336 protein-coding genes, 2 tRNA genes and 3 pseudogenes (2 of these 341 running past the window's edge) are annotated in these 461373 nt (G+C 35.4%); 161 read left to right on the top strand and 180 right to left on the bottom strand.

All coding sequences use genetic code 11. The features are described from left to right. From K8B81_RS01935 to galA, 11 genes are all read left to right on the top strand, one after another. Positions 1-617, top strand: the 3' portion of a protein-coding gene (locus tag K8B81_RS01935) for a type VI secretion system Vgr family protein (RefSeq protein WP_223678505.1). The gene continues 1192 nt to the left of window position 1, outside the view; only the last 617 of its 1809 coding nucleotides appear in the window; its start codon lies off the left edge, out of view; the stop codon is at positions 615-617. An 18-nt stretch (positions 618-635) separates the two neighbouring features. Next, positions 636-803 carry a hypothetical protein gene (locus K8B81_RS01930; RefSeq protein ID WP_223678494.1) on the top strand — a complete coding sequence of 56 codons (168 nt, stop codon included), beginning with the start codon at positions 636-638 and terminating at the stop codon, positions 801-803. Positions 804-809: 6 nt separating this feature from the next. Further along, complete coding sequence (locus tag K8B81_RS01925; RefSeq protein ID WP_223678492.1) at positions 810-2432, top strand: hypothetical protein; 1623 nt, start codon at positions 810-812, stop codon at positions 2430-2432. Continuing rightward, on the top strand, positions 2429-2875 hold the full coding sequence (locus tag K8B81_RS01920; RefSeq protein WP_223678490.1) for a hypothetical protein: 447 nt from the start codon (positions 2429-2431) through the stop codon (positions 2873-2875). The genes K8B81_RS01925 and K8B81_RS01920 overlap by 4 nt, the downstream gene beginning before the upstream one ends. Positions 2876-3129: 254 nt before the next feature. After that, complete coding sequence (locus K8B81_RS01915) at positions 3130-3783, top strand: hypothetical protein (RefSeq protein ID WP_223678488.1); 654 nt, start codon at positions 3130-3132, stop codon at positions 3781-3783. After that, complete coding sequence (locus tag K8B81_RS01910; RefSeq protein ID WP_223678487.1) at positions 3780-4076, top strand: hypothetical protein; 297 nt, start codon at positions 3780-3782, stop codon at positions 4074-4076. The genes K8B81_RS01915 and K8B81_RS01910 overlap by 4 nt, the downstream gene beginning before the upstream one ends. Before the next feature lie 283 nt (positions 4077-4359). After that, positions 4360-4803 (top strand): HET-C-related protein, encoded by a 444-nt coding sequence (locus K8B81_RS01905; protein ID WP_317196946.1) that lies wholly within the window; start codon positions 4360-4362, stop codon positions 4801-4803. Continuing rightward, positions 4800-5573, top strand: coding sequence for a DUF7738 domain-containing protein (locus K8B81_RS01900; RefSeq protein ID WP_223678486.1), 774 nt, complete (start codon positions 4800-4802; stop codon positions 5571-5573). The genes K8B81_RS01905 and K8B81_RS01900 overlap by 4 nt, the downstream gene beginning before the upstream one ends. Positions 5574-5729: 156 nt before the next feature. Beyond that, complete coding sequence (locus K8B81_RS01895; protein ID WP_223678485.1) at positions 5730-6389, top strand: hypothetical protein; 660 nt, start codon at positions 5730-5732, stop codon at positions 6387-6389. Positions 6390-6517: 128 nt separating this feature from the next. Next, positions 6518-8113 (top strand): family 43 glycosylhydrolase, encoded by a 1596-nt coding sequence (locus K8B81_RS01890; protein WP_223678483.1) that lies wholly within the window; start codon positions 6518-6520, stop codon positions 8111-8113. A 494-nt stretch (positions 8114-8607) separates the two neighbouring features. After that, positions 8608-11430: a beta-galactosidase GalA gene (gene galA, locus K8B81_RS01885; protein WP_223678480.1), complete on the top strand. Its 2823-nt coding sequence runs from the start codon at positions 8608-8610 to the stop codon at positions 11428-11430. A gap of 59 nt (positions 11431-11489) precedes the next feature. Here the strand turns inward: galA and K8B81_RS01880 are convergent, their stop codons facing one another. Both K8B81_RS01880 and K8B81_RS01875 read right to left on the bottom strand, forming a co-directional pair. Then, positions 11490-12470: an SMP-30/gluconolactonase/LRE family protein gene (locus K8B81_RS01880; protein ID WP_223678478.1), complete on the bottom strand. Its 981-nt coding sequence runs from the start codon at positions 12468-12470 to the stop codon at positions 11490-11492. Between the two features lie 100 nt (positions 12471-12570). Continuing rightward, positions 12571-13158, bottom strand: a complete 588-nt coding sequence (locus K8B81_RS01875) for a Crp/Fnr family transcriptional regulator (protein ID WP_223678476.1) — start codon at positions 13156-13158, stop codon at positions 12571-12573. 136 nt (positions 13159-13294) lie between these two features. Here K8B81_RS01875 and K8B81_RS01870 point away from each other — a divergent pair, with 136 nt between their 5' ends. The 3 genes from K8B81_RS01870 to K8B81_RS01860 all read left to right on the top strand — a co-directional run bounded on the left by K8B81_RS01870 (position 13295) and on the right by K8B81_RS01860 (position 16404). Then, positions 13295-14167 (top strand): helix-turn-helix domain-containing protein, encoded by an 873-nt coding sequence (locus K8B81_RS01870; protein WP_223678474.1) that lies wholly within the window; start codon positions 13295-13297, stop codon positions 14165-14167. Between the two features lie 224 nt (positions 14168-14391). After that, positions 14392-14796, top strand: coding sequence for a cupin domain-containing protein (locus K8B81_RS01865; RefSeq protein ID WP_223678473.1), 405 nt, complete (start codon positions 14392-14394; stop codon positions 14794-14796). Between the two features lie 366 nt (positions 14797-15162). Beyond that, positions 15163-16404 (top strand): helix-turn-helix domain-containing protein, encoded by a 1242-nt coding sequence (locus tag K8B81_RS01860; RefSeq protein WP_223678471.1) that lies wholly within the window; start codon positions 15163-15165, stop codon positions 16402-16404. Positions 16405-16480: 76 nt separating this feature from the next. Here K8B81_RS01860 and K8B81_RS01855 read toward each other — a convergent pair whose 3' ends face one another. The 5 genes from K8B81_RS01855 to K8B81_RS01835 form a co-directional block, all read right to left on the bottom strand. Further along, a complete protein-coding gene (locus K8B81_RS01855) occupies positions 16481-16879 on the bottom strand; it encodes an MFS transporter (RefSeq protein WP_223678468.1) in 399 nt (132 codons plus the stop codon). Positions 16880-16952: 73 nt separating this feature from the next. Continuing rightward, positions 16953-18323: a GH1 family beta-glucosidase gene (locus K8B81_RS01850; protein WP_223678466.1), complete on the bottom strand. Its 1371-nt coding sequence runs from the start codon at positions 18321-18323 to the stop codon at positions 16953-16955. Between the two features lie 228 nt (positions 18324-18551). Continuing rightward, positions 18552-18845, bottom strand: coding sequence for a DUF3861 domain-containing protein (locus K8B81_RS01845; RefSeq protein ID WP_223678464.1), 294 nt, complete (start codon positions 18843-18845; stop codon positions 18552-18554). A 12-nt stretch (positions 18846-18857) separates the two neighbouring features. Continuing rightward, positions 18858-19589, bottom strand: a complete 732-nt coding sequence (locus K8B81_RS01840; RefSeq protein WP_223678463.1) for a LytR/AlgR family response regulator transcription factor — start codon at positions 19587-19589, stop codon at positions 18858-18860. Beyond that, on the bottom strand, positions 19586-20635 hold the full coding sequence (locus K8B81_RS01835; RefSeq protein WP_223678461.1) for a sensor histidine kinase: 1050 nt from the start codon (positions 20633-20635) through the stop codon (positions 19586-19588). Before K8B81_RS01835 ends, K8B81_RS01840 begins: the two co-directional genes overlap by 4 nt. A 265-nt stretch (positions 20636-20900) precedes the next feature. On the opposite strand from K8B81_RS01835, the gene K8B81_RS01830 reads away from it, so the two are divergent. From K8B81_RS01830 to K8B81_RS01815, 4 genes are all read left to right on the top strand, one after another. Next, positions 20901-22061: an efflux RND transporter periplasmic adaptor subunit gene (locus K8B81_RS01830; RefSeq protein WP_223678459.1), complete on the top strand. Its 1161-nt coding sequence runs from the start codon at positions 20901-20903 to the stop codon at positions 22059-22061. Positions 22062-22067: 6 nt separating this feature from the next. Then, complete coding sequence (locus tag K8B81_RS01825) at positions 22068-25235, top strand: efflux RND transporter permease subunit (RefSeq protein ID WP_223678458.1); 3168 nt, start codon at positions 22068-22070, stop codon at positions 25233-25235. Positions 25236-25250: 15 nt separating this feature from the next. Next, the gene (locus K8B81_RS01820; protein ID WP_223678456.1) at positions 25251-26654 is read left to right on the top strand and encodes an efflux transporter outer membrane subunit; all 1404 of its coding nucleotides are present in this window, start codon (positions 25251-25253) and stop codon (positions 26652-26654) included. A 178-nt stretch (positions 26655-26832) separates the two neighbouring features. Beyond that, positions 26833-27327 (top strand): hypothetical protein, encoded by a 495-nt coding sequence (locus K8B81_RS01815; RefSeq protein WP_223678454.1) that lies wholly within the window; start codon positions 26833-26835, stop codon positions 27325-27327. Between the two features lie 47 nt (positions 27328-27374). On the opposite strand, the gene K8B81_RS01810 is transcribed toward K8B81_RS01815, so the two are convergent. Genes K8B81_RS01810 through K8B81_RS01800 form a run of 3 tightly spaced genes read right to left on the bottom strand, consistent with a single transcriptional unit; the run spans position 27375 to position 28850 of the window. Beyond that, the gene (locus tag K8B81_RS01810; protein ID WP_223678452.1) at positions 27375-28319 is read right to left on the bottom strand and encodes a HipA domain-containing protein; all 945 of its coding nucleotides are present in this window, start codon (positions 28317-28319) and stop codon (positions 27375-27377) included. Then, positions 28316-28645 carry a HipA N-terminal domain-containing protein gene (locus K8B81_RS01805; RefSeq protein WP_223678450.1) on the bottom strand — a complete coding sequence of 110 codons (330 nt, stop codon included), beginning with the start codon at positions 28643-28645 and terminating at the stop codon, positions 28316-28318. Before K8B81_RS01805 ends, K8B81_RS01810 begins: the two co-directional genes overlap by 4 nt. After that, positions 28632-28850, bottom strand: coding sequence for a helix-turn-helix transcriptional regulator (locus K8B81_RS01800; protein WP_394370712.1), 219 nt, complete (start codon positions 28848-28850; stop codon positions 28632-28634). The genes K8B81_RS01805 and K8B81_RS01800 overlap by 14 nt, the downstream gene beginning before the upstream one ends. Positions 28851-29103: 253 nt before the next feature. Here K8B81_RS01800 and K8B81_RS01795 point away from each other — a divergent pair, with 253 nt between their 5' ends. Together K8B81_RS01795 and ku are read left to right on the top strand one after the other, a co-directional pair. After that, on the top strand, positions 29104-29469 hold the full coding sequence (locus tag K8B81_RS01795) for a SpoIIAA family protein (RefSeq protein WP_223678446.1): 366 nt from the start codon (positions 29104-29106) through the stop codon (positions 29467-29469). Positions 29470-29501: 32 nt separating this feature from the next. After that, complete coding sequence (gene ku, locus K8B81_RS01790; protein ID WP_223678443.1) at positions 29502-30281, top strand: non-homologous end joining protein Ku; 780 nt, start codon at positions 29502-29504, stop codon at positions 30279-30281. Here ku and ligD read toward each other — a convergent pair. Together ligD and K8B81_RS01780 are read right to left on the bottom strand one after the other, a co-directional pair. Continuing rightward, positions 30278-32830, bottom strand: a complete 2553-nt coding sequence (ligD, locus tag K8B81_RS01785) for a DNA ligase D (protein ID WP_223678441.1) — start codon at positions 32828-32830, stop codon at positions 30278-30280. The two genes, ku and ligD, sit on opposite strands and share 4 nt — an antisense overlap. Beyond that, entirely contained in the window at positions 32817-33299 is a 483-nt protein-coding gene (locus tag K8B81_RS01780; protein WP_223678438.1) for a hypothetical protein, read from the bottom strand. The genes ligD and K8B81_RS01780 overlap by 14 nt, the downstream gene beginning before the upstream one ends. Positions 33300-33871: 572 nt before the next feature. Between K8B81_RS01780 and K8B81_RS01775 the strand changes: the two genes are divergently transcribed. From K8B81_RS01775 to K8B81_RS01635, 29 genes are all read left to right on the top strand, one after another. Further along, entirely contained in the window at positions 33872-35305 is a 1434-nt protein-coding gene (locus tag K8B81_RS01775; protein WP_223678436.1) for an MFS transporter, read from the top strand. Positions 35306-35336: 31 nt separating this feature from the next. Next, a complete protein-coding gene (locus K8B81_RS01770; RefSeq protein WP_223678434.1) occupies positions 35337-36362 on the top strand; it encodes a glycoside hydrolase family 43 protein in 1026 nt (341 codons plus the stop codon). A 226-nt stretch (positions 36363-36588) separates the two neighbouring features. Continuing rightward, on the top strand, positions 36589-37599 hold the full coding sequence (locus K8B81_RS01765) for a GntR family transcriptional regulator (protein ID WP_223678432.1): 1011 nt from the start codon (positions 36589-36591) through the stop codon (positions 37597-37599). Positions 37600-37603: 4 nt separating this feature from the next. After that, positions 37604-39085, top strand: coding sequence for a xylulokinase (locus K8B81_RS01760; protein WP_223678423.1), 1482 nt, complete (start codon positions 37604-37606; stop codon positions 39083-39085). A gap of 10 nt (positions 39086-39095) precedes the next feature. Further along, entirely contained in the window at positions 39096-40421 is a 1326-nt protein-coding gene (gene xylA / locus K8B81_RS01755) for a xylose isomerase (RefSeq protein WP_223678421.1), read from the top strand. 316 nt (positions 40422-40737) lie between these two features. Next, complete coding sequence (fsa, locus tag K8B81_RS01750) at positions 40738-41394, top strand: fructose-6-phosphate aldolase (protein ID WP_223678419.1); 657 nt, start codon at positions 40738-40740, stop codon at positions 41392-41394. Between the two features lie 625 nt (positions 41395-42019). After that, positions 42020-44200 carry an alpha-N-acetylglucosaminidase gene (locus K8B81_RS01745; protein ID WP_223678418.1) on the top strand — a complete coding sequence of 727 codons (2181 nt, stop codon included), beginning with the start codon at positions 42020-42022 and terminating at the stop codon, positions 44198-44200. Positions 44201-44222: 22 nt separating this feature from the next. After that, entirely contained in the window at positions 44223-46160 is a 1938-nt protein-coding gene (nagB, locus tag K8B81_RS01740; protein WP_394370711.1) for a glucosamine-6-phosphate deaminase, read from the top strand. Positions 46161-46323: 163 nt separating this feature from the next. Next, complete coding sequence (locus K8B81_RS01735; RefSeq protein ID WP_223678416.1) at positions 46324-49335, top strand: SusC/RagA family TonB-linked outer membrane protein; 3012 nt, start codon at positions 46324-46326, stop codon at positions 49333-49335. Between the two features lie 18 nt (positions 49336-49353). After that, entirely contained in the window at positions 49354-50973 is a 1620-nt protein-coding gene (locus K8B81_RS01730) for a RagB/SusD family nutrient uptake outer membrane protein (protein WP_223678415.1), read from the top strand. A 237-nt stretch (positions 50974-51210) separates the two neighbouring features. After that, positions 51211-53526 carry a GH92 family glycosyl hydrolase gene (locus K8B81_RS01725; RefSeq protein ID WP_223678414.1) on the top strand — a complete coding sequence of 772 codons (2316 nt, stop codon included), beginning with the start codon at positions 51211-51213 and terminating at the stop codon, positions 53524-53526. A 71-nt stretch (positions 53527-53597) separates the two neighbouring features. After that, complete coding sequence (locus K8B81_RS01720; protein ID WP_223678413.1) at positions 53598-55874, top strand: GH92 family glycosyl hydrolase; 2277 nt, start codon at positions 53598-53600, stop codon at positions 55872-55874. A gap of 6 nt (positions 55875-55880) precedes the next feature. Then, entirely contained in the window at positions 55881-56447 is a 567-nt protein-coding gene (locus K8B81_RS01715) for a hypothetical protein (RefSeq protein ID WP_223678412.1), read from the top strand. A gap of 75 nt (positions 56448-56522) precedes the next feature. Continuing rightward, the gene (locus K8B81_RS01710) at positions 56523-57440 is read left to right on the top strand and encodes an ROK family protein (protein WP_223678411.1); all 918 of its coding nucleotides are present in this window, start codon (positions 56523-56525) and stop codon (positions 57438-57440) included. Between the two features lie 41 nt (positions 57441-57481). Further along, a complete protein-coding gene (locus K8B81_RS01705; RefSeq protein WP_223678410.1) occupies positions 57482-59275 on the top strand; it encodes a hypothetical protein in 1794 nt (597 codons plus the stop codon). Positions 59276-59546: 271 nt separating this feature from the next. Next, positions 59547-60398, top strand: a complete 852-nt coding sequence (locus tag K8B81_RS01700; RefSeq protein WP_223678409.1) for a DUF4861 family protein — start codon at positions 59547-59549, stop codon at positions 60396-60398. Between the two features lie 77 nt (positions 60399-60475). Continuing rightward, the gene (locus tag K8B81_RS01695; RefSeq protein ID WP_223678408.1) at positions 60476-62047 is read left to right on the top strand and encodes a glycoside hydrolase family 28 protein; all 1572 of its coding nucleotides are present in this window, start codon (positions 60476-60478) and stop codon (positions 62045-62047) included. A 1-nt stretch (position 62048) separates the two neighbouring features. Beyond that, on the top strand, positions 62049-63869 hold the full coding sequence (locus K8B81_RS01690; protein WP_223678407.1) for a metallophosphoesterase family protein: 1821 nt from the start codon (positions 62049-62051) through the stop codon (positions 63867-63869). 52 nt (positions 63870-63921) lie between these two features. Next, a complete protein-coding gene (locus tag K8B81_RS01685) occupies positions 63922-67959 on the top strand; it encodes a hybrid sensor histidine kinase/response regulator (protein ID WP_223678406.1) in 4038 nt (1345 codons plus the stop codon). A gap of 243 nt (positions 67960-68202) precedes the next feature. Continuing rightward, positions 68203-69075: an inositol oxygenase gene (locus K8B81_RS01680; protein ID WP_223678405.1), complete on the top strand. Its 873-nt coding sequence runs from the start codon at positions 68203-68205 to the stop codon at positions 69073-69075. A gap of 141 nt (positions 69076-69216) precedes the next feature. After that, a complete protein-coding gene (locus K8B81_RS01675; protein ID WP_223678404.1) occupies positions 69217-72357 on the top strand; it encodes a glycoside hydrolase family 2 TIM barrel-domain containing protein in 3141 nt (1046 codons plus the stop codon). Between the two features lie 228 nt (positions 72358-72585). Then, positions 72586-73734, top strand: a complete 1149-nt coding sequence (locus K8B81_RS01670; RefSeq protein WP_223678403.1) for an acyltransferase family protein — start codon at positions 72586-72588, stop codon at positions 73732-73734. A 56-nt stretch (positions 73735-73790) separates the two neighbouring features. Further along, complete coding sequence (locus K8B81_RS01665) at positions 73791-75428, top strand: sodium/sugar symporter (RefSeq protein WP_223678402.1); 1638 nt, start codon at positions 73791-73793, stop codon at positions 75426-75428. A gap of 43 nt (positions 75429-75471) precedes the next feature. Further along, positions 75472-76287, top strand: a complete 816-nt coding sequence (locus K8B81_RS01660; protein WP_223678401.1) for an SDR family oxidoreductase — start codon at positions 75472-75474, stop codon at positions 76285-76287. Between the two features lie 20 nt (positions 76288-76307). Beyond that, a complete protein-coding gene (gene uxuA, locus K8B81_RS01655; RefSeq protein WP_223678642.1) occupies positions 76308-77483 on the top strand; it encodes a mannonate dehydratase in 1176 nt (391 codons plus the stop codon). Between the two features lie 104 nt (positions 77484-77587). Then, complete coding sequence (locus K8B81_RS01650) at positions 77588-79027, top strand: glycoside hydrolase family 28 protein (protein WP_223678400.1); 1440 nt, start codon at positions 77588-77590, stop codon at positions 79025-79027. Between the two features lie 85 nt (positions 79028-79112). Beyond that, positions 79113-81098 (top strand): alpha-L-arabinofuranosidase C-terminal domain-containing protein, encoded by a 1986-nt coding sequence (locus K8B81_RS01645; RefSeq protein ID WP_223678399.1) that lies wholly within the window; start codon positions 79113-79115, stop codon positions 81096-81098. A gap of 187 nt (positions 81099-81285) precedes the next feature. Next, on the top strand, positions 81286-82545 hold the full coding sequence (locus tag K8B81_RS01640; protein ID WP_223678398.1) for a putative DNA modification/repair radical SAM protein: 1260 nt from the start codon (positions 81286-81288) through the stop codon (positions 82543-82545). A 5-nt stretch (positions 82546-82550) separates the two neighbouring features. Further along, the gene (locus K8B81_RS01635) at positions 82551-83324 is read left to right on the top strand and encodes a TIGR03915 family putative DNA repair protein (RefSeq protein ID WP_223678397.1); all 774 of its coding nucleotides are present in this window, start codon (positions 82551-82553) and stop codon (positions 83322-83324) included. A 251-nt stretch (positions 83325-83575) separates the two neighbouring features. On the opposite strand, the gene K8B81_RS01630 is transcribed toward K8B81_RS01635, so the two are convergent. The 3 genes from K8B81_RS01630 to K8B81_RS01620 all read right to left on the bottom strand — a co-directional run bounded on the left by K8B81_RS01630 (position 83576) and on the right by K8B81_RS01620 (position 87740). Beyond that, on the bottom strand, positions 83576-85042 hold the full coding sequence (locus tag K8B81_RS01630) for a glycoside hydrolase family 130 protein (RefSeq protein ID WP_223678396.1): 1467 nt from the start codon (positions 85040-85042) through the stop codon (positions 83576-83578). Positions 85043-85333: 291 nt separating this feature from the next. Further along, positions 85334-86704: a sensor histidine kinase gene (locus K8B81_RS01625; RefSeq protein ID WP_223678395.1), complete on the bottom strand. Its 1371-nt coding sequence runs from the start codon at positions 86702-86704 to the stop codon at positions 85334-85336. 121 nt (positions 86705-86825) lie between these two features. Continuing rightward, positions 86826-87740, bottom strand: coding sequence for a DUF6625 family protein (locus K8B81_RS01620; RefSeq protein ID WP_223678394.1), 915 nt, complete (start codon positions 87738-87740; stop codon positions 86826-86828). 467 nt (positions 87741-88207) lie between these two features. Here K8B81_RS01620 and K8B81_RS01615 point away from each other — a divergent pair, with 467 nt between their 5' ends. The 4 genes from K8B81_RS01615 (at position 88208) to K8B81_RS01600 (ending at position 93370) form a co-directional block, all read left to right on the top strand. Continuing rightward, positions 88208-89890: a GH39 family glycosyl hydrolase gene (locus tag K8B81_RS01615; protein WP_223678393.1), complete on the top strand. Its 1683-nt coding sequence runs from the start codon at positions 88208-88210 to the stop codon at positions 89888-89890. A 172-nt stretch (positions 89891-90062) separates the two neighbouring features. Next, positions 90063-91067 carry a glycoside hydrolase family 43 protein gene (locus tag K8B81_RS01610; RefSeq protein WP_223678392.1) on the top strand — a complete coding sequence of 335 codons (1005 nt, stop codon included), beginning with the start codon at positions 90063-90065 and terminating at the stop codon, positions 91065-91067. A gap of 40 nt (positions 91068-91107) precedes the next feature. Next, on the top strand, positions 91108-92238 hold the full coding sequence (locus K8B81_RS01605; protein WP_223678391.1) for a DUF4861 family protein: 1131 nt from the start codon (positions 91108-91110) through the stop codon (positions 92236-92238). Positions 92239-92329: 91 nt separating this feature from the next. After that, entirely contained in the window at positions 92330-93370 is a 1041-nt protein-coding gene (locus K8B81_RS01600; protein WP_223678390.1) for a LacI family DNA-binding transcriptional regulator, read from the top strand. A 141-nt stretch (positions 93371-93511) separates the two neighbouring features. On the opposite strand, the gene K8B81_RS01595 is transcribed toward K8B81_RS01600, so the two are convergent. Further along, positions 93512-93814 (bottom strand): hypothetical protein, encoded by a 303-nt coding sequence (locus K8B81_RS01595; RefSeq protein WP_223678389.1) that lies wholly within the window; start codon positions 93812-93814, stop codon positions 93512-93514. A 204-nt stretch (positions 93815-94018) separates the two neighbouring features. Between K8B81_RS01595 and K8B81_RS01590 the strand changes: the two genes are divergently transcribed. Both K8B81_RS01590 and K8B81_RS01585 read left to right on the top strand, forming a co-directional pair. Further along, positions 94019-94456, top strand: coding sequence for a hypothetical protein (locus tag K8B81_RS01590; RefSeq protein ID WP_223678388.1), 438 nt, complete (start codon positions 94019-94021; stop codon positions 94454-94456). A gap of 147 nt (positions 94457-94603) precedes the next feature. Then, entirely contained in the window at positions 94604-94810 is a 207-nt protein-coding gene (locus K8B81_RS01585) for a hypothetical protein (protein WP_223678387.1), read from the top strand. Positions 94811-94947: 137 nt separating this feature from the next. Here the strand turns inward: K8B81_RS01585 and xth are convergent, their stop codons facing one another. The 3 genes from xth to K8B81_RS01570 all read right to left on the bottom strand — a co-directional run bounded on the left by xth (position 94948) and on the right by K8B81_RS01570 (position 97486). Beyond that, on the bottom strand, positions 94948-95727 hold the full coding sequence (gene xth / locus K8B81_RS01580; protein WP_223678386.1) for an exodeoxyribonuclease III: 780 nt from the start codon (positions 95725-95727) through the stop codon (positions 94948-94950). Further along, the gene (locus K8B81_RS01575; protein ID WP_223678385.1) at positions 95708-95941 is read right to left on the bottom strand and encodes a hypothetical protein; all 234 of its coding nucleotides are present in this window, start codon (positions 95939-95941) and stop codon (positions 95708-95710) included. Before K8B81_RS01575 ends, xth begins: the two co-directional genes overlap by 20 nt. A 114-nt stretch (positions 95942-96055) precedes the next feature. After that, entirely contained in the window at positions 96056-97486 is a 1431-nt protein-coding gene (locus K8B81_RS01570; protein WP_223678384.1) for an exonuclease domain-containing protein, read from the bottom strand. A 281-nt stretch (positions 97487-97767) separates the two neighbouring features. Here K8B81_RS01570 and K8B81_RS01565 point away from each other — a divergent pair, with 281 nt between their 5' ends. Together K8B81_RS01565 and K8B81_RS01560 are read left to right on the top strand one after the other, a co-directional pair. Then, positions 97768-98424 (top strand): YciE/YciF ferroxidase family protein, encoded by a 657-nt coding sequence (locus K8B81_RS01565; protein WP_223678370.1) that lies wholly within the window; start codon positions 97768-97770, stop codon positions 98422-98424. A gap of 97 nt (positions 98425-98521) precedes the next feature. Further along, entirely contained in the window at positions 98522-100030 is a 1509-nt protein-coding gene (locus tag K8B81_RS01560) for a DEAD/DEAH box helicase (protein WP_223678368.1), read from the top strand. A gap of 72 nt (positions 100031-100102) precedes the next feature. On the opposite strand, the gene K8B81_RS01555 is transcribed toward K8B81_RS01560, so the two are convergent. Together K8B81_RS01555 and K8B81_RS01550 are read right to left on the bottom strand one after the other, a co-directional pair. After that, the gene (locus K8B81_RS01555; protein ID WP_223678366.1) at positions 100103-100573 is read right to left on the bottom strand and encodes a hypothetical protein; all 471 of its coding nucleotides are present in this window, start codon (positions 100571-100573) and stop codon (positions 100103-100105) included. A 107-nt stretch (positions 100574-100680) separates the two neighbouring features. Further along, positions 100681-100983, bottom strand: coding sequence for a hypothetical protein (locus K8B81_RS01550; protein ID WP_223678364.1), 303 nt, complete (start codon positions 100981-100983; stop codon positions 100681-100683). Positions 100984-101208: 225 nt separating this feature from the next. On the opposite strand from K8B81_RS01550, the gene K8B81_RS01545 reads away from it, so the two are divergent. Continuing rightward, positions 101209-102258 (top strand): endonuclease/exonuclease/phosphatase family protein, encoded by a 1050-nt coding sequence (locus tag K8B81_RS01545; protein ID WP_223678362.1) that lies wholly within the window; start codon positions 101209-101211, stop codon positions 102256-102258. Positions 102259-102393: 135 nt separating this feature from the next. Here K8B81_RS01545 and K8B81_RS01540 read toward each other — a convergent pair whose 3' ends face one another. Further along, positions 102394-102618: a hypothetical protein gene (locus tag K8B81_RS01540; protein ID WP_223678360.1), complete on the bottom strand. Its 225-nt coding sequence runs from the start codon at positions 102616-102618 to the stop codon at positions 102394-102396. Positions 102619-103130: 512 nt separating this feature from the next. On the opposite strand from K8B81_RS01540, the gene K8B81_RS01535 reads away from it, so the two are divergent. Then, the gene (locus tag K8B81_RS01535) at positions 103131-103694 is read left to right on the top strand and encodes a Crp/Fnr family transcriptional regulator (RefSeq protein WP_223678358.1); all 564 of its coding nucleotides are present in this window, start codon (positions 103131-103133) and stop codon (positions 103692-103694) included. A 173-nt stretch (positions 103695-103867) separates the two neighbouring features. Continuing rightward, on the top strand, positions 103868-104257 hold the full coding sequence (locus K8B81_RS01530) for a RidA family protein (protein WP_223678641.1): 390 nt from the start codon (positions 103868-103870) through the stop codon (positions 104255-104257). 201 nt (positions 104258-104458) lie between these two features. On the opposite strand, the gene K8B81_RS01525 is transcribed toward K8B81_RS01530, so the two are convergent. The 11 genes from K8B81_RS01525 to K8B81_RS01475 form a co-directional block, all read right to left on the bottom strand. Next, complete coding sequence (locus K8B81_RS01525) at positions 104459-104917, bottom strand: RNA methyltransferase (RefSeq protein WP_223678357.1); 459 nt, start codon at positions 104915-104917, stop codon at positions 104459-104461. 120 nt (positions 104918-105037) lie between these two features. Continuing rightward, a complete protein-coding gene (locus K8B81_RS01520) occupies positions 105038-105439 on the bottom strand; it encodes a response regulator (RefSeq protein WP_223678355.1) in 402 nt (133 codons plus the stop codon). Between the two features lie 4 nt (positions 105440-105443). After that, the gene (locus K8B81_RS01515; protein ID WP_223678353.1) at positions 105444-106697 is read right to left on the bottom strand and encodes a sensor histidine kinase; all 1254 of its coding nucleotides are present in this window, start codon (positions 106695-106697) and stop codon (positions 105444-105446) included. Positions 106698-106699: 2 nt separating this feature from the next. Then, on the bottom strand, positions 106700-106999 hold the full coding sequence (locus tag K8B81_RS01510) for a circadian clock KaiB family protein (protein ID WP_223678343.1): 300 nt from the start codon (positions 106997-106999) through the stop codon (positions 106700-106702). 3 nt (positions 107000-107002) lie between these two features. After that, the gene (locus K8B81_RS01505; RefSeq protein ID WP_223678337.1) at positions 107003-107296 is read right to left on the bottom strand and encodes a circadian clock KaiB family protein; all 294 of its coding nucleotides are present in this window, start codon (positions 107294-107296) and stop codon (positions 107003-107005) included. Positions 107297-107298: 2 nt separating this feature from the next. Next, positions 107299-108981 (bottom strand): circadian clock protein KaiC, encoded by a 1683-nt coding sequence (gene kaiC, locus K8B81_RS01500; protein WP_223678335.1) that lies wholly within the window; start codon positions 108979-108981, stop codon positions 107299-107301. A 303-nt stretch (positions 108982-109284) separates the two neighbouring features. Then, on the bottom strand, positions 109285-110097 hold the full coding sequence (locus tag K8B81_RS01495) for an SDR family NAD(P)-dependent oxidoreductase (RefSeq protein ID WP_223678333.1): 813 nt from the start codon (positions 110095-110097) through the stop codon (positions 109285-109287). Positions 110098-110199: 102 nt separating this feature from the next. Beyond that, on the bottom strand, positions 110200-110790 hold the full coding sequence (locus K8B81_RS01490) for a TetR/AcrR family transcriptional regulator (RefSeq protein WP_223678327.1): 591 nt from the start codon (positions 110788-110790) through the stop codon (positions 110200-110202). 127 nt (positions 110791-110917) lie between these two features. Continuing rightward, positions 110918-112507, bottom strand: a complete 1590-nt coding sequence (abc-f, locus tag K8B81_RS01485; RefSeq protein WP_223678325.1) for a ribosomal protection-like ABC-F family protein — start codon at positions 112505-112507, stop codon at positions 110918-110920. Positions 112508-112693: 186 nt separating this feature from the next. Further along, positions 112694-112945, bottom strand: coding sequence for a DUF7218 family protein (locus K8B81_RS01480; RefSeq protein ID WP_223678323.1), 252 nt, complete (start codon positions 112943-112945; stop codon positions 112694-112696). Positions 112946-112961: 16 nt separating this feature from the next. After that, positions 112962-113102 carry a hypothetical protein gene (locus K8B81_RS01475; RefSeq protein ID WP_223678321.1) on the bottom strand — a complete coding sequence of 47 codons (141 nt, stop codon included), beginning with the start codon at positions 113100-113102 and terminating at the stop codon, positions 112962-112964. A 258-nt stretch (positions 113103-113360) separates the two neighbouring features. Here K8B81_RS01475 and K8B81_RS01470 point away from each other — a divergent pair, with 258 nt between their 5' ends. From K8B81_RS01470 to K8B81_RS01450, 5 genes are read left to right on the top strand one after another with little or no spacing between them, the layout of a single operon-like run. Next, entirely contained in the window at positions 113361-113828 is a 468-nt protein-coding gene (locus tag K8B81_RS01470; RefSeq protein WP_223678319.1) for a (2Fe-2S)-binding protein, read from the top strand. Between the two features lie 20 nt (positions 113829-113848). After that, positions 113849-114463, top strand: coding sequence for a hypothetical protein (locus tag K8B81_RS01465; protein ID WP_223678317.1), 615 nt, complete (start codon positions 113849-113851; stop codon positions 114461-114463). 27 nt (positions 114464-114490) lie between these two features. Further along, positions 114491-116653 carry a molybdopterin cofactor-binding domain-containing protein gene (locus tag K8B81_RS01460; protein ID WP_223678315.1) on the top strand — a complete coding sequence of 721 codons (2163 nt, stop codon included), beginning with the start codon at positions 114491-114493 and terminating at the stop codon, positions 116651-116653. Positions 116654-116710: 57 nt separating this feature from the next. Further along, the gene (locus K8B81_RS01455) at positions 116711-117718 is read left to right on the top strand and encodes an XdhC family protein (RefSeq protein ID WP_223678307.1); all 1008 of its coding nucleotides are present in this window, start codon (positions 116711-116713) and stop codon (positions 117716-117718) included. 17 nt (positions 117719-117735) lie between these two features. After that, entirely contained in the window at positions 117736-118329 is a 594-nt protein-coding gene (locus tag K8B81_RS01450) for a nucleotidyltransferase family protein (protein ID WP_223678305.1), read from the top strand. A 2-nt stretch (positions 118330-118331) separates the two neighbouring features. Here K8B81_RS01450 and K8B81_RS01445 read toward each other — a convergent pair whose 3' ends face one another. The 16 genes from K8B81_RS01445 to K8B81_RS21040 all read right to left on the bottom strand — a co-directional run bounded on the left by K8B81_RS01445 (position 118332) and on the right by K8B81_RS21040 (position 133390). Continuing rightward, positions 118332-119906 carry a Na+/H+ antiporter gene (locus K8B81_RS01445; protein WP_025572714.1) on the bottom strand — a complete coding sequence of 525 codons (1575 nt, stop codon included), beginning with the start codon at positions 119904-119906 and terminating at the stop codon, positions 118332-118334. A gap of 66 nt (positions 119907-119972) precedes the next feature. Continuing rightward, on the bottom strand, positions 119973-120470 hold the full coding sequence (locus tag K8B81_RS01440) for a 4'-phosphopantetheinyl transferase family protein (RefSeq protein ID WP_223678303.1): 498 nt from the start codon (positions 120468-120470) through the stop codon (positions 119973-119975). Further along, on the bottom strand, positions 120467-120721 hold the full coding sequence (locus tag K8B81_RS01435) for an acyl carrier protein (protein WP_025572717.1): 255 nt from the start codon (positions 120719-120721) through the stop codon (positions 120467-120469). The genes K8B81_RS01440 and K8B81_RS01435 overlap by 4 nt, the downstream gene beginning before the upstream one ends. Before the next feature lies 1 nt (position 120722). Further along, positions 120723-121997: a beta-ketoacyl-[acyl-carrier-protein] synthase family protein gene (locus K8B81_RS01430; protein ID WP_223678301.1), complete on the bottom strand. Its 1275-nt coding sequence runs from the start codon at positions 121995-121997 to the stop codon at positions 120723-120725. After that, positions 121994-122431: a 3-hydroxyacyl-ACP dehydratase FabZ family protein gene (locus K8B81_RS01425; protein WP_025572720.1), complete on the bottom strand. Its 438-nt coding sequence runs from the start codon at positions 122429-122431 to the stop codon at positions 121994-121996. The genes K8B81_RS01430 and K8B81_RS01425 overlap by 4 nt, the downstream gene beginning before the upstream one ends. Before the next feature lie 24 nt (positions 122432-122455). Continuing rightward, positions 122456-123508 carry a type III polyketide synthase gene (locus K8B81_RS01420; RefSeq protein WP_223678299.1) on the bottom strand — a complete coding sequence of 351 codons (1053 nt, stop codon included), beginning with the start codon at positions 123506-123508 and terminating at the stop codon, positions 122456-122458. Beyond that, positions 123505-124218 (bottom strand): methyltransferase domain-containing protein, encoded by a 714-nt coding sequence (locus K8B81_RS01415; protein WP_025572723.1) that lies wholly within the window; start codon positions 124216-124218, stop codon positions 123505-123507. Before K8B81_RS01415 ends, K8B81_RS01420 begins: the two co-directional genes overlap by 4 nt. Then, entirely contained in the window at positions 124219-125340 is a 1122-nt protein-coding gene (locus tag K8B81_RS01410; RefSeq protein ID WP_223678297.1) for an NAD(P)/FAD-dependent oxidoreductase, read from the bottom strand. It lies immediately after the preceding gene. A gap of 108 nt (positions 125341-125448) precedes the next feature. Then, entirely contained in the window at positions 125449-125643 is a 195-nt protein-coding gene (locus tag K8B81_RS01405; protein ID WP_223678295.1) for a hypothetical protein, read from the bottom strand. Between the two features lie 97 nt (positions 125644-125740). Beyond that, positions 125741-126238, bottom strand: a complete 498-nt coding sequence (locus K8B81_RS01400) for an acyl-CoA thioesterase (protein WP_223678293.1) — start codon at positions 126236-126238, stop codon at positions 125741-125743. Positions 126239-126291: 53 nt separating this feature from the next. Beyond that, positions 126292-126876 (bottom strand): TetR/AcrR family transcriptional regulator, encoded by a 585-nt coding sequence (locus K8B81_RS01395; protein WP_223678292.1) that lies wholly within the window; start codon positions 126874-126876, stop codon positions 126292-126294. Positions 126877-126974: 98 nt separating this feature from the next. Then, complete coding sequence (locus tag K8B81_RS01390; RefSeq protein ID WP_223678290.1) at positions 126975-127757, bottom strand: hypothetical protein; 783 nt, start codon at positions 127755-127757, stop codon at positions 126975-126977. Between the two features lie 254 nt (positions 127758-128011). Beyond that, entirely contained in the window at positions 128012-129661 is a 1650-nt protein-coding gene (locus K8B81_RS01385; protein ID WP_223678281.1) for a T9SS type A sorting domain-containing protein, read from the bottom strand. Between the two features lie 29 nt (positions 129662-129690). Beyond that, the gene (locus K8B81_RS01380; protein ID WP_223678279.1) at positions 129691-130944 is read right to left on the bottom strand and encodes a Ca2+-dependent phosphoinositide-specific phospholipase C; all 1254 of its coding nucleotides are present in this window, start codon (positions 130942-130944) and stop codon (positions 129691-129693) included. A gap of 102 nt (positions 130945-131046) precedes the next feature. Continuing rightward, positions 131047-131697 (bottom strand): response regulator transcription factor, encoded by a 651-nt coding sequence (locus K8B81_RS01375; RefSeq protein ID WP_025572465.1) that lies wholly within the window; start codon positions 131695-131697, stop codon positions 131047-131049. Then, a complete protein-coding gene (locus K8B81_RS21040) occupies positions 131684-133390 on the bottom strand; it encodes a sensor histidine kinase (RefSeq protein ID WP_223678277.1) in 1707 nt (568 codons plus the stop codon). The genes K8B81_RS01375 and K8B81_RS21040 overlap by 14 nt, the downstream gene beginning before the upstream one ends. Before the next feature lie 276 nt (positions 133391-133666). Here K8B81_RS21040 and K8B81_RS01365 point away from each other — a divergent pair, with 276 nt between their 5' ends. The 6 genes from K8B81_RS01365 (at position 133667) to K8B81_RS01340 (ending at position 144386) form a co-directional block, all read left to right on the top strand. Then, on the top strand, positions 133667-134272 hold the full coding sequence (locus tag K8B81_RS01365) for a YciE/YciF ferroxidase family protein (protein WP_223678275.1): 606 nt from the start codon (positions 133667-133669) through the stop codon (positions 134270-134272). Between the two features lie 190 nt (positions 134273-134462). Then, complete coding sequence (locus tag K8B81_RS01360; RefSeq protein WP_223678273.1) at positions 134463-136307, top strand: helix-turn-helix domain-containing protein; 1845 nt, start codon at positions 134463-134465, stop codon at positions 136305-136307. A gap of 178 nt (positions 136308-136485) precedes the next feature. Continuing rightward, on the top strand, positions 136486-139455 hold the full coding sequence (locus tag K8B81_RS01355) for a SusC/RagA family TonB-linked outer membrane protein (protein WP_223678271.1): 2970 nt from the start codon (positions 136486-136488) through the stop codon (positions 139453-139455). A 16-nt stretch (positions 139456-139471) separates the two neighbouring features. Then, on the top strand, positions 139472-141214 hold the full coding sequence (locus K8B81_RS01350) for a RagB/SusD family nutrient uptake outer membrane protein (RefSeq protein ID WP_223678269.1): 1743 nt from the start codon (positions 139472-139474) through the stop codon (positions 141212-141214). A gap of 62 nt (positions 141215-141276) precedes the next feature. Further along, complete coding sequence (locus K8B81_RS01345; protein WP_223678267.1) at positions 141277-142248, top strand: purple acid phosphatase family protein; 972 nt, start codon at positions 141277-141279, stop codon at positions 142246-142248. A 293-nt stretch (positions 142249-142541) separates the two neighbouring features. Further along, a complete protein-coding gene (locus tag K8B81_RS01340; protein WP_223678265.1) occupies positions 142542-144386 on the top strand; it encodes an alkaline phosphatase in 1845 nt (614 codons plus the stop codon). A gap of 178 nt (positions 144387-144564) precedes the next feature. Here the strand turns inward: K8B81_RS01340 and K8B81_RS01335 are convergent, their stop codons facing one another. The 4 genes from K8B81_RS01335 to K8B81_RS01320 all read right to left on the bottom strand — a co-directional run bounded on the left by K8B81_RS01335 (position 144565) and on the right by K8B81_RS01320 (position 151099). Further along, on the bottom strand, positions 144565-146055 hold the full coding sequence (locus K8B81_RS01335; protein ID WP_223678263.1) for a TolC family protein: 1491 nt from the start codon (positions 146053-146055) through the stop codon (positions 144565-144567). Between the two features lie 200 nt (positions 146056-146255). Then, positions 146256-149372, bottom strand: coding sequence for an efflux RND transporter permease subunit (locus tag K8B81_RS01330; protein WP_223678261.1), 3117 nt, complete (start codon positions 149370-149372; stop codon positions 146256-146258). Positions 149373-149423: 51 nt separating this feature from the next. Beyond that, positions 149424-150515: an efflux RND transporter periplasmic adaptor subunit gene (locus tag K8B81_RS01325; RefSeq protein ID WP_223678258.1), complete on the bottom strand. Its 1092-nt coding sequence runs from the start codon at positions 150513-150515 to the stop codon at positions 149424-149426. A gap of 224 nt (positions 150516-150739) precedes the next feature. Further along, positions 150740-151099 (bottom strand): hypothetical protein, encoded by a 360-nt coding sequence (locus K8B81_RS01320; RefSeq protein ID WP_223678255.1) that lies wholly within the window; start codon positions 151097-151099, stop codon positions 150740-150742. 564 nt (positions 151100-151663) lie between these two features. Between K8B81_RS01320 and K8B81_RS01315 the strand changes: the two genes are divergently transcribed. The 4 genes from K8B81_RS01315 to K8B81_RS01300 all read left to right on the top strand — a co-directional run bounded on the left by K8B81_RS01315 (position 151664) and on the right by K8B81_RS01300 (position 163116). After that, positions 151664-154642 (top strand): glycosyl hydrolase 115 family protein, encoded by a 2979-nt coding sequence (locus K8B81_RS01315; protein ID WP_223678253.1) that lies wholly within the window; start codon positions 151664-151666, stop codon positions 154640-154642. 39 nt (positions 154643-154681) lie between these two features. Next, positions 154682-157615, top strand: a complete 2934-nt coding sequence (locus K8B81_RS01310) for a glycosyl hydrolase 115 family protein (protein ID WP_223678251.1) — start codon at positions 154682-154684, stop codon at positions 157613-157615. A gap of 66 nt (positions 157616-157681) precedes the next feature. Continuing rightward, the gene (locus K8B81_RS01305) at positions 157682-159745 is read left to right on the top strand and encodes an alpha-glucuronidase (protein WP_223678249.1); all 2064 of its coding nucleotides are present in this window, start codon (positions 157682-157684) and stop codon (positions 159743-159745) included. 110 nt (positions 159746-159855) lie between these two features. After that, positions 159856-163116, top strand: coding sequence for a T9SS type A sorting domain-containing protein (locus tag K8B81_RS01300; RefSeq protein WP_223678247.1), 3261 nt, complete (start codon positions 159856-159858; stop codon positions 163114-163116). A 295-nt stretch (positions 163117-163411) separates the two neighbouring features. On the opposite strand, the gene K8B81_RS01295 is transcribed toward K8B81_RS01300, so the two are convergent. Next, positions 163412-163888 (bottom strand): hypothetical protein, encoded by a 477-nt coding sequence (locus K8B81_RS01295; protein WP_223678240.1) that lies wholly within the window; start codon positions 163886-163888, stop codon positions 163412-163414. Positions 163889-165073: 1185 nt separating this feature from the next. Next, positions 165074-165229, bottom strand: a complete 156-nt coding sequence (locus K8B81_RS01290) for a hypothetical protein (RefSeq protein ID WP_223678239.1) — start codon at positions 165227-165229, stop codon at positions 165074-165076. On the opposite strand from K8B81_RS01290, the pseudogene K8B81_RS21080 reads away from it, so the two are divergent. After that, positions 165222-165395 (top strand): annotated as a pseudogene (locus tag K8B81_RS21080) (hypothetical protein); the annotation flags it as partial. The gene K8B81_RS01290 and the pseudogene K8B81_RS21080 sit on opposite strands and share 8 nt — an antisense overlap. A 54-nt stretch (positions 165396-165449) precedes the next feature. Here the strand turns inward: K8B81_RS21080 and K8B81_RS01285 are convergent. The 3 genes from K8B81_RS01285 to K8B81_RS01275 form a co-directional block, all read right to left on the bottom strand. Continuing rightward, positions 165450-166388 (bottom strand): efflux RND transporter periplasmic adaptor subunit, encoded by a 939-nt coding sequence (locus K8B81_RS01285; protein ID WP_223678237.1) that lies wholly within the window; start codon positions 166386-166388, stop codon positions 165450-165452. A gap of 5 nt (positions 166389-166393) precedes the next feature. Continuing rightward, positions 166394-167716 (bottom strand): TolC family protein, encoded by a 1323-nt coding sequence (locus tag K8B81_RS01280; protein WP_223678236.1) that lies wholly within the window; start codon positions 167714-167716, stop codon positions 166394-166396. A 619-nt stretch (positions 167717-168335) separates the two neighbouring features. Continuing rightward, positions 168336-168419: transfer RNA gene (locus tag K8B81_RS01275), tRNA-Tyr, on the bottom strand. A 992-nt stretch (positions 168420-169411) separates the two neighbouring features. Here K8B81_RS01275 and K8B81_RS01270 point away from each other — a divergent pair. The 6 genes from K8B81_RS01270 (at position 169412) to K8B81_RS01245 (ending at position 175495) form a co-directional block, all read left to right on the top strand. After that, positions 169412-170245 (top strand): 1,4-dihydroxy-2-naphthoyl-CoA synthase, encoded by an 834-nt coding sequence (locus tag K8B81_RS01270; RefSeq protein ID WP_223678234.1) that lies wholly within the window; start codon positions 169412-169414, stop codon positions 170243-170245. 110 nt (positions 170246-170355) lie between these two features. After that, positions 170356-171318, top strand: coding sequence for a 1,4-dihydroxy-2-naphthoate octaprenyltransferase (gene menA, locus K8B81_RS01265; protein ID WP_223678232.1), 963 nt, complete (start codon positions 170356-170358; stop codon positions 171316-171318). Positions 171319-171344: 26 nt separating this feature from the next. Further along, entirely contained in the window at positions 171345-172022 is a 678-nt protein-coding gene (locus tag K8B81_RS01260; protein WP_223678229.1) for a metal-dependent hydrolase, read from the top strand. Between the two features lie 186 nt (positions 172023-172208). After that, on the top strand, positions 172209-173543 hold the full coding sequence (locus K8B81_RS01255) for a DEAD/DEAH box helicase (protein ID WP_223678227.1): 1335 nt from the start codon (positions 172209-172211) through the stop codon (positions 173541-173543). Between the two features lie 20 nt (positions 173544-173563). Then, the gene (locus K8B81_RS01250) at positions 173564-174088 is read left to right on the top strand and encodes a GNAT family N-acetyltransferase (protein WP_223678225.1); all 525 of its coding nucleotides are present in this window, start codon (positions 173564-173566) and stop codon (positions 174086-174088) included. A gap of 144 nt (positions 174089-174232) precedes the next feature. Next, the gene (locus tag K8B81_RS01245) at positions 174233-175495 is read left to right on the top strand and encodes an NAD(P)/FAD-dependent oxidoreductase (RefSeq protein ID WP_223678224.1); all 1263 of its coding nucleotides are present in this window, start codon (positions 174233-174235) and stop codon (positions 175493-175495) included. Positions 175496-175552: 57 nt separating this feature from the next. Here K8B81_RS01245 and K8B81_RS01240 read toward each other — a convergent pair whose 3' ends face one another. Further along, the gene (locus tag K8B81_RS01240) at positions 175553-176782 is read right to left on the bottom strand and encodes a multidrug effflux MFS transporter (RefSeq protein WP_223678222.1); all 1230 of its coding nucleotides are present in this window, start codon (positions 176780-176782) and stop codon (positions 175553-175555) included. 139 nt (positions 176783-176921) lie between these two features. Here K8B81_RS01240 and K8B81_RS01235 point away from each other — a divergent pair, with 139 nt between their 5' ends. After that, positions 176922-177338 (top strand): hypothetical protein, encoded by a 417-nt coding sequence (locus K8B81_RS01235; RefSeq protein ID WP_223678221.1) that lies wholly within the window; start codon positions 176922-176924, stop codon positions 177336-177338. Positions 177339-177559: 221 nt separating this feature from the next. Here K8B81_RS01235 and K8B81_RS01230 read toward each other — a convergent pair whose 3' ends face one another. From K8B81_RS01230 to K8B81_RS01180, 11 genes are all read right to left on the bottom strand, one after another. Next, positions 177560-177811, bottom strand: a complete 252-nt coding sequence (locus tag K8B81_RS01230; RefSeq protein ID WP_223678219.1) for a hypothetical protein — start codon at positions 177809-177811, stop codon at positions 177560-177562. Between the two features lie 205 nt (positions 177812-178016). Then, positions 178017-178901 carry a hypothetical protein gene (locus K8B81_RS01225; RefSeq protein WP_223678217.1) on the bottom strand — a complete coding sequence of 295 codons (885 nt, stop codon included), beginning with the start codon at positions 178899-178901 and terminating at the stop codon, positions 178017-178019. A 12-nt stretch (positions 178902-178913) separates the two neighbouring features. Beyond that, a complete protein-coding gene (locus tag K8B81_RS01220; protein ID WP_223678215.1) occupies positions 178914-179486 on the bottom strand; it encodes a hypothetical protein in 573 nt (190 codons plus the stop codon). Positions 179487-179609: 123 nt separating this feature from the next. Next, positions 179610-180104, bottom strand: coding sequence for a hypothetical protein (locus K8B81_RS01215; protein WP_223678214.1), 495 nt, complete (start codon positions 180102-180104; stop codon positions 179610-179612). A gap of 40 nt (positions 180105-180144) precedes the next feature. Then, positions 180145-180315, bottom strand: a complete 171-nt coding sequence (locus tag K8B81_RS01210) for a hypothetical protein (RefSeq protein WP_223678212.1) — start codon at positions 180313-180315, stop codon at positions 180145-180147. A 25-nt stretch (positions 180316-180340) separates the two neighbouring features. Continuing rightward, a complete protein-coding gene (locus K8B81_RS01205) occupies positions 180341-180562 on the bottom strand; it encodes a hypothetical protein (protein WP_223678211.1) in 222 nt (73 codons plus the stop codon). Between the two features lie 119 nt (positions 180563-180681). Then, complete coding sequence (locus K8B81_RS01200; RefSeq protein ID WP_223678209.1) at positions 180682-181194, bottom strand: hypothetical protein; 513 nt, start codon at positions 181192-181194, stop codon at positions 180682-180684. 2 nt (positions 181195-181196) lie between these two features. Further along, complete coding sequence (locus K8B81_RS01195; protein WP_223678207.1) at positions 181197-181919, bottom strand: hypothetical protein; 723 nt, start codon at positions 181917-181919, stop codon at positions 181197-181199. Positions 181920-182036: 117 nt separating this feature from the next. Continuing rightward, positions 182037-182204, bottom strand: coding sequence for an HTH domain-containing protein (locus K8B81_RS01190; RefSeq protein WP_223678206.1), 168 nt, complete (start codon positions 182202-182204; stop codon positions 182037-182039). Positions 182205-182407: 203 nt separating this feature from the next. After that, entirely contained in the window at positions 182408-182698 is a 291-nt protein-coding gene (locus tag K8B81_RS01185) for a hypothetical protein (RefSeq protein WP_223678204.1), read from the bottom strand. Further along, on the bottom strand, positions 182695-183906 hold the full coding sequence (locus K8B81_RS01180; RefSeq protein ID WP_223678202.1) for a protein rep: 1212 nt from the start codon (positions 183904-183906) through the stop codon (positions 182695-182697). The genes K8B81_RS01185 and K8B81_RS01180 overlap by 4 nt, the downstream gene beginning before the upstream one ends. 284 nt (positions 183907-184190) lie before the next feature. Between K8B81_RS01180 and K8B81_RS01175 the strand changes: the two genes are divergently transcribed. The 3 genes from K8B81_RS01175 to K8B81_RS01165 all read left to right on the top strand — a co-directional run bounded on the left by K8B81_RS01175 (position 184191) and on the right by K8B81_RS01165 (position 187297). After that, on the top strand, positions 184191-186107 hold the full coding sequence (locus K8B81_RS01175) for a DUF294 nucleotidyltransferase-like domain-containing protein (protein WP_223678201.1): 1917 nt from the start codon (positions 184191-184193) through the stop codon (positions 186105-186107). Between the two features lies 1 nt (position 186108). Continuing rightward, entirely contained in the window at positions 186109-186717 is a 609-nt protein-coding gene (locus tag K8B81_RS01170; RefSeq protein ID WP_223678199.1) for a 3'-5' exonuclease, read from the top strand. 506 nt (positions 186718-187223) lie between these two features. Beyond that, positions 187224-187297: transfer RNA gene (locus tag K8B81_RS01165), tRNA-Arg, on the top strand. On the opposite strand, the gene K8B81_RS01160 is transcribed toward K8B81_RS01165, so the two are convergent. From K8B81_RS01160 to K8B81_RS01060, 22 genes and pseudogenes are all read right to left on the bottom strand, one after another. Beyond that, a complete protein-coding gene (locus K8B81_RS01160; protein WP_115887092.1) occupies positions 187263-188813 on the bottom strand; it encodes a recombinase family protein in 1551 nt (516 codons plus the stop codon). The genes K8B81_RS01165 and K8B81_RS01160 overlap by 35 nt on opposite strands. Next, positions 188810-188974, bottom strand: coding sequence for a hypothetical protein (locus K8B81_RS01155; RefSeq protein WP_167443804.1), 165 nt, complete (start codon positions 188972-188974; stop codon positions 188810-188812). The genes K8B81_RS01160 and K8B81_RS01155 overlap by 4 nt, the downstream gene beginning before the upstream one ends. A gap of 64 nt (positions 188975-189038) precedes the next feature. Further along, positions 189039-189320 carry a hypothetical protein gene (locus K8B81_RS01150; protein ID WP_223678197.1) on the bottom strand — a complete coding sequence of 94 codons (282 nt, stop codon included), beginning with the start codon at positions 189318-189320 and terminating at the stop codon, positions 189039-189041. 10 nt (positions 189321-189330) lie between these two features. Next, on the bottom strand, positions 189331-190374 hold the full coding sequence (locus tag K8B81_RS01145) for a hypothetical protein (protein ID WP_115887090.1): 1044 nt from the start codon (positions 190372-190374) through the stop codon (positions 189331-189333). Between the two features lie 28 nt (positions 190375-190402). Continuing rightward, a complete protein-coding gene (locus tag K8B81_RS01140) occupies positions 190403-191206 on the bottom strand; it encodes a hypothetical protein (RefSeq protein ID WP_115887089.1) in 804 nt (267 codons plus the stop codon). Positions 191207-191234: 28 nt separating this feature from the next. Next, positions 191235-192083 carry a conjugative transposon protein TraN gene (gene traN / locus K8B81_RS01135; RefSeq protein WP_115887088.1) on the bottom strand — a complete coding sequence of 283 codons (849 nt, stop codon included), beginning with the start codon at positions 192081-192083 and terminating at the stop codon, positions 191235-191237. A gap of 15 nt (positions 192084-192098) precedes the next feature. After that, positions 192099-193205 (bottom strand): annotated as a pseudogene (gene traM, locus K8B81_RS01130) (conjugative transposon protein TraM); the annotation flags it as partial. Between the two features lie 12 nt (positions 193206-193217). After that, on the bottom strand, positions 193218-193373 hold the full coding sequence (locus K8B81_RS21035) for a hypothetical protein (protein ID WP_317196944.1): 156 nt from the start codon (positions 193371-193373) through the stop codon (positions 193218-193220). A 4-nt stretch (positions 193374-193377) separates the two neighbouring features. Then, entirely contained in the window at positions 193378-193644 is a 267-nt protein-coding gene (locus K8B81_RS01125) for a hypothetical protein (protein ID WP_115887086.1), read from the bottom strand. 6 nt (positions 193645-193650) lie between these two features. Continuing rightward, positions 193651-194259, bottom strand: a complete 609-nt coding sequence (traK, locus tag K8B81_RS01120) for a conjugative transposon protein TraK (protein WP_223678196.1) — start codon at positions 194257-194259, stop codon at positions 193651-193653. 28 nt (positions 194260-194287) lie between these two features. After that, a complete protein-coding gene (traJ, locus tag K8B81_RS01115) occupies positions 194288-195442 on the bottom strand; it encodes a conjugative transposon protein TraJ (protein WP_115887352.1) in 1155 nt (384 codons plus the stop codon). Positions 195443-195494: 52 nt separating this feature from the next. Next, on the bottom strand, positions 195495-196130 hold the full coding sequence (locus tag K8B81_RS01110) for a TerB family tellurite resistance protein (RefSeq protein WP_115887351.1): 636 nt from the start codon (positions 196128-196130) through the stop codon (positions 195495-195497). 4 nt (positions 196131-196134) lie between these two features. Continuing rightward, positions 196135-196755: a hypothetical protein gene (locus K8B81_RS01105; RefSeq protein WP_115887084.1), complete on the bottom strand. Its 621-nt coding sequence runs from the start codon at positions 196753-196755 to the stop codon at positions 196135-196137. Positions 196756-196769: 14 nt separating this feature from the next. After that, entirely contained in the window at positions 196770-197453 is a 684-nt protein-coding gene (locus K8B81_RS01100; RefSeq protein ID WP_115887350.1) for a conjugal transfer protein TraI, read from the bottom strand. Between the two features lie 12 nt (positions 197454-197465). Next, on the bottom strand, positions 197466-199934 hold the full coding sequence (locus K8B81_RS01095; RefSeq protein ID WP_115887083.1) for a TraG family conjugative transposon ATPase: 2469 nt from the start codon (positions 199932-199934) through the stop codon (positions 197466-197468). A gap of 33 nt (positions 199935-199967) precedes the next feature. Then, a complete protein-coding gene (locus K8B81_RS01090; protein ID WP_115887082.1) occupies positions 199968-200282 on the bottom strand; it encodes a DUF4133 domain-containing protein in 315 nt (104 codons plus the stop codon). Between the two features lie 12 nt (positions 200283-200294). After that, positions 200295-200633, bottom strand: coding sequence for a DUF4134 domain-containing protein (locus K8B81_RS01085; RefSeq protein WP_115887349.1), 339 nt, complete (start codon positions 200631-200633; stop codon positions 200295-200297). Positions 200634-200762: 129 nt separating this feature from the next. Beyond that, a complete protein-coding gene (locus tag K8B81_RS01080) occupies positions 200763-201236 on the bottom strand; it encodes a hypothetical protein (protein ID WP_115887081.1) in 474 nt (157 codons plus the stop codon). 234 nt (positions 201237-201470) lie between these two features. After that, complete coding sequence (locus K8B81_RS01075; protein WP_115887080.1) at positions 201471-201665, bottom strand: YqaE/Pmp3 family membrane protein; 195 nt, start codon at positions 201663-201665, stop codon at positions 201471-201473. A gap of 124 nt (positions 201666-201789) precedes the next feature. Beyond that, positions 201790-202983 (bottom strand): hypothetical protein, encoded by a 1194-nt coding sequence (locus K8B81_RS01070; protein ID WP_115887079.1) that lies wholly within the window; start codon positions 202981-202983, stop codon positions 201790-201792. A 24-nt stretch (positions 202984-203007) separates the two neighbouring features. Next, positions 203008-203904, bottom strand: coding sequence for a helix-turn-helix domain-containing protein (locus tag K8B81_RS01065; protein ID WP_115887078.1), 897 nt, complete (start codon positions 203902-203904; stop codon positions 203008-203010). Between the two features lie 315 nt (positions 203905-204219). Next, the gene (locus tag K8B81_RS01060; RefSeq protein WP_115887077.1) at positions 204220-204912 is read right to left on the bottom strand and encodes a hypothetical protein; all 693 of its coding nucleotides are present in this window, start codon (positions 204910-204912) and stop codon (positions 204220-204222) included. Positions 204913-205250: 338 nt separating this feature from the next. Here K8B81_RS01060 and K8B81_RS01055 point away from each other — a divergent pair, with 338 nt between their 5' ends. From K8B81_RS01055 to K8B81_RS01045, 3 genes are all read left to right on the top strand, one after another. Beyond that, positions 205251-206930, top strand: a complete 1680-nt coding sequence (locus K8B81_RS01055; RefSeq protein WP_115887348.1) for a helix-turn-helix domain-containing protein — start codon at positions 205251-205253, stop codon at positions 206928-206930. Positions 206931-207185: 255 nt separating this feature from the next. Continuing rightward, the gene (locus tag K8B81_RS01050; RefSeq protein ID WP_115887076.1) at positions 207186-208337 is read left to right on the top strand and encodes a cysteine desulfurase family protein; all 1152 of its coding nucleotides are present in this window, start codon (positions 207186-207188) and stop codon (positions 208335-208337) included. Between the two features lie 3 nt (positions 208338-208340). Beyond that, entirely contained in the window at positions 208341-210743 is a 2403-nt protein-coding gene (locus K8B81_RS01045; protein WP_115887075.1) for a hypothetical protein, read from the top strand. A gap of 355 nt (positions 210744-211098) precedes the next feature. Here the strand turns inward: K8B81_RS01045 and K8B81_RS01040 are convergent, their stop codons facing one another. The 10 genes from K8B81_RS01040 to K8B81_RS00995 all read right to left on the bottom strand — a co-directional run bounded on the left by K8B81_RS01040 (position 211099) and on the right by K8B81_RS00995 (position 222512). Next, a complete protein-coding gene (locus K8B81_RS01040) occupies positions 211099-211962 on the bottom strand; it encodes an SIR2 family protein (protein ID WP_115887074.1) in 864 nt (287 codons plus the stop codon). A gap of 2 nt (positions 211963-211964) precedes the next feature. Then, complete coding sequence (locus K8B81_RS01035) at positions 211965-213005, bottom strand: DUF262 domain-containing protein (RefSeq protein ID WP_167443820.1); 1041 nt, start codon at positions 213003-213005, stop codon at positions 211965-211967. Positions 213006-213084: 79 nt separating this feature from the next. Then, positions 213085-213699, bottom strand: a complete 615-nt coding sequence (locus K8B81_RS01030; RefSeq protein ID WP_115887072.1) for a hypothetical protein — start codon at positions 213697-213699, stop codon at positions 213085-213087. Next, the gene (locus K8B81_RS01025) at positions 213680-214087 is read right to left on the bottom strand and encodes a nucleoside 2-deoxyribosyltransferase domain-containing protein (protein WP_167443819.1); all 408 of its coding nucleotides are present in this window, start codon (positions 214085-214087) and stop codon (positions 213680-213682) included. Before K8B81_RS01025 ends, K8B81_RS01030 begins: the two co-directional genes overlap by 20 nt. 2 nt (positions 214088-214089) lie before the next feature. Further along, a complete protein-coding gene (locus tag K8B81_RS01020) occupies positions 214090-215199 on the bottom strand; it encodes a phosphoadenosine phosphosulfate reductase family protein (RefSeq protein ID WP_115887070.1) in 1110 nt (369 codons plus the stop codon). Beyond that, positions 215192-218413 carry a hypothetical protein gene (locus tag K8B81_RS01015; RefSeq protein WP_115887069.1) on the bottom strand — a complete coding sequence of 1074 codons (3222 nt, stop codon included), beginning with the start codon at positions 218411-218413 and terminating at the stop codon, positions 215192-215194. The genes K8B81_RS01020 and K8B81_RS01015 overlap by 8 nt, the downstream gene beginning before the upstream one ends. Then, complete coding sequence (locus K8B81_RS01010; RefSeq protein ID WP_115887068.1) at positions 218403-219284, bottom strand: DUF4007 family protein; 882 nt, start codon at positions 219282-219284, stop codon at positions 218403-218405. The genes K8B81_RS01015 and K8B81_RS01010 overlap by 11 nt, the downstream gene beginning before the upstream one ends. Before the next feature lie 173 nt (positions 219285-219457). Then, the gene (locus tag K8B81_RS01005) at positions 219458-220234 is read right to left on the bottom strand and encodes a hypothetical protein (RefSeq protein WP_115887067.1); all 777 of its coding nucleotides are present in this window, start codon (positions 220232-220234) and stop codon (positions 219458-219460) included. 38 nt (positions 220235-220272) lie between these two features. Further along, positions 220273-222075: a DUF262 domain-containing protein gene (locus tag K8B81_RS01000; RefSeq protein ID WP_223678194.1), complete on the bottom strand. Its 1803-nt coding sequence runs from the start codon at positions 222073-222075 to the stop codon at positions 220273-220275. Positions 222076-222134: 59 nt separating this feature from the next. After that, positions 222135-222512, bottom strand: coding sequence for a helix-turn-helix domain-containing protein (locus K8B81_RS00995; protein ID WP_223678192.1), 378 nt, complete (start codon positions 222510-222512; stop codon positions 222135-222137). Between the two features lie 393 nt (positions 222513-222905). On the opposite strand from K8B81_RS00995, the gene K8B81_RS00990 reads away from it, so the two are divergent. Genes K8B81_RS00990 through K8B81_RS00980 form a run of 3 tightly spaced genes read left to right on the top strand, consistent with a single transcriptional unit; the run spans position 222906 to position 230004 of the window. Next, entirely contained in the window at positions 222906-225926 is a 3021-nt protein-coding gene (locus tag K8B81_RS00990) for a SusC/RagA family TonB-linked outer membrane protein (protein WP_115887065.1), read from the top strand. A gap of 10 nt (positions 225927-225936) precedes the next feature. Then, entirely contained in the window at positions 225937-227325 is a 1389-nt protein-coding gene (locus tag K8B81_RS00985; RefSeq protein ID WP_223678190.1) for a RagB/SusD family nutrient uptake outer membrane protein, read from the top strand. A 12-nt stretch (positions 227326-227337) separates the two neighbouring features. Then, positions 227338-230004: an alpha/beta hydrolase family protein gene (locus K8B81_RS00980; RefSeq protein ID WP_115887064.1), complete on the top strand. Its 2667-nt coding sequence runs from the start codon at positions 227338-227340 to the stop codon at positions 230002-230004. A gap of 82 nt (positions 230005-230086) precedes the next feature. On the opposite strand, the gene K8B81_RS00975 is transcribed toward K8B81_RS00980, so the two are convergent. From K8B81_RS00975 to K8B81_RS00965, 3 genes are all read right to left on the bottom strand, one after another. Beyond that, a complete protein-coding gene (locus K8B81_RS00975) occupies positions 230087-230356 on the bottom strand; it encodes a DUF6520 family protein (protein ID WP_223678640.1) in 270 nt (89 codons plus the stop codon). Between the two features lie 101 nt (positions 230357-230457). Beyond that, positions 230458-231975: a MauE/DoxX family redox-associated membrane protein gene (locus K8B81_RS00970; RefSeq protein WP_167443818.1), complete on the bottom strand. Its 1518-nt coding sequence runs from the start codon at positions 231973-231975 to the stop codon at positions 230458-230460. Positions 231976-232197: 222 nt separating this feature from the next. After that, positions 232198-232482 carry a hypothetical protein gene (locus K8B81_RS00965; protein WP_115887061.1) on the bottom strand — a complete coding sequence of 95 codons (285 nt, stop codon included), beginning with the start codon at positions 232480-232482 and terminating at the stop codon, positions 232198-232200. Between the two features lie 340 nt (positions 232483-232822). Here K8B81_RS00965 and K8B81_RS00960 point away from each other — a divergent pair, with 340 nt between their 5' ends. The 5 genes from K8B81_RS00960 to K8B81_RS00940 all read left to right on the top strand — a co-directional run bounded on the left by K8B81_RS00960 (position 232823) and on the right by K8B81_RS00940 (position 241095). Beyond that, a complete protein-coding gene (locus K8B81_RS00960; protein ID WP_115887060.1) occupies positions 232823-233212 on the top strand; it encodes a plasmid mobilization protein in 390 nt (129 codons plus the stop codon). Further along, positions 233200-234483, top strand: coding sequence for a relaxase/mobilization nuclease domain-containing protein (locus tag K8B81_RS00955; RefSeq protein WP_115887059.1), 1284 nt, complete (start codon positions 233200-233202; stop codon positions 234481-234483). The genes K8B81_RS00960 and K8B81_RS00955 overlap by 13 nt, the downstream gene beginning before the upstream one ends. 21 nt (positions 234484-234504) lie before the next feature. Continuing rightward, positions 234505-236496, top strand: a complete 1992-nt coding sequence (mobC, locus tag K8B81_RS00950) for a conjugal transfer protein MobC (RefSeq protein WP_115887058.1) — start codon at positions 234505-234507, stop codon at positions 236494-236496. A gap of 360 nt (positions 236497-236856) precedes the next feature. After that, positions 236857-238041, top strand: coding sequence for a DNA polymerase IV (dinB, locus tag K8B81_RS00945; protein ID WP_115887057.1), 1185 nt, complete (start codon positions 236857-236859; stop codon positions 238039-238041). Beyond that, positions 238042-241095, top strand: a complete 3054-nt coding sequence (locus tag K8B81_RS00940) for a DNA polymerase III subunit alpha (RefSeq protein ID WP_115887056.1) — start codon at positions 238042-238044, stop codon at positions 241093-241095. Between the two features lie 75 nt (positions 241096-241170). Here the strand turns inward: K8B81_RS00940 and K8B81_RS00935 are convergent, their stop codons facing one another. Together K8B81_RS00935 and K8B81_RS00930 are read right to left on the bottom strand one after the other, a co-directional pair. Then, complete coding sequence (locus K8B81_RS00935) at positions 241171-242244, bottom strand: AlbA family DNA-binding domain-containing protein (protein ID WP_115887055.1); 1074 nt, start codon at positions 242242-242244, stop codon at positions 241171-241173. A 2-nt stretch (positions 242245-242246) separates the two neighbouring features. Further along, positions 242247-245378: a sacsin N-terminal ATP-binding-like domain-containing protein gene (locus K8B81_RS00930; RefSeq protein ID WP_115887054.1), complete on the bottom strand. Its 3132-nt coding sequence runs from the start codon at positions 245376-245378 to the stop codon at positions 242247-242249. A gap of 537 nt (positions 245379-245915) precedes the next feature. Between K8B81_RS00930 and K8B81_RS00925 the strand changes: the two genes are divergently transcribed. From K8B81_RS00925 to K8B81_RS00755, 35 genes and pseudogenes are all read left to right on the top strand, one after another. Beyond that, positions 245916-246308 (top strand): single-stranded DNA-binding protein, encoded by a 393-nt coding sequence (locus K8B81_RS00925; protein WP_115887053.1) that lies wholly within the window; start codon positions 245916-245918, stop codon positions 246306-246308. A 42-nt stretch (positions 246309-246350) separates the two neighbouring features. Further along, positions 246351-246713 (top strand): DUF7222 domain-containing protein, encoded by a 363-nt coding sequence (locus tag K8B81_RS00920; protein ID WP_115887052.1) that lies wholly within the window; start codon positions 246351-246353, stop codon positions 246711-246713. A 23-nt stretch (positions 246714-246736) separates the two neighbouring features. Then, on the top strand, positions 246737-247123 hold the full coding sequence (locus tag K8B81_RS00915) for a Cas9 inhibitor AcrIIA9 family protein (RefSeq protein ID WP_115887051.1): 387 nt from the start codon (positions 246737-246739) through the stop codon (positions 247121-247123). Then, complete coding sequence (locus K8B81_RS00910; protein ID WP_115887050.1) at positions 247120-248424, top strand: PcfJ domain-containing protein; 1305 nt, start codon at positions 247120-247122, stop codon at positions 248422-248424. Before K8B81_RS00915 ends, K8B81_RS00910 begins: the two co-directional genes overlap by 4 nt. 192 nt (positions 248425-248616) lie before the next feature. Next, positions 248617-249900, top strand: coding sequence for a hypothetical protein (locus tag K8B81_RS00905; protein WP_115887049.1), 1284 nt, complete (start codon positions 248617-248619; stop codon positions 249898-249900). Positions 249901-250322: 422 nt separating this feature from the next. Continuing rightward, positions 250323-250691: a hypothetical protein gene (locus K8B81_RS00900; RefSeq protein WP_115887048.1), complete on the top strand. Its 369-nt coding sequence runs from the start codon at positions 250323-250325 to the stop codon at positions 250689-250691. A 152-nt stretch (positions 250692-250843) separates the two neighbouring features. Continuing rightward, on the top strand, positions 250844-251689 hold the full coding sequence (locus K8B81_RS00895) for a DUF3347 domain-containing protein (RefSeq protein WP_115887047.1): 846 nt from the start codon (positions 250844-250846) through the stop codon (positions 251687-251689). Positions 251690-251748: 59 nt separating this feature from the next. Next, positions 251749-252435 (top strand): DUF3347 domain-containing protein, encoded by a 687-nt coding sequence (locus K8B81_RS00890; RefSeq protein WP_115887046.1) that lies wholly within the window; start codon positions 251749-251751, stop codon positions 252433-252435. 1 nt (position 252436) lies between these two features. Continuing rightward, positions 252437-252907 carry a heme-binding domain-containing protein gene (locus K8B81_RS00885; protein WP_115887045.1) on the top strand — a complete coding sequence of 157 codons (471 nt, stop codon included), beginning with the start codon at positions 252437-252439 and terminating at the stop codon, positions 252905-252907. A gap of 4 nt (positions 252908-252911) precedes the next feature. Then, complete coding sequence (locus K8B81_RS20930) at positions 252912-254222, top strand: efflux RND transporter permease subunit (protein WP_115887044.1); 1311 nt, start codon at positions 252912-252914, stop codon at positions 254220-254222. Continuing rightward, entirely contained in the window at positions 254194-256143 is a 1950-nt protein-coding gene (locus K8B81_RS20925; RefSeq protein WP_244201556.1) for an efflux RND transporter permease subunit, read from the top strand. The genes K8B81_RS20930 and K8B81_RS20925 overlap by 29 nt, the downstream gene beginning before the upstream one ends. Then, a complete protein-coding gene (locus K8B81_RS00875) occupies positions 256127-257377 on the top strand; it encodes a TolC family protein (RefSeq protein WP_223678188.1) in 1251 nt (416 codons plus the stop codon). The genes K8B81_RS20925 and K8B81_RS00875 overlap by 17 nt, the downstream gene beginning before the upstream one ends. After that, entirely contained in the window at positions 257355-258686 is a 1332-nt protein-coding gene (locus tag K8B81_RS00870) for an efflux RND transporter periplasmic adaptor subunit (RefSeq protein WP_115887043.1), read from the top strand. The genes K8B81_RS00875 and K8B81_RS00870 overlap by 23 nt, the downstream gene beginning before the upstream one ends. A gap of 11 nt (positions 258687-258697) precedes the next feature. After that, the gene (locus K8B81_RS00865; protein ID WP_115887042.1) at positions 258698-259912 is read left to right on the top strand and encodes an efflux RND transporter periplasmic adaptor subunit; all 1215 of its coding nucleotides are present in this window, start codon (positions 258698-258700) and stop codon (positions 259910-259912) included. 18 nt (positions 259913-259930) lie between these two features. After that, complete coding sequence (locus K8B81_RS00860) at positions 259931-260470, top strand: DUF3347 domain-containing protein (RefSeq protein ID WP_115887041.1); 540 nt, start codon at positions 259931-259933, stop codon at positions 260468-260470. An 89-nt stretch (positions 260471-260559) separates the two neighbouring features. Next, the gene (locus tag K8B81_RS00855; RefSeq protein WP_115887040.1) at positions 260560-263097 is read left to right on the top strand and encodes a heavy metal translocating P-type ATPase; all 2538 of its coding nucleotides are present in this window, start codon (positions 260560-260562) and stop codon (positions 263095-263097) included. A gap of 23 nt (positions 263098-263120) precedes the next feature. After that, positions 263121-264365 carry a hypothetical protein gene (locus K8B81_RS00850; protein WP_115887039.1) on the top strand — a complete coding sequence of 415 codons (1245 nt, stop codon included), beginning with the start codon at positions 263121-263123 and terminating at the stop codon, positions 264363-264365. Positions 264366-264378: 13 nt separating this feature from the next. Then, positions 264379-265251, top strand: a complete 873-nt coding sequence (locus K8B81_RS00845; RefSeq protein ID WP_115887038.1) for a DUF2911 domain-containing protein — start codon at positions 264379-264381, stop codon at positions 265249-265251. A 123-nt stretch (positions 265252-265374) separates the two neighbouring features. Beyond that, positions 265375-265866, top strand: a complete 492-nt coding sequence (locus K8B81_RS00840) for a DUF305 domain-containing protein (protein WP_115887037.1) — start codon at positions 265375-265377, stop codon at positions 265864-265866. A gap of 28 nt (positions 265867-265894) precedes the next feature. Continuing rightward, complete coding sequence (locus K8B81_RS00835) at positions 265895-268417, top strand: multicopper oxidase domain-containing protein (RefSeq protein WP_115887343.1); 2523 nt, start codon at positions 265895-265897, stop codon at positions 268415-268417. Between the two features lie 454 nt (positions 268418-268871). Beyond that, positions 268872-270080 carry a hypothetical protein gene (locus tag K8B81_RS00830; RefSeq protein ID WP_144213033.1) on the top strand — a complete coding sequence of 403 codons (1209 nt, stop codon included), beginning with the start codon at positions 268872-268874 and terminating at the stop codon, positions 270078-270080. 81 nt (positions 270081-270161) lie between these two features. Then, on the top strand, positions 270162-270485 hold the full coding sequence (locus tag K8B81_RS00825; RefSeq protein WP_115887035.1) for a DUF6660 family protein: 324 nt from the start codon (positions 270162-270164) through the stop codon (positions 270483-270485). Positions 270486-270563: 78 nt separating this feature from the next. Beyond that, positions 270564-272741 (top strand): annotated as a pseudogene (locus K8B81_RS21075) (TonB-dependent receptor). A gap of 223 nt (positions 272742-272964) precedes the next feature. After that, positions 272965-273297 (top strand): ArsR/SmtB family transcription factor, encoded by a 333-nt coding sequence (locus K8B81_RS00810; protein WP_115887033.1) that lies wholly within the window; start codon positions 272965-272967, stop codon positions 273295-273297. Positions 273298-273308: 11 nt separating this feature from the next. Further along, positions 273309-273794 (top strand): GNAT family N-acetyltransferase, encoded by a 486-nt coding sequence (locus K8B81_RS00805; RefSeq protein ID WP_115887032.1) that lies wholly within the window; start codon positions 273309-273311, stop codon positions 273792-273794. 32 nt (positions 273795-273826) lie between these two features. Then, the gene (locus K8B81_RS00800; protein ID WP_115887031.1) at positions 273827-274300 is read left to right on the top strand and encodes a DUF6428 family protein; all 474 of its coding nucleotides are present in this window, start codon (positions 273827-273829) and stop codon (positions 274298-274300) included. Between the two features lie 30 nt (positions 274301-274330). Then, entirely contained in the window at positions 274331-274945 is a 615-nt protein-coding gene (locus K8B81_RS00795; RefSeq protein WP_115887030.1) for an arsenate-mycothiol transferase ArsC, read from the top strand. 1 nt (position 274946) lies between these two features. Continuing rightward, complete coding sequence (gene arsB / locus K8B81_RS00790) at positions 274947-276032, top strand: ACR3 family arsenite efflux transporter (RefSeq protein WP_115887029.1); 1086 nt, start codon at positions 274947-274949, stop codon at positions 276030-276032. Positions 276033-276242: 210 nt separating this feature from the next. Next, positions 276243-276599 carry an ArsR/SmtB family transcription factor gene (locus tag K8B81_RS00785; protein ID WP_115887028.1) on the top strand — a complete coding sequence of 119 codons (357 nt, stop codon included), beginning with the start codon at positions 276243-276245 and terminating at the stop codon, positions 276597-276599. Further along, positions 276596-277189 (top strand): mercuric transport protein MerTP, encoded by a 594-nt coding sequence (gene merTP / locus K8B81_RS00780; RefSeq protein ID WP_115887027.1) that lies wholly within the window; start codon positions 276596-276598, stop codon positions 277187-277189. Before K8B81_RS00785 ends, merTP begins: the two co-directional genes overlap by 4 nt. A 1-nt stretch (position 277190) precedes the next feature. After that, positions 277191-277397: a GDCCVxC domain-containing (seleno)protein gene (locus K8B81_RS00775; protein ID WP_115887026.1), complete on the top strand. Its 207-nt coding sequence runs from the start codon at positions 277191-277193 to the stop codon at positions 277395-277397. Positions 277398-277789: 392 nt separating this feature from the next. Further along, the gene (locus tag K8B81_RS00770; RefSeq protein WP_115887025.1) at positions 277790-278464 is read left to right on the top strand and encodes a response regulator transcription factor; all 675 of its coding nucleotides are present in this window, start codon (positions 277790-277792) and stop codon (positions 278462-278464) included. Further along, on the top strand, positions 278461-279726 hold the full coding sequence (locus K8B81_RS00765; protein ID WP_223678184.1) for a sensor histidine kinase: 1266 nt from the start codon (positions 278461-278463) through the stop codon (positions 279724-279726). Before K8B81_RS00770 ends, K8B81_RS00765 begins: the two co-directional genes overlap by 4 nt. A gap of 625 nt (positions 279727-280351) precedes the next feature. Continuing rightward, on the top strand, positions 280352-281845 hold the full coding sequence (locus tag K8B81_RS00760) for an LTA synthase family protein (protein WP_317196943.1): 1494 nt from the start codon (positions 280352-280354) through the stop codon (positions 281843-281845). 2 nt (positions 281846-281847) lie between these two features. Next, positions 281848-282726 carry a diacylglycerol/lipid kinase family protein gene (locus K8B81_RS00755; RefSeq protein ID WP_184162634.1) on the top strand — a complete coding sequence of 293 codons (879 nt, stop codon included), beginning with the start codon at positions 281848-281850 and terminating at the stop codon, positions 282724-282726. 122 nt (positions 282727-282848) lie between these two features. Here the strand turns inward: K8B81_RS00755 and K8B81_RS00750 are convergent, their stop codons facing one another. The 9 genes from K8B81_RS00750 to K8B81_RS00710 all read right to left on the bottom strand — a co-directional run bounded on the left by K8B81_RS00750 (position 282849) and on the right by K8B81_RS00710 (position 294155). Beyond that, positions 282849-283073: a hypothetical protein gene (locus K8B81_RS00750; RefSeq protein WP_115887021.1), complete on the bottom strand. Its 225-nt coding sequence runs from the start codon at positions 283071-283073 to the stop codon at positions 282849-282851. 123 nt (positions 283074-283196) lie between these two features. Further along, positions 283197-283475 (bottom strand): hypothetical protein, encoded by a 279-nt coding sequence (locus K8B81_RS00745; protein WP_115887020.1) that lies wholly within the window; start codon positions 283473-283475, stop codon positions 283197-283199. Between the two features lie 263 nt (positions 283476-283738). Next, the gene (locus K8B81_RS00740) at positions 283739-285802 is read right to left on the bottom strand and encodes a heavy metal translocating P-type ATPase (protein WP_115887019.1); all 2064 of its coding nucleotides are present in this window, start codon (positions 285800-285802) and stop codon (positions 283739-283741) included. An 80-nt stretch (positions 285803-285882) separates the two neighbouring features. Further along, complete coding sequence (locus K8B81_RS00735) at positions 285883-286338, bottom strand: MgtC/SapB family protein (RefSeq protein WP_115887018.1); 456 nt, start codon at positions 286336-286338, stop codon at positions 285883-285885. Between the two features lie 28 nt (positions 286339-286366). Continuing rightward, entirely contained in the window at positions 286367-287248 is an 882-nt protein-coding gene (locus tag K8B81_RS00730; RefSeq protein WP_115887017.1) for a bestrophin family protein, read from the bottom strand. A gap of 64 nt (positions 287249-287312) precedes the next feature. Further along, the gene (locus K8B81_RS00725) at positions 287313-287729 is read right to left on the bottom strand and encodes a Fur family transcriptional regulator (RefSeq protein ID WP_115887016.1); all 417 of its coding nucleotides are present in this window, start codon (positions 287727-287729) and stop codon (positions 287313-287315) included. A gap of 261 nt (positions 287730-287990) precedes the next feature. Continuing rightward, positions 287991-289280: an efflux RND transporter periplasmic adaptor subunit gene (locus K8B81_RS00720; protein WP_115887015.1), complete on the bottom strand. Its 1290-nt coding sequence runs from the start codon at positions 289278-289280 to the stop codon at positions 287991-287993. 60 nt (positions 289281-289340) lie between these two features. Beyond that, complete coding sequence (locus K8B81_RS00715) at positions 289341-293657, bottom strand: CusA/CzcA family heavy metal efflux RND transporter (protein WP_144213039.1); 4317 nt, start codon at positions 293655-293657, stop codon at positions 289341-289343. A 174-nt stretch (positions 293658-293831) separates the two neighbouring features. Next, positions 293832-294155 (bottom strand): DUF6660 family protein, encoded by a 324-nt coding sequence (locus K8B81_RS00710; protein WP_223678182.1) that lies wholly within the window; start codon positions 294153-294155, stop codon positions 293832-293834. A gap of 406 nt (positions 294156-294561) precedes the next feature. Between K8B81_RS00710 and K8B81_RS00705 the strand changes: the two genes are divergently transcribed. The 6 genes from K8B81_RS00705 to K8B81_RS00685 all read left to right on the top strand — a co-directional run bounded on the left by K8B81_RS00705 (position 294562) and on the right by K8B81_RS00685 (position 300905). Then, positions 294562-295767, top strand: a complete 1206-nt coding sequence (locus K8B81_RS00705; protein WP_115887012.1) for a di-heme oxidoredictase family protein — start codon at positions 294562-294564, stop codon at positions 295765-295767. Position 295768: 1 nt separating this feature from the next. After that, on the top strand, positions 295769-296206 hold the full coding sequence (locus tag K8B81_RS00700; RefSeq protein ID WP_115887011.1) for a Rieske (2Fe-2S) protein: 438 nt from the start codon (positions 295769-295771) through the stop codon (positions 296204-296206). Continuing rightward, entirely contained in the window at positions 296203-297438 is a 1236-nt protein-coding gene (locus K8B81_RS00695; protein WP_115887010.1) for a hypothetical protein, read from the top strand. Before K8B81_RS00700 ends, K8B81_RS00695 begins: the two co-directional genes overlap by 4 nt. 99 nt (positions 297439-297537) lie before the next feature. Then, complete coding sequence (locus K8B81_RS21030; RefSeq protein ID WP_115887009.1) at positions 297538-297861, top strand: DUF6660 family protein; 324 nt, start codon at positions 297538-297540, stop codon at positions 297859-297861. A 73-nt stretch (positions 297862-297934) separates the two neighbouring features. Next, on the top strand, positions 297935-300115 hold the full coding sequence (locus K8B81_RS00690) for a TonB-dependent receptor (protein WP_115887008.1): 2181 nt from the start codon (positions 297935-297937) through the stop codon (positions 300113-300115). A gap of 1 nt (position 300116) precedes the next feature. Next, positions 300117-300905: a cation transporter gene (locus K8B81_RS00685; RefSeq protein WP_167443817.1), complete on the top strand. Its 789-nt coding sequence runs from the start codon at positions 300117-300119 to the stop codon at positions 300903-300905. Between the two features lie 1256 nt (positions 300906-302161). On the opposite strand, the gene K8B81_RS00680 is transcribed toward K8B81_RS00685, so the two are convergent. Continuing rightward, positions 302162-302506, bottom strand: a complete 345-nt coding sequence (locus tag K8B81_RS00680; protein WP_223678181.1) for an L-rhamnose mutarotase — start codon at positions 302504-302506, stop codon at positions 302162-302164. A gap of 10 nt (positions 302507-302516) precedes the next feature. Continuing rightward, positions 302517-304913, bottom strand: coding sequence for a glycoside hydrolase family 31 protein (locus tag K8B81_RS00675; RefSeq protein WP_223678180.1), 2397 nt, complete (start codon positions 304911-304913; stop codon positions 302517-302519). Positions 304914-305392: 479 nt separating this feature from the next. Here K8B81_RS00675 and K8B81_RS00670 point away from each other — a divergent pair, with 479 nt between their 5' ends. From K8B81_RS00670 to K8B81_RS00655, 4 genes are all read left to right on the top strand, one after another. Beyond that, positions 305393-308254, top strand: coding sequence for a TIM-barrel domain-containing protein (locus tag K8B81_RS00670; RefSeq protein ID WP_223678179.1), 2862 nt, complete (start codon positions 305393-305395; stop codon positions 308252-308254). 84 nt (positions 308255-308338) lie between these two features. Beyond that, positions 308339-310426, top strand: a complete 2088-nt coding sequence (locus tag K8B81_RS00665; protein WP_223678178.1) for a beta-galactosidase — start codon at positions 308339-308341, stop codon at positions 310424-310426. Between the two features lie 97 nt (positions 310427-310523). Next, positions 310524-312473 (top strand): sialate O-acetylesterase, encoded by a 1950-nt coding sequence (locus K8B81_RS00660; protein WP_223678177.1) that lies wholly within the window; start codon positions 310524-310526, stop codon positions 312471-312473. Positions 312474-312614: 141 nt separating this feature from the next. After that, positions 312615-316625, top strand: a complete 4011-nt coding sequence (locus K8B81_RS00655) for a hybrid sensor histidine kinase/response regulator (RefSeq protein WP_223678176.1) — start codon at positions 312615-312617, stop codon at positions 316623-316625. A gap of 395 nt (positions 316626-317020) precedes the next feature. On the opposite strand, the gene K8B81_RS00650 is transcribed toward K8B81_RS00655, so the two are convergent. From K8B81_RS00650 to K8B81_RS00505, 31 genes are all read right to left on the bottom strand, one after another. Beyond that, positions 317021-318829 (bottom strand): glycoside hydrolase family 2 protein, encoded by a 1809-nt coding sequence (locus K8B81_RS00650; RefSeq protein WP_223678175.1) that lies wholly within the window; start codon positions 318827-318829, stop codon positions 317021-317023. 2 nt (positions 318830-318831) lie between these two features. Continuing rightward, positions 318832-320406, bottom strand: coding sequence for a glycoside hydrolase family 43 protein (locus K8B81_RS00645; RefSeq protein ID WP_223678174.1), 1575 nt, complete (start codon positions 320404-320406; stop codon positions 318832-318834). A gap of 21 nt (positions 320407-320427) precedes the next feature. Continuing rightward, the gene (locus K8B81_RS00640; RefSeq protein ID WP_223678173.1) at positions 320428-322632 is read right to left on the bottom strand and encodes a glycoside hydrolase family 3 C-terminal domain-containing protein; all 2205 of its coding nucleotides are present in this window, start codon (positions 322630-322632) and stop codon (positions 320428-320430) included. Positions 322633-322715: 83 nt separating this feature from the next. Continuing rightward, positions 322716-324698: a glycoside hydrolase family 97 protein gene (locus tag K8B81_RS00635; RefSeq protein WP_223678172.1), complete on the bottom strand. Its 1983-nt coding sequence runs from the start codon at positions 324696-324698 to the stop codon at positions 322716-322718. 338 nt (positions 324699-325036) lie between these two features. Continuing rightward, positions 325037-325969, bottom strand: a complete 933-nt coding sequence (locus K8B81_RS00630) for an alpha/beta hydrolase (RefSeq protein ID WP_223678171.1) — start codon at positions 325967-325969, stop codon at positions 325037-325039. A gap of 20 nt (positions 325970-325989) precedes the next feature. Next, on the bottom strand, positions 325990-327882 hold the full coding sequence (locus K8B81_RS00625; protein WP_223678170.1) for a glycoside hydrolase family 97 protein: 1893 nt from the start codon (positions 327880-327882) through the stop codon (positions 325990-325992). A gap of 10 nt (positions 327883-327892) precedes the next feature. Then, positions 327893-330325, bottom strand: a complete 2433-nt coding sequence (locus tag K8B81_RS00620) for a sugar-binding domain-containing protein (RefSeq protein ID WP_223678169.1) — start codon at positions 330323-330325, stop codon at positions 327893-327895. Between the two features lie 47 nt (positions 330326-330372). Beyond that, on the bottom strand, positions 330373-333510 hold the full coding sequence (locus tag K8B81_RS00615) for a glycoside hydrolase family 2 TIM barrel-domain containing protein (RefSeq protein ID WP_223678168.1): 3138 nt from the start codon (positions 333508-333510) through the stop codon (positions 330373-330375). 64 nt (positions 333511-333574) lie between these two features. Then, entirely contained in the window at positions 333575-335248 is a 1674-nt protein-coding gene (locus K8B81_RS00610; protein WP_223678167.1) for an alpha-L-fucosidase, read from the bottom strand. A gap of 178 nt (positions 335249-335426) precedes the next feature. Beyond that, positions 335427-338264: an RICIN domain-containing protein gene (locus K8B81_RS00605; protein WP_223678166.1), complete on the bottom strand. Its 2838-nt coding sequence runs from the start codon at positions 338262-338264 to the stop codon at positions 335427-335429. A gap of 385 nt (positions 338265-338649) precedes the next feature. Continuing rightward, on the bottom strand, positions 338650-340101 hold the full coding sequence (locus tag K8B81_RS00600) for a cellulase family glycosylhydrolase (protein ID WP_223678165.1): 1452 nt from the start codon (positions 340099-340101) through the stop codon (positions 338650-338652). Positions 340102-340162: 61 nt separating this feature from the next. Next, complete coding sequence (locus K8B81_RS00595) at positions 340163-341383, bottom strand: glycan-binding surface protein (RefSeq protein WP_223678164.1); 1221 nt, start codon at positions 341381-341383, stop codon at positions 340163-340165. Between the two features lie 21 nt (positions 341384-341404). Continuing rightward, positions 341405-342985: a RagB/SusD family nutrient uptake outer membrane protein gene (locus K8B81_RS00590; protein ID WP_223678163.1), complete on the bottom strand. Its 1581-nt coding sequence runs from the start codon at positions 342983-342985 to the stop codon at positions 341405-341407. A gap of 20 nt (positions 342986-343005) precedes the next feature. Next, positions 343006-346188 (bottom strand): SusC/RagA family TonB-linked outer membrane protein, encoded by a 3183-nt coding sequence (locus tag K8B81_RS00585; protein ID WP_223678162.1) that lies wholly within the window; start codon positions 346186-346188, stop codon positions 343006-343008. 1127 nt (positions 346189-347315) lie between these two features. Further along, entirely contained in the window at positions 347316-347480 is a 165-nt protein-coding gene (locus K8B81_RS00580; protein ID WP_025572058.1) for a hypothetical protein, read from the bottom strand. Next, on the bottom strand, positions 347467-348141 hold the full coding sequence (locus K8B81_RS00575) for a hypothetical protein (RefSeq protein ID WP_049817497.1): 675 nt from the start codon (positions 348139-348141) through the stop codon (positions 347467-347469). Before K8B81_RS00575 ends, K8B81_RS00580 begins: the two co-directional genes overlap by 14 nt. 962 nt (positions 348142-349103) lie before the next feature. After that, positions 349104-351170 (bottom strand): protein-disulfide reductase DsbD family protein, encoded by a 2067-nt coding sequence (locus K8B81_RS00570; RefSeq protein WP_223678161.1) that lies wholly within the window; start codon positions 351168-351170, stop codon positions 349104-349106. A 200-nt stretch (positions 351171-351370) separates the two neighbouring features. Then, positions 351371-352762 carry an alpha/beta hydrolase family protein gene (locus K8B81_RS00565; protein WP_223678160.1) on the bottom strand — a complete coding sequence of 464 codons (1392 nt, stop codon included), beginning with the start codon at positions 352760-352762 and terminating at the stop codon, positions 351371-351373. An 18-nt stretch (positions 352763-352780) separates the two neighbouring features. Next, positions 352781-354775 carry a TlpA family protein disulfide reductase gene (locus tag K8B81_RS00560; protein ID WP_223678159.1) on the bottom strand — a complete coding sequence of 665 codons (1995 nt, stop codon included), beginning with the start codon at positions 354773-354775 and terminating at the stop codon, positions 352781-352783. Positions 354776-354827: 52 nt separating this feature from the next. Next, on the bottom strand, positions 354828-356225 hold the full coding sequence (locus tag K8B81_RS00555) for a RagB/SusD family nutrient uptake outer membrane protein (protein WP_223678158.1): 1398 nt from the start codon (positions 356223-356225) through the stop codon (positions 354828-354830). A 10-nt stretch (positions 356226-356235) separates the two neighbouring features. After that, positions 356236-359817 carry a SusC/RagA family TonB-linked outer membrane protein gene (locus K8B81_RS00550; RefSeq protein ID WP_223678157.1) on the bottom strand — a complete coding sequence of 1194 codons (3582 nt, stop codon included), beginning with the start codon at positions 359815-359817 and terminating at the stop codon, positions 356236-356238. A gap of 100 nt (positions 359818-359917) precedes the next feature. After that, complete coding sequence (locus tag K8B81_RS00545) at positions 359918-361111, bottom strand: FecR family protein (RefSeq protein WP_223678156.1); 1194 nt, start codon at positions 361109-361111, stop codon at positions 359918-359920. Positions 361112-361210: 99 nt separating this feature from the next. Continuing rightward, complete coding sequence (locus K8B81_RS00540; RefSeq protein ID WP_223678155.1) at positions 361211-361702, bottom strand: RNA polymerase sigma-70 factor; 492 nt, start codon at positions 361700-361702, stop codon at positions 361211-361213. A gap of 571 nt (positions 361703-362273) precedes the next feature. Then, complete coding sequence (locus tag K8B81_RS00535; protein WP_223678154.1) at positions 362274-363131, bottom strand: HvfC/BufC N-terminal domain-containing protein; 858 nt, start codon at positions 363129-363131, stop codon at positions 362274-362276. Positions 363132-363140: 9 nt separating this feature from the next. After that, positions 363141-363755 (bottom strand): DUF692 domain-containing protein, encoded by a 615-nt coding sequence (locus tag K8B81_RS00530; RefSeq protein ID WP_262902658.1) that lies wholly within the window; start codon positions 363753-363755, stop codon positions 363141-363143. Beyond that, positions 363737-364054, bottom strand: a complete 318-nt coding sequence (locus K8B81_RS20920; RefSeq protein ID WP_262902657.1) for a DUF692 domain-containing protein — start codon at positions 364052-364054, stop codon at positions 363737-363739. The genes K8B81_RS00530 and K8B81_RS20920 overlap by 19 nt, the downstream gene beginning before the upstream one ends. Then, positions 364044-364631 (bottom strand): hypothetical protein, encoded by a 588-nt coding sequence (locus tag K8B81_RS00525; RefSeq protein WP_223678153.1) that lies wholly within the window; start codon positions 364629-364631, stop codon positions 364044-364046. Before K8B81_RS00525 ends, K8B81_RS20920 begins: the two co-directional genes overlap by 11 nt. 17 nt (positions 364632-364648) lie before the next feature. Continuing rightward, positions 364649-366163, bottom strand: coding sequence for a ferritin-like protein (locus K8B81_RS00520; protein WP_223678152.1), 1515 nt, complete (start codon positions 366161-366163; stop codon positions 364649-364651). Positions 366164-366183: 20 nt separating this feature from the next. Next, complete coding sequence (locus tag K8B81_RS00515; protein WP_223678151.1) at positions 366184-368178, bottom strand: flavin monoamine oxidase family protein; 1995 nt, start codon at positions 368176-368178, stop codon at positions 366184-366186. 43 nt (positions 368179-368221) lie between these two features. Then, complete coding sequence (locus K8B81_RS00510) at positions 368222-370024, bottom strand: alpha-keto acid decarboxylase family protein (protein ID WP_223678150.1); 1803 nt, start codon at positions 370022-370024, stop codon at positions 368222-368224. Beyond that, positions 370025-371392, bottom strand: coding sequence for a heme-binding protein (locus K8B81_RS00505; RefSeq protein ID WP_223678149.1), 1368 nt, complete (start codon positions 371390-371392; stop codon positions 370025-370027). A gap of 928 nt (positions 371393-372320) precedes the next feature. Between K8B81_RS00505 and K8B81_RS00500 the strand changes: the two genes are divergently transcribed. The 3 genes from K8B81_RS00500 (at position 372321) to K8B81_RS00490 (ending at position 377786) form a co-directional block, all read left to right on the top strand. Further along, the gene (locus K8B81_RS00500) at positions 372321-374246 is read left to right on the top strand and encodes an RICIN domain-containing protein (protein WP_223678148.1); all 1926 of its coding nucleotides are present in this window, start codon (positions 372321-372323) and stop codon (positions 374244-374246) included. Positions 374247-375698: 1452 nt separating this feature from the next. Beyond that, entirely contained in the window at positions 375699-376703 is a 1005-nt protein-coding gene (locus K8B81_RS00495) for a DUF1852 domain-containing protein (protein WP_223678147.1), read from the top strand. A gap of 54 nt (positions 376704-376757) precedes the next feature. Then, positions 376758-377786: a methionine synthase gene (locus K8B81_RS00490; protein WP_223678146.1), complete on the top strand. Its 1029-nt coding sequence runs from the start codon at positions 376758-376760 to the stop codon at positions 377784-377786. 440 nt (positions 377787-378226) lie between these two features. On the opposite strand, the gene K8B81_RS00485 is transcribed toward K8B81_RS00490, so the two are convergent. Further along, positions 378227-379219 (bottom strand): bile acid:sodium symporter family protein, encoded by a 993-nt coding sequence (locus K8B81_RS00485; protein ID WP_223678145.1) that lies wholly within the window; start codon positions 379217-379219, stop codon positions 378227-378229. A gap of 156 nt (positions 379220-379375) precedes the next feature. On the opposite strand from K8B81_RS00485, the gene K8B81_RS00480 reads away from it, so the two are divergent. Continuing rightward, positions 379376-379837, top strand: a complete 462-nt coding sequence (locus tag K8B81_RS00480) for an Lrp/AsnC family transcriptional regulator (RefSeq protein ID WP_223678144.1) — start codon at positions 379376-379378, stop codon at positions 379835-379837. A 235-nt stretch (positions 379838-380072) separates the two neighbouring features. Here the strand turns inward: K8B81_RS00480 and K8B81_RS00475 are convergent, their stop codons facing one another. The 4 genes from K8B81_RS00475 to K8B81_RS00460 all read right to left on the bottom strand — a co-directional run bounded on the left by K8B81_RS00475 (position 380073) and on the right by K8B81_RS00460 (position 385085). Continuing rightward, entirely contained in the window at positions 380073-381095 is a 1023-nt protein-coding gene (locus tag K8B81_RS00475; protein WP_223678143.1) for an LLM class flavin-dependent oxidoreductase, read from the bottom strand. A gap of 110 nt (positions 381096-381205) precedes the next feature. Further along, a complete protein-coding gene (locus K8B81_RS00470) occupies positions 381206-382600 on the bottom strand; it encodes an aldehyde dehydrogenase family protein (RefSeq protein ID WP_223678142.1) in 1395 nt (464 codons plus the stop codon). 263 nt (positions 382601-382863) lie between these two features. Beyond that, positions 382864-383790: an alpha/beta hydrolase family protein gene (locus K8B81_RS00465; protein WP_223678141.1), complete on the bottom strand. Its 927-nt coding sequence runs from the start codon at positions 383788-383790 to the stop codon at positions 382864-382866. Positions 383791-384164: 374 nt separating this feature from the next. Then, positions 384165-385085 carry a helix-turn-helix domain-containing protein gene (locus tag K8B81_RS00460; RefSeq protein ID WP_223678140.1) on the bottom strand — a complete coding sequence of 307 codons (921 nt, stop codon included), beginning with the start codon at positions 385083-385085 and terminating at the stop codon, positions 384165-384167. Between the two features lie 446 nt (positions 385086-385531). Here K8B81_RS00460 and K8B81_RS00455 point away from each other — a divergent pair, with 446 nt between their 5' ends. After that, a complete protein-coding gene (locus tag K8B81_RS00455) occupies positions 385532-387373 on the top strand; it encodes a glycoside hydrolase family 97 protein (protein ID WP_223678139.1) in 1842 nt (613 codons plus the stop codon). 81 nt (positions 387374-387454) lie between these two features. Here K8B81_RS00455 and K8B81_RS00450 read toward each other — a convergent pair whose 3' ends face one another. Next, positions 387455-387634, bottom strand: coding sequence for a hypothetical protein (locus tag K8B81_RS00450; RefSeq protein ID WP_223678138.1), 180 nt, complete (start codon positions 387632-387634; stop codon positions 387455-387457). A gap of 489 nt (positions 387635-388123) precedes the next feature. Between K8B81_RS00450 and K8B81_RS00445 the strand changes: the two genes are divergently transcribed. Beyond that, positions 388124-392461: a PAS domain S-box protein gene (locus tag K8B81_RS00445; protein WP_223678137.1), complete on the top strand. Its 4338-nt coding sequence runs from the start codon at positions 388124-388126 to the stop codon at positions 392459-392461. Positions 392462-392504: 43 nt separating this feature from the next. After that, positions 392505-392942 carry a response regulator gene (locus K8B81_RS00440; RefSeq protein ID WP_223678136.1) on the top strand — a complete coding sequence of 146 codons (438 nt, stop codon included), beginning with the start codon at positions 392505-392507 and terminating at the stop codon, positions 392940-392942. A gap of 65 nt (positions 392943-393007) precedes the next feature. Here the strand turns inward: K8B81_RS00440 and K8B81_RS00435 are convergent, their stop codons facing one another. From K8B81_RS00435 to K8B81_RS00405, 7 genes are all read right to left on the bottom strand, one after another. Next, positions 393008-393706: a DUF1826 domain-containing protein gene (locus K8B81_RS00435; RefSeq protein WP_223678135.1), complete on the bottom strand. Its 699-nt coding sequence runs from the start codon at positions 393704-393706 to the stop codon at positions 393008-393010. Positions 393707-393890: 184 nt separating this feature from the next. Further along, positions 393891-394958: a DUF5627 domain-containing protein gene (locus K8B81_RS00430; protein WP_223678134.1), complete on the bottom strand. Its 1068-nt coding sequence runs from the start codon at positions 394956-394958 to the stop codon at positions 393891-393893. 22 nt (positions 394959-394980) lie between these two features. Continuing rightward, positions 394981-396789 (bottom strand): RagB/SusD family nutrient uptake outer membrane protein, encoded by a 1809-nt coding sequence (locus tag K8B81_RS00425; RefSeq protein WP_223678133.1) that lies wholly within the window; start codon positions 396787-396789, stop codon positions 394981-394983. A gap of 18 nt (positions 396790-396807) precedes the next feature. Further along, positions 396808-399813, bottom strand: a complete 3006-nt coding sequence (locus K8B81_RS00420) for a SusC/RagA family TonB-linked outer membrane protein (RefSeq protein WP_223678132.1) — start codon at positions 399811-399813, stop codon at positions 396808-396810. A 90-nt stretch (positions 399814-399903) separates the two neighbouring features. Continuing rightward, the gene (locus tag K8B81_RS00415; RefSeq protein WP_223678131.1) at positions 399904-401916 is read right to left on the bottom strand and encodes a RagB/SusD family nutrient uptake outer membrane protein; all 2013 of its coding nucleotides are present in this window, start codon (positions 401914-401916) and stop codon (positions 399904-399906) included. Between the two features lie 11 nt (positions 401917-401927). Next, positions 401928-405080 carry a SusC/RagA family TonB-linked outer membrane protein gene (locus K8B81_RS00410; RefSeq protein WP_223678130.1) on the bottom strand — a complete coding sequence of 1051 codons (3153 nt, stop codon included), beginning with the start codon at positions 405078-405080 and terminating at the stop codon, positions 401928-401930. Positions 405081-406522: 1442 nt separating this feature from the next. Further along, positions 406523-406807 carry a hypothetical protein gene (locus K8B81_RS00405; protein WP_223678129.1) on the bottom strand — a complete coding sequence of 95 codons (285 nt, stop codon included), beginning with the start codon at positions 406805-406807 and terminating at the stop codon, positions 406523-406525. A gap of 228 nt (positions 406808-407035) precedes the next feature. Here K8B81_RS00405 and K8B81_RS00400 point away from each other — a divergent pair, with 228 nt between their 5' ends. Next, positions 407036-408445 carry an MFS transporter gene (locus K8B81_RS00400; RefSeq protein WP_223678128.1) on the top strand — a complete coding sequence of 470 codons (1410 nt, stop codon included), beginning with the start codon at positions 407036-407038 and terminating at the stop codon, positions 408443-408445. A 108-nt stretch (positions 408446-408553) separates the two neighbouring features. Here the strand turns inward: K8B81_RS00400 and K8B81_RS00395 are convergent, their stop codons facing one another. Beyond that, positions 408554-408928: a response regulator gene (locus tag K8B81_RS00395; RefSeq protein ID WP_223678127.1), complete on the bottom strand. Its 375-nt coding sequence runs from the start codon at positions 408926-408928 to the stop codon at positions 408554-408556. 358 nt (positions 408929-409286) lie between these two features. Between K8B81_RS00395 and K8B81_RS00390 the strand changes: the two genes are divergently transcribed. Together K8B81_RS00390 and K8B81_RS00385 are read left to right on the top strand one after the other, a co-directional pair. After that, entirely contained in the window at positions 409287-410411 is a 1125-nt protein-coding gene (locus K8B81_RS00390; RefSeq protein WP_223678126.1) for a glycosyltransferase, read from the top strand. Between the two features lie 84 nt (positions 410412-410495). Further along, a complete protein-coding gene (locus K8B81_RS00385) occupies positions 410496-411506 on the top strand; it encodes a mannose-1-phosphate guanylyltransferase (RefSeq protein WP_223678125.1) in 1011 nt (336 codons plus the stop codon). 267 nt (positions 411507-411773) lie between these two features. Here K8B81_RS00385 and K8B81_RS00380 read toward each other — a convergent pair whose 3' ends face one another. The 4 genes from K8B81_RS00380 to K8B81_RS00365 form a co-directional block, all read right to left on the bottom strand. Beyond that, positions 411774-412286: a PRC-barrel domain-containing protein gene (locus tag K8B81_RS00380; RefSeq protein WP_223678124.1), complete on the bottom strand. Its 513-nt coding sequence runs from the start codon at positions 412284-412286 to the stop codon at positions 411774-411776. Positions 412287-412411: 125 nt separating this feature from the next. Beyond that, on the bottom strand, positions 412412-412582 hold the full coding sequence (locus K8B81_RS00375; RefSeq protein WP_223678123.1) for a hypothetical protein: 171 nt from the start codon (positions 412580-412582) through the stop codon (positions 412412-412414). 373 nt (positions 412583-412955) lie between these two features. Next, the gene (locus tag K8B81_RS00370; RefSeq protein ID WP_223678122.1) at positions 412956-413597 is read right to left on the bottom strand and encodes an NAD(P)H-binding protein; all 642 of its coding nucleotides are present in this window, start codon (positions 413595-413597) and stop codon (positions 412956-412958) included. A gap of 115 nt (positions 413598-413712) precedes the next feature. Beyond that, positions 413713-414060, bottom strand: a complete 348-nt coding sequence (locus K8B81_RS00365; protein WP_223678121.1) for an L-rhamnose mutarotase — start codon at positions 414058-414060, stop codon at positions 413713-413715. Between the two features lie 313 nt (positions 414061-414373). On the opposite strand from K8B81_RS00365, the gene K8B81_RS00360 reads away from it, so the two are divergent. Next, positions 414374-415252 carry a helix-turn-helix domain-containing protein gene (locus K8B81_RS00360; RefSeq protein ID WP_223678120.1) on the top strand — a complete coding sequence of 293 codons (879 nt, stop codon included), beginning with the start codon at positions 414374-414376 and terminating at the stop codon, positions 415250-415252. Between the two features lie 82 nt (positions 415253-415334). Here K8B81_RS00360 and K8B81_RS00355 read toward each other — a convergent pair whose 3' ends face one another. From K8B81_RS00355 to K8B81_RS00340, 4 genes are read right to left on the bottom strand one after another with little or no spacing between them, the layout of a single operon-like run. Then, entirely contained in the window at positions 415335-416561 is a 1227-nt protein-coding gene (locus tag K8B81_RS00355) for a DUF4998 domain-containing protein (RefSeq protein WP_223678119.1), read from the bottom strand. Positions 416562-416577: 16 nt separating this feature from the next. After that, positions 416578-417792: a DUF5000 domain-containing lipoprotein gene (locus tag K8B81_RS00350; RefSeq protein ID WP_223678118.1), complete on the bottom strand. Its 1215-nt coding sequence runs from the start codon at positions 417790-417792 to the stop codon at positions 416578-416580. 20 nt (positions 417793-417812) lie between these two features. Further along, the gene (locus K8B81_RS00345) at positions 417813-419783 is read right to left on the bottom strand and encodes a RagB/SusD family nutrient uptake outer membrane protein (RefSeq protein ID WP_223678117.1); all 1971 of its coding nucleotides are present in this window, start codon (positions 419781-419783) and stop codon (positions 417813-417815) included. A 12-nt stretch (positions 419784-419795) separates the two neighbouring features. Continuing rightward, positions 419796-423041, bottom strand: coding sequence for a SusC/RagA family TonB-linked outer membrane protein (locus K8B81_RS00340; protein ID WP_223678116.1), 3246 nt, complete (start codon positions 423039-423041; stop codon positions 419796-419798). Positions 423042-423577: 536 nt separating this feature from the next. Here K8B81_RS00340 and K8B81_RS00335 point away from each other — a divergent pair. The 6 genes from K8B81_RS00335 to K8B81_RS00310 all read left to right on the top strand — a co-directional run bounded on the left by K8B81_RS00335 (position 423578) and on the right by K8B81_RS00310 (position 429236). After that, positions 423578-424534, top strand: coding sequence for a hypothetical protein (locus K8B81_RS00335; RefSeq protein WP_223678115.1), 957 nt, complete (start codon positions 423578-423580; stop codon positions 424532-424534). Positions 424535-424955: 421 nt separating this feature from the next. Then, entirely contained in the window at positions 424956-425786 is an 831-nt protein-coding gene (locus tag K8B81_RS00330) for an STAS domain-containing protein (RefSeq protein ID WP_223678114.1), read from the top strand. 38 nt (positions 425787-425824) lie between these two features. Further along, on the top strand, positions 425825-426199 hold the full coding sequence (locus tag K8B81_RS00325; RefSeq protein ID WP_223678113.1) for an STAS domain-containing protein: 375 nt from the start codon (positions 425825-425827) through the stop codon (positions 426197-426199). Beyond that, a complete protein-coding gene (locus K8B81_RS00320) occupies positions 426180-426596 on the top strand; it encodes an anti-sigma regulatory factor (RefSeq protein ID WP_223678112.1) in 417 nt (138 codons plus the stop codon). The genes K8B81_RS00325 and K8B81_RS00320 overlap by 20 nt, the downstream gene beginning before the upstream one ends. Continuing rightward, the gene (locus K8B81_RS00315; protein WP_223678111.1) at positions 426589-427602 is read left to right on the top strand and encodes an ATP-binding protein; all 1014 of its coding nucleotides are present in this window, start codon (positions 426589-426591) and stop codon (positions 427600-427602) included. Before K8B81_RS00320 ends, K8B81_RS00315 begins: the two co-directional genes overlap by 8 nt. Positions 427603-427607: 5 nt before the next feature. Continuing rightward, the gene (locus tag K8B81_RS00310) at positions 427608-429236 is read left to right on the top strand and encodes a sensor histidine kinase (RefSeq protein ID WP_223678110.1); all 1629 of its coding nucleotides are present in this window, start codon (positions 427608-427610) and stop codon (positions 429234-429236) included. Positions 429237-429275: 39 nt separating this feature from the next. Here the strand turns inward: K8B81_RS00310 and K8B81_RS00305 are convergent, their stop codons facing one another. The 9 genes from K8B81_RS00305 to K8B81_RS00265 form a co-directional block, all read right to left on the bottom strand. Then, positions 429276-431282 (bottom strand): DUF2264 domain-containing protein, encoded by a 2007-nt coding sequence (locus tag K8B81_RS00305; protein WP_223678109.1) that lies wholly within the window; start codon positions 431280-431282, stop codon positions 429276-429278. A gap of 28 nt (positions 431283-431310) precedes the next feature. Continuing rightward, positions 431311-434910 (bottom strand): family 78 glycoside hydrolase catalytic domain, encoded by a 3600-nt coding sequence (locus K8B81_RS00300; RefSeq protein WP_223678108.1) that lies wholly within the window; start codon positions 434908-434910, stop codon positions 431311-431313. 82 nt (positions 434911-434992) lie between these two features. Continuing rightward, positions 434993-436120, bottom strand: coding sequence for a glycoside hydrolase family 43 protein (locus K8B81_RS00295; protein WP_223678107.1), 1128 nt, complete (start codon positions 436118-436120; stop codon positions 434993-434995). Positions 436121-436346: 226 nt separating this feature from the next. Then, positions 436347-440879, bottom strand: coding sequence for a glycosyl hydrolase (locus K8B81_RS00290; protein WP_223678106.1), 4533 nt, complete (start codon positions 440877-440879; stop codon positions 436347-436349). Positions 440880-441215: 336 nt separating this feature from the next. After that, positions 441216-443195, bottom strand: coding sequence for a RagB/SusD family nutrient uptake outer membrane protein (locus K8B81_RS00285; protein ID WP_223678105.1), 1980 nt, complete (start codon positions 443193-443195; stop codon positions 441216-441218). 13 nt (positions 443196-443208) lie between these two features. Beyond that, positions 443209-446541, bottom strand: a complete 3333-nt coding sequence (locus tag K8B81_RS00280) for a SusC/RagA family TonB-linked outer membrane protein (protein WP_223678104.1) — start codon at positions 446539-446541, stop codon at positions 443209-443211. Between the two features lie 567 nt (positions 446542-447108). Then, positions 447109-448257 (bottom strand): glycoside hydrolase family 88/105 protein, encoded by a 1149-nt coding sequence (locus K8B81_RS00275; protein ID WP_223678103.1) that lies wholly within the window; start codon positions 448255-448257, stop codon positions 447109-447111. Positions 448258-448424: 167 nt separating this feature from the next. Continuing rightward, on the bottom strand, positions 448425-452519 hold the full coding sequence (locus tag K8B81_RS00270) for a hybrid sensor histidine kinase/response regulator transcription factor (RefSeq protein WP_223678102.1): 4095 nt from the start codon (positions 452517-452519) through the stop codon (positions 448425-448427). Between the two features lie 101 nt (positions 452520-452620). Continuing rightward, positions 452621-455734 carry a glycoside hydrolase family 2 TIM barrel-domain containing protein gene (locus tag K8B81_RS00265; protein WP_223678101.1) on the bottom strand — a complete coding sequence of 1038 codons (3114 nt, stop codon included), beginning with the start codon at positions 455732-455734 and terminating at the stop codon, positions 452621-452623. A gap of 779 nt (positions 455735-456513) precedes the next feature. Between K8B81_RS00265 and bglX the strand changes: the two genes are divergently transcribed. Together bglX and K8B81_RS00255 are read left to right on the top strand one after the other, a co-directional pair. Then, positions 456514-458796, top strand: coding sequence for a beta-glucosidase BglX (bglX, locus tag K8B81_RS00260; protein WP_223678100.1), 2283 nt, complete (start codon positions 456514-456516; stop codon positions 458794-458796). A gap of 227 nt (positions 458797-459023) precedes the next feature. Further along, positions 459024-461373: the 5' portion of a hybrid sensor histidine kinase/response regulator transcription factor gene (locus tag K8B81_RS00255; RefSeq protein WP_223678099.1), read on the top strand. The gene runs 1808 nt beyond the window's last position; only the first 2350 of its 4158 coding nucleotides appear in the window; its start codon is at positions 459024-459026; the stop codon falls past the right edge of the window.

Below are 461373 nucleotides of genomic sequence, written 5' to 3'. Positions count from 1 at the left end.
CACATTCTGGCTCGGGCAAAGGATTTTACTTTATTCCCGAAATTGGTGAAGAGGTTTTGGTAGGTTTTGAAGGCGATAATGCACAGAATCCGTATGTTTTAGGGACTCAATACAATGGAAGCGCTACCAGTGGTTATGCAGATGGTCAGAATAATGTTAAGGCGATTCATACGCGCTCGGGAATCAAATTTATTTTGAACGACGGTGAAGGAAGTATTTTGATTGAAGATCCGAGTGGTAATACCTGGAAGATGGATGGTCAGGGAAACATAGATGTGAGTGCGCCAAAGAATTTTACAGTAAAGGCTGGGGAAAATGTTAGTATTACCGCAGGTAAAAATGTTTCTGTCAGTGCAGGAGAAAATATTGATAATTCTGCAAATAAAGATATTTCTCAAACAGCGGGTCACGATATTTCTCAAAAAGCTGCCGGAGATTTTACTGAGAGTGCTAATAATAAAACGGAGATTATTGAACAAAAACATATTCGAAGTTCATTACAATCTACTCAACATGCAGAGAAATTAACTGTATTTAGTACAAAAGAAAATATGCTTTTGGAAAGCAGTCAAAAAACTGTTGAAGTAAACAGTGCAGAAAAATCAAATATGTTTTAATCTTTAAAAAATCATTTTATGGCAATCAATAAAATAGCAAAGAATTTATATGTTAGAATTAAAGGCAACTACATTAGTGAAAGTCAGGTTTTTTTAGAAACTTCCGAAAAAGTTGAAATTGTAGCTACAAAAGAAAACTTGAAATTAATTTCAAATAAAAAAATTCAAATGAAAGGTAATAAATAAATACATATGGCAAACGTAGAATTCGGAAAACCTAGATTTCAACCACCAGTAATGAATGATGAAAACATGTCAGAAGTAACTGCTGTATATTTTGCAAAAAGAATATTAACCCCTGTTTATGAAAATACAGAAGAAGTTATTACAGCAAAAAAAGGAGAGAATAAAAAAAAGATAAAAGCACGATTTGTCACAGAACAGAAAATAAAAAAGGAGGACTTAGTCAATTATGAGGCTGAAACAAATTTTGAAAAAGCTAAAGGAGGCGAAAAAGTAACAATAACTTATAAAAAGAAAGTAAGAGATTCAATTTCATTCAAAAAAATCACAAAAGCCAAGATAAAAGAAAAAGTATGGGTAGTTGCAACTTGCAACGGAACAACAGGAAAACTATCTGTTGAAATCAATGAAAACAAACTTACGAATACTGAAGCAGTTTATGATAACCCTGTAAAATTCTTGGTGGAAGAAGAAGAAAAAACAAAGATTGAATTTGAAATTTATAAAGACATAATTGTTACGCCTAATACTTATGCTAAAGAAATTACGCTTCAGCCCAAAAGCAAAGAAGATGTAAAAACTCTAATAGATAAATTCAATAAACGAACAGATAAAAATGCTTTCCTTTATTTTAAAGCTGAAAATGCTGATGCAACCTATCAACTAAAGATCTTTGAAGAAAATAAAGAATTTATAAACAAAGATGGTGAAAGATTAGAGGTTAAATATTGTAATTGTGGTGAAAAATATCGAGAAACAGTTGAATGTACTAGATATGGAAGTATTTATGGACCTGCTTATTGGGGGGAATTACCCTTAAAAGATTTTCCAAAATGGGATGATTTAATAAAAAATAGTATTATAACTATAGATGAAAAATCAATTTTAATAGCAATGTCAGAAAATGAAGGGAAATTAGATTCTATACAATCTTATGATAGTGAAATTTTAACAGCTGGTGCTATGCAAAAAACAATTAATCCCGAAGGTTACGGTGAATTGCCAATTCAATTTTGGGAATTCAAAAAAAGTTATCCGGAAAAATATATACTGTATTTAGAAAATTGTAATTGGAAAGTTGAAGAAGAAAAAAAGGAAAAAAAAGATAAAAAAGGAATTGTAATAAGCACTAATTATAAATATAAAGCTAAATATAAAGATTTATCAGGTAAAGAACTTAAAGATAAAATTCGTGAAGGTTTTGAAAAAAATAAATTTAAGACAAAAGTTAATTGTGAACCTATTGAGCCAATTATAAGGTTAATGAAAGATAGTGATTATCAAATTATACAAATTAAAGATTTTATTAAACGATTAAACAGTTCATTAGACAAAAAACCAGCTGGCTATTCATTGAAAATATCTGCTTTTATTAGTTCTAACTTAGGAAAAGCTTTAGTTTTAGATAATGATGTTAATAGACCAGGACAAGTTGATGATTGTTTTGGAGAGGCTTTAGATTCATTTTTTAAAAAAAATCCAAAGGTTTCAAAAATACCATCAGAATGGGGTACCAATTTTTCAACTTACGAAGATGAAATATTAGAGATTTATGGGCCTTTAAGAGGTGAAGGTTCTTATACTATGACAAGCGCAACCAAAAGATATAATGATTTAAAATCTAAATTATGATAAAAAAACTTTTTCTTTTAACAATATGCTCTCTGCTTTCAAATTTTTTATTTTCACAAAAAAAGATTTTAGCTAAATATGCTCTTTCTCAAAAAATAAGTAGTGATTATGAATTAGTCTTCCTAAAATATAATAAAAACTATAATTTGTATTCAAACCCAAGAATATTACACAAAGGTAAATTAAAATTAGTTTCAGGTTTTGACGAAAGTAATTACAGTGGGGCAAAAATAAAGATATCAAAAAACAAAAAGTATTTTGTTTTAGATAATATTATTAAAGGTTATGCATATGTACAGAATGATAGTGTTCTGCATGAAAATTACAATTGTGTAATTATTGATATTAAAAAGTCAAAAATAGTTTATAGAATGCAATCTGATTGTGGAGGAAAATGGAATAAAAAAAATCAATGGGTTTACAAAAATGAAATTTTATTTTGAAAATTTCAATCCTCAAAAAGGGAGAAATAGATTTGCTGAAATATTATAACACACAAGTCAATGATCTTTTTTTCAAAAGTAGCGATAAACATTGTATTAAATTCTTTTTGCGAAAAAAAATGATACCCAGAAGTTCTAAGTGCAATCAAAGGTGTAAAACAAACCTATGGTATTTCAGGAACGATTAGTGCGGGTAAAAGTATATTTTGGAAAAGAACAAAAACAAGACTAACAAGTGAAATACCTATGAAAAAATGAGAAAAATAATTAATATTCTTTGCATTACTTGTTTATTGCTATTCCATTGTAGTTCCAAAATAAAAAAAAATAATTCTAACTGTATAATTGCCTTTGTAAAAGATACATATATTGATGAGGGTAATTATTCATATAATAATCTTGGTGATAGCATTTATACTAAAGGAGAAGGAAAAATATCTGTGGAATTTATTGGTGTTTTTCCTCAAAAAAATGATACAGTTACTATATATAAATTAAATCAATATTCAAATGAAAAACCGGAAAAATTTTCTTTTTGGTCGAAAAAGAAAAACAATCAATCAATAACGTTTTTTTGTTCAATGGGTAATAATATAAAAGTTACTTTTAATAATAAAAATAGTATTATTGTGAACAATGATATTTATAAAGTAAACAAAGAATATTATATTTTTTTAAAACAGAAAATACTTGTTGAGAAATCAGTTTTAGATTTGACTTTTTTTCTAAAAGATGGGTATGGAGATTATGCGGAATCACTAGATCCGCTAAATAAGAATTGGAGGAATCAAAATGAAGATAAAAGATTTAAGATTATTAAAGCAAAAATAAAAAATAAAAATTATCAAACTGATGATCAATTTTTTAATTACAATTTCACTTATGAATATGATAAAAATGGATTTTGAAAAATATTTCAGGAGAAAACCTCTTCAGTAAAATACATGTTAAAGAAAATAATAAACATAATGTATATATTATAAATAGGTCAATAAATGAAAGAGCTACCGAAAATGAGTATTTATATAAGAACAAAAGAAACTTATTTGATTCAATTATTGGTATTAGGGAAATATTTTCTAACGGAACGAAACATCATTATAAAAAATATCAATCCAAATTAAAGATTTCTGAGATAAATAGAAAACCAGTAAATATTGAGGAAATACTTAAAGTTTTAATTATAGATAAAAACGAATGAAAATAGTTTTTGTAAAAACAATGAAACTAACAATTTATCTACTAATATTCATATTGTTTAATGTAGACTCTTGTTTGATTCTGTTAAATGTAATAATGAAAAGTATTATTTTGAATTTCCAGATATATTAAATAAAAATGAAATTAATTTTTTCAAAAATTCTATAAGTGCTGATTATTTAAATTATTTAGACATAGAAAAAAAGTATAAGACCAAATGATCTTATAAATATGGCCATTCTAATGCGTAAAAAAGAATGTAATGATAGCAATAATTACAGTGGATTATAGCATACAATTTACTTTTAGGTTCTGCAGATGATGATATAAAGGTAGAGCAAACAGAAAATAGCAATAAAAATTACGGAACTGACCAAACCCATACGCAAGTAGCCAAAGATACCCTTAACCATCCTCTTAACCCTTTGGCTTCTGAGCTAGCCAAAATAGCAGTTCAGGATGTTGCCCAAAAAATTCTAGAGATCTGGAAAACAAATAGCGACCCAACAGGAGAACAACTGGCTAAATATGTGATAAACAAATATACAATATACCCTGTTTACCAAGCTGCTGACTGGGCGAATCAAACAGTTAATAAATGGAGTAATGAAAATAAAGATATTATACCAAGACTTCAAAGTGCTACTCCCTATGAACATGCTGAAAAGGTAACCGAAAGAGCGATCAGTAATAAAAAAGTACAGGAAATTTTAAACTATTTTAAATGAAACAATTAGCAATCTTACTATTGAGTACTCTATTCATTCAATGTCAAACCACAAAAAAAGAACTTATGCCAGAAACCGATTTTTATATCAGCGAACATAGTATTACTTATAAAAACCAAAAGTTACCTTTTGGTAAACCCATAGCAGAATGGGTGAAAATTTTTGGTAAATATGATAGAATATTTCAAACAACTGTCTACATATGGGACGATTTAGGAATTTATGTTTCTGAATCGGATAAAAATAATAGTATTGATGAACTCCATATCTTTTTTATGAATCTTGATAGCCCTTTAGGACAATTGGGAAAGCTTGAAGAAGCAAAAGGTAGAGAAACATCAATTAGAAAAAGGAATGATTACAGTGAGTTGTATAATGATAAGGAAATTATTGAAAAAATAAATGAGGATCTAAACACAGGTTCAGGTGCTCCACAAAATTTCATTTATCCATTTAAAATTTACTCCAAATCTCTAAATATTGAAGGAGCAGAGGTAAAAGCAGGAATGAAGGTAACAGACATTAATAAAAAAAGATTGGCTGTAGATTTACCAGTCATTAAATATTATGATGCTGATATGAATTCGAAAAATGAAGATGGTTCTCTCACTACGTTATCCAATGGTTATTTTACGACCTTTAATGGTTTCGATAACGACGAAGAAAGATCAAAAGCCGATTTTTATAATATCATGTACCGGCAGACCGAAGGCGAAATAGAATACATCCGAATTGTACATGATAAAGGACAGGAATATTATAAATATTAATGTTAACTATTTTAATACAATACCAATTAAAGGCAGATATCCCTGTATAATAACTTATAATAAGTAGGCTTTAAAAATTATAATAGTTGGGATATGAAGTTAATACTAATAGAGCAAGCAAGAGTGACTAACAAAAAAACAATACGATAATAATTCATGAAAGAACAATTAATATATTTTACAAAAATAACATCAATAGCCGTTTTCAGTTTTATAAAAATTAATTTATTAGGCTCTTTTAATACTATAATTTGCAGTACAATTGGGGCTTTCTTATTATCCGCAAATGTTGGTCATGCGGCACATACTAATTCGGGGACATTAATATTATTAGTGTTTTTCACAAGTAAACCTATCGGAACAACATTGCTTCTGTTAATTTTTTCCGCACCAATTTTATATTTACTATTAGGAAATAAGTACATTGTAAGTAAAATAATACATCGATTGGTCAAAGATAAGTCTGAGAGTACAATTACTCCATTGTTAGATATTGCTTTAGCAAAGTTCAAAGAAAACCAACCTGAGGGTATTAAAAAAGGAGCTGATTTGGCATTGGCTAAAATTAAACTTTTAGATCAGGTAAAGTCTGAAAAAGATAATAAATGGTTAAAAAAAATAGTATCATTTGGATTAAAAAAAATAAAATTAGACGATGTCGATTTCAGTCAGGATAATATTGATTTTAAAGATGTTGTAAAAATGAAAACTATAGCTGCATTACAGAATAGTACAGAACCTAGCAGAAAAGGTATTTTTACAGTTTTAATTTTACAATGGATTTTTTTGTTGATGATATGGCTAATTAAACTTTGAATAAATTAGTATTCTAAATTTTGATTTCTGTAGGCAGGATAGTTTAATAACATGTTTTAATTACATTTAAAAAGTAAAAAATATTTTTTAAATGCCCATATTAAGACATTTTAATCTAAAATAAGAACATGAAAATTAAAAACAATCATGCTGATTTAATATTGGTATTTATTTTCTGCATCAGCATCATTAATACTGTTTGCGCTCAAAAAAACAATATCAAAAATGATATTTTCTGGAATACCAAAGACGGAAAACCATTAAACAGTCAGGGTGGAGGTATTTTTAAATTTTCAAAGCCGGTTGATGGAGTACAAAAATATTATTGGTATGGCGTAAATTATGAAGAAGCTGATATTTACAGAAATGCTCCCCACATTACTTTGCCAAATGCCACTTTTAAATCGGTTACCTGTTATAGTTCTACAGATTTAGTAAACTGGACGTTTGAGGGGGATGTTGTTACCAAAGATGATGTAAACAAGTCAGGCAAAACCTGGGTTGGGCGTTTAGGGGTAGCCTTTGTTAAGGAAATGAATAAATATGCCATGTTTGTTCAGCATGGCAATGAAGTGTTGATTATGCTTGCAGATTCTCCAACAGGAAGATTTGTCTGGCATCAGAAAATAAACATGGAAAAAATGATAGGAACCAGCAATACGGGCGATCAGACTGTATTTACTGATGAAGATACCGGAAAATCCTATTTAATTTATTCATACGGTAAAGGAAGAAATAAAATTTATGTTTCTGAAATTGGTATTAAAGAAGGTAAAGTAAACCTTTTAGACTGTACGCAAATTTTTAAGGGAGAAAGCCGTGAAGGAAACTGCATGTTCAAGTATCAAAATAAATACTATATGTATGCATCTAATATTTATGGCTGGGATGCTTCGTTTGCCTATTATTTAGTTGCCGATGATATCAGAGGACCGTATCTGCCTAAAGACGAAATGCTGGTGACCAATGGTGCCTCAGATGATTTTGCACATGTTTCGCAAACTGGTTTTTTCTTTTCTGTAAAAGGAAGCAAACAGGAAACTATACTATATTGTGGCGATCGATGGGCTAATTTTGCAGGAAATGGCTTAGGGTATAATCAATGGTGTCCGATGTCATTTGATGGACAAACACCTTATTTTAATTCGCTAAATTCATGGCATATCGATGCTAAAACAGGCGAATGGAAAGTAGCAAAAGATAATAATTACGTCAAAAACGGAAGTTTTGAGGCGGATCGCAGGCATATTCCAAGTCTTGTAAAACCTATTCAAACAGAATTAACCGGATGGACAAATGAGGTAATCGAAGGAAATAAAATTAGCCTGGATACGCTAACTTCTCCGGTAATCAATTACTTTAATACTGAAAACGACAGAAAGATAGTAATAGGCGAAAAAAGCTTAAATATTACCGATAAGGTTAATTTTAAACGAAAAACTTTTCAAACCATAACTTCTTCACCTTATGTGAAATTGGAAGATGGTTTATACACCCTTACAACCAAAGTCAAAAATACCAAAGGTTTTAAGAAATTAGAAATATATGCTTTAAGTAATGGTAAAAGACTTCAATACGATTTTAAAGAAGAGAATGCATCATGGAAAACAATTTTGATAAAAAACATTCCGGTTAAGGATGGTAAAGTTGAAATTGGTTTTCTGTCTGAAGGAGAAGTAAATGCTTCTTGTCAGGTTGATGATGTTACTTTGGTTCAAAATTAGGAAAAACAGTTTTTATAATTGAAAAACAGATGTCAGGCTGAGCGGAGTCGAAGCCCTTTCTGCGATAAAAGCCTTCGACTCCGCTCAGGGTGACAGTTATTAAATCAGATTTTAATCGGTTAAAAAATGCGCAATCTTCATTTCGACTTAAGGAGAAATCACACAAGTAATTCGACAACAGTGCGTGCTCTCCTTAAGTGATTTCTCCTTACGTCGAAATTGAATAAAAAATCTTTTGAAAACAATTACCTAGTCCCGATAGAATTGAAAATCCTTTTGTGTCGGTGTTCGTCGCAAAAGATTACTCCAGTATATGTCTATTTTAAATTTTGAGTTCAGTGAACTTCGTTTGCAACGGATAACGGGATTAGCTTCTTAAAAATTATCAGTTTACATTAAATTCATTACACTTTGATAAAATACTATTGATTCCCGTAATGCAAAAAGGTTATATTTATCACCTTGCTTAACTATCAAATAAACCGGAATTATTTATGAAATCTGTTTCTTCCAATCGATTTTACGTGTATTTTGTTTTTTTTATATCTATTTGTGTTTCAGCTCAAAGTAAGGCTCAAAGGGATTTAATTTTAATTGATAAAGACTGGCGTTTTTCATTTGGACATTTATACGATACACAAAAAGATTTTAACCATGCGACAGGATATTTTTCGTATTTAACCAAAACAGGATATGGAGACGGACCGGCTGCACCAAATTTTGATGACCGCTCGTGGCGAAAATTAGATCTTCCGCACGATTGGGCGGTGGAGCAGGACTTTAGTGAAAAAGGCAGTTTCAGCCACGGATTTAAAGCAGCAGGAAAAAATTTTCCTGAAAAAAGCATTGGTTGGTACCGAAAAAAAATCACTATCACGGAAAGTGATAATGGAAGAATTATTTCTCTAAAATTTGATGGCGTTTTTAGAAATTCGAAAGTGTTTTTCAACGGATATTATCTCGGAACCGAAGAAAGCGGCTATAACGGATTTGAATATGATGTTACCGCTTATGTGAATTATGGCGGCGAAAACACAATTGTGGTACGTGCAGATGCTTCTATGGAAGAAGGCTGGTTTTATGAAGGAGCCGGAATTTACAGACATGTTTATTTGCAGAAAACAAATCCGATTCATATTGTAAAAAATGGAACTTATGTCACTTCTGAAATAAAAGAAAATAATGCTGAAGTTATTGCTGAAATTTCTCTTGAAAATAAAGGAAATTATAAGGGTCAAATTGAAGTTGTTCAACAAATTTTTGATGCATCCGGAAAGCAAATTGCAACGGTTTCTCAAAATGTGGCTGCTCCGGACTTTTATAAAACCTTAAGTTATAGTTCAAAATTGCAAGTCAATAATCCATTATTGTGGGATATTGAAAACCCGAATTTATATCGCTTGATTACTGAAATCAAACAGGACGGAAAGATAATTGACCGTTATGAAACTCCTTTCGGAATCAGGACTATAAAATTTGATGCAGAGCAAGGCTTTTTCCTTAACGGAAAGCACGTTAAACTAAAAGGAACCAATAATCATCAGGATCATGCGGGAATTGGAACAGCTTTGCCGGATGATCTTCAATATTACCGAATCAAAAAGCTGAAAGAGATGGGGGCAAATGCTTACCGCTGCTCGCATCATCCGCCAACTCCTGAACTGCTTGACGTCTGTGATAAACTCGGAATGCTGGTTATTGACGAAACCCGTCTCATGGGAATTAACGATTATCACCTAAATGATTTAAAGCAAATGATAGAGCGCGACCGCAATCATCCGAGTATATTTTGCTGGTCGGTAGGAAATGAAGAATGGAATATTGAAGGCGGAATCGTGGGTGAAAGAATTACGAATATCATGCAGGGATTTACAAAAAGTATTGATCCTACAAGACCGGTGACAGTGGGGATAAGCAGTGGTTTTAAAAGTGGAATTTCTTCTGTAGTCGAAATTATGGGCTATAATTATATGGGTAACGGAGATATTGATGCACATCGAAATCAATTTAAACAACAGCCGGGAATGGGGACAGAAGAAGGTTCTACGTTTGCCACGCGCGGTATTTATTTTGATGATGAAACCAAACATTATAAAAGCGCTTACGACAAAAAACCACGTCCGACATTTTACAGTATTGAAGAAGGATGGAAGTTTTATGCTGAAAGACCGTATTTAGCTGGGATGTTTATCTGGACAGGTTTTGATTATCGTGGCGAACCTACACCTTATGGCTGGCCGTCTGTTACCTCTTATTTTGGAATGATGGATGTTTGCGGTTTTCCGAAAGACAATGTATTTTATCTCAAATCATGGTGGGGAAAAGAACCGGTTTTGCATATTATGCCACACTGGAACTGGAGTGGAATGGAAGGCAAAGAAATAGATGTCTGGGTACATTCGAATTGTGAGGAAGTAGAACTTTTTCTGAACAAAAAAAGCCTTGGTAAAAAGAATATGGAGCAAAACAGCCATTTAGAATGGAAAGTAAAATATACTACAGGCACTCTTGAAGCAATTGGTTATAAAAATGGCAAAAAAGTACTTTCTGAAGTTCAAAAAACTACAGAACTCGCTCAAAATATAAAACTTACTGCTGATAAAGAGAATCAGCCTAATGGAAATGTTGTAGTAGTAACTGTTGAAACTACAGATAAAAAAGGATTGCATGTACCAACTGCAAATCATGAAATTACATTTTCAGTAAAAGGAGGAAAGATTTTAGGGGTTGGAAACGGCAATCCGACTTCTCTAGAAAAAGATCAATTTATTGACGCAGTTGAACTTGTTCCGATTACGAATTTTGAAGAAAAGAAATTAGCATCAGCAAATGCTTCAAACTTAATATCGTCTGATGATAACAGCTGGAAAGAAGCTTTCAAAGACCGTGATTATAAAAATCAGGCTCCGGCGTATGTGTATCGTGGTAAATTTGAATTAAACAACAATTCAGGCACAAATTCAGTTAATTTCTTTTACAAAAAAATAGGTACTGATGCAGTTGTCTTTGTAAACGGAAATAAAATTGTTCCAAGTTCAGAAGATGTTCAGAAGTATATTTTGAATGCTAATGTTTTAAAACAAGGCACAAATACCATTCAGATTATTGCGCCGCCTTTGCAGAAAGTAAAAGAATGGGATGTAATGAATACCGATCCTGGAGTTATTCAGGTAATTACTCCGGCAGAAGCATGGAAAAGAAAGCTTTTCAACGGATACGCTCAGATTATAATCCAAAAAGACGAAAATGCTGCTGAAATAGTTTTATCGGCTACTGCCAATGGTTTAAATACAGGAACTTTAGTCTTAAAAGAGTAGTTTCAGGTTTCACGTTAGTATACGCAAACGTTGAAACCTGAAACCAAAAACCAACAAACTTAATTTATCCTTTGGATAGCATAAGTTGACTGGCTTTTGTCTCCTGACAAAAAATTGCCTAGTTTAGAGCTAATAACATACACATTACCGTCTGTAGCCAAAGCAGCAGTGGTTGGAAATTCATCTTTTCCGATGTTTGTTTCATTTATCTTCGCTGCACTGGACCAATTGTCTGTACTTTTAAACGTGTGAGTTTTGCCTAAGCCTAAACCATTTTCGACAATAACTAAATTATTGTTTTTGTCTAGTTCTATTCCGTCGGGAGCGCTAAATGCTGTTCCTGTTACTTCTGTAATTTTTTCAGGATCAGAAAGTGCTATTTTAAGCAATTTAGAAGTATCGGTTTTTACTGCCAGTAAATAGCCGTCGGGATGAAAAACAATTCCATTTAAACCGAATTCATTTGGTTTTGGCTGAAATAAAGTATTTTTACTAAATACAGAGGCATTGTAATTAGTGTCAATCTTATAAATAATCGGGGAAAAGGAATCGGTAATGTAAATGTTTCCGTTGTTATCAACCGCAACATCATTCGGACAAGAACCTGCATTTGGAGTGAAATTCTTTAGATCAACTTCATTGATTAATTCACCCGAAGTAAGATTAAAAATACTAACTGTAGCAACTGATCCGGCACTTACTTCCGTACTTTTTTGTGAAATTCCTAAATCAGCATTAGATACTATTAATCGGTTACGAACTTCATCAGTGTAAACTCCTGTGGGCAAAACCAGTTTACTGCTGGTAGCAAAAACAGATACTTCACCTTTGAGATTCATTGTATAAATAGCTCCTTTTTGTAGGGAGCTAAATAAAAATCGTTGGTTTTTGGAATCGTAATCAATTCCTTCAGGATACAGCCCCGGATCTGTAATAGTGTATTTACTTTTTAGGGAAACAGAAGTTTCTCCTGATTTTTTTTCGCTGTCGCAAGCCATAAAAAAAAGCGAAAATGCTGTAATCAAAATGGTAGTTTTCATTTTTATTAATTTAAATTATTTGTCGGTATTGACTATGCAAAACTGGGACAGAATAGGAAAAATAAAAATGAACTGGTTTAGGAAATAAGGTTGAACCAGTTTAACCTTTCGAGGTTTTGCCGTTGCGGATTTTGCTTAAGTATTCGGTACTGAAACCAAGATAAGATGCCAATGCATATTGAGGAACACGCTTGGCAATCGCAACATATTTACTCATAAACTCATCATAGCGTTCTTCGGCAGTTTTTGTTAAATTCGATAAAAGTCTTTTTTGATGAAAAGCTAATGAGCGCTGTGTAATAATGCGTTCGAATTTTTCGAGTTTCGGAATCTCTTTCAAAAATTTTTGCTCGTCTTCATATTCAATCTGAATGAGAACTGAATCTTCAAGAGCTTCAACAAATAATGTGGCAGGTTCCTGATAGATCAGACTGCTGTAATCAGAAATCCACCAGTCTTCGATTGCAAATGAAAGGGTATGCTCCTTGCCGTCATTATCTACTAAATAACCTCTAAAAGCTCCTTTAACCACATAACTCTTATGTCTGCAAACAAAACCAGGCTGTACAATAAATTGTCTTTTTTTGACTTTGTTTATCTTCATAAAAGAACTTAGATAATTTTTTTCATCATCAGTCAAATCAACATATCTTGAGATATAATCTATAACGGGCAGTAAATCCTTCATAGAACAAAGATAAAGTGTAATTTTTTAATTCCAGTAAAAAACAAATTCCAATTTAGTAAAAAGAAAATTGAATTAATATTGATTTTTTGAAATTGACTTTTGTGAAATTTTTATTTGATTTTCATAACTTTGAAAAATGAAAGATCAAATAGAATCTCAGACAGCAGAATTGAGTATAAATGATTTAAAACTCAAAGGTTTTAAAGTATATGAAATAAATGGGGATGTAAGTAAAATTCCGAGCTACAATCGACGCGACTATTACAAAATCTGCATTAATACCAGTAAAAGCCTTATTCATTATGCAGACAGGGGAATAGAAACAGACGGAACTATTTTGTTTTTTGGTAATCCTGTTATTCCCTATTCGTGGGAAATTTTTTCTCCTGATTATCATGGATATGCCTGCGTTTTTACAGAAGAATTTTTAAAGGCAAAAGACCGTTCTGAAAGCCTTCACGAGTCTCCTTTGTTTAAAATAGGAGGTAGCCCAATCTTTTCATTATCTGCAAAGCAAAAAGTATTTATAGATTCGCTTTTTGTAAAAATGATTGAAGAACAGGAAACTGATTATGTATTTAAAGATGATTTGATTCGCAATTATATCAATCTCATATTGCATGAATCAATGAAAATGCAGCCTTCGGAGAATTTTTTCAAATATAAAAATGCTTCTTCGAGAATAACATCATTGTTTTTAGAACTCTTAGAAAGACAGTTTCCGGTTGAAACAAAAGATCAGCCGCTTTCCTTAAAAACACCGCAGGATTATGCTCAAAGCCTTTCAATACATGTAAATCACTTAAATCGTTCGGTAAAAGAAATTACCGGAAAATCGACAACAGCCCATATTACAGAAAGAATTATCGGAGAAGCAAAAGCTTTACTGCAGCATACAGACTGGAGTATTGCAGATATTGGCTATTCACTTGGATTTGAATACCCAAGCTATTTTAATAATTATTTTAAAAGGCTGACAGGCAAGATTCCAAAATCTTTAAGAGTATAAAATGTTTCAAATTCATAATTTTTTGTTTGAATATTGTTATTTTCAAAAAGCATATTAATCTAATTTTGTTTTGAAATTAAAGTAGTAATCACATATCAGTTATAACAGATCTAAAACCATACTTCATAAAGCAATTTCTGGCTTTCTTAAACTTAGTTTCTGATCTGATACCGTTGGTCTAATGTAGTTTCAAATAAAGTTAATCCCGAAAATAACTAAATTTTATGTCAACAAATTATTCAGCCGTTATCGAAGAAGGAAAAGTCCCTAGTGCATATATGACGGGCGAGGTTTTCTATAAGAAACAAAGCAGTGATATTCATCCTGAAAATACTGTTATTAAAGAAGTTACTTTTGAACCTTGTGCAAGAAGCAACTGGCACAGTAATGCAAGCTTGCATATGATTATCGTCAAAGACGGAGTTGGCTATTATCAGGAAAGAGGAAATGCAGTTCGCATGCTTGTTAAAGATGAAGTAGTTACAATTCTGCCTGGAGTTGAACATTGGTACGGAGCGACTCCATTTGAAAAGTTCTCTTATGTTGCCATTATAACAGAAATCGATAAAGGACACGGAACCTGGTTAGAAAAAGTAACAGATGGAGAATATTATCTTTTGGGTCACTAACTTTTATAAGGGATACTACTAAATTTGCATACGGCTGAAACTTAAAATCTGAACAATAAAATACTAATATGTATCTTCTGAGGAGTTAAGAGAAAGGAGATGAAAATCATTAAAAGCTGCATTCATTATTTTGTGAATGCAGCTTTTTTCTTTTCTAAATTATTCAATTAAACATAATGAAATAATTTAAGTCTTCTTAATTTGATGTAAAACAAGAAATAGCAATATGATGATAAAAATAAGTAAGAATTTTAATATTTATTTTGTTATTAAAACAAAAATATTATCTTTGATATGTTGTTAAGTTGTTGTTTTTTAGTAATTTATGAATGTATTGGTTGTTGAAACTATTTTATTCATTTTAGATTGATTATTTTAATTTGTCTTAATAAAGCAAGAAATGTTAAAAATAAATTAGTTATGATAGATATACTACTTTCACTTTTCTTTTTCGTAGCTATTATCTTTGGTTTTGCAACTTCGCTATTAATTCTTTTTTCAAAAAAAAAATATTGTAAAAGCTTTTTTTTGGGATTATTTTTATTAAGTCTGACTGTTGCAAGTATATATAATTTTTATTTATCAGTACATTCTTTTAAAAATTTACCAAGTTTATTTACTATTACAAAGTCTTTTATTTTTCTTGTAGCACCTTCTTCTTTTCTATATATAAGAAGTATTTTATTTACAGATACATTATTTAAAAAACATGACTGGTTACATTTTATACCATTTTTGCTTTATTTCAGTTTAACCATTTTTATATGGATTAGAAATTACTTTAATTTGGAAATAATCAGTTTCCTATATAGTAAAATAGAAAGTCCATTTTCAATAATTAGCTTGACAATTTGGTTGTTGTATGCTTTTTGCCAAACTATGATGATCTTAAATTATGATTTTAAAAAAAATGAAGGGAATCAGTTTTTAAAAACTAATTTAGGATGGATAAGAATCTACAATTTGTTGATATTATTTTTATTTTCAACGCTTTTTGTACATTACTTTTTAGTTAATAATATCGGAATGGCAGATTTTTCATGTTGTATTTTGATGTCTTCTGTTCTTATTTTTACTGTAGGCTGTCTTTATTTTAAACCACAAATGTTTTATGATTCGGATATGTCATTTGAAAAAAATAATGTAGTAAATGATGATTGTCAACTTATAAAAACTGTCGAAAATAAAGATAATCTGCCGTTGGTAAAAGAACTGGCTCACGAAAAAAAAGAAGAATATCTGATAAAACTCAACAATGTGTTGTCAGGAAAAAAGCTTTTTTTAAAAAAAGATTTTGTAATTCGTGATTTGTCTGACGAAACCGGCATATCGGTACATCATCTTTCTAGTTTGATTAATTCAGAATTTCATGTTCATTTCCAGGATTTTGTAAATCTTAAAAGGATTGAATATTTTAATGAAAAAATTAATGATCCCGAATGGAAAGATCTATCTCTGGAGGGTATGGCTTGGGGGTCAGGTTTTAAGTCAAGAACTACTTGCTTCAGGGCTTTCATTAAGCACACCGGAAAATCGCCATCTGAATATTTTAAAAATATTAAACAAAAAAAGGAAGATAAAGCAGATTTTATTATTCAAAATAATTAAAAAAAATGGATTTTAAATCAAAAATGAAAGCGAAGATATTATTGTTTGATTAATAAAAATTGTTGTTTTGTGCTAATTATGCCTGATCCTTAGATTCATTTGTATCAGTTTCTATTTTTTTAATTTCAACTTTTTCTTTTTTAATGGTTTGTCTCAGCAGTGCAAAAAAACTCATATATAGGTTCGCTACAAAGACAAGTGAGAATCCCGCAATGATATAGCCCCTCCAGTCTGGTAATAAAAGCCTGAAGTTGCAAAGAGCTATAAAAAATAATGTAATATAGTGGCTAAAACAATACTCGCAGGTGAAGAGATAAAAAAACTTTCTTTTAAAAAGTTTTTTATCGCTTTGAGAACGATTCACACACCACTCTCTGGGTTCGCGAAATACTTCTTCGTGAGTAACTGTCCAACTAACACATGCAATAGGAATAGCCAATATCAAAAGCCAGAAGATTTGTGATGATGTATCCATTCATTCTTAGTTTAAGTAAAAATAAATTTAAGAATGAATCAGATTTACTGTATTATATAATTTACTGGCTTGGTTATATAATTTCTGTACCATTTTCTAAAAAGTCACGAAACCAAATTCCAGATTGTTTAATAGTTCTCTTTTGAGTTTCAAAATCAACGTAGATTAATCCAAACCTTGCATTATAACCTTCAGCCCATTCAAAATTATCAGTAAGACTCCACACAAAATATCCGTCAACTTTACAGCCTTCTTTCTTTGCTTTAAGTAATTGCTCTAAATGATCTTGTATATAATGTGTTCGTTTAATATCATATACTTTTCCATTTACCACTGTATCAGGGAATGCGGCTCCATTTTCTGTAATTATAATTTTTTTTATCCCATCATATGAATTAAATTTTTGCAGGATATGATAGAGTGCTGCCGGGTAAATTTCCCAGCCCATTTCGGTCGATATTACATTTCTTTTCTCAGCGCTTACTAATTCGGCTCCAATGTATGGTGTCAGTAATGATGCTTTTACAATTTCACGTGTATAACATTGAATACCAATAAAATCAAAGTCAAAAGCTAAATGATCGAGATCATCACCCTGAATATAATTATTAATTTTTTTAAGAACCGGAAGATCATCCTGTGGATATCCAAGTCCTAAAATTGGCTCTATGAAAGTTCTGTTTAATAATGTGTCAACTCGCTTTGCAGCCTGAATATCTGCAGATTTATCTGAAAATGGTTCAATATGTGTACACGAAAACGTAGTACCAATATTAGCATCAGGAATGTATTGCCTTAGTTTTTTTGCACCGGCAACGGTTGCTAATGTTACATGATGTATAGCTTTCAAATAATTGGTTATACCTTTTTTTCCCGGAGCATGGATACCAAGAAAATACCCTGCACCAGTAAAAACAGAAGGTTCATTGATGACCATCCAGTTTTTTACCCTGTCTCCAAAATGCTTCGCACATACTTCGGCATAATCTGAAAACCATAACGCACATTCTCTGTTAGTCCATCCGCCTTTTACTTCAAGTGCATGTGGTAAATCCCAGTGATACAGGGTTACCCAGGGTTCGATTCCGCATTCAAGTAAAAAATCAATTACTTTATTGTAATAATCTATTCCTGATTGATTTACCGGATGAAGACCAGTAGGCATGATTCTCGACCAACTAAGAGAAAATCTGAAGTTAGGGATATTTAATTCTCTGATTAAATGAATATCATCTTTATAACAATTATAAAAATCACATGCATTAATGGCATGATGCCCGTTTTTGATTTTACCTTTTTGGCTGGTAAAAACATCCCAGATTGATGGACCTTTTCCATCTTTATCATGAGCACCTTCTATTTGAAAAGCGGCAGTAGAAACACCCCACAAAAAATCATGACCAAATTGGTCTTTATTTAAAAATGACTTCTCTAATTTATTCATTCAAATGTATTTTCTTTTATTTTGAAAATTAATGAATAAATGATGAATGCATAGCTCTTAGAAAAAGCCATTCTTTAATGGAAACCAAAAATTTTAAGCTAAAGAATTTCATACTATTTGTTTTATTCAAAATAAAAAAACAAATATAAATAGATCATAACTTAAATGTTATCAAATAGTTAATTAGCTTGAGATGTGTGAAATTATTTCAGCAGCTAATTTTATTTCTTATAAGCTTTTTAGTTTTTTCATGAAAACAGGAAATACTTCATTCATTTCATCAAAAAGAGGATTATTTCTGTGTTTTAGTTTTATCTCCCCAAATAGTTTTAAACCCAATGCAAATTGTGTTGCTTCAGACTCGCTTTCAAATAAATTTTTAGCATTCATTTTTTCAATAATGCTAAATATTTCGTCGTGGTTTTCAAATTCAATTCCAAGTTCTTTTGCGGGCGCTGTTTCGCCATTCGCATATTCTTTTAAGCTTAATGTGAGATAATATTTATTTGATCTTTTTTTCATTATTATTTTGTTTTATTTTAACCATCTGTCTACAATGGTTTTAAACGCTTCTTTGTATTGTTCTCCAACAGTAATTTCAGTTTTTCCAATAAAAATCGAATTTTTACTTATGCTGTTTATTTTGTCAAGTGAAACAATAAACGAACGATGGATTCTCATAAACTTTGCAGAGGGTAGCTTTTCTTCCAAAGCTTTTAAAGAGATAAGAGATAGTACGGTTTTATCAGAATCAAGAAGATGAACTTTTACATAGTCTTTTAAACTTTCAATATACAACACATCTTTTAAAGAAATCCTTACCCATTGATATTCAACTTTTAAAAAGAAAAAATCATCGTCAGTTGCAATGTGCTGGTAGTGATTTGAAGATTCCTCAGTTATTTGCAGGACTTTGTTGGAAGCACGTAAAAACTCTTCGTAACTAAAAGGTTTTAAAAGATAATCGACTGCATTTACTTTATAGCCTTCAATTGCATAATGATTATAGGCAGTTGTGAAAATTATTTTCGGAATCGGTGGCGACTGTTCCTGTAAAAGTCTTGCCAGTTCCATTCCGCTTAGGTTAGGCATGTTTATATCCAAAAAAACAATATCCGGTTGTTTTTCGCGAATTAAACTTAAGGCTTCAACAGCATTGTCACAGCTGCAGCTTAATTGTAAAAAAGGGGTTTGCTCAATAAAAGTTTCGACCAGTTTTAAGGCCAATGGTTCATCATCTACCGCTATGCAATTTAGTACTGTCATTGTTCTAAAGTTATCTGTAGTTCAACTTCATATTTCCCGTCTTTATTGACACCGCAATTTATAGCGTGTTTATGTGGATAAATAAGTTGTAGCCTTCGTTTTGTATTCGTTAAACCAATTCCGCCAGGTTCAGTATTAAATGTTTTTTCGAAAAAAGTATTAAGTACTTCAAATGTCAGATTGGTGCCATTTTGTTTTAATGTTATGATAATTTCGCTTTTTTCAGTTGCATGTATCCCATGTTTAAAAGCATTTTCTACTAAAGGTAATAATAACATTGGTACGATGGGGTAGTCGTTTAGTTTTTCTGGTATTTCTGTAATAATATTTAATTTTTTATTGGCGCGAAGTTTCATTAAGGCGATAAAATCCTTAAGGAATTCCACTTCTTTAAGCAATGTAGTTCTTTCACCTTCGGTGCTGTAAAGCAAATAGCGCATCATTCGGCTCAAGGTGTGCAATGCATTTCTTGAATCATCAATATTTGAATAAGTGAGTGAATAAATACTGTTTAAGGAATTAAAGAAAAAATGCGGATTTATTTGTGCCTTCAGCATTGCAAGTTCTGCCATAGTTTTATCCTGTTCCAACTTTTGTTTATGCTGAGCCGCTTTTTGCCAGTATTGCAGCATTGCCCAACTGGTACTAATTCCCAATACAAGCAGGGTAAGCATAAAAACGTAGTTATCAAAATAAGGATTTCTGTATTTTGTAAAACCTAAAACCCGGCTCACTTTTGTATGCACATCTGTTTGAGAAGAATACAAATAAGCGATAAGCTGCATAACGAAAATTGTCAGGAAGGTCCAGGCCAAATAGGGAGATGTATTATTTTTGATAATGGTTTTCGGAACTACGATTTTCGCATTAGAATAAAATAAAAAAATCAACAGAATCAGGATAATAATCTGCCAGAGCCAAAATTCGGGCGGAAGAATAACTTTCCATGTAAGCGGAATGTAAAATAGCATAATAAACCCCAAAAGTAACCAGCCGAGGACGTGCAATCCAGCAAATAAATAGGGTCTGAAAAAATTTGGTGCCATTGAAATTATGATTTATTATGGCAATATTACATTTAATATACATACTATTTTTAAGGAATCGCTCAACACAGTGTTACAATCCTTAAAAAGCATTTTAGAGCCGATGAGAAAAAATTAAACACTTGTTTAATTCTTTGAAAACATCCATCGGGTGTAAGCTTATCTCTATCGATTGTACACAGGTCTTCGTCTATTGAAAAATTTTCGTACCTTTTATTTTATTTAATTTTACCAGTCTATAATCGATAATTTCACATTTATTACAATGAACAAGCAATCATTTTTAAGCATTCTCATAGCATCAGTAGTTATCGCATCATGCGGTAAAAAAGATGATAAGTCAGCTCAGGGAGGAGGAGCACCGCAAGTTAAAGAATATAAAACGATGACTTTACAGCCAGAATCAGCAACATTATATACAGATTTCCCGGCCAGTATTCAGGGACAACAAAATATTGAAATCCGGCCAAGAGTTGAAGGTTACATCGATAAAATATTTGTAGATGAAGGTGCTGTTGTTAAAGCAGGCCAGGCTTTATTTAAAATTAGTGCACCGGAATATGAACAGCAGGTCCGTACGGCTTCTGCAAGTGTAAAAAGTGCCCAGGCAGAAGTAAGTACAGCAAAATTGGCCGTAAATAAGGTAAAGCCTTTAGTTGAAAAAGGAATTATCAGTAAATATGAACTTGAATCTGCACAATATAACTATGAGTCTGCAATGGCCAGTTTAGCTCAGGCAAATGCAGCTTTGGTTAATGCCAAAGTTAATTTAGGATATACAACCGTTACAAGTCCGGTGAGTGGTGTTGTAGGTTCAATACCTTTTCGTTTAGGAAGCCTCGTAAGTTCAGCAACAGCGGAGCCAATGACAACGGTTTCAAGCATAGGGAATGTATATGCTTATTTTGCTTTGAATGAAAAAATTCTTTTGAACTTTACCCAAGAGGATTCAGGAGCTCCATTAGCACAAAAAATCAAAAAAATGCCTGAAGTTTCTTTAGTGCTTTCTGATGGCACTACTTATGACGAAAAAGGAAGGATTGAAACCGTAAACGGATTAATTAATACCGAAACAGGTACAGTAAATATAAGAGCACGTTTTCCAAATCCAAAAGGGATTATCAGAAGCGGAAGCAGTACGACAGTGCGAATTCCAAATGTTATTAAAGAAGGAATAATTGTTCCTCAGAGTGCTACATTCGAACTTCAGGATAAGATTTTTGCTGTTACTGTGGGAAAAGACAGAAAAACGAAAAACGTGAATATTACCAAACTTGAAAATACAGCCGGTAATTATTATGTAATAACAAGCGGTTTAAAACCTGGCGATCAGATTGTGCTAGAAGGAGTTGCCTCACTTAAAGAAGGAACTGAGATTAAAGCAAATAATGTGAGTGCAGAAACGGTTTATGCCGACTTAAAATAAAAAAAGATGTTTAAAATATTTATACAAAGACCGGTACTTTCTACCGTAATATCGGTTATTATTGTCATTTTGGGGGTTTTAGGTCTTGTGGAGCTGCCTATTTCTCAATATCCGGATATTGCCCCTCCTACAGTAAACGTATCGGCAAGTTATACAGGAGCTAATGCTGATGTGGTTTTGAAAAGTATTGTTATTCCGTTAGAAGAACAAATCAATGGTGTAGAAAACATGACTTACATGACTTCTACAGCAACCAATGACGGAAATGCTTCTATCAAAATATACTTCAAAGTAGGGACAAATCCTGATTTAGCAGCGGTAAACGTTCAGAACAGGGTTTCAAGAGCAACGAGTTTATTACCCGTAGAGGTAACTCAGGCAGGTGTAACAGTTACGAAAAGTCAAAGTAGTAATTTGTTGATTTTTTCGTTGTATAGTGACGATAAAACGTATGATCAGACCTTTCTTCAAAATTATGCAAAGATTAATCTTGTTCCTCAAATCCAGCGTGTAGTTGGGGTGGGGGATGTAACGGTTTTTGGTGCCAAAGATTACTCGATGAGAATCTGGCTGAAACCAGATATCATGCAGCAATACAAACTGATTCCAAGTGATATTTCAGCAGCTTTGGCAGAACAGAATATTGAAGCCGCTCCGGGTAAATTTGGTGAAAACGGTAATCAGGCTTTTCAATATGTAATCAAATACAAAGGTCGTCTGACCAGTCCAAAAGAGTTTGAAGATATTGTGATCAAATCCGTTGGCAATGGGCAAATGCTTCGATTGAAAGATGTTGCCAAAGTTGAATTAGGCTCTTTAAGTTATGCTTCAACGATTAAAACAAACGGTGTAGAATCTGCAGCGATGGCAATCAGCCAGACTCCAGGATCTAATGCCCGTGACGTAATCAATAATTCCAAAAAACTAATTGAAGAAGCAGCAAAAAGCTTCCCGAAAGGAGTAAAATATACGCTTTTGGTGGACGTTAATGAAAATCTGGATGCTTCTATCGAAAAAGTAATCCATACCTTGATTGAAGCTTTTATTCTGGTTTTTATCGTAGTATTTATTTTCCTTCAGGATTTCAGATCTACGCTAATTCCGGCAATTGCGGTTCCCGTGGCGATTGTGGGAACGTTTTTCTTCCTGAGTCTTTTCGGATTTACGATTAACTTATTGACACTTTTTGCGATGGTGCTGGCTATTGGTATTGTGGTCGATGATGCGATTGTCGTCGTCGAGGCCGTACATGCCAAACTTGACCATGGTTATAAATCGGCTAAAAAAGCTACGATTGATGCAATGGATGAAATTTCAGGAGCCATTATTTCGATTACTCTTGTAATGGCTGCTGTATTTATTCCGGTTACATTTATTACAGGTTCTACCGGAGTTTTTTATAAACAATTTGGTATTACATTAGCAGTTGCCATTATTCTTTCTGCAGTAAATGCTTTGACTTTAAGTCCTGCTTTATGTGCATTATTATTAAAACCTCATGCAGATGATCATAAGCATAAAAGTTATTTACAAAGATTTTATACTGCTTTTAACGTTGCATTTGACAATGTAACTGGCAGATACAAACGTTCCGTTCAGTTTCTTTCAGTAGAAAAATGGATTGTTCTGGCCTCTATTCTTATAGCCGGTGCAGGATTGTTTTATATGATGAAAACAACTCCTTCAGCTTTCGTACCTGCGGAAGATCAGGGGACAGTTTTTGCGAATATCAGTTTACCGCCATCAGCATCTATGGAGCGTTCTGATAAAATTGCCAAACAAGTTGACAGTATTGCCAATACCATTCCGGGGGTCAAAAATACACTTCGCATCGTGGGGCAGAACTTTACAGCAGGAGCAGGTAGTGCCTACAGTATGGTTATTGTAAAACTGGAAACCTGGGACAAACGTGATTTAAGTGTTAATGATGTAATCGGACAGCTTTTTGCCAAAACAAGCGGGATTCGTGAAGCCAATATTTTCTTTATTTCCCCCCCAACCATTCAGGGATTTGGACAAAGTGGCGGATTCGAGTTTCAGTTGCAGGACAAAGGAGGTCATACCACAGCTGAATTCTTTAAAGTCAATACCGATTTTTTAGAAAAATTGTCAAAACGTCCTGAAATCCAATATGCAACAACCCCTTTTAATCCGGGTTTTCCTCAGTATATGATGGATATTAATCTTGCAAAAGCCAAAGATGCGGGAGTTTCTGTAAATTCAATTTTGTCTACGATGCAAGGTTATTATGGTGGCTTGTATGCTTCGAATTTTAATAAGTTTGGAAAACAATACCGTGTCATGATACAGGCATCGCCAGAGTTTAGGACGAATACTCAAGGATTAAATAAAATTTTTGTCCGAAACAGTTCAGGCAACATGGCGCCAATTACCGAATTTGTAAAAATGACCAGGGTTTTCGGACCAGAATCTATTTCGAGATTTAACTTGTTCACGTCAATTTCGATTACAGGTGCTCCAAATCCAGGATTTAGTTCCGGAGATGCAATTAAGGCTATCCAGGAAGTAGCTGCAGAGAATCTTCCAGCAGGTTATGGCTACGAATTTTCAGGATTAACGCGTGAGGAATTAGCCTCAGGAAGTGAAACCATTTTTATCTTTATTTTATGTCTGGTCTTTGTTTACTTTTTATTGAGTGCACAATACGAAAGTTATATTTTGCCGTTTGCCGTTTTATTCTCTATTCCGTTTGGACTGGCAGGAGCGTATTTGTTTTCGATTATATTCAAACTGAACAGTAACATTTACCTGCAGATTTCCTTAATCATGCTAATCGGACTTTTAGCAAAGAACGGTATTTTGATTGTCGAATTTGCTTTAGACAGAAGGAGAAAAGGGTTACCAATTGTTCAGGCGGCAATTGAAGGTGCTGTAGCACGTTTGCGTCCAATTTTGATGACTTCATTTGCATTTATCCTCGGACTTGTTCCGTTGATGTTTGCTTCAGGTGCAGGTGCGGTCGGGAATAAATCAATTGGTACCGGAGCTGTTGGCGGAATGTTAATCGGAACTATTTTGGGAGTATTTGTTATTCCGGTTTTGTTTATCATCTTCCAGACTTTACAGGAAAAAATCAGCGGACCAGCAAAAGATGGTTATGATGATGAAAACGATGAAGACGAAATTCATTTACTTGAAGCGCACAAAGAATAATTTAATTAAGAAGAAATGACTCATAGTTCAAATAAATATATTTTTTTATTGGCTGCGACGGTACTTTTGAGTGCGTGTGCAGTTAAAAAATACGAACGTCCGGCAACTGTCTCGACAGAAAAGCTCTTTCGTGATGAAACTTCGGCAGATTCGACGACAATGGCAAATATGCCGTGGCAAAGTGTTTTTAAAGATCCAAAACTTTCTGCTTTAATTCAGAAAGGAATCGACCAGAATCTCAACCTGAAAAATGCTATCGAAAATATTGTTCAGGCCCGTGCTGCTTTGCGCCAAAGCAAATTGGCGTATTATCCCAATTTAAATCTTGATGCCAGTGTTACCCGCAACAAACAATCAGAAGCGGGACTTAACTTTCCACCCGGAATAAATATTAATACCTTAACTACAACCTATAAATTAGGTTTAAACACTTCCTGGGAAGCAGATATCTGGGGGAAATTAAGCAGCTCAAAAAGAGCAGCTTTAGCCTCTTATCTGGCGACTGATGCAGCAAAACAAGCCGTTCAGACACAATTGATTTCGGATATTGCCAACAATTATTTTCTATTGATGGCTTATGATAAACAACTGTCTATCACACAGAAAACGCTGGAAAGCCGTATTGAAAATGTTGAAACAATAAAACTATTAAAAGAAGGAGCAATCGTAACCGGTGCAGCTGTAGTACAAAGTGAGGCAAACCGTTACGCTGCCGAAGTTTCAATACCGGATTTAAAACAAAGAATACGAGAAACCGAAAATGCTTTGAATATTTTAATTGCACAAGCGCCCGGACCAATTGAAAGAGGGATTTTAGATGATCAGCCAATGCCTGAGAATATTAAAACAGGTTTATCATCACAACTGCTTCAAAACCGTCCGGATGTGCGTCAGGCCGAATTCAATTTCAGAGCTGCTTTCGAAAGTACCAACCTGGCACGTACCTATTTCTATCCAAGCCTTACGCTGACAGCCAGTGGCGGACTTTCTAGTTTACAGTTAAAGGACTTCTTTGACCGTTCAATATTTTATTCCATTATAGGAGGATTGACGCAGCCACTTTTCAATCAGGGGCAAAACAAAGCCAGACTGACAACTGCACAATCAAAACAATTACAAGCTTATAATAATTTCCAACAAAGCTTATTGGTAGCAGGTCAGGAAGTATCTAATTCTTTGTATACCTACCAAATGGCGACAGACAAACTCGAATCAAGAGCCAGACAAATCGAAAATTTAGAGAAAGCAGTCGATTACACCCGTCAACTCTTAGAATATAGTTCTGCAACCAATTATACTGATGTATTAACTTCTGAACAAAATCTTCTGTCAGCACAATTAAGCGGCGTAAATGATAATTTGCAAAGACTTCAGGCCATAGTTGAATTATACAGGGCTTTGGGTGGAGGATGGAAATAAACAGTTCAATATAAAATTAACGTCTCGATTCTGAGGCGTTTTTTTGTCTTTATATCGGTTATAAAGCGCTGTACGTCGTCTTTTTTAGTGCTTTCGTATATAGGGAGTTGATAAATTAAAATATTGGCATTAATTTAGATTAGGCTATAAATGAAGTTAATAATTAAAAACAAAAAAGATGAAAAAGATAGTATTCGCCCTAGCACTTTTTATGAGTGTCTTGGCACATTCACAGGTTTCAGTTAATGTAAATATTGGTACACCACCAAACTGGGGGCCAGTAGGATATGATGACAGCAGATATTATTATTTGCCTGATATTGATATTTATTATGATGTAACTCAAAGCCAGTATATTTATTTTAATAATGGAGTTTGGGTTAGAGAAAGAAGAGTACCTGCCCGATACAGAAATTACGATTTCTATTCAGGCTACAAAGTGGTTTTAAGAGATTACAGAGGAAGTAAACCTTATAGTTATCATTCTAAACACAGAGCAGCTTATCCAAAAGGATATGTTGGAAAACCTCAAAAAAACAGAGGCCCAAAACCAGATAAAATTTATAAGTCTGAAGGAAGATATAATTCTCATGGTCATAACAACGGAAACGGTAAAGGAAAAGGAAATCCTAAAAATGATCACAACCATTCTCATGGCAAGGGTAAACATTAATTATTTTTATAAAACAATCGCGCCTCCAAAACTGGAGGCCCGATTGTTTATAATTCTAATCTTTTGAATCGTATTTCAATTAATTCTTTATAAATTTTCTTGAAATCCTCACTTAAAAAACTTTTGTCAATTAGAATAAACCACTTTTCTTTTGACTTTTTCATCTTATTGAAAATATTTTCTTGTTGTTTTTTCTCCAGATTTAAGTTTGCAAATGCAATCATGAAATCGTTTTTTGTTATTTTTTTCTTTTTACCATTTAATGTTAAAGCCATATCTTCATCATCTTCAGGATTGACAATTGAAGTAGCAACCATGTCATAAGCAGGAGAAAGTACAAAACCTGTTTTAGGCTGGTTTAGTAAAGAAAAATTTTTGAGATGCATATCTGCATTTCCAGTAAGAAATGAAAAAACGATTTGTTCAAAAAAATTAACAACGTCTAAACCTGGATTAACAGAACATTTTAAAATAGCTTTTGCAATTTGTTCATATGATCCATGGTATTTGTTTTCAGTTAGCCTTTCAGTTAACTGGCACATATCTTCCATATGTAGCTTTTCTTTTTTACTACGATCGATTCTTTTAGTTATGTAGGCTAGCTTGCCTGATTTAAGTTTTATTAAACTATGCGGAACTACTTTAATTTTAGCAGCATCTGCTAAATGCATTGTCAAATCTTCAATTTCAGGTAACTGTATGTAATTTGGTGTTGGAGGCTTAAGGATATATTCACCCCAAAGTCCAACAATTGTAAATTTTTTAGGCTGATTATGATTTGCATTTGAAGTTAAGTCTAAAGATAGTTTTGGCTGTACTCCCGTAACAGCAATTTGACTTTGGACAATTTGTAATGCGAGTTCCTCTATTTGTGTTTCTGAATAGGGAAGTTCCGGCGGGATAGTTGTACCGAAGATTTTTTTACTACATGAAGAATGGAAATCTGTTTCATTTTCCTCCAGACTTTCATAACAATATAAGCACTGTTTCATATTTCTTCTTTGTTTATTGGATAAACACTAACTGCTCCAATACAATCTCTACAGCAAGATAATAATAAACCCATTCGATCCCTTGGATTTAATTTCCAGTTTTTTTCGGCAATATCAAGTAGCCAGCCTTCAGGAATTAGTCCATCAAAAAAAGGAAACAAAATTTTGCTGGTGTAAATACCATTCTGAATAGGTAATGTCAGGCTTATTGCTTCAGGTTGGGTACCTTCAACATAAGCTCTGTCATAAAAAAAATGGTATCCATTTTCATCCTGAGAAAGCCATCCTGCAGTTTTATCATGCATTTTTATTTCAGCCTTTATCATCTTCGTTATAATTTATTGGCACGGCGCCTAATTGATAACCAAATAATTGCAAGACCTGATTTACTTTATCTAAGCGGACAGTATCTTTGCCTTGTTCTAAATCCCTTATAAAACGCAACCCCACCCCAGCTTTCTCAGCCAATTCTGGCTGGGTAAGATTTGTAGAACTTCTCTTTTCTTTTATAAATTGACTTAATTTCATAATTAATATACCTTATCGGGTATAAATATAATTATTTTTATTAAATTATACCCTATAGGGTATAGAAAATAAATTTTATTATTAATTATACCTTATCGGGTATAAATTAATAAAAGATTAAGAACGAAATATAGATTGATTTTGTATCAACTCAAAGACTAAAAGTATAGATATTTTATAATCTTTGAATAATATAATGTAAAAAAAATCTGTAATGTAATTTTAAATTTGTTTGTGAAATTTAAATAATATAAACATGATACACATAATTGATACACCCGATAATATAGTTGCTTTTAGGGCTCTCGCAGAAGTAACTAAAGATGATTTTCAGGCAACTGTTGTCCCTGCTATAGATAATTTGGTAAAAAGAATCAATGAAATTAATTTTTTGCTTGTATTAGATACCGATATCGGAAACTTTACTGCTGGTGCCTGGTTACAAGATGCGTTAATCGGACTAAAACATTTAGGAAAATGGAACAGGGCAGCAATTGTTACAGATACAGAAGAAATTATTTCATTTACAAATGGTTTCAGCTATGTTGTTCCGGGAGAATTTCGTGGCTTTAAAAAAGCTGAATTTAACAAAGCCCTGAATTGGGTTGAAGGAAATATTTAATTCCTGAAAAGGCATCTTTAAAATTATTCATTATGAGATCAATATGGACAGGTTCAATTAGTTTCGGATTAATTAATATTCCGGTGAAATTATTTTCTGCGGTTCAGGAGAGCAGTCTTGACATGGATATGCTCGATAAAAAAGATCATGCCAATATCAAATTTAAACGGGTAAATGAAAATACAGGTAAAGAAATTGATTTTTCTAATATTGTAAAGGGCTATAAAATTGACGATAAGTATGTAGTACTTGAAGATTCAGATTTTGAAGCTGCAGATGCTGTTAAAACAAAGACGATTGATATTCAGAGTTTTGTTGAGGAGAAAGAGATTGCAAGTCTTTATTATGAACAGCCCTATTATCTTGAACCTGACAAAGGTGCAATGAATGCCTATGCCTTGCTTCGTGATGCACTTGCTGCTTCAGGAAAAGTTGGAATTACAAGTTTCGTAATGCGTAACAAGGAAGGTCTTGCTATTTTAAAACCGTATAAAAATGTTATTGTTTTAAACCGAATCCGTTTTGAACAAGAAATTCGTGCTACGGATGAATTAAAACTTCCGCCGGTTTCTAAGGCAAAAACCAAAGAAATTGATATGGCGAATAAATTGATTGAACAGTTGACTGAAAAGTTTGATATCAGCAATTTTAAAGACGAATATACTGCTAAGCTTTTAGATATCATCAAAAAGAAAGCTAAAGGAAAAGCACCTAAAAAACCTGCAAAACTGAAAGTAGTTCATAAACAGGGTGATAGCTTAATTGATATGCTCAAAGCTAGTTTAGAGACCAAAAAGAAAAAATCTTCTTAATCTTTTTGGTCTTCAATTTTTTTCAGAATCTTTTTAATATTGGCTCCTTTTGATAAAACAGGAGTCCACAAATCACCTTTTTTCTCAAATCTTTTTAATACGTTTTTAATTGTAAATTGCGAAGGATGCAGTTTGCTGTTTACTTCGCTCCATTCTAATGGTGTTGAAACCGTAGCACCCGGTTTGGGTCTTACAGAATAGGGCGCAGCTAAAGTCTGACCGATTCTGTTCTGTAGATAATCGATATAAATTTTATGGTTTCTCTTTTTGATGCTGCGTTCCAAAGAGGTAGTTTCCGGCAATCTCGATTGAACTTGCTGTGCAATTAGTTCTCCTAAAATTTTTACCGAATCATAATCGTATTGCGCACCAAGCGGAATGTAAACATGAAGTCCCGAAGCACCTGAAGTTTTGCAATAACATTCTGTTTCTAGTCCATCCATAACATCTTTCACAACTAAAGCTGTTTCGACAACAACAGAAAAATCTTGTTGATCGGGGTCAATATCGATTACGAGCCAGTCGGGATTTTCGATATTTTGAATGGTCGAATTCCATGGATTGATTTCGATACAGCCTAAATTAGCCATATAAATAAGTGTTTCTTTGTTGTTGCAAATCAAATAGTTAATATTTTCATTATTTGATTCAGAAAAGATTTTTTTAGTTTTTAGCCAGGAAGGTGTTTTGTCTGTATCAACATCTTTTTGATAGAAACTTGGAGCATCAATCCCATTTGGATATCGGTTCATCGATTCAGGACGATTTTTAAGATATGGCAATATCAAATCGGCTACTTCATTATAATACTGGACAACATCTCCTTTACTAATGCCGTCTTTCGGAAAATATATTTTGTTCTGATTGGTTAAATGAAGTACCGTTTTACCAATTTTCAAATCATAATCGTTTTCAATTTTATTTTTGGTTTTATTTTTTTTGGTTTCAGTTTCCATAGCTTCTTCTTTTGGTTCTAAATTCTGGTTTTTAATATTGTAAGGAGTAAAAACCTCGCTGGCTTTTTTGTCTATTCGCAATCCTAGATATACAGGATGCCTTAGGTGTTTGTCTTGTGTCCATTCAGAAAACTTAACCTGGCAGACTATTTTTGGTTTAACCCATTGTATTTTGTCACGTAATCCTGTTTTTTCTGTCAGTGTTGCATTATCAGTGAAGTATGGCTTTAGTTTGTTATATAATTCTTTTAGGGTGTCTTCTGTAAAACCTGTTCCGCATTTCCCTATAAAATGCAATTTTTTACCATAGTATTGGCCTAGCAATATTGCTCCAAAAAACTTCCGTGAGTTTTTAGGTTCCGTTATTCCAATGATAATCGCTTCTTCCTGATTTGATGCTTTTATTTTTAGCCAGTCGTTAGTTCGCCTGTTAACCTGGTAAGTACTGTCAGCTTTTTTAGCGACGATACCTTCTTCTTTGTTTTTAATGGCAAGATCAAATAATTCCATTCCGTTTTCAATTATATGATCCGAATAAAAAACATTTGTAAAATTATATTTATTGAAAAGGATTTTCAGGAGTTCTTTTCTGTCAACCAGCGATAATTCTGTAATTGAATTTCCATCCAGATTCAAAAGATCAAAAACATAATATTTCAACTCTCCGGAACCTGTTTTTAGGTAATTTTGAAGTAACTGAAAATTTGCTTTCCCTGATTCATCCTCAACTACCACTTCACCATCTAAGATAGCCGTATGATCTATTTTTTTTAAATCTTGAGCCACAGCTTTAAAATTGCGGTTAAAAGAAATTTCATTGCGACTGAATAACTCTATTTCAGGAGGATTTATTACAGCAATAGTACGATATCCGTCGTATTTTTTTTCAAAAATCCAGTCGGGATCATTAAAAGTTTTTTCTTTTATATTTGCTAACATCGGTTTAACAAAAGTTGCTTTTTCAGCCAAATCATTCTTTTTTTTTGAAGGTGTTTCTTTTTTGGCAGCAGGAACAGCTTTTTTAGATTTTTTCTCCAGTTCTTCCAAAGATCGTTTGGAGAGTATCGATTTATTTTTTTCTAAAATATCGGCATCCGTTGCATATTTGTCATTTTTTTTGATTAACAGCCAGGCATTTTCCTGTTTTCCTTTTAGTTTTACCAAAGAAAATTCTCCTTTAAGTTTTTTGCCTTTTAAAATAAAACTTAAACGGCCTTTTTTGAGATCAGCCAACATCGCTTTTTCCTGACTCGTTGTTTTCTTGTCATAAATATAAGTTCCGTTATCCCAAACAATTACATTTCCTGCTCCGTAATTGCCTTCGGGAATGGTACCTTCAAAATCTTTATAGCTGTACGGATGATCTTCAACCATCATAGCCAGACGCTTGTCATCGGGATTCATTGACGGTCCTTTAGGAACAGCCCAGCTTTTTAAAACTCCGTTCATTTCAAGTCTAAAATCATAATGGAGGTGAGAAGCGGCATGTTTTTGTACGACAAAAATAAGTTCGCTTTCAGACTTTTCAACCTTTCCCTTTGGTTCCTTAGTTTGCTTAAAATCTCTTTTCTGATTGTATTTAGATAGTGACATTGGACTTCGCGATTAAGATGATGGTTAAAGTGAGATAATAAAACAATGCTGCTACAAGACCAAAAATGATGTGGGCAAAGAAAAGCTGAATATAATAGCCTTTAAAATCAATAGCAGGCTTATAATCAGCTAATTTAAATAGTACCATCCAGCCTGCAATTCCAATAATTCCGCATATGCTTCCTAATAGAAATGCATTGAATATGGATAAACTTAAAATGTCATTAAACCATAAAAGATGGTATATAAAAACAAATATAAATCCAATAAAATAATGTAATAGCCACGCTAAAATTGCTTTTCCTTTGTCTGAAACATCAATTTTTAGCTGCTTTAAGAGAAATGTTAAAAGTACAGGTTCTTTATACAGTTCCCTGAAACTTGCTGATACAGCATAGCTGAACAGGGTCATAGCAGATGTTGCTGCAATTGTGGCTATTAAAATTTGTAAAATGGCATAGATATCCATAATTATATTATTTAATCATTAATACATCAGGATGAAAAATTTCGTGTTTTAGCTAAACATTAAATTTTATTATTTGAAATGATTTATACTAATCGTAAAAGAAATTAAAAATGCTAAAAAGGTGTAAAATGAATTTTTGGTATATCAAATTTATACTCCTAAATAGATTTTTATTTATACAATTAAGATACTTACTTTATATAATTACAAGTTTTAAAAGTGACATAGGCATTTGAAATTGAGTATTTGACTCAAGATGATATTGCTAAATATTAATTGCAAAATATCTTAATTTATTTAAGAATGGGGGAAGTTTACAGCTATGATTTATTTATTATGTTCAGATTTAACTAAGAAGATAAAATCCCATAATACTCATACAACCGATTGTAATGTTTAGTTTTTTGCCTGTAAGTTTATTATATAACAATTTGTCATAAAAATATATTTTTAAAATATTTTACACAACCGATTGTTTTTATTATTACTTTAGCGCCAAATTAAAATAGCAAAGTAGTATTTAATATTGTATTCAAAACTAAACTAACTAATATAACCACATAATTAAAATAATGAATTTATCTTCTCAAAAATTATCTATTAAAGAAAAAATAGGGTACAGTCTGGGTGATTTAGCAGCGAACTTAGTTTTTCAGACCTTAATGACATATCTGGCTTATTTTTATACAGATATATACGGATTATCACCAACACATTCATCTATAATTATGTTGATTGTAGGGCTCATTGCAGCTTTTGTATTTAATCCCATAATTGGTGCACTTGCTGACAGGACTCATACAAAATGGGGTAAATTTCGTCCCTGGATTTTATGGACATCTGTTCCTTTAGGCTTTATTGCTCTTTTAGCGTTTACAACACCTGATTTTTCGTATCAGGGTAAAGTAATTTATGCAATTCTGACTTATTCATTTCTTTTATTGTTTTATGCAGCTAATAATTTGCCTTATTCAGCTTTAAGCGGTGTTATAACAGGAGATATGGGAGAGAGAAACAGTATGTCTTCATATCGTTTTGTTGCTGTGATGTTTGCTCAGTTTTTTGTTCAGGTTTTTATGCTTGGCATTATTAAAAGTGCCGGCAATGGTGATAAAGCAATTGGTATCGAAAAAGTAATGACTGCTTTAGCAATAATTGGAACTATCATGCTGCTAATAACTTTTGTAACTACTAAAGAACGAATCGTACCAAAACCAGAACAAAAATCAAGTGTAAAAGAGGACTTATTAGATTTAGCCAAAAATAAGCCATGGATTATTATGCTGGCGCTTACTTTATTGGTTTTTATAACACTGGCAATTAAAGGAGGTTCTTATGTGTATTATTTTGAGAATTATGTAAATAAACAGGAACTCGCCAGTTTTATACAGCCTATCTTAGATTTTCTTTCAGTAATAGGGCTGAATACTTTTGGGAATGATCCTATTTCTGCCGGATTTGGTTTGTTTAATGCAGGAGGTATTATCTTTATGATAGTCGGAATAACATTGTCAAAAAGATTTGCTGACAAGTATGGTAAAAGAAATGTTTTTAGACTCTTTTTATTTATTTCTACCTTATTTGTTATTGCTTTTTATTTCTTTTCTCCAACCTCAGTGAGCCTAATGTTTTTTTCTCAGATTTTTCATGGGTTTTTCTACGGAATTACGATTCCATTGCTTTGGGCAATGATTGCAGATGTAGCTGATTATTCTGAATGGAAAAATAACCGTCGTGCAACAGCGATTATATTTTCGGCAATGATGGTGGGATTAAAAGCAGGATTAAGTATTGGAGGCGCGTTAACAACATCACTTTTAGGACATTTTGATTATGTTCCAAATTCAGCACAACAAACAGATATTGCCATTAATGGTATTAAATTATTAGTAAGCATTTTTCCGGCAATACCTTTTTTAATTGGTGTAGGATTATTGTTTTTCTATGAAATTGACAAAAAAATGGAAGTACAGATCGAGGCTGATTTAAAAGAACGAAGATTATAAAATTATACTATCATTTAAAACAAAAGAAACTATGCCTGAGGATAGCATTGAACACATTAATTTTGAGGTAATCAATAAAATTGCCATATCAGAACCATTAGTTAAACATATGTACACGGCCGATCCTTCGGCACATGTATTTAACGGAAAAATATATATATATCCATCGCACGACATTGATGCCGGTATTCCTTTTAACGATAACGGTGACCATTTTGGTATGGAGGATTATCATGTGTTCTCTATGGAAAGTATAGATTCTGAAGTAATAGACAATGGAGTTGCATTGCATGTGAAGGATGTTCCATGGGCTCAGAAACAAATGTGGGCTCCTGATGCTGCCTGTAAGAATGGTAAATATTATTTGTATTTTCCGGCCAAACGTGCCGATGGAATTTTCCAGATTGGAGTTGCTATAAGCGATTCTCCCACTGGTCCATTTATTCCGGAACCGGAAGCAATTAAGGGCAGTTATTCAATTGATCCTGCAGTTTTTGAAGACGAAGATGGAAAATTTTATCTTTATTTTGGAGGAATTTGGGGTGGCCAGCTTCAAAAATACCGAAACAATAAATTCTCTGAAGTAAATGAAGAACCGGGTGAAAATGAGCCTGCATTAGGACCAATAGTAGGGATGCTTACAGATGATATGACTCAATTTAATGAGTCTCCCAGAGAAATTAAAATCCTTGATAAAAATGGCGATGTGTTATTAGCCGGAAATAATGAGCAGCGTTTCTTTGAAGGTCCATGGATGCACAAATACAATGGTAAGTATTATTTTTCATATTCTACTGGTGATACTCACTTTATTTGTTATGCAATTGGAGATAATCCATATGGCCCATTTACGTATCAGGGGAGGATTTTGAATCCTGTAATTGGCTGGACTTCACATCATTCTATCTGTGAAGTGGATGGGAAATGGTATCTTTTTTATCATGATTCAAGTCTTTCAAAAGGGGTAACCCATTTGAGATCGATAAAAGTAACTGAAATTACTTATAATGAAGATGGCTCGATAAATACAATTGATCCATACAGAAAAGAAATGTAAGCATTTGATTTTATAATTCTAATCAAATTATAGCTAGTCATGTACAACTAAAAGCATATTTTATATTTAAATTTTTAGAAAATAAGAATGAAATATGCTTTTGAGTTGTTATAATTTATTGATTATTTGATATAGTCCTTTTTTTTAAAAGAAAAAATATACAGAAAATATTTTTTTTAAATAAACAAAATATTTAAATTAGCAGACCAGAACAGAACGGAACAGTATGCTAAACGAAGAACAGGAAAAGTTTGTATTTGTAATTAATCATGATAGTGATATTCCGAAATACCAGCAATTGGTTAACGGCATAAATAATGCGATTGCAGAGAACATTTTACAGAAAGGGGATTTGCTTCCGTCCGTAAATGCCATTTGCAAAGAAAATCAGTTGTCAAGAGATACTGTTTTTAAAGCATATTCAATTTTAAAAGATCAGAAAATAATTGATTCTGTTCCGAATAAGGGATACTATGTTTCAGGGGAAACAAGAAAAGTGCTTTTGGTATTAGATACTTTCAAAGCATATAAAGAGGTTTTATATCACTCATTTGTGAATAATTTACCTGATAATATTATTACTGATGTACAATTTCATCATTATAATATTGAAGTTTTTAAAACGATTATCAACAATAGTGTCGGAAAGTATTATAAATATGTAGTAATGAATTTTGATGATAAAGAGGTGTCATCAATTTTATCCGCTATTTCGAATGATAAATTGCTTTTGATTGACTGGAATATACATTCGAAAAAAGAAAATAATTATGTTTTTCAGGATTTTGGAAAAGCATTTTACAGTGCATTAAAAGAAGCAGTTGATTTGTTTAAAAAATATAAAAGCATCTGTTTTGTTTATCCGGATTACACGAATCATCCAAAAGAAACACTGGAGAGCTTTAAGAAATTCTGTATCGATTTTAATTTTAAAAATGAAATCATTACAGATTCGAAAAAGTTTAGTATTGAAAAAGGAGTCGCTTATATAAGTATCAGCGACCGCATTTTAGGTCATTTTTTAGAACAATGCAAAGAGAAAGAATTCGAGCCTGGTCAGGATGTTGGCTTTTTGTCTTATAATGAAACGCCAATGAAAAAATTTATTTATAAAGGAATTTCAGTTATTTCAACTGATTTTAAAGAAATAGGAACAAAAGCAGCAGCATTTATTACAAATGACGAAGTAATTCAGTGTTACGTACCAACAAGTTTAATATTAAGAGAATCATTATAAAATTATGTATTATATAGGATATGATATCGGAAGCTCTTCGGTCAAGGTTGGCCTGGTGGAAGCAGCAACGGGAAAAAAAGTAATTGTATTAAACGAGCCGCAAAACGAAATGGAAATTTCGTCATTACAGCCAGACTGGGCAGAACAGGATCCCGAAATGTGGTGGCAATACATTTGTACAGCAACGAAAAGAGCAATAAAGGAAGCTAATATTGACGCTTCTAAAATTCAGGGAATTGGTATTTCTTATCAAATGCACGGACTGGTTATTGTAGACAAAGACGGCAAATCCCTGCGTAACTCTATCATCTGGTGTGACAGCCGCGCTGTTGAAATAGGAAACAAAGCTTATACTGAAATCGGAGCTGAAAAATGTGCTGAACATTTGTTGAATTCGCCAGGGAATTTTACTGCTTCAAAATTGAAATGGGTTAAAGAAAATGAACCTCAGGTTTACAGTAAAATTGCTAAATACATGCTTCCTGGAGATTACATCGCTTTGAAATTAACCGGCGAGGTAACAACAACTAAAAATGGGTTGTCTGAAGGAATGCTTTGGGATTACAAAGAAAATAAAGTAGCGGACTGGCTTTTGGATTATTACGAAATCGATCCATCACTTACGCCAAATATTGTAGAAAATTTTACAAATCAGGGCATAGTTACCGAAAAAGGTTCACAGGAATCAGGTCTTCCTGCCGGAATTCCAATTGTTTACAGAGCAGGAGATCAGCCTAACAATGCATTATCACTTAATGTATTGCGTCCTGGAGAAGTCGCGGCAACAGGAGGTACATCTGGTGTTTTTTATGCTGTTACTGAAACCAATTCTGGTAAAAGTACTCGTGTGAACAACTTCGTTCATGTTAATTATGCTGAATCAAATCCGAGAGTTGGAAAATTGCTGAATATAAACGGAGCCGGAATCCAATACAGATGGATGCGTAACAACATAGGAAGTGAGTCATATGAAGAGATGAATGAAAAAGCATCTCAGGTAAATGTGGGTTCACAAGGATTAGTTGTTATTCCGTTTGGAAATGGTGCCGAAAGAATGTTCAACAATAAAAATATCGGATCTCATATTTTGAATCTGAATTTTAATATCCATACCAACGCTCACTTATACAGAGCATCTTTAGAAGCAATTGCGTTTTCGTTTGTGTATGGAATGGAATGCTTGAAAGATGATAATGCGAAAATCAATGTAATCAGAGCCGGGAATGATAATTTATTCCGTTCAGAAATTTTCTCTAACACAGTTGCAACATTAATCGGACACGAAATAGAAATTTACAATACTACCGGAGCTGTTGGAGCTGCCAGAGCTGTAGGTTTAACTGATGGGGACTTCGAAAAGTTTGGTTCAGCAATTACAACCAATGATCACGTAATGACCTTTTTACCTTTAAAAAACAAAGAGGAATATGAAAAGGCATATCAAAACTGGAAAAAAGAATTAGAATTAATATTAACAAATAAATAAAAAAAATAAAATGATAACTTTAGGAAATAAAGAATACTACAAAGGTATTGGTGAAATTAAATTTGAAGGAAAAGAATCAGATAATCCTTTAGCATTTAAATATTACAACCCGGATCAGGTTGTAGCCGGAAAAACAATGCGTGAGCACTTTAGATTTGCAATCGCTTACTGGCATACATTCTGTGGACAAGGTAGCGATCCATTCGGACCAGGGACACAAAATTTTGCATGGGACCAATCTTCAGACCCTTATCAGGCTGCAAAGGATAAAGCAGATGCAGCTTTTGAATTTATCAGCAAAATGGGATTCGATTATTTCTGTTTCCACGATTACGATTTGATTGCTGAAGGAGCAACTTTCGCAGAATCAGAAAAACGCTTAGCATTCATTACAGAATACTTAAAAGAGAAAAAAGCAGCATCAGGGATTAAATTGCTTTGGGGAACTTCAAACTGTTTCTCTAATCCAAGATTCATGAACGGAGCGGCTACAAACCCAGATTTTAATGTTGTGGCAAGAGCTGGTGGACAAGTAAAATTAGCTTTGGATGCTACAATCGCTCTTGATGGTGAAAATTATGTATTCTGGGGAGGTAGAGAAGGTTATATGTCTTTATTGAATACAGATATGGGAAGGGAATTAGACCACATGGCACAATTCTTAACAATGTCAAGAGATTACGCAAGAGCACAAGGTTTTAAAGGAACTTTCTTTATTGAGCCAAAACCAATGGAACCATCTAAACACCAATACGATTTTGACTCTGCAACAGCAATTGGATTCTTAAAAGAGTACGGCTTAGACAAAGATTTTAAAATCAACATTGAAGTAAATCACGCTACATTGGCTCAGCACACTTTCCAACATGAAATTGAAGTTGCGGCAAAAGCAGGAATGTTAGGAAGTATTGATGCAAACAGAGGTGATTACCAAAATGGTTGGGATACCGACCAATTTCCAAATAACATTCAGGAAACTACTGAAGCGATGTTGGTATTCTTAAAAGCTGGCGGATTACAAGGTGGTGGAGTTAATTTTGATGCTAAAATCAGAAGAAACTCTACAGATTTAGAAGATGTTTTCTTAGCACACATTGGCGGAGCAGATACTTTTGCAAGAGCATTACTGACAGCTGATAAAATCATCACTTCTTCTCCTTACGAGAAATTAAGAAAAGAAAGATACAGCTCATTCGATTCAGGAAAAGGTAAAGATTTTGCTGATGGAAAATTAAACCTTAAAGATTTATACGATATCGCAAACCAAAATGGAGAACTAACGCTTCAAAGCGGTAAACAGGAATTGTTTGAAAACATCATCAATCAATACATTTAATTGATTTGATTAAAGAAACTTTTCGGTTATCAAAAACCGAAATCATGATTGTTTTGTAGTTTTTTATCTCTGGCAAATATTTTTGGTTAGTGTATTTGCCGGAGAAAATTCAGTGGATTACTTAGTAATTTTTGGCCGTTGATGTTAAATAATCAACGGTCATATCATTGGATTTTACAAAAAAATGGCTGAAACAAGTTTTTACGGTGATTTTCTTCACCATCTTTCGTAATACATAAAATTTATTTATTTCCAGTTCATTTATTGAATGAGGATTAAATACTATTAATAATCAAAAAAAAATAAACCACAACTAATGAAATTTTTTATAGACACCGCAAATTTAGAAGATATTAAAGAAGCCCAGACTATGGGAGTTTTAGACGGAGTTACAACAAATCCTTCATTGATGGCCAAAGAAGGCATTACAGGAAAAGATAATATTTTGAAGCATTATCTTGATATTTGCAATATTGTTGATGGAGATGTTTCTGCAGAAGTTATTTCTACAGATTATGAAGGAATGGTTAGGGAAGGAGAAGAACTGGCAGCTTTACATAAACAGATTGTTGTAAAACTACCTATGATTGGCGATGGCGTAAAAGCCTGCAAATATTTTTCTTCAAAAGGAATCAGAACGAATGTAACTTTGGTATTCTCGGCAGGTCAGGCGTTATTAGCTGCAAAAGCAGGGGCTACTTATGTTTCTCCTTTTTTAGGAAGATTGGATGATGTTTCTACAGATGGAATGAATCTAATTGCCGAAATCAGACAGATTTACGACAATTATAATTATGAAACACAGATACTTTCTGCCTCTGTAAGGCATACCATGCATATTGTAAATTGTGCCAAAATCGGATCAGATGTGATGACCGGACCTTTGTCTGCAATTAAAGGTTTATTAAAACATCCACTTACAGATATTGGTTTAAAGCAATTTGTTGAAGATGCAAAAAAAATGAATCTTTAAAAGTTTTAATTGTATTTTACTAAATCAAGTTGTTTGATAAAAAGGTAAAGGCAATTTCATAATTCTTATGTATAAAAAGTTTACACAAGATTTTAGATAAACTTTCTTTTAATTTTTTTAATGAAACCATATTAAATCTCAATTTCATGTGAGGTTTGATATGGTTTTTTTATTTTTAGTATAGTATATAGACTTAAATAGCTGAAAAAGCTTCAGCATTTTAACATTAAGAATAACTTCCTTTAATATAATTAAATAGGCTAATAATCCTGATAATATTCCCAAACAAAATTATCAATTTACCCTAACAGCTTCTTCATAACTAAGGGTGATTTTTAATCAATAGATTAACAATTATTTTCAATTTGAAGCAATGGATAATATGTCCATAGTTTTGAATAATGCGTCCATTTCTTAGATATTCTTTCAGAGTAATTTTATCATTAATTAATCATTGTGGTTGAAGATTAGTGTTTTCATGTCAATATTTTTAAAATATTGAACTTAAATTTTGTGTTAGTTTTTAAGTTGATTTGAGGGGAGATTAATTGATTTTAATCTCCCTATTTTTTATGTGTATGCTTTTAATAAAATAAATTGTGTTAATCTATAAATAGATATCTGTATGAAAAGTGATTGTTTAGAATTCAAAAACTATAATTCCTTAATAAAGGATAGTATACTGGTTTTTGTAATGTTATTTCTGTTGGGGACTAAAGTGTATTGTCAAAGTGCAGATAATACCAAAAGTGCTTTAGCGGTGATGGAAAGACTGATAGGTAATAGGGTCAAAGAATTTGATCTGCATCTTATCGAAAATAAAAGCCAAAATGCGGATTGGTCTGAAGTTGAAGTAACAGGAAACAGGGTAAAAATTACCGGAACATCCAATACATCTGTTTGCTATGCCGCTTATACATTTCTTAGGGATATTGGAGCTGCTTCGGTTAGCTGGGAAGGCAATAGAATCAGCTTACCTAAAAAGTGGCCAGCATATTCAAAAAAACTTGCTACGCCTTTTAAATACAGAAAATATCTAAATGCCTGTACTTTTGGATACACAACACCCTGGTGGGACTGGAAACGCTGGGAACAGGAAATTGACTGGATGGCACTCCACGGAATTAATCTGCCTACAGCATTAGAAGGACAGGAGGCTGTATGGCAGGAATTATGGAAAGGATACGGATTGACAGACGGCCAATTGCAGGCTCATTTTGCAGGGCCGGCATTTTTGCCATGGCAGCGAATGGGGAATATAAATAGCCTTGATGGACCTTTACCTCAGGAATTTATTAATAAAAAGAAAGAAGTTCAGAAACAGATTTTACAAAAGATGAGAACTTTAGGCATGCATCCGGTTGTGCCTGCTTTTAGCGGGTATGTGCCTAAGGCCTTTGCAGACTCGCATCCTAATTCAAAAATAAAGGAATTAAAATCATGGTCAGGAGGAGGGTTTGAAAGCACTTACCTTTTGGATCCTAATGATCCTTTGTTTAAAGAAATTGGAAAACGTTTTATAGAAATTTACACTAAAACATACGGACAGTCTGAATTTTATCTGGCAGATTCTTTTAACGAAATAACACCGCCGGTTTCTGAAGAACACAAGTATGAGGAACTGGCAGATTACGGCAAAACCATTTTTGAAACTATCAATGAAGCTTCTCCAAAAGCGACCTGGGTAATGCAGGGATGGCTTTTTGGCGATAATAAAGAATTTTGGACTAAAGAAGCTACCAAAGCTTTTTTAAGTAAAGTACCCAATGACAGAATGATAGTTCAGGATTATGCCAATGACAGATACAAAGTATGGGAGAATCAGGAAGCTTTTTATGGTAAGCAATGGTCTTACGGCTATGTACATAATTATGGAGGATCAAACCCGGTTTACGGAGATTTAAATTTTTACAAAAAGGAACTTACCAGTTTACTACAAAACCCTAACAGAGGGAATATCGTAGGTTATGGTGTAATGCCTGAAGGATTGAATAACAATTCAATAGTTTACGAATACATTTATGATCTTCCGTGGACACAGGGAAAAGAACCTGTAGAGGAATGGTTAAAGAAACATTTGAATGCCAGATACGGAAAAACTTCAGCTACTGTTATTGAAGCATGGCAATTGCTGACAGAATCGGTGTACAGCACAAAATATTGGGAAACACGGTGGTGGAATGACTGGGCTGGAGCTTATTTGTTTTTTAAGAGGCCTACATTAAAAGTAACAGAATTTAAAGGTAACCCGGGAGACAAGGAAAAACTAAAACAAGCTATTGATCTCTTAAAAAAAGAAGCTAAAAATTTCAATAAAAATAACCTTTATAATTATGATTTAATTGATGTTTCGAGACATTATTATTCATTACGAATTGATGATTTACTAATGGAATGTGTTGCAGCTTATCAATCTAAAGACATCAAAAAAGGAGACGATTTATTTAAAGAAATAGAAAAAACAGCTTTTGATATTGACAGGATGATGTCAGGTCAGCCGTTGAATAATCTGAATTACTGGCTAAAATCAGCTTGGGATTATGGAGATTCTCCTGATGCATCTAAGATATATTTAAAAAATGCCAAAGCATTAATAACATTATGGGGAGGAGAAGGCCATCTAAACGATTATGCATCAAGAGCATGGAAAGGCATGTATAAAGATTTTTACTGGCCAAGATGGAAAATGTTTTTACAGGCTCAAAGAGAATCTGCTGTCAGCAACGCACCATTTGAAGAAGCCAAAGTAAGGGCATCAATCAAACAGTGGGAAGAAAAATGGTGTGAAAGCAAAGAAATGTATTAGAAAATTATATACTAACCAAAAAATAAAAGAAATGTTAAAAAGCAGTATAGACAAAGCGACAAGCTTTGAAAAGCGATTTGAGAATATTGGTACTGTGGTTTATGAAAATTCAGTGATAGCCTCTAAATCAGTAGCCAATGAAATAGCGAATTTGATTAGAGAAAAGCAGGCTCAAAAACAGTTCTGTGTATTGGGTTTAGCAACAGGATCGAGTCCTAAAAGTTTGTATGCGGAACTGGTAAGACTACATAAAGAGGAAGGATTGAGTTTTAAAAATGTAGTATCATTCAACCTGGATGAATATTATCCAATGGAACCCGATTCGATAAACAGCTACGTTCGTTTTATGAAAGAATTATTATTCAATCATGTCGATATTTTACCTGAAAACATTCATATACCAGATGGGACTTTATCAAAAGAAGCTATTGGGGATTATTGTGCAGAATATGAAAGCAAAATCGAAGCACTGGGCGGTATTGATTTGCAGGTATTGGGAATTGGAGGAAATGGTCACATCGGATTTAATGAATCTGGTTCGCTTCAAAATTCTAAGACCCGCTTGGTAGCTTTAGATCACATTACGCGTGTAGCGGCAAGTAACGATTTTTCGGGTTTAAATAATACGCCAAGAACCGCTATTACCCTGGGTGTAAAGAAAATTATGGAAGCTAAAAGAGTGATTTTACTGGCTTGGGGCGAAGGAAAATCAAACATTATTAAAGCTTCGGTAGAGGGAACAGTAACTAATTTAGTTCCGGCTTCTTTTTTACAAGAGCATAGCAACACCACATTTGTACTGGATAAAGCTGCTGCTTCAAAATTAACACGTATCAATACGCCATGGCTGGTTGAAAATGTCATCTGGACAGATAATCTTATTCGAAAAGCAGTTTTAGGTTTGGCTTTACACCTAAAAAAACCAATCCTGATGCTGACAGATGCCGATTATATTGAAAACGGAATGAGCGATTTGCTTGCCGATTTAGGTCCTGCTTATGATATCAATATTAAAATTTTTAATAAACTTCAGAGTACCATTACAGGATGGCCGGGCGGAAAACCAAATGCAGATGACAGTAAAAGGCCGGAAAGGGCAGAACCTGCAAAAAAACGCGTCCTTATTTTTAGTCCGCATCCTGATGATGATATTATAAGTATGGGAGGAACCTTCAAACGTTTGCAAGAGCAGGGGCACGAAGTGCATGTTGGATACCAGACTTCCGGAAATATTGCAGTAGCAGATGATGAAGCCTTACGATTTGCAAGTTTTGTTTGCGACTATAATGAGAGATTCGGAATTAAAAGTGCTGAAGCAGATACTATTTATAAAAAGTCACTGGAATTTCTTCAAAATAAAAAGAACAGTGAAATTGATATTCCCGAAGTGCGAAATATTAAAGGATTGATTCGAAAAGGTGAAGCACAATCTACCTGTTATTTTGTAGGATTGCCAGATAACCAGATTCATTTTATGGAACTTCCTTTTTATGAAACCGGCACCATAGAGAAAAAACCTTTAGAAGAAGCAGATATTCAAATTACAATGGATTTGATTGAGAAAATAAAACCGCACCAAATATATGCTGCGGGAGATCTGGCAGATCCGCATGGTACACATAAAGTTTGTCTTGACGCCATTTTTGAAGCTGTAAATCGTTTAAAGACCAAAGATTTTATGAAAGACTGCTGGGTGTGGCTGTACAGAGGCGCATGGCAGGAATGGGGAATTGATGAAATTGAAATGGCTGTACCAATGGGACCCGATCAGGTTATGGAAAAGAGAAAAGGAATTTTCAAACATCAGTCACAAAAAGACGGAGTCGTTTTTCAGGGTTCTGACAGCAGGGAATTTTGGCAAAGAGCCGAAGACCGAAATAAAGAAACGGCAGATCTGTACCATGAACTCGGATTAGCCCATTATGCAGCAATGGAAGCTTTCGTAAGATGGATGTATTAATAAGAGTTTAGTTATATATTTTAAAAAACAAAAACCTGTCAGGCCTCGATTTTACTGGGTTTATCAAAAAAGTCCATGTTTCTGAATAACCTGTCCATTTCTTAACAATTCTTTAATACTAATTTTGAATAAACTTTTTTAACCAATTAACTAAATACTGAGTATGGAAAAACTTAAACTTTTATTGTTAGCCTTCTTTTTAGGTCTTTCAATTAATTCATGGGCACAAAAAACCGAAGTGTCCGGTGTAATTTTAGATGACAAGAATTTGCCATTGCCCGCAGCAAACATTCTTGAAAAAGGTACTACTCGTAGTGTAGTAACAGATTTTGATGGTAAATTCAAAATTTCAGTTTCAAATCCTAATGCTGTACTAGTTGTATCCTTTCTTGGATTTACAGACCAGACTGTTAAATTAGACGGAACCAAAACAAATTTAACAATTAAACTAGCTTCGGCTACTAATGCTTTAGAGCAGGTAGTTGTAGTAGGTTACGGAAAAGGTTCGCGTAAAAACCTGACAACTTCTGTAACTTCTATTAAATCAGAAGAACTGAATAGAGGAGCTCTTACTGATGTTGGACAATTGTTACAAGGTAAAGTATCAGGTCTTAATATCTCATCAAGTGGAGATCCAACAAGAACTGCTTCTGTTGTTTTGCGTGGAGTTTCTACATTAAATAGTTCTCAGGGACCTTTTTATGTTATCGATGGTGTTCCCGGTGTAGATATTTCAATGATTTCACCTGATGATATCGCTACTATTGATGTATTAAAAGATGCTGCTGCAACTGCAATTTATGGTAACCGTGCCGCTAATGGGGTTATCATGGTTACTACAAAAAAAGGAAGCAAAGACAGAACTCAAATTGCTTATAACGGATATGTTGGCTGGGAAGAAGTTTCAAATCAGCTGGACATGATGGATGCAAATCAATTAAGAGCATTTACCACAAAAAACAACCTGAATTTTACTCCTGAAAATGACAAAGGGGCTAATACTAACTGGCAGAAAGAAATTTTAAGATCAGAAAAAGCAAAGTCAAGCAGCCACAATTTATCAATGAGTGGAGGCGGTAAGAACGGTAGTTATACAGCGAGTATTACTTCTCTTAATAAAGAGGGTGTTCTTTTAAAAAGTGATTTCTCACGTGTAATAGCACGTTTAGCGGTAGAGCAATTTGCTTTTGATGATAAAGTTAAATTTGGATTGAATGTAACTAATTCTAATAGTAAATATGTAAATGTACCACAGCGTAATACGGTACTTTTACAAGCAGCAAGTTATCTTCCGGTTTCACCTGTAAGAAATGCTGACGGTACTTTTTTTGAAAATTTCACCAGTACCGGTTATTTTAATCCTGTAGCCTTAATCGAACACGGAACAGACGAAACAAAAACAAACAACCTTGTTGGTAACCTGACTGCAGAGGTAAAACTTCCTTTTGGATTTACCTATAATTTAAGTATTGCGCACCAAAAGCTGACTACTTCTCATGGTGAGTTTTACGATAGTTATTATCAAAAATATAATAGTGCGAATTTCTACAATAACCCAGATCCACCACAAAATAAATCACTTGTTAATTTTGGCCAAAATGGTTCAGCATTGAGAAACAGTTATGAGAATACGAATAATATCATTGAAAGTTTCTTAACGTGGGACAAAACCCTTGGAGCTCATAAAATAAAAGCTGTTTTAGGATATTCATGGCAGGAAAATACGCTGGGAGACGGATTTCAGGCAACAGCTACGAATTTCCCTGTAGATAATGTAGGATATAACAATCTTGCTTTAAGCAACTACACATCAGTAAATGGTTATGTTGTGAATTTCGGAGACAGCAAAGCATATCAAAAAACACGTTTGATTGGAGAATTTGCACGTTTAAACTACAATTTCGGTGACAGATATCTTTTACAGGGAACTATAAGAAGAGACGGTGGTTCTGTTTTTGGAGTTAATAACAGATGGGGTTATTTTCCTTCTGTAGGAGGAGCCTGGAGAGTGGACAAAGAAAGTTTCATGCAAGGACAAAAAGTTTTTAGTGACTTGAAATTTCGTGCAAGTTATGGTGTTACAGGAAACTCTTCCGGATTTAATGCTTACACCGCTCAGTTTATTTCAGGAAGTTTAGGAACTTTTTATTACAATGGACAGCAAATTGGTGCTTACGGACCAAATCAGGCTGCAAACCCTGATTTGAAATGGGAAAAAACAGCTACCACAAACATTGGACTTGATTTTGGATTGTTTAATGGAAAAGTTACAGGTTCTGTTGATTTGTACGATAAGAAAACAACAGATATGATTTTTAATTATTCCGTAAATCCGGTTCTTGTACCAGTAGGAACAATTGTAGCAAACGGTGGAACGATGTCTAATAAAGGTATCGAGTTGAGTTTAGCAGCTACTCCTGTTAAAACAGCAAACTTTACCTGGTCAACAAATTTGAACCTTGCAAGCAATAAAAATAAAATTGTTAAATTAACAAATCCATTTTTTATTGGAGGAGATTCAATCCGCAGAGTTCAGCCTGACGGAGGAGGACAAACAGGAAGTACTTTGCAGATATTTAAAGAAGGAAAACCTCTGGGACAATTTTTTACTCTTCTATATGCAGGTAAAAATTCAGCAGGTGTATCTCAATATGTTGCCAAAGATGGCAGTTTAACTACAACTCCTGCTATTGGTGTAGATTATCATTACGTAGGAAGTGCTCAGCCAAAAGTATTAATGGGATGGGGTAATAATTTCCAGTACAAGAAATTTGATTTAAGTGTTTTCTTCAGAGGTGTTTTCGGAAACAAAATTTTTAATGCTACCAGAGCTGATTTGTTCAGACCAAGTACTGCGATGACTACTAATATCTTAGCAGATGCTGCTGATGAATCACCAAATGATCTTAATGCTTACAGATATTCATCACGTTTTATAGAAGACGGAAGTTATATCAGATTAGACAATATGACTTTAGGATATAATTTTGGAAAAGTAAGTAAATTCATTCAGAGTGTACGTGTATATCAAACTATTAATAATCTGTTTGTTATTACCAAGTATTCAGGAATTGATCCGGAAGTAGAACAAGGAGGAACAGCTCCAGGTGTAGATTCAAATAACTTCTATCCAAAAACCAGAACATTTATGTTTGGCTTAAACGTGATATTCTAAAATTAAACTCTAAAAATTATGAAAAAGATATTAAAATATTTGGGACTTCCGGTACTTATGGTTGGTTTATTCTGGTCTTGTGAAGATCTGGATGTGCCCATTACCACACAATTGACTCCGGATGTATTTCCTCAGAATTCAACTCAATACATTCAAACGACAGGCCCTGTCTATTCAGCATTCCGTGGTGAGTTTTCATTTGCCTGGTGGTGGTCACAATCATTGAGTACAGATGAAGCAATTTTACCGGCTAGAGGAGGAAACTGGTTTGATAACAGAAACTACATTGCCATGCATTTTCATGACTGGACAGCTGATAATGGTATCATAGGAAGTCTTTGGGACTGGTCGTCTAAAGTGATAGGAATCAGTAATCAGACTATTTCAATCCTAAATCAGGCAATGCCGGCAGGTGCAGAAAAAAACACTTTAATTTCTGAAGTAAAAACAATGCGTGCCATTTCTTATTATATGTTAATGGACAGTTACGGAGATGTACCATTGGATACCGTTTATGGAGATTTTAGTTCTCGTCCGAAATCCAGCCGAACTGAAGTATTTAATTTTATTGAAAAAGAATTAAAAAAAGCAGTACCTTATTTAAATACGGCATCAGGAGTTACAACTTATGGAAGACCTAATAAACAAACAGCAAATGCAATGTTAGCTAAATTGTATCTGAACGCTCAGGTATATACAGGCACATCACGTTATAATGAGTGTATTGCAGCTTGTGATGAAGTTATTAAATCAGGATTGTATAATGTTGAGCCTAGAGCGACTTATCTTCAAATGTTTTACCCAAGTAATGGGCCACAAATGAAGGAGTTTATTTTCGCGGTTCCTTATGATCCTGTAGCAACTACAGTTGGTTTTAATGGTCAGATGTATCACGCCCGTTATGATGTGCCAAGGTCTGAAAGAACTAAATTTGGTCTTCCGTTTACACCAAGTGCAGCCAGAAGTACACTTCCTGAATTTTATGCTCATTTTAATGATGTTAATGATATTCGTAACAAACAATGGCTAACAGGGTTACAATATTTAAATGACGGTGTAACTCCTGTAATGGTTACTACAACAAAAAAAGGATATGACCAGTTTTACACTGGAGCAGATGGCGGTGCTGAATACAAGTATCAGGTTGATCTGACACCAAACATTGTACCTCGCCAAAACGTTACATTGTTTGATTTAGGAAATGATGAAATTGCGTGGAATATGGGATATAGAAATATCAAATTTTATCCTGACAATACTTCTACCAGCCGTAATCAAAATAATGACGTACCGTTTTTACGCTACTCAGATGTATTATTAATGAAAGCTGAAGCAATTTTACGTGGAGGTGCTGAAACTTTAGGACAAAATCCTTTAGCACTTGTTAATATGGTGCGTTCAAACCGTACTACTTCTGCTGCATGGAGCAGTGTAACCCTTGAAGATCTTTACAAAGAAAGATCTCGTGAATTTGCTTGGGAAGCATGGCATAGAAATGATATGATCCGTTTTGGAAAATATGAAGGACAATGGGGATATAAAACAAACGCAGATACGTATCGTCGTGTTTTCCCAATTCCAACAAATGCAAGAGTTTTAAATCCGGCTTTAACTCAAAATGATGGATATCCTAATTAATGCATAATACCAAAAACTAAATTTTAATTCATAAAAGGAGAAGAGACTTAATTCTTCTCCTTTTTATTAAAATTTTAATTCAACTGTTTAAAAACATCCCTTAAACACTTTTTTTATTTATAGAAAGAATCGTGTTTTTTTTACTTGTTAAAAAATTATAGAATGTTTTACTAATATATAATGCCTGAAGACCAAAGTAAAATAAGCATATAATGACCAGCCAATATCTTATAATAAATGATAATCAATAAAATTTATACATTAAGACGCTTCGGAATAAGTTTACTACTTATTTTTTTAATTTCATGCAAAGCTGAAAAAATCTCTTCTGCAAAAAAAGGAGAATTAGTAAACATGGTTTATCCGTTGCTTGATACAGAAAATTCAAGATGGTTTTTCTTTTCATCTGCAAGCCGTCCGTTTGGCATGGTAAATTTAAACCCGGATACCGAAATAAAAGGGGATTGGGGAGGCGGTTACAAATATACAACCGATACAATAAAAGGTTTTAGCCACGTTCATGAATGGCAAATGTCTGCACTTTCAGTAATCCCTGTAACGATTAGTAATGGAAATAGTGCAAATATCTTTTCAGATTTTTATTCTAAATTTAGTCATGAGTCTGAAAAAATATTTCCAGGTTATCACTCCGTTACACTCGACAGGTACCAAATAAAAGCAGAACTGACCAGTACCAAAAGAGTTGGCTTTCATAAATATACATTCCCAAAAAATAGCCAAAGAGGAATTCTTTTCAATCTGAACACCATTTTAGGACCTTGTGAAAATACAAACGGAACGCTTGAAAAAAATAATGATTATGAACTTTCAGGATCGTTGGTTTTAAGTACCAATTTCAGACGTCCGAAACCTTTAACAGTATATTTCAAAATTAAATTTAATGAGCCTGTTTCTTCAATTGAACGAAATGCAGCTACAGGTAATTATTTAGTAAATTTTAGCAAAGCCAAAGAAGAAATCCTGATGAAAGCAGCTATTTCTTATACTTCTGTAGAAAATGCTACTAACAATATGCAGTTGGAACTACCGCATTGGGATTTTGATAAAGCAGTCTCTGATTCAAAAAATGAATGGAATAGTTTATTGGGCAGAATAAAAGTGGAAGGAGGTAGTGAAATTGATCAAAGACGATTTTATACTGATCTCTGGCATGCCTTGCAGGGACGAAAAATTATCAGTGATGCAAACGGTGCCTATCCAGATAATACCGGAGAAAAATTCAGAATTGGGCAATTGCCTCTTGATGCAAACGGAAAACCAAAGTTCAATCATTACAATTCTGATGCATTTTGGGGAGCCCAATGGACAATCAATACGCTTTGGGGACTCGTTTATCCTGAAATTATGGATGAATTTGTACATTCTTTAATGCAATATTATAAAGATGGAGGTATGATTCCGCGTGGTCCTTCGGGAGGAAATGATACCTATGTAATGACAGGCGCTTCTACGACACCTTTTATAGTGACCGCCATTCAAAAAGGAATTGTAAAAGACGATTTAGAAGCCATATACATTGCCCTGAAGAAAAACCACATGTTAAACGGCATCATGGGAAAAGCAGGATACGAACATAACACGGATGTTGGTGGGGGATTGAAATATTATATCGAAAAAGGTTTTGTTCCGTATCCGCTACCTGAAGGCAATTTTGGAAGTCATCAGGACGGAGCCAGTCAGACATTGGAATATGCTTATCAGGACTGGACACTGGCACAATTGGCTAAGAAATTAAACCATAAGGAAGATTATGATTATTTCATGACTAGGTCTAAAAACTACCAGAATGTTTTTGATAAAACTTCCGGATGGATGCGTCCTAAAAATGTAGAAGGAAAGTGGCGCGAAAATTATGATCCGTATGAATATGAAAACGGTTTTATAGAGTCAAACGGAGCACAGTCAACCTGGTTTGTACCGCATGATATTGAAGGGTTAGCAGAATTGATGGGAGGAAAGCAAAAAGCGGTTGAAAAACTGAATAAGCAATTTGAAACGGCAAAAGAGTTAAAATTTACTTCAGGAACTTCACATGATGCCGAATTGCATCCGGAGTTCAGCCGTATTCCAATTAATTTTGGTAACCAGCCTTCCATTCAGACATCCTTTATTTTTAATGCATTAGGAAGGCCAGATTTGACACAATACTGGACCAGAAACGTTGTGAAAGAAACCTTCAGCGGATTATCTCCGGTTACAGGTTACAACGGAGATGAAGATCAGGGTTTAATGGGAAGTTTGAATGTTTTGCTTAAAATTGGCTTATTTCAGCTGAATGGAGGAACAGATGAGGAGGCTCAATATCAGATAGGAAGTCCAACTTTTTCTAAAGTATCCATTCAGCTAAATCCTAACTATTATAAAGGCAAAAATTTTATAATTGAAGCTCCTCAAAACAGTATGGAAAACCTCTATATCAACAAAATAAAATACAACAGTGCAGCTGTAGAAAATTATACAATTTCACACAATGCTATTACAAACGGAGGAAAATTGATTTTAGAAATGTCTAATAAAGCAAAGCAGGAATAGGCGATACAATTTTATCTTGATTTTAAAGCTTTTAAACGCAGCGACTAATTATAACCGAAAGAAAAATAACAATGAAGACAGGGACTAAAGCGATCATTTTTTTAGGAATATCATTATTCTTCACATCAGTAAATCATGCCCAGACCAAAGTACACAATTATGTCGATCCGATGATTGGTTCAGAAGGAGTAGGACGTGTTTTTATCGGTCCTTCATGCCCGTACGGAATGGTAAAGCCAAGTCCGGATTGTACTGTAAGCCCGAATAGCGGATGGCTACCCATGCCAAAAGAAGTAACTGGTTTTAGCCAGGTACATGTGAGCGGAACTGGTGGTGGCCCTAAATACGGGAATATTCAGATCATGCCTTTTTCAGGAGCTTTGGATAAACTAGATCAAAGTTCTCACAGAACAGAGGAAAATGTAAGACTAGGGTATTATGAAACGGTTTTTAAAGAAAATCAGATTAAAACTGAAATCACAACTGCTGAAAAAGTTTCATTTTACAAAATAACATACCCAAAAAACGCAACAAAAGATTTAAAAATCGACCCTGGTTTTTTTCTTGGGGAATCTCCTGAACCGAATGCCAGGGAAGCCCAACAATTTGTTGGCTCTCAAATTGAGATTGTTTCAGATACTGAAGTGAGAGGATACAGCAGGATCAGAGGCGGATGGAATAACGGACGTGCTTATACGGTTTATTTTTGGGCGGCTTTTGACCAGCCCATTGCAAAATATGTTACCTGGAAAGACGGTAAATTTTATAGCAACCAAACGTCTCAGTTTGATTCGGGTAAAAAAACGGGAGCTTTAGTTTCCTTTGGAGCAGCCGGAAAACAGGAACTTAATGTAAAAATCGGAATCTCTTTTTTAAGCGAATTAAAAGCAAAAAACAACATAGAAGCCGAAATCCCGCATTGGAATTTCAATACTGTTTTAACATCATTAGAAAACAAATGGGAACAGTTATTAAATCGCATACAGCTCTCTCCTGATACTTCTGAAGATTATAAAAAGATGTTTTATACAGGTTTGTATCACACGATGATTATGCCTGTTGACCGTACAGGAGAAAATCCTTTATGGACGAATAACGAACCCTATTATGATGACTTTTATTGTATTTGGGATACATTCAGAACTTCCAGTCCATTAATTACGCTTATTGATCCAAAGCGCCAGGTAGAAATTATCAATGCGATGCTTAATATTTACAAACATGACGGCTACTTGCCAGAAGGAAGAAGCGGAAATGATAATGGACGTACTCAGGGAGGTTCAAATGCTGAAACAGTACTTGCAGATGCTTTTGTAAAAAACTTAAAAGGAATAGATTATGAGCTAGCATTGAAAGCAATGCTTAAAGATGCTACAATACCGCCCGGTGGGAATGAAGAACGTGAAGGAAGGGGCGGTTTATTAGATTATTTACGCCTGGGTTATGTACCGTTTGGTACAGATCGTGCCGGTAACCGTACTATAGATTATGCTTACAACGACTATAATATTGCTACTGTTGCCAAAGGTTTAAATTATAACGAAATCTATAATCAATACATCAAACAGGCAGATAACTGGCAAAATTTATGGCGTTCTGATTATGAAAATAACGGCTCAAAAGGTTTCATAATGCCTAAAGATGCTTCCGGAAACTGGCTGGACGAAGTTGTTTTTGGAGAATCAAAAATTCAGAAGCCAACCTATAAATATACACCCGTAATTACAGAATCCCCTTGGTATGTTTGCCATTGGTGTGTGTTTTTTTACGAAGGGACTTCCTGGGAATATTCTTTAAGTATTCCGCATGACCTTCCTGAAGTGATTCGCAGGTCAGGCGGCGATCTGGCTTTCAAAAACAGACTGGATACTTTTTTTGATACAAAATTGTATGATGTATCAAATGAACCTTCCTTTTTAGCGCCTACCATGTATCACTGGATTGGCAAACCACATTTGAGCAGTGACCGAATCAGAACGATTATAAAAGAAAATTTCAATACCTCTCATGAAGGTTTGCCGGGTAATGACGATTCTGGTGCCATGTCTTCCTGGCTGGCTTTTCACATTATGGGATTGTATCCAAACGCAGGCCAGCCTTATTATTTATTGAATACACCGTTAATTAAGGAAATCACTTTGCAGCTGGAAGAAGGTAAAACCTTTAAGATAACTACAAAAAAAATGAGTGAAAAGAATAAATATATCAAAACCGCTTCTTTAAACGGAAAACCTTATAACAAAGCCTGGATTTCACACGAAGATATTGCTAATGGAGGCGAATTGATTTTCGAAATGGATTCGAAGCCTTCTGCATGGGGAACTACTATTTTGCCACCAAAAAAATAAGCTATCATGAAAAATACAATCTTAACCGCCTTTTTTTGCGGGCTATTTCAACTGATGTCAGCACAAAGTTTTGTTCCTACAATCAAAAATAATGCTGTGTTGCATTACATCTGCAAACTGCATGGCCAGACCCGGACTTTGACACTCACTTCTAAAATAACAGCTGATGCTCTTACATTTAATTTGGACACGAGAGATGTAAACAGCAATATTGTGACTACTTCAGAAGGACTTAAAAATGGGAACGCTTTAAGTTATAATCAGGGCGAATATGAACCAGTTTTGAATTTAAAGCCAAATGAAACTTTTTTTATGATTTCACAGTCCGCTTATCAGGATTTAGTAAAAAACAGCAAATTCATTTACAATAATACCACTTATGTTTTAGATCAGAATACAGATAAAAACACTGTTGAAATCGAAGGAAAATCAGTAGATGCTTTGCATGTAATCGCACAGATTGATGAAACGGAAATGTGGATCGTAAAAAATCCGGAATTTCCGTTAATCTGCAAGCTAACTAAAAATCCGTTGGGCATCAACTGGACATTAGTGAAAGTAACCGATAAATAATTACGCTGTTGGTTCAGATAAATCTGCTTTTGCAATTCGAAAAATAACTTAAATAAAACACTTACCACAAATAAAATGGAAAAAAAATATGCTATCGGTATGGATGTCGGAGGAACACATATTACCTCTGCCGTTATTGATGTAACAAATATGAAAGTTTTGGATTCTTCTGTACATAAAGAAAGTTTTAATTCTAATTTGCCTGTAAATCAGGTTATGGATTTTTGGGAAAAATCGATTAAAACTTCTTTAGAAAATTCAGCAATAAAAAATATCAGCGGAATTACAGTTTGCATACCCGGACCATTTGATTATGAAAAAGGGATTTCAATGATTAAAGGCCAGGCAAAATATGAAAATTTTTACGGATTAAATATTGGCGATTTAATTAGGGAGCGTCTTAATCTTGCTTATGATTTTAATATTTTTTTTGAAAACGATGCAGCTTGTTTTGGTAAGGGGGAAGTGTATCAATACATGGGCAATCTTTCAAAAAAAGTTATGGCAGTTACTTTGGGAACAGGTTTAGGCTCTTGTTTTATAGATAAAGGAAAATCAATAACTTATGGAAATGAAGTACCTGCCGATGGTGAAATATGGAATTTGCCTTTTCAAAACGGAATAGCAGAAGATTATGTGTCATTGAGAGGACTTTTGTCAAAATATTTTATGTTAAGTAAAATTCAGCTTGAAAACGGATTAGAACTTTACAATCGCGCCATTGCTGGTGATAAAAATGCCCTGCAGGCTTTTGAGCAAATGGGAGAAGATCTGGCTGAAATAGTGACTCCGTGGTTTAAAAAGTTTTCAGTTGAACATTTTATCATTGGAGGAAAAATTGCAGATGCAAGCGATCTGTTTCTGTCTGCCTTTAACAGAAAAATTGAAGAAGCAGGTTGTAAAATCAGCATTCAGATTTCTACTGACAATGAAAATGCAGCATTGTTGGGCGCTGCGAGCAGTATTTATAATTTAGATAAAGCCACTGTGTAATTGGCTTAAATTAAAGAAAAGTACCAGTAAAAATCAACAGCATGAAAAACCAAATGAGCCGTGGGGAATTTATAAGATTGGGAGGTCTTTCAGTTGCTGGCGCTTTAGTTAGCGATGTTATTTTTGCAAATGATTTTCTTTCTGAAAACAAAAAAACGAAAGAGGATACAGAATTGATGAAAAAGCTCATTTTGAATAATGATGCAAAAGTTACCTCTATATTGAATAAGCCGTATGATCCAGCCATCAGACTTAATAGTTTTCGTACTGTAGCAAGTTCAATAACCGTTATGGCTGCTTCAATGTGTAATTCAGAATCAGGGTTTTATAAGTCTGAAATTCTGGTTGAAAAAATCAATGAAGCAACAGAAATTTTGTTGAAAGCTCAATACAGTGATGGCACTTTAGATGCCGGAGGGAACAGACAATCACCGCCTGACACTGCTTTTATTCTGGAATATATTTGTCCGGCAGCCGCTATTTTAAAAAACAGTAAACAAAAAGGTTTAGACGAATTAAAAGACAAACTCAAAAAGTTTATTCTCAATGCAGGAGAAGCCATGATTACAGGCGGTATTCACACGCCAAACCACAGATGGGTCATTTGTGCAGCTTTGGCCAATATTAACTCGCTGTTTCCTGATACCAGATATATCCGAAGAATTGACCAATGGCTGGCCGAAAGAATTTATATGAATGAAGACGGGCATTATGCCGAACGAAGCGGAATTTATTCTGCTGTTATTGATAAAGCACTCATAACAATGGCGAGGTTGCTAAACAGGCCTCAATTGCTTGATATTGTAAATAAAAACCTGACGACTTATTTTTATTATACTGAACCTAACGGAGATCTGGTGACGGTGGATTCGAAAAGGCAGGATCAGTTTATGGATTTAAAAGTGACGAATTTTTACCTCCAGTATCGTTATATGGCAATCCGGACAAAAAATCCGATGTTTATTCAGATGGTTGAAATGATTGAAGGCCTTTCAAATTTTGCTGCTGATATTTTGTCGGGTTCACTTGCTTTTTTTATGGAAAATGAAGAACTGAGAAAACAAATTCCTGCTGAAGGGGCAATTGCAAATGATTTTGAGAAATTTTTTGCGCTTTCAAATTTGGCAAGAATTAGGCGCGGCAAAGTTTCTCTAACTTTATTTGGAGGAAATGACAAGCCGGTAATGATTGTTTCGGGAAGATCTTCGAACCCTAATTTTTTGATGTATAGAAAAGGAGAAGCAATATTAAAATACATGCGCCTTTCTACATCATTTTTCCGTATGGGGTATTTCAGTAGTGAAGGAATTGAAAAAGAAGGAAATAAATACATCTTAAAAGAAACCAAAGAAGCAGATTACTATCAGCCGCTTGCGGAAGAATTTCGTAAAAATGACGGCGATTATAAGTTATCAGAGTCACCGGACGGGCGTTTTTGGAATAAAATGGACTTTGATTCCCGGGTTAAAAGCAATGTGAAAAAGCAAACAACTACAATTGAAATTACCGAAGATAACGGAATCCTGAATCTGGATTTTAAAGTCGGAGGTCCTCCAAATGTAGAAGTAACAATAGAACTGTGTTTTAAAGAAGGAAGCAATGTGACAGGTGCAGTATTGGATGAAAAGCAAAATTATTTCCTGAAATCCGGAAATGGTGAACTCTCAATGGGTGCAGATACCATACAGTTTGGTCCTGGAAAATGTGAACATTTAAATGTAGAAAACCTGGATAGTGAAGCATATACGTATCATCAGGGAAGCCTGCGTACAAAAGGAGAACATGTTTACATTACAGGATTTACGCCGTTTCATCATAAAATGGTCATTTCTTGATAAGCATGTAAATGAATTTAATAATATGAACACGATTACACTAGTTTTCAGCAAGTTTTAATCCATTTTAAAAAAATCAATTTGAAGAATAAATATCATATTTAAAAGAATTAGTGCAATTAAAAACACATTGATTTTTGTGGTAATATGTGAAATCTGTGTTTGAATTTTTAAACGATAATTTCTTAATATTATAAAAAATGTTGCTGTATTATTGAAAGGTTGTTTTATTTTTACGGAAATTAAATTAATCCTATAAATAATAGAAATTATGAAATTATCATTTTTACCTGCTTTGTTTTTTTGCTGCATTGGTTTTGCACAAAATAATACAGACACGAGTTTGTATATGAAGTCTGATAAAATAACGTATTTGACAGATATTGGCTCAGAATCAGGTGATTTGTACAAAACAATAGGGCATCACGGACCGGCAATTGAAAACGAGTGGATGGCATTGCGAATCTATTTTAGTGATAAAGTAGCTATCGATGTGTATAATAAAGCAAAAAAAGGATTAGAGTTAAAAAAGGCAAATTGGTATCCAACTCCTGAACAGCAAAAAGAAGGCTGGGGAGCTGATTATTATAAAGTGGCAGCAACAAGTGGTTTGGGTGGTGTAAAATTGTGGGATGGTGAAAAAGTAGTACCCCTGAATCCTGTTACAAACCGTTTGGCCCGCGTTGGAAAAACGGACACGACTTCATGGATGGAAATGATTTCAAGAGGAGTGCCTTACAAAGGAAAAAAAGTAGATATTTTAGTTCGTGTAACTGTATTTTCAGGAAAAAGAGAGGCCAAAGTGGAAGCTTCTAGCTTAAATGGAGAAAAAGTACAATTTGTTACCGGAATAAATTACTTTAAAGATTTTCAAACTAAAAAAGGAAAGAATTACATTGCCGTTTGGGGAAAACATCCTGAAGATGTAGCAGCCGAAATTGTTGAAGTTGGCGCTGCTATCTTATACAATCCTAAAGATTATGTAAAAACGAATGACGATGGAACACAATATTTGTTAATTTCTAAACCAGCAAAATACTTAGAAACAAAAATTATATCCTCTTGCGCAAGAGAGACAGAACTTAACACTTTAGATAAATTAGAAGCTTACATTAACCAGTAAGATTTCTGTATAATTTGTTGCAGGCAGTTTTAGTTTAATTTTTTGTTTGAAAGTATTTAAATACAAAAAGAATAATAATGTCAAAAATTAAACTAAAACTGTTTTTTATTGCCCTGCTAATCAATCTTTTTTCATTTGGTTTTGAATCAAATGCGCAAAAAACTCAAAAAGATTTTTTAATAACCAGTTACGGTGCAAAATCGGACGGAAAAACGATTAATACCATTGCAATCCAAAAAGCAGTTGATGCCGCTTTTAAAAATAAAGGTGGACGTGTAATTTTTCCAAAAGGGAATTTTTTATCAGGAAGTATTATCTTAAAAAGCAATGTGACCCTGTATTTTGAAGAAGGATCCGTCCTGCTTGGAAGCACAAATCCAAAAGATTATCCCAATATGACTTTTGAAGGAAGACCAGATTCTCCTAAAAAAGACGACAACTCCCAAATGGCTTTGATTATCGCCCATAAAGCCAAAAACATTGCACTTAAAGGAAAAGGAACTATTGATGGTCAGGGACTACAACTGGCATTAAATATCGACAGTCTTCATCATGCTGGTATTGCAGTAGATCCAAAATACAGCCTTCGCAGGAACAGGCCAAGTGAAACCATGCGTCCAAAATTATTTCGTTTTTCACAATGTGAATCTATTCGAATCGAAGGACTTAAAGCGGGCGAAGCTTCCTGTTGGGGATTATCGTTCGAATTATGCCATAACCTTGTTTTGGATAACCTTAAAATTGTAAACCGTTCGTACTGGAACAATGACGGAATCGATATTACAGATTGTAAAAACGTCAGGGTAACCAATTGCGATATAGACGCTGCAGATGACGGAATTTGTCTAAAATCATATTATCCCGGATTTTATAATGATTCGGTTTACATTGCCAATAACACCATTAGATCCAGCGCCAGTGCTGTAAAATTCGGAAGTGCATCTTTTGGCGGATTCAAAAATGTAATTATTAAAGACATTAAAGTTTATGATACATTTCGGTCTGCCATTGCGATAGAATCTGTTGATGGTGCTTTTATAGAAAATATTGACGTATCAAATATAAACGCTGTCAATACAGGTAATGCTGTTTTTATACGTTTAGGAAATCGAACCGGAGATAAACCAGGAAGTGTCAAAAATGTTAGCATAAAAAACATAAAAGTACAGGTCCCTTTTGATCGTCCGGACATTAATTATGACCTGAGAGGTCCGGAAGTTGATTTCTTTCATAATCCTTTTCCGTCCTCTATTGTGGGACTGAAAGGATATAATATCGAAAATGTAGTTTTAGAAAATATCGAAATCAATTATCCCGGAAGATCCTCTAAAGGAATGGCGTATATTCCGCTAAACCGATTGCATCAGGTTCCGGAAGCAGCTAAGGATTATCCTGAATTTTCTATGTTTGGAGAACTGCCGGCTTATGGATTGTATGTAAGGCATGCCAACGGAATAAGTCTGAAAAATATCAAACTGACACTAGATGATGCTGATTTCAGGCCTGCATTTGTGTTTGATGATGTTCAGAATATCAATATGCAGGAAATAAATTTTCCGGAGGCACAACACAAACAGATTGTTTTGAAAAATGTAACTTCAGCAACGCTGGAAAATCAGCTATTACAACAAACTACAGAAGTTAAATAATATGTCTAAAATATTCATTTTTATACTGTTTTTTCTATCATTGTCAGCTTGTAAATCACAACAGACAAAAACAAAAGATGTACAGATTGCTTTCATAGCCGATGCACATTTACAGGATATTTTTGCAAAATTTGAAGACAATAATTATCAGGGAATCCAAAATCCTGAAACGGGAGAATATGCCAATATCAGGACGATGAATTCTCAATTGCATTCAACCCGAATATTCAACGAGAATTATTTCGCTTTTCTGCAAGCCTTAAATGACATTGCAAAAAGAGGTATTAAACAGGTTGCCCTTCCTGGAGATTTCAGTGATGATGGTCAGCCCGTACATGTAAGAGGACTGCGAAAAATTTTAGACGAATATTCCAAAAAATACGGCATATCTTTTTTTATAACTACCGGAAATCATGATGTTGTAAAACCTTTTGCTCAGGATGCCATTAAAACTGATTTTTTAGGAAAAGACGGTAAAGAACAAATTATCAGCAGTTCAAAAAACAACCTGCCTAAATATGAGCTGGAACCAATCATTACGGCTGATATTAAAAACTGGGGATATAAGGAAACCATAAGTGAAATGCAGGCTTTCGGGTTTTTTCCACAAAAAAACTATTTGTATTGGGAAACTCCTTTTTCAGATTATAACTATGAAGATTATAGTTATGAAAAAGCTTTGGCTGAATCAGATTTACAAAAAAGAAAGTATCCTGTAAAAAACACTAATTTATTTCTTACTGATGCGAGTTATCTCGTTGAACCTGTAAAAGGAGTATGGCTTCTGGCAATTGATGCCAATGCTTATGTTCCGAATGAGAAGCTTTCCGGTCTGCCAGATGATCCGCATGATTTTTCCGGTGCCAATATCGGGTACAACAATGTACTCATTTATAAAAATCATTTGATTGAATGGATAAAAAAGGTTGCTGCTGAAGCAAAACAAAAAGGAAAAACCCTGATTGCCTTCAGCCATTATCCGATGATTGATTTTAACGATGATGCATCTCCCGAATTAAAATCGCTATTTGGCTCCAATAAAATGCAGTTATCAAGGGTTCCAAATGAAGAAGTAGCCCAGATATTTGCCGATGCAGGAATTCAGGTTCATTTTGGCGGACATATGCACATCAATGACACAGGAATCCGGACTACTGCAAAAGGGAATACATTATTCAATATCCAGACTCCTTCTTTGGCTGCTTATATGCCAGGCTATAAAATACTTACAATACATCCGGATGCTGTTCTTGAAATAGAAACTGTGGTAATCAACAAAGTTTCAAAATTTAATAGTTTGTTTCCTTTATATAAACAGGAATATGCACATTTAGGGCAGATAAAAAAAACTGCTATTTGGAACAAAGAAATACTTAACACAAAAGATTATGAGGAATTTACAAAATGGCATTTAAAGGAATTAGTTAGGTTAAGATTTTTACCTGAAGATTTTCCTGTTGAATTTTCTACATCACTTTTAAAACTTTCAGGAGTGGATTTAGCGTATATAAATAAAAACAATGCTGAAGTTGAGGCAGCAATGAAAGCAAATTCTTTAAAAACAAAAGATTTTGAATCCTGGACAGGCTTTGATATGATTTTTGATTTCTACCGATTAAAAAATGCCGATGAGTTAGCCATTCCTGAGATAGGGGCCAATCGACTGAAACAATACAAAATAGTCTGCGCACAATTAGAAAAATCTAATGATGAAAAACTGGTTTTATGGGCAAAAATATTTCTGAAAACTATGAATGGGAAACCATCAAATCATTTTAAGATTAGCTTAAAAACCAATCAGATTGAACGCATATATCCTTAAATTTATTAACTTTATCTTAACCGAAACATAAGCAGTATTTATAATTCATTATATGAGAAAAAATTCTTTCATACTACTTCTCAGCTTCCTCTTTTTTTATAATGCAAATTCGCAGAATATAAAATTCACACATTATAATGACAACAATGGATTGTCTCATAATTCTGTTCGGCATATAGTACAGGATAAAAAAGGCTTTTTGTGGTTTGGAACTTTTTTTGGGTTAAACCGATTCGATGGTTATCAGTTCAAAAACTACTTGAGTTCCTCACCCGGCAATAACAGATTGTATAATGACGACATAACGGCACTAAGATTAGATGAATCTTCAAATCATTTATGGATCGGAACCAGAAAAGGGCTTACGCTTTTTAAAATGGATACGCATGCTTTTGTGACTTTCCTCCCTAAAAAAAATGACCCGAACAGTATTCCAGAAGGCGAAATCAGGTCTGTGTATGTTGATAAGTTCAAAAGAGTGTGGGTAGGGACTAAAAATCAGGGACTCTATATGTTCTTTTTGAAAGAAAACAGATTTGAAAAAATCCCAATTAAAGGTTTTGACTACGTAAAAGAAATATTTGAAGACAAAAAGGGAAATATCTGGGTTGGAAGTTATGATAAAGGGTCTGTTGCCAAAATTACTTTAGACAGCAAAGGGGCTATTATAAGAATGAACAACTACACACTTTTGGTACCTCATTCAAATGAGAAAAACCCGTACATCAATTTTATTTATGAAGATGCCAAAGCAGACATATTTGTCGGAACACGAAGAGGGCTTTATAAATTAAATAAGATGAACGATGAATTTGTAAATCTATATATTGAGAATAAAGAAATCAGAGGGAGTTTAGGACCTTATTTTTTATCAGTTGCCAAAGCTCCGGATGGTAAATATTGGGTGGGGACGCTTGGCGGATTATTAGTTTGCAAACAATTAGAAGACATTCAGAAAGGCGATTATAAATGGTATTATTCTATATTGTCTGATGATACTTCCATCGTGGATAATTTGGTTTCGGCCCTGTATTTTGATCGCTCAGGAGTTTTGTGGATTGGTACTGAAGATGGTCTTGACAAATTTGATCCGTATGAAAATCAATTTACACTCAATAAGGATATTTCCCGTTACATCGGCAATCAGGCGCCCCGCATACGAGGTTTTTCCAAAACGTATGATGGAAAAGTAATTGTGGCGACGAGTCATAACGGGCTTTTTATTTCAAATGCTAAAGGTTTTGTACCCTTATACAACAAATCGATTGATATATCCAGCATTTATTCTGAAGATGGCAAAACTTTTTATTGCGGACTCTGGGATGGCAGATTGATGGTGTATAATTACACTGCCAATGCATCACAAGAGGTGAATCTTGGTTTTGATACTTCGCCAATATTTGCTTTTGGAAAAATTGGAGCAGAATCTTTGATGATAGGTTCATTTGGTGAAGGAGCAGTTATATTAAATACAAAAACGCTTCAGGTTCAGACTTCAAAAGGAAAATTATTGCCTGGTTACCAAATCAACTCGATTGAAAAAGATCCTCAAAATAACGTATGGTTTGCTACAGAAACGGGTGTTGTAAAATACAATCCTGTTTCAGGTAAATTAGAAACCTACAAATCCCTTTCTAAAAGAGAAAATAGTATGACTAACGAAGATAACGTTAGTGATATTATGATTGACAAGAAAGGTAAAATATGGGCCTCAACACGTTTTGGATTGTGTATCTATGATGCTAAAAAGAACACATTTGCAACTATAAAAAACTTTAAAGAAACCTCAGGTATATGGATCACAGATATGTTATCTGATGCAAACGGAAATTTATGGCTCAATATCAACAATAATAGTATTGCCTGGGTGAAATCTGACCTGAAAGACATCAATATTTATCATGTAAACAGTGGTAACAGGCTGGATGTTTTTAGTTCAAGCGGCTTTTTCAATTTTAATGATTCTACAATTTTTCTTGGCGGTAAAAATGGTATCATAACATTTTCTACAAAAACCATGAAGAGAAATAACTGGTCACCAGAACCTGTTATCAGCGAATTCAAGATTCAGAACGAAGAGATTCTTCCTGAAATGGAAATTAATGGAGACATTCCGCTTTCACAGGATTTAAATTATGCCAAAAAAGTAGAACTGAGTTACAAAAACCGTAACTTCTCTCTTCAGTTTTCGACACCTTCGTTTGCCAATGAAAAACTAAATAAATTTCAGTATATGCTGGAAGGTTTTGACAAGCAATGGATTACGGCAAACAGTAACTCAAGAACAGTTCAATATACCAATCTCTATCCCGGGAAATATATTTTCAAAATAAAATCCAGTAACAGCGATGGTCATTGGAGCAAAGAAGTTTCCTATGAGATCAGGATACTGCCGCCGTTTTGGTTAACGCCAATATCTTTCTTACTGATTTTTATAGCACTGTTTTCCATTTTTTATTTTATAAGAAAAGAAATTAAAAACCGTATCCGTCTGAAACAGGAACTGCTTACCGAAAAAGTAAACAGGGAACATGATATTAAACTGAATAACGAAAAGCTTCGATTTTTTACCAACATTTCGCATGAGCTAAGAACGCCGTTAACGCTTATTTTAGGTCCGGCTAAGCAATTACTGGACGAAAACACTAATGCCAGCGATTATGAAAAAAGCAGGTACAATCTTATTTATCAAAATGCCAGCAGGCTTTTAAATCTGGTAAATCAGGTTCTTGATTTTAGGAAAGCACAGTCTGGCGAATTAAAGCTTAAGGTTACAAAAACGGATATTTTAAGCTACTCGAAAAACATTTTTGATTCTTTCAAGGAAATGGCTTTCAACAAAAAAATCAAGTTGAATTTTATTGCCGAAGCAGAATCTATTGAAGGCTGGATTGACAATGACAAGTATGATAAAATCCTGTACAATCTGTTATCCAATGCTTTGAAGTTTACCAATAAATACGGAAACGTAGATTTATTCATCAGGCTAAAAAAAAATACCGATGAAATTCTGGTTATTGAAGTGATAGATGATGGTATCGGAATCCCGCCGAAAAGCCAGGAAAAAATCTTCAAACGATTTTATCAGGCTTCTAATAGTAAGGCACATAATACGGGATCTGGTATTGGATTGTCATTGGTAAAATCATTAGTAGCCATTCATAAAGGATCTATTAGTGTAGAAAGTGCACTCGGAAAAGGAAGTACATTCAGGGTTGAAATTCCGATTGACCGGGTTTCTTATGAAACTAAGGAAGTGTTTGAATATGCTTTGAAAAATGATAATCTAAGCATGCTGATTCCGGAAAAAGCAGCAAAGAAAACAATTCAGAATACAGAACTGAAACAAAAAATACTGGTGATTGAGGATAATACAGAACTTAGAAAGTATCTGGTAGACTTTTTATCCGATTACTACAAAGTGTATGATGCCGAAAATGGAGAGGAAGGTCTTAAAATTTGCCGGCAAATTAAACCAATCTTATGCGTTGCCGATGTAATGATGCCGGTTATGGACGGACTCGAATTTTGTAAAGAGCTGAAGAATGACGAGTTTATCAGCCATATTCCGGTTGTACTGCTTACCGCACTTGGTGAAAATGTTGATAAGGTTAAAGGATACGAAATAGGCGCTGATGGGTATCTGGTAAAGCCTTTTGAACCTACATTATTGAAATCGGTTATAGAAAATGTTATTAAATCACGACTAGACCTTAAAGCAAAATTTTCCGGAGAAGTAGAAAGCAAAGTAAGCTTACTTACCCATTCACCAATTGACGAAGAATTTATGGAAAAAATCACTGCTTTAATCAATGAGAATCTCAGTGAATTAGATTTGTCAACGGAATTTTTGTGTGACAAACTGAGCGTAAGTTCGTCTAAATTATATCGAAAAATCAAAGAACTGACTGATCTCGCACCAAATGAATTTATTCGTACCATCCGTTTAAAAAAATCGGCCGAACTTTTAAAAACGAAAAAATATAATGTTTCTGAAGTCACGAATATGGTGGGATTTAATGATCCGTTATATTTCAGCAGATGCTTTAAAAAACAGTTTGGTTTTCCTCCAAGTAAACTTATCAATTAATATAAATTTCAATTTTTTAAATTCCAAATTCCAACTTAGTGTGCAGTTGGAATTTGGAATTTATTTTTTAAATACTCTGAAAATGAGAATTTGGAATTTCAGTAAAGGAATTTTGATTTTTTCGAAATTACATATGTATTATTCTTACATATTTAAATTCTATCCATGTTTTTGATGTATTAGTCCATTTTGAAATCTATAGGTAATTCTATTTTTGTCTTATAACTTTTAATTTATAATCGCATGAAAAAGCATATAGACACAGATAATCCGTTGCATAATTTAGATGAATGGGAAGATGATTTGTTATTACGCTATCCGGATCCATCTGAACCTGTAAAAGAAAAAGAGGAGTTTAGAAATTATGTAGATTCTGAAAGGGTAGAAACGGTTAGGGAATTTTACAGAATAAATCATACGTATCAGACTTACGATTTTGTTTGCAGCAAAGAGCAGGAATTTTTACAGTTCAATAAAAAACAAATGTCCATTTGGGAAGCAGTAGATTTTTTAAACACACTTGTTGACGATAGCGACCCGGATATTGATTTGGACCAGACGCAGCATCTATTGCAGACTTCAGAAGCAATTAGGGCTGATGGTCATCCGGACTGGTTTGTACTTACCGGATTTATACATGATTTGGGTAAAATTTTATGTTTATTCGGAGAACCACAATGGGCTGTAGTAGGGGATACTTTTCCTGTAGGTTGTGCCTATTCAGATAAAATTGTGTATTCTGAGTTTTTCAAAGACAATCCTGATTATACAGATGAAAGGTTTAATACTAAATTTGGGGTTTATACTGAAAATTGCGGACTGGATAATGTAAAAATGAGCTGGGGGCATGATGAATATTTGTACCAGATCATGAAAGATTATTTGCCTGAGCCTGCTTTGTATATGATTCGCTACCATTCTTTTTATTCGCAGCATAAAGAAAATGCTTATGCACATTTAATGAATGAAAAAGATATCGAAATGTTTGACTGGGTAAGAAAATTTAATCCATACGATTTATACACAAAAGCGCCAGTTAAACCGGACGTAAAAGCATTATTGCCATATTACAAAGAATTAGTAGCTAAATATTTGCCGGAAAAATTAAATTTTTAAAGTAGATACTTAACCATTTGGGAGTAATTAGTTTTTCTCTACACAAAAAACACTCGAACTGACGTTTTTAATAGTTACACCCAACTGCTTAGGTACTTAATATTTTGTTATTCTTTCAACGGAAGTTTTAAAATTAATTAAATGCAAAAAATCAAAACGAAAATATTTTTGTTTGGTCTGTTAGTGATTTTTGTTTCAGGTGCTGTAGGACAGGAAAAAGACAGAAATGACTGGGAGAATCCAGAGGTGTTTCAGATTAACAGAGAACCGGCACGAGCGTCTTTTCTCCCTTATGCAGACGAACCATCTGCCATAAGCGATAAATATGAAAATTCACCATGGTATTTTTCCCTGAATGGTAAATGGAAATTTTCCTGGTCCCCAACACCCGATCAAAGACCAAAAGACTTTTACAAAACAGATTTCAGCACGCTGCACTGGAACGAGCTTCAGGTGCCGTCGAACTGGGAACTGCACGGTTATGGTGTACCAATTTATACCAATATTACCTATCCTTTCGAAAAAAATCCGCCATTTATCAATCATTGGGATAATCCGGTAGGTTCTTATAAAAGAGGTTTTATACTTCCTGATAACTGGAAAGGAAGACATGTATATCTTCATTTTGAAGCAGGAACGTCAGCAATGTACATTTGGGTAAACGGTGAAAAAGTAGGATATACGGAAAACACTAAAAGTCCGGCTGAATTTGATATTTCGAAATACCTGAAACCAGGCAAAAATGATCTTGCTGTAGAAGTTTACAGATGGAGTGATGGTTCTTATCTGGAAGATCAGGATATGTGGCGACTTTCTGGTATAGACAGAAATGTGTATTTGTATAGTACCAATGATATTCGAATTGCTGATTTTTTTGCAAAACCTGATTTGGATTCCAATTACAAAAACGGAAGCCTGAGTGTTGAAGTAAGTTTAAAAAATCTGACTTCTTCGGCTGTAAACAATCAAAAATTAATAGCTAAACTGGTTGATGCATCAGGCATAACTGTTTTCGTTAAAGAATTGCCGATAAATTTTGCTGCGAATAAAACACAAACAATTAATTTTTCTCAAAAAGTTTCAGCTCCAAAATTATGGAGCAGTGAAAATCCTAATTTGTATACTTTAGTTTTGACGCTTAAAAATGCAAAAGGCAATATTATAGAGACAACTTCTACCCAGATTGGCTTTAGAAAAGTAGAATTAAAAGGAGGACAATTATTGGTTAACGGAGTCAGATTAATGGTTCATGGAGTTAACATTCATGAGCACAATCCTGAAACCGGACATTATCAGGATGAAGCGACTATGATGAAAGATATTAAGATGATGAAACAGCTTAATATTAATTCTGTTCGCTGCAGCCATTATCCGAATAATATTTTATGGGTAAAACTTTGTAACAAATACGGCTTATTTCTGGTGGATGAAGCCAATATCGAAAGCCACGGAATGGGAGTTGAGGGACAGCCTCTAAAGTGGATGAACCCAAAAACGAATCCGGGTTATCTTCCGGAATGGAGAGAAGCGCATCTGGACAGAATTTATAGTCTGGTAGAAAGAGATAAGAATGCACCATCAGTAATTATCTGGTCATTAGGTAACGAAAGTGCGAACGGACCTGTATTTCACGAAGCATACAAATGGATAAAAAAGAGAGACAATACCCGTTTGGTTCAGTTTGAGCAGGCTAAAGAAAACGAAAATACCGATATCGTGTGTCCAATGTATCCGACAATAGAACACATGAAGGAATATGCGGCACGTAAAGAAGTTACACGCCCGTATATCATGTGTGAGTATTCGCATGCAATGGGTAACAGCAGCGGAAATTTTCAGGAATACTGGGATATTATCCGCGGAAGCAAAAACATGCAGGGCGGTTTTATCTGGGACTGGGTAGATCAGGGCTTTAAGAGAGAAGATGAAGCTGGCCGGGAATACTGGGCTTATGGAGGAGACATGGGCAGTCAGAATTATCTTAATGACGAAAATTTCTGCCACAATGGATTGGTTTATGCAGACAGAAAGCCGCATCCCGGAGCTTTTGAAGTAAAAAAAGTATATCAGGATATTTTATTTAAAGCCGTTGATATCAAAAACGGAATCATTGAAATTAATAACGACTTCGGATTTACAAACCTTAATAAATACAACTTTAGATATGAAGTTTTAGAAAACGGAAAAGTAATTAAAGAAGGAAATTTTAATGTCGCTTTAGATCCTAAAACGAAAAAACAATTTAAAATTGATTTACCAAAATTTGAATCAAAAGAAGGAACTGAATATTTATTGAATGTTTTTGCTACAACAAAAACAGGTTCAGAATTACTGCCAGAGAATTTTGAAATTGCCAAAGAGCAATTTGTTATCGAAGACGGGAAATACTTTACAAATTCTGAAAAAGTAAATACGGCAAAAGTTCAGGATGAAAAAGATGAGTTTGTTTTGACGTCAGATGATACTACAGTTAAAATCAGCAACAAAACCGGATTGATTTCGTATTACAGTATAAAAGGTGAGGAATATTTTAAAGAATATCCGGAACCAAATTTCTGGAGAGCACCGACGGATAATGATATCGGAAATAAAATGCAGATTCGAACGAATGTCTGGAGAACTGCCGGAAAAAATACCTCATTAGAAAGTATTCAGCAAATTGAAGAAGCCGGAAAAAAATATATCGTTGCGAAATTAAAACTAAACGATGTTGCATCAGATTACACGATCAAATATGCATTAAGGATTGATGGTGCTTTGGAAATTCAGGCGGCTTATAAAAAAGGTAATAATCCGGTTCCGGAGTTGCCACGTTTTGGTATGATTTTCACTTTGAAAAATACATTAGAAAACCTGAATTATTACGGAAGGGGACCTTTAGAAAATTATCCTGACAGAAAAACAGCATCACTAAAAGGAATTTACACTAGTAAAGTTGCAGATCAATACGTGCCTTACACACGCCCTCAGGAAAATGGATATAAAACAGATGTTCGCTGGTTTTCACTTTTAGACAATAGAGGAAAAGGCCTCGAAATAAAAGGGCTTCAGCCTTTAGGAATCAGTACACTGAATAATTATCCGGCTGATTTTGATGGTGGAATTTCTAAAAAAAATATTCACTCCAGTGATATTACGCCAAGAGATGAAGTTGTGGTTTGCGTTGACTTAACCCAAAGAGGGTTAGGAGGTGACAACAGCTGGGGATTGCCACCGCATCCACAATATCAACTGACACAAAATGAATATAGTTACGGTTTTGTTATTAAACCAATAAAATAATAACCGAAATAATTTAAGTACATTAAATCTTTGCCCCGTTTAATGCTTAAATATTTCACTTTACATTCGATCACGTTCGTTTTATATGAACGTGGTTGTTGTAAAAAAAAGACTTCTATGCTTTTGTAAAGAATGTTATAAACCAATAATTACACATAAAAAAGAACAATAAGTTGGTCCTCACCGAAGGAATCAGCAGGTAAAATATGCTTTAAAAATAAATCCGGTATGAACAAAATTACTACAAATAACAGATTAATTTCTTTAGACGTTCTAAGAGGATTTGTTATGTTTTGGATTATGAGCGGCGAACACATTATTCACGCTTTGGCCAAAGCTGCCCCAATCCCGGTTTTTGTATGGATGTCCTCACAAATGCATCATACAGACTGGGATGGTATTACATTTTATGATATGATCTTCCCTGTTTTTTTATTCGTTGCAGGGGTTTCAATGCCGTATTCCTTCGATAAAAAAATCAAGCTGGCAGGAGTGACGGAACCAAGTGAACTTCCATCAAAAGAAAAGAAAAAAATATACCTTTCCATGCTAAAAAGGACTTGCATCCTGATATTCCTTGGATTTGTAGTCAACGGATTATTGCGTTTTGACGGATATGAACAAACGCGTTTTGCCAGTGTATTAGGGCGTATCGGGATCGCCTGGTTTTTTGCAGGACTGATTTATTTAAACTTTGATTTGAAGAAACAAATCATCTGGTTTACAGGAATTCTGATTGGTTATTATTTAGCCATGAAATTAATACCAGTCCCGGGCTTTGGAGCAGGCAATTTAACAGCAGAGGGTTCACTGGAAGGATACATTGACCGACTTTTTCTTCCGGGAAGACTCCATAGTATAGTATATGACCCTGAAGGGATATTCTCGACAATACCGGCTGTTTCAACAGCTTTGTTGGGAGTATTTTTAGGGACATTTTTAAAATCAGAACACGCTTATTATACCATAAAAAACAAAATAGTAATTATGACCGGTTCAGCTATTGTGCTGATTATAATAGGCCTTCTTTGGGATTTTGATTTCCCAATTAACAAGCACTTATGGACAAGTTCGTTTGTTTGTTTTGTTGGTGGCTTCAGTATTTTGTTTTTCCTGTTTTTTTATATATTAATAGATGTATTAGGCTTTAAAAAGTGGGCATTTCCACTCATTTTAATTGGTTCAAATTCTATTTTAATTTATATGGCTTCTGAAGGTCTGGTTAATTTTAAGCACACCGCAGATTATGTATTTGGGGGACTTATTAAATTTGGGCCACTTGTATGGCAGCCCGTATTTGTAACCATATCAGTAACATTTGTACAGCTCATTTTACTTTACTTTTTATATAAGAAAAAATGGTTTTTAAAAATCTAAACCAAATCATTACCAAAAACTAACAACCACTAACTATCAACCAAAAAAACTTCATTATGAATACTTTACAAAGTGCAGACTATATTGTTTTTCTTATCTATTTTGTAATTGTCACTTCCTACGGGATGTACATTTACAGAAGCAAGAAAAATGCTACGACCAGTTCCAATGATTATTTTCTGGCTGAAGGCTCGCTTACCTGGTGGGCTATTGGGGCTTCATTAATTGCCTCTAATATTTCGGCTGAACATTTTATCGGAATGAGTGGTTCGGGTTTTGCCATCGGACTGGCGATTGCTTCTTACGAATGGATGTCGGCTGCAACGTTGATTGTAGTTGCTATGTTTATTTTACCAGTTTATCTTAAAAATAAGATATTTACGATGCCACAGTTTTTGGCAAAAAGATACAATGGGACCGTGAGTACCATAATGGCTATAATCTGGCTGTTGATATATGTATTCGTAAACCTGACTTCTATAATTTACTTAGGCGCTTTAGCCATTTCATCTATAGCACCTGTAAGTTTTCAGTTTTGTGTGATTGCATTAAGTTTATTCTCAATCATCGTAACTTTAGGCGGAATGAAAGTAATTGGATATACGGATATGTTTCAGGTAATAGTATTGATTCTGGGCGGTTTGGTAACAACTTATTTAGCATTAACCTTATTATCAGAGCAGTTTGGTTATGGAAAAGATATTCTAAAAGGACTTTCAGTTATAGCCGACGAGGCTCCGGGACATTTACACATGATTCTGGACAAATCAAACCCACACTATGCTGAATTACCAGGAATGTCTGTGTTGGTTGGAGGAATGCTGATCAATAATCTGGCGTATTGGGGCTGTAATCAGTACATCGTTCAGAGGGCTTTGGGAGCCGATTTAAAAACAGCACGAAAAGGAATTTTATTTGCCGCTTTTTTAAAACTATTAGTGCCTATTATTGCCGTTTTGCCTGGCATTGCCATGTATGTAATGCATCAAAACGGAATGTTTCAGCATGAAATGGTAGATGCAACCGGAGTTTTAAAACCGGATCACGCATACCCAACCTTAATGAATTTATTGCCGGCCGGATTAAAAGGAGTAGCACTGGCCGCTTTAACAGCAGCAATTGTAGCATCTTTGGCTGGTAAAGCCAATAGTATTTCGACCATTTTTTCTTTAGATATTTATAAAAAATATTTTAACCGTGAAGCATCAGAAAAAAAATTGGTGCTTACAGGAAGAGGCTCTGTAGTGGTTTGTATGATAATTGCAGCTGTTGTAGCACCTCAGTTAAAATCATTAGATCAGGCATATCAGTTTATACAGGAATATGTTGGTTTCTTCTCGCCTGGTGTTTTGGCGATCTTTTTATTGGGAATGTTCTGGAAGAAAACCACACCAGCAGCAGGACTTGCCGGGGCATTATTTACAGTGCCTATTGCCGCAGTATTAAAATTTCTGCCAATGTGGACAAACGGTGCTTTTCCGGATTACCCATTTTTAGACAGAATGACAATTTCTTTCTTCGCCATAGTACTATTGATGGTAACAATCAGTCTTTTAAAACCGTCATCAGAAGAGCAGCAGAAATCTCATAATATAGAGGTAGATACAGCAATGTTCAAAGTATCTTCTGAATTCATCATCGGTTCGTTTATTATTAGCGGAATTCTGGTAGCATTATACACCGTATTTTGGTAATAATTTGCAAACAAAAATTTATCATAATTTAAAACACAAAAGAGTGAGTACAGTTTTTTCATTACAGGGAAAAGTAATTATAGTAACCGGCGCCACCGGAATATTAGGTGAAGCTTTTATTAACAAAATAGCCGATGCAGGCGGAATTGTAGGTGTGTTAGGCCGAAATGAAAAAGTGGCCCATGAAAGAGTTGATAACATTATAAAAAATGGAGGTGAAGCCATCGCCTTGATCGCCGATGTTACCAATGAGCAGGATCTTATAAAGGCGCGTGAAATGATGCTTGCCAAATACGGAAAAATAGACGGACTGGTAAACGCAGCCGGCGGAAATATGCCTGATGCAGTTGTGCAGCCAGGACAAGATGTTTTTCAGTTAAATATTGAGGCACTCCAGCAGGTAATGAACCTGAATCTGTTTGGAACTATTTTGCCGACTCAGGTTTTTGGCGAGGCGATAAAAAATACGGGGAACGGAAGCGTTGTAAACATTTCATCTGTTTCATCAGATCATGCTTTGACAAGAGTTTTGGGCTATAGTCTGGCTAAATCGGCTATTGATTCTTATACCAGATGGTTTTCGGTTGAACTAGCCAATAGATTTGGAGATAAAATACGTATGAATTCTATTGTTCCAGGCTTTTTCTTAACGGAACAAAACAGAAGGCTTTTGGCCAATGAAGACGGAAGCCTTACCGAAAGAGGCAATCTGATTATTCAAAACACACCTTTCAGTCGTTTTGGAAATCCTGACGAATTGATTGGAGCTCTGATTTGGCTGTTAAGTGATGCTTCAAAATTTGTTACAGGATCAAAAGTAACTTTAGATGGAGGATTTTCTGCTTTTAGCGGAGTTTAAAAAAAGATTTATTTATGAAAATGACACAAACCTGGAGATGGTTCGGACCGAATGATCCGGTTACATTGCAAGATATAAAACAGACAGGAGCTGTTGGAATTGTTACGGCGCTTCATCATATTCCGAATGGAGAAGTCTGGACTGTGGACGAAATCAGTAAACGAAAAAGTGAAATTGAAAACAGCGGATTAATCTGGTCTGTTGTAGAATCTGTGCCGGTTCATGAAAATATCAAAACCCAGACAGGCAATTATAAAGTTTACATCGAAAATTACAAGCAAAGCATCCGGAATCTGGCAAGCTGCGGCATTTCGGTGGTGTGTTATAATTTCATGCCAGTTTTAGACTGGACAAGGACTGATTTGGCTTTTGAAGTAGAAGATGGTTCAAAAGCATTACGTTTTGATACAGCTGCTTTTGCTGCTTTCGATCTTTATTTACTGAAAAGACCAAATGCAGAAAATGACTATTCTGAAATACAAAAAAATAAAGCCAAAGACTATTTGGACAAATTGGCTGATGAAGAAAAAACAAAGCTCATAAAAAACATCATTGCCGGTCTGCCTGGAGCAGAAGAAGGTTATACGCTGGAACAATTTCAAAAAACTTTAGACACTTACGAAGGTATTGATGCTGTAAAGTTAAAAGAACATTTGGTTTCTTTCTTAAAGGAAATCATACCTGTTGCTGAGGAAAATAAGGTTTTAATGTGTATTCATCCTGATGATCCGCCTTACCAGATATTAGGTTTGCCAAGAGTGGTTAGTACTGAAGCTGATTTTGATTATTTATCAAAAGAAGTTCCCAGCAGAAATAACGGAATCACATTTTGTACCGGTTCACTTGGTGTCATTCCGGAAAACAATCTGGAACAAATGTTCAGGAAATTTGCTGACAGAGTACACTTTATACATTTAAGAAGTACACAAAGAGATGATGAAGGTAATTTTTATGAAGCCAATCATCTGGAAGGTAATGTAGATATGTTTGCCGTGGTTAAAGAAATATTGATTGAGCAAAAAAGAAGACTGGCAGAAGGAAGAAAAGATACAGCAATTCCGATGAGACCGGATCACGGACATCAGATGCTGGATGATTTACATAAAAAAACAAATCCAGGCTATTCTGCTATCGGAAGATTAAGAGGATTGGCTGAATTACGTGGACTGGAAGAAGGAATTATTCGTTCGATGTAATACGCATTTTGTCATTCCGTAGGAATCTCAAGATTAAATAGAATAAAATTTTAGATTCCTACGGAATGACAAACATTTTTTGATAGTTATAAAAAATAAAACCAATGAAAAAAAAATCAATAATCACCGTAATCATTTTTTGTGTTTCACTAACTGCAATCGCGCAAAAAGTCTATGATGTTAAAAAATATGGAGCAAAAGGAGATGGTAAAACGAATGATGCTGCTGCCATTCAAAAAGCTATTGATGCCTGCAGCAAAACCGGAGGACGGGTTTTGATGCCGGCTCCTTTTACATTCCTGACCGGGCCTTTTAATGTAAAATCCAATGTGGATCTGCATATTGAAGGAGGTGCTAAAATTTTGGCAAGTCCTGATGAAAAATTATATACGGAAAGCGCCTTCCGCGAAAACAAAGGCGAGGGAACTATTTGGATTGGCGGGAAAAATATTGAGAATTTTAGCATTAGCGGAAGCGGTAAAATTGATGGAAACGGAATCTCTTTTATGGGAGCGGAGGAAGATGATGCTTATATACTAAAACCTTTCAATATCCTCGATCCACGTCCTCATGTTTTGACTATTATAGGGGGGAAGAATATCAGAATTAAAGATGCTCACATCGGTAATTCTGCTTACTGGACAATTCATTTGGTAGGTTGTAATGATGTGGTCATTAGCGGTATTACGTTGTTGAACAGTTTGAAAGTCCGAAATAGCGATGGCATCGATTTAGACCATTGCAAAAATGTACGTATTAGTGATTGTTATATAGAAAGCGGCGATGATTGTATTTGTTTGAAAAATAGAAGGGAATTTGAAGAATTTGGAGCTTGCGAAAACATAACGGTTACCAATTGCACGATGACGAGCAGCAGTTGTGCGATTAAAATTGGTTCAGAAAACATGGATGCCATCAGACAGGTGGTTTTCAATAATTGCATTATCAAAAAAAGTAATCGTGGAGTCGGGATTCAGAATCGCGATGAAGGAACCGTAAGTGATGTTATTTTTTCAAATATGATTATCGAAGGCCAGCTCACTACTGATACCTGGTGGGGAAAAGCTGAACCTATTTATGTAACAGCGTACAGTCGCGCAAACGGAAACCATAAAGATGCCAACTGGCGTTTTCCAAAAGGAGCGACGGAAGGGAAAGTAGGTGCAATTAGCAATATTTATTTCACCAATATTCAGTGTTTTGGAGAAAACGGGGTGTATGTAAGCGGAGAAACAAAGGACAAAATTAAAAACATTGTTTTTGAAGGAGTGAATGTTTTTATTGATAAAACATCAAATTTCCCTGGAGGGATTTACGATCGTCGTCCATCAAAAATGGATGGTTTCATAAAAGGCAGTACATCAGGATTTTATTTTGATACGGCTGAAAACATAAAAGTTCAGAATTGCGCTGTCAACTGGGGCAAAAACAAACCGGATTATTTTAAATATGCCATCGAAAGCAAAAATGTTGATATTTTAAAGGTGAATAATTTAGATGGTGAAGCTGCTTTTCCTCAGAAATATGAGGCCGTAAAAAAATAATAATTCAAATTATTGCTTCAAAACCGGGGTTTTAAAAGAAACTTTAAATAAATTAGCAAGACTAAATTATCAACTATCATAGAAAATGAAAAATAATATCATAACCAAAATAATCATTGGCGGTTTGCTGTTCAATGGTATTTGCTTACACGCCCAAAAAACAATTTTAGAAGTTGACGTTGCTAAAACCGTTACCAAAATTCAGCCTACTATGTTCGGTTTGTTTTTTGAGGATATCAATTTCGCAGCAGACGGCGGATTATATGCCGAAATGATTAAAAACCGGTCTTTTGAATTTGAAAAACCTTTGATGGGTTGGGATCAGCCTAATACTAAAAGGTCTTCTCTAAATATGAATTCGGGTGTTGCCACACCCATAAAGGTCGTAGAAAATGAAACCAATCCTAATTTCTGCCGTGTCCTGATTAATGATGATAAAGGATATGCCTTAATTAATGAAGGTTTTAGAGGGATGGGAGTGAAAAAGGATGCAAAATATAATCTTTCTTTAAAGGCAGCCAATCACGACGGAGCGATCAAAAAAATAATTGTTCAGCTTATTGATAAGGATAAAAAAGTAATTGGAGAAACCAGTATTATTCCAACATCAAAAGAATGGGAGACCTATTTGGCACAATTTAAAGCAACTCAGACTGAAGCTAAAGCCAAATTAAAAATAACTTTTGAAGGAACAGGGACAATTGATCTTGATATGATTTCATTATTTCCTGAAGATACTTGGAAGAACAGAAAAAATGGTTTACGAAAAGATCTTGTTCAGCTTTTGTATGATATGAAACCTGGATTTTTAAGATTTCCTGGCGGCTGTATTGTCGAAGGAAGAACCTTATCTGACCGTTATCAATGGAAAAAATCAGTTGGCGATGTTGAAGACAGAAAAACGATGATGAATCGATGGAATGTAGAATTCAGTCACAAACAGACCCCTGATTATTTTCAAAGTTTTGGACTTGGATTTTATGAGTATTTTCAGCTTTCTGAAGATATTGGTGCGACTCCATTGCCAATTTTGAGTTGTGGAATGGCCTGTCAGTATAATACGGGAGAATTAGCTCCAATCGAAGAATTAGATCCCTACATACAGGATGCTTTAGATTTAATTGAATTTGCCAATGGTTCAGAAGAAACCAGATGGGGAATTCTTCGTTCAGATATGGGGCATCCTAAACCATTCAATCTAAAATATATTGGTGTTGGAAATGAACAATGGGGGCCGGATTATATTGAGCGTTTCAAAATTTTTGAAAAAGCAATAAAAGCCAAATATCCAGATATTATTATCGTTTCAGGAAGCGGTCCATCACCGGATGGTGAACATTTTGATTTTGCAATGGCAGAACTTAAAAAACTCAATGCTGAACTTATAGATGAACATTATTACCAAAGCCCGAAGTGGTTTAGGGAAAATGCTTCACGTTATGATCATTATGACCGCAAAGGCCCAAAAATATTTGCGGGTGAATATGCTGCGCAAAGTGTTTCAGGAGCAAACCCGAATAACAGAAATAACTGGGAATGTGCTTTTTCTGAAGCCGCTTTCATGACTGGATTAGAAAGAAATGCTGAAGTAGTCAATATGACTTCTTATGCGCCGCTGATGGCACATGAAGATGCATGGCAATGGACACCAGACATGATCTGGTTCAATAATTTAGAATCTTACGGTTCTGCTAATTATTATGTTCAAAAATTATTCTCCACCAATAAAGGAACCGATTTGCTAAACATAACTAAAGATGCAAAACCTTTAACCGGGCAAAACGACCTTTATGCATCTGCTGTAAAAGATGTGAATGCAAAAGAAATAATTGTAAAACTGGTAAATACTGCAGCGGCTTCCCAAGAAGTTACAATTGATTTAAAAGGAGGTAAATTTGCTTCTAAAGGCACATTGATAACGCTTTCAAGTCCGAATTTAGAAGATGAAAATACTTTTGGAGAGCCTAAAAAAATTAGCCCAAAAGAAAGTAGTTATAATTTAAAAGGTGTAAAAGCATCTTTAAATTTACCCGCTTATTCAGTAACCGTATTGAAGTTAAAAAGTAAATAAGCACTAGTTTATACTTGTATAAAACCTCCAAAGTCATTTGATTTTGGAGGTTTTCTTTTTTAGACCATTGTGATATTTTTGTCATAGTTTGATATAATTTGGAACAATAAAAACAAATATATTGTTATGTATAATAACTAATTTTATTGTTGTAAATATTTCAAAAACGATAAAAACAAAAATCCTGATGGTAAATGATAGAGTGATGGAGAAGCTGGAAATATTGGCAGATGCTGCAAAATATGATGTTTCCTGTTCGTCGGCCTTAAGTAAACGAGAGAATAAAAATAAAGGTTTGGGAAATGCTAAAGGTTATGGTATTTGTCACGCTTTCACCGAAGATGGTCGCTGTGTGTCGCTGCTAAAAATCTTGCTCACAAACCATTGCATTTTTGATTGTGCCTATTGTGTAAGCAGAAAAAGCAATGATATTAAACGAGCAGCCTTTACAGTACAAGAGGTTGTTGACCTTACAATTGGCTTTTACAGGAGAAACTATATTGAAGGACTTTTTTTAAGTTCGGGTATTTTTGATAACGCTGATTTCACTATGGAGCGTTTGGTGAGAATTGCTAAAAAATTACGTACTGAACATAAGTTTAATGGCTACATCCATTTGAAGGCGATTCCGGGAGCCAGTGATGAATTGCTGAAGGAAGCAGGTCTATACGCTGACCGTTTAAGTGTAAATGTCGAAATGCCAACAGAAAAAAGCCTTAAATTATTAGCACCAGATAAAAATCATATTGATGTGATTAGTCCTATGAAATATCTTAAAAATGAAATTATTGGGTATAAAGAAGAAAAAAAATCAAATTATAAAACGCCTCTTTTTGCTCCCGCCGGGCAAAGCACCCAAATGGTAATTGGGGCAACACAAGAAAATGACCTTGAGATTCTTGGAATGGCAAATTATTTTTATCAGCAAATGAATATGAAACGGGTGTATTATTCGGGTTATGTTCCCATTAGTTATGACAATCGCCTGCCTGCCATTGGAACACCTGTTCCTGTGATACGTGAAAACCGTTTGTATCAGGCAGACTGGCTCATTCGCTATTATGGATTTGATGTAAATGAAATTGTCGGGTTCAATCAGCCTAATCTTGATCTTGATATCGATCCGAAGCTTGGATGGGCTTTGCGTAACCTGAATCAATTTCCTGTTGATATCAATACGGCCGATTTGGAAATAATAAAACGCATTCCCGGAATTGGATATTTAAGTGCGCAAAAAATTGTAGCAGCAAGGAAGTTTAAAAAACTGCTTCCACAGGATTTACAAAAAATGGGAATTGCATATTCACGTTCCAAATATTTCCTGGCTTTTGCAACGCCATTTCAACTTCAAAAAGATTTAACATCGATTCAAATCAAGGATCATATCTTAAATTTCCAAAAAAGTAAATATAAAAACGATTTTTCTAATCAACTTGCTTTATTTTAATCAAAATGACAGAAGTAATTTACGACGGAACTTATGAAGGATGGCTTACGGCTATATTTGAAGTTTATGAGTTTAAACTTTCTGATATTGTATTTGCAAAAAATGAAACTTCTGGAACATTGCTTTTTGCAACTTCTCATTTAGTGGTAACGGATATCTCAAAAGCAAAACGTGTTTTAGACGGATTGAAGCTACGACTTTCGACAGAAGGTTTTTCAGATATGTATAAGGCATTTTTGTCTGAACTTCCAGACATAGAAGAAACAATGTTTCAGTTTGTAGAGCATGTATTTGCTAATACAAAAAATGTAGAAGAAGATTTTAGTAATAATGCCGTTTGGGATCTTAGAAAAGCAATACGTCTGACGAGAAAAGAGGCACATCGAATGGAAGCATTTGTTCGTTTTAAACTAACGAAAGATCAATTGTATTATGCTATCATTGAGCCAGACTGTGATGTTATACCTCTAATAGAAAGTCATTTTAAAAACCGTTATGCAGATCAGCGCTGGTTAATCTATGATGCAAAACGCAAATATGGTATTTATTATGATCTTGAAAATGTTTCAACTATAGAATTACAGTTTAATATGAAAGTTACATCCTCTAAATATTTAAACGAAATCTGTGATGAGCAGGAAGAGTTTTTTCAAAATCTGTGGCGGCGTTATTTTAGCAGCGTAACTATCGAATCACGAAAAAACATGAAACTCCATATTCAGCATATGCCAAAACGCTATTGGAAAAATTTAATTGAAAAAATTCCAAATGTGAATTGATTTTTAAAAAATCGCATATTATTAATTTTAGCTATTGAATAATTATTTTTAATAAATATAATTGATTAAAAAAGGCTTTAATATCTCTTATTAAAACAATTATTTTCTAATATGCATACTACTTTGTCATTTTTATAAAAAAAACATCATAAAATAGCTTATTTGGATTTTAGCTATTTTTAAGCCTTATTTAAAGTAAAAAATCCCATTGATTAAGATGGGATTTATGATTCTACATTTAAATCTTATTATTATTTACTCTTCTTTAAAGCATCTAATAATTCTACCATATCAACTACAGCATAAGTTGATGAATAATCTGATACGGCATAAGGCAATATCAGACTATTGTTATGAATAATGGCTCCACAAGAATAAACAACATTAGGTACATACCCTTCCCGTTCGTCTTCAAGTGGTGATAACAATGGTTCTGTAAGTCTTCCAATTTCTTTAGAAGGATCATCAAGATCAAACAGGGAAGCGCCAATGCAATAACGTCTCATAGTTCCTACTCCATGCGTAATAACAAGCCAGCCTTCTTCTGTCCACAATGGAGATCCGCAGTTTCCAATTTGTGTAAACTCCCAGGTATAACGAGGTTCCTGAAGAAGAATAGGGGTATTCCATTGTGTAACTCTGTCAGAATACATGATATAATTATTAACACCATCTATTCTGGCAAGCATCGCATATTTGCCTTTTATTTTTCTTGGAAACAAGGCCAGATTTTTATTCTGTGCTCCGGCACCATGCAAAGGCATTACCCTAAAAGTATAAAAATCTTCAGTAGAAATTAGTTTTGGTAAAATGGTGTGGCCGTTATAAGCTGTATAGGTAGCCATTACGCGGGAAGAGCCGTCATCATCTGTAAAACGGACAAAGCGGGCATCTTCTATACCACGACTTTCAGAATCGGATATAGGAAATATAACCCTCTCTGTAAGATCAGAATCATGCTTGAACTCAACATCATAAAATGATTTTGCGAGCCAGAATATTTCGTTTAATGCAGTTCTCCTTTCTTCACGAATCGATGGGTCACTCAAAGCAGTATTTATAACATCTTTTAGTACTGCATATTCAAACTCGTCAGGTAAATCCTGCATAATCTGGGTTATGTACTTGTCTTGTGTATGCATTTCAGATAATTTCAACAAAAATCGCTCCTTATTGAAAAAACTTTTGTGTATAATTTCAGCTTTATCAATATTATGTCCAATTTTCATAACCTGCAGGTTATTATCCCTGTCAAGAATTCCTCTTCTGAAAACAATTGATGAGATATGGCCTTCACCTGTTGCCCGAAAAGAAATAATAACCCTTTTTTCTCCTGCTTCGAGACCACTCTGGTCAAAATCTTCTATAATAGACGGATTGAAAATAGCGGCAGATTCTATTGCATACTCCATTGTACAAAAAGAACCAATTAGCATTTTTCGGTCAAGAGACAAAGCTTCATAATCAATCTGCATGCTTTCAATAACATCACGCACTTTTTCGCAGTGTCTTAGAAATATAGCAGAAATATTTCGGTGACGTCTGGCAAATTCACGAAGTGTTTGTTCCAGGGTTTCTAACACTTGTTTGTCGTTTAGTGTCATTATGCGAAGTACCATTTGTTTAGTCCGCTCATCACCATTGACAAAATATCGTGCTACAACTCTTTTTGAATCTGGTGTAAATTTTATATTTTTTCGTATGACTGATACACGCATAATTTGTTTTTTAAAATAGAAAAATACTTTTTTATTTATTGAAGTTAGGAAAATATGTTAATAAAAAACTTTAAATTATGTTAAAAAATGGTCATTTTACCGCCTTTATCAAAGCAGATATCTTAATTTATTCAATTAGATAAAGTTTAAATAGTTTTAAATAATTAAAATACAAGTTGTTATTTTTCATATCGAGAGCTTCCTAAAAAACAAATTAGAAATTAAATTATAATAGTTATAAGCTTTTAGAAGCACTACTAAATAATAAAGTTATAAAAAAAAACTTTAATACTACTGTTTTACAGGAAGGGTAAATTTAAAAGAACTGCCTTTTCCCTTATGACTTTCCACCCATATTTTACCTTTATGCATACTTATAAATTCGCTGCAGAGTAATAAACCTAACCCGCTTCCGGCTTCATTTTCTGTTCCCCTTTGAATTACTTTTCTGTTAATTTTAAATAATTTGTCTTTAATTTCATCAGGAATTCCAATCCCGTTATCAATGACAGCTATTTCAACCTTTCGATCTTTTTTTATGAGTTTTATTTCAACTTTACCATTTTTGTTTGTAAATTTAATTGCATTGTTCAGCAAATTCCGTAAAACAGTATCAATCATATGTTTATCTGCTTCAACTTCAAAAACATCATCTGGTTCAAATAAAAGATATATATTTTTATTTAATGCGGCATTTTTATTTAGTTCAATATTTTCTTCAATCAGTGTATTTAAGATTATCTTTTTAGGGCTTAATGTAATCATTCCGGTTTGTACTCTCGACCATTCTAAAAGGTTTTCCAGTAATTTGTAACTATTTTTATTTGATTGGTATAACATTTCCGAAATCTCTCTGATTTCTTCACGGCTGTATTTTTCTATGTCTTCAGCCAATAATTCAGAAAGGGATGCTGATGCGCCTACCGGTCCCCTCAAATCATGCGATATAATGGAAAAGAATTGGTTTTTGTCATCCAAAAGTTTCTGTATTTTATGATCCTGTTTTTCCTTAACCAGAAGCAAAAAACCTATAATTCCAACAAGGGCTACCAGAAACAAGCTAATACTATAAAGACTGTCCAGTGTATTGTGGGAAAAAAAAAGATTTTGCGGATAGATATACCTGTAAATAGCGCGTACCATGATCAGAATCTCAAATAAAACATAACAAAGTACATAAAAGGTTCTGAAAAAATTTTTCTTCCTTTTTTCAGTAAAATAATGAATCGTTGGCGGTAAATAAATGGCAAATATCCCAATTGCCCCAATTAAAACACGGGTATTTATTGTACATCCTAAAAAAGTTCCGATATTAAAAATTATTATCGCTGCTAACGTAATTGCAAGCTGTAATCTGAAACGTTTTTTGGTGTTAGTTTTAAGAAGCGATAACATTGCTGCTGTTTCATAACAACAGGCACAAAAAACCATAGAATTAGCCAGATTGATGGATAGAAAATCATCTATAATATTTCTTAAAATAATCAGTACCCAGGCAATGGTCAATAATAATTTTCCTAAGCCAAACCATTTTAAAGTTTTTCTGTTATCAATGGTTGCATACGAAAATGAATAACTGAAAATAAGAATGCAGGTAAAAAAATTGCCCCAAAAATAAAGTAAAAAAATGGTTTTTGGATCTATAAGTATAACTTCGGGCATTACTGGTTTTGGCTTTTAAGAAATAGGGTATGCAAAGATACAAATTAAGCTTTAACATTTCATAAAAAACCCTGATTACCAAACTATTTAGAAGAGTATCAGACGAAAAATCACAAACTGTTTATTCAAGGTGAAAAATCCGTATTTTTTTAAAGTTTTTCCTTTTTGGTAACATTTTTAATCCGGCTAACCTCCAGAAGCTATTTTTATTAATGCCTTTTTTATTGAAATATAAAATGTTAGATATGGGGTATATTACGGTTTTATCTTCACATTCGTTTTTGTATTGTATCATATCATAAAACAAACATTCTTTTTTATTAGAATATATAATCCGCCCATTATCCCACCTCATTTTATTATTCATTCTTTTATACATAAAAGACTCGAAAAGAGCCTTTATTCTTTGTTCTTTATGCGCTTTGCAAACTACATGAGTCATGCTTCTGTGATCAGGAAAGTCGAAAACTGTTATACCGGGTGTCTGTAATTCATCAAATAAAAAATCACATTCATCAAATCCCGAATATTCCGTAGAAGAAAAAACTTTTTGATAATCAGGACTTTCCATGAATAAAGTCCTCATCAGAGTATTATTACGATACAAACAAAATGTTCCTGTTATAAAGTCCTTGTGTGCACTTATAAGATCATATTGGTTTAAAATACAGGGTGTGATAAAACTCCTGATGTTCCCATACATCATATCAATATCACCATGTCCCCAATAGTCATATTTCTCAAAAATATCCTGAAACAGTAAACCATAAGCAGGCTTAAAGTCACATATTTTATAAGGGCTGTCGAAATTCACTTCAAAACCAAATTTTGTAGCTGCTATAACTTTGAAGTCATTCAATGATTTATGAATTATAATAACATTTGAGGGTTTATTCGGGATTTCTTGAGTATTGCCAGTTACGATTATAAAGTCAATTGTTGGATTGTCGGTACAAGATTTGATAAAATAGGGAAAATACCATGGGTAATCTCCATACCAACAGGTTAACAGGGCTATAGAATACTTTTGTTCCATTTATTTTAATTTAAATTAACTGAACATTTTAATAGTAACATTTTTGCCAGTATATACTATAAGGAAATCAGACTGTTTTGCTTCTTTTTTTCCATCCATCAATAATACCACTGTAATGAGTCACTCAAAAATCAAAATTATTGTAATCAGGATAAGAAGTTTTCATCATTTATAATGATTTTACGCTTTAATTAGAAGTTTTTCGATTGTTAAAATAAATTTTAAATGAGTTTTATTAGAATATTTAATGTTTTAGGGAATTATTTACTTAAATTATTTTTAAATATTAAGCGCAGTTATAAAAAAAATGCCTTTTTTTGTAAGTGTTGATTATACAATTATTATAAATGTATAATTATCAGTGAAGTTTTTGTTTTGAGTTTTTAGTAACACAATTCGGACTAGAAACAAATTGATGAAACTAGCTCACAATACAACTTTACAACTAACCACATATAAACCATCGTATGCGAAAATTATTAAAGTATTGCCTGACTGTAGTTTTTTTCCAATCCTTTGCAATTTCTGTTTATGCACAAAGTCCTGAAATCAGAGTTGACCTTAAACAGGAAATTGCGCCAATGGCGCCTGTATGGGCATGGTTTGGATATGATGAACCCAATTACACTTACATGAAAGACGGAAAAAAACTGCTTAGTGAATTAGCGGCTTTAAGTCCTGTTCCGGTTTACGTACGTACCCACAGTCTGCTTGTATCGGGTGATGGAAAAGCAGCTCTTAAATGGGGTTCAACCAATGCCTACACAGAAGACCGTAACGGAAACCCGATATATAACTGGAAAATCATCGACAGTATTTTTGATACGTATGTTTCGCGTGGCATGAAACCTTTGGCGCAAATAGGTTTTATGCCCGAAGCGTTGTCTACGCACCCTGCTCCATACAGACATTACTGGAAACCCGGAGATCCATACACAGATATTATTACAGGATGGGCTTATCCACCAAAAGATTATGATAAATGGAGAAAACTTGTTTATGAATGGGTCAGGCATTCGGTTGAAAGATACGGACAAAAAGAAGTAGAAAGCTGGTATTGGGAAGTATGGAATGAACCTAATGGACATTACTGGAAAGGTACTCGTGAAGAATTTTTCAAAATGTATGATTATGCAGCTGACGGACTAAAAACAGCGCTGCCTACTGCAAAAATTGGTGGTATCAATATTGCAGGAACAAGGGGCAAGGGAGCCCAGGAATGGACAAACGATTTCATAAAACATTGCATCAGCGGTGTTAATTACGCTACTGGCAAAACAGGATCTCCTATGGATGCTATTCTATTCCATGCAAAAGGCTGGCCTAAACTGGTAGATGGTGCGGTACGAATGGATATGGCACCACAATTAAATGATATCCAGACCGGATTCAAACTAACTATGTCATATCCGGAAACAAAAAATCTTCCTGTTATTGTTGGTGAATCTGATCCGGAAGGCTGCGCTGCCTGCGGAATGGCAACCAACCCTGAAAATGCGTATCGAAACGGAACGATGTATTCGAGTTATACTGCGGCTTCTTTTGCGCGAAAATATATCCTGGCAGATCAGACAAAAGCCAACTTTTTAGGAGCTGTTTCCTGGTCATTTGAGTTTGAAGATCAGCCTTGGTTTTATGGTTTCCGGGATCTGGCTACTAATGGAGTAGATAAACCGGTGCTGAACGTTTTCAGGATGTTTGGAATGATGTCAGGTAAACGTTTAAACGTTACAGCTAATCGTATGTATCCTATAGAAGAGGTTCTGAAATCTAGTGTACGCGGTGAACAGTCCGATATAGGTGCTTTAGCCAGCAAAGACAAAAAATCAGCAGCAATTATGGTGTGGAATTATCATGATGTTGACAAGACAGGATTATCAGAAAATGTAAATGTTGCTATTGAAAATATTCCTGTAAAAAAAGCTACTCTTACTCTTTACATGATTGATAAAGAAAATAGCAATTCTTATGAAGAGTGGAAAAAAATGGGGTCACCACAAAATCCGACACCACAACAGATTCTAACATTAGAAAAATCAGGCAAATTAAAATCTGTCTCCACAAAGAAAATAAAAATAGCAGATAATAAAACAACAGTACAGTTAAAAATGGAACGTCAGGCGGTAGCCTTGATAAAGCTGGATTGGTAATATAAAAAAAGACCTATTTGTCTAATAACATTTGCTTAAGAAATAAATTAACCCGTTGAGTGTAATATTAAAAAACTAATTATACCTACAGTTTAAATTCAGATAAGATACTTTAAATAAAACAATAACAGTATTTTACAAATAACCTTTTACAACTTACAAATAAATAAACATGAAATTAGTTCGAATTTTCATTTTGACAATAATAGCCATAATCAACCCATTTCAGGGTAATTCACAATCGATTACATTTAATAATCCAATTGCAGAGCAGCGAGCTGATCCATGGGTATATAAAGCAGATAATGGTGACTATTATTTAATTGCAACAGTGCCTGAATATGATCGTATTGTATTACGAAAAGCCAATAGTATTAACGGATTAAAAGAAGCGAAAGAAAAAGAAATCTGGCACAAGCATGAAAAAGGAGTAATGGGCAGCCATATCTGGGCGCCTGAACTGCATAGAATAAACGGCAAATGGTATATCTATTTTGCTGCAGGTGAGTCCGAAAATATCTGGAATATAAGGATGTGGGTCTTGTCAAACCCCTCTGCAAATCCGATGGAAGGTAAATGGACAGAAGAAGGTCAGTTGAAAACACAAAAAGAATCATTTTCTTTAGATGCAACCACTTTTGAGCATAAAGGCAAAAGATATCTTATATGGGCACAAAATGTAAGGGGTGGGGATCATGGAACTGCTTTGGTTTTATCTGAAATGAAAAATCCGACCACTCTTACAGGACCTGAAATTATTTTAACTGAACCTGAATTCAGCTGGGAAAGGGAAAAATACAATGTAAACGAAGGCCCGGCCGTAATCAAAAAGAACGGAAAAATATTTGTAACCTATTCAGCCAGTGCCACAAACCATAACTATTGCATGGGTTTGTTATGGATTGATCAAAATACTGATTTACTGAATACTGCGAATTGGCATAAAGCTCCTTCAACTGTATTCTATACAAATGAAGAATTAAAAAGATTTGGACCCGGACATAATTCATTTACTACAAGTGAAGACGGAAAATCAACTATAATGATTTATCATGCAAGGGATTATAAAGAAATTCAGGGGCATGAATTGTCTGATAAAAATCGTGCGACGCGTGCAAGAGTGGTGGAATGGACAAAAAGCGGTTTCCCGGATTTTATGCAGAATAAAAATGATTAAAATCTGTAATGGTGTGTCACGATAATTAAAATAAATGTTCATGAAGTCAATTAAATTCTTTTTTTATTTCGTTTTTAGTATTCCGATGTGTTTTTGGGCACAAAATAAGGCAACTATTACTATCGAAAACAATTCGGCTTTAGATCGCAAAGAGGTAGTTGTAGCCATAAGCTGGAAAAACATTTTAGAACGTTATCCCGAAATCGATACTTCAAATTTTGTTGTAATTAATCCAAAAACGAAGAAACAGGTTATTTTTCAGTTAGAACACCGAATGTTTTCTGTTATTCAGAATTTGCTGGTTCAGGTAGATCTAAAAGCAAAATCAAAACTGCCCCTTTTTGTTCAGAAAGGAAAGCCCGATGTATTTACAATAAAGACCTATGCGAGGTATGTTCCGGAACGCAAAGATGATTTTGCATGGGAGAACGATCATATTGCTTTTCGTACGTATGGTAAAGCAATTGAAGGGTCAAATGAAGATGCTTATGGTTTTGATGTATGGGTAAAACGTACCAATAAAATGGTGATTAATGAACGTTATAAACGGGCAGATTACCATACCGATCACGGAGATGGTTTGGATTATTATCAGGTTGGGCATACATTAGGTGCAGGAAATATGGCACCTTATGTAAAAGATACCATTCGCTATTCAGCTAATTATCATCGTTGGAAAATGCTCGACAATGGCCCGTTACGATCCACTTTTCAATTGATTTATGACTCCTGGAATGCTGGCGGAATAAAAATCGGTGTTATAAAAACCATCTCACTGGATGCCGGTTCACAACTCAGCCGCATCGAGAATAGCTACACTTTTAATGAAACACAAGCATTGCCGGTTGTCGCAGGAATCAGCAAAAGAGCTAATCCCGGAAAGATTTTACTCAATGAACAGCAGGGAATTATGGCATATTGGGAGCCAGCTTCTGATAAAAATGGCACAACAGCTACAGGAGTCATATTGACCACACCTGTCAGCAATATGTGGGCAGACAAAATACAGCTCTTAGCAAAAACTACAGTTCAAAATAATGATTCTATCATTTACTATGCAGGTGCTGCATGGGATAAAGCAGGAAAATTTACTGATGCTAAGAAATGGTTTGACTATCTGGAAAATTTTTATCATGAAATAAATAACCCTCTGGTTATAAGTGTACAATAGTTCTGTTTCCACAGAAAAACACTTGAACTAACGACTTTAATAATTTTTACCCAATGGTTACAAGTAGATTCATTAAAATATTTTTACAACAATGAACACAAAAAGAATCACGATATACGACTTAGCAAAAGAACTTGGACTTTCGGTGTCTTATGTTTCCAAAGCCCTGAATGGTAAGCCCGGTGTAAAGGAAGAAGTGAGACAGGTGGTTTTAAAAAAAGCCGCCGAAATTAATTTCAAACACAATACACAGGCAGCAAACTTAAGACGTGGTTCGTCCATGACCCTTGGTGTAATTGTACCTCAGATCAATCAGAATTTCTTTTCGGATGCTATTTCCGGAATTGAGAAAGCATGTACTGAAAACAAACATAATCTGATTATTTGCCAGTCTCATGAAAAATCAGATGTTGAAAAAACAGCTATCGAAACTCTTATTCACCAAAATGTCGACTGCATTTTGATCTCTCTTTCTAAAGAAACACAGTCTGCTAAAATTCTCGAGCAGGTTTTAGAACATAAAATCAATGTCATTCAATTTGACCGCTGTGATGAAAATTTTCCGGGTCACAGAGTTATAAACGACAATAAAGATGCAACTTATAAAGCTGCAAAAAGCATGATTGAAGAAGGTTATCAGCGGCTTGCATTTATTGGTGGCCCGCTGCATATGGATTTATACATGAACAGGAAAGAAGGTTTCATCAGAGCGATTAATGAAGCCGGAATGTATGTTCCGGATCATTTTATTGTTGATGATAATATCAGTAAAGAAAATGCTTTTCAGACTGCCCTTAAGCTTCTTGCATTACCAGAACCTCCTGACGCATTCCTGGCTATATCAGATATTCAGGCTTTGGGAATTATGCTGGCCATTTCGCAATCTGGACTTAAAATACCTGAGGATATTGGTATTTTTGGATATGCTAATGAGCCTTTTACAGAAATCATTACACCATCTATATCTTCCGTAGATCAAAATAGTGAAAGACTGGGGTATCAGGCAGCCATGGTTTACTTTGATCATATTTTGAAGAATAAGGAAAGTAACGAAGTGATAACTAAAATAATTGAATCAGACCTTATTATCAGGAGCAGTTCTAAAAGAAAGAATGTTGCTGTTGTTTTGTAATTTGATGTTTTAGGAACTATAACCTTTTAAATATTTATAGCTAACCAATATTTAAGCTACAGGTTTACACTGTTTTTTATTTTAAAAATAAAGAGGGACATATAAAATCCCTCTTTTAGAAAAAGCAGTATTGTACTGCTTTTATTCCTCCTCATCTTCTTCAGGTTCAGCCTGATCGGCTTTATATTCATCTAAAGTTCGTCTGTCAGGATCATTATCCTTTTTCAGGTCCTCATCTAAATCTTGAGCTATATCACTATTCTTTTGAAAGTAAGGATCAAAATTTTCTTCTTTATCCGATTCCCTATCATCAAAATTATGATCGGTATTATAACGATCGCCTGAAGAATCAGTCTGATGCTGATTTATTGCCGGATCTTTTGTCTCCATTGTTTCAGAAATGATACCTTCATTATCTGATCTGCTGTTTCTATGAGTATTCATGATAATTTATTTTTAATAGTTAATATATACAAATCTATTTATAGACAAAGGCAAAAACTTATACATTTATTTTCTTTAATTACATTATTATCAGATTCTTGTGTATGGAGATGTTACAATTATTAAACAAGAAAGTGAAACTATTTAAAATTAAATTTTGGTTCATTTATATAAAATATTTCTATCACTTAAAAAGGGTTTATTATGAAAATATCAAAAGAAATAATCAACGGATTTTTTATTTTCCTTGGCATTGCAATATTCTTCTTATTACTGGAAGTTTTAAATCTGGCCCATTTATATTACTTGCGTCTGCTAAATGTGCTGTTCATTTTTTATGGTGTAAACAGGACTTTAAAACAGAATCTTGCAGAAGGTCAGACTAGTTTCCTGCCAAATGCCATTTCAGCTATGGTTACTTCGTTTACCGGAGTTGTTTTAAGTATTTTGGCACTCCTTATTTACAGTTATGCCAGAGGTGGAGATGCATATGTAAAATCATTATCAGAAGCATTTATGTTTGGAGGGGATCCTTCAGTGCCTGTATACACTCTATGCCTGCTTTTTGAAGGGAGCGCATCCTGCATAATTGTGACTTTACTATTAATGCTGTATTGGAATAATAAATACAGGGCTGACTGATATTTTAAAAAATAATAAATTTATAACACCTTAATATTTAATATATTAATACTGGTATTCTATAAAAATTAATAATAATTATGTAAGAATTTAATGTATTGAACATCTAAATTTGAAATTATTCAATATTAATAAAAAGATGTTATTATGAAAACACGTATCAAAACCAAAATTGCCTTGTTAGTTCTTGTAGCCGGACTGTCTTTTTCTTGTAAAAAAGCAGATACTGTTCCTGCAGATGCTACTTACGACTCAACGGCAGTAGCTGTTGATTCTACTGCCATAGATACTACAAATGTCCCTCAGGATACTACTACGGTAATTACAGACACGACAGCTGTTCCAAAACAGTAGTGCAATGAGATTAAAAGAATAGGTAGGGATTCTATCTATTATGATTCATTACTTTATAACACTAGTTATTGATTCAGAAGCCTGCAGTATTTATTATTGCAGGTTTTTCTATTATCTGATCTTTTAATGGATAGTTTTTACTTTATATCATTGAGTTCAATCCAAACCGGTGCATGATCGCTGGTTTTTTCCCAGCCCCTGACATGACGGTCAACACCGCCAGCAATTAATTTTTTAGCTAATTGCGGACTTAATAAAAAGTGATCAATTCGAAGACCGGCATCTCTTTCGTAAGCTTTTCTGAAATAATCCCAAAAAGTATAGATTTTTTCATTCGGATGTAAAGTACGGATGGCATCTGTCCATCCCTGCGTCACAATATTGGCATAAGCTTTCCTGACTTCGGGCCTGAAGAGGGCATCTTTTACCCATTTTTCGGGTTTATAAACATCTAATTCAGTAGGCATAACATTGAAATCACCTATCAGAATTACAGGAGTTTCAAGGTCAAGTAATATTTCAGCACGATGCGAAAGCCTTTGGAACCATTTTAACTTATATTCGAATTTAGGTCCCGGTGCCGGATTGCCATTCGGAAGATAAAGACACGCAATAACAACACCACCAATAAGTGCTTCTATGTAACGACTTTGAACATCTTCTTCATCTCCGGGAAGTGTCCGGGTAATTTCTTCAATTTCAATATTGCGGGCCAGAATAGCAACTCCGTTCCATTGCTTTTGTCCATGCCATATCGCATTATAACCCGCATCCTGTATTGCTTTAATCGGAAATTTATCCTGAGGTGCTTTTAACTCCTGAAGGCAAACAATATCGGGTTGAGCTTCTTCAAGCCAGCGAATGAGGACATGTAAACGGCCGTTAACACCATTTACATTATAAGTAGCTATTTTCATTTGGAACCCTTCTTAGTCCAATTGAATTTATTTCGCTGTTTTTTCCAGGGCAATCAAGGGTTGTAGTGGTAGTATCAGGTAAGTCATCCCAATGTCCCCAGTCTCCTCTGTAGGCTTTTCGATAAATAAAATCGATATTATCGGCTAAACAAATCTGGCTGTGTAGAGATTCTGTACTGTAGGCTGTGCTGTTGTATGTGTTTGAGTTTTCCATGATTTGAGTGTTTTGATAAGTACAAAAATACACCACCACTAGCTTTTTTGACTTATATAAAAATCATGAAGTGTTATGTAATTCACATATTTACAATACAATAACGGGATTATGCTATAAGCCGTGAATAAAATCAGCTTCATCTAATGATATGGAGATGTTTTTAAGATTCTTTTTTGGAAGTCTTCCCTTAAAAACTTTTCCAGGATATTTCTGGGCGTAACTATTAATAAGATGCATAATATACTGATTGCTTATATAAGGTGTTACATAATCCTTTACCTCAGACGGATCCGCAAATCCAATATCGGATGCAACATAGCCCATACCATAAAAATGCCCGTTTTCAACCCAGATACAACTGCGTTCGGTTGCAGAACGGCCTTTATCAAGAATAGCAAAGCTGGATCTGCTGCTTAGCAAATAATCAATTGCACTTTCTATTTTTTCATTATGTGTCTGCACTTCGGGCAAAGGCGTACTATTGTCCGGAAAAATTTCTCCAGCAGTAGTGATGCCGTACTTGCAAAACCGATTATCAATTTCAAACTCCTGTTTCAGGCTCATAAGCATATTTATGCCTTCATGAACGGTATTGAAATGTTCAATGCAGGTTTGAAACTTGCTGAGTTTTCCGGTAACTAAATATTTATAACCGCTTCGGGCTTCATACTCATACAATCCGTATTTGGGTTCGAAACGCTTTAATGCCCTGTTGTAAACCGGCCAGAGCTTTTTTATTTCAGTACATTCGAGCAATAAAGCCATAAGCTCCGTAGCACAGACTTCAAAAGATATGGCATGAATATCCCGAAGAAAATGCTGTCGCTGGGGCGTGATTTTATGACCGCTGAAATGTGACGCAACACGCTTTTTTAAATTGATTGCTTTTCCAACATAGATTACCTTGTTTACCTGATTATAAAAATAGTAAACACCTGGTTTTTCTGGTAAAGCGTCAAAATCTTCAGGAGGCAGGTTAGGAGGTAAGCGCTGGTCCAGTGCTGTGTTTTTAATCATTTTTTGCAGATGACCATCAGCATCCCATTCTAATAACCGGGAGAATAGTATGGCTGTAGCATCTGCGTCTCCGCCGGCACGGTGCTGGTTTTGTAACGGAATATCCAATGACTTGCAAAGATTTCCAAGACTGTACGATTTATATCCCGGGCGGATTTTTCCGGCTGCACGAACGGTACATAATTTTCTTGCTTTCCATTTAAATCCCGATTTTTCCAGTTCATGACGAACAAAAGTATAATCAAAATTCACATTATGGGCAACAAAAATACGGTCTGTAAGGAGCTCAATCACTTTCTCAGCAATATCATCAAAAACGGGCGCACTCCGTACCATTTCGTTATTAATTCCGGTCAAAGCAAAAATAGGAGCCGGGATTTCCTTTTGAGGATTGACCAGTGTCTCAAAACGATTAATAATATTTTTACCATTATGGATAATAATAGCAATTTCTGTAATTCGGCTGCCACTGGCATTCCCGCCTGTGGTTTCAATATCTACGATGGCATATTCTGTCTCTTTCATCTTCTGTCACAACCGGAAGCCTGATCTGTCCGGGGAATGCAAAATTAAGTCAGAAGAGACTAATTTTGATGCAGTTGTAGTTCTAAATTGTAACAAAAGTCATTTTTCTTATAATGTAAATAGGTAAGCAGAAAGCATAGAAGTCTTTTGTGCCATAAGGTAAATTTCATTTATTCACAATAAAAAGGTAAAGATTTGAATAGTGTAAGTATTTAAAAAATTTCTGTAAAGTAAATTCAGTAGGTACAGGTAAATTTGGATATACTTAAAAATTAATTATTATGAAAACCGCAGAAAAAAATACCACAGCTACAAAAGCTAAAACTACAGCAGCAAAGAAAACTACGGCTACAAAAGCCAAGAAAGCTGCTTCAAAAAGTAAATCAGCAACAGCATCAAAAACAAATGCCGCAGGAGTTGTAAAAGCAAAATCATCTGCAGCAGATGGATTAAGAGAATTGTTTATAGATTCGCTTAAAGATATTTACTGGGCAGAAAAAGCGTTGATCAAAGCATTGCCTAAAATGGCAAAAAATGCTACTTCTGAAAATCTGATTAAAGCGGTTAACGAGCATTTAGCGGTAACCGAGGAACAAAAGGAAAGACTGGAAAAAGTATTTTCATTAGTTGGGGAAAAACCGGTTGCTAAAAAATGTGATGCGATGGAAGGTCTTATTAAAGAAGGCGAAAGCATCATGGAAGAAACCGAAAAAGGGCCTGTTCGTGACGCCGGAATTATTGCTGCTTCCCAGAAAATAGAGCATTATGAAATTGCTACTTACGGAACATTAGCTGCTTTTGGCGTTACTTTAGGTGAAGATGACGCAGTACTTTTACTGGAAAAAACACTGGCAGAAGAAAAAGAAGCCGATACGCTATTGACTGAGGCTGCCTACAACACAATCAACTTTGATGCTGCCGAAGAGGACGAGAAATAATAATCTCTGACATCAAAATCATTTAAAACCTGTATTATGTAATGATACAGGTTTTTTTCACTTAATACAGAGATAGAAGATTAAGACAGCACCTAACATGGAAAAAACACTACAATCCAAAACATCATTTTACGGGTATCAGGAAAGGGATATTGATGCTATTTTTGAGGAAATTGCCACTACATCAAGAAACAGGCTTTTATACCAATTGCCAACTGGCGGCGGAAAAACCGTTGTATTTTCAGAAATAGCCAGAAGATTTATAGAACAGTTCAATAAGACCGTTGTGATCCTGACACACCGAAAAGAATTATGCACCCAAACTTCGGCTACACTCAAAAAGACAGGAGTCGAAAACCGAATCATCAGCAGTATAAGCAGTAATTTCAAGACAGACTGCAATTGTTATGTGGCGATGGTAGAAACATTGCGAAACAGAATTAAATCCAAAAAAGTAAAGGTTCAGGATGTGGGTCTTGTGATTATTGACGAAGCGCATCATAATTCTTTCCGGAAATTAATGGGCAGTTTTAAAAAGGCTTTTATAATTGGAGTAACGGCAACTCCTTTTAGTTCTGATGTTTCAAAACCAATGAAAAAACAGTACAACTCACTGATAACAGGAGAAGATATCGCGTCCCTGATTGCGAATGGTTTTCTGGCACAGCCACAATCTGTTGCTTATGAGGTAGAACTGAACACCTTAAAAACCGGAATTCATGGGGATTATACAGTAAGTTCTTCAAACGAATTGTACAGTTCACCTGCTATGCTTGATTTATTGCTTCAGGCTTATACAGAAAATGCTAAAGGCAAAAAAACACTCATTTTCAATAATGGTATTGAAACTTCTCTAAAAGTATGCGAAGTTTTTACAGCTTCGGGTATTGCCATCAAGCATCTGGACAATAAAACGCCGAATCAGGAGCGGAAAGAAATTTTGCAATGGTTCAAAAGAACAAAAAATGCTGTACTGACTTCGGTTTCGATTCTTACCACAGGTTTCGATGAGCCTGGGATACGGAATGTCATACTCAACAGGGCAACAACATCCATAACCCTTTACCATCAAATGATTGGACGCGGATCCCGAAAGCTTGCTTCAAAAAAAGCGTTTAACATTATTGATCTGGGTAATAATATCCAGCGATTTGGTGAATGGCAGGAGCCGGTGGACTGGAAATTTGCCTTCGAACATCCTGAAGCTTTTGCAAAACAAATGCAGTACCAGCCGCTTTCCGGATCTTCGGTACAATCTCATGCGCTTTCAGCCGAATTAAGAGCGATGTTTCCTAAAACACTTGAAATGACGTTTGATATCGAAAGCTATTATCAGGAAGCTATTGATACCGATAAGAAACCGAAAACAGTCATTCAGCAATCCGTGCGCCAGCAGGCTAAGATGTGTCTGGAGAATGCCGAAACACTGACTCAGGCAATTTCCCTTGCTGAAGCATTAAAGCCTGAAATCGAATGGCGCGTAAAACAATATGTAAAATGTCTGGATAACGCCAGTAAAAATTATAAGGAATGGCTGACGGAAGATTACCAAAACCGGCTGAAAGGGCTGATTATAAAATTATATCCAAAATGGCATTCTGAGTAAATCAAAGTAGGCAGTACTTAATTATCTTTATACTCCCTTATAATCAGGGTATTTCTATTTTTATACTGCTTTTTAATAATTAACTTCCACCCTGAATTTTCCAAAATAAGGATTTTCAGCCATTTGCGAATGCCCAATTATTAAAACGTGGTTTCCTTTTTGCTTGAGCGGAATTTTTAAATCGATTCCAAACGGACCGTCTGAGGTTTGATCGGGAAAAATAATCTGGCTGAAACGGATGTTCCCTTTGCCTGATGGTGTAATTATTTTTGCATTCAGTTCACCTGGATTTTCATTTTCAAAAACAACATATATTTTCTGATGAATGGAATCTAAAACGCCTTCAGCTGAAAAGAAACCTTTTTCATTTTTGTTTTGCATGTAAATTGTATCACCATTTTGATTATTCTCCTGATCTTTTTTTTCTGCTGTGATTTCATTTGTAGAAACAGGATCCGAAGGATAAACAGTATCTTTTTTATTTTCTTTTTCCTGACATGAACAGAAGAAAACAGCTAATATAGTAAGTAGTGAAACTTTCATAACATTTTTTTTTAGTAAGCCTCTCAAAATGTAGTGTTTTGAGAGGCTTTATTAAATAATAATTTGAATTTAAGATGGTGTGAATTTTCAATTTGATACTTATAAAACTAATCTATTTTATAACCGTCATCAGCAAATGTATCGGGTTCGGTAATTTCTTCCTGATCGTAATTTTCCTCTTCTTCATTTTCATTTGGATCTTCCTCTTGTTCATCATTTTCATGAAAATCATTTTCAAAATCATCAAGATCAAGTGAGTTCGAGAATGCCGTATCCAGATTTTCATTTTCGGCAGGTTCAGTAGCTTCTTCTTCGCTATTTTCCTGTTCGTATTGATCAATATAGCTTTGATTGTCGGGGTTGAAATTATAATCGTCCTGATTGTAATTTATTTCGTTATCTGTTGTCATAATCGTATGTTTTAAGGGTTAATTTATTTTAAGTATTGCTTTTTTTAAGCCTAGCAATTTTCTAAAATTAACAACAAGCGTACTGTATTTCTTTATACGATTCTTTGAATTGCTTACTTAATTATCATTTATATTTTAGCTGTGCTTTATGCCGTATTTATTGCCAATTAGTAAAAAATAGGTTATCTTACAGTAATATAATATTCAATTCTTGAATCCTGGTTTATGCAGTACTTTTTCTTTGTCCTTTCTATTATATTGGTAATTATTACTTTTATTCCACTCATTAAAAATGAATACTGGATCTTTCGGGTTTGCGATTATCCAAGACTTCAGAAACTGGTTCTTACGACTATCTGCATTGTATTTCTTGCATTTTACAGTAGAGGAAAGGAGTATGATTTTAATGATCTGCTTTTGCTTATCATGGTTGTAAATGCGTGCTATCTTTTAAGACAAATACTGCCTTTTACAGGACTGGGAAAAAAACACGTGCAGCGCATTACAACTGAAATACCCGAAAACGGATTCAGTGTCATGATTAGCAATGTGTATCAGTTTAATACCAATTATAAAGGCTGTCTGGAAGAAATCCACAAAGCAAATCCGGATGTCGTGCTTTTGCTGGAAACCCACGCTGTCTGGGAAAAAGAAACGAACGCACTCGAAGAACATTTTCCGTTTTATAAAAAAGTGCCTTTGGAAAATACGTATGGCATGTTGTTGTATTCTAAATTAGAACTTCTAAATACCGAAGTAAAATACCTGGTCGAAAACGATATTCCTTCTATCCATACCCAAATTATTTTGCCTGGCGGACAAGCTGTTCAAATGTATGCCGTGCATCCTGAACCGCCAGTTCCTATGGAAAATCCAACTTCAAAAGAACGGGATAAGGAACTTTTATTAGTTGCCGATTTGGCCAAAGATTCAGACTTGCCGGTAATTGTGATTGGTGATCTGAATGATGTGGCATGGAGTTACACCACCGAACTTTTCCTGAAAATGAGCGGACTTCTCGATCCAAGAAGAGGGAGAGGCTTCTACAATTCTTTTCATGCGCATTATCCTTTTCTGAGGTTTCCTTTGGATCATGCTTTTATTTCTACGCATTTAAAGATCAGGGAAATGAAAAGGCTTGACAATTTTGGCTCGGATCATTTTCCTATTTTCATCAGCCTGCAATATGAAACGGCAGCCGAATTAGAACAAGACGAAATGCAGCCGGATAGCGAGGATATAGCTATCGCAGAAGAGAAGAAAGCTGCAGATTAAACCCTAAAATACCTGGTATAAAACAATAAAATCTTCCTAAGAAGATCTTATTGTCTTTTCTACCTGTGTAAGCGTATCGTTTTCTTACATTTTTAGTAAGTCTAAATTGCTATGCAATATTAAAATTTAGATTTACTAGCTATTGGTAGCAGCACTTCCGGAACTTCCAGCGCCTCCTGAATTATTATTGCCACCTTCTTCCTCATAACGGTTCGGATCTGTTCCGTCTTCATCGCGCTGGTCTTCCCAGTCTCCGGTGTTGGCTTCTTCGCGATCGTCATTGTTTTGTTCCTGGGAAAGTTGTGCGTGATAAGGGCATTTTGCTAGTTCTTCACTGGTGTAATTATTCGAGTTTTCCATGATTTAAATTTTTAAGTTATTAATAATCTTAAAAATAGTTGAACGGAGCTTTTCTATTTTATATCAAATGATGGATTTCTTACTAAATTAGCACTAATAAACTTTTCGGTATTCGTCAGTTCGAGTTTTTTTGTGTATAGCAATGGAACAAAAATGTATTGAGAACCGCTTTTAGGATAATTTTCTATTCTCAATACAATCATGATTAATAATTGAGATTCCCCGAACTGACGAAAATTAACCTTCAATAACCAGTTGATTTAAAATCGATATTTATAATTCAAATTGATCTTTATAAAATAAAATTATAATCAATACTATTCAGCAGTTAAAATGTAACTCTAGTCCAGGAATACCACTTTGTATGGCAGCAGAAGAAGGATAGAAGCTGTGTGAAATGTTTAATTCTTCTGTAAACATTTAAAAAGATAAGCAATCGACATATTCATAAATGCTTTATTTTTGCTTTAAACAGATGAGCTAATCCATCTATTATTCGCAAACCTTCTTGTATGCACGAAAAATTAAGGCAACATATAGAAAAAACAGTACCTCTTACAGATGATGAGTTTGCTTTTGTAAGTACTCATTTTACTCCTAAAAAATTTAAAAAACACCAATTTATTATACAGGACGGTAATACAGTAAAGTATTCTTATTTTGTAATTTCCGGACTTTTAAAACTCGTTCATACAGATAAAGGGGGAAAGCCGCACATTGTTTCTTTTGCGATGGAAGAGTGGTGGGAAAGTGATTTTTACGCTTTTTTTACGCAGACCGAAGCCACATTATCTTTAGAATGTTTAGAAGATACGGAGGTTTTGTGCTGTACGCTCGAGGATTATAACAAACTATGTGACGGTCTGCAAAAAATGCAGCGTTTCTTTCTCGAAAAAGCCAATTTTGGTTTTCTGGGTTCTCAACGCCGAATCATTTCATGGCTTACTTCCAACTCCAAAGAGCGTTACGAACAACTGATCAAACAATATCCGTCCCTGATGCAGCGCGTTCCCAAAAGTCTGATCGCTTCTTATTTAGGTGTTTCGCGCGAAACCTTAAGCCGTTTATCCGCTTAGTGTGATATAAATCACTTGATATTCGTGATGTATGTCAAGTGTGGATTTATGGATAATGGAGAACTTTGCTTTGTCAATTTTAAATAGCAGTTATGAAAAAAATCACGACGATTTTAGCTGTCATAGTATTCACAATGGTGCCCGGAAGGGCACAAAATAAAAAAGCAAAGCAAATGGAAAAACACATCACAAATCCGTGGAAATGGCAGGATGAACGCAGTTATGTTCAGGCTGTCGAAGTAAAACAGCCGGCAGGAACTTTATATGTTTCTGGTCAGGCAGCAGTCAATGCTGATGGAACTTCAAGTACCGGGGACATGAAATCTCAAATTGTTCTGGCGCTGGAAAATCTGGAAAAGGTAATTACGCAGGCAGGTTACGAACTCAATGGAATCGTCAGACTCAATATTTATACGACTTCGGCAGCGGAACTTTGGCCTCATTTTTCTCTTTTTCAGGACTGGACTTCCAGGCACGGCATCAAACAAGCCTCAACTTTAATAGAAGTTCAAAGTCTTTTTGAAACGCTAAAAATCGAATTTGAAGCTACGGTTGTAAAATAATGTAACGCGTTGGGTATGATTATTAAAAACGTCAGTTCGTGTTTTTTTGTGCAGAAAAACGGAACAAAAAAAATGTATCGAGAACCATTGTTAATGATGAATTTCTGTTCTCGATATGATCCAATGAAAAATCAGAATCGATTAACTTACCAAAATTATCATCAAAAACTAATTATACCCAACGGATTATTCCATTATAAATCAAGAACGTGGCTTAGGCAAATTCCGGTCGTACATCACAATGGTTCCTGCCACTGCGACGTTTAAGCTTTTCTCAGATTTGAATTTCACCAGATGATGGCATTTTTCCATTGTTTTTTTTGGTAAACCATGATCTTCAGCCCCTAAAAGGTATACACAGCGTCTGGGATGTTCAAAGATTTCTAAGTCTGAAGCGTTTTCATGTAATTCCACACCAACCAATCGCGCTCCTTTGGGTAAGTTTTCAAAAAAAGCTTCGAAATTCTCATAGTGAAAATACGGAATCGCTTTTACTGCATCATGGGTATCACAGGCTTGTTTGGCATATCGATTTCCTATGGTAAATATAAAAGTAGCCCCTAAGTTTTGAGCCGACCGCCACAAAACACCTAAATTCTCAGGTGTTTTACCGTTGTGAATTCCGATGCCAAAGTATTCATTTGTAAAATTATCATTCATGGGGCAAAAGTACAAAGTGTTAGTGTCTTTGGCAATTTTTTATTAGGACGGCACAGGAAGTAATCAGCTCCTAAAAAACGAGATTTTTTCTTTCGGAAAAATCTCGTTTTCATATTATTTTTAATCTGAAATTATGCTCAGAATTGTTTTTGGAATCTCTTCAAAAGCCTCGAAAGAGTAGGGCTTTATGAGATACGCTTTAACGCCCAGTACGTCGCATTTTTGTTTGTAAGATGGGTTTATGCTGGTGGAATAGACAAAGCAGGGAATATTTTTAAGTTCGTGATGGTTTAAAATTTCCTGCAGGGCTTCTATACCGTTGCGTATGGGCATGTTGATATCGGTCAGGATAACATCTGGTGTTTCGTTGGTAGTATCTTTCAGAAAATTAAGCAATTCTTCGCCATTGGCTACGAGGCTTACTTTTCCAAAGTCCGGATTGTTGTTAAAAGTTTCGAAGATTACATCTGCATCATCATTATCATCTTCTGCAATTATGATATGTAAGTTTTTTTGAGGCATTATATTAAATTGGAAAATAAATGGTAAATGTTGTCCCTTCATTCAGTTTGCTTTCGACAGTGATTGTCCCGGAATGGTTTTCCATAATTTTTTTACAAATTGCCAGGCCTATACCGTTTCCTGAATATTCGTTTCGGGCATGGAGTCGCTGGAAAATAGTAAAAATCTTAAGCAAATGACCCGAATCCATTCCGATTCCGTTGTCTTTAATCTGAATCCTTACAAATTTAGGGTTTTGATTTGGTATTTCCTCATCTAAATCATCAACCTGATAAATTTGTATCTCCGGCGGAATAGCTGCTTTGGAATATTTAATGGCATTGGAAATCAGATTCGCAAAAAGCTGTCGCATCTGAACTGCGGAAACTTTTAATACCGGCAGTTTTCCGATTTCGATATGGGCATTTTTGTCGGTCATACTTACTTCCAAATCTTCTAAAACTTCAGAAATGATGGTCTTTAAATCAACTTCTGTATGCTCTTCGTGTTTGGTATGCGATGAGTACTTAACCAAATCATCCACCAGTGAATTAAGACGTAAAACGGATAATTTGATCACATCCATTGATTTTGCATCAATTTCTGTTAAGTAACTTCCGTCTATTTTACTGTTGTGCATGAGGATTTTGCGCAGCGGCTCTTTTAAATCGTGCGAAATCACGTGAATAAATTCTTCGAGATTACTATTGATCCGGTTGAGTTCTTTGATTTTTCCTTGGAGCGTCTCCTGATTTTTGATGAGTGTTTCTTCGTGATTTTTCTTTTCGGTCAGATCGATTACCACGATACCAATGGCTTCAACAGAAGGCTCCAGATCTGTCATGGAAATATAAGACGGAAATGTAGCAGGGTGGCTGTTGGTTTTAAAAAGAATTTCATGTGTACTGACCCCATATTTTAAAGCTTCAATAAGCGTGGCAAACAGCCCGCTATTCTCAAAATATTCCTGAATATAATTTCCTATGATCTGCTCCGAAGGAATATTTACCAGTTGGGCAAAATAATCGTTGCAATATAAGATCAGTCCGTTTTTGGTAATACTCAGCGCGCCCTGTCTGAATTTTTCGACCAGGAGTCTGTAGGTGTAATCCGCTGTTTCAAGCGAATAAAGCTGCGGAATCCCATTATTGTTGACCACGAGCGCATCAACGCCACCTTCTCTTATAGCTTCAATAATGCTATTTGATTCATCAAGTCTTTCTTTTAATGACTCAATTTCTGCTAATAAGGAATTTATATTTTTATCTTCTGTTATCAATTCTATTCCCTTAAATTAAGTATTTTCAAAACCTTGTCCTCGTCTGACAAATCACCGAGAATAATTCGTCTTGGGGCAGGATGTGTTTTTATTAAAGTTGGTATCGCTACAATCTGATGTATGACTGCCTTTTCTGTATCCCGGCTGATATCTACAATCTCCAGTTCATAATCATTCTGAAGATATTGGTCACATATCCGGCGTAAATTTTCAATTGCATGTCCTGATTTAACAGACATACCCGAAACAAAAAGTAGGAACTTATGTCTGGATGAAGCGGTTTCATCAGTTGAATTGTCCATTTTTTAAACTTTTAGGGGTTTGATATTAAGCCCTACAAGTACTCTTTCTTCATTAGAAAGATCGCCAATAATCTTGCGAATAGGTTCCGGAAATTTTCTTACCAGTGTGGGCACAGCCAAAATCTGATCGCCTTCTGCCAATTGCGGATTTTTAAGCAAATCGATAATTTCGATGCTGTATTTCCCTGCCAGATATTCTTCGGCATACTTTTTTATATTCTCTAATGCCTTGATCGATTTTGGCGTCTGACCCGCAACATAAAGCAATAACTGCCATTCGGCTACTTCTTTTTTCATACTTATTCCTTTTTTTTCTTCGAAGTCAGTTTTTCATATAACTCTTCCGTTGCTCTCAGAACACTTAATTCCTCCTGAGCCGATTCAAATTCGTTTCTAAGTGCTTCGATATTGGCTTCCAGTACTTTGCGCTTACGTTCAATTTCCCTGTCTTTCCTGCTAATTTCATTCTGATGCTTCAGATCAGACAGTGTTTTCTTCATTTTATGCGATTGTCTTTCACTGCCGGTAAGAATTCCTTTTGGACCTAATTCGACATCCAGCAATTCGATTCCTTCATTTGTAATTACAAATTCCCTTACCTTATTAGAATGCCCCATCCCTCTGGCTTTAACGATAAAAATGCCGCGGTTTCTTTCCCCAATTCCTTCCATATCCCTAACCGTAATCCAGATATCAACTAACGAAGATACAGATTCTTCGGCAAGATCAGGCCTAAACTCATCAGTTCGTTTATTTAAAGACGTAAAAAGTGCCGTAATATTGTGCGCTTTGAGCATATCGATCAGTCTTACTAACATCGAACGCACTTCATCCTGGCTTCCAACAGTTATCAAATTACTGATAGGGTCAATAATGATAGTGGTAGGTACATACTCCTTAATTAATTTTCTAAGGGTAAGTAAATGCAGTTCCAGTCCGTTAAGCGAAGGACGTGATGAATGAATTTGTAAAGTGCCCTTTTTGATATGCTTTTGAAGATCTATCCCTATTGATTTCATGTTCCGAATGAGTTGCTGCGGAGATTCTTCAAACGCAAAATAGATCGTTTTTTCGTTCTTTTCGCATTGTTCATTTGCAAAGTAAGAGGCTATAGTGGTTTTAGCAGTTCCGGCTGTACCGGATACTAATATATTACTGCCACGATAAAATCCGCCGCCTTTAAACATTTCGTTTAACCCGGGAACTCCTGTTGAAACCACGTCAGAACTAACTTCATTATCCAGTTTTAAAGAAGTGATAGGAAGTACTGAAATGCCATCTGTATCTATCAAAAACGGATATTCATTCGTACCATGTGTAGAACCCCTGTATTTTACAATTCGGAGTCTTCTGGTAGAAACCTGATCAATTACACGATGATCCAGAACGATTACACAGTCTGAAACGTATTCCTCCAGTCCCTGGCGTGTCAGCGTTGCTTCTCCGCGTTCTCCGGTAACTATCGCAGTTACCCCTTTGGCTTTAAGCCAATGAAATAAACGTCTCAATTCGGCACGAAGAATAGCCTGATTATCAAGACCGCCAAATAAAGACTCTACAGTATCCAGAACTACTCTTGTCGCCTTAATAGAATCGATAGCGTGACCAAGTCTGATAAATAAGCCATCCAGATCGTATTCGCCTGCTTCTTCAATTTCTGATCTTTCGACCCGAACATGATCTACTATCAGTTTTTTATCTGCTTTAAGTTTCTCAATATCAAATCCTAAAGACTTCACATTTAAAGTAAGATCATCAGAAGGTTCTTCAAAAGACATAAAAACCCCTGGTTCGTTATATTCGGTAATTCCTTTAATTAGGAACTGCATTGATAATAATGTTTTTCCACAGCCCGCGCCGCCACAGATCAGGGTCGGGCGGCCTTTAGGAAAACCACCGTTCGTAATATCGTCTAATCCGTCAATCCCTGTAGGGGATTTAGGAAATATAAATTGCTGTGATTTTGCTTTTTTGTATGCCATACTAATTCTATTTTCTCAAATATACGTTTTCTTACAGAATTATCAATTAATTATTATTAAAGATTTAACAGCTACAGGGTGAAAATATGAGTTTTTTTATTAAATTTAACATATAAAGCGATAAATTGATTAATAATTACCTCATAATCCTAGGTAATTTAGCATTCTTTTTATAAAAAAAATAATAGTGAAGTAAATCCGGAAAATCAGGAGGGGTTTTGTTTCTTACATTTTATAAATAAAAAAACGGGATTATTCTTTTGTAGAACAATCCCGTTTAGTAAACCTAAAATCAGAATATAATTATCCGTGTGCTGCTACAGAAACATCAGCCCATTCTTCCCATGTGGCCAGTTTTTGTTCATAGGTTTGTTTAGCGAATGGTAAAGCTACTTTTCCTAAAAACAGGCGTAGGGGAGGGTTTTGAGCTTCAACCAGTTTAAGGATAGCCGGAACAGTAGCACTTGTTTTTCCGAAAGAGTCAGGATTATGTCCCTCTGCAATAGCTTTTTTCAGTCCGTCATATGCTTCGATACTTTTACTGTTAAATCCTTGTCCCCAGATATCAGTAGCATAACCATTTGGTTCAACCAAAGTCACGTTGATACCGAATTGTTTTACTTCAGATGCCAGCGTTTCAGTAAGACCTTCAACTGCAAATTTAGATGCATTATAAATTCCTAAATTGGGTAGGGCAGCAATTCCTAAAATAGACGAAACCTGAATAATATGACCACTTTTTTGATTTCTCATAATCGGCAAAACTGCCTGAGTCAGCCATAATGTTCCAAAAAAATTGGTTTCGAATTGCGCTCTGGCTTCACTTTCTGAAGCTTCTTCCACAGCTCCGTTTAAAGCATATCCCGCATTGTTAATCAGAATATCTATTTTTCCGAAATGCTGATGTACTTGCTGAACAATAGCAAACGAATCTTCACGATTGTTGACATCGAGTTTGAGAGGTAAAATTGCGTCTCCGTATTGTGTTTTTAAGTCGGCTAGGGCATTAATATTTCTGGCTGTTGCCGCTACGTTGTATCCTTTTGCTAAAAATGCTTCTGTCCAGGCTCTTCCGAATCCTTTTGATGCTCCTGAAATTAAAATTGTTTTTGACATGATGTTTATTGTTAAATGTTTTTTGTGATAAGTGAAATGTTATTTATTGTTAATATCGATGTTATAAAAATGACCTTTCGGTCATTTTTTTGATAAAAAAAATTAGAGGGTGTTTTCCTCAATTATTGATTTTAAAGTTTTTATGATGATTTGCATTTTATCTTTTTTACCTGACATTCTTGCCATTAAATGACCGCCTTCCATCATGGCGAAACAAATGGTTCCAAAATCTGAGGCATTCCAGGTAAGTTTAAATTCTTTGTTGGCAATTCCTTTATTAACAATACTTTCGACTAATTGCTGATTGAATTTGATTCCACCGTTTACCTTTTCTTTTACAATAGGGTTGGTGTCGTCAGCTTCAGTTCCGAAATTCAACAACGGACAACCGCCAATAACAGGTGGTTCAACCGGATTGTTGAAGAAATCAATATAAGCAAATAGCTGTTCTCTTGCTGTTTTTGCCTTACTGATTGCTGCCATCAATTTATCTCCCAGAACTTTCATGTTGTAGTCAACCGCAGCACAGGCGAGGACTTCTTTATTTTCAAAATGAACGTACATACTTCCTTTAGACAATTTGGTAGCTTCCATAATATCACTCATAGCAGTTGCTGCAATCCCTTTTGTATTAAAGATCGGAGCTGCCTTTTCTATAATAAATTGTCTGGTTTCTTCGCCTTTTGTTGCCATGATAATTGTCTGTTGCTTGTATGTTCAGATGAATTACAATGCAAATATATGACCAATCGGTCATATATTTGCATAATTTATGATTTATTTTTGAAAATATTTTTTTAGCTCTTTACCAAATGTATCCTTAACCCAAATAAATACTGCGATTTACAGCAATGTGATCTAAAAATAAGTCATCATGTGAAACTACAATCAATGTCCCTTGATATTCATTTAAAGCATCGGTTAATATTTCTATATTCTGTATGTCCAGATTGTTTGTAGGTTCATCTAAAATGATTACATCAGGTGCCTGATTTGCAATCGTTAAGCCGCAAAGCATCAGGCGCATTCTCTCCCCGCCGCTTAAATAACTGCACGGCTTGTTCCAGTCTGACCGGGTAAATAAAAACCGATTCAGCCTCATTTTGATGTCGTGTTCTTCTAAACCAGAATTATTGCTTTGTTGTGCCTGTTCGTAAACAGTTAAATGTGTATTGATTAAAGAATAATCCTGATCGATATAAATCATTTCGGAGTCGGCTGTTTTTAGAATCCCTTTTGTGGACTGAAGTTCTTTTAAAATCAGCTTTATCAGCGTTGTTTTTCCTGAACCGTTATTTCCTTTTACAGCAATCCGTTCACTACTAATAATTTGAAAATTTAAATCTGTTCTCCAAATCCACTCTTCATTATAACTGTAATTAACTGATTCGGCTGTCACAAGAATCTTTCCTTTGTGTAATTGTGAATGGTTCAGACCAAATTTCATTTTATCCAGACTTGAAACTTCATCACGCAATTCACGCAATTCCTGTGAGATACCGCCAATTTTTTCAGCATGCACACTTTTGGTCCTGGAAGTGCTGTTTTCGGCTTTATTCTTTAAAGTATTCATCATAATTCGGGCGACTCCGGCTTTTTCCTGTTTCTTTTTCCCTTTCGAATCAGACTTTTGTTGTCTCTCCAAGGTTTCCCGTTGTTTTTCTTTGGCTTTCTGAAGCGCTTTTTCTTTCGAATGAATATCATGGGCTAATGCCTCTTTTTCAATATACTTGTGTTTTTGGTAAAAATCGTAATTGCCTCCGTAGGTTTTGACTCCGTTTGCTTTTAATTCATAGGTAACATCAAGCAGATTCAATAGTTTCCGGTCATGGCTTACAATAAGCATTGCAGCTGAAGAATCTTTTATAAACTGATATAATAATGTTCTTCCTTCAATATCCAAATGATTGCTGGGTTCATCCAGTAGTATTAGTTTTGGCTGATGAATCATAATACCGGCCAGAAAAACTTTCGTTTTTTCACCACCACTCAAAAATTCAAGCTTTTGAGTTAGCTCTAAATCATTTAGATGCCAATACTTCAAGGCTTCATTGCAGCGCTCTTCGATAGTCCAGTCGTCATTCAGTACGTTTAAATTTGATTCATTTACACTGCCTTCCAGGATTTCATGCAAAGCAGTAAGTTTTGCATCAATCTGTAAAGCTTCTGAAATGGTCAGATGATTGTATTGCCCAAAAATCTGCGGGACATAATAAGGTTCTGTATCGACTTCCATTATTCCGCCTGAAGGAAATAATTCATTTGCGATAATCTTTAGTAATGTTGATTTTCCGGAACCGTTGTGGCCAACTAAGGCTATTTTGTTTCCGCTATTTACTGTTAAACCGATGTTGCTAAACAGCAATTCTCTATTAGAATGTGTATATGAAATGTTTTGCAGAATAAGCATAATTTCTTTCTTAAGCATTAATAAAATGGCAAAAACCAAAAGTCTGGCTTGCCGTCTTTATATCTGAAAGAAATTATTTATTCACATTTATGAAGTCTTTTATTTGAAAGCGCAAATATAGTGATTAAGTTAAAAAGTCGAAAGTCCAAAGTCAGAAAGTATAGCTTACGTTCGACTTTAACTTAATTAGTTATGACGTAATGCATTAATCAATTGCTCTTTAGTCATGTTGGATCTTCCTTTAATCCCAACTTTTACAGCTTCTTTGTACAGATCTTGTTTTGTCCTGTCATTGTAATCGCCAGCTTTGCCGCCTCTTTTTTCGGCTCCCTGACTATTGGCTATCCGCGCAGATTTTTGTTTGCTGTAACCTTTATCGTGTAATGCTTCGTATTGGTCCTTATCTTTAACTTGCGGACCTGGATTTTTTCCCGGCATAATCATCAGTTTTAAGTTATTTTTTCATCAGTACAGATTTTCTTGTTCCTATATTTGATTTCTCATTCGTTCTGGATGAAGTCGATTTGGTTCCCGCTTCTTTATTGGATGTTCTGGCGCTTTCTTCGACATTGGCTTTATGATGTGAAATATTCATAACTTGACATTTAAGTTAGATCACAAATCTAAGTCTGTTGAAAAGTAAAAGATTATACTATTGTTGTTTTTAATTATATTATTATTATTATTATTATTATTAGGATTTTATAATAAAAAAAATGTTTTCATCAGTTTAAAAACAACTCATTCAATAAGTTCTTTAGAACGATGTCAAATAACATCCTTCATTTATAATGTATGATTTTTTCGTAAATTAGGAAACGAAAAAAGACCACTTAAAAAAATAGACTTTACTATGATACAACTAACTGTAAATGGCAAAACCGAAAATCTGGATGTCAGCCCCGACATGCCGCTCCTTTGGGCCATCCGTGATACTTTGGGACTAACGGGAACAAAATTTGGCTGCGGTGTCGCACAATGCGGAGCCTGTGTAGTGCATCTCGATGGTGAAGCAGTTCGTTCCTGTGTGACCAAAATGAGCCGTGCCAAAGGAAAAAATGTAGTGACTATAGAAGGATTATCTCAAAACAATGACCATCCGGCACAAAAAGCCTGGCAGGAAATCGACGTACCCCAATGTGGCTATTGCCATTCCGGACAAATCATGTCAGCAGCAATACTTTTACGGGAAAATCCAAATCCTACAGATCAGGATATAGACGATGCCATGGCAGGTAACATCTGCAGATGCGGTACTTATCCGCGAATTCGTAAAGCCATTCACCTGGCTTCAGAATTGCAGAAAAAAAACAAAATCTGATAAGCAGTAATCAAAAAACTATGTCTACAAAAATTAAATTTATATGGATAGCCATAATGCTGGCCTCAGGTATCGGACTGGCATTTACTGTTTCGCAGAATCGGATTATTGAAAAAGAATACGTTTCTATTGTACCGGTAAAAAAAGACAGCATAGCGTCAGTTGCGGCATTTAAACTGGTCTATAAAGTTCTAATGAGTCCGCGTTGTGTCAATTGTCATCCAAAAGGGGATATTCCGCTTCAGGGAGATAATAGTGTTGTACACAGTATGCAACCCAAACGAGGCAAAGACGGAAAAGGTATGTATGCGATGAAGTGTGCCAACTGCCATCAGCCATCAAACAGCCACGGACTGCATACACCACCAGGAAACCCCGAATGGCATTTACCTCCTGCTGATATGAAAATGGTATTTGAAGGAAAAACTGCTCACGAACTAGCCAAACAACTCGTGAACCCAAAACTTAATGGAAATAAGGATTTACAGAAACTTATTGAGCATGCCGACGATGGTTTGGTAAAAGCAGGCTGGAACATGGGAAAAGGAAGAACCGCTCCGCCTTTAACGCATGCCGAATTTAAAAAAGCATGGATTACGTGGCTAAAAACGGGTGCTTATGCTCCTGCAAAATAACATTATCTTAATTTTAATGATTATCCGATGACTCAAAATAATAACATAGATACTACAAGAAGAAATTTCCTGAAACTTACCGGATTAGGAGGTGCTGCATTGTGTCTTGGATTTTACTTCCCGACAAATGGTGCACCGGTACTAGTAAGGCCTTCTGAATTAAGTGATTCAGAAATAGAATTATGTCCCTGGATTATTATCAATCCGTCAGGAAAAGTGACTATTGTAAATCACAGGGCAGAAATGGGACAGGGCTCTTATCAGTCGGTACCGCAAATTGTGGCTGAGGAACTTGAAGTTGACATGAAAGATATCAATGTCATCTTTGCTATTGGTAACGAAAAAAAATACGGCGGACAAATTACCGGAGGAAGTTCAACGATTCGTTCTGCATATAAAAAACTGCTCAAATTAAGTGCTGGTGCACGTGAAATGCTTATTACTGCAGCAGCCACAAAATGGAATGTTGCTAGTACTGACTGCTATGCAGAATCAGGACAGGTAATCCATAAACCATCAGGAAAAAAATTACATTATGGAGAACTTGCTGAGGCAGCTTCAAAACTTGAAGTTCCAAAAGAACCAAAACTGAAGAAAATTTCTGAATATAAACTGATTAGAAAACCTCTTCGAAGAATTGACACACCTCTTAAAACTAATGGTGAATTAATTTTCGGACTTGACAAGAGAATTCCGGGAATGCTATTTGCCTCTGTAGAACGTGATCCACGCTATCTTGGAAAAGTCAAAAGTTTTGATGCAACCGCTGCATTAAAAATTCCGGGTGTGAAACGCGTTTTTAAAGTTAACATGGGTTATTACGAGCATATCCGTGAAGGTATTGCGGTAGTGGCTACTTCAACCTGGGCTGCTCTTGAAGGCAGAAAACAGTTGAAAGTAGAGTGGGACAGTAGTGGTTTTAAACACTGGAGTACGCCTGAAATATTCGAAACCCAACATAATCTTCTTAAAACAGAAGAAGGAATGCCGCTTAAAACACATGGAAATCCAACCGAAGTATTATCTAAAACAGATAGGAAATTAGACGTTGTTTATCAAACTCCCTATCAGTCACACGTTGCGATGGAGCCAGTAAATTGCATTGCGCATCACAAAGGGGATTCAATTGAAATTTGGGGGCCAATACAAGCTCCAGGCTGGGTCCAGGATTATATAAGTAAAAAGTTTGCAATAGATAAAGAAAAAGTAATTGTAAATATGACTTTTCTGGGCGGTGGCTTTGGCCGTAAAGCTATGAACGACTATCCGTATGAGGCCGTAGCGGTTTCAAAGGAAATTGGCGGTCCGGTTCAGGTTGTCTGGACACGGGAAGATGATGCTACTTTAGGCCCTTTTCGTCCCGGAATTTCCTACCGCTGTGAAGGAACTGTTTCGAATGGAAAAATGGAAGCTTTAAAGTTTCGAATGGCGGGTCAAAACAATGGACACTGGAGTGGAGCCCCAAAGAACAAGCCTAATGGAAGTACCAGTGAAGGATTTTTAAAACCTTATTATGAAAGCGTAAAAAACGTAAGCTTTTCAGATGTTCTTTTTGAAACCAGTATTCCAACAAGTTTCTGGAGATCAGTATACGCTTCTACAAACGGATTTGCCTATGAAAGTTTCATTGATGAAATGGCACACGAAGCTGGAAAAGATCCGTTAAGTTTTCGTCGGGAGCATTTACAGGAAGGGCGCTGTCAAAAATTAATTGATAAAATGGAAGAAGTTTCAGGCTGGAAAAACCGTAAAAAAAATGAAGGATATGGCGTTGCTATTACAGAATGCTTCAATTCAACAGTTGGACAGGTTGTAAAAGTTTCCAAAAATCCTGCTGGAGGTGTTAGAATTGATAAAGTCTGGGCTGTCATGGATTGTGGCTGGTATGTAAATCCGGATATCATTCACGCACAGATTGAAGGTTCTATTGTCATGGGACTAGGTGCTGCGACAACACATCAGATTACATTCAAAGAAAATATCGTGGAACAGCATAATTTTTATGATTATCCAATGCCCCGTATTAATGAAATTCCTTCGATAGAAGTACACATTATGGAAAATGAAGAAGATGCAGGAGGAGTGGGTGAACCGGCACTTCCGCCTTTTGCGCCGGCATTAACCAATGCCATATTTGATTTGACAGGAAAACGAATCAGAACTTTGCCTTTCAGCCTTGAAAAAGTTTAATCAATTAGTAAATATTCAAATGCTGAGGGAAAAATTATTTCAAAAAAGGATTAAAGTATGATGCACGAATTATTAAAATTAAAAGAATCATACATTTTAGCACAGACAATCGGACTTAAAAGTGTTATGGCTACGGTTGTGGCTATTGAAGGCTCGTCTTACAGAAGACCGGGAGTTCGTATGCTGATTTTTGAAAATAATTCAATGACTGGAGCTGTAAGCGGAGGCTGTGTTGAAAATGAAATCCTCAAACTATCTCAGTCTGTATTTTTGGATCACAAAGCAAAAATCATGGTTTATGATGGAAGGTACCGAATGGGATGCGAAGGTATTCTCTATATTCTTTTAGAATCCTTTTCTCCTGATAAAGCTGTTTTAGATGCTTTAGAGGGTGTTGTGAAGAAAAGACAAACTCTGGAAATTGAATCTTTTTACACCAAAACAGAGGGAATTCAGCCGGGTTTGGGTTCCGAATTTCATTTCGAAGGAAAAAAAATTACCTTTTCCAATACTCAATTAGATAAAACATTACCTGTTTACAAACAAATTCTTCAGCCGCGCTTTCATTTAATTATCATTGGATCAGAACATGATGCTGTCCAATTATGTCATTTTGCCTCTTTAACAGGCTGGGAAGTAACAATTGTAGCATCTGTAAAAGATCCTAAGACGATTGCTAATTTTCCGGGTGCAAATCAGGTTTTACATTTGCTGCCTGAAGAAATTAGCACACTTTCCATTGATAGCGAAACGGCAGTTATTTTAATGACACACAGTTATTCAACCGATTTAAAGTTCCTCATCGGATTAAAAAATGCACAGCCCGCTTATCTGGGACTTCTGGGGCCGGTTAAGAGAAGAAATCAAATCTTAAACGATTTTTTTGAATTTACAGATTCTTATAATGAAAGTCTGTTGGATGTAACATATGGCCCATCGGGCATTAGCATTGGAGCAGAAACGCCTCAGGAAATTGCCGTCAGTATTATTGCTGAAATACTTTCGGTCGTAAGGAAAGAAGAGCCAATATCCTTAAAGTATAAAATTAATGCGATTCATTCTTAACTCATAACAGGAAAGTAATGAATCAAACTGCCATAGTAGTATTAGCCGCCGGTAATTCTAAAAGAATGGGACAATCGAAGCAGTTGCTGCCATGGAAAAATTCAACTTTATTAGGCAGTGTTATCGAAAATACATGTTTAGTTGAGGCAGTTGAAGTGTTTGTCGTCCTGGGCGCTTATACAAATGAAATTAAAGAAAAAATAGATTTATCGCGAGCCAATATTCTAATCAATGAAAACTGGCAACAAGGATTGGGGAGCTCTATAGCATTAGCAACAGCTGAAATAAATAAAAAATATCCGGATATTAATGCCATTTTATTTGTTTTGGCAGATCAGCCATTTATTAGCATTCATCATTTAAATACACTATTAGCACTTCATAAAAAAGAAAAAGAAGCCATTGTCATAACCCGAAAAGAAGATTACAGAGGAGTGCCGGTTCTTTTTCCAGGAAAATTTTTCTCAGAACTTACATTATTAATAAATGATGAAGGAGCTAAGCAAATTATCAACAGAAATAAAAGTGAGGTTAAGGAAGTTATTACGCAAGATAATATAGCTGATATAGATACATTTGAATCTTACAGTGAACTTTACAGAGTTAATTAAACTCAAATATATCTTAATTTTTCTTCTTCAATATCCAGATAATGCATTTGTCGCCTAATTATTGATTCGTCTAAAGTCTGATCCTCTTTATTTTTATTCACCAGCCATTCTCTCTGCTTATGTAACAAATCGAGGTAAATAACCTTGAGATCGGTGCCAATAGATTCATCATCAATTCCATTACTGTGCTGTTCCCATCTCTTGATAAGATATTTCAAAGGAGTGTTAGAGTCTAACTGATCGTTGTAATTCGTTTTTAAATAATGCAGCGCATATTGGGCCAATTCTTGTCGCAATTGATTGTAAGCTTCATCGCGGGGTGTCGGATCGTAAATATCTGTAAGCTTTATTTTTTTAATAAAATAAGGCAATGTCAATCCCTGAATTAATAAAGTCAAAAGAATTACGACGAAGGTGATAAACAAGATCAGGTTTCGCTGTGGAAAACCATTACCATTATTCAAATAAACAGGTATTGATAAGGCTGCAGCCAGTGAAACAACGCCTCTCATACCGGTCCAGCCGAGGATAAAAGGTACTTTCATGCCAGGATTTCTTGTATCGGCCACAGTAATAAAGTTGCGTGCAATTAAAGTTACAACTACAGCGCCGTAAGAGGAAAGTATCCGACTGACGATCAAAACGAGTGTTATTAATACACCATAACCAATTGCTGAAGGCAGGCTGACTTCTTCAAGGCCATTTGTAATCTGGGGCAAATCTAAACCGATTAGCATAAAGACGAATCCGTTCAGAATAAAACAGAAACTTTCCCAAACATTCACACCACGAAGGCGGGATTTGCTGTTAAGAAAACGATGTCTGTTGTTAGACAAAAGCAAACCTCCGCTTACTACAGCCAAAACACCTGAACAATGTACTTCTTCAGCAGCGAGATATATAATGTAAGGTGTCAGTAAAGATAAAACGATATCAGAATTGGCATCTGTAGGCAAATATTTATGAGCCTTCATAAAAAGCCATCCAATAAACAGGCCAATCGACACACCACCAATGATCATCCAGCTAAAAGTTGTCGCTGCTTTAGAAAATATAAATTGCTCCGTTGCCACAGCAATCATTGCGAATCTGAAAATTATCAAAGAAGAAGCGTCATTCAATAAACTTTCACCTTCCAAAATAGAGGATAAGGTTTTTGGTACTTTAACGAATTTTAAAATGGCACCGGCGCTTACGGCATCTGGCGGCGATACAATTCCACCCAAAACAAAACCCAATGCCATTGAAAATCCCGGAATAAAATAATTGGCAACTAACGCTACTGAAAGTGCTGACAGAAAGACCACTACAAAAGCAAAACTTGTAATAATTCTCCTCCAGCGCCACATTTCTTTCCACGAAACCGTCCAGGCCGCTTCGTATAACAAAGGGGGCAAAAAAATAAAAAAAATAAGTTCCGGATCTATCTTTATAAGAGGCACACCCGGAATAAAACTGATCACCAATCCGGCTAATACCAATAAAATTGGATATGCTACTTTTATTTTATTAGCCAGCATAATCAGTAATAAAATGACGATTAGCAGGCCCAGATAAAAAGGAAAATTCTCAAGCATTTTTTAGTTTCTATTCAGTTAAAAAAAACATTTTTTATTTAAAACTAATATTTAAATTTAGCTAATTCAAACAATAGTGACTATTTTTTCAAATCTACCATGATTGCTAACTGACACATTTTTAATTGGTTTACTACCGTTACTTAAATAAGGAATTCCATATTGATCTTTAAATATTCCTGTTTTTTTAATTTCAATTACATTGTTTAAATCACCATAGCGTCTAACTGCAATCGTATGTATACTGTCATCTACAATCGTGGATTTTGTATGATAAATATTTTCGCCACAATTCACCTCACCTGTAATGTAATCCCTGTCATCCGATAGAATTTTACAAATCAGTTTCTTAGGAATATACTCTCTTCGTTTTGTCTCGCGGTTATAGATTTTATATGCCGCTTCTTTCATACTCCAAAACAGCCATACCATAATTTCCGGATTAGAATCCTGTTGTATAAAAAACTGTTCTTCTGCGGTGAACAGTTTTTCCAGAAATCCTTTGCGCTGCCAGTTACTTTCCTGACGTGATTGCAATATATCTACCACGTCATTGCCAATCATTTTGCCGCTAATTTAGTTTCAATTATTTCGACTGCCGTTTTCACATCCAGCATTCTTTCCATGTCTGTATTATCAATGACAACGTCGAAATTTTCTTCAATATCAAGTACAATATCGACTAGATTAGCCGAATTGATTTCGAGATCTTTTATAAAATCTGTATTCTCAGTAAGATTATCATAAGCTTCATTATTAGCCGTATAAGGCTTAATAATAACTTTTAATTTGGCAATAAGTTCTTCTTTATTCATATTAATTTTTATATTTTTTAAATAGTACACAAGCATTTACATCACCAAAACCAAAACTGGCTTTCGCTACAATATTCAGATCAATATCAAATGTTTTATAAAGCACTTTTGAGGGGTCAATAAGCTTCTCAATATCAGGGTGAAGATCTTCACAATTGGTATTTCCAAATAAAAAACCTTCATAAAGCTGTAGTACGGAAGCGACACTTTCAATACTTCCTGCAGCACTCAGGCAATGGCCGGTCATGCTTTTTAGGGAATTTATATACGGGAAATTATCTCCTTTTCGGTTTAGTGCTTTTGTCCAGTTTTCTATTTCAAGACTGTCTTTTGTAGTAGCGGTGAGATGACCATTTATAGCATCAATACCGGCTGATGAAATTTCCGCATTCTGTATAGCTTCTGTAATACATCGCTGTACTGCAGTGCTGTTTGGAGCCGTCATACTTCCGTTTCCACGCTGACCACCTGAGTTTACATTTCCACCTAAAATTTCAGCATAAATAGTGGCACCACGTTCTAAAGCAGTATCCAAATCTTCAATAAGCAAAGCGCCTGCGCCGCTTCCGGGTACAAATCCTGCTGCTGTTGCACTCATAGGGCGTGAGCCAAGTTCCGGATTCTCATTGTATTTTGAACTGCATACGCGAAGTGCATCAAATCCAGCCCAAATATACGGGCCGCTGTCACCTGTACTTCCTGCTAATATGCGTTTTGCCTTTCCTGATTTTATTCGGTCATAAGCCATTATTATCGCTTCGGTTCCGGTTGAACAGGCTGATGAATTTGTGGTTACCTGATTTCCTAAACCGAGTTTGCCGCCAAGATAAGCACTTATGCCGCTGTTCATAGTCTGAGCCACGACGGTACTCCCTAATTTTCGGGTCTGCAATTCGTCTATTTTATAAATGCTTTCGCGAAATTTATCAATTCCGGAAGTTCCGGATCCAAAAATAGTTCCGCTATCCCAATCCGGCTCGTCATTAATTTCTACTGGTAATCCCGCATTTTTCCAGGCTTCCATACCTGCAACAACACCATACAAAATCCCGGTACTGTTAAACCCGCGCAGTTCAAGATCGGTGAAATATTGCGATTTGAGTTCTTCGGTTATTTCAGGCTTGCCTGCAATCTGACACGAAAATTGAAGTTCCTGCAATTGCGCATCATGCCTTATACCCGATACCCCATTTTTAATAGCAGAGGTAAACGCAGGAATTCCAACACCATTTGGAGCTGCTACACCAAGACCTGTTATTACAACCCGTTTACTCATAATTTTGTCGTTATCATTCCGGCCAAAATTCCTTTACAGACTTCCTGTCCGGCTTCATTTTTCATTACTGCTTCACATTTTAATTTTCCAAACCTGAAAAATGTTTTTTGAGCTGTTACAGTAACTTTTTCATTAGGATAAACCGCTTTTAAAAACTGCATATCGGCAGAAGTGAAAGCAATGACTGTTTCTTTGTTAAAGGCATCACCTAACAGATAGATTCCAAGGCAAACCATGCCTATCTGGGCCATCGTTTCTGTCAGGATTACACCAGGGGTTACAGGATTTCCTTTAAAATGACCTTTATAAAAGTCCAGGTCTTCTTTAAAAGTATAAGTTCCTGAAATACTGTTTTCATCGACATGAAGCAGTTCATCTACAAACAGAAAAGGTTCTGTGTAAGGTAATTTTTCTATAATTTCGTTCAGGTTCATCATTTTATTTTTATCTGATAATTTTTACCATTGCAACAATACTCTTTGAGCAGAAAATCCAGGACCAAAGCTAAGCATTAGTCCTTTTTCTCCGGGTTTTGGATTACTATTCATAATTCTTTCCAAAACATAAAGAACAGTAGCACTCGACATGTTTCCGTATTGTTTTAATACTTCTTTTGTGTCATCAATATTTTTATCCAGGTCTGCAAAAAGAGATTCAACTGTATTGACAATTTTTTTTCCTCCGGGATGAAATATCATATGATCAATATTTTTTATTTCTAAATTATTTTTCTTCAGAAACGGATGGATAATATCTCCAAAGTGAGCCGCAATTGTATCCGGGACTTCAATATCCAATACCATTTGCAAACCGGTATTGGTAAGTTTAAAACCCATCATATGTTCCGCATCATAAAAATGATACATTTGCTCATCCAGTATTTCAGGCCCTTGATCTTCTTCATACGATGATAAAAGACAGCATGCCACGCCATCACCAAAAATAGCAGCACTTACAATATTCGGCATCGAAAAATCATTAAGCTGGAATGTTGCAGTAGGAGACTCTGCTGCTATCACTACAGCACGTTTTCCCGGATTGGCTTTCAGAAAGTTTTTGGCATATATAATACCAGAAATTCCTGCAGCGCAACCCATTTCTGTAACAGGCAAACGCACGATGTCCTGCCTGAGATTCATCTTATTGATCAGATACGCATCTAAAGAAGGAATCATGATACCAGTGCAGCTTACAGTAATAATATAGTCAACGCTTTGCGGATCCCAGCTTGCCTTAGCGAGCGCTTTTTCTAAAACTTTTTCGCCCAAAACAATCATTTCCCGACTGTAAATATCATTTTTATCTTCAAAAGAGGTAGCTGTAAAAACCTCCAGCGGATCCATTATTGAATAACGTTTGCTTACCGCAGCACCTTCAAATATTTTTTTTACTTTTTTTATAAAACGTTCTTCCTGACCCGTCAGCCAGCCATCCAAAAGCGGAAGTATTTCTTCTGTTGTTCTTGAATATTGCGGGAGTTGTTTAACAACAGTTATTATTTTGACACTCATATTTTTGTAATTATCCATTGGTAGCGGAAAGCCCATTTCCAATTTATGGTATAGTTTTTTAAATTCAGTTTTTTTGAAAACTCTTCCAGTTCCTTTTTTCGAAATCCTCTTAAAATAGATACAAGACCATCTTCACGCGACATTTTGCCCAGACTAAAAACGATACAAATCAATTTAAATAGCCTGTAAGCCAATTTACTGCGATGCAAATCATTGATAACAATACCAATGCCTGCGTTATTATTAAAGGTAGTAATTATATTTAATATTTGTTCATCCGTAAAATGGTGCAGCGTGAGGGTGCATAGTACAATATCATAGTTAATTGTAGAAAATTCTTCGCTAAAAATGTCCAGACACAAATACTCAATATTAGAGTAATCGTTAGATAATGTTTGGGCATAATTTACAGTAAAGGCATTAGCATCAATTCCGATAAGCTTAAATTTAAGATTGTTTTTTAATCCAAAATCGGCCAGCATTCTCAGCATATCGCCGTTACCGCAGCCTACATCAGCAATTACGATTGTCTGGGAAACATTAATTTTTTTTATTATTTTTTTTATTCCGTGAAGTGTAACCTGATTGCCTCCAAGCAATTGATTAATACGGGCAATCTGATCAAGAGCAATACGGAGTTCTCTTCCCTGAAGTGAAAAATCGTCCATTATTTCGGCTTCCTGTGTTCTGTATTTTGTGTTTATTGCCATTTAACTTATTGGTTTACCGTGTGTCTGTTTGATTATTTGGGATAATAATGCTGGCATTGAGGCAACGACCGACACAAATATGTTTGTTATTGTTTTATTGGTTAAGACACTTGCCAAAATCCTTCCCATTGCTAATCTCCTGCCGAAATTTTTCTGCCATTGTGCCGCATATTTTTTTTCTAAAATAGCTCTTGAAGTTATTGTTCCTGTATGATATTCAAGTATTAATTCTGATGCTATTTTTGCGCTGTGTATCGCCATCGCCATTCCATTACCACACATTGGATGAATAAGTCCGGCAGCATCGCCAATCATCAAAACATGGTCTTCTACAGGCTGTTTTTTATCAAAAGAAATCTGGCTGATAGTAAGCGGCTTATCAAACAAGAGTGTACTGTTTTCAAAAATAGATTTAAGGTGCTTGTTTTTGTAAAGGACATTTTTTTGATAATCCTCTATATTTTTATATTTTTTGAAAGAAGTATAATCTGCAAGATAACAGATGTTTATGATATCGTTTTCAACCTTTGAAACACCACAGTAACCTCCGTTAAAATTATGAAGTGCTACCTGGTCATTAGCAACATTCCCAGAATAGTGCGCTTTAACCGCCAGCCATGGTGATTTTTTCATTATAAAATCGCGTGCTAAAAACTGATCAATGTTAGAGCGTTTTCCAAAGGCTCCTAAAACTAGTTTTGAATGTATTGTTTGATTTGGTATTGTAACTGAAAATTCATCATTTTCAAAAGAAATATCTGTAACCGTTTCTTTTAAAATAATGCAGCCATTTGATACTGCTTTTTCATATAAAATAGTATCCAGCATGTATCGGCTAATACCAAATCCGCCAAGAGGAAGTTTTGTTCGAGCAATTTTGCCATTTTGAGTTGTAAATTCAAAAAACGAAATCTGTTGGGGATTCGATTGTAAAATATCTATATCAAGCCAAAGAAGATAGGGCAGGACTTCATTAGAAATATATTCTCCGCATACCTTATGCCGCGGATACTCTGATTTTTCGATTAAGATTACCTTTAATCCTTTTTTAGAAAGATGTATAGCTGCTGTCAAACCTGCCAGACCGCCGCCAATGATTATTACATCTGGTTTTGTTTTCATACATCTAATTTAGCAAATAAAGCGCATATAATCTACCTCTTTTGAATTACAGGATTTCACAGAAATAGAAAAACGCCTCAAAATATTGTTATTGAGACGTTTTAATTTTTATTTTTTTTCTTCATTATTCAGTTTATCATCAAACTCAGGTTCTTTTCCTTTGAATTTTTGAGTTTCGGGATCATAATTTTTATCGTTTGTTAAGACTTCATCATGATCTTTATACTGATGTTTTCTTGTATCTACACGGTGATCGGAACTACCGTTTTTAGTGTTTTTCGGATTTTGATTATTTGTGTTCATATCTCTTAACTTTTAAATTTTTTATAAAATTATCTGAAATAAAACAGGTTAACTTATATAATCATTTTGAAAAGTTATAAAATCCCTTTATAATTTATTATGAATCAGTATAGATACGATTTTTTAGTTCCTGAATAATTTCTAAATATCTGTTTTCAAAAATGGACTGATTGACAGGAATTACAACAGATTGAAATAATTTCATTAAATCATCAGAATGATTTGCTACTTTTTTTGCCTGAATATTATAATGAATAAACTTTATCCAGAGGACAGCTTTTAATTCTGTTTCATCTTCATTCCACATTTTCATTTCAACCAGAAGAAGGTTTTCAGTATACTGAATCAATTGAGATTCTATTACTACTATTTCCATGGTGAAGGCTGGTCTTACATAACTTATCTGATTGGAGGCAACAACCCAGCTAAGCCCTGTTGTTTTCATATATTTAAAAATATCCAGATCATAATTTTCTGCAATCTGGTCTTCACGGACATTAATAAAATATTCGAGGTATTTTGAATTGTTTAAATGATTAAAAGGATCACAGTCCTGAAATCTGATTTTTCTTTTTGTTTTTAATATTTTATTCATTTTCGAAATAAATTACACAAATACCAATCGGTATCTGTAAGGTTAAATTTTTTTTATTCTTTTTTAATACTCGCAATCAATATAGTATCAACATGATTCATAGAATTTACTATATAAGACGAATCATCGTGAGTAAATGCCAGAAGTGAGCTGCCTTCCATTAACGATAAAATGATTTGGGCATATTGAAGCGGATTAGTATCTTTTTTGATTTCATTAGTATCAATGCCTTCCTGTATAATATTTACCAATCCGGTAGTAAATCTCAGGGATAATTTTTGAGCTTCTTCAAACAGTAGGGGATTAATAAACTTTGTATCTACACCTACACGCAGCATAGGACATCCGCCACGATCTTTGACTAAATCATAATAACTTCGATGGTAATTTGTTATGGCTTGTAGTTTATTCAAACTGCCTTGCATATTGGCAATTATCCTGAATAGTGGTTTTATGGCCAGATTTACATTTAACTGAAAAGATTTTAATGCTAAATCCTCCTTATTTAAAAAATTGCAATAAATAGCTCCTTTTGTAAGTCCGGTAGCATTAGTTATATCTGAAAGACTAGTTCCAACATAACCTTGCTTATTAAAAATAGGTGCTACTTTATCTAATATAAATTCGGATGTATTCATAATGTTCAAACAGAATAAATTTTGAACAAATATAACAAAAATACCGATCGGTATATGATAACACAAAATTATTAATCACTAGAAAACTAAGTTGTTTTTTAGACTTCTCTTGGATCTCCTTTTAAATAGTTTTTACTGAATTTAAAATATTCTGTAGAAGTTCTTTCGCCTGCCTTACCATCAACTCTTAGTATGCATCCGGCTCTGTTTAAAAGTGTTTGTAATTCTTTGGCTTCATTGGTAACGGTACCGGAGTAGTATAGTGTTTTGTTTCCCAATTCAAGGATTTGTTCCAGTAAGTTCCCATTTGGCAATGTTATGAGCTTTTGTTCGCTCATGCGACGTAACAATACCGCTGCACCGCATTGCTTAGAAATAGCGGTGGGATCATATCGTCCATCCTGGACATATTTTCCTTTTGTATAATGATTAGAATAGCTCCACAAATAAGGCGAATTAATGCCTTGTCTGTAATAACCTAATCCATTATACAATTCAAATTTATAAAGAATTCCGGCAATGCTCCAGTCTGTCCATGTATTAAGTCTGTCATAGATTAAAGCATCTTTGGCGCTTTCTTCCCATGTAAATGGCGGGTTTCCCATTTTTGGACGCCCTACAGGAACTTGTACTGTACGCTCTTTAAGAGGATCACCATTATGTAAATGGGTATCAAATCTTAAACTAGCTTCCATACAATGTATAATTGAAATGACAAACCATGGGATATTTAATCGGTCGCCCACAGATTCATATCTGGCTTTGTTCAAAACCATTTTAGCTATCATTTTGTCAATTTCAGGGTATTTACTATCTCTTATGATACAGGAAGCAAATAATTTTTCGTAATTACTCTTTTTGTCCGGAGGTACTGTTGCCATTGCAGTTGAATTAAATTGATACTATTTTTTAAAATAAGCAGGTTGGCTTATACAGTAGTGGAGCAAATCAAATTTAATAAATAAAATACTGATTTTCAGAAACTTAGTTTGTTTTTAATTAAAAAAAAATAAAAAAACAGTATTTACAGGTGTTATTAACATTAAAAATTATCTTCTGTCAGATAATCATATTAACAAAAATAAGCCCTGTCAATTTGTAACAGGGCATTTATTGCTATTTATGTATGTTTACTTTAATCTTTAAAAAATTTAAGTGTTTTTATTTCCTCTTCATTTTCATTAAATACCTTAATTAGGTAAACTCCTCCAACCAAAGACTGAACATTTACTTCGTGACCACCATTTAATATTTTTTCAAGCACTTTCCCTCCATTAATCTCAAAAACAGCAATTTTACTAATTTTATTTTCAGCATTAAAATACAAAAAATCTTTTACCGGATTTGGGTACAGGGTTAGTGCTACATCAGATTTTATATTATCATCAACAGACAAGAGGGGATTATATGCCTTAATTGCTAAAGAAGTACGAGATTCACAACCACCAATGGATTGGGTTGCATAGTACGTTGTGTTATTCATGAGTAAAGAATTTGAAGGTAATTGATTCGTATAATTGGCTGCGTCCTGAGCAGTGGCATACCATTTAATATTTTGTCCATTCACAGCTAATATCCCTAAATTATCCCCTGCGTTAAAACTTTGTATAGAAACTCCTGTTGGAGAGCTAACTGCATTTGGCTGTGTAATAGTTACGGAACCAGATTTGGTACAGCCATTAGCATCGGTTATTTTTACTTCATATGTACCTGCACTAATATTCATCCTATCTTCAGTAGTTATACCGTCATTCCAGATGGTTGTGTATGGAGCAGTTCCTCCCATTGGAGTTAAATTTATGGCTGAGTCAGATTTTCCATTACAACTAACATTTCTAAAAGACATAATAAAACTAATTCTTTGAGCAAATGACACAAGATTGGTTATTACTTGTGAACCACAATTTCCTGAAGCTACTAATCTATATATGTAATCAGTACTTAATGTTGATGTATCGCTAATAGTCAGCGTTGGTGTATTTGCTCCTGAGTATGGTGGAATGTTCGATATATTAATGTAAGATGACCCACCCATATATACCTGCCACTGATAATTTGTCGCATTACTTACATTAGCAGTAAATGAGATAGCTTCATTAGAGCAAACTTGGCTTGAAAAAGGTTGATTCACAATCTTCGGTGAAGGATTTACAGTAATAGTAAATGTTTTAGGAGTACCTTGACCAGAGGCACCTCCATAGGTTGGTGTAACTGTTATCGTGGAGGTAACTGGCACATTGCTATTATTAATACCTTTAAACGAAGGGATGTTACCTGTGCCAGATGCAGCAAGGCCAATAGAGGTATTGTCATTCGTCCAGTTGTAGGTAACCGGAGGGGGGGTATAAATCAATTGTACCTTTAGTTTTTTTGTTACACCATTACAAGGGTCTCCAAAATTGTCATTCGAAGCAGCAAGACTAAATGAATTTTTTCCTATGGCAGCCGCTTCTACTACGCTTTCACTATTTGCTGAATGGCAGAAACCCCGAAATAAAGTAGTACAGCTACCTGTAGGATTTCCATAACTGGCAAAATATAAATCAGTAAATATAGCACCAAATGGAGCAGATAGGGTTAGATTACTGCCTTCATTTGCCTCTCCGCAAAGCACCCCCAGGTTAACAGGACTACTAAAATTAATTGCACTTACTGAAGAACCATTACAGACTGTTTGATTGTTAATAGTATTAACGTCTGGCTGTGCGTATATTTTAATAAAACAAAAAGTGAAAAATACGACTAGTAAATAAGTATTTTTTTTCATACAAATAGGATTTATCATGTATCTATTAATTATTAATTTTAAGATGTTTATCTTTCTTCTAATTCATAAATTTCATTGCTGCCATTTTCTTTAGATAATTGAGAAGCTCTCTTAGTCATGTATTTTAAATTACCTAAATTTTGAATATAATACCGATTTACAGTTCCTTCAACTTTGATTAGTCTCCATTTTTCATTAATACTTTTTACTTCACTTTTCATAATGGTAATATGATCAGAAAAATATTTATTATTCTTTTTGTTCTTTATAGCGAAAATATCATTCCCGTCATATTGGCTTTCAAAATAAAAATCACAATTTGTTTTTTTATAATCTTTGCTCATTTTTGTTGCATGATCAGTTCTGTACTCCTTATTAGCAATATTTTTCATTGATTTAAGTTTAGAAGGTGGAAGTGGAGACAGATTTACCCTTTTTTTAAGATAAGGATATCTTTCATTGCTTACATATGCCCATTTATGGTTTTTAATTTTATCTGTAGCAATTGCGCTAAATGTACAATTCAGTGCTTTTTCCCAAAGATCTGCATCATTCACTTTATATACACGGGTAATTAAATTTTTTGTGCTATAATTTTTTATAAACTCATTCCATTTATCTTTCTTTTTTGTATCAAAATTGAAAAATACTCTATTTCCTTTTGTCGGAGGAGTCTCGTATTGGGCTCCATCATCACTAAAGCAGAGTCTTGAAGTTAGCAAATCTGGTGAATCAGCGTATTCTTTTTTCCAATCTGGATTCCCTGTTAGACAAAAGATAATTTTCCCTAGCATCTGATCAATTCGAGGCCAGCCTTTCTGAACCACAAATGAACATAAGTCATTATAAGTGTCATTATTTTCTTTTTGTACAGATAAATATAATTTACCAGGTGTATAAATTATTGATTCATCAAAATATTTCTTCAAATATTGATCTATTCTGTCACCAAAATCCAAATAACCACCTTCACTACTTTTAATATCAATATAAACAACTACAGGTAAATGTGTTGGATTGTTATTATGCCAGCCAAAAATATACCCTAACCATTCGTCAAGATGGGATGCAGTAGTGTTGCCTGGGGTATGTGACACTTTAAAATAGCCGCTGGTTATTTCTCCGTTTTTATAATCTTTAGATTGCCTGATTATATCAAGTTCAATGGCCATACAGCCATTTTGATAAGGTGTTGTAGGATCAAATTCTAATTGTTCAGAAATTGTTTCACTACGCTCATAAGAGTTATGTGAAGCTTTAAATGAAATATCACCAAATGTTAAGGAAGTAGAATTTTTCATAAGTCTTAGTTTAGTTTTATTTGTAAGTTTAAAACTAATAACTTCTGATCTAATCTTTTAAAAAATGTTCTGAAACCTCATTTCTTTGTTCTAAAACATCGCTTAAAACTTTTTGGATATTTTAAAAATCTTGTCTTCTATAAACAGCTTATCATTTACAATTTTTGAAATATGATACGGATTTACACCCACACTGCGGTTAATTCTTTTGAAATGTTTAGAAGGAAAAACTTCCTCCAGATAGGTCATTGTTGTTCGTAGAATCTGGTTTTTACCTGACTTTAAATGTATTTCAACATACACATGATCTGCTTCAGCAAAGAGAAAATCTTTAGACTGAAAATAATAGATCTGTTTCCCAAGTTCAATTTTAAAAATTATATCGTCATTTGTTAAAGCAAGCTTTATCGCAGTAATCAGGTTAACACTGTCAACTGGTTTAGAAAGATAGGCTGATGGCTTGAGATTCGTTATTTTTTCAAGAGTACCGGGATCAGTCAGTGCGGTAGTAAAAATAAAAGGAATAGAAATATTATTATTAATAAAATTTGCTAAATCAAGGCCCGTTTTGTCTCCTGAAAGGGAAATATCTATGAGAACCAGATCAAACGGTTTATGTGACAAGAGCATTTTAGCTTCTTCAAAGTCATGGACAATTTCGGAAATGAAATCTTTATCCAGCATTTTCTTTAATGAGAATGCTATTAAAACTTCGTCTTCTACAATTAATATTCTGCATTTATACTCTGACATAGGGAAATACTATTTTATAATTTGCATTTTCTCTTGTATAATTTCCTTTTAACTGTTTCACCATCCCTTCAATAATTAAAAGCCCTAAAGAGCTGTGGTTGTTCTCAAAGCAGAAAACTGCTCCATTATCTGAATAGTTTAATTCAATTTCATTGTTTGTTTTTACAAGCTCAAGATGTATAACAAGCTGTTCATGTCCTGATTGAGCATGTTTTATAGAATTTGTAACTAATTCATTCAAGAGCAATCCAAGAGAGAGAATTTTATCAACATTAAAATAAACCGGTTGGATATCATTACTATAAATGAAAGGTCTTAATGCACTATTTTGATGTGATTCAATAATTTTATTGATGTAATCTGATGCTTCAATCAGATCATTATCTTTATGATTCACACTATACGAATAAAATTCGTGAGCAATAGTTATTGTTTTAATACGCTGGTGCAGATCGTCAAATATTGTTTTGTAATTTTTATTTTTTGACTGATCTTTCTGGAAATCAATCAGACTTAAAATCACTGCAAGGTTATTTTTTACGCGGTGATTCAATTCCTGAACAAGAAATTGTTTCTCTTCTACATTAGCTTTTAAAGCAACATTGTTTTCAGATATTTTTTGTTTCTGGATTTCGATTTTTCTTTCATTTTTCTTAATCTTCCAGGTAAAAAAAGCTAAAACAAGAATCGAAATAAAAAGTGTTGTATTTAGTATTCTTGTACTTTTGATATCTTTTTGAAGCAATTGCTTTTCAGACTTCTCTTTAGCAAAATTATATGCTGTTTCAAGTTCTTTGATTTTAATATCACGTTGTTCGTTATTATATTTTTTGTACAATTCTGAAGCAATTTTATAATAATATAAAGCTGAATCAGCATTGTTTTGCTTTTCCAGAATTTCGCTCTTGGTTTTAAAAACATTGGCTTTATAATCTAAAACATTTGATTTTGATGAGATTACAATAGCAGAATCTATATATATAGTAGCTTTTTTGTAATCATGTCGCACAAAATAAAAACGACTCAAATTGCTATACATTGAAATAATCGCCTCATAATGATTTAATTGCTTGTACAAATAAAGCGCACGATTGTAATGCATTAATTCTGCTTCAGGATTTTTTTTTCGGTTACCAAGTCCCAAGATGAGTTCCACAACAGGCATGTTTACTTTATCGTGGATAGATTCAGCATATTTTTTTGCCTGAAGTGCAAGTCCATATGCTTTTTTTGAAAAACCATTGACCCTGTAATAAGAAGATTTTCGGATAAGGAAATTAGTGTAGTTTTTAACTTTAAATTCAGGGTGTTTTAAAAGTATTTCTTCCGCTTTTTTTAATTCTGACAAACAGGATTTGCCAGCATCATTAATTTCGTAAATAAGCGCCCTTTCGACATGAATTTTTAGTTTTTGCTCTTCTGTAATTTCAGAATCAGCTAAAAGATTTTGAGAAAGTTTAAAGGCTTCATCATAAAGGCCAAATTCTGTCAGGATTTTTGTTTTTATGACATCGAGCTCATTTTTTTCCAAATCACTAAAATATTCTCTATTGTTGTTTATGATGGCTAATGCATTTTTGAAATCAGAATACACTATTTTCTGCTCAAGATCCTGTTTCAGTGACTGAAAAGAATTTTGACCAAAACAAAAAAAGCATAAACAAATCAGAAAAATGCTGTAATAAAATCTCACCGATTAACAAATTTAGAAAAATGAATTATTGTTCTACCATTCAAATATAGGAGTTTCACTAATCTCCATGCTACAAATGTTCTGAATTGTTCATAGTTTGTTCTAAATCGTTATATCGATCAGCCATAAATAAGCTTTCATTGTTTAAATAAAAACATCTAACTGATTAACAATTAATTACAAATGCACATTTTGTAATCAAAGAGTAAAATTCTGTAAAAAGAAAGAGAGTTTGAATTCTAAATTTGGAAATATTAATCTCAAAAAAATAATATTATGAAAACTACAGAAACAAAAAAACCAAGTACAAAAAAAACACCTGCAAAACAAACCGAGTCGAAAGGCAGAACGATAAAAGCTAAATCTGATGCTGCAGAAGGATTAAGAGAATTATTTATAGATTCATTAAAAGATATTTACTGGGCTGAGAAAGCTTTAACAAAAGCACTTCCAAAAATGGCTAAAAATGCTACTTCAGAAAATCTTATTACAGCTATAAATGAACACTTAACTGTTACTGAAGGACAAGTTGAAAGACTGGAGCAGGTTTTTGAAATTTTAGGAGAAAAAGCCTCCGCAAAAAAATGTGATGCGATGGAAGGTCTGATAAAAGAGGGTGAAAGTATAATGGAGGAAACACAAGAAGGAGCGGTTCGCGATGCAGGAATCATCAGTGCTTCGCAAAAAATCGAACATTATGAAATTGCTTCTTACGGCACTCTTGCCGCATTTGCTTTGACATTAAATGAAGAAGAAGCCGCAGCTTTATTACAACAGACATTAGAAGAAGAAAAAGATGCAGATACAATTCTGACAGAGGCTGCTTACAATACCATTAATTTTGATGCTTCAGAGGATGAAGATATAAAAGGCGAAGAATAATCTGTCTGCTCAACAGAATGTCTGAAATGATAAAACCTGTAAATCTCAATGACTTACAGGTTTTATCATTTTTTTATATAGATAGTTGTCTTTTTTCAAAAAAACATAAAGTCTATCTGCTTTAACTTAACATCCCGTTTATGTTTAAATAAAGTTACGGTTGTATCCTTGCGAGTTAAAAAACAAATTAATGATCCGGACACAATTTTTATTTTACATTTTCACAGCATATTCATTTGGACAACACATAAAATTTCAAAATTCTACCACAAATCAGGGCTTATCTAATAATTCAATACTTATTATCGAAAGTGATAAAGAGGGCGGATCCTGGATTGCTGCCGAAGCATTTTCCCAGTCTGTATTATTTTATATCCTGTTCTCAGGATTTATAGTGCTAATCTGTATGGTCATCGTTTATTTAAAAAATAAAATGATCCTTAGCCAGCAAAAATACCTTGAGGAACTTGTAAAAGTACGTACACATGTGATTGAAAAGCAGAAAAAAAACCTTCAAGAAATTAATGCTGAACTTGATCAGAAAAACAGAGAGATAATAGAGCAAAAAGAAAAACTCCTGATTCTTCACAGCAATTTTAAAAACCAGAATTTTGAAATTGAAAAGTTCAAGACTTATATGCTGGCCGAATTTCAGGAACCAATAACAAAAATAATTGAAATTTCCAGTTCTTTTAAGCAGGATAATGGACTCCAAAAGGATTTACTTTTTCAATCAGGAAAACTGGTGAACCTGATATCTGAATGGAATTACCTTGAACATATTAAAGATCTTGGCCCAATAAAAAAAACAGTCATTGATCTTTTTCCTGTCTTAAAAAACAATGTTGAAAAACTAAAAAAGGATCTGCAGGAAAATCAGGTAAATTTTAATTGCGAAATAGAAAATACTACTTTCTTCGCTGAAACAGATGTACTAAGGTTAAAATTGTCATTACAGTATTTTTTTAATGATTTCTGTAAATATTCGGATCAGAACAGCGCCTTGCGTGTTGTTATTGCTTTGAGTGATAATTTATTGAAAATTAAGGTTGCTTCAGATAGTATTATACTGAAAAACAATTGGAACAACATTTTGAGTTACAGTCCGTATTTTAACGCTTTACAGGTTTTATTGCAGGACCTGAAAGGCGAACTTATTCCTTCTTCAGAAGAACAATTTCAAATAGCATTGCACATTCCGGTAGAAGTTATTGATTCAGGAATGAGTATAAAAGAAACAATTTCATGGAAAAATTTTAATTATCAGGATTTTTCTTCTGATAAAAAGTATCTTTTGGTTTTTGGGGATTCGTATAATAATCCCGCAGCCAATCAGGTATTGGAAAACGAAAACTACAACCTGATTTTTGAAAATTCTGTTTCTAATTTGAATGCGGTACTAAAACAAATAGATATTTCAGCTCTGGTTTTCTATCAGGCTGCATTTACGAAAGAACTTATTAGTTTTTTAAAACAAAAACCGAATATAAAAATTCCCATTATTTATATCTCAGAGCATATCAATTATGAAATGGATGAGCAGTTACTGGAAATGGGCATAGAAACCCATATAAAATTACCTGCGGGTTCGTCCTTTATTAGAAAGAAGATTGACAGTCTCATTAATCAAAATAAAGAACCTTTCAGAGAATACAAAATGCAGGAAAAAATATTTGAAATCCTGACAGAAGACAGTGACCATGTTACTTCAAATGAAAAACTTTTAAAAAGAGCGTTAGATATTATTAAAGCAGAATTACAGAACCCTTCATTTAATGTAGAAATGCTTGTAGATCAATTGGGAATTTCGAGAGTTAAATGCTATCGCCTGTTTAAAGAAACCCTGAATCAGTCGCCTTCTGATATGCTAATGTCACTTCGATTACAAAAAGCCGAATTTTTACTAAAAACAAAGAAATTGAATATCTCCGAAGTGAGTTTTGAGTGCGGTTATAACGATCCAAAATACTTTGGACGCTCTTTCAAAAAATATTTTGGTAAAAGTCCGAAGGAGTATAAAGAATATTCTGCTTAGTAGTATTGTTAGGGCTGGATTTGTAAAAAGTTAGCCCAGTGTTAAGAAACAATAATACCCTTTTTTGCTGTTAATTCTGCACTAATTTGAACCAAAAGTCCGCTTTTAGAAAACAAAAATCCTCCTGTTAGCAAGATCGTTCCGATACTTTTGGCAAAACATAAAATAACTTAATTAAATGAAAAAAATTTATGCATTATTAATTCTTGCCTTAGGATGCATGTCGCATACCTATTCGCAGGAATCAGTATCAGGAATTGTCGTTTCTGATCTTGAAAAGAACCCTGTTCCGGGAGTCTCTGTGTATATTAAAGGAGAACCAAAAGGAGCCGTTACAACAGATTTTGACGGAAACTTTAAAATTAAAGTACAGCAAAATGAAGGTATTTTAGTTTTTTCTTATGTTGGGTTTAAAACCAAAGAAGTTGCCTATTCAGGCACTCAAAAACTAACTGTATCCATGACAGAAGAAGTTAGTGCTTTAAACGAAGTAGTAGTGGTAGGATATGGCTCTCAGAAAAGATCTGATGTTACAGGGGCAATTTCTTCTCTAAAAAGTGAAAACTTCAATAAAGGGGTAATAGCCAATACAGGACAATTGCTTCAGGGTAAAGTTGCCGGTGTAAACGTTACTGCAGCTAGTGGCGAGCCGGGCGCTAACCAGGATATTATTATTCGCGGAGTTGGAAGTTTACGCTCAGGAACAACGCCGCTTTATGTCGTGGATGGATTTGCCTTAGATAATACGAATAATGGTGTGGCTTCAAATCCGTTGAATTTCATCAATTCTCAGGATATCGAAAGTATTGATGTTCTTAAAGACGCATCTGCGGCGGCTATTTACGGTTCAAGAGCTGCAAATGGTGTAATTGTAATTACAACTAAAAAAGGTGCGAAAGGTAATGCTAAAATTAACCTTTCGATGACCACAGGATTTTCAACGTTGGCTAATAAAGTAGATGTATTTAGTGCTGATGAGTTTAGAAAACAGGTTGCTGCAGTAAACGGAACACTAAAAGACGGTGGAGCAAATACAGACTGGCAGGATCAATTAACCAGAACAGGAGTGTCTCAAAACCTAAATTTATCGATGAGTGGAGGAACCGACAAGTCAACCTATTCAGCATCTGTTGGTATAGATAATCAAGAGGGAATATTTGAAAACAGTGATTTGAAACGTTATTCAGGACGTTTGAACTTAAATCAAAAGGCTTTTAATGATAAGCTTAATATTGCTTTTAATATGACTGCCACTAAACTTGAAAATTCAAGACCGGATACCAGAACCATAGTAGGCAATATGCTGACAATGAATCCTACAGATGCGATTACTATTGATGGAGAACCTAATGTTAATTTAAGTAACAATGTTTTGAATCCTTTAATCAGTCAGAGAATTTACTCTGATGAGACGAACAACAATCGTATTTTAGCGAATATTGCTCCCTCTTACGAATTCATAAAAGGATTAACTTATAAATTCAATCTTGGAGTTGATTATTCCATGTCTGAAAGAGACATTCAACAAATACCATACGCACTGTATGCTGATAAAGAAAATGGTACTTTGAACAATATCAATACCACTAACAATAATATTTTATATGAAAATACTTTAACCTATAATTTCAACGTAAAGGCTCACAGTTTTACCATTTTAGCCGGGCAGTCCTACCAGAAAGTACAGGTAAATCAAAAGAACTATAATTTTGAAGGATTTGCCGATAATGGAATAGAACCAAAAAATCAGCTAGAGACAATTGTCAAATCTACAGGTCATAATTCATCTGCAGTAGAAAATGAGCTTCAGTCTTTCTTCGGAAGAGTAAATTATGGCTATGAAAATAAATATATGCTTACAGCCACGATGCGTGCTGACGGATCTTCTAAATTTGGTAAAAACAACAGATACGGTTACTTCCCTTCTGTTGCATTAGGATGGAACATTACAAATGAAGATTTTTTAAAAGGATCTGAAGTTGTTAATAACCTAAAACTAAGATCAAGCTGGGGTCAGACTGGAGTCCAGGAAATTCCTTCTAAAATAACCAAAGCAAGTTATACAGAAAGTAACTCTGGAAACAATACCTATCCTTTAGATCCTTCTGCAACAGATTTAGGTGGATATCCTTATGGTTCAGTTTTTACCCGTCTGGCTAATCCGAATATTCAGTGGGAGGTTTCAACACAAACCAATGTAGGTCTGGATTTTAGTTTGTTCAATAACAGATTATCAGGTACTATTGACTATTTTAACAAGATTTCGGAAAGTATTTTATTAGAAGTGACACCTGTAGATCCTATTCAGCCTGCAAAAACGTATTGGACTAACATTCCTAATATGGAGATCAAAAATAGTGGTATTGAATTAGCTTTGGATTATAGTAGTGACAAAACTAAAGATTTCTCCTATAGTATTGGTGGAAATATATCATTTACCGATAACAAAGTAGAAAATTCCCCTTATAAAATATTAACAACAGGAGGAGCACAGGGAGGTGGTCAATCCGGAGCAACAATAAACGGAGCGCTTAATGGATATTCTATTGGTTCTTTTTATATGCAAAAATTCATAGGAATCGGTGCTGATGGTCGTAGCCAATATCAAGATACAAATCCAGACGGAGAGATTAAGGATGATGATCGTATCGTGGCAGGAAGTGCATTACCAGATTATATTTATGCTTTTTATCTAAACTTTAAATATAAAAATTTTGATTTAGGTTTAAATTTTAATGGTGCTGGTGGAAATAAAATTTACAACCACGTTGCAATGACTTCGTTCAATAGAGGTCAGCTTGCAAATTCTTTTAACACTACAGACAGGGCATCGGAATTTTCTGATGAAGCTACAATTAATTCGAATACTGTTTCTACCAGATATTTGGAAGATGGAAGTTTTTTAAGATTAAATAATGCAACCCTTGGATATAATTTAAATCCAAAAATGATTGGACTGGATAATGTAATGGATAACATACGTCTTTCAGTAACAGGACAAAACTTATTTGTGATTACAAAGTACAGTGGATATGACCCTGAAATAAACACTGGGACTTCAGTGAACGAAATTCAGTCTTTTGGAATTGATTACTTCAGCTATCCTAGAAGCAGAACCATTTCATTTGGTCTAAATGCAGCATTTTAATCAAAAATAACATAACATGAAAAATAAAATAATAATAGCAGCTCTTGTATTCAGTACATTGCTTAACTGGAGCTGTACTGACTTAGAAGAAAAAGTATTGGATGAAAATTTAACAGGAACTGGACAGGCAGAAGCAATTAGCGGTGCAATTGCTCCGGCTTATGGTCAATTAAAAGCCACCTGGATCCATACTAATAATTTTGGTTTACAATTGATTGCCAGTGACGAAGGAATTTTACCTTATAGAGGAGGAACAGACTGGTACGACGGAGGTAAATATTTAACTGTACATGCACATACAACTACTCCTACCAATGATTTGGTTAAAAGTACATGGAGTGAGCTTACTATAAATATTTCCAGAACATTAACTGCTATTGAAGTTTTAACACCTCTTGCGGCAGCGGGAAATAAAGAAGCAGAGGGAGCACTTTATGAAATGAAAGCACTTAGGGCTTATTTAAATATGATGACATTAGACAGCTGGGGACTTGTGTTTAAAAAGGAGTCATCAGCCAGTATTTCGGAAATACTCCGTGGACAGGATGCTGTTGCTTATATCGAAAGTGAGTTACTGTCTGTTGCAGATGTTATTAATAATGATAAAGGACCGGGAAGAATGACTCAGGCTGCAGTCTGGGGACTTCTTTCAAGATTATACCTAAATGCTGCCGTTTATCGTGATCCTTATGGAACGCCTCAGTTTGCAACAGCAGATATGGATAAGGTCATTAAATACACAGACAACATCATAAACTCAGGCAAATTCACCCTGTCTCCTGAATATTTTGATTTATTCGATGACAATAATAACTCCAATAAAGAATTAATTTTTGCCTTGGATCAGCGTGGTGTTTTGAGAGATGAAAACAATCGTTGGGCTTATTGGTCAATACCTGGATCTATGTTTCCAAGACCGGAATCCATCAATGCAGACGGAACAGATGGTCCGGCTATCACATCAGATTTTTACCAAACATGGGTAAGTGCTTATGGTTCTGTAGATCCTGCCGATGCTGATTCAAGATTTTATAAAAACAATGCTAAGGTACCTGAACATTTGAAAGACCTAACCGGACTTTCACCGGCAAACGATCAAAATCATTACTATTGTGTAAAAGCAGAAGACTTTGAAATTGACAGAGGAATTATGAGAGGTATTCCGTGGGCGGCAAGAAAAGACGCTAATGGGGCTTTCTTTAAATGTGATGGAGGATACAGAATTTATCCGGTTAAACAAATTAAAGGAAACGGACCAGATTTAAATGTGGGTTATGTCAACCTTACAGAAAAAGTAGATTTTACAGCAGAAGGCAGTAGGCATGCTGCTGGATACAGAGTGTCAAAATATCAATTCAGCCATACTTCACCTGATGGGAATTATTTCAGTAGCGTAGATATGGTATTGCTTAGATATGCAGAAATTTTTATGATGCGTGCTGAAGCTAAATTAAGAAAAGGAGATAATGCAGGTGCTTTGACTGATATGAATAAAGTAAGAACTTCAAGAACTGCCCGTGCTCCAATTCCGGCAGCGCTTCCGGCAATCAACCTGGATATTTTATACAGAGAATACGGTTTTGAGTTTTACTGGGAGGGTTTAAGAAGAACGACTCAGATTCGTTTTGGTCACTACGAAGACAAATGGACTGAAAAAACAGATACTGATGTAAGACACAGATTGTTTCCAATTCCTCAGACAGCAATTGACGGTGCATCAAATGTTCCTGGATATTTAATACAAAATGACGGATACTAATTCGGTTAATGATATTTGGAGGTTGCAATTTTAAGCAGCCTTCAATTTCAAATTATTAAATAATGAAAATGCAAGCATTACAAAAAAACAGAGTACTACTTTTTATCTGTACGCTTTCCTTACATTTATCTGTTGCCCAAACAACAGATAACAGTGTAAAAAAATATCCTAATGCGCTAAACTTTATTGTGATGGGAGACTGGGGAAGATTTGGCGAAGACCATCAGATTCCGGTAGCAAAACAAATGGGCAAAACGGCAACAGCCATAAACCGTGATTTTATAATTTCCACAGGTGATAATTTTTATCCGGTAGGAGTAGCCAGTGAACATGATCCGCAGTGGAAATCTTCTTTTGAAGATATTTATACCGACTTTTCATTACACTGGAACTGGTATCCGGTATTAGGAAATCACGATTATGCCGGAAATGCAGATGCACAGGTTGCCTATTCAAAAATAAGCCGCCGGTGGAACATGCCTGCCCGTTATTACAGCAAGACCTTTAATATAAACGGAGATGCTGACCAGCAGGTATTAATTGCGTTTATAGATACCAATGCCTTAATTCCTGAATTTTACAAGAATGAACAATATTCAAAAAATCTCACTTCAAAAGATTCGACTGCACAAAAAAAATGGCTAATCAAAACCCTGACTGATGCTCCTAAAAGTGTGAAATGGAAATTAGTTGTCGGGCATCATCCCTTATTTACGGCAACCCTGAAAAGGAGGGAAAGCTACGATACCAAAGCTGTACGAAAATCACTGAAATCACTTTTTGATAAATATCAGGTAGATGCCTACATCGCAGGGCATGATCATGATTTACAGCATATGCTTCCAGAAGGAAAGACACATTATTTCGTTTCAGGATCGGCTTCAGAAGTTACTCCAATCGATCGTTTGCCTTTTAGCAAACTTGCTGCTTCCGAATATGGATTTATGGTCTTTTCCGTCTTAGCCGACACGTTGTATGTACAGGCTGTCAATGAAAATGGTGAGGTCATCTATAATACCGAAATAAAAAAGTGAAGTATCTGTGAAAATAAATAAATCATTTTATTGCTGAGTAAATTTTTCCCCAATCTATTCAAAACAGTTTTATAAAATATTTTAAAAACCAGTGAAGTCAAATTACTGTGCAGACTGGTAATCGTTAGTTTAGTGTTGTTTTTTTATTTTTTATTTCTACACTGCAGACTTCCCCCAGAGTTTGCAGCTGTAGAATATAAATAGTTACAACCATACATTGAACTGCAAATAGTAAATAATAAAAATTCTATGTATGGTCACCTACGGCCATGCCATGAATAATTTCAATTTTAATGAGAAAAACAATAACCCTTTTTTGCCTTCAAATCTTCCTGTTTGCACAAGCACAGGAATACAATTCTACAAATATTCATTCTCATAATGATTATGCCGGATCATTGCCTTTTTATGGAGCCTATTCCAATGAAGCCGGTGTTATTGAAGCAGATGTTTTTTTAGTAAATAATGAACTTTTTGTTGCTCACACTTCAAAAGAAATTAAGTTGCAAAACACCTTAAAAAGTTTATATCTCGAACCGTTTTTTTCTAAAATTAAAGACTTAGAAGGCAAAATCTATCCTGAAAATAAATCTTTGATTTTGATGATAGATATTAAATCTGATGCCGATGCAACTTTAAAAGCAATAGTGCAGCAGTTAAATACATTTCCGGCTATCATCTCTAATAAGAATGTTAAAATTGTTATTTCAGGAAACAGACCCTTACAGTCACAGTGGACAAATTATCCTCAATTTATTTATTTTGACGGAAGACTGAATGAAAATTACAATACTGAAGAGTTGTCCCGCATTGAAATGATCAGTACCGACTTAAAAGAGATTACTTTATGGAATGGCAAAGGTGTTCTGAAACAGGCAGATCTGCACAAAATGCAATCGGCAATTAAAAAAGTACATGATCTGAATAAAAAAATCAGATTTTGGGGCACACAGGATAATGTCAATACCTGGATGACCCTGATGAATTTAAAAGTGGATTTTATTGGTACTGATAATGTTGCCAAATTAGCCGAATTCATAACTAAAATTAAAGCAAACTTTTATCAGAATACAGTATTTCATAACGCTTATATTCCCAAAAACCAGAAGTCTTTCGCTAAGATAAAACCAAAAAATGTAATTCTCCTTATTGGTGACGGAATGGGGCTTGCTCAGATTTATGCAGGTTATACAGCCAATAAAGGCCAGTTAAGTCTTTTTAACATTCCAACGCAGGGACTTTCTATTACTAAATCATCAGACAGTTATATTACAGATTCAGCTGCAGGAGCAACTGCAATGGCAACCGGAAGTAAAACAAACAACCGGTTTATTAGTGTCGATGAAAACGAAAAGCCTTTAGAGGCAATTACGCAGCAGTTAGCAAAGAAAAATTTTAAAACGGCTATTATTTCTGCAGGAAATAGTACAGATGCAACACCGGCCGCTTTTTACGCCCATCAGCCAGAAAGAAGTTACAACGAACCAATAGCCTATGATTTTTTAAGCAACAGCTGTGATATCTTAATTGGTGGCGGACTGAAAGAATTTAAAAACCGAAAAGACTGCAAAGATTTATCTAAAATGCTGATTGAAAAAGGCTATTCTTTTTCGGATAAATTCGGCAGTCTGGATACTATTAAAAACAATAAAATAGTAGTTTTGGATGATTCGGCAGTAGTTTCTGTTAAAGATGGGAGAGGACATTTTTTAGTAAAATCGTTCATCAAAGCCACTAACACTTTTGCAAAAACAAAGAATCCGTTTTTTATTATGGCGGAAGGTGCCCAGATTGATTACGGAGGACATCAGAATAATGTAGAATATGTTGTTCGTGAAATGCTTGATTTTGATCAGTTAGTTGGAAAAGCAATGGAATATGTCGATAAAAATCCGGAAACATTGCTGATTGTCACAGCTGATCACGAAACAGGCGGTTTATCTTTAATTGATGGAAATATTGAAAAAGGATATGTTCATGGAAATTTCAGTACTAATGATCACACGGCAATACCTGTTCCTGTTTTTGCGTATGGCCCCGGCGCTGATAATTTTAAAGGAGTGTATCAAAATACGGCCATTTATGATAAGATCATGGAGTTGCTTGGTCAAAATAATTTGAATAGTAAATTGGATTAAATGAATCAACAACTCAAATAGCTTTTTCTAACTTGCTGTTAATTTATAAATTATCCTGAAATTTTAAACTGCCCCAAATAGTCTTTACCTTTTTGGGGGCAGTATATTAAAGTGAGTCGGCTTTAAAAGAAACCTTTTTAAATATTTTGATAAAAAGTCTTCATTAATAAACTAATAATCAATTAATTCCACCTCCCAAGGCTTTATACAATAAAACCTGAGATTCGGCATTTTTTAATTGAATGTTCACAAAATCAAGTTCTGCCTGCAGTTTGTTTTGCTGAGCATTAATGATTTCCAGATAATTGGCATAACCACTCAGATACAAATCGTTTGAAACATTTACTGCAATTTCTAAGTGATCTATTTCTTTCAATTTGTATTTCAAAACATCTTGATAGGCTTCGTTTCGGTGTAATAAAGCGCTTAACTCGTTAAAAGCTGTTGTAACTGTTTTTTGATATTCAAGAAACGAAATTTCCTGCCTTCTGTTTGAAACAAAAAAATCCTGTTTAATCTGACCTTTATTGAAAACTGGAGCTGTCAAACCGCCTAACAATTGCCATGCGAAAGAGCCAGCATCAAAAAGCGTATTAAAAGAAAATGAATTAAAACCTGCATAGCCTCCCAGATTTACAGTTGGAAAAAAAGCCGCACGAGCCGATTTTGCATCTGCATTACTGGCTAATAATTCGAAGTAAGCCTCTGAAACATCAGGTCTTTTGTGAATGATAGAATCCACGCTTATTTTTTGATTTAAAACGTCTAAATGCCCAGATAAGAAATCGCTGCTTCTTTCTATTTTTCCACCATATTCACCCAAAAGAGTCAATAATGCTTTTTCAGTCTGATCTATGCTCAATTTCAATTCAGAAGCTTCGGCGTGAATGTTATTGTTTTGTGCATTAAACTGTTGTACAGCAAGTTCTGTTGCTTTACCAACCGATCTTTGTGCGGAAACAATATCAAGCGCTCTTTCCTGCGTTTTTAAGTTTTTATCGTAAATCACCGCTTGTTTGTCTAAAGCAATCAGCTTAAAATATAAGTCGGCTATATCACCTAAAAGACGTGTTTGCAGCAAACGAACCCCTTGCTGAGAAGCAAAATATCTTTGCTGTGCTGCTTTTTTTCGATTACTCAGTTTTCCCCAAATATCAGCTTCCCAGGAAACTCTTCCTCCTAAAAAATAGTTTGGTGAAAGCTTTTCATTTATTTTTTGTTTTTCGGTAATATTCTGAGAAAAATTGGTATCAAAGTTTCCAACACCTTCCATGGTAAATTTTCCGAAATGCGTTCCGGAAACATCTGCTACAAGATCTAAAGAGGGTAGAAGTGCAAGTTTTGCCACTTTTAAATGCGAATTGGCAATTAAAATTCGTTCCTGCATAATTAAATAATCAGGATTTTTTGCAATAGCTTTTTTTAGTAATTGCTCTAGTTTTGGATCTTTAAAAAATGTTTCTGTTTTTAACGGAATAAAATCAGCCTTAGCCACTTCTTTTCGCTGTGCATCAAAATTTTCAGGAAGTTTTGCTGCGTCTAATTTAGTGCTCACTTTTGGTGCAGCACAAGCTGTCAAAAGTAAAATACCTGTTATTACAACAGCACTTTTAGTTGTCCTTAGAAACTGCACATCAGCATTTTTATATTGATTTAATATCTCTTTCATTGTTTAATTTATTTGTTCAATCTTTTGTCTAAATTTTTATTTTAACAAATAGAAACATAGATTTTTCTTTTTCGAAATGGAAATGGAAAGAAACTATTTTCTAACACATAGCCATGTGAATTTTAGAAAAGTGAAACGCCTTTTAAGTTTCCTAAATTCTATCCCCGATAGCTATCGGGGCTATGTGTTTAAAAAAAACATTAAGATTTACTTATTCTTTTTTCCAATTTTGCAAACAGTATATAAAGTCCTGGAATAATTAAAAGACCAAATACAGTTCCGATTAACATTCCGCCCGCAGCTGCTGTACCAATGGAACGGTTACCAATTGCACCGGCACCAGAAGCGATACACAGCGGAATCAATCCTGAAATAAAAGCGAAAGAAGTCATCAAAATAGGACGGAAACGAAGTCTGGCGCCTTCAATTGCTGCTTCAACAATGTCTCGTCCGAGTTTGTTCTGTGCCATAGCGAATTCAACAATCAGAATGGCGTTCTTGGCAAGCAAACCAATCAGCATGACGAGTGCTACCTGGGCATAAATGTTATTGTCCAATCCGACCATTAAAAGCGCAATGTATGAACCGAAAACTCCAACAGGAAGACTCAATAATACAGGAAACGGAAGCAATAAACTTTCGTATTGTGCCGCCAATAATAAGTAAACGAAAAGAATACAAAGCGCAAAAATGTATATCGTTTGGTTACCCGAAAGAATCTCTTCACGTGTCATACCAGACCATTCTAATTCAAAACGGCTTGGCAGTTTTTCTGCAGCGATTCTTTCAACGGCAGCAATGGCATCTCCAGAACTATAACCTTCAGCAGGTTCTCCGTTAATCATTGCCGACATGTACATGTTGTAACGCGTTAAAACTTCTGGTCCGTAAACGCGTTCTAATTTGATGAAAGTAGAAAACGGAACCATTTCGCCTGCGTCATTCTTCAAATACATATCCAAAATGCTTTCCGGATTTTGGCGGAATTGCGGACTTGCCTGAACCATTACTTTGTACATTTGAGAGAAACGGATAAAATTAGTGGCATAAAAAGATCCTAACATCGTCTGTAAAGTGCTCATGGCATTGTCAACCGAAATTCCTTTTTTGGCTGCTAAATCGTAATCAATATGAATTAAGTATTGCGGGAAAGTGGCGTCAAAACTTGAAAAGGAGTTCTGAATTTCTGGCGAAGCATTCAATTCTTTGATAAATTCTTTGGTGACTTTGTCTGTGTTTGTAATACTTCCACCAGATTTATCCAGCAAACGAAGCTCAAAACCACTCGTGTTACCAAAACCAGGAACAGTTGGTGGTGCAAAAATCTCGATTTGTGCGTCGGTAATGTTTTTTGTTTTTTCTGTCAATTCTGCCATAAAATCGGTAACCGAAATATCACGTTCGCTCCAGTCTTTCAGGTTGATCATTCCCATTCCGTACGAAGCTCCGGCAATTTCAGTTACAATACTGTATCCTGCAAGAGTAGTCACGTTATCAACACCTTTAATTTGTTTAGCGATTCTGGTTACTTCGTCGAGCGCTTTTTCAGTACGTTCCACAGTTGCTCCTTGTGGTGTTGTAACACTTACGTAAACCATTCCCTGATCTTCTGTCGGAATAAATCCTGACGCTAAGAATTTGGTTGTTCCCCATGTTAATACACAAAACAGTACTAATAAGCCAACTGTAACCGTATTACGATCAGCAAATTTTACTAATACTTTTATATATTTTAACGTAATAGAATCAAACCAATTATTGAATCTGTAAAAGAAACGATCTAAAAGTGATTTTTTCTGTTTATTTGGATCGTGTGGTTTCAGCATAATGGCGCAAAGGGCAGGAGTAAGCGTAAGCGCGTTAATTCCGGAAATCACAATACTAATGGCCATTGTTAACGAGAACTGCCTATAGAAAACGCCAACGGGACCACTCAGGAAAGCAACTGGAATAAATACGGCAGCCATTACAATGGTAATCGCAATTACGGCACCTGTAATTTCTTTCATCGCACTAATGGTTGCTTCCATAGGTGCCATATGTTCTTCTGAAATTTTTACGTGAACAGCTTCGACTACGACAATGGCGTTATCAACCACGATTCCGATGGAAAGAACTAAAGCGAAAAGTGTCAATAAATTGATAGAGAATCCCATCATCGACATAAAAGTAAATGCACCAATAAGTGCAACAGGAACAGCTAATACCGGAATTAAAGTTGATCTCCAGTCCTGAAGAAAAAGGAAAACCACAAAAGCCACTAAAATAAATGCTTCAATCAAAGTTCTTAATACTTCGTCAATAGAGGCATCAAGGAAACGTGAAACGTCATAAGCAATATTAAATTCCATTCCCGGAGGAAAAGAAGATCCTTTTAATTCTGCCATTTTTTCTTTTACACTCGCAATTACTTCAGAGGCATTGGAACCCGGACGCTGTTTTAGCATGATTGATGCAGAAGGTTTTCCGTCGGTTTTAGAAACCATTCCGTAGCTCATTGCACCAAATTCGATTTTCGAAATGTCTTTTAATCTTAAAATAGTTCCGTCTGAATTGGCCCTTAACGGAATTTCTTCGTACTGATTTGGTTCAAAGAATTTTCCGCCATACTTAATTACGTATTGTAATTGATTATTCATTTGTCCTGAACCTTCACCAACTTTACCCGGAGCGGCAGAAATGTTTTGTTTTTGAAGCGAATTAATCACCTCATTTGCCGAAATATTATACGAAAGCATTTTTTCCGGATCTAACCAGACACGCATCGAATATTCTTTCTGACCCATGATTTCGGCTCGACCGACACCATCAATACGCTTTAATTCCTGAAGAATATTAATATCTGTAAAATTGAAGATAAACTGCTCATCCTGAGTTTTGTCGGTACTCGTAATGTTCAGGTACATCAACATACTGTTTACCTCTTTTTCGGTCGTAACTCCGGCACGAATTACCTCTTCCGGAAGTTCATCCAGAATTGTTGTAACCCTGTTCTGCACGTTTACGGCAGCCAAATCGGGATCGGTTCCTACTTCAAAGAAAACCTGAATTAAAGTTAAACCATCATTGGAAGTTACGGTTGACATATAAGTCATCCCCGGAACTCCATTTATGGCTCTTTCTAGCGGAAGGGCGACAGCATTGGCAGAAACCTCCGCATTTGCTCCTGTATATTTTGCTGTAACGGTTACAGACGGTGGTACAATATCCGGGAATTGGGTAATGGGAAGCTGAAACAACGCCAGCAATCCCAGAAGGACTATCATAACCGAGATGATTAATGACAATATTTTCCTTCTGATAAATAGCTCTATCATTTTATTTTTTTTAGATAAATAATTAAATAACTGTTTTACAGATCAATAAAACTACATTTGTTTCATGTTGATTTTATCGCCGTCTCTTAATGATTGTGTACCTTCCTGTACAATCAGGTCATCACTTTTTAGTCCATCGTTTAAGATGTAAACATCATCAAGAGTGGTTTCAATTGTAACATTTGTCATTTTAACTACTCCATCTTTGTTCACGCGGAAAACGTATTGTTTATCCTGAATAGAAAAAACAGCTTTCTGCGGAATTAAAATTGCATTGGTTTTGGGTTCTGATATAATCAGTTTTCCAGAAGTTCCGTGTTTGATAAATCCCTGCGGATTATGAAATTTTGCTTTGTATTGGATAGAACCTGTCTGTCTGTCGATTTCACCGTCAGCGGTTCTTAGTTCTCCTTTTTGCCCATAAACCATTCCGTTTGGCAATATAAGTTTGATATCACCCTGTGTGTTTAAGGTTTTGTCTTCCATCATTTGGAAATAGGTATTTTCCGGAATTGAGAAGTAAGCATAAACATCATCTAATTGAGAAACAGTGGTCAATAATGAGCCATTTTCAACTAAACTTCCTTCTTTCAAAGGAATACGGTCAATAGTTCCGTTGAAAGGGGCACAGATTGTAGTAAAACTGATTTGCTGTGTAATCGCTTTTTTTTCTGCTACAGCATGTGCTACTTTCGCAGAAGCTGCTTCGTATTTTGCTTTAGATAATTCCAGTTCCTTATCCGCAATTACTTTTTTATTGAAAAGGGTTTGGGCTTGCTCCAATTCAACAGTTGCGATTCGTAGATCGGCTTTTGCACTTTTGAAAACAGCCTCTGCTTTTAAAAGCTGAATCTGAAGTTCCATGTCGCTAATTTTAAAAAGTATTTGTCCTTTTTTTACTTTTTGACCTTCACTTACGTACACTTTATCCAGTAAACCCGGAATACGGGCATGAATTTCTACATTGTTTTTTGCCTGTACATCGGCAACAAATTTGCTCGAAACTATAGTGTCTTTTAAGGTAATTTTATAGACCGGAACTGTTTTTATTTTGTCTGAGTTTTTTCTGGCTTTATCGCCGCACGAGACCAGGACAAAAAGCGATAATATTACGATGAAAAATGAATTGTTTTTGGTGTTCATGATTATTATTTTATGATATAAATAGATTTTCTCCCTTATAAATTGCTACAGGAAGTTATGATTCGTTTTAGAAAAAATGGAAATGCTCCGAATATAGCTTAGCCGTTTCGGATTGTATACTACAGTTTTATAAACAAAAAATTGCTCTTTACATCTGGCTACAGATACACAAAGAGAGGTGAATTAAATTGTATTTATAAAAATGCGAAACTTTATTCTATGAACTAGAATAATTGATAGAGGTGGAGATAAGTATGGCGCTGGATTTGGTATATAGAGGCAATACCATAAATTAGGCTTTTCTTATAATTTCTGAATTTTATCAGATTGCTGTAATAAGGAGACCTTAAAGTGGTGTATTCTGAAGTAGTGGCACGAAACTTAATTTTCTTCTTTACAGCATAATGGATATGGATTTCTTTATTCAGTAAATCCGAAGATAAAAACTGCGGAATATCAGCAATTGAAAGATCACAAAGATTTTCATGAAGATTTCGTTCAGCTTTATATCTATTAGATTCCGTACTCCCGATAAAGAGAAGCAGAAATAGTAAAATGATACAAGTGAACTTAGTATTTTTCATCGTTTAATTCGAAAACTAAAATTGTTTTGTTTGGAAATCTTAAAATTGATGGCCAAATATACTAATTTGTCAACTAAACGCTTCTTAATGTTTTCTAAAAAGATGAAGGAAAAAAGGATAGGAGTGATTTTGAATTTAAGTAATTATTTTTTGAATTAAATGTAATTACTATACCTGCTTTAACAAAAAAATACTCTATAAACTTAAACATATTCAATTTTTAAAAACTAAACGGTAAAAAAACTTTGCAATACATTAGAGAATATAAAGGTTTTATTACGATTAAATGAAAATTTCGTATTTTGGGAATAGTTTCTATTATCTTCTATAGTTTTACTTGCAAAACGCATAATCTGAAATGCAACCGGTTGTTTTTGAATCTGTTTTTTTTATATTTGCTAAATAGGAAATTAAATTTATATGAAGCTTCATGTAAGATAATATCTTTTAAGGATTTACATCATGCTCATTTTTTATTAACAATCAATATAAATCCCTTTCTATATACTCGCTTAATCTTTGATGAAACCTAAGTATTATACCTATTAACCAAAACGTAGTAAAATGAATATTAATAAATTAAAAGCTATATTTCTTATTTTGGGGATTATGCTTTTGAACCCATTTCAAGTCACCGCTGCTGCTAAAACTGATTACAAAACGCCTGCACAATATATTGAGCACAAAGTTTCAAAAAATGCTTTTTCTATTGTTGCTAATGGAAAGTCAGCCTCAATCTATCTTGATGATTCAGACTGGAAAGGGGTGATCCGTGCCGCTAATGACTTAGCTGATGATGTGCGAAAGGTTTCAGGAGTTAAACCAGAAGTTGTCGAGAAATTGGGATATCCTGCCAAAGGCGCAATTTTAATTGGAACAATAGGCAAAAGCAAAATAATTGACCAATTAATTGCTGATAAAAAAATAGACGTTTCAGAGATAAAAGGACAATGGGAATCTTTTATTATTCAAACTGTGGATGGTAATTTAATTGTGGCCGGAAGCGATAAACGCGGAACGATTTATGGAATTTATGATATTTCTGAAAAAATAGGGGTTTCTCCCTGGTATTTTTGGGCCGATGTTCCTGCTAAAAAAAGCAATCAGTTATATGTAAAAGCAGGTCGCTATGTACAAGAATCTCCTAAAGTGAAGTACCGTGGAATTTTCATTAATGATGAATGGCCTTCTTTCGGTGGTTGGGCTAGCACTAAATTTGGAGGAATCAATTCCAAAATGTATGTCAATATGTTTGAATTGCTTTTGCGTTTGAAAGCCAATTATATGTGGCCGGCTATGTGGAGTAGTGCTTTTAATGAAGATGATCCTATGAGTCCGGCTTTGGCTGACGAATACGGAATTGTAATGGGAACTTCTCATCATGAACCAATGATGCGTTCGCAAAAAGAATATACAAAGCGCAAGGAGGAGATAGGGGCTTGGGACTTTGTTAAGAATAGTACCAACCTGGAGAAATTTTGGTTTGAAGGACTTAATCGCAATAAAAATTATGACAACCTCATTACAATGAGTATGCGTGGTGATGGAGATGTTGCAATGGGCAAAGGAAATGATCTTGATAATATTAAAACTTTAGAAAATGTAATAAAAAGTCAGCGGGATATCATTCAGAAAGTCTATAATGATGATCCTGCCAATCATCCGCAATTATGGGCAATTTTTACTGAAGTACAGCGATATTACGATGCAGGATTCAATGTCCCTGATGATATTACGTTATTATTTTGTGATAATAATTGGGGGTACATCCGACGTATTGCGCCGCCAAAAGAAAAAAACAGAAAAGGGGGAAGCGGTCTGTATTATCATATTGATATGAATGGAGGGCCAAATAACGATCGATGGGTCAATACTACCACAATTCCTAAGCTTCAGGAGCAATTCAATTTAGCTTACCAAAGCGGGCTCGACCGAATCTGGATAGTTAATGTGGGAGATTTGAAGCCTAAAGAACTTCCTATTGATTTCATTATGCATTTCGCCTGGAATCCTGATGCTTATCCTGCAAGCAAAACAATGGATTATACGATTAACTGGGCTAAAGGCATTTTTGGAAAGGAACATGCAGAAGAAATCGCTGATATTGTTTCTAAATATTCGAAATACAATCTTTTAAGGAAGGCAGAAGTCCAGACACCTCAAATTTTTAGTTATGTGAATCATAATGAAGCAGACCGCATGCTTCAACTTTGGAAAGATGTTGCCGCTAAAGCCGAAGCATTGGAAGCAAAAATTGCACCAGAACTAAAAGACACTTATTATCAGTTAGTACTGTACCCAACCAAGGCTTCTGCAGGTGTTGCCGAAATTTATCTTTCCGCAGGTAAAAACCAGCTCTATGCGAAACAAGGAAGAGTAAGTGCCAATGATTATGCCCAACGCACAAAAGATCTTTTCGCTCTTGATAAAAAATTGAGTGATTATTACAATGGTCCGATGTCAAATGGGAAGTGGAAAAATATGATGTCAGATATTCATATCGGCTACACTACCTGGCAAATGCCAAAAGAAAATAAATTACCCGAGTTAAAGGAAGTAACCCCGCTTGCAGAACCTACAATGGGAATCGCTGTCGAAGGTTCAGAAGCTGCCTGGCCAGCAAATCAGGAAAAACTTCAGCTTCCGGTTTTTGATATACTCAAAAAACAATCTTATTATATAGAGGTTTTCAATCGTGGTACAGGTTCTTTTGAGTTTGAAGCTAAAGCAAATCAGCCTTGGATTAAATTAAGTAGTAACAAAGGAAAAGTAGAAAAAGATGTTCGGATTTTGGTAGATGTTGACTGGAAAAAATTGTCCGACGGAGAATCAAATGGTATTGTCGAAATACAACAAGGGAATGAAATTATAGCGGTTTCGGTGAATGCCGTTAAAGCAGCCCTGCCAAAACTAAAGGAATCTTTTTTTGGAAATTTCACAGGTGAGTTTACCATTCCTGCCGATCAATTCAATGCTAATAAACCAGGGAAAAATGCAAAATGGATTGTCCTGCCAGATTTAGGAAAAGGCAAAGCCAATATGGGAATATCCCCTGTAACAGCTCCGAGTACTACAGTAGAAGATGGAGCAACACTAGAGTACAAAGTATTTATTTCAAAGGAGGGAAAAACTACAGTTTGTTTAGGTATCCTTCCCACTCAGGATGTTTATCCTCAGCGTGGATTGAGAATTGCTGTGACACTGGATAATCAAACGCCTCAGGTATTGGATGCTAGAAAAGGTTTTTACGATGAATTCAAAGAATATACCCCTGAAATTTTAGCCAGATCATCCGTTTTGAAACCTTACCCGGCAATCAATAAAAATATCGCTCTTATAGGTGCAGGACAATTCCGCAGAAATGAGATTTTTGATAATATGCGTTGGCTTGACTTTGAAATAGGTGTAAAAGAACCAGGAATTCATACACTGAAAATAATTATGATCGATCCTGAAATCGTGGTTGAAAAAATCGTGGTCAATCCAGATAATAATTATCCAAGTTATTTTGGAGCCCCTCCAGTTTTACATAACTCAAAGTAACTTAATAACCTAAAAAACACGTTTTTAAACAAAAAAATCATGATAAGAAAATATTATCACTTGTTATTACTTTTACCTTCTTTCATATGGGCTATTGGAGGCAAAAGTTATATTTCAACCTCTAAAGGGAAAGACAATTTCACATTATCCGCAGCAGGAAAATCAACACCATTATTTATTGATTCTAATGATTATGTGGGAGTGATTCGGGCATTAAAAGATTTAAAAACAGATATCGGCAAGGTAACCAGCGCAGAACCATCAATATTTTATGATAAGTTGCCATCCCAAAAACAGATTGTGATTGTGGGAACATTGGGAAAAAGTCCTGTAATAGATCAATTGATAAAAAAAGGAAAACTCGATGTAAAAGGAATCAAAGGAAAATGGGAAAACTTTTTGATTCAGGTAATTGATAAACCATTACCTGGTATAGATAAAGCACTAGTTATCGTTGGAAGTGATAAAAGAGGAACAATTTACGGTATTTATGATGTGTCAGAACAAATAGGTGTTTCTCCCTGGCATTTTTGGGCCGATGTTCCAGCAAATCACAAAGAAGCTTTATATGTAAAACCAATTCGAAATATAGAAGGCCCAAGTGTTAAATACAGAGGTGTTTTTATTAACGATGAAGCTCCAGCTCTTACCGGCTGGATCAAAGAAAAATATGGAATGGCAAAACCGAGCCAAAATCCACCTGTGGGAAAAAATGTAGTGAATTATGGCCGTGAGTTTTACGCAACCGTTTTTGAACTTTTACTTCGAATGAAGGCGAACTACTTATGGCCTGCAATGTGGAGTAACGCTTTCAATGAAGATGACCCTGAAAATCCACGTTTGGCTAATGAATATGGTATTGTCATGGGAACTTCCCATCAGGAACCAATGGTACGTTCGCAACAGGAGTGGGACCGCCGTTATATAAGAACCCTTGGAAACTGGGATTACAGAAAGCATGCTGATACACTAGAAAGTTTCTGGAGAAAGGGAATCCGCAGAAATAAAAATTACGAAAGTATCGTAACAATGGGGCTTCGTGGTGCCAATGATTCTGAAATGAAAGGGGAGATGAAAGATAATATTGCAATGGTAGAAAAAATTGTTAGAAACCAGCAAAAAATTATCAGTGAGGAAATGAATACCAATATTAGCGAAGTACCTCAGGCATGGTGCCTCTACAAAGAAATAATGGAATATTACGATCACGGTTTACGTGTACCTGATAATATTACACTGCTTTGGACAGATGATAACTGGGGAAACATTCGCAGACTACCTAACGAAGCCGAACGCAAACGTAGTGGAGGTGCCGGTGTTTATTATCATTTTGATTATCACGGTGATCCAAGAAGTTACGAATGGATTAATACCAATCCTCTTCCAAAAATCTGGGATCAAATGGCTCTTGCCAAACAGTATGGCGCCGACAGGATTTGGGTAGTAAACGTTGGCCACTTCAAAGGGTATGAATTGCCAATGGAATATTTCATGAGTTTGGGTTGGAATACCGATCGCTGGAACAATTCTAATATAAACGAGTTTACACAATTATGGGCGACAAGAGAATTTGGAGAACAATATGGTGCTGAAATTGCCGATATTCTCTCCAAATATGGAAAGTTTAATGGTCGCTGCAAACCAGAATCTTTAAATGCATCAACTTATAGCCTTATAAATTATAACGAATTTGAAACGGTTGTGGCTGATTATAATACCATAAAAGATAGAGCAGAAGCCATCTATGATAAATTACCGAAAGAAAAGCGTGATGCGTTTTATCAGATTGTATTATTTCCGGTAAAAGCTTGTGCAATAGTCAATGAATTATATTTATCGGCCGCAAAAAACCAATTACACGCTAGTCAAAAACGCTCTAGTACGAATAATATGGCTTTAAAAACAAGAAGATTATTTGAGGCGGACACTACATTGATGTCGCATTACAATCACATCTATGCCGATGGGAAATGGAATCATTTTATGGACCAGACGCATCTTGGTTACACCGATTGGATGCCACCAAGAAAAAACAGTCTTAACGCAATTAAACTTGATGAAATTCAAATCCCTGAAGAAGCTTCAATGGGAATTGCATTAGAATCAAGTGAAGGGAGCTGGCCAGATTCAAATTCAAAGGCTACACTACCTCAATTTAATGTTTTCAATAATCAACAACATTATATAGAAGTCTTCAATAAGGGGAGCAAGCCTTTCGATTATACGATAACTACCGATGTACCCTGGCTAACCATAAGCGATTCACAAGGCATTATTCACGATACAGACAAACGGGTTTGGTTTAAGCTGAATCAGCAGACACTACCAAAAGGTATTACCGAAGGAACTGTGAAAATTACCGGGGGAGGAAGAGAAGTTTTAGTACATATAAATGCTTTTAATCCTAGTGAAGACAGAAATAAAATAAAAGGTTTTGTTGAAAGCGGAGGCTTCATTGCTATTGAAGCGGAACATTTTTCAGCAAACAACAATAAAGGAGACCGTAAGTGGATTAGGGTCGAAGATTATGGGTTGACATTGTCAGGAATGAGAGCAACAGCCCCGGCGAATACCTTAGCCGCTGTTCCGGGAAAAGATGCCCCGTATATGGAATATCCCGTGTATCTGTTTTCAAAAGATAGTGTAGAAATTACATTGGTAACTTCACCTTTATTAAATTATATGCCTGACAGGGATATTAAAATTGCCGTGTCATTTGATGATGAAGCGCCTACTTACATTACCAATGTTCCTGACAAGTTTAAAGTACACTGGTCAAATCCAGCCTGGGCAAAAACAGTAGTGAAACAGGCCAGACAAAATAAAGCAACTCTTAAAATACCAAGCCCGGGAGCTCACAAATTAAAAGTCTGGATGATTGATCCCGGAGTAGTTGTTCAAAAAATTATAATAGACACAGGAGGACTCAGGCAATCACATCTTGGCCCTAACGAAAGTATGTTCCTGAAATAATAAAAGCTTTAGATTTTATCAAATTATTGTATAAACAATAAATTCATTTTCAAAATCAAATTAGACATGAAAAAAATATTAGTTTTTTTAATTTTAACACTTACAATATTTAATCTTCATGCTGAGGACGGTCACCTTCTTTGGCTTCGTGGAAAAAATACTGGAAAAGTAACTGTTGTCTGCAGTAGTAAATCTTCAACTATTGCTATTGCCAAACAAGAGCTGGAACAAGCCTGGCAGGGTAAAAACGGGGCTAAACTACTTTTGACCCTGAAAAAAAATAAAACAATAAAGAACGATGGATTCAAACTTTCTGAAAATGAGATTCAGGCCAATACAGAACTTGGAATCTTGTATGGTGCTTACGAACTTTTGCGTCGTCAGCAAACCGGAGAAGCAATTCAAAATGAAATATGCAATCCTTCCTACGAGCGAAGAATCTTAAACCATTGGGACAACCTGGATGGCTCAGTAGAACGTGGTTATGCAGGCAAATCAATATTCTGGCATGATATGGAAAAAGGATATGCAGTAACCGATAAGGACAGGATATTATGGAAAGAATATGCACGTGCCAACGCTTCTATCGGGATTAATGGTGCAGTTTTAAATAATGTCAATTCTTCAAAATTGATGCTAACTGCTGAATGTCTTCAGAAAGTAAAGGCAATTGCCGAAGTTGTACGCCCTTATGGCATAAAGACTTATCTTTCAGTTAAATTTTCATCACCAACTTTAATTGGCGGATTAAAAACCTCTGACCCTTTAAATCCTGAAGTGATTCAATGGTGGAAAAATAAAGCAAAAGAAATTTACAAAATTATACCTGATTTTGGAGGTTTTTTAATAAAAGCCAATAGTGAAGGTGAACCTGGGCCACAAGATTTTGGACGTAGTCATGCTGATGGAGCAAATATGCTTGCTGATGTAGTTAGACCTTACGGAGGTATTATCATGTGGCGTGCTTTTGTCTATGAGGTTAACAGCAAGGACAGGGCAGCTCAGGCATATAATGAGTTTATGCCACTTGATGGTCAGTTTCGTGACAATGTAATTATTCAGGTAAAAAACGGACCTGTTGATTTTCAGCCACGCGAACCATTCAATCCGCTCTTTGGAGCAATGAAAAGAACTTCTGTAATGCCTGAATTACAAATTACTCAGGAATACCTTGGGCATTCTGAACAATTAGTCTATTTGGCAAAGATGTGGGAAGAGTTCCTGAAAAGTGATACTCATCAGGAGGGTGCGGGAAGTACTGTTGCCCGTACTACAGATGGAAGTATTTTTCCTCAAAAATATACAGCAATTGCAGGCGTAGCTAATATTGGTTTAGACACCAATTGGTGCGGTCATCATTTTGCCCAGTCAAACTGGTATGCGTTTGGACGAATGGCGTGGAATAACCAAATTACAAGTGAGAAAATGGCAGATGAATGGTTAAAATTAACTTTTTTTCCAATCGAAGAAAAAGATAGTAAAGTATCCGATTGGAAAAAAAACTTTCTTGAACCTGTAAAGCAACTGATGTTAGAAAGTCATGAGGCAGCTGTAAATTATTCAATGCCACTTGGACTTCATCATATTTTTGCAGGTTTAAACAATACCCATTATGGTCCTGGGCCGTGGTTTGGGCCTAAAGGCATCCGTAGCGATTGGACTGCTGCTTATTATCATAAAGCAGATGCTTCCGGAATTGGCTTTGACAGAACAGCAAAAGGTTCCGGAGCTGTAAATCAATACCATGAGCCACTAAAAAGTCAGTTTGAAAATATTGAAACATGTCCTGAAATCTATTTATTATGGTTTCATCATTTACCATGGGATTATAAGATGAAAAATGGACGTATTCTGTGGGATGAACTTTGTTATACTTACGATAAAGGTGTAAAAGAAGTGCGTGAGTTTCAAAAAACCTGGGATAAAGTCCAAGCGTATGTTGATGAACAGCGATTTTCCGAAGTGCAAAGTAAACTTCGTCGTCAGAGCAGGGATGCTCAAATATGGAAAGATGGCTGCTTACTCTATTTCCAACAGTATAGCAAAAAGCCTATTCCATTTGATATTGAACGTCCTGTATATGATTTAGATTATTTATTAAAAAATGATTTGACAATTATTTTAAACTAGACGATATGGAATCAATAAACCAACAATAAATAAACCACAACTTAATTAATAAAAAGATTATAACTATTGCAAGCAACTATTTAATAATTAACTAACCAAAAAGAAAAAACATGAAAAAAACAACTTTTTTAAATCTTTTGATTTTTCTTTGTCTGACCGTAAATTTTAGTTATGCAGCTACACTGTATGTCTCAACTACGGGTGATGATGTCTCAGGAAATGGTTCTATCTCTAGTCCTTATAAAACCATAACAAAAGCAGCTTCAATGGTTAATTCCGGTGACACTGTCCTTGTTTCCGGTGGAATTTACATTGAGAAGAATATAATTCCAAAATCTTCCGGAACCCTGAATGCATTAATCGTTTTTAAACCGAATCCCGGTACAGGAACAGTGACTATACAGCATCCTGGTGTATCAGTTTCAGATAATACAGATATTTTTAATTTAAGTAATAGAAATTACATTTGGATTGAAGGTTTTTTGTTCAAAGATTTTAAGTACGGCAGGTCAAGTATTTATATAGCAGGTGGAGTAAGAGGAAATGTTGTTATTAGTAACCAGTTCATAAATTTAGGAAACGCTGAAGTTGGGAGTTGGGAATCAAATCAGGTCGTTAGGATTTATAAATCGACTAACAATGTGGTACGTAATAACTATTTTAGCAATATTATCGGTGATGGTATTGCTGTGAATGGGGAGGGAGCAACAGGGAATCTCATCTCTGAGAATACATTTATAGGCTTCAAAGGAAAATTAAGAAGCTGGGGAGGTTCCTACTTATTCTCCAGAACTGTTGATATTCAAGATATGACAGATGGAAATAATGTTTTTTCGTTCAATTATTCTCAAGATGTTGTAGACGGTTTATGGCTTGACAGAAATGGGAGCAGCAACATTTTAATTAGGAATGTCGGTAAAAACGGTTCAACATTTATATTTAATGAATCCAGATGTGTAAAAAATGTAATTCAGGAAAACATTGCCTACGGTATGATAAATGGATTTAAATCAGCATATTACCCTGAAACAGGCTGGACACAGGATGCAAGATGGATAAATAATGTGGTTTATAATAGTCAGGTAGGATTTCAGATCCATAAATCAATCAGAAATGAGTTTAGAAACAATATTTCATTTAACAACACTCAGTCAAATATTATATTTTCTGACACAGCTTATGTTTATGGTCCTCATCTATTCAGAAATAATTTATGGTATTCGCAAAACATCACAAATTCTATTCAGTTCAAAGGAGTTAATATTACACCTCAAAATTTTCAGGCAGGAGTTAGGGAAACAGGAGGTTTAGCTGTAAACCCAGGTTTTAATAACCTTACATCCGGACAGGAAGACTTTACCCTTAGTGCATCAAGTCCTGCAAAATCTGCAGGCGAAGAAGGCGTAAATATGGGAGCATATGCAGTTTATGGTCCTACTGCTGTTGGATGGAATTCTAATCTACAAACTTCAGGTCCCAAAGTTTCTTTTCAACAAATTATTTCGAAAGTAGACAGAGGAGGCCAGATTCAATTGGATTTAAAACTCGATAAATCTACATCAGTCCCTGTAACAGTTGACATCGTAGCTATCGCAGGAGATGCAGAGAATGTAAAAGACTATACATTATCAAATACAACAGTTACTTTCCAACCTGGTGAAACTGATAAAACAATCTATTTGAACACTGTAGGAAACTCCAGAAACAGTGAAGCCGTGGTTTTTGCTCTTAAAAATTTAGTAAATGCACAGGCAGGCTCTGTCAATACTAGTGTATTGCGTATAAATGTAAATACAATTGAAGCAGAAAAAGCTTGTTCATATACAGGGACTGTTGAAAGCGTAAATAATGGTTTTTCAGGCAGCGGTTATATCAAAGGAAATACCGATAAAGCGGCCTTAATGGGCTGGAAGATAAACTCAGATGTGGCTAATCTTTCAAATGTAGGTTTTAACTATGCTAACGGAACTACGGCAGCTATTGATGCCGAAATATATATCAATGGAAGCAATGCCGGAACTATTTCTTTATTACCTACTGGTTCATGGTCAAACTGGTCAATAGCTAAAGTAAATTTAAATTTTAACGCAGGGCTAAATATTTTAGAATTAAGAGCGAAATCTTCAGCTGGACTTCCTAACGTTGATGCGTTATACACTTCTTCGGCATTAAGTGCTGGTATCTGCGGTAGTCTTGAGACAACAGTCACATCACTGGAAGTAAACTATATTCAAAATAGTACTGTAACATTTGGTGTGATTTCAGACTTAAATTGGACTGTAAGCAGTGACCAGAGCTGGTTGTCGTCTAATATTCAGAATGGTACAAATAATGGGACTATTGTTTTAACTGCACAGAAAAATCCGACAACACAAATCAGAAAAGCAACAATAACAGTCTTTGCAAAAGGTGTCGAATCAAAAAAAATAATTGTAACTCAAAAGGCAAATACTGAAATTAACCAATTGGCATTAAAAGTAGATTTTAAATCTAATGCCACACAGACAACAGAAACAGCCTGGAAAACTTTAGTGGTTGGAGATAAATCATCCCCTTCAATTTCACCATCGACATATAATGCATTTTATAACAGCGTTAAGGTACAGCCAGTATGGCTAGACTCACCGGTAGCAAATAATGTAAGGTCAGTTCTTAGATCCAGTGGAACATATTTAACTGGTCTTCTTGCTCCTGTGCTTGAAAATTTTATTGCAGTTGATTCCAAGTACGCAAATAACTGTACTAGTCTGGCAATAAAACTTTCAGGACTTCCTAAAGGAGAATATTATTGGAAATCATACCATCATGATTTCAACAATCAAAGTGGTGCTTTTAAGGTAACTGTAACAAGTAATCTTGAGTCCCAGTCTGATGATACAGTTTATACGGTTTCCAGTGGTATTCCTTCCACAAATACTTTAAGTGGTGTTACTCAGGTAATCAAACAATTTAAATCTGATGGAGAAACCGATGTAATTACCATAAAATTTGAAAATACTCTGGGATTTTCTGCATCGATGGCTGATGTTAAAAAGTTTGTTTTAATCAATGGTTTTGAACTTGTTAATCTCACAGAGATTAATGATCCAACTTTGAAGCAATTAGGCATTGTTAATGTTAATGCTAAGAACAATCTGGATATTTTTGCCGCTCCTAATCCTACAAATGGCCCTTTTGATATTTATGTACCAATAAATGAAAGCACAGCTGAAATAGAAATTTATAATTCAAATGGAATATTAATCTCTAAATCGGTTTACCTTATCGAAGATAGAAAAGCACATTTGGATTTAGGAAAAGAACCGACAGGAATTTATTTTATAAAATTAAAATCAAATCCGTTAGAAACAATTAAAATTATTAAAAAATAAATGAGATAAAAAAGAAAAAATATAGCGTTTATAGTATTATTATTCTTGCAACAGTAGTGGAGGGCGGACATATCCAAACTCCATCTGCTATTGCAAATTTATCTTTTATAACACAAAGTCTAATCTATTGAATTTAAAAAGCGACTTTAGGTAAACAAAAGTTTTTTAAAAGATTACTTCAAAAACTAACAAAAGAAATTATACCTGGTATTTTTACTTTTTACTGAAAATTCTCCATAGTATTTCACTCTATCGTAAATCCGTAAATCTTTCGGATTCACATAACTAATTAATATCAAATACCATTAGCAGCCTTAAAACGTTCTGTAGCAGCATGAAGAAGAGCTTCTTTCTTATATAAAGCATTATAAAGCATCTTTTTTTGTCGTGCCAGTTCCATACGCTTATTTAGGGCATTGTCTAATTCATCTTTCTTTAATGTTTTCAGAATTGCCTGTTGCTCTATTTGTTTTTTATCGAATATATGAAGTTCTTTAAGTGATTCATAATATTCCAGGGAGGCAGTTTTTAGCGACTGACCTTCCGGAATATCATTAGTAGATAACTTGCTTATATCTGCTATAATAATATCAAAATCTATTGCCTGCTGATTCACTGCCTTTATAGCATTTTTATAATCTTCTTTTTCGAGATATTCCAGCTTTTTTTCTCCTGAGCCTTTTTTTCCAACAATAATATCAAAGGCTTTGCGCTCCGATTTATCAAGCGACTCCTTAAAATCAGTTGCGTTTGATGAATTGCAGGAACTCATTGTTATAAATAAAAATACGGTTAGAAAAATACTATATCTCATTATCATGTGGTCTTAATTAGGGTTAATTTAAAAGTAAAAAATATTTCTTATACAGTAAAATTAAACTTTTAAAATGATCTTAATTAATCTAATTGAAATTGTATTACTTTAAATTTTAATAACACAATCGTTTTAATTGTTGTAATGCTATTGTCAAACAATTTTATTGTAATTCTAATGAAATCAGTCAAATGTAGGGTATAATCCAACATCAGGAAATAATAGAAATATAAATGGTTTGTATAGCACTGAAAAAATGCCAAAATCACACAAGTAGCATTTGGTTTGACATTAGAATGGAATTTTAAATAATTTTTATTCCTAAAATGAAAGATAAAAATTTGACTTTCATATATTTTTCTTAGGTTCAAAATAGCCTGAAAAGATCAATTTAAAAACCTGACTTATTTAGCTGTTTTAATTTTAGTTTCTTTAGTTTGATTTGCTTAATTGAACCTCTATAAAAAATAATAATGTGCTGAGATGCATAAAACATATTTACCAATAACGCACTAGTAGATAGTTATATAAGATTAGTCGTGGGTTTATTAATATTAGTCTAATAGTTTAATGATTTATTCTATAATAGAGTAGTTTTACTTTAATAAATGAATTTATTTTGAACAGTAAAGGTTTTTATCTATTTCTCAGCTTTCTTTTTTTAATACCTAAATTACAGGCACAATTATGCACAGGAAGTTTGGGTGATCCGGTTGTTAAAATCGATTTTGGTTCAGGGGTGGGACGTGGTCCTGCTTTGGGCTCATCAGTAACTGCTTACAATTATGCTTCTTCCGGTGAATTGGGAGAAGGCCAATATACCATTGCAAGCTCGACTTCAGGCTTGAAAGGAAGTGCTTGGCATATTACATCCGACCATACAGGAGATGCCAATGGTTACATGATGGTTACCAACTGCGCAACTCTTGCGGAAGAAGGCATATTTTATACAAGAAAAATTTTGGGACTATGTGCAGGCACGACGTATGAGTTTTCAGCTTGGATTATGAATATTATGAAAATGTCTTCACCGAATCCCAACGTTACTTTTAGAATCAGCAGTACTAATGGAACATTATTAGGCTCTTATAATACGGGAGAGATCGGAGTTACTTCCACTGCCAAATGGATACAATATGGGCTTTATTTTACAACCGGTTCTGAGACAGAGGTTGTGGTTACGATCTTGAACTCGGCCCCTAGTGCAATACCTGGCAATGATTTAGCTCTTGACGATATTACTTTTAGAGCCTGTGGCCCAACGGTTACTTCGTCAATAGTAAACGAATCTGTGACCAACCTTGAAGTTTGTGAAGGCGAATCAAGGTCAATTACGTTAAGCGGTTCTGTCTCGTCTTCCGCTTATACAACAGCTGGTTATCAATGGCAAAATAGTGTTGATGGAGGAACAACCTGGACGGATGTTTCGGGAGCAAACGCTGCTACCTATACTTTTATTTCAGGTGCTGCTGGGACTTATAAATACCGGCTGGCAACTGCTGACAGTTCTAATATTAGTTCAACGAATTGTCGTGTCTTTTCCAACGAAATAACCATAAATGTAAAATCCGGACCTGTAAAAGCGACAATAAAAACCACACAACCCAATTGTGATGTGCCTTACGGGACTATTACAGTAACAGCTCCGACAGGTCTTTTGTATAGTGTAGACGGTGTGAATTATCAGTCGTCTATGTGTTGCATTCAATCTAACCTGTGTAATCTTACCCTGAAACTCTTCACCCTGAAAAGCATCTACCGTAAAAGTTACGCGCTGTCCTTGTTTCACCTGACCAATATCAGCTTCATCAACATTGGCTTCAACCTGCATTTCAGTCAGGTTTTTTGCAATTGTAAAAAGGGTAGGAGTGCTGTAACTTGCTGCTACGGTTTGTCCTTCATCAACCGCTTTAGACAATATTACGCCGTCAATTGGGGAATAAATGTTCGCATAACTTAAATTGGTCTGCGCTTTCTGCAAATCTGATGAACGCTGAATTACAGTGCTTTTTGCATTGTTTAAATTGTATTGCGCTTCATCATAATCAGATCTGCTGATTACTTTACTGTCGTATAAAGTCTTTTGTCTGTTAAAAATACTTTGCAAATAGCGCTGCTCATTTAAAGCGCTGTTGTATAAAGCTTTCGCCTGCACCAATGCCGATTGTAAATTCGTTTTGTCTAATTCGGCCAAAAGCTGCCCTTTTTTAACAACGCTGTTATAATCTACATAAATTTTTTCTACAACTCCCGAAACCTGAGTTCCTACTTCAACTTCATTGATGGGCTGAACGGTTCCTGTAGCGGTTACTGTTGTTTTAATATCTGCAATTTTAGCTTTTAGTAATTCTACTTTTATCAGACCTTCTTTAGATCCCGGTAAAAAGGAAAAACAAATAGCTACAAGTAAAAAGCCTACGGCAGATAATACAATAATTTTGTTCTTTTTATTTTTCATCGTTTTTAGATTTTAATGTCATTCCCCTGATAAAAGGATAATAATTGTGTGTATAGAATGTTGAGGTATTTTGCCTGAATATAATTTTGAGCTGAATTGGTGTAGGTATTTTGGCTGATTACCCAATCGGTAGTACTCAAAGCACCTAATTCATATTTCTTTTGGGCCAATGCATATGATTCTTCTGCAGCTTCTTTTGCCGATTGGGCAGAAATCATTTGCTCGCTTGAAGCAGTGGCATTTTCCCAAGCGGTCTGAATCTTTTTGTACAAATCTTTTTGAGCAGTCTGTAGCGTAATTTCAGCTTTGTCAATACTTATTTTAGCATTTTGAACCTGCGCTTTCGTTTGATTTCTGTTAAAAATCGGAATGTTCAAAGACAAGCCAACACGTTGATTAAAATTCAGATTCAACTGGTCTGAAAAACTTAATTCCTGCGTATTGGTATAACCTGAACCCAAACTGCCAGAAAGCGACAAGGTTGGAAGATAACCTCCTTTTGCAATGTCTAATTCTTTTTGAGAAACGGCTACATTCAGTTGAGAAGATTTAATTTCAGGCATGATAGAAACGGCTTTATTGTAAACCTCAATCTTACCCGGAATCGTTTCTGCTGTTTTACTTTCTAACGGAAAAGCAATTTCAAAATCTTCTTCAGGACCTAATTCCAGTAATTGTTTCAGGACTAAGATTTGTTTTGAAAGAGCATTTTGAGCAGCAATAAGATTGTATTTATTGGTTGCTGCCTGCGAAAGTGCATCCGTATAATCTTTTCTGGCAACACTTCCAGCGTCAAGTCTTAATTTGGCTCTTTGTACTTCTTTTTCACTAGCTTTCAAATTATTTTCGGCGATTCGAATTCCTTCGTTGTTGTATAAGATTTGAACATAAGCTTCAGTAATGCTTAAGATAACACTGTTTTCAGCTTCTTCAATAAAAGCCGAATTTTGGTCAACCAGTAATTTATTTTGTTTGATTTGGTTCGAAATCTGATTTCCCTGAAACAAAGTAAGTGACGAGTTGATTCCAACACTTGTAGAATTGATTTTTTGGCTCACATAATCACTCGTTATCGGATCGATTGAATTTCCAAAAGATAAATTTTGCGACACAGAACCCGTTAAACTGGGTAATCTTGATGATTTTGACTGATAGTAATCTATTTCAGCAGCATTTTTGCTCAGTACAGATGTTTTAATGCTAATGTTTTTTTCTTTAGCGTAAGCAAAACAATCTTCGAGCGTCCATTGCTTTTTAGTATTTGATGCTCCCTGCCCATAACCGAACAAGGAGCATAGTATAAAACTTAATATTACAGCGGCTTTCATTTGTTCCTTTTTTAATTTGAATCAAAATTCAGGACTATTTGTAAACTATGGTAATGCAATAGACAGAAAGTAAAGTCAAATAGATAGAAAGTCTTTTTGTATAGATGGAGAATATAGAAATCTTAGAATATGATGAAATGTAATCATTCTTAATAGTTAGTTGCAGTAAAGATTCAATCCTCAATAACTTCAATTAAAACTATATAATTCAAAATTATGACAATCATTTAAATTGATTAATGTTGATTGACCATTCAGAAACTATTTCAAATTATGCCGAAAGTATGATTTGAGCCACCATATTCCTTATAATGCAGACATCAAGATAGAAAATAGTACTATCGGGACTTAAGAACTGAAGATCTAGTTCTTGATTTTTAAGCTCGGATAATTAAAAAAGCCTAGATAAATATAGAATTCTTCCTTTTTAGGCTAACAAATATTTATACTTAATTTTTCAATCCTACAGGTTTTCGTATTGATTCCGTACTTTTATAAAAATTGAAAATGCCGTAAAATCAAAAAATCCTGCGAATCTTACGATTCGCAGGATTTACCACTTTTTTTATGGGTTTTTGAAAAGATTGAAAAACTTTCGTTTTATTGTCTTTAACCCTTTTGGTGGGGAGAGCAGGATTCGAACCTGCGAAGTTCACACAGCAGATTTACAGTCTGCCCTCGTTGGCCGCTTGAGTATCTCCCCGATCTCAGCATTCTTGCGCTTTGTTGTTCTAAGCGGTTGCAAATATAGGAACGTTTTTGATGTTTGCAAACAAAAATTGAACTTAATTTTAAGTTATTTTTTAATTCATTGGTAGTGAATAAAATAAAAACTAATATTTTTTACTTTCTTAAAATAAGTCAGGTGCAGAAACATTTTCTCAGGTTCAAATGCTAAGTAGCAATATTCAGATATAAATATAAACCGTCTTACAGAAAATGCTTATTTATTAAAAATTTACCAGCTAAAAAATATAGCTAAACCCTTAAAAATATTTCATAGTAACAAGAAAGGCTATCCTTTACGAATAGCCTTCCTCTTTTTATTCTAGTTTTAAAAAATTGTAATTAAAAAAAAACAGAAATAAAATAATTTTAATGAATTTTAAAAAGTAAAAATTTTACGAATTTTAAGATTTACTTTTTTAACGTATGTCTTTTAAACAATTGATTCATCTATTCAACAACAATCAATCAATTTCACGGCTTACCCTTTGGTTTTTTAATATATTTTTAGAAAGTTTTCAATTTTAATTCGCATCTATCGTAATCTCTTTGATAAATTGAAATAACAATTCTACTATTTAACCTTTGGTGTTACTATTTTTTTCTTGAAGTTGAAACATATGAATAAATCATTTGCTCATTGTTTTTAGTATTGTAATTAAAAACCATAAAAAAATGAGCGACAATTTTTTTAATTTTTCTCAAAAAAAGTCATTTTTTAGGTTAATAAATCAGTGAAAAGAAATCATTCTATAAATCAATAAAAAAAATGTATCTTATTGATTTCTAGGTTGTAAAATTAATTATTTTTTTCAAAAGTAAGTGTTAAAAAGTGTTATTTTTATTTTAGTACTATTAAAATGTCCTGAAATAATGTTCAAAAAAAGTACTAGCAAAGAATTGAGTAGGTAAAGATGTAAAAATGATTTATTTTTACACTATAAATATTTAAAACAAAACAAACATAAAATGGATTGGATAACTGCCAGAGAATTCGAAGATATCACCTATAAAAAATGTAACGGAGTTGCACGAATAGCTTTTAACAGACCGAATGTAAGGAATGCTTTTCGACCAAAAACAACATCAGAGTTATACCAGGCTTTTTACGATGCACAGGAAGATACTTCAATAGGAGTAGTTTTGCTATCTGCCGAAGGACCATCAACAAAAGACGGCGTCTATTCTTTTTGCAGTGGAGGAGATCAAAATGCACGCGGCCACCAGGGCTATGTGGGAGATGATGGGCAACACCGTTTAAATATCCTTGAAGTGCAGCGATTAATTCGTTTTATGCCAAAAGTTGTAATTGCAGTTGTGCCAGGCTGGGCAGTTGGAGGAGGACATAGCTTACATGTGGTCTGCGACATGACACTGGCAAGTAAAGAACACGCTATTTTCAAGCAAACAGATGCTGATGTAACCAGTTTTGATGGTGGATACGGGTCTGCTTATCTGGCTAAAATGGTTGGTCAGAAAAAGGCACGTGAAATCTTCTTTTTAGGAAGAAATTATTCTGCTCAGGAAGCTTTCGAAATGGGAATGGTAAATGCTGTCATTCCTCATGATGAACTCGAAGCAACAGCATACGAATGGGCACAGGAAATTCTTCAAAAATCCCCAACTTCTATAAAAATGCTAAAATTCGCCATGAACCTGACAGATGATGGAATGGTTGGACAGCAGGTATTTGCAGGCGAAGCAACTCGCCTGGCTTATATGACAGAAGAAGCAAAAGAGGGAAGAAATGCATTTTTAGAAAAAAGAAAGCCAAATTTTGGTAAAAATAAGTGGCTTCCATAAATTGAAAAACTGTTTCATGTTCCAAATTTAATATTACACGTTCTGTAAAAAAACTTGAAACCTGAAACCTGAAGCCTGAAACCTGAAACTAAATAAACTAAAAAAACAGAATGAAACATTGGATTGAAGCCGCCAGATTGCGCACATTACCTTTATCGGTTTCCGGAATTATAGTAGGAAGCATCTATGCTTTATCTAACCCAACAGAAACTGTAAATACACCTACTGAAGTTTTCAGCTGGAAAGTTTTTGGCTTTGCCCTCTTAACAACACTGGGACTCCAGGTTTTATCCAACTTTGCAAATGATTATGGTGATGGGGTAAAAGGAACTGATAATGCTGACAGAGTTGGTCCACAAAGAGCTATCCAGAGTGGCGTAATTACACCACAGGCAATGAAAAAAGCAATTATAATAACTTCATTATTAACACTTTTATCTGCCATTATTCTGATATATTTTGCTTTTGGAGAAAATAATTTTGCCTACTCAATCTTTTTCTTACTGCTGGGAGTCGCAGCAATTGCTTCAGCAATTCGTTACACAGTTGGTAATTCTGCTTACGGATACAAAGGGTTTGGAGATGTATTTGTTTTTATTTTCTTCGGACTGGTAAGTACTTTGGGAGTGAATTTTTTACATACAAAAGAAATTGACCCACTTTTAATTTTACCCGCTATTTCAATTGGTTTATTAAGTGTTGGGGTTTTAAACCTGAACAACATGCGTGATGAAGAGTCAGACAGAAAATCAGGGAAAAATACAATTGTAGTTCAGATTGGTGGCGCAAAAGCCAAAATTTACCATTTTTCATTGATTATTACCGCAATGATTTTAGTGGTTATTTTTGCTGTTTTAAGCGATTACAGATTTGATCAGTATCTGTTTTTATTGGCTTACATTCCTTTAACTAAACATTTAATTACCGTTTATAAAAATCAGAATCCTAAGCTCTTAGATCCGGAATTAAAAAAGCTTGCACTGAGTACTTTTTTACTTTCCATCTTATTAACAGTTTGTATGATTTCATTGATTTCAGACATTATTGTAAATCTATTTTTAGGAGGAAGATAATTGTTTCACTTTAAAATTTTATAAAAATGAAAATCACATATTTTGGTCACGCATCTTTAGGAATTGAAGTAGGAGGAAAGCATATAATCGTTGACCCTTTTATTACAGGAAATCCATTAGCATCTGCAATTGATATAAATACATTAAAAGCAGATTATATTTTGCTTACCCATGCGCATGGCGATCACGTTCTGGATGTTGAAGCTATTGCAAATCGAACAGAAGCGATCATCGTTTCAAATGCCGAAATCGCAAGTTATTATGCAAAATTAGGTTTAAAAGCACATCCTATGAACCATGGAGGAAGCTGGAAATTCGATTTTGGAAAGGTGAAATATGTTAGTGCTATTCACTCAAGTTCCTTTCCTGATGGTACGTATGGAGGAAATCCCGGAGGTTTTATAATTGAAAGCGAACATAAAAACATCTACATCGCCGGAGATACAGCACTAACAATGGACATGAAACTGATTCCTTTGAGAACAAAACTGGATTTGGCCATTTTGCCAGTCGGAGATAATTTTACAATGGATATTGATGATGCTATTATCGCTTCTGATTTTATAGAATGCGACAAAATTCTCGGCTATCACTACGATACATTTGGTTACATCGAAATCAATCACGAAGAATCGATCCGTAAATTCTTCGATAAAGGAAAAGATTTGATGCTTCTCAAAATCGGGGAATCAATCCAACTTTAAAATTATATTTCATTTAATAAGAAGCTCTTTCCTGCTGTACACTATATCTTTTATGCCAAACCCCGGCATAAAAGGATGCCGTTTCCATCAGGGCTAGGGCTTTAGTTTTCATAAGAAACTTTTAAATTATAGTTTCATTATCCGTTTTATACAAAACCGGAAATTTAAAATCTAAAACAAAAAAGAATGTCTAAGCAATTTGCATCAATAGGAATTTCAGAACCAATTTTAAAAGCTTTAACCGAACTGAACATTGTTGAGCCAACCGAAATTCAGCAAAAAACAATTCCGTTACTTTTATCTGAAACACATGATCTGGTTGGCTTAGCCAAAACAGGAACTGGAAAAACAGCTGCTTTCGGATTGCCAATATTACAATCAGTAAATACTGAATCCCCTGCTGTTCAGGCTGTTATTTTAGCACCAACCAGAGAACTTGGACAGCAGATTTTCAAGAATCTGGAAGATTTCGCAAAATACATTCCAACTATTTCTATTGCATCTGTTTGTGGTGGAATTCCAATAAAACCTCAAATCGAACGACTTAAAAATTCAACACATGTTGTTGTGGCAACTCCGGGACGTTTAATAGATTTAATTCAGCGAAAGGCAATCGACTTACGACAAACCCAATATTTGATTTTAGATGAAGCAGACGAAATGGTCGCGATTCTAAAAGAAAGTTTAGACGAAATCATTGCTGAACTTCCAAAAAAACACCGCACTATATTGTTTTCCGCAACTTTACCGGGAACTATCAAACAGCTAATTCAGAGTTACTTAAATAAAAATGTAGTTCAGATTAGTGCCGATATGGAAACAGTTGGCAACCAGGGAATAGATCACGAATATATTGTAGTTGATCCTATTGAAAAATTAGATGTTTTAATGCATTTTTTAAACTCAAAAGAAGGAGAACGCGGAATCATTTTCTGTAAAACCAAAGCTGCTGTAAACAAACTGGCTAAAAATCTGGCTATAAACCGTTTTTCTTCAGGAGCACTTCACGGTAATTTGTCACAGGGAATCCGTGACAGAATTATGGAGCAGTTTCGTGAAGGACATATCAATATTTTAGTAGCAACGGATTTGGCTGCCAGAGGAATAGATGTAAAAGAAATCTCATATGTAGTAAATTATCATTTGCCTGACACTTACGAAAACTATGTCCACAGAAGCGGAAGAACAGCAAGGGCAGGAGCAAAAGGACTTTCGTTAACTGTTTTGCAACAGGAAGAAGTTGTTGAAATTGCAGATTTCGAAAGAGAATTAGGCTTGAAATTTAATGAATTCAAAAAACCTTCAGCCATTAGCCTTGAAGAAAACAATACTTTGCTTTGGGCAAAACAAATTTTTAAAACAAAACCAAATCACGATATTTCAAGTGAATTAAAAACAAAGGTCAAAACTGTTTTTCATCATCTTACCAAAGAGGAACTAATTGAAAAATTACTGGCAAACTACATTTTACAAAACAAAGTTGAATTAACTGAAAAACCAGCCAGGAAGTTCAAGAAATAAATCAACTCTAAAAGTTAGTGATGAGCAATATTGAAATAAAAAAAATTTCACTGAAAGAAATTAATCAGCTTCAGGAAATCAGCAAACAGACTTTTCGGGAAACATTTTCAGAATCAAATTCTGAGGAAAACATGAAAAATTATCTTGAAAAAGCATTTTCTAACGAAAAAATAACAACAGAACTTATAAATGAAAACTCTGAATTCTATTTTGCAATTTTAGAAAACAAAGTAATTGGTTACTTAAAAATAAACTTTGGAGAGGCACAAACCGAATTGAAAGATAGCAATGCCCTCGAAATTGAACGCATTTATGTCACAAAAGAATTTCATGGAAAAAATGTGGGTCAATTACTTTATGAAAAAGCTATAGAAAGAGCCAGACAACAAAATTTAAAATACGTATGGCTGGGCGTTTGGGAAGAAAATAAAAAAGCAATACGTTTTTACACAAAGAATGGCTTTATAGAATTTGACAAACATATTTTTAAACTAGGGAATGACGTTCAGACGGATATTATGATGAAGTTGCAATTAAACAATTAGAACAAAAATTAATACGATTACTTTGTAGCAATTATTCAAAATAAATTTCGAAGATGAGTTTGTACTTGAAATTATTTAGTGTTAAATTTATAAAGTAATGCAAACAAATAGTTTTTTACACAAAAGTCTTAAATACAAAACATTATGAATATAGTCATCATAGGAGGGGGCTTTGCAGGATTAAATCTGGCAAAAGAACTTCTGAATCATCCTCAAATACAGGTAACACTTGTAGATAAGAATAATTATAATTTTTTTCCGCCACTTATATATCAGGTTGCTACGGCTTTTTTAGAACCTTCCAGTATCAGTTATCCGTTTAGGAAATTTTTTGCCGGAAAAAAGAATCTCCAATTCCGTTTAGGGGAATTACTATCAGTCGTTCCAGCTGAAAATAAGGTAGTTTTGAACAATGGCGAATTATCATATGATCATCTGGTTTTTGCTACAGGTGCTGAAACCAGCTATTTTGGTATGGAGAATGTTATGAAAAATGCTATTCCGATGAAAACCTTAAACGATGCCATCGTAATGCGAAATACATTGCTTAAAAATCTCGAAAAAGCAGCTATTTGCAAAGAAATCCGTAAACGACGCAAATTACTAACAATTGTTGTAGCCGGTGGGGGACCAACAGGAGTAGAGGTTTCAGGTATGTTTGCAGAAATGCGAAAAAACATTTTATTAAAAGAGTATCCGGAATTAGATACCACTGCCAGTAATGTTTATTTAGTTGATGGTGGAGACGCACTGCTTGCACCAATGAGCGAAGCTTCTCAAAAAGATACCTTAGAAGCACTTACAAAATTAGGTGTCGTTGTTAAACTGAACAGTAAGGTAACAGATTATGTAGATGACACCGTATATTTTGAAAATGGAGAAACCATCAAAACTAAAAACTTAATATGGGCGGCAGGTGTTACTGCTAAGATTTTTGAAGGAATGCCGGCCGAAAGTTACGGTCGTGGAAGAAGAATGGCAACAGATGCATTTAATAAAGTAAATGGTACGGAAAATATATATGCAATTGGTGATACCGCTATTTTAACTACTGATAAAAACTTTCCGAATGGACATCCTCAGGTTGCACAGGTTGCCATACAACAAGGAATTAACCTTGCTAAAAATTTTAAAGCTACTCTTGAGAACAAACCACTTAAACCGTTTATTTACAAAGATAAAGGATCAATGGCAATCATTGGAAAAAACAAAGCCGTGGTTGATTTACCAAAACCTAAATGGCATTTTAAAGGATTCTTTGCCTGGTTTATTTGGCTATTTGTTCATTTAATTTCATTAATCACTTACAGGAACAGAATAAATACTTTTTACAATTGGATGGTCGCTTATTTTGCAAGAGATCAATCACTTAGAATGATCATCAGACCAGATAAAAAACAGCCATAAAAAAAACCGGAATTCTAATAGAATTCCGGTTTTTTCATATATGATTTCATTCGATAATTAATGACCAATGGTAATTTCATCTTCAGAGGATGCTTCTATTTTTTCTTTGATGAAGCGTTTCCCTATATTTAGAATAATGAATGCTAAAATAGTAGTCGATGTCATAATTACTACCATTGGAACAACAGAATCTTTCACAAAACTACCCACAGCAAAAGAAGCCAGAGCTCCTAAACCAAGCTGAATAGCTCCCATCAACGCAGAGGCGCTTCCGGCATTTTTAGCAAAAGGAGCTAGTGTAAGTCCGGCAGTATTAGGATTAGAAATTCCCAGACATCCTAAAAATAAAAACAACATTCCAATAGTTCCATATAATCCTATAAGATTATTCCAGGAAAGAATCAGAAAAACAATACTTATTAATGACTGTGCAATTAGGGCACTGAATATCATCTGTTCACTGGAAAATTTCTTTAATAAAACCGAATTAAACTGACTGGAACCAATAAAACTTACTGACATAAAAGCAAAAATCCATCCATATGTCTTAGCATCGACGTGATAGATATCCATAAAAATAATCGGGGAGGCCGCCACGTATGAAAATAATCCTGAAAAAGCTATTGCACCTGTAAAAGCATAAGTAAAAAACTGTGGGTTTTTGACTACTTTTAAAAAATTTAAAATAATTGGTTTTGGTTTTAATGAAATCGAAGTATCAGGTTTGTAAGTGTTTGGAAGACCAATTTGTGAAGCTATAAGAATAGCAATTCCCATACACATTAAAATCAAAAATACGATATGCCAGCCGTAGTCTTCAGTTATGTAACCACCAATAGTTGGCGCCAGCATTGGCGAAAGACCAAGGACAAGCATTAGTAGAGAAAAAACTTTCGGAATATCCTTTAAAGGAAATAAATCCCTGACCATAGCAACAGAAGCAACCGTTGCGGCACAACTTCCAACTGCCTGAATAAATCGCAGAAATATGAAAGTATCAATATTTGCCACATATACACATCCTAAAGAAGCTAAAATATAAACGAGCAAACCAAAAAATAAAGGTTTTTTTCTCCCAAAACGATCTAACAAAGGCCCATAAAGCAATTGACCTGCAGAAATACCAATAAAATAACTTGACAGACTCATTGAAACTTTTGCTACACTAGTATGTAAATCTGCGGCAATTCCTGAAAACCCTGGGAGATACATATCTATTGAAAAAGGACCAAGTGCAGTCATAGATCCAAGAATAAGTATGAGTTGTACGTATTTTTTTGTTGTCATTTTATTAAAATTTCGCTTATAATTTCCGGCAAAGATAAATATTTAGTAACTTAATAACTCAAATAATAACCTTTATCGCAAAAATGGGAATTATGTAAAATAGAAAAAACATTGTCACACTAATTAAAAAAATTAAATCATGAAAAAAATCACTTTATTATTGGCTTTTATTTTTAGCACAATTTCATTTGCACAGACCATTTCATCAAAAATTGAAGAAGTGAGTGCATCACAATACGAACTTCTTAAAAAGGTAAATGAATATTATCCGGATATTACGCTTAACAAGTCTATCACAAATTTTTATGCTGACGGAAAAATCATTGATTCACAACAACAATTCGATTTAAAAGGCACTAAATTTTCAACCTATAAATTAGGAATTGAGCCTGACAATAAAAAATTATTATTCGAATATGTATCATCGGAAACGGGAAAGATTTATGGTGATGTTTCAGTTTTTAAAGGAAATGTTTTAAGAACGACTTTCAACGAACAAAAAAATGAAATTGAAGTTTCATTGAATGGTAAAGCAGTTTATTCAAAAAAACTTTAAAACTACTAATATCATGAGGATTAACTTTATTAGTAAAGTTAATCCTTTTTAATTGGCATGTATTTTGAACTATAATTTATAGTATGTTTTGTAGAATGAGTATTTTTATTTATATTTGTCATAGATTTTTATCAATGAGAGCCGAGCTACTGCAAATAGCGTTTGAGGCTCTTTTTTTTATGCATTAAATTTTTCGTGTCCTGGTTTTAGAGGTCTCTAAATTACCAACCTTGTTTAATCCTTCCACGTGTTGTAAAATTTGGCTTGGAATCAATGAAATCACCGTTTTTGTAATAACATAATACTTCACGTGTGCGCCTAACATAAACAAGAATATAATCCCATGTAATAGACTGTTTTTTTAGCCAGTCTGTGTATTGATATACAGAGTTTACGTATTCTGTAAAAAGTCTTTTCTGATTATTGTAATATACGGTTACTGAATAATCGTTTTTATTCTTAAAAGCATCCATAAAAAATAAGGGTAAGAGATAAAAAAAAAAATTCAGTTTTAGCGAAAAAAGATAGTACCGAAAGTACGGCACTATCTTTTATATTTAAAGATGATTGTTTCATGTATTGGATTTTTATCGCCGAGAGCAGTACTGCAAATACTTTTAATCCCTCCTTGAAGTTTCGCCAAATATACATATATTTTTGAATTTAAATGTTAAAATTTTAAGGAACTACATAATAATTTGAGTTTGCCCAAGTTAATTCCTCATCATAGATAAATATAGCATCACCGGATTGCGGATAACCTCCAACATGTATATTCACATCATTCGACATAATTGATGTAGAAGAATGTATATTAGCATTTCTTTTAACGACTACATTTAAAGGTTTAGGATTTGCAATTAACTCCGGTCTCATTTCGAAACTTAAATAATCGTTTAAAATTCCGGTTATTTTTGCACAAGGAATCACAGCAGTTAAACTCATTTCGTTAGAATATTGACCTGTTTGAGTGTTTAAAAGCTTACAGTATTCAAATCGTTTTGTTTCTCCAGTTTCATCTTGTAAAACAGGTATTCTAAAATAAGCAAATGAATAAAATCCATCTTCCATAAGCATAAGAACCTGATAACCGGAAAACTCGGGTCTTTCAATTAAATAATAATTAAGTGTTTCAGTTAAATGTTCTACGCCATCAAGATAAAACGCAATTTTCAATTTATTTAAGGGTAGTTTTCCACCGAAACCATGAAAACGTATTCTTTCGTCACCCTCATCGCTTACAACTGATAAACCAAAGTTAAAGCCACTTAAATCGCCATAATATGGCTGATCGAAATCAACTTGACAACGTATGTCTAAGTATGTGTTTTGCTTTCTAAAATCTGATTCTTTTAGTAAGTCCATATCTGTAAACTCTGAATTAATAATTAATCTTTCAATATCAGTAAATTCAATACAGTCACTCGGCTCTTTTTCGAATTTAACACCGAAACGGACGTTACAAAAAATTAAATCCTCTGGAATCAAAACAGGTTCATTAATGTTTACGACCTTCATAACGCCCATTTGTTTATTCTTATTTAAATAATATAGTGTTGTCATATTTATTTGATTTTAAAGCCAGTTATAGCCTTTAGATTTATAAAATTTTGCCATTTCCTGATATTGAGAATTTGATAAATATTTTAAAATATCATTTCTCAAATTCTTTGATTTAGTAGCTGTCTTATAGTAAATTTCCTCTAAGATTGGGAATGTACCAGTATGTTTTTTTAATGCAGACATTGCAGCAGCTTCGTCCTCTGTCCAAGCAGAAACATTGTATAAATCTATTGTGCCACCTAACAAGACATGATTGTCATCTACATTTGTACCGAAAGCTTTAGCGATTTTAAAAGCTGATGCAGTAATTGTGTCCATAGTCTTTTTTGAAATTGTTGGATAATTACGCTTTATCTGCTCTAATTTATTTTTAATTATAGCCGGATCAGCTTTTGCGTTTTCGTTCGAATTTTGCTCTTTTTTAGCTTCCAGATTACTATCTCTTACTATTTCAATACCACGCTTTAAATACTTGTAAGCGTAAGGAAATACTAAAAAGAGTACTATTAAAAAAATCCCATACCGTTTAAGAAATGGGATTAATTTAGTATCTAAGAAGCTAGGTTTTTTCCTAGTGTTTCTCATTATTTTTGATTTTGTTTGATTTTATTGTAAATAAAATACGTTAATAAAAGACCAGCGACAATTAAGATTGCCTTAGTGTTTTCCTGCCAAAATTGTTTTAATTTTTCCATCTGGATTTTTGTTTTAGATTGTTATTGTTGCGTAAGTATAAAAAAAAAGACCGATTGTGATTAACACAGGCAAAATGTACTGCTTTGCCAAAGCGAGTTTATCGATTTTAACCTTTAAATTAGAGGTTGAAACATCACCAAGCATTGTAATTGATTTAACAATATCTGCATCGGTTAATTGTGTATGTGCGTTCCCTAATTCGACTTTAAGGATTGCTCTACCGAGTTTTAATAAAAAATTCGTATTAATTTCTGAAAGCCTTTGCGTAGGAGAGACCCCAAGTGTTCGAGCCACAGAATTAATATAAGCATTTGTATCGTTCTCATTTGGCGGTGCATATTCTGAAATTAAAAGTTTAACAGTATTTTTGCCTTTATTGATATCATTAATCAAGTCCTTAAACATGGCTCTTAAACCAAAATAGACATTTTCGAATTGCTCAAAATTTTTATCAGGATTTTTTGAGTGCTCAATTTTACCTTGCCATGCTATATTGGTTTTTATCAAATTGCCGGGGTTGTTGTTTCGCAACCCTCTGACCTTATGATTATTCAGATACGACTTCGCCATCTTTTTTTGCTTTTGGTTGTTCCTGCTCTTCTAAAACTTTACTGAACTCATCATGAGCATATTGCACAACTTTAACAGCTACAGCAATTAAAGCACCATATTTCACAATAATTTTAAGAACGTTCATAACCGTTGAAATACCTTTCATAATATTTTTTTTAAGTGGTTAATAATTACATTGAACTGTGTGAAGGTTGTTTTTTCACCTGTGTAACCTTAACCCACATTTCTACACCTTCTTTTGATGCGGGAGACGGTTCAAGCTTGTAAAGTTTACCGCCTAACTCTATGTATCCGGCACAAAAACCGCTACCTTTTTTGTCTTTACAACCGATTACCTGATAAGGATTTCCAAAACGGTCTGTACTAATTCTTTTACCTCTACTTTGTGACATGTTTTTAATTTATTAAGTGTTTTACAATTGCGATTAAATCGCCTAATTTTTTTAATAGAAGTATTACCGTATCTATCAGGAAAATCAAACCGTAGATTCGATAATACTTCGTCTTTAGTTTATTTTCTTCGTCTGCCACGGTAGCCGGCGTTTTTGTTATCAAAGTGCTTTTTAACCAAATAAATTGCACCTAAAACGCTTGCACCGATTAAAATGTGCTTCCAGTGATTTTTAAACCACGCTTTAATGGTAGAATCTGCAACTTGCGCACCTACAGTACCCAAACCGGCTTTTACACCTGCAGAAGCTCCATCGTAAACACCTTCCGTCACTCCCTGAGTAAACATTTTAGCGGTTGCACCTGCAATTGCACCAACATTTTGACCTGCATAAGCCAAAGTTTGCTGTTGTAGTTGCTGTGCATTTGCTTCAGAAACTTGTTTATCGTACTCATTTTGTGCGTTTTGAGCATCTTTTTTAGCTTGGTGAGAAGCTTGCAAGCCTTCTGAAACGTTTTGAAGCGTACCGCCTACAAGCGGAATTGCCCCCATGATTGGCGTAGCAATCTTTACTAAGTTTTTGAAAGACACGTTTTTTTTAATTGCCTTTCCAATTTTTTTAAAAAATCCCATGATTACAAATGATTTCTAAGGGTTAAATTCAAAAGTGTTCCTTGTTTTTTTCTGATGTTTACATTAACAACAGCAAAAAGAGGTAACTGTATTTTGTCTGAAAAATCACTTTGAACAGTACCGGCAGTTTTTACGTACGCTACTGGGTCAATTGATTTACTCATACACTCCAATTCAAAAAGAGAATACTTAACAACCTGCCCGTTACTAAAAGTGTAGTTAATCTCGTCGATATCAGCAGATTTATCCAACACTAAAACGTCATAGCCTGAAACGTTGAAATCTTTGTTTGTATCCTCTGGCGACATACTTTTTCTTTCGAAAGAATAAACTTCTGTACTGGTTTGAGGCTCTTCAAGTCCGTTAATGACATAAGTTTTTGTCGGGTCAAGACCTTTCATCTCAATTTTAATTACATCTTTTTCGAATAAGTGAATAGAACCCTCGTTACAGATTTCACAAACGGCAATTAATGCTAAATTTCTGGATGAATCACTAATTAAAGCATCTTCACCATAAGTGTTTGCTAAAATGAAATCTTTCAAAGGAATTGCACCCTTTGTAATTTCAAAGTTTGTTCCGTTGGCTCTCTCAATCTCAACTTTGAATGTTTCATCAGCTAAAAAAGAGTACGCAGTCTCACAGCCAATAATTAAAGTACTGATACTTTTTGTAACGTTTATAATACCTGTTTCGGTTTTTCCTGTTCCTTTGTAGATTTCCATCTGTCTAATTTTTAGGTCGGTATTTATCCGACAATTAATATTTTTTACATGTCAAATTTGAGAATAAAAAAACCCTCATTTTGAGGGCTGATAGGAATTGATAGTTTTTGATAGTTTTTACTTACTTTTGGCACTAATTTTGAAATAACTATTCACGTGTTGACCTAACACAATTTTAATTTTGTACTCTTCTTTGATATCTTTTAAATACCTGTTTGCGGTAGCTATAGAAATACCCATTGTTTCAGCCATTTCTTTGGCAGTAATTACTTTTAATGTTTCCATGTTATTAGGTTTTGGGTTGTTGATAGGAGGGGAGTGGATTCCCCTCTTATTTTTTAAAATTATCCTTATATTCATATATAAAAAAAATGATGTAAGGAATAAGACATATAATAAAAATTGTAAAAATCATAATTTTGGTTTTCTGTTTTGTATATATAGCGTTACATAAAGTGCGAAAACATACCAACCGAGTAAAAATAGTTTCATGAAAATAGATTTAATTGGTTAGGTTCTTTTAATTCAAGTTTCAATTGATTAGCACGCTTATTACGTTTGTGATAATCAGATTTGTTTAACGTTGGTTTTAAATTGGCTAAGTCCTCATAATACGTATGTTTCTTAGAAGTCCAACAGGAAATATTTTTCTCCTCTAATGGCACGTTTTGAAAAAAACGCATACAAAAGCCGTTGTTTTCATTGTCTGAATCCTCTTTGTGAAAATTCAACTCACAGTTGCCACAACTGTAACACTGGAAAGTGGGAATTGTTTTCATATTAGTACTGGTATTTGTTCTTTATCAATTTCAATTTCTAAATCTTTAAAATCACGGAAGTATGTAAGCAGATTGTAAACGCCCTCCAAATTGTTTTCTTTGTACTTAATCAAAACCAGAGGTTGCAAATCGTTTTTGCAAATGAGTTTCCAGATCGGAACTGATATTTTTAAAAGGACTTCATCTATTGTGACCTCGTTTACAATTTCATCATCTGTCTTGTCTAACTTTTCAATAAATTCAGCATATTCTTTACGCAATGAGTTTGAGATATTTACAAAGTGTTTTCCCTGAGTTTCTTCAACATAGCGAGTATAAATACCATAAAGCCTGTGTTTTTCCATGTGGTCAGCATAATCACCGCATGCAATTTTTGCCAAAGCTGTAAAAGGGGTCAAACCTTTCGAAGATTTAATTTGCCCTTTTGTCATTTCGCTACAGATATCGTACTTTGCTATATAGTCAGATATATCAGAAGTCAATATTTTTTGATTTTGAGCCTTTATAGTTGCGTTATTGTCTTTATAATCTGCCCATTTTGATATAAATAACTTTTGAAATTTTTCTATTTCCTTCACATTAGAATTGTTATAAAAAAATAATATGTGCAAATGCGGATGCCAGCCGTTTACATCTGAGTAAGTTATTTCAAGGGTTTTAACTTGTCCGATTATACCGTTATCAGTTTTTGCAAAAAATCGACCTTTACGGAAAGTCCTGTAATTATCAGTAAGCTTATTTAAGGACTTTTTTAGAGTATCAAATTTTGAGTGTCTAACTGTGAGCGTAAGAAATCCAATCGAAAAGCCTTTCGATTGGTGCGCACCGATTAAAGCGCTCAAAAGTTCTTTTTTATTTTCTGATATTTTGAGCGCACAAACCGGACAACGCCAATAACCGCCACAATTAGCAACGCCATTAAAGAATAATCCGCCTTTGTCATTTTTGGCTAATTTAACCGGCTGATTAAGATTAGCGTTTACGGCGTAGCCACAATATTGGATGCGTGGTTTTCTTTTTTCCTTTGTTTCTTTTAAAGTGTAATTCTTTTTTGCAATGTTTCTCATGCGGTGAAGTTGTGTTTTTAGAACCGAAGATATATCTTCAGGGTGACTTATGTGGCTTCCCAAAACCGTATCATTATCAAGGGGCTTCGCCAGTTTGTAACGGTCACTTCTAAAATACTGATTATCAAATATTTGTGCCAATTCTTTTGCACTATAATTTATATTATGTAAAATAGAAAATTTTATTTACTTTGTTTATATCCTATTTTAAATTTGCATAACAAGATCAATTATTACAAAAATAAAAGATTCAACGAATATTTATAAATAAAAGATAATCAAATAAATACAATAAAAAATTCACTCATTTAATCAAAAAAAATATAAAAAATCAATAATTATTTAAATCCTCCGTTTAGTTGTAAGAATATCATAAAGTGATTTATTATTTTATTATTTTTACAATCGACTATATTAAACTTACTATGAATACAATTGCTGAACATATAGCGGATTTTTTAAAAGAATATCCGCCATTTAATAATTTGACATTTCAGGAACTTTTTAATATTGCTACCAATATACGTGTAATAAATTTAGAAAAACACGCTGTTTTATTTCAAAACAATGATGTGCTCCATGACAGCTTTTATGTTGTATCATCTGGAATTATTAATCTTACAACCATTGCTGATGCTGAAGAAACCATCATAAACAAATGTCATGAGGGTGATATTTTTGGTTTACGCCCTTTTTTTGCAAAAAACAATTATATGATGACTGCCAAAGCACGTGAGGAAAGTATTGTTTATGCAATTCCTATTGCTGTGTTCAGACCATTCGTAGCAAACAATTCAGATGTTTTAAACTTCTTATTAGAAAGTTTTGCAATTAATTCACGTCATACGAAAGACAATGTGAATTCTTCAAACAAATTAATGCCCGACAACGGATTTTATTCAGATACACAATCAGAACTGCAATATATCCAGTCACTTACTTATAATAATTCACCACTCACAACCACAGCTGACAAAATCGTAAAAGATGTTGCTATTTTAATGACTGATTCAATGGTTGATAATATTGTTGTTTGCGAAAACAACAATCCTATAGGTATTTTGACCGATTCTGATTTATCCTCAAAAATAGCCACAGGACGTTATCCAATTACAGAAACGATAGACAAAATTATGTCTTCTCCTGTTGTAACCGTTATTGAAAATGTATCCTTAGCAGAAGCGCAATTATTAATGCTAAAGCATAATGTAACGCATTTATGTGTTACTAAAGACGGGACTAATAAATCGGTTGTTAAAGGAATCATTTCTGAACATGATTTAGTGGTTGCCCAGGCCAGCAATCCTGGAGTTTTGATTAAAGAAATCAAGAGATCACAATTACCAAAAGATTTAAAACAGATCAGAGACAGATTATCTGATTTAATTCAGAATTCAATTCAAAAAAACATTCCCATTTCACACGTGTGCAATATCGCTAATGAAATTAATCTGGCATTAATAAAGCGTGCAGTTGAATTAACGATTTTAGATCTGGGCTCCCCTCCTGCCCGTTTTGCATGGCTAAGCATAGGAAGTCAGGGAAGGAAAGAACAGCTTTTGCTTACAGATCAGGACAGTATCTTAATTTTTGAAGATGTCACACCGGAGAAATACAGAGAGGTAAAGGATTACTTTTTAAGATTAGCTAAAAGAACTACCTCTTTACTTGAAAAAGTGGGTTATGAATTTTGTCCAAATGGCCATATGGGAAGCAATATGCTTTGGTGTAAATCATTGACAGACTGGATAAAACAATATAACAGCTGGATGAATACTCCAGGTGAAAACAGCAATGATTTGAGTAGTATTTTCTTTGATTATGAAATTGTTTTTGGTGAGCCAAAAATTGAAGAAGCGATTGAAAATGTCATTTTTAAAAATGCAATCAACAATACGTTATTTTTCGACTTTTTAGGAAACGATGCTTTAAAAAAGAATTCCCCATTAAGTTTTTTCAAAAAGTTCATATTAGAAGAAGAAGGTCCTCATAAAATGAAATTTGACATTAAAACAAGAGCATTAATGCCTCTAATCGATTCTGCAAGACTCTTAATTCTAAGTTCCAATATTAAGGGAATAAACAATACTTACTTAAGATTTAAACAACTTGCTATTTCGGATTCTAAAAATGCTGAAATATATCTTAGCTGTGCCGAAGCTTTTTTGACATTATTAAAATTCAGAACAATTGAAGGGTTAAAAAATGATGACTCTGGTCAATATATAAATATAAAAGAATTATCTAAGACGGATAGAGAAAAATTAAAGAATGCATTAGCTCCAATGCGTGATTTGGAGGAATTAATTAAAAGTAAATTTCAACTTACACAATTTTCATAATATGCTGGACTGGCTGAAAAATATTAATAAAGAATATCCTGATTTTTGGAAAAACTACCTTGGTAAATTCGAAACTAAACCCAATAGATTTGTAGTTATATCAACAGAAACTTCAGGACTTAATCCCGTAAAAGATGTTATTTTGTCACTAGGGGCTTTTGCAATTGTTGATGACAGTATCATAATTAAAGATAATTTCGAAGCGGTTTTGCTGCAATATAAATATTTACATGATAATGGCTTATCCAACGAATTTATAATTGAAAGTAAAATGACTAAACTTCAGGAAAATGATGCACTAGAAACCTTTATAGATTATCTGGGGAATTCGGTTTTAGTTGGTCATCATGTTAACTTTGATATTGAAATGATAAATGCAGCATTGGAAAGACTGGGTTGTGGAAGATTAAAAAACGAGGCACTGGATATTGATGTTATGTATAGAAAATTGCATGATATTAATGATAAGAAATTTTCTCTTGATGATTTGTGTGAAATATATAAGATTCCAAAAAGCGACAGAAATTCTTCATCGGAAGATGCATATAAAATCTCCCTACTGTTTTTAAAGCTAAAATCCAGATTAGGAATTAGACAAGTCAGTCCTTAAAAATTTAATCGGTAGAATTAATTAATAGTTAACCCGTTGGGTGAAATTATTTTTTTTCAATTCTATCTATCAGCTTAGATATAAATCTGTGTAAATCTGCGTGAAAAATTAATATGCAAAAGTATTTCACGCAGATTTTAAAGGATTTTTGCAGATCAAATTAGATTTTAATTCTTGAATGAAGCTATTTTATTCTATTTCACCCAACGAGTAATAGTTAATAGCAGTAAATATGGGATATGCTTTTATCATAACTCTTTCGTTAAGAAAATCAATTTTCTGTTCACTTAAAGAATTTGGTAAAACTCTAAGACAATATTCTCTAACCAGAGGATAAAATTCCTTATTTAGGAAATCCCTGAATATCAAATATATAATTTTATAAGTTCATTTTTTTTTATTTTTGTGTGTTTTTTTGCTTGTATATCTAACATTTATCCCTATATTTGCACCCGCAAACAACGCTCATCAAAGCAGCAAAAAAATAAGCTTACTGAGAAACATTAGGCCTCGTGGCGCAACTGAATAGCGCATCTGATTACGGCTCAGAAGGTTACTGGTTTGAATCCAGTCGAGGTCACTTCTCGGGACAAAAGATAAAAATCATCTTTTGTCCCGTTTTTTTTTGCTTTTAACTGTTTATTAATGAGGTAAATAGACTCCACTATTTTGTTCACTCTAGCGGTTTGTACTTTATTTTCGTGAATTGTAAAATTTTCGGGGTAAACTAAACCAATTAGGCTTCTTGCATCAGATAAATCCCTTTTCAAATATGAATCACTAAGTTTGATAAGGTTGTCAACCCCCTTTACCAGTAGCTCTTCAATACTATGCTTATCTTTAGTGACTGTTGATAGCTCACGTTCAAGGTTTGCAATTCGTGCACCATAGTCATCTTTCATTAGCTTATAATCATCAGCTTCAATTTTTGATGTAAGAAGAAGATCTCTTGCATTGCTTAATCTGAGTTCATAATCTTTTATCTGTTCTACAAGTCTTCTTTTCTGTTCGCCGGCATTATTTGCGAGATCACGATGTGTTTCATATAAAATCGAGCTGTATAATTTCTTAACTTCAGCTATTGGCTGATACTTACTGAGATCTTCAATAAAAAGTTCATTAGCGATTTCAGAGTTAATTCTAAACTTACATTGCGCTTCACAGTGGTAATAATGATAGTATTTGTGTCTTCCTTTACATTTACTTCCTTGCAGCTTCTTTTGGCACTTTGGACAGATAAAAAAGCCTCTTAACGGGAAATCAACGACAGTTTTAATTTTAGGTCTGTAAAGGCGTGATTTTCCATCTAAGATATCTTGTACATTATAAAAAAGGCCTTCAGAAATAAGTGGCTCATGCTGCCCTGTAACAAATCTGCTTTCTTCATCTTTATATTTTGGTATAAATATTTTACCACAATAAACAGGATTTCTTATTAGGCCCCACATGTTATTTTTAGTTCTTTTAAATCCTCTTCTGCAAGCCATATGATATATTTGCTCTGTATTGAATATTCCTTTAGCCAATTCTTCAAATATCCAGCGCATAACAGAAGCGGCAGGTTCTACAAGTGCAATATATTTACTTCCGTCTTCTTTGGATTTATTAGCATATCCAAACGGTGCAATACCCATATATCTACCTTCTTTTTTCGCCCTTCTCATTCCATGAAAGGTATTTAAAGCCCTACGATCGTTTTCAACTTCAGGAGCCGCTAAGTAAAAAGCCAGCATCATTTTATTTTCTGGAATTGCCAAATCAAGAGGTTGCTCAATCGCTTGAGGCTCTACACCTAACTTTCTTAGTAAACTTATCATCTGATAGGCATCTCCGGCGTTTCTGCTGAAACGATCCCATTTGGTAAACAAGACCAGATCAGTTGTGTTTTTCTGTTTTTTCAGATTCAGTAAAAGTTTATTCCATTGTGGTCTATTAAATGTCTTAGCGGAATGATCCTCATAAATAACGTTACGCACTTCAATATAATTTATTGAGCAATATTTCCTTAAAACTTCTTCCTGATTTCTTTGCGAATAACCTTTTTCTGCTTGTTCGTCCGTGCTTACACGTATGTATAAATCTGCTATAATACTCATGACTCCAAAAATTTAGATACGGCTACATGAGCCATTTTTCGTAAAAATAGCAAAATTTCAGTTGCTTCTTCGATTGTAACATTCATACCCTCAGAGTTTAACATATTCATAGCTTTCTCTGGGGTTATTTTCCCTCTTGTGTTTTCCTCTTCATCTTCCATCTCTAAAAATATTTTATATAAAAAAAGCCCTTATAAGGGCTTTAGTTTTTTATTAATACATTACTCAAAAAAAATAAATCTTACTCCCTTGTGTTTTCTTAAACGACCGCTCGTACTTTATATATCCATAACTACTCAATTCCTGAATACATTTATGATAAGTGTAAGCTGAAGAAATTTTTGCCAAAGGAGTTATTTCATGTCTATAGACCTGTATAGGATTCACAAAACCTTTTTCAACTCTATACTTTAGCAGTGCGGCATAAATTGCAATATGAGTGGAACTAATTCGAAAATCATTTTCAATTGCAGAAAAGAAGTCCAGTAAGCTTTTCAGATTTTCCATAGCCTTTATTTTATATTTTTCTGCATTTACTTTTGACTTTGTTATCTTGACTTTTTAAACTTGATTGTAATTTCAAAGGGACGTCCCTTTTAACTCTAAACAAACTTTCAATTGTTACCTTCCTTAAATTTTCATTGTAAATATTCAGACACTTATTTTGAGGATTAGCTTCGATATAGACCTTACATTCCTTTCCTTCTTTGGTTAAAGTCACTGCTTCTCTTCTGCCTTCTTTAAGAGAATCTATTAAAGAATTGATTTCCGATTGATCCGAAGTCTTCAGAAATAATTCAGATACACTTTTTTCAATGTTGAAGCCATATGATTCATGAAATTCTTTTAATTGATAATTACTATCAACTCCTTTTTGATTAAAGTCTAATTGTTTCCAAGTCCCTGCTGTTAAAACTGCTCTACCTGATAGTAATTCGTAAGCCTGCTCTGAATTAAAAGCTTTTACCTCGTCAACATTAAAATAGTATTGCCTATTCTCGTTATTAGCATTCTGATGATGGAGATTAGAGTTAAAACCTTTAAAATCATAATGTCCCTGCTCATTTTTTATAAAATGAAGAGAATGATTCATCTGGTCGTGCTCATTAAGATAATAAGATATTGGAACAGTAAATTTATCCTGCCCCAGCCTCATATACCTATCAACTTTATTGTATGCATCTTTAAAACCAGCACGTTCCAGATTATCTGCAAGCAACTGATTGCTTTTTAGCTCCTCTCTGCTTTCTTTTTGAGCATTGATTCTTTCTACAACAAATTTGCTCAGTAGTTTATAGAAATACTGTCGAAACCTGTCCGGATAAATTTTCTTAATTAAAGTGTTTCGTTCGTTTCTTATAATCTGCAATGCAGTACGTTCATCTAATTGATTTGTATTCTTGTACTTCAATAAAATACTTTCATAGAACCTTAGTTTCTCTTTTAATAGAGAATTTTCTAACGATGAACTTGATTTAAAAAGTTTCTTCAGTCGGTCTTCTTTTGAATTCCACCCAGCAATCTCTGACTCCAGTCTATTTGTATGAACCTCATTATTCATAATTTTAAACTTTAGAGGTTAAGAATTTCTATACAGATTTACCTGCCTTTCTTTTATGGGCAGCAGTTTTCTTTTCCCTCTGATCAGTTTCATCATCACTATCCTGCTTCTGGGATTGTTCTTTCGAAGCTGACTTTTCTTTTGATTCCGCCTGCTTTTGGTCCTTGCTCTCGCGATGATTAATCCTTTGTAAATTATCGTCGTAAACATTTACAGTTTTAAATTGTGGATTTGCCTCTACATACTGTTTGCTTTCTACTCCACTAACAACAAAAGTTACGGACTGAAGATTACCTTTTTTAAGTGAATTTAAAAGATCTTCTTTGTATTTAGGTGTTTCAAGTTCCTTTATAGAATGTTTTGCTAAACTTGCTTCCAAATCGTACCCATAATTTTGATGGTAATGATTTATTTTAAAGTTTCCATTGCTCTCGGATTCCTTAAAGTCAATTTTTAGCCAGGAATTATACACTTCACCTTCCTTCGTTTTAAGATCTTTATTTACAGAACGACCTTCCATCAAATTATAAGCTTCTTTAAGGGTAATATTACTGCTGTTGCTATTAATATAAAAAGTCTGTTCTAATCCTTCTTTTGATTCTTCTTTTTTAAGATTCACATGATAAGAATTAAAAAAGTACAGATCACTTTGGTCGGATTTTTTAAAATTCAGTTCGGCAGTCATTGCATCTTTTCCATAAACACCTTCTTTTATAATCTTAAACTCTGTCTCTCCTTTTAACATCTTTTCTTTCAGATCCTGATCGAACGTTTCTCCAAATCCAGTATATTTCAACTGATCTTTTAGGAATTCTAAATTTTTCTGATTCATGATAAATTATTTTAAAGTTATTATTCTCTTAAAAGCTGTTAAGAACATCAAGATCAATTAGATCATTATTCTTGATGTCTATTTCTAATTGTCTGCCACCATCCTTTTCAATAAGTTGAATCGTAAGGTACTTTTTCTCAGGGATAGTAAACTTTGATAAAGCATAGACTAAATTCACTTCAGATTTATCTGGAATCTGCATGGAGTTGGAAGTCGAAAAAAGCGGAAGTATTTCTATTTCCTGTGAAGCAGTACGCTTAGATTTTCTCTGATCCCGAATAAAAAAACGAAGCTGGTCTATATCGTAATTTATCTTTGAAGCGTTACCTAAAACAAGTCTGAAGTAAAGAACATCCTGATGAATAAATATGCCGTTCACACTAAGATTAATATCAAATCTTGACCTCTTTAGACCGCCTATTTTTTTCTTTTTAAATAAAGCAAGCTTAGAATACTGTTCAATTTTCTTTTGATTTTCATTATCGAGAGAAAACAAAATATCGTTATTTACAATTGCACTATTATCCGCCTTAATGTTTAAATCCGGGCATACCTCATCATAATTCAGAACAAAGACATATAACCTACTGTCGGCTGTAACTACAGTAATATTGGTCTGCATAAAATTCTGATTTGCCGCTTTCAGCAGTAAAATATTTTCTACTCCTTTTGCTTTTTGCATTAAAATATCCTGACTGCCCTTATCTATACTTTTTATCGAATACGGAAACACTATGCTTGTTGTTTTAGAATAAGCAATCTGCACGTTTTTAAACTGATCCTGATTGAAATCTAAATCTCTATTTATCAATTGTGCATAGCCCGACAATACACTTAAAAGCAGGCAGACCAAATTCATCCAATTATTATTTTTCATTTTTTCAAGATTTAATTATTTCAAATTCTTTTGTTTTTCATCATAGAGTAAAACCTGATATCCAGCCTTTACCACAACTTTTATAAGTTTAATCTTTTTGCTCATCAGGCTTTTGGCAGCTTCAATTCCCATCTCCGCAGCCTGTGCTCCCCAGGAGTCGGTAACACCATTTAGTCCTAAAGTCTGTAGAGAACGGTCCGCAGAGGTCTTAGCTACGTCTCTGCTTATTGCTCCTGGAATATAGATCCCGTCAATTCCATCTAAGTCATAAACTGAGAGTTCAACAGGGAAAATTGAATTTTGATACTGGATATTATTTATTTTAACCTCCAGCCGTTCTCCTTTTAAAGATGCCATGCCATACAAAAAAGTGTTCTTAGGAATAAGTATGCCCTGAAGAAATACGTCAGTTTTTAATCTTAATTTTATAATTGAGCCGTTTACAATAGTTTGTGTCTCATGTATTATTGCTTCGATTGAATTCTGCTGCGGTTCAGAATCTAAATTTTCATCAATTGAATAAAACGAGTTTGATTTTAAAAGATTTGGAGATGCTATATTTTGTTGTAGTGAAGTGGTATTATCTACATCTTTTTTACGATTAACAGTAAAAACTTTTCCTTTGTTTATCTCTGAAGCTTGCTTTAACTTTTCCTGTACACGTGATGGATGCTGAATATCCAGAATGTTTTCCAGCATACCACCAAGTTGTTTTAGTTCTGGATCAGGTTCTTGCGAAGTGCCCATTTGTGACATCATATGCTCTAAGTTTTTTATCGCATCTGATTCACCTTTTGATGATCCATAGTTTTCAAACTCCCTCATATCCTGACCATAATTATCAGGTACAGCAGGCTGGCTGATTACTTTTTGAAGTGCTTTAAGTTTTTGATAAACTTTCTGTTCGTTTGCATCTTGATAAGATGATGAGTTAAAAGCACTGGTTCCTCTTCCTAAATCTTTATCTTTAAAATCATCTATTGATCCTTCAAATATTTTTTGATTGGAATAATTAGGGTCTTTTTTAATTTGTTCCTGCAATTTGATAGAATCGACTGCTGCCTGGTCGTAGTAACTCATTTTATCCAGTGATGAATCTTCTTTAAATTTAGGAATGGGAAGATTAAAGTTAAATCATTTTTTGATTTCTCGTTTGGCCGTTTCTGCTTCCATTCTTCCACCACCTAAAATGTAGAATAATATGGTTATAAAAGGAAGTATTATAAGAGGCAGAACTAAAAGCATTTTTCTTCTTTTAGATTCTTTGAGTGATATTATTTGTTGCTCCATGACATTACTTTTTAAAATTGATTGTTTTAATTTTTGAAATAGCTGCCGGGTTTTTATTTATTTCAGAATTTTTCTTTGAGAACGCCGCGTAAATGTTATAGAGAAAATACCCTCCCTCCAAAACAGTAAACAGAACCAGCAGATAAATAATGGCTCTTTTAGAAAGTCTGCCCGTTAAAGATTCCATTTTTTGCACCCACTTATTTTGTGCAGATAAGTAATACTTATTGTAAATAAATGGCTCTTCTCGCTTTTTAATTAATTGTTTCATAACTGTCTATTTTCTATTTTCAACAGTTAAATCTTTGTTTTCGATGGTATTCCATCTCTCGATTAAAAAACCATGTGGATTGTTGTCGCTCCTAGATACATTACGAAGGCTTCCTTGGGTTATAAGGCTTCTTTTCAAGATACTGGTAGTTCTTATTATGCTTTGTTTGGCATAGCATTGAAAGCGGTACGGGTATTCTTTGATATCTATAGTTATACTGTCAATCTGGATTGTCTGGCTTATATTTCCTGAAATGATTCCAGAATAGAAACCATTCTCTTTTAGATCATCATAAATTCGCTTTGCACTGTCATCAGCCAGATAAAGAGCTTTTGTAACATTGGTTTTAATTACTTTATCATCAGGATCAAGGGTAAAGAAAAATTTATGAAATGTTTTTACATGATCTCTTGCTTCCACAGGTACATTATCTCTTCTATCTGATGCATATGCTTCCATAGCTTTCCCATTGGCAAGAATATAAACCTTATCCTGCATCAGAGCTACAGACTCAAAGCTTTTATAAAGCGTGTAACAGCAGATAATAATACATCCTGTAATTACCAGCATTGTAAATCCTCTCACATATCGGAATGCAGTATCTATATTTTTCATTTTAGTAAACATCTTTTATCTTTTTAGGTTACTCTGAATTTCCTTTAAGCTTATCATTCATGTAATTTCCTTTCTCTTTAAAATACGGAGTATTACCAGCTGATGAGGACATGCTTTGTGACATTTGGCCTGCAGCATTTCCCATCGAGTCCATTACCATACCAGCGCCTTGCGAGGTTTTTGTAATAACTGAATTAGTGGTACTGCTAAGAATGCCAGTAACTTTCTGCCCTAAGGCTCCGCCTCCACCTGCGTGAACGATGTAATTAGCTACTGATGGGACAGTAAAATATCCGATGATACCAATAATCATAAAAATGAGATATGACATATCAGTCCTGCTGAAGAAAGTATCTCCCGTCGACTCTACCTGTGATAAATCCAGCTTCAGCATTAGCTCCTGAATTTTACCGATGATGCTTCCAAAAATATTTGCAACAGGCAGCCATAAATAAATATTAATATATCTTGCCAGCCAAACGGTGAGAGTATGCTGAAATCCATCAAAGACCGCTATGCCAAATACAAGGGGGCCAAGTATGGAGAGTACTACCAATTGAAAAGTCCTAAGTGTGTCAATACACAGAGCGGCAGCCTCGAACAATACTCTCAGTACTTCACTCATCCATTCTTTTACAGAATTTCTGAAATTATAAGAGGCCTTTTCCATGGCAAACTTTACGTCGTTTCCTATACCTGCAAGCATGCTCTCATCGGAAGGATCCTCATCATGAGTATATTTATACCATTTATCTCGATCTCCTGTTCCTGTGGAACCAACATACATTTTCCATGGATCGGTTTCTTTTATAGCCTTTTCTTTTTCCTTTAAAAGAACTGCAACAGCATTATTAGATCCTGTCACCATCGCAGCAGTGGCTGTAACAGTTGGTTTCATTACCCCATTAATAAGTGCCAGTACAGATGGAAAAATCATAATACAGAATCCAATAACAAAAGGCCTGAAAAGCGGATAAAAGTCAATAGGTTCTGCATTTGCAATATGACGCCAGACTCGGGAAGCTATATACCAAATTGTCCCAAAACCAGCTATCCCCTGCCCTACAGCCAAAAGATTACTGCACAAGGGCATCATCTCATCATAAAGCTGATCTAAAACCGAGTGCATACTCTGCATATTATCGCCGAGTCCCTGTGCACTTGCAGCAAAGGGTACTATCATTGCACCAGTTAATAAAAGCACTGTTTTAAAAAATTTATATATGTTCATCGTTTTAATTTTTTAAATCAAGAAGTTCTTTGGAAGCATATACATCTTTCTTTTCCTTTGCTCTCTGCAGTACCAGTATGCTTGATGATTTATTAAAGTCTCTCAAAAACAAAAGTTTATCCTGCATCTCCATATAAATATTATCAATTGCTTGAAGCCTTTCATCGTCTGACATTCTTAACTTATCAGCTGTAATTACCATAGTGAGTTCATCAAGGTTTCTTAAACTCTGGTTCAAAAGGTTTCCATAAACTTTCTCAAAATAGTTCATCTCCTGCTGGCTGAAACTTTCACTTTTCAAAAACCTGTTTAATCCTTTTTTACTTTCTTTTACCAGCAGTATTTGATAGTTTACAATATCTCCTACCCTTTTGTAATTCTTGACCGTTGGACTTACCTGCATAAGGGCATCTAAAAATGTTTTATGAAGACTAAAGTTGCCTTCGGACATATCTTTAACTGTTTTGTAACCTCCCGAAAGCAGTTCATACCCCTTTTTCATATCGCTAAGAATCTTTTTGAACTGCGAGAGTTTTTCAATGTTTAAGATCAACTGCTGGATTTCTGCCGACTGTGCGTTCATACTGCTTGGGATAAATCCAAAAAAGACCAGAAATACTAAAATCAATATCTTTTTCATGGCGTTAATTTTTAAGTCCGTAAATACTTTGTGTGGATTCAGCACTTCTTTTTTCATGAGATTTTGACAATGACAGTAACTTTGCTTCATTACTAAAAAACAAACAGAAATCGTAATTACCAACCATCGTTTTATATAGATCATCTATACGCTCTATCCTTTGGTCATCTTTAAGTTCCAGTTCTGAATCAGTAGTAAGAACCAGAAGCTGATCTAATGTTTCATTGCAGCTTTCTAGTAGTCTTTCAAAAGAACGCTCAATATAATCGAGCTCATTTCCCTGAAATAAATCATCAGTCTTGAGTTTAGTATAAGTCCTTTTATACATTTTCATTATCTTAAACTGCAAGGAGATAATCTCTGCTGTTTTATAATAGTTCTTTATTTTGGGATTAATTTTCAAAAGTGAAGCGAAATAATTACCATGAAGATTGACTTCTCCTTTCTTCACATCACCAATGAAATTCAGACCTTTGGAAACAGCTGAATATCCTTTTTTAGCATAATCCATGTAAACCTGAAGTGCAGCGATCTGTAGCAACAGCTCCTTTCTCTGCTTGGCCTGCGCGTGAATTCCTTGATTTAAAAGAAATCCCGTGAAAAGCAGTATGATTAATTTTTTCATGATATTTACTTTTATTACGGAATTCCGTAAAATTGTTTGACCTGATTTACTTCCGCTTCAGTTTTTGCTCTTTGAAGACTAAGCATTACATTCTGTTGATTGAAAAGTGTCAAATCATCGTAATTGGAATCGATTTGATCAGCAGCTTTATTTATTATCTCCAGTCTTTTTAAATCACTCATCTGCGTTGAGAAAGAATCCAGAATTAAAAAAATCTGGTCAATATTCTTGACACTCTCCTCTAGAATCCCGGAATAAACGCGTTCCATATACTGAATTTCACTTTCTTTAAAGTGAGAATCCTGCTTGAACAGATTCCAAGCTCTTTCATATTCCTCAACCAGTTTTGTCTGCTTCTTTGTAATATCCTTTATCCTCTGATAGTAAGTTATAATAGATTTTACTTTTGCCAGTTCTTCATAATAGCCTTGATATAAATCTTTCTGCTTTTTCGTCCAATCAGAAATTTCATCCAGTTTTAATTTAGACAATACATTTTCAACTTTTTTCTGGGCATTCTGAAGCCAGATTGTCTTATTTTGCAGTTTTTGAATTCTGAGGTCAATTGCTTTAATAACTTTCTTAGTAACTGCTTTAACGATCTCCAGTATTGGCAACGCCACTGTATTATTTGCAGATCTTGCAGGATTGCCAATGAGTAGCAGACATATCATGCAGGTAATTAATTTTGCTTTCATTTTCTCTTTCATTTAAATTCCATCTCTTAAATCTTGCGCCATTGCAGCTATGCCTTTTTTTATGTCACCGTCAAACTTTTTAGCATAGGCGTTCATTTTTACCTTCTCGCTTTCCTCAGTCGTGTAAGCCAGATATTCCTCCAAAGAAACTTCTGTCCTATAGACCTTTGAAAGCCTTCCACCCAGAGAAATAAATACTTCTTTATACTTTTTATCGGGATCATTGGCTTTATTAACTGAAAGTACGAGAGCTTTTTCCTTATCTGTAAGCCCCAGAAGTTCCTGTATCTGATCGAACTTGTTTTGATATTTGCTCTGGTCCAATAGGATTTTGCAGTCGCTGTTATTTATAATGGCTTGTTTTACTACTGGTGAAGAAATGATATCTTCTACCTCCTGTGTGACTACAATGGCTTCCCCAAAGAACTTCCTAACAGTTTTAAATAAGTACTTAATATATTCGGACATTCCTTCTTTGGCAATGGCTTTCCATGCTTCCTCGATCAAAATCATCTTGCGGACACCTTTTAGTTTGCGCATTTTACTTATGAAAACTTCCATTATAATGATTGTCACTACAGGAAATAAAATTGGATGATCTTTAATATTGTCCAATTCGAATACAATAAAACGCTCTTTCAAAAGTTCCAGATTCTCAGTGGCATTAAGCAGATATTCAAACTCACCGCCTTTATAATATGGGCGGAGTACATAGAGAAAATTGTTTACATCAAAATCCTTTTCTTTGACTCTATCGTCTTCCAGTATCTTTACAAAATCATTTTTCAAAAAATCATAAAAGCTATCAAAACAGGGAAAAATACTAGAGTCATTATCCAGCTTTTCATAATATAGCTGAAGAGCATTGGAAAGCGCCACATACTCACTTCGGTTAAAGGTTTCGTCATCTTTTTTCCACAGAGCCAAAAGCAGCGTTTTAATACTTTCCTTTTTCTCAGTATCCAGATTATCACCTTCAGAAATATAGAAAGGATTAAAACGGATTGGGCTCTTTTCATCATAAGTAAAATAATAGCCGCCGACCATATCACAGAGTCCTTTATAGCTGTGTCCAACATCTACAAGAACTATATGTGTACCCTGCTCATAATAACTTCTTACCATGTGATTAGTAAAAAAAGATTTACCGCTTCCTGAAGGGCCTAGTATAAACTTATTCCTGTTAGTACATATTCCCATTTTTACAGGCTCATCGCTAATGTCCACATGTACGGGTTTGCCCGTTAATCGATCTCCAAGTCTGATACCCGTTGGACTTAAAGAAGACCTGTAACCTGTTTCCATGTTTAGAAAACATACTGCCTGCTCTGTGAAAGTGTCAAAAGTATCATTCATTGGAAAATCCGCTTCATTCCCCGGTATTCCAGCCCAATAAATCTGTGGAGCTCCAACCGTTTCCTGTTTGGCTGCTGAATCCATCTGAGCAAGTGCTGACGATACTTTGCTTTTGATATCTTTCAGTTCTTCTTTATGAGTACTCCAGGCCAGCACATTAAAATGTGCCTTTACTGGAAGTCTTTGCTGAGATACAGCTTCATTCAGGAAATCATTAGTGGCATCTCTGGCAATCATATTCTCCCTGCTGTAAGCCGACAGTGATTGAAGTCTTAATCTTTTACTCTCCAGCTTTTGTATAGTTTTCTGTGCATCTTCAATAAAAATGTACTGATTGTAAATATGGTTGCACGACAAAAGCTGCCCTAAAGTTGATGCAAATCCTACACTGAATTTGGTTTTATCAGTTGAATATCGGTCAAAATTAATTCTAGATCCACAAAGGCCTGGAAGGTCAGCCGCATCACCGAGGGTAAATAGCTGGCAGTATTTGTCTCCTACTGCAAGTCCTTCATCAAATTTAATGTCTTTATAAATAAATGAATCTTCGTTATCTGATAAGAAACAGTACTGCTCAATAAGACCAATTTTTCTGCTTTCACTTCTGAGTGAATTGTTTTTCAATCGGATAAGTTTAACAAAACCGCTGTCTTCCAATATTCTCTTAAACTGTCCGGTGCAGTCAATAAAGTCCTGCAACAGCTGTGTATTCAGAGTTTCCTCAGGAACTAATTTATTTCTTATAAGACTGGAAAATAAAGAACTTGAATTCTTCCTTCCTTGCGGTTTCTTGGTAAGCATAATATAACAGGAATGCTCCAGAAAAGGTCTTTCATTAAAAAATCGTTCACTGCTTCTTGTCAAAAAACTACTGTCATCACTTGTGAAATCAGCTTTATATTTCTTTTCTAAAAACCAATCCTGCTTGTGAAAAACACAAAACTTAGGTAATACCTTTAGTGCCTTGATCCATGACTGATGAAAAGCCTCATATTCCTGATCCGATAATGTAAAAATATCAGGCAATTCTACTCTGAATGCTACCGTAACATCACCATGCTTTGACAAAATACAGTCATGCTCGACTGCCATAATCGGCAGTAAATCTTTCATCCTCTTGTCCATCTCCTCTTCATTTTTACTATTAACGTTCTATAGCTATATCTTTAAAAAAATACCTCTACTATAAACTTTAATACATTTTGGAATCTGCTTCTTGGCTAGTGCCTTCATCATGCCGAATTCTCCATACTGATTACTCATTTTGTATATTTTAAAAACTAAAAAAGCACCAGCAATCCCAACGAGACCAACGCATAATAGCGAAGGAAGCCCAATGATATAAAGGATTGCAAAAATGATCATAAGAGATACAACACCTCCTCCCAAATACCAGATATACTGAGCTTTTAAGCCTTTAAATTCTATACTTTGATTAATTCCTTTGTTGATCTGGTAAACACTGTTACTCATTAGTTCTTGTGTTTAAACTCCGAAAAAGGATTTAATTACTGTTGCCACTACCACTAGAAAGACACAACTTCCAAACCACGCCGCTGCTACTTTGCCGGTATCCGGATCACCTGCATTCCATTTCTGATAAACCTTAACTGCTCCTATTAAGCCCAGTATTGCGCCTACAGCATACATTAATTCTGTTCCTGCATCAAAATAGCTTCTCACTTTTTGATTCGCTTCATTAATTCCGGCTACACCATCTTGGGCATAAATTTTTGTTTCATATACCAACAACAATACAAGTATGCTGTAAGACAATACTTTTTCCTCATCTAATTCCTTTAATTTCCATCCACAATTTTTCATAACCATCATTTTAAAGTTTTCAATACACTTATTTAAAAAGCAGAGGAATATCACTGTTGCAGCTCTATTTCCTTGTCACATAAAGCCATACCGCACCAGAGAGAACAGGGATTATTCCTCCGCTGAATTCTAGAAAACAGTTCCTTCCCATAAGCTGTCAGCTTCACTTAAAGTCAAAAGCAGATTTGGATATTTTGAAGATTCAGTTACCATTAGTTTATTAATATTTTGTCGCAGTGAAGAAATCTTCACATACGGATATTCTTCGAGAACCATTCTTAAATAATTTTGAAAGTGCTCTTTTGAAAAGTCCTTTTCATTACTTTCTTCCAAAGTCTGAAGTATTCGGACAGAAAGTTCTTCAGCGTCTTCCAAAGTGTCGAATGATTCTGAAAATGACGAAGACAAAGATTTATGCTCTTCAGCGTCTTGACCATTCTTTTTGGTTATACCTTTAAGTGAAGCAAACTTGAGTTTCTTTTCTCCTGAAAAGAAACTCAAAAGATCTTTCCAATAAAACTTTAATAGTATTATAAAATACCAGATCAAGACCACCACACCTAAAACAGTTAAATAACTGCTCCATGAAATATTTGTAAACATAGCATCATCATTTATTATTCAACATTCATCTCTCTACTAAATAAATCTTCAAAATGTTTGACATGATTTATTTTAAAGGTCAAAGAAACAACTACGATACTGCCTCTACAAGTACAACTTTTTTGTACCCCATTGTACCCCTAGGTTTTACAAATGAATTAAAACAAAAATCCATATTAGAAGACTAAATACTTCTAATATGGATTCACTAAAAATGTGGTGCCGCGGGGAAGATTATCTCCTCATAGCTCTTATAAGTTTATTGGTTCGCCTATCAGCTCTAGCATTTTGAAGGGATACTACGGCCCAAATTGCTGCCGGTAGCCAGCCAATTAAAGTTATCTGCAAAATGAGGCAAATGACAGCAGTAAATATTTTGCCTCTTAATATAAAAGAGAGCCACGGTAGTAAGATTGCAATTAGAATCATAATTATATTATTTGATGATGATTTTGAGTAAGTGATTGTATATTAATAGACAACTTTTCAGTGTTTTCGTTACGAAAACATAACTATTTTCTTTTCAAGTTTAATACTAAAAGTTTTGCGGCTATTAATAAGACTTGATCTTTTCTATAATTTTTTTTAAGGTTTGAATAGCAATTTCTTTATCCCTGTCTTCAGCATTATACGATTTACTTCTTACCGATTGATAAGAAAGATTCTTTTTGAAAGGAGTCGAAAGAAATGGAACTATAGTTTTAAAAACCAAACTCATTGATTTAGCTTTCAAAACTCTTGATTCATCACCAGCTCTGAGAATCAATGCCATTTGATCAGTTGAAAGCGTACATTCAACTTTATCTTCTCCTATTTGCATTGATTCAGAGGCTGCATTGTTTTCATCGAATTCTGCAGAAAGTTGCTTTTTTCTTTCAAGATATTTTATTTCGTGCTTAAACCAATTTTCGAGCATAAAATTTATATTCTGCTTTGAAGGATCAAATGCTATTCTTTCGCTCGAGGATAATTGACTGAACTCTTTATAACAGAATAACAATTCACCAATTTTATCAGCCAATGTTTCCTGGCATTTAAGACGATTCACTATATTCTTAATAAAATGACTAATATAAAAACTGTCATTAAAATTTACTTCTATCAATAACTCGTCTACGGCAGAATAAAAGTTTGATTTGCTTTCACTTGCCAGTTGCATCTCCAATTTCTTTAAAAGCTCTTTTTGATATAATACTTCTCTGTATGTAATTTTGTTTCCTGCGTTAATTTGATTTGACACAGTTATAGCATCGATAACGATCTGAAGAACTTGGTTGGTATCAGTGATAGTTGTCTTTTTCTTTGATAGTCTTCCTATCTTTAAAAGTATTTCCTTTCTTGAAACTAATAAATATGGGACAGGAACACGCTCATCAAGATTCAAATAGTTAGGATAACGATTTTCAATAAAATATAATAAATCGTCCAATGTATTTATTATAGATTCACTGATACGCAAAAAAAATCCGCCTTTGAGAGCTTCATTATTTTGATTTTCAATAATATTATCAAGGAGATAAACTAAGGTTGAATGATATTTTCTTACCAGAAGACGGATCTGCCTCTTTTTCTGCAGAGCAAAAATTTCATTTTTCATCTGGATTTGAATTTTATGAGATTCTCTAGAAAGATTCTCAGTTATAAAAACCAAATCACTCTGTGACAGATTACCGATATTTGATTTATTAGGATTTAGGGTAAGCAATATCAATGAATCTATCCATTCTAAAGGATATATAGTAATCATGACAGTAGTTTTAATTTAAATTAGTCAACGAAAATCTGACGTTTTAAATCTCCCAACAGTCTTTTGACGATATTCAGAAGGAGAAAGCGAAGTGTGTTTTCTAAAAAAGGCACTAAAGTTCGCCAGATTACTAAATTCAAAATCTTGTCCAATGACGGCAATGGATGATTGTGAATTTTCAAGAAGATTCTTTATTTCATTTATAATTGCCACATCTATGAGGCTTTTAACGGTCTTTCCTGTTATTTGTTTGACAGTTCGATTTAAATAACCTCTTGTAACAAATAACACACCTGCATAGAACTTGGCACTGTGCTGCTTTTTACAGTGAATTGTCAAAATAGTCAGAAACTTAATCGTAAGACCTTCCTGCCGGGTAAAACTGTTCTGCGTTTGTAAATCTGATCTATTAAAAATAAATTTAAGCTCATATAAGAAAAGGTTGAAACTTATGCGTTGCAGTTCTAGGTCCTGTCCATTGCCTACTGCATCTTTATTAACAAAGCAGATTAGTTTGTAAATTAATGACAATACCAAAAAATCTTTATCACCAAGGGCTATTTTTGACGAAGGTTCACCAAGGAGAAAATTAAATGAATCAACTAATTCTTTTTTTAAGCAGTTTTCAAAAGCAAAGTCTGAGGTAAAAGAGAGAAGCAGTAACTGCAGTCTCCCTTTGACTTCCATAATAGTGCAGAACGAATTTTTTGGGATTACCAACAAATCATGTGGCAGCAATTCCTGTGTAAAATCACTAAGACGTATTTTAAATTGTCCAGACTTTATCAATATAATTGAGTAATTATTTACGAGAAAGGAATCATCTGCCGCAGTTTTTACAATGTACTTTTTAATAATATGTACATCAAGTCCAGAAATAGGCAAATTCTTCATTTCAATATTTATCAAATCCTTCATCATAATATCATAGTTAAGCTAATTATGGAAAAGAATAATGATCTTGTATGTAGATTAGATCTTATCCTTAAAGGAATTTTCGATCATTATGAATGACAAAAAATAAAGGTTCAACAGGCAAGTAATAAATAACAGATACGCCAATTTTCTAGGGTCACTGCTTTTTCTCCCACCCGTAATAATGTAGCCCACTATTTCATCATAACTGAATAATGATATGATGAAATAAAGGCTCACAAGATTAAAAATGACCAATAGTAGATAAAGAATAGTACGTGGTTTCATTTCAAAAGAGATCAAGATTAATCGGAATAAATTTTAGATAATGTTTTTTAGCAGTGCAATTATAGAAATAACAGCGATTTCATCTGCGGAAAATAGGGGCTTGACATTTTTGTTCCCCGCTGATGACTCCCAATCCCTGTCTTTTCTTTCAGATGCAGAGTAAAGCGAGTATCGAGAAATAGATGTGACTGTTAGAATTGTGTCCTTTTCATCTTCAGTAAGGCTGTTACTATCGAGAATAGAGTCCTCATATGCAACTACGTAATCATAAACAATCGTAAATTCTAATCCTCGTTTTGACAATAGGCCTTGTAAAAAAATCGTAAGACTGGATTTTGCAGTTGATGCTAATTGACTATTCTCTACAATAAAAATTAACATATTGTCAGGGTCAGCCATTATAGAATCTACAATAGTGTTATTAAATAAAATTATATTTTTATAGGAATTATGCGCCTTTCCCATTTTATTTGACATAAATCTAATTTGGTCCCGAAGTTCTGCGGCCGAATTTGGAGTTGAATTATTTTGGTAATAATTACGGAGTTCATCGTAATACCTCTTGCCTTTATAATCGAAAGGATTAGCTGAGTTCATTGGAAACGCTGAAGCGACTTTAGATTTGGATTCTGCGTTTGAAGTGAATTCAGATTGATTAAATTCTGAATCTGTAGAACATGAATTAAAGAACCATACTAATACAGTGCATAATAATAGATTTTTCATTGTAATGGGTGTATGAATGTGAATGAGAATTACTTCCCAGTTCATTTCATCCGGATAAGCGGAACTTTAATTCGGCACCATGCCAAACATTTTCGCTATTGAATTCGAAGCAAATCTATCTCCTTGAAAAGTCTCTCACAACCGTTTGGGTATGGATTTACCGTAAATACAGTATGGATTTTCAATAAATCCATACTCGTTTTTTCATAAATAACTCACTAAAATTCAAATGTTTATATTATTTTTGAGTTAATCTTTTGTAAATTTATTAGTACAGCTCCGATGGACAGTTGGCGGTAACTTTATTGAGAAATTCAGTCCCCAAACTCCTTGATATTATGAGTAAAAAACATTTCCTGTTAGTATTAATCTGCGTTTTCTCATGGTGTGAAGCACAGAAAAATTTTCAAAAACATCCTGACTCCTTAAAAAGAAAGAGTTATGAATATCTTGATGACAAAATATATGAACTTCGAAATGATAGCGCCAGGTCGTCAGTCTATATGTTTGAATATCTCCGAAAGGCAAAATTTGAAAAAAATTATAAGGAAATTATTAATGGATATCAGAATCTTCTTCATGAATCTCCTCATAGTATGAGGTTAATTTATGCCGACAGTATGATATATACTGCGAAAAAAACAAACGATAAGGCATTAATCGGATCCGCTTACTTGTCAAAAGGAATAGTCTATTATTTACTTAAGAAGCAAAATAATGCACTTGACAACTTTATTACTGCTGACAGTTACATATCACAGACAACTGACAAATACCTTATTTACAAACTCAAGTATCATATTGCTCTGGTAAAGTACTATCTTGGTTATTATGACGAAGCAATTTCATTGCTTAGAGAATGTACTTTCTATTTTAAAAGTGAAAATTCAAGGGCTTACTTAAACTCTCTGCATTCCTTGGGACTGTGTTATAACAGACTCGGAAATTATGGATTATGCTCCCAAACAAATGCTTTGGGACTCGTTGAATGCGAGAAATTGGATATTAGGGAAATGGAAGTTTATTTTATCCACTCTCAGGGTATCAACGACTTCTTTCAAAAAAATTATGCATCTGCAATTAAAAGCATTGAATCTTCAATTGAAGAATTAAAAGAAAAAAAAGATTTTGGAAATGAATCAGTAGGCTACTTTTATATTGGAAAAAGCTATTGGGAAGTCAGACAATATGAAAAAGCTCTTCCTTACTTTGAAAAAGTGGATCAACTGTTTAATGCGAGAGGCTATCTGCGTACTGATCAAAGGGAAATGTACGAGGTTCTTATTAAATATTACAAAAATCAAGAAAATCGGGATTTGCAATTATATTACATTGATCAATTACTTAAGGCCGATAAAGTACTTAATGAGACTTTCAAATATTTGGTTGGAAAAATCAACAAGGAATACAATACCCAGGAATTAATGTTTGAGAAGCAAAGTTTGAAAAATGAGCTGGTAAGTAAAAATTTTAAGTATTCAGTTTTAACCGGTTTCACTTCCCTCCTTTTCTTGTCTTTTGTTGTCTTGACGTATAGATATTATAAGAACCGAAAAATATATCGTCAAAAATTTGATGAGCAGATGTTACAGATTTCTGCGTCAGAGAATAAAACTAAACAAAGGCAAAAAATTGAAAAACCAGTATTATCAGATATAAATCCTGAAACTGTCTCACTTATACTTAATCAGCTGGAAAAATTTGAAATAGATAAGAAATTTTTAGAAAAGGACTGGAGTCTTTCAAAATTGTCTGCTGCATTTAAATCCAATCCAACTTATCTTTCCTCAATTATCCGTCATTACAAAGAAAAGGGATTTACTGAATATATCAATGATCTCAAAATAGATTATGTCATGTCTTTACTTTATAATGATAAACTTGTACGAAACTATACGAATAAAGCTTTAGCGGCAGAAGTCGGCTTTAGCAGTACGCAAAGATTTGTAAAAGCTTTTAAAAGTAAAACTGGAATGCCCACATTTTTTTTTATTGAACAGATTAAAAGAAAGGGATAAGTTTAAACTCAAAATTTCATTGTACTAAAAATTAATCCATTATTAGTCTTTTCATACTTTATGTACCGAGTTTTATAGTACCCTAATTTGCCAAACTGAACATAATGAATTGAAAATTATTCCGAATATTATTTGCCTAACTAATAAACTAATATTTTGTAAATAAAAAACTAATATTTTTTTAGAAAATATAAAAACACTTCGGACTTTTCTAAATAATTTAGTTAATTTAGAAACAAAATTTATATACTTAAAATGAATAACGAATTAATATATCTTGATAATAATTCAACAACTGCTATTGATGATCGCGTTATTGAGGCGATGTACCCCTATTTTAAAAATAATTATGGAAACGCATCAAGTACACACCATTTTGGACTTGCAGCAAAAAAAATTGTAGAAAATTCCAGAGAAATAGTTTCATCTTTGATCAATAGCGATCCGAAAGAAATTATTTTTACTTCAGGTGCCACAGAAAGTATAAATATTGCATTAAAAGGAATCGCATTAGATCCCAATAATTCTAAAAGACATATAATAACCTTGCAAACTGAACATAAGGCAGTTTTAGACACTTGTAAATTTTTAGAAACTGTTGGGTTTGAAATTGAATATCTTCCCGTCAATCCCAATGGATTAATAGATATTGAGAATCTTATTCTTTCAATTAGGCAAGATACACTGTTAGTTTGTATCATGTGGGTAAATAATGAAACCGGAGTTATACAACCAATTAAGGAAATTAGTACAATTACTAATTCTAAGAAAGTATTGTTAATGACTGATGCTACTCAGGCAGTTGGTAAATTACCAATTAACATTACTGAATTTAATCATATAGACTTATTATGTTTTTCTGCGCATAAATTTTATGGCCCGAAGGGAATAGGAGCATTATATATTAATCAAGAAACAGTTTCACCAAGACAGATTTTCCCTATACAACATGGCGGAGGACATGAGCGTGGGCTTAGAAGTGGTACTCTGAACGTTCCAGCAATTGTTGGTTTTGCTAAAGCATGTGAAATTGCATCTCTAGAAATGACAGAGAATACCACTTATATTAAATCATTGAGGGATATTCTGGAAATAGAATTACTTAACATCAGAGGTGTCTTTATTAATGGTAGTAAAGAGCATCGTCTCTATAATACTATAAATGCCTGTTTTCCAAATTTTGATGCCAACATGTTTATAGATAGATATCAAACAATAGCAGTAAGTAACGGTTCAGCTTGTACCTCTGCTTTATTTGAACCCTCACATGTTTTATTAGCAATGGGCCTAAATGATACAGATGCATTCTCTGCTATCAGATTTAGTCTGAGCAATAAAAACACTGAGCAAGAAATATTGACTGTTATTAGTAGTATTAAAGAAACTTTAATCCAATTAGCAAATTAATTTATGGGAGAAATTAGTAACGAGAAATTGTTTCAAGAACTGTATCTATGTTCTACTGAAGATAAGGTTGAAGAATTATTACATAAATATCCTGATAAATTTGCTGACAAAAATTGGGCTCCCCTTGGTGGTAATGAAAATATGTTTGGTATTGTTAGAAACCAGCAATCTAGCCCTATCGCGGCTTTAGTAGAGAAGGTAACAAATTCAATTGATGCAATTTTAACAAAAAAGTGCTTAGAAAAAGATATTTCTCCAGTCTCTAATGATGCTCCACAATCAATGGAGCAAGCCATAAAAATGTTTTATCCTGACTATAAAAATTGGGATCTAAAACAAAATAGACGAAAACAATCAGAAGACATTCAAATTATTGCCGATGGACCACCAAAAAACACTTCTGTTATTATTTATGATAATGGAGAAGGCCAGCATCCGAATCAATTTGAAAATACTTTTCTTTCTTTAGTAAGGGGAAATAAAATTAATATTCAATTTGTACAAGGTAAATATAATATGGGAGGAAGCGGTGCTTTAGTTTTCTGCGGGAAAAGAAGATACCAACTTATAGGTTCCAAACGATTTGATAATTCAGGTAATTTTGGATTTACACTAATTAGGCAGAGAAGAATCAGTGAATCTGGTGAAAACAGACGTTCAAGTCATTTTGAATTTTTAAAAATCGAAAATGAAATTCCAAATTTTCCAATTACTGAATTAGATTTAAAGTTAAATGGAAGAAAATTTAAAACCGGTACAATAATTAAAATGTATTCATACCAGTTTCCTGTTGGTTATTCAGGATTTGCTCAAGATTTGAACCAAAGTTTAAATGAGTTTCTTTTCGAACCGGTACTGCCTATCCTGACAGTTGACAATAAAGATCGATATCCAAACAATAAAGTTTTGGAACTTGATTTATTTGGGTTGAAGAGAAGACTTGAAGATTCTCAAAGTGATTACATAGATACTTATTTTTCAGAAGATTATGATGACGAACTATTTGGAAGTGCTAAGGTTACCTGTTATGTTTTTAAACCTAAAACAGATAAACATGACTTAAAAAAAAGTAAAGATATTATTAGGAGCAGGTTTTTTAAAAATAATATGTCCGTAATGTTTTCTATAAACGGACAAGTCCATGGAAATTATTCTTCTGAGTTTATTACAAGAACTCTAAAATTCAATCTATTAAAAGATTATCTATTAATTCATGTTGATTGTACCAGTATGAATCCAGATTTTAGAGAAGAATTATTTATGGCTTCTCGTGATAGACTAAAACATGGCGAAGAAGCTAATGCTTTACGCGATTATTTAGGTAAAAAATTACGAAAAAGTCAGCTAGATGAAATTAACAGACGAAGAAAAGAAACTATCGGTTTAGAAAGTGAAGATACTTCCGAATTAATTAAATCTTTTGCTAAAAATTTACCTAAGGACAGTGAGCTTTTTAAATTACTTCAGAACACTTTAAAATTAGATGAAAAAAAAGAAGAAGTCAAAAAAATCTCATCCAATATATCCAAACCTAAGATAGAACAAAAGCCTTTTTTACCTCAAAGATTTCCGACCAAATTTGATTTATTCCATAAAAAGGAAGGAATTAATATAATTAGTCTGCCAAAGAATGGTGAGAAAATTATAAAATTTGATTCAGATATAGATAACGACTATTTTGACAGAACAGATGAACCTGGTGAATTACAATTATCTTTTTTAAAAATTAAACGAGATAAAAAAGATGGAGGTGACCAAGCTGGAGTAAGTACCGAAGCTTCAGGATTGCTTAATGTGACTAAAAGCAGTCCTAATAATGGAACAATTAAAGTTACTCTTGAGCCAACTAACAATATTAATATAGGAGATGAAATAGAAATTAGAGCTTCTTTAACGTCCCCAGGAAAAATATTTGAAGAAATTGTTTTAGTTAAGATCACTGATAGAGAATCTACCAAAGAAGCTGTCCCTGAACCAGAAGAGGACCTTGATCAAATTGGACTACCAAAACTTCAAAAAATATATGAAAAAGACTGGACTGTATTAGAGGAAAGAGGAATTACTATGGATCGAAAAACTGTCATGTATCCTTCTTCGGAGGGCGACAAATTGGAAGAAATTTTCATTAATCTAGACAGTCATGTCTTCTTAAGTCATCGTTCTAAATTGAAGAATGAAGACCAAATTGTCACAGCACAGCGAAAATATATTTCCTCCGTTTATTTTCACACACTATTTCTATACATGATAACTAAAAGACGAAACTACACTATGACTAGATTAAAAGATGGTATTGATGTAGACGTAACTATTGATGAATACATAATGGATGTCTTTGATAGCTATTATAGTGATTTCTTATTGAATTTTGGCATGGAACAGCTGATGGGAGCTTTAGAAGAATAAAGTTATTTATTTTAGAAACCAAGCTTTTTATACTTTATCCGAAACTAATTAAAGCCAAAACTTGTTTATAATTGTTTAAAGGATTTTGGATTTTCGGATCAACAGATAATGATAGTCCATTTGATAATTCGGTTCAATAAATATTTGAATTTTATAAAATAAAATATAAAAACATCAATTTTGAAATAAATCAAGACTGATGTTTTTTGTTTTTAGAAAAGTTTGTTCAATATATACCAGCGATTAAAATCACTCAGTAAGGTACTTAAAATAGTTACTCGCATTCACTATAAAGAAAATTAGAATTGAATCGTCAAATTTAAAAAACTAATAAGCTTTTCTACCAAGCACAATTTTATGATATATTTCTCGGGCATTCCTCGCTTAAAAGCTTTAAAACCTCAGTTAAGTTTGCATAATCACCTTTGGCATTTTCAAATGTTATAGTTTGTATATTAAAATCATCTAAGTATCTTCTTGAATAAGTAGAAAGATGATCTTTTTTATCCATTAGCAAGTAATGTGTAGGACCACCCCCATGATAAGAATCATGCAAGAAATCAAGCAATTGGTTAAACTCTGGGTCATTCATTGATACACCTACAAAAAAAATAGATTTAGTTGTAAAAATAGTTTGCAATAAACTTCTGTAACCAGCTTCCTTGTACAAAGTTTTTCTGTAATCTCTTTGAGATAAAATTAAGGTTTCTACATCTCTCTGCGCATCTCCATGTGCTTTCAAAATAAAAAATCTACCTTTCCAAAAATTATTAGCTGCTTCCCTACTTTGTGAATAAATGAAAATATTAGGATGATCGTGGTAAACATTATTATAAGATTTCTCAAGTAAATTATCGTAATTGATTGTGATAACCATACTACCCTTAGTCTTTACTATATAATCATGATTTATTGTGGGCTTATTAGTAGAGCTTTGAAAAAGTTCTTCCATGTGTCTGTTAAACAGCGATCCTAAATCAAGCTTTAATTCTTCTGCAAGCATTAAGGATTTACCAGGGTCTTTCGACAATGTTTCATACTCAGTCTTTTTTTCTTTACTTATTCGACCATTTTGCTCTCCTTTTTCTATAAGTTGCTTTAACAAATTTGACCAATCAGGAAAACCTGCACCAACTGACAATCCAGCGCCAACAAAAAACACACCTAAATCCTTTGAAAAAGATTCTAAAAGCTCTTTTGGTAAATCTATTTTTGCCATGACTAATTAAAAATATTTTTAAATATTAGGTTAAATGAAACATTTCTTTTTTCAATACTATCCGGCTCTGCACCTGCATATTTAAATGCCATATAATAATCGTATAAAATTTTATTTTCTTCAGATTCATCCTTACCGGAAAGTAAGGTTTTTGGATCTCTTATTTTCAATCTTTTCACTTCTAGCGAATCATACTCTCTAGCAAAATTTTTGTAATTTATAGTTTTTATTTTTTCGGAATTATTCATCAAAAATAGGAACAAATCAATAAAATGAAATTTTTTATAAACTCTTGTTTGAGATAATTGATCTAGTTGATAAATCGCATCCAATATATCTGAAATAAGTTTCTGATTAGCATGTGAGCAATCTAATTTTTTATCAAGATATAGTTCAAGCAATAAAGATGCTTTTAGTGGTTTTGTGTTTTTATAAAAAAACAACGCTAATGCATGTGCTAAATAATCTTGTCTTTTATACCTGGCAGGTTGTATCTTACTATTAGCAAAAAATTTATTATTTAATACAAAATTATCAATAATTGTCCCAGCTTTACTTATAATTGCATTTCTTTTTTCTGCTGGTACCAATGGCTCACCTTCCTGTAATCTACCAAATAAAGTTCTAATTTCGTAATTATCCGCCTCCTCAATTATAGCTATACTAACCTCATAATCAGTAAGTTTATCTTTTAGTTCTGGATCTAGACTTCTAAATTTTTTACCGCCTACTATAAGTTGATTAATTGTTTTAAGATTTAAACCTTTTTCTTCATCCTCTAATAAAGAATAATCATTTTCTAAAAAAGTAAAAATAGCATTTAATCTTTGCTGTCCATCAGCAATTTCATAGTCATGTGCCGCATTTTCAAGTTTTCTTAGATATATTTTTGGAATATCAATGCCTCTTAAAATCGAGTCAATTAATAAAGCATTTTTTCTGTATTTCCATACCTCACCCCTTTGATACGGTGGCTGTGGATTAATTTTGTCTTTTAATTTAAATAAAGTAGAGATTTTCCAAGTAGTTAGTTTAACTTTCATAAATGTAAGATAGTAGCTGATTGACATAGTAATAATCAGCAGATAAATAATTTAATTATATTCTATTTATATTTTGCAATTAGCTATTTAATTTTTTTAATCTTTCTTCGAGTTCTTTCTTCTTTTTTTCTAATAAGAGATCTAAATCTTTTGGAAATGTTAAAGTTTTAAATCTATCTAAGTCACCAGTAAGAGCACCTGCGTAAGCCAACCTAATTAACAAAAAGTGAGTGGTTGCCCTAGGTAAAACTATTGTTCTTAAATTTGTATCATCAATTAAACCAGCTTTTTCATGAATTAATTTTTCTGTTAACTCACCAATTTTAATGATCTCTTCTAGCAATATTTTATTATTTCCAGAAAATACATGACTATTTAAGAGGTATATCAGTGTTGAAAAGTTAGAATCTACTGCTCTGTATTCCTCGTTGAACTTTTGATAAAGTAAATTACTTTTCATTCTTAATTGCAATATAGGTCCGTAAAACTCATCTAATTTTTTTCTTATTTCAGCTCTTTCTTCATCTTCCTTTTTAGCATTGAGTGTTTTTACCATTTGAAAATATGAAAGCAAAAGTGCTACTAATCCAATAATAATTGGACTGACAGTTGTAAAAATAGTTAGCCAATCTAAAGACGTTTCTTTTTTTTCAGTAAAAAAATTAACTATGTGATCACACGTTAATAATACCATTCTTGATCTTTTTTAAAAAGTTAATACCTTCTTCCAGGTTATCAAAAACTATAGTTGAGCTTTCCCTAACAATTTTAAATCTATTAGCAAATATCTCATCATTTTTTGATCTTTCATCAATTAAAATTATTGATTTGTCGAGAGCTCTAGCATAGCCAACCTCTAAGGTTAGTCCAATTCCTGACGGATTATCGTTTTGCATATAAGCAAACAGAATATCAGATTGTTTTACATAAAACAAGTCCCAAAATGTATACTCAGCACTATTGGTTAACTCATGTTCTCTTGGATTATAGAACACAAAATTTTCACTATTAATCGTTTCAATTACTTTTTTTTGCCAGTTTGATTCATTCATTCCACCAGCTAAATATACTTTAGTCTTCATATTTATATAAAACAAGATGCACATCCTTCCCCTTCTGCATCATCTAGTAAATCTAGAAGATAAGGAGATTTTTTATTTAGTGCTTTTTTATTGGTTCTTTTTAAGTGATCTTCTTTAATTTTAGCTATACGCTCTGGTTTAATAATATCTTCTAAACTTTCGTCTTGCATCCAAGTATAGCCATCTTTCTCATACTCCAATGCTTTATAAAATAAATCCGGGTGTTGTTCATATAACCATATCCATTCGATCTTTTGTTGATAGAAACAGAAAAAACAACCTGAACGACTTCTTGCATAAGATGATTTTTCACCATTGATTTCAAATTCTACTTCTTTATAGTAAGCTGGAACTCCTACTCCAGAATCTTCAAGTAATTTAAATATATCATCTCGAACGAGAATGTCTTCATTATTAATTAATGGAAATAATTCTTCAGTGGATAAAGGATATTCTGTACTCTTTAAGAATTCAAAAACAATTGAGTTAAATTCTTTTATTCCTAAATCTAACAATGAATTAAGTTTTTGACTTTGAGAAAAACTTGTTGAAATTTCAGTATTAATAAGCTCTAAAATTCTTTCGGTTTTGTCATTTTTTGGCTGCGATAATAGTATTTTACTGGTAAATGATATATTCTTATTAGAAAGAACTTTTGAAATAACGTCCTCACTCCATATACTTTTTCTAAAAGGAAAGATGGATTGAATATTACTTTTCTTTGAAATATAGCCTTCCCTATCCTCATCTCCTCTAATCCCAACATACGAAATAACTGGATCATCACCTACAAAATTTTCAAAAGGATCAAGCTTTAATTTTTTAGTACACCATCTTGCGTTTGATGATGGTAAATATCCTTTAAATAATTTTATGAAATGATCGAAGGGATTATCTTCAGAACTGTCATTTACCGCTTTTAAAACAGTTATTTTTTTTCCAAGAAAAGTCTCCAAATTCGAGATTAAATCATAAGTTTCTTGTAATTCTTTGCCTGTATCTGAAGTATAATATTCTATATCCAATTCAGGATAATTTTTTTTCATATATATAGCCAAAGCAGCACTGTCCTTCCCTCCCGATATTCCTAACACATGTCTTACTTTACTCATTTTTAAGCATTTCTTTTAAAAGGTTAGTCAATGCTGCAATATTTAAAGAACTATCTCTTGACAAAACATTTTCTAACTCTTTTTGTATTTTAAAAACTTCTTCTTTTTTTTCTTTAGGTAAACGAATAATTTTTTTACTTATACCTTTAAAAAAAGTATTAATTTGTAAATCATAAACATCTTCCTTTTCTTCATTAAAATCAGATTTAGAAAGTGAAGTTAAACTATCTAATTCCATAATCATAGACTTAAACTTATCATATATTAAAAGCTCATCTTCATCTGTAGTTTTATCTAACGTCTTACCGATGAGTGATTGGACTAATGAATTAAGCCATGCTTTTTTATCATCAATTTGAGAATCCAATCGTTGAACAAATATTTTTTGGCTGGGCAATAATAAATGTCGCCTCAATTTTTTATATCTAGTTTGTAGACTGTTTTTATAATCTTCAAAATCAAAATCTTCTCCTACAATATCACTTTTTATAAAATCTTCTACTCTATTGATTAATTCATCGTAACAATTTCTTATTTCTTTAATTGAATCTTGCAGCTTGATCGAAAAGGATTGTAACTTCTCTGCAGAGGATTGAATCTGTTGAATTTTAAAATTTAATGCATTAGGAAATGATTCAAAAAATGTATGCTCAGGATCTTTTGCTAAAAAAATTGCGCTTCGAATTCCGAGAGCTTCTTTAGATAAACGATTAGTATTTTTTGTATAATCAGGTAAATCTCTATAGAAAGTTAAAAACGGTTTTATAGTTTCTATAAAACTGTCATTTGATATTTTCTCTTTTGTTGTCTGATCTAAAAAAATCCTGTATCTATTAAAAATATCTAATTTAACGCCTTCAATCGCAAATGTTTTTATCTCAAAATCTTCTGGTTTTTTTATTAACAACTCAAGTACTTCATCACTAAGATTCGCAATATATCCGTTATTGCTAAATAACGCAAAATCGTCACGCTTAATAAACAAAAAAGTAGGAATCCATAAATCAATAAGACCTTGTTTTAGTTTGTAAGGTCTTTTACTTAAAACATCAGCAAATTCACTTACTTTTCTTCTTCCGATTTTAGCACTTTCAAGAAAATTAAGGGATTCGTCCCATAAAAAATTGAACCTATTTCTTTCGTTAGGCTTTATTATATCACTAATTTTATCAGAATATAGATATATATCATTATTTTCAAGCAGAGATAAATAAATTGTTTTTTCTGCAGGAAATTTGTCTTCTGGAAATCCTAATTGTGATTTATTCCAATTAGTAACTAATGCTTTTAAGTAATTTTTTTTTGCAACATGTATTGATGTCGATATCTTATGTTTATTTACCAACTCATTTTTAAAAATCGGTGAGTTGCAATAAACTGCATCCGATATTTCAGAGAGCTTACTGTTTAAATCTTTTTTACTTTTAATTTCTAATTGGCTCCCTTTATAAAACCAAACAACCTCAGAATTTGTTCCATAAAAGTTATTTAGAATTTTATGATTTAAAAGATTAATTTGATGCTGAACGATATTATTTAATTCTCTAGTTGCAACTTTATCATTTTCATTTTCTGCAATCACTTTTCTCGTTTTCTCAATTTCAAATAAAAGCTCTTTTATTTGTTTAGCATTTTTATAATAACAATATAAAATAGCTTCTTGGCTTTCGGCAGATTTTATTTTTACTTCATCTAAAATATCTTTGTCATTAAAAACTAAATTAATAAATCCGTCAATTTCATTTTGAGGTATCTCATCAATAGGAAAATGTGATATTTTATATTCAAATAATCTTGGAGTTCCAACTTCAAACATTACCTTCTTTGCTAGAACAGGATGCAAGTTATAATACTTGTTTAGCATAGTAACAACATCAGTGATATTATCAACCTTATTTTCTGCCTGCAGCAATGCCAGCTCAATATCTAAATCTGTACCTTCATGAAGAATAAATCTCTTCAAATAATTTCTGTAAACTATTATTTTTTTATCAACTAGATTCTTTAGTAGCTCTTTTGAATTATTAACTGATAAAACTTTCTCCGAGTATTTTTCCCAAAAACCGCTGTCTAAAACAGCACCGGCACCGGTATTAATATTTAAAACTCCTATACTTTTAATTAGTTTTGAATAGTCACTTAAATTTGTCTCGAATGAAGTTTCGACAACTTCTAACGCATTCTTTATAGACTTCCAAGAATTAAAATCAGGATTGTACTTCGAATTAAGAAAAGAGTAAAAATTAAAAGTTAAATAATCATAAATCTCTGGCAATGAATAAAAACCTTTTTTCAATTGCTTGAACTGAAATAAACCTGCAAAATCGGTAGACTCTAAAAATGTAAAAAGAGACCTCTCATTTTGTCCATATTTTTGCAGAGATTGAGTGATTACGTAAGCAGAAATTGCATCTAATGGATACAATTTTTCTGCTATTTCGCTAATATAATCTTCATTAAAGTTAAATGCTTTTGAATCATACAAAAGCTTGTTAGCTTCCTTAATTTGTGTATTTTCTCTGTCTGAAGATGGCAGTTTGTTTAGATGTTCTGCAGCTAAAAACAATAATTGTTCGATTGGCTCATTAAAAGTAATTTCTTTAAAACGGCCTTTAACTTTTGTCCATTCTTGTTTTTGAGTGTAATCTAATGAAAAAGCATAAGCATCAAAATTTTGATGTACAGATGTTAGTAAAACTATATTATGAGAAGTATCATTTACAAATTCTGAAAACTGCTGCAAGAAAAATAATTCTTTTTCAGGGTTGTTTTTTGAAGCATATTCTAAAAACTTACCAAACTCATCAATTGTTACGATTAACAATGGATTTTGCCCTAAAGCATAATATCTATTAAAAACTTCTGAAAATATAGTTTCGGCAGTAGTGTTTTTTGACTCTAAGTCAAATAAGTCGATGAAAACATCTATTAAAGACCTGTATTCTCCAATGATGTTGATTTTACCGTATTCCTGATTTGGTAGAAAAGCTACATTAAAATATTTTTTTCTATTTGATAAGCTCTCTTGAAAAGCAAGCAAAAATGAACTTTTACCTGTCCCGTAAGAACCAATAATATTGAAGGAACGAATACCTTTTTTAAAATCACTTACGATTTGTGATGCTAAACGTATAGCATTATGAGTTGGGATATAATTTATTTCCTTCTCCTCATCTCGTATAATATTTACAGATGTTGTAAATTTATTTAGCATAATATATGTTTAATACTTCGTATTTGTTTGGTTTATCTCTAAATTGCAATTCCTTAATTCCAGCATGATCGTTATAAGTAATGCCATACTTTTTAAAATTAATATCAGAAGCAATTCCTTCAATTTTATTTACAATTCCTGCCCTATTAATTGCAAAGACACTACCTATTTGATTTTTTTCATGCTCTAATGAGTATAAATTGATCGAATTACTAAAATCATCATTATCAAGAATAGAAAAGAGTAATATTTCATCAGGAATATTATTTTTTTCATCGTTGATTACACTAAAGGTTAATTTTTCTTTGTGTAACAAATTAAGTTCTGCCAATAGTCCTGTCAGATTCTCTTCCTTATCTTTAATATTTTCCGGTATTGTATACATTTTTACAAATACTTCAAAATCACTAGCAATCGTATTTTTACTAATTTGAGTTAAGTTATTCTCATCAATTTTTCTTGAAACATATGCAATAAAATGTTCCTTCGAAAATTCAATTTTTTCACGTCTAAAATCATTATATATTAAATTATAAATGGATGCATTGTCATTCTTTACTAATATATAATGTAAAAGCCATAAAGTACCTTCATCCTCAATGTATGGGTCTTTTCCCATTTCATCGTCAAAAATATAGTTCGCCAACTCTGTTAGATGCCCCTCATTGTCTAATAAACCAAATGCTTTCATCCAAAAACTGATAGCAGAAACCATATTTTTACCCACTCCCAATTCTAAAACAGCGTTTAATTGAGAAAATTTATTCCCATTCTTAACAAAATCATATCCTTTCTTTAACCATAAATGACGACAATGAAATGTGTCATGTCCTGAAAAAGTGAATTTTATAGTTTGTTTTTCTTCAATCATTTTAAATTTAATATGGATTTATTCTAATTATACAAAATAACGAAAAAAAGAAACTTGTTTCCGATTTATAAAATATAGTTTTATTAAAGTTTTAAGTATTATCAGTTTCTATATTAAATAATTTAAGCTACAGATTGTTGATGAGAGTATTAGATAATTTACCCCCCCCCCTTTTATTTTCGGCTAATAGTCAAAATATAACCTACAATAATTCCTGTTGCATTTGCTACTTCCGAAAAGTCGCTACCCATTTTATTATGAATATCAGCTATTAATTCCAGAGAAGTATTAACTACATCAAACTTTTCTACAGAAAAATTAAGTGTAGGAAATTCTATTGACAAGTTGGCACAGGTACTATCCCAGCGATTTTGTTCTTGAATTATTTTAGTTTTTATAAAAGTGTCTGTCACTAATTCCTCACACTTATCAAATCTTCGAAGAAAACCACAAAAACAATATTGAATACTGTTTGAAGAAATATTGTCTGTAAGTGTCATTGCACTACCCATCCTCTTTGCATCATTTATGATTTCATTGTCGGTTTTATTAATCGCTTTTAATTCTATTCCGCAAATAGTACGGTCCTGTGAAAATGCTTGAAAATCTGTTTCTTCTCGAGTGATCGCAATATCAATTTTTTGATTTAATTTATTAGTCGGTGAATGTCCAGTTTGGCGCTGAAGTAACACCATATTAAATATGTCAGTAACGTCTAAGTCATGAGTAAGAAACGCATTATTATAAAATTGCAAAATGGGATATTCTAATTGGATTTTATAATTATGATATTTATTCCATTCTAAAAGTTGCTGAGCAACATTAACTGTCAGTAAATATTCGCGAACCTGTTCGATAAAATCACTGTATGAACTTAATAAAAGTAAGTTTTGATTATATCCTTTAGTTAATCCAATTTTAATTTGTTCAATTATTTCTGATGAATTCATTTAATTATTTTTTAGAAAAAATTGCTTTATATATAAATTTAAAATGTCAATTCTTCAGTCAAAACTTTACGTAATAATTCACCTCTTTTTTCTAAAAAAATTGGAAAGTCAACAAGATCTATTTCTTTTGGTAAGTGATATGTTTTTAAAGAAATATTATTTTCGTTAATCCATATTTTCAAATCCTTTGAATTTTTAGATTTGTTCTCATTTCCATCAAGCATTTGCAAATTAAGTATAGAGTTAAAATAATCCGATTCCGTAAAATATTCTTTATTTTTATCAGTAAGTAAAATACCTTTTGATTTTAGTTTTTTTTCATTAAAATGCGAAATAGGGTGACAATGATCTAAATGGAAATCTCTGTTTTTGTAATCCAGGTGAGGAAATAGCAGAGCTAAGATGGGAAACGCATACCTACTATCTTTACTTGTAAATAAAAGTGAGTCTATAAATTCTTCATCCACTGTAATTGACTTATTAGTTTTGGATAATCGGCTAGCTATTGATTGTGCAGGGAAAATTTCAGCTCCTTTCTGAATGTCTTTTTTCACGGTATCTCTAATTGCCTTTAACACGCCTTCTGCTTGTCCGCCAAATATTTGATGTAATAGAGCGACATGCAACCATCTTTTTATCAATTCTCTATCTTTTTTATACTTAACTTTCTGGCAAAAGCCTTCTACCCTATCTGTCTTGTACAAATAATATACAATTGGAAGCAGTGCATTTAGAGATGTCAAAGTACTTGGTGCATAACCAAAGTCAGTTACAAGTTGAAAAACTTCTTTAATAGTAGTTTTTATTTCTTTCCAATATTCTTCAAATTCTTTTGCATTTTTTATAGAAAAGTTTTTAACTCTAAATTTAATATCATCACTGTAAAGTACTAAATAAGTGCGTAGCACAAAATCTTTATTTACTGCATAACCATATTCCTTTATCAATTCGTCCACTAGTCCATTTATTTCTTTTTTTGCATCTAGATTCTGCCATCCCATAATCGTAGTAGACATCACTAAATCAGAATAACTAAGTGAAATCCCTCCTGAATTAACTCTAATAAATATATTTAAAGCTCTAGTGAAATCAGAACTTTCCTCAAGATAATAGTGAATTAATTTTTCTAAATGGACAATATCATGAAGTCTGCTTAATATTTCCTGAGCTTCATCACAAATTATATTATTATTTTTGAAATATGTATTTAATTGTGATGTGCCTTTTATTCCAAGAATATCTCCTACCTTAAACCATTTGTTATCTTCATCAATATTTAATATTTCTTCAGGCTTTAAAAACGTAAATTCATACATTCTGTCATCATCACTGTCATTTAAGTCATTTCGTTTATTCTTTTTATATTTTAAATTTAAATACAAATATCTAGTTGGTATTGAATACTCCGTATCTTTCCATGCCAAGTTATAGCCTTTAAAAGCATATGATCCTTTTAATCCTAAATATAAAGCTGTTAACCTTTGTTGTCCATCTAAGACTACTTCAAAACTTGGTATATTTTTAGTAGAAACTTCCTCTGACCTTATTAAATAACGTTCACGATATTTTTTCAAAATTCCATAAAATCTTTGATTTTCGGTATTTTTGCCGTTTACGCGCCATAAAAGCATTGAGCCAATTGGATAGCCTTGCATCAATGAATCAAAAAGCATCTCAATTTTTGAACTAGACCAAACAAAATCTCTTTGAATAGCAGGCAATAAATATTGATTATAATCTATCTTTTCTATTGCGTCGGCAACTGATAGTGGAGGGAAAAATGACATAAATTTTATTTGACGATTTAAACAGGCAAAATAATTCTTTAAAATAGAAATCATTACAGTATATATACCTGTTTTTAAAATTTATGATCATAAAAAAAGATGCTAAAAGCCTCTTATCTGTGAATATCTAATTTTTCTAAATCGAAATCAAAATCAAACAATTCTTTTGGATGAATATTTAAGCCTTGAGAAAGTTGCAAAATAGTAGATAGTTGAATATTTATTTCACCTTTTTCAATCTTACTAATATTACTGTGATCTATATCACATCTCTGCGCTAATTGTCTATAGCTGAAGTTTTGTTCTATTCTAAACTTTTCAACTTGTTTTCCAAAGAATATTTGAAAGTCCGTTTTTTTTATAATACTACTCATACTTTTTTTTGTAAAAGCAATTTCAGTAGAATCAAAAAAATAAGTGTGGGTTTTTGACACCACAAAGAATAAATTTGTTATATTTGCAACTAATTGTATACATTTGCGATTCTTCATAAAAAATATTTGAAGCATTCGCTTAGAATCTCGACTTGAAAACTGGAAATTTAAAAGGAACGAGAGGATAAGTAAGATGCTCACGCCTATGGCGTGGGCTCACTTATTGTTCCTCGGTATTTCCAGTACCTCAAGTCAATAAGCTGAGTTCTGCGCCTTTTTTATTATAACTCTCTTATCATTCTTAGCCAATCTGCTTAGTATTTTTAAAGTTTTGCATTCAAAAGAAATCGAATCTTTAAAACATCATCAGCTATGTCCTAAATAAAAACTTTCAATTATGTAATTAAGTCGTTTACTTAATACATAAAAATGGCCCTCTATCTCGTCGCCAAACTAACATAGAGGACCTTAGCCAATCAAACTAACGTTTAAACTAACCAATCCAATATTATGAATAATTTTTCATTTTACAAGGATGGAAGAACTCTTTATTGCCTAATTTTTCTTGGCTTTATATTGTCTTTTTCATCACTTCAAGCTAAAGATCCCAGACGGAATCTTTCTTCAATCCTGCAGCAGCAGATTCAGGGTACAGTTACCGATGGAAGTAATCCCTTGCCAGGTGTTACAGTCTCCATTAAAAACAAAAGTCATGTTGCCGCTATTTCTGATTATAATGGTCATTACAGTATTTCTGCTGCGGGTGATGAGGTTCTAATTGTTTCTTTTCTCGGATTTAAAACTGTAATGATTCCCATTGGAGGACGGACTACTATTGATATCAAACTTGAATACGATACCACAACACTGCAGGAAGTACGGGTAAATGCAGGATATTATTCGGTGAAGGAAAGCGAGCGTACGGGAAGTATTGCCCGGATTACGTCCAAAGATATTGAGACACAGCCAGTTTCCAACGTATTGGCTACGATGCAGGGCCGTATGGCAGGGGTTAATGTAGTGCAGCAGACCGGTATTCCCGGCGGCGGTTTCGATATCAGGATAAGAGGTCAGAACAGCATACGCACAGATGCCAATGCACCTCTATATATCATCGACGGAGTTCCGTATGCTTCCGATCCTATCGGATCTTATCAGACAGCTACGGCTTTTCCCTCTGTGGCTAGTCCGCTTAATAATATCAATACTGAAAACATTGAAAGCATCGAGGTATTAAAAGATGCCGATGCCACTTCAATTTATGGCTCCAAAGGAGCGAACGGCGTGGTATTAATTACGACAAAAAAGGGAAAGAGAGGCAAAACCACTTTCAGTGTGAATGCATCCACGGGTGCCGCAACTGTCACCAGACACCTTAAACTTATGAATACCCAGCAGTATCTTGCGATGCGAAGACAGGCATTTATAAACGATGGAATTACCCAATATGGTGAAGCCGATTATGACGTTAACGGTACGTGGGACCAGAATCGATATACCGACTGGCAGCGTGAACTTACTGGGGGTACAGCGCAGATTTCCGATATACAGGCTACTATATCAGGGGGATCTGATAATACGCAGTTTCTTATAAGTGGGAATTCACATAGAGAATCGACAGTCTTTCCGGGAGATTTTCTTTATAAAAAAGCAGGAAGCCAGCTAAGCCTGAATCATCGTTCTATGGACAATAAGTTTAAAATGACATTCTCAGGCTCATATAATTTTCAGGACAACAATCAGCCATCGTTTGATTTTACTTATGACGCGCGCTCGCTTCCCCCGAATGCTCCGGCTCTTTATGACTCCAACGGCCAGTTGAATTGGGAGAATGATACATGGCAGAACCCATTGGCAAATCTCAACACTAAATTTGAGTCGAAAACAAATGATCTGCTTGCCAATACTGTGCTTTCTTATGAGCTGTGGCAAGGTTTTACAATCAAAAGCAGTTTAGGATATACTGACTTGGACACAAAAGAAACCCGAATCGTGCCTTCCACTATTTCTAATCCTATCTATAATGTCAGCAGCGCAACATCGGCCATTTATCTAAATAATACGCAGCGCAATTCCTGGATTATAGAACCTCAAATCAATTGGGTCAAGGAAGTTGGAGGCGGAAAACTTGATGCCTTGTTAGGATCCACATTTCAAAATCAGTCCACTGAAAAATTGTATCTGTCGGCAACTGGATTTACATCAAACAGTCTGATATACAATATCGCCGCGGCAAAAACTGTCAAAATTGTTCTTAATGATGAAAGTCTGTATAAGTATCAAGCCTTTTTTGGAAGGCTCAACTATAACTGGCAGCAGAAGTATATTGTAAACCTTACTGCAAGAAGAGACGGATCCAGCAGGTTTGGACCCGGAAATCAATTTGCAAATTTCGGAGCAGCTGGAATTGCGTGGGTATTCTCCAATGAAAGTTTCCTAAAAAAATATTCATGGCTAAGTTTTGGAAAAATCCGCTCCAGTTACGGAACAACCGGTAGTGACCAAATCGGGGACTATCAGTTTCTTGATACTTATACAGTATCAAGTGCCATTTATGCCGGAAATACAGGATTGCAGCCAACTCGGCTGTATAATGCCGATTTTGGATGGGAAATCAACAAGAAATTAGAAGTCGCATTGGAGCTTGGTTTTCTGCAAGACCGCATTTTTTTGACCGGTGCATGGTACCAGAACCGCTCTTCCAACCAATTAGTGGGAATTCCGCTTCCCGGCTCTACGGGATTTACAGTCATACAGTCTAATTTGGATGCAACAGTCGAAAATACAGGATTGGAACTGACCATGCGTACCCTGAATTTTAACAAGGGTTCTTTTAATTGGAGTACCAGTTTAAATGTGACCTTTGAGCACAACACTCTTCTAAAGTTTCCTGGGCTTGAAGGCTCTTCATACAGCCAGCAGTACAGAATTGGCCAGCCTCTCAATATTGAATTGCTGTACAGCTTCAATGGTGTGAATCCACAAAATGGCGTCTATAGTTTTGAGGATATAAATAAAGACGGAAAGATATCTTTTCCTGATGATCAGCAGATAATCGCAGACCTGAATCCGAAATATTACGGAGGAATCCAAAACCAGCTTAGTTATAAAGGCCTTGCACTTGATTTTTTATTTCAGTTCGTGAAACAAAAAAATTATAGCTATCCGATGGAAGCGGCAGGAATGATGTCCAATCAGCAGGCAAGAATGACAGACAGCTGGATCAGTGCTGAGGATCCTGGGCTGTATCAAATTTATACCACGGGGTCAAATGGTACTGCGCTGACAGGATACGATCTCTTCTCGCAGAGTACTGCTTCCATCGTAGATGCTTCCTATATCCGACTAAAGAACATTGCACTTTCCTATGAACTCCCTTTGAATCTTAAGGAAACCAAATGCAAAATTATGCTGCAGGGCCAAAACCTGCTGACATTCACAAAATACGAGGATGGAGATCCGGAATTCAAGAGATACGGCTTTCTGCCCCCTCTCAAAGTAATAACGGCCGGAGTTCAATTAACATTTTAATTTAAGAGAAATGAAAACAATAAATTCTTTAGCTATAAAACTGATCTGTTTTTTTGTCCTGCTGCTGACAGAGTCCTGCGATTCATTCGTAGAAGTCGACTTGCCAAAGTCACAGCTAATAAATGAAACAGTTTTTGAAGATTATGCCACTGCAAGTGCAGCACTTACAGATATCTTTTCCAATATTAGGACCAAAGGAGTCTTTACAGGAGCCAGCACCGGCATTTCCAACACGCTCGGCAATTATACAGACGAAATAATAAGCGTGGACAAACCCAATAATGCCAGCCTGCTTTTCTATAACAACGCCCTTCTTCCTTCCAATTCTATTGTCGCCCTATATTGGAATACATCATACAATCAGATCTATGCTGCAAATTCCATAATTGAAGGCGCCCAAAAAAGCAAAAACCTGACTACCGAACAGAAACAGCAGCTGCAGGGCGAAGCACTCTTTATTCGTGCACTTCTGCATTTTTACCTTGTAAACCTCTTTGGGGATATTCCCTACATTACTCAGACTGATTTTAAGCAGAATAGTATTGTAACGAGAATACCTGTTCAGAAAATTTATGAATTCATTATACATGATTTGGAAGATGCTGCCTCCCTTTTACCTGTGGATTACAATGGCAGCGAAAGAGTAAGACCCAATAAGTTCACAGTAAAAGCTCTTCTTTCCCGAGCTTATCTTTACAACAAATCCTATCCTGAAGCCGCAAATACAGCCTCGGCCGTCATCAACGAAGGTGCCATTTATAAGCTGGAGCCTGATATTGCAAAAGTATTTCTGCTTTCCTCAAAAGAAACGATCTGGCAGCTGCAGTCAGGAAACACAGGTGCCAATACGCTTGAAGCCTCATTTTTCACCTTTACAGCAGGGCCTCCTCCTCTGGTCTCTCTAAACAATAATCTGGTAAACTCATTTGGTGCCGGTGATCTTCGCAGATCAAGCTGGATAAAGGCCATTTCAAATAAAACCTCAACATGGTATCACGCCTATAAGTATAAGGAAAATATTGCCACATCAGCTTCAAAAGAATATTCCATAGTTTTCCGGCTTGCCGAACAGTATCTTATCCGCGCAGAAGCACGAGCCCAGCAAGGAGAACTCATCGGCGCTAAAGAGGATTTGTCCAAAATCAGAAACCGTGCAGGCCTTAGCAATACAACAGCAGCAAGCAAGGATGAGATCCTGGACGCCATTTTAAACGAAAGAAAGTGGGAACTCTTCACCGAGCGCGGTCATCGTTTTTTTGATCTTAAGAGAAACGGTGAACTCGACAATGTATTGACGGGTTTAAAACCGGGATGGAACAGTGATGACCGCTTGTTGCCCATTCCACAAAGCGAACTAAGCACCAATCCTAACCTGCGTCCGCAAAATCCGGGCTATTAAATAAAACTTGTTATGTCAGCAAACTTTGAATACAGAAATAGTTTTACTCAGCAGTCCTGTCTGTTTTTGGATACAGGAATTTTATTTTTATTTTTTATTTTGCCATTAGTAGCCTGTCCCTTATGGGGGCAGGCAGGGCAAAAAAAGCATTTGGATCCTTCAGATTATCCCTTGTGGGGCCAAACACATCTGGATAGAATTTCACCTGATGAGAATTGGGCTAGTTTTAAAATGACCTACGAAAATGGCAATGATACGTTATTTGTCCAAAATATGACGAATAACAAAATCCATTCTTTTCCCCGCGGTGAGAATTCCGTTTTCACAAAAAACAGTTTTTTTATCTGTCAGATGGCAGCAGAAATAAGTGTATTAAATCTTAAGACAGCTTCGCAGAAGACAATCCGCAGTGTAAAACGATTCGAATATTGTGATGAGACAGGTAACCTGATTGTACTTATCCAAACTGCTGATAAAAAAAACAATCTCAAAATCTGGTCGCTCGCAACAGGAGCAGTCAAGGAAATTCAAAATGTAAATGATTTTTCGCTTAGCCCCTCCGGACGTCAGCTGGTTTATGCAGTTTCGTCAAAAGATCAACTCACCGTCAATCTTATTGATCTGAAAAAGTCTAATCAACCAAAAACGATAGTTTCCAATAATAAAAATCATTATATCAGTCTTACTTGGCAGAGCAAGGGTGAGGCACTCGCATTTCTAAGCCAGCCAGACCAAGGTAAAATAACCTCACTTTTTTATTACGCCCTGAAGGAGAAAAAACTATATGAATTTAATACAGAGACCCGTTCTGATTTTCCCGATCAGACCGCTATCGTTTATGATCCCTATTACAAAATAAGAATTTCAGATGACCTTAAGAATGTTTTTTTTGCAATCAAAAGACAAGCCGCCACATCAAGTGCATCAGAAAAATCAATTGTTGAAATCTGGAATACTAATGATCAGTGGATTTATCCATATAATGTAAGAATGGGGAATTTTGCAAATTCTTTGAAAATTGCCGTCTGGCTCCCGCAGACCGATCTTTTTACCCCTGTTTCCACTGCAGAAATTCCCAAGATCATGCTGACAGGAAATCTCCAAAATGCTGTCCTTTTTAATCCAAAGGACTATGAACCGCAGTTTAGTGAAAGTGGTCCCAGTGATTTTTATATCATGAATCTCATGTCATTTGAAAAAAAAGTTTTTTTGAAAAAACAATTTCGTCACAGCCGGTCTCCCCTGCCGTCTCCAACAGGAAAATTTATAACCTATTTTAAGGAAGAAAACTGGTGGGTCTATGATGTCCTATTACAGACACATACGAATTTAACGGCTAAAATTGGTGTTAAATTCATGTCAAAAAACCAGACCCTGGTACCCGAATCGACCTGCGGAAGTCCGGGCTGGAGCATCAATGACAAAGAAATATTAATATATGACGAATTTGATATCTGGGCGGTTGCTCCTGATGGAAACAATTTTCGCAGGCTTACCCGCGGACGTGAATCAAAAATTATTTTTCGTATAGCAGAATTTCCGGGCAGACTTGGACTTAACAAAATCTACGATGGCATAAAAGCGGAAGTTTACGATTTAAACGACAGTTTGATGCTTCGCGCGAAAGGTGCAGATGGTAAGACAGGGTTTTACAAATGGAAAACTGCCTCTGGTGCAGAACCAATCGTATATGGAGACTTCTATGTTGATGAGCTCACCTATGCCGAAAAAAAAGGAAAACTATTTTTCAGACAGCAGAAATATGATGTGCCGCCCCAATTAATGTTCGCGGCAGGCAAGGGAAAAATAATCCCTTTTTATAAAAGCAATCCGCAGCATAAAAAATATTTCTGGGGCCATTCTGAATTGTTTGATTATCGAAATTCCAAAAAGCAAAATCTTAAGGGTGTACTATTATACCCTGCCGACTATGACCCAGCTAAAAAGTATCCTATGATTGTTAATATTTATGAACTTCAATCTCAGGAACTTCATCTATATTCCAATCCGACTTGGAAGAATGAAAGTGGTTTCAATCCTACACTCTTTACCTCAGAGGGCTATTTTGTATTGCTTCCTGATATTGTAAACGAGCAGGAAAATCCGGGAATATCTGCCACTGACTGTGTTATATCAGCCACACAGAAAATGCTTGATTCAGGGAAGATAAATCCTGGGCAGATTGGGCTTATGGGTCATTCATGGGGAGGCTATGAAACCTCATTTATAGTATCGCAGACTAATCTGTTTTCGGCAGCAGTTCCCAGTGGCGCAATAACCGATCTTAACAGCTTTTATTTTACTGTCAGCCAAGCTTCAGGCAAACCTGAGTTTTGGCGCTTTGAAGATGAGGAATGGAATATGAGAAAAACACCATTTGAAGCACCGCAGTCTTATGCTCGCAATTCCCCTTTGGTGCATGCAGAAAAAGTCACAATCCCTTTGCTTTTATGGACAGGCAAAGACGACAAGCAGGTAGATACTCATCAAAGCAAGGAATACTATCTGGCACTGCGAAGACTTGGAAAAAAAAGCGTTATGCTGCTATATCCTAATGAGGGTCATGTAATCTCTGATCCATCTGCACAAAAAGATATTACAGTCCGGATTTTGCAATGGTTTGACTATTTCCTAAAAAATGAAAAAACATGCCAATGGATCACTGATGGCATGATGTGATTCACTCAACCACAAAACAAATGCAGTTCCATTTTGTGGAACTGCATTTTCAAATAACAGAATCAAATACGCGATAACATACTTAATCAGGTTTGTATAATGGCGTAGTACAGATGTTGCTGTCCTCCGGCTTTTCATACGCCTGTGCACCTGATACGCGGCAAAAACTGTTAAGAGGGTTATCACTACAGTTAACCTGAATTGTGCTACATTCATTTTGACTATTTCTTGTGTATCCATCTTTTTGAGCAAGTTTGGAAGAGCTCTGCATAGATGTGGTCATAAATGCACCTCCGACAGCCATTGCAATTACTGCAGCTGGAAGCATGTTTTTTAAATTTAACGTTTTCATAATTGTATTTTTTAAATTAATATAGGATCTGCTTTTTTTTACAGGAGTTCGATCTTTTTCTCCTGAAACTGGCCAGTTTATTTTTCTATTATAAATGAAATTCAAATAGATTTTATTTCTTTTCTCAGTGCGTCTCTCAATTCATAGACAACCAATTCATTTCCTATTATTGCATAAAGATGTGCGTCCGTTACTAGAAGGGAAACCAGTTTATCGCTGCTGGTATGATAGATTGGAAAACTGAATAAATAATTGTTTTTATTTAGGTCATATACATCTATTACAAATGATTTCTCCCTGACCGACTTACTCTCAAACCTGCCTTTTGCTGTGGAATGAACATACAGAAGATTCTGCCAGACGGCAGCATGTGCATTAATGGCATAGGAAGGAGATGACATCGCATATTGGGTTCCATTCTTAAGTGTTGCGACCTTTATCTTCGCATACTTTGTAGTATCTATTGTGTTGCCTCTGAAACTTAGAAAACCTGATTTATCTGCAACTACAAATTCATTGCGGTAATAATAGACATAAATAATTTTGTGCATTTTTTCACTGTATAGCAATGTTCCGTCAGTATCAAAAATGCCGTCAATCTGCTGCTGCAGAAGTTTTTTGTTGTAATGTATGGCAGGGGTTTCAGCTGCGGTATAAACCCCAAGTACACTAGTCAATTTTCTACCGTTATTTGATCTGAAAACAATATTATTACTATCAATTGGTACAGCTCTATTAAAATATGGAGTGCCCTTGAGTTCTTTGTTAATTCTCCAGTCCGTTAAACTACCCCTGAAAATTTTAGGTACGCTTCCGTCGACAAGATAAAAAAATGAATCTCTTACGGCAGTAGTTACGATTTTAAAGGGTATATCTTTGGGATCAAATTGTATATTTTTAACCTGCCAGTCACCTAAATTTTCATTCAGAGAAATGATTTTGGAGGGCGTGGTAAAATTTCCAAGATATAATCTTTTATTGCTGAAACCTGCAAAATAAAACGAATTGAATTTTAGGTCAATAGCATTCGAGAACTCTGCAGGATGTGGAGGAAAACGTCTTATAAAAGGGTTTTCATTGTGCATAATATTCTCAGAAGACAAAAACAAAATGACTACTGCCAATGTACTGAAAGCCGTTATGCCTGCCAGTCCTTTAAAGGTTTTTAGATATTTTGCACGAGCGGTATTTGTCTGTTTTATCTTCATATTGAACAATATTGCCGCTACTGCAAGAATAACAAAAATTATATTAAAAATCAGGTGTACGTTCCAGCTCATTTTTTCTAATATACCACCGCAGGAACAGGGAACAAAGGAACTATAATGCAGTACAATAAAAATATAAACGGTAAACATAATCATCAGGCTGAATGAAGCCCACAAACCAATATTTCGAAATTTTGGAATCACCAGCAGTATAGCTATCAGCAATTCAATTATGGGAACAAGCCACGCTATCCAGGATGCAAATACACTTAATAGCGGAGACTGTCCCAATTGAATCTGAAAATTCTCAAAGTCAAGAAATTTTGCGATCGCAGCATAGACGAATAATAAAACAAACAAAAGGCTGACTGCTTCTATAAAAACACTTTTAAAATTGAATCGTAGTTTCATAATCAAAAAGTTTATAATATTCCTATTTCGAGAATGCCGGCAAAAGCAAAAAAGATCATTAGCAAATGTAGAGGTGTTATTTTGAACCGAGGTTATCAAAAACGTGCCAAAAGTTTTAAAAAACGTGCCAATTTCGTACAGAAGTACTGACATGAGAAAAGCGCTTAACAAATAATTTTTATCTATTAAGCGCTCATCGTTTTTAGAATGCTCCTTTCTTTCTTAGAGACTTCCGCTGAGTGTTATCAGCTTTTGATTTAGTTCCACAAGTCCTGCTTTCTGCAGGCACTCTTCGGAAAGATTTTTGAGGTCCGAGATTCCTTGTTCCGAGATTCCGGCCAGCAGTCCTGAATCTTCGGTTTTTGGATCCAGCCCTTTACTGATGACATGGCTCAGCAGCAATACATTTTTTCGTGAAATTTTCAAATCAATCTTCACCAGCTCGCTCATTCCAGGTGTACTCAGCACAGTATCATATACCTTGGAAACTTCATTTTTTGTAATCATAATTTCAACGTTTTTAGATTAATACTATTTGATGTAAAAATAAGAAGCTCCCTTGAGTTTATTCACGTCAAAATCTGGTGATGATTGCCCGGCATTTCTGGCTTTCCTACATTCGTACTTTGATTTATAAAGGAAGAGCCACTCTATAGAATTTATAAGGAGTCCTATAACTCATAATTCTCTATGCAATTCTTTAAAGAAGCTCAAAGACTGCATCGTTCCTGCAGTCGGCCAGATGTCCGGTTGTATCACAACCGCTCTCTGGCTGCCCAATGGCTCGAAACTCGCCGGCAGAGAAATTTTAAGAAAAATATGGTTTTAGAAATGAAAATGAAACGAGATGAAAGAGAAAAACACAAACCGTATCAAGTGGGTCCACCTTCGGCTTACGACAGAAGAAATGAACCTTCTTCAAAGAAGATTTGAAAAATCACTATGTCCCAAACTCAGCGATTTTGCCAGAAAAAATATGCTTGGAAAACCAGTAATTCTAAAATACAGAAACCAGTCTGTTGATGATTTTATTTTAGAGATCAGCAGGCTCCGAGCAGACCTGAATGCGGTTGGAAACAATTATAACCAGATGGTGAAAAAGCTTCATACCCTGCAGCAGATTCCTGAATTCAGGGATTGGATTTATGCATCACTGGAGCAGAAAGAAATACTTTTTGATTCCATTGAAAAAATAAAAAACTGTGTATTAAAACTCGCTGAAAAATGGTTGCAGTAATCAAGACTGGACAGTCGGTAAGAAGGATATTTCATTACAACGAAAACAAAGTTTCTCTTGGTGATGCACTGTGTATTGGTGAGAGAAATTATCCTGCAGATCACAACCATCTGAGCAGTTCACTAAAAATAAATCTGCTGCTTAATCAATTGGAACTTAATGAAAATGTCAAGCGCGGTAGTGTTCATATATCCCTTAATTTTCATCCCTTGGAGAAAGATCTGAACCCGGAAAGACTGATGGATATCGCCAATACCTATATGGCTGAAATCGGATTCAGCGAACAGCCATTTCTGGTCTATCAGCACTTTGATGCAGCACATCCGCACATTCATATAATTTCAGTAAAAGTCAAACCAGACGGCAGAAGAATTGATATGCAGAATATTGGCCGAAACCAGTCTGAGAATGCCCGTATAAAAATTGAAAAGGATTTTAATCTCATAAAAGCACAAGGCCGGGAAAAGCAGGTCAATTACAGCCTAGAACCTATAAACCCCTCCATAGTAAGTTATGGAAAAATCCAGTCCAAAAAAGCAGTTGCCAAAGTACTGGATTTTGTACTGAATACCTATCAGTATAAAAGCCTTCCGCAGCTTAATGCAGTCCTGAACCTTTACAATGTAATGGCCGACCGGGGCTCTGAAAGTTCACGTGTTTTTAAAGGCGGAGGATTGGTTTACCGCATAGTGGACAAAGATGGCAAACAGATCGGTGTTCCTATTAAAGCCAGCGATTTTTATAACAAGCCAACCCTTAGGTACCTTGAGGGAAAATTTGAAGAAAACAGGATTAAGAATTCAAGACCCGGTCTTAGAATAAAAAATGAGGTACGTTCTGTTTTCCAATCAGAAACACCATCTCTGCAGGAACTGGCTCTTGTTCTGGAATCCCACGGAATAACATTGGTTCAAAGGCTTGCCCAAAATGGTTCATTGTATGGCCTTACTTATATAGACCATGTTTCAAAACAGGTTTGCAACGGAAGCGAGCTGGGAAAAGAATTCTCTGCTGCAGCTGTACTGCAGGGGTGCAGAAACACGAAAGCAGATGTTGCAAATATTGCTTTTACATCTGAATTTCTAAAAGATCCTGCAATCAAAATCCTTTTGGAAATACAGGACATTCTGACGTCAAAGAACCTATCCCCACAGCCATTGCAGGAATTTATCAGCAGTCTCTTTGAAAAGGAATATCCCGGCAGTTATCTTCCTGCGGCACTGAGGAAAAAAAAGAAAAGAAGAAAAAGAAAGGGTCTTTCAAATAATTAATAAATTCTAAAAATTACAGTTATGCAGACAGGAGAAAATGAACAGGCACTAAGAAAAATTTTGGATATGACCCGGCTGATTAGCATTATTATTTTGGGCATTCATTTTTATTATTACGGTTACAGCTTTTTTGCAGACTTAGGATTGACATCGAAATTCAGCAACCGGATTTTGGATAATATTTACAGGACTGGGATCTTCAGCAGCTTCCTTAAATCCAAGTTTATGGCTCTGCTGTTGGTATTTATTTCCCTAATGGGCGCTAAGGGCCGTAAGAATGAAAAATTAAGACTTAAAACGTCTGTATATTTTATCGCTTCAGGGCTTTTTTTATATTTTGGAAGTCAGCTTATTTTGATGCTTAGCTTTGGAAATTTATCTGCTTTTGGTGTATATATCTGCTTGACCTCTCTTGGTTTTCTTCTGGTGATTACCGGAGGAACACTGCTCAGCAGAATGATCAGCAGGACTTTAAACGGACGTGACATCTTCAATAGGGAAAATGAAACATTTCCGCAGGAAGAAAGGCTTCTGGAAAATGAATTTTCCATTAATCTCCCTGCAAAGTATTATCTTAAGGATAAAGTGAGAAAAAGCTGGATCAATATCATCAATCCTTTTCGAGGTCTACTGGTATGCGGCTCTCCAGGATCAGGTAAATCCTATTTTGTGATCCGACATATCATCACCCAGCATATCGCTAAAGGATTCACAATGTTTGTATATGATTTTAAGTTTGATGACCTTACCAAAATCACTTACAATGCTTATTTGAAATACAGGCATTTGTATTTGATCGAGCCTAAGTTTTTTGTCATTAATTTTGACGATCTCACCCGCTCCCACAGATGCAATCCCCTTGAGCCTTCTTCCATGACAGACATAACCGACGCAGCAGAATCTGCGCGTACCATCCTTTTGGGGCTCAACCGCGAATGGATAAAAAAACAAGGCGATTTTTTTGTTGAATCCCCTATCAATTTTTTAACCGCTGTCATATGGTATTTGAAAAAATACAACAATGGCGAATTCTGCACCCTTCCGCATGTGATTGAGCTCATGCAGCTGGAATATAACAATTTATTTACGCTGCTGAGATCTGAAAAAGAAATTGAAGTGCTTATTAATCCCTTTGTCAGCGCATATCTAAATGAGGCATCAGAGCAGCTTGAGGGACAAATTGCTTCAGCTAAAATTGCAATGGCAAGACTCTCCTCTCCTCAGCTTTATTATGTGCTTTGCGGCAATGATTTTACCCTTGATATTAATAATCCACGGGATCCTAAAATCGTCTGCATGGGAAATAATCCGCAAAAAATACAGACTTATGGAGCCGTACTTTCTTTGTATATCAACCGCCTTGTCAAACAGGTAAACCAGAAGGATAAATTTAAAAGCAGTCTGATATTTGACGAATTTCCAACCGTATATCTAAACAATATAGATAGTTTGATTGCAACAGCAAGAAGCAATAAAGTCAGTACCTGTTTGGGGATACAGGACTTTAGCCAGCTCAAAAAAGATTATGGCCGTGAGCAGGCCGATGTTATTATGAACATTACGGGAAATATCATCTCAGGACAAGTTACAGGGGATACTGCCAAACAGCTTTCTGAGCGTTTTGGAAAGATCATGCAGGAACGTGAAAGCCTTTCCATTAACAGTTCAGATACGTCCATAAGCAGGTCCCGCCAGCTTGAATCTGCCGTTCCTGCCTCTAAAATTGCATCGCTGAGTTCCGGGGAATTTGTTGGTATGACGGCAGATAATCCTGACTGCAGGATTGATCTTAAAAGTTTCCACTCAGAAATTTTAAACGATCATAAAGCACTTCAGAAAGAAACTGAAAATTATATAGATTTCCCTACAGTCCGCAGTTTGGAAAATGGCATTGTAAATAGAAATTACGCGCAGATTAAAAAAGATATTCAGGATCTTTCTGAATCTGAAATTGATATTATTGCAGGTGACGTGAACCGCAAGCATCTGATAGTGAAAAAAAAGAAAAATTAAAAAGGTTTTCACAATCTTGATCGTTTAGATAAAGAAAAAATGGGTATTAAAATTCTAAATATAGAATAGTTGACTGTGCTTTTTTGGAAAAAGAATAAGCATAGTTATGTTACTCTACACTAAATTAATTGATGTTAAAATTTATGCCGGCAAAATATTTCATCAGGTGTATTCACAAATAAAATCTTTTTATTGATTACGACGTAAATTCTGAACAAACCCAAATTCTGGATTTTTTTTGCCTTTCATAAAGTGTTGTAAAATAAGGGTTTTTAAATTTTGTTGCTATTTGTAACATATTAATATTTAAATAATGTTATTATCTGTGCTAATTTTGACCTGTATAAAATGATATAGATTATGAGCCGGGCCATTGTACATATTGACATGAATACGTTTTTCGTTTCCTGCGAAAGACTTACAAATTCTGAACTCAACGGAATTCCCTTAATCATAGGTGGTGGAGAAAGAGGTGTTGTCGCTTCCTGTTCGTATGAAGCCCGACGGTTTGGAGTACGGTCTGCTATGCCAATTCATATGGCAATGAAACTTTGTCCTCAGGCAAAAATCATGAAGGGTGACATGGAATTATATTCTAGGCTATCTCATGATATTACAGAAATAATTCAGGAAAAAGCGCCTGTTGTAGAAAAAGCATCTATTGATGAATTTTATCTGGATATTACCGGGATGGATAAATTCTATGGCAGTTACAAATGGACCGATGAGCTCGCACAGCGTATTACAAATGAAACAGGTCTTCCCCTAACCTTTGCACTTTCCATTAACAAAACAGTTTCGAAAATCGGTACTGGTGAGGGAAAGCAAAAGCAAAATCTGGAAATACCTGAGCATCTGGTGCAGTCTTTCTTAAATCCGCTCTCGATACAGAAAATCCCAATGGTAGGCCAAAAAACCTTTGAGCTGCTATCGCGTATCGGAATCCGTACCATCCAGACCCTTTCCGAAATGCCGGCCGAAGCCCTGCAGCAGATGATAGGCAAAAATGGAATCGAACTATGGAAAAAAGCTAACGGCATTGACAATAACCCTGTTGAGCCATATACGGAAAGAAAATCTATTTCTACCGAACATACCTTTTCCCAGGATACAATTGATGTACACAAACTAAACAGGGTCATGCTGGGTATGGTAGAAAAACTGGCCTACCAGCTCCGCGCTGAAGAATGGCTCGCTTCAACAGTCACTGTAAAGATCAGATATGCAAATTTTGATACTGAAACCAAGCAATGCAGAGTCCAGTACACCTCTGCTGATCATATTCTGACCAAGACCGTAACGGAATTGTTTGACAAATTATACCAGCGCCGTATGAGGCTTCGTCTGATCGGAATCCGTTTCAGCGGACTGGTCAGAGGCACCTACCAGATCGATCTTTTCAATGATACCGAAGAGATGCTTGCACTGTATCAGGCGATGGACAGAATGAAGACCCGGTATGGTTTTGATGCTGTAATGCGCTGCGCAGGAGCATCAATTAAGCCCAATAATAAAAATGAAATTTTAAAACGTAAATCAGATTAAATGTATCTCAACTGCCATTCCTTTCATTCCCTTCGCTACGGAACTATTCCTCTTGAAGAACTGATCTCGCAGGCTGCTGCCTGCGATGTCAGCGCAATGGCACTAACTGATATCAATACAGCAACAGGGATTTATGATTTTATAAAAGGATGTGAAGCTATTGGAATTAAGCCTATTGTAGGAATGGAATTCCGCTCGGAACATAAACTGCGTTTTATAGGACTGGCTAAAAATGCCTCAGGCCTTGCAGAAATGAACCGCTTCTTGACTAAACATAATTTTGACAATACTGCCCTACCTGAATCTGCACCGGAATTTGAGGATGCATTTGTTATTTATCCTTTGGAGAATGCTCCACTGCTTTTAAAAGAAAATGAATATATTGGGATTCGCCCTGAACAGCTGCAGAAATTGGTGCTGTCAGATTGGAAAAACAGGCAGGAAAAAATGGTAATTCTGCAGCCTGTTACCTTTCGTACCAGAACCGAATACAACCTCCATAGAATACTGCGTGCCATTGACATGAACTTGATACTCTCCCGGCTGAGTCCTGAGGATTACTGCCAGGAAACAGAGGTAATGAGGCCTGTGGAATATATGATTTCCTTTTATGCCGAGTATCCTCAGATTATTTCAAATACCGAAAAAATTATTGCTGAATGTAATTTTGAATTTGATTTTAAAACTCCTAAAAACAAGAAATTTTACACCAACAGTAAAAAAGATGATATTCTGCTGCTGACAACTCTGGCTCAGCAGGGATTGGAGTGGCGCTATGGCAAAAATAATGCAGAGGCTAAATCGCGGATGTTCAAAGAACTAAAAGTAATTGACCAGCTGGAGTTCAGCGGTTATTTCTTGATTACATGGGATATCATAAGATTCAGCAATTCTCAGGGATTTCTTCATATCGGTCGCGGAAGTGGGGCCAACAGTATCATTGCTTATTGTCTGGGCATAACCGATATCTGTCCATTGGAACTTGATCTGTACTTTGAACGGTTTTTAAACCTGAATCGTAAAAGTCCGCCCGATTTTGACATCGATTGGAGCTGGAAGGAACGTGATACGATTCTTGAATATATATTTTCTCGTTACGGCTATGACCATGTAGCATTCTGCGGTACAAATGTTGAATTTAAATACCGTTCTATTTTTCGTGAGGTTGGCAAAGTTTTCGGGCTTCCGAAAGAAGAACTTGATATGCTTGCCAAAAATCCAATGGAACTGCATGCAGCCAATAAAGTGGTTCGACAAGTACAGCAGTATGGAATGCTTTTAGAGAAATATCCTAATCAGCGCAGTATGCACTCTTGCGGTATACTCATTTCCGAAGAGCCTATCACCAATTATACACCGCTGGAAATGCCTCCAAAAGGCTTTCCAATTGTTCTTTTTGATATGCATATAGCTGAAGATATTGGGCTTGAAAAATTTGATATCCTTAGCCAGCGTGGGATTGGCCATATTGATGACAGTGTAAAGCTTATTGAAAAAAACCGAGGAATACGCCTTAACATCCGTGATACTTCCATTTCAAAGAATGAAGCCAGGTGCAATGAATTTCTCGGAATCGGAAAGACCATAGGCTGTTTTTATATTGAGAGCCCCGCCATGCGGGGACTATTGCGACGTCTGAATTGTGATAATTACAAAACACTTGTTGCCGCTTCCTCTATTATCCGCCCCGGTGTGGCGCAGTCAGGCATGATGAAAGAGTATATCTTCCGCCACAACCATCCAGACAAGTTCGAATATTTCCATCCTGTCTTTCAGGAACAGTTGGGCGAGACTTACGGAATTATGGTGTATCAGGAAGACGTTATCAAAATTGCACTGCATTATGGAGGATTGCCAGCAGCCGACGGGGATATTCTGCGCCGCGCTATGTCAGGGAAAGGACGGTCTAAGGCAGCACTGCAGAAAGTAAAAGATAATTTCTTTCTTTCTTGTGCCCAGCAGGGGCATCCGCTAAAGCTCAGTGAGGAGATATATCGCCAGATCGAGTCTTTTGCTGGTTATTCTTTCTGCAAGGCGCACTCGGCATCTTATGCGGTGGAGAGTTATCAGAGCCTTTATCTCAAGGTTTATTATCCTGTGGAGTTTATGGTGGCTGTAATCAACAATCAGGGAGGATTTTATCGCACAGAAGTATATGTCCATGAAGCAAAAATGTCAGGAGCTTCAATTCACAATCCGTGTGTAAACAAAAGTGAATTTGAAACCACACTATACGGTACAGATATCTATCTGGGATTAATGCACCTTCAGAGCCTTGAATCCAAAATTGCTATTCTCATACAGCAGGAACGTGAAAAAAACGGATCATACAAATCACTTGAAGATTTTATCAACCGCATTCCTATCGGGATCGAAGGTATACAAATCCTTATCTTCATCGGCGCATTCCGTTTCACAGGAAAATCAAAAAATCAGCTGCTTGTAATTGCGCGGCTTATTTTAGTCAACTTTAAACCCGAAAACCGAAACCTGATGCTTATTCAGGAACCTGTCAAGGAATATGAGCTTCCAAAACTGGAACGTTCTGAATTTGAAGATGCCTTTGATGAAATAGAGCTCTTAAGTTTTCCTGTATCCTGCTCCCCTTTTGATTTATTGCAGACAAAATTCAGAGGTGATGTAATGGCAAAGGATTTATTGATGTATCATAAGAAAACTGTCCGCATGCTGGCGTATCTCATCTCACGCAAACACGTCCCTACAAAGATGGGGGCTATGTATTTCGGAACCTGGATTGATGCTCATGGGGATTTTTTTGATACTGCACATTTTACAGACAGTCTTGCGAAATATCCATTTCAGGGAGGAGGCTGTTATTTATTACTAGGGAATGTTGAGGTCGATTATCACTTCCCTACTATTACTGTAATCAAAATGGCAAAAATGCCTTTTATTGCTGACCCCAGATATTCAAATACCAGTGATAGACAATATAAAGTGCACGAACAGATTCGAGAAGATGTAAGTATGACGCATCGTAAACCTTATCCGCAGGAACATGAGATTAATCTGCCTAGACAGAAAATGAAATAAATCTTAATTACATTTTATTTTAATCAGTCATGGACCATAAGAAAATATGGTAAAACTTTTATTGTATTTAAAAATCTAAATTGTGGATAAACTATATTTTTTTATAGCTGCCTTATCAATTTTATCAGCTATACTTGATAAATACTCTATTTTATTCAGAACTTCATCAATACATAGTTGATGTTCTGATCCAGAAATATGTCCGACCGGGAAATATTTAATAAACTTATCATCAACAATACCATTACGATGGGCATACAAATGTCGTATCTGCAGAATTTTTTCAATTTCATTCTGGGTTATTGCATCCATTGCATTTAAGTCCTTAATTTGCTTATTATCAGAAATAAATCCTTTTACACTTCCTTTTTGGAGTTTGCTTACTTTTTGCTTAGCCCAAAAAGTAATAAATTCCTGTATATCTGAACAGTTCAAAACGTCTTCTACTTTTACCAGCTGTTCAGATTTTAATGTTTGAGGTTTAGCCAGATAAATCTCGAAAAGTACATCCGAGAGATAGGTTTCAAAACTGTCAACAACCGATGAATAAATTATTCTTGTCAAAACCTTACCTTCTTTATCATTGGTATAAGATGACGGTCCTTGAGGATATAAAAGCTGTTTTAAAGTATCTACAATTTTTATCATACTCTGATAGTGTTCTAAAATTTTAAATTTTGAATCTGTAGTACCTTCTTTTAAGAGCTCCATTGAATCATTTATGCTAGCTATCCTTGGATATCCTCCAGGTGATAATATATTCGAAACTGGATTGGTTAAAACTGTTTTGGCTGCTTCTCTTTTATATATCCTTCCTTCTACAGAAATAATAACCTGTGATTTTTTTACCGTTATGGCAAAAAGCTTTTTACCCTCATACTGAACATATCCGTAATCAACAATGGGCTTTGGAGACAATAAATCCAAAGCTTTATGTGTAATAGAAGTTGCTCGAAAATCTTCACTTAGACCTGAAACCTTTAATCCGCCAATTTCAGTAACACCTAAAATTAATAATCCTCCACTGGTATTAGCAAATGAAGATATTATTTGTGCAATGGATTTTGATGGCGGCAGAACTGCTTTATATTCTAAAACATCACTTTCATGCTTTAAGATAGATTTCGAAACTTCTTCTTGTAATGTCATAATTAATTCATATTTATCGGTATTCTATTAATACCTGTACTTTTTAAAACCCTGCCTAAAGTCAGAATATGCGGATCATGCTTGTCATTGTCAACCCATAATTCCGAAGTGTCACTATCTAAAGTATCTTTTTCAGAAGGATAGTAAATAATAACTTCACCATTGTCCGAAGGTCTGGTTACAATTTGAATAGCAACTCCATTTTTCGTTATTCCGGCAAGAGTTGTTGGAGCAGTTTCTTCCAAATCTGTACAATCATAATCTGGATGGCTCTGCAAATAACTTATTATATTTTGTTTTGCTCTGGCAATTAAGTTTTGTGCGTAATCAAGCATTTCTTTGGTATGCTTGGAAACATGATGAAATTTAGCAGTAATAAGAGGGTCCTTTAACGCAATCTCGAGTTCTTCATAAGTGGAAATTCCTAAACTGACTAATGTTTCCTTGGTTATAATAGTTTTTTCAGCGAAATCATTTGTCGGTGCTGTAAAATTGTTATCTTGAATTGTTGCTAATTTAGCTCGAAGATCTTCAATACTCTCCAGCCCATTTTCTATAAGTAATTGATTTAATTGCGCAGCATCTTTCATATTGGATGAAATATCATCATCCTCCAAGAATAAAAATCTTTTTTCAAATAGATCAGCAAAATACTCTTCCGCTTCTGTCCTGTTGTCATCCATCCATAAATAGAATTTTTTTAGTGTAGTTTTAAACTCTTTTCTTTTGTCAATATCTCTAATTATTGGCTTTATAAAAAACGCTATCTTCTCAGCAACATGACCAATATTATATTGACGGCTTTCAGGAAGCTCCAAAAATATTGCAGTATCTAATAATTCATTTCTAAAATCATGCCCCAGCTCGGCAACAATATCTTTTAATTCGTCTCCGATATTTCCCTCATCCAAAAATAAACTGTCCTTTGTGCAGAATACTCCATTTTGGTTTGGAAGTATTGGATGTTTTTCCCTGTTTATATTATTTTCAAATCCTTCTTTTACAAGAAAAGATACAAGCGCATCAAGCCATATTATAAATTCCCCTTCATTTCTGAAGTTTAAATTTTCAACAGCACCTTCAATTGTCTTGTGCTCTGCTATTGCAACAGCTAGATAAGATAAAGATTTTTTATCTGATTCCTGCCAAATTTTTTCGTCATATTTTTTTAAAATTCTTTTTTCAGTAAAATCATCAGGGTATATTCTTTGAGAAAATTTGAAAATTAATTCTCTTTTTTCAACCTTGTTTTCTTCTGAAAATAGGGAAGCTAAATAATCACATGCTACTACAATATTGTCTTTAGTATTCCCTATCATTAAAGCATTTATTTCAGCAATTATATCATCTTGTTTCTTAGGAGGATATAAAATTCCAGCACCGGTTTGAGCTTGTTTGTGAACTAAATATTCTCTTGGATCTGTACTTATTATTGCACAGGCATTTTTAAGTTCATCATCTATCTCCTTATCGACATTTAGTAGTGATTTCACTTTAAATTCACCAAACTGGTTCGGAATTACAGCGAAAGCATCAGTAAGAATGTCCTTGATGTGTATATTTTCAGTATTCAGTAACTGATAGTATTCATTCAGGAAAACAATGGCATTATGCTCCGAAACATTAAGCGAAGAAGCCAGATTTTCAATATTGCTATTATTTGATATTTCTTGTGACAGTGATGCCAATGTGTATTTTTGGCAGTCTGCCCATAGGACTGTACTCCATTGATGTACATTATCTTTTATGGGGACAAATGCAGGAAAAAGCTCTGACGATAACTTCCAAATTTGCTCTCTGACAGCCTCTTTATCAGCCGAAGGGAAAAAAGCCTGTTTTTGACCATAGGAATCCCAAATTGCAATTCTTTCTCCACTTACAACGTCAACGATTCTTGCATATAACAATTCATTTCGAATAGGATTAACAATATTTGGTTTATACCAATCCATGTCAATCCAAGAATTAGTTTTTGGTGATCTTACACGAGCCAGATTAAAAAGATCTTTCCATTCTCCTGCCTGATCTACATAGGATAAAAATAGCTTATAAAGTTCAACTGCGCGAAGCATTATTTCACTGTTGATCTTTGAAATTTCATTTCCATCACCTTTTAAACTTATTCCATTACGAGGTTCTGTCGGTTCAAACAAACAGCTGTTAATTATAAATGGTAAATGCAGATCCTCCGTTCCTATCAATGGAAAATCTAAATGAATTCTTGGAATTTCATAATCTAACTCTAAAACTTTCGTCATTCCTTCTTTTATAGAAATTGGAATAATAATTTGAAGTTCATCTTGGTCTACAACTATAAAGTTCTTATCAGAATTTATCCCGTTTATCAATAAATTGTAAGTGGTTACATTGTGATTTTGGTACGAAACCGTATTTGTACAAACTATTTTAAATACCGTTTCACCAATTAATTCCAAATCCATTGTAAGCGAATTTATTTCAGGAACATTTATCAATGTATAGGCAATTCCCTTTTCAGCCTCATCAAAAGCAATCTGTGCAAGTTCCCTTTTTTCAGGTGTTAATGGATAAACAAAGGAAGTTTGAAAATCATTCTTAGTTAATTCAACAGTCTCCGACATTTTTATGCTTTCCTCAGCATCGTCAAAGGATTGATTGATACCTTCAATTATTTCTTTTTCTCCTCTTCCGCTCCTGTTCAGCCAAAAACTAAACTCATTAAAGTTTTCTTCCTCATTCTTATAAAAGCTTTTAACTAAAACTTTTTCAGAAAGAAGATGCGTAGTCATAAAACCTGTTCCGAAACGTCCGGTGGTCTTATATTGTTTACCTACTGCATCTGGGTCCCTTTCTTTATCACTGGACGAATACTTTCGAATAAGGCCTCTGATATGTTCATTGGTAAAATAACCTTTATTATGGGAAAAGATGAACTGATTTTCATTTATTTCAATTTTGATATCGACCTTTTCTCCTTCTTCATTACACAAACTAGCATTGTCTTTTGCATTTTGCATGAGCTCCCAAATTAATCTTCTGGCCGTAAATTCTAATTGAATTTCCTGCCTAACGCTCATTAGTTTTTCTAAAATTGACTTCGCAGTTATTTTGTTTAATTCGTCTCTTTCAAACTTTGTAAAAATGCCATCTGTCATATCTAAATAGATTAATTATCAATACTAATGTTGTTAATTACTTGGTATTATTTTGAATTATAATAATTTGATCATCTTCCTCTTGATTTATATATACATCTTATCTCAACTGTTTCTTCAACAGCAGCGGTCAATAAATATCAAGGCCTTAACATGAAAATCAATTATAATCAAACGTACAAAATGCCATTTATTTCTTTTTACGGTTTTCCACAAATGCAGTTTACAAATGGCAAATTAATTCTTTAGTGCAAATCAAAGCACAGTATAAACACCTGTTTTTTAAATAAAGATAAACCTAATATTTTCAATTCGAAACGGCATAAAAAGGCAGCCAAGATAGTGCCCGCCGTATGCTGCATACGCATAATGGCGCCGCTTTCGCTTGCCACCCTTCGGGACTTATAGCACTCCGCATCCTCATAACCGGTCACTTGATTCTTGCTTTCTTTTTTCCCGTTTTTTCTTTTGAAAACAATTTTTGGGAGTGCAGGGAGAAAGAAATTTTAAACAACAGTAACGCTAAAATTTAAAATCATGGAAATCACAGGACGTATTACAAAAGATGCACTAGCCCGTAAAGTGGGAAATGAAAAACAGGTCGTTAACTTCTCCATTGCCATCAATGACAGCTACAAGCCCAAAGGAAGCACCGAGTACAAACACATTACAACTTTTGTAGAGTGCTCGTATTGGCTGAACGCAAAATTGGCTGAGTGGCTCAAAAAAGGGGCGCTTGTTCAGCTCTTCGGGCGTGTCGGGATTAGCACCTATATCGGTCACGATGGCTCGGCTATGGGGTCTTTGACTTTTCACATCAACAGCCTTAAGATTTTGGCTTTTGCCAAAAAAGAAGATGGATCTGCGGGCGCTGTTATCACGCCTAAAAAACAAAATTCCTCAGAAGAACCCGATGACCTGCCTTTTTAAGACAGGCTCTGATTGTATTTATAAACGCCAAAAAATCACATTATGAAAGCCTTGGACAAAAACGAGTATTCGGAGTATGATGTAAGCCAAGTATTCAACGAAATCATTATAAGCCATTTGGACGGCTATAACGGAAAGAAAAAGCAGCAGTTGAAGTCTTTCCTAGAAGACCTGCAGAGAGGGGGCTGTATCAGTGGTATGATAGGGGAATTTATCTATCACAACGACTGCAAAGCTTTTTACATCAAACACCTTGAAGATTTGGAAGGCATCAAGGAGGATTTGGAAGAAGCATTTGGAGAGCCTGTAGCCAACCGCTACAAACTGCCCCACTACACTTTTTTATGCTGGCTCTGCTTTGAGGAGTACTGCTACGGCATTTACAGCAATGTCTTTGAACAATAACTGTTAATCAAACTTTTTCCATCATGAAACCATCAGAGAACTTTAAGACCGCTATAGAGAATTATCTCAATACTACTGCGCAGGGCGATTCAGTCTTGGCGCACAGCCTTGCCAAAGAAACCAAAAACATCGAGAGCTGTTGCATTTACATTTTTGGCGAGGTCAAAAAAACAGGATTGTGCGCCTTTGACAATCAGGAAATCTTTGACATGGCAGTTAAGTACTACACCGATGATTCCATCGGTATTCCTGCCCCTGTATCGTGCAGGGCTGTAGTGCAGACACCTGCAAAAACAGACCTGTTCTCTCAGCCTGAAATACACACGTTGTCAAGTAGTAGCGAAACCATACCTCAAGTAAAACAGGAAGTTAAACTCGTGCAGACCGCCTTAACACTTTTTGACCTATGATACCCAAAACCAGCATCGAAAAACAGCTTACAGCACTAAGCGCTTCACTTGCTCCGATAACGCGCGAAGTTGAAGCTTGGGCTGAAAAAAATATTTTTCTGGATTGGGCTGTTCTGTCAAGAGGAAAATTCTACTGCCTGCAGTGTGCGCACTCTTGGAAACCCTCAGACAGCGAATCCTGCTGTAAATTCATCAATTGCGCCCACTGTAAAGCAAAACTTAAAATGCAGGCGTGTAATCAAGTACATTTCAAAGAAATAGAATATTTTGCCATATTGGAAACCTGTGCTGGATATCAGGTTGTTAGGATAATAATCGCATACAAACACATGAAGAAAAATTTTATGCCGACTTACTTCTGTAAAGAAGTGATGCAGCATTGGATAAGCCAAAAAGGGGAAGTCCGCAGTTTTTCAATAGGCACTAATGTATTTTCAAATACGATAGATGCTTGGAAATTCTATTCCCCCCTTGAAATCAAACCAAAGGATTTCTTTCGAAATGCCAAATATTACATCAATCCCTTCAAAGTTTATCCAAAGGTAAAAGTGCTTCCGCTTTTGAAAAGGAACGGTTTCAAAAACTCGGTATACAATATTGCCCCGCACCTGCTCTTTTCATCCCTGCTGACCGATCCCACAGCAGAAACCCTGCTAAAGGCAAAACAGCAGAACCTCTTGCAGTATTATCTTGGTGCTTCACGTCAGCGTGTTAAATACAACTGGCAGGCAGTCAAAACTGTAATCAGAAAAAATTATAAAATCACTGATGTGCAGATTTGGGAAGATTATCTCGAACTGCTCCGATATTTCAAAAAAGACCTGTCCTGTCCTGCTTATGTCTGTCCCGAAAATCTCAGCATGGCGCACGACCATTTGGTGCAGAAAAAAAGGGAACTGCTCAGAAAGAAAAAACTGCAGGATCTGCGCCTTGAAATCGAAAAAGCGCAGAAAAGGTACGCAAGTGATAAAAAACGTTTTTTTGGACTGTTTTTCAAGGAAAAGGAACTTAGTATCTCTGTAATTGAAAACGTTAAGGATTTCATGCAGGAGGGCGACGATTTAGGGCATTGTGTTTTTACCAATGAATACTATGACAGAAAAGATTCCCTGATACTGTCGGCTAAGATGGCTGAAAAATCAGTTGAAACCATTGAAGTATCACTAAGCCGTATGGAGATCCTGCAATGCAGGGGCATGAAAAACAATGCTTCCAAGCACCACAAACGTATTCTGAGCCTGATGTCTAAAAATCTGTATCAGATTAAAGCCAGGATGAAACAAAAGCAGAAGAAAGTCTAAAGTATAACAAAGCCGGTATCTATGCCGGCTTTTTTGTGGCGGCGCAGACACTTCAAGGTTTTGGATGCTGTCTTAAATACAGACATTGTTTTTGAAATTCAAACCTTTACCTGCTTAAAAATATAATCATAAAATTGCTGTGCACCCCAAAATTTTTAGTAATTTTCTATCCAATCAGGTAAACCCGGCAATATGGATGACAAAGGACAAATAGGTGAAGATTTTGTAAATGATCTGGCATACAGATCATTCCTTAAGTACTGGTGCTATCCTGGACCGAAACATGAAAATGGGGATAAAAAGGAAATCTGCGACCTGATGATCATCTTCAATTCAGTTCTCATTATCATCTCGGTTAAAAACTACGAGTTTAAGGGAAACCATTTCAGGTACTTCAACAATACAATTGAAAAGGCAGTCAAGCAGATCCACGGCGCATGCCGTACCTTGTTTAGTGCCAAAGAAGTGCAGATTAAACATCCGGACAAAGAAATTGAGATCTTTCCCAGGGAACAGATAAAAAAAGTTTTCAGGATTGTAATAAATCTGGGAGAGGGCGTAAAGTTCTATCCCTTTAACCAAACCACAAAAAATGATGACTACGTAACGCTTTTTGACAAGGATTCCTTTCAGACCATTATAGATCAGCTCGACACTATTCCTGACTTTATCGATTATCTGGAAAAAAGAGAGAAGCTTTTTAAAGGCAGGACCACTATCATTATGCCCGGCGATGAATTTGATTTTCCTGTCGAAACACAGAAAGAGTTCTTTGAGCTCAGGGATCAGATCACAAATAATTACATCTTGATCTCAGGCACTGAAAAGGATCTGCTCTCACACTTTTTTAAAAATACCAGAAACTTTCCCAAAGCCTTAAGTGAGGATTCAAACGGGATCTATCTTATAATAGACGGAGACTGGGATTCTTTTGCGGCAGAAGAAAAGGTGAAAAATAAAGCTAAAGCTGATAAAGCGAGCTATTTCATAGACGGTTTTGTGCAGAATGAAATATTAAAGAACGATCTTCTGAAAAATTTGACCCCAATGAGGCTCGGCCTTGCAAAAGCACTGCTTTCCTTTGACCGGCTTACCAGACGATCCATCGCCAACAGTTATTTTGAATTTCATGACCGCTACAAGGATGTTTCAGGACTGAATTTCGGAAGACGGTTCGGCGATTTTGACGGCGTAGGCCTGCTATTGACATTTTATACAGACCAGATGGACTTTGAAATGATCAATACTTTAAATAATCTGGCAATAGAAAGCTGCAACCTCTTTACAGGCTATAAAAGCAAGTCAATGATTCTGATTTCGACAAACCGCAGCCACAGGTTCCTGTTCGCGCATATTGACAAAATTGAAAAATACAGCCCTCAGCATGAAGAAATGATAAGAAACGATGTAAAGGCGCTCGGCTGGTTTACAAAACACACTTTTCTACACGGCACAGAAAAAGAGTTTCCAAAATAAATCTTTTGCTGGTGACACGTTTGGGATATTCTTCGATCAGCGTCTTTTTATCGCATTGCTCAGCATTCCAGAAAAAAGAATCAGGTCTTCATATGAGCCCAGAATTTATCGTTCTACACCGCATTGAAGTTTCTTTGAAACTTTTGCAATATGTCCCGGTGCCGAATTAGAGCATTCGGTAATGGCTGCACCGTATCCTTGATTTTTTCCCACGTTTTTTACAGCCGGAAACTTTTTCCATTTTATCTGTTAGCTTTTGAAAGCGGTCTTCCCGCAGACATCCACGACGGAAATCCAAAGGATCTTTTGCTGCTTCATGTAAAAGTTAGTAAGAAAATGGGTTTCAAATTTAACACTTTTAACATTAATTTTAATTATTAGTAAATTTATATAATTATATTTGTTTCATATTTTTACTTTTCATGAAAAGACTTCACATCATATTAATTGTTACCTTAGGCCTCTTTTTGATGCCGATGGCAAGTTTTGCATGTGGAAATCTTTCTAAGGAAGTTTCCTGCAAAAAGGAAGCTAATGCAGCCCATCATGATGACTGTTCAGAAAACAGCTGTCATTCAAAAAAGGGAAATCATGAAGGCTGTGGCGGAAAATGCGGGCATCGCACTTGCGGCTGCGTTTCAGTTTGCAGCGGGGGAATTGTTTTTTTAACCTACCCGGAATTCAAAAATACTTCTATCTGCCTTTTTTCTGAAAAACAGACATTCTATAATTCAGAAACATCGATTTTATCGGGTTTCTACTCTATCTGGCTTATCCCTAAAATAAGCTAAATACCTTTTTTGACAGCCATAAGTGTGTCAAAAAAGGAAGCCTATCTGCCTCATTTTTTTAATTTTTCGCTTTTGTAGAATATTGTTCTATACGCCTTGTATGCACAATTATTTCTCAAAAGCATCATTTTCACTATCAAATACATTTTAAAATGAAATCAATTCAAAAAGGATTGATGGCAATTGCTCTATTGCTGTCAGTCATAGTGTTTGGCGCACCTGTAAAAAATGCAAAAACTGTAAATGCTAAAATTTACGGTAATTGTCTAATGTGCAAGACTGCTATTGAAAAAGCAGGAAACATCAAAAATATCGTTTCGGTAAACTGGGACCAAAACACCAAAATAGCGGCCATTACCTACGATGAGAAGAAAACAAATCAGGACGAGGTCCTAAAACGAATTGCCTTAGCCGGATATGACAGCGACCAGTTCTTAGCTCCTGCCGACGCCTATGCAAAACTTCCGCAATGCTGCCAGTATGAAAGAACAAATATGACGGCCCCAATAAAGAAATTGGATATGGACAAAATGGATCATTCGCAGCATGCAGCCGCAATTCCTTCTGATGCACAAGAGAACAGTCCTTTTAAAGCAATTTTCGACAGCTATTTTGATCTAAAAGATGCTTTAGTGAAAACGGATGCTAAAACTGCCAGCGTGAAATCCAAAGAGCTTCTTGCTGCGGTCAATGCTGTTAAAATGGATAACCTAAAGCCAAAAGAACACACTGCATGGATGAATGTAATGAAAAGTCTGGCTGCAGATGCAAAAAACATTTCCGAAAGCCAGGATATCAAAAAACAAAGAGAATCCTTTAAAAGCCTATCCAAAAACACTTACGATCTTATAAAAACTACCGATCAGCCACAGCCGGTTTATTACAACCACTGCCCAATGGTTGATGCAAATTGGCTGAGCAAAGAAAGCGGGATCAGAAATCCGTATTACGGTTCGCAGATGCTTAGCTGCGGTTCGACAATAGAAACAATCAAATAAGGCTATCTAACAAAAAGTGTTGGACAGAATGATATTTTGTAAATAATAAAACTAAAAAAATGAAAAAATTAATTATCTCGACAATTGTAATGGCAGCTGTACTTACAGCATGCAATTCAAAAAACAAAGAAGTCACAGCTCCCGATGCTGCTGCTGTAACCCAGAATGACACGGAATTGTACGCCTGTTCTATGCATCCTGAAATTACGGGAAAAAAAGGAGACAAATGTTCCAAATGCGGAATGGAATTAACAGAGCCTGTAAAACAAACTACTCAAAAAGGTGCAGAAATAAAAACTAGCCAAGCCAGTGCACCATTTTCTGCAGATGAAATTGTAAACAATTACCTGGCGCTTAAAAATGCATTAACAAAAGATGACACAAAAGGAGCAGCAGATGCCGGAAAAGCACTGCATGCAGCCTTTAACAAGGTAAATCCAGATTTAATAGATGCTAAAATAAAAGCAGATTATCTCGATATTGCAGATGACGCCAAAGAACATGCCGAACATATCGGGGCCAATGGCGGTAATATCGAACACCAAAGAGAGCATTTCGCCCTGTTGAGTAAAGACATGAATGATGTGATCATGGTTTTCGGAACTTCAAAAACATTATATCAGGACTATTGCCCAATGTATGACGGCGGGAAAGGGGCCATCTGGGTCAGTGAGACAAAAGAGATAAAAAACCCATATTATGGTTCTAAGATGCTTACCTGCGGTTCAATGAAAAAGCAATTGTAAAATGAAGCGGTTCACCAGAAAGATTCTTTTTACTGGGTTAATTATTTTTCTACTGATGCAATTGTATCAGCCTGCCCGAAATTCCGATTACGGGCAGGTTTTACCAATTCACATTTCAAAAGTATATCCCATTCCCAAAAATGTACAAGCGATTCTTGAAACCTCCTGTTATGATTGCCACAGCGACAACACACAATATCCATGGTACTCCTACATCCAGCCAGCGCGTACCCTTATGGAAGGACACATAAAAGAAGGAAAAGAAAATTTGAATTTCAGCCAATGGGGAAACTATTCCAAAAGAAAGCAGCAGAATAAATTAGACCGGATTTCAAAGCAGATAAAAGCAAACGAGATGCCATTGCCTTCTTACACATTAATCCATAAAAATGCAGTATTGACAGCTGTTCAAAAAGAGCAGCTTATAAGCTGGATTGAAAAAGTAAATGATAGTCTTTCTAAAATAAATTAAACCTATGGTACACAAATTAATAGAATGGTCCCTGCGTAACCGGTTCATCATATTACTATTATCCGCAGGAATATTTGTTTGGGGTATTATCTCTATTCAAAAAAATCCCATCGATGCTATACCCGACTTATCTGAAAATCAGGTAATCGTTTTTACAGAATGGATGGGACGTGCTCCACAGCTCGTTGAAGACCAGATCACCTACCCCTTGGTAACAAACCTTCAGGGATTGCCTCAAATTAAATATGTAAGGGCAGCTTCCATGTTTGGCATGAGTTTTATCTATGTCATTTTTGAGGATGATGTCGATGTATACTGGGCAAGATCAAGAGTGCTGGAAAGGCTCAGTACTATTAGCAGCACCCTGCCCAAAGGAGTTGCCCCACAGTTGGGGCCTGACGGAACCGGGGTTGGTCATATACTATGGTATACCCTTGATGCTCCAGGTATTGATCTGGGAGAACAAAGGGCCCTGCAGGACTGGTACGTGAAGTTTGCTCTGCAGAATGTTCCGGGAGTAAGTGAAATTGCCTCTTTTGGAGGATTCCAGAAAGAATATCAGGTTACACTTGATCCAAACAAACTGCTGTATTACAAGCTGTCTGTCCCGGAGGTCATAGGCGCCGTGCGTGCCAATAACAATGAAAGCGGCGGAAGAAAATTCGACATGAGTGATATCGGCTACATCATTAAGACATCCGGTTATCTTAAATCCATTAAGGAGATCGAGGATATCCCGCTGAAAAACCAGAATGGCATTCCTGTAAAAGTAAGCGATATAGGAACTGTCCAGATGAGCGGGGAAACCCGATTAGGCATCTTTGACCATAATGGCACAGGTGAAGCCGTTGGAGGTATAGTGGTTATGCGTTACGGTGAAAACGCAGATGCCGTTATTGATAATGTCAAAGAAAAGATGAAGGAAGTTGCCAAAGGGCTACCCAAAGGAGTAAAATTCAACATTGTATACGATCGGGGGCATCTGATAAAAGAATCTATTGATTCGGTTAAACGAACTTTGATTGAAGAGATGCTCGTAGTATCCCTTATCGTTATTATTTTTCTTTTTCACTGGCGCAGTGCGTTAAGTATTATCATCCAGATCCCAATTACAATTGCAGCAAGTTTCATACTGCTTAATGCTTTTGGTATCTCATCCAATATAATGTCATTAACGGGTATTGCTTTGGCTATTGGTGTTATTGTCGATAATGGAATTATAATGAGCGAGAATGCTTATCAGCATCTATCACAGCGTTACGCCCAATGGCAGTCCGAACAAAAAAATGAAACAAACCGAGATGAAAAGAATTAAAAATATATTTCGCAAAAAGCCACAGTGGATATCCGAAGAGGAAAGAATACAAATAATTGAGAAAAGCAGCAAGCAGGTTTCTCGCGGCGTATTCTTTGCCACTGTTATTATAATCACTTCTTTCCTGCCTGTATTTATGCTTAGCGGTCAGGAAGGGAAATTATTCCATCCCCTGGCCTACACAAAAACCTTCATATTGGTTGTGGATGCACTGCTTGTACTTACGCTGGCACCGGTACTGATTTCTTTTTTTATGAAAGGAAAATTCAGGCCTACCGATTCCCATCCCGTTAATCGTTTTCTTGAAAAAGGATATGAGCCCATTATAAGATGGGTTCTCAAATGGAGAAAAACAACCCTGACGGTTAACATCTTGGCTTTGTTGATTTCCATTCCATTGTTGATGCGCCTTGGAACAGAGTTCGTCCCGCCCCTTGATGAGCAGAGCATCTTGTTTATGCCTGTCACGCTGCCTGATATCTCGAATGGAGAAATTAAGCGCATCTTGCAGGTACAGGATAAAATAATAAAATCGGTTCCTGAAGTAGAAAGCGTACTGGGAAAAGCCGGAAGGGCAAACACAGCTACGGATAATTCCCCAATGAGCATGATTGAGACCATAATATTGCTCAAACCAAAATCACAGTGGCGTGAAGGAATTGATAAAAAAGATATTATTAAGGAGCTTGATACCAAACTTCAGATTCCGGGCGTAGTAAACGGCTGGACACAGCCAATTATCAACCGTATCAACATGCTTGCAACAGGTATTCGTACCGACGTGGGAATTAAGGTCTATGGACAAAACCTCGACACCATTGCACGTGTATCTGAGAAAGTAAAAATGGCATTAGAGGGAACGCCAGGGGTTTCCGACTTATTTGTGGATCCTATAACCGGCGGCAAATATCTAGATGTAAATGTCAATCGCCCGGAACTGGCCCGGTATGGATTAACCGTGGATGATGTAAACCAAACCGTGGAATTTGCTTTAGGCGGTGCATCTATTGGCAATACAGTTGAAGGGCGAAGACGTTTCTCAATCAGTGTGCGTATGGCTCAGGACTATAGAAACAGTGTGGAACGCATCAAACGTATCCCCTTGCAGTCCCCAACCTTTGGAGAGGTTCCCCTTTCTGCTGTTGCTGATATTAAGTTTGTAGACGGCCCTCCTATGATCAGTTCAGAAAATGCGCTCCTGCGCGGGGCCGTTATGTTCAATATCCGCGACCGTGATATGGGAGGAACTGTTCAGGAAGCCATGAAAAAATTAGAAAATGCCAAAGAAATACTCCCACAAGGGTACTTTATAGAATGGAGCGGACAATATGAAAACCTGATCAGCGGAGAAAAGACCCTTAAAATCATTGCCCCAATCGTATTGCTTGTTATTTTCTTCTCTCTCTATTTTGCTTTTAACTCTCTCAGAGAAGCCTTCCTGAGCCTTATAACAGTGCCTTTTGCTTTAATTGGAGGTGCCTATATAATCTTTTTCTGGGATGTCAATCTATCAGTGGCTGTAGCAGTTGGATTTATTGCCCTGTTCGGAATTGCTGTCGAAACCGGAATAGTGATGGTCATTTATCTCAATGATGCAATGGAGCAGCTCATCAGGGCCAAAGGAAATTCAAGTGAAACAATCACAAAAGAGGATCTCAGGGAATATGTGGTGCATGGCGCCGCAAAACGGCTTCGTCCAAAACTAATGACAGTCTGCGTTTCATTATTTGGACTGGTTCCCGTCCTATGGTCTAATGGCGTTGGAATGGATGTAATGAAGCCAATTGTATTGCCTATGATTGGCGGGGTATTTACCTCTGCCGTACATATCTTATTAGTAACCCCGCTTATTTTCCTAATGTCTAAAGAATATGAATTACGAAAATATGGAAAACTTGAAGTACATGATGTCAAACATTAAAATACTGGCAGTACTATTGCTTTTGCTGCCATTACAGCTATTGAGCCAGACCAAACAGGTCTTGTCTCTTGATACGATCCTTCAGAGGATTGATAAAAAAAACGTGCTGCTGCAGAGTTATAACTTAAAGGCAGAAGGGTTCAAATACAGCGCCGATGCCGCTACGGCATGGATGGCGCCAATGGTGGGTGTCGGGACATTTATGACGCCCTATCCTTTTCAGGAAGTTATGGATGACCGCGACAAAGGATCTTTAATGTTCAGAGTTGAACAGGATATCCCAAATTTCGGAAAATTAAACAAAAAGAAAAAATTCATCCAGTCCCAGGGAAATATTGAGAATGCTACCCGTGCTGTTACCCTTAACGATTATAAGGCGAAAGCCAAACAGCTCTACTACAGCTGGATGGTGGCCGAACAGCGCATCAAAGTCTTGGATCGGAACGAAAAAATTATGATTACCATGAAGAAAATTGAGGAAGTAAGGTATCCCTACAATCAGTCTCAATTGGGCAATGTGTATAAGATTGATGCCCGGCTCGAAGAAAATAAAAATATGATCCGCATGCAGGAAGGTGAAATAGCCAAAGCAAGGGCCTGGCTTAACAGTTTGATGAACCAGCCCGGGAATGCCGATTTTTCGATAGACACAACCGCTGTTCCGGTCTTTAATCCCGCTCTTCACGATACCACAAGCATAGCTGCCGCACGCGGAGACATCAAAAAAATGAATGCCGGAATTGAATCAATGCAATTGAGCATAGAGGCAATGAAAGCTGAAAAAAATCCTTCTTTCAAATTTCAGTTTGACCATATGAATTCATTTGATAAAATGATGCCTAAAGCCTATTCTGCAATGGCGATGGTGTCCATTCCAATTGCTCCGTGGTCATCAAAAATGTATAAATCAGATGTCAAGGCAATGCAGTATAATGTACAGGCAATGCAGAAAGAGAAATCTGCCATGCTGCAGGAAACCCAGGGGATGCTGTATGGCATGCAATATGAAATACTGACCATGCAAAAAAAGATTCAGGGCCTCGAAACAAAAATAATCCCTTCTATGCAAAAATCCTTGGATGTAAACTTTCTGAACTATCAGGAAAACAAACTGCAGATTCCTGTAGTAATTGATTCCTGGGAAGCTTTAAATATGCTGCAGAATAACTTATTGGATGAAAAATTAAAACTATATCAAATGATTGTCGATTATGAAAAAGAACTATATCGCTAAGTTGGCAGCATTGTCATTGGTTTCTATATTAGTATTGACAGCCTGTAACAATAAAACCGAGCATAACAGTAAGCCAGTGCATCAGCATAGTGCAAATCAGAAATATACTTGTCCAATGCATCCCGAGGTTATTCTGGATAAGCCAGGCAGCTGCCCGATATGCGGTATGGAATTGGTTCCAAGACATACCCCTGGTACGGAAACAGCTATAGACAGCAGCCTGAAACACCTTATAAAACCAGTCAATGAACAGGTCGTTTCTAATATATCTGTCATAAAACCTGAGAAAGGGACTAAAATAATCTCCATGCAGGTACAAGGAATTATTACCTACGACAGCCGCGGCCAGACCAGTATTTCCAGCAGGGTAAGCGGGAGGATCGAACGCCTGCTGATTAAGTACAATTATCAGCCCGTAAAAAAAGGACAGTTGATCATGGAAATCTATTCACCTGATCTGGCTGCCGCGCAAAGAGAATTGTTGTTTATTTATCAATCTGACCCCCACAATCCAATGCTTCAAAAAGCAAAAGAAAGGCTGTCTTTGTTAGGCATGCAGCAAAAACAGATCCAACAGGTATTAAAAACAGCTAAAATTTCCTATCGCATCCCGGTTTACAGTAACGCCTCCGGATACATCTTGGACAACAGTGCAGCGGCAAACGCGTCTGCAGCAGCTCCGGCGGCTTCTTCTCAAAGCGCCGCGTCAGATGATGGTATGGGCGCAATGGGTTCAAGTGGCAATGCAGCGTCAGCCAGCAGTGCATCTTCCCCTGCAGCACCAGCTGTTATCCTGAGAGAAGGGCAATATATTGGTGCGGGACAATCCCTTTTTACAATTTATACCAACAAAAACCTTATCGCCGAATTTGCTTTTGATCCATCGGTGGCATCCCGGGTTAAAAAAGGACAAAAATTGGTGTTTTATGAACCGTCAGATAAGCAAACCGTGTATAGCGGCACCATCGGACTTATTCAGCCCGTCTTTAAAGAGGGAGGCAACTTTACCATAGCACGTATTTATTTGCAGGATAACAAATTTCAGACCGGCAAATTAGTTACTGCTGCCATTCCAATTGTCAGTAAAGGCTGGTGGCTTCCGCAAAGTGCCGTTCTTAATTTGGGAAATAAGTCCATTGTTTTCAAAAAAGAGCAGGACGTGTTTGTTCCCCGAGAAGTTAAAACGAAAAACAATGCTGATGGAATGGTGCTAATCGATCAAGACATAAGTGATTGGGATATTGCCAGTAATGCTGCCTACATGATAGACAGTGAGAGTTTTATCAAGACAGTTTCAGAACATAAATAAAAAAATAGGCTATGAACAATAAAATATTAATTCGTACTATTTTGCTCATTGCAATGGTTTTTCCGCTTCTATTTGCAGCGTGTGCCCAAAAAGAAGAAAAAAAGGTCAGTCAGCAAAAAGCTCAAACTTATACCTGTCCCATGCATCCGCAAATTGTAAAAGATGGCCCCGGCTCATGCCCGATCTGTGGCATGGATTTAGTGCCCTTCGAAAAAAACAACGCACAGGACTTTCTAACCTTGGGTCCCAGCCAGCAGGCATTAGCCAATCTCACTACAATAACTGCCGGGGAAAATGAATTTTCAAATTCTTCCCGTCTCAACGGACGTCTGGTTACTGACCCCGAGCAGACCATTTACATCTCAAGTCGTGTCGAAGGAAGGATTGAAGAGTTGTATATAAAAGAAACCGGGGTTCCGATTCGAAAAGGCCAGCCCTTATACAGAATATATTCAGAGCAGCTTTCAGCCCTTCAGCAGGAGTACCTCCTTGCCACAGCACAGGCTGCAAGCTTTTCTGAGGACAGACGTTTTGCCCAGATAAAAAATGCTGCAAAACAAAAACTGCTCTTGTATGGGCAGTCTGAAGCGCAGCTTAATGAATTGTTCAAAAAACAAAAAGCATCACCCTATGTTGTTTACTACGCTCCAGATTCAGGAATAGTGGCAGAAATATCCATAACAGAAGGCCAATATGTTACGGAAGGAGCTTCCATTATGAAACTGGAAGATTACAATCGCCTATGGGTCGAAGCTGATGTCTATCCCGCAGATGCTGGTAAAATTAAAGCAGGCCGAAAAGTGAAAGTCATAGTTCCAGGTTATGAAGATCAGCCCCAAACGATGACGGTCGACTTTATAAATCCTGCCCTGCAGGCAAGCAAACAGACAATACAGCTGCGCGGTACCATCGCCAATTCAAATAACCAATGGCAGGCAGGTCAGCAGGCGATTGTTTTGCTTCCTTCCTCAGAGCAAAAAATGAAGCTGACCCTGCCTGTTGATGCGGTAATCAGAGACGGCAGCGGCACACATGTCTGGATTGAAATCGAAAAAGGCAAATATCAGCCTAGAATGGTTACCATTGGTTCAGAAACCTTCAGTGAAGTCGAAATTACCAGCGGCTTAAAAAAAGGAGATATCGTCGTTGCATCCGGTGCCTATCTCCTTTACAGTGAATTTATATTAAAAAAAGGCAAGAACCCCATGTCAGGAATGAAAATGTAATAATCAATCACACAGACAATGAAAAAATTAATAAAAATCGGAATTCCAATATCAATAATCTTCTTACTTACTGCCTGCGGCAACAGTGAAAACAAAAAGAAAGAGGTTCCGCCTGAAAACAAAACTTCTGTAGTAATTCCAAAGGAATCCATAGTGAAGATAAATGACGATATTTTAAACGCCATATACAGCCATTATGTCCATTTAACAGCAGCCCTTGCCAAAGATAATGTCGCGGAAGCAAAACTGGCGGCCAATGCAATTGAGGCGGGAGCACTGGAAATCCGCAGCAGCAGCAATCTTGCAGCAGATGCAGCAGCAATCGTTTCAGCTCCAGATATCGATAAGCAGCGAGCTGCTTATTCTGATCTAAGTAATGAACTGGTCAGCCTGCTGAAAAAAACAGGAATGGCTGACGCTGAGCTATACGTGGAATACTGTCCAATGGCTTTCGGCAACAAAGGAGCAGTATGGATCAGTTCTACCAAGGAAGTACGAAATCCCTACTTTGGAGAAAAAATGCTCAAGTGCGGCGAGGTTAAAGAAATAATTAAATAATCAGAATCTAAGATTATTTTTTAGTGTTAAACAATTGGTTCAAAATAGGTTCAAAAAAATAACGCATCAAAACTGTAAAAAATAACCTTATGACACACACCTATACAATTTCGGGGATGACTTGCGATGGATGTCGTACAAAAGTAGAAAAAACGCTAAATGCCGTAGAGGGAATAAAGGCAAAAGTCACTTTAGATCCTCCATTAGCAACCATAACAATGGAAAAACATATTGCTGTCCAAGAGCTCCAGGAAGCATTGACTGCGGTTGGAAAGTACACCATTGAAATGGCTCATGTGCCCCATTCGGATGAAAAAAAAGCGGAAAAGTCATGCTGTAGCACTGCTAAGGATGATGCCCGCAAAGATGATCATAAAACGACAGCCGTTGCACATAATCATGCGGGTGGTAAATACTATTGCCCGATGCATTGTGAAGGAGATAAAATGTATGATAAAGCAGGAGATTGTCCTGTATGTGGAATGCATTTGGTGCAAGAACCAGCTGCTGCCCAGGTTCAGCAGTATACATGTCCAATGCATCCGGAAGTTATAGCCGATTCGCCGGGTTCATGCCCTATTTGCGGGATGGATCTGGTGCCGCTGCAGCCAAGTGAAAGCCAAGACCAGAGAATTTACAAGGATTTGGTTAAGAAAATGAAAATAGCGGTAGTATTTACTGTTCCCATTTTTGCCATCGCAATGATAGAAATGGTGCACAACAATCCTTTACTTCAACTAATGGATGCCTCTAAATGGAACTGGGTACAACTTGTTTTGTCTCTTCCTGTGGTTTTTTATGCCTGCAGGATATTTTTTGTGCGAGCATGGAAATCAATAATTACTTGGAATCTCAATATGTTTACCCTTATCGGTATTGGTACAGGAGTGGCATTTATATTTAGTTTGGCCGGTATTTTTTTTCCAGATATTTTTCCAAGCGAATTCAAGACCGAACACGGAACGGTGCTTCTATACTTCGAGGCTACAACAGTTATTCTAACTTTGGTTTTGTTAGGACAGTTACTTGAAGCCAGGGCGCACAGCCAAACCAGTGGTGCTATAAAAGAATTATTAAAACTGGCTCCTACCCAAGCTACCTTGGTAATTGATGGCCGCGATCAGGTAATCTCAATCCACGATATCAAAAAAGGTGATTTATTACGCGTAAAACCCGGAGACAAAATTCCTGTGGATGGGAAAATAACTGATGGTGAAAGTACAATAGACGAATCGATGATTACCGGTGAACCAATTCCTGTGGATAAAAAAATGGGAGACATGGTGTCATCAGGAACTATCAATGGGAACAAATCATTTGTTATGATTGCAGAAAAAGTAGGTTCAGAAACCCTGCTTTCGCAAATTATACAAATGGTAAATAATGCAAGCCGTTCCAAAGCACCAATTCAGAAACTGGCAGACAGCATCGCTAAATATTTTGTACCGATTGTTGTTATAATTTCTCTTCTTACTTTTTTCATCTGGGCAAAATTTGGTCCGGAACCGGCAATGGTTTACGGCTTTATCAACGCTATTGCAGTATTGATAATTGCCTGCCCTTGTGCATTAGGTTTAGCAACACCCATGTCAGTAATGGTGGGGGTTGGTAAAGGAGCACAATCAGGAATTCTTATAAAAAATGCCGAAGCTTTGGAAAAAATGAACAAAGTAAATGTTCTGATTACTGATAAAACAGGAACAATTACCCAAGGCAAACCTTCGGTAGAAAAAATTGTAGCACTGCAATATTCAGAAGATGAACTGCTGCAATACACAGCGTCTTTAAATCAGTACAGCGAACATCCTCTGGCAGAAGCCGTAGTGGAATTTGCAAAAGCAAAAAATGTTTCTTTGACAAAAGTCGATGATTTTGAAAACATCGCAGGAAAAGGAGTTATTGGGACTGCTAGCGGTAAAAAGACGGCATTAGGGAATAAAAAATTAATGGAGCACGCAGGCGTCACTGTTTCTGCTGACATAGAAGAGAAAATTATTGCCGAACAAAAATTAGGAAAGACAGTTTCTTACATCGCTGTGGATAAAAACGTAGTGGGATTTGTAACGATAACCGATGCCATAAAAGAAACTAGTGCTGCTGCCGTAAAAGAATTAATGCGCCAGGGAGTTGAAGTAATCATGCTTACGGGAGATAATATAAATACCGCCCAGGCTGTTGCCGAAGAGCTTCATTTGACTTCTTTTCAAGCAGGCTGCTTACCGGAGGATAAATTAAAAGTAATCCAGAAATTACAAGCCGAAGGAAAAACTGTTGCTATGGCAGGTGACGGTATAAATGATGCGCCTGCTTTGGCACAATCGGATATAGGTATTGCGATGGGAACAGGAACAGATGTAGCCATAGAAAGTGCCAAGATTACTTTGGTAAAAGGGGATTTGCAAGGAATTGTCAAAGCAAAAAACCTGAGCCACGCCGTAATGAGCAACATCAGACAAAATCTATTCTTTGCTTTTATATACAACGTATTAGGGGTTCCCGTTGCAGCTGGAGTTTTATATCCGTTTTTCGGAATATTGCTTTCGCCCATGATTGCCGCCCTGGCCATGAGTTTCAGTTCTGTTTCAGTAATTGTCAATGCCTTGCGTTTAAGAAGTTTAAAACTCTAAATAACATATAATTTAGCATACAAATGACCAATCTGGCACAAATTATTGAGCAGTATAAAAATGACAGCGAAAGTGTCTATAATACCTGGTTTATAGATAACGACCAAAGATTAAAGGCTTTTCGTACTATCAGACGCGGTGTCTTGCAAGTTATTGAAGATATTAAAAACCAAACCTTTCCCAACGATTTCAAAGGAAGCAGTTTGGAATTTGTTCTGAGCTGCATTGCAGAACAGAAACAAATTTTTGTAGGCGTTTCCCATCCGTTTTATTGGAAACCCAAATTGCGCATACCTGACATCTATGAAAATCAAAACAATAAATCAGCTTTTGGTCAGTTCCTTGAAAACTGCATCAATGCAAAATCTGAAGAACAGGTTCTGAAGGAAATTGTAAAACTTGATCAATTAAAAATTAAGGGCCTAGGGCCGGCAGTAGCCAGTATTTTGTATTTCATGCACCCAACCTGGTTCCCTCCTTTTAACACTGCCATTGTCAACGGGTTTAATTTTCTTTTTAAAGACAAAAAAAAATTAGGCAGCTGGACAGAATATTTAAAAATAAGAGAAACTGTTATCCAGACTAATCTCCTGTATAAATCACAGCTTTCAAATGACCTTGGCGCCATTGCTGGACTGTGTTTTGAAATTGGGACCCAGAAAATGCTGATCGGCAGCGATGAATATCTGAGCGAGGCGGAACGTTCAAGGTTCGAGAAAAACATTCACAAGCGGCAAAAAGAAATACTCGAAGAAAGGCTCGAAGAAAATCTTCACAGCGAAATGCAATATCATCTATTAAAAATTGGCATTTCTCTTGGTTTTGATGTTACACCGGCAAGTAATGATAAAAGTAAATCATTTAATGGCCAAAATTTTTCTTTTATATCACTAGCGAAATTCCCTGAGCTGCCCACCGATAAAGACACTCAAAACACTATCAGGCTTATTGATGTACTCTGGTTCGAGAAAGGTACAAACAAAATCATAGGCGCCTTTGAAGTAGAAAAAAGCACCAGTATCTATTCCGGCATACTGCGCCTGTCTGATCTTTATTTCAGTATTTCCAGCGGACAGGAAGTTTTTTACATAATTATACCCAATAACCGCGAAAAAGATGTGATACTCCAACTAAATAGACCCGCCATAAAAAACTCAAAAATGAATATAAAGTATATTCTTTTTTCCGAATTAAGAGCCAATTGTGATGCTATATGCAAATTTGGCAGCGACCATTCGATAATGGAAAAAATAGCCAAATCAATTTAAAATTAAAAATTCTATGAAAAAAATAATTCTAATAAGCTTTATTCTCCTGCAATCATTATCTCTTTCTGCACAGGAAAAAGTTCAAATTAAACTCCCTCCCGCAAGTCCGTCAGCCTCTTTTCAACAAGAGATCGGAAGTTCAACAATCAAAATGGCTTACAGCAGGCCTTTAGTCAGAGGGCGGAAAATATTTGGTGAACTGGTGCCCTTTGGCAAACTCTGGCGCACAGGTGCCAGCGATTGTACAACAATAAGCACCAATGAAGATATCACTTTTGGAGATACTATTTTAAAAGCAGGCACCTATTCTATATTCTCAATTCCATCAGAAAATCAGTGGACCATCATTATAAATACTGATACTGCCTTGCACGGGGATACAGGCTATGATGAAAAAAAGGACATCATGCGTTTTGTAGTTCCAGCAGAAAAAACGGATAACTTCTATGAGACATTTACTATAGAATTAAATGACATTAACAGCAAAGGCGAAGGTTCCCTGAAGATAGCATGGGAAAATACCCTGGTTAAAATTCCAATCAAAAGCAAAGCTGACCAAGAAATACTAGCCTTGATAGATAAACATCTCGTTAGGGAGAAAAGTCAAAATGCCGCTTTGCTGTTTCAGGCAGCAAATTATTATTCCATAACCGGGAGAGCCAATACCCAGGCAATATCCTGGCTGATGGAGGCAGAAAAACTTGATCCTGAGAATTTTTATTATCCAACTTTAAGGCAAAAACTATCTGTAGAACTAAAAGACTATTCTGGTGCCGTAGAAGCTGCCAAGAAAGCATTAGCTATTGCAGAACAGAAAAAAATGAAAAGTGTGGAGAAATTGAAAAACCAGGTCGCAGAATTGGAGTTGTTAGCTAAAAATAATTAAGTAAGCCTTATTGATATATTAAGAGCATAAATAATGTCCCCTGTACCTTCTTAAGCTACTATCTCTAAGCTTTCTTTGTTCAGGGTAAATCGATGAATTTAAATAACCTTTAAATAAAAAATCATGAAAACCGAACACACAACTAAGCATTCAGAAGAGTTAAACTTAGAAATGTACAAAAAATTAGCCCTTATGGCAGTACTATCATTTATTTCCATGTATGTGCTGATGTATTCGATGGTTGATGTATTTGCTAATGCAATTCCCAATCTAAATCAGTTTTACATGGCAGCACTTATGACTATGCCAATGCTCATTATAGAGATTATAGTAATGCGCACTATGTATATGAATAAAATGTGGAACAAAGTAATACTTGCCGCTGGGAGTCTTGCTCTAGTAATTTTTTTTTCCTGCATCAGACAGCAAGCAGCAGTTGATGACAAACAATTCTTAAAATCAATGATACCACACCATGCAGCGGCAATACTGATGGCCCAAAAAACTGTTCTTCAGGATCCGGAAACAAGCCAGCTGGCAAAAAACATTATAAAAGCGCAACAAGCAGAAATTGCACAAATGAAAGCCAAATTGAATGAAATGGAAAAAAAATAATAGAATGACAATCTGTAAAAAAAGAAAGATGAAAAATATACTGACAATGCTCATCGTTATAATTTTCCCTGCCATAATCCAAGCCCAGGATATGAAAGGAATGGAGATGGATAAAAAACAGCCCACAGAAGAGTCAAAGTCTTCTACTTACACCTGTCCCATGCATCCTGAAATTCACGAATCCAAACCGGGAAACTGTCCAAAATGCGGCATGAAACTAGTACCGGAAAAAACAAAAAAACAAAAAGAAGCATCATCCCATAAGGACAATGAAAAACAGGTTTCCAAAAAGCAAGCCAGCCAACAGGAAGCGCCAGTAAAGGGCAGCAGCAATGATATAAACACTCAAAAAGCAGCTGGAGAAAATAACCCACAGCCTCGTGTAGTCCGGTATGATCTTTATGTAAGAGATACCATTGTAAATTTTACAGGAAAACCCAAAAGAGCTATAGCTGTTAATGGGCAAATACCCATGCCTACCCTGACCTTCACAGAAGGGGATATTGCTGAAATCTATGTCCATAATGAACTCAATGAAGACACTTCTCTGCACTGGCACGGTTTATTCTTACCCAATAAGTATGATGGTGTGCCAAACTTGACACAAATGCCAATTAAGCCGCACACGACACATCTGTATACTTTTCCTATTATTCAGCATGGCACACACTGGTACCACAGCCACACTGAACTTCAAGAACAAATTGGCATGTACGGTTCTTTTATTATGAATAAAAAAACCGATGCTCCAACTTTCCGAAAAGGAATAGATGATCTGCCGACTGTTCCGATAGTACTGAGCGAATGGACAGATATGAAACCTGAAAATGTACACCGTCTGCTGCATAATGCATCAGACTGGTTTGCTATTAAGAAAGGAACAACGCAAAGCTATGCAGAAGCGGTAAGACAAGGATATTTTAAGGACAAAATTAAAAATGAATGGAAACGTATGAATGCCATGGATGTCAGTGATGTATATTACGACAAATTTTTGATTAATGGAAAAAGTGAAAGTCAGCTTTCCCAATTTAAAGCAGGTGATAAAGTCCGGCTGCGAGTTGCCAATGGCGGTGCATCAACCTATTTCTGGCTGACCTACGCTGGTGGAAAAATTACAGTTGTTGCCAATGACGGCAATGACGTAGAGCCGGTTGATGTAGATCGTTTAATTATTGCAGTTTCTGAAACCTATGATATAATTGTAACCATACCTGCAGATAAAACCGCTTATGAATTTTTGGCAACATCAGAGGACCGAACAAAATCTACCTCCCTGTACATTGGCGGCGGAATTAAACAACTCGCAGCACCACTGCCTAAACTCAAATACTTTGAAGGAATGAAAATGATGAATGGCATGATGAAAATGAATGGTGATCTGGATGATATGGGAATGAGCATGAGCCTCAATAAAATGGATATGAATGTAGTAATGTATCCTGAAATTACTGGTGCGCTAAAACCAAAAAAAAATATGGAGATGGACGGTATGAAAATGGGTGCCGAACAATACGACGCCAATGCGCTTTCAGATATTACCACCCTGAACTATGCAATGCTAAAATCCCCAACCAAAACAACACTTCCTGAAAATGCCCCGGTAAAAGAATTAAAATTTGAGCTGACCGGTAATATGAATCGATATGTATGGAGTCTGGACAATAAAGTAGTTTCTGAATCAGATAAAATATTAATCAAAAAAGGTGAAAATGTACGAATCATTTTGCATAATAATTCTATGATGCGCCATCCAATGCACCTGCATGGGCATGATTTCAGGGTCCTTAACGGACAGGGAGAATATGCACCATTAAAAAATGTGATTGATATAATGCCGATGGAAACCGATACTTTGGAGTTTAATGCCAATGTAGAGGGAGACTGGTTTTTTCACTGTCATATTTTGTACCATATGATGAGCGGAATGGGAAGGGTTTTTACCTATGAAAATCAACCTGCCAATCCTGAAATACCAGATCCTAAATTAGCACAACGAAAATTATTTGCCGATGACAGAAAATTCCATTTTATGGCAGAGAACGACTTTGCAACCAATGGAAATGATGGTGAAGCAATGTATCAAAGTACGCGCTGGAGTATTGGAACCGAATGGAGATTAGGATATAATGAGATGCATGGTTATGAAACCGAGACGCATATTGGACGATATATTGGAAAAATGCAATGGTTAATGCCATTTGTCGGATTTGACTGGAGATATCGAAAAATGGGAGAAGATGTACAAGAAAGAAACCTTTTTGGACAAAACAATACTAAAGATAAACGTGCCGTAGCAAGTTTAGGGGTCAATTACACCCTTCCCATGCTAATAGTTGCACAGGCTGAAGTTTTTACGGACGGTAAAGTCAGATTACAGTTTGAACGTAAGGACATTCCAGTTTCCAAAAGGCTAAGAATGAATTTGATGTGGAACACCGACAAGGAATATATGGCAGGACTACGGTATATAATCACCAGATGGGGTTCTCTTTCTTCCCACTATGACAGCGATATGGGCTTTGGCGCCGGTTTTATTTTAAATTATTAATGTTGTCTGATTAGAATATAAAAATATACATTACAATGGATTAAACCGACACTCGATCATTAGAAGGTGCCGCTGATATCACAACTTTATTTATCAATTAAAGAATGCCAATCTTAAATTAAAGATTGGCATTCTTTTATTAGACTATAAAACAGATCCTTCTTTTTATAGTAAGATGAGGATTTGTGATAGTATGCTTTAAATATGCCGCTTCAAGAATTAAAACAATCTTTAAAAATTATTTTAACAAAATACTTAGTAAATTAACAATAAGACATTGAGAAAGAATATTGGAAATAAAATTACAATTATTACTTTTACATACTAATTCTATAGGATATAAGAAGTATGATAATTAAAACGGCAGCAAAAAAAACACCTACTGTTTTTTCTCTTTTTATTTATCATTCAATTAAGTGCTCAGGAAAAAGACACCATATCTCAGCAGTTTTTAATGAACATAGAAATAAGGCCACGAGCCGAGTACACTTCAAATTATGTACTGCCTCCAAACGACTCTGCCGATCCTTATTTTTACATCACGCAGAGAAATAGGTTTTCTATGCAGTATGCAAGAGAAAAATGGCTAATAAAATCTGATTTGCAGGAAATTCATCTTTGGGACCAAAACAACAGGGCCTCCAAAGTAGAAAGCATCAATTTTTCTCAGTTGTATTTTGAAACTAAATTTAAATCGTTAAATGTACGATTAGGAAGGCAAAGCATTTTATTAGATAATGGCAGACTGTTCTCTGATGCGCCCTGGGCACAGCAAGGAAGAGCTCATGAAGGAATCCGAATAATGAAATATTCAAAACATCTCTCTAATGACTTTTTCTTTTTATTTACCAGAGATTACAATACTGGATTTGAGCCGGCCTATTCACCTGTAGCTTCCAATAAATATAAATATCTGCTGGCAAATAGCCTTATTTACAATACTAGTAAAGGATTTTCATTTAACTCATTAAATGCAGTTGATTTTTTAGAGAACGCAAATTCGCAGCAACTATATACTCGTGCAACGATGGGTGGCCGGATAGATTTTAGAAATAAGCAATGGTATTATACCCTAAATTCCTATCTGCAGTTTGGCCGTAATGTTAAAGGTCAAAAATTATTGGCGTACTATTTTCAGCCTGAGATTAAATTGTCGCTGTTAAAATCTACCTGGCGTTTAGGTGCTGAAATAATTAGCGGAAGCAAATCTAAATTGTCTAGCAGCAGGTCTGGGGATTTTGATGTATTGTATGGGGTTACATGGAAATTCAATGGAAACATGAATGTATTTACACGTTTTCCAAATGATGTTAATGGAAAAGGGTTGGTAAATCCTTATTTGTTTACAACAATTCCGCTAAACAATAAATTAACACTTCGCTCCGATTTTCACTTATTTTACACCCAATATCCCCTTTTAAATAATTCAGGTCAGGAAATGTCAAAGTTTCTTGGGTTTGAAAATGATTTTTCAATAAAATACATGCCTGTCAGAGAAATAGAAATAAATTATGCCTTTTCATTTTATAAGTCATCAGGGGCTATGCAGTACCTGCCAAAAATACAAGATGAAAATAAGCTGGCTCTTTGGAGCTATCTTATGGTCTCGTATAATTTTAATGCCCTAAATTTAAAGACACTTAAAAAAAAGCACTTAAATTAAAGTATTTTTTAATGCATTTGCTTGGAGAATGACTATAATAAAAATACATTTTTAATCATAATTTATATTTAAATTCGCAGTGTGAAAGCATTGGCAACAATAATATCGTTTATAGTACTGTTCCTTTCAACAGTACCATGCTCTGCATTAGTGAAACACTCAAAATGCGCAGTAGAGAAAAACTGCGGTAATGATTCACATGACTGCGGTAATGACTGCAATGGAAAATGCTCCCCCTTTTATTCCTGCGGGACTTGTGTGGGGTTTACAATAAATTTTAACTCTGCAGTTATTACTGAAAAATTAGAATTTATTCTGCACGATGTTTCGCCAACACCAACTTACAATAAATTTGTTGATTCTTCATTCATCTGCAAAATCTGGCAGCCTCCCAAAATTTCTTAGTCTAAAAACAGTGTTATTTTGCATGATTCTTTAATCATGTAAGGCTATTATGTCTATTAACCATTAAGAAAAATCTAAATGCTCAAATATATTTTACTGATTGTGGCAATAACATCTATTGGCACTGCGCAGGCACAGAATAAAATTACTTTTCATATAAAGAATGCTGATAATAATGAAGCTGTAAAAGGTGCTTCAGCAAAAATTGAAGAAACCAATTCCGTTATCTCATCTGGTAATGATGGCAACATCATTATTGAAAATTTAAAAGATGGAGATTACACATTATCCATTTCAATAGAAGGATTTGCCCCAAATAAAACGCTTTTTAAAGTACCTTCAACTGTCAGTCTTATAGAAATAAAATTGCAGAGCGAGGAAGAAGAGGCTGAAGAAATGGAAGAAATTATTGTTACTTCAACAAGAGGTACCAGAACCATCAGCAATATTCCAACCAGAGTTGAATTCATTGCCGGAGAAGAGCTGGAAGAAAAAGCCAATATGAAACCCGGAGACATTCGTATGATGCTTAATGAAAGTACCGGAATTCAGACCCAGCAGACTTCTGCAACTTCAGGAAATTCTTCCATCAGGATTCAAGGCTTAGACGGAAGATATACCCAGATTCTAAAAGACGGTTTTCCTTTATACTCTGGCGCGTCAAGCGGACTTGGGTTACTGCAGACTCCTCCATTAGATTTAAAGCAGGTTGAAATAATCAAAGGTTCCGCCTCTACTCTTTACGGTGGAGGAGCAATCGCTGGTTTAGTAAATCTTGTTTCTAAAACCCCGACCGAAGAAAGGGAGCTGCGATTTTTAATTAATGGAACTTCAGCTCTTGGACTGGATATAAATGGATTTTATTCTCAGCAGTTTGATAAAATTGGATTAACTGTCTTTGCTTCCCACGATCGCAACGCTCCTTATGATCCCGCTCATATACAGCTTACAGCTATTCCTAAATTTGAGCGTTTTAATTTTAACCCTAAACTTTTTGTCAATTTTAATGAAAATACCAAACTTAATTTCGGCATCAATACCGTTTTTGAAAACCGTTTAGGCGGAAATATTGAGTACATCAAAGATCAAAGTAAATATCCTGACAGTTATTTCGAAAAGAATAAAACACAGAGAATAAGCACGCAATTTTCCCTGACACATAAATTTAATGAGCAGGAATCGGTTACAATTAAAAACAGTTTTAATAATTTCAGCCGTGTCATCACCATTCCTGATTATGTATTTGATGGTCTGCAGAATAGTACCTTTTCTGAAATCAGTTATTCTAAAAACGGCAAAATTGCTCAATGGGCTGCTGGTGTAAATTTATATACGGACAGCTTTACTTAAAACAGTCCAACCGCTTTTCCGTTAAGAAATTATAATCAGATAACATATGGGGCTTTCCTTCAGAACACCATAAAAGCAAAAGAATGGCTGGAAATTGAAACAGGCCTCAGAAGTGATTATGTAATTGATTACGGATATTCTCTCCTTCCGAGAATTTCGGCATTATTTAAATTCAATTCTAAGCTTACATCCAGAATTGGAGGAGGCCTAGGCTACAAAACACCAACGATTTTTACAGAAGAAAGCGAACGCATCCAATATCGAAATGTATTGCCTATTAACAGCGATTTCAATAAACTTGAAAAAAGCTACGGTGTTAACTTTGATATAAACTATAAAACTAAAATTACCAATGACCTTTCCTTATCATGGAATCAGTTATTTTTCTACACGAATGTTGATAATCCTCTTATATTAAATTCTCTTCCTGATGACCTTTATCAGTTTGCAAATGTTAATGGATATTTGGATACTAAAGGAACTGAAACAAATGTGAAATTAGGATATAAAGATTTTAAATTATTTCTGGGGTATACCTTCACTGATGCTTCTATAAATGCAAATGGAGTAAAATCCGAAAATCCTCTTACCGCAAAACACAGATTAAATAATGTTTTAATGTATGAAGTTGAAGATAAATGGAAAGTTGGTTTAGAAGCTTACTATTACAGCAATCAAAAATTAAGTGATGGCACGACCGGAACAGCTTACTGGATTTTTGGCTTTATGGCAGAAAGGCTTTGGGAAAATTTTTCCCTTTATGCCAATTTTGAAAATTTTACTGATACCCGGCAAACTAAATTTGGAAGCATATATACAGGTCCTATTTCAAATCCTGTTTTCAAAGATATCTATGCTCCTCTGGACGGATTTGTTGTGAATGCAGGAATAAAGATAAAAATTTAAAGCGAAATACAGTGGCAGTCAATTTTTCGGACTACGGAATTACGCCTAAAGATTGCCATATTTTCAGAGACCTTGGAGTGGTATTCCAAGGTCTTTTTTATTTCATATATATATGATATACAATATGTTGCAAAACACACAAACGCACTTTTAGAAAATTTTCTTATTCAACTGCATGATAATTAAATTTTATATCGTAATATTGCAATATAAATATAAAACGATGGGAGCAACAAAAACAGATCACTTTACAGAAAGCCAGAACGAGCTGGCTGTTTTAGCCAAAGCACTAGGCCATCCTGCGCGTATTGCAATTATGGAATATTTATTAAAAGTAGATGCCTGCATCTGCGGGGATATTGTAAATGAACTTCCCCTTTCACAGCCGACGGTTTCACAGCATTTGAAAGAATTGAAAAATGCAGGCTTGATTAAAGGGAGCATCGAAGGAAATTCTATCTGCTACTGCATCAATGAACCTGGACTTGAAAAAATAAAAGGTTTCTTTCAGCACATATCAGATCATCTTGCCAAAAAGAAAAGCGAATGCTGTTAATTTAAAAGGATATGGAAATCAGAAAACTTTCGGCCAAAGATTGGGATCAGGTAAAAATAATTTACCAAAAAGGGATAGATACCGGCAATGCCACTTTCCAGACCAGCGCCCCTTCATGGGAAGACTGGGACAATTCACATCTGGCATCCTGCAGAATTACAATGCAGGAAGATGGCAAGGTGATTGGCTGGGCTGCCCTTACCCCTGTTTCTTCCCGCTGCGTTTATGCAGGGGTAGCAGAAGTAAGCGTATATGTGGATCCCGCACATTCAGGAAAAGGAATCGGGCTAACCCTTTTAAATGAACTTGTCAGACAAAGCGAAGCAGAAGGAATCTGGACGCTTCAGGCAGGGATCTTTCCTGAGAACACGGCAAGTCTCCGCATTCATGAAAAAGCAGGTTTCAGGATACTTGGAACAAGGGAGAAAATCGGAAAACAAAATGGTACCTGGAGAGATACTGCGCTTCTTGAAAGAAGAAGCTCCCTTATTATTTAATAAAAATATAGTATAACTAAATATAAGAAATTATGAAACTTTCAGAAATTAAAGAAGTGCTTAAAACAGTAGAAGCTGTAAATTTTGAACTGCCGGACGGAACATTTGTACCGGAATATTTCCACGTAACAGAAGTGGGTCTTGTTACCAAAAACTTCATCGACTGCGGAGGAACAGTAAGAAAAGAGACTGTTGTAAACTTCCAGCTTTGGGATGCCAACGACTACGAGCACAGGCTTAAGCCTCAGAAGCTGATCCACATCATTGAGCTTTCAGAAAAAGTATTGGGAATTGAAGACAATGAAATTGAAGTGGAATACCAGAACACCACTATCGGCAAATACGATTTGGATTTTAACGGTAAAAATTTCACTCTGCTTAACAAGCAGACAGCCTGCCTTGCTCAGGAGCAGTGCGGTATTCCTTCAGACAAGCCTAAAGTAAAATTATCTCAGTTAAATTCTGATAGCGGTTCTTCATGCACTCCAGGCGGAGGATGCTGCTAATCATTAACCATAAACTATTAGCCAAAAACTATGTTATATCCACAAATTGAGAATACAGTTAAATCATTTGATTTTAAGCAGATTTCAGAAGAGCGCAAAGCAGTCCTGCAGCCATTAATCGACTTCATTCAGACCAAAGTGGACAGTAAGCTGGAAACCAGACTGAACCTAATCTGCACGCACAATTCCAGAAGAAGCCACTTATCGCAGGTTTGGGCGCAGACTGCCGCTGCCTATTACGGCATCAGAAACGTTTCATGCTATTCAGGAGGAACCGAGGCTACTGCCCTTTTCCCGATGGCAGCGGAGACTTTGAAGGATTCAGGATTCAATATCAAAACGCTTTCAAAGGGATCAAACCCTGTTTATTCAATAAAATATTCAGCTGATGAACTTCCCGTTATAGGTTTTTCTAAAACCTATGATGATGATTTCAATCCTGAAAGCGGATTCGCCGCAATAATGACCTGCTCGCAGGCTGACGGCGGATGCCCGTTTATAGCTGGCGCAGAGAAAAGGATCCCAATTACTTTTGTAGATCCAAAAATTTCCGACGGAACGCCCCAGCAGAAGGAAACTTATCTGGAGCGAAGCCTGCAGATAGGAACTGAAATGTTTTACGTATTCTCACAAATAAAAAAATAAAATGTCAGCAAATAACTGTGCACCAGCCGTCGGACGCAAAAAACTAGGCTTCCTTGACCGCTTCTTGACCCTTTGGATTTTCCTTTCTATGGCTATAGGTGTGGCAATAGGATACTTTATTCCTTCCAGCGGAGATTTCATCAATTCTTTCTCCAGCGGAACAACAAACATTCCATTGGCAATAGGACTTATCCTGATGATGTACCCGCCTCTGGCAAAAGTAAAATACGAGCAGATGGGACAGGTTTTCAAAAACACAAAAGTCTTAGGTGCCTCTTTATTTCTGAACTGGATTGTAGGCCCTGTTTTGATGTTTTTATTGGCGCTCCTGTTTTTAAGCGGATATCCTGAATACATGATCGGGGTGATCCTGATCGGTCTGGCACGCTGTATCGCAATGGTTGTGGTATGGAACGATCTGGCAGACGGAAACCGTGAATATGCAGCAGGACTTATTGCCCTTAACAGTATTTTTCAGGTGCTGCTTTACAGTGTGTACGCTTATATTTTTATAACCATTCTCCCTCCCTATTTTGGATATGATGGTTTTGAGGTGAACATCAGCATAGCACAGATTGCTGAGAGTGTCGGTATCTATCTAGGTATTCCTTTTGCATTGGGAATCATAAGCCGTTACACTTTGATAGCTTTAAAAGGTTCTGAATGGTTCGAAACTAAGTATGTGCCTTTTATCTCGCCGATTACTCTTATTTCACTTCTCTTTACGATCATTGTAATGTTCAGCCTGAAAGGGGAACTTATTGTTCAGATCCCTATGGATGTTGTGCGTATTGCAATACCGCTTGTGATTTATTTTACTTTGATGTTTGTCATCAGCTTTTTCACTGGTAAATATTTTGGGGCAGACTATTCAAAAGCAACATCTATAGCATTTACAGCAACTGGGAATAATTTTGAACTTGCCATTGCTGTGGCAATCGGAGTGTTTGGAATAAACAGCGGCCAGGCTTTCGCAGGTGTTATAGGTCCTCTGGTAGAAGTGCCTGCTCTTATTGCACTGGTAAATCTTGCATTCTGGTTCAGAAAGAAGCATTTTACAAAGCAGGTATCTGCAAAAGCTGCTTAGTAGAAATATGAGAAATGTTCAACGCATTGCTGTCATGACGATTCTGGAACTTGTGCTCTGAAGGATTGCAAAAAGTTTTTTTTCACCCTAATGCTTAAAAGACAACTCAAAAAGTTGCCTTTTTTTATGCGCAGGAATATTCATAAATTTAATTCAAATGTTTTGTATTTTAGCATTTGCTTAAATAAGCAAAAAGTATAAATTTGCATTATGGAAGATATAACTTGTATACGGCAACAGGCAGATATAAAACAAATAATCCGCTGTAAAGACAGAGTATCAGAACTCAATGCCTCATTTGACTATTTATCAAGTGGGCTTGAATTGGCTGGCAACAATGTGAGATTAAGAATTCTTTTTTTGCTTTATGAAGAAAAACAGCTCTGTGTTTGTGACATAAGTGATATTCTTGACATGAGTATTTCTGCAATTTCACAGCACTTACGGAAACTAAAAGACAGAAAACTTATTGAAACTAAACGGGAAGCGCAGACCATTTTCTATTCATTAACAAAGGAGTATGAAAAAATGCTAAGACCTTTCTTCGAAATTTTAGAGAAAATATGAAAACAGAGAATAAAATGATCGGAGCTGGATTTTTCACAGCAGTAGCTGCTTCATTGTGCTGCATTACGCCCATATTAGCATTAGTTGCCGGAACAAGCGGGATTGCTTCTGCTTTTTCATGGCTTGAACCAATGAGGCCTTATTTCATCGGCCTGACGGTTTTAATTATTGGTTTTGCTTGGTATCAAAAGCTGAAAACTAAAAAGCCGATAGACTGTAACTGCGATTTAGAAGAAAAGCCGAAATTCGTTAATTCAAAAATGTTTCTAGGAATTATTACAGTATTTACATTCCTTATGCTTTCGTTTCCATACTACTCAAACATTTTTTATCCAAATACAGAAAAGAAAATCTTGGTCGCGAAAGAAACCAGCACTCAAAAAGCTGAGTTTAGAATCAGCGGAATGACTTGTGCCAGCTGTGAAAAACATGTGAATCATGAAGTAAACAAATTAGAAGGAATAATAAATTCAGATGCAAATTATACCAATGGTAATGCTGTTGTAGAATTTGATAATTCCAAAATCACAATTGCCGAAATTGAAAAAGCAATTAATTCAACAGGCTATACAGTAACTAACAAAAAATAAAATGAAAATCGTTCTACAATCTATAATAACCTGCCCTCTTTGCTCCCACAGCAAAGAAGAAACAATGCCGACAGATGCATGCCAATTTTTCTACGAATGTGAAAACTGCAAACAAACTCTTAAGCCAAATCAAGGAGACTGCTGTGTTTATTGTAGTTTTGGAAGTGTGCCGTGTCCACCAATCCAACAGAACAAAAAATGCTGCTAAAGTGAATCTGGTTAAACAGTAATCTTTTTAACTAAATCTTTCTAAAAGCCAATTTCCTTTTGATCAAAACAGAGACAACTCAAAAAACAATCCTTCGCATGACTTTAGTATAGGTTAATCTTTTATTTTTCTTCAATTCTATCATTCTGGGGACTTAACAATTTTAAATTTTCCAGTGGTAAAGCATAATTTATATAAACTGATTCGATACTATAGTCCACAGAAATAATACATTTTGAAAATTCAGAATTAATTCAAAATCGAATTGTAATTTTACAAGTTAATAAAAAATGACGTGCCAATTTTTTAAATTTAGTTTTTACACAGAATCTCTGGGCTTAATTTCTTAAATTTATAGACGCATAAGTCATTAAGTTAATTTAATTTCCAGCATGAAAATTTTAATTATCGAGGATGAGCAACAGATTGCTGAAAGCATAAAAAGTTATTTCAAGGAAAATGGAGTCCAGTGTGAAACTGTACATAATTACATCGAGGCCGCTTACAAAATTGACAATTATGATTATGATTGTATTCTTCTGGACTTGACACTTCCTGACGGCAATGGTTTTGATATTCTAAAAGAACTTCGAAAAAAAGATAAAACTGATGGTGTTATTATAATCTCAGCGAAAGAAAATCTGGAAACACGTATCGAAGGCTTCAGCCTTGGTGCTGACGATTACCTTACCAAACCTTTCCATCTAGCTGAACTGCTTGTCCGAATGCAGGCACTTGTAAGACGAAGAAATTTTAAAGGAAGCAACTCTATTGTTTTCAATGAGATTGTAATTGAGGTTTTTACCAAAACTGTAGTGGTAAAAGGTAAAAAACTCGATCTCACCAGAAAAGAACTCAACTTGCTTTTGTTTCTAATAGGTAATACCGATAAAGTACTCTCCAAGGCGGCGATCGCAGAACATCTTTCAGGAGATATGGCCGATATGCTGGACAGCCACGATTTTATATACGCGCATATCAAGAATCTAAAAAAGAAATTGGCTAAAGCCGGATCTGGAGACTACATTAAAACAATCTACGGTGAAGGATATAAATGGGAAAAATGAACAAAAATAAATTACTGCATAAAACAACACGCGATTTCCTTGCCTTGGCAGCCGTTATCCTTTTCATATGTGCGCCCATTTTCTATTATGTAAGCCAGTGGCTGTATATTTATGAAACAGAAGAAGTGCTCCAGCAGCACAAAAATGCCTTTGTTAACCAGAGCAGTAAGAACTTCACATCCGACGATATCAAAACCTGGAACAGATTCAATCTGCACTTTACCATTCTGCCGGACATGGGACTTACTAAGGACTCTATTGTAGGGACAACAATCGAGGACCCGATTGCAGAAGAAAAAGAACCGTTCCGAATTATTTACGCGCCTGTAGAAATTGCAGGCAGGAAATACACATACACAGAAAAAATACATCTTCTGGAAATGGAACGTCTTGTGTACAGTATTGCCGGCATGTTTACTTTCATAATTATAATACTTTTTATTGGCATTGTATGGCTTTCAAAGAAGACGGCATCCAAACGCTGGAGGCCCTTCTATAACACACTGGATCAGATTCATGAATTTGAAATCGATAAAAACAAACCTCCGCATTTTGTGGAAACTGACATCGATGAGTTTGACCGCCTAAATAAAAGCTTGGAGGCACTCATTGAGAAGAATACGGCTATTTATAAGAGCCAGCGTGAATTTGTTGAGAATGCTGCGCATGAACTCCAGACACCACTTGCTTTGTTTCAGAACAAAATCGATGTTTTGTTTCAGATGAAACTCAACAAGGAACAAACACAGGTTTTGGGATCATTAAGCAGGGATGTGGTCAAGTTAAACCGATTGAACAAAAACCTACTGCTTCTCTCCAAAATTGAACACGAAATTTATCTGGAAAAAAATACAATATCGATTAACAATCATATTGAAAAACACCTTAATTTTTTTACCGAACAGGCTGAACTTAAAAATATAGCAATAAATGTTCAGGCTCCTGAAAAGCTGCAGATTAGCGGAAATCTTATCCTTACTGAAATTTTAATTAACAACCTTCTGCTTAATGCCATAAGACATAATCGCAGTGAAGGCAACATCATCATAAGGATAATGGAAAACGAACTGCAGGTATTGAATACAGGAGACGATAAGCCACTTCCTATCGACAAACTTTTTAATCGTTTTTTTAACAGCGGATCCTCTTCGAATGGAAACGGACTTGGACTTTCGATCATAAAAAAGATTACTGAACTTAACGGCTGGAAAGTCAATTATTCCTTTTACAATAATTTTCATTCATTCAGCATTCATTTCTGAAAATCAGTTTCATATCCATAGACAGGATAAAACATATATCCGGACTACATCAAAAAAGATGAATTTTATTACAAATAATTACAGAATTTCTTAATAAAAACCAAAATTCAGGATTACTACAAAATTGGGTTGTAAACTTTGTTGCGTTATTAATAAGTTTATGAGTAAATTGTCTTTGAGAACCGGCAGGTACGCACTGCTGGTTCATTTTATGATCTGGTTTTTAATCGTTTCACAAATCTTGAGAATTGTTTTTTTTATCTGGCAGTATGATCAAGTTTCATGGAATATTACAGATGTGCTGAGAACACTTTTAACAGGTCTATTTTTTGATACCGGCACCATTATTTTCATATCACTGCCTGGAATACTTTTTTATACATTTATGCCTGATAAATGGGCCGGTTCTATTGCTGATCGAATAGTAATTACTTTTTTTACATCCTTAAATATATTCATCTTGGTATTTACCTTTTTTGCCGAGCTGACATTCTGGGATGAGTTCAAGACACGTTTTAATTTTATTGCTGTCGATTATCTCATATACACCCATGAGGTAGTTGCCAATATCCAGCAGTCCTACCCTCTTCCCGCACTTATTACAGGGGTACTTTTTTTCTCGCTGATGGTATTGTACTTATTTTTTAGAAGCGGTGCCTTCAAGCAGACTTTCTCATCTACTTCTGATATAAGGCTTAGGCTGGCAGTACTGGGAATATCCCTGGCGGCTGCCTTGTTTTTTACTTCTTTTATTTCAAACAACCATGCGGAATGGTCTTCCAACAGATATAATTCGGAAATATCCAAATCAGGCATCTACTCCTTTTTTGCGGCATTTAGAAATAATCAGATGAAATACCCTGATTTCTATACCTCGATTGACAATGACAATGCCTTTGGGATAGTCAAAAATAAATTAAAAGATTCGACTACAACTTTCACTACTACGGGCTACTCTATTCACAGAAGCATCAGGGACAGCCAGTCTGCACTGCAGCGTAAAAATGTTGTCTTTGTCCTGATGGAGAGTTTCAGCGGAAGCTTCCTCAAGGAGTTTGGAAATAAAGAAAACATAACTCCCTTTTTGGACAGTCTGGCTCAGAAAAGCATCTTCTTTAATGATTTATATGCCACAGGAACCAGAACCGTAAGAGGAATGGAAGCTGTTACGCTGTGCATTCCCCCAACACCGGGACAGTCAATAGTAAAAAGACCAGATAACCAGAACCTGTATACAGTCAGTAATGTTTTTAAATCAAAGTCTTATGACTGCAACTTTTTTTATGGCGGGGACGGGTATTTTGATAATATGAATTCATATTTCGGGGGCAATGGATTCACGATATATGACAGGGGGCGCGGAAGCGTTCTCAGCGATAAGATCAAAACAGTCCGTAACAATATTCCCGATAAGGAAGTAACGTTTGAAAATGCATGGGGAATCTGCGATGAAGATATTTTCAATAAAATGATCACCGTTGCCGACAAGCAGTATAAGGATGGGAAACCTTTCTTCAATTTTGTCATGACCACCTCCAATCACAGGCCTTTTACCTATCCGTCAGGAAAAATCGACATTCCCTCAGGCACAAGCCGCGAAGGGGCCGTAAAATATACCGATTACGCATTGAAGCAGCTTTTTGACAAGGCACGTACCAAGCCTTGGTACAAAAACACCGTTTTTATAATCATCGCAGATCATTGCGCAAGCAGTGCCGGTAAAGACGAAATAGATGTCGCCAACTATGATATTCCCGCATTTATTGTCAATATGCCTGAAAAGCACAATCAAAAAATTCAGAAACAATGTTCTCAGATCGACCTCTGGCCGACGGTGTTTTCATTATTCAACTGGCATTACGAATCTGATTTCTTTGGAAAGGACGTCCTTGCTTCAGACTTTGAACAGCGCGCGTTTTTGGGAACATACCGCAAGCTGGCGCTGATGAAAAAAGAAAAAGTAATGATTCTTTCCGATCAGAAAAAACAGGCCTTCTATGACTGGAACAAAACTGACAACAGCCTTGTCAAAATTCCTATGGATAAATCTTTTCTACAGGAGACCATTGCATGGTATCAGTCGGCAGATTATCTATTTACAAACAAACTTTTGAAGTAATAATGATCTATATACATTTCATAATCAATCCCGTTTCAGGCGGAGGAAAACATCATCTTTCCGAGTTTTTCATCAAGCAGTTCTTCGAGCCTGAAAAATATAAAATAAAGGCAGACTATACCTTAAACAAGAAACATGCTATTGAACTTGCCAAAAAAGCAGCATCGAAGCACCCGGACATTATTGTGGCCTGCGGAGGGGACGGTACGATCAATGAAGTAGCCTCCTGCCTTTTGGGAACCAATATAAAACTTGGAATCATACCGGTGGGCTCAGGAAATGGCCTGGCCTCGCACCTGAACATACCTCGGGATCTTAAGAAATCTCTGGAAATTATTAAAAACGGAAACAAAATACTCATTGACGCAGGAAAGATCAATCAGAATTACTTTTTCAGCAATACCGGAATCGGCATTGATGCAATGATTATAAAGAAATATGAACATTCTTCGGGCCGAAAACTCTATTCTTACATTAAGGCCGCGATTCTTTCCAGTTTTGAGTACAGGACGCAGCCGGCTGTAATTTCATTTGATGATAAAATCATCAACCTAAAAACGTTCATGATATTTATTTCCAACTCAAATGAAATGGGATACGGTATGAGTCTTACACCTAATGCAATGCTGACGGACGGATTACTGGATCTGATTTTAATTCCGGAATTATCCTTTACAGAGAAAATCGCTTTAGGATTTCATGTCCTGCAGGGAACTGTCGGTAGATTTGCAAAAGCCCAGCACCATCAGGTGCAGAACCTAAGGATAGAAATGCCCCTGAAAATCTATACCGATGCACAGATAGACGGGGAACACTATAACCTTAAAACCAATTTCTGCAAAATTTCAGTAATTCCAGGAGCGCTCAATGTGCTCGTATAAAGATTTAGTTTGGATTTTTCAGATTTTCCTTCCCTACGGGGAAGGTTATCTAGGAAATATTTTTCTCAAACAGCCAGAATTGAAAATACAATTCCTGCCTCCCGTATTTGTGTAATGGACAATTATAAAGGTATTGAACTTTCATCGGTTTCAAAATCCAATACAAGCATTTTCTGATCGTCCAAAAATATAAGGATATCTAGGATAATTGCTTGATTTTCCTTCTCCTGCCCTTTTCCGTCTGAGGGATAAATAATCTGGACCAGCTCATCAAGCTTAAATAATCTTCCTCTGTTATCCTGAAGAATTTGAAGAACCAGACCCGAAATATTTACATTTCTTTTCATATTCAATTTGTCTTAGGTCAATAAAACAGACAGTTTTGTAAATGATATTCTAAAATAAAAATTGTCACAGTCCTGTAGAAACTGCGGCCGGGAATTAACTATTTAACCTTTTCTGCTTTAATTTTAGTCGCTTCCATTTTTTTTCAAAGTATTGGGTTTGCCCTCTTTGGCGGGTATCGTTTTGATAGTTTTCTCCTCTGGCTTACTCATCAGGTGATACAAAATAAAATGCCGGGCTCTGATGATAATTCCAACAACCATAGCAAGTCCCAGAATTACAAGAATAATAGTCTTTCCAATATTTACAACGGAAAATTTATTTTTCTTTTTTACAGGCTTTCCCTTCTGCATTCTTCCTGTTTTCTGCACATTTGGATAATATTTTTTATTCCTTTTTTTCATTTCCAGTAAAATTCAAAATGAGAGTTTTAAACCTGTAGCATTAGCTATCGTGCAATGGCAGCTACCGGTAAAACTGTCTGTTTAATATGTAGCATTTTACGTCTGCAGGTTGCTTTTTAAAAGATTAGACCCATTGAAATTAGGCAAGCCTAGACCTTGCTGTCCTGACCAACTGAATATCCGGTTAAGGATTTCATTTGGCCGGCAGCAAAAAAATTAGGATTTTTAAAATGTAGAATTTAGAAACTCTTGCCTTTCTTTTCTTAGAATTTCATTTTCTGAATGCGTACCGCGTTTAAGATCGCAATAAGCGATACACCAACATCGGCAAATACCGCTTCCCACATCGTGGCAAGTCCGCCGGCTCCCAGAATGAGGACTATACCTTTGACAACAAATGCAAGTGTAATATTCTGCCAGACGATTTTCTTTGTCTGCTTGCCAATATTTATTGCCATTGGTATTTTGGACGGTTTATCATCCTGAATAACAACATCTGCCGTTTCAATAGTCGCATCACTTCCAAGTCCCCCCATCGCGATTCCGGCATCACTCAAAGCAACAACAGGGGCATCATTCACTCCGTCGCCGACAAAGGCTACAGTTCCATACTGCGCCTTGATTTCCTTGACTTTGTTTACCTTATCTTCAGGCAATAGGTCTCCGTAAGCATTGTCGATTCCCAATTTATCAGCAACAAATTTTACGACACTGCCCTTATCACCGCTCAGCATTGTTGCTTTAATGTTCAGCTTATGAAGAAGATCGATTGTCAGCTGTGAGTCTTCCTTAATACTATCGGCTATTGTTATATAACCGACATATTTTTTGTCGTAGCTTACTGCAATTGTAGTATAAACTATAGAAGCGGGATCAACATCATAACTGATGGAGAACTTATCCATAAGCTTGAAATTACCTGCAAGCAGTTCTTTGCCGTTGATTACAGCTTTCAGTCCGTGGCCTGCAATCTCTTCGGTGCTTTCCAGCTTAATGGAACTGTCAACTTCACCAACAAATTCATGGATTGCAGTGGCAACAGGATGAGAGCTCTGGCTCTCCACAGCATTGACCATTCTTAAAATTTCGTCCTTATCAAACTCCGGTTTGAAAACCGTTTCCTGAACCTTAAAGACCCCCTCGGTCATAGTACCTGTTTTATCCATGACCACGTTCTGGATCGAAGCCATTACATCCAGGAAATTACTTCCCTTGAATAATATGCCGTTTCGGCTTGCTGCACCGATTCCACCAAAATAACCAAGGGGTATTGAAATCACCAGTGCACAAGGACAGGAAATAACAAGAAATACAAGGGCTCTGTAAAGCCAGCTGTTAAAGTCATAATTGTCTACAAAGAAGTAAGGCAGCAGACAGATGCCTATAGCCAGAAAAACAACAATCGGCGTATAAACTTTTGCAAATCGTCTTATAAAAAGCTCTGTAGGCGCTTTTTGGGCTGTCGCATTCTGAACAAGCTCCAGTATTCGGCTCAGTTTGCTTTCTGTATAAGCTGCAGTGACTTTTACCTGTGCCGCAACATTTAAATTGATCATTCCTGCCAGAACCGTCTCTCCTTTTGATTTGGTATCAGGCTTGCTCTCTCCGGTAAGTGCAGCAGTATTAAAAGATGCACCGTCTGTTAACAGTTCTCCGTCAAGCCCTAATTTTTCACCTGGTTTTAATTGGATAATATCACCAATGCCAGCTTCTTCCGCTTTTACCGTTTTAGGCTTTCCGTCAACAAGTATAGTCACTTCATCAGGCCTCTGGTCCAAAAGGCTTTTGATATTTCTCTGCGCTCTGGAAACGGCAAGTGTCTGGAATACCTCTCCTACTGCATAAAAAAGCATAACGGCGACACCTTCGGGGTATTCTTTAATAATGAATGCTCCTACTGTAGCTATACTCATAAGCAGGAATTCTGAGAATACTTCGCCTTTTGTGATACTTTTAAAAGCATCCTTGATTACCGGAAAACCGACAATAAGGTAGGCAACAAGATACCATACAAACCTGACCGCACCCGAAAACCAAGGCAGTTTTATCCAGTTGTCAAAAGCAATCGCCAGAAGCAGCATAACCAGCGAAATGATGGAAGGAAGGAACATTTTGAAAGGACCTCCTTCTACATTGCTGTGGTCGTGTCCGTCATCATCACTATGGGCATGGTTGTGTCCGTCGTCTTTAGTGTGCGCGTGATTATGGCCGTCATTTTCACTATGGCCCTTCAGCAATTCCTTTGCACCTGCCTTAACATACACTTTCTCTGTCTGAGTACAGCAGATTTGCTTTCCGTCTTTATCATATTTATGTTTGTGTTCCATGTTATTTTAATTTATAAGGTTAAAAAATACGGTATCGTTGTCCATAAGATTGTGATACCTATAAAAGGAAATACATTGGTTCAGTTAGTCCTCTTTTTACTCTTAATCAATCTGTCTACTAATCTTCTGTACCATGGAAACTGATTTATGGTGAAAATAAGCAGTATTATAAGGGTCGCCGCCACAGCAATGACAAACATGTTAAGTGCAATAGCCATTCCCACTGCCGATGTGGTCCACAGACCAGATGCGGTAGTGAGTCCTTTAGGCAGATTTTTATCATCCCTGAAAATTAGTCCTGCACCTATGAATCCAAGTCCTGTCGCAATTGCAGCCAGCATTCTGGCAATTGCCGATTTATCGGCGGTCAAATGCGCCGAAATCGAGACGAAAAGGCACGACGCGACACATATGCAGGCAAAGGTTCTTACTCCCGAATTCTGTTGCTCGCGTTCCCTTTCAAGACCAATAATTCCCCCAAGAATAACAGCAAGCAGTAATTTGGCAGAAAGCAGCAGTTCAAACTCGATATCCATAGCAGGCTAATTTTAGATTAATAATAATTTACATCTCGAAATACTCATTATTCTTAGGTTTTACAGGAATTTCCTGCGCACCTGTCATTTCAAGAAGATTGATCTCAATGGTCTGGGCAAGTGAAGTCATCGGCGTGTCGACTGGTGTATTTTCAAATGGATCCTGCATGATAATTGCAGTTTTCTCAATTGAAATGAACAACAGGGGAATCAGGATTGTGATAAGGACTTCTACTGCCAGTTGGGAATCTTCAAGCCCGAAAGGAAGTATGGCAGCAAAAACATATATCAGGGTATGTACCAGAAGACTGTAAGATTTAGGAAAAACGGTGTTTTTAATTCGCTCACATTTACCCATGCTGTCACATAATCTGGCAAGCGTCTCATTTAACTGCACCTGTTTAAAATCTGAAATGATTCCCTTCTGTTCCAGAAGGGCAATATCATCGGAATGTTTGTCAAGAAGTGCATTTGGAATATTGCCTCCATTTATCTTATGAAAATTAAGATAGGTCAAAACCTTTGGGGAAAAAGGCTTTCTGCGAAGCGCTTCACCAAGGGCATAAACCCAGATAATCTGTCTTTCCGTAAATTGATCTGCAATTTGTTTATTATCTTTTGAAGTGAACTGCGTTACCTGTCTGATCAAAGTGCGGGAATCATTCACTATCGCTCCCCACACCGTTCTTGCTTCCCACCATCTCTCATAGGATTGGGCTGTCCTAAAGGCAAGCAGCAGTGAAACTACAGTTCCCACCAAAGCAGGAATACTAAGGGGGAGGGCTATCTCCTTGAATACAGGCATCATATCCAGAAGGCCTATTGCCACTGCAAATACCACAATGAGAATTATCTGAGACTTAATCTGTTTAAGAAAATATATAACTGATATTTTTTTATCTAACAACATTTAATTTGGTAATAAAAATTCAACAATTTCTCTTTAAATTCTCTACTCCTAATTATTCTTTTATCTAAACTGATTTTAGGCATTTCTCACATATTCCTTTTACTAATATCTGCACCTCATCAATTTGAAAACTTTCTTCCAAGCTTTTGGGCAGAATAATTTCATCTCTGCAGGTTGTCTCATTGCACTTTTTACAGTAAAAGTGAAGGTGTCTGTCATTGTGGTAATCTTCACCGCAAGAGTCCGCGCAAAGTTTGTACTTAACGACATTTTCGTCAAGGATTTTATGAACCAAGCCTTTCTCCTGAAATGTCTGAAGAGTCCTGTAAATTGTTACTTTATCTGCCTTATGAAAAAATTTCTCAATTTCTGCCAGAGATAGCGCAGCCGTAACGGTTTCCAGATATTCATAGATTAGGATACGCATCGTTGTGAGACGTATCTTTTTACTTTCAAAGACGGCTTCTGTTACTTTTTTCATATAAATTTTCACTTTAAAAAGAAAACCGGAAATATTTGCATTCGGCACCTACTCTAGTAAATTTACGAAGCTTATTTTTAACCTCAGCTAATTGGTTTAATTTTTAACAATTAAATACGTACGTATTGCTATTATAAAAAGTACTTTAAATTGATGCAGGCCCTGAATCGAGAACTAGGAATTAAAGAAGTAAGGGGGTAATTCTTTACATTCATAGTTAATCAATGTCAAACAGGAGCCTGCAATAAATTCTTGATATTTCTAGTGTTCGTGCTCTCCCGAATTACTTAGTTTGGCATTGACGAAAAAAGTGCCCTTGGTCACAATTGGCGTTCCTGCAGGTATTTCCTTAACAGGGGTCACCGCAGTGTATCCAACCTCTGAAACACCCTTATTAACCTCGACTTTTTCGAAGTTCATGCTTGTTGCAGCAATTTTCTTTTCCTCTTCCGGGCTATGCTTTTCGCCAGCTTCGGCTCCTTCCCCGCCTTCTGCTTCTTCGTGCTCTTCAGGTTTTTTATCTGTTTTAACAAAGATGTAGAATTTACCGTCTGCCTCTGCAATGGCATCATTTGGAACTGCAGTTGTAAGAGCTGTACCAACACTAACCATTGCTGTAATATTCATTCCATCAATAAGTCCTGTTTTGTTCCCTGTAACAGTACAGTGAACTGCCACAGTCTTGCTTTCATTTTCAAAAGAAGAACCAATATTAAAAACCTTTGCCGTATAAGAAGCAGTAGGATTGTTAGTCAGTGTAAAGTTTACGATCTGCCCTACCTTTATCATAGGCAGATCTTTCTCAAACACCTGAAGGTCTAAGTGGATCAGCTGATTGTCAACAATCTCCACAACAGGAGAAGAAACATCCACGTAGCTTCCAATTTTAGCAAATTCTGCACTTACTGTACCAGTAACCGGACTTGTAACTGTTAATGCCGACCTTAAATTCGACGCAGATACAGTCGCCGGATTGATTCCCATAAGCTGGATCTGTTTCTGCAGTGACGCTTTGCGTGCACGAAGCGCATTTACTTCTGCAGTTGCATTTTGCAGGTTTTTTAGTGCTCCTGCATTTCCTGCCTGAAGATCTCGCTGGCGCTGCAGTTCCTGCTCTGCGTTGATAATTCTGCTGTTGATTGTAATGTATTCTTCCTGCTGCTGGATAAACTGCGGATTCTCAATAGTTGCTATAACCTGCCCTTTGCGTACATGGTCTCCCAGCTGTACCTTTAGGGTTTTAATTACTCCACCATATAATGATGTAGCATTTGCTTTATTATTATTAGGAACTCTCAAAGCCCCGTTGGCTTTTATTGCAGCAGTTAGATTTTTGCTCTCAATAGTTCCCAGTGTTATCCCAACAGCTTTAATCTGATCCTGGGTTAATACGGCAATTACCGCAGCTTCTTCCTCACCATGTCCTTCTTCTTTTGCTCCTTCTGCCTGTTCAGTTTTGGCTCCGTTTTCGCTTGCATTGCTTTTTTGCCCACAGCTTACAAGTGAGAATATCGCCGCAACCGCGATTAATAATTGAATTTTGACTTTCATTTATACTCTATTTTAAAATTACCCTGTGAGATTATGTATCTCCCACAGGTTTTACATTATTTATTTATTATTGAAATAATCAAACTGCACCGCTGAAAGGTTAAATTGATTTAAAACATCAAGATAGTTCTGGCGGATCCCAACAGCCTGGCTTAAAAATTGTCCAAGTTCCGCAAAACTGATTTCACCCGAGCGGTAGCTTAGAGTTGAAGCTTTTATAATATCTTCCGACTGCTTAAGTCCAGAGGTCTCATAAAAATTCAGAAGCGAAAGGTTCTTTTCAATTTCCGCTGCAGAAGAAGCCTTCTGGGTCTGGAGAAGCTGAGTCTGATATACAAGATTTTTCTCCTGCACTTCTTTCTCCGCTTTTGCCGCTTTTACCTTGTTATGCGCTGATACGGCACCGAAAAGAGGAAATGATGCAGTTGCTGAAAAACCTGTATAAGGATCATCCAGCCCATAGAGCCTCTGGCTGAAAACCCTTCCTGAAAGCTCCGGCATATTGCTGTTTTTCATAATCGAAACATTTGAAGATGCTATCTTTACATTCTGTTCCTGCAGTGTTAGCAACGGATGCATACCGTTGCTTTCAGAAAAATTTACCTCTGCTTTACCAAGAGGTGCTTCCAAAGGAAGCAGCCATTCATTCAGGTTCAGAAGCATCATAAGCTGTTGCTGCTGAACGGTCATGTCTTTCTTGTTCTGTTCCGAAAAGGCTTTTAATTCCTGAAGTTTTGCATCTGCCGCAATTTTATCCAGCTGTGCGACATCCCCGGCTTTTAAACGCACTTCTGCAGTCTTTGAAAGGAGCGTGTAAATACTGTCCAGACGCTGATATAAAAGCTGTTTATCCTGAAGGTACCAAAGTTTATAATATGCCGTACGTACATCTCTTTTGATCGTTGCGTTAAGTAGAGCTGTATTAAGCTGGGTGTACTTCAACTGATCCTTGAAATAGCTTTTTCTAGCGGCATAAAGACCCGGCCATGCAAAACTTTGAGAAATTCCTATTTTTAAAATCCCTGTCTTATCTGAAGGTCTTAAATCTTCATTCTCTGCAAAGATACCTGTTTTAGGCATGTCAACGGCAGTTTTTACATTCAGTCCAGCTGCTTGGATTTCAGTTTTATTAATATCCAGCTGCTGATTGCTTTGTAAGGCGGTTTCAACAGCTTTGTCAATTGGAATCCTCTGCTGCGCATTTGCAGATCCTAGACCTGCAAGCAGCAGTATAAGTACGGCTGTTGCATTTCTCATTTTAAATCGTTCTTTAAAATCAAATTTAGTGTTAAAGATTATATAGAGTAATGGGAGCACAAACAATGTAAGGAATGTCGCTGTAACAAGACCTCCGATTACAACTGTTGCAAGCGGTTTCTGAACCTCCGCACCTGCGCTGCTGCTCATCGCCATCGGCAGGAATCCCAGTGATGCCACCATTGCCGTCATAAGAACGGGGCGAAGCCTTGTGATTGTCCCCTCTTTGACTCTCTCAAAAATGTTATCCATATCTTCCTTTTCAAGCTGGTTGAAAGTTCCGATAAGCACGATACCATTCAGCACCGCTACTCCAAATAATGCAATGAATCCAATTCCGGCACTGATGCTGAAAGGCATCCCTCTAAGCATAAGGGCAAAAATTCCCCCAATGGCGCTCATTGGTATAGCGGTAAAGATAAGCATAGCCTGTTTGAAAGAACGGAATGTGAAATAAAGCAGCCCGAAGATCAAAAGAAGCGAAACCGGCACTGCAATCATAAGTCTTGCACTTGCCGCCTGCAGGTTTTCGAACTGTCCACCATAAGTGAAATAATATCCTGGAGGAAGCTTCACTTTTTCAGCCAGCTTTTTCTGGATGTCCTGCACCACACTCTGTACATCACGGCCAGCCACATTAAATCCAATTACAATTCTTCTTTTGCCCGCTTCCCTGCTGATCTGTGCCGGACCTAATTTATAGTCGATTTTAGCTACCTGAGATAAAGGCACCTGTATTCCTGTATTGGTAGGGATCATCAGGTTGCTCACATCGTCTATGCTGGTTCTGTGGACGCTGTCAAGACGCACAACAAGGTCAAAACGTCGTTCGTTTTCATATACCTGTCCTGTGCTTTTTCCCGCAAATGCAGTGCTGACAACGCCATTCACATCTTCGATCGTAAGTCCGTAGTTGGCAATTCTGGTCCTGTCATATTCAATATTGATCTGTGGAAGGCCGCTCACTCTTTCAATCTGCGGCGAAGTAGCCCCCGGAATGCTCTGGATCACTGCACCCACTTCTTTGGCGTACTGTGAAAGAGTATCCAGGTTCTCGCCAAATATCTTAACGGCAACGTCCTGTCTGATACCGGTCATAAGCTCATTGAAACGCATCTGGATCGGCTGGTTCTTTTCAAAAAAAACGCCGGGTATCACTTCGAGCTCCTCACTGATAGCTTCAGCAAGTTCATCATAGGTTCTTCCTGATTTCCATTCTTTCTGCGGTTTCAGCACCACCATCAAATCACTGGCCTCAGGAGGCATCGGATCAGTTGGAACTTCTGCCGCACCTGTTTTACCAACGACCATCTTGACCTCATCAAACTTTTTGATTATTCTGGATGCCTGCATCGAAGTCTCAATGCTCTGGTTCAGCGAACTTCCCTGCGGAAGGATGCAGTGGAACGCAAAATCCCCTTCCTGCAGCTGCGGAATAAATTCCCCTCCCATTCTTGTGAAGAAAAAGACAGCCGCAAAGAAAATTAAAACGGTAGCACCCACCACAGCATATTTAAAGTCAATCACCTTCTGGAGAAGAGGCTGATATACGCTCTGGATTCTATTCATCATCTTATCGCTGAATGTTTCTTTGTGCTGCGGCTTTTTAGATAAAAACAAAGCACACATCATCGGGATATAGGTAAGAGATAATATTAATGCTCCAAATATTGCAAACCCCACTGTCTGCGCCATCGGGCGAAACATTTTTCCTTCAACGCCGACAAGGGTCAGGATCGGGATATATACAATTAAAATGATAATTTCTCCAAAGGCAGCACTGGTACGGATCTTAGAAGCAGACTCGAAAACTTCATCATCCATTTCATCCTGGGTAAGATTTTTGAGCGACTTGCGCATAGCCAGATGATGAAGCGTAGCCTCAACCACAATTACCGCTCCATCAACAATTAAACCGAAATCAATGGCTCCAAGTGACATTAGATTGGCACTTACCCCAAAAACGTTCATAAGTCCAAGGGCAAAAAGCATAGCCAAAGGAATAGCAGAGGCAACTATAAGTCCTGCACGGAAATTCCCTAAGAATAATACCAGTACAAATATTACGATCAATGCACCTTCAACAAGGTTCTTTTCAACGGTGCTGATAGCACGGCCCACAAGGTCTGTACGGTCAAGGTATGGCTCAATAACAATATCGTCAGGCAGCGATTTCTGGATAGTTGGCAGTTTTTCCTTAATGCGTTTGACAACCTCGTTGCTGTTCTCTCCTTTAAGCATCATCACGACACCGCCCACTGCATCAACTTCTCCATTGAATGTCAAGGCACCGTATCTCACTGCATTGCCAAATCTCACTTCGGCTACATCGCTTACATAAACAGGAGCTGCGCCAGTATTTTTAACCACGATCTTTTTGACATCGTCAAGAGAAGTTACCAGACCAATGCCCCTTATAAAATATGCATTTGGCTTTTTATCGATATATGCGCCGCCGGTATTTTGGTTGTTTTTCTCCAGCGCCGTAAAAATATCCGGTATGCTTACTCCCATTGCGCGGAGCCTATCGGGATTTACCGCGACCTCATACTGCTTCAGCTCCCCTCCAAAGCTGTTTACCTCCGCAATTCCAGGGGTTCCGTATAATTGTCTAGCCACAATCCAATCTTGCATGGTACGCAGATCTTTGGCATTATATTTATTTTTGCTTCCTTTTTTAGGATGGATGATATATTGGTAAACCTCCCCTAGACCCGTGCTCACAGGAGCCATTTCCGGTGTTCCGATTCCCTGCGGTATTCTGTCTACCGCTTCTTTCAGCCTCTCGCTTATAAGCTGTCTGGCAAAGTAAATATCGGTCTCATCGTCAAAAACCACAGTAATAACCGAAAGCCCAAAGCGGGAAATACTTCTGATTTCCTCGATTTTCGGAACAGTGGCAATGCTCTGTTCAATTGGAAAGGTAACCAACTGCTCCACTTCCTGACCGGCAAGAGTTGGACATGCTGTTATAATCTGAACCTGATTGTTGGTGATGTCAGGTACGGCATCTATGGGCAGTTTAGTTGCGCTCCAGGCGCCCCATATTATTAGGACCAAAGTCATTAAACCAATAATGATTTTGTTTTTAATACTGAATTTAATTATACTATCTAACACAATGTAATTAATTTTAACGTTTAGAAAATAATGTGATCGCCAGCAAATACTGGAGAAAAATTAGAATGTGCAAGATCAATCACTGAAAACATTCAGGAATCGAAAACGTAGCGTCTCGCAAGCCATTATTGAATACCAATAATTACTATGCATCAATTGCACAATTCAAAAAACTTAAACGAAAAATTTGGGAGGCTGCCATATGCTTCCAAAATAGCTGGAAATTACCTGACAGTCTTTTATAACCGCATGTTTAACATTGATTATATTTTGGGGAAAATTAAATTCCGGCATCTTAAAATTAAATTTTACAGCCGAAACACTGCAGCATGAACATTGACAGAAAGGTGTACAATGGTCATCGTGATCCTGATTGTGATTATGAGCCAGTTCTTTCTTCTGAGACTTCGCTTCAAGAAATGTATTATAGACGTCACTGCATGGAACTGCAAGCAGTCCAAGAATGTATACTAATAATATTGTTGTTTTCCATCTCATATTAAGACAAATTTACAAAATAGTTTCTGCAATTGGATTGCAAATTTACTTTAATCAACCTAAACACCTAAAAAACAATATTTTACATTTATATAAATTTATAAATTATTTTTAAACGGTTAAAACTAAACCCTGATTTGATTGATCACTGGTATTTTAAACTTAATCATTTATTAAAAAATATTGTTTTAAATAATTGTATGTTTTTATATATCGTCTGCTAATGCAAAGGAAACTTACAATTTTGTATTGATTCTGAATTTCTATTGGTAAACCTAATTTACTCAAATTAATTATTATTTACGCAGTAGCATCTGCCATAGAGTATCGAAATATTAAAAAAAATATTCAAATATAAATCATAATTGTTTTAAAAATATTTTTAGCTTTGTCTAAAAAATAAATAATGGCAAATATAAATATATTTTTAAAGACATCTTTCATACTAGTAGTCTTAAACATAGGGCTTGTTTCCTGTGAAACCAGCTTTGTAGATTTACCGCAAGATGATAAACTTTTAGACGGCTCAATCGAAGGGTTATCGGCTTCTGAATCAACTCAATTTTTAAAAGGCGACCAGGCAGTTAATGAAGTTTTTAACAGGGCATCCGGCCTTGGTCCAACCTTTGTAAGTACCAGTTGTATCAGCTGCCATGCAGGAGACGGAAAAGGGCATCCTTTTACCAGCTTAGTTCGCTTTGGACAAATTGACGAAACAGGCAATCATTTCATTAAACTAGGAGGACCGCAGCTTCAAAACCGTGCACTACCTGGTTTTATTCCAGAAGAAATCCCTTCAGGCACATCATTCTCCACCTTTATGCCTCCATCTATCACAGGATTAGGATTATTACAGTATGTCTCAGATGCCGATCTAATTGCAATGACTGACCCTGAAGATGTTGATGATGACGGAATTTCAGGGAATGTAAACTGGATTAACATACCTGATTATGCTATTGTAAGTTCTAATGCCATATCAAAAAATGGCAAATATATTGGAAGATATGGCAAGAAAGCTTCAGCATTCGATCTACTTCATCAAACAGTTAATGCATACAACCAAGATATGGGCATTACTTCTATATTTAATCCTATTGACCACTACTCTGCTTTAGAAATTGACCCTGAAATCGCTACTTCAAAAGTAAATGATGTTGTGTTTTATCTGAAAACATTAAAGGCTCCCATCCAAAGAAGCCAAAACGATCCTGCCGTTATCCGAGGCAAAGTTATTTTTAATCAAATAAGTTGTACAGGCTGCCACAGATCAGAATTAAAAACAAGTTATTCTCCAATTAACTCGCTTTCAAATAAAACTTTTGCACCTTATACTGATCTGCTCCTACACGATATGGGTCCAGGATTGGATGATGGCTATACAGAAGGCAGCGCAAAAACTTCTGAGTGGAGAACCCCTCCCCTCTGGGGCATTGGCCTTTCCGAGAACTCGCAGGGAGGTAATTTGTTTTTAATGCATGATGGCCGTGCAAAAAGCATAGAGCAGGCGATACTAATGCATGGCGGCGAGGGACAGAAAAGTAAATATGCATTTGAAAAGCTTTCTAAAGAAGATAAACAGGCTTTGCTGAAATTTATAAAATCATTATAGTATGGACAGAAAACAATTTCTAAAAGCATGCGGTTTCGGCTGTCTTGCTGCAATATCAGGAACGACAATACTGCAAGGCTGCTCTTCTTCCCAAATTTCAAGAGAAATAAAGGAATCTGATCTCTTAGTCCCAATTTCTGATTTTATAATTCAAAAAGGGACAAAATCTGCATTTAAAAAGTATATAGTAATTCAAAATGACATATTAAAAGCCCCAATATGTGTATTTAGATTTAGTGAGAGTGATTATTGTGCCATGTTTATGTTATGTACGCATCAGGGTGCTGAATTACAAGTTTTTGGAGATAAACTTCAATGCCCGGCTCATGGAAGCGAATTCAGCAATCGCGGGAACATCGAGACCGGTCCCGCAGATACAGACTTAAGAAAATTCCCGGTCACAATAGAAAACAATATTTTAAAAATATCTTTAAAATGAGATTGAAAATAAAAGTAATACCCGCATTGTTAATTTTACTCTTTTCTACATATTGCTATTCACAGATCGATCCTAGTTTATTAAAAAGAGTACCTAAAGATACTGTAAAAAATATCTTAAACATGGATGCTCTTTACAACAGACCGGCTTTGAAGATAAATAAGACTCCCATATCAATAGGAGGTTATCTTGAAATGAACTGGCAAAAAATGACAACTGACGGAATTTCCGAAGGCAATCAATTTCAAGCTAGAAGACTATCTATTTTTATATCATCTTCCATTAGCAGAAAAATTAAATTTTTGAGCGAGATTGAGTTTGAAGACGGTGGCAAAGAAATCTCTATTGAATTCGCTTCCGTCGATGTAGAGTTTGACCCGTTGATAAATCTTCGCGCAGGTATCATTTTAAATCCTATTGGGTCTTTCAATCAAAATCATGATGGCCCAAAATGGGATTTTACAGATAGACCTATTTCTTCCACTCAAATGTTGCCAGCAACTTTCAGTAACGCCGGGGTTGGCATTTTTGGAAAAAAATACTCTGAGAAATGGATGTTTGGTTATGAGGCCTATCTCTCCGGAAATTTTGATAACTCAATAATTGAAAATACAGAAAACAAAACTTTCTTACCCGCGGCAAAAGAAAACCCTGAAAGATTTGAAGAAATTAATAGTGGAGAACCCTTGTTTACGGGAAAAATTGCTCTGCGGAATACTAAAGTCGGAGAACTTGGAATTTCTTATATGGGCGGTATCTATAATAAATTTGAGGATGATGGCATTACAATAGATAAGAAGAGACGTGTATCTGTTTTTGCTTTAGATTTTAATACAACGCTTCCAAGAATAAAAACTTTTATCACTTCTGAATTTGCATGGGTTTATGTTGATGTACCTGATACTTATTCGCAACAATTTGGCAAAAAACAGAAAGGGGGATTTATAGATATTGTGCAACCTATATTGACAAAAACAATTTTAGGCTGGCAGAAAGCTGCGATAAATGTTGCATGTAGATTGGAATATGTAGATTGGAATGTTGGAAGCTTTAAAGAAACCGGTGGTAATATTGGGGAAGATTTATGGAGCATAATGCCTGCTGTTAGTTTTAGGCCGACCTCCCAAACAGTGATCCGCCTTAATTATCGATATTTGAAACAACGGGATATTTTTTCCAACCCACCTACTATTACTGACGGGTTTAACTTAGGAATTTCAACTTACTTTTAAATATTTTGACAGCTATAATAACCCTGCATATACCAGTATTACAAAATAAAACTTGTACCCCTATAAGGCTTATTAATAAATAAAGGATAAATTTGCGATGTGAAAACTTTCGTAACTATACTTTCATTCATCGTACTGTTTCTTTCTACAGTTCCATGCTCCGCATTTGCTAAACACTCAGAATGCGGTGTAGAGAAAAATTGTGAAAATGATTCACATGACTGCGGTAATGAATGTAACGGAAAATGTTCTCCATTCTACTCCTGTGGAATCTGTATAGGCTTTACGATAAACTTTGATTCAATAATTCTAAATGAAAAATTAGAATTTAACCTTGATGAAGTCTCACAAACACCATCATACAACAAATTTGTCAACTCTTCATTCATCTGCAAAATCTGGCAGCCTCCTAAAATTTCTTAATATAAAAAGTTTATCCCTGCATTCATCTCATTATGCGGGTCTATTATTTATTATTAATATTAAGAAATCATAAATGTTTAAATATATTTTATTGATTGTGACAATGGCATTTATTGGCACTGCACAAGCACAGAATACTATCAAATTTCGTCTCAAGAATGCTGAAACTAACGAACCTGTAAAAGGAGTTTCTGCAAAAATTGAAGAAACAAATTCGGTTTTCAAATCAGATAATGATGGAAATATCAGTGTAGAAAATCTAAAAGATGGAAATTATACCTTATCAATTTCTGATGAAGGCTACACTCCAAATAAAACAGTTTTTAAAGTGCCTTCCAGCTTAAATTTTATAGAAATTGCATTGCAGAGCGAAGATCACGAAGCTGAAGAAATGGAAGAAATAATTGTTACTTCCACCAGAGGCACCAGAACGATCAGCAATATTCCAACCAGGGTAGAATTTATTGCCGGAGAAGAACTTGAAGAAAAAGCTAATATGAAACCGGGTGACATTCGCATGATGCTTAACGAAAGTACAGGAATCCAGACCCAGCAGACTTCTGCAACTTCAGGAAATTCTTCTATTAGGATTCAAGGGTTGGACGGAAGATATACCCAGATTCTAAAAGACGGTTTTCCTTTATATTCTGGCGCGTCAAGCGGGCTTGGATTACTGCAGACCCCTCCATTAGATTTAAAGCAGGTTGAAATAATCAAAGGTTCTGCCTCTACCCTTTACGGCGGAGGAGCAATAGCCGGATTAGTAAATCTTGTTTCTAAAATCCCAACCAAAGAAAAGGAGTTGCGATTTTTAATTAATGGAACTTCGGCTCTTGGATTGGATATAAATGGATTTTATTCCCAACAGTTTAACAAAATTGGTGTAACTGTTTTTGCTTCTCACGATCGTAACGCTCCTTATGATCCAGCAGATATAAAGCTTACAGCTATACCAAAATTTGAGCGTTTTAATTTTAATCCTAAACTTTTTGTCAATTTTAATGAAAACACCAAACTTAATTTTGGCGTCAATACCGTTTTTGAAAACCGCTTAGGTGGAAATATTGATTATATCAAAGATCAAAGTAAATATCCTGATAGTTATTTCGAAAAAAATAAAACTCAGAGAATAAATACTCAATTCGCTCTCACGCATAAATTTAATGAGCAGGAATCGATAACGGTTAAAAACAGTTTTAATAATTTCAGTCGTGTTATCACAATTCCTGATTATATTTTTGACGGTTTGCAGAACAGTACTTTTTCTGAAATAAGCTATTCTAAAAACGGCGAAATTGCAGAATGGGTTGCCGGTGCAAACTTATATACCGACAATTTTACTGAAAACAGCCATACATCTTTCCCATTAAGAAACTATAATCAGATTACTTATGGAGCTTTTCTTCAAAACACAGTTAAAGCCAAAGAATGGCTACAGATAGAAACTGGTCTGAGAGGCGATTATGTTGTTGACTATGGTTTTTCTCTGCTACCAAGAGTTTCCGCTCTATTTAAAATTAATCCTAAACTAACATCCCGAATCGGTGGAGGTCTTGGCTATAAAACGCCGACTATTTTTACTGAAGAAAGCGAGCGTATCCAGTATCGAAATGTACTGCCAATTAGCAGCGATTTCAATAAACTTGAAAAAAGTTACGGTTTTAACTTTGATTTAAATTATAAAACTAAAATTACAGAAGATCTTTCTTTATCGTGGAATCAGTTATTTTTCTATACCAATATTGATAATCCGCTGATATTAAATTCCCTTCCAGATAATATTTATCAGTTTGTAAACGTCAACGGATATTTGGACACAAAAGGAACTGAAACAAATGTGAAATTAGGATACAAAGATTTTAAGTTATTTCTGGGTTATACCTATACGGATGCTTCCATAGATACTAACGGAATAAAATCTGAAAATCCTTTAACGGCAAAACACCGATTAAACAATGTTTTGATGTATGAAGTTGAAGAAAAATGGAAAGCAGGTTTAGAAGCATATTATTACAGTCCGCAAAAATTAAGTGATGGTACAACTGGAAAAGACTACTGGATTTTTGGTTTTATGGTAGAGAGGCTTTGGGAGAACTTTTCGGTTTACGCTAATTTTGAAAATTTTACAGATACCAGACAGACAAAATTTGGAAGCATATACACAGGAACTATTTCAAATCCCGTTTTCAAAGATATATATGCTCCATTAGATGGATTTGTTGTAAATGCGGGTTTTAAGATTAAAATACAGTGATATGAAAAAAAGTATTTATAATATAAAAAAGATGGATTGTCCTAGTGAGGAACAATTAATAAGAATGAAACTCACAGGTTTAGAACAAATTAAACAGCTTGATTTTGACATTGCAGGCAGAAAACTAAACGTCTATCATACGGACGACAACACTCTTATTACAAATGCAATTAATACTCTTAATCTGGATAGCACTCTGATGGCAACAGAACATACATCTGATTATGTAGAGCAAAATAATGACTCTCAGCAAAGTAAGTTATTATGGCAGGTTCTCATTGTAAACTTTTCATTCTTTATAATTGAAGTTATTACAGGTTTTATATCCAATTCGATGGGATTGGTTGCAGACAGTTTGGATATGTTCGCCGATAGTATTGTATATGGCTTAGCTCTGTTCGCTGTCGGTAGTACAACAACAAGAAAAGGAAGTGTAGCAAAGATAAGTGGTTATTTTCAGATTGGTCTTGCAATTTTAGGACTTATTGAAGTTATAAGAAGATTTGTAGAGTTTGACCATATTCCTGCATACGGAACTATGATAGTAGTTTCATTATTTGCCCTTGTAGGCAATTCGTTATGCCTTTACCTGCTTCAAAAATCTAAAAGCAAAGAGGCACATATGGAAGCAAGTATGATTTTTACCTCAAATGATGTTGTAATTAATATGGGAGTCATAATTGCTGGCATATTAGTATACTTTACTAATTCAATGGTACCCGATCTTATTATTGGAGTTTGTGTATTTTTCATAGTCGCAAGAGGAGCATTAAAAATTTTACAGTTATGATAATGGTAATTTAAAAAAAATAGCAAGCCTTTCAAAATTGTTCTTTTGATATCGTTGCCCAATAAAGCAATCCGAAAATAATAAAAGAAAAAGAGGCTCTGCCTCACATGTTGTGAGACAGTCTTTAATCTTTAGATTTAAAATAACAGGTGATTCAAAATTTGTTTCTTACTATAAATCACGGGAATGAATTAACATTTTTTAACATTTAACCCTTACGATACATACAATCCGCCTCAAAAGTAATATTTCATATAATTATCTTACAAATTCACTTGAAAATAAGCTAATTTCTTTAAATCGTTCATAAAATGATTTGTAAATTGTGAACTAAACGTCACTCTTCGGGACAAAAGAAAAATATCATCTTTTGTTCCGTTTTTTTTTTTTTTTTGCTCGTAATCTATTGTTTACCAAATAGATACAGTTGGCCATTTCATTGATTCGGGTGCTGCGGATTTTCTTTTCTTCAAATGTGAAATTTTCGGGAAAAATTAAACCAATTAATTCTCTGCAATTAGACAAAGTCCGCTGTCAAAGGCTTCACCTAACTTTAAAAGGTTTTCAGCATCGATTTTCTCCGTAACTAATAAATTTCTGGCAACTTCTAATTTCTCTTCATAACCGCAATTTGCTTAAGGGATTTCTTTTTTTCACCAGCTATTACTCCGGTATGCTCTCTGTAACCTTCAAGTGGAACTGCAGTATATAGTTTCCTTACCCCGAAAAATAAGCCGAAAGGACACTGCTAGGATAACGCACAGCAGAAAGCTTCTTCAAAACATCATAGGTAGAACTGGTATGTCAGAATAAATATAAGGTGAAAGAGAAAGAAGCAAAATTAATAGCAGATTATATCGAGAACTTTTACTACACTTCCACAAGACATTCTACGTCTGGAAACTTAACTATAAAAGAGTTCCAGAATCAGCAGACAACCAACTAATACCTTTTATTACAATACCAGTGTTTAACTTGGTGCACAATCGATGCAATTAGATTTAGCAAGAAATTATAATACTGCAATAAAACATTTGGATGGCTCAAGTTCGATACATTAATAAACAGCAAGAGCTTCAAACTAATCTGAAACTCTTGCTTTTATTTCTACTTTCAAACTATATTATCCGTAAAATACCTTGTATATCTGTACTGTTGACTGCTGTTCAGCTGAGTCTAAAAATTGATTTATTTCTAAGTCTTCTAATTAAAAAACCAAAAACTTCTCAAATTTAATTTTATCAACAAAATAAAAGTTATGGCAAGCTATAGATCTGCTCCATCATCAGCCATTTTTCGCCCTGTTTTGCTCCAGGCGGCGCCTGCTGAAATTTCCACATTAGCCGCTCCCACTGCTGAACCTCTGAATTTGCAGCATCCATTAGCTGTTTTCTTTCAGCAGTAAAAGTTTCATCCACTTCCATAATCATAAATAATCTGTTGGCTAAGAGGTAAATTTCCATAGACACTATTCCGGCATCTTTAATGCTTTTAGTTATTTCTGGACGTGCATTTTCTGCAAGATGATACTTTTTATATTCTTCTATAAGCTCTGGATCATCAATCAGATCGCAGGCATAACATATTCTTTTTAATGGCATATCTTCCTTCTTAAAGTTTATATTCTATTTTTTTTCCTTTATAAGACAACACTTTTTTAGTTCCGTCTGGCAGCATAATGGTAAAAGTCCTTTCAGATAACATGCCTTTATATTGTCCTCTTCGGTTAGAAAGAGTTAATTTTTTCTTCTTGTCGTTATAGCTGATATCGATTTCTGTGTAGGCGCCTTTTTCATAATTATAATTATCAAATTCATCTTCATAAAGAGTAAAAAAACCATCCTTTCCAGGGTATACTTTTATTTGAAGATTGTCCCATTTTTTTTCCTCCGCAAATTGCACTTGCGGCCCCATCGGAATAATAGCCCCTTCCTTTACAAACAGCGGTATCATATCCAGTTTTGTTTTTCTGGTAATTTCTTGACCGCCTTGCATTTTTTCGTTTGTCCAGAAATCATACCAGACATTTCCAGCAGGAAGATAAACGATTCTTGATTTTTCTGCTTTAAAATCTATACTTTGCTTTTGATCCTCGCCTGCTTTTACTTTTTCGGGTGTATATTGAGCTTGAACTACTGGTGCAATCAAAATAGATTTCCCGAACATAAACTCATCTTTAATGTCCCAGCTTTTAGAATCTGCAGCAAAATCCATAAATAATGCCCTCATAAAACTGGAATCCTTATGGGTTACTTCCCATGATGTCGAGTAAATGTATGGCAGCAACGAATAGCGCAGATTTATAAATTTCTCAATCGCATCGTATACAGGTTCACCTTTCTGACCAAAGTTATATATCTCGCGAGGTATATCTGTTCCATGGGAACGCATCATTGGGTTAAAAGCGCCAAATTGCAGCCAGCGGACATAAAGTTCTTGAAACATTGGATTATCTGCTCCTGAAACTTCTCCTTTTTGATTGTAAACTCCAGCAAAAAAACCTCCAATATCTGAATTCCAATGCGGCATACCCGTAAGGGTAAAATTAAGTCCGGCTGGAATCTGGGCACGCAGGTTTTCCCAGCTGGATTCTACGTCTCCTGTCCAGGTATTGGCACCATAACGCTGCTGGCCGGCAAAAGCAGATCTTGTCAATATAAAAACGCGTTTATCTGAAGTCTCTTTTCGCTGATGATCGTAAACCCCTCCTACAGTCATCAGAGGATAAGCATTTCGCACCTTTCTAAAAGTTCCCAAATAGGTTTTGGTATCATAATCCTCTGGCTTTATCCAAAGATGATCAGGCTCTGTCGAATCCATCCACCAGCCATCAATTCCTTTTGCTAAAAGGCCTTCACTTGCATATTTCCAGTAAATGTCTCTTGCATTTGGGTTATAGGCGTCATAAACACGCACTCCAGAAGGATAATCTTTTTTGGGAGGGAAAATTTCGCTGCCCGATTCCGGCCAAGTCAGAAAATCAAACAGCATTCCGTTACTATTCAACTCATTATAAGGCTTGGTTTTTGGTCCAAACGAAGACCAGATCGAAATAATCAGATGAGCATTCAGCCCATGAATTTCATCCACCATTTTTTGAGGTTCCGAAAATTCAGGATTAAGAAACTCCATGGCATTCCATAAATAATTATTCCCCCAATACTGCCAGTCTTGGATTATTCCGTCCAGAGGCACTGCCAGTTCACGGTATTTTTTTACTACGCCAACTATTTCGTTCTGGCTTTTATAACGTTCTTTACTCTGCCAGAAACCATACGTCCAAAGCGGAAACATTGGAGCGCTTCCTGTAAGCTTTCTCATTTGCGAGATTACTCCATCGGCATTTTTACCGTACATAAAATAGTAATCTACCCCGTCGCCAACAAGAGATTCAAAAGAAGTTCCGCTGGCATTGTCTTTAAATTCTGTTGGAGCATAATTATCCCAAAAAAGTCCATACCCTTTTACCGATTGAAAAAAAGTCACGGCATCTTCTGTATTTCCCTGTTCCAAGCGATAATTTTGATTTCTTTGGTTTAGATCTCCCCCCTGGTGCTGTCCTAATCCATATATAGGTTCGTTTTTGTCTAAATCAAACTCCTGATATACAGTATAAGAATCAGTATCGGTATCTTTTACTGGTTTAAATTTTGTTCCCTGTTTTTTCTCACGAAGTAAAGTCTGATCTGAACTTGCAAATGAGATTTCTCCTGTTGGGAATTGCACCGTAACGTTTAAACGTTCGGATTTTAAAACCAATTGGTTGTCCTGACTTTTTATTGAAAAAGGAGTAGCTGACGGTTTCATGATTACCGAAAGGCTTTCTTTGGAAAAAACTCCCGCTGCGGGATATTTTATAACTCTTACAATCGAAGGGCTGTAAAACTGAATTTCTATTTTATTTCCATCTGCTTCGGTTTTAATTCCAAGACTTGTTTTCTCATACTTCTGTCCATAGCTCATCACACAGAAAAGCAAAGGACAAATTAATTGGTAAATAAATTTCATTTTGATAGTTTGATAGTTAATAGTTTTAATTTTTGGTTTGTATATAAAGCAGGAGCTTAAGTTCTATAATAATTCAAGAGAAGCAGCGCATGAGCGTGGAATAAGCCTTTTAATATGTGCTTTAGAATTTTAGAAATGCTAATGTACTCTTTAGTTGGCAGGTGTAAAAAAAATGATCCATTTTGACCAGTCATAAAATACATTACATTCCTCTCCCGGTATTCAATAAGCGCGATGATACATAAGAGCCTGTCAAAAAACACATTTATATCCCATATGCTCTCTCATTAAAGGATATTTTTACATCCTGACACAATCGATTTAGCAATAGGGTTCAAATAAGCTTTTGCAGTCTAAAAATACGGATTCCTAATAGCTTTACAGAAATTCAAATTTCAGCAGCATCAGTTTCCTATGCTTATAAGTCGAGAAATCACAAAACTGCTAATTATCATATAAACCTTTCGTAACCAAAAAACATGAAAAAAAACACAATAGCCTTAGGTCTTTCGGCCGGATTACTCTTGGCATCATGTGCTGTTAAAAATTACACCAAAACAGATGACGGTGTTTTAATAGGCCTAAACCCAAGCACAGAAAACCAATTGCGCACGCTGCGTCTTCAGGTTTTAGGCAATGATCTGATACATGTTGCCGCTACAGCACAAGAATTTCAAAAAGATTCCAGTCTGATTATTGTTCCCAATCAGCAAACTGTTCCATTTCACATTAATCAATCAAAAGATTCCATCAAACTTTCAACCAAAACGTTGAATGTTATGGTTTCGGCAAAAGACGGCGGAATCAAATTTAAAGATAAAAACGGAAAAATACTGTTGGCTGAAAAAGCTGGCGGAGGCAGAACTTTTCTTCCTATACAAGAAGATAAGACAAAAGGCTATACCGTGCGCCAGATATTTGAATCACCTCAAGATGAAGCTTTTTACGGACTAGGACAGCATCAGTCGGATGAATTTAATTATAAAGATAAAAGCGAAGAACTTTTCCAATACAATACCAAGGTATCAGTACCATTTGTTGTATCAAATAAAAATTACGGGCTTTTGTGGGACAGTTATTCTTTAAGCCGATTTGGAGACAGCCGTCCTTACGAGCAATTAAATCAGGTTTTTAAATTATTTGGAAAAAATGGCGAGCCAGGTTTCTTAACGGGAACCTACAGCACTCCAGAGAAGAAAAATGCACCGCTGATTCGCGAGGAAAAATCCATTTTCTTTGAGGATGTTAAAAGCATTAAAAACCTGCCAACAGAGCTTCCTTTAAAAAATGCCAATGTTACTTATGAAGGTGAAATTGAAGCTCCGCAGGACGGAGAATATAAATTTATATTGTACTATTCTGGTTATGTAAAAGTCTATCTAGACAATCAATTAGTGGTTGCCGAGAGATGGAGAACTGCCTGGAATCCGAATAGCTACAAATTCTCTATGAATCTGAAAGCGAACAAACGCACTGCTTTAAGGATAGAATGGAGACCAGACGGTTCAACCTCGTACTGCGGACTAAGAGTGAGAACGCCACAATTGGCTGAAGAAAAAAACAGCCAAGTCTGGTGGAGCGAAATGAACAAAAAAATTGATTATTATTTTGTTCACGGCAATTCTATGGATAGTATAATTAAAGGATACCGAACCCTGACTGGAAAATCTCAAATTATGCCCCGCTGGGCAATGGGGTATTGGCAGAGCCGCGAAAGATACAAAACCCAAGATGAAATCTTAAGCAATTTAAAAGAATTCAGAACGCGCCAGATTCCAATTGATAATATCGTTTTGGACTGGAATTATTGGGAAGATGATAAATGGGGAAGCCACAAGTTTGATCGTGCCCGTTTTCCTAATCCAAAGGCTATGACCGACTCTATTCATTCGATGAATGCCAAAATGATGATTTCGGTATGGCCTAAATTTTACAAAACTACAGCGCACTTTAAAGAATTCGACCAAAAAGGATGGATGTATCAGCAAGCCATTAAGGATAATGTTCGTGACTGGGTTGGCCCTGGTTACGTAGGGTCATTCTATGATGCTTATGCAAGCGGTGCCCGTAAACTATTTTGGAAACAGATCTACGAAAATTTATACCCAATAGGTGTAGATGCCTGGTGGATGGATGCCAGCGAACCTAATGTATTGGACTGTACAGATATGGAATATCGTAAAAAATTGCAAGGACCAACCGCTTTAGGACGTGCAACCGAATATTTCAATACCTATGCCCTAATGAATGCGGAAGCAATCTACGATGGACAAAGAGCTGCAGATTCTAATAAACGTGTGTTTCTTTTAACAAGATCAGGCTTTGCAGGATTGCAGCGCTATTCAACTGCAACATGGAGTGGCGATATTGCTACAAGATGGGAAGATTTGAAAGCACAGATTTCGGCAGGTCTTAACTTTGCTGCAAGCGGTATTCCGTACTGGACGATGGATATTGGTGGATTTTGTGTTGAAGACCGCTATGTCAGTGCACAGCAGCAGTACGACAAAAATGGAAATGAAAACTCTGACAGTAAAGAATGGCGTGAATTAAATGCACGCTGGCATCAGTTTGGAGCTTTTGCTCCGCTATACCGATCTCACGGACAATTTCCTTATCGCGAACCTTGGAACATTGCTCCCGAAGGTCATCCTGCATACGAATCTATTGTATACTATGACCGACTTCGCTACAGATTAATGCCGTACATCTACACAATGGCTGGGATGACGCATTTTAATGACTATACCATTATGCGTCCTTTGATGATGGATTTTCAAAACGATAAAAATGTCATTAACATCAGTAACCAATTCATGTTTGGCTCTTCTTTTATGGTCTGTCCTGTTTACCAATATGGAGCACGAAAAAGAGAAGTGTACCTTCCTGCTGGGACAAACTGGTACGATTTCTATACGGGCAAGCAGCTCTTGGGCGGACAGACTTTACAGGCAGATGCACCTTATGGACGTCTTCCGCTCTTTATTCCTGAAGGCGCTATAGTTCCTGTTGGTCCAGAAATCCAGTACACCGATCAGAAACCTGCTGATAATGTGGTGTTGTATGTTTATAAAGGCAGCGATGGAAGTTTTACTTTGTATGAAGATGAAGGAGTTAACTACAATTATGAAAAAGGCCATTACAGTGCGATAAGATTCGATTACAATCAGAAAAATCAAACTTTAACCATCGGCGAGCGCAAAGGAGATTTTAAAGGCATGCTAAAAGACCGAAAATTTAAAATCGTCGTTGTTGATCCATCCAATCCAAAAGCATTTCTTTCTGATGCTTCTGGAAAAGAAATCGATTATAACGGAGCGCTTCAAGTCATAAAAATTTAATCATCCTAAAAACAATTACATCCAGCAGCCTTTATTCAGACAACCTTGATGCAGGTCTTGATGTGATTTAGAAAAAAGAGATTCATGAAATTAAAAAAATATATCATTTGTTTGCTGCTGCTGTCCTCAGCAGGCGCAATGGCACAGAAATCTCCTGTTTTCTTTCCAAAAGGAAACTTGATGGCAATGGGGATTTATTACTATCCGGAACACTGGAATAAAAAAGACTGGGAAAGAGATATCAGCAATATTTCTAAGACTGGTTTTGAGTTTATTCACATAGCAGAATTTGCATGGATAGACATGGAACCAGAAGAAGGAATTTACAAATTTGAATGGCTTGACCAAGTGATCGATTTGGCTGGAAAAAACAAATTGAAAGTTATTTTAGGCACACCTACAGCAATTTCACCCGTTTGGATGGGCATTAAATATCCTGAAATCTATCTGATGAACAGCCACTATCAAAGGGCTGAACACGGAACAAGAGCACAGCAGTCTTTGAGCAATCCCGTATGGAGAAATTTTTCTAAAAACATAATCAGTAAATTGGCAGCGCGCTACGGGCATAATCCAAATGTAATTGGATGGCAGCTCGACAACGAGCCAGAAGCGAAAGAAGACTATAGCCCTTCTTCTCAAGATGCTTTCCGCAAATGGTTAGAGAATAAATACCGTACCATAAGCGCTTTAAATACGGTATGGGGAGCCGCTTTCTGGAGTCAGACCTACAGCAGTTTTGACCAAGTTAAAATTCCAAATGCAAATCATGTTGGATGGTGGGGAATCAATCCGCATGCTTTGCTAGACTTCAAACGATATACTGCTGATACACAGGCTGATTTTTTAGACTTTCAGGCAGACATTATCAGACCTTTAATTGCTAAAAATCAATTTGTAACAACAAATTATACCGCTACTACTCCATCAGCAGATCCTAGAAGAACAAAAAAACTCGATTTTAACTCTTTTACCAGCTATCCTAACAAAGGAGTAGCTAATATTGGAGACACAGGTTTCCGTCTTGGCGATCCTCAAGAACTTTCTTTTGCCTTGAGCTTCTTTAAAACCAGAGACAACATCTCAGGAATTATGGAGCTTCAGCCTGGCTTTGTCAATTGGGGAAATGTTAATCCTCTGCTGCAGCCTGGCGTAGTGCGCATGTGGCTTTATCATTGTATGGCCGAAGGCATGTCTTTTGCGTGCTCTTATCGTTACCGACAGATCAATTACGGTGCAGAGCAGTACCACAGCGGTATTACAAAACTTGATGGAACTACCCTGTCGCAGGGAGGAAAAGATTACCAGCAGACCATGCAGGAAATGAAATTATTAAGAAAAGCTTATAATCCGAAGGCAGAAATGCCTAAAGAAATTAAGGCTCGAAGAACTGCTTTATTATGGAATTATGACAATTCCTGGAGTATGGGCCGCCAAGCGCAAACGAGCCAATGGAATACCTTGTCTTTTTTTCAAAAATATCTTGAAATCGTAAAATCGTACGGAGCTCCAGCAGAAATAATTTATGAAAACGAACCTTTAGATTCTTATGCCGTTGTGGTTGCTCCTGCTTACGAAATAGCCGATGAGAAACTTATTACCAAATGGACGCAGTACGTAAAACAAGGAGGACATTTAGTCTTAACCGTGCGTACGGCTGTTAAGGACAAAAATGGCTATTTATTCCAAGGAGGATGGGGCGCTCCGATTTATCCTTTAATTGATGCCAAAATTGAAGACTTTGACCATCTTCTGCCTTATGCAAAAGGAACTATCCAAGGTTTCGGAAAAGAATATTACTGGAACAACTGGGCAGATTTAGTAAAAGCCAATAAACCTGCAAATGTCCTTGCTAAGTACACCAACCAATTTTATGCAGGCACAGCAGCTGTGGTGACCAACAAAATAGGAAAAGGCACCGTCACTTATATTGGCACCGATACAGACGATGGCCAACTTGAAAAAGAAGTCCTGCAGCAGGTGTACAATCAGGCTGGGATTGCTGTTGAGCATTATCCTAAAGGAGTTTACGTTAGCTGGCGCGATGGATTCTGGATCGCAGTCAATTATTCTTCAGAAGATTACCAGATCGAAAAAATATCCAACACTGCAAATATTTTAATTGGCGGTAAAACGGTACCGCCAGGAGGTGTAACCGTTTGGCAGCAATAAAAATGACTTTTTTCTAAACAACCATGATTCTTAAAGATTCCTGCAGCTTCTGTTGCAGGTTTCAACACTGACTAACTATAAATCTAAACCAATCAAAATGAAAAAAAATTTAATCACTTTGCTTTTTGCTTTGAGTTTGTGTGCAAATGCAAATGTAAAAATGCCGTTGCTTTTTAGCGACGGGATGATTTTACAGCGCAATAAACCCATTTCTGTTTGGGGCTGGGCCAATTCTGGAGAAAAAATTGAAGTCACTTTTAATAAACAGACTCAGAAAACTAAAGCGGACAAAAACGGAAAATGGCTTTTGTACCTGAAACCTGAGAAAGCAGGCGGTCCTTTTAAAATGATCATTAAAGGAAACAACAGCATTACCATTGATAATGTCCTAGTCGGAGAAGTCTGGGTATGCAGCGGGCAGTCTAATATGGAATGGCCAGTTGCTCAGGCACAGAATGCCGATTATGAAATCAGTCAGGCAGATAATCCTTGGATAAGACAATTTTTAGTGGACAAAGATTTAAATTCAGCACCTAAAGAGGAACTCAAAGCTGGAAGCTGGAAAGAAAGCAGTAAAAAAAATACAGGAACTTTTACAGCAGTGGGTTATTTTTTTGCCAAAAAAGTATACAATGAATTAAAAATCCCAATTGGGATAATAAACTCCTCGTGGGGAGGTACCTGCGTGGAAACATGGACCAGCAGGGAAGCTTTTGAAAAAAGTCCTGAATTCAGCAGCATGATTGCCGAACTACCGAAAATCCCAATGGATTCATTGCTAAAAAACAAACTGGCTACACTAAAAGTACAGATTGAAAACCTTCAAGGATCTAAAATCACTTCAAACTCAGAAAGCCAATACAAAACGGTAAACTTTGACGATAGTTCGTGGCCAGAAATGCAAGTACCTCAATTATGGAACCAGCAATTGGGCAGTTTAGACGGGACAGTCTGGATGCGCAAATCTTTTATGATTTCAAAAGAAGAAGCTAGTAAAGAGGCTTTACTGGAACTGGGCAAAATAGATGATGAAGATCTTTCTTATGTAAATGGAATTGAAGTGGGAAAAAATACCCAATGGGACAAAAAAAGAATATACAAAGTACCTGCGGGAACGCTTAAAGAAGGTCTTAACACTATTGCAGTACGAGTAACGGATTACAGCGGAGGAGGCGGAATTTTTGGCGATGAGGCTGACTTAAAATTAACTGTAGGCAATACTATTATACCACTTGCAGGAAAATGGAAGTTTAAGGTTGCAGAAATCAGAACAGACTTGTCTCCAAACAGCTATCCTGCCCTTCTTTACAATGCCATGATCAATCCTTTGATTCCTTATGCTATTGAAGGGGTTTTATGGTATCAGGGCGAGGCAAATGCTACACGTGCCGAACAATATAAAAAAGCTTTTCCGTTATTGATAAGCGATTGGAGAAACAAATGGCATCAGGGAGATTTTCCTTTCTTTTTTGTGCAGTTATCTTCTTTTAATGAGTTTGGAGGAAACAGTAAAACTGGCAGCTATTGGGCAGAGTTAAGAGAGGCTCAGAATTTTACACTTCAAAATGTTGCCAATACCGGTATGTGTGTTACTACAGATATTGGAGATCCAAAAGATATTCATCCTAAAAACAAACAAGATGTAGGATACAGACTGGCTGCCATTGCCTTAAATAAAGTATATGAAAAAGGAAATGTTTTCAGCGGACCAGCATACAAGTCTATGGAAACAAAAGGCAATCAGATTCTCTTAACATTTGACAATGCCGAAAGCGGTTTAACGGTTCATGATAAATACCAATATGTAAAAGGATTTGAAATTGCAGGATCCGATCATGTTTTTCATTATGCCAAAGCCCAGATAAAAGGCAGTCAGCTTTTGGTATGGACCGATAAGGTTCAAAATCCAGAAGCAGTTCGCTACGGTTGGGCCGACGATGCCAGCGACTGTAATCTTTATAATGCAGAAAATTTCCCTGCTGTTCCTTTTCGAACAGACCACTGGAATAGCATCACAAAAGACATTAAATACAGTTTTGAAAAATAATTAAGCCTATTACACTTTTCAAACGTCCATATCGATTCTAAAAGAAATAGAATTGATATGGATTGGAATGAGGACTGTGATTCTAGATAAAAACAGCCCTTAATATACTGCGGCTGCAGATAAATGATTAATTTAGACCGAATGAAAAAGCATAAAGCCCTCATATTATTTGTTGCTGTTCTTGGATTAATTTCCTTCCAAAGCATTCTTGCGCAGTCCAATTATATTTTTCATCAGCTGAAAACCAGCGAAGGGTTTTCCAGCACCAATGTCAAGACATTTCTAAGGGACAGCTACGGTTTTTTATGGATTGGAACCGAAACCGGACTTAATCGATATGATGGTTACGAATTCAAAGTTTACACCACCAACTCTAAAAAGCCCAATAGCTTAATTTCCAACGACATTTTAGGTCTTCAAGAAGACGGCATGGGCAATATATGGGTTAATTTCGGACATGATAATGCGATATACAACAGAGATAAGGACCACTTTATTACAGACATAACTTCTGTGTTGAACAAACTGCATATTCGGGCAGATAGCAATTGTAAAATCTATGTAGATAAAAAAAAGAATTTATGGGTTTTTAATAAGAAAAACATATTTTTCTATGATGTAAAAAAAAGACATACTTCCATCTTTAACGGAATAAACATTGAAGACCCTTTTGCTGTTAGCATAACAGATAATGGCGAGTCTGTATATTGCGTTGAAAATTCTCAAAAATGCTGGCAGTTAAACAGCACTACAGGCCATATTAAAAACATTAAACTCCCAGTTTCTAACAGAAAAAATGGAACTGATGAATGGCACATCATTTTTCTAGACAGCAACAACGGATTATGGATTTATTTCAGCAATAATCCTAATGAAGTTTCCTATCGCGATTATCAGACGAAAAAATGGAGCTCTATAATATTAAAATCTAGTGTAGACAGCGACATTAATTTCGTTAGCAGCATTATCGAAAATAAGCCGGGTGAAATATGGATTGGAACAGATCATAAAGGGATTTTTATATATGACAAGTCAAAGAACAGCATTACAAACTGTATTCAAACCCCAAACAAAGACAATTCGCTGCCATCCAACAATATCACTTGCATGTATCGCGACAACGATAGGACGATCTGGATTGGACACAGCAAAAAAGGCTTCTCTTTTTTTAATGAAAGCTTTAAAAACTTCATCAACTTCAAACATCCAGAATGCTCTGATATTAGCGCCATAATGGAGGATCACAACGAAGATCTCTGGATTGCCACAGATGGGAAAGGCCTTTTTAAAAAAGAAAAGAAATCAGGAAATACTTCTCGAATTCCATTTCCCAAAGCTGCCATTACTTGTTTACTGGAAGACAGCCAAAACCGTGTTTGGATCGGCACTTATCAAAACGGGCTGTTTTGCCTGCAAAATGGCATCATAAGCCGATATACCAAGAAAAACAGCAAGCTAAGCAGCGACAATGTTTGGAATTTAAAGCAGGATCGCTACGGGAATATCTGGATAGGATTCTTGGGAGGAAAAATACAGCAGCTTCCCTCCGATTCGCCTAATTTCGATTCCCTTATCTCCCTTTTTGGAAATAATGTTTTTGCTCTTGACATGTTTTATGACTCAGGTGATGAGCTTCTGCTGGGAACAGGGTACGGGCTTTTCAACATTGATATTACCAACAATAAAAATGTCGTTTCGTATGGCAATAAAAAAGGAACTCAAAAATTCAAACACTTTCAGATTTCTGCAGTCTACAAAGACAAACACAACATTTTGTGGATCGCTCATAATGATGGACTTAATATATGGGATCCAAAAAAAGACACCATTTATTATTTCAATAAGTCAAATGGTCTTTGTGACAATTCAGTCAGCGGCATACTGGAAGACAATCGCAATAATATCTGGGTTACAACTACCAACGGACTTTCTATTTTGACTGTCAGTTATGATCCAGATGATAATTTATCCATAAGCAGCAGAAATTATTCGGTTAAAGATGGGCTGATGGATAATTATTTTAACAAACACTCTATACTGCAATTAAGAAACGGAGACATTCTGCTGGGCAACCTTGACGGATATACCATAATCAACCCAAACAAGCTCCTAAAAGAAAACAAGCCAGTTTCAAAAATTATTTTTACAGGACTAACTCTTGGAAATCAGACTATAGAGGTGGATTCTATCTATAATAGTCATAAATTGCTGCAGCATTCCACAGAACTGCTTTCCAAGCTTACTTTAAGGCACGATGACAGGCTTATTACCCTTAAGTTTACGAGTACAGATTTATTAAATGCCGATAAAGTCAAATATTTTTACAGGATTGATGGGTTTAATTCGGAATGGATTCCTATTCAGGATAATAAAATTGTAATTTCTGCCTTACCAGCAGGCAATTACAAACTTTTGGTAAAAGCATATGATAATGCTTCCGGATGGAACGATAATATCAAAGTATTAGCGTTGGACGTACTGCCTCCTTTTTACCTAACCGTATGGGCGTATCTTTTTTATGGACTAACGGTCGCGGGCATTATATGGTATACCGTACGCAGATCAAAAATCCGCCATCATTTAAAATTAGAAGAACAGCGCGAGAAAATGAATCTCGAAAAAGAATGGCAGATAAACGAAATGAAGCTGAACTTTTTCACCAACATAAGCCATGATCTAAGAACTCCCCTAACCCTTATCATAACACCTCTGCAGGTGCTGTTGAATGATGCTATGGATGAGATTATGCGAAAGAAAATAAACGTTATCCATAAAAATGCACAGCAGCTTCTTTCCTTAATCAATTCCCTGCTCGATTTTCGCAAATTAGACGCAGGAATTGTCAGCATAAACTTAAAGGCATCCGAATTTGTAAGTTTTGCCGAGGATATCTGCAGTTCGTTTACTGTTTATGCTACTGAACGCCACATCCAATTATCTTTTGAAAGCGAGATAGAGAGTCTGCTTATGGAATTTGATAAAGATAAGATACAAAAAACACTTACCAATCTGCTTTCGAATGCTTTTAAGTATACTCCCGATGGAGGAAAAATTCAGATTGAAATTAGCCGCGACACTACTCAAATCTATGTCAAAGTCCGCGACACGGGTTCTGGAATCAGCGATAAAGATAAACCGCTCGTATTTGAGAGATTTTATCAGGGAGAACAAAGCCAGAATGAAACTGGCAGCGGTCTTGGACTGCATATTGCAAATGAGTACATACATCTTCATGGAGGCACTATAACTATTGAAGACAATCTTCCTAATGGCTGCGTATTTACTTTTAAAATCCCAATTAGAGAAAGCTCTGAAAAGAATTTGATGCTTAGTCCTGCTACGATTGATATTCCAAACATTGAAGAGGAAAAAACAGAAAGTCCTACTGAACAAGTGGTTCTTTTTGTGGATGACAATAAAGACTTGTGCGAATTTATAGAAGATAACCTAAAAGATGATTTTACGGTGCTTACGGCACATAATGGCCAAGAAGCTATCGAGTTGCTGCAAAAAAAACACAATATAACGGTTATTGTAAGTGATGTTATGATGCCTGTCATGGATGGTATTGAGCTTTGCAAATTGGTTAAAACCAATATTTACTGGTCGCATATTCCAGTAATTCTGCTTACTGCACGCACTGCAGAAGAATATCATATTGACGGATTAAAATACGGAGCAGATGATTATATCACCAAACCTTTTAATATCCATATTCTTAAACTTCGAATTAATAAATTTATAGAATGGACGAAAAAAAGCCATGCCGCATTTAAACAAAAAATAGACGTTAATCCGCAGGAGATTACCATTACCTCTCTAGATGAAATTTTTATCGAAAAAGCAATAAAAGCTGTAGAACAGCATATCAGTGATACGGAATTTTCGGTAGAAAATCTAGGAGATATTTTAGGCTTAAGCCGAGGGCATCTGTACAAAAAACTGATGTTCATAACCGGTAAAGGACCTGCAGAATTCATTCGAACCATACGTTTGAAAAGAGGACGCCAGCTTCTGGATAAAAGCCAGCTGCAGGTTTCGCAGATAGCCTATGAAGTTGGATTTAATTCGCCCAAAAGATTTTCAAAATATTTCCGTGAAGAATTTGGTTTATCTCCTTCTGAGTATTTAAAACTACACAAAAAACTATAGCAACGTAACAAAAAAAAGCAGCCTAAATGTATCATTAAAGGCTGCTTTTTTGTTACTGACTATTCGTTTTATTTAAAAGCGTTTCAAAAAACGGCTATAAACTGCTTAAAAGAATTTTATTTGAAAATATGCTGCGAGAAAAGATACAGATTGTTGGCCCATTCTACATCATCGTGCACATTGCCATCTACATGCCACACTGAACCACTGTCAGTTTTCCAGAAGCCAATTCGGCGTGCTTGTCCCTAAATCCTTGTGGCGGATCTGGAAATGCTGGTTTGTCGTCGGCATTCAATACTATGGGCTAGAGATTTAATTCTTTATCTGTACTATTATCTGTTTTGGAATATCCTATAGAGCAACAGACCAAAGCCAAAATCTCAATTAATATAGTTTTAGTTTTCATTCTTCTTTTTTTTATAATAATCATTCATAATAAACCAAGCTTTTTTCTTTTCTCCATTTTCAGAGATTAATCCTTTCCTATTATACCCTTTTTGATATACAGGATGCATTCTTCCCAATGACCTGTAATCAAACAATAACCATGGACAGACGCCTCTTAAATTTGGAACAGTGTTAAACATTTCGATCTGATTTTTATAAACCTGCTCTTGATATTCTTCAGACCAATAAGAAGCTTGATCTGTAGGTATATTTCTATTTCCATATAGTGCCTCGGCTCCAAATTCTGAAATGAATACGGGTTTATTAGAAAAATCTATTTTCCACTTCACTTCTGAAGGTTTTCCTTGCCAGGGAATATACCAGCCTATATATTCATTAAGCGCAATTAGATCAGAGTATTTATAAAGCGGATCCCAGATATGAAATGAATTATTGGTGTAGCCTTGCGTGTTTATAACATGCGTAATCAATCTTGTAGAATCGATTGCTTTGCATTTTTCCGTTAAATCAATAAGCGCTTTATCCCTATTAGGAGTACCTGGATACGTCTCATTCGAAAGGCTCCAGACTACTACTGAGCATCGGTTTTTATCTCTTGCAATCATTTCTTGCAGCATATCCTGCATTTTGTGGGGAACAAGACTATCAGAAAACTTAATGTTCTGATAGATTGGAAGTTCGCTCCACACCATCAAACCCATTTTTTCAGCTTCTTTAATCATGTCCTCATTATGCGGATAGTGGGCCAATCTTACTAAATTGCATCCTAGTTCTTTGGCTGAATTCAGCAATAGCCTGTCATCTTCCAATGAAAATGCTCTCGCTTTTTTCATCGGATTTTCTTCGTGAATGTTTACAGCCTTGATAAAAATGGGCTTTTTGTTTAGTAAAATTTCACTTCCTTTAGTTTCAATGCTTCTAAAACCGATATCATCAGTTATAGAATCGGTTTCACATTCCACAATTACACTATATTGCTTAGGACTCTGAGGTGACCACAGCTTAAACTTGGACGAAAATTCAAGCTTTGCATAACCGCTGCTATTTGCCTTTGTTTTATAAGCAATATTTAATTCCGGGATTCTTACCGTAATTTCTTGGCTCAAATTCTCGCCGTTTAGCTTCACCCAGCCCAATACAGTATTCAAACTGCCTTTTTTTAACTGAATAAAATAATTGGCAATATAGGTTCCAGGTGTTTCAATAACTTTTACATCACGTGTGATTCCTCCATAATTCAGCCAATCATAGCCTAAACCGGGAATTCCATTCTCTAAGCGACGGTTGTCTGCTTTGACAATTATGGTATTTTCGCCATCCTTTATTTTATCAGTAATTTCAAATTGAAACGGAGTAAAACCTCCCTCATGGCTTCCCAATTTTTCTTCATTCAGATATACATCGGCGCTATAATTTACTGCTCCAAAATACAGAAACTGCCTTGTATTTTTCTTTTTAAAAAGAGTAACCGTTTTCTTGTACCAAACAGCACCCTCATAAAAAGCAAGTTCGCACAATTGCGAATTGAAGTCGCCGGGGACATTCAATTCTGGCGCACCGTCAAATGAATATTCAAAAAAATCTGTTTTCTTCTGAGGTTTTGGTTCGATCCAAATTTTTTTCCAGTCGCCAACAGCACCTGGATCAGACAGCACTTTCCATTTCCCATTCAAACTTATTGAATTTCTAGATGCTACATTGACCAATGCTGTTTGGGCATTTGCCTTGCTGACTAAAAAAACCACCAATAAAATGGTTACTATATATGCTTTACAAATTTTTTGCAGTCGACTCATTTTTAGTTCATTTTATCTGGTTGATACGTGAAACTATCAAAATCAGCAAATGCTTTGGTGTTTTTGTTTTGAGATGTAGCGTAAAGTCCAATATACACTCCAGTAAAACCTCCATTGGTCTCAGAACTTAGGTACCAAATATTGATTTTATCTAAAAATTTAAAATTCTTTTCATCCAAAGAATAGTAGAAGCTGTAAAAATCTTTATTGCCTTGCACTTTCAAATAAATCTTACCGGCCGGAATTTCCAATTCAGATGCGGTATGATTCAGTATGCCCATCTTATAACGCAACACTAATTTGTTTTTGCCTTTTTCTGTTTTTTTCAAAGAAAGGTCGTAATGCGCCTGACTCGAATAGTAGATAGTTATACCCGCTTCATCTCCATCTTTTGCATTATTTAATGACATCACGGTGGAAGCTGAAAAATCAATATGTTCCTGCCTGCGTCCTACAAAGGTTGGCGAATCATTGTCGTCTAAAGATACCGAAGTGGCTTTTAATCGCAATGAACCTTTCTTTTCAGTAAGTGAATACTGCTGTAGGAAAGGATTTCTGAGATAATTCCAATCGGTTCTAAGCTTTACTTCATCAAAACTTGTAGAAAAATCATGAGGTTTTACAGCCTGTACAGGCAGAGTAGGCACATTCATATCTATATTAACCGTTCCATTGCCATTTATTACCGGCCAGGCATCTGCATCCCATCTTACAGGAGCCAAAAATGTTTCTCTACCTAACACATGATGCAGCAGACTCTGTGGACGGAAACCCAGAAAGACCATCCACCAAGAACCATCATGCGCCTGGATAAAATCGCCATGTCCTGTACCTTGAATCGGATTGCTCTGAGCAATTTCGTTAATATGCGTCAAAATCGGATTGGCTGGATTGGACTCGTAGGGTCCGTAAATGTTCCTGCTTCGCGCTATGGTTATTTTATGGCCGTATTCTGTGCCTCCTTCTGAAATAAGCAGATAATACCAGCCGTCTTTTTTATAAATATGCGGCGCTTCAGGATAACGTCCTCCTGTTCCGTTCCATACCGTTTGTCCTTTGGTGAGTTTTTTTCCTGTTTTAATATCAATTTCGCAGATTGTCATGCCATTCTGATTCGATACAAAATAAGATTTGCCATCTTCAAAATATAACGAAGGATCTATACCGCCCTGATCGACAAAAACAGGTTCCGACCATTCTCCTGCAGGATTATCGGTATGCACGTAAAAATTTCCTCCGCCCGATACATTGGTCGTGACCATATAAAAACGCCCTTCATGGTAACGGATTGTTGGAGCATAAATCCCAGCCGAAGGAGCGCATTTGTCTAATTTGAACTGGGAAGCACGCGTAAGGCAATGCCCAATTTTGGTCCAATTAATTAAATCTTTACTGTGAAAAACGGGAACTCCCGGAAAGTATTCAAAACTGGAAGTGACCAAATAGTAATCGTCTCCTACCCTGCATACGCTAGGATCGGGATGAAATCCAGAAATGACTGGATTTTTGTATCCTTGCGCATTCAAAAAATGGCAGAATCCAAACATACTGATTAAAAGTATAATTATTTTTTTCATATTTTAAGTTATCGCGATGCTTTATTTTAAATTAAAATCTACTGTTTCTCTAATATCAGAAGCAGAAGCTCCAATCATGATTTTGAATTTCCCTGGTTCTGCAATCCATTCTTTTTTAGTGTCGTCGTAATAAGAAAGATCTTCTTTTGTTAAAGTAAAACGCACTGTTTTTTCTTCTCCTGGTTCAAGAGAAATTTTTTCAAAACCTTTTAATTCCTTTATTGGACGAGGCAGGCTTGACGTTTCGTCACTAACATAAAGCTGTACAACTTCTTTTCCAGCCACTTTTCCTGTGTTTTTTATGGAAACTGTTACCTCTAAAGAGTCAGCAGCTGTAATGGTTTTTGATGAAAGGAGTGGTTTCCCATACTGAAATGTGGTATAGCTCAATCCATATCCGAAAGGAAAAAGCACAGGGATTTTTTTAGTATCGTACCAGCGGTATCCTACTAAGATGTCTTCTTTATAATAGACATTGTTTCCGTCACCCGGGTAACAAAGCTTGTCAAAAGCATGTGCCCCGACATCCTCTAATTTTTTAGGAAATGAAATCGGAAGTTTTCCTGACGGATTTGCTTCACCAGAAATAATATCAGCCAGAGCATTTCCTCCTTCCGAGCCCAGATACCATCCTTGTACAACAGCTTTTGCTTTGTTAAGCCAAGGCATCAAAACTGCATTTCCGCTTAGTAAAACAACCGCAACGTTATTGTTTACTTTCTGTATTTCTTCAATCAGCTTATCTTGACCAAACGGCAGACTCAATGATTTACGGTCTCCGCTTTCGCAATCCTGAAAATAATTTTTATTCAACCCTCCAACAAAGAGCACTATATCTGCATGGCGCGCAGTCTCGATAGCTGCGTTTTGCAAAGAATCAAGATTTAATTTAGAGGGTTCTTCGGCACCATAAAGCGGTCGTCCCGAAGCATATCCCATACTGTAAACAATATTATTTTCGCCGTATTTATTCTTTAATCCCTGCAAAGGAGAAATTTCGTAAGCCGCTTTCAATGACGTAGAACCGCCACCAACAATCAGGCTTTTCACGGCATTTTCACCTATCACCGCAATTTTTTTGTATCTGCCTTCTGGAATAGGCAAAAATTGTTTCTCATTTTTAAGCAATACAATTCCTTCCTGTGCTATTTTTCGAGCTGCATCGCTATGTTCTGGCGAAACAAAACGGCCATAAGGACGATTGGCGCTCATCGTAGTGCGGAAAATCATTCGTAGAATTCGGCTTGCTTTATCGTCAAGTTTCGACATTTCGTATTGGCCCGATTGAATTCCTTTCAGAAAAGGATCGGCTAAATAATAGCTAGAAAAAGGAAAATGACCTTGTGTAGTCAATCCGTTTGTATAAGTACCCATTTCAATATCAAGTCCGCCATTGACCGCTTCGTCAGTGTTGTGCACACCTCCCCAATCACTAACCACTACACCATCAAATTTCCAGTCGGTCTTTAAGATTTGGTTGAGTAAAATGTCATTATGGCAGCAATGTACGCCCCATATTTTATTATATGCCCCCATTATAGACCATACGTTTCCTTCCTGAACTGCGGCTTTGAAGGCAGGAAGATAAATTTCATGCAAGGCGCGATCGCTTACGTTGACATTAATTTCACCACGAGCAATTTCCTGATTGTTCAGGGCGAAATGTTTTACGCAGGCCGCGACTCCATTAGACTGCACGCCTTGCACGTATGGAACTACCAATCGCGAAGCCAAAAAAGGATCTTCGCCCATATATTCGAAATTTCGGCCATTGAGCGGCGTACGGTAAATATTGACACCAGGCCCTAACAGCATGGTTTTATTTCGGTATCTGGCTTCTTCTCCAATAGATGTGCCGTAAAGCTGCGCTATCTTTGGATTGAATGTTGCTGCAAGACACGTTAAAGCAGGAAATGCAGTGCATGAGTCATTTGTCCATTGTGCTGAGTTCCATTCATCCCAAAGCTTCTCATCGCTTACACCATGCGATCCGTCTGATGACCATACATCTGGTATGCCCAGACGCGGAACCCCTTTAGAGCTGAACTTTGACTGCGCATGGCATAGTGCCACTTTTTCTTCTACCGTCATTCGCGATAAGGCATCCTTTACACGAACTTCTATTGGCTGGCTTTCATCTAAATAAAGAGCAGATTGCGACCATCCAAAAAATGGCAAGAGGGAAAAATATAATAATAGTAAAACGGTAATATTTATTTTTTTCATTATAGTATACTTTCTAATTCATTATCAGGTTACAGAACAATATTTGCCCCCAATGGCAAAAGAATCATTCCGAGATATTTTAATTATTTTTCAGGATTAATTATAATTGCAAAACCGCCTCCAGGTGCCATTTGCACTTTCAATTTGCTGGCATTGGTCACTTTAATTATTTCACGTTTGTAATCTGTCGGGTCTTTTTCGGCATTCAATCCATCCTTAAAAATTTCTGCTGTAAAGCTTCCTTTTCCAAGGAAAGACAAATCGAGTTCCATTTCCCTAGCCGACCAATTGGTCAAACCGCCTATAAACCATGTATCTTCTTTTTTTCTGGCAATGGCAGCATATTGGCCCACTTTTCCATCAAGTGCAATCGTTTGATCAAAAGTAGTGGGGATTTGAGCTATAAAAGTGGTGCTTTGCTGTTCTTTCATGTAAGCTGTCGGACTATCTGCCATCATTTGCAGCGGCGCTTCATAAAGAACATACATTCCAAACTGATGGCATCTTGTACCTTGGCTCATAGGCAGTGAATTGCTTGGACGAAAATCTGCTTTTGTCGCATTGCGCATAGCTCCCGGCGTATAATCCATAGGGCCGGCCAGCATTCTTATAAAAGGTATGCTCGCTTCATAATGCGGCATGTCATCATGTGGTGTCCATTTGGCATTTTCCAATCCTTTAACGCCTTCAAAATTTACGATATTAGGATAGGTTCTTTGAATACCTGTTGGTTTATACATTCCGTGATAGTCAATCAGAAGTTTGTAAGAAGCCGCCTTTTTAGCAATATTATAAAGCGAGTTAACCATTTTTTGATCATCGCGGTCTATGAAATCTATTTTAAAGCCTTTCACTCCCATATTCGAATACTTGGTAAACGCATTATCTAAAACCTGATTTATAGCATACCATGAAGCCCAAAGGATGATTCCAACATTTTTTTGCTTACCGTATTCGATAAGTTCTTTAATGTTCATAGCTGGTGAAATTTTAAGTATGTCGGTTTCTTCACTCCATCCCTCGTCTATCACCACATACTCAATATTGTTTTTAGAAGCAAAATCGATATAATACTTATAAGTCTGCGTATTGATTCCAGCCTTAAAATCTACATTCGATATATTCCAGTCATTCCACCAGTCCCAAGCAACTTTACCGGGTTTGATCCAACTCATATCGGAAATTTGTGAAGGTGAAGAAAGTTTTTGAACCATATCATTATTCAAAAGCTCGGTGTCGTTTTCGCTGATGATGATTGCTCTCCAAGGAAAACTTCTACTGCCATTTGTTTCAGCAATGTAGTTCTCCCTCTCAGAGACCATGTAGTTCATTTTATTATAGCCTCCTAAACGCTCCTTTTTTGGGTAATGGGCAAATATTCCCTTCAAACCATATTGTGCCTTATTATTGCGTGTTAAAAACATACCTGGATAATCTTGGAGTTCAGCCTCTACAATAGCTGCTTTTTTTCCATTTCCTAAATCAACAAGAAGCGGAGAAATAGCCAATGAATCTCTTACAAATTTAGAAAGCGGAATTTCATCATAAAGTGCTTCGAAAGCAGAAGTATACATGTCTTTTTCTCTTAAATCGCGAACATAAGGTACAAAAGCTTTATGGTCTTGACTGAAGTTAAAACTGGCTTCTTCAGATACAATAGTAATTTTTTTATTCTTATTTGTAAAAAAACGATACGCTACACCATCATTATAAGCCCTTAATATCAGACCAAAATTTCCTTTAAAATTCACAATCAGCTCATTGTACTGGTCCACAACCATTTTCTTCTTATAAACAGGCGTTTCAAAAGTAGTGTTAGAAGCCGAATTTTTAGTGCTTGCAATTTTGGCATTGTTTCCTAAAACCTCTCCGCTGCCTAAGGTTAATGAAATAGCAGAAGGAGCAACGACTTCCGTACTGTTATGTTTCACAGACCATCGGATTTTGGTGCCGTTTTCTAAATCCATCTCAATCTTTCCGTTGGGAGATTTGAGATGAAGTACCTGCGCCGATCCGCTTGCCGATAAAAATATAAAAATAATTGCCTGTAATAACGTCCTGTTCATTTGATGTGTGGTTATTCTTGTTAGTAAATACATGTTTTTTGGTACGCTTGAAAAAACTTAAAAAACGTTCGCCTAAGTGTTATCACTTTTGGAAAACTGTTTTTGACATCTCGCTGCACTCATTAATATTGGTGCTTTGAATTATAGTTTCAAAGTTTTTTCAACGGGCAAATTTGACAAGAAAAAATAGCTAACTACGGTACGCTTTGTATTAAAAAAGGGCAATAATTGTTGTAATGATCAATATTTTAGACAATATAAAGATGAATTGATATGGTTATCCAAAAAGATCTGCTTCCAAAAACAGATAGTGGCTGAGAAATTAAATATTTCTTCTTTTAATTAATCAAGCCTTTTGCTTTAAGCCATCTGCTGCATGCCAGACTCCAATCAGACTCTGTGCTTCCAGATTTGCCAAGTCCATAGCCATGTCCTCCTTTTTCGTAGATATGGAGTTCGCAAGGAATTTTATTTTTCTTTAGCGCTAAAGCATATTCTATACTGTTTTTTACTGGTACAGCATCATCATTCATGGAATGCACTAAAAATGCTGTCGGAGTTTCACTATTGACTTGCAATTCGTTTGAAAAATTATTAACCTGATCCGCTGATGGTTTTTCACCCAAAAGATTAATTCTCGATCCCATATGTGTGATATCTTCACGCATTGATATTACAGGATATATCAGCAATGAAAAATCTGGACGCGCACTAGTTGCATCTGCATTCTCATATACTTTTGCATTAAAATGCGTAGAAAGAGTAGATGCCAAATGCCCACCGGCAGAAAACCCCATGATGCCGATTTTTTTAGGATCTATTCCCCACTCTTTGGCCCTGATTCTAACCAAACGTATGGCACGCTGTCCGTCTTGCATAGGACCAACAGATTTATCAGTCATTATAGCAGCATCTGGTAATCTGTATTTTAGTACAAAAGCCATAATGCCAATACTATTGAGCCATTCTGCAACCTGTTTTCCCTCATGCCCGATAGCCATTCCAGAATAACCTCCGCCAGGACAGATAATAACAGCCGTCCCTGTTGCTTTTTCTGCAGGAGCAGGATACACATCCAATCTCGGATTTGTGACACGCTGCATCCAGCTATCATCTGAATTGGTTTCTTTATAATCGGCATTAGCGATCGCGCCTGGCACTTTCTTATCCCACAGATTAATGGTTTTACTTTGTCCGAAGGTTTTACCTGCTACCATAAGCATAATAAGCAATGCGGTTCTAATTCCTTTTGTTTTCAAAATGTTTTTCATTTTAATTGTCAATATTCTAACTATTTTATTACGCCTGTAAATCCTCCTCTTGGCAGGCACTCAATTTTTAATACGGTGCCTTTTTTAACTTTTATCGTTTCAGAAGAAAAAGATTTATTGTCTTTACCGTCTTTTATTAGCTCAAAATTATAAGTTCCTTTGCTAAGAAAATCAAATGTTACAGTTAAAGTCTGAGCCTGATCTTTACCGTTTAAACCTCCAATGTACCATTTATCTGCCTTTTTTCGGGCAATTATAACTTTTTCTCCGGGATAGCCGTCAATTAATTGCGTATCATCCCAACTTACCGGCACTTTTTTCAGAAATTCTTTGACCGGTTCGGCCAACGATCTGTATGCAGATGGCCTATCGGCAAAATGCTGCAGGCCTGATTCAAAAACGACTGCCAAAGCCAATTCGTGGCCATAAGAAGTAATATGCGAATGCTGAGAATTTGAAAAAGTGACAGGAGTATAATCCATCGAGCCCACTACATTTCGAGTAAAAGGGAGTGTCGTATTGTGAACAGCCGCTTTATCTGTAAGTTCAGCCGTATTGTTGTACCATTCTGCTCCATAAACAGCTTCGGTTGACATCAGATTGGGATAGGTTCTAGCCCAGCCTCGAGGAACAGTAGCTCCATGAAAATTTACCATTAAATGATATTTTGCCGCATCTTTTAATATGCCTATATAGTACTCCATCATATCTTGCTGGTCGCCTGCAAAAAAATCGACTTTTATGCCATACACGCCAATTTTATTGAGCCACGAAAATTCCTTGGCTCTTTTTTCAGCCGTCTGCAAACGATCGTTTGGAGTAGGTTCCATCCAGCTTGTACCAGAATTGTACCATATCATAGGTTTTATTGATTTACTTTTGGCATAGTTTACCGCATCAATAATGTTACCGCCATTTGTCATTATATCCCATTCCCAGTCAATAAGCACGTACGGCCAGCTCATTTCAACAGCTAAATTAATATAATCAGTCACAATTTTGTAATCTTTAGAGCCATGGTTGCTTGCCCAGTAGATCCATGAAACTGCACCGGGCTTAATCCATTGCGTATCTTTCAAACGACTAGGTGTGCTAACATCTGTAATAAGAGTAGATCCCACAATATCTGAAAGTTTTCCTATTATTACGGTATGCCATTGAGAGTGCCATGGCTGTTTTGACTGAGCCGCAGACGGATATGCAATTTGATATTCATCAGCATTAGAAGTGCTCGTTAATCTGGCCGCGCAGTTATCCTCGCTGATATCAGCTTCAGAAACTAGTGCCCATACTAGCTGGTCTTGAAGTTTATACAATGCTGGAAATCCATATTGCTGTACCTTATCTGCCGTTGTTTCGCCTGTGCTATACGGGAAAAATCTTTCGTAAGAAGGGTCGTACGGCTGCATCCATCGGTCTGCTTTTTTCGGCAGGCTGTATGTTGTAGCTTCTCCAGTAATACTAAGTTTAGAGTCGGAAGCATCAGGAAATACATAACGAAAGGCCACTCCATTGTTATAAACCCTGAAAATGATATCTAAAATCTGATTGTTCGTGTTTTTAAAATGAAATGTTTTTTCAATCGCTGTATTTTCGCAATGCTTCCGTTTGCCGCAAACCATCTCGTACGTATCTTTCACCGAAACAGATTCGGATTGTCCAACTGATAAAAGATTCCCCACAAACTGCTGATCTTCTCGTGTTATACCTAATTTTGATTCGCTTACCACTTCAGAAAGGGTCTTGTCACTTTGGTATAAAACTTTATAAGAAACACCATCAGGCTTGTTTTTATCTGGCAGGTTTAAAATAACTTGTATGCGTCCATCAGGAGAACTGATATTCTGTGCGTTTATACAGAATGAACATAAAAAGAGTATTAAAAAAAGGCTTTGCCTTGCTGTTAATGTCATATTCTTTTAATTAATTTGATGTGATAGTAATACTCTGCGGTTGTAATCCAGCTCCAGAAACCGTTACTTTGATTTCTCCTTTCTCGTGTGTACTTCTTACAATTGCCAGAGCCCTTCCGTGCCAAGCTTTTCGAGTAAGAGATTGATAGGGTTCAAAATCCTTTAGGTTGGCATTATCGACACCTTGGATAGTTCCAGGTCCTTCAATTTTAAAAGTAAGGCGTTTATCTGCATTAGGATTCAGAACCCCTTCTTGATCCCTTAGTTCAACTGCAATATAAGTTAAATCTTGTCCATTGGCTTTCATCTCTTTTCGGTCGGCTGCCAATTTAATCTGCACCGCCTCACCTGCTGTCTTCAGCGTAACGGACTCCTGTTCTTTGCCATTTGCTGCGCCAACCGCTCTTAAGGTGCCTGATGCATAAGGTACGGTAAAAACCGCTTTAAATTCTTGCTGATCTCCTGTTTCCTTCTCTCCTAAAAGCTGGTCATTAAGATACAGTCTAACCTTTGGATATTTGGAATACACTTCAACCTCAACATTTTTCCCAGTATATTCAGTCCATGTCCAGCTTTCCCAGGTAGGATATACCGACCACCACGTTTGCTTGATTTCCAGAGGTTCTGGTGCAGGTTCTCGAATTGCCATATAGAGTTTTTCTTTATCGTTATAAAGCATGCCTCTATAATGCGCAATAGGTTTTCTCCATCCAATAAGGTCTATATCCCCGCAGTAAGCGCCATGCCATGGGAAAAAATCATTTTCCCAATGTTCTCCAGGCACTTCTCCTGAATAATAGGAACGTCCTATTCCAGATTCTCCCAGATAATCCATGGCTGTCCATACAAAATCTCCAATGATATAATTGTTTTTCTGTACTAATTCCCAGTTTTTAAAAGCATCTTTAGGATACGATTCTGTCTGGACTATAATACGGGAAGGCACTCTTATATGATCTTGCGGCGCTTTATCTAAGTTGTAGTTGTATCCCGCAACATCATGCTGAGCCATCAGAGGATCAAATATATCCCAATTTTTACCGCCATTAACAATAGCAGATGTTATCGGACGACTTGTATCGATTTTCTTTATTTCTTCAGAAAGCATTTTGGCTGTATTTACTGCATCAGGATCTTCTCTTTCAGGTATTTCATTTCCAATGCTCCACATAAAAATGCTGGGATGATTGCGATCGCGCAGCACCATGGCCTGCAGATCACGTTTCCACCAGGCATTGAAATAGTTTGAATAGTCATATTTATTCTTCCCAACCTTCCAGCAGTCAAAAGATTCATCCATAACCAGCAGACCTAATCGGTCGCAAGCATCTAAGAAAGCTTCTGAAGGAGGATTATGAGAAGTTCGTACAGCATTGAATCCGCTGGCTTTTAAAAGCTCCACTTTGCGCTGTTCTGCTCGGTCAAAAGCAGCAACGCCCAGAGAACCGTTGTCGTGATGTACGCACCCTCCGTTAAGCTTGATTGTTTTTCCGTTGAGCTGAAATCCGTTTTCTGCCGTAAATGCAAGGGAACGGATACCAAAATTAGTATCGCTCTCGTCTAACCTTTCCTTTTGTTTTGAAACCTGTACTAAAGCTTTATATAAGGAAGGCTGCTGCGGACTCCAAAGTGCTGGATTGCTTACTTTAATAAGCTGGGTCACTACTTTTTCGCTCTTTGGAGAAAGCATCACTTTTGTTTCATGACGCCCTGCGGTATTGGAATTCGGATTTTGGATGAATGCTGTAACGGTAATTTCCTGCAGCGATTCGGTTTCATTCATCAATTTTGTTTCCACACGAACTGTTGCTTTTTTGGGAGAAATCTCGAAAGTACTGATTCCTGTTCCCCATTGCGCTATATGAACTGGGTTGGTCTGAATTAGCCAGACATGTCTGTAGATTCCCGATCCGCTATACCAACGGCTGTTCATCTGCTGTGAATTGTCTACTCGCACAGCAATCACATTCTGTTCTCCATATTTGAGATACGGAGAAAGATCGTAGCTGAAAGAGGAATATCCGTAAGGATAAACTCCAAGCGATTTTCCATTAATAAACACTTGAGAATTCATATAAACCCCTTCAAAATAAATCGCTGTTTTTTTGGTCTTCCAGTTATCTGGCACCGTAAAAGTCTTTCGGTACCAAGCCACTCCTGCTGGAAAATATCCTCCTCCTGCTCCAGTAGGATTCTTTGGATGAACTTTGCCTTCGATACTCCAATCATGAGGCAGATCCAAGTGTCGCCAGTCTCTATCATTGAAATTATCGGATGAAGCTTGACTTGACTCTCCTAAAAAAAATCTCCAATCATTGTCAAAAAGCTGTTTTCTCTTTACGTTTTCCTGTGCATGCAGAGATAAAAAATTTAGAAACAGCAGGCATAAAAATAGCATGCTTTTCTTTAAATAGTGTATGTGATGCAGAATTGAATTATTCATTTTTGTTATTTGATTTTATGCTGTTCTAAAATAATACAAACAGGATGTTACTGCTTTTGAAGATATTCTAAAGTAAATCCAAACTCATAGGGCTTATTGCCAGAATTAGTATATTTTTCCATAGTTTTTGCTCCCCAAGAATCATCACCTCCAACACCATGGATATTTAGATCAATATTAAGGTTGATAAAATCGCGTCTAACCAGCTGATAATCGTGTCTGGCATTTTCCAAATCATCTTCTGTATAAGGCCAAGCGCGGAAATTCAGCGGCTGCAATCCCATTACTTTGATACTATTTCCGTTTAGCGATTCAAGCGAAATCCAGCGTACATCACTGCGGTTTGCATTATCTTGCGGAGCTGGATACGGAACAATAAAATGTTCCAGCTCTTTGTGATATGCTCCTAACAGAGAAGCAGTTTTTCGGTCTGGATAATTCTCGTAAGGGCCTCGGCCATACCAGTCTACAGTATTATAATTTTTTGGAATGCGCAGTCTCATTCCAAATTTAGGAATTTGTCCGATTGTATCGTTTAATGGCGTATAAAAAACTTTTGTGCCTAATTTTCCATTTCCATTTAGCTGATATTCTAGCGTATAATTGGCTCCAATACGAGGGAAATTAATATCAAACTTTACCGTAGTTAAGGTATCTTGTCTGGTTATAGCAACCTTTTTAACCACTCTATCGGCTGTCGCGTTTTTCCATTTGGAGAATTCTTTTGCATAACCGCTCTGCTTCTGGTTGTCATTTGGCGTTTTCCAAAAATAAGGTTCCAGAGCTCCTATTAAAAGCTCTTGATCTTTAATCTTCCAGCTTGTTAAGTCACCATTGGTTTTATTGAAAACAAAATTCATTTCATCCGTTTTAAGCTCAATAACAGCAGGTGTTTCCTTTACTTTTACTGTCTTTGCTCCAGAAATGCTTTTTTTCCACTCGTAGGGTTTTACTATAAACTGCTCACGAGCGATGCAATAGCCTGTTTCTGCCCAAAGTGCAGCCTCTTTAAGCCTTACATAAATATTGAGGCAGATTTCAGAACAGGTTTTCTGTTCGTTCTGAAGATGTGGAAGATCAATAACAGCAGAAGCGCCTGGCAAAACAGAACCGAAGTTCAGAAGGCCTTTCTGCAAAGATTTTCCTTCGCAAACATATTCATATTCAATATCGAAATTTTGAAGCGGCAGAAAATCAAAACGATTCGTGACTTTAATACTTGTTTTCTTTTCATCCTGCATTTGGAAAACGACAGGCTGATAAACTTTCTGCACCTCATAATAATGTGGATATGGTTTTCGATCAGAAGAAACCAGCCCTCTCATAACAAAATTGCCATCGTTGGGTTTGTCTCCAAAATCGCCGCCATACGCCCAAAATTCGCTATCTTTTAAAGTATAATCGTCAGGATGCTGGGTAAGTTTAAACGGAGAACCATCTTTCGCTTTTGGCAGTCCGTGTTCGTCCCATTCCCAGATTGCAGCACCGCTTAGGCTTGGATCTGCATAAATTACATCCCAGTATTCCTGCAAATTACCGCCTGAATTTCCCATAACATGGGCATACTCGCGCATAATTACGGGTTTGTCTTTTATCCTTTCGCCCAATTTCTTAAAATCCTCAGGATGCAAATAACTATCATCATAGAGATCTGATATTTCTCTATGGGTATCCGAAAAAACCAGACGTGTTTTATCGAGCTTGCGAATGATATCTGCCATTGCTTTCATATTTTCTCCTTTACCGCCTTCATTGCCAAGAGACCAGATGATCACGCACGCATGATTTTTGTCTCTTCCAACAAGCGAAGTGGCACGTTCTATATGAGTGTTTTTCCAGAGCGGATCTTCGCCCAACTCTTTATTGCTAAGACCGTAAGCATGAGATTCCTGATTGGCCTCGTCCATTACATAAAAACCGTATTTGTCGCAAAGTTCATAAAACAACGGATCATCAGGATAATGGCTGGTGCGTATCATATTGATGTTAGCTTGTTTCATCAGCTCCATATCGCGTATCATGAATTGGCGGCTGATATATTTTCCGGTGCGCGGATGCATTTCATGGCGGTTAATGCCTTTCAATTTCACTGCTTTGCCATTGATGTAAAATACGTCTGCACGCACCTCAATGCTTCGAACGCCAAAGTAGCATTCGGCTTTGTCTACAATCTCATTTTTCTTGTTTTTAAGTTGCAGCACAAGCTTGTACAAATCGGGTGTTTCTGCCGACCAAAGCTTCGGATTATCTAGTATGGAGTTCATCGTAAAGATTCCTTTATCGGATGATGAAACTGGCACATTTGCCTGAAACTGTTTCTCTATATAATCTCCTTGTTTTGAATATCCGCTAATAATAGCCTCTACTTTCAATCCCGAAGTATTCTCCATGTGTCTGTTATCCAGACGGACATCAATGACAACTGCTGCTTTTGAATATGATTTGTCTGGAATTGCCTTTACAAAATAGTCTCCTATAAAGGTCTTAGGTCGTGCAATCAAATCGACATCTCTGAATATCCCGCCCAAACGCCAGATATCCTGATCTTCCATATAACTGCCATCGCAGTATTTGTAAACTTCTACGGCCAGTTTATTGTCTCCTTTTTCAATGTAAGGCGTAATGTCAAACTCGGCAGGCGACATAGAATTTTCACTATAGCCAACTTTATGTCCGTTTACCCAAAGATACATTGCCGATTGTACTCCTCCGAAATTAATAAATATCTGTTTATTACTCCAGTCCTCGGGAATCTTGAAGCTAGTTGTATAGCTACCAACGGGATTTCTTTCCTTAAAAGTCGTAAAACTCTCATCAGGTTCACCGCTTACTTTTGGAATGTCTTTTTTAAAAGGATAGGCTACATTGGTGTAAATAGGGGTTCCAAATCCCTGCAATTCCCAGCTGCCAGGCACTAAAACAGTAGTCCAGGCATCAGTAGAAAAATCTTTGCTGTAAAAATCAGCCGGTCGAGACTGTGGATTGGGCGACCAGTTAAATTTCCACAACCCATTAAGAGACAAAAGCATTGGATTATTTTTTTTCTCCTCGGCAAGAAAACCGTACGCATGTGGTTTTTCCTTATTGATGCCATTAACAGCTGGATTCTCCCAGTCATTTACCTGCTGAGCATCTATAAGATTAACCGCAAAAAACAGGGCAATGAGAAAGATTTTTTTTATCATATTGATGAGTTTGAACGATTGCCTATTAACACTTAGCTGTTCCTTAATGCCTGACAATTTAATACTAATTATTTTTGGCAGCATCTGCATACTGTACCTTAAAAACTACTGCTATATTATTTGGAATAAATTTTGGTTTTGCAATTACCAGCGAATTATTATCTTGTTTCCATGTTATCTTTTCAGTGCTTCCCAGCAGTTTAATGCTTTTTATCTTTCTGCTTTCTTTTGATTTTCCTAGAGATTTTACCACAACATCTTCTAGAGGCGCTCCCATTACCGAAACATAAAGCAGGTTGTTTTTCTGGTTGAAACGAATGTCTTTCTGAGATAAGCTGGTTTTGCCTTCGTTAAAGCCTGCATCTTTTATCGGATTGCTTGTGTCTGCAGCCGGTCCTTCGCCAAAAACTTTCCAGGGACGGGTATCAAAAATACTTTCTTTATTTACATCCATCCATTTGGCTATATCTTCAAGAATTGCGATTTCTTTATCATCGATAGAACCATCTCCGCGTACAGGTATGTTTAGCAATAGATTTCCGTTTTTGCTGACAATATCAATAAGCATCTGAATGACTGTTTTGGCTGATTTATATCCATTTCCATCATAAATTGCCCTGCTGTAATGCCAGTCGCCAATACATGTGCAGGTCTGCCAGGCTTGGTTTTGAATCTGATCTGGCACTCCTCTTTCAACATCCCAAACCATACATTTTTTCTGTTCTGGAGTCAATACTTTTCCAAATAAAACGGCTTCAAGTTTATTGTCATGAGCTGCGATGTTGGTATTGTAATAATGAGCCGCTATTTTCAACCCTGCATCACTTACCGGATAAAGCGGAAGCCCCGTATCATCAAAATAAAGAAGGTCTGGTTTGTAGGTATTGATTAAATCCATGGTACGGTTATAGAAATTCTCGCAATATTCTACAGAAGGAATAGAGGCTCCGTTATCCCAACTCCACTGCCCCCACAATGAGGTAATACTTTGAGCACTTCCAGCGCTTAGAGAATGGTTTTGTGCATATAACTCCTGCGGATCCAGCCCTTCCCACCAAGTGCCAGCACCATCTTTTTTAGTAAGTTTCCCATCGTAAGGAATTCCAGCATAAGGTCCATTTTTATCTGAACGCTGCGAAGTTTCAAACCAAGTCCAGGCATGAGCCGCATGAACACTTAATCCAAATGGTAATCCTTGTTTTTTAGCCGCCGCAGCCCAGCCTGAAATAATATCTTTTTTAGGACCAACTTTTGTAGAATTCCACGCTTGGTATTTGCTGTTCCATAAATCCAGATTATCATGATGGTTGGCCATGGCAAAAAAATACTGTGCTCCTACTCGTTTATAAAGTGCAACAATTTTTTCGGGATTCCAGTTTTCAGCCTTCCAATCTTTAATAACCTCCTTAAACCCTGCTTTAGATGGGTGTCCGTAATGTTCTACATGCCATTTGTACTGTGCTCCGCCTTCATCATACATAAATCGGCCATACCAGTCTCCCTGCTCCGGCTGGCATTGTGGTCCCCAATGCGCCCAGATTCCAAACTTAGCATTTCGAAACCATTCAGGAGTTTTATACTGCTGGAGAGATTCCCAAGTTGGTTTAAATTTTCCTAAAGCGACCTTTTCAGTTTTCTCTGTAACCGGTGACTGGTATTTTTGCTGTGCCTGCAGAAAACTGGCGCAGAGGATACATAAAGCTATAAATAATTGGTTTCTCTTATTCTTTTTATACATTTTGATTCTTATTTTTTGTTAGCCTTGCGCTAACGTGTTTTTAAATTTTCTTTTTGGCTTTTAGGGTAAAAATTATTGGCTTTCTTATTTACAGATGAATGTGCTGATACAGGTACATAATCTTTAATATCAAAGTCCTAACAGAAATTATTTCGCTGTTAGGACTTTTTTATTTTATCTAATTTTTTTTAATCATTTTAAATGATTGGAGAAGATTACCTCCAGTTCCTTCCACTTTTACAATATACAATCCCGACTGCAGTGTGTTTCCCATTGATAACTGGCTTTGGTCTTTGACTTGCGCAGACTCCACATTTTTTCCATTAAGATCAAAAATTCGCACGCTTATCGGTTCAGTATAATCATTTATTTCGATTTTAAAACTGCTTGTAAATGGATTTGGAGAACAAATTACAATAAATTTCTGCTCTTGTAAGCTTTCTGTATCAGCGCCTAATCTCAAAGTTGCGCTCGATATCGCTGTTAGAGACCATTGCTGGTTATTGCTTGAGCTGAGACTCCACTGGCTTAGATCTGCTCCGTTAGTTGTATTTCCTAAACCATCCAAGTATATTCCAGTTGCTTTATTTTTAAACTTGAAATAACCCGAACCAGCGTCTTCTTGCATCCATTTTTGCGCTTCACTTCCACTATAGGCCCATTGTCCAGCGATTGACGAATTTGCTGTTCTGCTCATTCCGTCTATATACAATCCAGTAGCTCTGTTTTTAATCATAACTTCGCTGCCATTATACTCTAGAGCCCATTGCTGAGCACTGCTTCCGCTGTAGTTCCATTGTCCTGCGTTACTTCCATTTGTAGTTCTGCTCATTCCGTCTATTAGCAGTCCGGTGCTTCTATTTGAAATGGTGTAATAAGCTGCAGTTTCAGCAAGATCGTCACCATAAACAAGACCTCTTCCAACAGTACTCATATAAACGCGTCCGTAGGTATTCATGTCTCCCATTACGAAGTTTCCGTTTCCTGTACCTCCATACTCATGTGCATCATCGTTAACGCGAGTCCAATTGCTGCCTTGGTCCACCGAACGGAAAACTCCCGTAACACCGCTTACGGTACCCCAGATATAAATAGTTGGATAAGAAGCGCCAGCCTTCGCTTTACCGATTCCAACTGCCGAAGCATTGCTTACCGCTGTTGAAGGTGCAGTAAAATTGGCTCCGCCATCAACTGACCTTATTAGTCCGCCGGAATTCTTAGCGATCCACAAGTGACCAGCATACCCAGGAACTGTTCTAATAAGGCTGGATCCCCCCGCTCCAACATTGGAAACCGTGTTGAAAGAAGCACCTCCGTCTGTACTTGCTTTTAAATCTCCGTTACTTCTGTTGTAGGCATAAAATTTATTGTTCGTAACAGCATCAGATATGGCAACCGTATTGAAATTAATTCCTGTTACGGTCGTCCAGCTGGCTCCATTATTGGTAGAACGGTACATAGCACTGGAAGATTCTGGAACATGCAGAATCGTTGCGCCATCATACGAAAGTGCCACCGTTCCGCGTGGTCCTGCTAAGTTTGCAGTTGTCTTTATCCAATCAGTTCCTTGATTGTTGGAATAGTACAGATACTCTCCAAGTCTTACAATCTTATTGGTATTTCCTGATGCATAGGCCAGTCCAGATGTGGTTCCCATTGCAGGCTTATATTGTGGGGCATATACCTTAACATCAGTATGCTTAAATCCATCATAATCTCCAATAACACTCATTAAAGGTCCCCCGGGAATGCTGATTAAACCTAGTGGTACGCTCTCTTCAAGTCCAATAGCATCAAACTTCCACGAGGTTTTTGATGCATTAAGATCATCACAGGTAAAAATACCGTTTCCAGATATTACGCTGGCCTTATTGGTATTAAACGGATTAAACTTGATGTCCCCAGTCCAGTGAATGGATGCTGAAGATCCTGAAATCCAAGTACAGCCATTGTCTAAGACATTGATTCCTGAATTTCCAACCAGGTCTCTCCATGACGCACCGCCATCTGTACTTAAAAAGAAGCGATCTGCATAAATTATATTACCCTGTGCATTGGTATACTGCGCCATATAAGTATTCATCGATGAGGCAATCAGGCGCTGCGAATTGGAAGGGTCAACATCGATTCCGCCAAAAGGCCCTGAAAAACCTGATGGAGTTATATTAGTTAAAGAACCCGTAGTAGAAAGCTTCCAAATCTGTCCTGAAGAAGGGTTCCAAGGCCCTTCTTTATCAGCATAAGTGATTAGTAAAGCCCTGTTGGAATCCAATACTGCTCGCTGAGGCATATAATGTACTGTGGCTCCCGAAACGGCATTCCACGTATTTCCAGCATCGGTACTTTTATAAAGATTGGTTGCCCCGGTTCGGGAAACACCAGCATAAATAGTCTGAGTGCTGCCTCCGGAAGCTGATGCAGAATCAAAGATTACAAAACAGATTCCGTTATCATTTGCTGTTGTCGTAACTGGAAATGACGATACCTTAGACCAATTTGAACCGCCATTAGTACTTTTAAACAATCCGTCACGTCTGCTTCCGCAAAAAAGCACATTAGAATTGTTGGGATCTACCGCCAACCGCTCGCCGTTAGATCTTCCCATACCGTTCCCATGTGCCTTAAATTGTGAGGTTACTATAGTTTCAGTAAAATTGGCACCTCTGTCGGTTGATTTTAAAATGGCTGTTTTCTGACCATTGAAATAATCGGTCCCTACCAGCATATAAACCACATTATTATTCTGAGGGTCAATTGCCAGCGATTCCACGCCCTGATACCCCAGCTGGTCTACACTGGTCCAGTCCAGCAAGGGTATCCATCTGCTGCTGGAGGCATCCCATCGATAAGCTCCTCCCACATCTGTACGGGCGTATTTTAAACTGGCATCTGTTTTACTTTGAATAATACCGGTTACAAAACCAGCGCCTCCAATCTGAACATTTTTCCAAACGCTCTGGGCTTGGGAAACGAAAACTGATAAAATAAATACACATAACAAGTAAGCTTTTTTCATCTTGATTTGTTTTTTAAAAGTTTAAATTATAATTATCCTTACTATCTATTCATACACACTTAAGGTGTTCCTGGAATTTTGAGTTTATTTTTTTGGGTGAAGCTTAATTGAGGCTGTCAGGATTTATATCCATCTCTGAGCCAGATAATGTAAAAGCAAAAATTTCCTTCTTTCCAGAATGTATGGTGAAATCTTTTTTATTTAAAGAAGCAATAAGTGTAATTTAAAAAAGAGGTAATTTTTTTGGCTAGCTATTATCTAATCCAAATGTAATGGGCATGTTTGCACAATGCCCATTTTATTCCTAACATGAGATCATTTTTTCCAGCAATGGCAAATAAATGCCTAATCCTGAAAAAAAACTTTGAAAGGGATATCTTAAATTTTAGTTAGCCCCTGCTTTAATAGCATCTATAGTACGTTGATCTTTTACAGTAAAATTACTCCTGTCTACAGCTGTTCCTATATCCCACCAAAAAGGTTTAATACCACGCGCTAATGCTTCTTTGGTTGTAAAGTTTATCCAATAGTCCACCGAGGCGTTATGCATAGTCAAATCTTTGGGAAGATAAGCAGGATCACTACGTCTGTAAGCGCCATACTCCCCCATTATAACCGGTATCCCTTTATCAATAAATTTAGTTTTCATCTTGTTGTAATCAGCAATTATCTCGTCCTCTTCTCCATATGTAGCATTACGCTCAGGTTCAATGGTTGAATGATGGCCTTTACCCCAGTAGTAAATCAATTTACCCCAACTCTCATCTTTATTACCGATACAAAATTGTGATGGTGTATAGTTATGTACTTCAACCATGAGGCGATTCGGCACCTGATCTGTAGGAAGCGTATTCATCAGGTCAAATGTCAATCCCGGATTTGTTTGCGGCCCCTGAACGATAAGAACACGGTGACTGTTTTTTCCACCTGTAGAACGAACAGCTTTAACGAAAGTTTGATGGTATGAAGCTAAGACGGCCATCTCTTCAGCATTCTTAGCATCAGGTTCATTAGCGCTGGCAAACATCAGATGCTCGTCAAAATCACGCATAGCGGTGGCAATTTGCTCCCATAATGCTTTTTGTTTAGCATTTACAGCATCCTGCTTTGCTTTAGTGATGTTTTTTTCCAGCCATCCGCCGTCCCAGTGAATGTTAAGCATCACATACATGTTATTATTCACACAATAACCCACTACCTCTTTTACTCTTTTCATCCAATTCTGATCAATACGTGCAGTAGCTTCGTTATCAAGGTGGAAATTCCAAGAGCAAGGTATACGGATAGCAGAGAAACCCAATTGCTTTACAGCTTTTACATAGTCTTCTGTAATGAGTGGACTACCCCAGCCGGTTTCACCACCCGGCGCTTCAAATGTATTACCGATGTTCCATCCCAGTTTAAATTTGGCAGCCAGTTCTACTGCTGTCCCCATTCCTGTGGGATCGGCTGGCTTTGGAGTTAGATTATATGTTGGATACAAATTTCCCGTTTGCGTAATAGTGATTCGTCTTGCTTGGCCATTACCTGCTTCTACAGTCAATATAACAGAACGAGTAAATCCGGTTTCATTGCTTGAAGCTGAAATTTTTATTGCAGAGGTTCCACTATTTCCCTGAGCATTACTGAGCTGCAGCCATGAAGCTGCACCATTGGTGATATTCCATTTACTGTTAGCGTCGATGGTAATTTCTTCTGACGTACCTCCTTCGGGCAGAAAGGAGATGTTTTGAGCCGAAACTGTCAGCAGCGGCTCTTGGTCTCCATTTGAACAAAAAGCCATAGATGCGGTCACCAGCATTAGCAGTACTGGTTTTAATAGTTGTCTAAATTTCATAATTCTTTTTTTTAAGACCTGCGCACAAATCAGGATGTACAGATAGCCGCAGGTTTTGATTTTATTTTATTGATTTATCAATGATTTTCACTACTCTTATATTATCAAAGGCAGCTTTAAAAGCTACAGGAGCTGTACCATAATTATGTAAATATATCTGACAGCTCGATATGCCATTTGATCCAGCCAGATCGTTGATTGTTTTCACCATTTCCCCTTTTCCGCTGCCTCCTCCGCGGAACTGCGCGAAAGGAATTGTTACTGTCTGCCATCCGGTTGTTTTAAAACCCGCTGCAAGACCTTGCCAAGGCTCGTATCTAGCCAGATAGTTTCCTGTCGAAGTAGCTACCATCAGTGAACCTCCCAGCCAAGATTCCGGAACATTTATTTCAAATTTTAATGCCCAATTTTCAACCGGGTCTGAGAGATTTCCGGAAGGAACCCACTGGGTCTGTCCAATACGTAATGCATGGCTCCATGGCTTTCCGTCTCCAGCGGATACCGAAGCAAAATTCATCACAAAGAAATTACTGGCATTTCCTCCGGGAAAATCAGGGTTTCCTTCGCCTTTAACTACTTGCGCTCCTCCCCAGTAATCCCAATTAAAAATAGCATCAGCATTAGAGATTACTCCGGCTGATGTGTTGTTGACCTCAAAGGGCGTGAGAATTACTCCTGATGCCGTGTTTATTTTCAAAGGTCCAGTAGTTGTCACTGCAGGCATCAAAAAATTAATCGCTGTTCCATCGTCAGAGCCGGTGTATGCTGTAATCTGCGTACCTGCAAAATATAATTCTTTGATCAGAAATAAGTTAGTTCCCTGTATTGTAACTTCCTCTCCTGCAATTGGGTTCTCATTTGAAATACCAGTAAGAGATGGGGGGCCAGCTACAATGACAATTTCAAAAACAGTAGAACCGTTTGAATTCACAACCTCAATTGTATTTAATTCATTTTCAGCAACTGATGGAAATGGTATAACGGCAGGAATCTGCACAACAGCATATGTGTCTGAGAACAGACCACTATCAAAATCGGCGGCAACACCGTTAAAGGAGATTTTAACCGTATTTTTTAAATAAGATCCTTTCAAAACTACCCATTGCCCTGGAACCAGTTTGTCTACAATAGTATCATTGGGAGCTGCAGCATAATTTCTAACCTCAGTAATGACGGGAGATGCACCTGAATCTTCATTGGAACAGGAAGCTAAGGTAATTACAATGATCATTAAACTTAAAAAAAGCAGATGACCAACGGCTGTATTTAATATTTTTTTCATATTTAGAATATTATAATTTCATTAATAATAAGGTACCGACGGCTCGTTCAACTTCGGATTTGCCACCACTTCCGAATCAGGAAGCTGCAGGGTAAAAGTCGCAAAGGTAGCTGGTGAAATCGGAGCGATAGGATCTTTTGGTGTAGCCTGTTTAGAAGTCGCATCATAATCAAATAGTACCCTTCTTTGGTTGCTCAGAAGATCTACCGCTTTTTGAGGATTGTAATAGGAAAGTCTTACCAGATCAAACCAGTACTGTCCTTCTGCACCAAATTCTACCCTTCTTTCTTTAAGAATATCATCTGCATTAATTGAGGTTACCGTAGTGACACCTGCACGCTCTCTGACTTTATTAAAATAAAGTAACGCACTTGGATCAGATGTCGAGCTATTATTGCCCAGAATAGCCTCAGCGTAAACCAAATAAACATCTGCTAATCGTAGTAACGCATTATGTTCTATTGATCCTATGTAAGACATTGCAGGACTATTGTTATCTGCCTCATTACCAATAATGTGTTTTTTCAGTCCCGGCGCAGTTGCGGTGTAACCGCCGCCAGCTGCATTTAACTCTGGATAATGATCGCCTGTAAGCATAAAAGTTGCTTTACGTCTAATGGAATCCTGCTCTGTGAAAGCTAAATACAAATCGTAGCTGGTGCCGGGAGATCCCCAAGCTCCACCTTTCTGCGGATTAATATCAACACTTGGAGAATAGGTAAGCAGGTGATTGCCTTCCATCCAGCCGGTAGTGGCAGACCACTGCAATGCAAATAAGGACTCCTGATTATCGTTAAACTGAGTTTTGAAAAGATTAGCATAGTTTGGGAGTAAAGTCAATCCGCTGTTTTCAATTACATCTTTTGCATACGTTTTAGCCTTATCTAAATACTCCTGGTTCCTTGTACCTCCAGATTGTCCTAAGCCAGACATGGTTAAGTAAACCTTGCTCAGCATACCTTTTGCCGACCAGGTTGTCACACGTCCTTTTTCATCGGTTGACGGAAGATTCTCTGCTGCAAAAATCAAATCTTCAGAAATAAAGCGATAGACATCGGCTGTTTTATTCTTATTTATTAAAGGAGATTGTATTAGCTTAGAATTGTCTTCTATAATAGGTACCTCGCCCCATAACATTGCAAGGTGGTAATACGCCATTGCACGTATGAACCTTGCTTCTGCTATCGCAGCATTTTTATCTTTCACAGCAACTGATGCCGGAGTCTTTTCGGTAATAGCCTTTATGGTAGTATTACAATGTGCGATTATAATATACAGTGCGCCCCAGCCTGCTGTCAATCGGGCGTTTGATCCTGAAAGTGTAAAAGTGTTTAGCTGTACAAGATCAGCTCCTTGGTATTGCAGCACAAAGTTCCCACTTAAAATATCTCCCAGTGGCAGGTAAGCTGTATTATTCCATTGTGCCCAGACTTTACCACCATATAGCGCTGCTGTAGCCAGCCTTAGTTCTTTTCTATTCTGATAAAAATTCTCTGTATTAATCTCTGACTTTGAGGGACGATCTAGAAAATCATCCTGACAGCCGGTCAAAGTCAGGATTCCTAAAAACGTCAGCATACATTTTTTATAAATTGAATTCATATTTGTATAAGTTTTGATTTTTATTTAGTTAGTCCTACGTTAATCCCTAAAGTAAATGTTCGAGGCTGCGGATAAAATCCACTATCAATTCCAGCCTGCAGTGGATTCCACGAGCCAACTTCAGGATCCATTCCTTTGTAATTTGTTATAAGGAAGGGATTGCTGACGTTGAAATAAATACGTAAAGAATTTATGTACGCTTTTTGAATCAGCTCACTTGGAAATGTATAGCCTAAAGTCATGTTTTTACATCTTAAGAATGAACCATTTTCGACATATTTATCAGAGAAACGATTGTTTCGGTTACTATCATTATTTTTAAATCCGACAATGTTGGTTTCTGGATTGGTCACATATACGTTATTGACATCTGAAGCAGAGCCGTTTGGATCTATCAAAGCCAACTCAGCGTGATTTTTTAATGATTTCAAATAACCATTATTCGTAAGAGGATTTTCTCCATTTATCCTCATTGCATTTACGACTTCATTGCCAAGATTGGCACTGAAGAAAATGTTTAGATCAAAACCTTTATAGGTGAAGGTATTACCAAGTCCAAACTGAAAATCAGGAATTGGAGAACCCAAATATGTTCTGTCTTTTTCCGTGATCACTCCATCTCCGTTTAGATCTTTAAACTTCAGATCGCCATACCACACACCACCAGAATTGGGTGTAATTGGAAGTACAGTGCCATCAGAATTAGTCGGCAGCGCATGAGTTTGGAAGTCGCTTGCCGTAGCAAATACTCCGTCTACTTTATAACCATAAAAATCACCAATAGATCCTCCAACAACGGTCTGGGAAACTATCTCATTATTATATCTTCCAGGCAGAGAAGCTCCGTCTGTATTTAATTTTAAAACTTTATTTTTGTTATGGGATAAAGTAAAATCTGTACTCCAGGTAAAATCTCCAGTCATATTTCTGGAATTGATGTGAAGATCAATTCCACGGTTTCTAACCGATCCAATATTAACATATGGCGAGTTAATTACACCTGGAGAATATTCCGGTGATATTCCGGCATAAGCAGGTAATGGAATCTGCAATAAAAGTCCATCTGTAAGACGATTGTATACATCAACAGAAAAATTAAGTTTCCATCCAAAAAGTGCTCCATCAAGACCTACATTGCCGTATGCTGTTTTTTCCCATTCAACATTTGGATTTCCAAGATTGAGAGTAATTTGTGAGGCACCGGACAAACCTGTTGAAACAGAACCAAGAGTTGTCAGGTAAGCGTTGTCCCTAACGTTTTGATTGTTCGTTAAACCATAGCCTGTTCTTAATTTTAATTCATTTACGATTTTTGAACCTTTTAAAAATTTCTCATTATTTAACTTCCACGCCAATGCTCCCGAGTAGGTAGTTACCCAGCGGTTTCCAGGTGCAAACTTAGACGAACCGTCTGTACGAACATTAGCCGTAAATAAATACTTGTCATTGTAGATAAAATTAAGACGCCCAAAATAGGACTCCTGTGCATTTTCTCCTTTTGTTCCGCCGTTCGTTGCTGTCTGGATATCACCACTTCCTATATTTGTTACATTATCTGAAATGAAATTTTTTCTTCCTGCCGAAACATTTTCGAATTGAGAGACTTGTGATTCGTGACCTGCCAGAACATTAATATCATATTTGCTATTAAAGTTCTTTGCATAGGTAAAGAAACTTCTAAAGGTGGTGAAATAATCCTGACTGTATGAGTAGAATGCATCATTATCAACCTTTTCAGCCAGCCCAAATTTATAAGTGGGATTAAACCTGTCTTCTGTCCTAAAGGAAAAATTTCCAGACAACTCATTTCGAAAAGAAAGATTTTTTGTAAAAGCGATATCGGCATAAAAATTTGCAAACAACTGATTTCTCTTTGGGTTGTTTTTATTGATAAGCGCAAGAGCAAATGGATTAACGCGTTTGGCAATCCATCCTTCACTGCTTTGCTCTCCCGCAAAACTACCATCAGGATTTCTTACCGGGATATCAGGAGTCTGACTTAATGCTTCGTAAATAACACTTGATCCTGTTGAATTCACATTTTCGTCAATATGTGTTAGCTGTAAACTGGTTCCGATCTTTAACCAGTCTGTTGTTTTATTATCCAGATTTAACCGTACAGACATTCTCGTGAACTCAGATCCTAAGGCAATACCTTCCTGATTAAAATAAGATCCTGACAGTAAGTACTGGGTCTTGTCGTTCCCACCACTTAAACTCAGCGAGTGGCTTTTTACCGGAGCGCTTCTGAATAATTCATTCTGCCAATTGGTTCCTTCTCCTAAATATTGGGGATTTGCAAATTCAGGCCTTTCATCAAAGCCCCACACAGCCGCCCTGTCATTGATAAACTTCGCATACTCTCTTAAATCCATGGTTGGGTACTGCTTAATAATTTCCTGAAATCCAGTGGTGAATTCATAGGTAATCTTCGGAGCTCCTTCCCTTCCTCGTTTAGTAGTAATAACAATAACACCATTGGTAGCCTGCGAGCCATAAATTGCTGTTGCTGATGCGTCTTTTAAAACATCAATAGACTGGATATCTGAAGGATTTATTGTGGCAAGTGGATTTGTACCATTTCCGCTGTCATAACTCTGGCCAATAATAACTCCATCTATAACATACAATGGGGAGCTGCTTCCAAAAGAGGACAAACCTCGAATTTGAATATTGGCACCTCCACCGGGCTGACCCGATGTCTGCTGTACCACTACACCCGCAACCTTACCCTGAAGAGCCTGGTCAATTGTTGTAGGACGCGTCCTCATAAGTTCTTCACCAGAAACTGACGATATTGCTCCTGTAAGATCTTTTCTTTTGGATTTCCCGTAACCAATAACAACCACTTCGTTTAATGCTTTTAAATCTTCCTTAAGTCTGATTTTTAAATCTTTTGCAGCCTTTACCTCTTGGCTCACATACCCTAAATAACTCACAACAAGTACATCACCATTCTTAGCTTCAATAGAAAATGATCCGTCTACATCTGTGGTTACTCCTGTTTTGGTTCCTTTGACGGTTATACTGACGCCAAACAGCGGCTGGTTTTTGGTATCTTCCATTATGATACCATTAGCTTTGCCATCTAAGTTTTGAGCAAACAGCATTTGAGCAGAACATAACACTGCAATACATGCAAAACTGCTTATAAGGTTTTTAAAAACCTTGGCAATACATTGAATTACCCTTTTTTCATTCATAATTAATTGGTTTTTTGGTTAGATAAGTTTTAGCTGCTTAGCAGCAAAATGCCGAAATCTGGTATTGATTTTTAGCATTACATTTTGATTTCATTGGGAACAAATTAACAATAAACTGTAACGAGCAGATGTATGCATTTGTATCCAAAAGCGGGGTCAAATGTTGCAAGAACTACCTGTAAGGCAAAAAAACAGGCATATTTATTTGAATATGATATTTTTAACTGCTCTTAAATACGATTTTATTATCGTGATAGCAATTTGATATCAATATTTTAATTAAACCTTTCAAAATGCAATCACTCATCTAAAGGATTAGGATGCAGCAAATTTTAGGTACATATTGTATGGATTAATTCGTGGTCTGTTAAATCTTTTTAAAGGAAGTCTGCGGTGTCTTAAAGTATACAAATAGTATCGAAGAAAATTATTTTTAAATGAAAGCTGGTGCTGTATCGTTTTACTGCTATCCAAAAACAAAACAATTTTTAGCTTCTATGAAACAACAATAGCAAATAATCATAAATTTTATCTAATCCACAACAGGACAGCTAAACCAAATTTACAAAGCCAATGGAAAACAGACTATACAGTAAGCAAATTTCTTCAAATCATCTATATTGAAATTTTTCCTTTCCCTGTCACCACACAGCCAAATAGCGCCAATTAAAGTCATTGGTGCCATTTTTTATTTGTATTATCAATAAATGTAATCTACCTTTTAGCGTAAAATATTCTCCAATCCAAATTAATATTTATAGAATTGTATATCAGTTTACTATCATTAACCAATATGGTTTTTAGAATTTTTCATATCAATCCCAAGCAGGACATCTAAACCAAATTTATAAATCCAATGAAAGACAGCCTCTACTTCCAGTAAGACAATCTCTTCAAATCCTCCATAAAATGGTTTGTAATCTGTACTTTACAGGTCACTTAAGGAGACAACTAGCAAATAGTTGTCTCTTTTTTTATGTACAAACATATAGATTTTTCAAGCCTTCACAGCCTAATATTTGTGGTTCGATTTTTTCACAAGAAATTCTTAGTCTGTTTGAAACAAACAGTCTTAAAGTGGCGCTATCAGAGAATTAATCGAAGCTGAACGATGGTTCGAAATCCCGTTAAGGATATAGGATTTTTTTCTCTTTTGGTTTATCGTAATTTTTTGATACTAAATACAGTAATTCCAAAATAATTTTAGCTTCTTTCTCATCTACCTGAATACCGTTTTTGGAAAGAATAATAACGGCTTTTTCTACTGAAACATTCTTCTCAATGAAATTCATTTTTTCTATTGGTTTTTCGGTTTCTTTTTTTTGATAGTATTTTTAAAAATGCTTGATTTAAATCTAAAGATAGATCTCCTGTTTTAAAATCAATATCAGTCGGCGGAATAAGATTCACAAGATGTCTTTTATCTGAAGTCTCAAACTCAGAAAATCTTTGAAATATTTCAACTAATGTTTTTTCTTCTATTTGATTTTTTCTATCAATAGCTTTTAATTTAACAGCAATATCACGCGCTTCCTTTTTAAGGTTTTTGGTACTGACTTGATTCTCTTTTCTTAATTCGTTGTAGTCATCAATTTTTAATATTCCGGCTATAAATAATTTTCTGCCTTGAGAAAGGATCAACTCCTCCTCATTTATCTTCCTCTCCAATACCTTTTGAGTGCATAAATAACTTGCTTTCTGTGTTTTTATATTCTGGTCTTCCAAAACTTTTTTAAATAATTCAACTGCATTCTTTGAGAGCATTAATTGTCGAAGCTTGTTATAATAGCAGTCATTAAGGAATAATGCATTTATTCTTGTTCGACATCCATTATGACAATGATAATATGGATAGTTTTTTGATCTGCCTTTTGAAACCATTTTCTTTTGTTCGATTATATAGCCATATGGCGCTATACCCAAAACCCTACCCTCTATTTTAGCGCGTCTCATTCCGTAAAATGTGTTTAGGCACGCTGTCATTTTGAAGTTCAGGAGCAGCTAAATATATAGCGAGCATCATTTTGTTTTCGGGTATGGACAAGTCAAGCGGCTGCTCGACTACCTGGGGTTCTATACCTAAACCATTAAGAAGATTAATCATTTGATAAACATCTCATGCATTCCTGCCAAAGCGTTCCCATTTTGTAAACAGCAGAAGATCGGTTTTATTCTTATGCTTCTTTAGTTCAGCAAGCAGTTTTTTTTCCACTGCGGACGGTTGAACGTTTTTGCCGAATGGTCTTCATAAATAACATGTCTTATTACAACTGCATTTATATCGCAGATGACATAAAACTGTCTCAAAAAAGCTATAATAAATTTATTAATCAAAGAAAAAAAAAAAAGAGCTGCTGTTAAACAGCTCTTTAAGGTTCTTCATGATAGTTGTATAAGCTTACTAATTCAAAATACTTCTAAAATCAAATGAAAAACCAAAATATTTAATATTACAATTTAGCAATCTAAGGCTTTGATTTCGCAACCACTCCACCATGTTCTGTTTTGTGAAAAAATATTTCGAAAAGTTATTATCCTTCGCCGTTACTAATGGTTTTTATAAATTACATCACATAAGCTTTCAGTATTTACCCTTATATTTTTAATGCTAATCATAAAGAATCCATTTTTTCTGAACTTTTCGGTCCTTCCACTAAACTTTGTTTTTAATAGACTCAATATCTTCTTGTTTTGTTACAGCAGTTTGAGTTAAATTAATCTGTTCGTAATATTTTTTTAGTTTTTCTAGCTTTTCGGAATCATCGACAAAATTAATTATCATTGCCTAATCATCTGAAGCTAATCTGATTATACTTGAAGATACATCAACGGATACCACTTAAACTAAAAAACAGAAAATAAAAATTTAGCATCATTTTAATTGTCTGGAAACGAATTCTATGAGTTTAAATTTTCTATTTTTTAAAATTCTTTACACCTTCCTGAAGCCATTTATAATAAGCTTCAATATCAGGATTATAAGCGGATGGTTTGTTTAAATCATTTTCCTTATGGTCCATTAATACATAATACGGCTGTGCATTGGTTTTGTATTTCAAAATTTGAAGTTCGCTCCATTTTTGTCCCGTATTTTTCAGGATTTTTCCTGTGATTTTAGAAACTACCTGCTCGCTTTCCGGCAACGGTCTTTTATCATCTACGTATAAAGAAATCAGTACAACATCATTGTTTAATATTGACAAAACTTTTGGGTCAGGCCAGACTCTTTCTTCCATTTTACGGCAGTTTACGCAGGCATAACCTGTAAAATCAATCATTACGGGTTTGTTTACTTTTTTTGCGTAAGCTAAGCCAAGGTCATAATCATGAAATGTAGTAATTCCGTTTGGACCACTTTCTGCGCCTTCCGGTAAAGCTGCTTTTTCAGTATTTACAGTTGTCATATTTCCAAAACCATTTGGTGATTCACTGTATTGTTTTGCGGGTGGAAACCCACTGATGTATTGTAAAGGAGCTCCCCAAAGTCCTGGAATCATGTAAACTACAAAAGAAACAACCAGAATACCTAAGCTCAGTCTTCCGACAGAAATATGTGTTACCGGAGAATCATGAGAAAACTGGATTTTGCCAAAGAGATATAATGCGAGTACCGAAAAAATACCAATCCAAATCGCAATAAAAACTTCTCTTTCTAATAAGTGTAATTGTAAAACCAAGTCGGCATTACTTAAAAATTTCAACGCCAATGCAAGCTCCAGAAATCCCAAAACTACTTTTACAGAATTTAACCAGCCACCCGACTTTGGAAGCGAATTCAGCCAGCCCGGAAAAGCAGCGAAAATGGCAAACGGTAATGCAATAGCTAACGAAAAACCAAACATACCTACTATAGGGGCAATTCCTGCCAGACCTGCAGCCTGAACTAATAATGTCCCGACAATAGGACCTGTGCATGAAAAGGAAACGAGTGCCAATGCCAAAGCCATAAAGAAAATGCCAATCAGCCCCCCAACTTCCGATTTCTGATCGACTTTAGTCATCCATGAACTTGGTAATACGATTTCGAAAGCTCCTAAAAATGAGATTGCAAAAACTACTAATAATAAGAAAAAAACGATATTAAAAACTACATTCGTTGCTAATGCATTTAAGGCATCGGCGCCAAAAATTGCGGTTACTAAACTTCCTAAAATCACATAAATTACAATAATAAAAATACCGTACATTATGGCATTTCTGATTCCCGCTGCTTTATTTTTGCTTTGTTTGGTAAAAAAGCTCACGGTCATTGGGATCATAGGGAATACACAAGGCGTCAGCAAAGCGGCAAGACCTCCTAGAAAGCTTAAGAAAAATAATGTCAAAAGACTATCATTAGAATTTGCCGATGAGGATTTTCCATGATTATTTTTCTGCGATTTAAGAGTTTCCTTTTCACTTGCTGTAACAGAAATTGTTGTATCTTTTTTTATTTCCTGCTTTGTAATTGTATAAATACTAATTGTTCCAGTTTTTGTTTCTGCTGTGTTTGCCGCTGTTACTGCCTGATCCTCTTTTATTGGAAAATCCGATTTTTTAAAGGTGAATTTTAAATCTTTATCTCCTGGTGGCAGACAACTGTTGTCATTACACACCATAAAAAATATGCTGGCATTTATCGTAAAGGCATCTGCTGTTTTGCGCTCAATATTTTGTGTAAAAACAGCTTTGTCAGCAAAATATTTAATTCGCATATTGAATACAGGATCGTCTACTTCGTGACCGTCCGGTTCTGTAACACCGCCAATTGTTTTATAATTTTTTGATTTTGGAAACGTAAAGGCTGTTGGCGCTGGTCCGCCTTGCGGTACATGCTGTGAATACACGTGCCAGCCTTTGTCAATCTTAGCAATAATTGACAATGTGTATTTATTTTCTCCTGTTTCTTTAACAGTAGTTGTAAATGAAACCGGATCATAAATTTGGGCAGTAAGGTTACTTATTACAAAAAAGAATGCAATAAAAAAGAATAATTTTTTCATGATGAAATTATTGATTTTAGATCTTAAACTTTGAATTTTAGATTCAGAATTCTCATTATTTTTGTCATCCTGACAAAGTAAGGATCTCAACAAGAAACTCCATGCAGTAAACCGCAAATTTTTGTCGAACAACTTGTAGTTACTCCGAGGAACGAGGAATAATAACTACACTTATTTATAGCATATGTTTAGTATATGAATCACTTTTTATAACGAGACAAAATCCATTTCGAAATATCGTCTAAAACCTCTTCGGCAAAAACTTCGTCAATCTCTTTGACTTCACTCTGTGTACAAGTTTTACAATGCTGATACATATGATTTAAACCAGAATAAATTTTAGTTGTCAGATCTTTAGTTCCAAGATACTTTCTGAAAGATTCAATATTCGCTACAGCTGGAACCTGAATATCTTTGTCGCCATTTGCTACAAATACTGGAATTGTAATTTTTGGCAAAAAGTTTTCTGGTTTGTAATGAATCGTATAGCGATACCATTTTCTATCGGCATCTTTTCCGTAACGATATAAGAAAGTCTGATCACGACCGTTCCACATTTGTACTTCTTTTAAAGTTGTAGTGTCTTGCTTCTGCATCCATTCTTTCAATTTTATTGCCATTGCTGGCTGTGCAGATTCGTTGTCTTTTGTATCATAAACCACTTTAAACATGATGTTGTACATTTCCATCTGTTTGGCAACTACTTTATCTGACAATTTATAGCTTTTTAAAATAGCTGCATTTTGAAGATTCAGCATTTCCAATCCACTTACACCAACACCTGAAAGACTGATCATAAATTTCACATCTTTGTTTCTAGAACTTACAATTGAAGCAATCATTCCGCCTTCGCTATGTCCGATTACGCCTATAAAAGATGGATCAATATTTTTGTCACTTTTTAAATACGCAATTTGTTCCTCAACATCATTGGCAAAATCTCCAGTTGTGGCGTTTTTAAAATCTCCAGTTGTTTTACCGATTCCGCGATCGTCAACACGTAAAGAAGCGATTCCTTTTCGTGCAAGATAATCTGCCAAAACTGTAAAAGATTCTCGTCCCATAAATGTATAATTACGATCGTGCTGACCTGTTCCGGAAATTAAAATTGCTAAAGGATATTTCTTTTTATTCTTTGGAATTGTTAATGTCGCCCCATAAGTAATTTTTGTGTTTTTTCCTAAAAAAGTCATATCAATAACCTGATACGGATAAGGTTTCTGAGGATGCTGTGCAAAAAACAAAGGCGTTATTTCGCTTTGCTTTTTTAAGACAACCGCTGCATTTGGAATCGAATAATGATTAAAAACTCCTTCAACTTCAGTTTTATCGGCATTGTATTTTCCTTTAAAAGAGAAATTATACATTTCATTTTTAAAGGAAATACTATCCTTATTTTTAAGAAATCCTACCTTAATCGATTCATATTGCTGTTCCGGAAGACTTAATAAAAGAGAGTCTTTTGTGTTTTCAAAATTACCTTTAACCACAATTCGGTACGAATGATACTGTCCCTGCCAGATGTTTTGCGAAAAAACAATCTGACAGCACAATATTGTTATACTGAGATATAAAAAATTAACAATTTTCATTTTATAACCTTTAACAAATTATTTTTTCTCAGCTTTCAAATATTCAATGATAATCGAAATTTCATCCGCCAATTCGCTTGGACTTCCAAAATAACCTGTTGACTGCCATCTCAATTTACCATTTTGGTCTATAATCATTTTCTGTGGAATTCCAGAGAAATGAAATGCTTTTGCATATTTTTGATACGTTTCATCATATTTTCCAGTTTTCGGATTTTTACCATCATACAGAATCGTAAAATCAAATCCTTTTTCTTTGATGAAAGCCTGAGTTTGTGCTTTAAAATCTTTAATATATTCCTGAGTATCTACAAAATAGAATTTCACATTATCATCGGCTTTGTATTTATTAACCGCCATGTTCATTCCCGGCATTGCATTTTTACAAGGCCCGCACCAGGTTGCCCAGAAATCTAAGACTACGATTTTACCTTTTTGATCGGCTAATTTCACTTTTCCGCCACGGCTGCTTTCCATCTCAAATCCGTCGATTGGAAGATTGATCAATTCTGAAATTAGTTTCTTTTTGTGCTCCTCGTTATTATCTGCTTTTAAAGAATGCAAATACGCATCGAAATCAGCTTCTTTTTTACCTTCTTTCAAGTACAAATCTTTTAAAGATGCAATTGTTGCCGGTGTAATCTGGTTTTGTTTTGCAGCTTCTAAAATATAATTTTTAGCCTCGGCTGTTTTTCCTTCTCTTAAAAGCATTCTGGAATATACTTCGTTATAAGAAGCATTTTTAAACTGCATTACTGGTTTAATTTTATCCAGATATTTTCTTTCTGAATCGTAATTTTTGAAAATTTCCTGAAGCTTTGCATAAGTAAAGAATTCTCTTGCACTAAAACTCAAACATTGTTCCTGCCATTGTTTTAATGATAATTGCTGTGCAAATTCTTTTGGTACAAATTCTTCTCTGTTTTCTAATTCCGGATAGATAATATCAGCATATTTTTTCAATGTTTCTAAAGAAGTTTTTTCACTTCCTTCCTGATCTCTGTTAAAAGGAATTGATACCAAATGCCAGGCATAATCTAATAAAATTCCGTATGATGTTTTTTTAACATTGCTAATTGCATAATTGTAATCTTTGTTTTTCACTATATAATTATAAGCAATTGCTTTGTACATTTTGTCATAATAAAGTGCTTCTGTATCAGTAAATACATCTTGAAAATTACTTTGAGGAAAATTTTTCTCAAACACATTATACATGGCAACTTTTTTATTAAAATCTGGTTCTGTGAATATTTTTTTAATTTCTAAATCACGAGCCCAGACCCCATTTGGATATTTACTTAGTAAAACTTTTTGTACAGAATCTATAAAAGCTTTATTCGCTGGCTGTTCTAAAAGATCTAATGATTTTTGAACTTTATACTGCTGTACGTTATCCAGATTATTTCCAATAACAAATCTTAATTCGTTTTTTATTGGTTTTGTTATATCTATCGGCTTAACACTTTTTGTTAGTCTTAAACCTTCATAAAAAACATCCTTACGGCTTTCCGGATGATACTGCAATTCGTACTTAATCCACATTAAACTAATCGTATCATTAATGTTTGAAACTGGATCTAAAAAGTTTGGATGCTGATCTGCAAATGATGCATTCCTTAATAATCCCCAGCCAGAATAGCTGCTTTTTGCAGCCGGAATCATCCATGAATAGGTATTTTTCCCACCTTTATCGATTAGCGTGTCTGAAATAAAAACACAGGTAATCAATGCTGCATCATCGGATAATTTAACTTTAGTCTGCCATTTTTTATCGGCTGTTGGTTTTAAAGAAATATCTGCAATTTTCCATTTGAAATTGCCATGTGTATATAATCGTCCTGAAACCTGTTTCGCATCTTTTAATACTGTTCCGGCAGGATCATAAGTAATGGTAATTTCATCTCCGGAATTTGGTGCTTCTGGTGAAACAACAAAACTTTTTGCTTCATTTTGAGCATAGCAAGCCGTACTTACACTTAAAAAAAGTGCTGCAAGTTTTAATATTTTCATTTTTTATTCTTGATTAAGCACGTTCAGAAAATCTGAACGTGCTGTTTTTTATTTAGTTGTTTTGTTCTAAATTAGGTGCGTAATCAAAGTAAATTGGAGCAAATTGCATTTGATAGCGGTCTGAATTTGGTTCCAGCGTGATAATCTGACCGGAAATATTGTGTGTTATTGTCCTTGCTAATTCAGGTTCTTTATTTAATCGTTTCAAATCAAACCATCTGAATCCTCCGCATCCCATCAGTTCCCTTCTTCTTTCCTGCAAAACTTTTGCTAAAGCGTCTTTATTATCTGTTGCTGTTAAAGCAGTATATTGTCCTGTTCTAAAGCGTTTTACTCTAAGCGCATTAACTGTTTCCATTGCTAAAGCTGCAGATCCTGCGCGAGCCTGACATTCTGCTTTAATCAGCATCATTTCTGGTACAGTTGGTCCGGCATTTCTGCTTTCTCCAGTTACCCTTTCTTTTGAGTATGCTCTGCCTTTCGTGTATGCAGTGTTAAAAAAAGTAGATGGTTTTGTAAATAACACATAACGCAAATCGTTTGTATCGAAGGTTTTAATCAGGTCATCACTTAATCCTAAAATAGTTGGTACATAAGCATATGAAGTATAACCATTATACTTTGATAAAATAAGTTCAGGATCTAATCTTTTGTTTGGATAAGTTGCAAACTCATAATCTGCTAAATTAATAAGCGTATTTTGAAGCGCTAATGCTTTTTCTGCATTTGCCAAAGCTTCGCTGTAATTATGCATATACAAATAAGTTCTTGCCAAAAGCGCGTAAGCGGAAGCCTGTGATGGAAAAGCAACATTATTTCCTGTGTTTACTGGTTTTAATCCTGAAGCAGTTGCTTCTTTTAAATCACTAATAATCAAATCATAAACTTCTTTTACAGAAGCTCTTCTAATATCCTGAGAAACTGTTGGCGTAATTAAAAGCGGCACTCCAAGATCACTTGCCGAAGTTGTTGCATCATACGCTTTACCAAAAATATTGACCAATGTCAGATAAATGAAAGCACGATGTACTTGCGCTTCTCCTTTTATAGCCAGCTTTTCGGCCTGTGTTCCATTTTTACTGTTCATTACTTCGGTAATAATCACATTTGTATAATATAAAGCTTCATACAAAATTTCCATATTATTATCTTTATCTCCTTCAAGAAAAACGGCATCAGACCATTTGTATAAATTTAAAAAAGGGCGATAAAAAGCTGATGAACTTAAAGCTGTTATCTGAACTTCATTTTGAAGATCGATATCATCTGAAGCAACATCAATTAGTCCATAAGTAATATCATAAATTCTGGTGTTGTTTAGCAAATATCTGTAGTTTTCGGTTTCTTCAGGCGTTAATTTCCCTTCAGTCTGAATGTCCACATAGTTATCGCAACTTGCTGCTGTTAGCGCTAAAACAGTAACAGCAATATATTTTAAATACTTTTTCATCTTTAAAAAATTAAAAATTAACATTAAAACCAATTGAATACATCGCCATTGCAGGCAGTTTCATAGTAGTTCCTGTGTATGGTAAAAAGTCTGGATCTAATCCTTCGTTGTTTTTTCTCCAGAAAAACCCAAGATTTCTAGCTGTAAAATTAACCGAAGCCCCTCTCACCATGCCGCTTTTTATAAGATCTGACAAATCATATTTTAATGAAAGCTCTCTGAAACGGATATGATCACCATCTACTACCTGATTTGATCCATAAACATATCTCGAATAACTGTAACCAGACATTCCTTGTACCCCTGGAACGTATGTTGTGGCTTCGTCACCTGGATTTCTCCATCTTTTATCAATATCTGTACTTAAATCGTATTGACTAAATGATCCGTAGCGGCTTACATAACTTCCGAAAGTTGGCTTAAACATTACATAATCAAATTTGTATGTCGCTAAAATGTATAGTGAGAATTTCTTGTATGTAAATGTTTGGCTTAAACTTCCATAGTATGAAGGAACACTGGTTCCCATGTATTGCATGTCATCAATATCTGTAAGCGCTTTTGCATAACTCACAATATTACCTGATTTGTCATAAACCTGAGTTCTTCCATTTGCATCTAATCCGGCAGATCTGAAAGCAAATACCGAATTTAATGGATACCCCACAATTGGAGGGGCTGATCCTGTACCGTTTAGATAATTGCTATAACTGGTAAAACGTGAGTCTGTAATTTTAGATTTGTTATAAGAGACTATAAGACCTGAGTTCCAGGTAAAATCTTTTGCTTTTAAAACAGTTCCATTTAAACTTAAATCAACTCCATTTGATTTGAAGTTAGCTGCATTACGAATTAAATAGTCATTAACTAATCCGTAGAATGGAGATGTAGGAAATTCTACAATTAAATCCTTACTATTTTTTTGGTAATACTCTAAAGTACCTGATATTCTATTATTAAGAATAGCAAAGTCTATGGCCAAATTCAAAATTCCTGTTTTTTCCCAGCGTAATTCTGGGTTTGCCGGAGAATTGATAGTCGCATAAGGCTGTTGAGAAAGCGCATCTAAATTATTTATACCAATATTGGTAAACGGAAAAGTATTCAAATTGATGTTTCCGTTAAAGCCATAACTTGTTCTGAAATTCAAGCTATTAACAACGTTTACTTCGCTTAAGAAAGGCTCTGCTTTAATATTCCATTTTGCTCCTGTTGACCATAATGGTGTTCTTCTTAATTTTTTATCTACACCAAAATTATTATAATCGTCCAGACGTGCACTTCCTGTTAAAGTATATTTATTTTTGAAAGTATATCCTGCATTTGCATAATAAGATAAAAATCTTCTACGCATAGATTTATGTTCATTACTGTATGAAATATTTGAATTATAGCCATTAACATCAATATAGTTTTGAGAAGGAAGATCTACAGAAGTCTGCGTTTTGGAATTATAACCATAAAGGGTTCTTCCATCTGAGGTTTCTTTTGTCTGTCTTGCTTCAATACCTGCCATTGCATTAATTAAATGGTCTTCGCCAATGATGCCATCATAATTCAATTGTCCGCGTACTGTATAACTATTTTTACCAAAATTATTCTCCTGATAAATTCCGCCCTTTGGAATTCCGTAAACCAAACTTCCATTACTACTTATTGAAGTGGCCGAATTGATTCTGTCGCGTGTATAATATGTATCTTCATTGAACAAATTCTCATTAGTCATATCAGAACGTTCGATAGAGTAATTTCCAACAGCGTCTAAACCTTTTAATAAAGGAACAGTTGCCATAATATTAGCACCAAAATTCAGTTCATTTAGCTGTTTATTACTATTATTTAATTCATCCAAATAATTGTATGTCCAGGGTAAATAACCTTTCTGTTCTAAAGCAATAGTCTGACCACTGTAGAAATGACGGTAATAATCTACAGAATTACCATTATCATCTACAATCTGATCATATGGAAGCAAAGTAGTTAAAGAAGAACCCAAAGGCGAAAATCCTAAAGCATTATCACCATATTTAAAAATAGAACCTCTTAAACTAGTGTTCATCTTTACCCGGTTAAACAATTTAAAATCCTGATTGGACAGCAAAGTCAAACGCTGACCATCATTTCCTTTAGACTGTGTTTCTTCTTTAGAATAAGATCCAGACATAAAATAAGAATAATCATTCTGTCCACCTCTAAAAGACAAATCGTGACTTTGTGTAGATGATGCCTGAAGCAGGTATTTTTCAACTTGTCCGTAGGTATTTCTATTGCTTAAAACAGCTAAACCAGCATTTTTTTGAGCATCTGTAATTTCTCCCCGTTTGTATTGAAACATCAGGTCCATACCCTGACTTACAGGAGAAGTGAGCATATAAGTAATAGTTGTAGGATCTGTTACCAGGTTTTTATCTACCATTTCCTGTTCCAGATTTAAAACCTGAGCAGAATTCATTAATGGCAGTTTAGACAAAGAAGGTTTATTAGAAAAACCATAGTTTTGAGAAAAACTAATGCTGGTCTGTCCAGATTTTCCTTTTTTAGTATCAATAACCATTACTCCATTTGCTGCTCTTGCTCCATAAATAGAAGCGGCGGCAGCGTCTTTGAGAAAGGTAATTTTCTCAATATCATTAGGATTAATAGTCCTGATGTCTAATTCTGTTGGCGTCCCGTCCAAAACAACCAAAGGCATATCATTAGATGCTATAGTTGATCTTCCTCTAATTGCCAGATTATAAGCTGTTTTTTCAGAACCACTACCAAATTTTCTAGAGTATACAAAAGTATTATCAGCATCACGCAAATCTAATTCTAAACCAGCAACCTGCCCTTCTAATCTGTGTAATACGTTTGCTGTTGGTATTTTTTCCAATTCTTTTGCACTAAGTACAGCGTAAGAACCTGTAGAGCGCTCTTTATCAATTTTTTGATATCCGGTAGAAACCACTTTCACTTCATCCAGTTTGCTTACATCTTCTAATAAAACTGGATTGATAATTAAGCTGTCAGTCACTGTAACTTCTAACTTTTTATAGCCTAAATATTCAAAAACAAGAACATCACCTTTTTTAGCCATAATTTCATAGGAACCATCAAAATTGGTTATTGCTCCCTGTTTAGTGCCTTTTACCCAAACAGTTGCACCAATTAAATATTCTTTTTTTGCATTGGTCACAACTCCTTTAATTTTTACGTTTTCTTCTAATGTGGAAGCAGTTATGGGTTTTACTTTTGGATTTAATGCAATAACAATCAACTTGTTATTTATAAATTCTGCTTTATAATTATCACCAATCAATTCTTTAATAACTGCCATAACATCGGCTTTATTTACAGAAATATCTACTCTTCTCTGTGCATTAAAAACGTCATCACTATAGAAAAATTCAACACTGGTTTTTCTTGTAATAGTTTTTAAAACGTCAGATACAGATTGGTTTCTTGCGTTTATAGTAACTTTTTGCGCATATGCAAAAGCGACTATATTAAAAAGAAATATTGATAATATTAGGGATTTCTTCATTAGGTCAAGAAATTTATCCCAAAGCGTGGATTTTACCCCACAATCTTTTGCGGATAGTTTTTTTTTCATACTTTTAAATGTTTTGGTTGGTTAATTGATTTCGAACTCTTTTTTTCGACTGAACAAATACTTGCCGGGAAATACTGCAATATTTTCCGGTTTTCTTTTTTTACTTACTTACGGTTACTTCATACGTTTGGTTTGCTTTGGTTATTTTATATTTAACATTGGATGTTTTACTGATAATATCAAGAAAATGGTCAATTGGTTCCTCTTTTAGAACGATTCCTGTGAACTTAATCTGCTCTAAAGCCTTTTGTTCGAACTTAACATTAAAGTTGTACCATCTTGCCATTTTAGTTAAAATATTTTTCATGTTTTCATTTTCGAAATAAAATTTGCCATCTTTCCAGGCCGTATAAACTGATGGATCAACTGCTGCAACATTTAAAGTATTATTGCGAAGACGAGCTTGTTGTCCAGGTATCAAAGTAACCGATTGGTTTTCTTTATTTGTTCCGGAAACTTTTACTTTTCCTTCAGCAAGTGTGGTCTCAAATTTTCTGTCTTCTTCATAAGCACTCACATTAAAATGAGTTCCTAAAACGGTAACATCGCCAGATTTTGTTTTCACTGTAAATGGACTGTGATCATTTTTACTAACTTCAAAATAAGCTTCTCCTTCTAAAGTTACTTTACGCGTATTTCCGCTAAACTCGACAGGATATTTTAAAGTAGATTTTGAGTTTAACCAAACCTTAGTGCCATCAGAAAGGCTAACCGCATAAATACCGCCAACCGGAACAATAAGCATATTTTCTCCTGTCGAAACTTTTCCGTTAAGTGCTTTGGCATCATAAACCAAAACCTGGTTTACATTGGAGATTACGCCGTTTTTAGAAACAATTTTTTCCTTTTTTGGTTCTAAAGAAACCACCGTTCCATCTGCCAATACTAAAGTAGGACTGTTGTACTTTGGCTCAATACTTTTTACTACAACTTCTTGGCTCTTCGAACTAGAATCATTATTAATATAAAAGAAAACAGAAGTGATTCCTGCAAAAAATAAAATTACAGCTGCGTATTTGAGTACTTTTTTATAATTAAAAAGAGAAATTACTGGAGTTTCAGAACCGATTTTTTCTTTAATTCTTTCAAAAGCCAATTCTGTATCGACACTTTTATAAAACGTTTCTTTTAACTTGAAAGTTTCTAAATCAATAACTTTCTGATAATACTCCTGATTTTCGGGAACAGAAAGCCATTCCTGCAAAAGAGCATTTTCTTCAATGGATAATTCCCCTGTAAGCAGTTCTTTTCTTATAAGAGCAGCGATTATGATTTCTTTCTTTCCTTGGGACATATTTTTGATATTAAGTATCGGTTATTAACAGTTTAAGTAAATGTTATATAACTAAGAGTACGAAACACCAAAAATGGGTGGAAAGATTTTTGATTTTTTTTAAAGAAAAAGCAAAATAAATAAAAGTTCGGAGTGATTTTTAAGTTTTTCCTTCAATAATTCTATAGCACGAGTGCGCTGAGACTTTACTGTATTGACAGAAATATTAAGCTGTTCGGCAATATCTTTGTATTTCATTCCTTCTAAACAGGATAGCTCAAAAACTTCTTTGCATTTTTCAGGCAATGAATTCAAAGCTTCTATTAAAACCGAATATACTTCTTCCTGCAGGATATTAAAATCAAATTCTGATGGTTCATCTGAAAATGTTTCATCGAGCTGGATGCTTTTTTGCTGTTTTTTAAGAGCGGCAACAGAACCGTTTTTGACTATAGTGTACAGATACGATTTGACATCGTTGACTTTTTCAAACTTAAAACGATTTTCCCAAAGCTGCAACATCACATTTTCGACAACTTCTTCAGCAATAAAAATATCTTTTACTAAACCAAAACTATAACTTACAAGCCGTGGATACAAAGAATAAAACAACTCTTTGTAGTAAGTTTCGTCAATCTTGATATTTACTTTTAATGATTTAATTCCCTTTGAGTTTAAGTCAACAAATATATAAGATATATCAACAAAACTAACATTTTGCCAACTATTTAGAACTAAAACCCTTCAATAACAACAAAAAAGTAGGAATTAAATTCATTTTACAATTAATCCCGTATAATAAATGATTTAATAAATGGAAAATATACTGAGTAAAATTACTCTTAATATTTCCAATTGTCGATTGTTTGAATTCCAAGAACGAACGTAATGAAAATTAAGAGTTTGTTTGGATAAATTAGATTTCTTGAGATAAAATTACTAAAACTCTTTTATTAAAAGCTTAACCTTTTTAAACGAGAAGGCTCAAGTTTATCTGAGAAAGTAACAATTTTGGATAGGAATAGGTTTTCCCTTCTTTTTCTGGGAGCTCAACATAATTTATTGTGTTTATTACTGAATTTGCTACACTAATTTCTAATTTATTGTCGGCTTTTTTTTAGAAATGGGTTAATCTCGATTCTTCAAATAATACTATTTTTTTATTCTCTGTCCATTTTAGGATTTAGCTGACAAAATCTCGTGACACTCTAAAAAAATGAGCATCCAGCCAGCGTTCTTTCCAACTGCCCCATACCTGTTCGAATTGGACTGTATTCTCTTTATAATGAATATTAAACCATTCTTTTGTCTCAGTCATATTCTTATTCTCTTCTAAAAAACTCAGAAATTCATACTGCTCTTTATGCAAATCGTAAATGGACAGTTTAAATTTGTGTCGTAAAACCACACAATAACTTTCATTTTGAAGGGGCAGGTTGGGATTTTTATCATTTTTGAAATCAGAATAGTACTTTCGAACAGGAAACTGAAACTTAAATAAGGCACATACAGGCACCAATTTTAATTCATCTTCTGGAGTATCGATTGTTGCTAATTGGTAATTTTCTTTTGCTTTTTCATCAAAAAGAACACCAATGGCGTATTCAAATTTGGCGAGTTCAATCATAAAATCAATCCAATCTTCTTTGATATCTTCATTAGCATCGGGTCTGTTATTTTCCAGATAATCTGCAAATTGGGCTCCTAAAAAAGACAAATTATAATTAGTTGAAGGATTTGAAGCCAGATAATCATCGGCGAAAGCGCAAAAAATCGCTTCTCCTAAAGCATATTCCAATGCACTAAACTGCTGTGACATACAATTTCGCAATCGTGCAATGTAACTTCGCTGGTAAATGGCTAAATGTTCCTGAGCCGTAAGTTTTTCTGAATGGCAAATTACGTCTTCTATTGAAGCTGCATTTTCTGCATTCAAAAGCAAATCATTGTGGTTCACTCCTGTTTGCTGATAAGGATCGAGCAAAAGCTGCTGCATCCATTGCTGAAAGTCTTTTAGTGGTATTTTTACCGTTTTCTGCATCTTTGGAGTTTATAAAAATTTGTCTACAGCGAATAAATTCAATGGGTTTGAAACTTGTTCCTTATCAATGGAAAAAACTTCTTTTTCGACTCCAACAAATGCTGCATCCATATATTGTTTTGATTTCAGTAATTCAGAATGGTACACATCAAAAGCCGGAATGTTTCCATCCCATTCTAGTAAAATTGATGCCTGATCTGCCAATTGATAAGCTTGCTGAAACAACTTCCAGACCTGACTGTTTACTTCCCTATCGTGTGTATCAATAATGTAATTGTCACAATTTTGATGGCCGGCCAAATGCATTTGAACTATTTTATCATGCGGAATTCCGTTGATGTATTCTACAGGGTCAAAATCATTATTAAAAGAAGAAACATATACATTGTTTACATCCAGGAGCAATCCACAGCCTGTTTCTTCGGTCATAATTCGCATAAACTCCCATTCGGGAAGTGTCGAATTATTGAAAGTTGCGTAAGTACTTGGATTTTCTACAATCAGCGGTCTTTCTAAATAATCCTGAACCTGTCTGATTCGGTTGCAGACATGTTTTAATGAATCTTCGTTTAGCGGAAGCGGAAGCAAATCGTGCGAATTAGTTGTTAAACTCCCGTCCAGCATAAATGATCGCCAATCCAGGCTGGCTTGACTTCACTTGCCAGTTGTTTTAAACTCTTTAAATAATCAAAATTTAAAGGATCAGTACTTCCTATGGAAAGCGATACCCCGTGCATGACCACGGGATATTTTTCTGCTATTTGTTGTAAAATATATCTTGGACGTCCATGCGAATCCATAAAATTCTCAGAAATTACCTCGAACCAATCTACGGCTGGATTCTTTTCAAGAATATGTTCAAAATGCTGGCTTCTGAGTCCTAAGCCCAATCCTAAATTGGGTAATCCAAGTCTAGTGTCCATTATTTTTTGATTGACAATTTGAAAGACTTTCCGGTAGTTTTTTAGCACTTTCTTCTTCCATTTTCAATACTCTTTGCGCTGCCGCAATTTTTCTTTCAGCAGGATTGTTAATGTAGGAACAAGATCTCGAACCGCTTTGTCCGCAAGAAGAATAATCTACACCTGAAGTTCCGCGAATTGAGTTTACATATTCATCGCTTGGTCCGTATTTTTGTGGAGCTTCGCCAAAGGATTCTCCATTTTCTTTTCTTTTTTCTTCAAAGCGTATTCTTGCCAATTGCCAAACACTAAGCCCTTTATTAGGTCCTTGCGCCATAAAACGAGAAGATAAAATGGGAACACCGCAGCTACCCTGATAACGGCAATCATTTTCTCCCGGATGACAAAGTTCTTCAGTGGTTCCAAAAATTCCGCAGCCTCCTTGTCCTTTACAGGCGTTTAAGGTGTGGCATGGATGCCCAACTGCTGTTGAGCAGTCGCCTTGGCCTGCACAATCATTATTTCCTGAATATCCCGCATTTTTGCATGAATTAAGCCCCATGCATACATGAAGTTCTTTAGTTATTAATTCTGACATGTTGTATATTTTTTAAATTAATGATTGTGTCTATAAGGTGTACCTGGTACTTTAGGAATATCGGCTTCTATGCTGTAATCCAGTCCAACGTCTGGTAAAGACGGAAAATAATTTTCGCTTTTAATAGCCCAGCCCCAATTAACAGGATCAGCTTTAGCCAATTGATCAACCAGATTCATGATTTGTGCTTTTGGTCTTAAGAAACTTTGTTCAAATGAAAAAGGTTCGAATGTTAAAGCGCCTTTATAAGCCTGATTGCCTTTCGTATAGGTATATTGATTGATTTGATTACCCACACCGCTCAAAAGCCAGATCATTGATTTATGAATACCAAAAATGAATAAATCATATTGTGTACTTTCGTCTTTATAATAACACGCTTCTATCATTAAAAGGATATAAGCAAAAACGGCATTACCTAATTGTGAACATAATGACAATGCCTGATTTCCCGAAGCTGTGTAATCTGATGTTTTGGGATTGGCATCGGTATCATATACAAAATAGCTAAAGAAATCATCCAGCCCCTGAATGTTGCGAAACTTTTGCTGATAATGCCCGCCAAGCGTATAGGCTTCAAGAAATTTGGCAAAATGAGCTGGTTCTTTTCCAGAATCATCATAATCACCTTCCCAAAAAACTACTTTGCCATCAACAATATCCATTGGAACCGGCATTTTATTTTCACCCCAAATTAAGGTGTGCTGCTTGTATTTACTTTTTCCTTCTCCCTGATCAATGATGCGCTCTATAGCTTCAATTGCAGAGTGAGCGTCGTGTACGCCTACAAGTCCTTCATTATCATCTGTATTGGCAAATTGAGGATTGTGCTCTCTGTCATAATGTACCGTATTCATTGAATTTTGAGAATAATAAGGTCTCGGGCGATTGGGGTTATCCGGAGGAAGCAATTGAGGCCTATAATCATAAGGTCCCGGAAAATCCTCTCTGATACATTTGATAATCATTTGATATAAACGTCCTATCGTTTGATATTCAACCGTATCCAATAATTGGTCATTTGCATAAGGATCTTTAAACGGTTCAGGGCTTTCAATTTGTAAAAATGTAGTCAGTTGCTTCAATGACAATTTTGCTGCATTAATTTGAAATTCAGGAATATGTCCGTCTAATTGTGTTGGAAAAGATAATACTTTTCCAATTCCCATCAAATCAGGCGCTGTCTGGCAAACTGCTTGTTTCACATTGCATGAAAGTGCCAGATGCAGCATCTCTTCGATAACAACGCTCATAATTAAGGCAGCCGATTTATTAGAATAAACTAATATATCAACCTTCAGTTCTTGTGCCAGTTCATCGATTTCGGCAGCTGTGCGTTCTCCCGATTGTGAAAGCTGTGCATGAAGTTTAGCATACAGTTTATCCTGATCCTGGGCTCTGTTTATGGAATAATAGGTCGATAAGTACGTTGGAATAGTCGCTAGCTCCAGCGCAATTGCCTGTTGCATTACGTCTTTGATATTCTCCTTTGTTACCGAAGTAGAAAATGTAAATAGTTTTTTTGTTTTCATTTGTTTTTGGTTAAAATAGATTACTCAGGACTGATAAATGGATAGTATTTTTCGTCAATAATAGGTTCAATACCAAAAAAATCATTCAGCACAGATTCGGCAGTACAAAATGCACCTTCTACCCAAGCCTGATCGTTTGAATAGGTTTCTCCTACAATAAAAATTTCGCAGTCTGTGTTTGGAACAAGCTGTGATGGTTTTCTAATTTTTCTTTGTACATCACCTAAATTATAATGCGATTTATAGGCATGATATCCTGCATTAAATGGAGGAAGAGACCAGTCCATATATCTCGTTTCTAAAGGTTCAGGTACATATGAATAATCAGCCTGAGGTCCAAAATGCAGTGATGCTAGTTGTGAACGAAGCATTTTCACCATTACAGGAGTAGCTTCTCTTGGCCCTTCAAGCGGCTGGCAGTCTCTGGATTCAGGTATTTCACGCGTGGCATTTGGTCCAAGTTCTAAAGGTTTCCAGAATGTTGAATATTGAATATCATCATAACTGGCTAAAATACCGTATACTTTTTTTCCTTTTCCGTCTCTGGCATTATCCCCAAAATAAACTACTTGTCGAATCGGCATATCGGTAATACTTGGGCCAATAGTATCTAATTCAGCAATCTGCGCAATTTGTTTTTCTTCTTTAAAAGTTAAACGTTCCTGAATTGCGTTTTCTACAGCAGCTATAAAACTGGCTTTGTCATTAAAGGTATTGGCTATAATAACCGGATTTTTAGCCTTTTCTATTTCTTTAAGATATTTAGATGGGAAATTCTCTTTTTTTAATTTCTCAATTCCTTCCTGTGTTAAGAAATAACTTGTTAGTTTAGCTGGATAAGTCGGGCTTCCAGCCTCAGTTGTTCTCCACCAGGGTGTATCGAAAAACATACCTATTTTGTATGACGGTTCCATTAATACAGACTCTAAATACAGCTGTACTTTTTCGTGATTTAATACATCTGTTCCTTCATCATCACTGTATCGACTTGCCTGCGCCACTAAGTCAATTGCTGCTCTTGGCATCGCAAGAAATGCTGCATCACATTTTTTTCTTTCTGCAAGTGTGTCTGGATCTTTGCGTGTTGCAGTTGTAAAATTTACTCCTGATTTGGTGTGCACAATAGAACGCAATCTAATGTTTGGATGATAATTTAGCGTAATTCCTTTTTGTTTTGCCAGTTTTTCAACTTCTTCAAATAAGGAATCAAATAAGCTCGAATATCCTTTTATTAAAGTTTTGTATTCCGTTCCCGGAAGAAATTCATCATTCACATTAAATGACTGGGCGCTGTTACTGTTTACTACGTTTGAACTATAGCCATTCCCATCAGACAAATAGCTAAATCCTTCCTGGTCAAGCATGTTATAACCCAGGTTCCAATATCCAATTTCTTTTAGTAAATCTCCTTTTTGGTAGATAGAACTATCAGGCATGTCAATATTGATTCTTCCTTCTTCATAAAATTTGCACCACTCTCTTCGGGTAGTCGGGCCAGATGTTTGAGTGATCGCTACAGATTGTATCGTTGTAAAACCATCATCTGGCGGAGCATCCTGAGCGTAATTGTTTGCGAAATATGGAGCTGGCTGGTTAGAATTGATATCTGAGATATACATGTTTTTAGAACGCAAAGACATCAATGGGTCTGCTGACTCATTAAACGGGACTGAATCTTTCTTTAAATCCAATTCTTCTATAGTTTTAGTTACTAAACGATGTCCCGGCCCCTGGGGAGTGCCATCCCAATATAAATACCTCATGCCTCCTAATTCAAGGTACGAATTGTCTTTATCATCTTTATAATGCCATGTACAGACACGTGCGCCTGGTTGTCTCGTTCCCGGATTTTTTTTAGAAAAATCGTATTTTCCCCAGTCGTAGAGTTCTAATACATCGCCCTTAATGAGCATTTTTTCGTTTTTGCTGAGTTTAGATTTACCATCAAGTAATCTCCACGCCGTATAGAGTCCGGCTGCACCTGCTCCAAAAATAGAGTATGTTTTTTTGCTCATGATCGTATGTTTTTAGATTTTTTAGTAGTTATAGATAATGGTTTTATTCATTTCCCAATCTTGCCATTTGCTGTGCCAGATCTTTTTGAGGAATTACAATTTCTACCAGAGTTGGAAGATTTGTTTTTTTCTTAAGTTTCAGCAATACTTCATCTAACTCCGAAACAGTTTCAGCACGGTAACTGTTTGCTCCAAATGCTTTGGCAAGAGCCTGATAATCCCATTTTGGAAGAATATCAAATTCGTCAAATTTATAATCCGGTCCTGCTTTAAACGAATCCATATCTACATAAACCTGTTCAATTGCATATACTCCATTGCTCATCACAAAGATTACAGAGTTGATGTTATATTTTACAAGGGTCGAAAGTGATTGTGCGATCATCATAAAACCACCGTCACCAGCCACAGTCCATGCTTGTTTACCGCTTCCAAGTTGGGCTCCCGAAGCAGCACCGGTTTCAAAACCAATACACTGCCACGCAGCCGAAGAAATATAGGCGTTTTGAGATAATCCGTAAATATTGGTAGCGACATACATTGACGAGCTTACACCAAAAGTCATTACAATATCATCCAGTATTTTTTCTTTTTTCAGAAAAGATGTTGCATGCTCAAAAAAGCGGTTAAATGTTATTACTTCAGGAGTTAAATCATATTTGGGATCTGAGTTAGATCGCCATGGTTCCGGGAATTTTGGCTGAGCCGGAGCAATTGCTTTTAAAGGATATCCTGAAGCTTTTTTAAATCGTTCTGTTAAGGCTTCGATAAAGTCTTTTAAGGTTACTCCCGAATAAGTAAAATAACCAACTCTCGTTTCCTGAGTCGTTACCTGAATCATATCCGAAAATTTATTTTCTACCAGCCATAAATAATCATCGGTAATAATAGTTCCTAAAGACAAAATACAGTCTGAAGCTTCGACTACTTTTATAACTTCGGGTATTGAAGCCTGATCAGAATAGGTTCCGATAAATTTATCGCCTTTCTCATCCAGAACCGTTTTTCCAAGTGAAGTTGTAGTGTACAACATTCCGCTCGCTTTAATAAGTTCTTCTAATTGCCTGGTTAGTTTATGTCGCAAAAGCTCAACACCTGCAAAAATTATAGGTGTTTTGGACTGACTAATTTGAGACCAAGCCTGAGAAACAGCATTTTCAAGTGCTGTTGGTTTACTTTTTATGATTTCAGGTTCTAGTTTTTTACTGGAAGGTTTAGGACAAGGTTCGCCCCATACTTCTTTATAACATGCTATATAAACAGGTCTTTGATGTGTAAGCGCTGCAATAAGTAATTTATCGATTTTTTCAGGAGCATCTGCAGAAGTGCTCAGGGTCTCGGCAGCAACAGTTACTCTTTCATAAACTTCCTGATCTGCATTGAGATTTCCTGTAGAATGATGGTAAAGTACATTGTACATACTCCCAATTTGTCGTGCATCGGCTCCGGGTGTGGCACTAATTACAACAACAGGGCTGCGCTCTACATAAGCTCCCGCAATAGCATTTAATGCACTAAAAGTACTTACTCCATATTGTAAAGATACCGCTGCTAAACCTCTGGTACGTGCGTAAGCATCTGCCGCATAAGAAGCGTCTAATTCGTTTGAAGTTCCAATGGTTTTAATTCCATCAAAGTATTCCAGAGCTTGTGTAAAATGTTTTACATAGTCCCCCGGAATTTGAAAAACCTCGGTAACATTTAATTGTTTGAGTCGGGTAAGCAGATAATCTGCAACAGTAAATTCTTTTGTAGGTTTCATTTTTTGGTTATTATAACTAGGAGTGTTTTGTTTATAGCCATAAATCTCTTCAGCTTGCTTTCTGAAGAGATTTATGTTAGTCATTTAAATTTTAATACGAACTTGCAGAATGCCAATATTATCGGCTAATCCGGCTCCGTATTCAGCATTTAAATCATCGTTGATACACAGTTTCAATGGTCCGCTTTGACCAGAAGGAGTTGTTACGGGTCCATTTCCGATAAAAAATGGAGCATTATTTCCAACTTGTCCTATAAGTGATCCCATATTTACATTTTGAATAGGATATCCTGATTGCGTAACAATAATGCCTGGACATCCGTTTGCATCATACAGGTTACCATTATTGGTTTGAGGATCTGCTGTCCATAGACCCGATTCGTAACTAATTGTTATTGTATTACCTGGCTGTACTGCAATTCCCGTATTTTGCCATGCCTGATTTGCATTAACCGGAACAAAAGTTTCTACCAGCTGCAGTGTATTCGCATCAATATGTAAAAACTGAGTTGGCATACCGTTAATCACAAATTGTAAAACAATATTTTGAATGTATTGTAACTGAGTCGTTCCGTTACTTAAATTTTCAACATACCAGGTGGTGTTCATTGAAAGCACTTTCCCAAAAGAATTTTCAAAATTTATATTGCTTACCGCACCACCTTCATTACTAGTACTTATTGTAATACTTGAGTAGCTGTCAACCGTTATTCCCTGATTGTTCAATGTATTCAATTGTTGTGTTAAATAAGTTGACGGATCAATTATTGTAGGGTCTGTAAAGGGTAATTTTGTTCTGTCTGCGGTTGGAAAAACGGGATTTCCTGTTCCGGAAGCAACTGGGCCTCCCGTCATTAAAACGGAAACTCCATGAGGAACCGAAATTTGTTTGTTATACTGAGTTGCCGGATTTTGTACTGGAATTGGATTTGAATCCGGAACAAAACCTGGACCATAAGGACCTTCAACCTGGTTTTGTATTACGTGATAAAGCCAGGTGCCATTTTCGGCATGAATTAAAGTATTTTGAATAGGCTGTACTCCATTTGGATCGGCGTTATTTGCTATGTAAACTCTTTGTTCATAAAACAATACACTGCTTGCCTGTGTATATTGCCCTTCCCTATTTGGTGCCCCGCCGGCTATAGCGGAAAATGAGATTTCTTCGAAATAAGGAAAGTTTTTAGTGATGTAACCATTTGGAGCATCGGTTTGGGGTAAAGGCATCACATTGTAACCTGTAGCATTTGCTCCAGTAGGACTATTCCAGGTACCAAGAAAACTATTTAAAAGTCCGAGATTAGATGTACCAATAACCGGCGGCTGGTTTGTTGTTGATACAAGCGGAGTTGTAATATCTGGAATTACCGCTGGTGCTGTCGTCACTGCGGCAGCTGCTTGTTGAGCCTGATACGGGCACGTTTGCTGTTGTAAACCGTTTGAATTTTCCATTTTGTTATGTGTTTTTGATCCTTTTCAGGTTAGTTACGTCTTGTTTAGGAAAGTGATTCTGAAGCAAATTGGCGCATGCATCTTATCTCATTTCTTTAATAAAATTACTAGGACTCCATATTTCAAATTAAAAAAAAGGCATGAATACGGGATTTTTATCCATGAGAGACCGAAACAAAAGCATAAGATTATTTCGTTATATATTTAATAAACGCTTCTGTATAAATCCGAAAAGAATAGATATGCAAAAAAAACGGAGAGGCAATTAAAATTCACATGTTAAAACATTGAAAATAATCATTAACAAATTGATTTGGCCTTCAAACTTTTTTCCGCTCCAAAAGTTTTACCAAAACTTACGCTTAAAGATTAAGAACATTTTCACTAGTTAAATAAAACCCGTATTTTTGAAATTAAATCATTGAAAGAAACATATCTTAATCTAAGCGATTAAAACGTTCAAAACCTCACAATTTTCGTGTGGGAATAGTGGCACTCTAGCTTTTAAAAAATAAAAATGCAGTAAATATGCGGGTTGCACCTCTTAGGTTCGAATCCTGCTATTCCAAGTAAAAAATCCTGAAATAAATTTCGGGATTTTTTTTACTCTAAACTTAAATGCCCTGCCAACTCAAAATTCTCATTTAGCTCTTTTAAACATGAGATTTCCAAGAAATAAAACTAAAATTAGAACTACGATTAATGCATCTCCAATCAAGTTTTTTTTACGATAACAATGGCGTTATCTATCATTTAGTTGGTTTTTTATTCTTATCTAATTACTTCCGGAAACAGTTTCTAAAAATTATAAAGGAATTTTCTTAAAAAAATAAAACAATCGGTTGTTTTTTAAAAATATTTATCGTTAAATTAGCAGTAAAAACCTACTTATCATGAGGTTATTTACTAACTATTAAAACCATAAGTTATGAAAAGATTTCGAAAATTACTTTTTCTATTTTTAGTGTTTATTCCTCTAATGGAATTATTTGCATGGCCGGGAATGCCATTACCTCCCCTGCATATTGAAGGCAAAAATTTAAAGGATCCCTGTGGAAAAAATGTTTTACTCCACGGTGTTGCCATAACACCCAGTCCCTGGTTTAATGGCTGCTCGTATAATCAATGCCGTTGGGACAATTATAATGTCCAGGGTTGTCTAAATTATAATAATGCTGTTATGGATGCACTCACAAACACAAATAACGGATGGAAATTAAATTATATAAGACTGCATATTGATCCTTACTGGACCAATACACCTGGCTGTTCTGCAGGCGAAAACAACATTTCATGTTTTAATTACAATAGACTGGTAACTTATGTAGATCAGGTTATAATTCCTTTAATTAATCATGCCAGAAGCAGAGGCCTCTATGTTGTACTTCGTCCTCCAGGAGTATGTCCTGACCGAATTGCCTTTGGAGACAACTACCATAATTACTTAAGAACTGTATGGCAGTATTTATCAAACCATCCAAATTTAAAGAATGTAGATAATGTTATGTTTGAATTAGCCAATGAGCCTATACAAATACTCGGAACAAATGGAAATTGGGGGGCTACTGGCGATGAGCATTTTGCCGCTTTACATAATTTCTTCCAGGATTTAGTAAATAGAATTAGAGCTACTGGTGCCAATAATGTTTGCTGGATACCAGGAACAGGATATCAGTCTCATTACCAAGGATATCCAAATCATTTAATAACAGGAGGAAATATAGGCTATGCTGTGCATGTTTATCCAGGATATTGGGGGGCAAATGCAGAAAATGCCACCAGTTTTAATAATGCCTGGAATGCTAATGTACAACCGATTGCTAATATAGCACCTATTATGATAACCGAAACAGATTGGTCTCCTTCTGGCGATCAAACATGGGGCCAGGGAACAACAAGCGGTTTTGGTCTGAATTTGAAAGGCAGGATTGATGCCACAGGAAATTGCAGTTGGAATTTACTTGCTCCTGAAGGATTGATAACAAACGCAGATCCCTATAATGTTACAACCGCTTTCAATAACAGTTGGGAATCTTGCGCTGCGCCAGTCAAGCAATGGTTCTCTGAATATGCAAACAATAATATACCCTCGCAAAGTTGCAACACTCTAATAAACAATGCTGTTTATGAAATTGAATTTAAAACAAACTCAAATAAAGTTCTGGATCTTAAATATGGGACTAATGCAAATGGTACTGTAATTCGTCCTTGGGATAAATCAGGAGCAACAGCACAGCAATGGATTGCTGTTGATGCAGGTAACGGCTATTGGCGTTTTAAATCAAACGCGAGTCCAACAGGACGTGTAATAGATCTTGAGAGTGCAGACCCAACGAATGGTAAATCGATAAGACTTTGGGATAGTTATAGTAATGATGCTCAAAAATGGCTGGTAACGGATGTTGGCAATGGTTATTATAGTATAAAATCGGCCGTTAACACATCAAAAAGCTGGGATATATCGAATTGTAATATGGACGGTACATCAAATCTCCAGCTTTGGGAATATTACGGAACTTCATGTCAATTATTTAAGTTCAATAAAGTAGGAACTACTACTGCAAAAACTGCAATTGAGAAAAATACCGCAACAGATAATATAGAAATTGACACGAATGTCAAAATATATCCTAATCCAGCTACGGGAGGAGAGTTTAACATCTATTTATCTTCACAATCAGACGAAAATTATTCTTTAGCACTTTACTCAGTTAATGGCGAGCAATTATACGAAACAAAAAATCTAAAATCTAATACTAGTGAACTCATTAGAGCAAAGCTTACAAAGGGTTTATATTTTGTGACGATATATCAAAATTCAGGTACAACTACCAAAAAAATATTAATTGAATAGTCTATTAAACTAATAGATATAATTTTTTAGAGCCTGTTTAAAATTTAAATATTTTTATGAGATTATTTTTCGATAGATGAGGCAAATTTTGAAATAATAATAGACTCATTTTTGAGTAAATTTAACGAAATATAGCGGAAAATAAGCCGTAAAAAGCAATTAGATAAAATTTAAACAGGCTCTTAAGATTAGTAAAATTATTATTTAGTGTCCTGTATAAATTTTAACCCTTACTGGATTAAATAAGGGTTAAATATTAAAGCGTACTAGAATTTGTAACAAATCCTTTTGAATGCAGTTTTCCAAAATAAAATAAGATTTTCCAGATACTCCTGTAAACTGCTGAATCTGTGGATCATGCTTTTTGATGTAAGCTGCAATATGTTTAGTCTGTTTTCGAACATTTTCACCTGCCCACATTCCTGCAGGAAGAATTTACCATAACACCAGTCACAGAGAGGATCCATCCCATATATTAATTTTTTATTTTAATGATTATTTATAATGCAAAGATTCATCAGAAAGTACCTTAAAACATTAAAGTAGTTTAAAAAAACACTTATCAATATTCTTTTCTTAAAGCCATTTTCCGGCGTATATTACTTAGAAACACATTGATTATGCCCAGATAAACCGCTATTTGAATGTTCGAAATACGCTGTATAAGCTACAGGTATTTTTGTGAAAATTCTATATAATGTGCTTCTGCTGTTTTACTCAGATTATCAATCATTCTGCGCTGCATTGCGACATGTTTTTTTTGTGTCATAACACGAAAGAGTTTCTCAATCTGAGGCAGATTGGAATAAGCAAACTCTTTGTCTCTTTTAGATATAACTAATATTCCACGGTCTTCCAGAGCTTCAATAAACAGCTGTGACGGTATTTCATTGGAAAAGCTGTCAATATAAGTTATCCAACAATTTTCGCATGCAAAATAAAGAATTTGTTAAACCCTATTTTGATCGATATGAAAAAACTCAAAAGCGCCTCTATACCAAAACCTTCAAAGCGGAAGATTTCCACTTCACGAAGTAAATAACTTCTTATTTCATGGTTTTATGCTGAAATAAATTGCAAAATGATTTCATTTCATTTTGGGACAATGAAATATGAAGATTTATGTTTTTTTCAAGCTCTAGCATCATTTTGCGTTTTTTCTAAAAAACGTGCCTCTTTCAAGCCTTTAAACAACAACAAATTCAATTGATAATCGGAGCTTAAATCAATCCTATCTAAGCCTATAAAGAGAAATTATCTGTTTTTATTCATTATAATATTACAAAAAAGATTATTAATCTTATTTATTTAACATTTTTAGTTTAATTACCTTATTTATTATTTAAAATTGAATTATTAATCTTTTATTTTAAAATTTGCAGTAAAAATAACTACAGCCAATTTATAAAAGCGATCATATTAGCAGATTCAGGAATAAACGAAAAGAAAGATATGGAAAACACAGTTAATACAATCAAGTCTGATTTCTCATTCAAGCTCGAAAGCACTTGTTTAGATGAAAACTATCACCCCTCAAGCCAAACGCGTCTGACAACCAATTTTGCAAACCTGGCCAGAGGAGCTAATCGTCAGCAAAACTTACGCAATGCTTTAAAAATGATTAACAATCGATTCAATGCCTTGGCTCATTTGGATAATCCTAAAGCTGATCGTTACCTTGTAGAACTTGAAATCATCACAGTAACGATGAGTATTGATGACAAGAATGGTAGTAACAATTTGCCGTTGATTGAAGTTTTAAAAACCAATATTTTTGACCGTAAGACTAACCAGCGTATCGAAGGTGTCGCCGGAAATAATTTTTCTTCTTATGTTCGTGATTATGATTTCAGTATTTTATTGATTGAGTTCAATAAAAACAAACCTGATTTTTGTATTCCTGAAAATTTTGGTGATCTGCACGGAAAACTTTACAAATGCTTTGTGAATTCAGCCACTTATAAAGAGCATTTTAAAATGTCACCTATAATTTGTCTAAGTGTATCGAGCAACAAAACGTATACTCGTACTGAGCATCAACATCCAGTTCTGGGTTTTGAGTATCTGCAGGATCAGTATTCTATCACTGATGAATATTTCTCTAAAATGGGCTTAAAAGTTCGTTTTTTCATGCCTCCGAATAGTGTGGCGCCAATGGCTTTTTATCATTCCGGAGATCTGCTTGCTGATTATACTGATCTTGGACTTATCAGCTCAATCAGCACGATGGAGACTTTCCAGAAGATTTATCGCCCTGAAATTTACAATGCAAATTCAGCGGCCGGGAAAATATATCAACCTACTCTTAAACATGAAGATTATTCACTCACCCGCGTTGATTATGACCGGGAAGAGCGAAGCCGACTGGCTGTTGAACAGGGTAAATATGCAGAAGAGCATTTTATTAAACCTTACAAAAGTGTCTTAGAACAATGGTCTGCCCATTTTGATCTTTAATTAATACAACACATTAAAAATTATTTTATTATGAATAAAAAAAATTATTTTAATATGAATAAATTAGTACCTACTTCAATTGTTGGAAGTTTACCCAAACCTGCCTGGCTGGCACCACCCGAGAAACTTTGGTCACCCTGGAAATTAGAAGGGGATCAGTTAATTGAAGGAAAACAAGATGCTTTGCGCATTTCTTTGCACGAACAGCAATTGGCGGGCGTGGATATAATTAGTGATGGTGAGCAGACGCGTCAGCATTTTGTAACCACTTTTATCGAACATTTAAGCGGTGTAGATTTTGAAAATCGTAAAATTGTAAAAATTCGTGACCGTTACGATGCAAGTGTTCCTGTTGTTGTGGGTGAAGTTGCACGTCAAAAAGCAGTTTTTGTTGAAGATGTTAAATTTTTACGTAAACTGACAGATAAACCAATAAAATGGGCATTGCCTGGTCCGATGACAATGGTAGATACCTTATACGATGACCATTATAAAAGCCGGGAAAAACTGGCATGGGAATTTGCGAAATTGCTTAATGAAGAAGCAAGAGAACTACAGGATGCAGGTGTAAACATTATCCAGTTTGATGAACCGGCATTTAATGTGTTCTTTGATGAAGTAAACGATTGGGGAATGGCAGCATTAGAAAGAGCCATTGAAGGTTTAAAGTGCGAAACTGCAGTGCATATTTGCTACGGTTACGGAATACAAGCTAATAATGACTGGAAAAAGACCTTGGGTTCAGAATGGCGTCAATACGAGGAAATTTTTCCTAAAATTCAAAAATCTAAAATTGATATTGTGTCATTAGAATGCCATAACTCGCGCGTGCCTTTTAATTTAATTGAACTGGTTCGCGGCAAAAAAGTAATGGTCGGTGCAATTGATGTGGCAAACAACACTATCGAAACACCAGAAGAAGTTGCTGATACCCTGCGTAAAACTCTTGAGTTTGTAGCTATAGAAAATCTTTATCCTTCGACAAACTGCGGTATGGCTCCTTTGTCCCGAAATGTGGCAAGAGGTAAATTAAGCGCTTTAAGCGCAGGAGCAGAAATTATACGCAAGGAATTTGGGATGTAGTTCCAATTTATAAATAGGATTCTTGTTTGACCGTTTGTAGAGTTTAGCGTAGCGACTCTGCAGACGGTCAAATAATTTTAGAGACTATTGCTTCTTCAAACATATTCATACAAAGAACTTCAATCAAGTGTCAAGAAATCTCTATTCTGTGGACACAGGAAATAAAAGTACCAGCAAGCTTAACCTCCGCATTCGGAATTCTTTATCCAAAAAGAATAAACCACTACGGACTTAAAGTCCATAGTTTGGTTGGCAGACTTAAAGTCTGCAAGGCTGAAAAGTAAAAATCCACCGCAAATTCGCAAATTTAAAGACTTGGAAAGTAAAAAATAATTTTCGAATTTGCGGTGAATATTTTTAGAACCTGAAAGGAAAATGCACTAAAGTACATAGTTTTAACTATTTTTGAGACTAATAAAGAACACTGGCCGTAAATAAAATTATACTTCTTTTCGTCGAGCCATTCGCTGAGCGATGATGCTGGCAGCGATCAATTGAAAAGCATGGTAAAGCATGAGTGGCAACAATACGATGCCGGTGATGGTACTGTGCTGAAAAAGTACTTTTGACATTACGGTACCGTGGACTAATGACTTTTTAGAGCCACAAAATAAGACCGTAATACGATCTTCGTCTGAAAAGCCAAACAAACGACTGAGCAATCCGACACAAAAGAATACAGCAAAAAATAATCCTATCATCCCCGCAGCGAGTCCGGCAAGTTCGACGGCAGTGAAGCCTTCAAAAAGATGCTCGGAGAATGATTTACAAAAAGATGTGTAAATGATAGTGAGAATAACTCCCTGATCGAAATATTTGAGCTGTTTCTTATATTTTTCAGCAATGGTGCCAAAGCGGGAGTTGAGGGTGATACCGATAATAACAGGAAGCAAGACTTGAAGAATCAGCTTTATGAAGATATCAGTGACATCAAAATCGCCTGTTGCAGAAGCGATGAACAGCCCAACCCACAGTGGCGTAACCACTACTCCAATCAAACTTGAAATACTCGCATTAAAAATGGCAGCGGGAATATTCCCTTTGGCGATGGAAACCATGACCACAGAAGAGGAAACTGTTGACGGTAAAGCCGCCAGAAAAAATACACCCAGCCAAAGCAGCTCAAATCCGGAGTTGACAAACAAGGGGCGAAAAGCCAAAACGATGAGCGGAAAAAACAAAAAGGTTGTTAACTGAACCACAATGTGCATTTTCCAGTTTGCAAGCCCGGCTTTTAGTTTTTCAACACTCAACTTCAAACCATAAAAAAAGAAAATCAACGACACGCCTACATTTGCGATCTCTTCCAACGAAACAGGTTCTTTGACCATACCAGGATTCGGTAAAAAATAAGCCAGCAAAATCATAGTGCCAATCATTAATAAAAAACCGTCAAAACCTGCTTTACTTAATATTTTTAACAACTTCTTCAATTTTATTCAGTTTAATTTTCTACGCAAAGTTATCTTATACAACTAAAAAAGCTTCCCAATACTGATACTTAAGAGAATTCAGCTGTTTTATGAGACAAAAAAAGTATTATTTACTTTTTTAAATGTATTTTTGAAACTTAAAAAGTTTTTTATTCTATGGAAGAACTAGATACTACCGATCTGCTTTTGCTGAAAATATTAGGAAATAATTCAAGTTTTACTATTAAGGAACTTAGTGCACAGGTAAATCTGTCACCAACTCCTGTACTGCAGCGTGTAAAGAGGCTGGAGAATAATGGTTACATCAAAAAGTACATCGCCTTAATTGACCATGAGAAATTTGGACATGGATTTATTGTTTTTTGCAATATAAAGCTCAAACAGCATGATCGTAACATCGGCAACAGCTTTGTCGAGGATATTATGAAAATTGATGAAGTGGTAGAATGCTATAATATTTCAGGAGATTATGATTTTATTCTTAAGGTTTTCGCAAAGGATATGAAACATTATCAGAATTTCGTCTTTAATAAATTAGGTTCCGTCGAAAGTATCGGCAGTACGCAGAGCACTTTTGTAATGTCAGAAATAAAAAACCTGCACAACATAAATCTATAAAGGCTTTGTTGATTTTAATTTCGGCTTAGAATCGGTTTATTATTTAGGTTCATAAATTGTAAACTGGATGTCACTTAAGGAAAGAACTAAGGTTATCACTTTTTTTATACCCATTTCAAGTCTTTACGATTTGAAATTTTATGGTTTAATTTTCTCACAAAGGAATTTTTCGTCTGTTTAAAATAAAAAGCCCTCCATGTTAAAATGCGAGGGCTTCTGTTTGTTTTCTACAATTTTATCGCCAACCTAATTCTGGTGCAACGTGCTCCAAAATTGATGACAAAATATGTACATTGTAATCGACACCTAAAGTGTTCGGAATAGTCAGAAGAATGGTATCTGCTTCCTGTATAGCTTCATCCTGAGCCAGCTCTGCTATTAACTTATCCGGTTCCGCAGCATAACTTTTTCCAAATACTGCTCTTTTATCTCGTTCAATATAGCCAAAACTATCAGCTCCTTTTCCTTGCGAACCAAAATAATAGTTATCCTGATCATTCATTAATGCAAAAATCGAACGACTTACAGAAACTCTTGGTTCACGTTGATGTCCGGCTTTTTTCCAGGCTTCTTTGTACAATCGTATCTGGTCAGCCTGCTGAATATGAAAAGGTTTACCATTTTCGTCGTACTTAAGGGTAGAACTTTGCAAATGCATGCCATTTTCTGCAGCCCAGACAGCGGTTGCGTTAGACGCAGCACCCCACCAGATTCTTTCTCTCAATCCTTCAGAATGTGGTTCTATACGCAACAATCCCGGCGGATTTGGAAACATTGGATACGGATTTGGTTCTGCAAATCCTTCGCCTTTAAGTCCTTCTAAAAATTGTAGTGCTTTTTGGCGTCCCATGTCTGCATCTGTTTCATTTTCATTAGGTTCATAACCAAAATAACGCCAACCGTCTATCACCTGCTCCGGTGATCCCCTGCTGATCCCTAATTGTAAACGTCCTCCCGATATTAAATCGGCAGCACCGGCATCCTCCAGCATGTACAACGGATTTTCATACCTCATATCAATTACGCCTGTTCCTATTTCAATTTTATTGGTTTTGGCACCAATGGCCGAAAGTAAAGGAAAAGGAGAAGCTAGCTGTTGCGCAAAATGATGTACCCGAAAATAAGCCCCATCTATACCTAATTCTTCTGCCGCTACAGCTAAATCGATCGACTGAAGAAGTGTATCTCCCGCTGTACGAGATCCGTAGGAAGGATTATTTGACCAATGTCCAAATGATAAAAATCCTATATTCTTCATAAATGATTTAATTTTTTACTATTCCAAATATACGCATCAAAATTCAGTAATTTATACAATCCGAAATTTTGTGTATTCCTGGTCAATTCTGTTGCCTTTTATATCCTTAATCAGAGTGATTTGCTTTTAAATACCATTAGCTTTTCTCTTGTCATTTCATTTATTGTATATGATATTCCGCCCATTCCAAGTCCGGAAGCGTCTCTTCCGCCAAACGGCATCCAATCCACTCTAAAGGCGGTATTGTCGTTTACCATAACAGCTGTAGCGTTTAGTTTTTTTGTAGCATCTAATGCAATATCAATATTTTTTGTAAAAATAGCGGCCTGGAAATGAACTTCTAATGCATTTGCTTTTGTTATGGCCTCTTCCCTACTTGTGAAAGGATAAATACAGACAACAGGACCGAAAATTTCATATTTTGATACTTTTGAATCCTCAGACGGATTAAACAAAACGGTTGGCTGAAATGTTGTGTCAGAAATACGTTTTCCGCCAGTTATTAATTTAGCGCCTTCTTCAATTGCTTCATTCACCCATTCCTCGACACGATTAACTTCTTTGGGTGTTATAAGCGAACCTACATCTGTATTTTCATCAAAAGGATTTCCAACAATTAATTTTTGGACTGCTTCAGAAAACTGGTCAATAAAATGGTCCACAATTTCCTGATTGACATAAATCTTCTGGATTGAAACACAAACCTGACCTGCGTGATAAAAGCCCCCTTTTACCAAATCGGGAATCATTTCACTAAAATCAGCATCCCTTTCTACAATTACAGGAGCGGCGCCACCATGTTCTAATGCAGCACGTGTTCCCGGAGACAATTTGCTTTTTAGCGACCAACCGACTTTCGCTGAACCAATAAAAGTGAGGAAATTAATTCTCGGATTTGTAACTAACAATTCTGCGGTTTCATTGTCACATAAAACTACTTGCAGCCATCCTTCGGGTAAACCAGCTTCTTTCAAAATATCGGCCAAAGCAAGACCTGATAGTGGCGTGCTGCTTGCGGGTTTAAATATGACCGGACAACCTGCCGCAACAGCTGTAACAATTTGATGTACTGCCAAATTTAATGGATGATTAAATGCACTGACAGCCGCCACAACGCCAATAGGTTCTTTTGATGTAAAAGCAATTCTGTTTACAGAAGCTTCTGTAAGTCCCATCGGAATTTGTTCTCCTTTAATCTGCGATATATGTTCTGCTGCTAATTTCACGCCTTTTATGGCTCTCAGTATTTCTGCTTTTGAGTCTTTATAAGGTTTTCCACCTTCACTGATAGCGATATGAATTAGTTCCTCGCTTCTGTCCTTCATTATTAAAGCTGCTTTTTCTAATATTTCAATTCTTTTAAAAGCAGGAATCCAGTTTTGCTGATCAATAAATAAATTGTAAGCAGTCGTCAATATATTTTCAACGTTACCTTTATCAATTAAGGGCAATTCTTTTACAAGGTTTTGATCGTATGGGAAAATTATTTTAGTGGTATTTTTCATAATTGTTTTTTAATAAGTAAATCTAAAAATCCTGCTTTTACTATCTAAAAAATTAGTACAACAGGGTTTGTTACTTAAATTTAGTCAAATTGTTGATAAAAACAATGTGTTTTCTCATTAAAAAATCCTCTATTATAATTCTGAATTTATTGCTCCAATTTCAATTCTTGAGGTAATAGAAAAAGAAGCCGGATCAACTAAGTCGGCTTCTTTTTTCTTTTTAAAAACATTTACAAACTATTTCCTGTAGTTCACATTCTGCATTATTTAATATCAATACGGCCTTTAGCGCCTGGGATATCATTGAGTTCCTTTTGAGTATCAGCCCAACTTGTATCATTGGAATCTAAGGCACTACGCAGGTAAGTAAGAATGCATTGGTTCACGAATTCTACTCTTTCCGGACTTTCATCGGTCGTTTCATTAGAATCGTATCCTGAGATTCCTCCAAAAATATGTTCTGCATCATATACTGTAAGCAGGCTATTATGTCCGGGGCTTAAATAATACCCATCAGCGCGCCAGTTGTCAACTTCCGAAAAATTCGGATTTATATCTTTATCCCCATTTACTACAAGCACAGGCTGGGTCATAGTTGAGAAATCAGCATTATTCATCACAGGGTAATGTTGTTTGGCGAACTCTACAAGTCCCGCAGGAGCACCCGGCGCTCCAATCATCACATAAGCCTTCAAACGTTTTTCAATGGCATTGACTTTTTTAGCAGTATCAGGATGAATAACCTCCATTCCGGCCAGCATGCTTACAGTATGCCCTCCCATAGAATGTCCAACCACACTTATTTGATCCTTGTTGACACGAGTGCTCAGGCCTGGAACTGTAGATAAAATGTGGTCAAGATTATCAATAATAAATGTAATGTCCTTTGGGCGTGAACTCCAAAACAGCGGAGCTTCAGGAAGGTTTGCATCAAGTGCCAGTAATTTTGAATTTTGGTGGGTTGGCTGAATAACCACAAATCCATTTTTTGAAAAGAAGTCGGCCATTGGTCCATATCCGTACATTGAAGAAAGGAAGTTTGATCGACCGTGACCATGAGAAAGAATAAGAACAGGCAGGTTACCACCTGTTGCAGGTGCAGTTACTTTCATTTGAAGGTCGACGTGACGGTCGGCTACAGGCATTACAATTGGACCGTAAGACATTACAGGAGTTTCGGAATTTTTCATCTTATTATAAATTTTTATTTTGATTGTTGGATACGGAAGAAACCTTTTCTTGAGCACAGAGGCCAAAAGATATTAGGCACGAAGCAGCGATCCAGATAACTGCTTTATATTTAAGTATTAAAATTGTCATGAAATGCTGATTTTTTATTACATGACAAAGTTCTATAAGTAACCGTGCTGAATCATAACTGAACCGGGGGAATGCCTAACCGAAATGAATCTTCTTTTATTACAGCCAAACAATAGTATAAAGTATGAATGTGATCGGGAACAAAAATTAATTTAAGTGGCCACCAGCAGGCAAAAAAAATACGGCCTTTAGCCGTATTTGGTAATGCTGGATGCACTGAACTATACCTAATTGTACACTATGATCAATTAAACATTTGTCTAAATTCAACCGGTGATACTTTTGCCTTCATCTTGAAAAAACGACTGAAAGACTGCGGATGCTCAAAGCCAAGGTCAAAAGCGATTTCTGCAATAGTCAATGAAGTCAGCGACAGCTTTTCTTTAGCTTTTTCTACAAGTTTGTTGTGAATGTGCTGCTGGGCATTCATACCTGTCAAGGATCGCAGCATGTCACTAAGGTAGCTTGATGAAACATTAAGCTGTTCTGATAGGAACTGTACTGTCAGAATGCCCTGGCTCGCTGTCTTTTCATTATCAAAATAATCGTCAAGCAAAGCTTCCAGGCGCTCAAGTGTATTATTGCTGACCATTTTTCGGGTAATGAACTGTCGCTTATAGAACCTGTTGGCATAATTCAAGAGTAGTTCTATTTGTGATAAGACGACTTCCTGACTGAATTCATCAACCCTGCTATTAAGTTCTTGTTCGATGATATGAAAGACCGACAGAATAATTGTCTTTTCGCTTTCAGACAGATGCAGCGCTTCATTGGCGCCATAGCTGAAATAACCATACTGTTTGATTTTACGGGCCAGAGGAAAACCGTGCAGAAAATCAGGATGAATCAGCATTGTATAAAAGGATAAGTCTTCTGTATCTGCATCGCCATCACTTCCGATGACCTGGTTCGGGGAAGCAAACAATAAACCTCCTTCATCAAAATCGTAAAAACTCTGTCCGTAACGCACCTTTCCGCTCAGTGCTGTCTTGAATGAAATTTTGTAAAAATGCAATACATGAGCGCCTGAGGGCCGTTTTGAACCTCTTAGATCTTGCGCATTCAAAATACTGATCAGTGGATGTTGTGGTGCCGGCAGCCCAAATGCTCTGTGTATATTGGTAATCGATTCGAAATCTTCATTATTTCTGTTTTCTTTTTTCATAATGATACATTATAATACTGGTCAACGTTTAGAAAGAGTAAAGTTATATATTATAGCAATAAATGTCCGTAACTGAAATGAGTACTTTTGTAACCAAAATGAAAAAAGTTCTTTGCGTAATCAGGAATTACATTTAAAAAAGTGATAGTTTTTGTCATGATTTGTGTTAAATACTGGCATGGTATTACCTCTGTAAACTACAGTGGGTTTACATGTGCAGATGATAGTTATTTTTTCATCAACAGACCAGAATCTGTTTGGATTTAGGATAAGCCAGAAAAAAACATATTTTATAGAATTCGCAATTGAAATTAAATTATTTTTTATTATTGAGATTGATTAGTTTTGTTATTTAGGTTAAACGGCAGAATGTATTTTTAAATTCATAGAATTCTTTCGTTACCACAAATATGATTGGGTCTTTTCTTGACAATAAAAAAATAAAAATGAGGTTTAAAAACAAATTAATTGTAATTGCATTTATTTGCATTCAATTGCCGGCAATTCTATTAGCACAATCACAGAAACATTCCGTAACTGTTACTTCTCCGGATAAAAAACTCGTAGTTCAAATTGAGCAAACCAGCTTAAATAGAATCGAATACAGTTTTCGGGCTGATAATCATTTATTGATAAAACAATCAAAGCTTGGGTTAGAATCACCAAACAATATTCATTGGAATAAAGTCATTAATTCATCTGTAAAAAGTGTCTGGAAACCTGTTTGGGGCAAAAGGAAAAATGTACCTGATCATTACAACCAGGTCATAATAGATCTCACTTCTTATCAAATAAAAGTAAGGGTTTACAATGATGGAATGGCTTTCAGATATGAAGGATTAACTTCGGAGAAAGAATTTACAGAATTTAATTTTGCAGACAACTACTCTGCCTGGTATTATAATGGAGAAAGACATAATATAGGTCCTGAAAAGTTATCTGAAGCAAATGAAATCCGCGAACCTGTAATGGTTGTCAAAGCGGCAGAAAATAGTTATATGGCAGTGCATGAAGCCAATCTTGAAAGTGGCGAACCATTACTTTTAGAGCCAAAAAAGGAAACAACTTTGTTTTCTGTACCTTCTAAAAATGCCAAAGCATGGAGGGTTGTCATGTACGGAAGAACTCCTGGAGATTTAATTGATTCACACCTGATCGAATTACTCAATCCTGAACCAGCGAAGGGAGCCGATTTTTCTTGGGTTAAATCAGGTGTTGCTGTATGGGACTGGCGTATTAATGGTGCCGTAGCCGATGGATTTAAATATGAAATGTCAGTGGAATCATGGAAACGCATGGTTGATTTGGCGTCTGCAAATAAAATGAAATCTTTGGTATTAGACGCCAACTGGTACGGTGAAGAATTTAGCAAAGAATCGGATCCTTTGAAAGGAGGCAAAGTTGAACAGGTACATCAGATAATTGCTTATGGAAAACAAAAAAATGTTGGCATTTGGCTATATCTGAATGATGTTGGAGGAAAAAATTATCCTTTAGAAAAAACATTAAAACAATACGGAGACTGGGGAGCTGCCGGTGTAAAATATGGTTTTATGCAAGGCAGTCCGGAGGAAAAAAATATACACACTCAACATATAACAAAAATTTGTGCGGAAAACCATTTAATGGTCGATTTTCATGATGGGCCTGTTCATCCATACGGACAAATGAGAACCTGGCCTAACGCAGTGACACGTGAGTTTTGTCAGGCACAGTCGGATGCACGAAGAGTATTTCAACCGAAAACCTTTGTTACATCTGTATTTGTGAACATGATAGCAGGCCCGCTTGATATGAACAACGGCACTTTTGATATGGAGCAAAAAGGTAGAGTTGACAATCCAATGCCGGTACCTGCTACAATTACGGCAGAGGCAGCACGCACGCTAATAACATTTTCAGGAGCAACTATTATTCCTGATATTCCTGAAAACTACAATAAGTATCCGGAACTATTAAAGTTTATTAGTGCACAACAGCAGCCTTGGCAGGAAAGTAAAACAATTAGCGGAGAAATCGGTCAATATATTGTTATGGCGCGTCAGGCAGCAGATGGAAACTGGCTGATAGCTGCTGCCACCAACGAAGATGCCCGTTCACTTCGTATTCCACTTTCGGTATTAAGAATAGGCAGTTATAAAGCAATGATCATTCAGGATGGAAAAGATGCAGATTTCAGAACTAATAAAGTAAGCCATGAAATCATTTCTAAAAAAGTTAGCAGCAGCGATTTTATCGATATTAAACTAGCTCCTGGCGGAGGGGCTTGTATTTTATTTGAAAAATAAATTACTTTTAACATTCAGCAAAAAAACCGTCTTAACAGGCGGTTTTTATTTATACTTACAGAAATACGGCAACAGATTGACCTACTTTTTTAATTTATCTGAGGTGTCTTTAAGTACTTTTGTACTATCTGGATTCGTTGTAATAGAATCAAGGTTTTTTCCGTCACTGCCAACTCCTCCACTTATATTATTTTTACATGAAAAAAATAATCCGGTAAATACAGCGATTAATATCAATTTTGAATTAAATTGTATCTTCATAATCTTAAATCATTTTTAGAATTTGTACGATTAATTTTTTTTTCTAAACCAAAATTTGAATTCGAATATTTTAAAGTTATTAAGCATTCATGTTTTTTCCTTATAATATTTGCTGGTTGATTTTCAAAATTTTAATTGATTTTAACTTTATTCTACAATAAATTGATTTCCAATTGTTCTAATCTAAAACAAAGAGATAAACTATTGCAGCCTATTTTTTTGTACATTCTGTGTCACAAATTATTTTTTTTCGTAAATTAATAAAGAAATATTACAAAGTTCAATTCTAAAAAGGAAAACTAAAAGCAACTTTTTAAAGGAAAATAAAATACTAGAAATCAATGTTTTATATTTTTAAAAAAATAAAATATAAAAATTCGATATTAAGTTTGTAGCCGCAAAATGCAATTTAACCGTAATGATACAGAAATCATTGAAAATACTATCTGGTAATTAATTAAAAACAGCGAATTTTCAAAAACAGCAAAGATGAATGTACACGTAAATGAAGGCGAATATCATAAATTATCTTTTTTGAATTCGAAAATAAAAACTACTATTGTAATTGCAATTTTATATGTTATAATAGCAAAAACTTCCAGTCTTGCTTTTATACCTGAAACAAAAATTGCCCCATTTTTTCCAGCTGTTGGTTTTAGCATAGCTGCGGTCATCATTTTAGGAAGAAATGCAATTTTTGGTGTCCTTCTGGGAAGCTTCTTATTTACTCTATGGTTATTTGAACCTAACATTAGAAGTGCCACTACTTTTGAAAAATTATTAGAGATATTTTCATTTTGTATTTTGAGACCTATACTTATTGGGCTTAATGCCTTTAGTGTATCCTATTTAATACAGGTTTGGTGCAAAAGCAAATATCCGTTTGACAAAGGTATTAATGTATTGTATTTCACTTTTGCCTGCATGGTTGGCAGTATTCTTAGTATATCTTTGGGCACTATTTTTCTTACTGTCACTCCATTTGTTAATATTAATAATTTCATTTCAATCTGGCATACCCTTATTAGGTCAAATATTTTGGGAGCTGTTTTATTTACTCCCTTTGTACTGTCCTGGCTATACAAAACCACAAAAGATACGCACTGGACTTTCAATAAAAAAATAGAAGTAATAGCCCTTACTTTACTTACAATAACAGCCTCTGTGTTTGTATTTACCAGCAATGCGCACAATGAGTCTATTATTCTTTTTTTTCTCGTTTGGGCGGCATACCGCTTTAACCTAAAAGTTATAACTCTTATAGTTGTGTTAGTAACTATTATTTCTTTATATGGAACATCACTCTATGCTGATGAATATCATAATTATAAATGGTCATACAGTTTTTTGATGCTACAGCTTTTTCTGTTTGTTAATTTTGTTTCGATACTTTTTTTGCATGGCATACTCGAAGAAAAGCGTAATAAAACAAGTAAGTTAAGCGAAAGTGAACATAAACTTAATATTGAAAAAAACATTTTAGAAGCCACTATGCAAAGCCCAAACGGCATGAGTATATTTACGCTAGACACTAACTTTAAGTACATCAATTTTAATTTAACTCATAAAAATAATATGAGGGATCTGTACGGATCTGATATTAAAACGGGTGACAATATGTTTGAATACATTAATGATGCGAAAGCAAGAAAACAGACACAGAAAATTTACCAGTCTGTACTAAACGGAAATATTCATATAGAGGAAGACAAGGAGAAAAACCATTTAGGAAATTACTGGAACAACTTCATATCTCCAATAATAGACAAAGATAATAGTATCATTGGTATAAGTACTATTTCTATCAATGTAACCAAACAGAAATTAAACGAAACAGAATTAGAAAAAAGCAATCAGATTTTAAATAGACGTATTAAAGAAATTACATGTTTACAAAATATTTTTGAAATCAATAGTGATGATTCGCTTTCAATAGCAGATATGATTGCCAGTTGTGTAAAAATTATTCCAAATGCATTTCAATTTCCCGAAAGTACCAATTGCAGAATTATTGTTCCTGAATACGAATATACGGCTAAAGACAAAGAAACTGATTGGTCTATCCGAAAAGCTATAATATTAAACGGAGAAGAATATGGCAGATTAGAAATAGGCTCCTTGAAGCAAAGGGACAGTTCTGTCAGTTATATACAGGAGCAAATCGATCTGATAGGAGCTATAACTAATATTTTGTCCAAATCATTTGAAAATCATTTTGCAAAAGAAAACCTAAAAATAAGTGAAGAAAAATTCCGCTCATTTTTTGAAAACGTGATGGATGTCTATTTCATATCCTCTCCAGAAGGTAATTTATATGAAGTTAGTCCATCCATCATCAATTATCTGGGCTATACGAGGGAAGAAATGCTCACTATAAATATGAGTAACCTGTATGTCAACCCGGATGAAAGAAAAAAACTTAAGCAGGAACTGATTGCGAATGGTGAAGTAAAAGATTATGAAATTGAATTGATTAAGAAAAATGGCCAGGTTAGCTCCTTTTCTATGACTGCAAAATTAATTTACAATAAAAAACTGAATGCGTCACATTTTGAGGGTACAGTACGCTCTTTGGATGAATGGAAACAAAACCAGCTATTAATCAGTCAACAACATCATAAAATAGAAAAAAGCGAGCAGGACTTCCGCATTTTATTTGAAAATGTGCAGGATGTCTTCTTTAAAACAGATCTTAAAACCAACACCATATTAGATGTAAGTCCGTCATGCAGCTATTTCAACGGTATAACAAGAGAAGAACTTATTGGACAATCCATTTATAACATATATCCTGACATAGACCAATTGAATCAAATGACAGAAATAATAACTATAAATGATGAAATTATTGATTTTAACAACGAAATTATTATAAAGAACCAGCATTATTACGTTTCAATCAATGCTAAAGTAGTTCGTGATGCAAAGGGAAAACCAGAATTCTTAGTTGGTGCTTTACGAAACATTACGGAGCGAAGAGTAGCTGAAGAAAATTTAAAGATAAGCGAAGAAAACTTCCGTTACATCTATGAAAGTTTTGAAGATATATATTTTAGAAGAGATTTGTATGGTACTGTAATGGAAATCAGTCCATCGGTAGAAAAACACTTTAATTTGAGTCGGGAATCTGTTATAGGAAGCAATTTTAAAAATTTTTATTATAATCCTGATGATGCTGATAAATTTATCAAAACCCTTATTGCAGAAAAAGAAGTTAATGATTTTGAAAAGCGTCTGGTAAACAATCATGGAGAAATTTTGTACTTTTCTGTAAATTCAAAGCTCCGCTATATTGATGATGTTCCCTCCTATATTGAGGGAACTATGAGAAATATTAGTGAAAGAAAAAAAACCGAATTGGAAATAGAATTAGCTAATGAGAAAATTAAGGAAAGTGAAAAAAAGTACCGTACTATTTTTGAAAGCGTACGGGATGTTTTCTTTAGAGCATCGGTAAAAGATCAAAAAATAATAGATATTAGTCCTTCCTGCTCCTATTTTAACATTCAGCAGGAAGAAGTTATAGGTAGCAACTTTGCCGATTTTTATTATGACCTCGAAGACAGAAAGTATATACTCGAGGAATTAAAAAGTGTGGGGGAAATAAAAAACTATGATGTACAAATAAAAGTCAATACCATATTATATACGGTTTCTGTCAATGCCAGAATAATCTTTGATGAAAATAATCAACCAGACTATATTGTAGGTTCAGTACGTGATATCAGTGATAAAATAGAAACTGAAAAAAATCTAAAAATAAGTGAGGAAAAATTTAGATCAATCTATGAAAACTTTCAGGATATATATATGAAAATTACTATGGAAGGAATCCTCCTGGATGTAAGCCCGTCGTTTGAAAAGAATTTCCAGATTCCAAGTTCAGACATTATAGGAAAATCAGTGTTCGATTATTATCATAATAAAAAAAACAAGGCCCTTTTCTTAAAAAAGTTAAAAACAAATGGCCATATTTCTGATTTTGATGTTCAGCTATATGACCCTCAAGGCAAACCTTTATATTTTTCTATAAATGCTCATGTTTTATATGACAAAAAAGGAATGCCTGTAAATATTGAAGGAACAATGAGAAATATCAATGAAAGAAGACATTTGCAGGATGAGATGCTTTCTAAAAACAGGAAACTTGAATTTCAAAATACTGAGCTGGAACAATTTGCTTACATTGCATCCCATGATTTACAAGAACCATTAATCACTGTAAGTCATTGCTCTCAATTACTTGAAGAAGAATTAGCTGGTAAATTAGATGAAGATCAGCAGCATTATCTGGGTTTTATTCGTAGTTCTACTTTAAGGATGCAGTTATTAGTCAAAGGACTTTTAGATTATTCCAGAATTGGGAAAGAAAGGAAAAAAACAATTATAGATTTCAATACTATTGTTGCAGATGTAATCCTGGATATGAAAAGCAGCATTGACGAGAGCAATGCTGTAATAGAATATGAAAATCTGCCAACAATTGAAGCTAATGCTACCGAAATGAGACAATTATTTCAAAATTTGATTAGTAACAGTATCAAATTCAGAAAAAAAGATGTAAATCCAAAAATAAAAATAGCAGCAGTAATAGAAGACAAGAAATGGGTGTTCTCAGTTACTGACAATGGAATTGGAATCAAAAAAGAAGATACTGATAAAGTTTTTGTTATTTTTAAACGTTTACATAATCGTAATGAATATCATGGAACCGGAATAGGTTTGTCACACTGTAAAAAAATTATTGAGCATCATAACGGAAGGATTTGGGTCGAATCTAAATATAATGAGGGAAGCACTTTCAAATGGACATTACCAGTTAACTAAGACAATAAGCGTAACGTAAAGTGAGAACAAAAAGTTATATAAAATGGAAAAGAAATTAAACTGTGTTTTATTAATAGATGATGATTTTGCTACCAATTTTATCAATAAAAAAATCGTACAAAAATCAAATATTGCAGAACACATTCAGGTGGCTCTAAATGGAAAAGAAGCGATTGATTACCTCTGCAGTAAAGGAGAATTTGAATCTCAGCACGAAATAAACCCACAGCCAGATTTAATTTTTTTGGACATAAATATGCCTGTTATGGACGGTTGGGAATTTATAAAAAAATATAAGAATCTGATATCTGAAGACCGAAAGAAAAAAATCAGCATTATAATGCTCACCAGTTCTTTCAACCCTGCAGATAAAGCAAAAGCTGATACTATAAAAGAGATCGCTGATTACAGACAAAAAACTTTAAGTGGTACAATGCTCGAGGAAATTGTAAAAAAGCATTTCGAAAAATATTCAGAATAAAGTTTATAATTCTTTTTATTAAGAAAAAAGGTTCTATACATACATCGATTACTGGCTCATTTCTTCTAACAAATCAATAACAAACGATATTCCCCATCATTTTCTTTTGGTGCCCTGTGAATACAAGGATGTACACTTTGGTTTGGATGATCTACAGCCAGACGCCAGAGATGTGTTAATCCTAAATTAACTGGCTCTGCATCATCATGCATTTTATAATGCAAATCAAAGTAATTCTCTGTTAAAAAGTTTTCGAACTCCTCCTCTGCTCTATCATGTAACTCTTTTAGCTTTGAACGGATTCCGGGAATTAGTACTTTTTGCTCTGCTTGTGAATTAGCTATTATATCTCCTGAAGCTCCGTGATAGGTGCACAAAAAAGTGTCTGTTGGAATGGGCGAACGATCAACGTGAAACGAATACACATCAGTAGATATGAAATCAAATTCATCATCGCGTTCATAACATTTTATTAAATTAAGAGAAGGTGAAGCTCCAAAATCGGATAATAATTTTAAATCATGTAAAATTATTTTTCTTGCAATGTCTCCCTTTTCTGATAACTGAATTGCATTTAAATCTTCAGGATAAATTTCTGTTATATTTTCTTTTAAATTCAATTTATCTACAATCTCACTAAAATCACCCTCTAAATTTCTATACCAGCATAGTGCATTCATTTCTCCTTTGAAATCTGTCTGTACGAGGTCAGAGAAACTAGATACGATACCTATCTGGCTGCTTGTATAAAATGTTTTATTCATAGGGTACTATTAAAATAAATCAGATATTACAAAATTATGTAATATTAGATACTTGTGATAATTTATAGCTTTAAAACTTTTATTAGTATGTGTTAATTTAATGAATCAGAAATTACCATAAAAAAATAGCAGCAGATAAACTGCTGCCATTTAAGGTATTTTGTATTTTTTAACTGTATAACTTTTATTGTTCTACGACACCAAAAGTTTCCATAACAACACCTCTATTTCTCATCAAGAGTGTATCTTTTGTTTGTGTTGTAATACCTTTTCCCGGATGATTAATTGTATAATCCAGATAAAGGACATCTCTATCAACATTACCGAAACTATTTTTCTCTCCTTTTTTTACAAATTTACCAGTTCCTGTGGCAGTAAAAACAGATGGATCAGATGACGTAATTTCACAATTGCCATTATCATCAAAAGTGATATTTAAATTACAAGTATAATCTGCATTAGCAGCATCTTTTAAAGTAACAGGAAATTTCAATCCTTTAAGAGATGTAGAATTTAAATTAACTAGCCATTTTGAAACATTCTCAATTCCAGAATCATAAGTCTGAACGTCTTTTGGACGTCTGACAATTGTAGTATTTACAGCCCCTGTAACAACATCTTTACCTCGTCTAAGATAAAAACCATGCCAAGTATTAATATATTTTACAGCATATAATATATAATCTTTCGAAACTATATCCCATTGTTTTGACCTTAACCTTCTTGGCGATGTCCCGGCAATAAGTGGCTTCCCTTTTAAAATAGTGTCTGCATTAGTAACGGTCGTCATTATTAACGGAATTACATAATTTGCCTGTAAAGATAGAGGATCATTAAAAAAAGCATCTGTTAGCTGCACTTCAACACCTCCTGAAATATCACCTTTTTTAATAACAATTTGATCTGATGCCAAAGTGTAATAATTGCGTGGCATAGGACGGATTGCCCTTACAGGATTTGTTTGCGGGGAAAAAACAAAATTAAACTTATTAGGTATAGTATCTGCAACAACAAAATTAATGGTTACATCTTTTTTATTGTCATACACACCTGATAGTGTAGCCATAATTTTGCATTTATGCTGAAGATCCAAACTATTATCGAATATATCTTCTCCTAAAGTAATAGTCCTGATTGGATATTGGTAAGGGAAATATACAGCCGAAAAATCATAATCGTCATATGTGATGGGTTCATTCTCGCATCCTAGTAGAGATGTTAGTACCAATAAAGCTAAAATTAATTTTTTCATTTTTTGTATCATTAAGTTGTTTCTAATTATTCCATCCATCATTTTGAAATAGATTATTAAATTTTAGAGTTTCACTGTATGGAATAGGCCCGTAATACATATAATCCTGAAATACTCTTTCCTCTACAACAGCTGGTGCACTATAAACCAGACTAGCTGTAGTACCGGAAACTGTAATACCCATAGCCGGTTCATTTAGCTTTGGAAGAGAAACTTTCCATCGACGCAAATCCCAAAAACGAAATCCTTCAAAACTTAATTCTAAACGGCGTTCGTTACGGATTAATTCACGCATGGCAACCTTATCTGTTTTTATAGACTCCAAATAGGGATCATTAGTGATACCTAAAGCCCTTCTGCGTATAGCCTTAATTATATCATAAGCTGTAAAGCCATATGATCTGGGATCAGCAACTGATCCCCACGCTTCGTTAGCAGCCTCAGCATAATTAAGATATATCTCAGTATAACGAATACGTGGCCTGTAATGAAGCTGTGTATTTCTGCCAGTAGGATTGTAATTAACATCCTGTCTTAATAACTTTTTTAAGTAATATCCTGTACGGGTAGAAGTGGTTACTGCATTTACGGCATCCTGATTAACAGGATTGGTAGCAGGAATCAAATTCACTTGTGCATTAGTCACACCAGCTCTTCCACCCTGAAAAAGAATAAACTCATTCAACCTTGGATCTCTGTTAGCGTAAGGATTGGACGAACTATAATTAGAAAGAGGATTAGAAATAGGATAACCATTGCTTGCTGGAAAAGCATCTACTAAATTTTGAGTAGGATTTACAATTCCGTTACCAAATAAACTAGGCGGAAAATGATCGCGTTCTAAATCATTATTGTTAGAAGTACCACCCCTCCATAAACTTTCTGGTGAATTGGATCCTGCAGATAATGCACTAATCTCTGATGCATTTCTATACCAGGATACACCACTATTAAAAGTTGATGGTAACCCCGCGAGTCCTCCCTTAAGAGCAATAATCTGAGCAGCATATCCGGCAGCATCTTCCCAAGTGCCATTAGAACCACCAGCATAAGCCGGACTAGCAGCTAATAAAGCTGTCTGAGAACGAATTGCCATCGCAACGCGTCCACTAACAAGCCCAACAAATCTTACTCCCATTGCACGGTTGAAGATTGCTGCAGTCATTCCAGGTGTATTGTATCTGGATGGTATACTGCTAGTGCTGGCTACATCAACGTAATCTACCGGCAAAAGCTCTATTGCATTATTGATGTCACTGTAAATTTGTGCTGTACAGGCATTAAAACTTTCACGAGGCACGTTATAATTTGAATTTATATCTAATTCCGTTAAATAAATTGGTACACCTAATAAGGTTCCATTAGCCCAGCCAGCATGAGCCTGTAAAAGATGGTACATAAAAAGGGCACGAAGTCCATATGCTTCTCCTTTAATTCTGCTTTTAAAAAGATTATCTACAAGCGGATCTTCTGCAAATGTCATTTTATCTACCTCTTTTAGAACTATATTCATGTATTGAATACCTGAAAAACAGGATGTCCAACGATCTGCCGGATTATTTGAGGCGCTCCATTGTCCAGTAGCTAATCTTAAATATCCATTAGTAGATACGTTAGTCACAGCATCATCAGTAGCTACTTCACTAAAAGACCACCCGTTTGTAGGAATTCTGGCGTAGCCCTGAGTTAAAAGTCCCAGTCCAAAGTTAGGATCATCATATGTAGTATTCTTGTCACGTATATTTTCCTGAGCCGGATCTATAAGATCTGTACAGCTTACAAATAAGACGGATAGAATTAAAATTACAACTATGTTTTTATTCTTTATCATTATTCTAAATTTTTAAAATTAAAATGCAGCCGTTAGTCCTAAACTGTAATATCTCATTTGAGGCGTAGTACCAATATTTGTTTCTAAATGCTGCCTTTCTTTTGAAATGGTCAACAAATCACTTCCATTAACATAAAGCCCTAAGTTACTAATAAAAGTCTTCGCTAATAATTTCTTAGGAATATCATATGATATTTGTACTCTGGCTAAATTAATTCTGTCATTTTTAAATAGCCAAAAATCTGAATTTCGGAAATTATTATCACCATTATTGCCAGTTGACAAACTTGGATACGTTGCTGTTTCAGCAGTTGCCTCTGTCCAGCGACCTCGCATAGCAGCTGTGTATTTTGCGTTTATCCCTGATGCCCAATAATAAGAGCTGCTTTTAAAACCATAAGAACCACTAGTGCTGTTAGCCAATACGAATAAAGAAAAATTATTCCATTTAACGGTCGTATTAAGACCTAATGTTAGCGGTGCACCGGCGTATCCTCCTCTGCCTAAATAAACCTGATCGTTATTATCAACAACCCCATCATTATTAACATCAACATACTTTATAGAACCTGGTTTTACAGTACCAAATGATTGCGGTACAGGAGCTCCAGGAGATTTGTTAACCATAGCTTCGATATCAGCTACGCTAAAAAAACCATCACTTTTTAGTCCATATAGTGCATCAACTGGTTTTCCCTGGCGTTTTTGATATTCATCAACATATAAAACATCGTTTCTAGTATAGGCTTTAGTATCATAATAAGTTGCTACAAATCCTATATTTAAATTTACTTTTTGAATTTGCTTGTTCAAAGAGATTCCTAAATCATATCCTTCCCTTTGATCAGCCTGATAATTAGAATAAGGTATGAATGATGAAGGAGATGGGTTATTAACTGATAAAAAATTAGGATACGAATTTACGTCCTGTCCGGGAATACCAAGTAGTCTGCTATAAAAATAAGATGCACTTACCTGAACCATATTATTAAATAATGAAGCATCTAATCCTAAGCTAATTTCTTTTCTTCTTTCAAATCCCAAAGCATAATTTTCTCCACGCAGAACATCTGTGGTTCTAAGCTGGCGACCTTCCTGCCAGGAAAAATAAGCACCATTGTTAGTACTATAAGAACTTCTGAATAAATTAAAGCCTGTATTGGCATCATAGTCTAAGTCTGTATTTATGATACCCGCACTAGCCGTCAATTTTAAATCATCAATAAATTTAGCTTCTGATAAGAATTTCTCCTTACTTATTCGCCATCCTACTGAAACTGTTGGAGAAAATGCATCACGCTGTTTTGGTGCAAATCTTACAGAATGAACCATGTTCTGGGTAAAATCTGCATAGTATTTGTTCTTATAGTTATAATTGAACTGAAACCCTAAGTTTGCATTTCCAATGGCGTGATACACTTCTGACTCAGCAAGAGTATAACCATGTGCAACCAACATTGTTGAGAAGTTATGTATTTTGTCATAATCAAACTTGTATTTAAGTGCTCCTGAAAAAAACTTGGTCTGACGCTGATAAGCATTATCCAGAGATCGTGAATTATTATTTAAATCAGCACCTACCCTGGTTAACTTTGAAATGTAATCACCATCTGCATCAGTGGCCCATGTAGGTGTATAGACAGCATAACTATTATTATCAATGTTTTGAGAATACTGCGTATTATAATCAATAGCAAATTGGGTATCAAAAGTCAATCCTTTTAGAATGCTTGCCAGATTAAAATTCAATGAAGCATCAAATTGATATTTACGATAAGTTCCTTTGATAATTCCTTTAGTATAAATATCCGCAAAAGGATTGGTTGTCTGTGTAGCAGTACCGGCTAAAAAATATTGGTTATTTATTATGAAAGGGCTGCTTTCTATATAAGCCAAAGATGCTGCATCTGCTTTATCTAAGTAACTAATTGGAATTAGAGGGGATATTAAATTTGGTTTAAGGGTAGCCGCATTTGCCCAAAAATTCCCCTGTGCAGAATTACCATCATAAAAAGTAACACTAGTATTGATTTTACTGGTAATCATACTACTTAACTTAATATCCAGATTTCCCCTGATATTAAAACGATTTTCTCCTTCTTTTTTGCCATTTCCTATGTCAAGTAAAGTAGTGGTATTGTAATTTCCTACATTGACATAAAACATAGCTTTATCATTTCCACCTGTATATTCAGTCACTATTTCAGAACGTCTGGAGAATTTTTTAAGATAGTCAGATGAATAAAAGTCAACATTAGGATAACGATATGGATTTGTACCAGACGCATAATTTGCTAAATCTGTGTCAGAAGTATAAGCCCCATTGTTAACAATTGAAATCTTATCATTTACAAGTGCTTCGTTATATAAGCTTAAATACTCAGCTGAACCTAAGTACTCTGCAAAACGTTTTGGAGCCATTATTCCAGTGTTTAAACGCACATCAAACCTATTCTTCTTTTCTGCACCTCTTTTTGTCGTAATAGAAATTACTCCTTTAGCGGCACGACTTCCATATAATGCAACAGCGGCAGCGCTTTTTAACACAGTAATTTCTTCCATTTCAGAGGGAATAACATTAAATTCATCACGAGGAACCCCATCAACCAATACTATTCTGCCGTTCATACCCCAAATGTTTCCATGATAACCAGGAATATAACTAGATAAGTTGTCTAAACTATTCGTTGTATAATTACTTGGTAACATATTCGCTATGTTTACAGTTGAAACTCCACCCAGAATATCAGCTTTATCAACTGTATTAAACGCAACCTGTACCATTTCAGTAGATTGTAAAACTATTGTTTGTAAGTCCGTTTTTGCTTCAACAGAAGTGGTTTTGTATCCTGGCGCATTTATAGTCAAGAAACTATTTTTATCAACTGTCAAACCAAACTCGCCAGTTTCATTAGCAACACTTGTCTGGTTGTTTACTCCGGTAATTGTTGCTCCTGAAATGGGATTTCCTTTACCATTAACTACAACACCAGACACTATTATTTTACTATCTTGAGCACTCACTTTCAATGAAAAAAGAGTGTGTATTGCGCATATAAAAAAAACTATTTTGATATATTTCATTATGATTTATTTTTCGATTATATATTGCAATTACCAGCCAGGATTTTGATCAAACTCTAAATAGATGCTCGCATCAGCTTGCTTTAATGGAAGCCAGTAATGCTTATCTGAATATAGACGTTCAAAAACTACATATTCCTTCAAATTATTTATTTTATTATTCTCAGGATTAACTTTATCAAGGAAAACATTTGTTGGAGTTACATCATTTGTTTCCGGAATATCACGATCAAAACTAATTCCTGTTTTAACATTATAAGGATACTTAGTTAATAGAAGCCAACGACGTAAATCATTAAAACGGTGTCCTTCATAGGCTAATTCTACAGCACGCTCGCGTCTTACTTCTGACATAAAAACTTCAGGAGATGTCAAAAAAGCAGCATTTACTCCTGGTAAAGGATTCCCATTAGGTAACAATACACGGTTACGCACTTTATTTATAGCAGCTACAGCATCCAGACTACAAGTTGTTGCAGTTGCATGAATATTATTATGTCCCATAGCAATTGATTCTGAATACATTAGATAAACATCTGATAATCGCATCCAAGGAATATGGATTTGGTGATTATTATAAGCATTATCATACTTATTGAATCCCAGAGGATTAAATTTCATCAATAAATAACCGGTATTACTGCCTTTATTTCTTTCTGATCTATAATTCCCTACTTTGACTCCATCATATAAATTAGCATAAGTGAATTTTTTTGCATCAGCTGTGCTGGTAGAATTCACCATTTTTCTGGTATCAAAACCAAAATTAAGGTAAAATCTTGGGTCTCTGTTTTTCCAAGGATAGTGTGTGTCATAACCTGAAACAGGATCATCAACATCTGCTCTGTTTACACTATTGATTGGCATTCCGTTATTCATACCAAAATAATTTACATAATTTGCTGTAGGATATTGTGACCAGCTTCTGTCTTGTAAAACCCCTGCACATAAATATTCCTTATCCATAGACTGACTAGTACCTCCATAATTCGGCCCTCTAAAAATGGCCTCTAAATAGGTTACTCCACCTGTATTTAAAGACCCGGGCATTCTTCCTCCCTGACCATTTGTACGATATACCTGCTCATAAGAAGTACCGTTAGTACCCCAAGGAAGAAGTCTGTACTGGCATGAACCGTTTTCAACAGCGTTCAATAAAATTCCAAAAGCTTCTGCTGCTTTTTTGCAATATTCTGTGTTATATGTTTCTCCGCCTCCAGATGCTTTATTCATAAGCGGGCTTCCGGCATATAAATAATTTTTACCTAAATAAGCAATAGCCATCCATTTATTAATCCTGAGTTCATTTTTACCCTTGGTAGCATTTCCTGCCGCTACATCATCCCAGTTTCCTGGCAGTAAATCATACGCTTTTTTAAAATCTTCTCCAATTTTATCTGCAGTTTGCTGATAAGTAAGGCGTGGTAATCGTAAAGGCTGATCAGAAGGCAATACCTGATCAATATAAGGCATCCCTCCCCAATAGCTTATAATTTGCATATGAAACCAGGCTCTAAAGAAATATAACTGACCTGCAATTATATCTTTTTCTTCCTGGGTGGCATCTATCATCTTTTCAAGATTCGCAAGACCTATATTGGCTTTTCTTATTCCATACCATGAACCTCCCCATAGCGCTTTTGTTCTTTTATCATTATCTGTGGATAAACCCGCTGGAGCAGTTGCGGTAATATTTACAGCATCCAGAAAAGATCCCCCATTACCATAACCCGGTCCTATCCATGCCCTAAAATTCCCCAAATCCATCTGCCAAATCCATGCACCCTGATTAGTAGCATTTTGTTGCCACATTTCTTCTTCACCATTGTTAAAGAAATTATTGTCATCACGATTACAAAAACTAGGAATACAGTTATACAATTCTTCAGTGAAACCCTGGAAATTACGAAAATTAGCATATGAATCGTCAGGATCTCCCGTAGCTCCAGATTTTATATCTAGATAATCTGAACATGAAGTGATACTTCCTGCCAGAAAAAAGAAAAGTCCAAAATACAGTACTATCTTATTATATTTTTTCATTTTATACTATTTTATAATGTTAATCTAAAGCCTAAATTGATACGTCTTACGGATGGATAAGCAGTATTTCCATTTACTTCCCGGTCATCAGGTGTTTTAGTCCATAAGAAAAGATTATTACCGTTTGCATAAATACGTAATGATTCAAGTCCAATCGTTTTGGTCCAGTTTGAAGTGAAGGTATAAGCTATTTCTGCATTTTTTAAACGAACATACGAACCATCATACAAAAAGCGCGTACCATTACTTGCAGAATTTAAAGTGCTATTTAATCTAGGCATCGGGGAATCTGCATTTTGATTGTCCTTAGACCAATAACTTCCTTGTTCGTAAACGGTATTAAAATAAGCCTTAGGAAAACTTTCTGTAGCTATGAAACGGGAAACATTACTCACTCCGTAAAACTGAACCATTGCACTAAAACCTTTCCAGTCGAAACCAATAGTAGCATTATAGGTATTTTGAGGATTTGTTGGATAACCAAAAGGTACTGTGTCTCCAGGACCATTAATTACACCATCACCATTATAATCTAATATCCTGTAATTACCCGGAATCTTTGAATCATTGTTTTCAAATGCTGTACTTCCATATACTTCATCCCAGCTATTATAAAAGCCTTTATCAATCATTGAATAAGATTGTCTGTTAGGAAAACCAGCTTTTTGACGATAAGCAGCAAGAAGTTCCGGATCATCTTTATAAATAACTTTATCCACTGCGTGTGTCCACGAAAAATTAGCCCATAATCGTAAATATTGGGATATTGGCTGACTATAGCGAAAATCTATCTCATAACCTTTAACCTCTACTATACCGGTGTTAGTAACAGGTGGAGCAAATCCAAAATAAGAGGGTACCGCCCTGTCTTTTCCGTTCAAAATAATATTTGTTCTGTAGTCATTGAAGAAATCAACACTCCCTGAGAAGATTTTATTTAAAAAAGAAAAATCGATTCCTAAATTCTTTTTAGTCACCTTTTCCCATGCGATATTAGGATTACCTATCTGGGTTTGTGTGATCCAGCCATATGTACTTAATTCCCCCTGATTTCCCTGAGTTAAAAGAGATTGCGAAACATTACTACCATACACATCTTCATATAACCAACGGCCTCCACTATAGCTATCATCTCCAACCTCACCGTAGGAAGCCCTTACTTTTAGCTGATCTATAAAAGTAAGTTTTTTCATAAATTTCTCTTCTGTGATCATCCATCCTATAGCGCCTGAAGAAAAGAATCCAAACCTATTTGCTGCTGCAAATTTTTCAGATCCATTATAAGCACCATTATAATCGATAAAATATTTCTTTTTGTAACCATAAGTAGCCCGGAAAACCCAATCCTCACGATATGAAGGAATATTAGCTCCTGTAGCTTGTTCCTGACGCTGAAAGTTTCCCATTCCCGTTACAGCATGATCGCCAAAATCCCGAACGTAATTGATTTGTGCCTGATAATTTAAATTTCGATAAGTTAAACCATCATTCATAGTACCACCATTTACAGTCCAGTTTGTTGCTTCATAAAAATCAAAGTTGGTTGTTACATCTGGAGTATTTCTTATAGTAACAGTTCCTGTAAGAGGATCTATATATTTCTCTTTAACTATATAATTATTATTGTTAATTCCTCTTTGTTCTTCAAGAAAACTATTATCCAAAGAAAAAGTTATATTAGCTGAAAGACCTTTAAGCAGTTTTCCAAAATCCTGTCTTAAATTAAAATCAGTTGCAATACGTGTAGTTGTTTTGGCCTCTGATCCACCTATCGCTAAGTTTAGTGCTGAATTAGCCCCATCTACCTGATTGGCGGGAGAATAACCCCAGGAACCATCTGAGTATATTGGCATATAAATATCAGGAGCGGTACCATAAGCTCCTGCCCACATATACCCTTCAGAAATTACCCTCCAGGGTGCTTTTTTTACACCATATGAACCAGAAAGATTTACTTTGAATGTAGTGGATTTAGTTAATTCAAAATCTAAATTTGCTCTGGTATTTAATCTGTTATAATTATAGCCGGATTCAAACCCTTGTCCACTTGGAGGTACTTTTACAAGGTCTCCCTCATTGACATAATCTACTGCTGCAAAATATTTTACTTTCTCGGTACCACCAGATATATTTAAATTAGCGTTATAAGCCATCGCCTCATCTTTAAATAAATAATCCTGCCAGTCAATATTAGGATATCTTTCTCTTTGTTCGAGAGTAGTTTGGTTACGGTAGTTATCAATAAAAGCCTGAGATCTCATATATTCCCAACTTGATGGCTGCTGATTCAATTCATATTCAATCACCTTATTTTTTACCATAAGAGCATCATAAGCATCCATCTTACCCGGAAGCTTTGAAACTGATTTCATTACTGAATTAAAACCAAAGTCAATTTTAGCTTTACCTGCAACACCTCTTTTTGTAGTAATAAGTATTACACCATTAGCTCCTCTAACTCCATATACCGCAGTAGCCGAGGCATCTTTCAATACTGAAACAGTTTCAACTGAGCTAATATCAACACTATTAATAGAACGTTCTATCCCATCAACAAGAATAAGAGGACTACTATTGTTCCAGGAACTAACACCTCTAATAATAATTTCAGGATCTTCTTCCCCTGGCTTTCCTGTAGTTTGCAAAGTGGTTACTCCTGGCAGGTTACCTGTAAGGGCGGCACCTAAACTGGAAACACCTCCGGTACGCTGTAAAACTTTACCCGATGTTTGCGTAATAGCTCCAACAACACTTTCTTTCTTTTGTTTACCAAAACCCACAACAATAACCTCTGTAAGAGCTGTTTGATCAGGAGACATGTTAATAGTAACATTTGAATTTGCTGAGACCTTCTCTTCTATAGTCTTCATCCCGATACTGCTAAATACTAATATGGCCTCTGCAGAAGGGAGACTAATTTTGAATTTTCCATCAAAATCAGAAATAGCTGAATATCCTGAACTTCCTTTAACAGTTATATTTACACCAGGAATAGGTAATTTATCTACTGTAGAAGTAATAATACCTGTCACAGTATAATTTTGATCTTTTAACTTTATGTCGTTTTTTTCATAAGAAAATCTATTTTTTGTTTCTCCTGCAAATAACAAATTAGAAAACGAAAATAAAACTGTAAAAATCAAAATTTTACTTCTATGTAGCATTTTTATAAATTGTGCTTTTTTATAATGTTTTAACATTTTTTAATTATTTCAAATTAGAATATTAATTTATATTCATAGCAGTACCTATACCCAGTTTTAATATGATTAAAAATGAATAGAATTTTATCAGCTATATTTTGGATAATTCCCTTTTTTATAAAGTTTTTATTCAGAATATAAAAAAAATGAGGATCGGATTTGCTACATTCATCTATGGCAAAATCAATTATGCTTTTACCATTAAAACTGCCAAAATGCATAATAGTTAATTATACATTAAAAAATGTATTAGAAGAAAAACAATTAAATCTATGTGGTTAGAATAGCATTATAGAATTTTTTACTTCCAAAATTGCAAATTTTGAGTTGTAGACTATTTCATAGGCATAATTAGGTTTTGAGGTTAGTTAAATTATCAGAGAGTTATTGTGTTTTAATTTGAAAGCAAAATACACCAAACAATCGATTGTGTAATTGTACTGTAAAATGAGTAATTTATAAGCTAAAAATTAAACGAATTAATACAACGCTAATCATTATTAATACTATTTTTTAAGATTACTGTATTGAGTAAAACCCAGAATATCTAAAATATGTATATTTAAACATATAAACGATTTTAGACTATTCAGTACACTTAAAAAACATTGAAATTAATGTTAATATATAACCTTATAATATTATTCAAATGTTAAATTCTTTAACAAATATATGTAAAAAGAGAAATCAAACAACCGATTGCTAATCTTTTTTATTGACACATTTAGAAAAATAGTTGTTTTTTTATACGTATAAGACATTATTATTCTTAATTTTTTATTTTTAATTTAAATTTACACTCATTTACAATTTAATGATTAAAAAATTAAGAAACAATATTTAAAAATGTTGTTAAAATGATAAATGTGAAAAAAACATTTATTTTTTTTACAAACATACCGAGACACATAAGGAAAGAAAGAATAAACTTACTGGAAGAAAATAACGATAATTGCTTAATGAATTATTTTTCTTATAAAAAAAATTTTTTTTGATTGTTTATTCATTAGTAGTTTTAAGTAAATGATAACTTATTTTATAATAAGATATAGTAAACAATACGAAACTATATGAATAAATACTAAATTATATAAGAAGAAAGGTCGCATTTATTTAACTATAAATCTAAAGAAAACCTGTTGGGTGAAATAGAATAAAATAGCTTCATTTAAGGATTAAATCCAATTTGATCTGCGAAAATCCTTTAAAATCTGCGTAAAATCCTTTTGCGTATTAATTTTTCACGCAGATTTACACAGATTAAAGCAGATTTAGACAGATTTATATCTAAGTTGATGCGACAGAATTAAAAAAAATAAATTTCACCGAACCGGTTAAAGAAACTTAAAAAAGATCAATTCGACTTATTTTGTACTGACACTTATTAAATTTCAACATATTGATTATATGGAGTCAGTCTTAATATTTTGATTTCCTTTTTGAGTAGAACCATCAGTACCTGAACCTGTCGAACTTTCACCCGTAGCACCTGTTGTTCCATTTTTACCATTTTTACCAGAATTTAAAGTTGCGGATGAATCAATTGCCGGACCAATAGTGTCGACAGACATGTCAGTGCTATCAGTTACAGCTTTATTATCCATATTACTGTTATCTTTATTTTTGCAGGATATTAATAATCCTCCTGCCATAAGTATTGTACAGATATTTTTTAGTGTCGTTTTCATAATGTTTTTTTTATAAATTAATATTTTTAAATATAGATTAACAAATAGTGATCTGTTTACATAATTATCACATATTAATCCACTAACGATAAACAAATTTTGTAACAGCATAATTCGTAAAGATTTAGTAATCTAAAAATGAGAATAAAAGAATATCGATTTCAAATTTTATAATTAAATTAAGTGTTGTTAATACTAAATTTATAAATATTTGATAAACCCAAAGCAATGCAAAAAAACCATTCCATTCCTGACAATGACATAACAAAAAAAATACTTCCTGTAATTCTGGCTACTTCAATCTTTATGCAAATGCTGGATTCCACTATTCTCAATACTTCTATAACTTCTATTGCTAAAGATTTGAATGAATCTCCATTAGAAATGCAAAACGCAATTATCAGCTACGTATTGACATTGGCACTATTCATGCCTGTGAGTGGCTTTCTGTCAGATAAATTTGGAACCAGAAAAGTATTTATTTTTGCATTGATGCTATTTAGTCTTGGATCTGTTTTATGTGCTTTATCCCAGTCTTTGATACATTTAGTCCTTGCGCGTGTTGTTCAGGGTATAGGCGGAAGCTTAATGACTCCTGTGGGAAAACTTGCACTCATTAAAACATTTCCAAAAAGAGAATTATTAAAGGCTATGAATTTTGCTATCATTCCTGCATTAATAGGACCTGTGTTAGGGCCTTTGGTCGGTGGATATATGGTTGATTATTTATCCTGGCACTGGATTTTCCTTATAAATATTCCTTTTGGAATGATTGGTATGCTCTTAAGTATGAAATACATGCCCGATTATAAATCTCCTATAATTGATTTTGACTTAAAGGGATTTTTAATTTTTGCTGCAGCATCTCTGCTGTTATCTGTTTCATTAGAATTATTTGGAAATACAGTACGTCTTACGCCTGTATTACTCATATTAATGTCCGGATTTTTGATGTTGTACTGGTATTACCGCCATGCTATAAAAGACAGAAATCCTATTTTCCCTTTAAATTTATTTCAGGTCCGCACTTTTAGAGTTGGCATATTAGGAAATCTGGCAACCCGCCTTGGTTATAGTTCAATTCCTTTGCTGTTGCCTATGATGATTCAGATTGCTTATGGACAATCAGCGGTTACTTCGGGCTGGATAGTTGCACCTATGGCACTTACTGCAATATTTGGAAAATCTGCAGTAATTAAAATTTTAAATACTTTTGGATATCGAAAAACCCTGATGGTCAATACCTTTATCATCGGCCTGCTAATTTGTACTTTAGCCATTCCTTCCATTCATACTTCTATTTACTGGTACATTCCTATTATTGCTGTTTTGGGATTCTTCAACTCTATACAATTTACATCAATGAATTCTATTTCGATCGCTGACTTAAGAAATTATCATACCAGCAGTGGAAATTCATTAGTTTCTGTAAATCAACAGCTTGCTATAGGTTTTGGAATTGCTCTGGGATTACTTGTACTTAAAATTTTTAAAGGTGATGTAAAACTTATTCACAATGAAATTCATAATGCTTTTCGGTATACCTTCTTAGTTGTGGGATTACTCACCATTCTTTCAGGCGGCGTTTTCAGACGCCTTCATGATAAGGACGGGGACAATTTAAAATCAGCAGAATAAATAATTATAATATTTCAAAATCTTTTAGATTGTAAACCCAATTTCTCAATTAAATAATTTCAGATCTGTCGTTTCTGATTTCTATACCAAAACATTAAAAAGCATGTTTTAAAAAATTTTTTTAAGTGAATCTACAAGTTGTTGGAAACTGTTAGGCTTACTGATGTAGTGGTCTGCACTAAATGGTTTGGCAATTTCTTCCATTAATTCCTTACTATGCGAGGAATATAAAACTACTGGAATCTTCGCAGTCAAAGAAGCGTTTTTTATTAAACCTAATAACTCAGAGCCAAATACTCCGGGCAAAGCAAGATCTAAAATTATAATATCCGGCAGTTGATTACTATGAAGGGCTTTCAGCACTTCTGTTCGATTCCCGGCAGACTCGCATTTTTTTTTATTATCTATGCACGCAATTGCCACCTTTAGCAAATCTATATCATCCGGATCATCATCAATCAATAAAATATTTTGGTACAACATTTTAATAGCGGTTTATTATGTTCTTATTGATATACGAATCTATTCTAAGTACGGTTTAAAAAAAACAATAAAATAAAACCTGTACTGGTGAATAATACAGGTTTTAATCAAAATCAAACAATTTATCTTTTAATAATTCGTTCAAACTTATTATATCCTATATCCAGAATTTGATAATTGTGATTTTTAGATTTTTCGATATTTTATTTTAATATGAGAATCCATTTTACACTACTTAACAATAAGAATTTACTGTAAATTATATAACAACTGAATTTTTAATTGTAAGAAGTTTTCTTTATATGCTTTTATTTTTGCCTGTAAATACCAGCACAATAATAATCTACACATTCCTGTTATGACAAATAATTTACAAGAAATAGAAATAAGCTCAAAAAGACAATCTGGAGGATTTGAAACCCAAGCCCAATATTATGACATGATTGTGTTTTGTCATTTAAAATGGCAGGTTGTATATGATCGACCACAACACATCATTAGCAGAATGGCTAATACAATGAAAATTTTATTTATTGAAGAACCTGTGAATCAACCAGAAAATGATAATTCAGGTAATCTGATGATAATAAATGAAAATCTTAATGTGTTGCAGCCCAATGTATCAAACATTAATGAAATCGCAGCAATCATTCCTGCATATGTAAAAAATAATAATATAGCTGTTGGATGGTTTTATTCTGCATCCTTCTGTCCGTTGTTAGAAACTCTGGAATTTGACACGATAATTTATGACTGCATGGATGAACTTTCGTCATTTAAAGAAGATTCTTCACACTTAATTGAGCACGAAAAATACCTGATGGCGAATGCTGATGCTATATTTACAGCCGGAAAGCCGCTCTATGATTCCAAAAAGCAATTGCATCACAATGTACATTATTTTCCAAGTTGTGCAGATAAAAATCATTTTGCCCAGGCTCTCAATAATATTTCCATCCCTGCCGACATCGGTGATATTAAGGGCCCAATTGTGGGTTACTATGGCACAATAGATGAATCTGTTAATTTAAGTTTAGTACACGAAACTGCAAAAAAAATGCCTCATATTTCATTCGTAATGATTGGAAAAGTTGCTACGACAGATCTTCCGCAAGAAGCAAATATTCATTATCTGGGCATGAAGTGTTATGACGAACTTCCGAATTATCTTAAAGCTATTGATATTGCTATGATGCCTTTTAAACTAAATGGTGGAAGAAAATACATTAGCAATACAAAAACTTTAGAGTACATGGCTGCCGGAAAACCAATAATCTCAACAAAGGTTACAGATATTGAGCATTACAGCAGCTCTATTACTCTCATAGCTAGGGCTGACGAATTTGCTGAGGCTATTAGTTCATTTGTAAATAAAAATGATCAGGAAATAATGAAAAAGAAATATCAAAACATTCTCACAAGCAACTGTTGGGATAAAACTGTTGAAAAGATGCAATCTATACTGAGTGTTTTTAGCAAATAATAGCCAAAATCCTGATTTAAAATCTGGATTGCTACACAAAGAAGAAATTTAAAATCATCCATAAAAGTGTAAATTTTAGAAAACATGAAAAAAACCTACAATTCGCTAATACATGTAATATTAACGGGCGGAGTTGGCAGCAGGCTATGGCCTTTGTCACGTAAAAGCAGACCAAAACAATACTTAGAAATATTTGATGGAAAATCTCTTTTTGAGATGACAGTGGACCGCAATAGCCATTTGGCAGATAAAGTAGTGGTAGTAGGAAATGCAGATAATCATCATTTAAGTGAAAAAGTGATGAACAAAACTAACACTCAGTATATCAACATAGTAGAAGCAACACCTAGAAATACTGCGGCTGCCATTGCATTTGCAGCATTTGCAGCAAATCCGGATGACATTCTCATCATCACTCCTTCTGATCATATAATCGAAGGAATGGATGATTATAATATTGCAATAGAAAGTGCTGTATCAAAAGCTCAGGAAGGCTTTATTGTAACCTTTGGAATCATACCAACGAAGCCGGAAACAGGTTATGGCTATATTGAAGCTTTTGGAGATAATGTTATCTCTTTTCGCGAAAAACCTAATGAAACAACTGCCAAGGAATTTATGGCAAGAGGTAATTTTTTATGGAACAGCGGGATGTTTTGTTTTAAGGCAGGCATTTTATTAGAGGAGCTGAAGAAGTTTCAGCCAGAGGTTTATGAAAAGTCCAAAGCAGTTTGGGAAGCCAATAACAATGGCTTTCTGGATTTAGCTTTATCCATGCAAATTCCATCTATCAGTATAGATTACGCAATTATGGAGCATAGCAAGAAAATAAAGGTAGTACCTGCCTCCTTTTCATGGTCAGATTTAGGGTCTTTTGAATCAGTTTATGATTATCTTCTTTCAGGAAACCACCCTGTTGATGCTTATGGCAATATGACAATTGGATGTGAAAAACATACGACATTTCTGGGACTACAAAATACGATTTTTGTCTATACGGATACAGCCAATTTAATTTTGCAAAAAGAAAACTCTCAGGATGTTAAGGATATTTATAGTGCCTTAGAAAAACAAAATTCAATGCTATTACACTAAAATCTCAAAATTCATACAATTTTAACAGCCTAATCTTATAACATTTATTTGATAGCAATTAATACCACGATTAAAAAAATCTGCCCAGACGAAACGTTAGTATTTAACAGATCGCTGGGCAGATTCATTTCCAAAAATCAAATATACCATTAGTAATCAATAATATAACTATTAAATATTATCCATGAGTCAGTCCGAAGTAAAAAAAAGATCAAACATTCTTAACGTTGATCTTTTATATATGTTGGTTAAAGCAATTCACCGGCATTAACGACCGTCAAATTCTCTTCGGTTGTAAAAAGCGTCATCATCACTGTCTGACACCATTCTTGAATCTTCATCTGGATAATACGAATTCAATACTCTTCTTTCATAGTTTCTGTCAAAATTATGCTGAAGGTTATATCTGCTTGTTTTTCTAAATGTATCATATCCAATATTGGTTGCCATGACAGTTTTCGTATCTTTATTTATACTGACTGAACCAATTGGAATTATAATATGGCTGTCTCCATCTTTATAAATGAACTCCCTTCCATTATCATTCGCTATAGCCTCATGTATCTCGTTACGACTGTCGTCTATTAATTGTTTATCAACATTTACATCCAGATATACTACTCGCTTCATATCTTTATTCACCCACAGATTATCGATTTTACCAATAGTACGGTTATCTGCGTCTACTATTTTCCATCCTCTTACATCAGAATAGTTCGAGGCAATTTTATAATCAGAAAGTTCATCCAGCCTGTATAAATTTCTATCTTTAGTTTCCATAAATCTTATTTTAAATTAAGTTGATTGTATCCTCTGCTTTAATTTTAAAAATTTAAGCTTACTACCGCTTCTTTTCTGTGCGAAATGTAGATGTTAGAATAAATTATTTTAGTCTTGTCTTTTGATTAATTACCTATGCTATCAGTACTCGTAGTATTTTCGATTTCTACGCCATTGTTTGTGGTTTGTACTTCGTTATCTCTTAAAAAGACATAATATAGGATTCCTGCAATTAAAAGTAATGCTACAATCCATGGCCATACCGGCTTCTTTTTTTCAATTTTAATTTCTGCCATAACATATGATTTTTATTATTAAATATTTAAGTTTATAATAAAAATACAAATGAGAACTTGCAGCTAAAGTATTTAATTTCAGGTATAAGTTATAAAATTCCCAGTAAGGTATGGTTTGTAACAAATACAATTTCTGATTTAAGAAACTATATTTTTGTGGAGATATTTCCAGATTTAGAAAAAAGAATAATTTTTGAGCGCAATTACATATTGTTTTACTGGAATTGCAATATGATATATTTTTACGATCAAGATACAATTCTATGTAAGAAAATTGGGAAGTGAGATATCTTCGCACACGGCGTTGCTAGAACAAGTTCAGAAAGTTGCTTTTTCTTTATTTGATCACTTTAAAAATAGAAGTAATTGAAAATTAATTAAGTTCCAAAATCTGTCTCACTTCGAGTATAACCATTCCTGACGAAAGTTTTTTAGGAGCTTTTATCAATTTTTGAGCTAAAAAAGCAGTAGAAATTGGTTTTAATTTTTTTAAAATTCCAATTGAATTTAGAGTTTTTATTAATCTAACTGAAATTTTCTCACCTAAGCGATCCGTATTTTTTCTTATAAGCGGTCCTGGCCTAAAAACCAGATATTGCTCAAAATTAAGGGCAGCAATATAATCTTCGAGTTTTCCTTTCATTTTAGAATAAAAAATAGTGCTTTTTGAGGAAGCACCATAAGAGGAAACCAATACAAAAGACTTTACTTCATTTTTTTTGGCTTCTACAGCAACTGCCGCAGGAATATCAAAATCAATCTTCCATTGATTTTCTTTTGAACCAGCTAATTTTAATGTCGTTCCAATGCATGAAAAAAGAACATCTCCTGAAATTAAAGAGGTAAACTGATTTATTTTTGAAAAATCCACAACATGTTCCGTAAGTTTTGAATGGGATTTTCCTATTGAGCGCCTCACAAAAATTGAAACAGAAGTATAATCACTATCCTCCAGAAGCTGTTCAACTAATTCTTTTCCTGTTGAGCCTGTAGCTCCAATTACTAATGCTTTCATATTACATTTAGAATTTTCAATCAAATCTAATGAAAGCATCAATAACAAAGCGTAAATATTTAAAATAATCTAAAAGATCAAAAATCAAATATTTAATTCTGATATTCGACAAATTTTAATGGCCTAATTTATAGATTTGTTCCATTGGCAGCCATTTTTCGCCTTCTTTAGCTCCGGGAGGCGCCTGCTGAAATTTCCACATCAATTTTTCCCATTCCTGAACATTCGGGTTAGCAGCATCCATCATTTGTTTTCGTTCGGGAGTAAACGTTTCATCCACTTCCATAATCATAAATAGCCGATTGGCAAGGATATAGATTTCCATATCAACAATTCCTGAATCTTTAATACTTTTTGTAATTTCAGGTCTGCTATTTTCCTTAGCATGATACTTTTTATATTCTTCTATTAAGTCCGGATTATCAATTAAATCACAGGCATAACATAATCTTTTTGTACTCATAGTAAACTTAAATATAGATTTATTAATAACAGCTAAAATCCTCCTCTTGGAAAACATTCAAAGCATTTCTTCTGTTCATTTTAATATGTTTTAGAAAAAAAATTATATATTTCCGATTTATTTATTTCATGATTTATTTAATTTTATCACAAAAACAAATCATATTTTTTTATTATTATATGTATTTTATAAATAAAATTGGTTATATAATATTTTTTAACAAATATATTTATCACAAATATAGCTTAGACAATATATATAATTTTATATAAAAACGATTTTTTATTACCGAAAAACGATTTACACCTATCTCATGTCTAAAAACATCTTCAAATATTCTTTTTCATTACTGCATATTGACTATGTTAAACTTAATAACAAATGGAATTACTACAATGTGGTTAGTCCTTATTATCGCTTGTATTACATTGATGACGGAATAGGCTCTATTTCTGATAGTTATGACGAATTAATTTTAGAGCCGGGTTTTTTATATCTCATCCCAAGTTTTACCATATGCAACCTGAAATGTGATGAATATCTGAGTCAGTTTTTTATCCAGTTTTTTGAAGAGTCTGCTGACGGTATTTCCTTGTTTAACAACAATAGAAGTGTGATGAAACTTCCCGCAACTGAAATTGATATCATACTTATCAAAAAAATGCTTCAAATTAATCCGGGAAGAGGAATCAACAGATCGGACAATCCAAAAGTATATGAAAGAGAAAGTTATTATAAAGAATACACCTCGTTAAATGATGCTATGAAGACACACCTTAAATTTGAAAACCAAGGCATTATCCTTCAGCTTATATCCCGTTTTTTAAATAATAATGATTTTAAAACCAATCAGTCCCAAATTACTTCCTCTAAAATACTCGACACCATGAGTTATATTCAAATTCATTTAAAGGAAAATCTTACTGTTGCACAATTGGCTAAAAGGGTAAATCAGAATCAGGATTATTTTTCAAAGCAATTCATGCTCCATACCGGACAAAGACCTTTGCATTATATCCATGAAAAAAAAATTGAAAGAGCCCAATATTTAATCGCTACTACCAATAAAACTTTTCTGGAGATTGCGCTGGATACCGGATTCTCGAATCTGCCTCACTTTTCAAAAATATTCAAACAGATTGTGAGCATTACTCCGGGAGAATACCGAAATCAGATTAGTCAATTAAATTAAATTCATGTCTGTAGAAATAGTAAACAAACCTAAAAATAAAAACACTATTGCCTAAAATTAGACAATAGTGTTTTTAAAAAAGTTATTTTACTACAATCTCAAAAGAGCTTATAGTACAAAACCTTCCCCAGTCTGGTTGTGAAGTGGTTATTCCAACAGTAATGGGTGTAGTTTGATCTATAGTAAACTCTAATATATATTCTGTATTTCCTATTCCGTTGCTAAGAACCCTTTTGTATTTTAAAACCTCCGTGTTGGTAGTAACAGATTCTACATTTGGTAATTCTACATTACCCTTAGAAACAATTATATAAAATCCGCCTGGATCATTTTGTTCATGATTGGATTCAAATACAGTAACTTTTAACTGGTATGTTGCAGGTTCAGCAGTAACCGTTTGATACAGTTTTCCATTAGTTATGCCTGGAGCTCCCCAGCCTGATTCAAAATTCACAGTAGCATTATTTGCTTTTCCACAGCATCCTCCATCATATCCTCCATATCCATTATGATTTTTGGCCGCAGTATTTGTGGTCCAGTCTGCAAGTACTCCCCATCTTCCTCCATCATATGATGAATAAGCGAAAGGCTGTTTGGCATTCAGTAAAACTGGAGCCAATACAGGTTTGACACTTTTATACGCCGAATAAAAAGTATCAATTGCTTTCGGGACTGGCTTATAAAGAGTTCTGTATCTGTAAGTTGAACCAGGCTTAAAATCATTTATTACTACATTCGTTTTGCTAATATCCGTAAATATAGTTTTTAACTGATCAGAAGAATCAGTATATTCTATTTCTGTTCCTAAAGCTCCCGAATCTGCATTCAAATTTATGTAATTAACAGTCAACTGACTCCCAATAAGCAAATTGTTCAGAACTGGCCTGTTGATTAAAGAATTTATATAACGATCTCCATACACCTCTGCTGAAGCTTTTACAGCTATTGACGAATTCCCTTTGGCATCAAAGGTCCTAAATTCAAAATTATATATATTCTCTGCTAAATTGTCTATAATTTTTGAAACCTCATCTATTCCTGAAGTCCTGGCAATGGGTACAACAACTGAATCTTTTTTATTATTCCAATAAATTCGAAGTTCTTTAACCTTCGGGTCTGATATGATAAGCCCTTGTACTTCTATACGGTTCCTTCCAGGAAATAATTTTAATGAATCTATTTTTCCTGTATATGAAATTGCACCGCCTTCGGTAAACTTCAGATACTCATCACCGCTTGTGCATGAATTTATAGTGAGAACTGACAAAACCACAAAAACTGCGATTAAAATATTTCTTAAATTTTTCATTGTTTTTGTTTTAGGATTAAAAATTAGGATTACCATATACCTGAACTTCCGAAATAGCCATAAATTTACCTCCTACCCAGTTTTCTAAACATTCAATTCTAAGGTATCGGACAGCAGGTTTTTCTAAAGCAATTTCATAATCGGCACCATCTCTTGCTGCTAAAAGGTCATCGTTATTTTCCTGTCCATAAGGCAAGCCGGAAGGTTTCTTGATTTCATACTCTCCCATCAACGTCCAATTACTGTTCAGAGTACCGTCGTTTAAAGTATTACTTCCCCATATTCTAAACTTTTTAACAGCTCCCAAATAATAATACATCCTTTGGCCTCCAATAGGTTCTGAGAAATTCCACATTCTTATACGGCTTAACTTAGTCATCTTTCCAATATCAAAAGTCACTAAATGATTGCCCACATCTACCGTTCTGTCGGTAAAATAAGAGCCCCAGTATTCTAAAAATTGTCCATCCCACAAATTGGTAACCGGGTAAGCATTATCAATTGTTTTGGTGTCATTATTAAGATGCAGGGTCACAAAAGCCGATTTTGGCATCATAACTTCAAAAAGCGGTTCAATATTAGTAAATAAAGTATCTGTATAATTGAGCCATTTATCCCTTACAACTATAGCAAAATCTTGTTTGACAGGTTCCATACCTCTCAAACTTCGTCCGATATGATCTACCGAAGTATAGATACTTGTAGGCAATGGTACCCAGTCGCCTTTAAGATCTTTTTGCATCACTAAAATACCTATTTCTTCCTTTGTTGTATTATCAGCAGTAATGCGAATACCTCCAAAGTCCGGCTTAACATTTAAAGAATCAAAAATATCAAAGATTGGTGCTTTCGAAGGTGCAACGGTAACCGTAACGGGTTTAGATTCTGTTTCGCTTTTATTAACCGCATAAATTTTAACCTCAGTTGTAGACTGTCCGGCAAAACCTTCTAAAAGCATAGAATTAGAATAATAAGAAGATTTAACTTCCATAGGCCTGCCATTTTCTAATTTGTATCTCGCAACAACATACAACAGGTCATCATCCGAAGGCAATGTATATGTTAGTCTCGCTTTTCCCTGTAAATTCTGCACTATAACATTGGTCACTACAGCAGGTCCATTTGAATTGCTTTCCAAAGGTTCCGGCTCCTGATTATCATTACAGGATACAATAGCCAGAATTAATGACATTACAAATATTCTTGTGAATGATTTTATAATTCGTTTCATAATTATTATTTTTTATGTTTTTACCAACCTGGATTTTGTATCAGATTTGGATTTTGAATAATTGTTGTTTCATCAATTGGCCAAAAATAGTCTCTGGGAGCCACAAACCGCTGTTGATTTAAAGTTCTTACCTGATAATAGGCTCCTTCTGTTACACCAAAAACATTCCAGCCTTTTACAGGTTCATTAAATTCCTGATTTGCTTTTTTCCATCTTCTGATATCCCAGTAATTCTTCCCTTCATAAGCCATTTCGATACTGCGTTCTCTGTGGATAATTTCACGCATGCCTTCCTTAGTAGTATATTTTCCTGGATTTGTTGAAAAATTAGTCCAGGATTCTACGACACCTTTTAATCCTGCACGTTTACGTATGATATCCAGATATTGCAGTACTTCACCTGAAGCTGCTATTCCATCCGCTTCATTGAGAGCTTCTGCATACATTAAATATAAGTCAGCCAAACGCAGTTCCGGCCAGGCATATTCTTTATATAAACTTCCGTTTCCAAAATGTTGTTCCCAATTCACCAGTTTTTTTATGTAGTAACCTGTAATATTAAAATCAAAGGCATCTGCACTTCCTGCATAATCCTGGTATTTTGCTTTGATATAATATTTAGTTTCATCAGAACCACTGTCATATTTATAGAAAATAGCTCCGTCAAAACCTAAATCAGCATAAAAACGAGGTTCTCTGTTAAAATTTAAAATTGAAGTACGGTACCCTTCTTTAATATCGAATTTATCTGCTGCAGTAGCTTCTTTTATCTCGGTAATATCTCCAAATGTTAAAGTTTTATCCTCTTCTATAGGTACTCCGTTTTTAGTATAAAAATTAGAAGCAGATTCAATTGTAGGCGAAAGCACCTTTCTGGCGCGGGTATGAGCAATAGTATTGTCCAGAGGCATCATACATAGTCGCTGTAGCTCGTAAGTACGGCTATTAGGATTTGCCCAGATAACCTCATCATTCCAGGGTTCTGTTACTGCCTGTGTTATATCAAGCTTGGTTTTAGCAGTCTGCGAAATAGTAAATGCAATATCGTTTTTATAGAAAATTTTATGACCTCCACTTTCTGCGGCTACTATAGCTTCTTTAGCTGCATTTGCTGCTTTTTTCCATTTATTTTCATCATAAGTTGTATTAAACAATGGTGTCCCGTTTTTTGTGTTAAACCCTGCCATATCAGAATTTCCATTAAATAAGGGACTTGCAGCCATAAGCAGTAATTCTGCTTTAATTCCTAAAACTACTGGCTTAGTAATTCTTCCTAGTTCATTTTGCGTATCTGCAATTTGGGTAGGCAGTGCTATGGCAGCCTCGTCTAATAAGCTTACCAAATAATCAACTGTTGTATCAATAGGCTCTCTTTCTACCTGTATTTGTTCTACAGAGGCATCGATAGGCAAACTAATACGAATCACCGGAATTGGCCCATACATTCGCATTAGATAATAATGATAATATGCTTTTAAAAACTTGACTTCGCCTATCCATCTTAAACGTTCTGCCTCAGATAAATCTGCGACTTTGCTTCTGTTTTCTACATTTTCGAGAAAAACATTACAGTGTCTGATTCCATCAAAAAGCGGATAAAGATCTCCAGGTCCTGCTCCCTGATAATATCCTTCCCAGGCATTCATATACGGACTTGCTTTTCTTTGCGTACCGGTTGCAATATTAAAAGCATAACTTGTTATAGCTGCACGATTTGGTGCCACCCATGTTTCGTCTCCTGCCAGCATTCCTATATTATAGATCCCATCTCCATTTTTAGGAATATACGAATAACAGGTAAATAAATATTTTTGAGCTTCATTTCTTAATTTAAAAGCATTTTCTAATGTGGTTACATTATCCGGAACTACTTCCAGAAAATCTTTCTCACATGATTGCAAACCTCCTAAACAAACTATTACTAGTATTCCGTAAAACTTTTGCAATTTCTGGAGGCTTATTTTTACTGAAATTATATTTTTAATTTTCATGATTCTATTTTTTTAAAAATTAACCTTAAGACCTATATTGTAAACCGACTGAATTGGGTATCCTAAACCATTTCCGCCCATTTCAGGATCCCACATCTTGAAAGCGCTCCAAACGGCAAGATTGCTTCCGTTAATGTAAACCCTCAGGTCTTGCAAACCAAGTTTGGTATTAAAGCTTTTAGGGGCATTATAACCGATTTCTACAGACTTTAATCTTAAAAATGAACCATCACGCATCCACCAGGTTGATGTCTGATTATTATTCTCTACAAGTTTATCACTCAGTCTTGGCCAGAAAGCATATAAGTTTCTATTATCTTCAGACCAATGATCTTTTGCAACTACATCTAATAAATTATTCTGATACGAACCGTCTAATACAAACGGAGCAATATTTTCTGAGTCTATAAAAAAAGAGGTACGGGCCACCCCTTGAAAGAAAATACTAAGATCAAATTTTTTGTAGCCAACTGTACCTCCAAAACCATAAACAATTTCTGGTGATGTAGGGTAACCTAAAGGAACCATATCGCTTGGCGTAATTTCTCCATCACCATTAACATCACGATATTTAATATCCCCTCCTGTATAATCTCCAAATTGTTTTGGTGAATTATCAACCTCATTTTGATCTACAAATAAGCGTTCGGCAATATAACCGTATCTCTGATCAAAATTCTGGCCTACTCTTGAGCGATATCTCATATTAGCAGGAAAGTTAATCTCATCGAATACTAAGATTTTGTTTGTTGCAAACGTAAAATTTCCTCGTAATTCTGTGTACCAATCCTGATTCAATTGTTTATTAAAAGTAACAGCCAGATCAAGACCTTTGCTTTCAATTTCTCCAAAATTAGTTACAGGCACTGCGGTAAGCCCCATTGTCGAACCAATATTACTTCTTGCCTGAAGAATATTAGTACGGTGCTGTTTGTAAACATCTACAATAAAATTTAAAGAGTTAAAAAATTGCAGGTCTAAACCTAAATTAATTTGTGTAGATTCTTCCCATCCAATATTTTCATTTGCATAACGGGCAACATAGACTCCTGGCTGAAAATAATTATATTGCTGCCCAAAAGCGGCTCCATAACGATCATCTCCTATTCTCACATCAGATAAGTAAAAGAAACGCTGATTAACATCACCAATCTGGTCATTCCCTACCAAACCATAAGTAGAACGTATTTTAAAATTAGTTACTATGTCCTTAATTGGCTCCCAAAATTTTTCATTCGAAATATTATAAGCTAAACCTATCGAAGGAAAAAAACCATAACGATGTCCTTTTGCAAATCGTTCAGAACCATTGTATCCAAAATTAAATTCAGCAAGATATCTGTTATCAAATCCGTAAGTAAACCTACCGGAAATTCCAAGATTTCTTGATGGTAAAGAACCCTCTAATGAACCTTCATTTCCTTTCTCATAACTAGACATCAGACTTGTTATCATACCTGTCACGGCATGTTTATCGTTAAAAGTCCTATTATAATTAATTGTCCCCTGAAGATAAATACGAGAATCTAATAATTTAGTTCCCTGTGCATAATCTAAATATTCTGTTCCTGTAGGTGGTACAGAACTTTTCCCACCATCATTCAATACCTGCAATTGAAGTTCGCCTGTTTCCGGACTTATATAGGACATGTAATAAAATGGACTATATTGTCTGGCAACATCAAAATAAGAATATCTTCTAATATACGCCATTGCATTAACATTAAGCCCTGGTGTTATGGCTTTTAAATCTTGCTGCAACTCAAGCTGAGTTTGAATCGTTGAAGCTTTAGACACCTGATATCCTTTAACCATTTGTGCATAAGGATTAACTAAAATCGAACCCGTAGTCCCACCTGTCAAAGCACCACCAAACAGAGGATGCTCAACATACGGCGAATAACTAGATGGATATACTTTTGCAAATGCGACCGGATTTGACCACATAGTAAGATTAAAAATATGTGCCCCTCCAGAAGTTTTATTTCCTCTTTTATCAACGCCACCTATAGGTCCATTATAATCATCAAACTGCCCATAAAATCGAATAATTGCTTTTGTTGTTGGCGTTAATGACATATCGACATTTGACCTCATAGAATAGTTTCTTAATTTAATATTACTATTAAAATCATTAATACCATCGACATTCAAAACTCCATTATCTACATTATAGGTACCTGCAACATAATACCTTGCTTTTTCTCCACCCCCGCTAATATTCAGATTATATCCCTGGTTAATGGTATAAGGTTTAATTAATTCATCAATCCAGTTGTTACTTGGATATAAATAAGGATCATCGCCGGCAGCAGTTCTTGCAATTTTATTTTGGTTGTAAACATCACCTCGTTCCGGATTACGTGTCCTCACAGCCTCATTAGCTAAATTCATGTAAGTAATATTGTCTGCAAAATCGAAATTTTTGGTATTAGAAGACACCCTTGATTCTACCCTAAAATTAAATTTTGTAACACCATTTTTACCCATTTTTGTAGTAACCAGTACAACTCCATTAGCCCCCCGTGCTCCATAAACTGCTGCTGCTGCTGCATCTTTCAATACCGAAAAACTGTCTATATCATCGGGTTGCAAACGAGCCAAATCATTTGTGGTAGACTCAATTCCATCAACCAAAATTAATGGGTTAGAAGCTCCGGATCCGAAAGAACCTAAACCACGAATAAAAAAATTGGCATTATCATTTCCTGGTTCACCACTACGCTGATAAGCTATTAAACCAGAAACCCTTCCTGCTAACATAGTAGTTAAGTTACTGGTAGGTCCTTTAAGCTCTTTTGGTTTAATTGTGGTAATAGAACTCACCATACTTCCTTTCTTTTGAGTTCCGAATCCCACAATAACAACTTCCTTGAGACTATTATCAGTGGGAATTAATTTTACATTTATAATACTACTATTACCTACTTTAATTTCCTGAGTATTGTAGCCTATAAAGGAGAATACTAATATGGCTTCATCAGAATCCACTTCTATTGAGTAATTTCCATCCATATCCGTAATTACAGATTTTCGGGTTCCTTTTAGTATCACATTGGCACCTGGGACTGCCATCCCTTCGTCCCCGGAAATAACTTTTCCGGTAATTAATCGCTGGTGTTGTAGTGTGTTTTTAACTGATAATGAATAATACCGAGGATTTACCCCATAACTAGCATTAGTACTGAAGACTATCATTATAGCCATTAGAAATTCAATCCTGATCATAAGAGACTGAATCAAATAGTTTTTTTTCATTTTGGTTTTGGTTAAAGGTTAGTAAATTTTAAAAAGTTTATTTCATTCTTATTTATTTTAAAGGTTATTTATAAGTGTGTTTGTTTTTTACCAAATAATAAGAATTTGCAGTACTGAAAAAAGTAAGCATATTTTTATAATTCTTTATTTAATTTGAAGACAATAGATATAAGTGTGTTTTTTACATTTGTAAAATAAATGTAAAAAAAGAAATATCAAGGGGGGTAAATTGGAAAAAAATAAGGGGTATTTTTGTAAATAATTACATATTATAATCTAAAAAAATTAAAAAATATATAACATTTTGTATATTAAATTTAGTTTATAAAAATATATTAACATAAAAAAATAATTAATACAATTAAATATTTATCAAAATAGTATCATAAAAAAATGATAATATTTAATATAATATAGAATATTTATATTTTTTTAGTTTAGTAAAAAGAATAGCAATTATATAACATAATTAGAGGATTATATAAAAAACTGTAATTCGATTTTAACAAATTTATCACTCCCTAAAAAATGACTCCATGCCACGTATCGTATTGCTTTTGTGTTTATTGTTTCCTGCATTTTGTTTTTCACAGAGTGAGAAATATGATCCAAAAGTTTCGTTTGCCATTGAAACATACGCTTTTCTAAAGGGACAAAATGCAGCTCTTCAAAAAATTGCAGACCAGTTTCCTAAGCTTCAGCCAAATGTCACTGATACTGAAGAAAAATTAAAAAGCATTTTTGGACGTACTGAAAAGAATATCAAGCAATTTTTAAAAGAAGAACTTGATTATCAACAGTACAACTCCTTACACCATTATTTAGATTCTATTCTAAATAACGAACTCCCAAACAAAATTGAAAAAGAAAAATATGCACATGATTTTCTTTTAGAAGTAAAAGAAAGATCTAAGCATATTATCAATAATGATACATTGTCAAAAGGAATATTATCATTTAAATACCATGACGCCCCACATCAGGAAATTACTGACGGCCATGTTGATTTTTTTACTACTGAAAATCATCCTAAAGCTGAGAAAGCTTTTTTTAAAATTCCAATACCAAAAAGCTGGCTTGCTGAAGAAGCCGAAATGCCTGAAACAATACAGCAGTTTACCAGCTATTATGGAAATGGTAATGAAAAAATACTGATCGTCGTATATGATTTACCGAAAGAGCTGCATGGTATTAAGCTGACTGAAAAATCAATTGCTTCAATACTGCCTCCCAATATTAAACTTTTCCGTACTGAAGATGTAATGATTGACGGAAAACCTGCGGTTATGATAGAAGCCGAAGAATCATTGGAACGACATAATAACGCTATGAAGGTACGAATGTTGCAATTCATGCTGGTTCAGAATCAGAAATTATACTGCCTGCAGGGAAGCATTGGACCGGAAGCAGCACATGAAGATCTGACTTTACAAATTGAAAAATTTGAACCGCTTTTCAGGCTCATCGCTTCCAGGGCAAAACTGGATGAATAAATGTATGATTTGTCAATTTATTCATTTATTACTCATTCTTTTTATATTCTTCCTCCGCACCATCATCAATACCTCTTCCGTCGGGATTGGCTCAAAGAATTAACCCTTGGTATCTGGAACCTCTTACTAGAAACTGCTCTACACCTTTTCTGCTTTCATATAAAAAACTTTTTAAATTAACTTCTATAATCCGTCACATCAATTAGGTTTAACTATTTCTAAAATCCTAAAAAAACAATACAATAATAAACTTAACCTGCATGACGAAAGTACTTTTCAATAGCATTCATCAACTGATATAACCACATTTTAGAAACAGCCAAATGCAAATAAAATTGATATTTTGGGTTTTAATAAATCTTTTCTCAATATTGGATTTAAAAAACTATATTTGTTTAGAAAAAATCCAAATTTAAAGCAAATGCAAAACAATTTACTGGGAGGCTTAAAAGAGCACGAAAACAAATTATTAACCATATGGTCTCAAATTCTTCTTGATAGCGGATCTGATGACGGGGCAATGGAAGAAGAAGAATCAAAAGAATTTGCTTCTCTGTTTTTAAGTTCACTTGCTAATTCTGATGATTCAAGAGAATTTGAAAAAGTTGAAGATCTTATTATCGGAATTTCATCATCAAGAGGAAAAAGAGGTTTCTCGCCAAGAGAAAATGCACAATACTTAACATCATTTAAACAAGCATCTTCACAAATTCTTTCTGAACTAATTAAAGATCCTGCACAACTTTATGATGCCAATCTAAAACTGAATTCTATTTTAGATAATTTGATGATTATGACTTTTGAAGCCTTTATGAAAGGAAGAGAAGATGTAATTGCCAGACAGGTAGATGAAATTAGTGAGATCTCAACACCAGTTATAACAGTTTGGGATGGTATTGTTGCTTTGCCTATTATCGGAACTTTAGACAGTTCCAGAACCCAGGTGGTGATGGAGAGTCTTTTACAGCAAATTGTAGATACTGGAAGTTCAATAGCAATTTTAGACATTTCAGGGGTTCCGGCAGTAGATTCACTTGTTGCACAACACCTTATAAAAACGGTAAGTGCAACACGTTTGATGGGTGCAGAATGTATTATAAGCGGGATTCGTCCTGAAATTGCCCAGACTGTTGTGCATTTAGGAATTGATTTAAGCGGAATTACAACTAAAGCGTCACTTGCAAGTGCATTGCAGACCGCTTTTGAGATGCTGCAATTATCAGTAGTGAAAAAAAGGAAAATTGTAGAATAAGATTGTAGTTTTTTATGGAAAGAATTCCTATACTAAAAATGGGGGATTTTCTGCTTGTTACGATTCAGGTAGACTTATATGATCAGTTAGCAGAAAATCTGGAATCAGATTTAATAAATGCCATTAGTAAACATAGTTCAAAAGGTGTCTTAATTGATATCTCTGCTGTATCCATCATCGATTCATTCATGGGTCGAATCCTGGGAAACATTGCAGTAATGTCAAGGATAATGGATGCCCAAACAGTTGTTGTAGGCATGCAGCCTGCTGTAGCTATTACACTGGTTGAACTTGGATTATCCTTAAATGGTGTTATAAGTGCCCTTAATGTAGAGAAAGGAATGGATTTACTTCGCTCAAAAATGCAAAAAAGCGATAACGAAGAGCAGAAGTATGAAGACGACGACGAATAGTAAAGAAGAAGTTCCAGTTTTAAGAGAACAGGATGTTGTACCCTTACGCAATCGGGTAAAAGAGTATGGTGTAAAGCTTGGTATGAGCATTTTAAATCAGACCAAACTAATTACAGCAACCAGTGAGCTTGTTCGAAACCTTTTAAAATATGGCGGTGGCGGAAAAGTCATTATTGAGTCGGTCAGCAATGGTCGGGATAATGGTGTACGGGTAACTTTTATTGATAATGGCCCCGGAATAGCAGACATAGAACTTGCAATGAAAGACGGATACAGTACAGGGAAAAGCCTTGGATTGGGATTACCCGGTACAAAAAGACTTGTCAATGAATTTGAAATTAAATCAGAACCGGGAAACGGCACAACCGTTACTATAACAAAATGGAAAAATGGATAATACGTTTTCCACTTACAAAATAGACGACCGAAGTCTTATAGCTTTTATAAAAAGAGAAATTCACAATCTCGCCCTTCATATTGGTTTTACACCCCATAGAGCTGCCGAAACAGATATCATAGTAGCAGAACTTACTTCAAATCTTATAAAGTATGCCAATGGCGGTGAGCTTTTATACAGAGCTCATGTCGAAGATGATCAAAATCAGATTGAGATTTACTGCCTTGATAATGGAGTTGGAATTGAAAATGTGGCTAAAATAATGCATGATGGCTACTCCTCTTCCAACACGCTTGGGCACGGATTAGGCTCGATTAAAAGGCTGAGCAACAATTTTCAGATTTATTCGATGAAAAATTGGGGCTGTGTTCAATATGTGAAAATCTGTGAAAAACCAGATTTTCAATTGCCTCCACTAAAAACGGGACTTAATTACACTACAATCGCTGTTAATTACCCCGGTGAAATATTTTGCGGGGATGGGTATTATGTAAAACATTCCAATAAAGGTTTTCAGATATTTGTGGGAGATGGTTTAGGCCATGGCGAAAGTGCCAATGAAGCAGTTCAGTTAGCAATTAAAGTTTTTAGGCAGACAATAACATGGGATCCTGCAGAAATTCTGAGGGAGATACATTCAAAAGTAAAAAAAACCAGAGGTCTTGTAGCTACAATAGCTTCTGTAGATTATAAATCAGAGGTTTGGAATGTTTGTGGTATTGGCAACATAAATACGCGTATTTTTAATGGGCTGGAGAATAAAACATATACACCATATAACGGAATTATAGGTCATAATATTCCACGAACCTTAAACAATACTATAGTGCCATATAAAAAACATCAGATTATAATCATGCATAGTGACGGATTACGTACGAGATGGAATCTGAACGACTTTACTTCTATTTTTAAGCAAAGTCACGGAATAATCGCAGCATCTTTACTTAAGGAAAACATTCGTGGTACCGATGATGCAACAATTTTGGCAGGCAAGATAAACTAAGTTACATGAAAGAGATTATACAAATAAATCTTGACAACGAAATGGACTTAATACTAGCCCATAAACGATGTATGAAAATTGCTGAAATGTGTGGTATGCCCTCTTCTTTCCAGACAAGATTTTCAACGGCAGTTTCTGAAGTAGCAAGATGCGCTATTACTAAAGGAAAGAATTCTTTGCTTGTACTGGGAATAAACATTTTAAAAGCAACCCAAAAAGAGATTGTAGCCATCATTACAGATTCTGAAGATTTAAAAAATTGTAGTCCGGAAGCCTTTAATTATGCATCCAAAATTTCAGGACATATTCAATACAGTTATTCTAACAATCAGTCAACGACCACAATAAGCCAGCCAGTTTTGTCTCCCGGACTTCTTACAGAAACGAAGATAAAAGGTTTTATTGATTATTTTAAATATGAGCCGCCGTTATCTCCTTATGATGAAATAAGAAAGAAAAATATTGAATTAATCGCACTTTCGGAAAAACTTGCAGAAAGTGAAAATAAATACAAACAATTAGCCAATACAATTCCGATTCTGATTTGTGTTATCAATGAACGCAATAATGTACTTCTTGTTAACGAATCCCTGGAAAATTATCTGGAGAAACCGTTACTGGCTTTTGAAAGAAAAACACTGACTCATTTTATTCATTCTGCAGATATTGACAATTTGTTAGAAGGCTGGAACAGAGCAAAACAAAACAGATCTGATTATATTGGTGAAACCAGAATCAAAAAAGGTTCCAACTATATCTGGCATCTGGTTTCTATAACTCCAAACACAGCTGAAGACGGTACTTTTAATAGCTGGCTAGTTTATTTCGTTGATATAAATGCCCAGAAAATGATCGTTGAAACACTTAAGGACAATACAGAACTTAAAATGATTCAGCTCGAACTGGAGAGCGCCAACTCGAAACTGCGTTTTAAGAATAAAGAGTTACAACAGTTTGCTTACATTGCAAGTCATGACCTTCAGGAACCTCTTCGTAAAATTATGATTATGCTTTCCCGTGCAGGAGCGGATTTAACTGAAGATCAAAAGAAAAAATTCTATTTCGACAGAATTACGCTGGCTGCCGGAAGACTATCAAATTTGATTACAGATGTTCTTAATTATTCCAGAATAGAAAACACAGAACAATATTTTGAAGAAGTTGACCTTAATAAAGTGATTGAAGAAGTTTTGGGTGATCTAAGCCTGATAAGCGAAGAAAAAAATGCTGTTATAAAAGTGGATCAGCTGCCTAAAGTTTCCGGACTTGATATCCAGTTTCGTCAACTGTTTTATAACCTGATCAATAATGCACTTAAATTTAACTCCGGCAATCCTACTGTTACAATCGGTTATGGAGATATTCCAAATGATCCTAATTTTACAGGTTCAGCTGAAAAATATGATGTAATATCAGTTGAAGATAATGGTATTGGAATGGACAGTTCTTATTCAGGGCGTATATTCGATATGTTTCAGCGGTTGCATGAACGTGACCAATATGGTGGCAATGGTATTGGACTGGCTTTATGCCGAAGAATTATCGAGAATCATAATGGCTTGATTAATTTTAGCAGTAAGCCAGGAGTAGGCACCACTTTTTGGATTTATTTGCCAAAAAATAAAAGAAGCTGATTTTTTAGATTCAATTTTTAAACACTCTAATCCAACTTCTTAATTAAAACTAACAGCTTTACTTTTTCCGTTATTAAATTGAATCGTAACGACATCATTCGTCTGATCCACAATTTTTACAGGAAGTAATTCTTCTTTCTTCCAATTCTCTCCTGATTTCTTCCAGAGCATAAGAGTTGCATAAATTTTTGTTTTATTTGGTTTTGGATCACTCAAAACATTTATTACAACGCTTTCATTGCTTTGGGGGTGTAATCCTTTTGCTTTTACAACTTCGGTTTTATCCCATCTTAAAAGCGGAATCATAGCCAGTTGGTATTTTCCGTTGTCAATGATGGTAACTTCATGTCCTGCTATATTTTTTTTAGTTGTCACGATTTCTTTGTCTAGTTTTGGCAATGCATAATGCCCCAAACGCATTGAAACAGGTTTGTCGCTATTATTTTTATCAACTCTTAAAATTCCATTAGCCAAAGGAATATCTGCTAAATCGAATTTTATATTTTCATCCGTTTCTAAAACTACATTTCGGTAATAAATACCATTTTCAAACTTTTTAAAAGTGAATAATCTAAAGGCTTCCCATTGTTCTTTATTGTTTTTAATAACATAATTCATAGCAACTTCACCATTTTGTCCATCTGCCTGCCACGGAAAGGCGCTGTTATAGGAAAGTCTGTTATAGTTTTCTGTAGATCTGAATTTCTGCCAGTCGTCTTTTACCTTTTCATGACACCATGCCCTTACTTCTGAAGCCCCAATATTAGGATAATCTGTAATCAGGATTTGAGAATCTCCCTGATATGTATTGTAAACTTCATCCTTTTTGAATATAGTATCCCAATCGCCGTTGTTTTCTTTGGCTGTCCAAAACGGATTATTATCCGGAACCAGTAATCCCATAAAGATTTTCCCCATCCAGTACACGCTTCCGCGACAGCTGTAATTTTGAACAGCCGGTTCGAATTCACCATAAAAACCAAGCGTAGGCACGTTGTCTTTCATAAAATCAGGATGTGTCAAAAATTGTTTGATTACACCAGATGCAATCCTACGCATCCAACCGTAATTGATATCAGGATCATTTTGAAATCCCATTAACGGAAAAGGTACTACAGCCCCAATTCTGTAACTGATGCTTCTTCCCCACATGATCATTTCGCCATCTTTGCTAAACAAATAAGGATAATTATTTTTTAAATCGCTAAAGTTTGACATGAACTTAGCCGCAATTTCAGGATAGTATTTCTTTCCGAAAAATTCCGACCAGATATTGCCGTACATCTGAAAAGCCCACATACTGTAATAATCAAATGCAGGACTGTCGTTGTACCAGCCATTGCCACGATAATGTTTTAATGATTTTTCTAAATATTCCACCAATAATTTTTCATTGACGGTATAGCCTTGTTCTTTAAAAAAACTCAGTACAAAAATATTGAAGAACTTCCAGTTAGAATCTACCGTTGGTCCGTCACCGTAGCTAATCATGATTTTGGCCAGATCGTCTTTTTGATTTTGAGGAAGCGGTTTCCATAAAACGTCAGGATTGGTCAGAAGCGAAAGTGACAAAGCGCCAAATTCAACCAGCTTTTGATTTGGCCCGGCATTTTTAGCACGCGGTTCAATGTAAGTCGGACTCTGTGGCTCTGCTAATTTGGCTATTTGATATCTGTAATAATCAGCAACTTTTATATTGTTGATCACCAAATCCGGATTTTCCTTTAACAAAGGCGAAGCAATGAATAAGGTTCTGCAAAGTCCTTCCAGTTTTTCTGTAGGAACCTGATTTGGATTTGATGGATAACTTTTTCCTTCTTGTTTTGGGAATTGCATTGGGTCATCCAGTTTATGAATATAACTGAAAGCTCCTTCCAGCAGATAAAGAGCTGCATTTTTCCAGTGCTGTTTTGTCATTCCGGTTTGCGGACTAATTTTGTAATCTGGATTTTGTAGCTCAAAAACATTTGCCTTATTCTCTTTTTTCTGTGCAGACAAAGAAATACTGGAAATAGCTGCTAAAAACAATATTCTAAATTTATACATCTTGTAAGGTTTTTTAATCTTGATCATTTTAATTTCTAATAACTGTTTCGAACGAATATTCCCCGGATTCTATTTCGAAAAGAGCTTTATTGTTTTTTATGCTCAAAAATTTGATTCCGCTTTTTTTACCAGTTATTTTTATGTCGCTTTCTTTTAAAGCGGGTAAATAAAGTGTCGCTGTAGTATTTGCAGGCACAACAAAACGGAACTGATATTTGCCGTTTTTCGTTTCCCAGCTGCTTTCAATACGTCCATACATCGAATCGTAATAACCTTTTGCAAAAGTCATCTGCTCAGTAGTATCAGGTTCAGGCTGTAAAATAAAATGTTTAAAGCCCGGTGAATTATCATCCCTTACTATTCCTAACGAATAATTATACATCCATGCACCTACGGCTCCAAAGGCGTAATGATTGAAAGAATTCATTCGGTTATTGCCGCCAAATCCGTCTTTATGCGTATATGAATTTAAGCGTTCCCAAATGGTAGTTGCTCCCTGGCTGACCGGATAGAGCCATGACGGATAAGAAGTTTGCTGTAATAACTGATAGGCTACATTCGAATATCCATTATCTGAAAGTGCTTTATTTACCCATGCAGTGCCAATGAATCCGGTCATTAAAGAATAAGGCGGACAAACAACGCCCTGATCGGTTTTGTTTTCCCTTTTTATAGAAGATATAAACTGTTGTAAAGCCAGATCAGCATTTTCCTTATTCAGAACATTAAAAGCAAAAGGCAGGACATACGAGGTTTGCGTATCTATAATTTTGTCTCTAAATGATGTTTTTCCTGTTGTTTTATCGATATAAGTGTTATTGAAAAAATCCTTTCTTTGCTTGTAATATTCTGAAAAGTGTTCCTGATCTTTCTTTTTATCTAATAAGCTGGCAACCTTCATCATAATTTCTAAATCATAAATAAAATAAGCTTCCCAGAACAATGTTTTTTCATTTTTAGAATCCTCTAAACTCAGCCAGTCTCCTAATGATCCCCAGTTATCTCTTTCCCTTTCTTTTAAAACACCCGTTTTAGGATCTATATCGGCAATCAGATAATTGATGTAATTTTTCATAGCTTCGTAATGCTCTTCTAATAAACTGAGGTCACCGTATTGCAGATAATTTTCCCAAACAACAGTAATTCCGGCACTTCCCCACAATGTTTCCCCAAATCCTACACCTATTGGAGCTACATCCGGAAAGCGTCCATCTTCACTTTGAATATCTCTCATGGCCAGCATATGTCTTTTGAGAAATTGTTTCACATCTGCTAAATGAACTGCAGTCCTTGAAAAAACCGAAATATCCCCACTCCAGCCCAAACGTTCATTACGTTGAGGGCAATCAGTAGGTATTGATAGAAAATTTCCTTTCGTTGACCAGGTAATATTTTCCCACAACTTATTTACTAAAGAATTTGAGGTTTGATAATGGGAAGACAATTCATGTATCGAACTCAATACTGTTCCTTTAACAGCGGTTAATGGCAGCGGTTTTTCTATTCCTGTTATTTCTACATAACGATATCCGTGAAATGTAAATCGTGGCGTTATAGCTTCGTTACCTCCTTTGGTTATGTAAAGATCCTGTGACATGGCTGCCCGGACATTTTCCAGCATCAGTAAATCTTCATTGCCTTTGTATTCCGGTAAATCCGGATATAAAACTTCGGCATAACGCAATATGATTTTCTTTCCTTTTTCTACATTGTTCAGGGTAATATTGGGTACACCAACCATATTTTGTCCCATATCGTAAACAAATACACCTGGACGAACTTCTTTAACAGATTGAGCTGTTAATTCATTTATAGCCTTAACCGTAGATCCAAATTGCCCCATTAATTGAGCATCCGAAAAATTATTAAAGTTGGGTAAATTAGCCGTTCCTTCTGAACTTACAAAACCATCAGTTCCTATGGCTGCAGCCTGATGCCAGCGAGAAGCGTCATACGAAGCTGTACTCCAGCCTTCAACTGCTTTTTCTTTTGCTGCATCATAAACTTCTCCCTGAAAAAAGCTGCTGTACTTTATAGGTCCATCGTTAAAATAGGTCCACGTTTCAGGATTACTGGTAATGATTTTTTCACTGCCATCGGCATAGGTAACTACTAATTTGGCTAGTATCGACTGGCGATCACCAAAAAAATTCCAGTTTTCACCAACAAACGTACTGCCTCCACTCCACCAGCCTTCACCAAGAATTGCTCCCAATACATTATTTCCTTCCTGAATATTAGACGTTATGTCATATGTTTGATACAAATGAGTTTTATTGTACTGCGTGAGTCCGGGATTAAAATAATCGTTTCCTATTTTTTTTCCGTTTAAGTAAACATCGTAAATCCCACGTGCTGCGACATACAATCGTGCTTTGCTTATTTTAGGAGAATCGATTTTAAATAGGGTACGCAGCATAGGCATAGAATTCCAACCAGGATCAGCCAGAACGAAAGCTTCTTTATTTCCTCCTGTTACAACGTAAGTATTGTTTTCAACCGTTACTTCTTTAAATGACGAAAATATACCTGTACCAACGCTTTTATCAGAAAAAATAATATTTGAAGGGCTTCTGTAATTTTTGATTTCAATTTTTGAAAACTTTGCTTTTTCTCCCTTAGGCACTAAAAAACCTATATCGCCTACCACAGGAAAAGCGATAAAATCACCTCCGGCTCCTAATGGATTGAGATTAACATCAGCAATCAGATTTTCTTTTGAATCCCCATCAATATAAATTTTAGTAACTCCTAGACCGCTTTTTATATTTACAGTATGAGGATTGTACTTGTTTCCCTTATTAATTAGTATGTTCGGAATAGCAAAACTTTTAAAAGGGATTTCTTTTTTATCATTTGGATGGTACCCTACCCGATAAATATTTAACATAGCCTGTGCATCTGAATCCAAAGGTTTTGCATTCAGTTCTATCTGGATATAACTCTCACCTTCCTTATTTTCCAGTTTAAGCAGGTTTTTGTTTTTATCCATTAAACGCTGATCATTCGCACCATAAACTAAAGATGCTTTCGTCGATTTTGATTTTTGATCCAGCTGAATTCTACTGTTGATACTAAAAACAGGAAGATATTGGGAGTACAAAACCATATCATCGGGACTACCGCCAATCCATTTTGCTCCGGACCAGGCAGTTGTTTCGTTATCTGAATCGGTATTAGTAACCATTTTATGATTAAGTAAACCCGTTTCAAACCATGACTCTGCAGCGTGCTTTTTGCCTTTCTGATCCCAAACATTTACTGTCCAGTTGTATAAAGTCGCAGGCTTAAATTGTTCACCCTTGTATTTTATATTGATAGAGATTCCACTTTCAATTTTTCCTGTATTCCAAACATCAATCCCCAGATTATTTTTTACAATAATTTGATAAGCAGTTTGATTATAAGCTTTGTTTTTATCAACGGTTACCATTTGCCAGCTAAAGACTGGCTGAGATACATCAAGACCAAGAGGAGTTACTGCATTTTCTACCTTCAGGTTACAAATGTGAATATTAGCATCACTAAGTATCGCCTTATTTTCTTTTTGCTGAGCGTATAAAGGTAAACTGAAAATAACGGCAAAAAGCCAATTAACCAAAAGTAAAGTTCTTATATTTTTTTTCATTCAATATTTATTTTATATTTCAAAAAAACAAGTGTAAAAACAACACTTTTTCAAATATATAAATATTATGCTTAAATTTTAGTTATTTCTTTTGATTAAAATCTTCAAGATTCCATTTATCTGACCATTTCAGAATTGGTTTTTCATTTTCAATTATAACCGGCAGCCAGATATAAGTCCCATCAATCGGATTATCAGGTTTCCAGCGGTCTGCCATAAAAATAAACTGATTTTTTTTACCCTGAACAGGAAAAATATAAGTGCTTTGTGAATAAAAAGTAAGCGCAGCATCTTTGCCAACGCATGGATTTCCTAAGGTCTCCCATGGTCCCCAGATAGATTTTGATTTAAAAGAACGTGCTTCGTTAGGATCCCAGCCCGTACAACCTGAGGTGATCATATAATAAATTCCGTCTCTTTTAAAAATTGCCGGTGCTTCATTATGTCCTGCAGGCGCCATTCGGGTCCATTTTTTTGTAAAATTCAAATAATCGTCTGTCAATTCAGAAATATGGAGAGTCAAATTTTCCTCAGAAGAATGAATCAGATACCCTTTGCCATTCTCATCAACATATATTGTCATATCCCTTGCCATTTGTCCTTTTTTAAAATCCCTGCACACCAGCATTCCATTTTCAATAGCGGAAATCCATTCCGGACTCCACGATTTTAAATTGCGTTCATCTGTCGAAGGGGATTTAAATGCCTCCTTAAAATTCATTGGCCAGACTTCTTTATTAGGGCGATATGATTTTTTATATGCAAAAGGTCCTTTTGGAGAATCACTTATGGCCACTGCGGCTCTGGCAGCTTCATACCCCTCTCCTTTGAGTTCCAAATGAAACCACATCACGTATTTGCCTGTTTTTTTATTAAAAACGACTTTTGGACGCTCCATGATGCATCCTTTTGTTATTTCCGAATTAGGGTCTTCCTCTACTTTTAGTACAATTCCTTCGTTGTGCCAGTTATACAAATCTTTTGACGAATAACAGCTGACACCTTTTAGTGCTGTATTTCCTTCTTTTCCATCGGATTTAAATTCGCCGTACCAATAATAGGTTCCATAAACAAAAATAACACCTCCTCCGTGGGCATTAATATGTACGCCGTCTGTATCTTTCCAAAATTTCCCTGGCTCAAAAGAATTGTTTTGTCCGAAAATTAAAGAACAAATAAAACTTATAATTATCGAAAATTTTAATTTCATTTTAATTGTTTTTGATAAACCTTAATATATTTCTTCTTATGTGTTTTAAATGAAACTAAAATATAAGCATGCAGCACAAAAATGATTCGTTTTAAATTTCATCTTATTATCTCTTTAGAATTTTGCAGCAGTATCTTTTTTTAAGAAAATGGGGAATTGCTCAAAATCCCCCATTATCACAAAAACATATAAAACCAAACTAACTTATTTTTTATCTGCTTAATTCTTATTTTTTGACAATTCGGATTGTTTTGTCTGGGTACGAATTAAATTTTATAAAATATACTCCTGTGCTGTTATGCTCCAGATTCAAATGAATTTTACCATTTTCAACAGCGTAATCCGATTGCGAAATCAATTTACCTTCAGCGGTATAAATTGCAATATGCTGAGATGTTAAACTAATCGGAAAATCAATATCAAACTGTCCGGATGTTGGATTTGGAAATGCTTTTATATTCCCTGAAAATTCTGTCTTAAGTTTGTCTATAGCTAAAGTTGTATTGATGCTTCCGTAAAACTCAAGTTCAGCAATGTTTCCGTTACCCGTTGGTGTATACCAATAAATGTATCTGTATTTTTGCGTTGCTAAACCAGAATCCTGAGTAAAAACATCATTGGCCGGAGTACCCGTTATTACATGCAAAACTTCATAAGAGTTAAGGTAATCTTCACTGTTTGAGCCGCGAATTTCACTTCCGGTCATACGATTTCCAAAACCATTGCGGGGAACATACCTGATATCCGTAAGACTCGCTTTACCATTTACACCAAAATCATAACCTAAATAACCTGTAGCATTTGGACCATCAACATAAGTTGTCAGATCTTCATCAAAAGCCTTTTCAATTGTAGCACCATTACTTTGATACGATCCTGAATGTCCAATTATATTTCCCGTGATCTTTTGTCCCTGAGCCGGCGTTGCGGTAAGAAGATTTGATTCAGGGCCTTCTCCCAAAGTATTAAAAGCAGCAATTTTATAATAGTAAGGCGTTCCGTTTGAAACTGATACATCACTGTAGGCATTCGTTGTAACAGTTCCGATAGTTGTAAATGGTCCTGATGGCGAAGCAGCTCTTTTTACATAAAAACCAACATCATACATAAAATCCCAGGTAAGATTTACTTTTGCATCTCCATAAGCTAAACTTGCATTAGTAACAGCTAATGGAATGGCAAATGCCATTGTTTTAACATTTAAAGGTGTAGAATATGGGCTTTCACCGCCATTATTTACCGATGCTATTTTATAGAAATAATCTTTATTTTCCTGTAAATTAATATCATCGAAAGTCGTTTCTTTTAGATATACAGCTACATCTGCGTAAGTGCCGTTCAGGGTTTCCGATCTTTTAATCGTATAGGATTCTGCTCCTGTAACTGCCGGCCATTTTAGATTGATTATGGATTTAGACAATGCCTTCCCTTCAATATTGTCTGGTGTAGCAGCAATTGGAGCCTGTTCAAAAACCAGTACAGCCGAATACGCTGATTCTGTATTGTCTTTGCCTACCACTTTGATTCGGTATTCTGCTTTTGAATGAACTGCATCAACCTGCTTAATAACGTTGTAATCTGTTGATTCATAGAAAACCGAAAAATCATTTTCGCCTGTTAATTTCCTTTCCAGAATATATTTATTTACTAAATCAGAATTATTACCTGTCCAGTTTATGGTAATATTTTGATAATCTGAAGACAGCTGATAACTCAGTGTTTCAGCTTTTGTTTTCCATGTTGAAACATACTCTCTGTTTGAGCTATACGCTTTCGCCGAAGCATTGTTTGCATAATACTCACCAGCAGGAGTTAATACTACATAACTTGTAGCAGTACTTGAAATTACTGGTGCCGTCTGAAGCCATACATAATTTTGCCAGTTCGGGTTTCTTGTTTTAAAAGCGTCGTCTATGGTAACATACATCGCTCTTGCATCCTGAACCCAGTTATAGATCGAATAACGCTCTACATAATCAGTAGTTTCTAATACGTTTAATATTGCGGCAAGGTCATTTTTATGTTTAATGGCATTTGCATCCGTCAATAAAGTTGGCCCATCCGGAAAATTATTACCTGTCCAGTTTGCCCCTATGTTCCATTCCGTAATCCACAGCGGTCTCTTGTATCTGTCGTAGATATTTTGCAGATCACTTTTCCACTGAGCAGCAGTTTTGTACCAGTAACAGTGAATGGCTACATAATCAATTCGGTAATTATTTGCTTCAGCCTGCGTCATAAAATTCCCCATCCACGGATTAAAAGGGTCTGATGTAGCAGGAGAGCCTAATCTTAAACCTGATTTCATTAATGCCGGCCAGGAAGCTATCGCTGCTTCAACTGTCATATTCGCCTGATCAGGACGATCCGGCTCATTAAACCCTAAAAGATGCGTATAACCTTCTTTTGTGTATGCAGGAGTAAATGACGGCCAGTAATTGGTTTGTCTTATGGGTACATATTCAATATTGGGTGTAGAACTCATTCCGGTATTCCAGTTGTAGTACCAGGTAATATTAGTTGCATCCATCGCCTCTGTACTTCCGCCAGCCAGTCCTTTTTTGTTGACTTCATGCCACTTCATGGCTCTGATAAACGAAATCGTTCCATTTAAATTCACAGGCAAAACCGCTATTTCCAGATCCTGATTTTCTGCTATATAAACCCTGCTGTATCCGCTTCCATCAGCATTTGAAGCAAAAGTAACCATATAGCCTTTTTTCAATTTGAATGATTTAATAGCATTATCAAATGAACTTAAATCATCATGAGGCATAACGGCTGCATATAACTGGGAAGTTCCTCCAAAATTCTCTGCTGTAAAAACTTCCAAAGGCATTTCGTTTACCGAATAAGGAGCTACCACGGCTCCGCTTCCATAATTGGTCACCTGAACATTCGTATCGTTACCCGCAGCAACACCATTTAAAGAAATATACTGCAAATAAGAACTAATAACCTCGCTCGGTTTTTTATTTTCAAAATACAAGCGGGCGTTTGACGAATTTAAATTGACAGTGGTATTAATTAAAGGGTTATAGGCATTTTTTAAATATAAAGAAGCCGATCCGTTTAAAACTACACTTGATTTTGCATAAGCACCAACATTCAGGCTACTCGTAATTTCGGAAGTTATAGCAGAAGGACTGATCACTTTTTCAGGAGCATAGGCTGTATTTTCAAAAGTTACCGAACTAACTTCCATATCTACAGCACCGGCCGCATAATTTTTTCCAATTACGATATTGGCCATTTGCAGGGTTTGGATTTTTAAATCGGCTATACCAAAAAGTGCTTTATCGCCAGTAATATTAATATAATACGTCCCTGCTGTCTGAGACTGAAAAGATAGATCTCCTTTTTTCAGTTTATTGACAGCACCTGTTACAAAACTTTTAGCTGAAAGAACCGTTCCTGCACCGTTAGCGAGTGTTGAAACCGAAACATTCATTTGTGAGCCAGGAGCTAAATTTGAAATATACTCATACAGCCAGGAAAACTGATAATCCTTAGCAGCTTCTAGCTGTACCGGAAAAGAATAAACTGAATTTTCCTGAGCGCCATCCCAACGGATATACAATAACCTTCCTGCGTAATTAGTATTATCCGACTCTAAAGCATGACCCGAAGTTACATCCATATAACGTACTCCACTGGCAGCATTTGCGGTATTGAAAATAGTCGAACCTAATGAATTCGTCCAGCCATAAGCAGCAGGCGTTCCAGCATTATCATTAGCAAAACCATCCCAGTTATTGATTAAATTCGAAGATTTTAATTTTAAATCCCCAATTGCCATAAGTCCTGATCCGGCGGTAATCGTGATGTAAAATGTACCATCGGCTGTTGCAATAAAAGAAAAATCACCTTTTCGTAATTTAGTAGCATTTCCCGTTACAAAGCTTTTAGAGGCTATAACTCCGGTTCCATTTGCCGTTGCTGAAATGGCTACATTAATTGGAGTTCCGGGAGCCGAATTAGATACATATTCATAAATCCACGAAAATTCGTATTTCAGGTCTTTTTCCAGTTTTACAGGATAACTATAGGTTGAAGTAGAATACGCACTATTATCCCAGCGGATATACATAATCCTACCATTGTAAGCCATATTATCAGACTCGAATGTATGCCCGGAAGTCACATCCAGATATCGTACACCGCTGGTTGAATTAGCTGTATTCCACGGAAGACTTGCTGAGGTATTCGCCCAGCCGTAATCATTTGGTTTTGCCGAATTATTTCCTGCAACTCCGGCCCATCTTCCCAAAAGGTTATCAGAACCATATACAGTTGGAACTGCGGAGTTGTCATTTACAAAATCAAGTACTTTAGAAGTCAGGTAATGTCCCTCCTGATAAATATTGACAAAACCATCTTTGACCGCATATCTATAAGTTTGTTCCTGAGCATTATCGGCGGAATTACTTAAATTTTCTATTGATGATAAAATGGTATTATAATTAAACGAAGTTTTGTCTAAAGAAGTCCTGAAACCAAGACCTGTTGTGTTTTTAACTTCGACATCAAGTCCTCTGCCCTGAGCTGAATTTACTTTAGCCTTTACTTCCAGCGTAAACTCTGTCTGATTCGATAACGAGAAAGAGAGTACATCCGGAGCAGTACCATTACTAAATGTTTTTAAACCGCTGAGTGTCGTAGCCAAATTTACTTTAACAGGAAGACTTGGTGCCTGAGCCTGTATCCGGAACAGAAAGACCGAAACCCCGAATACTATAAAAGTGTATAATTTTTTCATATTAAGTCTTGTTTTAAATTGGTTTAATATATTCTATACTTTTCCTAGTTGCCTGCCGAATTAAACATAGCAACTATGAATTGGATTTAGAGTCAAATGTGAATTATAAAGAAAATCTATAGTTAGTTTTAAATATAGTTTTAAAAACTGTATAACAGTAATTTAAATAGTTTTATTTAATCTAAAACATTAGTTATTTTATAATTAATTTATTTCAATAATTAGTAAACAGCAGTCCAAAATCGTTAACTGATTTTGAACCGCTGAACTACTTTTGTATATGAATAATTGAAATTTAGAACGTAAAAATAATTGGATATTAACCGTAAGTAAATGCTAAAGCTGGCTTTCATCTGCGACAGCATCCTGCCATTTATGCCAGACTTTTACGTTAGGATCGTAACCGTCATAACCGAAGTTCTGACTTAATTTGCCGTTAGTATTTGCCGTTATAGCATTGTTTGGAATTGGCCAGTAATTATTACGCTTATCCATAGTATAAAATTTAGTGCCATTTGGTACCACAATTCCGCTTGGATATTTGTTATAAAGCGTATAATGTACAATACGCTGATACCAGTAGCTGCCTCCGGATGCATCAGTCCCTGACTGTTTATCCCAGTTGGCTATATTGTATGTCTGCCCCCATTCGTCAGGTTTTCCACTTAAAGCGAGACAATGCGAAATACGTTTTAGTTCTACATTTCTCCACTCTTCCAGATAAAGTTCCCTTCCTCTTTCTGCACAGATATCTCCAATTGTAACCTGTGTGTACATCTGAGAAGCTCCTGCCCTTGCCCTTATAACATTTACATCCTGAGCTGCTCCACCAACATTGCCTTGATAAAAACGTGCTTCTGCTCTTAATAAATACGTTTCTGCCAATCGATATAAGTACCAATGTGCCTTACTTCCCGTACTGGCGCCCTGAAAATCGGTTGCATTTGGATTCGTTTCATTAACAACATCATGCAGATAGATTTTATACAACGGAAAATCAAACCATTCACGAAGAGTATCTTTTGATAATAAAACTCCATTATGTTTCATTCTGAAATTTTGCTGGTAGTAGGCAGAAGTCTTGTCACTGTATTTAAGATCCTCCATATTGACCCAGTTACCAACAGTATTATTGTGTCTAAGATCCTGCTTATCTTCAATACCGTTTACGACCCACATAGGATGTTGCGAATAATAGGAAGCACTAATCGTAGAGATACCACGTCCTAATGCTCTTGCATAATCATATTTTGCCTGATAATTAGAATTATTTGAAGCAAAACGTCCAGCTGCTTGTTTACCATCTGGTGTGGTTAGCGTACCTGAATTCCAGTTTGGACCAAAAATTCTCATAGAAGCAAATGACAAAAATGACTGTACTCCTCCGTTTGGCATGACCATGATGGCTTCTTTATTGGCAGCAATTATCTTATTTTCAGGTCGGTGTAAATCCCATATAACATTTCTTGTAATGGCCCAGGTTTGTGGATTCCCTCCCGGATCAAACGTTCCAAAATTACTTTGCATCAAAGAATAACCAGACTGATTAATCAGAATATTGGCCTGAGCTTCGGCTTCTGCAAACCTTCCGGATGCCAGATAACATTTGATGAGCAGCTGACGGCATGCGCCTTTATTCACTACACCTAAATAAGGCAATTTTGACTGCTCCGGAACCCATTCTACAGCTTTTTCCATATCGGCTGTAATCATTTCGATGATAGCTTCTTTTTTAGTAGAATAGTAAGTCTGTTTTGGAACTTCCAGAATTTTAGTAATCAACGGGACATCACCAAATTGATATACCAGATTTAAATAGCGGTACGCTCTATGAAAATAGGCCTGACCGATATATTTATTTTTAACTTCCTGAGATAAACTTGTTACCTTATCAATATAGGTCAATATAGTATTGGCATGTTTAATACCGGTATAAGCCTCACTCCAATAAAATCCGAGGTAAAAATCATCATTTGTATCTGTTTTAAAACTTCCGGTAGGCACTATAGTATTTGCAAAATCAGAAATTGTACTGCTATTATCTGTCTTTCCATACTTTGCCATATCTGAGAAAACATATTCTGTACCAATAGGCACACTATTTCCGGCACTTTTATAATGAATATAATTATTGCGCAACCCCTTATCGGCACTTGCCAAAACTGCCTGCAAGCCGGATTCTGTACTAAATGTAGTCTCCGGTTCGTAAAACGATAGTGGATCCGGCTCCAGAAAATCCTCTGAACAGGAAACCAAAAGAGCAGCGGCTACTAAAGGTAAAAATGTTGAGATGCTATTTTTTATATATTTTTTCATTGTTGAATAATTATTAAAGTGAAACGTTAAAACCTAAATTAAACATTCGTGTAGCCAGTCCGCCTGTTTCCGGATCTCCGTAGTATTTCCATTCGCGGGAAGCAGACCATGTAGCTACGTTCTGACACGAAGCATAAATTTTGAAGTTTCTAACATTCAGGCGGTCCAAAAGATCTTTAGGAAGCGTATAAGCCAGCGAAATATTATCTAAACGAATAAAACTACGATCGTATAATTTTGCTGTTCCGGCTCCGGCAGGTCCTCTGGCATCAAGGCGTGCCCAGTCATTCGTTGGATTATCAATTGTCCAATACGGATTTACAAACGGATTGTAGTTGTTAGTATATAAACTACCATCATTGTACGTATTCATATAACGCCCATCAAGCGATTTGTGTCCCATGTAAGAATACATGTTAATGGCCAGATTCCAGTTTTTATAAAACTTAAATTCATTACGAAGTGACCAGTTAATTGGAGGATCTGTTTGCCCTAAAAACTGCTTGTCTTTTTCGTTATAAGTTGGCTTGCCGTTAACATCATCGGCAGTGTAACTGTTTTCAACTTTTGGATCACCAGGGCGTTGTCCGTATTTTGCCGCTTCTTCAAATTCTTCTTTTTGCCAGATCCCGGTTACTTTATAATCCCAGATTTGAGAAATAGGTTTCCCGATAAACCATTTATTAGCCTTATCATCCGCTTCTTTAGTTCCAATAACATTGCCATTGGCATCCTTGACATCTTCCATATTGCCATATAATGCATTAATGGTATTTTTGTTGTATGAAAAAGCAACTGTGGTCGTCCATTCAAAATTTGGATTTTTTATATTTATGCTATTTAAACTTACCTCAATTCCTTTATTTTCAACCTCTCCAAGATTGGTTGCAATTAATCCAAATCCAGTAAAATCGGCAAGGCGTCTATTCATGATCATATCATGGGTAATCATTCTGTAAACATCTACAGTACTGGTAATTCGGTCATTTAAGAAACCCAGATCAAGGCCAATATTAGTTGCTTCTGTTTTTTCCCATTGCAAATTTGGATTTGCCATACGGTCAATTCCTAAATATTTCATATCCACAATGTTTCCGGAAGCATCAATATACCCCATTGTTGCCCCAGTACCTGAAGCTAAGTTTGCTAAAGCTATATAAGGATCGCTAAGGGTTCTGTTTCCGTTTTTACCCCAGGATAAGCGTAATTTTCCTGTACTCATAGGAGCCCAGTTGAACCAGTTTTCTTTTTTGAAGTTCCACCCAACTGCTACAGAAGGGAAAACTCCATATGGATTTTTAGACCCAAATGCTGAATATCCATCGCGGCGTATCGTTCCTGTCACCATATATCGATCATCAAACGAATAGAAAAGTCTCGCCATTAATGCATCGGCAGTTTGATGCGTGTCATTTGATGTAAACGAACTGTTAGCAAGTGTTGCATTAGCAATATTATGAAATCCTAATGCATCCGATGGGAGAATATTATTGGCATCGATACGATCTGACCATGTTTTAAGTTCTTCTGCTTCCTGAACAAAAGTGGCTATGATATGGTGTTTTTCCGCAAGTGTATAATCCCATGTAATTGTATTATTCATGTTCCATGTGAAGTTTTTACCATTTTCCCTGTCTACACCAATGTTAGCTGGATTCCAGCCTTTATGACCGGATGACTGAAAATATCGATTGTAAAAAAATTGGTAACGTGGTGCCACATTAAAAGAATACGTTATCCCTAAGGGTAGAGTTACCTTAGTATTGAAAATAGTATTTAACACCGTATATCCTTTCTCAAGTTCTATAAATTGGCGGTCGTAATAATAATTATATCCCCCGATAGTTTGTCCCATGGGTTGTCTTTCATAATCGCCGTTTGCATCTCTAAAATTAGAGAACGGACTGTTTCTCAACATGTTTGCATCCCAGTAATTTGTGCCGGTGCCTACAGCTATGTCTCCATCTGTACGGTCCTGAAAATTAACGTTTGCACCAAATTCAAGCCAACTCGTAATTTTTGCATCTACTTTCATATTGGCACGAACTGCCGCATAATCATTTCCCTGAATAGCGCCTTCAGATGTTAAATACCCCAGAGACATATAATAATTTACGTTATCGCTTGCTCCGGAAACACTTAAATTATGGTCATGATTGATTCCTGTCCTGAAAGTACTATCATACCAGTTATGCGTTTTTCCTTCTGTAAAATTTTTTAAAAGCGTAGGATCTGTAATTCCTAAACGGAGTCCCCATACTTCATTCGGGCTCTTTCCCTGCGTTTGTCCAACAGGCTGATATGCTAACCATTGCGCCTGAGTTATGCCGTATTGATTTAATTGGTCAGGACTTGTATAATACCCTGGCTTACCCGCAGCTGTACCTGTTATCCATGCTTCATAATTTCCAGTTGCTGTATTTTGCCCATACGTTTTAGCAGTCTCCCAATCCTGACGGTATTTTATATACCCTTCCGGGGAATATACATCGCGATAGGCGCTTTTATTGACAATGGTCGTATTGGTTGTAACATTTATGACAGGTTTGCCTTTTTTTCCTTTTTTAGTTGTAATAACAATAACACCTGCAGCGGCTTTAGAACCAAATATAGCTGTTGCCGATGCATCTTTTAAGATATCAATCTGCCCAACATCATCAGGATTGATTTCTGAAAGTTCACCGTAAAACTGCATTCCGTCCAAAATAATAAGCGGTGAGTTATGCCCGGCGCCATCAGGATTGTAAACAGAAGTCTGCCCACGAACCTGCAAAGATCCGCCACCTTTTGCATCAGCAGAATATCCAACTTTCAAACCGGGTACACCTCTCAATAAATCCTGAACAGTTTGTGGATTCTGGTTCGCCAAAGCTTCGGGTTTCACCTGAACAATTGCCCCTGTTAAATCCTTTTTTTTCATTTTACCATATCCCACCACTACTACTTCCTCCAACGAAGCAGCATTCTCTTTCAATTGTACAATAATGTTCGATTTGTCTTTTACCGAAATTTCCTGAGTTAGATAACCAACAAAGGAAACGACCAAAACTGAATTCTGATCACCAGCTAAACTGAATTTTCCGTCGAAATCTGTTGTGGTGCCAATTTTTGTTCCTTTTATCGAAACCGTCGCGCCTGGCAACGGCAAACCTGTTTGATCTTTAACCTGACCGTTTATAGTATTTTGCTGCTGTAGTTTTTCAAATTCTTTTGCCTTGCCTGAAGCTTCAGAATATGCATGCACTTGAGTTAAGGAAACCAATACACAAAATATTGTAAGTTTCTTTTTCAAATCAAATCCGGATACGCAATCAGGAGCTTTGATTTTCCTAATAAAATTTGTCATCTTTGGTTGTAATTTTTTTGGTTAATTGATTAGTTAGTTTATAAACCACAGTGTTTTCGAATCATACAATTTTCAACTACAAAGTTGTTTTTATTATTCTAAAACTCTCTGTAACACTATGATTTACAAGACAAATCTAATTCAACATGTACAACTAAAAGGGGGTAATTACAACATTATAAAAGGGGCAAATCAGTATTTTAGCATTAAATACATAATTTTTTTTACGGTTATGATAAAATAAACAGGTAAAAATATTTTATGTATAATTATTAAAAATTGAAAAGTCTTTATAGCAAATCCTAAAGTCAAGATTTAATCATAAAATAGATTAAAATTTTGGAGAAAAATAAAAGGCCGTCAAAATTGACAGCCTTACAATAGTTATTAAGAGCCTGTTTAAAATTTAAATATTTAGATTTTTATGAGATTATTTTTCGATAGATGAGGCAAATTTTGAAAGAATAATAGACTTATTTTTGAGTAAATTTAACGAAATATAGCGGAAAATAAGCCGTAAAAAGCAATTAGATAAAATTTAAACAGGCTCTAAATAAATGAATCGAATTATTTTACAAAACGTGACATTTCTGATGCTGCGAGCAAGAAAGCACCTACTCCAAAATCAGCTGTTGAATTTTTATCTACCACCTGTCCCGGAATCGCTTTTTCACCAATGGGCTGTACATAGCCTACTGTGCCATCTTCCTGGAGCGCAAATTTGGTTAAGTACTCCCATGATTTTTCTACAACCGGCAGATACGTTTTCTTGTCTAAAATTCCATTATTGATTCCCCATAAAAATCCGTAGGTAAAAAAGGCTGTACCACTTGTTTCAGGTCCCGGGGCATGTTCGGGATCCAGAATACTTCTTGTCCAATAACCTTCAGTTTGTTGGGCTTCCGCCAAAGATTTAGCCATATCCTCAAAACGGCTGATGTATTCTGCCCTATGTTTAGCCGATTTTGGCAAATCCTGAATAATTTTGGCATAACCGGCAAAAATCCAGCCGTCTCCCCTTGCCCAAAAGTCTTTTTTACCGTTAGCACTTTTGTGTTTTGGATATACATATTTCGCATCACGGTAATATAATTTAGCCTCGCTATCATACATAATACTATCAGAATATTGTAAATATGAATGCAGTTTTTCCAGATACATTTCGTTTCCGGTAACGTTGTAAAGCTTTGTCATTACGGGCATGACCATATACAATCCGTCAACCCACCACCAATAATCATTTGCCGGCGTACTCATTTCATATTCCATCACTTCGCGGGCGCGGGCAATTTTACCTGGATCCTTTTTTCCTGTAAAGTTGTATAAGTCGATATAAGTCTGAAAACAAATCTGCCAGTCACCAAACAAAACATGTTTATCAGTTTCTCCATAATTGTATTTCCACTCCGACTTATCATTTGATTTGGCGCCCATCCATTGGTTTTTTTCAGCCCATACCAGCGAATAATCCAGATACTTTTTGTTTTTAGTCACTTTATAAGCTTCCATATTTCCGGTATGATAAGCCGAAACATGCCAAAAAGAATTCCCCGGTTCAGGATGTGTTTCCTGCCAGTGATTATTTACTTTATCAATAATCGAAATAACTTCTGCTTTTGATTGTTTTATTGCTGTTGTTTTTTGGGCCGTGCTTTTACAACTTAGCAATGAAACAGCAGTCAATGCAAAAAAAAATGAGTTTTTAAAATTTATCATTATATAAAATTTTGGTTTAAAATCTGTTAGTAAAGTTTTTTCTATGTATTTTGAAATATACTTCTTTTTTATTCTTTACACACAAAAATGATTTATCAATGTATGCACTTTATGAATCAGCGAATAGTTTCACCCATATTTTGATTTGAATTTATTTAAAATTGTAATCAGGTTGATTTCCAAAAACTTTCATTCAGGATATATTTATTATCCTTTACGTTTTGGTACTTCTTCTTAAATTCAGAAGGATTTAAATTGTAAAATTGCTGAAAGTGCTTCCTGAAATATTTGATATCGCCAAAACCTGCAATTGCAGCCGCTTCGCTGATCTGCAAATCGGTAGTAATTAATAAGGTTGCTACTTTTCGCAATCGGACATTTCGGGTAAATTCTGAAACTGATTTTCCTGTAATCTTTTTGATTTTTTTATAAACCAAAGAATAACTCATACCTAAATGTTCTGATAAATCATTTACATTAAAATTCTCCACCTCTAAATTCGCATCAATAATATCAACAATTTTATCGATAAGTTTTTTATCCTCATCAGATAGCTTTAAACATGCCGATTTTTTAGTTACCGAATTCAGCATGTAATGCTGCTCGCTTTCACGTCTCGCTAATATTCCGCTGATTCGGGCTAACAAATAGTCATTGTCGAATGGTTTTGTAATATAATCATCAGCCCCTACTTCGGCGCCTTTCAGTTTTATATCTTCAGAAGTTCCTCCGGTGAGCAGTATAACCGGAATATGCTTTAGCTCGTCATCGGATTTAATGTGTTTGCAAAACGTAACTCCGTTCATTTCACCCATTACCACATCAGAAATAATCAGGTCTGGCATTACTTTTTTAATTATGGCTAAAGCTGCTTCTGCATTTTCAGCTATCGTAACATGATATTTAGGCTTTAGGATCTTTTTCAAATAATTCCTGATCTGAACGTTATCATCTACCACCAGAATGCTTTTTGCATCTTTAATCAAATCCTGAACATTTTCAGGTTCTTCGATAGTTTGCAGTACATTTTCCTGCACTGAAGTATCTTCCAGAGCATCTTCCAAAAACAAGGTCCTGTCGCTTAAATCTTCACGGATTTCAACATCCCCAAAGTGGTCTTTTCCTAATAATAATTTAACTTCAAAAACAGATCCTCCGTTTATATTATCACGACAGCTAACTTTACCGTGATGCTGTGTAATGAACTGTTTAACCAGATAAAGACCAATCCCGAAGCCTTTTCGGTTATTCCTGATATTTTGACTGGACTGATAAAACAGATTAAAAATTTTGTCTTTATCCGCATCCGGAACTCCTTCACCATTATCGATGACACTGATAACTATTTCATTTTCTGAACATCTTAAACTAACAGTAACGGCTCCGTTTTCTTTTTCGGTAAATTTTAATGCATTCGAAATCAAATTGAAAATCGCCATTTCAATCTTTTCGCGATCCACGTAAACCATTACTTTTTCTTCGGAAATGCTAAAACTGTAATCTATTTTTTTTGTTTTGGCATGCTGAACAAAACAGCTAAAAACCTCTTTGCATAGTTCTACAATATCAATCTGGCCAATTTTAAGTTTCCCTGTTTCGGTTTCAGTTTTTCGAAAAAGAAGCAGCTGGTCAACCAGACTCAGTAACCTTCTCGAATTACTGTACACCATTTCTATCGCTGCCGGATCTATCTGCTGGTCTGTTCCGTAAATGATTTCCTTTAGCGGATTAATTATCATGGTCAAAGGCGACCTGAACTCATGTGAAATGTTGGTAAAGAACGTTAATTTCTTTTCATTCAGTTCTTTTTCCTGCTTCGCTAAATCCTGAGAAAGCCTTACCTCATATTTTAGTTTTTCCTGTTGCCGCTGGTATTTATCTACTATATAAATAATGAATCCGATAAGGACAAAATAGAAAAAATAAGCAAAAATGCTCCTGTACCATGGGGGTAAAATCGTGATGGGCAATGAAATGGATTTTGTATTCCAGATTCCCTCTGCATTTGTAGATTTAATTTTGAGGACATAATCGCCTTCTGTTATTCTGGAATAGTTTGCATTTCTAATATTGTCAACATAATGCCATTGCGAATCCCAGCCTTCTAAGAAATAAGCGTAGGATATTTTTTCAGGCAGACTGTATTCTAATGCTGCAAATTCAATATTGAGCATCGATTCGTCATAAGGCAATTTTAATTTATCAATTCCGAAAACAGACAAACCCGACTGATCATAAGCTTTATTGTTTACTTTTATCGAAGTGATTATCAGTTTAGGGAAATCATGAAACTGATTCGTTATTTTGGTATTGATAATATTGAAACCCTTTATTCCGCCAAATACAATTTCGCCTGTAGAAAGTTTTAATGCCGCATTATAATTGAACTGATTGCTCTGAAGTCCGTCTGCATCATGATAACTCGTTATTTTTCCATTAGCTGCATCGTACACAAATACCCCGTTATAGGTACTACACCAATAAGTTTGATCGTTATCCTGAACAATATTCAAAACCGAATTATTAGGAAGTTTATTTTTTTGAGTCAAAAAGCTGCTTTTGAATGTCTTTGGATTAAAAAGCATCAAACCCCCTCCTTCTGTCCCCACAAGCATTTTGGTATCAGAATGTGAAACAATTGAACGGACCGGATATTCTACCTCAAGTTCTCTACGTTTCATTGTTTTGAGATTGAGCTGGTACAATTTCGAAAAATTTCCAATCCAAAGATTTCCGTTTTTATCTTCTGCCATAGAAATAATTCCCCTGATTCCGGCATCTACAAAATCAAAAAGATCAGTTGTTTCATTATAACGATACAATCCTTCTTCATCTGGAGAAGCGGCCCATAAAGTGTTGTTTTTACTTCGAAAAAGCACCCAGATATTCTTTTGATGTCCGTTGAGTTTAGGATTGTAGAGTTTATATTTTTTAAAACTTCGGGTGTGAGGATTAAATAAGCAAACGCCTCCTCCATAAGTTCCAAACCAGGTTCCTTTTGTATCTTTTACAATAGCTGAAACAAAATTGTTAGATAAAGAATTTGGATTATTTGCATCATAGGAATAATTAGTAAACGTATTATTCTTTCTGTTCCATAAACTTACGCCGGCCCCGTCTGTTCCTATCCAGAGATTTTCATTGTCCTGTTCTGATAATGAAAGGATAAAATCACTGGGAAGCGTATTTTTTATTTTCTCATTTCTTGAAACGGTCGTAAAAGGACTTTTTCGTTCTTCAATTGTATTCACTCCGCCTCGCAAAGTTCCAATCCAGACACGGTTTGTATTGTCTGAAAACAAAGAGGAAATAGCATTACTGTTGAGTTTTTCTTCGTTCAGATCTGAACTTAATAAAGAAAAATCATCTGTGGTGTAATTGTATTTTACAACTCCGTTGCCATTTGTAGCAATCCATAATTCTTTTGCATCTGGCCTGCACATCAAATCTAAAACAGGATATTGGACTTCCTGGTTTTTATAAAGGTGATGCGTTCTGTTTACGACATTGTATCGCAACAATCCTTCTTCGGCTCCAAGCCAAATATTTGAAAATTTATCATACAAAATGCAGCCGCTGCCCACCGCAAAAGAGAACACTACAGAAAGTTTTTTTGCTGATGCATCCATTGAAACAAGTCCGATACCTGCAACAGAGCCCCAGAGTTTACCGGATTTATCAAAATCAATTTCCTGAACATGATAATCCCACAATAATTTACCTTTTACATAAAGCGGAATCTGAATAATTTTTTCTTCATTCCCTTCATAATAAAGTAAGCCCTTACCCGCAGTGGCGATATACAGTTTTGATTTAAAATCCCGAATTTGATTGATTACAAAATCAATGACTTCATTTTTAGAAGTTTTGGCATTCGTATAACTCTTTGTTATAAACTTATTTCGTAAATAATCGTAAACACTTATTCCTCTTTTTGTACCGATCCAAATTTCATTCTGAGTACCGCAAATCGTAACAATTCTATTGTTGACTAACGAATTGACATCATTAGGCTCATTTCTGAAACTCAGAAAATTATAACCGTCATACCTGCTGATCCCATCATAAGTTCCAAACCACATTAATCCCCGCTTATCTTTATAAACAGAAGTTACCGCGTTATTGGCAAGACCATTTTGGATTCCAATATAACGAATATCATATCTTTCCTGTCCGTTTTTTGGAATAGCTGTTTTTTCCGACTGTGGTAGTGCCGAAAAGCAGACAAAAAACAATAAAAATAAAAGTAATTTATTTCTCAAAATAATAAAAGTTATGAGAATGAAAAATATTCATAAATCCTAAAATCAGAAAAACCTATGAATAACTCATAGGCTTTCTGCTATATAAACAAAATGTCAAATTATTTAATCAATGAAATGATATAAGAATAAGTATATTGTTTGTCCAATAAACGATAGGGATCGTGAGGCAAACGTCCCCAGCTGTCATCACCGCCCAAACCTCTTTGTTTATAATCCAGGTGCAGGTAAACTGCTTCTTTTGAATCTAAATCCAGATCAGATGGATGGCGCTGTGCCTTGGTTTTCCCCGGATCTAAATCTTCTGTTGCAATATTCAAAGCACTAAAACCAAGAGTCTGTAATCCTTCGATTTTTATTCCCTGCCCTTTATTATTTTTTAAAGTCAGCCAGCGAACATCCGTTTTATAACCAGCTTCCTGAGGGCGGATATAATTTCTGGTGTATTGATTGATGACGCTATCTGAATATTCGCCAATAAACGAAGCTGAATTTCTATCAGAATAATTTTCCCATGGCCCTCTTCCGTAATAAGTCAGATTATCATAAGAGCCGTTTAACTTTGAGCGCATTCCGAAACGAGGTAATTCAGGAAGATTTTTCCCAGCCATGTCAATAGCTGCAGTGACTTTTATCGCCCCATCGTTCTGAATCAGATAATTTACTGTATAAGGAACATCAACACCGGCTAGCTTATAAGTAACTTTTATAAGCAACCCTTCTGAAGTATTTTTATCCAGCTGCACACCTACAACAGTTGGATTTTGAGATGCTTCTTTCCAGATTACTAATTTTTGCTGCATTTTGCTCCCAAAATCATTATCTGTTGGAGCACGCCAGAAATAAGGTGTTGGGAAATTAGTAAAAATAACATTATCTGAATTTTTCAGGTTGTATTTCAGGATTTCCCCTTTTTTCAGATCAAATTCCCCTGCAATATTCTCCGTTTCAAAAGAAAGTACATTTCCTTTAACGGTATGCTTTAGTTTTGATGTAGTTTTTGTAATGTTGTTATTTTTAAAATAAGAACCTTTACCTAATGCAAATTGTGCCCTTGCAAATTCATGACCTTTTGCAACCAAAGGCGCATCGTATTTTGAAAATGCATAGACATTTAAAAAGTATTCAGAATTATCGTCAAGATCACCATAATTTATCTTAAATTCTTTTGTTTCTTCCGGATTAACAGCCAAATCAAACTCCCCTTCTTTTACTTTTAACCCGTTCTTTATCAACTCCCATTTAAAGGTATAATTATTTAGGTTCGTAAAATTAAAGTAATTCTTAACCAACAGATTGTTTTCATCCTTAAGCTGAAACTGAATGTCCTGATACACTTTTTTAACTTCAAATAAACCAGGATGCGGGGTTCTGTTGGCTGCTATTAAACCATTCGCACAGAAATTTTCGTCATTGTGCATTTTTTCCCCACCTAAATCTCCTCCATAAGCCCAGAAGGTTTTTCCTTCAGCATTTTTAGTTTTGATACCCTGATCAACCCAATCCCATATAAAGCCTCCCTGCATATGTTTGCTTCCATGAATAATATCCCAGTATTCCTGAAAATTACCATTACTGTTACCCATAGCATGCGAATATTCACACATAATATAAGGACGTTTTTTATCTGATCCGGCATAATCCTTCATGCTCTTAATTCCCGGATACATCGGGCATACAATATCTGTATTTCTGTTTTCTCCAGCCTGCTCAAACTGTACTGGACGTGTTGAATCTACTTGTTTCAGCCAATCATAAGCATCATAAAAAACAGGACCGTTTCCGCACTCATTTCCTAAAGACCAAATAATGATTGAAGGATGATTTTTATCAAATGCAAACATTCTTTTAATGCGATCGAGATGTGCAGGCGCCCATTCCGGCAAATAAGCAGGATGTTTTTTCTGATCGAATCCTCCTTGCAATTCAGCCCCCATTCCGTGTGTTTCAATATTGGCTTCGTCCACCACATAAAAACCGTACTCATCGCATAAATCATAAAATTTTGTGTCATGTGGATAATGACTCATTCGAATTGCATTGATATTGAATTCTTTCATTAGCTTAAGGTCTTTCAACATCAGTTCTGTGTTTGGAACGTGTCCATTTACATCATCATGTTCGTGAATATTAACACCTTTTACCAAAACAGCTTTTCCGTTGACTAACAATTGAGCGTTTTTGATTTCTACTTTTCTAAAACCTGTTTTTTTAGAAATAATTTCAAGGGTTTTTCCTTTATTATCTAACAATGTAATGGTGTATTTATACAGATTTGGTGTTTCTGCATTCCATTGTTTTACATTATCAATCGTGCCTCTAAAGCTTGTTTTTTCTTCTTTTGTGTTTACTTTTTTGCTTTCAGAATAAACTGTTTTTCCATCTTTATCAAACAATTCTACTTTTACAGATGGATTTTTAATACTATTTTTTTCGAAATATTTTAGAGTCACATCCAGATTGAAAATTCCGTTTTTATATTGATTGTCTAAATCACTTTTTACGAAATAATCCCAAACAGTAGTCTTTGGCATAGCCTGCAAATACACATCGCGCTCGATACCGCTTAATCTCCAGAAATCCTGATCTTCTAAATAACTTCCGTCATGCCAGCGAAAAACCTGAACCGCAATTAAGTTTTCTCCTTTATTCAAAAAAGAAGTAACATTAAATTCTGCTGGCGTTTTAGACGCTTTGGTCATTCCCACCTCTTTTCCGTTCAGGAATACTTTGGCATAACCGGTAATGGATCCAAAATGAAGTATAATTTCTTTGTCTTTCCACGAATCCGATACTTTAAAGGTACGTCTGTAAGTAGCGACCGGATTATAATCACCACCAATAAAAGGCGGGTTTTTAGGAAAAGGATAAACTAAATTGGTATAAATTGGAATATCATACCCCTGCAGCTCCCAATTGGAAGGCACAGCAATAGTATTCCAGCCAGAATCATTCAATGTAGTGGTGAAGAAATCTGTTGGCCTTTGAGACGGATTTTTGACAATATTGAATTTCCAGTTTCCATTCAGGCTCTGGTATAATTCGGATTTTTGAGGATTGTTATTTTTTAATTCGGTTTCATTGCTGTATAAAAGAAAGGAGCTTCTGCCCGCTTCTTTCCCGCGATCAACTACCTGAGGATTTTCCCATTCATTATTCTGGGCATAATTTTGTAAACTTAAAAACAAGGCAAGTGCTAATACAATTTTTTTCATTTAATAATTTTAAAAAGGGAATTAAAAATTTAATACTCTGAATTTTATTTCAAATCAATCCTTATCAAATCACTTCAGCAGGCTTTCAGAAAAAAATATTTTTCCTGATTTATCATATACGTCAATTAGAAATAAAAAGAAACCTCACAAATTTAGATAACACCCTGTAAGACCATGAGGGGCATTACATGAAATTAAGAGGGACATATCAATATAAAAAATATTTGAAACACTAAAGTAATGCATTTTTTCTAAAAACATTTAGACAAAGTAGATTGAAAAATTTTTTAGCCAAAGAAAAAAAGCAAAAACGCGAATAAGAGCTTTTAAGTCAAAAACTCACAAGAAATGACTTGTTGCATGCAAAAAATAAAATTTTGCTTTAAAATCAAAATATACAAATTGTTTTTAATAAGATAAATTTATCGATATTGAAATGAAAATAATTTTTACAAATACCATCTTTTTTTAAAAACCAAAAAAATCTACTCCCTTAAAATTAAATTTTAAAAACGAAGAACCTTTACCAAAAGACAAATTATTTATTGAGTATGTTTTATAATGATCTTGTTGTTTACTCACATTGATATCTCGTAAATACATCATTTGTCTTACATAATGCTTCAAATTTTTCATCATGATTACTACTGTAAAAGTACATTTACGGGCTTAAATAATATTGATTTGAGAGACTATTTCAGTTCAAAATAATTCTATCAAAAGATAATATTCATGATTGTACATGATTTTACAAACTTTCTATAAACTAAAAAACGATGATGAAAAAACAAATTAAAAGATATTCCTTTTTACTGCTTATCTTTTTTGGAAACGGATACGCCCAAACCAAAAAACACCTGGACGTCAACAAACCAGTTGAAGAACGTATTTCACTTTTGATGAAAGAAATGACTTTGGAAGAAAAGGTGGGACAAATGAATCAATACAATGGTTCATGGGATGTTACCGGACCAAAACCGGAATCAGGCTCTAATGAAGAAAAATACAATAATTTAAAGAAAGGCCTTGTGGGTTCTATGCTGACCGTTCGCGGAGTTAAGGAAGTCAGGGCCGTACAAAAAATAGCCGTTGAAGAAACCCGCCTTGGCATTCCGCTTATTTTTGGTTTTGATGTTATTCATGGTTACAAAACCCTAAGCCCTATTCCATTGGCAGAAGCCGCAAGTTGGGATTTAGAAGCAATTAAAAATTCGGCTCGTGTTGCTGCTCTTGAAGCCTCCGCATCAGGATTAAACTGGACTTTCGCACCTAATGTAGATATTTCTAACGATGCGAGATGGGGACGTGTAATGGAAGGTGCCGGTGAAGATCCTTATTTGGGAAGCAAAATTGCAAGAGCAAGAGTTCATGGTTTTCAGGGAGAAAAATTAGGTTCAAATACTTCAATAGTGGCTTGTGCCAAACATTTCGCAGGTTATGGTTTTGTAGAAGCCGGACGCGATTACAATAGTGTTGATATGAGTAATTCTAAACTATACAATACAGTATTACCTCCTTTTAAAGCTACAGTTGACGCTGGAATTGGAACTTTTATGAATTCGTTTAATACGCTGAATGGCATTCCGGCAACCGGAAACATCTTTTTACAAAGGGATATTTTAAAAGGAGCCTGGGGTTTTAAAGGTTTTGTAGTTTCTGACTGGGCATCCATAGCCGAAATGATTACGCACGGTTATGCCGCAAATGGTGCTGATGCCGCTCAAAAAGCCGCTATTGCAGGTTCTGATATGGATATGGAATCCAGTATTTATGTGAAAGAATTAGTTCAGTTAGTAAAAAAAGGTATTGTCAAAGAAAGTGTCATTAATGATGCTGTACGCAGAATCCTACGAGTAAAATTTGAATTAGGTCTGTTTGACGATCCGTACAGATATTGTGATGAAGCCAGAGAAAAATCAGATATTGGTAGTAAAGCTAATAATGATGACGTCCTGGACATGGCTAAAAAGTCGATTGTTTTGTTGAAAAATGATAAAAATCTGCTTCCGCTAAAGAAATCCGGACAAAAAATTGCTTTGATAGGCGCTTTGGCAAATGATAAAAACAGTCCGTTAGGAAGCTGGAGAATTGCAGCTGATGACAACACCGCAATTTCAGTCCTTGAAGGTATGCAGCAATACAAAAACAATTCTTTGGTTTTCGAAAAAGGAACAGATGTCGCTCTAAACAAACAGACATTTTTAGACGAAGTAAAAATCAATATGACGGATTTTTCCGGATTTGAAGCAGCAAAAAAAGCAGCTAAAAATGCTGATGTTGTCGTGATGGTTCTGGGCGAAATTGGTTTTCAAAGTGGCGAAGGGCGCAGTAGAACAGAAATAGGTCTGCCTGGAAACCAACAGCAATTATTAGAAGAAATTTACAAAGTAAACCCTAATGTGGTTTTGGTTTTAAATAATGGTCGTCCGCTGGCATTGCCATGGGCTGCAGAAAATATCCCTGCTATTGTTGAAGCCTGGCAGTTAGGAACACAATCCGGAAACGCCATCGCTCAGGTTTTATACGGAGATTACATACCAAGCGGAAAATTGCCAATGTCATTCCCACGAAATGTAGGTCAATGCCCTATTTACTATAATTTATACAATACAGGAAGACCTGTAGATAAGGATCAAAATGTATTTTGGTCGCATTATTCTGATGTGGAGAAAACACCTTTGTATCCATTTGGTTATGGATTAAGCTATACTTCTTTCGCTTATAAAAACCTAAAGATGGCTAAAACTTCTTTTCAAAAAGGAGAAAAAATTGAAATCTCCGTAGAGGTTACCAATACTGGTGATTTTGATGGTAAAGAAGTTGTCCAATTGTACTTAAATGATCCTGTTGCCAGTATTGTAAGACCGATTAAGGAATTAAAAGGATTTGAACTTGTTACTTTAAAAAAGGGAGAAACAAAAACAATTCAATTTACACTAACGGATGCAGAACTTGGTTTTTATGACAATAATGGAAAGTTTTTAGTGGAGCCAGGATTATTTAATGTTATGGTAGGCTGGAATTCCAACGAAGGTTTAACCAGTAAATTTGAAGTTAAATAAAACACTTCGGAATTAAAAAATCTGATTTACATTACAATCTTATTACCTGAGTACGATTAAAAGTTATTAATCGTGCTCAGGTTTTTAGCAATGTATAAAAATTATATAGAAATAAGTAAAGTGTTCTGTATAGATTTATTAATATTGTTTTCACGATAAAAATTCAAAAAAAATAATTTGGAAAGTTTATATCCTATAAAATTGATAACCAATAACATTAAGTCTGAATGAAAAGTATCAAATATATACTGTTATGTTACTTTGTGTTTGTAAACCATCTGCTCTCTCAGGGAAAATTTGATAGTTACCAATTTAGAAGCATCCCCGAAACTACTTCAAAAAGAGCTATTTCTTCTATCATACAGGACAAAAACGGATTTATCTGGATAGGTACTAATGGTGCCGGCTTGTATCGATACGATGGTGTAAATTATTTTGGATATGAACAGAATAAAAAACCGGGTTCAGTTAGCAGTAATTTTATTTACACCACTTTTATCGATTCGAACAACAATTTATGGATTGGCACTGATGAAGGTTTATGCTTGTACAACAGGGATTTAGATAATTTTACCAAGATTAATATTGGAGATGTAATCGTAAAAGGGTATAATGAACCTATAACAATAAAAACAATTATTGAAGATAATAACGGTAATTTATATTTAGGTGCTTATGGTTTTGGGTTGTTTAAGCTCAATATAAAAACGTTAAAAACATCTTTAGTCCATTCAAAAGTACTTGAAAAACCCAACTTTTTAATTAAGTCATCAGTAAAAGACAAGGATGGTATTATCTATTTGGGCACAAGTTATGGTCTTTTGGAAATTGATCTGAGCGGAAAAGTAAAACAGGTTTTTAAAGATAAATTCAAAAGAACCCCGTTACTGGACGATATCGAAAATATTGTAATCGATAAATTTGGATTCTTATGGCTTGGAACAACCGAAAATGGCCTGATCAAAATCAAACCTGAAACCGATAACTATCAATTTGAAAACTACCCAATTACCAAAAATAAAATCTTATCAATCGTAAAAAGCAGTCATGATTACATCATTTGTGGTACAGAGAATGATGGATTACTAGTTGTAAATTATAAAGGACAGATTCTAAAAAAATACTTGCACAGCAAATACAACAATTTCAGTTTAAAATCCAATTCTGTCTGGTCATTGTATGAAGATAAGGAAAAACGGCTCTGGTTAGGCTATTTTAATAAAGGGCTTGGTGTATTTGATAAGCCTAACAATAAATTCAATTCGCTTGAATCATTGGCAAACAATGATAATTCCCTGCAGACAAGCTATGTTACTTCTGTTGTAAAAGATAAAAAAGGCAATTTACTCATAAGCAATGAAGGTGGAGGGCTCGACATTTATAATCTTGCTGGCAAAAGCTATATTCACGTTAACAAAACCAATCAAAATTATTATTCAGGTTTAGATGCTGCTGATATTCAGACCATTTTTATAGACAGCAAACAAAACATATGGATTGGAAGCTGGGATCGCGGTATTTATTTTTTAAAAAACGGAACTACCAGATTTATAAACTATAACACAGCCAATACAGCGGGTTTAAAATCAAACCGGATTTTTAGTTTTTCGGAAGATTCGAAAGGCAGAATCTGGATTGGATCTTTTATAAAAGGACTGCATTATTTTGATAATAAGACCAATACATTTATTCATTGCAACTTTAAACCATTTATAGAAAATGATTTGGATAAGGCTTTTATACGTAAAGTATTTGTTGACTCGGATGATGTGCTGTGGGTGGGAACAATCTTAGGACTATATCAGGTAAACATCAAAGATGATTCTCATTTTAAAGTAATTAAGATGCGGGATGCTATGTTTAAAGGCATGAATAACGACTATAGCATTCAGACCATTTTATCCATTTATGAATCTAACGATAAAACCGTATGGATAGGTACAGATGCACAGGGCTTATTTAGTTATAATAAAAAAACTAAGATATTTTCAAATTATGATGATTTTCCAGGCTTCAAAGAGAAATCTGTACGCGCTATAATTTCTGATAATAACGGTTATTTATGGCTAAGCGGCGGTTCCGGATTAACAAAATTAGATTTAAAAAACAAAAAAAGTACTAATTTCAACAAAGATGATGGTCTCGTTGACAATGATTTTAATAATAATGCTGTCTTTAAAGACGGAAATGGGGATTTGTATTTTGGCAGTTATGAAGGAGTAAATTACTTTAATCCAAATGAAATTAAAAAAACAGAAAAAGCACCTAGTTTGTATTTCAGTGATTTTAAATTATTCAATCAGTCTGTAAAGCCAAATGAAAATCATTCGCCATTAAACAAAGTAATTTCCCAAACAAAAGAAATTATTCTTGACTACACTCAGTCCGTTTTTACAATTGAATATGTGGGAATTAACTATAATTATTCTAAAAAAAACCAATACGCTTATTATCTGGAAGGTTTTGAAAAAGACTGGAATTATGTTGGAAACAACAGAACCGCCACTTATACTAACCTCGAGCCGGGCAATTATATTTTTAAAGTAAAAGCAGCAAATGCTGATGGCTCCTGGAGCA

The sequence above is a fragment of the Flavobacterium hibisci genome, assembly GCF_020026925.1.
Lineage (GTDB): Bacteria > Bacteroidota > Bacteroidia > Flavobacteriales > Flavobacteriaceae > Flavobacterium > Flavobacterium hibisci.
The sequence above is the reverse complement of the archived record's forward strand: the minus strand, read 5'-3'. Positions and strand labels throughout refer to the sequence as shown.

Bases quoted from the DNA above. Each gene is read 5' to 3' on its own strand.
- K8B81_RS01930 (WP_223678494.1), top strand. From the start codon at position 636: ATGGCAATCAATAAAATAGCAAAGAATTTATATGTTAGAATTAAAGGC.
- K8B81_RS01925 (WP_223678492.1), top strand. From the start codon at position 810: ATGGCAAACGTAGAATTCGGAAAACCTAGATTTCAACCACCAGTAATG.
- K8B81_RS01920 (WP_223678490.1), top strand. From the start codon at position 2,429: ATGATAAAAAAACTTTTTCTTTTAACAATATGCTCTCTGCTTTCAAAT.
- K8B81_RS01915 (WP_223678488.1), top strand. From the start codon at position 3,130: ATGAGAAAAATAATTAATATTCTTTGCATTACTTGTTTATTGCTATTC.
- K8B81_RS01900 (WP_223678486.1), top strand. From the start codon at position 4,800: ATGAAACAATTAGCAATCTTACTATTGAGTACTCTATTCATTCAATGT.
- K8B81_RS01895 (WP_223678485.1), top strand. From the start codon at position 5,730: ATGAAAGAACAATTAATATATTTTACAAAAATAACATCAATAGCCGTT.
- K8B81_RS01890 (WP_223678483.1), top strand. From the start codon at position 6,518: ATGAAAATTAAAAACAATCATGCTGATTTAATATTGGTATTTATTTTC.
- galA (WP_223678480.1), top strand. From the start codon at position 8,608: ATGAAATCTGTTTCTTCCAATCGATTTTACGTGTATTTTGTTTTTTTT.
- K8B81_RS01880 (WP_223678478.1), bottom strand. From the start codon at position 12,470: ATGAAAACTACCATTTTGATTACAGCATTTTCGCTTTTTTTTATGGCT.
- K8B81_RS01875 (WP_223678476.1), bottom strand. From the start codon at position 13,158: ATGAAGGATTTACTGCCCGTTATAGATTATATCTCAAGATATGTTGAT.
- K8B81_RS01870 (WP_223678474.1), top strand. From the start codon at position 13,295: ATGAAAGATCAAATAGAATCTCAGACAGCAGAATTGAGTATAAATGAT.
- K8B81_RS01865 (WP_223678473.1), top strand. From the start codon at position 14,392: ATGTCAACAAATTATTCAGCCGTTATCGAAGAAGGAAAAGTCCCTAGT.
- K8B81_RS01855 (WP_223678468.1), bottom strand. From the start codon at position 16,879: ATGGATACATCATCACAAATCTTCTGGCTTTTGATATTGGCTATTCCT.
- K8B81_RS01850 (WP_223678466.1), bottom strand. From the start codon at position 18,323: ATGAATAAATTAGAGAAGTCATTTTTAAATAAAGACCAATTTGGTCAT.
- K8B81_RS01845 (WP_223678464.1), bottom strand. From the start codon at position 18,845: ATGAAAAAAAGATCAAATAAATATTATCTCACATTAAGCTTAAAAGAA.
- K8B81_RS01840 (WP_223678463.1), bottom strand. From the start codon at position 19,589: ATGACAGTACTAAATTGCATAGCGGTAGATGATGAACCATTGGCCTTA.
- K8B81_RS01835 (WP_223678461.1), bottom strand. From the start codon at position 20,635: ATGGCACCAAATTTTTTCAGACCCTATTTATTTGCTGGATTGCACGTC.
- K8B81_RS01830 (WP_223678459.1), top strand. From the start codon at position 20,901: ATGAACAAGCAATCATTTTTAAGCATTCTCATAGCATCAGTAGTTATC.
- K8B81_RS01825 (WP_223678458.1), top strand. From the start codon at position 22,068: ATGTTTAAAATATTTATACAAAGACCGGTACTTTCTACCGTAATATCG.
- K8B81_RS01820 (WP_223678456.1), top strand. From the start codon at position 25,251: ATGACTCATAGTTCAAATAAATATATTTTTTTATTGGCTGCGACGGTA.
- K8B81_RS01815 (WP_223678454.1), top strand. From the start codon at position 26,833: ATGAAAAAGATAGTATTCGCCCTAGCACTTTTTATGAGTGTCTTGGCA.
- K8B81_RS01810 (WP_223678452.1), bottom strand. From the start codon at position 28,319: ATGAAACAGTGCTTATATTGTTATGAAAGTCTGGAGGAAAATGAAACA.
- K8B81_RS01805 (WP_223678450.1), bottom strand. From the start codon at position 28,645: ATGATAAAGGCTGAAATAAAAATGCATGATAAAACTGCAGGATGGCTT.
- K8B81_RS01795 (WP_223678446.1), top strand. From the start codon at position 29,104: ATGATACACATAATTGATACACCCGATAATATAGTTGCTTTTAGGGCT.
- ku (WP_223678443.1), top strand. From the start codon at position 29,502: ATGAGATCAATATGGACAGGTTCAATTAGTTTCGGATTAATTAATATT.
- ligD (WP_223678441.1), bottom strand. From the start codon at position 32,830: ATGTCACTATCTAAATACAATCAGAAAAGAGATTTTAAGCAAACTAAG.
- K8B81_RS01780 (WP_223678438.1), bottom strand. From the start codon at position 33,299: ATGGATATCTATGCCATTTTACAAATTTTAATAGCCACAATTGCAGCA.
- K8B81_RS01775 (WP_223678436.1), top strand. From the start codon at position 33,872: ATGAATTTATCTTCTCAAAAATTATCTATTAAAGAAAAAATAGGGTAC.
- K8B81_RS01770 (WP_223678434.1), top strand. From the start codon at position 35,337: ATGCCTGAGGATAGCATTGAACACATTAATTTTGAGGTAATCAATAAA.
- K8B81_RS01765 (WP_223678432.1), top strand. From the start codon at position 36,589: ATGCTAAACGAAGAACAGGAAAAGTTTGTATTTGTAATTAATCATGAT.
- K8B81_RS01760 (WP_223678423.1), top strand. From the start codon at position 37,604: ATGTATTATATAGGATATGATATCGGAAGCTCTTCGGTCAAGGTTGGC.
- xylA (WP_223678421.1), top strand. From the start codon at position 39,096: ATGATAACTTTAGGAAATAAAGAATACTACAAAGGTATTGGTGAAATT.
- fsa (WP_223678419.1), top strand. From the start codon at position 40,738: ATGAAATTTTTTATAGACACCGCAAATTTAGAAGATATTAAAGAAGCC.
- K8B81_RS01745 (WP_223678418.1), top strand. From the start codon at position 42,020: ATGAAAAGTGATTGTTTAGAATTCAAAAACTATAATTCCTTAATAAAG.
- K8B81_RS01735 (WP_223678416.1), top strand. From the start codon at position 46,324: ATGGAAAAACTTAAACTTTTATTGTTAGCCTTCTTTTTAGGTCTTTCA.
- K8B81_RS01730 (WP_223678415.1), top strand. From the start codon at position 49,354: ATGAAAAAGATATTAAAATATTTGGGACTTCCGGTACTTATGGTTGGT.
- K8B81_RS01725 (WP_223678414.1), top strand. From the start codon at position 51,211: ATGATAATCAATAAAATTTATACATTAAGACGCTTCGGAATAAGTTTA.
- K8B81_RS01720 (WP_223678413.1), top strand. From the start codon at position 53,598: ATGAAGACAGGGACTAAAGCGATCATTTTTTTAGGAATATCATTATTC.
- K8B81_RS01715 (WP_223678412.1), top strand. From the start codon at position 55,881: ATGAAAAATACAATCTTAACCGCCTTTTTTTGCGGGCTATTTCAACTG.
- K8B81_RS01710 (WP_223678411.1), top strand. From the start codon at position 56,523: ATGGAAAAAAAATATGCTATCGGTATGGATGTCGGAGGAACACATATT.
- K8B81_RS01705 (WP_223678410.1), top strand. From the start codon at position 57,482: ATGAAAAACCAAATGAGCCGTGGGGAATTTATAAGATTGGGAGGTCTT.
- K8B81_RS01700 (WP_223678409.1), top strand. From the start codon at position 59,547: ATGAAATTATCATTTTTACCTGCTTTGTTTTTTTGCTGCATTGGTTTT.
- K8B81_RS01695 (WP_223678408.1), top strand. From the start codon at position 60,476: ATGTCAAAAATTAAACTAAAACTGTTTTTTATTGCCCTGCTAATCAAT.
- K8B81_RS01690 (WP_223678407.1), top strand. From the start codon at position 62,049: ATGTCTAAAATATTCATTTTTATACTGTTTTTTCTATCATTGTCAGCT.
- K8B81_RS01685 (WP_223678406.1), top strand. From the start codon at position 63,922: ATGAGAAAAAATTCTTTCATACTACTTCTCAGCTTCCTCTTTTTTTAT.
- K8B81_RS01680 (WP_223678405.1), top strand. From the start codon at position 68,203: ATGAAAAAGCATATAGACACAGATAATCCGTTGCATAATTTAGATGAA.
- K8B81_RS01675 (WP_223678404.1), top strand. From the start codon at position 69,217: ATGCAAAAAATCAAAACGAAAATATTTTTGTTTGGTCTGTTAGTGATT.
- K8B81_RS01670 (WP_223678403.1), top strand. From the start codon at position 72,586: ATGAACAAAATTACTACAAATAACAGATTAATTTCTTTAGACGTTCTA.
- K8B81_RS01665 (WP_223678402.1), top strand. From the start codon at position 73,791: ATGAATACTTTACAAAGTGCAGACTATATTGTTTTTCTTATCTATTTT.
- uxuA (WP_223678642.1), top strand. From the start codon at position 76,308: ATGACACAAACCTGGAGATGGTTCGGACCGAATGATCCGGTTACATTG.
- K8B81_RS01650 (WP_223678400.1), top strand. From the start codon at position 77,588: ATGAAAAAAAAATCAATAATCACCGTAATCATTTTTTGTGTTTCACTA.
- K8B81_RS01645 (WP_223678399.1), top strand. From the start codon at position 79,113: ATGAAAAATAATATCATAACCAAAATAATCATTGGCGGTTTGCTGTTC.
- K8B81_RS01640 (WP_223678398.1), top strand. From the start codon at position 81,286: ATGGTAAATGATAGAGTGATGGAGAAGCTGGAAATATTGGCAGATGCT.
- K8B81_RS01635 (WP_223678397.1), top strand. From the start codon at position 82,551: ATGACAGAAGTAATTTACGACGGAACTTATGAAGGATGGCTTACGGCT.
- K8B81_RS01630 (WP_223678396.1), bottom strand. From the start codon at position 85,042: ATGCGTGTATCAGTCATACGAAAAAATATAAAATTTACACCAGATTCA.
- K8B81_RS01625 (WP_223678395.1), bottom strand. From the start codon at position 86,704: ATGCCCGAAGTTATACTTATAGATCCAAAAACCATTTTTTTACTTTAT.
- K8B81_RS01620 (WP_223678394.1), bottom strand. From the start codon at position 87,740: ATGGAACAAAAGTATTCTATAGCCCTGTTAACCTGTTGGTATGGAGAT.
- K8B81_RS01615 (WP_223678393.1), top strand. From the start codon at position 88,208: ATGCGAAAATTATTAAAGTATTGCCTGACTGTAGTTTTTTTCCAATCC.
- K8B81_RS01610 (WP_223678392.1), top strand. From the start codon at position 90,063: ATGAAATTAGTTCGAATTTTCATTTTGACAATAATAGCCATAATCAAC.
- K8B81_RS01605 (WP_223678391.1), top strand. From the start codon at position 91,108: ATGAAGTCAATTAAATTCTTTTTTTATTTCGTTTTTAGTATTCCGATG.
- K8B81_RS01600 (WP_223678390.1), top strand. From the start codon at position 92,330: ATGAACACAAAAAGAATCACGATATACGACTTAGCAAAAGAACTTGGA.
- K8B81_RS01595 (WP_223678389.1), bottom strand. From the start codon at position 93,814: ATGAATACTCATAGAAACAGCAGATCAGATAATGAAGGTATCATTTCT.
- K8B81_RS01590 (WP_223678388.1), top strand. From the start codon at position 94,019: ATGAAAATATCAAAAGAAATAATCAACGGATTTTTTATTTTCCTTGGC.
- K8B81_RS01585 (WP_223678387.1), top strand. From the start codon at position 94,604: ATGAAAACACGTATCAAAACCAAAATTGCCTTGTTAGTTCTTGTAGCC.
- xth (WP_223678386.1), bottom strand. From the start codon at position 95,727: ATGAAAATAGCTACTTATAATGTAAATGGTGTTAACGGCCGTTTACAT.
- K8B81_RS01575 (WP_223678385.1), bottom strand. From the start codon at position 95,941: ATGGAAAACTCAAACACATACAACAGCACAGCCTACAGTACAGAATCT.
- K8B81_RS01570 (WP_223678384.1), bottom strand. From the start codon at position 97,486: ATGAAAGAGACAGAATATGCCATCGTAGATATTGAAACCACAGGCGGG.
- K8B81_RS01565 (WP_223678370.1), top strand. From the start codon at position 97,768: ATGAAAACCGCAGAAAAAAATACCACAGCTACAAAAGCTAAAACTACA.
- K8B81_RS01560 (WP_223678368.1), top strand. From the start codon at position 98,522: ATGGAAAAAACACTACAATCCAAAACATCATTTTACGGGTATCAGGAA.
- K8B81_RS01555 (WP_223678366.1), bottom strand. From the start codon at position 100,573: ATGAAAGTTTCACTACTTACTATATTAGCTGTTTTCTTCTGTTCATGT.
- K8B81_RS01550 (WP_223678364.1), bottom strand. From the start codon at position 100,983: ATGACAACAGATAACGAAATAAATTACAATCAGGACGATTATAATTTC.
- K8B81_RS01545 (WP_223678362.1), top strand. From the start codon at position 101,209: ATGCAGTACTTTTTCTTTGTCCTTTCTATTATATTGGTAATTATTACT.
- K8B81_RS01540 (WP_223678360.1), bottom strand. From the start codon at position 102,618: ATGGAAAACTCGAATAATTACACCAGTGAAGAACTAGCAAAATGCCCT.
- K8B81_RS01535 (WP_223678358.1), top strand. From the start codon at position 103,131: ATGCACGAAAAATTAAGGCAACATATAGAAAAAACAGTACCTCTTACA.
- K8B81_RS01530 (WP_223678641.1), top strand. From the start codon at position 103,868: ATGGAAAAACACATCACAAATCCGTGGAAATGGCAGGATGAACGCAGT.
- K8B81_RS01525 (WP_223678357.1), bottom strand. From the start codon at position 104,917: ATGAATGATAATTTTACAAATGAATACTTTGGCATCGGAATTCACAAC.
- K8B81_RS01520 (WP_223678355.1), bottom strand. From the start codon at position 105,439: ATGCCTCAAAAAAACTTACATATCATAATTGCAGAAGATGATAATGAT.
- K8B81_RS01510 (WP_223678343.1), bottom strand. From the start codon at position 106,999: ATGGACAATTCAACTGATGAAACCGCTTCATCCAGACATAAGTTCCTA.
- K8B81_RS01505 (WP_223678337.1), bottom strand. From the start codon at position 107,296: ATGAAAAAAGAAGTAGCCGAATGGCAGTTATTGCTTTATGTTGCGGGT.
- kaiC (WP_223678335.1), bottom strand. From the start codon at position 108,981: ATGGCATACAAAAAAGCAAAATCACAGCAATTTATATTTCCTAAATCC.
- K8B81_RS01495 (WP_223678333.1), bottom strand. From the start codon at position 110,097: ATGTCAAAAACAATTTTAATTTCAGGAGCATCAAAAGGATTCGGAAGA.
- K8B81_RS01490 (WP_223678327.1), bottom strand. From the start codon at position 110,790: ATGGCAACAAAAGGCGAAGAAACCAGACAATTTATTATAGAAAAGGCA.
- abc-f (WP_223678325.1), bottom strand. From the start codon at position 112,507: ATGCTTATTCTGCAAAACATTTCATATACACATTCTAATAGAGAATTG.
- K8B81_RS01480 (WP_223678323.1), bottom strand. From the start codon at position 112,945: ATGCCGGGAAAAAATCCAGGTCCGCAAGTTAAAGATAAGGACCAATAC.
- K8B81_RS01475 (WP_223678321.1), bottom strand. From the start codon at position 113,102: ATGAATATTTCACATCATAAAGCCAATGTCGAAGAAAGCGCCAGAACA.
- K8B81_RS01470 (WP_223678319.1), top strand. From the start codon at position 113,361: ATGATACAACTAACTGTAAATGGCAAAACCGAAAATCTGGATGTCAGC.
- K8B81_RS01465 (WP_223678317.1), top strand. From the start codon at position 113,849: ATGTCTACAAAAATTAAATTTATATGGATAGCCATAATGCTGGCCTCA.
- K8B81_RS01460 (WP_223678315.1), top strand. From the start codon at position 114,491: ATGACTCAAAATAATAACATAGATACTACAAGAAGAAATTTCCTGAAA.
- K8B81_RS01455 (WP_223678307.1), top strand. From the start codon at position 116,711: ATGATGCACGAATTATTAAAATTAAAAGAATCATACATTTTAGCACAG.
- K8B81_RS01450 (WP_223678305.1), top strand. From the start codon at position 117,736: ATGAATCAAACTGCCATAGTAGTATTAGCCGCCGGTAATTCTAAAAGA.
- K8B81_RS01445 (WP_025572714.1), bottom strand. From the start codon at position 119,906: ATGCTTGAGAATTTTCCTTTTTATCTGGGCCTGCTAATCGTCATTTTA.
- K8B81_RS01440 (WP_223678303.1), bottom strand. From the start codon at position 120,470: ATGATTGGCAATGACGTGGTAGATATATTGCAATCACGTCAGGAAAGT.
- K8B81_RS01435 (WP_025572717.1), bottom strand. From the start codon at position 120,721: ATGAATAAAGAAGAACTTATTGCCAAATTAAAAGTTATTATTAAGCCT.
- K8B81_RS01430 (WP_223678301.1), bottom strand. From the start codon at position 121,997: ATGAGTAAACGGGTTGTAATAACAGGTCTTGGTGTAGCAGCTCCAAAT.
- K8B81_RS01425 (WP_025572720.1), bottom strand. From the start codon at position 122,431: ATGAACCTGAACGAAATTATAGAAAAATTACCTTACACAGAACCTTTT.
- K8B81_RS01420 (WP_223678299.1), bottom strand. From the start codon at position 123,508: ATGAGTGTCAAAATAATAACTGTTGTTAAACAACTCCCGCAATATTCA.
- K8B81_RS01415 (WP_025572723.1), bottom strand. From the start codon at position 124,218: ATGGCAATAAACACAAAATACAGAACACAGGAAGCCGAAATAATGGAC.
- K8B81_RS01410 (WP_223678297.1), bottom strand. From the start codon at position 125,340: ATGAAAACAAAACCAGATGTAATAATCATTGGCGGCGGTCTGGCAGGT.
- K8B81_RS01405 (WP_223678295.1), bottom strand. From the start codon at position 125,643: ATGAACACAAATAATCAAAATCCGAAAAACACTAAAAACGGTAGTTCC.
- K8B81_RS01400 (WP_223678293.1), bottom strand. From the start codon at position 126,238: ATGAATAAAATATTAAAAACAAAAAGAAAAATCAGATTTCAGGACTGT.
- K8B81_RS01395 (WP_223678292.1), bottom strand. From the start codon at position 126,876: ATGAATACATCCGAATTTATATTAGATAAAGTAGCACCTATTTTTAAT.
- K8B81_RS01390 (WP_223678290.1), bottom strand. From the start codon at position 127,757: ATGGCAACAGTACCTCCGGACAAAAAGAGTAATTACGAAAAATTATTT.
- K8B81_RS01385 (WP_223678281.1), bottom strand. From the start codon at position 129,661: ATGATAAATCCTATTTGTATGAAAAAAAATACTTATTTACTAGTCGTA.
- K8B81_RS01380 (WP_223678279.1), bottom strand. From the start codon at position 130,944: ATGAAAAATTCTACTTCCTTAACATTTGGTGATATTTCATTTAAAGCT.
- K8B81_RS01375 (WP_025572465.1), bottom strand. From the start codon at position 131,697: ATGTCAGAGTATAAATGCAGAATATTAATTGTAGAAGACGAAGTTTTA.
- K8B81_RS01365 (WP_223678275.1), top strand. From the start codon at position 133,667: ATGAAAACTACAGAAACAAAAAAACCAAGTACAAAAAAAACACCTGCA.
- K8B81_RS01360 (WP_223678273.1), top strand. From the start codon at position 134,463: ATGATCCGGACACAATTTTTATTTTACATTTTCACAGCATATTCATTT.
- K8B81_RS01355 (WP_223678271.1), top strand. From the start codon at position 136,486: ATGAAAAAAATTTATGCATTATTAATTCTTGCCTTAGGATGCATGTCG.
- K8B81_RS01350 (WP_223678269.1), top strand. From the start codon at position 139,472: ATGAAAAATAAAATAATAATAGCAGCTCTTGTATTCAGTACATTGCTT.
- K8B81_RS01345 (WP_223678267.1), top strand. From the start codon at position 141,277: ATGAAAATGCAAGCATTACAAAAAAACAGAGTACTACTTTTTATCTGT.
- K8B81_RS01340 (WP_223678265.1), top strand. From the start codon at position 142,542: ATGAGAAAAACAATAACCCTTTTTTGCCTTCAAATCTTCCTGTTTGCA.
- K8B81_RS01335 (WP_223678263.1), bottom strand. From the start codon at position 146,055: ATGAAAGAGATATTAAATCAATATAAAAATGCTGATGTGCAGTTTCTA.
- K8B81_RS01330 (WP_223678261.1), bottom strand. From the start codon at position 149,372: ATGATAGAGCTATTTATCAGAAGGAAAATATTGTCATTAATCATCTCG.
- K8B81_RS01325 (WP_223678258.1), bottom strand. From the start codon at position 150,515: ATGAACACCAAAAACAATTCATTTTTCATCGTAATATTATCGCTTTTT.
- K8B81_RS01320 (WP_223678255.1), bottom strand. From the start codon at position 151,099: ATGAAAAATACTAAGTTCACTTGTATCATTTTACTATTTCTGCTTCTC.
- K8B81_RS01315 (WP_223678253.1), top strand. From the start codon at position 151,664: ATGAATATTAATAAATTAAAAGCTATATTTCTTATTTTGGGGATTATG.
- K8B81_RS01310 (WP_223678251.1), top strand. From the start codon at position 154,682: ATGATAAGAAAATATTATCACTTGTTATTACTTTTACCTTCTTTCATA.
- K8B81_RS01305 (WP_223678249.1), top strand. From the start codon at position 157,682: ATGAAAAAAATATTAGTTTTTTTAATTTTAACACTTACAATATTTAAT.
- K8B81_RS01300 (WP_223678247.1), top strand. From the start codon at position 159,856: ATGAAAAAAACAACTTTTTTAAATCTTTTGATTTTTCTTTGTCTGACC.
- K8B81_RS01295 (WP_223678240.1), bottom strand. From the start codon at position 163,888: ATGAGTTCCTGCAATTCATCAAACGCAACTGATTTTAAGGAGTCGCTT.
- K8B81_RS01285 (WP_223678237.1), bottom strand. From the start codon at position 166,388: ATGAAAAATAAAAAGAACAAAATTATTGTATTATCTGCCGTAGGCTTT.
- K8B81_RS01280 (WP_223678236.1), bottom strand. From the start codon at position 167,716: ATGAAAGCCGCTGTAATATTAAGTTTTATACTATGCTCCTTGTTCGGT.
- K8B81_RS01270 (WP_223678234.1), top strand. From the start codon at position 169,412: ATGGATTGGATAACTGCCAGAGAATTCGAAGATATCACCTATAAAAAA.
- menA (WP_223678232.1), top strand. From the start codon at position 170,356: ATGAAACATTGGATTGAAGCCGCCAGATTGCGCACATTACCTTTATCG.
- K8B81_RS01260 (WP_223678229.1), top strand. From the start codon at position 171,345: ATGAAAATCACATATTTTGGTCACGCATCTTTAGGAATTGAAGTAGGA.
- K8B81_RS01255 (WP_223678227.1), top strand. From the start codon at position 172,209: ATGTCTAAGCAATTTGCATCAATAGGAATTTCAGAACCAATTTTAAAA.
- K8B81_RS01250 (WP_223678225.1), top strand. From the start codon at position 173,564: ATGAGCAATATTGAAATAAAAAAAATTTCACTGAAAGAAATTAATCAG.
- K8B81_RS01245 (WP_223678224.1), top strand. From the start codon at position 174,233: ATGAATATAGTCATCATAGGAGGGGGCTTTGCAGGATTAAATCTGGCA.
- K8B81_RS01240 (WP_223678222.1), bottom strand. From the start codon at position 176,782: ATGACAACAAAAAAATACGTACAACTCATACTTATTCTTGGATCTATG.
- K8B81_RS01235 (WP_223678221.1), top strand. From the start codon at position 176,922: ATGAAAAAAATCACTTTATTATTGGCTTTTATTTTTAGCACAATTTCA.
- K8B81_RS01230 (WP_223678219.1), bottom strand. From the start codon at position 177,811: ATGGATGCTTTTAAGAATAAAAACGATTATTCAGTAACCGTATATTAC.
- K8B81_RS01225 (WP_223678217.1), bottom strand. From the start codon at position 178,901: ATGACAACACTATATTATTTAAATAAGAATAAACAAATGGGCGTTATG.
- K8B81_RS01220 (WP_223678215.1), bottom strand. From the start codon at position 179,486: ATGAGAAACACTAGGAAAAAACCTAGCTTCTTAGATACTAAATTAATC.
- K8B81_RS01210 (WP_223678212.1), bottom strand. From the start codon at position 180,315: ATGAAAGGTATTTCAACGGTTATGAACGTTCTTAAAATTATTGTGAAA.
- K8B81_RS01205 (WP_223678211.1), bottom strand. From the start codon at position 180,562: ATGTCACAAAGTAGAGGTAAAAGAATTAGTACAGACCGTTTTGGAAAT.
- K8B81_RS01200 (WP_223678209.1), bottom strand. From the start codon at position 181,194: ATGGGATTTTTTAAAAAAATTGGAAAGGCAATTAAAAAAAACGTGTCT.
- K8B81_RS01195 (WP_223678207.1), bottom strand. From the start codon at position 181,919: ATGGAAATCTACAAAGGAACAGGAAAAACCGAAACAGGTATTATAAAC.
- K8B81_RS01190 (WP_223678206.1), bottom strand. From the start codon at position 182,204: ATGGAAACATTAAAAGTAATTACTGCCAAAGAAATGGCTGAAACAATG.
- K8B81_RS01185 (WP_223678204.1), bottom strand. From the start codon at position 182,698: ATGAAAACAATTCCCACTTTCCAGTGTTACAGTTGTGGCAACTGTGAG.
- K8B81_RS01175 (WP_223678201.1), top strand. From the start codon at position 184,191: ATGAATACAATTGCTGAACATATAGCGGATTTTTTAAAAGAATATCCG.
- K8B81_RS01170 (WP_223678199.1), top strand. From the start codon at position 186,109: ATGCTGGACTGGCTGAAAAATATTAATAAAGAATATCCTGATTTTTGG.
- K8B81_RS01160 (WP_115887092.1), bottom strand. From the start codon at position 188,813: ATGAGTATTATAGCAGATTTATACATACGTGTAAGCACGGACGAACAA.
- K8B81_RS01155 (WP_167443804.1), bottom strand. From the start codon at position 188,974: ATGGAAGATGAAGAGGAAAACACAAGAGGGAAAATAACCCCAGAGAAA.
- K8B81_RS01150 (WP_223678197.1), bottom strand. From the start codon at position 189,320: ATGGAAAATCTGAAAAGCTTACTGGACTTCTTTTCTGCAATTGAAAAT.
- K8B81_RS01145 (WP_115887090.1), bottom strand. From the start codon at position 190,374: ATGAATAATGAGGTTCATACAAATAGACTGGAGTCAGAGATTGCTGGG.
- K8B81_RS01140 (WP_115887089.1), bottom strand. From the start codon at position 191,206: ATGAATCAGAAAAATTTAGAATTCCTAAAAGATCAGTTGAAATATACT.
- traN (WP_115887088.1), bottom strand. From the start codon at position 192,083: ATGAAAAATAATAATTGGATGAATTTGGTCTGCCTGCTTTTAAGTGTA.
- K8B81_RS21035 (WP_317196944.1), bottom strand. From the start codon at position 193,373: ATGGAGCAACAAATAATATCACTCAAAGAATCTAAAAGAAGAAAAATG.
- K8B81_RS01125 (WP_115887086.1), bottom strand. From the start codon at position 193,644: ATGAAACAATTAATTAAAAAGCGAGAAGAGCCATTTATTTACAATAAG.
- traK (WP_223678196.1), bottom strand. From the start codon at position 194,259: ATGAAAAATATAGATACTGCATTCCGATATGTGAGAGGATTTACAATG.
- traJ (WP_115887352.1), bottom strand. From the start codon at position 195,442: ATGATAGTACCCTTTGCTGCAAGTGCACAGGGACTCGGCGATAATATG.
- K8B81_RS01110 (WP_115887351.1), bottom strand. From the start codon at position 196,130: ATGAAAAAGATATTGATTTTAGTATTTCTGGTCTTTTTTGGATTTATC.
- K8B81_RS01105 (WP_115887084.1), bottom strand. From the start codon at position 196,755: ATGAAAAAATTAATCATACTGCTTTTCACGGGATTTCTTTTAAATCAA.
- K8B81_RS01100 (WP_115887350.1), bottom strand. From the start codon at position 197,453: ATGAAAGCAAAATTAATTACCTGCATGATATGTCTGCTACTCATTGGC.
- K8B81_RS01095 (WP_115887083.1), bottom strand. From the start codon at position 199,934: ATGGACAAGAGGATGAAAGATTTACTGCCGATTATGGCAGTCGAGCAT.
- K8B81_RS01090 (WP_115887082.1), bottom strand. From the start codon at position 200,282: ATGAGTAACAGTGTTTACCAGATCAACAAAGGAATTAATCAAAGTATA.
- K8B81_RS01085 (WP_115887349.1), bottom strand. From the start codon at position 200,633: ATGAAAAATTGTGGATGGAAATTAAAGGAATTAGATGAGGAAAAAGTA.
- K8B81_RS01080 (WP_115887081.1), bottom strand. From the start codon at position 201,236: ATGTTTACAAATATTTCATGGAGCAGTTATTTAACTGTTTTAGGTGTG.
- K8B81_RS01075 (WP_115887080.1), bottom strand. From the start codon at position 201,665: ATGATTCTAATTGCAATCTTACTACCGTGGCTCTCTTTTATATTAAGA.
- K8B81_RS01070 (WP_115887079.1), bottom strand. From the start codon at position 202,983: ATGATTACTATATATCCTTTAGAATGGATAGATTCATTGATATTGCTT.
- K8B81_RS01065 (WP_115887078.1), bottom strand. From the start codon at position 203,904: ATGATGAAGGATTTGATAAATATTGAAATGAAGAATTTGCCTATTTCT.
- K8B81_RS01060 (WP_115887077.1), bottom strand. From the start codon at position 204,912: ATGAAAAATCTATTATTATGCACTGTATTAGTATGGTTCTTTAATTCA.
- K8B81_RS01055 (WP_115887348.1), top strand. From the start codon at position 205,251: ATGAGTAAAAAACATTTCCTGTTAGTATTAATCTGCGTTTTCTCATGG.
- K8B81_RS01050 (WP_115887076.1), top strand. From the start codon at position 207,186: ATGAATAACGAATTAATATATCTTGATAATAATTCAACAACTGCTATT.
- K8B81_RS01045 (WP_115887075.1), top strand. From the start codon at position 208,341: ATGGGAGAAATTAGTAACGAGAAATTGTTTCAAGAACTGTATCTATGT.
- K8B81_RS01040 (WP_115887074.1), bottom strand. From the start codon at position 211,962: ATGGCAAAAATAGATTTACCAAAAGAGCTTTTAGAATCTTTTTCAAAG.
- K8B81_RS01035 (WP_167443820.1), bottom strand. From the start codon at position 213,005: ATGAAAGTTAAACTAACTACTTGGAAAATCTCTACTTTATTTAAATTA.
- K8B81_RS01030 (WP_115887072.1), bottom strand. From the start codon at position 213,699: ATGGTATTATTAACGTGTGATCACATAGTTAATTTTTTTACTGAAAAA.
- K8B81_RS01025 (WP_167443819.1), bottom strand. From the start codon at position 214,087: ATGAAGACTAAAGTATATTTAGCTGGTGGAATGAATGAATCAAACTGG.
- K8B81_RS01020 (WP_115887070.1), bottom strand. From the start codon at position 215,199: ATGAGTAAAGTAAGACATGTGTTAGGAATATCGGGAGGGAAGGACAGT.
- K8B81_RS01015 (WP_115887069.1), bottom strand. From the start codon at position 218,413: ATGCTAAATAAATTTACAACATCTGTAAATATTATACGAGATGAGGAG.
- K8B81_RS01010 (WP_115887068.1), bottom strand. From the start codon at position 219,284: ATGATTGAAGAAAAACAAACTATAAAATTCACTTTTTCAGGACATGAC.
- K8B81_RS01005 (WP_115887067.1), bottom strand. From the start codon at position 220,234: ATGAATTCATCAGAAATAATTGAACAAATTAAAATTGGATTAACTAAA.
- K8B81_RS01000 (WP_223678194.1), bottom strand. From the start codon at position 222,075: ATGATTTCTATTTTAAAGAATTATTTTGCCTGTTTAAATCGTCAAATA.
- K8B81_RS00995 (WP_223678192.1), bottom strand. From the start codon at position 222,512: ATGAAGAATCGCAAATGTATACAATTAGTTGCAAATATAACAAATTTA.
- K8B81_RS00990 (WP_115887065.1), top strand. From the start codon at position 222,906: ATGAATAATTTTTCATTTTACAAGGATGGAAGAACTCTTTATTGCCTA.
- K8B81_RS00985 (WP_223678190.1), top strand. From the start codon at position 225,937: ATGAAAACAATAAATTCTTTAGCTATAAAACTGATCTGTTTTTTTGTC.
- K8B81_RS00980 (WP_115887064.1), top strand. From the start codon at position 227,338: ATGTCAGCAAACTTTGAATACAGAAATAGTTTTACTCAGCAGTCCTGT.
- K8B81_RS00975 (WP_223678640.1), bottom strand. From the start codon at position 230,356: ATGAAAACGTTAAATTTAAAAAACATGCTTCCAGCTGCAGTAATTGCA.
- K8B81_RS00970 (WP_167443818.1), bottom strand. From the start codon at position 231,975: ATGAAACTACGATTCAATTTTAAAAGTGTTTTTATAGAAGCAGTCAGC.
- K8B81_RS00965 (WP_115887061.1), bottom strand. From the start codon at position 232,482: ATGATTACAAAAAATGAAGTTTCCAAGGTATATGATACTGTGCTGAGT.
- K8B81_RS00960 (WP_115887060.1), top strand. From the start codon at position 232,823: ATGAAAGAGAAAAACACAAACCGTATCAAGTGGGTCCACCTTCGGCTT.
- K8B81_RS00955 (WP_115887059.1), top strand. From the start codon at position 233,200: ATGGTTGCAGTAATCAAGACTGGACAGTCGGTAAGAAGGATATTTCAT.
- mobC (WP_115887058.1), top strand. From the start codon at position 234,505: ATGCAGACAGGAGAAAATGAACAGGCACTAAGAAAAATTTTGGATATG.
- dinB (WP_115887057.1), top strand. From the start codon at position 236,857: ATGAGCCGGGCCATTGTACATATTGACATGAATACGTTTTTCGTTTCC.
- K8B81_RS00940 (WP_115887056.1), top strand. From the start codon at position 238,042: ATGTATCTCAACTGCCATTCCTTTCATTCCCTTCGCTACGGAACTATT.
- K8B81_RS00935 (WP_115887055.1), bottom strand. From the start codon at position 242,244: ATGACATTACAAGAAGAAGTTTCGAAATCTATCTTAAAGCATGAAAGT.
- K8B81_RS00930 (WP_115887054.1), bottom strand. From the start codon at position 245,378: ATGACAGATGGCATTTTTACAAAGTTTGAAAGAGACGAATTAAACAAA.
- K8B81_RS00925 (WP_115887053.1), top strand. From the start codon at position 245,916: ATGGAAATCACAGGACGTATTACAAAAGATGCACTAGCCCGTAAAGTG.
- K8B81_RS00920 (WP_115887052.1), top strand. From the start codon at position 246,351: ATGAAAGCCTTGGACAAAAACGAGTATTCGGAGTATGATGTAAGCCAA.
- K8B81_RS00915 (WP_115887051.1), top strand. From the start codon at position 246,737: ATGAAACCATCAGAGAACTTTAAGACCGCTATAGAGAATTATCTCAAT.
- K8B81_RS00910 (WP_115887050.1), top strand. From the start codon at position 247,120: ATGATACCCAAAACCAGCATCGAAAAACAGCTTACAGCACTAAGCGCT.
- K8B81_RS00905 (WP_115887049.1), top strand. From the start codon at position 248,617: ATGGATGACAAAGGACAAATAGGTGAAGATTTTGTAAATGATCTGGCA.
- K8B81_RS00900 (WP_115887048.1), top strand. From the start codon at position 250,323: ATGAAAAGACTTCACATCATATTAATTGTTACCTTAGGCCTCTTTTTG.
- K8B81_RS00895 (WP_115887047.1), top strand. From the start codon at position 250,844: ATGAAATCAATTCAAAAAGGATTGATGGCAATTGCTCTATTGCTGTCA.
- K8B81_RS00890 (WP_115887046.1), top strand. From the start codon at position 251,749: ATGAAAAAATTAATTATCTCGACAATTGTAATGGCAGCTGTACTTACA.
- K8B81_RS00885 (WP_115887045.1), top strand. From the start codon at position 252,437: ATGAAGCGGTTCACCAGAAAGATTCTTTTTACTGGGTTAATTATTTTT.
- K8B81_RS20930 (WP_115887044.1), top strand. From the start codon at position 252,912: ATGGTACACAAATTAATAGAATGGTCCCTGCGTAACCGGTTCATCATA.
- K8B81_RS20925 (WP_244201556.1), top strand. From the start codon at position 254,194: ATGAAACAAACCGAGATGAAAAGAATTAAAAATATATTTCGCAAAAAG.
- K8B81_RS00875 (WP_223678188.1), top strand. From the start codon at position 256,127: ATGATGTCAAACATTAAAATACTGGCAGTACTATTGCTTTTGCTGCCA.
- K8B81_RS00870 (WP_115887043.1), top strand. From the start codon at position 257,355: ATGAAAAAGAACTATATCGCTAAGTTGGCAGCATTGTCATTGGTTTCT.
- K8B81_RS00865 (WP_115887042.1), top strand. From the start codon at position 258,698: ATGAACAATAAAATATTAATTCGTACTATTTTGCTCATTGCAATGGTT.
- K8B81_RS00860 (WP_115887041.1), top strand. From the start codon at position 259,931: ATGAAAAAATTAATAAAAATCGGAATTCCAATATCAATAATCTTCTTA.
- K8B81_RS00855 (WP_115887040.1), top strand. From the start codon at position 260,560: ATGACACACACCTATACAATTTCGGGGATGACTTGCGATGGATGTCGT.
- K8B81_RS00850 (WP_115887039.1), top strand. From the start codon at position 263,121: ATGACCAATCTGGCACAAATTATTGAGCAGTATAAAAATGACAGCGAA.
- K8B81_RS00845 (WP_115887038.1), top strand. From the start codon at position 264,379: ATGAAAAAAATAATTCTAATAAGCTTTATTCTCCTGCAATCATTATCT.
- K8B81_RS00840 (WP_115887037.1), top strand. From the start codon at position 265,375: ATGAAAACCGAACACACAACTAAGCATTCAGAAGAGTTAAACTTAGAA.
- K8B81_RS00835 (WP_115887343.1), top strand. From the start codon at position 265,895: ATGAAAAATATACTGACAATGCTCATCGTTATAATTTTCCCTGCCATA.
- K8B81_RS00830 (WP_144213033.1), top strand. From the start codon at position 268,872: ATGAACATAGAAATAAGGCCACGAGCCGAGTACACTTCAAATTATGTA.
- K8B81_RS00810 (WP_115887033.1), top strand. From the start codon at position 272,965: ATGGGAGCAACAAAAACAGATCACTTTACAGAAAGCCAGAACGAGCTG.
- K8B81_RS00805 (WP_115887032.1), top strand. From the start codon at position 273,309: ATGGAAATCAGAAAACTTTCGGCCAAAGATTGGGATCAGGTAAAAATA.
- K8B81_RS00800 (WP_115887031.1), top strand. From the start codon at position 273,827: ATGAAACTTTCAGAAATTAAAGAAGTGCTTAAAACAGTAGAAGCTGTA.
- K8B81_RS00795 (WP_115887030.1), top strand. From the start codon at position 274,331: ATGTTATATCCACAAATTGAGAATACAGTTAAATCATTTGATTTTAAG.
- arsB (WP_115887029.1), top strand. From the start codon at position 274,947: ATGTCAGCAAATAACTGTGCACCAGCCGTCGGACGCAAAAAACTAGGC.
- K8B81_RS00785 (WP_115887028.1), top strand. From the start codon at position 276,243: ATGGAAGATATAACTTGTATACGGCAACAGGCAGATATAAAACAAATA.
- merTP (WP_115887027.1), top strand. From the start codon at position 276,596: ATGAAAACAGAGAATAAAATGATCGGAGCTGGATTTTTCACAGCAGTA.
- K8B81_RS00775 (WP_115887026.1), top strand. From the start codon at position 277,191: ATGAAAATCGTTCTACAATCTATAATAACCTGCCCTCTTTGCTCCCAC.
- K8B81_RS00770 (WP_115887025.1), top strand. From the start codon at position 277,790: ATGAAAATTTTAATTATCGAGGATGAGCAACAGATTGCTGAAAGCATA.
- K8B81_RS00765 (WP_223678184.1), top strand. From the start codon at position 278,461: ATGAACAAAAATAAATTACTGCATAAAACAACACGCGATTTCCTTGCC.
- K8B81_RS00760 (WP_317196943.1), top strand. From the start codon at position 280,352: ATGGTATTGTACTTATTTTTTAGAAGCGGTGCCTTCAAGCAGACTTTC.
- K8B81_RS00755 (WP_184162634.1), top strand. From the start codon at position 281,848: ATGATCTATATACATTTCATAATCAATCCCGTTTCAGGCGGAGGAAAA.
- K8B81_RS00750 (WP_115887021.1), bottom strand. From the start codon at position 283,073: ATGAAAAGAAATGTAAATATTTCGGGTCTGGTTCTTCAAATTCTTCAG.
- K8B81_RS00745 (WP_115887020.1), bottom strand. From the start codon at position 283,475: ATGAAAAAAAGGAATAAAAAATATTATCCAAATGTGCAGAAAACAGGA.
- K8B81_RS00740 (WP_115887019.1), bottom strand. From the start codon at position 285,802: ATGGAACACAAACATAAATATGATAAAGACGGAAAGCAAATCTGCTGT.
- K8B81_RS00735 (WP_115887018.1), bottom strand. From the start codon at position 286,338: ATGGATATCGAGTTTGAACTGCTGCTTTCTGCCAAATTACTGCTTGCT.
- K8B81_RS00730 (WP_115887017.1), bottom strand. From the start codon at position 287,248: ATGTTGTTAGATAAAAAAATATCAGTTATATATTTTCTTAAACAGATT.
- K8B81_RS00725 (WP_115887016.1), bottom strand. From the start codon at position 287,729: ATGAAAAAAGTAACAGAAGCCGTCTTTGAAAGTAAAAAGATACGTCTC.
- K8B81_RS00720 (WP_115887015.1), bottom strand. From the start codon at position 289,280: ATGAAAGTCAAAATTCAATTATTAATCGCGGTTGCGGCGATATTCTCA.
- K8B81_RS00710 (WP_223678182.1), bottom strand. From the start codon at position 294,155: ATGAGATGGAAAACAACAATATTATTAGTATACATTCTTGGACTGCTT.
- K8B81_RS00705 (WP_115887012.1), top strand. From the start codon at position 294,562: ATGGCAAATATAAATATATTTTTAAAGACATCTTTCATACTAGTAGTC.
- K8B81_RS00700 (WP_115887011.1), top strand. From the start codon at position 295,769: ATGGACAGAAAACAATTTCTAAAAGCATGCGGTTTCGGCTGTCTTGCT.
- K8B81_RS00695 (WP_115887010.1), top strand. From the start codon at position 296,203: ATGAGATTGAAAATAAAAGTAATACCCGCATTGTTAATTTTACTCTTT.
- K8B81_RS00690 (WP_115887008.1), top strand. From the start codon at position 297,935: ATGTTTAAATATATTTTATTGATTGTGACAATGGCATTTATTGGCACT.
- K8B81_RS00685 (WP_167443817.1), top strand. From the start codon at position 300,117: ATGAAAAAAAGTATTTATAATATAAAAAAGATGGATTGTCCTAGTGAG.
- K8B81_RS00680 (WP_223678181.1), bottom strand. From the start codon at position 302,506: ATGCCATTAAAAAGAATATGTTATGCCTGCGATCTGATTGATGATCCA.
- K8B81_RS00675 (WP_223678180.1), bottom strand. From the start codon at position 304,913: ATGAAATTTATTTACCAATTAATTTGTCCTTTGCTTTTCTGTGTGATG.
- K8B81_RS00670 (WP_223678179.1), top strand. From the start codon at position 305,393: ATGAAAAAAAACACAATAGCCTTAGGTCTTTCGGCCGGATTACTCTTG.
- K8B81_RS00665 (WP_223678178.1), top strand. From the start codon at position 308,339: ATGAAATTAAAAAAATATATCATTTGTTTGCTGCTGCTGTCCTCAGCA.
- K8B81_RS00660 (WP_223678177.1), top strand. From the start codon at position 310,524: ATGAAAAAAAATTTAATCACTTTGCTTTTTGCTTTGAGTTTGTGTGCA.
- K8B81_RS00655 (WP_223678176.1), top strand. From the start codon at position 312,615: ATGAAAAAGCATAAAGCCCTCATATTATTTGTTGCTGTTCTTGGATTA.
- K8B81_RS00650 (WP_223678175.1), bottom strand. From the start codon at position 318,829: ATGAGTCGACTGCAAAAAATTTGTAAAGCATATATAGTAACCATTTTA.
- K8B81_RS00645 (WP_223678174.1), bottom strand. From the start codon at position 320,406: ATGAAAAAAATAATTATACTTTTAATCAGTATGTTTGGATTCTGCCAT.
- K8B81_RS00640 (WP_223678173.1), bottom strand. From the start codon at position 322,632: ATGAAAAAAATAAATATTACCGTTTTACTATTATTATATTTTTCCCTC.
- K8B81_RS00635 (WP_223678172.1), bottom strand. From the start codon at position 324,698: ATGAACAGGACGTTATTACAGGCAATTATTTTTATATTTTTATCGGCA.
- K8B81_RS00630 (WP_223678171.1), bottom strand. From the start codon at position 325,969: ATGAAAAACATTTTGAAAACAAAAGGAATTAGAACCGCATTGCTTATT.
- K8B81_RS00625 (WP_223678170.1), bottom strand. From the start codon at position 327,882: ATGACATTAACAGCAAGGCAAAGCCTTTTTTTAATACTCTTTTTATGT.
- K8B81_RS00620 (WP_223678169.1), bottom strand. From the start codon at position 330,325: ATGAATAATTCAATTCTGCATCACATACACTATTTAAAGAAAAGCATG.
- K8B81_RS00615 (WP_223678168.1), bottom strand. From the start codon at position 333,510: ATGATAAAAAAAATCTTTCTCATTGCCCTGTTTTTTGCGGTTAATCTT.
- K8B81_RS00610 (WP_223678167.1), bottom strand. From the start codon at position 335,248: ATGTATAAAAAGAATAAGAGAAACCAATTATTTATAGCTTTATGTATC.
- K8B81_RS00605 (WP_223678166.1), bottom strand. From the start codon at position 338,264: ATGAAAAAAGCTTACTTGTTATGTGTATTTATTTTATCAGTTTTCGTT.
- K8B81_RS00600 (WP_223678165.1), bottom strand. From the start codon at position 340,101: ATGAAATTTAGACAACTATTAAAACCAGTACTGCTAATGCTGGTGACC.
- K8B81_RS00595 (WP_223678164.1), bottom strand. From the start codon at position 341,383: ATGAAAAAAATATTAAATACAGCCGTTGGTCATCTGCTTTTTTTAAGT.
- K8B81_RS00590 (WP_223678163.1), bottom strand. From the start codon at position 342,985: ATGAATTCAATTTATAAAAAATGTATGCTGACGTTTTTAGGAATCCTG.
- K8B81_RS00585 (WP_223678162.1), bottom strand. From the start codon at position 346,188: ATGAATGAAAAAAGGGTAATTCAATGTATTGCCAAGGTTTTTAAAAAC.
- K8B81_RS00580 (WP_025572058.1), bottom strand. From the start codon at position 347,480: ATGAATTTCATTGAGAAGAATGTTTCAGTAGAAAAAGCCGTTATTATT.
- K8B81_RS00575 (WP_049817497.1), bottom strand. From the start codon at position 348,141: ATGAGACGCGCTAAAATAGAGGGTAGGGTTTTGGGTATAGCGCCATAT.
- K8B81_RS00570 (WP_223678161.1), bottom strand. From the start codon at position 351,170: ATGAAAAAATTATTCTTTTTTATTGCATTCTTTTTTGTAATAAGTAAC.
- K8B81_RS00565 (WP_223678160.1), bottom strand. From the start codon at position 352,762: ATGAAAATTGTTAATTTTTTATATCTCAGTATAACAATATTGTGCTGT.
- K8B81_RS00560 (WP_223678159.1), bottom strand. From the start codon at position 354,775: ATGAAAATATTAAAACTTGCAGCACTTTTTTTAAGTGTAAGTACGGCT.
- K8B81_RS00555 (WP_223678158.1), bottom strand. From the start codon at position 356,225: ATGAAAAAGTATTTAAAATATATTGCTGTTACTGTTTTAGCGCTAACA.
- K8B81_RS00550 (WP_223678157.1), bottom strand. From the start codon at position 359,817: ATGAAAAAAAAACTATCCGCAAAAGATTGTGGGGTAAAATCCACGCTT.
- K8B81_RS00545 (WP_223678156.1), bottom strand. From the start codon at position 361,111: ATGTCCCAAGGAAAGAAAGAAATCATAATCGCTGCTCTTATAAGAAAA.
- K8B81_RS00535 (WP_223678154.1), bottom strand. From the start codon at position 363,131: ATGCAGAAAACGGTAAAAATACCACTAAAAGACTTTCAGCAATGGATG.
- K8B81_RS00530 (WP_262902658.1), bottom strand. From the start codon at position 363,755: ATGCTGGACGGGAGTTTAACAACTAATTCGCACGATTTGCTTCCGCTT.
- K8B81_RS20920 (WP_262902657.1), bottom strand. From the start codon at position 364,054: ATGGACACTAGACTTGGATTACCCAATTTAGGATTGGGCTTAGGACTC.
- K8B81_RS00525 (WP_223678153.1), bottom strand. From the start codon at position 364,631: ATGTCAGAATTAATAACTAAAGAACTTCATGTATGCATGGGGCTTAAT.
- K8B81_RS00520 (WP_223678152.1), bottom strand. From the start codon at position 366,163: ATGAAAACAAAAAAACTATTTACATTTTCTACTTCGGTAACAAAGGAG.
- K8B81_RS00515 (WP_223678151.1), bottom strand. From the start codon at position 368,178: ATGAGCAAAAAAACATACTCTATTTTTGGAGCAGGTGCAGCCGGACTC.
- K8B81_RS00510 (WP_223678150.1), bottom strand. From the start codon at position 370,024: ATGACTAACATAAATCTCTTCAGAAAGCAAGCTGAAGAGATTTATGGC.
- K8B81_RS00505 (WP_223678149.1), bottom strand. From the start codon at position 371,392: ATGGAAAATTCAAACGGTTTACAACAGCAAACGTGCCCGTATCAGGCT.
- K8B81_RS00500 (WP_223678148.1), top strand. From the start codon at position 372,321: ATGAAAAGATTTCGAAAATTACTTTTTCTATTTTTAGTGTTTATTCCT.
- K8B81_RS00495 (WP_223678147.1), top strand. From the start codon at position 375,699: ATGGAAAACACAGTTAATACAATCAAGTCTGATTTCTCATTCAAGCTC.
- K8B81_RS00490 (WP_223678146.1), top strand. From the start codon at position 376,758: ATGAATAAATTAGTACCTACTTCAATTGTTGGAAGTTTACCCAAACCT.
- K8B81_RS00480 (WP_223678144.1), top strand. From the start codon at position 379,376: ATGGAAGAACTAGATACTACCGATCTGCTTTTGCTGAAAATATTAGGA.
- K8B81_RS00475 (WP_223678143.1), bottom strand. From the start codon at position 381,095: ATGAAGAATATAGGATTTTTATCATTTGGACATTGGTCAAATAATCCT.
- K8B81_RS00470 (WP_223678142.1), bottom strand. From the start codon at position 382,600: ATGAAAAATACCACTAAAATAATTTTCCCATACGATCAAAACCTTGTA.
- K8B81_RS00465 (WP_223678141.1), bottom strand. From the start codon at position 383,790: ATGAAAAATTCCGAAACTCCTGTAATGTCTTACGGTCCAATTGTAATG.
- K8B81_RS00460 (WP_223678140.1), bottom strand. From the start codon at position 385,085: ATGAAAAAAGAAAACAGAAATAATGAAGATTTCGAATCGATTACCAAT.
- K8B81_RS00455 (WP_223678139.1), top strand. From the start codon at position 385,532: ATGAGGTTTAAAAACAAATTAATTGTAATTGCATTTATTTGCATTCAA.
- K8B81_RS00450 (WP_223678138.1), bottom strand. From the start codon at position 387,634: ATGAAGATACAATTTAATTCAAAATTGATATTAATCGCTGTATTTACC.
- K8B81_RS00445 (WP_223678137.1), top strand. From the start codon at position 388,124: ATGAATGTACACGTAAATGAAGGCGAATATCATAAATTATCTTTTTTG.
- K8B81_RS00440 (WP_223678136.1), top strand. From the start codon at position 392,505: ATGGAAAAGAAATTAAACTGTGTTTTATTAATAGATGATGATTTTGCT.
- K8B81_RS00435 (WP_223678135.1), bottom strand. From the start codon at position 393,706: ATGAATAAAACATTTTATACAAGCAGCCAGATAGGTATCGTATCTAGT.
- K8B81_RS00430 (WP_223678134.1), bottom strand. From the start codon at position 394,958: ATGAAAAAATTAATTTTAGCTTTATTGGTACTAACATCTCTACTAGGA.
- K8B81_RS00425 (WP_223678133.1), bottom strand. From the start codon at position 396,789: ATGATAAAGAATAAAAACATAGTTGTAATTTTAATTCTATCCGTCTTA.
- K8B81_RS00415 (WP_223678131.1), bottom strand. From the start codon at position 401,916: ATGAAAAAATATAATAAGATAGTACTGTATTTTGGACTTTTCTTTTTT.
- K8B81_RS00410 (WP_223678130.1), bottom strand. From the start codon at position 405,080: ATGCTACATAGAAGTAAAATTTTGATTTTTACAGTTTTATTTTCGTTT.
- K8B81_RS00405 (WP_223678129.1), bottom strand. From the start codon at position 406,807: ATGAAAACGACACTAAAAAATATCTGTACAATACTTATGGCAGGAGGA.
- K8B81_RS00400 (WP_223678128.1), top strand. From the start codon at position 407,036: ATGCAAAAAAACCATTCCATTCCTGACAATGACATAACAAAAAAAATA.
- K8B81_RS00395 (WP_223678127.1), bottom strand. From the start codon at position 408,928: ATGTTGTACCAAAATATTTTATTGATTGATGATGATCCGGATGATATA.
- K8B81_RS00390 (WP_223678126.1), top strand. From the start codon at position 409,287: ATGACAAATAATTTACAAGAAATAGAAATAAGCTCAAAAAGACAATCT.
- K8B81_RS00385 (WP_223678125.1), top strand. From the start codon at position 410,496: ATGAAAAAAACCTACAATTCGCTAATACATGTAATATTAACGGGCGGA.
- K8B81_RS00380 (WP_223678124.1), bottom strand. From the start codon at position 412,286: ATGGAAACTAAAGATAGAAATTTATACAGGCTGGATGAACTTTCTGAT.
- K8B81_RS00375 (WP_223678123.1), bottom strand. From the start codon at position 412,582: ATGGCAGAAATTAAAATTGAAAAAAAGAAGCCGGTATGGCCATGGATT.
- K8B81_RS00370 (WP_223678122.1), bottom strand. From the start codon at position 413,597: ATGAAAGCATTAGTAATTGGAGCTACAGGCTCAACAGGAAAAGAATTA.
- K8B81_RS00365 (WP_223678121.1), bottom strand. From the start codon at position 414,060: ATGAGTACAAAAAGATTATGTTATGCCTGTGATTTAATTGATAATCCG.
- K8B81_RS00360 (WP_223678120.1), top strand. From the start codon at position 414,374: ATGTCTAAAAACATCTTCAAATATTCTTTTTCATTACTGCATATTGAC.
- K8B81_RS00355 (WP_223678119.1), bottom strand. From the start codon at position 416,561: ATGAAAAATTTAAGAAATATTTTAATCGCAGTTTTTGTGGTTTTGTCA.
- K8B81_RS00350 (WP_223678118.1), bottom strand. From the start codon at position 417,792: ATGAAACGAATTATAAAATCATTCACAAGAATATTTGTAATGTCATTA.
- K8B81_RS00345 (WP_223678117.1), bottom strand. From the start codon at position 419,783: ATGAAAATTAAAAATATAATTTCAGTAAAAATAAGCCTCCAGAAATTG.
- K8B81_RS00340 (WP_223678116.1), bottom strand. From the start codon at position 423,041: ATGAAAAAAAACTATTTGATTCAGTCTCTTATGATCAGGATTGAATTT.
- K8B81_RS00335 (WP_223678115.1), top strand. From the start codon at position 423,578: ATGCCACGTATCGTATTGCTTTTGTGTTTATTGTTTCCTGCATTTTGT.
- K8B81_RS00330 (WP_223678114.1), top strand. From the start codon at position 424,956: ATGCAAAACAATTTACTGGGAGGCTTAAAAGAGCACGAAAACAAATTA.
- K8B81_RS00325 (WP_223678113.1), top strand. From the start codon at position 425,825: ATGGGGGATTTTCTGCTTGTTACGATTCAGGTAGACTTATATGATCAG.
- K8B81_RS00320 (WP_223678112.1), top strand. From the start codon at position 426,180: ATGAAGACGACGACGAATAGTAAAGAAGAAGTTCCAGTTTTAAGAGAA.
- K8B81_RS00315 (WP_223678111.1), top strand. From the start codon at position 426,589: ATGGATAATACGTTTTCCACTTACAAAATAGACGACCGAAGTCTTATA.
- K8B81_RS00310 (WP_223678110.1), top strand. From the start codon at position 427,608: ATGAAAGAGATTATACAAATAAATCTTGACAACGAAATGGACTTAATA.
- K8B81_RS00305 (WP_223678109.1), bottom strand. From the start codon at position 431,282: ATGTATAAATTTAGAATATTGTTTTTAGCAGCTATTTCCAGTATTTCT.
- K8B81_RS00300 (WP_223678108.1), bottom strand. From the start codon at position 434,910: ATGAAAAAAAATATAAGAACTTTACTTTTGGTTAATTGGCTTTTTGCC.
- K8B81_RS00295 (WP_223678107.1), bottom strand. From the start codon at position 436,120: ATGAAATTAAAATTTTCGATAATTATAAGTTTTATTTGTTCTTTAATT.
- K8B81_RS00290 (WP_223678106.1), bottom strand. From the start codon at position 440,879: ATGAAAAAATTATACACTTTTATAGTATTCGGGGTTTCGGTCTTTCTG.
- K8B81_RS00285 (WP_223678105.1), bottom strand. From the start codon at position 443,195: ATGAAAAAATATATAAAAAATAGCATCTCAACATTTTTACCTTTAGTA.
- K8B81_RS00280 (WP_223678104.1), bottom strand. From the start codon at position 446,541: ATGACAAATTTTATTAGGAAAATCAAAGCTCCTGATTGCGTATCCGGA.
- K8B81_RS00275 (WP_223678103.1), bottom strand. From the start codon at position 448,257: ATGATAAATTTTAAAAACTCATTTTTTTTTGCATTGACTGCTGTTTCA.
- K8B81_RS00265 (WP_223678101.1), bottom strand. From the start codon at position 455,734: ATGAAAAAAATTGTATTAGCACTTGCCTTGTTTTTAAGTTTACAAAAT.
- bglX (WP_223678100.1), top strand. From the start codon at position 456,514: ATGAAAAAACAAATTAAAAGATATTCCTTTTTACTGCTTATCTTTTTT.